The sequence below is a fragment of the Curtobacterium sp. 9128 genome (assembly GCF_900086645.1).
In the GTDB taxonomy this organism is placed as follows: domain Bacteria; phylum Actinomycetota; class Actinomycetes; order Actinomycetales; family Microbacteriaceae; genus Curtobacterium.
In genome coordinates, this window is sequence record NZ_LT576451.1 from 1355353 (window position 1) to 1816725 (window position 461373).

The window sequence follows — 461373 nt, forward strand, 5'->3', positions numbered from 1 at the left end:
GTGACGGACGCGAACTCCGCGGTCACCGTGACGGCGGCGGACCGGACGACGACGGCGAGTTCCCGGAACGACCGGCGGTGCCAGAACCGATGCACGGTCCGACCGGCGGGGACCACGACGGTGTCGACCGCGGCGATGCCCTGCCGTGTGGCGGTCGGCCAGCCGAAGGCATCGGTCGCCTCGCCCATCACGACGTCCAGCACGGTGGTGGTCGGTGCGTCGACCGTCAGGGTGAGGAACCCGACCAGCTGGTGGGGGAGCCGGTACTGCACGAAGCCCGCGGCGCCGTCCGTGGGCGGACCCGGGAGTCGGATCCTGCCCGCGGCGACGAGTGCCGCGGCGCGGTCCGGCGTGTCGAGTGCCAGTCCGGCCCACGCCGCGGTCGGGACGTGCCCGACGTGCTGTCGGTGCGGCTCGAGGTCGACCGGGTGCTCGTGCACCGGCCGGTCGTACGGCCGCGGGCACTGGTCGTCGGGGTAGGGCACGGCGCCGGCCCAGCCGAGGTGCTCGTCGTCGAGGGTGCGGTCGGACCACTCGGTGAACCCGGTCGACCAGGCCGCCTGCTGGGTGCCCTGACGCCATCCCCGCGGGACAGCGGTCTGCCAGTCGGCGTCGGTGTCGATGGGGTGGGTGGCGCCGGACGCGTCGGTGAGGCGTCCCTCCGCCCACAGGCCGCCCAGCGCGCGCGGCTCGTGGTGCGTGCCGATGCCGAGCAGGTGGACCCCGACCACGACCTCGACCTGCCGCCGGCCCGTCAGCGCCGGCGCGAGGTCCACACGGACGGCGTCGTCGCCGGGACTGCTGCTCTGGACGTCGTGGTGCGCGACGAACGCACCGTCGACCCACACCCGGAACGAGCCCCGTGCCGCCACGTGCAGCTCACCGGCGACCAGGGCGTCGTCGCACGTGACGATCCGGCGGAGCAGCAGGAGCTGGTTCGGCGTCTGCCGGTGGAACGCGTCCCAGATCCAGGTGCTCACGCGGCGACCGCGACGTGCACGACGTGGTGACCGGTGGTGTCGCCGGGTACGCCGTTCGCCGGGTCGACGTCGATGCCGTCGATCGACAGGGCGCCCCGGTCCGCCGCCTCGATGGTGAGGTCGATCGTCGCGCCCCGGAACCGGACGCCGGACGCGGTGACGACCTCCCCGGCGGCCGGTCGCAGCGGGTCGAACCGCAACGCGTCGAGACCGGTACGGAGTCCCAGGGCCCCGAGGTGGACGAGACGGAGGAACGAGGTCGCCGACCAGGTCTGGTTGGGCTCGCTGTCCCAGTGGAACCCGCATTGCCAGCCGCCGGACGGCGCTCCGGTCACAGCGTCGTGGACCTCGTCGAAGCGGCCGTCACTCCGGGCGACGAGCGCACGGAGGTCCTCGAAGGTCTGGTCGACACCGGCGGTGTCGCGGACCGTGGCCGCGGCGAGGCCCGTCAGTCCCATCACCATCGGCCAACAGATCGCGTTGTGCCGACCCGGGTGGTCGTCGGAGTACCGGTCCGCGAAGTGCGGGGTGACGTTGACCGCCCCAGCAGGACCATGGCCGATCGAGGCGAGTACCGCGGCTCGTGTGTGTTCCGGCGCGACGTCGAACACCGTCGCGAGCGCGAGTCCCGCGGCTTCGCGGTGGTGCTCGAGCGTTCCGGCGGTCGGTCCGGTGCCGTGGACGAGGTACCCGAAGGTGTCGCCGTCGCCGAGGTGCTCACGGATGGCGTGGACGATGCGGTCGGCGCGCTCGTCGAGGTCGCCCGCGTCTTCCCCGAGGTCCCGGGCGGTCGCGGCCAGGCACCGGTGCGCCGCGACGTAGAGCACGTTCGTCGACAGGGTCATGACCTCGTGCGCGTCCGGGTAGTCGAGCACGAAGGAGGTCGGCTCGTCGGTGGTGGCGGGCGGTGTCGGGAGCCCGGAGATGCCGTCCTGCATGAGTGCAGGACCCGCGTACAGCCCCCAGCGGGGCCGGAACCGCTCGCGGTCGAGGATCGCGAGCGAGGCACGACCGACGTCGAGGACCGTGCGCAGCAGGTCGGCGTCACCGGTCGTCACGGCGAGGTCGCGCGCGGCCAGCACCCACACGACCTGGTCCCACCACTGCTCGTCCTGCGCGATCACTCGGCGACCGTCCGGCAGCGTCTCGCAGACCCGCAGCAGGGTCGACCGCGCGGCGTCGGGGCGCAGGATCGATGCGGCGCCCCAGCTGTTCAGGGCGGCGTCGCGGGTCCACGGGTCGACGTAGCCGTCCCCTGCGCGGACGTACGTCCCGCGGTCGTCCGCGACGGTGTTCCGGTCGAGTGTCCAGACGGCGGTGTCGTACAGCGAGCCGAGCCAGGGCCGCGTCGTCGAGGCGAGGTGGATGTCCATGAAGTCATAGTGACAACGTTGACACCGACAGTCAACGTTGACACACTGCTCCCGTGCACACCGATCCACAGCGCATCATCGACCGCGCAGCCCGTGTCCTCCGCGAGCGCATCCGTCCCGCCACCGAGGCGGTGACGGCCCCGCTCACGATCGCCGTCCGCCACCTCGCCGGCGAACCCGAGTCGTTCGCGGACGCGACGGCGCCGGTCGACGAGTTCCGCCCGGCCGCCGTCGGCGACCCGTGGGGACCGGCATGGACGACGAGCTGGCTGCACCTGACCGGCGCGGTCCCGGACAGCTGGCGGGGCGTGATCGCCGCGGCCGATCGCGACCGGGCCCGGCTCGGTTCCACGGGACCCACCCTGGTGGCACTCGTCGACATCGGCTTCGAGCCGGACTCCGGCCCGGGTTTCCAGTGCGAGGGACTGGTCCACCGTCCCGACGGCAGCATCGTCAAGGGCATCCACCCCCGCTCGCAGTGGGTGCCGCTCTCGGCGGACGACCCCACCGTCGACCTCTGGGTCGAGGCAGCGGCGAACCCCGACGTCGCCGCTGCCCAGTTCCGGCCGACCCACCTCGGCGACGGGATCGCGCCGGACGGCCCACCGCTCTACGAGCTCGTCCGTGCCGACCTCGCGGTGCTCGACCCCGAGACCCAGGCGCTCGAGGTCGACCTCGAGGTCCTGCTCGGCTGGGCCGAGGAACTCCCCGCCGACCGGCCGCGTCGCGTGAAGCTCCTGCGCGCGATCGACCTGGCGTGCGACGCGCTCGACCTCGACGACGTCCGCGGCACCGCCGCCGCGGCCCGCGCGGTGCTCGCGCCCGAGCTCGCCCGCCGCGCCGACGCCAGCGCGCACCGGCTCGCGGCGATCGGGCACGCGCACATCGACTCCGCGTGGCTCTGGCCGACGCGGGAGACGATCCGCAAGTGCACCAGGACGTTCTCGAACGTGCTCGATCTGATGGACCGCTCCCCGGACTTCCGGTTCGCGTGTTCCCAGCCGCAGCAGTACGCCTGGATCGAGCAGACGCACCCCGACCTGTTCGCGCGGATCACGGCGGCCGTCGCCCGCGGCCAGTGGATCCCCGCCGGCGGCATGTGGGTCGAGTCCGACACGAACCTGCCCGGCGGCGAGGCACTCGTGCGCCAGATGGTGCACGGCAAGCGCTACTTCGCCGAGAAGTTCGGGGTCGAGCCGCGCGAGGTGTGGCTCCCGGACTCGTTCGGGTACACCGCAGCACTCCCGCAGATCGCCGCGCTCGCCGGGTACCGCTGGTTCCTCACGCAGAAGCTGTCGTGGGGGAACCCGACGGACAAGTTCCCGCACCACACGTTCCGGTGGCAGGGGATCGACGGCACGACGCTCTTCAGCCACATGCCGCCGGTCGACAGCTACCTGTCCGAGCTCACCCCGCACGAGTTGCAGCACGCGTCGTCGAACTTCCGCGACCACGGCGACGCCACCACCTCGATGGTGCCGTTCGGGCACGGTGACGGCGGCGGCGGGCCGACGATCGTGATGCTGGAGCGGGCGCGAAGACAGGCGGACCTCGAGGGCTCACCGGTGGTGGAGCACGCGACCCCGGAGTCCTTCTTCGAGGAGGCCGAGCGGGAGTACCCGAACGCCCCGACGTGGGTGGGGGAGCTGTACCTGGAGGGCCACCGTGGGACCTACACGTCCCAGGCCGCGATGAAGCAGGGCAACCGGCGCAGCGAGCACCTGCTCCGCGAGGCCGAGCTGTGGAGCGCGACCGCCACGGTCCGCCACGGCGTCCCGTACCCGGACGACGCCCTCGACCGGCTCTGGAAGACCGTGCTGCTGCACCAGTTCCACGACATCCTGCCGGGCTCGTCGATCGGCTGGGTGCACCGGCAGGCCGCGGAGGCGTACGTGGCCGTCCGCGACGAACTCGAAACGATCATCGGCTCGGCGCTCGACGTCCTGGCCGGCGCCGGCGACCGTGCCGTCACCTTCAACGCCGCACCGGCGGCGGTGGACGGCGTGCCTGCACTCGGTGCCGGGCCTGCCGGGGACGACCAGGGCCTCCAGGCCGTCGAGGTGCGGCAGGACGGCGAGTCCACCGTCCTCGACAACGGGGCGCTGCGCGTCGTCGTCGACCGGACGGGAGGCGCGGTGAGCGTCCGCGACGTCGCTCGCGGTCGCGAGCTGGTCGCCGCCGGGGCCCGGCTCGGCGACCTCGTCCTGCACCAGGACCTGCCCAACGCGTTCGACGCGTGGGACGTGGACGAGCACTACCTCGCCACCGGGCGGGTGCTGGACGACGTCGACGCGATGCGCGTGGAGCGCACGGAGGACGGCTCCGCCACGGTCGTGGTGGAGCGGAGCTTCGGACGGTCGTCCTCGGTGCAGCGCATGACGCTGCGTCCAGGTCGCGGCGAGATCGACTTCGTGACCGAGGTCGACTGGCACGAGTCCGAGCGGTTCCTCAAGGTCGCGTTCCCGCTGGACGTCCGAACCGACGTGTCGACGTCCGAGATCCAGTTCGGCCACGTCCAGCGTCCGACGCACCAGAACACCACGTGGGACGCCGCGAAGTTCGAGATCGCCGCCCACCGCTGGGTGCACGTCGGCGAGCCGGGGTTCGGGGTGGCGATCGCGAACGACTCGACCTACGGGCACGACGTCCGTCGCCGGGACGGGGAGGACGGCACGCGGCCGGGGACCGAGGTGCGGCTCTCGCTGCTGCGCGCACCGCGCTACCCCGACCCGGAAGCGGACCAGGGTCGCCACCGCTTCGGGTACCGGCTCGTGAGCGACGCGAGCGTGGCGGACGCGGTCGACGCCGGCTACCGGCTAAACCTGCCGCCGCGCCGCCGGTTCGGCACGGGACCGGTCGCACCGCTGGTGCGCGTCGAGGACGCGTCGGGCGTGACGAGCACCCGGCACGGCGTCGTCGTCGAGAGCGTGAAGCTCGCCGAGGACCGGTCGGGCGACCTCGTCGTCCGACTGTACGAGTCGCTCGGCGCGCGTTCCCGCGCACGCATCGCCTGGGACCTGGACGCCGGCGGCGTGGAGGTCGTCGACCTCCTCGAACGCCCGCTCGAGGTCCTGCACCCCGTGGACGGGGCGGTCCCGCTCGAGTTCCGCCCGTTCCAGATCGTCACGCTCCGGATCCGCCGGATCGCCGTACTCGAGGAGGAGAACGGATGACCAACACCACCGTGGAGGCCCCACCGGCCCCACTCGCGACCGCGGTCGACCGCCGTCGCAGCACGCCCACGAGGAGATCGGGGCGACGACGGCACGACGCCGTCGTCGGCTACCTGTTCATCCTCCCCGCGATCATCGGCCTGGTGCTGTTCGTCGCGTACCCGATGGTGACGTCGCTCTACCACTCGTTCACGGACTGGAACGGGCTCACCCCCGCGAAGTGGACGGGCCTCGACAACTACGTCCGGATGTTCACGCAGGACACCAAGTTCTGGCCGTCGATCGAGGTCACGCTGCTGTGGGTCGTGATCTCCGTGCCGGTCACCATCGCGGCCGGACTCGGGCTCGCCGTCGTCGTGAACCGCTCGCTCCGCGGAGTCCGGCTGTTCCGCACGCTGTTCTACCTGCCGGTGGTGCTGCCGGCCGTCGCGGTCCTGACGCTCTGGAAGTACATCTACGACCCGACGTACGGGCTCGCGAACGAGGTCCTCCGGGCGCTGCACCTGCCGACGAGCATGTGGCTCGGCGACTCGAAGGTCGCGCTCGCGTCGATCCTCATCGTCGGCGTCTGGGGCGTCGGGGGGACGATGATCATCTTCCTCGCCGGGCTGCAGGCCGTCCCCGTCGAGCTCATCGAGGCCGCGAAGGTCGACGGCGCCGGAGCCGTCCGCCGGTTCTTCAAGATCACCCTCCCGATGATCGGCCCGATCCTGCTGCTCCAGCTCGTCCTGCAGCTGAACGCGGCGTTCCAGACCTTCAACCAGGTCGCGATCCTGACGAAGGGCGGACCGGGCACGTCGACGAACCTCTTCATGTACAAGATCTACACGGACGGGTTCGCCAACTTCATCTCGTCGCCGCAGCTCGGCTACGCGACCGCCGAGGTGTGGGTCCTGTTCGTCATCGTGATGATCGTGACCCTGGTGATGCTCCGCGTGACCCGCGGTCGGTTCTCGGGCGGTGGTGAGGCATGAGCGCCGTGACGGACCGACCGAGGGCCACGCCCACGCGCGTCGAGGACATCCCGGCCACCCGCCGGGTCCCGCTCAACCAGCGCGTGCCGATGCTCCTGTCGCGCATCGCCTGGTACGTGCTCTGCGGGCTGCTCGGCGTGACGATGCTCGTCCCGCTCGTCTGGATGATCAGCATCGCGCTCAAGACGAACGGCGACATCAACCAGCTGCCGCCGACGTTCCTGCCGAAGGAGTTCGACTTCGGGAACTTCGTCGCCGGGCCGGCGCAGATCCACTTCTACCGGCTGCTCCTCAACACGGTGATCGTGACGGTGGTCTCGACGTTCGGCGCCGTCGCCAGCTCGATGATCGTCGGCTACGGGATCTCCCGGATCGAGTTCCCCGGCCGGAAGCTGTGGTTCGCGCTCATCTCCGGCAGCCTGTTCGTCCCCGGGATCGTCGGGCTCATCCCGCTGCAGCACCTGTACATCTCGCTCGGGGTCATCGACACGTGGATCCCGCTGGTCCTGCCGGCGTTCTTCGGCAGTCCGATCTTCGTGTTCCTCGCGCGTCAGTACTACCAGTCCATCCCGCGGTACATCGACGAGTCGGCGCTCATCGACGGCGCCGGGCACTGGACGATCTTCACGAAGATCATGCTGCCGATCACGAAGCCGGTCTGGATCACGGTCGCGATCATGTCCTTCCAGCTGGCCTGGAACGACTACCTCAACCCGCTCGTCTACCTGACGACGTCGTCGAAGTTCACGCTGTCGCTCGGCATGGCGTCCTTCCTCAGTGACACCGCGGGCTCCCAGTACAACTACTACATGGCGACGAACCTGCTGTTCATGCTGCCGCCACTGGCCCTGTTCTTCCTGGCCCAGCGGTACTTCATGGAGGGCATCGGCTCGCTGGGGACGATCTCGAAATGACCAGACAACGACGAAGCGCGCCGCGCGCGAAGTGGATCGCGGCCATCGCGGCCGCCGCGATGGTCGGGCTCGGCCTCACCGGGTGCAGCGCCCCGGGATCGGCATCCGGATCGGATGCCGTGACGTACATGACGTGGGAGTCGATCCAGACGAACGCGGCGTTCGACAAGACCATGGCGAAGTTCGAGAAGTCGTCGGGCATCCGTGTGGAACGGAGTGACTCCCCGAACGCCGACTACGCCCAGAAGCTCGCCAGCCTGATGATCGCGCGGAAGGCACCCGACTTCTTCTGGTGCACGACCGCCGAGGCGCAGAACCTGGCCGACGAGGGGCTGCTCTACGACTGGACGAGCAAGCTCCGTTCAGGGGACGGCCTCGACCCGGACTCGTTCTCCCCGGGGGCACTCGCGTCGTGGACGACACCGAAGGGGCGCATCGCCGGCATCCCGACACTCGCCAACACCTACGGGTTCTTCTACAACGCGGACACGTTCGAGAAGGACGGGATCCCCGTCCCGAAGGCCGGTTGGACGTGGGACGACCTGTTCTCGGCGATGGCGAAGCTCAAGGCCGCTGACCCGTCGACGACGCCGCTCGTGAACCAGTGGCCGCTCCTCGACAGTCCACAGGGGGTGTCCGCGTACTCCGTGGCGAACGGCGGCAAGCCGTTCGTCGACGACCTCGTGCACGCGACGTCGGTGTCCACCGATGCGACGTTCCGCGAGGGCGCGAAGCGGTTCACCGACGCGATCGCCGCCGGGGAGATGACGAACCCCGACTACGACCCGACGAACGTGCCGGCGGCGTTCTCGAACGGCGCCGTCCCGCTGATGTTCGCCGGCCAGTTCGTGCAGCAGTTCATCGCACCGAACAAGCCGAAGTTCGACTGGGGGTACGCGCCGTGGCCGGCCGGGCCGGACGGGTCTGTGCAGCCGATCGAGACGAACGGCATCTGCTCGCCGTCCACGCTCCAGCACCCGGAACGGACGTGGAAGGCGATCTCGTACCTGGAGTCCACCGGCTTCAACGACGCGATGCGTGCCGTCCCCGTCGCGCCCATCGCCTACGAGCCCGGCACGAAGGGGTACTACGAGGGGCTCACCGCTGCCGGTGACCCGGCGTCGATGAGCATCGCCGCCACGGCGGAGTACGAGCTCGCCGCGAAGGACAAGTTCATCACCCAGTTCCTCGATCCATGGGCGACGAATGCGACCGACATCACCACCACGCAGTGGAACCCGATGCTGTCGGGTCGGGGAACGGTGGACGGCGGCGTCGCCGACACCGCCGAAGGGATCAGGAGGCTCATCGGATGACCAGCGGACCAGCGGACCACCCGCCGATCGACTACCCGTCGATCGACTACCCGTCGATCGACTACCCGTCGATCGACTACCCGTTCGGGCCCTTCGTTCCCGCGGCCGAGAACCCCGTGCTCCGGCCAGGACGGCAGCCGTGGGAGTCGACGAACGTCTACAACCCGGCGGCGATCGTCGTCGACGACCGGATCGCCCTGCTCTACCGGGCGCACGCCGACGACATCGTGTCGTCGCTCGGGCTCGCCTGGAGCGACGACGGGTACACCTTCGAGACCGAACCCGACCCGGTGATGGTGCCGGAGCACGACTACGAGTGGTACGGCTGCGAGGACCCCAGGGTCGTCCGGATCGACGGCACCTACTGGTGCACCTACACGGGGTGGGACCGGCACACTGCGCGGCTCTGCATCGCGGAGTCCACCGATCTGCGCACCTGGACCAAGCACGGGCCGATCGTGCCCGGTGTCAACACGTTCGCCGGCGTCCGGGAGACCCCGGGGCCGGACTGGAGCAAGGGCGGGGTGATCCTGCCGGAACCCGTCGACGGCCGGTACCTGATGTGGTTCGGCGAGGGGAACATCCACCTCGCCACCTCGACCGACCTGCTGCACTGGGACGTCGTCGCCGAACCCGTCCTCCGACCGGAGCCCGGCACCTTCATGGGCGACCTCGTCGAGACCGGTCCGCAGCCGGTGGTGACCCGGACCGGGCACGTACTGCTCATGCACAACAGCGCGATCGTCCGTGCCGTCGACGACGTCACGTACGCCTGCGGACAGGTGCTCGTCGACCCGCGGCGGCCCGAGCGGGTCGTCGCGAAGGCGACCGAGCCGTGGCTCTCGCCGTCGAGCGAGGAGGAGCGCCACGGGCTCGTCGACGACGTCACGTTCGTCGAGGGGCTGGTGTTCCACCACGGCACCTGGTTCGCCTACTACGGCCAGAGCGACACGACCATCGGCGTGGCAACCTTCACGCCGACCGAACGAGAGGACCTCGCATGACCATCACCCTCCGACCCGGGGACACCGTGATGTTCACGGGCGACTCGATCACCGACTGCCAGCACCTCGAGATCGAGCAGCCGCTCGGGTGGGGGTACCCGCTCCGGGTCGCCGGCGAGTGGGGCTTCCGCCACCCGGACCGGCAGGTCGGCTGGCACAACTCCGGGATCTCCGGCAACAAGGTGATGGACCTCGAACCGCGGTGGGACCGCGACGTCCTCGACACGCAGCCCGATCTGGTCTCACTGCTCATCGGCGCGAACGACGTCGGGTGGAAGGACTACGCCGAGGACGGCTACGAGATCCCCGCGGAGGACTTCCGTGCCGGCATCCACCGTCTGCTCACCCCGCTCGCCGAACGCGGGACGCAGCTGATCCTCATCGAGCCGTTCCTGCTCCCCGTGAACGACGCGCAGCGCGTGCAGCGCGAGGACCTGGACCCGAAGATCCAGGTCGTCCGGGAGCTCGCCAGGACGTTCGGTGCGCACCTGCTCGCCGCCGACGGGCTCTTCGCAGGCCTCGCGGCCACGACCGGACCGGAGTACTGGGCCGCCGACGGCGTCCACCCGACGCCGGCCGGCCACGCGGCGCTCGCCGACGCGTGGTTGCGGCTGGTGGACTGACCCGGCCATCCGGCGGACGGGAGGCACGGTGCGGGCCCGCCACGAGCCTCCCGTCCGGCTCACCCGGCTCAGGACGCCGGATCAGGCGCGCTCGCGCACCACGAGCCGCGCCGGCACCACGGCCCGCTGCGCGGGCCGTCCACGGTCCGCCAGCCGATCGAACAGGAGCTCCGCGCCGACCCTGCCCACCTCGTACGGGTCGCTGTCGATGACGCTCACCCCGAACTTCGGCGCGAGCGGGAAGTCGTCGAAGCTGAGCACGTCGACCGGACGCTCGGCGTACCCGGTCGAGAGCAGCAGGCCGGTGCACAGGCGGTTGTTGTCCGTGAAGACCGCGGTCGGCGGGTCGGTGGCGACGAGCATCGACTCCGCGGCGGCCGTCGCGTCCGCGTCGGTGACGAGGCCGTCCCGGACGATGTCCATGTCGAGCGGCAGACCGGCCTCGGCGAGGGCGGCACGGTAGCCGTTCCACCGTTCGAGTGCGCCGCTGCCCGCTCGTGGGTGCCCGAGGAACCCGATGCGCCGGTGGCCGCGGGCGACGAGCATCGCGATGCCCTCGCGCGTGGACTGCTCGTTCGTCGTGGTGACGGCGTCGAGCAGCCCGTCGAGGCCGGGCGGCGGCGAGTCGACGAAGACGATCGCGGCACCGAACGAGGCCTCCTCCGCCAGGTAGGCCAGGTCGTCCCCGATCGGCGCGACGATGAGGCCGGCGACCCGGTGCGCGAAGAACTGCCGGATCACCCGGTGCTCCAGGTCGGCGTCGTTCTGCGCGTCGCCGGAGAGCACGAGGTGCTGGTGCCGGGTCGCCACGGAGTGGATGCCGCGGAGCATGGGCGCGAAGAACGGGTTCGTGACGTCCCCGAGCGTGACGCCGACCGTGGCCATCGACTGGTTCTTGCGGCGGAGCCCAGCGGCGATGTCGTTGAGCTGGAAGCCGAGTCGGTCGGCCTCGGCGAGGATGCGGGCGCGGGTCTCCTCCCGGACCGGCCCGTCGCCCCGGATCGCTCGGGAGACGGTCTTGATGCTCACGCCGGTGGCCTCGGCGATGTCCTGCAGCCGGGGTCGGCGACGCGGTCCGCCGACGCTCGCAGGGGTCTGCTCGGTGGGCATGCCCCGATCGTAGTGGCAACGATGTCACCCGCTGCTGCGCCGGCGGGTGCACGGAACGTTCAGGAACTGCACGGCCGCACCACTGCCGAACCCCTCGTTCAACAGTGTTGAATGCGAGTGCCACCCAGCAACGACGCTCGTCGACCGGCACGGCCGGACCCGTGGTGGTGACGAAGGGAAACGCACATGTCCGCACCGCTCACCGGCTCCTCCACCGTCGGCACGTGGCTCGACGACCCCACCGGGGGAGCCCTGCTCCGTGACCTGCTCGCCCCGGCCGGCCTCGACCCGGAGGCACTGATGCCCGCCCGTGGCATGGCGTTGCAGCAGCTCGTCGTGATGTCCGGCGGGCAGCTGCCCCAGTCGGCCGTCGACGACCTCGTCCGGGCTGCCAACGGTGGCGAGATCCCCGAATCCACCGAGGACACGGGTTGGACCGAGCAGGTCACCGCAGGCCGGTTCGCGGGCAAGACCGTCGTCGTCACCGGCGCCGCGTCCGGGATCGGGCGGGCGACCGCGTCGCGGATCGTCCGTGAAGGCGGTCGGGTCGTCGCCGTCGACGTCTCCGCCGAGCGGCTCGCCGACTTCGCAGCCGGCTTCGGCGGCGGTGCGTCGGCCGCCGGCGGCGAGGTCGTCACCGTCACCGGGGACATCACGAAGCAGGATGACATCGATGCGATCGTCGCCGCCGCCGGTGACCGCATCGACGCCCTCGCCAACGTCGCCGGCATCAACGACGACTTCTCGCCCCTCCACGAGACCTCCGACGCCACGTGGGACCGGGTCATCGGCATCAACCTCACCGGCGGGTTCAAGCTCTCGCGGGCGGTCCTGCCCGTGATGCTCGCCGCCGGGAAGGGTGCGATCGTGAACGTCGCCTCCGAGGCCGGCCTCCGCGGGAACGCGTCCGGCAACGCCTACACGGTGTCGAAGCACGGCGTGATCGGGCTGACCAGGAGTGCCGCGTTCATGTACGCGCAACAGGGCATCCGGGTGAACGCGGTCGCCCCCGGTGGTGTCGCCACCGGCATCCCGATGCCCGCGCACGTCTCCGAGGTCGGCGCAGCCCGCCTCGGCCCGTTCCAGGCGGCGATCCCGTCCCTCGCCACGGCGGAGCAGCTGGCCGCGTCGATCACGTTCCTGCTCAGCGACGATGCCGTGAACATCAACGGCGCGGTCCTGGCCTCCGATGGCGGCTGGTCCGTGCAGTAGCCCGGTCGGGACGCACGAGGGGGCGATCAGCTGAGGTCGATCAGCTGGGGTCGATCAGTTCCTGCAGGAGCCGGCCGTACTTCGCGACGACCTGGTCGTGGTCGGCGGCGAGCAGCGTCTCGTCGCCGACCACCCAGAGCGCGTAGAGCAGCCCGCCGACGAGTCCGGCGGCGAGCGACGCACGGAGGTCGGCGTCGGCTCCGGTCAGCCGGGCACGGAGCGGGCGGACGAAGGCGAGCTCGTGCTGTCGTCGGAGTTCCTCGTTGATGCTGTCCGAGTCCGCCGCGCGCAGCATCGCGAGGAAGGTCGAGCGCACCTGCGGCCCAGCGTCGAGCACGAACCGGATGAACCGTTCGCCGAGCGAGTCGAGTGGGCCGTCCGAGATCGGGTGCTGCGGCCCGACGGACTCCAGGACGGCCAGGAACAGGCCGTCCTTCGAGCCGAAGTGGTGGATCACGAGTGCCGCGTCGGCGTCGGCCGCGCGGCCGATGTCGCGGAGCGACGTCCCCGCGTAGCCCCGGTCGACGAAGAGCGTCGAGGCCGCGGCCAGGATGGCCGCCCGCTTGGTGGTCCGCGCATCCGTCACGTCGCGAGCATAGCCAGCCACGTCGCGGACGGGAGGCTCGGTGCGGGCCGGCACCGTGCCTCCCGTCCGGCGCGTGCTCACGTTCCCCGCTGCTGGTCGCGTTCCTGCTCGCGCTCTGCGATGCGCTCGGCCGCGCGCTCGAGGCGACGGGCTTCGGTCCGGCGGTCCTCGCGACGGACCCAGCGGATCGCCGCCGTCAGGAGCGGGACGAACACCGCCGTCCCGACGACGAGGACGATCGTCCACGTCCGGGCGTCGTCGACGAGCGCGTTGCGGATCCGGTCGCTGCGGACGCGGGGCTCGTCGGGGTGCGCCGGGTCGATCATCAGCTGGACGCGCTGCCCGACCCGGTAGACGCCGGCCTGGTCCGCGGAGTCGTCGTCCAGCCGCGTCGACACGGTCGCGCCGCCGATGCGGGTGCGGACGGTCGGCGTGTACTCGGTCCAGTCCGGGTCGCCGACGTGCCGCGTCTCGCGGATGTCGGTGACCAGGCCGGAGGCGGTGCGGCCCTCGTTGCGCAGCTGCGTGTCGTGGTGCAGCGCGACGTACTTGCCGGGGGTCGCGAACAGTCCGCAGAGGACCATCAGTCCGCTCGCGAGGATGAGTAGCCCGGCCAGCAGGAACCAGGCGACGAGCGCGAGGCCCCTGCGGTCGTCCCGAGGCATCGTCCTGAGCCACGTCCAGGCGTGGCGGGTGCGGTCGAACGGCCGTCGCCTGGCGCGTGGCCCCACGTGCGTCATCGGTGTTCCCCCACTCTGCGAGGATATCGGTGACCACGAGGGGGGACGGTGGCCGGACGACACGGGTACTCGAAGACGGGGCTGGAGAACCGCCGACGGGAGTGGGCGCGTCAGCACCCGCGTCGTGCGTGGGTGCGGTGGTGGCTCACGCTCCTGCTGGTCTTCGTGCCGCTGCTGTCCGTGCCGGTCTTCATCTTCGGTCTGCCGGTCTACGACCGCACCCACCCGGTCACGCTGGACTGCGCGGTCGACGCGGTGGCGGTCGGCATCACGACCGGCCGGTACTCGCACTCGCCGTTCGTGCGGTTCTCCTCGCCGGACTGCGGCGAGCTCACCCTGTTCCGCGGGGTCACACGGGAGAACCAGGACGACATCGCGGCCGAGGTCGAGCGGGGCGACCGCTACCGGGTCACGGTGGGTGGCGGGTCGTACCAGCTGCGCTCGTTCATCCGCGTGCTGAAGCTCCGGCCGGAGATCGTGCGGTACGAGCGGATCGGCTGAGGCTGCGTTCGCCCGGCGTCACCAGCCGAGGGTGCCCGGTTCGCCCTTGAACGGCCCGACGACCCTGGACGTGATCCAGCCGCCGTAGAAGTCGCCGGCCTGCGCCTGCACCCGTTCGCCGGCGACCTCGCAGGAGTCCATCTCGGCCGGGTAGATCGCGACTCGGTCGAGGAGCTCGCCGAAGCCCGGCTCGGGGGTCGGGTAGGTCCAGCCGGCGCGGGGCACGGTCGTGTCCCCGCCGTGCACGTCGAAGTAAGCCGCCCGACCCTTGAACTCGCACATGCTCGAGCCGGTCGTCCGGGTCAGTGCGCCGGGGGCGAAGTCCGACGCGGGCAGGTAGTAGACCGGCGGGTGGCTCGTCTCGAGCACCCGCACGGCGGACGTCGTGTCGGCGATGACCTCGCCGCCGAGTCGTACGACGACCCGGTCGGAGGTCGGCTCGACGCGGGGTGGTCGCGGGTAGTCCCAGACGGACTCCTGGCCGGGGCCCGGGGTGATCGGCGCGGGGTGTCTCATGCGGCCGGTCTACTCGCCGTCCGCTGTGTTCCTGGTCCCGTTCCCGTTCGCGGGCCTGGTCCCGTTCCCGTTCGCGGGCCTGGTCTCGTTCCCGTTCGCGGGCCCGGTCGCGGGCCCGTCCGCCAGGAACGCGAGCAGCGCCTCGTTGAAGGCGTCCGGCTGGTCGAGGTTCGTGGCGTGGCCGGCGTCCTCGATGACGACGACGTGGCCGTTCGGGTTCGTCCCGACGGCAGCCTCGGCGTGGGAGCACGGCCAGAGCTGGCTGTCCCGCCCGGCGACCATCGTGAACGGGACGTCGAGCCGCTCGATCACGTCCCGCCAGTCCTGCTGCCCGTGGTCACGGAGCAGCCGGGTGGTCTCGGGTGCGTTCGGCATCCGGAAGTCAGGCATCCCGCCGATCCGCTCGACGAGCCGCATCATGCCGGCCCCGCCCGCGTCGACCCGGGCGCCGCGGCCGGTGTCCGGGATGCCGTCGTCGAAGAAGGTCCCGCTGTTCTCCGGCGTCATCCCGTAGAAGCCGTGCGGCCAGTCGTCGGTGTTGACGAGCTTCGGCGTCTGGTCGATCGTCAGGACGCCGGCGATCCGGTCGGTGCCGAACAGGTCGACCGTCGCCCAGATGGTCGACGCGCCCATCGACTGGCCGACGAGCACCGCGTCGTGCAGGTCGAGCGCGACGAGGAGTTCGTGCAGGTCGGCACCGTGCCGGGCGACCCGCTGCCCCCAGAGCGTGTCCTGACTGGCACCGTGCGAGCGGCGGTCGAGCGCGATCACGCGGTGACCGGCCGCGACGAGGGCGTCCGCTTGCAACGCCCACCCGGTCGCGGGCATGGCGTACCCGGCGACGAGGACGACGGTCCGGCCGTCCGTACCGGCGCCGGAGTCCGTGCACGCCAGGGTCGCGCCGTCGGTCGTGGTGAACGTCTCGGGCATCAGAACGCCTTCCCGGGGTTGAGCGTGCCCGCTGGGTCGAGGGCGTCCTTGACCGAGCGGTGCATCGCGATGACGCGATCGCCGAGCTCCTCGCGGAGTCCGGGGAGCTTCAGGAGTCCGACGCCGTGCTCGCCGGTGACGGTGCCGCCGAGCGCCAGGCAGTCCGCGACGATCGCGTCGAAGGCGGCCTTCGCGCGGTCCTTCGCGGCGGCGTCGCCCTCGGGAGCGATGATGAGCGGGTGCAGGTTGCCGTCGCCGGCGTGTGCGATGTTCGCGATGGTGACGTCGTTCGCCGCCGCGGTCGCCTGGATCCGACGGAGCATCTCGGGGACCGCGCTCCGCGGGACGCAGATGTCCTCCGTCAGCACCGGTCCGAGCCGCTCGAGTGCCGGGTACGCGAGACGTCGCGCCTGGAAGAGCCGGTCGATGTCCTCAGGGTCGGTCGCACGTTCGACGTCGGTGCCACCCGCGTCCGCGAAGACGGCGGCGACCTGGTCCGCGAGTTCGTCGCCGGCGGCACCCCGTTCGTCGACACGGGCGAGCAGCAGCGTGTCGACGTCGGACGGCAGGCCGAGCTGCATCCACTCGTCCACGGCGCGCAGGCACGTCCGATCGACGATCTCGAGCGCCGCGGGGATGATCCCCGCGCGCGAGATCGCGGCGACGGCGTCCCCGGCTGCGGTCAGCGACGGGAAGTACCCGATGACCGCCCGTTCGTCGCGTCCGGCGAGGGGGAGGAGCTTCACGGTGACCGACGTGACGATGCCGAGCGTGCCCTCGGACCCCACTACCAGCCCGGCGAGGTCGTAGCCGGCGACGCCCTTCGCGGTCTTGCGGCCGAGCTCCACGACGGACCCGTCGGCGAGCACGACGGTGAGGCCGAGGACGTAGTCCCGCGTCACGCCGTACTTCACGCAGCAGATGCCGCCCGCGTTCGTCGCGACGTTGCCACCGATCGTCGAGATCGCGGAGCTGGCGGGGTCCGGCGGGTACCAGAGGCCGTGTGTCGCCACCGCGGCACGGAGTGCGTCGTTGATCACCCCCGGCTGGACGACGGCGTACCGCTCGTCGACGTTCACCTCGACGACGGCGTCCATCAGCTCCAGTGACAGGACGATGCAGTTCGCCACCGCGTTCGCCCCACCGGACAACCCGGTCCCGGCACCGCGCGGGACGACCCGCACGCCGGCGGAGGCCGCCCAGCGGACGGCCACCACGACGTCGTCGGTGCTCCGTGCGAGGACGACGGCCAGCGGCTGGACGAAGTCGGCCCACTCGGCGTCGTCGTGGCTGTAGCGCGCGAGCGCGTCGTCGTCCCGGAGCACCTGGTCGGCACCCAACAGGTCGTCGAGCGCGGCGGTTTCGACTTCGGAGCTGACGGTCATGGAGCAGGGGTCCTTCCAGGACTCGGCGGTGAGACCCGACCGACGATACCCGTCGGGCGGATGCTGCCTCTGGACCATTCGTCGCGTGGGCCGTACCCTGATCTCCACAGCTGCCCCAGACCCCGGCCGCCGTTCCAGTTCTGCCTGCCCCGACACTCGTCGGTGCGTCAGGACCGGCCGCCGAGGGCCCCTGATCCGCTCTCGGTCGGTCGACTCCGTGGTGACACCGGGGCGACGCACTCCCCACCGCACCACGGCAGGTCGCACCGTGTCGACGGCGACACGAGGTGCGACCGGGTCGGCGGAACCTCGTACCCGACGAGGCTCCGCCGACTCCTTTCCGCGCGGGTGACCGCGCGAGTTTCGCGCCCAGCGACAGAGCACGGCACCGAGCACGCGAGAACTGTCGCTCAGCGCGAGACTCGGCGCCCGATCAGTCGAGGCAGAACTCGTTGCCCTCGATGTCCTGCATCACCAGGCACGACTCGTTCTCGTCGTCGGCCGGCAGTAGCCGCACGCGCGTCGCCCCTCGCTCGACCAAGCGGGCCGCCTCGGCCTCGAGCACCGCGAGCCGTTCCTCGCCGACCAGGCCGGTGCCGACCCGCACGTCGAGGTGCACGCGGTTCTTCACGACCTTGCCCTCGGGCACCTGCTGGAAGTACAGCCGCGGTCCGGAACCGTGCGGATCGCTCGCGGAGTCCTCGTCGGCGACGTACCCGCGCATGTCGGCCCAGAAGCGCGCGACGCCCGCCGGATCGGCGCAGTCGACGGTGACCTGGATCTCGCGGACGCTCGCCATCGACCCACCCTAGCCAGCAGGCGGACAGGAGGCTCGTGGCGGACACGGCCACGAGCCTCCCGTCTGCCCCGTGGCCGGGATGCGGGCCGTCAGCCGCCCGTCATGTGCGCGACGGTCCGCATGGCGGTGGCGAAGATCGTGAGCACCGGGTTGACGCCGCCGTTCGTCACGTGCACGGAGCCGTCCGCGACGCGGAGGTTGTCGTGTCCCCACACGCGTCCGAAGTCGTCGACGACCGAGTTCGTCGGGTCGGACCCCATGCGGAGCGTGCCGGCCTGGTGCTGCCCGCCGGACGGCCCGACCGGCGTGCCGCCCACCTCGACGGTCGTCAGCGCCCCCGCCGCGCGGAGCCACGACGCGGCCAGCGCGCTCGTCGCGTCACGGGCGCGGAGGTCCTCGGCGTGCACGGAACCACTCAGCCGGGCGACCGGGATCCCGTGCCGGTCGACGATCCGGTCGTCCACGCGGACGCGGGAGTCGGCTGACGTGACCTCTTGGACGGGGCCCATCAGCCGCATGGTCCGGCGGACGAGGTGTCGCATGCCGTCCGTCGACGCCCGGCCGGTCCGCGGCAGGAGCCCCGCGCCGACGAGGTACCGGTAGGTGTTCGACGGGGTGGCGACGAACTCGTTCGCGATCATCCCGCCGCCGACGATGCCGTCGTTGCCGTGCCGCCGATCGGTGGTCGCGATCGAGGGTCCCGGCCCGACGAGGTCCTCGACGACGTCGTCGAACACCCCGGTCGCGCCGCCGTACACGTGTCCCTGCAGGTGTCGCCCGACCAGGTCGTTGCCGTTGCCGATGCCGTTCGGCTCCCGGTCGCTCCGGCTGTTCAGCAGCAGGCGTGCGGACTCGATCGCACCGGCGGCGACGACGACCTCGGCGGCGTCGACGTCCTGCTGCCACGTGTTCCCGTCGACCGTGCCGACGAGGGTGACGCCGACGACGCGTCCCGCCGCGTCGGTGCGGAGCCGGGCCGCCCGGGTGTCGAGGACGATCTGCGCCCGGCCGGTCGCGAACGCCCGGGGCAGCATCGTGTTCTGCGAGCCGTTCTTCGCGTCGACGGGGCAGGCGAACCCGACGCACATCCCGCAGTTCGCGCAGGCCCGACGTCCGAGCCACGGGGTGCTGTTCACGAGGAGCGGGACGTGCACCGTCCCCAGACCGAGGGCCGTCGCGCCCGCTGCGAGTCGTTCGCGCGACGGCCCCGACCGCACGGGCGGCATCGGGAGCGGCCGGGAGCGGTGGCCGGACCAGCGACCGTCATCGGGCCCGCCGCTGACGCCGAGCTCCCACTCAGCGCGCGTGTAGAACGGCTCGAGGTCGTCGTAGTCGATCGGCCAGTCCGCCAGCGCGCTGCCGTCCGGGACGCCGTACGTCGTCGCCATCCGGAAGTCGAGCGGCGCGAACCGCCAGGCCTGTGCGCCGTAGACACGGGTGCCGCCGCCGGCGGTGGACGCGTTGTTGTTCCACCCGGGGTCGGCGGGCCGGATCGGCAGGTGGGTGCGCCCGTCGTCCGTGACGCGGAGGTCGAGCGGGTCCGTCGGGCCGGACAGCGGCGCGAGACCCCAGTCGGAGCGGGGGTTCCGCAGGTGGTCGTGGGCGAGCGTCGCGGTGTCCGGCCACGCGCCCGCCTCGACCACGAGGACGCGCCGACCTGCCTCCGCCAGACCGCATGCCGCGACGCCACCGCCGGCGCCCGAGCCGATGACGACGGCGTCGTACCGAGGCGCCAGCTCGGACGGGTGCACCGTCACCGGCCGGTCCGTCGGGACGGGGACGGGCACGGGCCAGCCGTCGAGGGGCTCCGGTTGCCAGCCCACCGCCGGCCACGACGCCGGGTCCGCCCAGTGCCCACCCGCGACGAGCTCGGCGAACCAGTCCCAGTGCTCGCTCGCCGACCCGCGCTCGGCGACGTCGCGGAGCCGCGCTGCCCACTCGGGGCGTTCGGGGAGGACCGACAGGAGGAAGTCGACGCCGGCGGCCGAGGAGCCGGGGACCACCTCGTCCACGCGCTCCCGGAGCCGCATCGCGGTCGCGTCGTCGAGCTGGGGATCCGGCACCGGGACTCCTTCGTCGTGGCGGTGGTCGCCCTGTACGTCTACCACGGACGCGGCGCGAGGTGTAGTTTTTGAACGTGTTCGAAAATGACGACAAGCCGACGCCCAAGCGCGAGCGGACCCGCGCCGCCATCCGCGCGGTCGCGATCCGGTCGCTGCGCGAGAAGGGCTACGACGCCACGACGATGCGGGGGATCGCCGACGAAGCCGGGTTGTCGGTCGGCAACGCGTACTACCACTTCCCGACGAAGGACCACCTCGTGCAGGAGCTCTACGTGGACGTGCAGCACGAACACCGCGCGGCCGCGCTCCCGCTGCTCGACACGACGGACGACCTGACCGCACGCATCGGCATCGTCCTGCGCACCGGGCTCACGAACCTCGCCGGGTACCACGCCATCGCGCCGCAGTTCCTCGCCGCGGCGGTCGCACCGAACTCGCCGATCAACCCGCTGGCGGCGGAGTCGTCCGAGGCGCGGGACCTGGTGCTCGACCTCTTCACGCAGGCCGTCGGCGGCGCCAGGCAGCAGCTGCCAGGGCGCCTCACCGAGGACATCCCCTCGGCGCTCTGGATGGGGTACCTCCTGCTCGCGCTGTTCTGGACGTACGACACGTCCGCGGCGCAGGCCCGGACGCACCGGCTCGTGGACGCCATGCTCCGCGTGCTCCGCTTCGCGCTCCCGATGCTCCGGATCCGGCCGTTCCGCGCCACCGTGACCGAGATCGTCGGCATCGTCGCGGGACGCGCGGCATGACCGGGGCGGCGAGCCCGCGGCCGTCGACGCCCACGTGGTCGGACAGCTGGTGGCTCGTGCTCCGCGCGCTCGGGTGGCTGCTCGGGGTGACCCTCCCCGCCACCGTCGTGCTCGCGATGTTCCTCCCCGGTGCGATCGAGGGGTGGGGGATGCAGCCAGAACCATGGTGGCTGGCGATCGTCAACGTGCTGCTGTGGATGCTCATGGTCGTCGCGCTGTCGTCGTTGCCCGCCGTGCTCGCAGCCGTCGTCGCGTGGCCGTTCACGATGCTGCTCGGACGAGCGATGCGCTCGGTGCGGTCCCGGACGCTGCACGTCGTCGCGACGTCGGCGCTCGCCGGGGTCCTCGCCGCGCTCCCGCTCGCGCTCCTGCCGGTGTTCGTCCTCTTCGTCCCGATGTCGATCGCGGCCGGTGCCGCCGCCGCCCTCGCCCGGAACGGCGAGTTCCGACGCGCCGACCGCCTGGCCGCCGCAGCCGCGCACGAGACCCACGAGACCGAGAGTGCGCCTGCTGGCTCATCCTGACCAGCGCCGCACACCGCGGCGAGGAGCGTGAGGGCTGCACGGCGACGACGTCGTGCACGAGGAGGACCCATGTACTTCCACGCTCAGACCTGGATCAACGAGATCCCCGCCGGAGACCCGGACCCCGCCGCCGCGAACGCACTGCAGGAGGGCCTCGGCGGCCAGTTCGGCGAGATGCGCACGATGATGCAGTACCTCTTCCAGGCGATGAACTTCCGCGGCCCGGCCGCGAAGCCGTTCCGCGACCTCATCCAGGGGGTCGGGACCGAGGAGATCAGCCACGTCGAACTCATCGGGACGACGATCTCCCGGCTGCTCGACGGCGCACCCGGCTACTCGGGCAAGCTGACCGACCCGCTGGACACCCCGGGAGCGAAGGGCGCGACGCCGCTGAACATCGCCCTCGACACCGGGAACATCCACCACTACCTCGTCGGCGCCCAGGGCGCACTGCCGGTGGACGCCGCCGGCAACCCCTGGAGCGGCAGCTACGTCTACAACTCGGGCAACCTGCCGCTCGACCTGCTCTACAACCTCATGCTCGAGTCGACGGGGCGCCTGCAGAAGTGCCGCATCTACGAGATGACGGACAACCCGACGGCCCGCGCCACGCTCGCCTACCTGATCGTCCGCGACCAGGCCCACGAGAACGCCTACGCGAAGGCGCTCGAGTCGCTCGGCGTCGCGTGGAACTCCCTGCTGCCGATCCCGAAGACGAACGCCGAGCGGTTCCCGGAGGTCAAGACACTCGTCGACCTCGGCCTGCAGAGCAAGCAGTACAGCTTCGACCTCGACGGGGCGTCAGAGGCGGCGAAGATCTTCCGCGGAGCGTCGCCGTCCGGCGACGGCACCGACCTGGTGGCGGACGAGCAGGCGCCGAAGGGCGTGCCGTCCTTCATCGCCGACGAGCGGCTCGAGGAGTTCGCGCCGGGACTCGACGCCGACCTGCTGGCCCTCATCCAGCAGACGGCGGAGCTGGAACTCGACCAGGCCGAGACCAGCCTGTACGGCCCGGTGAGCTGACCGGAGACGGACGGGAGGCTCGTGGCGACACCGCCACGGGCCTCGACTCCGTCATCCCGGTCGATACCGGAGCCGCGAACCGGGTACCGTACCAGGATGAGCTCCGAGACGACCAGCACCACCGAACCCACCGACGAGGGGCCCGTGGTGACGTTCGCCGACCTGGGGCTCAGCGACAACGTCCTCAAGGCCGTCAAGGAGATCGGGTACGAGACCCCCTCCGCGATCCAGGCAGCCACCATCCCGACGCTGCTCGAGGGGCGCGACGTCGTCGGCCTCGCGCAGACCGGCACCGGCAAGACCGCGGCCTTCGCGCTGCCCGTCCTGTCCCGCATGGAGTCCGGCTCGAAGCTGCCGCAGGCACTCGTCCTGTCCCCGACGCGCGAGCTCGCCCTGCAGGTCTGCGAGGCGTTCGAGCAGTACGCGTCGCACATGCGCGGCGTGCACGTCCTCCCCGTCTACGGCGGCCAGGCCTACGGCGTCCAGCTCTCCGCGCTCCGCCGTGGCGTCGACGTGGTCGTCGGCACGCCCGGGCGCATCATGGACCACATCGCCAAGGGCACGCTCGACCTGTCCGAGCTGAAGTACCTGGTGCTCGACGAGGCCGACGAGATGCTCAAGATGGGCTTCGCCGAGGACGTCGAGACGATCCTCGCCGAGACCCCGGACACCAAGCAGGTCGCACTGTTCTCCGCGACCATGCCCGCGCAGATCCGTCGCATCTCGAAGCAGTACCTCAACGACCCGGCCGAGATCACCGTCAAGGCGAAGACGACCACGTCCGCCAACACGACGCAGCGCTACCTCATCGTGTCGTACGCGCAGAAGGTCGACGCCCTGACCCGCATCCTCGAGGTCGAGGACTTCGAGGGCCTCATCATCTTCGTCCGCACGAAGAGCGAGACCGAGAACCTCGCCGAGAAGCTCCGTGCCCGCGGGTACGCCGCAGCCGCGATCAGCGGTGACGTCGCGCAGGCGCAGCGCGAGCGCACCGTGAACCAGCTGAAGTCCGGCAAGCTCGACATCCTCGTCGCGACGGACGTCGCCGCCCGTGGCCTCGACGTCGACCGCATCACCCACGTGGTGAACTTCGACATCCCCGTCGACACCGAGTCCTACGTGCACCGCATCGGCCGCACCGGTCGTGCCGGCCGCAGCGGTGCCGCGATCAGCTTCGTCACGCCGCGTGAGCGCCGCCTGCTCACCGCGATCGAGAAGGCGACGCGGCAGCCGCTGACCGAGATGACGCTCCCGAGCATCGAGGACGTCAACGTCACCCGCCTGACGCGCTTCGACGACGCCATCACGGCGGCGCTCGAGTCCCGCGACCGCATCGAGGCGTTCCGCGACATCATCGCCCATTACGTCGAGCACCACGACGTGCCGGAGCAGGACGTCGCTGCAGCACTCGCCGTCGTCGCGCAGGGGGACACCCCGCTGCTGCTCGACCCGGCCGAGGACGCCCTCCGCCGCCAGGTCGAGCGCGACCAGCGTCGCGACGAGCGCAAGGGCCGCGAGCGCGAGGTGGACGGCGGCGACCGTCGCCGTCGCTCGGTCCCGATGACCCCGTACCGCATCGAGGTCGGCCGTCGTCACCGCGTCGAGCCGCGCCAGATCGTCGGTGCGCTCGCAAACGAGGGGGGCCTCCGCCGCGACGACTTCGGTGCGATCCGCATCCAGCCGGACTTCTCCATCGTCGAGCTCCCGACGGACATGCCCGGCGACGTGATCGACAAGCTCAGCGACACCCGCATCAGCGGCCGGCTCATCGAGATCAAGCCGGACCGCCGTGGCGGCGGTGGCGGGTACCGCCGCGGACCGCGGGACGACCGTGACGACCGCCGCGATCGCGACGACCGTCCGGCGCGCAAGCCCCGGTACTAGACCCCACCGACGACGGACTGGAGGCACTGCGCACGACGTGCGCGGTGCCTCCAGTCCGTCTCGTGGTTGCGGGAGACCGCAGATCGCACCGCACATCGTCCTGCGGCGGTTCCGCACGGCCCCGCGCGGTGCTTCGCTGGCCGCGTGCGCGACGCAGGGAGCCGCGCGGACAGGGGATCGATCGTGTACAGAGCAGTGTTCACCGCCGCAGCGGCGGCCGTGCTCGTCGTCGCCGGGGCACTCCCGGCGCAGGCGGCACCACGTTCCAGCACGCCGGGGACGCCGACCTCGGTGTCGGTGACCGGTACGGCGACCGATGCCGACGTCACGTGGGGCCTGCCACGGTCCGGCGCGAAGGTGCTCGGGTGGGCCGTCACCGTCCGTCCGGCCGAGCACCAGCCGCGGCACGGGGTCGACCTGCTGCGCGCATCGGCGCGGTCCGACCACTTCGGCGACCTGACGGCCGGTACGACGTACTCCTTCACCGTGCGGGCGGTCGGCACGAGGGGCCCCGGCCCGGCCGCGACCGTGCGGTACCAGCCGGTCGCGCCCGCTCCGGTGGGGCAGTCGCTGTTCGCGCTCGACGCGGCAGGGAACGTCGTCCGCTTCCCGACGACGGGGACCGGCACACCGGCCACCATCGCGCCGAACGGTGCCGGCTACACGGCGAACGACGAAGGCGACGTGTTCGTGCCGTCGGCCGACCGGACCGCCATCGTGATGTACCCGGAGGGCGGGGGCGCTGCACAGACCATCGCGACGGGCCTGCACCTCACCGCTGATCTCCGGACGGACCTCACGGGCAACCTGTACTGGGTGGACAGCGTCACCGGCGGGGTTGTGAGGCTCGCCAGGGCGGGCGGGCCCGCGACGCCGTGGGTGTCCTTCGGGCCGGTGCCGAACTCGGGCACCACGACCCTCTGGGCCGTCGGACGGGACGGCACCGTGTCGACCTGGACGAGCACGACGACGACGGCCTCGGTCGTGACGAGGACCCCGGCGGGGACGACCACCACCAGGACCATCAGCTCCGGCGCGACGGGGGTGTTCGGCTACGTGCGGGCGCTCCTCGCCGACGCCCACGGTGGGCTGTACATCGACTGGAGCTCGCCCGGTGGAGCTGGCTCGTACATCTGGGCCGCGCTGCCCGCCGGGGCGACCACGTGGGTCTCGGCCGAACCGCGGCTGGCGTTCGAGTACGGCGCGACGAACTCGTCGTCGTTCCGGCTGTTGCAGTCGAAGGAGTGGTGCACCTCGCCCGCCGAGAACTCCGGGCAGTGCTCCGTCGACCGGTCGATCCCGTCGCTGCTCGTCCGGGCGCTCGACGGCACGACGTCGTCGGTCCCCGTGTCCGGGCTGACCGCCGGGTCGCGCGGATCGAACGTCGGCGCCGCTGACGAGGCCGGCGACGTGTTCATCGACGTCGACCAGGCACCGACCGCCGGGCTGTGGCGGGTCCCGGCTGCCGGGGGTGCAGCGCAGCAGCTGTCCACCGCGCAGTTCTCCCGCTTGCTGGTGATCTAGCCACGCTGCCCCCGGGCGGGCCGGGTGCGGGCCGGGCCGGCTGCCGAATCGCGCGTAGGAGGTCGAATCGCGCGTAGGAGGTCCGGATTTCCGACCCCCTACGCGCGATTCCGCCTGCTACGCGCGGTTCGGCCCAAGCGTCCGCGGGCAGTGCGCCCGGCCGCGTCAGGCGAGACCGGCCGTCCGGCGGCAGACCTCGTCCCACGGGGTCGGCTCGATGCCGAAGTACTCGCGGGACGCCGTGTCGTCGAGCACGTACGGCGCGGTCCACTGGTAGCTCATCTCGGCGACCTCCTTCATCATCGGCGACACGAGCCCGATCGCGCGGATCGCACCAGCGGGTAGCCGCCGCACCGTCACCGGGGGCTTCCCCGCGGCGGCCAGCACGTCGGTCAGCGCCTCGACCTGCGACCTCGGCGGGTTCGACGGGACGTGCCAGACCCTGCCGAGCGCCTGCTCGTCGGTCGCCGCGGCGACGATCGTCCTGGCGACGTCCAGCACGTCCGTGAAGGTGTGCGGCAGGTCGGTGCGGCCGATCATCGTCACCGCCTTGCCCTGCAGTGCCGCGGGCAGCACACGGGTGATGTGCCCGTTCTCGCCGATGCCCGGGCCGAGGTAGTCCGAGCCGCGGACCTCGACGGTGCGGATCCGTCCGGCCCGGTGCAGCTCGAGCGCGTCGTGCCACATCCGCGCCCGGAGCATGCCCTTGTGGTCGGTGGCGGCATCCGGCATGCCCTCGCGCATCGGGGAGCCGACCGGCCCGTACGGGTAGAGGTTGCCGGTGATCGCGTACACGGCCCCGGTCCGCTCGGCCGCCGTCAGCAGCGAGGCCGCGAGTGGGGGCCAGTTCGCCTCCCACTGCGTGTAGTTCCCCGGGTTCGCGCAGTTGTACAGGACCGCCGCACCGTCGGCGGCCCGGGTGAGCGCCTCGGGATCCGAGGCGTCCAGGGCGACGTGACCGACAGCCTCCAGGCCGGTGTCCCGACCCGAGCGTGTGGCGACCGTGACGCGCTCGCCGCGGGCCGCGAGCAGTTCCGCGACGTGCCGGCCGACGGGTCCGGCGCCGATGACCAGGTGGAGCTCCGACATGGTGTGTCCCTTCGGATCGATTGGGAGAGCAGTGCTCTCGTCCCCTCGAGCATGACATCGCTCCGAGACAAAAGCAAGAGCAGTGCTCTCTCTTGTGTGCAGTGCTCTCCCGTGGCAGGGTGGGGGCATGGCAGACCGGGCTCCGACCGCACGTGACCTCGCTCGCGAGACGATCCGGACGCGCATCCTCGACGCGGCCCGGGCGCGACTCACCGAGGAGGGGCCGGCCCAGCTGAGCCTGCGTGCGGTGGCGCGCGACGTCGGCATGGTCTCGTCCGCGACCTACCGGTACTTCCCGAGTCGCGACGACCTGCTCACCGCGCTGCTCGTGCAGGACTACAACGAGCTCGGCGCGGCCGTCGAGCGCGCGGACGCGTCGCGCGACCTGACCGACGTCGGCGGTCGGTGGATGGCGGCGTGCCGCGCGATCCGGGAGTGGTCGGTCGGACACCCCGGTGACTTCGCGCTGCTCTACGGCAGCCCGGTCCCCGGGTACGCAGCGCCGCAGGAGACGATCGAGCCCGCCACACGGGCGACGCTCGTGCTGGTCCGGATCGCGCTCGACGCGACGGTCGGGAGGCCCGGGTCGGCTCCGGCAGGTGCGCCGGCACCCGGGGTTGCCATGTCGGGCCCCGCTGCGGCCGGGCCGTCGGCGGGGCCGGTGGTGGCCGATGCGGTGGCGTACATCCGGGCGCTCGGGTACGTGGAGGACATCGACGACGAGGTGGTCATGCGGACGCTGATGGCGTGGACGTCGCTCTTCGGCACGGTGTCGTTCGAGCTGTTCGGCCACTACGTCGGATCGGTGTCGGACCACGCCGCGTACTTCGACCTCGTCGCGGAGCGGCTCGCGGCGGACATCGGGTTCGTCGCGGTGGCATCAGGAGCTCCCAGTCCCGCTGTGGACGGTGCGGATCATCCCCAGATCGGGGCGGCACGCTGACGCGCCGGGCGCTCCTGGGGTAGACAGGTCCCGACGCCGAGACCGACCCGACGGCCGGACCAACCACCCGCAGCCGTGATCAGGAGGCAAGTTGCAGCGCAGCACGACGCCCGTCGGGGCCCACCGATGACCTCGCTCGACGTCAGCAGGCAGGACCGCCGTCGACTCGGGCGGGGGACCGCTCGTCGTCGCATCGTGACGGTCCGCACCGTCGCGCTCCTCGCGTCGCTCGCCGGCATCAACTACGTGGCGTGGCGCTGGGCCGCGTCCGTGAACTGGCACTCCTGGTGGATCGCGGTGCCGCTGATCCTCGCCGAGACCTACAGCGTCATCGACTCGCTGCTCTTCGCCTTCGGCGCCTGGCGGCTCCGCGAGCGTGGCGAACCGCCGACGACACCGAGCACCGACGTCACCGTCGACGTCTTCATCACGACGTACAACGAGCCGGTCGAGCTCGTCGTGCGGACCGCCACGGCCGCGAAGGCGATCACCTACCCGCACGCCACGTGGATCCTCGACGACGGCAACCGCCCCGAGATGCGCCGGGCTGCCGAGGAGCTCGGCATCGGCGTGATCACGCGCGGACAGGACTGGATCGACCGACCTCGTCACGCCAAGGCCGGCAACCTCAACAACGCGCTGCTCGCCACCCAGGGCGAGTTCCTGCTCATCCTCGACGCCGACCAGGTCCCCGACCCGGCGATCCTCGACCGCACGCTCGGCTACTTCAAGGACCCGCAGATGGCGCTCGTGCAGACGCCGCAGTGGTTCGAGAACGTGCCGGACGCCGACCTGCTCGGCAGCCAGGCGCCCCTGTTCTACGGCCCCATCCAGCAGTCGAAGGACGGCTGGAACGCCGCGTTCTTCTGCGGGTCGAACGCGATCCTCCGTCGTGAAGCGCTGATGCAGCTCGGGATCTCGCGCTACGTCACCGAGGTCGAGGCGTCCGTGCAGCGCACGATCAAGACCTCGCGCAAGCTGCTGTCCCGTGCGCGGGAGACCGAGACCGACGACCGCGTGCTCGGGGCGCTCGACGACGCCGAGGCCGTGGTCGACCGGGCCCGCGACGCGATCACCCGCGGGGAGCCCCTCGGCGACGTCACGTACGAGTTCCAGCGCGGCATCGACGCGATCGCCTTCCGGTTCGCGGCGAACGACCTCGAATCGGTGCGCAACGACCTGCAGGAACTCGCGGCGATGTCCACCGACGCGGGCACGTTCGCCGGGCTCGACGACGCGGCGCTCGACGTGCTCGGGCAGCGCGGCGCGTCACCGGTCGCCGCGATCGAGTCGATCGCCGTGCTCGCGCGGGCGGTCGACGTCAACCGTGGCGACGAGGCGCAGGCGATCATGCCGCTGGCGACGATCTCGGTGACCGAGGACATGGCGACCGCGATGCGCCTGCACGGCCTCGGCTGGAAATCCGCCTACCACGACGAGATCCTCGCGAAGGGCCTGGCGCCGGAAGACCTGCCGACGATGCTCGTGCAGCGACTCCGGTGGGCGCAGGGCACGATGCAGGTGTTCTTCCGCGAGAACCCGCTCGTGCAGAAGGGGCTGTCGTTCGGGCAGCGCCTCATGTACTTCTCCACGATGTGGAGCTACCTGTCGGGGTTCGCGGCGATCGTCTACATCGCCGCTCCGGTGCTCTGCCTGTCGTTCGGGGTCGTGCCCGTGCAGGCCTACAGCGTGGACTTCTTCGCACGGCTGATCCCGTTCCTGGTCCTCAACCAGCTGCTCTTCTGGGTGGTGGCCGCAGGCAGACCGACCTGGCGCGGGCAGCAGTACTCGCTCGCGCTGTTCCCGGTGTGGATCGAGAGCGTCACCAGTGCGTTCGAGAACGTGTTCCGCGGCAAGCCGCTCGGGTTCCGGGTGACGCCGAAGGTGCGCGACGAGACCGAGCAGAAGCCGCGATGGGACCTGGTCCGACCGCAGCTGTTCGCGATGGGCGCGCTCGTCGCGGCGCTGATCCTGATCGGCATCCGCTACCTCAGCGGCCAGGCCTCCGGGATCGCTCCGCTCGTGAACACCGCGTGGGTGGTGTTCGACCTGTGCATCTTCAGCATCGTGATCCGAGCCGTGCTCTACCGCGGCCCGTCGACCGCGGTGCAGTCCGAGCACGAGTCGAGCACCGCCGGGGGCCCGCTGTGACCGCCGCGTTCGACGTGCCGGCGACCGTGGAGTCGCTCGACACCGTGCAGGACCGCTTCGCCGCGTGGTGGGACACCCTCGGCATCGACGACGTCCGCCTCCGCTTCGCGCTCGAGACCGCCGTGGCGGAGATCGCTGCGAACATCGTCGAGCACACCCTCCGCACCGACCAGGAGGCCGGACGGCGGTACTCGGTCGAGCTCGCCGAGACCGAGCACGCCGTGACGGCGGTGCTCCGCGACAACGGCAGGCCGGCGGACGTCGACCTCAGCGCCGTGACGATGGCCGACGTCGACGCCGAGAGCGGGCGTGGCCTGGCGCTCGCGATCGCCGCACTCGACCGCCTCGAGCACCGGCACGAGGACGGCCACAACGTCTGGACCCTGGTGTGCGCGCGGTGAGGGGAGTGCTCGTCCGCACGGTCGCCGTCCTCGTCGCCTCGGCGAGCCTGCTCATCGGCGGAGCGCTGCCGGCACAGGCCGTCACGGCGTCGACGCCAGCGCAGCCCGCCACCGGGAAGACCTGGTTCGGACCAGACCTCGACTGGGGCGCCGACGCACCGGACGGGTACGAGGGCCGACTCGGAGCGACCCCTTCCAGCTACGGCGTCGAGATCGACTACCCGATCGACCGGAGCGCCGAACGAGAACTGCTCCGCTCGACCCGGGCTGCTGCGACGCAGGGCGCGACCCTCGTCGTGAGCCTCGAACCCGACGTGTCGCTCCGGTCGCTGACCACGGCAGACGCCCGGCACGCCAACGAGCTGCTGCAGGAGATCCACCGGCAGTACGACACGACGGTGCTGGTCCGGTTCGCGCCACAGATGAACGGGACGTGGGTGCGGTGGGGGCAGCAGCCGACGCAGTTCGTCACGGCGTTCCGCACGCTGGCGGCCCAGGTGCACGCGGGGAGCTCCGACGCGGCGATGGTGTGGTCACCGTCGTACGGTGCCGGGTACCCGTTCGGCGAGTCCGCCGGACGGCTGCAGGACCTCTCCGCGACCGACGTCTCGAAGCTCGACACGAACGGCGACGGACAGCTCACCGCCGCCGACGACCCGTACGAGCCGTACTGGCCGGGCGACGCTTCGGTCGACTGGGTCGGCCTGTCCATGTACTACTTCGGCAAGGGCAAGGCGACGGAAGCCGCTGGCCGCGACGTCCCGCTCACCACGAACGACGTGCCGGAGTCCGGAGAGGTCCAGGCGCGGTTCGACGAGACCTGGGGGTACGAGCAGTCACAGTCGCGTGGCGACTTCTACGACCGCTTCGCCGTCGGGCACGACCGCCCGATGCTCCTCGACACCGGGGCGCTCTACGACCACTCGCTGCAGGGTGCCGCGGAGCTCGACGTCAAGCAGGGGTGGTGGCGACAGGTCTTCACGGCGCTCGAGGACCGACCGCTCATCCGGGGTGTGACCTTCCTCGAGACCAACCGTCGGGAGCCAGAGGCCGGCAACCGCGTGGCCGACTGGCGCGACACGGCCGTACCGGGCATCGCCGGGTCGTTCCGCACGGACCTGCGGGCCGCGGACCGGTTCGTGTTCGGTCCGGTCACCGAACGGGTGACCCCGCAGGACGGCAACGCAGCGACGAACCAGCAGCTCGACACCGGCGGTGACCAGATGGCGTGGATCGTCTGGTGCGCCGTCGCACTGGCGATCGTGTTCCTGCTGAGCGGGGTGTTCGGCAGGCTGCTGCCGAGCTGGCGGTACCCCGACGACGGCAAGCCGGGGCGCGACCTGCGGCTCGACCTGTTCCGCGGGTTCATCATCCTGGCGGTCGTGATCACGCACATCGAGATCGGCGGCCCGTACTCGTACATCACCTTGCACGCCGTCGGAGCGATCACCGGCGCGGAGATGTTCGTGTTCCTGTCCGGCATGGTCCTCGGCATGACGTACCCGCTGGCGATCAAGAAGTTCGGCGAGTGGGTGGCCGCGGTCGGCGCGTGGAAGCGTGCGCGCAAGCAGTACCTCGTCACGCTGGCGGTGATCGCGGTCGTCTTCGCGCTGAGCTTCGTGCCGTTCCTGAACACCGATGCGATCACGACGTTCACGGACCGGGGGACCGGCACCGGCGGCGTCGGCGCAGAGGGGCGCGTCTACGACCTCTACCCGAACGCGATGCAGCTGCTCGCCTACCCGCCGCCCTGGTACGCGATCCGGCAGTTCCTGCTGCTCGAGATGGGCCCGTGGCCGTTCAACATCATGGGGCTCTTCGTGGTGCTGAGCCTGTTCATCCCGCCGCTGCTCTGGGTGATCCGCCGCGGCTTCTGGTGGGCGGTGCTCCTCGTCAGCTGGGCGCTGTACGTCTTCCAGGCCCTCGTTCCGGCGTTCCAGCCGCTGCACTCGCAGTTCGAGTCCGTCTTCCCGCTGCTCACCTGGCAGGTCGTGTTCACCCACGGGCTGGTGCTCGGCTACTACCGGCGGCAGATCGTCGGCGCGCTGACCGGTCGGCTCGGCAAGGTCCTCGTCGGGATCGGGATCTGCGGCTACGCCGGGTTCCTGGTCTACGTCTGGGCGGCGAACCACCTCGGGTTCACGCCCGTGCCGTTCCCCGCGTCGATGTACGACGACCTGTACAACACCGCGTACCAGCGCGTCGACCTGCAGTGGGGCCGACTGGTCGACATCGCGTTCTTCGCCGTCGTCTCGTACGCGATCCTCACGGTGTTCTGGAAGCCGATCGCGGCGGCCATCGGGTGGCTGTGGATCCCGATCGGACAGGCGAGCCTCTACGTGTTCGTCTGGCAGGTGTTCTTCGCGCTGGCGATCGCGTCGATCCCCGGTGTCGACTGGGGCAACGCCTGGATCGGCTTCGCGACCCACTCGGCGCTGATCCTGCTCGCCTGGTACATGGTCCGCAAGAAGTTCCTGTTCAGCGTGATCCCGCGTTGACGCCCGCCCTGGTGCGGTCCGCGGGCGGTCGAATCGCGCGTAGTGGGTCGAATCGCGCGTAGGCGGTCGGAACGTTCGACCACCTACGCGCGATTCCGCCTCCCATCGCGCCCGCCATGGGTCGGAACGCACGTGCGTGACGGACGGGAGGCACGGTGCCAGCCGGCACCGTGCCTCCTGTCCGTCGGCGATCAGCGCTGCCGCGTGGTCTCCGTGAAGAGGTCGTCGAAGAGCCCGGGTTCGTCCGTCTGCTCCTCGCCGAACTTCCACTTGCGGCGCATGCGCCGGAACGTCGTGATGCGGACCGGCTCGATGCCCGGCTCGGTGTCGTAGCTGCTCATGGTCCTTCCGCTCCTCATCCGTTCCCCGTCTGCATCCCCGCGGCGAGGCTACGTCGCCGCGCTGCGGGCCGACCGGATTTAGGTAGAAGAATTACCTTGTTGCGCTCCGTGGACAATCAGACGAGCCGAGGGCACTGCTCCCTCTACTCTGCCGTTCAGGGCCTGGGGGCGCCGCCGTCGAGCGCCGTGATCACGCGCTCGATGATGCGCACGAACTTGGCCCTGTCCCGATCCGAGAAGGAGGCCATCAGCTCGTGCAGATGCTCGTTCGTGCTGTCCATGGCGATTGCGTAGCGTGCTCGGCTGGTGTCCGTCAGCTCGATGAGCCGGCTGCGTCCGTCCTCCGGGTTCGGTCGTCGCTGCAGGTGTCCGGACCGCTCGAGCCGGTCGACCGCCGTGGTCACCGCGGGGCCCGTGATGCCGAGGTGGCTCGACAGGTCCTTCACGCGGACGGGACGCCCCGCGGACTCGGCGCGGGACACGAACTGCACCACCGTGAGGTCGACGCCGGAGACACCCATGTGGTCGCGCAGACGCAATCGCAACGACGTCGCCGTCGCCTCGAGTCGTGTCAGGGCGGCATCGAGGTCGGTCTCGCTGCCCGTCACCGGGGTGCCTCCTCTGCGCCGTGCGGCTGCGCGTCAGGGTACGCGGGCGCCGTCGGCACAGCGTATCCAGATCGCGCGGACCCGCGTGGATGCCGCCCCGCGGCGTGGCGGGTGCTCGGCTGATGGACCAGATGATCCGCATCGAGATCGCTGCCCGCGATCCCGAGACCGCGATCCGTGAGCTCGCGGCCGTCGACGTCGGCCGGCAGTGGAGTTCGCGGCGCACGGGGGACGAGTACTCGTTCCGGTACTCCGCGGTGGGCGACGACGAGGTCACGATCCGTCGCTCACGGATACGCGGTCTGCTGCGGGGTCTCGTGCCACCAGGTGACGACCACGTCGTGCGGTGGACCACCGACGGCTCCGTCGTCATCGACGCGACGGGGGCGCGCTTCGAGCTGCGGCACGACGAACCCGTGCTGTCACCGTCTGACCGGGAGTACGTCTTCGTCGGCACCGACCACGACCAGCGGTTGGTGCACCTCGGACGCGCGTTCGTCGAGATCGTCGCCGCCGAACGGTACGGCGCCGCTTCCGGTCCGCTCGTGTTCGACCGCGTCCGCGTCGTCGACGACGCGGCGCTCGGCCCCTGGCGCGAAGCACTCGGTGCCCTGTCGCGCGCACTGCGTGACGGTGTGGAGTCCGACGCCTGGGCCTCCGCGAAGCACTCGGCCGCCGAGGCGTTCCTCACGATGTTCCCGCCGCGGTTGGACGCGCTGCCCGCCGAGCTTTCGAGCCCACGGAACGCACGGCTCAAGTCCGTCGTCGAGTACCTCCACGCCCACGTCCGCGACTCGATCGCGGTGGCGGACCTGGCCGATGTCGCCGGGCTCAGCGTCCGGTCGGTGCAGGAGTCCTTCGCGCGGGTGCTCGGCGTCTCCCCGCTGACGTACCTCCGCGAGATCCGGCTCGACCGGGTCCGCGACGACCTGCTCGCACTCGATCCACAGTCGGTGACGGTGGGGGACGTCGCACGTCGGTGGGGGTTCGCGCACCTCGGGCGGTTCTCCGCCGCGTACGTCGACCGGTTCGGCGAGTACCCGAAGCAGACACTGCGCCGCTGATCGTCCCGAGCGGTCAGTCGGCTGCCGGCGGCGCGGTGCTCCGTCGTACCTGCAGGGTCGTCGCGAGCCGGACGTGCTCGGGGGTCGGCTCGCCGCGGAGCATCGAGAGCAGCATCTCCACCGCACTCGCGCCGAGTTCCGCGAGCGGCTGTGCGACCGTCGTCAGGGGTGGTGTGGTCATCGACGCCTGCGGGACGTCGTCGAAGCCGATCACGGAGACGTCCTCGGGGACGCGGAGTCCGAGGTCGGCGGCCGCGTGCAGCACACCGATGGCGGAGGAGTCGTTCGCCGCGAACACCGCGGTGGGGCGGTGCGGGCCGGAGAGGAGTTCCCGGGCGACGGCGGCCGCGTTGCCCTCCTGGTAGTCGCCTGCCCGGAGGAGCGCGTCGTCCACCGGGATCCCCGCGGCGGCGAGGGCGGCGCGGTACCCGGCCTCGCGCAACTGTGCGGACGCGAGGTCGGCGCGGCCGTGGATGTGCGCGATGCGCGTGTGCCCGAGCGCGAGGAGGTGCTCCACGGCGATGCGTGCGCCGCCCTCGTTGTCGGTGTCGACGGTGGCGTGTCCCTCCGGCCCGGTGTGCGGGTCGATCGCGACCACGGGGATCGACGAGCTCGGCAGCGCGGTCGACGGCGTCACGACGATCGCTCCGTCGATGAGGGTGCCGGAGAGCCGGGAGAGCGATCGCCGTTCCCATCCGGGTTGGCTCGCGCCCGTGAGGAGTCCGGCGTAGGCGAGCAGCTCGTAGCCGGTGCCGGTCGTCGCGGACGAGATCCCGCGGAGCAGCTCCGTGGAGAACGGCTCGAACTCGGGGACGAGGATGCCGATCACCCCGGTGCGTGAACTCCGGAGACTCCGCGCGACGAGGGACGTCTCGTACCCGAGGCGTTCCACGACCTCCTGCACGCGCAGCATGGTCGCGGGGGCGACGCCGTCGCGATGGTTCACGACCTTGGAGACGGTCGGGATCGACACCCCTGCTGCCCGTGCGACGTCCGCGATCGTCGCCCGCCCAGGGCTGCTGTCCACACCGGGAGCGGTCTCCATGTGCTCACCGTACCGCCGATGCCCCCGGCGAACGACCGCGGTCCACGCGTTAGAAAACGTTATCGATATCGATTGACAAAGCACCACAGCGCCTGGCACGCTCTCCGGAGCGGCAGCCGATGCCGCAGCGGCACCAGATGCCGCAGCGGCATCCGATGCCGCAGCGGCACCCGATGCCGCAGCGGCGATCGCTGCCGCAGCTGTCAACGACGACACTTCAGGAGCTCCACGATGACGAGGAAGATCCGAGCCACGGCGGCCATCGCGCTGATCGGGGCCACAGCACTGCTGGCGACCGGCTGCTCGAGCGGCGGCAACGCCGCGGACAGCGACGGCAAGGTCACGATGACCTTCTGGCACAACTCCACGACCGGGCCCGGCAAGGCGTTCTGGGAGAAGACCGTCAAGGACTTCGAACAGGACCACCCCGACGTGACGATCAAGATCCAGGCGATCCAGAACGAGGACCTGGACGGCAAGCTCCAGACCGCGCTCAACTCGGGATCCGCCCCCGACGTGTTCCTGCAGCGCGGCGGCGGCAAGATGAACGCGATGGCGCAGGCCGGCCAGCTCATGGACATCACCAGCTCGATCGGGAAGACCGCGAAGTCCGAGGTCAGCGCCGGTGCGTTCAAGGGCTACGAGCTCGACGGCAAGACGTACGCCATGCCGGTCGACGTGAACCCCGAGGGCATCTGGTACAGCCAGGACCTCTTCAAGCAGGCGGGCATCGAGGGCACCCCGACCACGATGGACGAGCTGAACGCGGACATCGCCAAACTGAAGGACGCCGGCATCCAGCCGGTCGCCGTCGGCGCGAAGGACGCCTGGCCCGCCGCGCACTGGTACTACAACTTCGCACTCCGCGCGTGCAGCGAGAAGACGCTGAACGGCGCCGCGAAGGACCTGAAGTTCACGGACAGCTGCTGGAAGGCCGCCGGTCAGGACACGAAGGACTTCTTCGACACGAAGCCGTTCAACGACGGCTACCTCACCACCGCTGCGCAGCAGGGCGCCGGCAGCTCGGCCGGCCTCATCGCCAACCACAAGGCCGCGATGGAGCTGATGGGCGCGTGGGACCCGGGAGTGATCTCGTCGCTCACCCCGGACGGCAAGCCGCTGTCCGACCTCGGCTTCTTCCCGTTCCCCGAAGTCTCCGGCGGCAAGGGCGCACCCGGCTCGATGATGGGTGCCGTCGACGGGTACTCGTGCTCGGCGAAGGCCCCGAAGAAGCAGTGCACCGAGTTCCTCAACTACATGACCGAGAAGCCCGTGCAGGAGGCGTACTACAAGGCCTTCAACGCGATCCCCGCGAACGAGTCCGCACAGTCGGTCGTCACCGAGCCCTACCTGAAGACGGTGCTCGAGGCGTACAACAAGGCGCCGTTCGTGTCGAACTACCTCGACACCCTCTACGGCCAGAACGTCGGCAACGCGCTCAACACCAGCGTGGTGGACCTGCTCGCCGGCAAGGGCGACGTCGACGACATCGTCAAGACGGTCAACCAGGCCGCGGCGAAGGGCTGACCCGACCCATGGCCACATCAGTCGCCCCCCGTCCGTCCGGCTCGAGCGAGCTGACGGGCGCGGGGAAGGACCTGACCGGCGCCGGCGGCACCACGCCGTCGGCCCCGGCCGGCCGGGGCCGGAAGAAGCCGGTCGCCGACGTCCGCAAGCGGGTCGAGATCGCCCTGCTGGCCGGACCCGCGACGATCATGTTCGTCGGGTTCGTGATCCTCCCCGTGGCGCTCGCCGCCTACTACGGCTTCTACAAGTGGCAGGGCTACGGGGCACCGACGGACTTCGTCGGCCTCGACAACTACAAGATCATCTTCACCGACCCCGACTTCCGGGGCGTGCTGACCCACAACGCGTTCATCGTGATCGGCTCGCTGCTCGTGCAGGGTCCCATCGCGATCATCCTCGCGCTGCTGCTCAACCAGCGGATCCGTGGCCGTGGCCTCATCCGGGTGCTCATCTTCGTGCCGTACGTCATCTCCGAGGTGATCGTCGGCACCGGGTGGAGCCTGATGCTCTCCACGAGCGGCGCGGTCAACGACCTGCTCCAGGCGATCGGCCTCGGTGCGCTGCGGAACGACTGGCTGTCGAACCCGGACATCGCGATCTGGACCCTCCTCGCGATCATCTCGTGGAAGTACATCGGCTTCGCGGTGATCCTGTTCCTGGCCGGGCTGCAGAGCATCCCCGAGGAACTGTTCGAGGCCGCCCAGCTCGACGGCGCCGGCTACTGGCAGATCCAGCGGCGGATCACGCTGCCGCTGCTCGGCCCGACCATCCGCATCTGGGCGTTCCTGTCGATCATCGGCTCGCTCCAGCTGTTCGACCTGGTCTACATCATCTGGGGGCAGTACATCGCCTCGACGGCCGGCACCTCGACCATGGCGACGTACATGGTCGCCAACGGCCGGAACTCCGGCAACTACGGGTACGGCAACGCCGTCGCCGTGGTGATCTTCCTCATCTCGCTGGCGATCGCACTCGTCTACCAGCGGTTCGTCCTGCGTCGCGACACCGCCGGCGCCCTCACGGAGAAGGCAACACGATGACCACCACCACCGCCGACGCACGGGTCGCCGCACTGGCGGAGAAGGCAACACGATGACCACCACCACCGCCGGCGCACGGGTCGCCGCACTGGCGGAGAAGGCAACACGATGACCGCCACCGCATCGATCGTCGCGCCCCGACGACGCCGGGACCGTGACGGCGGACCGGTCCGCCGCGAGCGCAACCTCGGCACGTACTTCATCGCGCTGCTGTTCATCGCGGTCTGCATCGGCCCCGTCGCGTACATCGTCCTCGGCGGCTTCCGCACCAACGCGCAGATCACCGCGAGCCCCGCCGGGCTCCCGGCACCGTGGAACTTCGGCAACTACGCCGAGGTCCTGTCCAGCGGGGTCTTCTGGCAGCAGCTCGGCAACTCGCTCATCGCCGGCGTCACCACCACGGTCGGCGTCGTCGTGCTCGGGCTGATGGTCAGCTTCGTGCTCGCCCGATACCGGTTCCGCGGCCGCGGCGCGCTGTACTCGCTGTTCGCCGCCGGGCTGATGTTCCCGATCACCGTCGCGATCACGCCGCTCTACCTGCTGGTGAAGGACCTCGGACTGACGAACAGCCTGGCCGGCGTCATCCTGCCGCAGATCGCGTTCGCGCTGCCGACGACCGTCATCATCCTGGTGCCGTTCCTGCGGGCGATCCCGGACGAGCTCGAGGAAGCAGCCTCCATCGACGGGGCCAGCCGCCTGGGCTTCTTCTTCCGGATGGTCGTGCCGCTGTCCCTGCCCGGCGTCGTCACGACGGGCATCCTGGCCTTCATCGGCAGCTGGAACAGCTACATCTTGCCGCTGTTCATCCTCAACGACGCGTCGGCGTACACGCTGCCGCTCGGGGTGCAGGCGTTCTCGTCGCAGTACTCCGTCGACACCGCAAGGGTGCTCGCGTTCACGTCGCTGTCGATGATCCCCGCGCTGGCGTTCTTCGCGGTGTTCCAGCGTCGCATCGTCGGCGGCCTGACCGGGGCGGTGAAGGGATGACCGCGACCGACGCGACAGCGTCGGCCACGGGCGGCCGGGAGGCTCGCCCCGCGTCGACGACGCCGGTCACCGCGACCGACGCCCGGCCCGCGACCGACGCTGCGTCCGCCACCGACGGCACGTCCGCGACCGACGCCCGGCCCGCGGCGCGTGCCGGGGCCGACCCGAGCCTCCCGTCCGCCCCGGCCCGACCGTCGGACCGGACGCCCGCGCCGGACCGCGCCGCCGCCCTGCTGGCGGCCATGACGCTCGAGGAGAAGACGGCGCAGCTCGTCGGCTACTGGCTCGACCAGAACGGCGTGGTCGCGCCCATGCAGGGCGAGATGACCACCCGGTCAGACGGCAGCACGCTGGCGGACATCACCCGTGACGGCATCGGCCAGTTCACCCGCGTCTACGGCACCCGCCCCGTCGAGCCCGACGAGCGCGCCGCCTGGCTGTGGGACGAGCAGCGGCGCCTGAAGCGGGAGACCCGGCTGGGCATTCCGGCGCTCGTGCACGAGGAGTGCCTGACCGGCCTGGCCGCGTGGAAGGCCGCCACGTTCCCGACGCCGCTGGCCTGGGGTGCCGCCTTCGACCCGGAGCTCGTCGAACGGGTCGGTGCCGTGATCGGCGACTCGATGCGACGGCTCGGGGTCCACCAGGGCCTCGCGCCCGTGCTCGACGTCGTCCGCGACCCGCGCTGGGGGCGGGTCGACGAGTGCATCGGCGAGGACCCGTACCTGGTCGGCACCGTCGGTACCGCCTACGTCCGGGGGCTGCAGCGCGCCGGGGTCGACGCGACGCTCAAGCACTTCCTCGGGTACTCCGCGTCGCAGGCTGGTCGCAACCACGCACCCGTGCACGCCGGAGCGCGGGAGATCGCGGACGTGTTCCTGCCGCCGTTCGAGATGGCGCTGCTCGACGGCGGCGCTCGGAGCGTGATGAACTCCTACGCCGAGATCGACGGCGTGCCCGTCGCGGCGAACGCCGACCTGCTGACCGGGCTGCTGCGGGACCGCCTCGGCTTCGACGGCACCGTCGTGGCGGACTACTTCTCGGTGGCGTTCCTCGAGGTCATGCACGGCATCGCCGCCGACCGTGGCGAGGCCGCGGCGATGGCACTCGAGGCCGGGGTCGACGTCGAGCTGCCCACCGGTGACGCCTACCTGGCGCCACTGGTCGAGCGCGTCCGAGCCGGTCTCGTCGACGAGGCGCTGGTCGACCGTGCCGTGCTGCGGGTCCTCCGTCAGAAGGAGCGGCTCGGGCTGCTCGACCCGGACGTGTTCGAGGACGAGCCGCCCACCGGCATCGACCTGGACACCGCGGCGCACCGGGACCTCGCACGGCAGCTGGCGGCGGAGTCGCTCGTCCTGCTGTCGAACGACGGTGTGCTGCCCCTGGACCCCCTGCAGGGGGTCGTCGCGGTGATCGGCCCGAACGCCCACCGTGCCGAGGCCCTGCAGGGGTGCTACTCCTTCGCGAACCACGTGCTGGCCGACCACCCCGACCTGCCGCTCGGCTTCGCGATCCCGACCGTGCTCGAGGCGCTGCGAGCGTCTCTCGGCGGCACGGTGTCGACCGCGGTCGGCTGCGCCGTCGAGGGTGACGACCGCTCCGGCATCGCCGAGGCCGTCGCCGTCGCGCGGGACGCCGAGGTCGCGGTCGTCGTGGTGGGGGACCAGGCGGGGTTGTTCGGCCGCGGCACCGTGGGCGAGGGCAACGACACGGCATCGCTCGACCTGCCCGGCGTGCAGCGCGAGCTGGTCGAGGCCGTCGTCGCGACCGGCACCCCGACGGTGGTGGTCCTGCTCACCGGACGGCCGTACGCGATCGGCTGGGCGCTCGACGGGCCGGGTCCCCGTCCGTCTGCCGTCGTCCAGGCGTTCTTCCCGGGTGAGGGCGGGGGACTGGCGATCGCCGACCTCCTCACCGGTGCCGTTGCGCCGTCCGGCCGCCTGCCGGTCTCGCTGCCCCGGGCGGCTGGCGCGCAGCCGTACACGTACCTGCACCCGAGGCTCGGCGGTCCGTCGGACGTCACGGCCGCCGACTCGACACCGGTCCGCCCGTTCGGCTTCGGTCTGACGTACACGGCCTTCGCGTACCAGGACCTGGTCGTCGACGACGCCGTCACCACCGACGGCACCTTCACCGTGACGGTCACGGTCCGGAACACCGGGCAGCGCGAGGGATCGGACGTCGTGCAGCTCTACGGGCACGACGTGCACGCCAGCGTCACCCGTCCGGTCGTCCAACTGCTCGGGTACGCCCGGGTCGACGTGCCGGCGGGGGAGTCCCGCAGCGTGCGCTTCACCGTGCCGGTACAGCGCTTCGCCTTCAGCGGTCGCGACCTGCGGAAGGTCGTCGAGCCGGGCGACGTCCAGGTGTGGGTCGCGTCCCACGCGGCGGCGTCCCGGCCGGGAGGCCCGCTCGAGTCCGGTGGGATCGTCGCGCTGTCGGACGGGTCGGCCGCAGTGCCCCTGCCGGGCACCGCGACGGAGCGTGCGACCCTGCGGGTCACCGGGCCGGTGCACGAGGTGCAGCTGACGGATCCCCGCCTCGTCACCTGGACGGTGGCCTGAGCGCGCGCACGTGCACGCGCGCACGCGTACGTGCACGCGCGCACGCGTACGCGTACGCGCACGCGCGCGCCGCGCCAGCGCATCGAGGGAACAGAAGACGTCGGGTCCGCTCAACGGAGCCGACGTTTTCTGTTCCCTCGACGCGGCGGCGGGGGACTGGGCGCGGTATCCTTGGTGTGGTTAATCGATTAAGCATCGTCGAGCGACAGCGCGATGCCCAACCCGACGATCGACCGCATCCCCAAGCAACGACGCTCGGAAGGAACCACACATGCACATCGGGTCGATCTCCAGACCTCGGCGCATCGTCGCCGCGGCACTCGGAGCCCTCGCTCTCGTCACCGGGAGCCTGTTCGCGACGACGGTCGGTGTCGGCAGTGCTGCTGCCGCCACGAACGGTCCCTGCGACACCTACGCCGGCGCCGGCACCTCGTGTGTCGCCGCGTACAGCTCCACACGGGCGCTGTACTCCTCGTACAACGGGCCGCTCTACCAGGTGCAGCGCGCCTCGGACGGGGCGACCATGAACGTCGGGCTGCTCGCCGCCGGCGGGTACGCCAACGTCCAGACGCAGGACACCTTCTGCTCCGGCACGACGTGCACCATCCCGAAGATCTACGACCAGTCGTCCAACCACAACGACCTGACCGTCGCGGGAGCCGGGGACGCCGGACCCGCGAACCACGCTGCTGACGCCGGTGCACTGCCGGTCACCGTCGCCGGACACAAGGCGTACGGCATCTACATGCCGCAGCAGGTGGCCTACCGGATCTCGAGCACGGTCGCCAAGGGCACTGCCCGCGGTGCCAGCCCGGAGTCGATGTACGAGGTCGCCAGCGGCACGAACGTGAACCACGGCTGCTGTTCGGACTTCGGGAACGTCGAGACCCAGGCGAAGGACACCGGCAAGGGGCACATGGACGCCCTGAACCTGTCGATGCTGAACGGCACGGGCAGCGCCGGTCGCGGCCCGTGGGTGCAGGCCGACCTGGAGAACGGCGTCTACGAGGGCAAGACCGCGATCAACACCGCGAACACCGGCAACACGTCGAAGTTCGTCACCGCGCTGCTCAAGAACGACGGCGTCGCGAACTTCGCGCTGAAGGGCGGGAACGCGCAGTCCGGGTCGCTGTCGAAGTGGTACGAGGGGGCGCTGCCGACCGACAAGGACGGCGACGGCCAGGGCTACACGCCGATGAAGCTCGAGGGCTCGATCGTGCTCGGCGCCGGCGGGGACAACTCGAACCGTGGGACACAGTCCTTCTTCGAGGGCGTCATGACCACCGGGTACTCGACCGACGCGGCCGACAACGCCGTGCAGGCGAACGTCGTCGCGCAGAACTACCAGGGCGTCTCGACCGGTGGCGGCCCCGGTGCCCCGATCACCGGACCCGGCGGCAAGTGCGTCGACGTCGCCGGCGACGACACCGGCGGCAACACCGCGGTCGTGCAGCTGTACGACTGCCAGACGCTCGCGGCCGACCAGCACTGGCTCGGCAACGTCTACGGAGCTCACACGCTCAGCACGCTCGGCCGCTGCCTGGACGTCAACGGCAACGGGACGGCGAACGGCACCCACGTCGAGCTCTACGACTGCAACGGCGTCGGCGGGCAGCAGTGGATCGTGCAGCCGGACGGGTCGATCAAGAACCCGCAGTCCGGACGCTGCCTCGACGACCCCTCGGGCAACACCGCGAACGGCACGGCGCTCCAGATCTACAACTGCAACGGCAACCAGGCGCAGAAGTTCGTCGCGGCCGTCCCGATCAAGACGATCGGGTCCAAGTGCGTCGACGTCGCCGGCAACGACCTGCAGCAGAACGGTCAGCAGGTCCAGGTCTACGACTGCCAGACGCTCCTGACGGACGAACAGACGACCGATCAACAGTGGGCCTACAACCAGGCCGACCACACGATCCGGACGCTCGGGCGCTGCCTCGACATCGACGGCAACGCCACCGCGAACGGCTCGCACCTGGAGCTGTACACGTGCAACGGTGTCGGCGGCCAGCAGTGGGTGCCGCAGGCGAACGGCTCCGTGCTGAACCCGCAGTCCGGTCGGTGCCTCGACGTGCCGTCGGGCAACACCGCGAACCAGACGCCGCTGCAGCTGTACGACTGCAACAACCAGGCGCCGCAGGTGTTCAGCTTCAACTGAACCGCGTGACGGACAGGAGGCTCGGTGCCAGCTGGCACCGGGCCTCCTGTCCGTCGCCGGGTACGTCCCGGCCGCAGGACGCGTCTTCCCCACCGCGCGCCGGGCGCGTACAGTCCCACGCAACACACGACCGGCGGGCGGGGAACGCGATGCGACTGATCACCGGGACGACATTGGTCGTGGCGCTGACGGCGGCCACGCTGATCGGGCTGGCGCCTCCGGCGAGCGCGGCCGCTTCGGGGTCGATCGCCGTGCAGCTCGCGGCACCGGACGGCACCGCGATCCGACTGGCGGACGTCCAACTCGCTGCGATCGGTACCGATGCCGTCGTCGGGAACGCCACCACCGACGCCGACGGCACCGCGACGTTCACCGGCATCCCGGCTCCGGACACCGTCACGGTGACGACACGGGTGCTCCCGCCGCACGGTGCGCAGACGTACGCGCCCGGTCTCCGCGCGGACATCGCGGTCCGCGGTGGGTCGACGGTGGCGGTCACCGTGCCGCTCGTGATCGGTGCCACGTTGCAGGGTGGTGTCGTCGGACCGACTGGACCCGCCGCCGGACGCCTGATGTACGCGTGGAACGAGGACACCTCGCAGGTGTTCCGGACGTCCACGGACAGCGCGGGCCAGTACCGGTTCGTCGGGCTGAGCACCGGTCAGTACCGCATCGAGGCGTACGCCAGCGGGACGGCGTCCCCTGCGGTCTGGAAGACCCGGGTGTACCAGCAGCGGGGGACCCTCGCGGCGTCACAGGTGACGTTGTCGCAGCACTACGCGCACAGCGACTACGACCTGGTCGTCTTCGCGAACACGGCGTCCCGCACCCCGTCAGCGCAGCTCAGTGGAGCGAGTGTGGTGGTGACGAACGCAGCGACCGGCGCGTCGTTCTCGACCCGGTTCTCGACGCTGCTCGACAGCGAGCAGACGGCGCAGTTCCAGATCCCGTCCGGGCAGTACGTGGTGGAGCTCCGGACGACGGCGACGACCGTGACGCCGGCTCGGGTGCTGTGGCTCGGGCGTCCGGGTGGGGTGTACCAGTACGTGGATGATCGGGCGCAGGCGGTCCCGGTCAAGGTCGCGTTCGGCGGGTTCAACGGTTGGGGTGGGGTGCTGCCGGAGGGAGTTTCGGGCTGATTGCCGGGCGTCGTTGCCCATTCACCTGTGGTTGATGGTGTCGCCAGCCCAGGAGAGGTCGTCATCGGCCCTGACCTCGAACGCTTCGAACCGATCGTCAGCGACGACGTCGGCGACCAGGGTGCGGGTGCCCGCGACGATGGTGGCGTCCCAGTCGATCTCGGTGGCGAGGACCCAGGTGTGGTCCTCGGGCCACAGCATCTGGGGTGTGCGTCCCGACGCCGGGTAGGTGTCGATGCTGGTGTTCTCCAACCAGTCGGGATCCGCGAACAGATCGAGCGTGACCGACATCAAGTGGAAGTCGCGACCAGGCCACTCGAACAGCGGCTGGCGGGACAGTGCGCTCGCGATGGCCGCACGGCGGAGTCCTTCGTCGAGAGCCTGTTGCTGGAGTGCCCTGATCTCCTCAGCGGTCGGCTCGCCGATCGTGAACGACGCCGAGGCGGACCCGCCGTTGAGGTCTCCCCACCCATCCCAGACGGCTGCGAGGAGGTCGCTCGGTGTCGTCGTGGCGGGTCGAAGGTGTTCGGTCAGGGCGGCGAGCAGGACCGGATCGAGTTGTCCTTCCTCGGGAGGGTGAACAGTCCAACCGTCGGCGGTCTCGAACCCGCGAGGGGGTTCGTGGCCCGACAGGCGTGTCCACTGCACGAGTGGGTGGATGCGTCGGCCGATGCGGGCAGCGACGTCCGCCCAGCGCCAGGAGTATTCCTCGACGATCGGCGGTGGGGTCCGTCCATCGGCGGCGGGGCCCTCCCGGTACGCCTGCACCGGATGCAGGATCCGTGCGTAGGCCTCGAACCCGGTGCCGGCAACGCCGCCGGCGGTCGCCCAGGCGCCCGCGCGAGGCCGCAACCAGTCACCGCGGCTCACGTCAGGGACCAGCGGCATGGACGCCACAGTATCGATCTGGGACTTGCTTCATCGATTAAGCACGTGCATGATGTGCGTAGTTAATCGATAAAGCGCGTGGTTCCCGAAGGAGGCGACCCCCATGCCGAAGTCCGTCACCCTCAAGGACGTGGCCGCCAAGGTCGGCGTCACGTCCGCCGCCGCGAGCATGGCGCTCGCCGGACACGAGCGCATCAGCGAGCGCACCCGCGCCGCCGTCAAGCAGGCCGCCGACGAACTCGGCTACGTCCCGAGCTCCGCCGGCCGGGCACTGCGCAGCCAGCGAGCAGACGCCGTCGCGCTCATCGTCCCGAACTCCTCGGCCCACGTGTTCGGCCACCTCTACTTCATGCACGTGCTGACCGGGATGTCGACCGCGGCGAACGCCCACGACGCCCAGGTCATCGTGTCCACGAACGCCGACACCGGCTCCGGCGACGTGGCGTACGAGCGGGTCATGCGATCCCGGACGGCCGACGGCGCGATCGTCACGAGTGCGGCGATCGACGACGACCACGTGCAGACCCTCGTTGCATCGGGCCTCCCGGCCGTTCTGATCGGCAACTACCCGCACCTGGCCGACGCGGTCACGGTGGGCATCGACGACGTCAGTGCGACGGAGCGCCTGGTCGACCACCTCGTCGAGGTGCACGGACGCCGCCGTCTGCTGCACGTCACGGGCACGCTCGACCACCAGACCGGACTCGACCGTCGCGCCGGGTTCCTGGCGGCTGCCGAGCGGCACGGCATCGACGACGTGACGGTGATCGAAGGGGATCTCTCCGAGACCTCCGGTGCGGCGGCGATGGAGCAGATGCTCGCGAGCGGCGCCCGTCCGGACGGCATCGTCTTCGCGAACGACGACATGGCGGTCGGTGGCCTGCACACGCTGCGCCGTGCCGGGATCGACGTCCCCGGCGACGTCTCGGTCGTCGGCTTCGACGACTTCGGGCTCGCGCGGGTCACCACCCCCGGCATCACGACCGTGCGCGTCCCCGCCGAGGAGATGGCACGCATCGCGACCGAGCGGCTCTTCGACCTGGTCGACCGCCGCGCGGGGACGCCGACCCGGACAGAACTGCCCGTCGAGCTCGTCATCCGCGCGTCCTGCGGATGCGACCAGGACGCCGAGCGCGTCCGCACCTGACCAGCACCACCGACCCGCAAGCAGCACCACCCCCACCCCGCACCACCCCCACAACCCAGCACCACGCAGCAGCAACGCAAAGGAGCGTTCCCCGATGCAGCACACACGCACCACCCTCGCCATCGGTGCCCTCGCCACCGTGGCGGCCCTCACCCTCACCGGGTGCTCCGCAGGCGGCAACGCCAGCACGTCCGGACCGGTCACCCTCAAGGTCTGGACCGGCTTCACCGGCGGCGATCGCCCCGGCTACGCCACCATCGTCAAGGACTTCGAGAAGGCCCACCCCGACGTCAAGGTCGACATGACCGTGCAGCCGTGGGACACCATCCAGCAGAAGCTCCCGTCCGCCTGGCTCACCGGGCAGGGCCCCGACGTCGCGGCGGTCAGCTCCGATCCGAACGCCGTCGCGCAGTACGTCAAGACGAACTCGGTGCTGCCGATCACCGAGACCGGCAGCGGCGACAGCAAGATCAACACGTCCGAGTTCGCCCCCGGCACCGTCAAGGAGTTCACCTACGACGGCAAGCTCTACGGCGTCCCGGCCAACTTCGCCACGCTGAGCCTGTACTACAACAAGAAGCTCTTCGCGGACGCCGGCATCAGTGACCCGCCGACGACCGTGCAGGAGATGGCCACCGACGCCCAGAAGCTCACCACCGGCGGCAAGTACGGCATCGCGCTCGCCGACAACCAGACGATCCAGATGTGGCCGGTGCTGCAGTGGCTCGAGGGCGGCGACATCGTCAACACGAAGAACTGCAGTGTGGTCCAGACGAACGCCGGGCAGCAGTCCCTGAAGACCTGGGCGGACCTGGTCGCGAACGACAAGGTGAGCCCGGTCGGGCTGACCGGCGCCGAGGCAGACTCGCTCTTCTCGGCTGGCAAGGCCGCGATGGAGATCAACGGTCCGTGGGCGGCCCCCGGCTACGAGTCGGCCGGGATCGACCTCGGCATCGTGAAGGTCCCGGTGGGCGTCGACGGCAAGTCGACCACGCTCGGCTCGATCGCCCCGCTGTCGATCTCCGCGAAGACGAAGTACCCGAAGCAGGCGCAGGAGTTCCTGGCGTACTGGACGTCGAAGACCGCCCAGCAGAAGTTCTCGCTGCAGACCGGGTTCCCGCCGCTGCGCACCGATCTGTCCGACGACGCCAAGCTGAAGGCCGACCCCACGGTGAGCGTCTTCGCCAGCCAGGTGCCCGACTCGCGCCTGTACCTGCCGCACGTGCCGGACGCCACCAAGGTCGACTCCGACGGCTACGTCCCGATGATCGGCAAGATCACCCGAGGCACCTCCGTCACCGACGCGACGAAGGAGGCCGCGCAGACGATCGACGGCCTCACCGGCTGCAGCAAGTGACCAGCCAACTCACCGGGTCGGCCCCGGCACGCGGCGCGCGTGCCGGGGCCGCCACTCCCGGAACCGGACGGGAGGCTCGCCCCACCCGCCGTCGAGCGCGGCGGTTCCAGCCCGCTTGGCTCTTCATGGCCCCCTCCCTGGTCATCCTGGGCGCGTTCGTCGTCTTCCCGATCCTGCGGTCGCTCTGGTATTCGTTCTTCGACTGGACGGTCGGCGCGACCTCGCAACGGTTCGTCGGGTTCGGGAACTACACGAAGCTGTTCCAGGACCCGCAGTTCTGGAACGCCCTGCGGATCACGCTCGAGTACACGATCGTCTCGGTCGTGCTGCTCGTCGTCCTCGGGTTCGTCGCCGCGCTGCTCCTGCAGGAGGACACCCTGGCGAACCGGATCGTCCGGAGCGTCTTCTTCTTCCCGACGATCGTGTCGCTCGTCACGATCGGTCTGGTCTGGAAGTTCCTGCTCGACCCCGACATCGGGCTCGTCGGCGGCATCACCGCGATGCTCGGGCTGCCGAGCGTCGCCTGGCTGCAGTCCACCTCGCTCGCCCTGCCGACGATCATCTTCGTGTCGGTCTGGAAGAGCATCGGCTTCGCGATGATCCTGTTCGTCGCCGGACTCAAGGGGGTGCCGGCGGAACGGTACGAGGCCGCAGAGCTCGACGGCGCGAACCGTTGGCAGACCGTCTGGCGGATCACCCTGCCGAGCATCCGCCCGACCATGCTCTTCACGTCGATGATCCTGACGATCCAGTCGTTCCAGGTGTTCGACCTGGTGTACGTGATGACCGGCGGTGGACCGGTCTTCCACACCGACACGCTCGTGAACCTGCTCTACCGCGACGGGTTCGTCAACTACCAGACCGGCTACGCGTCGGCGATCTCCTGGGTCCTCTTCGTGATCATCATGCTCATCTCGCTCCTGCAGCTGCGCCTCTTCCGGTACGACGATGTCGACTGAGGCCGGCGTCCGCCGGTCCCTGCGACGCACCGGCCTCGCATGCACCGGGTCCCTCGTGAAGTGGGTGTACCTCGGCATCGGACTCGTGTTCGCGCTCGTGCCGTTCATCTGGATGGTCAGCGGGTCGTTCCGCTCCGAGGCCGACCTGTTCGGTCACCCCGCCAGCCTGTTCCCGACCAGCATCACCCTGCACGGCTACACCGGCGTCTGGCAGCAGCTGCCGTTCCTCCGGCTCCTGCTCAACTCGTTCGTCTTCACGGTCGTGACCACTGTGCTGACGCTGCTGTTCGACTCGATGTGTGCGTACGCCTTGGCCCGGATGCGGTTCGTCGGCCGGAACGTGGCGTTCGTGCTCGTCATCGCGACGCTCATGGTGCCGTTCCAGGTGACCCTGATCCCGGTGTTCGTGGAGCTGTTCCACCTCGGGTGGCTCAACACGTACCAGGGCCTCATCATCCCGCGGGCCACCAGTGCGTTCGGCATCTTCCTGTTCCGGCAGTTCTTCGTCGACATCCCGACCGAGCTCGACGAGGCCGCCCGCATCGACGGCGCTGGACACTGGCGGATCTACTGGCAGGTCGTCCTGCCGCTCGCGAAGCCCGCCATCGCGACCGTCGCCGTGCTGAACGGGATGGCGCTGTGGAACGACCTGCTCTGGCCACTCGTCGTGACGACCTCGAACGACATGCTGACGCTCCCGGCCGGGCTGACGCTGTTCGGGGGAGCGCACGTGACCGACCACGCGGTGCTGCTCGCCGGCGCCGTGATCTCGCTGCTGCCCATCGCCCTCGGGTTCTTCTTCGCGCAGAAGTTCTTCGTGGCGGGTGTCGCGACGACGGGGTTGAAGTGACCCTCGGGGCATTCGCGCCGGGGACCTTCACCTTCGTCGCCGGCATCGAGGACACCTGCGTGTACCCACCGGCGCGGTTCGACATGCTGCCGCTCGACGAGCACGAGCTGACCGGGCACGACGATGCCTGGCGGAGCGACCTGGACGTCGTCGCATCGCTCGGCGCGACGGCGCTCCGCTACGGGGTCGACTGGCCGCGCGTCCACCTCGCACCAGGGGTCTTCGACTGGGCGGTGCTCGACGAGCGACTGTCGTACGCCGCGTCCCTCGGGCTCACCGTGATCGCCGACCTGGTGCACTACGGCACGCCGACCTGGCTCGAAGACTCGTTCGCCGATCCGGCGTACCCGGCCGCGGTCGCCTCCTTCGCGGGGGCGTTCGCCGCCAGGTACGCCGGGGTCGTCGACCACATGACCCCGCTCAACGAGCCGATCACGACCGCTTCGTTCGCGGGGCTCCGCGGGGTGTGGCCACCGGCGCTCACCGGGTGGGACGGATGGACCCGGGTCGTGCTCGGCATCGCGACGGGGTTCCAACAGACGGTCGCCGCGGTCCGGTCCGCGAACCCGGACGCCGTCATCGTGCACGTCGAGGCATCGTCGCTCTACACGACGGACTCCTCGGCGCTCGCCGACGAGGCCGATCTGCTCGAGGCGATCGGCTGGATCCCGACCGACCTCGTCACGGGCCGGGTGACGCCTGACCACCCGTCCCACGACTGGCTCGTCGAGCACGGCGCATCCAGGGCAGCCCTCGCCGAGCTCGTCGACGGCGCCGTCACGATCGACCTCCTCGGCGTGAACTACTACCCGGACCTCTCGCCGCGGCGACTCGTCGACGGGCCGGACGGCACCGTGCAGCAGGCGTACGACCGCTGGTCCGACGGCCTCGTCGAGTCGCTGACCCGGTTCGCTGATCGGTACGGCCTGCCGATGATCGTCACCGAGACCTCGATCGAGGGAGACGACGCGGTCCGCGAATCCTGGGTCCGCGACTCGATCGCCGCGGTCCGGACGCTCGCGGCCGCAGGTGTCGACGTCCGCGGATGGACGTGGTGGCCGGTGTTCGACTTCGTGGACTGGTCGTACGCATCGGGCGGTCGGAACGTCGAGGAGTTCGCCGTCGCACCGGAGCTGGTCGCCGACCGGATCGCCGCCGGGGCGAAGACCCCGTACCTGCGGCGGATGGGGCTCGTCCGGCTCGACGAGCAACCGGACGGGTCGCTCGCGCGGGTCCCGACCGGTGCTGCCGACGTCTACCGGGAGCTCGCCGCCGTCCGCGACACCGCGCCCGTGGATGACGCTCGATGACGCCGGGCGGTCACCATCCGGAGAGGGATGCTTATGCTCCGTGGAACGGCCGCGTCGGCCGCGCCTGAACCCGGAGGTCCCGAGATGCCAGCACCGTCCATCGCAGCGCAGGTCGACACGTTCAACGAGGGGTTCACCGAGCAGATCGGGCCGGAGCTCTCAGCGGTGTTCGACGGTGAGCAGGAGGATCTGCGAACTGCCGGGGTGCCGGAGACGGCCATCGGCGAGGGCGATGTCTTCCCGGACGCCGAGCTCCTGACGGCGACCGGAGACGCGCAGGGCCTCCGGGACGCGCGTGGGGACGGCGTGAGCGTCCTCGTGTTCTACCGGGGCGCGTGGTGCCCCTACTGCAACCTGACGCTCCGGACCTACCAGCAGGAGCTGCTGCCGGCCCTGCGCGAGCGCGGAGTCTCCCTGGTCGCGATCTCGCCGCAGACGCCGGAGGCGTCCGAGCAGGCGGTCGCGAACGGCGAGCTCGAGTTCGCCGTGCTGTCCGACGTCGGCAACGCGCTCGCCGAACGCATCGGGATCGTCACCGAGCCGAGTGCCGACGCGCGGCGGGCGCACACCGCGCTCGGGTTCGACGTCGCGGACAGCAATGCCGACGCGACCGCTCGGATCCCGTTCCCGTCCGTGTTCGTCCTCGACGCCGACGGAGTGGTGCGGTTCGCCGACGTCAAGGTCGACTACACCACGAGGACCGAGGTCGCCACGATCCTCGACGCCGTCGAGCGCGCGACGAGGTAGTCGCGACGCACCGGTCGGAGCGTGCTGGTCAGGCCTGGGCGACCGGTCCATCCGGTGCGGGTGGACCGGGCACGAGCGGGAGCGCGTCGCTGGTGGAGCGGAGGGACTCCTGTCGGAGTTCGAGCTGCGCGACCGCCAGCGCCGCGAGGTCCCGCAGGTTCGCGAGGTCGGCCTCGGTCGCGGTCCTGGCCCGCGTGTCGAGCACCGCGAGGGTCCCGATCGGGGCTCCGTCGTGCCGCAGCAACGGGACGCTGACGTAGAAGCGGATACCGAGGGGGCCGGTGACGAGCGGGCTGTCGCGCATCTCCGGGTGGGTCGAGCCGTCGGGGATCACCACCGGGACCGCGACCGGGGCGAACCCGTTCCGGAAGCTGATGTGCTGGGCGGCGTCGTCCACGCCGTCCGCGATGTACGACTGCGACCACTCCCGGTCCTCGTCGAGCGCCTCGACCAGCGCGATCGGTGCGTCGAAGAGTCGGGCGGCCATGGCGGTGGTGCGCCGGAGGGCTTCCTCCGGCAGGACGTCGAGCGTCGTCGGACGGCCGCTCTCGGCGGGTCGAGGCGGCACGGGTGTCGTCGGCTCGACCACGCGGTCGGCGCTCGAGGAGTCGGCGATCACGACGTCCCGGAGCGACGCCACGAGCGCAGCCCCCGTCGGCCGCGATGCGGGATCCCGCGCGGTCATCGCGGAGAGGAGTCCGCTCCAGTGTGCCGGCAGGGGATCAGGGACCACCGGGTCACGGGACAGCCGGGCGACCGCCGACTCGACGAGCGACCCGGGGAACTCCCGCCGTCGTGTGAAGCACTGGAGCAGGACCAGTCCGAGGGAGTACACGTCGCTCGCGGGTCCGACGTCGGACCCGCTCGCCTGCTCCGGGCTGAGGTAGGCGGCCGTCCCGGTGGTCACGCCGTCGGCCGTCAGCCGTTCGACCCCCTCGGCGAGGGCGATCCCGAAGTCGGTCAGGCTGGCCCTGGCGCGGTCCGAGCCGTTGCCGTAGTCCACGAGCAGGATGTTCGACGGCTTGATGTCGCGGTGGACGACGCCGCGTGCGTGGATGTAGTCGAGCGCTTCCGCCATGTCGAAGCCGATCTCGGCGATGTGCCGGGACGCCAGTGGCCCGACGGCCAGACGCGCCTCGAGGTCCTGTCCGGTCACGAGCGCCATCACGATGAACCGGCGGTGGCGGCCCTCGTGGTCGTCGACGACGCCTGCGTCGAGCAGGCTCACGAGGTTGTGGTGCTGCAGGGACGCCAGGACGCCCTGCTCCGTCTCCTGACGCGCGATGTCGACCGTGCCGGCGTGGAACACCTTCACCGCGACGGGGCGGTGCAGGACCTCGTCCCATGCGCGGTGGACGACGGACATGCCGCCCTGACCGATGACGGACTCCAGGCGGTACCGCCCGGCGAGGAGCGTGGCCTCCTGGCCTTGATCGTCCAGCGGGGGCATCGTTCCTCGTTCTCGTTCCGGTGATCGAGATGCATCATCCCATCCCGGAGCTCGCCGGAGCCGCCGCCTGCGCACACCGGCTGACGGCGGAACCTTCGGTCGGACGGCAGAATCGGTCCCATGCAGCCCACGCCGAAAGCCGACGTCACCGCAGCGCTCATCGCCCTCACCGGGCAGGGTGAGCACCCCATCGTCGTCAGCGCCGAGGGAGACCGCATCACCGGCACCTGGTCGACGAACCTGTCCGGGCAGCCCACCGGCGACGGCGGTGTCACCCTCCTCGGCAACGCCACCTGGAACTGGCACGTCACCCTCCTCGACGAGGGCGTCTACAAGGCGTCGATGAGCTCGAGGAACTGGCCGGACGGCGGCGGGTACTTCAGCTTCAGGTCCTCGTGGGTCGCCGCCCCGATGAAGCGGGTCCTCGCCGACCACGGCTGGCAGCGTCGGAAGAACCCGTTCGTGCGTGCGTGGGCAACGCTCACCGGCAGGCGGTGACGGCAGCGCTGCCCCACCCGGTGATCCCCGCAGTCAGAGCGCATGCGCGCCGAGCAGGGCCGGGCATGCCGACGCTGGACCTGCCAGGCTGACGGGATGGAGGACGAGCCGGCCTGGGTGCAGCGCCTGCGCGAGGGTGCGTTCCCACCGGTCCGCTGGCTGCTCGTCGCGATGGCCGCGGTGACCGTCGTCGGCGCGCTGCTGCTCTGGGCCGAGGCGCTCCACCTGCGCTGGGTCGCGGACCTCTGGGAACACACGCGACGCGTCGGCGTCGTCGTCCTCGTTCCGCTCGCCATGGTGGTCGCCGGCCCCGCGGTGTCGCTCGCCGTCTGGTGGACCGGCCAGCGAGACCGGCGTGCGATGGCCCGTGTCCGTGCCGCCGGCGACACGGTGGACCTGTACCTGCCGGTCGGCACGCCGACGATCCGCGAGCCGGACGAGCTGCCGGACCCGGCTCCCACGCTCTGGACGGTCGACGCTGCCGGGCTGCGCGGCTGGACCGGTGGTTCGGCCGGTCCGGTGCACGAGCTGCCCTGGGTGCGGATCCGCCGGATCGCTGTCGCGACCCGGCGTGCCCGCGGCAGCGACGAGGACTACGGCGTGTGGATCGACACCGATCGCGGACACGTCGTGCTCGCCCCCCGCACCGCCCTCGGACGTCCGGGGACGGCGGGCGCGGGCGCGTTGCGTGACGTCGTCGACGTACTCCGGCGGCTCTCGGAGGAGCCCGCGGCGCGGGCGCCGAAACCGTCGGGGGAGTCAGCCGTCCTGGGTCCTGCGGTCCGGGACGGCTCGTCGGGCGATGGCAGCGGCGGCGAGCGTCCCAGTCGCGACCACCGACAGGGTGACGAGCCGTGACGTGTGCAGGTACAGCGAACCGAGGGCCGCCGGCGAGACCGACGTGAGCACGAGCGAGAGCACCGAACTCGCCCCGGAGGTCCGCGCCTGCAGGCCAGCAGGGGTCCACGAGGCGAGCGTGATGGCGGCCGAGACCCCGAGCGCGGGGATGCTGAACACGCCGACGGCTAGCGCGACCATCACGACCTGCACGGTCCCCCAGATCGCCATCGCGGCCATCGCCCCGGTCAGGACCGATAGGACGAGCACAAAGAGCTGACGCGTCGTCAGGCGACGCGAGAGGACGCCGCTGGCGACGCTGCCGAGCAGCGCAGCGAGGTTCACCACGGTCTCGAGGAGACCGACGAGGCGGACGTCCGTCCCGCGGCTGATGAGGTCGATGGTGATGACAGCGCTGGCACCCGCGAGGAACATGTTGGCGATCGCGCTGACGACGACGACGGTGAGGAGCGGTCGCTGCTGCGCGATGAACGTGAAGCCGCGGAGGAGTTCCGACGGTGAGAACGACGGGCGATCGGCACCCGAGCGCGGGTACCGCAGGGCCAGCGGGATGAGCAGCACGCCACTGAGTGCCCAGCTCGCGCAGTCGACCAGGAACGGCAGCGCCGGGTCGGACGCGATGACGAGCCCGCTGACGGTTCCGGCCGCCGCAGCTGCTGCCTGCGCACGGATCGACACCACGCCGAAGAGTCTGGGGAGGTGCTCGCGCGGGGCGACGTGCACGATCGCGGTGTTCTCTCCTCGCGCGGCGGCTGCGGTCACGAGGCCGGACAGGAGTGACAACACGCACCATGTCGGCAGCGTCGTCCTCCCCGCGTCCGCGAGGATGAAAGCGGTGCCGGATGTCACGGCCCCGACGAGCGCGGCCCCGCCGATCACGAGCGGTGCCCGGACGAAGTCGGCCAATCCGCCGGCGAGATTGCCGACGAGCACGCCCACGGCGGTGCAGGTGGCTACGGCGACACCGGCGCTCGGACCACCGAGATGATGGATCGCCACGTACGAGTACGCAAGTGCGCCGACCGCTCCGGAGAAGGTCGTCAGCGCCCGGGACCACAGGACGACCCAGAGGGCCGGACGGAGGTCGGCGCTCACCAGCTCTCGACCCGGACGTCTGTTCCGACGAAATCGATGTGCGCGCCCTTGATGCCCATTCCGAAGGCGAGGTGGGCGCCGCCCCAAGCCTCGTTGATCTGGGAATTGACGGACCAGTCCGGATCGGCTCGCAGCTCCAGGGTGGACATCGCGAGCTCGATGAGCTGCCCACGAAGGGTCGGATCTGTGTATTGCAGCAATCGGTCCGTGAGATCTGTCCCGATCGCATCGCGGATACCTACGCAAGTGTTGCGTTCGATCTCGACGAGAAGGGGGAATCGCCCCGCTTCTCGAATCACGCCGACTTCTCGCCACGCGGAACTTGCCATCGGAATCGCGACCTCGGGAGCGATGACGTGGTGTGCGATCGACACTCCGTCGGCACAGAACCTCCCCGACAACGTAAAGCTGTTGACCGATGCTTGCGGGACGATGCCGACTTCCAGGAACTGCGCGATGCTGACCCACTCACCCGGAGCGATCGAGGTCGTTCCTTTCGGGGGCATCAGTTGCACGTCATCGCCCAGCTGGACAGCGATGTCCGTGCCCGCATCCGAGCTGAGTCGCAGGCCGGAGGGGGCGGTTGCAACCATGGTGACGAGATCGCGAGCGCTGTCGGCGGCTTTCGCGAAGTCGATGTGCAACAGCGCCCGCGGCAGATAGCTGATGGAGGCCGCGTCGGCGCCGAAGGATCGGAGCGGCACGACCAGAACGGCGGCCATGTCGAAGTGCTCCTTGAAGAAGCTGCTTTCGCCGCGCTCGGGAACGGAGACAGGGATCAGCACGACGTTGCCGGAAACCCCTTCACCCGACCGCAGCTCAGAGAAGTGGTGTGCAGAGACTCCGTGCGATCGAAACACCTCGACAATCTTGTCCGAATCACTCCAGAGATCGAAGACGGCATCGGGCCCGCCGAAAGCACCCGCGAGCACCCTTTGCAGGTTCGGCCTGGTGATGACGTCGGACCCGATACCCATCGTCTGACCTTCTCAGAGCGCCGCGCTACAAGGGCAGGCGAGCTCGCCCCCTTGGCATACGGACAGATCGGTATCGTGATCGGAAGGACCGCGGTCTGCAGCGTCGGCCTCCACGACATAGCTCACCGTGTACCCGAGCTCGTCCTTCGGCTCGAGCACATCGGTGCCGAAACCGGGCACATCTTTCATCCAGTCCTCGACCAAAGAGTGTTCGTGCGTACCACGGAAGGTCATCACGCGAGACTGCTGAGGCATGATCATTCTCCTTAGTGATGAGTGGTTCGCTCCGTTCGGAGTGGGCAGCATGCTCGGCCCGTTTTCAGGCAGTAGACAAGCTTGTCTCTGTGAACGTATACGAAGTTCTACTCGCTCGAAAAGAGCTTGCACTGCGCCCCGTCGTCAGAGCGCATGCGCGCCGAGCAGGGTGCCCGCGAGCCACGTCGCCGCCAGGGCCGCAGCGCCGCCGATGACGACGCGCATGGCAGCGCGACCTCGTGGTGCACCACCGAGCACCGCGCCCGTCGTGCCGGTCGCGGCGAGGGCCAGGAGCACGGCCACCACGATGACGGCGACACGCACCGACTCCGGCACGAACACCGTCGCCAGGAACGGCAGTAGGCCGCCGACGGTGAACGTGGCTGCGGAGACCCACGCAGCTCGCCAGGGGCTGACGACCTCGTCCTGCGCGGCCCGTTCCTCGGCGGCGATCCAGTTCTCTCGGACCTCCGGGCGACCGAGCTCGGCGGCGATCGACCGTGCCACGTCGTCGGACACCCCGATCGAGCGGTAGGCGGCCGCGATGTCCGAAGGCCCGACCGCGTCGGTCGCCCGACGGGCCGTACGGGCAGCCTGCCCGGTGCGTTGCGCGTCTCGTGCGCCGCTCACCGAGACGTACTCGCCGAGCGCCATCGAGACGGCACCGCCGACGAGGGCGGCTCCGCCGGCGGCGAGGACCGGGCCGACCGGTGCGCCGGCCCCGGCGACACCGACCACGACGGCGGCGACGGAGACGATGCCGTCGTTCGCCCCGAGCAGACCGGCACGCAGCCAGTTGAGCCGGGCCGCGTTCGTGGGATCCGCGGGCGACGCGGTCGGCAGTGCGGGAACGGTGGTGGTGGCCATGTCGGACAGCAAAGCACTCCGGACGGCCGACCGCTAGACAGGAAAGGCTGCCCTGACCTGGGGTTTGTCAGGGCAGCCTGTCCTCACTCAGCTGCTCGTCTGGTGATTGACGGCCGCGCGGTAGCGCTCGAGCACCTCGGGATGCGGGTCCGCGGCGACGGTCGTGGTGTCGAGCGTCCAGGACGGCAGGGTCCCGGTGAGCGCCCACGCCGCCTGCTTCGCCGCGCCGGCTGCGACGTACTCGCCCGGTTCCGGCAGGTGGACGTCGCGTCCGAACACCTGCGCGGCGATCGTGCGGACGGCCTCGTTGCGTGCGGCGCCGCCGATCAGCAGCAGCCGCTCGACGGTGACGCCGGTGGCCTCGACGGCCGCCAGTCCGTCGGCGAGTGCGCAGAGCATGCCCTCGACCGCGGCGCGGGCGAGGTGCTGCCGGTCGGTGGTCGCCGGGGTCATCCCGAGCAGGGACGCGGTGGCGTCCGGACGGTTCGGCGTGCGCTCGCCGACGAAGTACGGCACGAGGACGAGGCCGTCGGCGCCAGCCGGCGCCGCCAGCGCCAGCTCGCCGAGCTCGCCGTGGTCGACGCCGAGCAGGCCGCCGATCACCTCGAGCACGCGGGCCGCGTTGAGCGTCGTGACGATCGGGAGGCGCGCCCCCGTCGCGTCGGCGAAGCCCGCCACGGTCCCGCTCGGGTCCGCCACCGCGGTGTCGGTGACGCCGAAGACGGTCCCGCTGGTCCCGAGGGACACCGCGACGTCGCCGGGTCCGAGCCCGAGGCCGAGCGCGGCACCGGCGTTGTCACCGGTGCCCGCACCGACGACCAGGCCGCCGTGGGCGACCCCGCCACCGGGCAGCGGTACGTCGGTGTCGAGTGTGCCCATCGCCTGGTCGGCCTCGACGACCCGAGGGACGAGCACGTCGCCGCCCGACTCGCCGGCGACCCGCATCGACCGTCCGAGGGCGAGCTCGAACAGCTCCGGGTCGTACGCCGTCCGTGCCGGATCCCAGTACGCGGTGCCGCTGGCGTCGGATCCGTCGGTCGCGAGCGCGTCGAGGTCGGCGCCGAGCGGGCTCTCGTCGGCCGGACCGTAGCCGCGCAGCCGCCACGACAGCCAGTCGTGGGGGAGTGCGACCGCCGCGACGCGGCGTGCGTTGTCCGGCTCGGCGTCGCGGAGCCAGCGCAGTTTCGTGCCGGTGAACGAGGCCACCGGGACCAGACCGGTCCTGGTGACCCATGCCTCCCGTCCGAGTTCCTCGACCATCTGCGCTGCCGCGTCGGCGCTGCGGACGTCGTTCCAGAGGAGCGCGTCGCGGATGACGACGCCGTCGGCGTCGAGGACGACCATGCCGTGCTGCTGGCCGGCGACCGCGATCGCCGCCACGTCGTCGAGCCCGCCGGCGTCCGCGATCGCGGTGCCGAGGGCGTCCCACCAGTGGCGGGGGTCGACGGACGTGCCGTCCGGGTGGGACGCGCGTCCCTCCCGGACGACCGCACCGGTGACGGCGTCGCGGATCGTGACCTTGCAGGACTGCGTCGAGGAGTCGACGCCGGCGACGAGGCTCAACGAGCGCCCATCAGGTGCTCGACCGCGAGCTGCTGCAGGCGCACGAAGCCGAAGCCCTTGCCGCCGAAGTACGCGTCGGCGTCGAAGTCCTCGAACGCGGACCGGTCCGCGAGGAACGCGTCGTACGACTCGCCCTCGTCGAGCGTCGGCGTCGACAGCTCGTCGACCTTCGCCGCGGACAGCGCCGCCTGGACCTCGGGATCGGCGCGGAACGCCTGCGCACGCTCCTTGAGGAGCAGGTACATGCGCATGTTCGCGGCTGCGGAGTCCCAGACGCCCGAGATGTCCTCGGTGCGGCTCGGCTTGTAGTCGAAGTGGCGCGGGCCGTCGTACGCGACGCCGCCCTGGGGTGCGCCGTGCTCGAGCAGGTCGACGAGCGAGAACGCGTTCTGCAGGTCGCCGTGGCCGAAGACGAGGTCCTGGTCGTACTTGATGCCGCGCTGGCCGTTGAGGTCGATGTGGAAGAGCTTGCCCGAGTAGAGCGCCTGGGCGATGCCGGCGGTGAAGTTCAGACCGGCCATCTGCTCGTGGCCGACCTCGGGGTTCACGCCGAACAGCTCCGGACGCTCGAGCGTGTCGATGAACGCGATCGCGTGGCCGAGCGTCGGCAGCAGGATGTCGCCGCGGGGCTCGTTCGGCTTCGGCTCGATCGCGAAGCGGATGTCGTAGCCCTTGTCGGTGACGTACTGCGCGAGCAGGTCGACCGACTCCTTGTAGCGGGAGAGCGCGGCCTGCACGTCCTTGGCGGAGTCGTACTCGGCGCCCTCGCGACCGCCCCACATGACGAACGTCTTCGCGCCGAGCTCGGCGGCCAGGTCGACGTTCCGCAGCACCTTGCGGAGTGCGAACCGGCGGACCTGGCGGTCGTTCGAGGTGAAGCCACCGTCCTTGAACACCGGGGCGGAGAAGAGGTTCGTCGTCACCATCGGCACGACGATCCCGGTGGCCTCCAGAGCACCCTTGAGCCGATCGATCTGGGTCTGTCGTTCGGCGTCGGTCGAACCGAACGCGAACAGGTCGTCGTCGTGGAAGGTCAGGCCGTAGGCGCCGAGCTCGTCGAGCTTCTCGACCGCCTCGACCACGTCGAGCTGGGGGCGGGTGGGACCGCCGAAGGGATCGGAGCCGTTGTATCCGATGGTCCAGAGACCGAAGGAGAACTTGTCTGCGCGTGTGGGCGTGGTCGCCATGGGGGTCACCGTTCTTCGTCGAACTTCGTTGCGGAGGATCCTGGCAAAATGTTGCCGCGCCCAACATAAACGGTAGGGTGGTTCGTGGCAAGCACACGATCGCAAGGGAGCGAGCGGATGGCACAGCGCGGACGGGAACCGGAGCGACTGCGGGTCGCGATGGTCGGGCACGGGTTCATGGGGGCTGCGCACTCGCAGGCCTGGCGCACGGTCGCCCGGTTCTTCCCTCTGGGGCTCGAGCCCGAGATGTCGGTGATCGTCGGCCGGGATCCCGACCGGACCGAAGCGGCGCGCGAGCACCTCGGGTGGGAGCGCGCATCCACCGACTGGCGTGCCGTCGTCGCCGACCCCGAGATCGACGTCGTCGACGTCTGCTCGCCAGGCGCATCGCACGTCGAGGTCGCGATCGCGGCGCTCCGCGCTGGGAAGCACGTCCTCTGCGAGAAGCCGCTCGCGAACTCCGTCGCCGACGCCGAGGCGATGACGGCGGCCGCGGCCTCGGCGGCCGAACACGGTGTGCGGTCGATGGTCGGGTTCAGCTACCGCCGGGTCCCCGCGATCGCCTTCGCCCGCCGGCTCGTGCAGGACGGTCGGATCGGCACCGTCCGACAGGTCAGGGCGCTGTACCTGCAGGACTGGCTCGCCGACGAGGACGGTCCGATGACCTGGCGCCTCGACAAGGAGCAGGCCGGCTCCGGGTCGTTGGGCGACATCGGCGCGCACGCGATCGACCTCGTCGAGCACATCACCGGGGCGACGCTCACCAGCGTCTCCGGCACGCTCGAGACCTTCGTGCGCGAGCGGCCGCTACTCGCGGAGGGCGTCGGGCTCTCCGGCACCGCGTCGACCGAGCGCGGCACCGTGACCGTCGACGACGCCGCCTGGTTCCTCGGTCGGCTCGCCGGGGGAGCGGCCGACGGAGCCGTCGGGTCCTTCGAGGCGACCCGCTACGCCACCGGACGGAAGAACGGGCTGACGATCGAGCTGAGCGGCACCAGCGGCGCGATCCGGTTCGACCTCGAGTCCATGAACGAACTCCAGGTCTACGACGCCTCCGCCGCGGCCGGCGAGCAGGGGTTCACCCGCGTGCTCGTCACCGAACCCGAGCACCCGTACATGGCGGCGTGGTGGCCCACCGGACACCTGATCGGGTACGAGCACACCTTCACGCACGAGGTCGCGGACCTCGTCACCGCCATCGCCGAGGGCACCGAGCCCCGACCGTCCTTCGCCGAGGGACTGCACGTGCAGCGCGTGCTCGACGCCGTCGAACGCAGCGCCGCCGACGGCAGCAGCTGGACGGCGATCCCGTGACCGAGACAGCACCACACCGAGAGGAGCCCATGCGCCACGCGCTCGTCGTCCGCGGCGGCTGGGACGGGCACCAGCCCGTCGAGACCACCGACACCTTCATCCCGTTCCTGCGCGACAACGGCTTCGACGTCCGCGTGTCGGACTCGACGGCCGTCTACGCGGACGCCTCCGTGATGGACGGCATCGACCTCGTCGTCCAGGTGAACACCATGACCACCATCGCACCGGACGAGTTCGCCGGCCTGCAGCGCGCAGTGCTCGCCGGCACCGGCATGGCCGGGTGGCACGGCGGCATCGCCGACGCCTACCGGGACAACGCGGACTACCTGCACATGATCGGTGGGCAGTTCGCCCACCACGCCGGCAAGCACCCGGACGAACGCGTCGGCGACCAGACCGACAACTACGTCCCGTACACGGTGCACATCACCGAGCTCGGGCACGAGCACCCGATCACGGCGGGCATCGAGGACTTCGACCTGGTGACCGAGCAGTACTGGGTGCTGAGCGACGAGTACAACGACGTCCTCGCCACGACGACGCAGCAGGCTCGGCCGTGGGACGCCTGGAACCGCCCGGTGACCTCGCCCGCGATCTGGACCCGGCAGTGGGGGAAGGGGCGTGTGTTCGTCTCGGCTCCCGGACACCGCGTCGAGATCGTCGAGCAGCAGCCTGTCCGCACGATCATCGAACGGGGCCTGCTGTGGGCCGCGCGCTGAGGGTCGGGATGGTCGGCGTCGGGAACATCAGCCGGCAGTACCTCGAGCACCTCCCGTCCCTGCCGAGCCTCCGTCTCACCGCGGTGGCCGACCTCGACACCGAGCGAGCAGCCGAGGTCGCCCGGGAGCACGGGGTCGCCGCACTCGGGGTCGACGAGCTCCTGACGCACGACGACGTCGACGTGGTGCTCAACCTGACGATCCCCGCGGCGCACGCCGACGTCGCGACCCGGGCGCTCGCCGCGGGGAAGCACGTCTACGGCGAGAAGCCGCTGGCCCTGTCGACGGCCGAGGCGGCACCGGTCCTCGAACTCGCACGCACCGCCGGACTCCGGGTCGGCAGCGCGCCGGACACCGTCCTCGGTACCGGGATCCAGACGGCACGGGCAGCGCTCGACGACGGCGTGATCGGGACCCCGGTCGGCGCTGCCGTGGCGTGGAGCGCGCCCGGACACGAGCTCTGGCACCCGGCACCGGCGTTCTACTACCAGCCGGGGGGTGGCCCGCTGCTCGACATGGGGCCGTACTACCTGACGAGCCTCGTGTCGTTCTTCGGACCCGTCGTCCGTGTCAGCGGCAGCGCGACCCGGTCCACCCGGGAGCGAACGGTCGGGACCGGACCTGCGGCAGGGACCCCGATCCCGGTCGACGTGGACACCCACGTCGTCGCCGTCCTGGAGCACGAGAACGGGGTCGTGTCCACGGTCTCGGTGTCGTTCGAGGTCTGGGCGACCAGGACCCCGCTCTTCGAGGTGTACGGCACGTCCGGCACACTCGCGGTGCCCGACCCGAACGGGTTCTCCGACCCGGTGGAGCTCGCGACGGCCGACGACCGGACGTTCCGTGCGCTGCCGGTGCAGGCGGGCTACGCGGATGCCGGCCGCGGGTACGGACTCGCGGACATGGCGCGGGCGATCGACACCGATCGACCGCACCGGGCGAGCGGCGCCCTGGCGTTCCACGTGCTCGAGGTCATGGAGGCGGTGGCGACCGCGTCGCGCGATCACGTCGTGGTCGAGCTGACGTCGCGCGTGGAGCGACCGGACCTCGTCCCGGCGGGAGCGCGGCCCGACTCCTGGTGACCACAGCGGGCAGGGTGGCGGATTTGTTGCCGAGAACCACAAAAGGCTTGCGGTCGGCACACCAGTCCTGTTAGCGTCGCCGTCGCAGGTCGTCGAAGCGCTTCGCTTCGGCCGCAGACGACGAGCACGAGGAGGTGCGCGATGGTGACGATCAACGAGGTGGCGAAGGCCGCCGGTGTCTCGATCTCGACCGTCTCGTACGCCCTCTCCGGCAAGCGGACGATCTCAGCCACCACCCGCGCCCGCATCGACCGCGCGGTCGCCGAGCTCGACTACCGCCCGAACGCCGGAGCCCGCATGCTCGCCGGTGCCCGCACGGACATCCTCGCGCTCTCCGCGCCGATCCGACCGGACGCGCACCTGCCGACCCACATGCGGTTCGTCACCGCCGTCGTCGAGGCTGCTCGCGCGCACGACGACGACGTCCTGCTGCTGGCACGCGACGACGAGGTGACCGGCATCCAGCGCGTCGCGCACTCGTCCCTCGTTGACGGCGTCGTCGTTCTCGGGGTCTCGACCGACGACGAACGTGCCGACGTCGTCCGCGCATCTGGTGTCCCCGCCGCCTTCGTCGGCGTGCCGGGTGACACCACCGGCCTGACCTGCATCGACCTCGACTTCGCCGAGGCCGGCCGGGCATCCGTCCGGCGGCTCGTCGCCGACGGACACCGCAGCATCGGCGTGATCGGACACCCGGCGACCTACGTCGAGCGGCACACCGGCTTCATCCGTCGCTTCGCGGACGCGTTCGACGACGAGTGCCGTGCGTCCGGGGTCGCCACCGTCGCGCACTACCCCTCCCTCGACCGGGCCGACCAGCGTGCCGCCGCTGATCGACTCCTGACGGAACTGCCCGACATGACCGCGCTCGTGTTCCACTGCAACGAGCCGGTCGTCGACACGGTCCTCGCCCACCTGTCGTCCCGTGGCATCCGTGTCCCGGACGACCTGTCGGTGCTCGCCGCCTGTGCGAGCTACGACACCACGGTGATGGACACCCCGCTGTCCACCATCCCGCTGCCGCTCGAGGAGATGTGCCGCGGCGCCGTGGAGCGCACCGTCCGCCAGGTCGACGGGACGCACGAGCCCGGCGTGACCCTCATCCCGCCACGGTTCACCGACCTCGGCAGCATCCGCCGGATCGGGTGAGCCCACCCCACCGAACGCGTTCCTCGACGTGCATCGTCGAAGCGCTTCGACAACCACCGAGAACCACCGACCCCTACAAGGAAGTAGTGACATGAAGAAGTCCCGTGTGCTCGGCGCCCTCGCCGGGCTGGCCGCGGCCGCAGTCGTCCTCAGCGGTTGCTCCGCCGGCGGCGACAGCGCCGCCGAAGACGGCAAGACCCTCAAGCTCTGGCACTACGAGTCCGAGGACTCCGCCATGGGCAAGGCCTGGAAGGAGTCCATCAAGGTCTTCGAGAAGGAGACCGGCGCGAAGGTCGAGTTCCAGGAGAAGAGCTTCGAGCAGATCCGCAAGACGGCCAGCCAGTCGCTCAACTCCGACCAGGCGCCCGACCTCATCGAGTACAACAAGGGCAACGCCACGGCCGGACTGCTCGCCAGCCAGGGCCTCCTCAGCCCGCTCGACGACGCGGTCAAGCAGTACGGCTGGGACGACAAGCTCGCCAAGTCGCTGCAGACCACCGCGCGCTACGACGACAAGGGCGTGATGGGCTCCGGCTCCTGGTACGGCGTGCCCGACTACGGCGAGTACGTCGAGTTCTACTACAACAAGGAGCTCTTCCAGAAGTACGGCGTCGAGGTCCCGAAGACCATGGACGACCTCGAGTCGGCCATGGCGACGTTCCAGGCAGCAGGCGTCACGCCGCTCGCCGAGTCGGCGGCGGAGTACCCGCTCGGCCAGCTCTGGTACCAGTTGGCGCTCCAGAAGGCCGACCGCGACTGGGTCGACGACTACCAGCTGTACAAGAACCCGGTCGACTTCTCCGGCAAGGAGATCAGCACCGCGACGAAGACCGTCCAGGACTGGACCGACAAGGGCTACATCTCGTCCGACTCCACCGGGATGAAGGCCGAGGACGCCGGGACCGCGTTCATCAGCGGCAAGTACCCGATGTTCTTCTCCGGCTCGTGGTGGTACGGCCGCTTCACCACCGAGATGCAGCAGGACTGGGGCACGTTCCTGTTCCCGGGTGCCGAGATGTCGCCAGGCTCCTCCGGCAACCTCTGGGTGGTCCCGACCAAGGCGAAGAACAAGAAGCTCGCCGAGCAGTTCATCGACATCACCCTGCGTCCGGAGATCCAGGCGATCATCGGCAACAACGGCGGGGTCCCCGTCGCGGCGGACGAGTCCGACATCACGGACCCGAAGAGCAAGGAACTCATCGCCAACTTCAACACGCTGACCGAGCGTGACGGCCTGGCGTACTACCCGGATTGGCCCACGTCGACGTTCTACGACCAGCTGAACGCGGGGCTCCAGAGCGTGGTCAACGGCAGCAGCTCCCCGTCGAAGGTCGACGACGAGCTCGGCCAGCAGTACGCGGACGGCGTCAAGGCCGTCACGGGCTGACCCGGCCTGGAGGCACGGTGCGGGTCCGCCCCGCACCGTGCCCCCGCCACCCCCACCACACCAGAACACCCATCACTTCCGGAAGGGAAGCCCACCATGGCATCCAGTCCTCCCGTCACCGCGCCCCGGCGGCGCGGCCGCCGGCCCGCCGACGTCGGCGCCATCATGCCCTCGAGCGGTCGTGGCAGCTACTGGTTCTACCTGCTGCCCGGGTTCGTCCTGCTCGCAGCGATCATCCTCGTGCCGCTCGGCTGGAACGTGTACCTGTCGTTCACGAACTACCGGGGCATCCTCCCGCCGCAGTGGACGGGCCTCGACAACTGGCGGCGGCTGATGGCCGACGGGCAGTTCTGGATCTCCTTCCGGAACAGCATCGCGATGATCCTCGCGATGGTGATCGTGCCGACGAGCCTCGGTCTCGTCCTCGCCGCCGCGCTGTTCGACGTGATCGGCAAGAAGTTCGGCGGGCGGCTCGCGAGCTTCCTCCGCGCGACCTACTACCTGCCGCAGATCCTGCCGGCCGTCATCGCGGCGATCGTCATCGGCTGGATCCTCCGGCCGGAGAACGGCGCCCTCAACGTCATCCTCGACGCGGTCGGACTCGGCGGCCTCCAGCACAACTGGCTCGGCAGCCCGGACACGGCGCTGCTCTCCGTCGCGGTCGTGCTCGTCTGGGTGCAGATCGGGTACCCGGTCGTGGTGTTCATGGCCGCCCTGCAGCGCGTCGACCCGGAGCTCTACGAGGCGGCAGAACTCGACGGCGCCGGCTGGTTCCAGCGCTTCCGTGCGATCACCGTGCACATCATCCGGCCCGAGATCTTCGTGGTCGTCCTCACCTGCACCATCGCTGCGCTGAAGGTCTTCGGACCGGTGTACGCGCTGACCGGTGGCGGCCCAGGGAACGCGACCATCGTGCCGAGCTACTACTCGTACAGCCAGTTCTTCCAGGCGCAGCAGGTCGGGTACGGCGCGACGATCGCAACCGCGCTCACCGTCGTGATCGTCATCGTCGCCATCGCGTTCATCGCGGCCCAGAACCGGGCCGAGCGGAAGGAAGAAGCCCGATGACCGGGATCGTGTCAGCACCGACGACCGAGGCGGCCTCCGTGACGGACGCACGCCGAGCCTCCAGGCCGACCGCCGGAGGCCCCACGCGCCGGAAGAGCGCCGGTGAGGGCGGGCGCAAGCGCCCGGCCGACTGGATCGTCCTGGCCGGCGGCATCGTCATCGCCGTCCTGATCGCCGCGCCGTTCCTGCTCATCCTGCTCAATTCGTTCAAGACGCCGGCGGACTACGCGGCCGGTGGGCCGCTCGCGTGGCCGGCGCACATCTCGTTCGACGGCATCACCACGTTCTGGAACCGCGTCGACTTCCCGCTGAAGCTCTGGAACAGCGTCTTCATCAGCGGCTCGGTCGCGATCCTCGCGGTGCTCATCTCGATCCTCAACGCCTTCGCGATCGGGATCGGCCGGGTGCGGTACCGCACCTGGATCGTGGTGCTGTTCATGCTGGCGAACATGCTCCCGCAAGAGGTCCTGCTCTACCCGCTCTACATGATGTTCAAGGGCATCGGACTGTACGACAACGTGTGGAGCGTGATCATCGTCTTCACCGTGATCCAGTCCGCGTTCGGGACGTACCTGCTCTCGAGCGTGTACGGCACCTTCCCGAAGGAGATCCTCGAGGCGGCCGCGCTCGACGGTGCCGGCCGCTGGCGGGTGCTGTGGCGCGTGATCGTGCCGATCAGCCGTCCGACGCTGTCCGTCCTGCTCATCTTCTTCTTCATCTGGACGTGGAACGAGTTCCTCATCCCGCTGACGTTCCTCGTCAGCAACGACAACCAGACGGTCCCCGTCGCGATCTCCCTGCTGCAGGGGGACCGGCTGATGGACGTCACCACCACGAGTGCCTCGGCGCTCCTCGGGCTCATCCCGACACTCGTGTTCTTCCTCATCTTCCAGCGCACCCTCGCGCGCGGCATCACGGCAGGAGCGGTCAAGTAATGAAGTTCACCGACGGGTTCTGGCAACTCCGGCCCGGCGTCCAGCCCCTGTACGCGCAGGAGGCCCACGACATCGACGCGGTGCACGCCCCTTCGGGCGACCGCCTCGTCGTCACCGCGCCGACGAAGGTCATCGAGTCCCGGGGGGACACGCTCAACCGGCCGACGCTCACCGTCACGCTGTCGAGCCCCATGGAGGGCGTCGTCACCGTCCGCGTCGAGCACTTCCGGGCGCCGCGGCCCGAGCTGTCCTTCGACCTGGTCGGGAAGGAGCCGGGGCACGGGACGGCCACGCTGACCGACGGTGTCGGGACGCTGACGTCCGGGGACCTCTCGGCCGTCGTCACCCCTGGGGCGCCGTGGGACCTCCGGTTCCGATCCGGCGACCGGGAGCTGACCGGCAGCGGCCACAAGTCGCTCGGCCACGTCACCCTGGCGCCGGGGGCCGAGGTCTCCCGCGGGGTCGTCGGCAACGCTCGGGTGCAGGGCGCCGACGCGCCGACGTCCTCGACGTTCGTGCACGCCCAGCTCGACCTCGGGGTCGGGGAGTTGGTCTACGGGCTCGGCGAACGGTTCGGTCCGCTCGTCAAGAACGGCCAGACCGTGGACATCTGGAACGCCGACGGTGGCACGTCGAGCGAGCAGGCCTACAAGAACGTGCCCTTCTACCTGACCAACCGCGGGTACGGCGTGCTCGTCGACCACCCGGGACACGTGTCGTTCGAGGTCGGCTCCGAGGCGGTCGAGCGCGTGCAGTTCTCGGTCCCCGGAGAGTCGCTCGTGTTCCACGTCATCGGCGGCGGCACCCCGGCCGGGGTCATCGAGCGCTACACCGCGCTCACCGGCCGGCCGGCGCACGTGCCGGCGTGGTCGTACGGCCTCTGGTTGTCGACCTCGTTCACCACGGACTACGACGAGGCGACGGTCACGTCCTTCGTCGACGAGATGGCCGCGCGCGACCTGCCGGTGAGCGTGTTCCACTTCGACTGCTTCTGGATGCGCGAGTTCAACTGGTGCGACTTCGAGTGGGACCCCAGGGTCTTCCCGGACCCGACCGGCATGCTCGGTCGGCTGCACGACAAGGACCTGCGCGTCTGCGTGTGGATCAACCCGTACATCGGGCAGCGCTCCCCGCTGTTCGACGAGGCGGCGACGGCCGGGTACCTCGTGCAGAACCCGGACGGCACCGTCTGGCAGTGGGACCTCTGGCAGGCCGGCATGGGGCTCGTCGACTTCACGAACCCGGACGCGAAGGCCTGGTACCAGGGCAAGCTCCGCGCACTCGTCGACCAGGGCGTCGACTGCTTCAAGACGGACTTCGGCGAGCGGATCCCGCTCGGCGTGACGTGGGCGGACGGCAGCGATCCGGAACGCATGCACAACTGGTACACGCAGCTGTACAACGAGGCCGTGTTCGAGGTCCTGGAAGCGGCCCGCGGTGCCGGTGACGCCGTGCTCTTCGCGCGCTCGGCGACCGCCGGCGGCCAGCAGATGCCGGTGCACTGGGGCGGCGACAACACCTCGTCGTTCCCGTCGATGGCGGAGACGCTCCGCGGCGGGCTCTCGCTCGCGCTGTCCGGCTTCGGGTTCTGGTCGCACGACATCGGCGGGTTCGAAGGACGCCCCGACCCCGCGGTCTTCAAGCGCTGGGTCCAGTTCGGGCTGCTCTCCTCGCACAGCCGCTTCCACGGCAGCAGCTCCTACCGCGTCCCGTGGGCGTTCGACGAGGAGGCGGTCGAGGTGACCAGGGCGTTCACCCGTCTGAAGCTCCGCCTGATGCCGTACCTCTACGGGCTCGGGCTGCAGGCGTCGGAGCGCGGGCTCCCCGTCATGCGACCGATGCTGCTCGAGTTTCCGGACGACCCGACGGCTGCGTACTGCGACCGGCAGTACATGCTGGGGTCCGACCTGCTCGTCGCGCCCGTGTTCAGCGAGTCCGGCGACGTGCAGTACTACCTGCCGGCCGGGTCGTGGACGAACTGGTTCACGGGTGAGGTGGTCTCCGGCGGGGTGTGGCGCACCGAGCGGCACGGGTTCGACACCCTGCCGCTGTGGGTCCGCGGGGGAGCGGTGCTGCCGCTCTCGACCCGCACGGACCGGCCGGACCACGACTACCTGGCGGCGCTCGAGCTCCGGGCGTTCCCCGCGGGGACGACCGGCAGCGTGGACGTCCGGGTGACAGCACCCGACGGGCGGTCGGAGGTCTGGACGGTGTCGACCGAGTCGGGGGACGAGTCGTCGGTGTCGGCCACCGGTCCGGTGCCGGACGGGTGGCGGCTGTCGCTCGCCGACGGCCCGACCACCGAGGCGGACGGTGGTGTGGCGCGGCTTCGGTACTGATTTGTTGCGCGGCACCACAAAATGCTGGCGGGAACGCCGCTGCCGCGCCATGATGAGTGCAGGGACCTGGAGCAACCGCGGACGGTCGACCGGAAGGGCACGATGCAGCGCGACACACCGGCCGGCGGCAACCGGAACACCGCGCGTGTGCTCCGACTCGTCCATCAAGAGGGGCCGCTCACCCGCGCGGACCTGACGCGCGCGACCGGCCTGAACCGCTCCACGACCCTTGCGCTCGTCGGGGAACTCGTCGAACTCGGCCTGGCCTCCGAGACCGAGGACGGCGCGGCCACCGGGGTCGGGCGACCGAGTCCGGTGGTCCGTGCGTCGGCCGACGTCGTGGCGGCCGCCGTCACGGTGGAGATCGACGCCGTGACGGTGGCCATGGTCGGCCTCGACGGCAGCATCCGGTCCCGGGTCACCGAGCACACCGACGACCGACCGACCGCTGACGAGGCCGTGCAGATCGTCGCGAGGCTCCTCGACGAACGCCCCGCGCGCCTCGTGGGGGTCGGCGTCTCGATCCCCGGCACGGTCCGCGTCGAGGACGGTCTCGTGCGGGACGCGCCGCACCTCGGCTGGCGCGACGAGCCGTTCGCCGCGCCACTCGCCGGCGCGACCGGCCTGCCCGTGCGCGTCGCGAACGACGCCAACCTCGGTGCGTGGGCGGAGCGCCTGTACGGATCCGGCCGCGGGGTGTCCGATCTCGTCTACCTGAACGGCGGCGCGAGCGGCATCGGCGGCGGGGTCATCAGCGCCGGTCAGCCGTTGAGCGGCGCGGACGGGTACGCGGGGGAGCTCGGCCACACCTTCGTCGCGGACAACGGGATCCGCTGCCACTGCGGCGCCATCGGCTGCCTCGAGACCGAGGCGTCGCGTGCGTCGCTCGTCGCCGTGACGGGCGTGCCGGCGGACGACCTGCCGGCGCTCGCCGAGGCCCTCGCGGCCGGCGGCCCGGAGGTCGACCGCGTCGTCGACCGGCAGGTGGCCGCGTTGGCGACCGGCCTCCGCAACGCCATCCACACCGTCAACCCCGAGGTGGTCGTGCTCGGCGGGTTCCTCGGGGTGCTGCTCGGTCACGTCGGGGACCGCGTGCTCGAGGCCGTCCGAGCACAGTCGATGGCCGCGATGGTGGACCGGGTCCGCATCGTGCCGGCCGAACTCGGATCGGACGTGCTGCTCCGCGGCGCCGCCGAGATCGGGTTCCGTGAGCTGCTCGACGACCCGGCGCGCATCCACGCCCTGACGGAGCGGCCGACAGCACGTCCATCCGAACGACAGAAAGCGGGTACCCCGTGACCACGGACCAGCAGACCCAGCGCGTCAGCGTCCTCCTCGGGCAGGACGACCTCACGATCGAGGACCGCCCCGTGCCCGCCGTCGACCCGGGCGACGTCCTCGTCGAGGTCGCCGCCGTCGGCGTGTGCGGCTCCGACGTGCACTACTTCCGGCACGGGCGCATCGGGGACTTCGTCGTCTCGTCGCCGCTCGTCCTCGGCCACGAGCTCTCCGGCACGATCGTCGCGGTCGGCGACGGCGTCGACCCCGGACGCGTGGGGGAGCGCGTCGCCGTCGAACCGCAGCGTCCGTGTCACCGGTGCGCACAGTGCCTCGCCGGGCGGTACAACCTCTGCCCGGACATGCGCTTCTACGCCACACCCCCGGTCGACGGCGCCTTCGCGGGCTTCGTCACCATCGAGGCCGAGTTCGCGCACACCCTGCCCGACTCGGTGTCGTTCGAGGCCGGTGCCCTGCTCGAGCCGCTCTCGGTCGGGATCGCCGCCGTGCGGAAGGCCGGGATCGTGCCGGGTTCGTCCGTGCTGATCGCCGGTGCCGGCCCGATCGGGATCATCTGCGCGCAGGCGGCCAAGGCCTTCGGTGCGACCCGGATCGTCATCAGCGACCTCGTCCCCGAACGCCGTGAGCGCGCGCTGTCCTACGGCGCCACCGAGGTCGTCGACCCCACCGTGGTCTCCGTCGCCTCGGACATCGCGCCCGTCGACGCCTTCATCGACGCCAGCGGTGCGCCGCGTGCGGTGTCGGACGGCATCAAGGCGGTCGGTCCAGCCGGTGCCGCGGTGCTCGTCGGACTCGGGAACTCCGAGATGACGCTGCCCGTCGAGCACATCCAGAACCTCGAGGTCACCGTCACCGGGATCTTCCGGTACACGGGCACGTGGCCGGTTGCGATCGGGCTCGTCGCATCGGGGCAGGTCGACCTCGACTCGCTCGTCACCGGACGGTTCGGGCTCGACCAGGTCCGCGAGGCGCTCGAGAGCGACACCGACCCGGACTCCCTGAAGTCGGTCGTCTACCCGAACGGCGTCCCCGCCGCCTGATGCGCAGCGCCCACCCATCGGACGGGAGGCTCGGTGCGAGCCCGCCCCGAGCCTCCCGTCCGGAGCGTGACCGGTCACGACACACCGTGTGCGTGCCGCCGTGCGGTCGGTGAGCGTCGCTGGGCGACGCCCTGGCCGACGGTTCTCGACCGGTCGGCGGACCTGAGCGGGGTGTCTCGACCGCTCGCGACCGGTCGTCCGGCACGCGCCCCGGAACGGGGGCACCGGCGGGACACCAGGACGCGCTACGGTTCGCCCATGACCGTCGTGCCCCCGCCGCAGCGCACCGATCGTCGCGCCCTCGTCTCCTGGGCACTCTGGGACTGGGGCTCTGCTGCGTTCAACGCCGTCGTCACCACGTTCGTGTTCAGCACGTACCTGGCGAGCCGCGCGTTCGTCGACCCGGCCCTCGTCGCGGCCGCGGACTCCTCGGCCACCGCGGCACGTGCCGTGGAACGCGAGCTCGCCCACAACGCAGCCGTGGTGTCGACGGCCCTCACGATCGCCGGCATCGTCGTCGCGCTGGTCGCACCCGCCGTCGGCCGGCTCGCGGACTCGTCCGGACACCGCCGGCGGTCGGTGCTCATCGCCACGATCGGCGTCGCGCTGTCGATCGGTGCGATGGTGTTCGTCGCACCGAGCCAGCCGTACCTGGTGCTCGGTGCAGCGCTCATCGGCATCGGGACCGTCGCGTACGAGATCGCCTGCGTCGGCTACAACGCCATGCTCGGCCAGGTCGCACCGGGTCCCCGGACCGGCCGGGCATCGGCGATCGGCTGGGCGGCCGGCTACTTCGGCGGCATCGTCCTGCTCGTGCTGCTGCTCGTGCTCTGCATCCAGGACTTCGGCGGCGGTGACACGGCCGGACTCCTGAACCTGCCGGCGACCGTCGCGTCCGGGCAGTGGGACGTCCGCGTGGCGATCGGCATCGCCGCGGTGTGGCTCGCGGTGAGCTCGATCCCGCTGTTCCTCGTCGTCCCCGAGGCGGAGCGTGCCCCCGACCAGCGCGGGAACCTGTTCTCCGCCTACCGCGACCTCGGCCGGGACATCGCGCGGCTCTGGCGCGAGCGCCGGAACGTGCTCGCGTTCCTCATCGCCAGCGCGGTGTTCCGCGACGGCGTCGGCGCGGTCTTCACCTTCGGCGGCATCATCGCCGCGCAGGTGTTCGGGTTCAGCGCGTCCGGCGTCATCATGTTCGCGATCGTCGCCAACGTCGTCGCGGGCATCTCCACGGCGCTGTCCGGCCGGCTGGACGACCGGTTCGGCTCCCGGGCGATCATCATGGTGTCGCTCGTCGGGCTGGCGGTCTGCGGCCTCGCGGTGCTGTTCGTCGGCACGGCGCAGATCGGCTTCTGGGTGCTCGGCCTGGCCCTGTGCATGTTCGTCGGACCCGTGCAGTCCTCGTCGCGGGCCTACCTGGCGCGGCTCGCGACCCCCGGCCGCGAGGGCGAGCTCTTCGGCCTCTACGCCACGACCGGGCGTGCCGCTGCGTTCATCGCCCCGGCGATGTTCGGCATCGCGGTGACGATCGGCGGTTCGACGCGCTTCGGCATCATCGGCATCGTCGTGGTCCTGGTCGCCGGCCTGGTGCTGATGGCCTTCGTCAAGCGCGAGGACCCCGTGGCGCCCGCCGCGTAGGTGGTCGATTCGCGCGTAGGTAGTCGATTCGCGCGTAGGTGGCCCGATTTTCCGACCCCCTACGCGCGATTCCGCTTTCCATCGCGCGTGACTTGGGTGCGAACGCACGCACGGACGGGAGGCGCGGTGCGGGTCGGACCCGCACCGCGCCTCCCGTCCTGGTCGCGTGCCGTCCTGCTGTTGCCTTGGTGCGTCGTGGCCGGGTGGGCCAGGATGGGGTGATGACCGACCAGCGGATCGCCGTCGTCGTCCTCGCCGCCGGGCAGGGCACGCGCATGAAGTCCTCGACCCCGAAGGTGCTGCACCGGCTCGCCGGACTGCCCCTCATCGCGCACGTCCTGCGGACGGCCGAGTCCCTCGAGCCGGAGCACATCGCCGTGGTCGTGCGGCACGAGCGCGACCTGGTCGCGGCCGAGGTCGCCGAACGCATGCCGGACGCCCTCGTGGTGGACCAGGACGAGGTCCCCGGGACAGGGCGCGCCGTCGAGGTCGCGGTCGCCGCGCTGCCCGCCGACTTCGACGGCGCCGTCGTGGTGCTCTCCGGCGACGTCCCGCTGCTCGACGCGGTGTCGCTCCGGCAGCTCGCCGACGTGCACGGGCGCACCGGCAACGCGGTCACGTTCGTCAGCGCCATCGCACCGGATCCGACCGGGCTCGGGCGGATCGTCCGCGACGACGCCGGCGCCTTCGTGGGCGTCGTGGAGCACAAGGACGCCACGGACGCGCAGCGGGAGATCACCGAGACCAACGCCGGCATCTACGCGTTCGACGCCGTGCACCTGCGTGCCGTGCTGCCGTCGCTGACCACGGCGAACGCGCAGGGCGAGAAGTACATCACCGACGCCCCGGCACTCATCGCCGCACGCGGCGGGCACATCGACGTCGTGACGCTCACCGACCCGTGGCTGGTCGCCGGGATCAACGACCGCGCGCAGCTGTCGGACGCCGGACGCGAGCTGAACGCCCGCATCGTCCGCGCGCACCAGCGTGCAGGGGTCACCATCCAGGACCCGGCATCGACGTGGATCGACCTCGACGTGTCGATCGAGCCGGACGCCGAGATCCTGCCGGACACGCAGCTCATCGGCGCCACGGCGATCGCCTCTGGTGCAGTCGTCGGACCGGGGACCACGCTCCGCGACACCGAGGTGGGTGCCGGGGCCACGGTGAACCGGGTCGACGCCACCCTCGCCGTGATCGGCGACGGCGCGTCGGTCGGTCCGTTCGCCTACCTCCGGCCGGGCACCATCCTCGGCGACCAGGGCAAGATCGGCACCTTCGTGGAGACGAAGAACGCCAAGATCGGCCGCGGCAGCAAGGTCCCGCACCTGTCCTACATCGGGGATGCCGAGATCGGCGAGGACTCGAACATCGGGGCGAACACGATCACCGCGAACTACGACGGCGTGCACAAGCACCGGACCGAGGTCGGGTCGAACGTCCGCACCGGCTCGCACAACGTGTTCGTCGCCCCGGTTAGGATTGGTGACGGGGCGTACACCGGTGCAGGTACGACGGTCCGCAAGGACGTGCCGGCCGGGTCGCTCGCGATCAGCTACGCCCCACAGCGCAACACCGACGGATGGGTCGACGAACACCGACCCGGTACGCCGGCGGCCGAGGCGGCTCGGCGCGCGCGAGGCGAATGAACCACCGCGACGGCCATCGGTCGTCGGACCCTCGACACACACGGCCCTGCTGGGTCAGGGAGTGAGCACGGCACTTGTCCGGAATCAAGGCAACCGGCCAGAAACGACTCGTCCTCGTCTCGGGACGAGCACACCCGGAGCTCTCGGCGGAGATCGCGGAAGAACTCGGCGTCGATCTGGTCCCCACCGATGCCCGCACCTTCGCCAACGGTGAGCTGTACGTCCGCTTCGACGAGTCCGTCCGCGGCTGCGACGCCTTCGTCATCCAGTCGCACACCGCACCCATCAACGAGTGGCTCATGGAGCAGCTCATCATCGTCGACGCGCTGAAGCGTGCCTCGGCGAAGCGCATCACGGTCGTCGCGCCGTTCTACCCGTACGCCCGCCAGGACAAGAAGGGCCGTGGCCGCGAGCCGATCTCGGCCCGACTCGTCGCCGACCTGTTCAAGGCCGCGGGCGCGCACCGCATCATGAGCGTCGACCTGCACGCCGCGCAGATCCAGGGCTTCTTCGACGGACCCGTCGACCACCTGTTCGCGATGCCGGTGCTGCTCGAGCGCTTCAAGGAGATCCTCGACCCGTCGACGCTGACGGTCGTCTCGCCGGACATGGGCCGCGTACGCGTCGCCGACATCTGGTCCGAGAAGCTCGGCGCCCCGCTCGCCATCATCCACAAGCGCCGCGACCCGCTCGTCCCGAACCAGGTCACCGTGCACGAGATCGTCGGTGACGTCTCCGGCCGCTGGTGCCTGCTCGTCGACGACCTCATCGACACCGGTCGGACGATCGCGAAGGCCGCAGAGGCGCTCAAGGCCGCGGGGGCGATCGGCGTCGTCGTCGCCGCGACCCACGCCGTGTTCTCGGACCCGGCGACCGAACTCCTGCAGAGCGAGTTCATCGACCGCGTCGTCGTGACGGACACGCTGCCCGTCCCGGTGGAGAAGCGCTGGGACCGCCTCGAGATCCTGCCGATCGCGCCGCTGCTCGCCCGTGCCATCCACGAGGTCTTCGACGACGGGTCGGTCACCTCGATGTTCGACGGAGCCGCCTGATCCACCCCGCGCGGGACGCCCTCGCCGCTCGGCTCCGGGCGGCGGGGAGCGTCTTCGCCGAGGACGAAGCCGACCTGCTGCTCGACGCCGGAGACGGTGACGCCGCCCGACTCCGGACGCTCGTGCAGCGTCGGCTCGCCGGAGAGCCGCTCGAGTACGTCCTCGGCTGGGCTGCGTTCGACGGGCACCGGATCCGGGTGACCCCCGGTGTGTTCGTGCCCCGCGCCCGGACCACCGTCGTCGTCTCACAGGCCGCTGCGCTGCTGCACCGCTACGACCGCGTGGTCGACCTGTGCTGTGGCGCCGGAGCCATCGGTGTCGCGCTGCTCGAACGGGTCGGTGCGCTCGACCTCGTCGCGTCGGACATCGACCCGGATGCCATCGACGTCGCGGCGGAGAACATCGGCGACCGCGGCATCGTCGTCGCCGGGGACCTGTTCGACGCCCTGCCCGGCCGGTTCCGCGGGGCGGTCGACGTCATCGCGGTGAACGCGCCGTACGTCCCGACCGACGTCATCGCGACCATGCCGTCCGAGGCCCGGGACCACGAGCACCGCGTGGCGCTCGACGGCGGTCCGGACGGCCTGGACCTGCACCGCCGGATCGCTGCGGGGGCGGGGGAGTGGCTGCGTCCCGGCGGCACCGTCGTCATCGAGGTGTCGGAGCTGCAGTCCGCCGCGTCAGCGGCGGCCTTCGCCGACGCCGGGTTCGCGACGCGAATCGAGCGGGACGATGCGGTGGACGGGACCTGCGTGGTGGCGAGCCGGCCCGCCTGACGCGCACCGAGCCTCCCGGCCGATGCGGTCCGGACCGTGCGGTGCCCGGTCAGCGCGCGGTCAGCGTGATCGAGTCCCAGCCCGTCGCCCCGTTCGGGGCCGGCGGCCGCTGGACGCTCGTCTGCACCTCGCCGTCCGCGCTGACGGCGCGGATCTGCACCCGGTGGTCCCCGGCGGTCGCGGTCCAGCGGTAGACCCACTGCCGCCACGTGTCGGCGGACACCGAGTCGGCGAGCTCGGCGTCCTGCCAGCCGCCGTCGCCGATCTGCACCTGCACGGCCTTGACCCCGGTGTGCGGCTGCCACGCGACGCCGGCGATCGCGACGCGGTCGCCGACCGTGACGGTGCTGCCGTTCGCGGGCGTGTCGATCCGGGACTCGAGCTTGACCGGTCCGCGCTCCGACCACCCGCGGGGCGTCCAGTAGCCCTGCGCGTCGGCGAACCGGGTCACCTCCATCTCGACGACCCACTTCGTCGCGGACACGTACCCGAAGAGGCCCGGGACCACCATCCGGACCGGGAACCCGTGTTCGGCGGGCAGCGGCTCGCCGTTCATCCCGACCGCGAGCAGTGCGTCCGTGCCGTCGTCCTGCAGGACGTCGAGCGGGGTGCCGGCGGTGAACCCGTCGATGCTCCGGGAGAGCACCATGTCCGCGTCACCGGTCGGCTTCGCACGGGCGAGCAGCTCGCGGATCGGGTACCCGAGCCACAGGGCGTTGCCGATGAGGTCGCCGCCGACCTCGTTCGAGACACAGCTCATCGTCGCCATGTGCTCCTCCAGCGGCAGTGCGAGCAGCTCGTCCCACGTCAGGGTCACCTCTTCCTCGACGGCGCCGTGGATGCGGAGGCTCCAGTCGGCGGGGTCGATCGAGGGCACGCGGAGCGCGGTGTCGATCCGGTAGAAGTCGGCGTTGGGTGTGACGTAGGGCGTGATCCCCGCGACGTCGAGCGAGGCGCCAGACGGCACCGTCGGCGGTGTGTTCACCGGAGCGGGCAGGTGCACCGCACGCCGGATCGCTGCGGCCCGCTGCATTGCTGCGGAACCGATCCGCGCACCGGTCCCGACGACGAGGGCGAGGGCCCCGGCCGTGACCGACCAGACGATGAACGTCCGGCGTTCTGGGAGGGGCGCCTCGGAGCGGGTGGGTGTCGCTGCGGCGAACTCCCACCGCCGGAGCCGGGCCATCACGAGCCGGAGGACGATCACCGCGGCGGCCACACCGAGCACGGTCGGCGCGCCGTCCCACATGCCGGAGCCCGACCGGGTCGTCACCGCCAGCAGCGACAGGGCGCCGCCGGCCGCGAACACGAGCGCTCCGAACGGCGGACGCGCGCGTTCGAGGATGCCCGCCGCAGCCGAGATCGCGACCATCAGCACGCCCATCAGCGCGAAGAGCGCGATCTTGTCGCCGGTGCCGAACAGGCTGACCATGAGGTCTTTCGCACCGGCCGGCGCGAGGTCGATGACCGCGGAGCCCACCGCCACGAGGGGACTGCCGGCTCCGCCGAGCACGAGGGCGCCGAGTTCGGCGGCGCCGAGGAAGGCGAGCGCGGCGACGACGCCGACGGCCGCGGCCAGCAGTCGCGGCCGCATCGGGGATCGGCTGGTGGGCACGACCCGATGCTAGGTCCGCCGGGCTGTGAACGGGCAGGACCGACGAGGTTGCCGTGCGTTCAGCGTCCTCCGGTGGGGTTCCCCGCGCTGCCGTGCGAGGATCGACACGTGCTGAGCCGACCCGACCGCGTCCCGCGGAACGGACGTGCCCGCCGGCCCATGACACCCGGCCAGCGCCTCGCGGCCGTCCGCTGGGTCATCGTCGCCGTCTGGGCCGCGTTGCTCGTCGCGCGGATCATCGTCGTCGCTCGGAGCCCGGAAGCCGACCTCACCGCGTTCGGCATCGCCGAGATCGCGGTCATCGTCTTCGGGGTCGGGGTGATCCTGGCGGGAGTGCTCAGGATGCAGGGGCTCCGGCGTCGGCGCGAGGACGAGTCGCTCGCACTCGCGATCCGTCGCATCGACCCCACCGTGTGGCTCGTGCCGGCGGCTCCCACCGCCGAACTCCGTGCGATGGTCGAGGGCGATCGGTCCGAGATCACCCTCGGGTCACGTGTGACGTGGGCCTTCGGTGCGACCGAGGCGTCGCTGTGGGAACTCGACGAGCGACGTGCGACCCGGCTGCTCGTGATCCGCTGGAGCCGGGTGATGCACGTCGGGCTCGAGGACGTGCCGGCACCGGGCGACCGCGGCGCCTGCGCCGTCGCGATGCACTACGTCCGACCGGACGACACGATCGCGGTCGCGACGTTCCACGTCCGGACGGCACCCGGGTCGCGGCGGTTGCTCGGGCGCGGGCCGAAGCTCGAGCGGCTGCTCGCGGAGCTGGCGCGGGAGCGCATCGTCGCCTGAGCGGTCGGGCGGGCCGGGCGTTGTGCTGCGGCTGCTGGCGATTCGTGCGCGGCTGCCGACGGTTCGTTCCGCGAAAGCGACACCGTGCTGCGGCTGCTGGCCGTTCGCTCCGCGAAAGCGACACCCTGCCGCGGAAAGTTCGGCGCAAACTGTCGCTTTCGCGCCCCGCGCCCCGCGCCCCGCGCCCCGCGCGCTGCGCCCGCGTCCGGCCCATGCACGCACGAACGGGCCCCGCCGTGTGGCGAGGCCCGTTCGGTGTCCGGTGCTGATCAGTGCGTGGAGGGTTCCTGTTCGACCTCGCGACGGTCGTCGTCGGACCACAGCGTGTGGAACGTGCCGTCCTTGTCGATGCGCTGGTAGGTGTGCGCCCCGAAGAAGTCGCGCTGTCCCTGGATGAGCGCGGCGGGCAGGCGGTCGGACGCGAGCGAGTCGAAGTACGACAGCGCCGACGAGAAGCCCGGCGCCGGGATCCCCGATGCGGCAGCGATCCCGACGATGCGGCGCCAGGCGGCTTCGCCCTCCTGCACGGCGTTCGCGAAGTACGGGTCGACGAGCAGCGACTCGAGGGAGGGGTTCTTGTCGTACGCCTCGACGATGCGGTTGAGGAACTGGGCGCGGATGATGCAGCCACCCCGCCAGATCTTCGCGACGTTGCCGAGGTCGATGTCCCAGCCGTACTCCTTGGCACCGGCGATGATGAGGTCGAAGCCCTGCGCGTACGCGACGACCTTCGACGCGTACAGCGCTGCGCGCACGTCGTCGGCGAACGTGTCAGGCACCTCGGCGATGTCCGGCCGGGACGTCACGGAGGCCTGGACCGCCGCACGCTGCGCCGGCTTCGACGACACCGCGCGGGCGAACACCGCTTCGCCGATGCCGGAGACGGGGATCCCGAGCCCGACGGCGTTCTGCACGGTCCAGACGCCGGTGCCCTTCGAGCCCGCTTCGTCACGGATGACGTCGACGAGCGGCTTGCCGGTGTCGGCGTCGCGCTGCTTGAGGATCTCACCGGTGATCTCGATCAGGTACGACTCGAGGTCGCCCTTGTTCCACTCGTCGAACACCTGCATGAGGTCCTCGACCGACAGGCCACCGGCGCGGCGGAGCAGGTCGTAGGACTCGGCGATCAGCTGCATGTCGGCGTACTCGATGCCGTTGTGCACCATCTTCACGAAGTGTCCGGCGCCGTCCGTGCCGATGTGCGTCACGCAGGGCTCGCCCTCGGCGACGGCGGCGATCGACTTCAGGATCGGGCCGAGCGTCTCCCAGGCCTCCTTCGAACCGCCGGGCATGATCGACGGGCCCTTCAGCGCGCCCTCTTCGCCGCCCGAGATGCCCGTGCCGACGAAGTTGAGGTCCTTCTCGCGGAGGTCGTGCTCGCGGCGGATGGTGTCGTGGAAGTTCGCGTTGCCGCCGTCGACGATGATGTCACCGGGCTCGAGGCGCTCGGCGAGCTGTTCGATGACCGCGTCGGTGCCCTTGCCGGCCTGCACCATGATGATCGCGGTACGCGGCTTCGAGAGCGACGCGACGAAGTCGTCGATCGACTCGGAGGCGATGAAGCCGGCGTCGCCGTGCTCCTTCAGGAGCTCTTCGGTGCGGGCGTAGGTGCGGTTGTAGACCGCGACGGTGTTCCCTTCGCGCGAAGCGAGGTTGCGCGCGAGGTTCGATCCCATGACCGCGAGGCCGATGACACCGATGTTGGCCTGTGCGTTGCTGTCTGCCACGTGAGTCTCCTTTGTCCTGACGTTCCGGCCCCAACTTACGGACCGGGACCTGGGACCGCACGGGTGTTACGGCAACCTGTGAACAGTGTTCACCGGCACCCGTGCGGTGGAGGAGCTCGCTACTTCCGGCTCAGCTCGGAGAGGCGTGCGCGGTACTCCTCAGCGCCGATCTCGCCGCGGGCGAACCGGTCGGCGAGCACCGACCGCGCGTCCGAGAGTGCTCGCCAGCTCCCGCGCCGGAACACCCCGAACACCAGGAAGACGACGAGGAACGCGAGGAAGAAGAACGCCGGGAAGACGAAGAACGGGAATCCGCCGCCGTGCCAGTACGGTGCGGCCGTCGCGAGGGTGGTGAGCATGGGGACCTCCTGGGTCGATTGCGGTGCCGCAGTTGCGACCCTCCAAGGCTCCGGTCGGGAGGCTCGTCACGCGTCCATCCAGCAGCCCCACTTCCGCCTGCTCCCGCAGTCGTAGTGCACCCCCTCCTCACCAGCCGACTACTCCCGGGGGAGTAGTCCACAGGTCCCGCTCCCGCGGGATGCCCGGCTCGGCGACCGACCATAGGCTCGACCACATGACCTCCGATCTCCGCGACGCCGACACCCGCTGGCCGGGTCGACGACGCTTCGCGCGGGTCGGCCGGGTGATCCCGGTCGCCGTCGTGCAGATCGTGGGCACCCTCGTGGCCTCCCGGTGGTCGGGCGGTCCCGCGGACGGGACCGGCCCGCCATGGGCCCGGCACAGCGCAGGGGGCGCGGCGTTCGACCCGATCGTCCTCGGGCCGCTCGCGGTGGCGCTGCTCGTCGCCGGCGTCGTGGCGCTGCCGTTCCGGTACCGCTGGCCGCTGTCGGTCCTGACGGTCACCCTCGCCACCACGATCGGGTACGCCCTCGTCGTGAGCCCGAGGGGCCCGTTCGTCGCGGCGCTGACGATGGCGATCGCGAACGCGTGGTTCCGCGGCAACCGGGTCCCGGTCTACCTCGCGGCCGGCATCGCGCAGGTCGTGCTGCCCACGGCCGACACGCTCACCGGTCGTGCGTCGTTCCCGACGGTGACGACGATGACGCTGTGCCTCGCGTGGCTCACCGCGACGATCGCGATCACCGAACTCGTGCGCGTCCGTGTCGCCCGCGTGGCAGAAGCCCGCCGTGCCCGAGCAGCCGCGGACCGGGCCCGGGCGGACGACGAACGCGTGCGGATCGCCCGGGAGCTCCACGACTCCGTGGCGCACAGCATGTCGCTCATCAACCTCCAGGCCGGTGTGGCGCTGCACCTCGGGAACGCGCTCCCGGAACAGACCAGGGACTCGCTGACGAACATCCGCGACTCCAGCAGGCAGGCCCTCGTCGAGCTCAGGACGATCCTCGGTGTGCTGCGCTCGGTCGACGGGGAACCTGGGAGCTCCGAGCGGAACCCGACGCCGGGGCTCGATCGGGTCCCCGACCTCGTCGAGCGCGCTCGTGCGGCCGGGATCGACGTCGGCCTCGACGTCCGCGGTGATCTCGGCAGCGTCGGTGGGATCGTCGACCGCAACGCGTTCCGGATCGTGCAGGAGTCGGTGACCAACGTCATGAAACACGTCCCGGAGCACACCGCGCGCGTGCTCGTCGAGGTCGGCGCCGAGCTCGTCGAGGTCACCGTGTCCGACGTCCCCGGCGCTCCCGACGCCCACCTCGGCGCGCGGGCGACGAACGGCGGCGTCGGGCACTCCGGCAACGGCATCATCGGGATGCGGGAGCGAGCGACCGCTGTCGGCGGCACCCTCCGTGCCGGGCCGACGCCCGAGGGCGGGTGGACGGTGTTCGCGCGCTTGCCGGTCGGCGATCGGCCGTCCGACATCGACCAGTCAGGAGAGACACCGTGACCGATGCGATCCGGGTGGTGCTCGTCGATGACCAGGTCCTGGTGCGGGCGGGGCTCCGCGCGCTCGTGGACGCCGAGCCGGGCATGACCGTCGTCGGGGAAGCGGGCGACGGCGACAGCGCGGTCGAGGTCGTCTCACATGAGCGGCCCGACGTCGTCCTCATGGACATCCGGATGCCGGGCAGCGACGGGCTCGACGCCACCAGACGCATCTGCGCCGATGCTGCGCTCGCCGACGTGCACGTCGTGATCCTCACCACCTTCGAAGAGGACGACTACGTGTTCGACGCGATCCGTGGCGGCGCGGCCGGGTTCCTCGTCAAGGACACCGAACCCGCCGAGCTTCTGCGCGCGATCCGTACCGTCGTGGCGGGGGAGTCGTTGCTCTCGCCGCGAGCCACACGCTCCCTGGTCGAGGCGTTCGCGACCCATGCGAAACCCAGCTCCCTGTCCCCGGAGCTCGACGTCCTGACCGACCGTGAACGCGAGGTGATGCGCCTCGTCGCCACGGGGTGCACGAACACCGAGATCGGCGAGCGGCTGTTCGTGAGCTCCGCCACCGCGAAGACCCACGTCTCCCGGGCGATGATCAAGCTCGGTGCCCGCGACCGTGCGCAGCTCGTCGTCTTCGCCTACGAGACCGGCCTCGCGACCCCGGGCTGGCAGGCCTGATGCTCCTCACCCGCACATCGCCCGTCGCACGGTCGGCCCCGACGTGCTCGTGCGGGATCCCGGGCTGCTCGAAGCCGCACTGACCCGCGCCGCGACGACCATCGACGGTCGTGATGCCTGCCCGACCCTCGTCTTCCTGGGTGTGAACGGTCGGACCCTCACGATGTCCGACGAGTTCATCGTGGCGATCACCGAAGGACGGCTCGACGACGTCGGCCCGATCGCCGCGGAACTCGTGGACCACGCGGCGGAGCGCTGACGGCAACGGATGGCAACTCCCGGCACCGCGCCGTTCCGGGAGCAGGATGGACGCATGGCCTTCAGTGGGATCGGCATCGTCGCCGGCGAACACCTGACCGATGCGGTACGGCGAGCGGGGGCAGACCACGTCGAGCCGTCCATCAGCGGCAACCTCGTCGTCCAGGGCGACGACGGGTGGCACCGCAACGAGGCGTACGCCGGGGAGCGCTTCGGGTCGTTCGCGCTCTTCGTGCCACCGGACCTGCCGCTCCTCACGGGTGAACCCGCGGTCGTCGACGGGTACTTCCAGACGGTGCTGCCGGTCATCGCCTCGGTCGCCGAACCCGGCGCGAAGATCGTGTTCGGCTCGGGCACGGCTCGGACCGCGCCGGAGGGGATGTCGGACGCCGATGCGCGCGCTCGGTTCGCACGCGTCGTCGGGGTCGCGCGTGACACCGCACGCGAGCACGATCTCCGCATCGTCCTGGAACCCCTGAACCGGTCCGAGACGAACCTGATCCACACCATCGACGAGGCGGTCCGGTTCCTCGACGAGTTCACCCTCGACGAGGTGGGCGTGGTGGCCGACCTGTTCCACGTGCAGGCGGAGTCCGAGTCGTTCGACGTCGTCCGCGCGCACGGCAACCGCATCGGACACGTCCACCTCTCCGACCGCGACCGCGAGGCACCCGGTACCGGGGACTGGCCGTGGCGGGAGTTCCTCGGAGCAGTGCAGGACGGCGGCTACCGCGGCTCGGTGTCACTCGAGTGTCACTGGCCCGACGACGCCGAGCCCGCGATGACGACTGCGCTCGCCGAGGTCCGGGCGGCCGTCGTCGCGGGCTGAGGCGGCTCAGAGCTTGAACGTGGCCTTCGGGATGTCGGACACGATCCGGCGGGCGGTGTGGACGGCGTCCTCCTCCGAGATCTGGTGCGTGACGACGAGTGACGCCAGGTACGCGGCGTCGGCACGACGGGCCATGTCGTGCCGCGCGGGGATGGAGCAGTACGCCCGGGTGTCGTCGATGAACCCGGAGGTCTTCGTGAACGACGCCGAATCGGTGATCGCTGAGCGGTACCGACCGATCGCGGCCGGGGTGTCGATGAACCACCACGGCGCGCCGGCGTAGACCGCGGGGTAGAAGCCGGCGAGCGGCCCGATCTCACGGGAGAACACGGTCTCGTCGACGGTGAACAGCACGAGGTGGAACCCCGCTGCGGTGCCGAAGGACTCGAGCAGGGGCCGGAGCGGTTCGGTGAACGAGCCGACCGCCGGGAGGTCGTGCCCGGTGTCCGGTCCGAACCGCTCGAGCGTCGGCGTGTGGTGGTTCCGGATCACGCCGGGGTGGAGCTGCATGACGAGCCCGTCATCGACGCTCATCTCCGCCCAGCGGTAGAGCATGTCGTGCCGGTACGCGATCGCATCCGCGGCGGACACGTCCCCGCGGAGCGCCGCGGCGTGGATGCGCTCGCGTTCCGAGGCGGACAGCGGCGTCGATCCTGCGTCCAGCACCCCGGTGTCGGTGGCCGTCGCGCCGTGGTCGATGAAGTACTGGCGACGCGCGCGCAGTGCTGCCAGCAGCCCGTCGTGGGTTCCCGTGTCGATCCCGGCGGCCTCGCCGATCGACGCGACCACGAGCCTCCAGTCCGACCGGGACGGGTCGAAGACGGCGTCGGCACGGAACGTCGGGACCACCCGGCCGTGGAAGGTCGGGTCGGCGGCGAGCCGCGCGTGCGCGGCGAGGTCGTCGGCCGGGCCGTCGGTGGTGGCGAGCACCTCGATGCCGAACGAGTCGAACAGGGCGCGGGGGCGGAAGCCCGGCTCGAGCAACGCCGACGCGATGTGGTCGTACTGTGCGTCGGCGTTCGCGGTCGACGGCGCCTCGGTCAGCCCGAAGACGTCGTGCAGCTCGGTCTCGAACCAGTAGCGGACCGGGGTGCCGAGGAAGTCGTCCCAGTGCGTTGCCAACTGGCGCCAGATGTCCCGACCGGCCGGCGTGTGTGCGGGGTCCCTGCCGAGCGCGGACAGGTCGACCCCGTTCGCGTGCAGCAGTCGGAGGACGTAGTGGTCCGGCGTGATGAGGAGCGCTGCCGGGTCCGGGAACGGCTCGTCGGCGGCGATCATCGACGCGTCGACGTGGCCGTGCGGGGAGATGATCGGCGCGTCCTTGACGGCGTCGTAGACCGTGCGTGCCACTGCGGTGGCTGCCGGGTCGGCGGGGAACAGCCGGTCGGGGTGCGGCGCGAGCGTGGGCAGGGCGGCAGTGGTCATCATCGACTCCTTCGCGAGGACGGCGCAGACCGCGCGGACTGCGCGGGCTGCGGGGACGGTGTGGTCGGCGCGGGCCCGGTGGACTCGCGGACGGTCAGGTGGGTGGGCAGCGCGACGGCACCGCGCATGCGCTCGCCGGGGAGCTCCTCGGACGGGATCGCGCCGAGGCGCCCGAGCAGCATCGTGATCGCGACGCGGCCGGCACGTTCGATGGGCGAGGTCATCGTGGTGAGCGGCGGGTTGCAGAAGTCGGCGCCGAAGATGTCGTCGCAACCGACGATGCTCATGTCCTCGGGGACGCGGACGCCGCGTTCCCGGAGGCGACCGAGCATGCCGATGGCGATGAGGTCGTTGAAGGCGATGCACGCGGTGGCACCGGCGTTGACCGCGGCGTCGGCCGCGGCTGCGCCGGAGTCCACGAACGGCGCGTGCGGACCGATGCGGGCGACGCGGACGTCGAGCCGCTTCGCGACGCGGACGAGCGCCCTCCAGCGACGTTCGTTCGACCACGAACTGTCCGGACCGGCGACGTAGAGGACGTCGCGGTGTCCGAGCGAGGCGAGGTGCTGCACGGCCTGCTCGACGCCGCCCGGGGTGTCGATGAGCACGGAGGGGACGCCGTTCGGACGGCGGTTGACGACGACGAGCGGGAAGCGTTCGGCGTAGCGGGCGATCTGCGTGTCGGACAGTCGCGACGCGGTGAGGACCACGCCGTCGGCCTTGGCGGAGATGGCGCTCAGCGCGGCCATCTCGGCGTCGGCCGACTCCTCGGTGTCGACGAGCAACTGCGTCCACCCCGCTGCGGCGAGCTGGTGCTGCGTGCCACGGATGACGTCGAAGTAGAAGGGGTTCGTGATGTCGGACACCAGGACGGCGACCGCGCGGGTCCGGCCGGACGTCAGTGCCCTGGCCTGCGAGTTCGGGACGTAGCCGAGCTCCCGCGCGGCCTGCTGGATGCGTTGCTGCGTCGCGCGGTTGACGCGGTCTGGCAGGGACAGCGCGCGGGAGACGGTGGACGGGGCGACCCCGGTGGCGTCCGCCACGTCACGGATCGTGACCCGGCGCGACGTGTCGATCTCGGTCACGCAACCTCCAACGGTGAACCCGGTGCGACGGTGCATCGGTGACCCGAAGCTATTCGGGTCTGGCAACAAGTGGCAACCGGTTGCCGGATGTTGCCACCAGCGAGACAGTGGTGGACGTCCCGAGCAGCGCCGCTCGGGAGGAGGTCTCGAGGAGGAAACCCCCATGAAGCGACGGACCCTGATCGGTTCCGCGGTCGTGGTCGCCCTCGCCGCACTGTCCCTGCAGGGGTGTGCGGTCGTGAACGGCAGCGGCGACGACCCGAACACCCTCCGCGTGATGATGGGCGCGGACACCACCTACCCCAAGGAACGCAAGCAGTGGCAGCAGGACACCGCCGCTGCGTTCAAGCGGACGACGGGCGCGGACATCCAGTGGGAGACGTACTCGTCCGCACAGGAAGAGCTCACCGCGATCCAGACGAGCGTCATCTCCGGCCAGGGCCCCGACGTGTACGCCATCGGCACGACGTTCACCCCCACCGCGTACGCCACCGGCGCGTTCGTCGAGATGGGCGAGAAGCAGTGGGACGCCGTCGGCGGCAAGGACCGGTTCGACCCGGCGTCCCTCGGCATCTCCGGACCGAGCGCCTCGAAGCAGATCGGCATCCCGCTCGCCAGCCGCCCGTTCGTGATGGCCGTCAACAAGGACCTCCTCGCGCAGGCCGGCATCACGGAGATGCCGACCACCTGGGACCAGCTCACCGAGGACGCCAAGGCCACCACCGGTGACGGGCACTACGGCATGGCGGTCGCGTACGCGGACGGCTTCGACCCGTGGAAGTTCGTGTGGGGGATGGCCCAGAACGCCGGCAACACGATCGTCGACGGGCAGAAGGCCGAGATCGACACCAAGGCCGTGCAGGACGCCTACCGCACCTACTTCGACTGGGTGACGAAGGACGGCGTCGTCGACAAGGCGGGGATCGGCTGGAACAACGCCCAGGCCCTCGCGCAGTTCGCCGACGGCAAGGCCGCGTTCTTCCCGATGACCACGACCACCGCGATCAACTCGTTCAAGAACACGAAGGTCGACGGCAAGTACGAGTTCGCGCTGCTGCCGACCGTGCCGCCGGGAGCGACCGAGCGTCCCGCAGACGGGATCGACGCCGCGAGCATCCTCTCCGGTGACAACTTCGTCGTCGCCGACTACGGCAAGAAGCAGGACCTGTCGTTCCAGTTCGTCAAGCAGACAACTTCGAAGCAGGCCCAGCTCGAGTACTACCGGCTGTTCGGCCAGCTGCCGACGAACGCCGCCGCCGCGGCCGAGCTCGCCGCGCAGGAACCCACCCTGAAACCGATCATCGACGCCGGGAAGCTCTCGAAGCCCACCGCCTTCACCGGCGCGTGGTCGGACATCCAGCTGTCGCTCGTCGACGTCGTCGTGCAGTCCATCCCGTCGCTGAAGAGCGGCGAGGTCACCGACGACCAGCTCCGGAAGCGCCTGCAGGACGCGCAGAAGGACGCCCAGTCCACGTTGAACCGTCAGAAGAACGGAGGTCTGTGATGACCGCCACACAGACCAGGCCGCCCGCGGCGACGGACCGACCGGTCCGCCCGCACGGCAAGACGCCGCTGTACAAGAAGGAACGTCCGCTCTGGATGCTCCTCCCCGGCGGCGTCCTCATGCTCGCCGTCATCGTGGTACCGCTCCTGGTGGGCGTCTTCATCGCGATGCTCGACCTCGACCAGTACACGCTCCGCCAGTGGTTCAGCGCCCCGTTCGTCGGGTTCGCGAACTTCGCCGAGGCGATCACCGACTCGCCGCTCCTGCACTCGATCTGGATCTCGGCGTCCCTTGCGGTGCTCGTGACCGCCGTGACCGTGCCGATCGGGGTCGCTGCGGCGATCTCCACGCAGAACCGGTTCCCCGGCCGCGGCCTCGTCCGCTCGATCTACCTGATCCCGTACGTGCTGCCCGCGTTCGTCGTCGGCACCTTCTTCCGGACGATGCTGCAGCCACAGGGCGTCGTGAACGCGATCTTCCACACCGACGTCCTCTGGCTCAACGGATCGGCGTCCTACTGGGCCCTCGCCGCGGTCATGGTCTGGACGTCGTGGCCGTTCGTGTACCTGCTCAGCCTGGCGGGCCTCCAGGCGGTGGACCTCGAGGTCCATGAAGCCGCGTCGCTCGACGGGGCGACCTGGTGGATCAAGCTGCGCTACGTGATCTTCCCGTACCTCCGTGGGCCGCTCAGCCTCGCGGTCATCATCGCGATCCTGCACAACATCAACAACTTCACGTTGCCGTTCGTCCTGTTCGGCATCCCGCTGCCCTCGAGCGTCGAGGTCATGCCGGTCCTGACGTACATCGCGAGCTTCCAGTCGTTCCGTTTCGGGCTCTCCGCGGCGATGGCGATCTGCTCGCTGGTGATCGTCGCCATCCCGTTGTTCGTCTACCTGCGGGCGGTCCAGCTCGACACCGGTGACGACGCCCGTCCCAGCCGCGGGCAGCGCAGGCTGCAGCGCCAGCAGACAGGAGCAGCAGCATGAGCGCGTTCACGTCCAGCCGGACCCGCCCGACCGCGACGCTCACCGAGAGCATCACCTCGCAGGGCGGCGCGAAGCGCCACAAGCGCCCGTACGACACCGACGTCACGCGGCTGCTCCCTCGGTGGCTGCTGATCACCGTGATCGCCGTCATCATCGCGTTCATCGCCGTCCCGGTGCTCTACATCCTCTTCGGGTCGGTGAACTCGGACGTCGCGGTCGCTCGCGGCGAGTACTTCCCGACCGAGTTCACCCTGGCGAACTACGTCAACATCTGGTCCACCGTCGCCCTCGGCACCGGCCTGCTCAACAGCATCCTGACTGCTGGGGCCGTCGCCGTCGCGAGTGCCGCGCTGGCCGTGTCCACCGCCTACGTGCTCGTCCGGTTCCGGTTCCTCGGACGCCTGACGTTCCTCCGCGGTCTACTCGCGCTGCAGTCGATCCCGGGCACGCTCCTGCTCCTGCCGGTGTTCGTGGTGTTCTCGAACATCGCGAGCGCCACGGGTGTGCAGATCATCGGCACGCGGTGGGGCCTGTTCGTCACGTACCTGACGTTCGCGCTGCCGTTCTCGACGTGGGTGATGGTGACGTACCTCCGCGGGCTGCCGAAGGAACTCGAGGAAGCCGCCCGCATCGACGGTGCCTCGTCGACGAAGATCCTCACGAAGATCGTGCTGCCGCTGTCGTGGCCCGGCATCGTCGTGTCCGCGATCTTCGCCTTCCTGCTCGGCTGGAACGACGTCCTGTTCTCCACGATCATGACGACCCCGAACACCCGCACCGTCGCCGTCGTGCTGCAGGTGCTCGGCACCGCGCAAGAGGGCGGGGCCGTCCCGATCTACGGCCAGATGATGGCCGCCTCGATCGTGTGCGCCGCACCCGTGGTCGCGCTCTACCTGATCTTCCAGCGCTACTTGGTCGGCGGTCTGACTGCCGGCTCCGTCAAGTAGCACCAGTTGTCCACAGATCGGACTGGAGGCCCGGCGCGCGTCCGCCCCGTCGGTCACCCTGGTCTTCATGAAGGGAACGAAATGACCCAGCCCACGTCTGCACAGCCCAGTTGGGAGCTCAGCGGCTTCGGCGACGAGATCGACGCCGACCCCGCGATCCAGGTCGCTGTCCTCCAGGCGCTCGGTGCGAGCGCGATCGAGGTCCGCAGCGCATGGGGGGTGAACGTCGTCGACCTCGACGAGGACCAGCTCGCCGGGCTGCACCGCCTGTTCGAGGAGCGTGGGCAGACCGTCTCCGCGATCGCCTCGCCGATCGGCAAGGTGTCCGTCGACGAGCCCGTCGAGCACGAGGTCGAGCGGCTCGGTCGCGCGATCCGCGCTGCCCACGCGCTCGGCACGAAGTACATCCGGATCTTCTCGTTCTACTACGAAGGCCGCACCGCGGAGAGCGTCCGCGACGCCGTCCTGACCCGGATGCGGGCGCTCGCCGACCTCGCTTCTCGCGAAGGGGTCGTGCTCCTCCACGAGAACGAGAAGGACATCTACGGCGACATCCCATCGCGCGTGCTCGACATCGTCGAGAGCGTCGGATCACCGGCGCTCCGACTGGCCTGGGACAACGCGAACTACGTGCAGTGCGGCGTCAAGCCCTTCACCGACGGCTGGGCGCAGCTCGCGCCGTACGTCGACTACCTGCAGGTCAAGGACGCCGTCGCCGCCGACTCGTCGGTGGTGCCGGCCGGGGACGGCGACGGGGAACTCCTCGAGACCCTGACGGCCCTGCGCGACGCCGGGTACACCGGGTACGCGTCCCTCGAACCGCACCTCAGCGACTTCACCTCCCTCGGCGGGTTCTCCGGGCCCGCCGCGTTCGGCCGCGCCGGACGAGCCCTCCGGAAGCTCACCGACCAGATCGGAGTCACCCTGCGATGACCACCCCACTGAAGCTGGCAGTCGTCGGCGCCGGCGTGATCGGACGCCACCACGCCCGTGTCGCCCTCGCGAACCCTGACCTCGACGTCGTCGCCCTCGTCGACGCCTTCCCGGCAGCGGCGACGAGCGCCGCCGACGAGATCGAGGCATCAGGCGCGCCCCGGCCGCTCACCACCGAGACCATCGAGGAAGCGATCGCCCAGACCGACATCGACGTCGTCGCGATCTGCTCTCCGTCCGGCATGCACGTCGCGCTCGCCGAAGCCGCGCTGTCGAAGGGCAAGCACGTCGTCATCGAGAAGCCCCTCGACACGACCATGCCCCGCGCCCGCGAGATCGCGCGCCTGGCCGCTGATGCGAAGGGTCGCGGGCTCGTCGTCAGCGTCATCAGCCAGCACCGGTTCGACCCCGCATCGCAGGCCGTCGCGACCGCGGCGCACGGCGGCGGGTTCGGTCGCGTGACCTCCGGTGTGGCGAGCGTCGCCTGGTACCGGTCGCAGGGCTACTACGACTCCGGTGACTGGCGCGGCACCTGGGAGCTCGACGGCGGCGGCGCGGTGATGAACCAGGGCGTGCACACCGTCGACCTCCTCGTGTGGACGCTCGGTCGCCCGGTGGAGATCTCCGCCCAGGTCGGCCTGCTCGCACACGACCGGATCGAGGTCGAGGACACCGCGGTCGCCACCGTGCGCTTCGACAACGGTGCCCTCGGTGTCATCCACTGCACCACGGCGGCCTACCCTGGACTCTCCGCCCGCTACGCGATCTACGGCACGCACGGGTCGGCCATCGTCGATGATGACCGGCTGGCGTACTTCCACGTCGCGCCGGACGCCGCGACGCTGGAGTCGGCGTCCACCACGGCGAACGCCACCGCGGTCGCCGACGCGGTCGACCAGAAGTCCGAGATCGTCGCACCCGAGCACGTGGTCGGCGGCCCGCAAGAGCCCGAGCACTTCCTCGCCGGCCACGGTCGGCAGTACGCGGACATCGTCGCGGCCATCCGTGACGGCCGGGAGCCCGGCGTGACGGTCGACGCCGCGCTGGTGTCGCTCGCCACCGTCCGCGGGCTGTACGTCAGCGCGACGCTCGGGCAGCCCGTGCGGATCGACGACGTGATCGACGGCAAGTACGACGACGTCGTCCCGGTCGTCGCAGCAACCGAAGGAGCCACCCGATGAAGTTCTCCGTCTTCACCGCATCGACACCGGACTGGACGCCCGAGCAGGCGGCGACCACGCTCGCCGAGCAGGGCTGGGACGGCATCGAGTGGCGCATCGTCGACGACCGTCCCGCCGAGGGCACGACCGTGCCGGACGGCCGCTCGTTCTGGGCCGGCAACAAGTCGACGTGGCAGTTCACCGGCATCCGGGACCGGGTCGGCGAGATCGCCCGCATCACCGACCAGGCCGGGCTCGAGTACTCCGGGATCGGCGGCTACCAGCAGGCGTCGAACCGCGACGGCGTCGAGACGATGCTCCGCGTCACGAGCGAGCTCGGCGCGCGCCAGGTCCGCGTCAGCATGCCGATGTACCGGCAGGAGAAGGAACGAACAGGGGAGACCTACACGCAGGTCTTCGACCGGACCCGCGCCGATCTGGAGTGGGCCGTGTCCCGCGCGACCGAGCTCGGTGTGAAGGCGCTCGTCGAACTGCACCACATGACGATCACCCCGTCGGCGTCGGCAGCCCTCCGGCTCGTCGACGGTCTCGACCCAGAGCACGTCGGGGTCATCCACGACCTCGGCAACCTCGTCATCGAGGGCCACGAAGACCACCTCGCGGCGTTCGAGCTCCTCGGTCCATACCTCGCACACGTGCACGTCAAGAACGCCCGCTGGGTCGACACCGGGGACACGCGCGCCGACGGCAGCTCGATCTGGCAGAACGAGTGGGCCCCGCTGCGCACCGGTCAGGCCTCCGTCTCCGAGTACTTCGCCGCCCTCGCCACCCACGGCTACGACGGCTGGGTCACCATCGAGGACTTCTCGACCGACCTGCCCCTCGAGACCCGCACCGCGGACAACCTGGCGTACCTCCGCTCGCTGGCCCCGGTGTCGGCATGACCGACCGCCGCACGGGCATCGTGCACGTCGGGGTGGGGGCGTTCGCGCGCGCCCACCTCGCCTGGTACACCCAGCGGGCGGACGGCGCGGCGTGGGGGATCACGGCGTTCACCGGTCGATCGCCGGACGTCGCCGACGCGCTGACCGCGCAGGACTGCCGGTACACGCTCGTCACCCGGGCGGCGGACGGTGACACCGCGTCGGTGGTCGACACGATCGTCGCCGCGCACCCGGGCAGCGACGACGCGGCGTTCCGCGCTGCGATCGCCGCACCGGAGACGACGCTCGTCACGCTGACGGTCACGGAGAACGGCTACCGGGCGGGGTCTGACGTCCCGACCCGTCTCGTCGCCGGACTCGACGCCCGCCGGGCAGCCGGTGCCGGCCGCATCTCGCTGATGAGCCTCGACAACCTGACGCACAACGGGTCAGTGCTCCGGGACGCGGTCCTCGGCGCCGTGGACGACGATGCCCTCCGCGACTGGATCGGCGAGCACGTGACGTTCCCGAGCTCGATGGTGGACCGGATCACGCCGGCCACGACCGACGCCGACGTCGAGGGTCTCGCGCGGCTCGACGGGGCGCTGCCGGGTGACCGCGTTCCTGTCATCACCGAGCCGTTCGCCGAGTGGGTGATCGAGGACCGCTTCGACGGGATCGAGCGTCCCGCGTGGGAGACCGCCGGGGCGCGCGTCGTGGACGACGTCACGCCGTACGAGCAGCGGAAGCTCTGGCTGCTCAACGGCTCGCACTCCCTGCTCGCCTACCTCGGTCTGCAGCTCGGGCACGAGACCGTCGCCGACGCGATGGACGATCCGACCTGCCGTGCCGCCGTGGAGCAGCTCTGGGACGAGGCCGCGCTGGAGCTCCCGCTGCCGGCCGACGAGATCGCCGAGGCACGCGCCGCCCTCGTCGACCGGTTCGCCAACCCCCGCATCCGGCACACGCTGTCGCAGATCGCCTCCGGTGGCTCCGAGAAACTCCCGGTCCGCGTGGTCGACGTGCTCCGCCACCGCCTCGCCCGCGACCCGTCGGCCGGCATCGGGCCCGGCGCCGCGACGCTGATCGCCGCCTGGTGGTTGCACGTCACCACACAGCCGGCGCTCGTGAACGACCCGGGCGCTCCCGGTGCAGGCTCGGACGTGCACGACGTCCTCGCCGTGATCGCCCCCGACCTCGACACCACCCCCGTCGTCGCCGCGGTGACCGCCGCTGCCGACCGCATCCGCGCGGGCAGTGCCCGCGCATCCGAAGGAGTACCAGCATGACCACCACCGACCCCGCGACGCCCGTCCCCGGTGCGACGGACGACCGAACCGCCGGTGCCACCGCAGGGCGCCCGGACACGTGGGCATCGGCCGATCGTGGCCAGCTCATCGAGAAGGCCGAGGTCATCGTCACGAGCCCGGACCGGAACTTCGTGACGGTGAAGATCACGACCGCGGACGGTGTGACCGGTCTCGGCGACGCGACCTTGAACGGTCGTGAGCTGGCCGTGTCCGCGTACCTGTCCGAGCACGTCGTGCCGCTGCTGATCGGCCGGGATGCCAGCCGCATCGAGGACGCCTGGCAGTTCCTCTACCGGTCCTCGTACTGGCGCAGGGGCCCCGTCACGATGGCCGCGATCGCGTCGGTCGACATGGCGCTGTGGGACATCAAGGCCAAGGTCGCCGGGATGCCGCTCTACCAGCTGCTGGGCGGTGCCTCCCGGACCGGGCTGATGGCGTACGGGCACGCCTCCGGCAAGGAACTCCCGGAACTGTTCGACTCGATCCGGGAACACCAGGAAGAGGGCTACCGCTCGATCCGCGTGCAGACCGGCGTCCCCGGGCTGGAGTCGATCTACGGCATCGCGTCGAACAAGACCACCGAGGGCAACGCGGGCGTCCGCTACGACTTCGAACCCGCCCAGCGCGGAGCGTTCCCCGCGATGGAGGACTGGGACACCCGCGCCTACCTCCGGCACGTGCCGACCGTGTTCGAAGCGGTCAGGAACGAGTTCGGTCCGGAACTGCCGCTGCTGCACGACGGGCACCACCGGATGACACCGCTGCAGGCCGCGAAGCTCGGCAAGTCCCTGGAACCGTACGACCTGTTCTGGCTCGAGGACTGCACCCCGGCGGAGAACCAGGAAGCGCTGAAGCTGGTCCGGCAGCACACCACCACGCCGCTGGCGATCGGTGAGGTGTTCAACACGATCTGGGACTTCAAGGACATCATCCGCGACCAGCTCATCGACTACGTCCGCGGTGCCGTGACGCACATGGGCGGCGTGACGCCGTTGAAGAAGACGATGGACTACGCGGCGATGTACCAGATCAAGTCCGGGTTCCACGGGCCGACCGACATCTCCCCGGTGGGCCTCGCGGCGCAGATGCACCTCGGGATGGCGATCCACAACTTCGGCATCCAGGAGTACATGCAGCACGGACCGAAGACGAACCAGGTCTTCAAGCAGACCTTCACCTTCACCGACGGGTACCTCCACCCCGGCGACGAGCCCGGCCTCGGGGTCTCGCTCGACGTCGACGAAGCGGGCAAGTACCCCTACGAACAGGCCTACCTGCCCTTCAACCGCCTCGCCGACGGCACCGTCCACGACTGGTGATCGGGCACTGAGCGGGGGAGTGCACGGGTAGCCTCCGGGGCGTGGACATCGACACGCTCGCGGAGGCTGCCCGTGACCTCCTCCGGCGTGCACCCGCGGACTTCGTCGCCGAGCGCACCGCACGCCAGCGGAGCACCCGGAAGGACGACCGCGACCTCGCCGCAGCGATCGGGAAGCTCCGGAAGCCCGCGCCGGCCGCGTGGGTGATCGACCTCCTGGCGCAGGACGGTTCCCTCGACGAGGCGGTCGACCTCGGACCGGCCATCCGCGACGCGCAGGCTGGTGCTGACCCGAAGGAGATCGCCGCGCTCCGCCGTCAGCGGTCGGGTGTCGTCGGAGCCCTCGCGCAGGCCGGCGCGGCACTCGCCGAGGACGCCGGGCACCCGGTCACCGCCGCCGTGCTCGACCAGGTCCGTGCGACGATCGAGGCAGCCATGGCCGATCCGCACGCAGGGGCAGCGGTGCGGTCGGGACTCCTCGTGCAGCCGCTCGAGAGCGCCGGGTTCGACGACGTCGACCTCGACGGTGCCCTCGCCGTCCCGGACGCGGTGCCGGATGCCTGGTCCGGCAGCGATGCCCCACCCATCCCCATCGATGACGTGAGACGCGCACGGAAGGCGCGCCGAGCCTCCAGACCGGAGCCGGAACCGGAACCGGACCCTGAACCGGAGCGCGACCGAGCCGCCGACCGCCGAGCGGCCCGCCAGGCCGAGACGACCGCGCGGACGGAGTCCCGCGACGCCGACGCCGCACTCGACGGCGCCGAGCGCGAGCTCGCAGCCGCCGAGGAGCGCCGGGCCGAGCTCCAGCGCGACCTCGACCTGGCGACCGCGGAGATCGAGCGCCTCGAGCACGCCCGCGACGATGCCGAGGCCGCGAGCGACCAGGCGCGGGAGCTGCTGGCGGCCGCGCAGCAGCACCGTCGCGCCCTCGGCCGCTGACCTGGTCGCAGCTGGAGACAGCGGCGTCCGCGCGGGCTCATCACCTCGGATGAAAAGCACCGCGACGGCTCGCTGACCGCTGGTGCGCCCCCATACGCTCGGCGTCATGACCTCCACCATCCGTCGGTTCCGACACCTCGTGGCACCCGCTGCCGGTGCCGTGTACCTCGTGCTCTGGATCGTCGCCGAGGCCGGACGCTCGGGACTCGCCGACCACGTGATCGTCGTGTCGGCGTTGGCCGTGGCGATCGGCCTCGCGAACTGGATGCCCGCGACCGCCCTCGGGATGATCGTCGTCGTGCCGGTCCTGCAGGCGCTCCACCTGCTGCACCGGCCGACCGACACCACCTGGCCGGAGTACCTCGCGATCGCGATCGTCGTCGGGATCGTCGGCGCCGGACGGTCGGACCTGCTCCGCTACGTCGCGCTGCCGGTGATCGCCGTGGCGTCCGCGGCTGCCGCGTGGGCGATGGCCGTGCCGACGGAGGCCGACCCGGACGTGTGGGCGCAGTGGGTCGGGACGGCGGGCGGGACACGGTCGGACCTCGTCACGATCACGCTCGCGATCATCGGGGTGTGCGGTGTGGGGTGGGCCGTCGGCGTCGCGATCGGGGCGACCTGGCGCATCGGTCTGGCCCGGGTGCGGGTCGTCGAGGCGCAGCGGCAGACCGCGGTCACGACGACCGAGCTCCGCGCGGAGCAGGAGCGTGCACGGATCGCTCGTGACGTGCACGACTCGCTGGCGCACTCCCTCGCGGTCGTGGTGTCGCAGGCGCAGGGAGCAGCCGCAATCTCGGTGCGGGACGAGCACGCCGCACGGGCGCTGCGGGACATCGCCGAGGTGAGCCGGTCGGCGCTCGGGGACGTCCGCGCGCTCGTCGAGCGCATCCAGGGTGCAGGCGAGGACGCGCGCCACGGTCTCGAGGACGTGCCCGGGCTGGTCGCCGACATGCGGGAGCTCGGCATGGACGCCGTGTTCGAGCAACACGGTGATCCGCGCGCGGTGCTCCCGGACGTCGGGGGAGCAGTGCACCGGATCGTGCAGGAGAGCCTGACCAACGTGCTCAAGCACCAGGGGCGGACCGCGTCCGCTCGGGTCGACCTCGACTGGCGCGGACCGGGTCTCGGCGTCGTCGTGACGTCGACCGGTGCGGCGCCGCTCGTCGAGCTGGACGGATCCGGCTCTGGCGTCGAGGGCATGCGCGAACGTGCTCGCCTCGCCGACGGGTGGCTGCGTGCCGGGAGCGGCGACGCCGACCACGAGTGGGTCGTGACGGGGTGGCTGCCGACGGTCACCGCCGTGGCACCTGCTGCGGACCTCGAGGCGGCACGATGACCGCCATCCGGGTCGCCGTCGTCGACGACCAGCGGCTCTTCGCCTCCGGCATGCGAATGCTCGTCGACGCGCAGGACGACATGACCTGCGTCGGGACGGCCGCCGACGGGGCCGAGGCGCTCGAACTCTGCGCCGCCGAACGCCCGGACGTCCTGCTGCTCGATCTCCGCATGCCGGTGATGAACGGCATCGAGACGCTCGCGCGCCTGGCGGCGAGCGACGCCGCGGCGAGCGACACTGCGGCGAGCGACGCCGCGGCGAGCGACACTGCGGCGAGCGACCGTCCGCGCGTGATCGCCCTCACGACCATCCGCCGCGACGACGCCGTCCTCGCCGCGCTCCGCGCCGGTGCCGCCGCGTTCCTGACGAAGGACGCGCTCCCCGACGTGGTGACCGCCACCATCCGGGACGTCCACGAGGGCCGACCGGCACCGACCGAGGCCGAGGCACTCGACCTGCTCCGCGCGCAGGGGATCACCGTCGAGGCGAACCGCCGCGACGAGGTCCTCGACGCCCTGACCGCCCGCGAGCGCGAGGTCTTCCTCCTCGTCGCGAAGGGTCTGAGCAACGCGGAGATCGCCACGAGCGTGTTCCTCAGCGAGGCCACCGTGAAGACCCACGTCCGCTCCGTGCTGATGAAGCTCGGCCTCCGGAACCGCATCCAGGTCGTCATCACCGCACACGAACGCGGCCTCGTCCGCGCCTAGGGGGAACCATGCAGATCACGACCCGCGTCGCCAAGACCGGAACGCTCGCACTCGTCATCGCGGGGCTCGTCACCGCCGTCGTGCACGGTCTGCCGGAGCCGGCGGACGTCGCGGTCGCTCCCACGGTCGAGCGTGACAGCGCCGACTGGACGATGCCCCTCGACGCGTACGCGATGCCCGCGGGCAGCAAGAGCGACTACGCCGAGAACCTGCTCGCCGACCCGTGCCTCCGGAAGGCCGGCATCGACGACCCGCCGCCGTGGGCGACGGTCTCCGGGCTCCAGGCCGACAGTGACGCGTCCGACACCGATGCCCGCGGGAACCCGTCACCGGCCCTCGCGACCACCCGGCCGCTGACGGCGGCACTCGCCGGCACGAGGGGGTACCACGGGCCGTCGACCGCCGGGGCGAACCGCCAGGGCATGACGGCGTGGGGGTTCGACGCGGACCGGAACGCCGCGTTCGCCGCACTGCCGGACGGTGTCGCCGCGCGGTGCTGGAACGCCGCACGGAAGACGCTCGGGAACACCGCGACCGGGCACGTGCAGGAGGCGTCGGCGGTGGCGGAACGCCTCACGCGCCTCGCCGCCCTCGACGCACGGCGGGACGAGGCAGTCGTCTCGGCCGCGGAGCGCTGGCGGAGCTGCATGGAGCCGTCCGGGGTCCGTGACCTGCCGGCCGCTCCGGACGGGATGCCGACACCGTCGATGAGTGTCGGGCCGACGGACGGGTCGGTGGAGACGGGCATCGGGTCCGTCGAGATCGCGGTCGCGAAGCGGGACGTCGCCTGCCAGACCTCGTCGGGCTACCGGAAGACCCTGTACGACGCCGAGTGGAACCGGCTGTTGCACGTCACCGCCTCCGACGCCGCCGTCCTCGCCGCGACGGAGCCGGACCAGCTCGCCGTCGACGCGCGCCTCGACCGGACGATCGAGCGGCTCGCGCCGAAGGCGCCGGCAGGCGTCGACTGAGGAGCCCGCGCAACGGGCGCGGGGAGCTGCCATTGGGGGCAGCGCCCCGCGCCCGGCGCGTGGACCACGGACGGGAGGCTCGGTGCGGTCCCGCCCCGCGCCTCCCGTCCGCCGTCCACGCGCGTTCCCGCCCATCACACTCGACCTGGGATGACGAATCGCGCGTAGGTGGTCGGGAAAACGGACCCACCACGCGCGAATCGACCTCGTACGCGCGGAACGACCTCCGACGCGCGAAACGACCTCCTACGCGCGGAACGGCCCCGTGCACACCCCGCGCCCCACATCGTTACCCAACAGTTGTCGTCTTTGACGAACCTCGTTGGAGCGGTCTAATGTCGGACACCATGCTTCGGGCCGGCGATGGTCCGCCGGGGCCGAGCCCCGGGTACAGGACTCGCATCATCGCCGACGAACCCGCAGCCCGCAGCCACAGCGCAGGCGTGGGGGATCGGCGCGCGGCGCACCCCGGAGACATGCCGCGATGCCGGGTCGAGCACTCCGGGGCCCCTTCAGGAGAGACGACGCATGTCGGACGTCAACCGTGACCGCAGCACCACGCTCACACCACCCGGTGGAGTGACCGCACCACCGACCGCACCATCGAACGCAGCACCGAACGCAGCACCAACGCCCCCAGGACCAGCCCGCGAAGGACTCGTCGCCCGCCTCGGCATCCCGCACCAGCTCCGCTGGGGGTTCCTCGGCGTGCTCGTCTTCATGACGGGTGACGGCATCGAGTCGAACTTCATCTCCCCGCACATCGCCACGGCGCTCGGCTCCGGCGGGACCGACAGCGCCGCGATGGTCATCGGGATCTACGGCGTCGCGGTCCTCGTCGCGTCGTACTTCGCCGGCGTCCTCTCCGAACTCTGGGGGCCGCGTCGGGTGATGACGATCGGCGCCGCGATGTGGATGGTCTTCCAGATCACGTTCCTCGCCGCGCTCCCTACCGGGTCGGTCGGACTGATCGCCCTGACGTACTTCCTCCGCGGACTCGGCTTCCCGCTGTTCGCGTTCTCGTTCCTCTGCTGGGTGAACCACACCGTCGCCCGCGAGCGGAACGCCACCGCCGTCGGCTGGTTCTACGTCGTGTTCACCGGCGGCCTGCCCACGCTCGGGTCGCTCATCGCGATCGGCACCATCCCCGCGTTCGGTGGCGGCCAGCTCGGCGAGACCTGGTCGATGGCGCTGTCGCTGGTCTTCGTCGCGGCGGGCTGGGTGATCGTCCGGTTCGGTGTGCACGAGCGCACCGGCCTCGGTCGCATCGCCCCGCGTGAGCACTCCGCCGCCCGGGTCATCGCCAGCGGCATCGAGGTCTGCGTCAAGCGCCCGAAGGTCCTCCTCGCGGTCCTCATCCGCCTCGTGAACACCGCGCCGGAGTTCGGCATGTTCGTGATCATGCCGGCGATCATCGGCACCGAGCTCGGCTGGGGACAGTCGAAGTGGCTGACCATGACCGTGATCGTCTATGCGGGCAACATCCTGTTCAACGCGTTCTTCGGCGCGCTCGGCGACCGCATCGGGTGGATCCGGACCGTGAAGTGGTTCGGCATCGGCGCCTCGGCGATCGGCCTGCTCGCCTGGTGGTACGTCCCGCACCTGGTGCCGGCCGGCTCCGAGTGGGGCTTCTGGCTCGCGACCGCAGCCGGCACGGTGTTCGGCATCATGCTCGCCGGCTTCACGCCGATGGGTGCGATCGTGCCGGCCTTCGCGGGCGAGGACCGCCGCGGCGCAGCGATGGCGATGTACGCCACCGCCGCGGGAGGCGCGACGTTCCTCGGCAACGCCGTCGTCAGCGTGGTCCTGCCGTGGGGCGGCGCCGGAGGCGTCGTCTGGACCTTCGTCGCGCTCTACGTGGCCGCGTTCGTGGTCCTCAGCTTCCTGAAGGTGCCGTCCGAGGCGGAGTCTGCCGGGCACTAGACCCGGCACCAGGCAGACGGGAGGCTCGTGGCGACCCCGCCACGAGCCTCCCGTCCGCCTGTGCGTGCGCTCCCACCCATCGCACCCGCAGTAGAAGGCCGTTTCGCGCGTAGGAGGCCGGAAGATCCGGCCTCCTACGCGCGATTTGACCTCCTACGCGCGATTCGACCTCCAGCCCCACCGCCGTGGCGACACGCCCGGGTCGGTGCTGGTAGAGTTGCTGACGACTTCGGCGAGGGCCGCGCGTGCGCGGCCGTGATCGACGCGGTGGGAGACCCGGCCAAGCTCTGGGAGCGTTCCTCACGCGTGCACGCGTTCGAGTTGCAACACCACAGACCCCACGATGCCGGCACCCCGGTGTCGTCCACGAGACCAGGAGGCACCATGGCCGACTACACCAAGCTCGCAGCGGCAGTCCGCACCAAGTTCGGCAAGGGCGCTGCGCGCAAGATCCGTGCCAACGACCAGATCCCCGCGGTCGTCTACGGCCACGGCACCGAGCCGCAGCACATCACCCTCCCGGGCCACGAGACCATGCTGCTCGTCCGTCACGCCAACGCGATCGTCGACCTCGACATCGAGGGTGCTGCGCAGCTCGCCCTCGTCAAGGACGTCCAGCGTGACCCGGTGCGCCAGGTCATCGAGCACATCGACCTCGTGGTCATCCGCCGCGGCGAGAAGGTCACGGTCTCCGTGCCCGTCGTCGTCGAGGGCGAGTCCTTCTCCGGCACGATCCACGTCCAGGACGAGTCGACCCTGTCGCTCCTCGTCGAGGCGACCAACATCCCGGAGCACGTCGTCGTGGACGTCGAGGGCCTCGAGGACGGTGCGCAGATCCGTGCGACCGACATCGAGCTCCCCGAGGGCGCCGAGCTCGAGACCGAGGGTGACACCCTCGTCGTCTCGATCGTCACCCCGCGTGGCACCGCCGACGACGACGCCGCGGACGAGGCAGCTGCCGAGGCCGGCGCCGAAGCCGGTGCCGAGGGCGGCTCCGAGCCGGTCGAGTCCGAGTAACACCCTTCGCGGACACCTGGTCGACGTCGTGACGGATCGCATCCTCGTCGTGGTCGGGCTCGGGAACCCCGGGCCTGGCTACGCGGGGAACCGTCACAACGTCGGCCAGATGGTCCTCGACGAACTCGCTGCCCGCATGGGCGCGACGTTCAAGAAGCACAAGACCCCGAACCAGGTCGCCGAGGGGCGTCTGGTGCCGGGTGGCCCCCGCCTGGTGCTCGCCAAGCCGGGGTCGTTCATGAACACCTCCGGCGGCCCCGTCTCGAGCGTGCTCGGGTTCTACAGCGCCACCCCCGCCGACCTCGTCGTCGTGCACGACGAGCTCGACCTGCCGTTCGACACCGTGCGGCTCAAGGGCAACGGCGGGCACGGCGGACACAACGGTCTCCGCGACATCATCAAGGCCACCGGCACGAACGAGTTCTCCCGGGTGCGTGTCGGCATCGGCCGCCCACCAGGTCGACAGGACCCCGCCGACTACGTGCTGCGCGACTTCTCGCCGACCGAGAAGAAGACGCTGCCGAACCTGCTCGCCGACGCCGCGGACGCGGTCGAGGCGATCGCGGACCTCGGCCTCCTCGCCGCCCAGCAGCGGGTGCACGCGCCGTCCTGAGCTCGTCCGTACGAGGTGCCGCTGTTCGCGGCCCGCGCACGTCGCGGTCCTTGTCGGACGTCGCCGGTACCATGTCCTGAGTGACGATCTCGGGCATCATCCCTGCGCTCTCGCGCGCCTCCGCGTTCGATCGCGTCCTCCGCGCCGCACCTCGTGACGCCGACTTCTCCGTCGTCGACGGCCTGCGTGTGCCGCTCCTCGCCGCGCTGATGGCCGAGCGCAAGGAACCGCAGTGCGTCCTCGTGATCACCGCCACCGGACGTGAAGCCGAGGCGGTCCGCGGTGCCCTGACGAGCTACCTGCCGGATGCCCGGGTCCTCGAGTTCCCGGCGTGGGAGACCCTGCCGCACGAGCGCCTGTCCCCGAGCGCCCAGACCGTCGGCACCCGCATCGCCACGCTCCGTGCGCTGCAGCAGTGGCAGGACGCACCGGGGGCCGAGCGCCAGCCGACGGTGGTGGTCGCGAGTGTCCGCGCGGCGCTCCAGCCGATCGCGAGCAACCTGACCTCGCTCGAACCCGTCGTGCTCCGGACCGACTCGCGCGGCAACGACCTCGGGTCGATCTCCGCAGAGCTCGTGGACCTCGCCTACGCCCGGGTCGACCTCGTCACCCGTCGCGGTGAGTTCGCCGTCCGCGGTGGGATCCTCGACGTCTTCCCGCCGACCGCCGACCACCCCGTGCGCGTCGACTTCTTCGGTGACGAGATCGAGGCGATCAAGGCCTTCTCCGTCGCCGACCAGCGCACCACCGAGGACGACCTCGGCTCCGTCGAACTCACCGCGTCGCGCGAACTCCTGCTCAGCGAGGACGTCCGGCAGCGCGCCCGCGAGATGCTGCACGAGTTCCCGAACCTGTCGCAGATGCTCGCCAAGGTGGCAGAGGGCATCCCGGTGGAGGGCATGGAGTCCCTCGCCCCGGCCCTCGTGGAGCGACTCGTCCCGATGACGGACTACCTGCCCGCCGACGCCACCATCGCGGTGTTCTCGCCCGAGCGGGTCAGCGGGCGCGCACACAGTCTGGCCGAGACGAACCAGGAGTTCCTCCAGGCCGCGTGGAGCGCCGCCGTCGCCGGGGCCCAGGCGCCGATCGACCTCGACGCGGGCAACTTCCTGACGGTCCCGCAGCTCAAGCAGACCCGCGGGCAGCGCACCTGGTGGACGATCTCGCCGTTCGACAGCGGCGCCGACGAGCCCCTGAGCGACGCAGATGCCGCGGCAGAGGCCGGGGAGTACGTCCGCGTCCGCGCCGACGCCGTCCCGAGCTTCGCCGGCAGCGCCGACGGGGCGGTCGCACACGTCAAGGAACTCACCGACGACGGCTGGGCCGTGGTCGTGACCGCGCAGGGGCAGGGTCTCGTCGAGCGCGCCGTGCAGGTCCTCGCCGACGCCGGGGTCGCCGCTCGCGCCGAGGCCGTCACCGCGCCGCCGCAGCCCGGTGTGGCGATCGTCACGACCGCCGCCGTCGAGCACGGCTTCGCCATCCCGGATCCCCGGATCGCGGTGCTGTCGGAAGCCGAGTTCTACGGCCGCAGCGCGCAGCAGGGTGCCCGCACGGTCCGGAAGCTCGCGAGCCGCCGCAAGAACGTCGTCGACCCGCTGCAGCTCAAGCCCGGCGACGTCGTCGTTCACGCGACACACGGCATCGGCAAGTTCGTCGAACTCGTCTCGCGAGAGGTCAGCTCCGGCGGCCGCAACGCCGTGAAGACCCAGCGCGAGTACCTCGTGCTCGAGTACGCGCCGTCGAAGCGCGGCTTCCCGGGCGACAAGCTGTTCGTCCCGACCGACCAGCTCGACCAGCTGTCGCGCTACGTCGGCGGCGAGTCCCCGACCCTGTCGAAGATGGGCGGCTCGGACTGGGCGTCCGCGAAGTCGAAGGCGCGCAAGGCCGTCCGCGACATCGCCGTCGACCTCGTGAAGCTCTACTCGGCGCGCATGGCGTCGAAGGGGCACGCGTTCGGCCCGGACACCCCGTGGCAGCGCGAACTGGAGGAAGCGTTCCCGTTCGCCGAGACCGCCGACCAGCTCACCACCATCGACGAGATCAAGCGCGACATGGAGCGCCCGATCCCGATGGACCGTCTGCTGTCGGGTGACGTCGGCTACGGCAAGACCGAGGTGGCGATCCGTGCGGCGTTCAAGGCCGTGCAGGACGGCAAGCAGGTCGCGATGCTCGTCCCGACGACGCTGCTCGTCCGCCAGCACATGGAGACCTTCCAGGAGCGCTTCGCCGGCTTCCCGGTGCACCTCCGCGCGCTCAGCCGGTTCCAGACCGAGAAGGAGTCGAAGGAGACGCTGGCGGGGCTCGCCGACGGCACCGTCGACATCGTCATCGGCACGCACCGCATCCTGTCGCAGGGCGTGCAGTTCAAGGACGTCGGCCTGGTCATCATCGACGAGGAACAGCGCTTCGGCGTGGAGCACAAGGACCAGCTGAAGAAGCTCAAGACCAACGTGGACGTCCTGGCGATGTCCGCGACGCCGATCCCGCGCTCACTCGAGATGGCGGTCACCGGCATCCGTGAGATGTCGACGCTCGCCACCCCACCAGAGGACCGGCACCCGATCCTGACCTTCGTCGGCCCGCAGTCGGACCTGCAGGTCGCCGCGGCGATCCGGCGCGAGCTCCTCCGCGAGGGGCAGGTGTTCTACGTGCACAACCGCGTCAAGGACATCCAGTCGGTGGCATCGCACCTCGCCGAGATCGTCCCGGACGCCCGCATCGCCGTCGCACACGGGCAGATGTCCGAGCAGACCCTCGAGCAGGTGATGGTCGACTTCTGGGAGCGCCGCTTCGACGTGCTCGTCTCGACGACCATCATCGAGACCGGTCTCGACATCGCGAACGCGAACACCCTCATCATCGACCGGGCCGACAAGTACGGCCTGTCGCAGCTGCACCAGCTCCGCGGGCGTGTCGGTCGTGGTCGGGAGCGCGGCTACGCGTACTTCCTCTACGACGCCGACAAGCCGCTGTCCGAGACCGCGCAGGACCGCCTCGAGACCATCGCCGCGAACAACGAGCTCGGCGCGGGCATGCAGGTCGCCATGAAGGACCTCGAGATCCGCGGCGCGGGCAACCTCCTCGGCGGGGAGCAGTCCGGCCACATCGCGGGCGTCGGCTTCGACCTGTACCTCCGCATGATCGGCGAAGCGGTGTCGCAGTTCCGCGGGGACGTCGCAGAGGGGCAGACCGAGCTCCGACTCGAGATCCCCGTCGACGCACACATCCCCGAGGACTACGTCGAGTCCGAACGGCTCCGACTCGAGGCGTACCAGAAGCTCTCCGCCGCCTCGGCGCCGACGTCGCAGCACGACTCGATCGACATGGTGCTCGACGAGCTCACCGACCGCTACGGTCAGCCCCCGCAGGCCGTGCAGACCCTGGTCGAGGTGTCCCGGCTCCGCCGGATGGCCCAACAGGTCGGGCTGTCCGACGTGGTCGTCATGGGATCGAACCTGCGGGTCGCGGGCAAGGAGCTCGCGGACTCGTCGCAGGTGCGGCTCAAGCGGATGTTCCCCGGGGCGAAGTGGTTCCCCCAGCAGAACGCGTCGAGCATCCCGATGCCGCGTCCGCACGGCGAGGCCCTCCCCGACGACGCGCTGATCCAGTGGGTCGAGAGCATCCTGACCGCCGTCTACGGCGCGACGGCGGCCGCCGAGGCGCCCGCCGCGTAGCGGGTCGCACGGTGCGTGGCCGGCCCGGCCACGTGCCCTGCGGCGTGCGCATCGTCGGACGGGAGGCTCGGTGCGGGCTGGCACCGTGCCTCCCGTCCGGCGACCGGTCGCGCTACTCGGTGGACTCGGCCTCGGAGAGCTCGCGGCGGGCCCGGTGGTGGCGCGCCTTGAGGCTCACGACGATCGCGGAGGCGACCATCGCGATGCCGGAGCCGATCAGCACCGCCAGCGTGCCCTCGTCGACGATCTCCTCGTTGTTCGCGAACGCCAGCTCGTTCATGAGCAGCGACACCGTGAAGCCGATCCCGCCCAGCACGCCGACCGTCACGATCGACCAGAACGACAGCGACGGACGACCCGGCCCGCGGAAGACCCGTGTCGCGACGGCACCGCACAGCGTGATGCCGACGATCTTGCCGACCGGCAGCGCGAGGACGACGCCCCAGAACGTCGGGGAGAGCTCACTGATGCCGACCGCGGGGATGACGACCGCCGCCGACGCGAACGCGAAGATCGGCAGGACGACGGCGTTCGACCACGGCTCCACCCGGTCGTACACGGTGTGCCCGGGACGCCGCGGCAGCACGAGCCCGAGGGCGACGCCGGCGATCGTGGCGTGCACGCCCGAGTGGTAGACGAGCCACCAGGTCAGCGCACCGAGGACGATCATCGCGGCGATGATCCAGCCCTGCCCGGCGCGACCAGGGAGCAGCATCCGACCCAGCAACCAGAAGAGGACGAGCACGACCGCGGCGCCACCGAGCGCGAGGAAGTCCGTGTCGCTGGCGAAGACGACCGCGATGATGACGATCGCGATGAGGTCGTCGAGGACCGCGAGGGCGAGCAGGAACACCCGGAGCGACGACGGCAGGCCGCGGCCGAACATCGCGAGGACGCCGAGCGCAAAGGCGATGTCGGTCGCGGTCGGGATCGGCCAGCCGTGGGTGTACTGCGTGCCGGCCGTCACGGCGAGGTAGACCCCGGCGGGCACCAGCACGCCGCCGACCGCCGCGATCGCGGGCACGATCGCGGTCTTCGGGTTCGACAGCTCGCCCGCGACGAGCTCCTGCTTCAACTCGATCGCGACGAGCAGGAAGAACACGGCGAGGAGCCCGTCGCTGATCCAGTGCGCGACGGACAGGTCGAGTCCGATCGCGCCCCACGGGGAGTGCAGGTGCAGCACGTGCTCGAGCCCGGGGCCGGCCGGGGTGTTCGCGACGAGGAGGCCGAGCACCGCCGCGGTGAGCAGGGCGATGGCGCTGAAACGGGGGGAGCGGACGACAGCAAGCATGGAACTCCGTCAGAGATCGGGAAACGGTCCGTCGACCAGACTTCCCGACACGCCTCGACCATCGTACCGGACGGCCCCCGTGCGAGCATGGCCGACATGAGCGCCATGGAGGACCTCGCAGCCGTCGTCGACCGCTTGCTCGCCCCGGAGGACGGGTGCGTGTGGAACCGCGTGCAGACGCATGCGTCGCTGTCGCGCTACGCGGTGGAGGAGTCGTACGAGCTCGTCGACGCGATCGAGGACGGCGACGCCGACGACCTCCGCGAAGAGCTCGGGGACGTGCTGTACCAGGTGGTGCTGCACGCGGGGATCGCCGCCAGGGACGGCTCGTTCGACCTGCAGGACGTCGCCGCGACCGCCCGCGACAAGATGGTCCGCCGACACCCGCACGTGTTCGGCGACGAGCACGCCGACACGGTCGAGGACGTCGTCCGGGTCTGGCGCGCTGCGAAGGCGGCCGAGAAGTCGAGCCGGACCAGTGCGTTCGACGGCGTCCCGCGGGCGATGCCGCCGCTGGAGCGTGCGGTGAAGCTGCTGGAACGCCTGGAGGAACGTGGCGACGCCGAGGCGGTGGTCGCCGCCGTCGTCGGGTCGGCCGGGGACGGCGACGGCAGGACGGGCGGCCGTGCGGACGGTGTCGACACCGGATGGGGTGTCCGCATGCTGGCGGCGGTCGCCGAGGCGCAGCGCGCGGGGATCGACCCGGTCGCGAGTCTGCGCGCGGCGGTCGGTCGGCTCGACGCAGCGGGACGCGCGACCGACGACGTCGGGTGAGTGTGGGTGACCGCCTTCTGGCGGGAGAAGTGCGGGCGTCCTCCTAACCCGAAAAAGGAGGACGCCCGCAGAGCGGGCAGACGGCGCCCCAGGGGTGGTGGCGCCGGCAGGGAAGCCCGCTCGAACCGCGGGGCACACTGCAGCACGTTGCCCACGCGATCGGACCGGTGGGTGGATCAGGCACCCGTCGGTCCGAGGTTCTGGATAGAGAATATCAGTAGGTCGGACGCCACGCAAGCCGGGCGTCGCGATCTGACAGGATTGACCCATGGCGACGACCGTGACGGCACCCCGTGGCATGCGTGACTTCCTCCCCGCGGACAAGGCGCGTCGCGAGCACGTCCTCGGCGTGATCCGGGGGGTGTACTCCCGCCACGGGTTCGACGAGATCGAGACCCCGGTGGTCGAGGACTCGGCACGCCTGCACTCGGGCCTGGGCGGCGACAACGAGAAGCTGGCGTTCGGTGTGATGCGTCGCGGGCTCTCGGTAGAGGACCTCCGCAGCGCCGAGGCCCCGCTCGACCTCGCCGACCTCGGGCTCCGCTTCGACCTCACGGTGCCGCTCGCCCGCTTCTACGCCTCGCACCGCGCCGAGCTCCCGACGGTGTTCCGCGCCGTGCAGATCGCACCCGTCTGGCGCGCCGAGCGTCCACAGAAGGGGCGGTACCGGCAGTTCGTGCAGTGCGACATCGACATCCTCGGCGAACCGGGGCAGCTCGCCGAGATCGAACTCATCCGGGCGACGACCGCAGCGCTCGACGCACTCGGCGTGACGGGGACCTCGATCCGGATCAACGACCGCCGCATCCTCGTGGCACTGCTGGCGTCGTGGGGCATCACGGACCCGGCCGCCGCCGACCGTGCCCTGATCACGATCGACAAGCTCGACAAGATCGGCGCGGACGGTGTCGCGCGAGAGCTCGGCGAGGTCCTCGGCGTCGACCTGCCCGACCTCGCCGCGACGATCGGCGCGCTCGAGACGGCCGACTGGGAGAGCGTCCGCGGTGCCGCGTGGCTCGACGAGGACGCGTTCGCGGACCTGCTCCGGCTCCGCGAGGCGCTGCCCGGCGTCGACCTGCGCTTCGACCCGACACTCGTGCGCGGCATGGGCTACTACACGGGGACCATCTTCGAGGTCGCACACCCGGACTTCGGGTACAGCCTCGGCGGCGGCGGGCGGTACGACGGCATGATCGGACGGTTCCTCGGGCAGGACGTCCCCGCCGTCGGGTTCTCGCTCGGCTTCGAGCGGCTCGTCGACCTCGTGACCCTGCCGGAAGCGGCCACCTCCGACGCCGTCGTGCTCGTGTACGACAAGGACGTGGACCCGGTCAGGCTCGCCGCGCTCAAGGGCGAGGCGCTCGAGCAGCACCACCGCGTCCGGCTCGAGAAGCGGACCAAGAACACGAAGAACCTGCTCGCCGGTCTGGCAGCGCAGGGCTTCGGGTCGTTCGCCACCGTCGGCGCGGACACGACCTCGCTCGAGGGTGTCGAGTTCCGCCCGCTCGCCTGACTCGTCCACAGTCGTCACCGAGCGCAGCGAAACCGTTCACCGCGCCTCGGTAGGATCGACACCGCAAGCACCACAACCGCAACGTGTAGGGAGTACCCCGTGGCCGTGATCGATGCCGTAGGAGCACGCGAAGTCCTCGATTCCCGAGGCAACCCGACGGTCGAGGTCGAGGTCCTCCTCGACGACGGCGTCGTCTCGCGCGCGCTCGTCCCGTCCGGCGCCTCCACCGGCGCCTTCGAAGCGTACGAGCTGCGCGACGGCGACAAGGCCCGCTACGGCGGCAAGGGCGTCCTCAAGGCCGTCGAAGCCGTCCTCGACGAGATCGGCCCGGCGCTGGAGGGCTTCGACGCCACCGACCAGCGCCTCGTCGACGCCGCGCTCATCGAGCTCGACGGCACCGAGAACAAGTCCCGCCTCGGCGCGAACGCGATCCTCGGCGCCTCGCTCGCCGTCGCCCGCGCCGCCGCCGACTCGGCCGACCTCCCGCTGTTCCGCTACCTCGGCGGCCCGAACGCGCACACCCTGCCCGTTCCGCTGATGAACGTCGTCAACGGCGGTGCGCACGCCGACACCAACGTCGACATCCAGGAGTTCTTCCTGGTGCCCTACGGCGCCGAGAGCTTCTCCGAGGCGCTCCGCTGGGGTGTCGAGACCTACCACGCCCTCAAGGGCGAGCTGAAGAAGCAGGGCCTGGCGACCGGCCTCGGCGACGAGGGCGGCTTCGCGCCAGAGCTCGCGTCGAACCGCGCTGCGCTCGACTTCCTCGTCGCGGCGATCGAGAAGGCCGGCTTCACCCCCGGCAAGGACATCGCACTCGGCCTCGACGTCGCGTCGACCGAGTTCTTCGCCGACGGCAAGTACAACTTCGAGGGCAAGCAGCTCTCCTCGCAGGAGTTCACGAGCTACTTCTCGGACCTCGTCGCGAACTACCCGCTCGTCACCATCGAGGACCCCCTCGCCGAGGACGACTGGGAAGGCTGGACCCACCTGACCTCCGAGCTCGGCGGCAAGGTGCAGATCGTCGGCGACGACCTCTACGTCACGAACCCGAAGCGTCTGCAGCGGGGCATCGACGAGAAGGCCGGCAACTCGATCCTCGTCAAGGTGAACCAGATCGGAACCCTGACCGAGACCCTCGACGCCGTCTCGCTCGCGCAGCGCCACGGCATGACGGCGATCCTGTCGCACCGTTCCGGCGAGACCGAGGACACCACCATCGCGGACATCTCCGTGGCGGTCGACGGCGGCCAGATCAAGACCGGCGCCCCCGCGCGCTCGGACCGCGTCGCGAAGTACAACCAGCTCCTCCGCATCGAGGAAGAGCTCGGCGACGCCGCGGTCTACGCGGGCCGCACCGCGTTCCCGCGCGCCGCAGCGCTGTAACCAGCCGCCCGCCCGACGCGCCCCGTGCCTCCTGTCCGGAGGCGCGGGGCGCGTCTGCGTGTCGAGACACCCCCGTCTCGTCGAGACACCGAAGAAAGTGGCGGCGTCTCGAGCGCACGACGGCGTCTCGGGCGGACGGCGGCGCCGCCTGAGAAGGGGCCGGGACGGGGCGCGGCGGCGTGGGTCACGTCCGAGGTCGGGTTATCGTCGTGACGTGCCCAGCGAGAAGCCCCGCGTCCGCCGCGTCCCCGTGGCGATGCCCGACGATGCGCGAGCCGAGCAGCCCTGGTACCGCTCGATCCGGTTCTCCGGCTTCAGCCTGCTCATGCTCGCGATCATCGTGCTCTTCGTCGTGGTGCTCGCGCCGTCGCTCCGCACGCTCATCCAGCAGCAGGAGCAGATCTCGCAGAAGCAGCACGAGGTCGCCGCGCAGAAGTCCGACGTCGCGCAGAAGAAGAAGGACGTCGCCCGCTGGGACGACCCCGCCTACATCGAGGCGCAGGCCCGCGACCGCCTGCTCTACGTCTACCCGGGCGAGCAGAGCTTCCTGGTGATGGGGGAGGGCACGACCTCCGCCGACGGCGGACCGACGACCGACTCCGGCACGCCGGTGAGCTCGACGGTGCAGACCCCGAAGGTGGACTGGGTGCAGGCGATGCTGTCCTCGGTGCTGAAGTCCGGACTGTCCGACGAGACCACGCAGGAACTCGTCGCACCCGACGTGTCCGGCAGCGGCAACTCCGGCAACTGACGTCACGTCGGTGCGAGGCCGTCCGGAACTCCGGTAGCCTCTTGTACCCGTGACGACCCCTCCGTTCGACCCGCCGTCCGAGCACGACGTCCAGGTGGTCTCGGCCCAGCTCGGCCGCCCCGCCCGTGACGTCGTCGGCATCGCGGCGCGCTGCGTCTGCGGCAACCCGACGGTGGTCGCCACGAAGCCGCGCCTGTCGAACGGCACCCCGTTCCCCACGCTCTACTACCTGTGCCACCCGGCGGCCACCGCTGCCGTCAGCACACTCGAGGCGAACGGCGTGATGCCGGAACTCGCCTCGCTGCTCGAGGACCCGGAGACGGCCGAGCGCTACCGCGCTGCCCACGAGGCCTACCTCGCTGACCGCGAATCCATCGAGCACGTCGACGAGATCGACGGCATCAGCGCCGGCGGCATGCCCGTCCGCGTGAAGTGCCTGCACGCCCTCGTCGGTCACACACTCGCTGCCGGCCCCGGCGTGAACCCCATCGGCGACCTCGCGCTCGAGCGCGCGAGCTGGTCGCCCGACCGGTGCGAATGCCGGGCGTATGATGAGGGTGCAGACGCCGGAGTCGGGGCGGGTGGTGGCGAATTCTGACCAGCCGCCCGGCAACCACCCCCACTCCAAGGAGATCATCCCCCGTGCCCAAGATCCTCGTCGTCGGCGGCGGTTACGCCGGCTTCTACACCGCATGGAAGCTCGAGAAGCACCTTCGCCAGGGCGAAGCCGAGGTCGTCATGGTGGACCCGCTGCCGTACATGACGTATCAGCCGTTCCTCCCGGAGGTCGCCGCCGGTTCCATCGAGCCGCGTCACGCCGTCGTCTCGCACCGTCGTCACCTCAAGAAGACCCGTGTCGTCACGGCCAAGGTCACCAAGGTGGACCACGCCTCGAAGACCGCGACGATCACGCCGGCGATCGGCGAGCCGTGGGAAGAGTCCTACGACCAGATCGTCATGACCGCCGGTGCCGTCTCCCGCACCTTCCCGATCCCGGGCGTCGCTGACGAGGCCATCGGCCTGAAGACCATCGAGGAAGCCGCGGCCATCCGCGACAAGATCCTCACGAACTTCGCCAAGGCGTCGAACCTGCCGGCCGGTCCGGAGCGCGACCGCCTGCTCACGGTCGTCGTCGTCGGCGGTGGATTCGCCGGCATCGAGGTGTTCGCCGAGCTCCGCTCGTTCGTCACCGACCTGCTGAAGAGCTACCCGCAGCTGTCCTTCGACGACACGCACTTCCACCTGGTGGAGGCGATGGGGCGCATCATGCCTGAGGTGTCCCTCGAGACCTCGCACTGGGTGCTCAAGAACCTCGCGGAGCGCGGCGCGAACGTGCACCTCGAGACGCAGCTCGCGTCGGCCGTCGGTGGCGTGTGCCAGCTCAAGGCCAAGGACGAGTCGATCGAAACGATCGAGTCCGACCTCATCATCTGGACCGCCGGCGTCATGGCGAACCCGATGGTCAAGGGCACCGACTTCCCGCTCGAGCCCCGCGGCCGCATCACCGTGCAGCCCGACCTCCGCGTCGTGAACGAGGACGAGGTCATCGCCGACGCCTGGGCCTGTGGCGACGTCGCAGCCGTCCCGGACCTCACGGGTGCCGGCGTCGGCGGCATGTGCGTCCCGAACGCGCAGCACGCCGTCCGTCAGGCCAAGCAGCTCGCGAAGAACCTGGTCGCGGTGCTCCGCGGCGAGGCGACCGTGGACTACAAGCACGACAACCTCGGCGCCGTCGCGGGCCTCGGTCTCGGCATCGGTGTCTTCCAGTCGGGCAAGTTCGCGATGAAGGGCTTCCTCGCATGGGGCGCGCACCGTGGCTACCACGGCATGGCGATGCCGTCGTGGGAGCGCAAGTGGCGCGTCATCGGCGACTGGGTGGGCGGCTTCTTCCTGGGTCGTGACATCGCGTCGCTCGACGACCGCGAGACCCCGCGCGCCGCGTTCGAGGCGTGGGCGTCGCGCCCGAAGCCTGCTGCTGCCGAGGAGCCGAAGGCCGTCGCGCCGTCGCCGGAAGAGGGCACGCCCGCCGGTGCCGCCGGCCCCGCGTACGGCAAGCCCGCCGAGGACGTCTCGAACGAGGCAGCCCCGGTCGACGGCGAGAAGGCCGACGCCGCGAAAGCCGGCGCCGCGAAGGCCGACGCCAAGTAGCGATCACCCGCGCACGCCGAAGGGCGGTCACCCCACATGGGGTGACCGCCCTTCGTCGGTAGGCTGGATCGCCGCGCCCCCGTGGCCCAACTGGCAGAGGCATGCGACTTAAAATCGCCGAGTTGTGGGTTCGAGTCCCACCGGGGGTACGTCAGTGCAGGCGGTACGCCGTCACCATCGGGCAGGTGAACGGGTCGCGTGCGGCGAGCCCGACGCGGTTGAGGTAGGCGACGACGATCGCGTACGACTTCCCGAGGCTGGCCTCGGTGTACGGGATGTCGTGCTTGGCGCAGTGCGCCTTCACCATCGGCTTGGCCTTGCGCAGGTTCGGGCGCGCCATGCTCGGGAAGAGGTGGTGCTCCGCCTGGTGGTTGAGCCCGCCGAAGAGGTGGTCGGCCCAGATCCCGCCGGTGATGTTACGCGAGGTGCGCACCTGGCGGGACAGGAAGTCGATGCGGGCGCCCTCGGCGATGATCGGCATGCCCTTGTGGTTCGGGGCGAACGAGCCGCCCATCATCACGCCGAACACGGCGAGCTGCACGCCGAGGAAGGCGGCGGCCACGGGGAACGGCATGAGCGCGAAGACGGCCCAGAGGTAGATGCCGAAGCGGGCGACGAGCAGCGATCCCTCGATGACGCGGTCGCGGCCGGAGCCCTTGATGTGCTGGCCGGTGACGAGTGCCTTGACGCCGAGGAAGTGCAGGTTCGCGCCCTCCATCGTCAGGAGCGGGAAGAACGCCCAGCCCTGCACCCGGGTGAGTGCACGGAGGAGACCCTTGCGCTCGGCTGCGTCCTCCTCGATGAAGGACACGGTGTCCTGCGCGATGTCGGGGTCCTTGCCGATGGTGTTCGGATTGCCGTGGTGGCGGTTGTGCTTGTTCATCCACCACGTGTAGGACAGCCCGACGACGAACGTGCCGACCCAGCGGCCGGCGTGGTCGTTCCACTTGCGAGACGCGAACACCTGACGGTGCGCGGCTTCGTGGGCGAGGAACGCGAACTGGGTGAACAGCGCGCCGAGGATCCCGGCGGGGATGAGCACGAACCACGAACCATCGAGCAGTGCAACGGCGGTGAAGCACGCGGCGACCAGGGCGACGAGCACGCCGAACACGGCCCAGTAGAAGCCGACACGGCGTTCCAGGAGACCGGCGGCACGGACCTCCTCGAGGAGGTCCTTGTAGGTCGACGTCGCGGTTGCTGCTCCGGCGACGCGAGGAGTGGTGGATCGGTACAGGGTCGATGAAGCGGGCATCAGGGGGCTGCTTCCATCAGGAACAGCCCTTCGGCCGAACTCAGAGTTCCCGCGAATGCGGTTGCATCGAAACCTAGGGGCTGAACCTGAGCACGCACCGTGGAGTGCGCGTAGCGTCCAGCCGAGGTCGTCCCCCGTTGTGTGGCGATTCCGGGCACGGAGGTCCCCGACCGTGAAGCACATCATCTACGGCTTGGCGACGGTCCTCACGACGGACGACGCCGCGTACGCGGTGCTCGAGTACGCGGCGGCCCTCGCGCAGGCGGGTCTGGCCGACACGGTGCACGTCCCGACCGTCGATCGCTGGGGGATGGCCACCACGTCGAGCATCCTGCTGGCGCCCGCGATCGGGCTGCTCGTGCAGTCGGCGCCGGACGACGAGCTGCACCCGGAGACCGAGGGGTTCACGAGCGAGATGCGGTGGCGTACGCGGGCGGTGCAGACCGCGCACTGACCCCGGTGACCGTTAGCATGCTCCGGTGGTGGGATTCGGCAGCGCGCTCGCGAACCTCCGTGGTGTCCTCCGGCAGCCGGAGTCGCACGTCGAGGTGGTCGACGGGGAGACCGTCCCGGTCGGCATGCTCCTCGGCACGCTCGGCACCCTGTTGCTCGACGCCGGCAGCTCCGTCACCGACGTCCGTTCGGCGCTCGAGAAAGCCCGCGACTCCGCCGGCATCGGCCCGGAGCTCGCGGTCGGGGTGCTCCCGGCACTCGTGATCGTCAGCGAGACCGCGACGGGATCGGCGACGATCGTGAACGCCGAGGGCGTCGAGCTGTCGTCCCGGCAGGCGGCGCGCGCGAATCGGCTGGTCCTCGGGCTCGAGAGCGGCTCGATCGCCCTCGCGGAGATCCCGGCGCGGGTCAGGGCGATCCGAGCGGGCACCCGCCCGCCGGCGCCGCTGCCGTGGATCGCGGGCAACGCCCTCACCGCCGCAGGACTGGCGGTCGTGTTCCGCTGTCCGTGGTGGGCGATCCTGGTCACGCTCGGCGTCGGCGCGCTGGTCGGGGTCATCGGACTCCTGCTCCGTCGCTTCCGCGAGGCGGTCGCCATCATCCCGTTCCTCGCGGCGTTCATGTCGACGGCGGTGGTCGGACTCGTCGTCGCCCAGACCGGCTTCGGGCACGTCCCGCTCTTCGCCGTCTGTGCGCCCGTCGCGGTGTTCGTCCCCGGGGCGCTCATCACGAACGCCCTGCTCGAACTCACAGCGGCGGACATCGTCACCGGGGCCTCGCGGCTCGTGCAGGGCGTCATCATGCTCGGCTTCATGGCCGCCGGGATCGCCGCCGGCAGCGCGCTCACCGGGCTGCACGTCGACCCGTCGTCCGCGGCCCTCGTCGGCGAGGTCGCCGGGGTCGGGACCGACCGCGGCGGCTGGGAAGCGGTGCCGTCCTACTGGGTGTCGTGGGTCGCGGTGGTCGTCCTGGCGCTCGGTCTCGGCCTGGTCTTCGGCTCCGGCTGGCGTCTCACGCTCGTGTCCGTCGCGGTCATGGTGACCGCCTACGCGGTGCTGAGCGGCACGAGCCCACTGTGGGGCAGCGTCGTCGCGACCGGTGTGACCGCCGCCCTGCTGTTCGTCGCCACCCGCCTGCTCGAACGGCTCGTCCCGGTGATCCCGGCGACGGTGTCGTTCTTCCCCGCGTTCCTGTTGCTCGTCCCGGGCACGGTCGGGCTCGTCGCGGTGTCGACCCTCGACCCGGTGGCGCTCGCCACCCCGCTCGCGACGTTCGCGAGCCTGTGCATCGGCACGAAGATCGGTGGGCTGCTCCCCGGATTGTTCGCCCGCACCGCCCCGGCGCACTGAGCGCGACCAGGGCCGGACGGGAGGCTCGTGGCGGGCCCGCACCGTGCCTCCCGTCCGCTACGGGGCCAGCAGCAGCCCCGCTGCGTCGTCCTCGGCGGCCGTCGCCTTGGCGAGGTAGTGCACCTTCTTGCCCGTCGCGTTGTACGGCAGCTCGGTGACGAACCGGTACTTCCGCGGGCGCTTGTACCGTGCAAGGCCCGGATGCGACCCCGTCCACTGCTCGAGCTCGGCGGCCGCGTCGGCGTCATCCGACGGCAGCCCGCGCTCGGCACGGATGACGTACGCCGTCACGACCTCGCCCCAGCGCTCGTCGGGCACCCCGGTCACGATCGAGTCCGCGACGCCTGGGTGCTCCTGCAGGACCGCCTCCACCTGCACGGGGTGCACGTTCTCGCCGCCGGAGATGATCATGTCGTCCTTGCGCCCGACGATCGTCACCCGCTCGTGCTCGTCCCACGTCGCGAGGTCGCCCGGGTAGAACCAGCCGCTCGCGAACTTCTCCGCCTCGAGGCCGGGGTTCCGGTACGAGTAGCCGGACTTCACGGTGCGGACCGCGAACTCGCCGATCTCGGTGCCGTCCTTCGCCACGGTGTCGCTCGGCGCCGCGAGCTCGTCGGCGTACACCCGGACGACCGCGACGTCGTCGTCGGTGGAGGCCCGGCCCGTGGAGCCGGCGCCGTCGGGGAAGTCCTCCGGGCGCAGGAACGTGTTCCAGAAGGTCTCCGTCGTGCCGTAGCCGTTGAAGATCCGCGGGGAGAGCAGCTCCTGGTACCGCAGGGCAGCGGCCCGGTCGAGCGGCGCCCCCATCGTCACGATGCCGTGCAGGGAGGACAGGTCGCGCGGCCGCTTCTCCTGCGCGTTCGCGAGCTGCACGAGGTTCGGCGGGGCCCCGATGAGGAACGTCAGCCGTTCCGACTCGACGAGGTCGAGCACACGGTCGGCGTCGAAGTGCCGGAGCGTGGTGAGCTCGGCCCCGACGTAGAACACCGGGTTCGGACCGCCGGAGTACAGCCCACCGCGGTGGAACAGCGGCGACATGTTCAGCGTCTTGTCGAAGGGGCTCAGCGGGAAGTGCATGACCACGTCGTGCGCGCTGAGCACCTCGACGAGGCTCGGCAGCGGGACGGGCTTCGGTCGGCCCGTCGTCCCGGAGGTGTACAGCCGCGTCGTCTCGTCGTAGGTGCTCCGCGGCTCGGTCGGCGTGAGTTCGTCCGCCGTCACCGGGTCGGCCGCGAGCAGGTCGGCGAACGGGACGTCCTGCCGGAGCGCATCGCCGACGACCACGACGTGCGCCGGGTCGTGCGAGGCGCTCGCCAGCGCGGCCGTGATGTCCGTGGTCCGGTCGGCGTCGTACACGAGCACGACCGGGGCCGAGTCGTCGACGATGAACGCGACCTCGTCGGCCGCGAGCCGGAAGTTCGTCGGCGAGAACACCGCGCCGATGCGGTGGCACGCCAGGTAGAGCATCGCGAACTCGGGGGAGTTGAAGAGCTCGACCATGACGACCGAGCCCTTGCCGGCGCCGTGCCGGAGGAGCCACCCGCCGATCCGGTCGACCGCGTCGCCGAGTTCCGCGTACGTCCACGACCGGTCCGTGTCCGGGTCCCGGAGGGCTGGACGTCCGGCGAAGCGGTGCGTGTTCCGCGCGAAGCCGTTGGCGTAGGTGTAGCTGCCCTCGAAGACCTCGCGGAACCGGGTCGGGTCGTAGTCGGATCGGGTCTTCGTCATCGTCGCTCCCATGCGCTCGTCGGTGCTCCGACGCACCGTTCGCCAGCGTAATCCGCGCGCGCAGTGCCGGGCGCGCGGCGCGCGAGACGGTCGAGTGCGCAGTGACGGCGACCGGCGCGCACCCGCGGTGACCACTGGTGCGCACTGGCCGCCTGCACGGCGGTGGCGGCGCGCCGGGGGTGCGGTGAGCCTCCAGTGTGTCGGCGGGTCGGCCGCGGTCTCCGGCGCCGGACTGGAGGCTCGGTGCGTGTCAGCCGCGGACGTCCGGTTCCAGGACCCGGACCCACAACCAGGTGGCGGCCGCCACCGCGGCGCACCCGCAGGCGACGACACCCATGGCGACGGGGGAGACGTGGGTCCCGGCGGAGCCGGAGTAGACGGCGGCGGCCAGCGCGACGCCGACGGCGGCGATCGATGCGTACCGGCCCCGGGAGTGCGCCCACAGTGCGCTGCCGGCGGAGCCGGCGACCGGCAGCAGCGTCACGACGAGCGACCCGAGACCGCCCACGCAGAGGGTGATGGCGAACTCGGACACGAGCGACGTCCAGAAGCCGGTTCCCGGGGTGAGGCTGTGCAGCAGCCACCCGGCCGCGGCGAGGAGGAGCAGCGCGATCGAACGCCACGTCGCGCTCCTGGCGCAGGCCGCGATCCCGGTGCCGAGGCGCATCGCGGCCGTGTCGACGTCGAGGCGTCCGGCCGGGACCAGGAGGACGCCGATGACGATCGCCGGGGAGAGGTCCGCGAGCCGGGTGATGCCGCACGCCACGAGGGCGGCGAGCACGAGCCACGGCGAGATGCGGTACCCGACCGTGTGCCGGTCGGCGCCGGCGGCCCAGCGGGTCGCCAGCACCACCGCGGCCGCGAGGACGGCGGCACCGAGCAGGACCGCGATCGCGAGGCGGACGTACCGCGCCTCGAGCTCGACACCGACCCCGAGCAGGGTCAGCACGGCTGCGAGCGGGACCGCCACGGCGACGGACGCCCAGGTCGGGAGCGCCTCGTCACCACGGGTGCGCTCCGCGCGGGGGCGGTTGCGCCCGGTGAAGGACGCGAGGCGGACGGGCATGCGACCGCGGAGGGTGCGTGCGACGAGTCGTGCGGGCCCGGCGACGAGGAGCAGGAACCCGGCCGCGACCGAGGCAGCAACGAGGAGCGTGCGCCACGAGAAGGACGACTGGATGGTGGGGACGGTCTGGTCGAACGTCGTCGCGATCGACCAGTCGCCCGCCGGGCCGGACCAGTCGTGGCCGCCGGTGCCCTGGCCCGCGCTGCCGCCGCCGGTCCCGGCTCCGCCGGACTCCGTCCCGCCGCCGGCGCCGCTGCCCGGGGTGTGCCCGGAGGTCCCGCCCGAGCCGTCGGCCGTGCCCGGTCCTGCCGTCCCGGTCGGGGTGCCACCGGCTCCGGTGGGCCCGCTCGGGGCGCTGCTGGGCGGTGCACTCGAACCGGGGGTGCTGGTGGCGCCCGCCCGGACCGTGACGTCCACGGCCGAGGACGACCGCGAGTGGTTCCCCGCGGCGTCGTGCTGCAGCGCGGTGACCTGGTGGCGGCCCGCCGTGAGCGTCGTGCCCTCGGCCGAGCACGCCCAGGAACCGTTCGAGCCGACCGTGGCGCCGCACACCGCGACGCGGTCGACGTAGGCGGTCAGGGTGGCGCCGGGCTCACCCGTGCCGCGGATCGTCAGCGGCTGGGTGCCGATCCGTGCTCCGGTCCGCGGGTCCGTGACACGCGGGGCGTCCGGCGGGGTGCGGTCGATCGTGATCGACACCGGCTGTGATGCGGCGCTGCGGAGGTCGGACCGGAAGCCACCCGCGGTGCTCGCCGTCTGGGTGGCCGTCATGGTGACGGTGCCGTTCGGGCGCGGTGCACCCGTCGCCCAGGAGACGATCCAGCGGCCGTCCGGTCCGATGACCGCGGTGCGGACGGCGGCGCCTCCGTTCGTCGTGGTGCCGGAGAGTGACACCGTGACGGTCATGCCCGCGTCCCCGGTGCCGGAGACGGAGCCCGCGGTCGGTGCCCGCGTGGTGATGGTCGGCGGGACGACGACGTCGGACGCCGGAGCGTCGGCGGTGCGGCGGGAGGGGTCGGTGGTGTCCTGCACGGTGAACACCTGCTGCGGACCGGTCTGGACGGTGCCGTAGCAGGACCACGTGCCACGGGGGTCTGCCGTCGCGGTGCACACCGAACGGGTGGAGACGGCGGGGTCCATCACACGGACGGCGTGTCCGGGCGTCGCCGTGCCGTGGAACCGGCCGGTCGCGCTCGTGACGTCGCCGGGGTCGGCGATCGTGGGGTCGACCGGGGGGCGATCGGTCGGGGGAGCGGTCGGGGACGGGGAACCCGTCGGGGCGGACGACGGTGGGGCCGGCCGGGTGTCGGACTGCGTGGGGGCGGCCGGCGCCGCGGTGCTCGTCGCTGCCGCCGGCGCGATGGTGGTCGATGCTGGCCGCGACGCGGTGGTCGCTGCTGCTGCCACGGGGGCGGCCGCGAGGGCGAGCAGGGCTGCGGCGAGCGTCGCGGTCAGGCCCGCCAGCACCGTGCCACGGGCGGACTTCCGGGCTCGACGAGCAGGGCCGTCGCCCCCGACTGCCCTGGTGTCCACGTGGTCCCCGCGCGTGTTCATGCCCCTCCATCCCACGTCATGGCGACTGATCGGTCAATACACCTCGCGGATGATGTCCCCGATCCGAGCCGGTCCCGAACGTGGGGTGTGCGTGCCTGGGGAATCAACCGTGAACCCCGGGCCGCGCTCGGAACCGTCACTGAGCGTCGTTAGAATCATCGATGGTCGTCCGGTGTGCACCATCGGCCGCCGCACGCGAGCATCCCGACGCGACAAGGAGCACTCCCGCATGGACACCGGACTCATCACGACACTGATCGTCATCGGCGTGGTGGTCGTGGTCCTCGTGGTCGTCGGGATCTACCTCTGGGTCACGTACAACTCGCTCGTCACGCTGAAGGTCCGCGTCGACGAGGCGTGGAGCGACATCTCCGTGCAGCTGAAGCGCCGCGCTGACCTCATCCCCACCATCGTCGACACGGTGAAGGGGTACGCCACGCACGAGAAGTCCGTCTTCGACGACGTGACCAAGGCCCGCTCCGAGACGTTGAGCGCCGGCGACGCGACAGCGGCATCCGCAGCCGAAGGGCACATGCAGAAGGCCCTGAAGAGCGTGTTCGCCGTGGCCGAGGGGTACCCCCAGCTCCAGTCGAGCCAGAACTTCCTGCAGCTGCAGACCGAACTCGTCGACACCGAGGACAAGATCCAGTCGGCCAGGCGGTTCTACAACGGCGGCGTCCGCGAGCTGAACACCAAGATCAAGGTGTTCCCGAACTCCTCCTTCGCGAAGAGCCGCGGCTTCGACGAGGCATCGTTCTTCGAGACGGCCGAGCCGGCGGCCATCGCCGAGCCGCCGCGCGTCCAGTTCTGACGAACCGGCACGGCTCCCGCAGATGTACAGCGCCATCGCGCGCAACAAGCGCAACACCGTCGTCATCGTCTTCGTCTTCCTGCTGATCATCGGCGCCCTCGGGTTCCTCGGCGGGTACCTCGCGGGCAACGTCTCGATCGGTGTGATCGTGCTCGTCGTCGCCATCGGGTACGCCGTGCTGCAGTACTTCACCGCTTCGCGCCAGGCGACCGCCATCGCCGGCGGCATCGAGATCGACCGGAACACCGAACCCCGGCTCTGGCGCACGGTCGAGAACCTCGCGATCGCCACCGGGATGCCGATGCCCCGGGTCTACGTGATCCGCGACCCGTCCCCGAACGCCTTCGCCACCGGCCGTGACCCGGAGCACGCCGTCGTCGCCGCCACCACCGGGCTGCTCGACATCATGGACGACCAGGAGCTGCAGGGCGTGATGGCGCACGAGCTCGGACACGTCCGGAACTACGACATCCGGGTGTCGACGATGGTCTTCGGGCTGGTCGTCGCGGTCGGCCTCATCGCGGACGTCCTGCTGCGCATCTCGATCTTCAGCGGGCTGACCGGCGGGCGGAACCGGAACAACGACAACGGCGGCGGTGCGAACCCGATCCTGATGATCGCCGGGATCGTCGCCGTGCTCGTCGCCCCGATCGCGGCGATGGGCGTCCAGGCGGCGGTCTCCCGGCAGCGCGAGTACCTCGCCGACGCAACCGGTGCGCTCACCACCCGGCACCCGGAGGGCCTCGCGCGGGCGCTCGAGAAGCTCGGGGCCCACGGTCGCCCGATGCAGACGCAGAACTCCTCCATGGCGCACCTGTGGATCGCGGACCCGATGCAGCCCGGACTGATGGACCGGTTGTTCTCGACGCACCCGCCGCTGCCGGATCGGATCGCGCGGCTCCGCGCGAACCAGGACCGCTTCTAGACGGTCGCGTCGGCCGCGTCGGTCGTGGCGGGCTCGGGGGCGTCCGCGTCGTCGGCCGCCAGGTGCGGGACGAGCGGCACGCCGAGCGCCCCCGCCAGTGCACGGGCGGCCGTCCCGCGATCGGTGACCTCGATGCCGTCGAGCCCCTGCCACGCCGCTGCCCGGCGCAGGGTGTCCGCCAGGCGTTCCGCATCGAGCACGGCGCCGTCTTCCTGCCAGGCCGTCCGCACGCGGAGGACCCCGCGCTGCCGGTCGCTCTTCAGGTCGACCCGGCCGACGAGCGTGTCGTCCTGCAGCACCGGGAGCACGTAGTACCCGAACACCCGCTTCGGCGCTGGCGTGTAGATCTCGATCCGGTAGTGGAACCCGTACATCCGCTCGGCACGTCGCCGGAACCACACCACGGGGTCGAACGGGCTCAGCACCGCACTGGTCGTCATCGTGCGCGGGACCCGGGCGTCGGCGTGCATCCACGCCTGCTCCCGCCAGCCCTCGACCAGCACGGGCAGCAGTTCCCCGGCGTCCTGCAGCTCGGCGATGGCCGCCGCGGTGTCGTCCGACCGCAACCGGTAGTAGTCGGCGATGTCAGCACGCGTGCCGACACCGAGCGCGCGGGACGCCCGCCCGACGAGCTCGCGGATCGCGTCCGCGCGAGCAGGTGCCGTCTCGAGGAACCCGGCCGGCAGCACCTGCGACGGCAGCGCGTACACCCGCTCGAAGCCCGATCGCCCCGCGCTCACCACGTCGCCCCAGCGGAACATCAGCTCGAGTCCGAGCTTGACGTCGCTCCACCCCCACCACGGCCCACGGCGCACGTTCGACTCGTGCTCCACGGCACTCGCGGGCATCGGCCCCTCGGCACGGAGCATCGCGTGCAGCTCGCGACGCACGGACTCGGTCCTGGTGACGTGTTCGATGCGGACCGGGGCGGCGTCCCGCTCGCGCATCGCGTCCATCTTCCAGCGGAACAGCCGGAGGTCGTCCCGGGGGATGAACGCGGCTTCGTGCGCCCAGTACTCCAGGTACGGGCCGCGCTTCGCGAACGTCAGTCGATCGAGCGCGGTGCGGTCGTAGGCGCCGAGCCGGGCGAACAGCGGCAGGTAGTGGCTCCGCTCGAAGACGTTGACCGAGTCGATCTGCAGCAGGCCGAGGCGGTTGATCCCCGCGCTCAGCGACCTGGTGACGACGGTGTCCGCCGGCGGCCGCCCGAAGCCCTGCGCGGCGAGTGCGAGGCGCCGGGACTCGGCAGCGGAGAGCGTGGTCCTGACCATGTCCTCGACCCTAGTGAGCGCCACCGACGCCCACCTGCCGACGTACATGCCGCATCTGGAACCTGTCAGGCGACACACGGATACACTCGCGGCATGGCATGGGGACGCAAGCAGACTCATCCCGACCCCGTGGTCGAGGATTCGGTACCGATGGGCATGCGCATCGCCGGGGCGTGGTCCTGGCGGGTGCTCGTCGTGGTCGGGGTGATCGCGCTCTTCATCTGGCTGATGACGATCTTCAGTGAGATCCTCATCCCGTTCCTCATCGGCATCGTGATCTCCGCGCTGCTGGTCCCGTTCTCGAACTGGTTGCAGCGCCACCACGTCCCGAAGTGGATCGCGGTCATCGTCAGCCTGCTGGCGGGCATCGCCGCGCTCGGTGGCCTGATCTGGCTCGTCGTGGACCAGGTGATCGCGTCCTACCCGTCGCTCCGGGACCGGACGCTCTCGCAGTACGCGAACATCCGCGACTTCGTGCTCAACTCCGGACTCGGCATCACCCAGAAAGACGTCAACGGCTGGCTCGACGACGCCACCAAGTGGTTGCAGGACAACTCCGGATCGATCCTCTCCGGCGTCGCGAGCGCCGGGTCGAGTGCAACCCACGTGTTCGAGGCCCTGTTCATCATCCTGTTCACGACGATCTTCCTGCTCATCGACGGCAAGAACGTCTGGCGCTGGACCGTGCGTCTCTTCCCGAAGAAGGCGCGCGCAGCGGTCGACGGTGCCGGGGTGGCCGGCTGGATCACCCTGACGAGCTTCATCCGCGTGCAGATCTTCGTCGCGTTCGTCGACGCCGTCGGCATCGGCCTCGGTGCCTGGATCGTCGGGCTGTTCTTCGGGGGCATGCCCCTCGTCATCCCGATCGCCGCGTTCGTGTTCCTCGGGGCGTTCATCCCCGTCGTCGGTGCGATCGTCACCGGGTTCCTGGCGGTCTTCGTCGCGCTGATCTTCAACGGACCGATCGCCGCGGTCCTCGTGCTCGCGGTCGTCCTGCTCGTGCAGCAGATCGAGGGGCACATCCTCCAGCCGTTGGTGATGGGCAACGCGGTGAAGGTGCACCCCCTGGCGGTCGTCCTCGGCGTCACCGCGGCCTCCGGTCTCGCTGGCATCGCCGGCGCGTTCTTCGCGGTCCCCCTGATCGCGACGGTGAACGCGATGGTCACCACCATCGCGAGCGGCCGGTGGCGTCGACTCGACTCGGACCACGTGCTCGAAGCGACCCCGAAGCGCGGGCAGCACGGCAACATCCAGCTCCTCCGTCGTCGCCGGCACACCACGCTGGACGACGTCCCGGCGCCCGGCAGCGACAAGGAACCCACGGCCGCTGACGGCACCGCCAGCACCAACTGACGTCATCGGTTCGCGGGCGGGGCCCCGCACCGACGATGATGGGGGAGTGACCGACACCAGCGCTCCTCCCCAGGCCCCCACGCTCGCCGACATCGAGGCTGCGCGGGAGACCATCGCGGGCGTGGCGCGCGTGACCCCGATGGAGACGTCGCAGTTCCTCGCGGAGCTCCTCGGGTCGCCCGTGCACCTGAAGTGCGAGAACCTGCAGCGCACCGGCGCGTACAAGGTGCGCGGGGCGTACAACCGCCTGTCAGCGCTGACACCAGAGCAGCGCGCGAAGGGCGTCGTCGCCGCCAGCGCCGGCAACCACGCCCAGGGCGTCGCCCTCGCCGCCCGTGAGCTCGGGATCCCGGCGACGATCTTCACGCCGGTCGGCGTCGCCCTGCCGAAGCTGCAGGCGACCCGGCACTACGGGGCCGAGGTCGTCCTCCGCGGCCACTCCGTGGAAGAAGCGCTGTCGGCCGCCAAGGACTTCGGCGCCCGCACGGGTGCCGTGTTCATCCCGCCGTTCGACCACCCCGACGTCATCGCCGGGCAGGGCACCCTCGGGCTCGAGATCGTCGACCAGGTGCCCGACGTCGACACGGTCGTGGTCCCGATCGGCGGCGGCGGCGTCATCGCCGGCATCGCCATCGCGGTGAAGGGACTCGCCGAGCGTCTCGGTCGCACGATCCGCGTGATCGGCGTGCAGGCGGCCAACGCCGCGTCCTACCCCGACTCGCTCGACGCCGGGGAGCCGGTGACCATCCAGACCACGCCGACGATCGCGGACGGCATCGCCGTCGCCCGCCCCGGCGAGCTCAACTTCCCGATCATCCGCGACCTCGTCGACGAGATCGTCACGGTCTCCGACGACGACGTCGCCCGGGCGCTGCTCGTGCTCCTCGAGCGCGCGAAGCTGGTCGTCGAGGCCGCAGGCGCGGTCGGCGTGGCAGCGATCATGGCCGGCGCCGTCAAGGACACCGGTCGGACCGTCGTGCTCCTGAGCGGCGGGAACATCGACCCGCTCATGATGGAGCGCGTGATCACCCGTGGTCTCGTCGCCGCGTCTCGCTACATCGGCATCCGGATCATGCTGCCGGACCGCCCCGGGCAGCTCGCCCGGGTCTCCCAGGTCATCTCCGACGCAGGCGCGAACGTCGTCGAGGTCCTGCACACCCGGCACGGGCAGGGGCTCGTCATCAACGAGGTCGCCCTCGACCTGTCGATCGAGGCCCGCGGCCCCGAGCACGCCGAAGAGGTCATCCAGCGGCTCCACGAGGCGGGCTTCCGCCCGGAGCAGTTGCTGCACTGAGCCTCCCGTCCGGCGCGGATCGCGCCCCGCAACGAACAACGCGCCCCGTCAGGACGGGGCGCGTTGTTCGTGAGGGGGCGCGAGCCTACGGCTCGTAGCGCTCGACCTTCGTCACCTCGACGGCGATGTCCTTGCCGTTCGGCGCGGTGTACGTCGTGGCGTCGCCGGCGCGGAGGCCGACGATCGCGGCGCCGACCGGGCTGACCGGGCTGTAGACCGTCAGGTCGGAGCCTTCGGCCACGATCTCGCGGCTGCCGACGAGGAACGTCGAGGAGTCGCCCGCGATGGTCGCCGTCACGACGGTGCCCGGCTCGACGGTGCCGTCGAACTCGGCTTCGCGGACGGTCGCCGTCTTCAGCAGGTTCGTGAGCACGCGGATGCGGGCCTCGATCTTGCCCTGCTCGTCCTTCGCAGCGTGGTAGCCGCCGTTCTCCTTGAGGTCGCCCTCTTCGCGCGCGGCCTCGATGCGGCGGGCGATCTCGGCACGGCCTTCGCCGCTCAGCTCCTCGAGCTCCGCCTGGAGGCGGTCGAACGCCTCCTGCGTGAGCCAGGTGGCCTGCGTGTCGTTGCTCATGAAAGTCAATCCCTTCGGCCATGAAAGAACGAGACCGACCGGAGCGGTCGATCTCGTCAGGCGAATCAGGGCAGTCTAGGGAACCCAGCAGGTGTGGATCAAGCCGGTCACGCCGCGTGTCGTGGTGTTCACCTCGGTCGAGATCGACCGCGAGCGCTCGGTGGCGGCGGGCAGCGACACCGTCTTCCAGCCGACGATCGTGTACGACTTGTCGAGCACCTGGACGGCGCACTCGGCCTTCGTGCCCGGATCCACCGACACCTGCGAGTGCACCACGGCCTTGTGTGCCGAGAGGATCTCGTAGCCGACGTCCTCGGTGTCGAGGCCGTGCGAGGTCTGCCCTGGGCCCGCCCAGATGACCCAGGCGCCGAACACGACGACGATCGCGGCCGCCGCGGCGATGGCGATCGTGCGGGTGCGACGGGTGCGCCCGGGGGTGCGGCCGTAGCGGTCGTCGAGGGTGGCCGTGGTGGTCGGGCCAGACGCGGTCGGGCCAGACGGGGTCGGGTTCAGCTGTTCGGACAGTTCGGGGCTCCCGGGGTGATTATCCTGATCCCAGGGTAGTTCACGCTCTCCGTGCGCCACCCGCACCCCCGATGCGCGCGACGTGCATCCCGATCGCCAGCAGTGAGGAACGTCCGGTGCCCTACCGCCTGATGGCCGTGCACGCCCATCCCGACGACGAGTCGAGCAAGGGAGCGGCCACCTCGGCGAAGTACGTGGCCGACGGCGACCAGGTCCTCGTGGTCTCCTGCACCGGCGGCGAGGCCGGCGACATCCTCAACGACCACCTCGGCGAACCCGCGACGAGCCACGCGCACCGCGACATGGCCGGCTACCGCCGCGGCGAGATGGCCGCTGCGCAGGCGGCACTCGGCATCGACCACGTCTGGCTCGGCTACCACGACTCGGGACTGCCCGACGCCGAGCAGGGCGAGACCGTGCGACCCGGCACGTTCTCCACCGTCCCGCTCGAGTACAGCACCGAGGCCCTCGTCCGCGTGATCCGTCGGTTCCGCCCGCACGTGCTCGTCACCTACGACGAGAACGGCGGGTACCCGCACCCCGACCACATCCGCACGCACGAGGTCTCCGTGGCCGCCTGGCGCGATGCCGCCGACCCGACGAAGTACCCGGAGGCCGGGGAACCCTGGTCGATCTCGAAGCTCTACTACGAGCGCACCATGAACCCGCGCCGCTTCACCGCGTTCTACGAGGCCCTCAAGGAGCGCGAGCCGGAGAGCCCGCTCCTCGAGCAGCTCGGCGAGTGGGTGGAGCGGTTCGCCGACCGGCCCGACCTCGCGACGACGCACGTGGACGTGCACGAGTACTTCGACGCCCGCGACGCCGCACTCCGTGCGCACGCCAGCCAGGTGCCGCCGGACAGCCCCTTCTTCTACTGGCCGAACGACCTCCTCGCGACGGTGTGGCCGACCGAGGACTACCAGCTGGTGGAGGCACGCGTGCCCACCGACCTGCCGGAGTCCGACCTCTTCGCGGGGATCCCACCGGAACAGGACGTCAACGCGTGAGCACCATCGCGGCAGTACTCGCCGCCACCCCGAGCCCCAGCCCGACCTCGGCCGTCCCCGACGTGGACGTCACGCCGGGGGTCGCCGGGTTCATCGCGATCGCGGTCATCGCGGTCCTGACGATCCTGCTCGTGGTGGACATGACCCGCCGCATCCGCCGCACCCGCTACCGCGCGGAGATCCGGGAGCGCCTCGAGGCCGAGGCCCGTGGCGAGGACGTCGGCGGCGCCGACGAGCCGGGCCGCACCGACGTCGCGGACGACACCGAACGCGGCTGACGGGACCGGTCACCGGCCTGGAGGCACCTGCCGGACCCCGCCACGAGCCTCCCGTCCGCCGTTCCGCGCCTGGCGAGCCGAATCGCGCGTAGGAGGCCGAATCGCGCGTAGGAGGTCGAATCGCGCGTAGGAGGTCGGAAGTTCCGGCCTCCTACGCGCGATTCGGCTTCCTCCTGCACGCGTTGTCGGAAGGAACGCGCGCGGTGCCGAGCTCGTCGTGCGCGGTCAGCGGACAGGGTGCAGGGCCACCAGCAGGATGCCGACCCACTGCGCGGCGAACGCGGCGACCGTCAGCGCGTGGAAGACCTCGTGGAACCCGAAGACCGTCGGGGACGGGTTCGGCCGCTTGAAGCCGTAGACCAGTGCGCCGACGACGTACGCGAGCCCGCCGGACAGCACGAGCACCGTCATCGGGACGCTCGCCGCGAAGAGCTGCGGCAGGATCCCGAGCGCCGCCATGCCGAGTGCCAGGTAGAGCGGCACGTAGAGCCAACGTGGTGCGCCGATCCAGAACACCCGGAACGCGATGCCGAGGAGCGCGCCGCCCCACATCACCCAGAGCACGACGAGCATGAGCGTGTGCGGCAGGGCGCACACCGCCACGGGCGTGTACGTGCCGGCGATGAGCAGGAAGATGTTCGTGTGGTCGATCCGCTTCAGGACCTTCTTGACCACCGGTCCCCACGGGAAGCGGTGGTAGGTCGCGGAGACGCCGAACATGATCAGCGACGTGGCCATGAACACGGCGGACCCGGCCTTCGCGGCCGGACTCGCAGCGAGCGAGACGAGCACGATGCCCATCGCGATGGCGAACGGGAACGTGCCGAGGTGGATCCAGCCACGCCAGGCCGGACGCGGCTCGACGGCCGACGCGGTTGCCTGCGACGCTTCCTCCGCGGCCTCGTCCGCCGCTTCCTCCGTGAACGGGACGTGGGGGAGGGTGTCGCTGTCCCGGTCGTGCTGCATCCTCCGACGATATGTCCGGCCGGCACCCGGACGGCTGGGAGTCCGCACCGAGGAGCCGTGCACTACAGTCGTTGCGTGACCGGCAGGCTGGGACGGGAAGGACGCGGGATCCTCTACCGCGCCTACCAGCAGCGCATCCGGAAGCAGATCGACGGTGCGCCGACGCCGAAGCACGTCGCGATGATCGTGGACGGGAACCGCCGCTGGGCGAAGCAGCTCGGCCTCGAGACCGCCGCGCACGGACATCGGGCAGGCGCGGCGAAGATCCCCGAGTTCCTGACCTGGTGCGAAGACCTCGACGTGCAGGTTGTCACGCTCTACCTGCTGTCGGCGGACAACCTCAAGGGCCGCGGCGGCGACGAACTCCAGGAACTCATCGGCATCATCGCGGCGCTGGCCGATCGCCTGTCGCGGCAGGGCACGTGGCGTGTGCAGCACGTCGGGTCGAACGACGGTCTTCCGGACGAGCTCGTCGCGGCGCTGTCGGAAGCGGAAGCCAGGAGCGCCGGCAACACCGGGCTGCACATCAACCTGGCGGTGGGGTACGGCGGCCGGCGTGAGATCGCCGACGCCATGCGCAGCATCGTCCGCGCGCACGGAGAAGGCGGTGGGACGCTCGACACCCTCGCCGAGGTCCTGACGCCCGAGCTCATCGGCGACCACCTGTACACGCAGGGGCAGCCGGACCCTGATCTGATGATCCGCACCTCGGGGGAGCAGCGCCTGTCCGACTTCATGCTGTGGCAGAGCGCGCACAGCGAGTTCTACTTCGTCGAGGCGTTCTACCCGGACCTGCGCGAGGTCGACTTCCTCCGGGCCGTACGCGACTTCGGGCGTCGGTCGCGGCGCTTCGGCGGCTGAGGCCTCGACGCGCGTTCCGGCGTCGATTCGGGTGCTGACCCGGGTCCCAGTACACTCACAGGGTTCTGTTCCTGTGAAAGGTGTCCGCTGTGACCACGATCGACGAGTACGCCGCCGGCTTCGCCGAGGATCCCGGGTACCTCGACCACGCCGCCTTCGGGCCCGTGCAGACCGCCGTGCTCGAGGAGCAGCGCGTCCTCGGGACCATCCAGGAGCACATGCGGTTCGGCGCGATGGAGACGCTCGACGAGCAGGACGCCCGCGTCCGTGCCGTCGCTGCACGGCTGGTCGGCGTCCGCGAGGAGCAGGTCGTGTCGCAGACCGCGACGACGCCCGGGCTGCTCCACACCGCGTTCGGGCTGACCGGTGGCGTGCTCGTCGCCGCGGACGAGTACCCGTCGATGCCGCTGGCGCTGGCGAGTGCCGCGTCGGCCACCGGGGGCCGTGTGCGCCCGGTCGTCATCGAGTCCGGCGCGGGGTGGGTGACGCCGTCGCTGGTCGCGTCACGAATCGCCGCGGCCGCGGAGTCCGGGGCCGATGACATCACCGCCGTCGCCGTGTCGCTCGTGGACTGGCGGACCGGGTACCTCGCCGACCTCGCCGGCATCCGCGAGGTCATCGGCGACCGTCTGCTCATCGTCGACGCGATCCAGGGCTTCGGCGTCGTCGACGCCCCGTACGAGGCCGCCGACGTCGTGGCGACCGGTGGACAAAAGTGGCTGCACGCCGGGTGGGGCACGGGGTTCGTGTCGTTCAGCGACCGTGCGCTCGGCCGCCTGCAGCCGGCCCTGTCCGGGCCGCACGGCACGACCGGGTGGCCGGTCGAGGTGCCGTCGGTCCGTCCTGGTGCCGCCGGCTTCACGATGACGCGGATCGACCCCGTCGCACAGGCGCGGCTCGCGGTCTCCCTCGAGCGGCTCACCGCGGTCGGGGTGTCCGCCGTGCAGGAGCGCGTCGCGGACCGCGTGGAGCGGGTGTTCCAGATCGCCGACGAGTTCGGGCTCGAGGTCGAGTCGAGCCGCGACCCCGCAGAGCGTGCGGGCATCGTCGTGCTCCGGCCCGCCGAAGGACGACTCACCGCGCTGTCGGCGGCGCTGCACAACCACGGCGTCACGGCGAGCACCCGACTCGGCACGGTCCGGGTGTCCGTCTTCGCGTCGACGACGGACGAGACCCTCGACATGTTCCGGGACGCCTGCATCTCCTACGCCACCTCGTTCTGACGCGCGTCGCTCAGGAGGCGTTCACATGAACGTAACCGAGCAATCCGCGTGTCGCTGGCGCGCTGTCAGAGGCTCGTCGTAGCTTTGCCGCATCGGGCACCGCGCCCGATCGAAGCGGCCACAGATGGTGCTTCGGGACCCGCTCCGTGGCCGTGTCGAGGACAAGGACCGGGTCGCGTGCGGCCCGGGGATGGAGTGGTCGTGACCTCTCAGAACGTCTCCCACGGAACCTCGTCAGCAGCGTCGACCTCGGCTTCCGCCGCGGTGTCGACCGGCACGGACCAGCGCACCTACGTGCTGGACACCTCGGTGCTGTTGAGTGATCCGCGGGCCCTGTTCCGCTTCGACGAGCACGCCGTCGTGCTGCCCGTCGTGGTCGTCAGCGAACTGGAGTCCAAGCGCAACGACCCGGAGATCGGGTACTTCGCCCGGCAGGCCCTCCGCATCCTCGACGAACTCCGCATCGAGCACGAACGCCTGGACTTCCCGGTCGCGGTCGGCGAAGGCGGGTCGCTCCGCGTCGAGCTGAACCACTCGAACCAGTCCGTCCTGCCCTCCGGCCTCCAACTCGGCGACAACGACTCCCGGATCCTCGCGGTCGCGTCGAACCTCGCGAACGACGGGCTCGATGTCGTCGTCGTCTCGAAGGACCTCCCGCTGCGCGTCAAGGCCGCCTCGATCGGCCTCGCGGCAGAGGAGTACCGCGCCGAACTCGCCGTCGACTCCGGGTACACGGGCATCGCCGAGCTGCAGGTCTCCGGCGAGCAGATGTCCGACCTGTACGAGAAGGAGGAGATCCGGTCGTCGCAGCTCGACGGTGTCCCGGTCAACACCGGTGTCGTCATCCACTCCGAACGGGGATCCGGTCTCGGCCGCGTGCACACCGCCGGTTCGGTCGCCCTCGTCCGCGGCGACCGCGAGGTCTTCGGGCTCCGCGGCCGCTCCGCCGAGCAGCGGCTCGCGATCGACGCGCTCCTCGACCCGGAGATCGGCATCGTCTCGCTCGGCGGCAGCGCCGGCACCGGGAAGTCGGCGCTCGCGCTCTGCGCCGGACTCGAAGCCGTGCTCGAACGGCAGCAGCACAAGAAGATCATGGTGTTCCGGCCGCTCTACGCGGTCGGCGGGCAGGAGCTCGGCTTCCTCCCCGGCGACGCGAGCGAGAAGATGAACCCGTGGGCGCAGGCCGTCTACGACACGCTCGGCGCGCTGGTGTCCGACAACGTCCTCGACGAGGTCGTGGAACGCGGCATGCTCGAGGTGCTCCCGCTGACCCACATCCGCGGGCGCTCCCTGCACGACGCGTTCGTCATCGTCGACGAGGCCCAGTCGCTCGAACGGAACGTCCTGCTGACGATGCTCTCCCGCATCGGGCAGAACTCCCGCGTCGTGCTCACCCACGACGTCGCGCAGCGCGACAACCTGCGGGTCGGTCGGCACGACGGGGTCGCGTCGGTGATCGAGCGGCTGAAGGGACACCCGCTGTTCGCGCACGTCACGCTGACGCGTTCCGAGCGCTCCGCGATCGCCGCGCTGGTGACGGAGATGCTGGACTCGCCCGACCTGGTCTAGTCGAGTCCTTCGCCAAAGCGACAGATCCCGCGATCGACGGGCCCAGTCCTTCGCCAAAGCGACAGATCACCGCAGGTTGTCTGCGGTGATCTGTCGCTTTCGCGGGTCGAGGACCGGAGGCGCGGCGCACGAACCGAGCCGAGACAGACGGGAGGCCCGGTGCCAGCTGGCACCGGGCCTCCCGTCCGTCAGAGGGTCGCGCGGATCAGTTCGGGTGCGTCATCGACAGGACGTCGAGCGCCTCGTCCAGCTGCGCCTCGGTGACCTCACCGCGCTCGACGAAGCCGAGCGCGACCACGGCTTCCCGCACGGTGATGCCCTCGGCGACGGCGTGCTTGGCGACCTTCGCAGCGGCCTCGTACCCGATGACGCGGTTGAGCGGGGTCACGATCGACGGCGAGGACTCGGCGAAGGCGCGGGCGCGCTCGAGGTTCGCCTGCAGCCCGTCGACGGTCTTGTCGGCGAGGACCCGCGAGCTGTTCGCCAGCAGCCGGATCGACTCGAGCAGGGCCGTGCCCATGACCGGGATCGCGACGTTGAGCTCGAACGCGCCGGACGCGCCGGCCCATGCGACGGTGGCGTCGTTGCCGATGACCCGTGCCGCGACCATGAGCGTCGCCTCGGGGATGACCGGGTTGACCTTGCCGGGCATGATCGACGACCCCGGCTGCAGGTCCGGGATGTGCAGCTCGCCGAGCCCCGTGTTCGGCCCGGAGCCCATCCACCGCAGGTCGTTGTTGATCTTCGTCAGGCTGACCGCGAGCACCTTGAGCGCGCCGGATGCCTCGACGAGGGCATCACGGGCGCCCTGGGCCTCGAAGTGGTCGAGGGCCTCGGTGATCGGGAGTCCGGTGTCCTCCGCCAGCTGGGCGATGACCTGCTGCGGGAAGCCCTTCGGCGTGTTGATGCCGGTGCCCACCGCGGTGCCGCCGAGGGGGACTTCGGCGACGCGGGGGAGCGTGGCATTCACACGCTCGATGCCGAGGCGGATCTGCCGCGCGTACCCGCCGAACTCCTGCCCGAGGGTGACCGGGGTGGCGTCCATCAGGTGGGTGCGGCCCGACTTCACCGCGTCGGCCCACAGCGTGGCCTTCGCGTCGAGGGACTCGGCGAGGTGCTCGAGGGACGGGACGAGCGACCGGATGAGGGCGTCCGTGACGGCGACGTGCACCGAGGTCGGGAAGACGTCGTTCGACGACTGCGAGGCGTTGACGTGGTCGTTCGGGTGCACGGCCGTGCCGCTCCGGGACGCCAGGGTCGCCAGGACCTCGTTCATGTTCATGTTCGACGAGGTGCCGCTGCCGGTCTGGTAGACATCGACCGGGAACTGGTCGTGGTGCTCGCCCGCGATGATGGTGTCCGCGGCACCGACGATGGCGTCGGCCACGGCCCCGTCGACGATGCCGAGCTGCCCGTTGACGATCGCCGCGGCACGCTTGATGCGCGCGAGGGCGACGATCTGCGCCGACTCGAGCCCGGTGCCCGAGATCGGGAAGTTCTCCACCGCGCGCTGCGTCTGGGCGCGGTAGAGCGCCGAGACGGGCACACGGACCTCGCCCATGGTGTCGTGCTCGATCCGGAAACCGTCGTCGGTGGTCGGTTCGGTGCCGGTCGAGGCGGTGGGTGTCGTCGCGGTGGTGTCGGTCACGTCGTCGTGGTCCTTCCTGGTGGTGCTGCCGGTCGCGGTCGCGCCCGGGGTGTCGTTCGGGTCGCGGTGGATCGCCGCGGCTCGTGTGCCGTGCCGGTGCCCGTCGGACCGGCGGCGGCCCGTCGTCAGGCCTGGCCGACGACGGTGTCGATGCTGACCTCGCCCGTGGTCAGGTCGTAGGTCGCGCCGACGACGGCCAATCTACCCTCGGCGATGGCGTCGGACACGGCGCCGGAGCGCTCGAGGATCGCGCCGAGGGTGGACTCGAGGTGTGCGGCGCCGATGGCTTCCTGCGGCAGGTCGGCGTCGGTCGCCCTGACCCGCTCGACACTCGGCGAGATCGCGTCCACGAGCGCCTGCAGGTGCGGCGCCGGGACGGGTTCGCCGGAGCGTGCCGCCGCGACCGCCCCGCACTTGGTGTGGCGCAGCACGACGACCAGTGGGGTGCCGAGCGCCACGACGGCGAACTCGATCGAGCCGAGCACGACGTCGTCGACGATCTGCCCGGCGTTGCGGATCGCGAACACGTCGCCGATGCCCGCGTCGAAGACGTGCTCGAACGGCACGCGGGAGTCCGAGCACCCGAGGACGGTCGCGAACGGCGCCTGCGAGCCGGCGAGCTCGTTGCGGCGGTCGGGGTCGATGCGGCCGGTGCGGCGCTTGTCGGCCGCGAACCGGGCGTTGCCCTCGACGAGGAGTCGGAGGGCGTCGGCTGGGGTGGACGCTGCGCGGTCGGTCATGGGTTCGGCTCCTCGGTGCTGCTTCGGGTGACGGGTTCGGCCTGGATCAGTCGCTCAGCTGCTTCGCGACGCCGGCGGCGATCTTCCGGAACGAGGCGTCGTCGGCGGTCCCGGCCAGCACGACGGTGTTCTGCCCGAAGGTCGCGACGAGGGAGTACGCCTGGTTCCCGGCGTCCTTGCCCTCTGCCCGGCGGTCGTACACGGTCCACTTCGTCCCGCCGATGGACCGTGAACCCGTCGCTGCGTGCTGGTCGAGCTGGTTCGCCACCCAGGTCGGGTTGGCGTCGATGCCCTGCTGCAGGCCGACGTACTGCTTGTCCGGGGTCAGGAAACCCACGGTCCAGACGTCCACGCCGTCGGCGGCCTTGTCCTTGTAGTCGGCGCGGTTCGCGCTGTACGAGTCGGGGAGCTCCGGCGCTGCGAGCGTGACCCCCGGGACGTCCGCCTGGGCGGCGACCTGTTGGTAGTCGACGCTGCGGTCCACGGCGCCGTCCGGGCGTGCCACGACCGCGACCAGGAACACCACGATGCCGAGCGACGCGATGAGCGCGAGCACGAGGTTGAAGGCAGTCTGGTGCTGCCGGCGTGCACGGCGCGCCGAGTCCTTGCGTGCCCAGGTCTCCTCGGCCGTCTCGGGGCGGCCGAGCTCGGCGACGACCGGGCGGCCGGTCTCCGGATCGGTCACCGGGTCGCCTCGGCAGCGTCTCCGTCGCTGGCCGCGTCGAGGCGCGCACGGGCGCCGACGAGCCACTCTTCGCAGCGTGCCGCGAGGGCTTCGCCGCGCTCCCAGAGGGACAGCGAGCGCTCGAGCGTCGCGGAGCCCTGTTCGAGCTCGTTGACGACGCGGACGAGTTCGTCGCGCGCGGCCTCGTAGCTCAGGGACCGGACGTCTGTCTGCCCGCTCGGGGCAGTCTCGGGCTGTTCCTCGGATGACACCCCTCGATCCTACCGAGGGTCCACCGACGCGTTCGTCGGAAGGCTGCGCCTGTGGAGAACGCTCAGCCCTCGCCGTCGGGCCCCGGCCCCTCGGGTTCGAGCGTGCCCGTCGCCGTCCCGGCACCGAGCGTCACGCGGACGCCGGTGCTGCCGTCGAGGTCCGCGGCGGCCCGGACGACGCCACCGTCAGCCGTCTGGACGATCGCGTACCCGCGCCGGAGCGTGTCCCGCGGCGAGAGCGCACGGAGGCGTCCGGTCAGGTGCCCGACGTCCGCGTGCGAGCGCTCGATGCGACGGTCGAGGAGCTCGCGCGCCCGGGAGAGGTCTCGTGCCACCTCCTCGGCACGGGTGTCGACGAGCCACGCCGTGGAGGCGAGTGCCGGACGGGAGCGCAGCGCGGCGATGCGGTCCGCCTCGACGGACAGGGTGTGCGAGAGCCGGAGCCCCAGCCGGGCTCGGGCCTGCCGCACGTTCGCCAGTTCCTCGGCGACGTCGGGCACGACGCGCTTCGCGGCGTCCGTCGGGGTCGAGGCGCGCAGGTCGGCGACCTCGTCCAGGATCGGGCGGTCGGCTTCGTGGCCGATCGCCGAGACGATCGGGGTCGTCGCGGCCGCCGCTGCCCGGACCAGTCCCTCGTCGCTGAAGCCGAGCAGGTTCTGGAAGTCGCCGCCACCGCGGGCGACGATGATGACGTCGACCTCGGGGTCGGCATCGAGTTCCTGGATGGCGGCCGTCACCTCGGTCACGGCACGCTCGCCCTGGACGGCTGCGTGGATCGTGCGGAACTCGACCTGCGGCCACCGGAGCTGCGCGTTCCGCTTGACGTCCTTCTCGGCGTCGGAGTCCTTGCCGGTGACCAGCCCGATGCGGTGCGGCAGGAAGGGGAGCCGCTTCTTGCGGGAGACGTCGAAGAGGCCTTCCTCGGCCAGGGTCCGCCGCAGCCGTTCGAGCCGTTCGAGCAGGTCCCCGAGGCCGACGTGCTTCATCTCGACGACCTGCATCGTCAGCGAGCCGCCCTTGACCCAGTAGTTCGGCTTGACCGCGGCGACCACCCGGGCACCCTGCTTGAGGTCGGCCGGCACCCGGGAGCGCACGCTCGACCAGATGGAGAACGACACGGTGGCGTCGACCTCGACGTCCTTGAGCTTGCCGTACACGTTGCCGCCCGCGACGTTCCACTGCGTGATCTCGCCTTCGACCCACGCGGTGCCGAGCCGGTCGATCCAGTCCCGCATCTTCGCGCCGAGCAGCGCGACGGGCCACGGGTTGTCGGCCGTCGGTGGTCCCTGTTCGATCGCCATGCGCTCCTCCTCGTGGTGCCGTCCCATGGTGCCGGACACCGGTGACACCCGCGCCCAGGCCCCCGCCGGTCCCGCTCACCTATCATCGGGGACGTGACGATCACCAACGGCCACTCGGTCCCACTCGCCCCGCCGCGCATGCCCGCGCCGCGCGGACGGCTGCGGAACTACCCGGTGACCGGCACCAAGAAGGTCCTGCTCGCCGCCCCGCGCGGGTACTGCGCCGGCGTGGACCGCGCAGTCGTCGCGGTCGAGAAGGCGCTCGAGCAGTACGGCGAACCCGTCTACGTGCGCAAGCAGATCGTCCACAACGTCCACGTCGTGTCGACGCTCGAGCAGCGCGGTGCCGTCTTCGTGGACGACGTCGACGAGGTCCCCCGTGGATCGCACGTCGTCTTCAGCGCGCACGGGGTGTCCCCGGCGGTCGTGGCCGGTGCCGCGGACCGGGACCTGCACGCCATCGACGCCACGTGCCCGCTCGTCACGAAGGTCCACCGCGAAGCCACCCGGTTCGCCAAGGCCGAGCGCACCATCATCCTGATCGGGCACGCCGGCCACGAAGAGGTCGAGGGCACGATGGGGCACGCCCCGGAGCGCACGATCCTGGTCAACGGGCCGGAGGACGTCGCCGCCCTCACCGTGGACGACCCGGACAACCTGGTGTGGCTCTCGCAGACCACGTTGAGCGTCGACGAGACGATGGAGACCGTCCGCCGGCTGCGCGAGAAGTACCCGACGATCCAGGACCCGCCCTCCGACGACATCTGCTACGCCACCCAGAACCGGCAGGTCGCGATCAAGAAGGTCGCCCCGCAGGCGGACCTGGTGATCGTGGTCGGTTCGGCGAACTCCTCGAACAGCGTCCGCCTGGTCGAGGTCGCACTCGAGCACGGCGCCCGGGCAGCGCACCGGGTCGACTACGCGGAGGAGATCCGGCAGGAGTGGCTCGACGGCGTCCGCACGGTCGGCGTCACGAGCGGAGCGTCCGTCCCCGAAGAGCTCGTCCACGAGGTCCTCGAGCAGCTCGCCGACGCCGGCTTCGGCTCCGTCGAGGAGGTCGTCACCGCGCACGAGGACCTGATGTTCTCCCTCCCGAAGGAACTCCGCACGGATGCGTCGGGCAAGCCGACGCGCGCCCTCGGCGGTCGTACCCGATGAGCACGGGGGACTGGTCGTCCGTTCCGTCGCGTGGGCACGGCGACGGACAGGAGGCCCGGCTCGATCCGCCGACGTCGGCCGCCGGTACCGCGGACGGTCGCGTCCACGGCCGTCCGGCACCGCAGTACGGCGAGTACGCCCCGGAAGGCTGGGTCAACCCGGTGTTCGTCGGACAGGAACGTGCCGAGCGCGAGCGCCAGGCACACGAGGCCGCCGTCGCCGCGCGCGAGTCGGCTGCGGCCGGCCCCGGCCCCGGAGCGCAGCCGTCGCGCACGTCGTCGGGTGCAGCCGTGCCGACGTCGCGGTTCGGGAAGTCACCAGGCGACTTCCTGCTCACCGTCATGCTGCTGGCGTTCGGGCTCGTGTCCGTCGTCCAGTCGCTGTCCGTCGGCACCGTCGCCTCCGGTGTCCGGCGGGAACTGGAACTCCGCTACACCGCGTTGGAGGACCCCGGCGCACTGACCACAGCGGCACTCGTGAGCGCGATCGTCACGGTCGTGCTGTTCGTCCTCGTCGCCTGGTGGTCGATCGTGCGCCTGCGCCGCCGGAAGCGCACGGTGTGGGTGCCGCTCCTCGGTGGTGCCGTCGCGTCCCTGGTCACCCTGGGTGCCTTCGCGACGGTGCTCGCCAACGACGGGCACTTCGTGGCCTGGATGATGCAGAACGCCGGCGGCTGAGTCCGCTCCGGGCGCCCCGGCTCAGCCGGCCAGGAACGCTGCGACGGCGCCGTGCAGTGCCGACAGGTCGTCGACGTGCACGAGTTCACGGACCGAGTGCATCGAGAGCAGCCCGACACCGATGTCGACGGTGGGGATGCCGAGCCGGGTCGCCGCGATCGGTCCGATCGTCGAGCCGCCGGGGATCGTGTTGTTGTTCACGAACGGCTGGAACGGCACCCCGGCCGATGCGCACGCGGCAGCGAAGACGGCCTCGCCCTTCGCCTCCGTCATGTAGCGCTGGTTCGCGCTGATCTTCAGGAGCGGGCCACCACCCGGACGCGGACGGTTCGTCGGGTCGTGCTTCTCGGAGTGGTTCGGGTGCACCAGGTGTCCGGCGTCGCTCGACAGCAGCCACGAGGCGCGGAATGCCCGTGCTGCTTCGGAACGGGTGGCGCCGAGGCCCTCCTGCACGCGGCCGAGGACGTCCTCGAGGAACGGCCCACCGGCACCGGACGGCGTCGCCGACCCGACCTCTTCGTGGTCGAACGCCGCGAACACCGCGATGTGGTCCGTGTCTTCGGGGGCATCCACGATGCCGCGGAGCCCGGCGTGCACGCTCGTCAGGTTGTCCATCCGCCCGGAGGCCAGGAACGACCCGTCGATCCCGACCCGGGCGGGTGCCTGGGTGTCGGCGAGGAACAGGTCCCACGAGACCGCTGTGTCGCCGACCCGTCCGCGGAGCCACTCGAGGGCGTCGACGCCGCCGGACTCGGTGCCGTCCGTGCCGACGACCGGCAGGGTGTGGCGCTGCCGGTCGATCTCGTTGCCGGTGTTCACGCCGCGGTCGAGGTGGATCGCGAGGTTCGGGATCCGTGCGACCGCGCCGGTGTCCAGGAACGTGATCGATCCGTCGGCGTGCACGACGCGACCGGCGATGCGGAGGTCGCGGTCGAACCAGGTCGAGAGGATCGGGCCGCCGTAGACCTCGACGTTGAGCTGCTCCCAGCCCCCGACGCGCACGGTCGGGTTCGGCTTGATCCGGAAGCCGGGGGAGTCGGTGTGTGCGCCGAGGATCCGGAAGGGCGTCGTCGCGTTCGCGCCGGTCGGCGTCCGCCAGGCGATCACCGCGCCGTCGCGGACGACCACGTACGCACCGGGCTCGGTCGGCCACGCATCGAGCTCCGAGAGCTCCGTGAACCCGGCCGCCACCAGGCGGTCCCGGGTCGCGGCGGCGGCGTGGAACGCCGTCGGCGATGCGGTGACGAACTGGGCGAACTCGGAGGCGATGGCGTCGACGGTCACCCGACCATCGTGGCACGGGACGCGTCGTCCGGACGCGCCCCGAGCCTCCAGTCCGATGTCAGCTCTTGCTGTTGCCCGCCGAGCCGAGGACCGCAGCGGCCTCGCCGACGCGGGCGGCCATCGCCGTCTCGGCGACCTTGCCCCATGCGCGCGGGTCGTACTGCTTCTTGTTGCCGACCTCGCCGTCGATCTTCAGGACGCCCTCGTAGTTGGTGAACATCGAGCCGGCGATCGAGCGCGTGAACGCGTACTGCGTGTCCGTGTCGATGTTCATCTTGATGACGCCGTTGCGGACGGCCTCGTGGATCTCGTCGTCGGTCGAGCCGGAGCCGCCGTGGAACACGAGGTCGAGGGGGTTCTCGCCGGTGCCGTGCTTGGCGGCGACGGCGGCCTGGATCTCGCCGAGGAGTTCCGGACGGAGCTTCACGTTGCCGGGCTTGTAGACGCCGTGCACGTTGCCGAAGGTCAGGGCGGCGATCCAGCGACCCTTGTCGCCGAGGCCGAGTGCGTCGACGACCCGCTCGACGTCGTTCGGGGTCGTGTAGAGCGCGTCGTTCGTGCCCTCGTGCTGGACGCCGTCCTCTTCGCCGCCGACGACGCCGATCTCGACCTCGAGGATGGCGTTGATGTTGCGGGTCTTCTCGATCATCGTGCGGGCGATCTCGATGTTCTCGTCGAGCGGCACGGCCGAGCCGTCCCACATGTGCGACTGGAAGATCGGGTTGCGGCCGTGGCGCACCTCTTCCTCGCTCGCTGCGATGAGCGGCAGGACGAAGCCGTCGAGGGCGTCCTTCGGGCAGTGGTCGGTGTGGAGCGCGACCGTGATCGGGTAGTTCTTGGCGACCTCGTGCGCGAACTTCGCCATCGCGAGCGCACCGGCGGCGCGGTTCTTCACGGTGTGGCCGGCGAAGTAGTCTGCACCGCCCGTGGTCACCTGGAGGATGCCGTCCGACCCTGCCTCGGTCAGGCCCTGGAGGACCGCGTTGATGGTCTGGGACGAGGAGACGTTCACGGCGGGGTACGCGAACTTGCCCGCCTTCGCTCGGTCGATCATCTCGGCGTACTGTTCCGGCGTTGCGATGGGCACTGGGATCTCCTTCGACTTCGGTGGTGGCCGGTCCGATCGTAGTCAGCCGGACTGGAGGCGCGGTGCGGGTTACGCGGTCGCGTCGCGTCGTCCTGCACATCCGTCCACGGCGGCGGCGTCGCCACAGCCGCTCGGTAGGCTGGAGCCGTGACTCCCACGACTGAAACCGGATCCCTCTTCCTGCAGCCCGACCGCAACCTCGCGCTGGAACTCGTGCGTGCGACCGAGGCCGCGGCGATCCGTGCGCAGCCGTGGGTCGGTCGTGGTGAGAAGAACCTCGCGGACGGTGCTGCCGTCGACGCGATGCGGAAGTTCCTCGGCACGGTGAACTTCGACGGCGTGGTCGTCATCGGCGAGGGCGAGAAGGACAACGCCCCGATGCTCTACAACGGCGAGCACGTCGGCAACGGGCACGGCCCCGCGTGCGACATCGCGGTCGACCCGATCGACGGCACCTCCCTCACGGCTGCCGGTCGCCAGAACGCCATCTCCGTGATGGCCGTCTCGGACCGCGGCTCGATGTACGACCCGTCCGCCGTGTTCTACATGGACAAGATCGCCGCCGGGCCCGACGGCCGTGGGGTCCTGGACCTCGAGAAGCCGATCGGCGAGAACATCCGCGCGCTCGCGAAGGCGAAGCACAAGGACCTCGAGGACATGCAGATCGCCGTCCTCGACCGTCCCCGCCACGACGAGCTCATCCGTGCGATCCGTGCGACCGGTGCCGGCACGCGACTGCTGCTCGACGGTGACGTCGCCGGTGGGATCGCGGCGGCGCTGCCCGGTTCGCCGATCGACATGTGCGTCGGTGTCGGCGGCACCCCGGAGGGCATCATCACGGCGTGCGCGATCAAGGCGCTCGGTGGTGTGATCCTCGGCAAGCTCCAGCCCAAGGACGACGAGGAGCGCGAGAAGGCGATCGCCGCCGGGCACGACCTCGACAAGGTCCTCGACCAGGACGACCTCGTCACGGGCGACAACACGTTCTTCGTCGCGACGGGTGTCACCGACGGCGTGCTGGTCGACGGTGTCCGGCGCTCGCGCGGCGTCATCCACACGGACTCGCTCGTGCTGCGGTCCCGCTCGAACACGATCCGTCGCATCCAGGCGGACCACCGCGCCGAGAAGTGGTTCTGATCCGTCCCGTCTGCGGGATCAGTCGCGGTCGGGGGAGCCGACGAGCTCCGGCGCGGTGAGCAGCCGAGGCTCGTCGTCGATCGTGGCGGGTTCGGCGATGACCTTCGACTCGTCGAGGAGTGACAGCCGTCGAGCGCTCGGCAGCACCTGGCGTTCGAGCGACCCGACGAAGCGGTTGTAGTCGACGACCGTGCTCCGGATCGACCGGCCGAGCTTGTCGACGTGTGCCGCCATCGTCGAGAGCCGGCCGTGCAGCTCCCGCGAGATCGTGAAGAGCTCGCGGGCTTCCTGCGTGACGACGTCTTGCTGCCAGGAGAACGCCACCGTCTTGAGCACCGACCAGAGCGTCACGGGCGAGGCCAGTGCGACCCGCTTGCGGAAGGCGTGGTCGAGCAGCCCGGGGTCGGCGGCGAGGGCGCTGGCGATGAGCGACTCGGACGGGATGAACGCCACCGTGAGTTCCGGTGAGGCGTCGTACCCGGACCAATACTCGCGGGCGGCGAGGGCATCCACGTGCGCCCGCAGCGCCTTGACGTGCTGCGCCATCAGCTGCGTGCGGCGCGCACCCTCGGCGCCGGTGGCCGACGCCGGGATCTCCACCGCCTGCAGGTAGGCGCTGAACGGCACCTTCGCGTCGACCGCGATGCTCTTGCCGCCGGGCAGGTGCACGATCATGTCGGGTCGGGCCGCTCCGGCCGCGGTCGTCACGGAGGACTGCACGTCGAAGTCGACCCGTTCGAGGAGCCCCGCCGCTTCGACCACGTTGCGCAGCTGCGTCTCGCCCCAGACGCCACGCGTGCTGTTGGCCGACAGGGCGCTCGCGAGGGTCTCCGCCGTGGCGCGCAGGCGTTCCTCGGACTCGGCGGCGGAGCGGAGCTGGGTGGAGATCGCACCGTACTGCTCGCTGCGGGAGCGTTCGAGCTCGGCGATCTTGGCGCGCATCACGTCGAGGGTCTCGGCGACGGGGCTGAGCGCGGTGAGGACCTTCGATTCGTCCTGTGCCCGGGCGGACTCGGCACCGTGCATGCGCTGCACGAGGTGCTCGAGCTCGGCCGCCCGGCGTTCCAGCGAGTCGACCTGCCGCCGGTACTGGGCGTCCTGTGCATCGAGCCGTTCTTCCGCATCGCGGCGTACCTCGTCCAGGCGCGCACGGAGCGCGGTGGCGGTGGCCTCGGCCGCGCCGGACCGGGTGCGCGCGACCGACCACGCGATCGCGGCGCCGGCGACGGCGCCGACCAGGAGGCCGATGAGCAGGGCGGGGAAGTCCATGCCCAGACCTTCCCAGGACCCACCGACACCGGTGTTCCCAGGGCGATACGAGCCTCCAGGCCGACCGCTGGAAGCGGTGTGCAGCCATGTCATGACATTAAGCCAAGGAGGGTGTACAGTCGTGGTCGTCCGCCGATGAAGCCGCACGGAAGGTCCCGCACGTCGCATGACGAACGAAGCTCCCCACGCCTACGACGTGATCACCATGGGTCGCGTGAGCGTCGACATCTACCCACAGCAGACGGGTCCGCTCGAGGACGTCGAGACCTTCTCGAAGTCGGTCGGCGGCAGCGCCACGAACGTCGCCATCGCCGCTGCCCGGCACGGTGCCGACGCCGCGGTCATCACCCGCACCGGCAACGACCCGTTCGGCAGGTACATCGCCAGGACGCTCCCGGAGTTCGGCGTCGCCAACGCCTTCGTCGACACGGTCGACGGGCTGAACACCCCGGTCGCCTTCTGCGAGATCTTCCCGCCGGACGACTTCCCGCTCTACTTCTACCGGGCGCCGAAGGCCCCCGACCTGATGATCACCGCGAAGTCGCTGCCGCTCCACGAGATCGAGCGGGCGAAGGTGTTCTGGACGACCGTGACCGGCCTCAGCGAGGAGCCGAGCCGACAGGCGCACCACACGGCGTTCGCTGCCCGCTCCGCGTCGGAGCACAGCACCAAGGTGCACACCGTGCTGGACCTCGACTACCGGTCGATGTTCTGGTCCTCCCCGGAGTCCGCGACGCGCGAGGTCGCCGTCGCACTCGAGCACGCCACCGTCGCGGTCGGGAACCGCGAGGAGTGCGAGGTCGCGGTGGGGGAGACCGATCCGGTCCGCGCTGCCGACGCGCTGCTCGAACGCGGCGTCGAGATCGCCATCGTGAAGCAGGGCCCCAAGGGCGTGCTCGCGAAGACCCGCGACGAGTTCGTCGAGCTCCGCCCGCACCACATCGACGTCGTGAACGGCCTCGGCTCCGGCGACGGCTTCGGCGGCGCGCTCACCCACGGCCTGCTGCAGGGCTGGGGCCTCGAGCGCATCCTCGCGTTCGCCAACGCGGCCGGCGCGATCGTCGCGACGCGGTTCGAGTGCTCCACCGCGATGCCGACGAGCGACGAGATCGAGACGTTCCTGCAGGAGAACCCGACGGAAGAAGCGGTCAATGCCTGAGATCAGCAGTGTCGACTTCGAGCGGCTGCGCGACGTCCGCGCCGGATCGCCGGAGACGATCGCGAGCACGCTCGCAGCACGGACCAAGCGGCCGCTCCTGGCCGACGACGGCAAGCTCTTCATCGTCGCCGCGGACCACCCGGCCCGTGGCGCCCTGGCGGTGCGCGACGACGAGTCCGCGATGGCCGACCGCTACGACCTGCTCGAGCGGCTGGTCACGGCCCTCGGCCGCCCCGGAGTCGACGGCGTGCTCGGCACGCCGGACATCCTCGAGGACCTGGCGCTGCTCGGCGCCCTCGACGGCAAGGTCGTCGTCGGCTCGATGAACCGCGGCGGGCTGCGCGGTGCGACCTTCGAGATGGACGACCGGTACACGGCGTACTCGGCCGGGTCCATCGCGGACGCCGGCCTCGACTTCGCCAAGCTGCTCGTCCGCATCAACCTGTCGGACGCCGGCACCGCACCGACCCTCGAGGCGACCGCCCGGGCCGTCACCGAGGCCGCCCAGCACCGCCTGCCGATCATGCTCGAGCCCTTCATGTCGACGTGGCGGGACGACAAGGTCGTGAACGACCTGACCGCGGACGCCGTCATCACCTCGATGGCGATCGCCGCGGGGCTCGGCGAGTCCAGTGCCTACAGCTGGCTGAAGATCCCCGTGGTCGAGGACATGGAGCGGGTGATGGCAGCCACGACGCTGCCCACGCTGCTGCTCGGCGGCGACCCGTCGGCGCGTCCGCTCGAGACCTACGCCAAGTGGGCTGACGCGCTCGCACTGCCCGGTGTCCGCGGGCTCGTCGTCGGACGCACCCTGCTCTACCCGCCGGACGGGGACGTCGCGACGGCCGTGGACGTCGCAGCGGGTCTCGTCCACACCCAGGGAGCCCGGGCCGGGTTCTCCACAGATGCTCACGACCCAGCCGCGCGGCTCGCGGGCCCCACCACCATGGACTCGTCCATCTCGGAAGGAACCAACGCATGACCATCTCGGACACCGTCACCACGACGATCGGCCACTGGATCGACGGGGCGCGCGTCGCCTCGACGTCAGGGAACACTGCTCCGGTCTACGACCCGGCGCTCGGCGTCGCGACGAAGCAGGTCGCGCTGGCGAACGAGGACGAGATCCAGGCGGCGATCGCCAGTGCGAAGGCCGCGTTCCCGAAGTGGGGCCACCTCTCGCTGGCCAAGCGTCAGCAGATCCTCTTCGCCTTCCGCGAGATCCTGAACCGCGACAAGGCCGAGCTCGCCGAGATCATCACGAGCGAGCACGGCAAGGTCCTCGACGACGCGCTCGGTGAGATCGCCCGCGGGCAGGAAGTGGTCGAGCTCGCGACGAGCATCCCGCAGCTGCTGAAGGGCGAGTTCAGCGACCAGGTCTCGACGGGCATCGACGTCTACTCGATCCGGCAGCCGCTCGGCGTCGTCGGCATCATCAGCCCGTTCAACTTCCCCGCGATGGTGCCGCTGTGGTTCCTACCGATCGCCATCGCCGCCGGCAACACCGTCGTGCTCAAGCCGAGTGAGAAGGACCCGAGCGCCGCGATCTGGCTGGCCGAGAAGTTCCAGGAGGCCGGCCTGCCGGACGGCGTCTTCAACGTGCTCAACGGCGACAAGCTGTCCGTCGACGGGCTCCTGACGAGCCCCGACGTCGAGTCGATCTCGTTCGTCGGTTCGACGCCGATCGCGCAGTACGTCTACGAGACCGGCACGAAGCACGGCAAGCGCGTGCAGGCCCTCGGCGGCGCGAAGAACCACATGCTCGTGCTCCCGGACGCCGACCTCGACCTCGTCGCGGACAACGCCATCAACGCGGGCTTCGGCTCCGCCGGCGAGCGCTGCATGGCGATCTCGGTCGTCGTCGCGGTCGAGCCCGTCGCGGACGAGCTCATCGAGAAGATCAAGGACCGTGCCGCCACGCTGCGCATCGGTGACGGGCGTCGCGGCTGCGACATGGGCCCCCTCGTCACGAAGCAGCACCGCGACAAGGTCGCCTCGTACATCGAGGTCGCAGAGCAGGACGGCGCGGTGGTCGTGGTGGACGGCCGCACCGTCCGACCCGACGGCGACGAGAACGGGTTCTGGCTCGGCCCGACCCTGATCGACAGGGTCCCGACGACGAGCCGCGTCTACACCGAGGAGATCTTCGGCCCGGTGCTGTCGGTCGTGCGCGTCGCCACCTACGAAGAAGGCCTCGAGTTGATCAACTCCGGTGCGTTCGGCAACGGCACCGCCATCTTCACGAACGACGGCGGCGCGGCCCGACGCTTCCAGCGCGACGTGCAGGTCGGCATGATCGGCATCAACGTCCCGATCCCCGTGCCGGTCGCGTACTACTCGTTCGGCGGCTGGAAGAACTCGCTGTTCGGCGACCACAAGGCGTACGGCGCCGACGGCGTGAGCTTCTTCACCCGGCAGAAGGCGATCACGAGCCGGTGGCTGGACCCGTCGCACGGCGGCATCAACCTCGGCTTCCCCTCGAACAACTGACGCGACCGATGCCTGAACAGAACTGGTTCAACCCGCGCGGGAGCCGACCGGAAGCCGGCTGGACCGACGTCGTCGACGGGCGGATCGCGGGGTGGGAACACACCGGCCTGCGGACCGGCACGTTGTCCGACGGGGCCGAGTTGCGCCTCCCGGCCGCTGCCGTCGAGCGCATGGTCGTGCCGCTCTCGGGGAGCTTCCACGTCGCGTGGTCCGGCTCCGAATCCGGCGAGCAGGGGCTGGAGGGACGTGGCGGGGTCTTCGAGGGGCCCACCGACGTCCTGTACCTGGGGTCCGGTCTGGAGGCTCGGATCACCGGATCGGGACGGGTCGCGGTCGCCGAGGCACCCACCGACATCGTCAAGCCGGTCGGGTACATCGCGAAGGCCGACGTGCCGGTGGAGCTCCGCGGTGCGGGGCAGTCGTCGCGGCAGGTGCACAACTTCGGGACCCCTGCCGGGCTCGACGCGGTGAAGCTCCTGGTGTGCGAGGTCATCACGCCGGCCGGCAACTGGTCGTCGTACCCGCCGCACAAGCACGACACGAACATCCCGGGCGGCGAGTCGAACCTCGAGGAGATCTACTACTACGAGTCTGCGGTGGCTCGTGGCGTGGATGCCCCTGCAACGGCCGATCCGTTTGCGTTGCACCGGACGTACGCCTCGGACGACCGCGCGATCGACGAGTTCCGTGAAGTCCGGACGGGCGACATCGCGCTCGTGCCCTACGGCTGGCACGGACCGGCCGTCGCGGCTCCCGGCTACGACATGTACTACCTCAACGTGATGGCCGGGCCCGACCCGGAGCGCGTGTGGAACATCACCGACGACCCTGCCCACGGGTGGGTCCGCCAGGTGTGGGAGACCGAGACCATCGACCCGCGCCTGCCCTACGCATCGAAGAAGGAGGACGTGTGACCACCACACGCCGCATGACCGTCGGTCAGGCCCTCGTCGAGTTCCTGGCCAACCAGTGGACCGTCGACGGCGACCACCGCGAACGCACCATCCCGGGGATCTTCGGCATCTTCGGGCACGGCAACGTCGCCGGGGTCGGTCAGGCGATCAAGCAGCTCCACGTCGAGCAGCCCGGTCTGCTGCCCTACCACCAGGCCCGCAACGAGCAGGCCATGGTGCACGAGGCAGTCGGCTTCGCCCGCATGCACCGCCGTCGCGCCACCTTCGCCGCGACCGCATCGGTCGGCCCCGGGGCGGCGAACATGCTGACCGCCGCCGCGCTCGCCACGACGAACCGCCTGCCTGCCCTGCTGCTGCCGTCGGACACCTTCGCGACGCGGACCACCGACCCGGTGCTCCAGCAGATCGAGATGCCGCACGACACCTCGCTGCAGGTCACGGACGCGTTCCGCCCGCTCTCCCGGTTCTTCGACCGGGTCGAGCGTCCCGAGCAGTTGTTCTCGATCGCGCTCGCCGCGATGCGCGTGCTCACCGACCCGGCCGAGACCGGTGCGGTGACGATCGCGCTCCCGGAGGACGTGCAGGCCGAGGAGTTCGACGTCCCGGTCGCGTTCCTGCAGCCGCGCGAGTGGCACATCCGTCGTCCACTGCCCGAGCACGGGCCGCTCGCCCGTGCGGTCGCTGCGATCCAGGCCGCGGAACGCCCGGTGATCGTCGCCGGCGGAGGCGTCCTGTACTCCGCGGCGTCCGAACAGCTGCGGGCCTTCGTGGAAGCCACCGGCATCCCCGTCGGCACGTCGCAAGCCGGAGGCGGCGCGCTCGCGTGGGACCACCCGCAGTACCTCGGCGGCATCGGCGCGACCGGCACCGCCGCCGCGAACGCGATCGCGGCAGGAGCCGACCTCGTCATCGGCATCGGGACCCGCTACAGCGACTTCACGACCGCGTCGCGGACGGCGTTCCAGAACCCGGACGTCACGTTCGTGAACGTCAACGTCGCCGCGTTCGACGCCTACAAGCACGGCACCCAGCTGCCGTTGATCGCGGACGCCAGGGAGGCCCTGGTCGCCCTGACGGAGTCGCTCGCGTCGTTCTCGGTGTCGGACCGGTACGCGTCCGAGATCGCCGAGCAGAAGCGCGCCTGGGACGCGCTGGTCGACGCCGCGTTCGCGCCGTCGGGCAACGCGCTGCCCGGCCAGCCCGAGATCATCGGTGCGGTCCAGTCCGTGTCGGACCCCCGCGACGTCGTGATCCAGGCGGCCGGTTCGCTGCCGGGTGACCTGCACAAGCTCTGGCGCGTCCGGGACGAACTCGGCTACCACGTCGAGTACGCCTTCTCGTGCATGGGCTACGAGATCGCCGGGGGCCTCGGCGTCCGTCGGGGTGCTCCCGACCGCGACGCGATCGTCATGGTCGGCGATGGCTCGTACCTGATGCTGCACACCGAGCTCGTCACCGCGGTGGCAGAGGGCATCAAGATCATCGTCGTGCTCATCCAGAACCACGGGTACGCGTCGATCGGGCACCTCTCCGAGACCGTCGGTTCCGAGCGGTACGGCACCAAGTACCGCTACCTGGACGACACCCAGTCGTTCGAGGACGGCGAGCCCCTGCCCGTCGACCTCGCGGCGAACGCCCGTTCGTACGGTGTCGACGTCATCGAGGTCGAGCCGGGCCCGAACGCGATCGAGGACCTCAAGGCCGCGGTGCGCCAGGCCAAGGCGAACGACCACACCACCCTCGTGCACATCAACTCGGACCCGCTCGTCTACGCCCCGGACGGCGACGGCTGGTGGGACGTCCCGGTCGCGCAGACCTCGACCCTGTCCACCACCCAGGCCGCACGCGCCGACTACGAGCAGCAGGTCGCGGCACAGCGCCCGCTCCTCGGCTGATCCCACCACCACCTCGTGCAGAAAGAAGACGACGACGTCATGACCGACACCGCCACCCCGACCGGCGCCTCGTCCACGGACGCCACCACCGCGTCGATCCGCATCGGCACCGCTCCCGACTCGTGGGGCGTCTGGTTCCCGGACGACCCCAAGCAGGTCCCGTGGCAGCGCTTCCTGGACGAAGCGGCGGCCGCCGGGTACGTGTGGATCGAGCTCGGCCCGTACGGGTACCTGCCGACCGACCCCGCGCAGCTGTCGGACGAACTCGAGTCGCGTGGGCTGCAGCTGTCCGCGGGCACCGTGTTCACCGGGTTCCACAAGGGGGACGACCAGTTCCAGCGGGCGTGGGACCAGGCCGTCGCGGTGGCCGGACTCGCGGCGAAGCTCGGCGCGGAGCACCTCGTGACGATCCCGGACCTCTGGCGCTCGGACGCCACCGAGGAGGTCCTGGAGCCCCGGACGCTCACGGACGAGCAGTGGGAGCGGCTCGGCAAGGGCCACGATCAGCTCGGCAAGGCACTGCTCGAGGAGTTCGGCGTCCACCAGCAGTTCCACACGCACGCCGACAGCCACGTGGGGACCTACAAGGAGACCGTGCGCTTCCTCGAGGTCACGGACCCGCAGTACACGAACCTCTGCCTCGACACCGGGCACTTCGCCTACTACGGCGGCGACAACCTCAAGCTCATCGCGGCGCACCCCGAGCGCATCGGCTACCTGCACCTCAAGCAGGTCGACACCGACCTGCTGTTCGACGTGCTGAAGAACGACGTGCCGTTCGCGACCGCCGTCTCCCAGGGCATCATGACCGAGCCGCCGCACGGCACCCCCGAGCTCGCGCCGATCATCGAGGCAGTGGCCGCGATCAATCCGGACGTCTTCGGCATCGTCGAGCAGGACATGTACGGCTGCTCGGTCGACGCTCCGGGCCCGATCGCGGAGCGCACGTTCCAGCACATCTTCGGTTCGACGTCCGCCGCCCGCGCGTCCTGACGCCGACACCGTCCACGCAGCGCCACCACCTCCAGGAGACATCCAATGAGCACCACTGACAACCTCCGCGTCGCCGTCGTCGGCGCCGGGGCCATGGGCAGCGACCACATCCGCCGCATCACGTCGACCATCGCCGGTGCCGACGTCGTCGCGATCGTGGACCCCGACACCGCGCGGGCCACCGCCGCGGCCGCGAAGGCCCCCGGCGCGATCACCGCCGCGTCGTTCGAGGACGCCCTCGACGCCACCCCCATCGACGCCGTCATCGTCGCGACCCCGGGCTTCCTGCACGAGCCGGTCCTGGTACCGGCGATCGAACGCGGACTCGCGGTGCTCTGCGAGAAGCCCCTCACGACGAGTGCTGAGGACTCGCTGCGGATCGTCGAGCTCGAGCAGGCGAAGTCGGACCGCCCGAAGATCCAGGTCGGCTTCATGCGTCGCTTCGACAAGGGCTACCAGGAACTCCGGGCGCTCCGCGAGTCGGGGTCGAACGGCGCACTGCTCGCCCTGCACCACGCGCACCGCAACCCGACCACCCCGCCGAACTTCAGCGAGTCGATGCTCATCCACGACTCGGTGATCCACGAGATCGACATCATCCCGTTCATCACCGGCGAGGCGATCACGAGCGTCGAGGTCAAGAAGCCGCGCAAGAACTCGCTGGCGCCGGCCGACCTGCCCGAGCCGCAGTTCGTGCTGTTCACGACCGAGTCGGGGACGATGGCGATCGTCGAGATCAACGTGAACGCGCAGTTCGGGTACCAGGTCACGACCGATGCCGTGTTCGAGTCCGGCGTCGCGTACATCGGGCGTGAGACCTCGCTGAACCTCGTGTCGCAGGGTGTCTCCGGCCAGGGCGTCACGCCGTCGTTCGTGGAGCGCTTCGGTGCGGCCTACGACGAAGAGGTCCAGCGTTGGGTCGACGCCGCCAAGCAGGGCGGGATCGACGGCCCGAGCGCATGGGACGGCTACACGGCGTCCGTCGTCGCCGAGGTGGCCGTCCGTGCGCAGCAGTCCGGTGCCCTCGAGGCCGTGACGTACGCCACGGCGAAGCCCGCGTTCTACGACGCCGCTCCGAACGAACTCGCGGACGTCTGATGCCGAAGATCGCGCTCGACCCCACCCCGTTCCACCACGACCTGTCGCTGCTGGAGTTCCCGCGCAAGGTCGCTGATCTCGGCTACGAGTACCTGCAACTCACCCCGCACAAGGACTTCATCCCGTTCTTCCGACACCCGAAGGCGGACGACGACCTCGTCGACGCGTTCGCTGCAGCCTGCGCGGACGCCGGCGTCCAGGTCGCGTCGGTGCTGCCGGTGCTCCGGTGGTCCGGGCCGGACCGGGAGACCCGCGAGACCGCCGTCAAGCAGTGGAAGCGCGTCATCGAGATCACGAAGCGCCTCGGCGTCGACACGATCAACACGGAGTTCTCGGGTCGCCCGGAGCGCGCCGAGGAATCGGAGGCGCAGTTCTACTGGGCGATGGAGGAGCTCCTGCCGATCATCGAGGACGCCGACCTGCGCGTGCTCATCGACCCGCACCCGGACGACTTCGTCGAGGACGGCCTCGAAGCCCTGCGGGTGATCCGTGGGCTCAACTCGAAGAACATCGGTTTCGTCTACGTGGCGTGCCACACCTTCCACTACGGCGGGGACATGGACGCGATCATCGACGCCGCGGGTGACTCGCTCCAGCTCATCCACGTCGCGGACGCCTACGACCACCACCGGTCGCACGGCCTCCGCTACATCACCAACCCGCCCGGCAACGCCGTCCGCGTCCACCAGCACCTGCCGGTCGGGCAGGGCGACGTCGACTTCGACGCGTTCTGGGCCGCGCTCGACCGCGTGGGCTTCTCGGCGAGGCCGGACACCGTCGCGGTGTCGAGCGTCTTCGCCGAGGACGAGAACGCCGACGAGGTCTCACGCTTCCAGCTCGACACGATCACGAACGGACTGCACCGATGACCGACACCCTGGCGACCCCGGCCTCCTCCGACGTCGACACCCGCCCCGTCACCCTCCAGGCGGCGGAGCAGACGATCACCGCACTCTGGAACGACTCCGCCGATCCGCGCGAGCTCTCGACCGCGATCCACGAGTACGGCGCCGTCGGGGCGACCTGCAACCCCGTGATCGCCTACACGTGCATCAAGCAGGACCCGGACACCTGGGTCCCGCGCATCCGCGAGATCGCCGCGGAGCACCCGACCGCAGGGGAGTCCTGGATCGGCTGGAAGGCCGTCGAGGAACTCTCCGTCGCCGCCGCTGCACAGCTCCTCCCGGCGTTCGAGGCATCGGGCGGCCGCAACGGGCGACTGAGCATGCAGACGGACCCGCGTCTCCACCGGGACCGGGACGCCCTCGTCGAGCAGGCCGTCCGGTTCTCGGCGCTCGCACCGAACATCATCGTGAAGATCCCCGCGACGAAGGTCGGCATCGCCGCGATCGAAGAGGCCGCCTACCGCGGAGTGTCGATCAACGCGACGGTGTCCTTCACGGTGCCGCAGGTCGTCGCCGTCGGAGAGGCGATCGAGCGTGCACTCGACCGTCGTGCCGCCGACGGGCTGCCCGACCAGGAGTTCGGCCACGTCGTCACCCTCATGGCCGGGCGACTCGACGACTGGCTGAAGGCCGTGGTGCAGCGCGACCACGTGATGGTCGACCCCGGCATCCTGGAGTGGGCGGGCGTCGCCGCCGTGAAGAACGCCTACCGGGTGTTCCAGGAGCGCGGCTTCCGCTCCCGTGTGCTCGTCGCGGCGTTCCGCAACGCGCTGCAGTGGTCCGAGTTCCAGGGCGGCGATCTCGTCGTCTCGCCACCGTTCCAGTGGTCCAAGGACATCAACGCCAACGCGTTCCCGTTCCGGCCGGATGCCATCGACGACGAGGTCCCCGCGCACGTCATCGACGCGCTGCGTGCTGCCACGCCGGAGTTCGCCCGCGCCTACGACGTGGACGGCATGGCGATCGACGAGTTCGACCGGTTCGGCGCAACCGTTAAGACCCTGCGGCAGTTCCTCGACGCGGACGCACAGCTGGACGCCCTGGTCCGCGACATCATCGTCCCCGCCGAGTAGCTCGCCCGCCGCTCTGACCCGAGACTCGTCCTCGCTGACCCGAGACTCGTCCTCGCTGACCCGAGACTCGTCCTCGGCGACCCGAGACTCGTCCTTGGCGACAGTTCTCGCGTTCAAGAGCGCGAGAACCGTCGCTGTGGGCGAGTCTCGCGCCCGGGCGACGGCGCCACCACGCACCACGCACCATCACGACCACGCACCACCACGAACAGAGGAACTCAATGGACACGATCGGCGTCGGCCTCATCTCGGTCGGGTGGATGGGGCGGCTGCACTCCCGTGCCTACCGTGCCCTGCCCGACCACTTCCCGGAACTCGGCATCGCGCCGCGCCTCGTGGTCGCCGCGGACCCGGTTCCGGCCGCCCGTGACCAGGCGATCGAACGACTCGGGTACGAGCGCGCCGTCGCCGACTACCACGAAGTGCTCGCCGATCCCGAGGTCGACGTCGTGTCGATCTGCTCCCCGAACTTCCTGCACCGTGAGATGGCCGTCGCCGCTGCCGCCGCGGGCAAGCCGTTCTGGATCGAGAAGCCGATGGGTCGCTACGCCAGCGACTCCCGCGAGATCCACGAGGCCGTTCAGCGGGCCGGCGTGATCACGAGCGTCGGCTTCAACTACCGGCACGCCCCGGCGATCGAACGCGCCCGCGAGCTGGTTCGGAGCGGACGCCTCGGCCGGATCACGAACGTCCGCGGGTCACTCCTCGCGGACTACTCCTCCGATCCGGCAGCGCCGCTGACCTGGCGGTTCGAGCGGGAGCGCGCCGGCTCCGGGGTCCTCGGAGACCTGTTGTCGCACGGCCTCGATCTCGCGCAGTACGTGGTCGGGCGCATCGCGAGCGTGACGGCGCTGGCGGAGACGTTCATCACCGAACGTCCGCTGCCCGGTGCCGGGATCGTCGACCGGTCCGCAGCTGCGACCGGCGAACGGAAGCCGGTCGAGAACGAGGACTACGCCGCGCTGCTGTTCCGATTCGAGGACGGCGCGGTCGGCACGATGGACTCGAGCCGGGTCATGCACGGCCCGCACGCCGAGTACACGATCGAGGTCTACGGCACGAAGGGATCCGTCCGCTGGGACTTCCAGCGCCTCAACGAGCTCGAGGTGTCCCTCGACGGGCAAGAGGTCGATGGGTACGCGACGCACTACGTCGCGGGCGGGGACGGCGAGTTCGCGCGCTTCCAGCCCGGCGCGGGCACGGCCATGGGCTACGACGACCTGAAGACCATCGAGGCCGCCCAGTTCGTCGCGAGCGTCCGTCGCGGGGAGCAGCTCGCGCCGTCGGTCGCCGACGGCCTGGCGGCCGCGTCGATCGTGGAAGCGGCGGAGGCCTCGCTCGCCGACGGAGCCTGGCACGACGTGGCGCGCGTCGACGGACCGCTCACCTACGCAGCGGCGACCCCCGTGATCTAGACCAACCGGAGACGGACGGGAGGCTCGGTGCCAGCTGGCACCGAGCCTCCTGTCCGTCTGGTGCTCGGGAGCAAGCCATGTTAGTTTGTTAGGACAAAGTTCCGAACTGCAGGAGGCGCCATGCCGCTCGTCCGTATCGACCTCGCCACCGGGCGCAGCCCGGAGGCCGTCCGCGCCATCGCCGACGCGATCCACACGGCCATCGTCGACGTGTACGGGATCCCGCCGCGCGACCGCTTCCAGATCGTCACGGAACACCCGGTCGGCCAGATCATCGCCGAGGACGCAGGGCTCGGCTTCGAGCGAACCGGCGGTGTCGTGATGATCCAGGTCTTCACGCAGCGCGGCCGCACGGACGAAGCGAAGACGACGCTCTACGCGGCGATCCACGACGCGCTCACAGGCGTCGGTGTCGCGTCCGAGGACGTCTTCATCGGCTACGTCGAGAACGGCCCGCAGGACTGGTCGTTCGGGTTCGGTCGCGCGCAGTACGTGACCGGGGAGCTCGGCGTCCCGTCCGCGGCGTGAGGCCTACTTGTCGACGAGCGTGACCTCGAACGAGTAGCGGTCGGGGCGGTAGCAGTGCACGCCGTACTCGACCGCGCGGCCCGAGGCGTCGTACGCGGTCCGGCTCATCGTGAGGACGGGGTCGCCGTCCTCGATCTCGAGGAGGTTCGCCTCTTCGTCGGTCACCGCGCGGGCACCGATCCGCTGCTTCGCGACACGCATCGTCACGCCTCGGCCGCGGAGCAGCTGGTAGAGGCCGTGCTCCTGCAGGTCGGTGTCGGTGATCTCGAGGAACTCCGGCGGCAGGTAGTTCTCGAGGATGGCCATCGGCACGTCCTCGGCGAACCGGACCCGGCGGATGTGGGCGACGGTCGTCCCCGGCGCGACACCGAGGGCCTCGGCGACGACGTCCGACGCGGGGACGTCGTTCCGCTCGAGGAGCTTCGTCGCGGGGGCCTGTGAACCCTGCGCGAGGTCGTCGTACAGACTCGTCAGCTCGACCTTGCGTGTGACCGGGCCGTGCACGACCTGCGTCCCGATGCCACGACGGCGGACCAGGAGGCCCTTGTCGACGAGGTCCTGGATCGCCCGGCGGATCGTCGGACGCGACAACCCGAGCCGTTCACCCAGCGCGATCTCGTTCTCGAGCCGGGCACCCGGTGGCATCGCACCGGAGCGGATCGACTCCTCGATGCGGGATGCCACCTGGAAGTAGAGGGGCATCGGACCCGACCGGTCCAGGTCCATGAACAGGTCGGACGGCAGCTGGCCTTCGTTGGTCATCGCGGTCCTTCGGGGGAGTACGGGTCCGGCGACTGTGCCGGGGGAATGTCGTGACAATACCACCGGGCTCGCGGCCCACCGGGCGACGGGGTCAGTCGGCGAAGATCATCGGGCGGCGGGACAGCCGCGGCTGGTTCGCCGCCTTCGGCTTCTCCGCGCGGATCCGCACCGGGTTGATCGACACCCGGGTCGCGGCACCGAGCGCCTCGACCGTGTCGACGTCGTGCCGGCCGGCGGCGTGGACGACGATCGCCGCACAGGCCTCGGCGTCGGCGGCGGCGTCGTGGTGCTGGAAGCCCTCGAAGCCAGCGGCCATCGCGGCGACGGGCAGGCGGTACGAGTCGAGGGTGTACGTCTTGCGGGCCACCTGCAGGGAGCACATCGAGTGGTGCTCCGACAGCGCGATGCCCGTTGCGGAGCAGCCGCCGGCGATGACACCCATGTCGAAGCGGGCGTTGTGCGCGACGAGGACGTCACCCTCGGCGAAGGCGACGAGGTCCGGGTACTGCTGCTCCCATGTCTTGGCGCGGACGACGTCCTCGGCGACGATGCCGTGGATGCGGGTGTTCCACTCGAGGAAGTCGTCGTGTCCCATCGGCGGGCGGATGAACCACGACGCGCGGTCCACGACCCGGCCGGACCGGACCTTGACGAGTCCGACGGAACACGCGCTGGCGGGCGAGCTGTTCGCGGTCTCGAAGTCGATCGCGGTGAAGTTCAACGGCACGCGTCCGATCGTCGCACGGAGCGCCGACATCTCCGGAAGCCGGGTCGGCGTTGCGCCGGTGCGGTCGGATCAGCGGCGCCGGGTTCGGCGGGAGCCCCGGCGGCGGCGCGCGGTCGTTCGCCACGTCGCGGCCTGACGCGCACGCTCAGCCGCCCAGTACGGGTCGAGGAGCGTCCCGACGAGCTCGAACGCGACCGCGACGGCATCGAGTCGCCAGCGCGGCGGGAGGCTCTCGACGTGGGTGGTGAAGGCATCGGCGAAGCCCGAGGTCGTCGACGGGAACGCGAACTCGACCGGGAGCGTTGCCAGCCGGAAGCCGTCCTCCTCGTCGTGGTCGATCGTCGCGGCCTCCGGGTCGTAGTCGACGAGGACGTCGGCCTCGAGTTCGGCGAGCGTGTCGTGCAGGGTCTCGAGGTCGCGTGGTGGCGTCGCGGCGAGCGCGTCGATCGTCTCCGGGGTGAAGTACCGCCGTTGCCCTCGGGCGTCGTACCCCATCGAGTGCACACCGAGCTGATCGCGTTCGAACCACATGCAGGCCAGGCTGCCACGTACGGTGAGGTCATGGTGACAGTGCTGCTCCTCGCCGGTGCCGGGTACGGGCAACAGGCGCCGCTGCTCTGGTGGTCGAAGCAGATCGCGCTCGAGGCCGGGTGCGAGGTGATCGCTCCGAACTGGATCGTCGACGACGCGGCGGGGGAGACACCCGTCGCGTTCGTGGAGACCGAGATCGCGACGGCCCTCGGAGACCGGCTGCCCGACCTCGTCGTCGCGAAGTCCTTCGGCTGCTTCGCGCTGCCGTGGGCGGTCCGGAACGGGGTTCGCGGCGTGTGGCTGACGCCGGTGCTCACACATGACGACGTCGCGGCGGCGCTCGCCGCCGCTGCCGACGGGAACGTCGCGATCGGCGGGTCGGACGACCCCATGTGGCGGCCCGAGCGTGTCCCGGGGACGGCTGCGAGCCTCCAGACCGTTGCCGGCGCCGACCACTCGCTCCACGTGACCGGAGACTGGCGGCGATCGCAGCGGTTGCAGGCCGACGTCTTCGAGACCGTCGCGGCGGCCGTTCAGGCGCTCGGCCGTTAGGCTCTACTCCCGTGGCTCTCACCATCGGAATCGTCGGTCTCCCGAACGTCGGCAAGTCGACGCTCTTCAACGCGCTGACCAAGAACCAGGTCCTGGCCGCGAACTACCCCTTCGCGACCATCGAACCGAACGTCGGCGTGGTGAACCTGCCCGACTCGCGGCTCGATGAGCTCGCCGGGCTGTTCCACTCGGAGAAGACCGTGCCCGCGCCGGTGTCGTTCGTCGACATCGCCGGCATCGTCAAGGGCGCGAGCGAAGGCGAGGGGCTCGGCAACAAGTTCCTCGCGAACATCCGCGAAGCCGACGCCATCGCGCAGGTCGTCCGCGGGTTCACCGACGACGATGTCGTGCACGTCGCGAACAAGGTCTCCCCGAAGGACGACCTCGAGGTGATCAACACCGAGCTGATCCTCGCGGACATGGAGACCATCGACAAGGCGCTCCCGCGGTACGAGAAGATGCTCAAGCTGAAGCAGGCCGAGCCGATCGTGCTCGAGACGGCGAAGGAGGCACGGGCGGCGCTCGAGCAGGGCACGCTCCTCTCCGCCACGTCGATCGACCTCGCACCGATCGCGGAACTCGGGCTGCTCAGCGCGAAGCGGTTCATCTTCGTCTTCAACGTCGACGAGGCGATCCTCACCGACGACGCTCGCAAGGCTGAGCTCGCCGCACTCGTCGCTCCCGCGCAGGCAGTGTTCCTGGACGCGCAGGTCGAGTCCGAGCTGATCGAGCTCGACCCCGCTGACGCCCGCGAGCTCCTCGAGTCCACCGGGCAGACGGAATCAGGGCTCGACCAGCTCGCACGCATCGGGTTCGACACCCTCGGGCTGCAGACCTACCTGACGGCCGGGCCGAAGGAAGCGCGTGCGTGGACGATCGGCAAGGGGTGGAAGGCTCCCCAGGCCGCCGGGGTCATCCACACCGACTTCGAGAAGGGCTTCATCAAGGCGGAGGTCATCTCGTTCGCCGACCTGATGGAAGCGGGGTCGATCGCCGAGGCCCGTGCGCACGGCAAGGCCCGGATCGAGGGCAAGGACTACGTGATGCAGGACGGCGACGTGGTGGAGTTCCGGTTCAACAACTGACCCGCGCTAGCGTGTCGGGGTGATCCGGCACGAGCACTTCGGCGTCTACGGGGCGTGGCTGCAGGACGGCCTGCTCGTGACCGTCGAGAAGTCCCGCGGTCCGTACACCGGATGGATCGACCTGCCGGGCGGAGCGCCGGAGCCCGGCGAGACCGAGATCCAGACGCTCCGACGCGAGCTCGACGAAGAGTGTGGCGTGACGCTCGCCGGGGCAACCGGGTGGGAGTCGTTCGAGTTCCACCTCGACCCTGCGAGCGACGGAACTCCGATCGACTTCGTCCACCGGGGCCGGATCGCGCTGGTACGGATCGACGAGCCCGTCCGCGAAGTGGTCGACGTCGAGGACGTCGCTCGGGTGGTGCTGGCCTCCCCACACTCGGCCGTGCCACTGACCCCGGCTGCGCAACGGGCGTGGGCGATGCTCGGCCGACCCGTCAGCGGTACGGTTCCTGCATGACGTACACGGTCGACTTCGTCGATGTCTCCACCACCGGGCTCGAGTCGTCCCCGGTCGCCGAAGCACTCGCCGGGCTGCGCGCGAACGAAGCCCGGTACTACAAGAACAAGTACGACCACGTGTTCGTCACGAGTACCCCGGACGAAGCCCCCGAGGTGCTGGACCTCGTCACGCGCGTGCTGCACGACGAGCGGGGCATCGTGATCGCGTCGCCCCCGCTCGAGGCCAGCGGGTTCGAGGTTGGCGGACTCCGGATGGCGTACGTGTTCTACGAGTCCGGTCTGGCGATCAACGTGATGTACGCGATCGAGGACGGCGGGAAGCGCGCGGTGGGGTTCAAGCTGTCGATGGGCATGGACGTGCCCGAGGAGCTGTCTGCGTTCAAGTTCGCCCGACAGCGGTCGAAACTGGCGGGAGAGATCCGCGGCTCGTACTTCGTCATCAAGGGCGAGTACGCCTGAGCCCTACGCGAGCAGTGAGCTGAGCACGCTTCAGCCAGGGGGCGATCCGTACCGTCGGGAGTACGCCTCGACGAACCTGCCGACGTGCACGAATCCCCAGCGACCGATGATCGCGGCGAGGGGCTCGTCCGTGGTGGACTGGAGTTCCGTACGGACCCCCTCGAGCCGGAGGCGCTGCACGTACTGCAACGGCGAGATCCCGAACTGCGTCCGGAATCCCCTTTGGGACTCGCCGGGACTGACACCCGCAGCACGCGCGATCGTCTCCGTCGTCAGGGGTTCCGTGACGTGCGTCGAGATGTAGACGACGGCGGCGACCACGCTGTCGGACATCGCGTCGTCGTTCGCTGACGGGTCATTCGGGGTACCCGATGGCGGAAAGCCGAAAGAGGAACGCTGCGCGGTCATGATCGTCTCCTGTCATCGGAATGGTGTCTTCCGGCGACCAGGGACTGGGGCAGCTCGAACGCAACGCTAGGCGTGCAGGACCCGCGCGCGCAAGACCCGTGTGCCGACAGCGAGGGTGCGTCACCCCCGCAGCGTCAGGACCTCCGCACCGTCTTCGGTGATCGCGATGGTGTGCTCGCTGTGGGCGGTCCGCGCGCCGGTGGCGCTGCGGAGCGTCCAGCCGTCCGGGTCGGTCACCAGCACGTCGGTGTCGGCCATCACCCACGGCTCGAGCGCCAGCAGGAGCCCCGGCCGGAGCACGTAGCCGCGGCCCGGCCGTCCGTCGTTCGAGATGTGCGGGTCCTGGTGCATCGTCGACCCGACGCCGTGCCCGCCGAACTCCATGTTGATCGGGTAGCCGGCCTCGTGCAGGACCGTACCGATCGCGTGGGACAGATCACCGATGCGTGCTCCTGGGGCGGCAGCGGCGATGCCGGCTGCGAGGGCGCGCTCGGTCGCATCGATCATCGCGACGTCCTCGGGCCGTGCCGCTGACCCGACGACGAAGCTCACGGCGGAGTCCGCGACGACGCCGTCGAGCGAGACGGCGAGGTCGAGCGTCAGGAGGTCACCGTCGCGGAGGGCGTAGTCGTGCGGGAGTCCGTGCAGGACGGCGTCGTTCACGGCGGTGCAGATGTAGTGGCCGAACGGGCCGCGGCCGAACGACGGCGCGTAGTCGACGTAGCTCGACACGGCGCCGGCTTCGAGGATCATCGCCCTCGCCCACCGGTCGATGCCCAGGAGGTTCGTGCCCACCGTCGCCCGCCCCTGCAGGGTGTGCAGGATCCGGCCGACGAGCGCACCGACGGCGCGTGCGCGGGGGAGTTCGGTCGGGGTGAGGAGCTCGATCATGCAATAACTATACCGGTACTAGTATGGGCGCCATGGTCCGGCTCCCACTCACCCCCGCAGACGTCGAACGCGGTCAGCGCCTGGGTGCGCTGCTCCGCCGGGCGCGCGGCGATCGGTCGATGCTCCAGACGGCGCTCGACGCCGGGGTGTCCCCGGAGACGTTGCGGAAGATCGAGACCGGGCGGGTGGCGACACCGGCGTTCCCGACGATTGCCGCCATCGCGGACGTCCTCGGGCTGTCGCTCGACGAGGTCTGGGCGGAGATCACCGCCGCCGAGCGCCGGCTCGCGTCCTGACCCTCAGTCGACGATCGCGATGATCGCCTGGGGGATCCGCTGTTCGATGACGTCCCAGACGATGTTCTTCTGCGCCGCTCGGTAGTCGTGCGACAGGATGTTGCGCGTACGACGGACCGATGCGAGCGGGAGGTCAGCCGGGAGCAGCGCCGAACGGTCCGTCGGAAGCCTGCTCAGGAGGTCGTCGAAGTGGATGATCACGGCCTCTGCGGCTCGGTACGTCAAGCTGCGGTCGGCCATGAACGCATCACGTCCGTGTTCGACGATCTGCGCGCACTCGGAGAGGAGATCGATGAGGCTCGCCTCCAGGGCAGGCCAGCGGTCGATCGTCGATTCGGCGCGCGCGGGATCGACGCGGGGCCTCGGCGTGAACGATCCGGTCACAGCGGGACCGCTTGTTCCCGGACGTGTGCGAAGTGTTCGTCGACGACCTGGCCGTCGGTGAGGAGATCGACGGCGAAGCCCGTGATGCCCTCCACCGCGTCGGCGAATCCGCCGAGATCGAACAGCGATGCTTCCGGGCGGAGGGTCACGAGCAGGTCGATGTCACTGTGCTCGTCGTCCTCGCCGCGCACGGCGGACCCGAACACGCGGACGTCGGTGAGGTTGAAGCGCGTCGCCTCGGTTCGGATCGCGTCGGCGTACACGGACAGCGGGATGCTCGGGCGCATGCGAGCCGCTGTCAGCAGGCGTTCGAGCGACTCGACGCGAGGGAGCTTCCGGCCGCTCTCGTATGCGGAGATCGTCGGCTGCTGCACGCCTGCGACGCGAGCCAGGTCCGACTGTGACATCCCGATGTCCTCGCGAGCGAATCGGATCAGCTCGGCTGCCTTGTCGGTACGCATCAGGACCTCCTATAGCTCCCGACTATAGCGGCGGACTCGCCCGCCATGGGGCGCGGTGGCGTGCGCCCGGTTCATCCACCGAACGCATCCACTGGGCTGTCGTGGACCCACGGGTGCCTACCGTGCAATGCGGAGGTGGAACGTGAAGTACATCAACTACGACGGCAGCATCGTCATGACGGGTGATCGCATCGCCGAAGCACTCGCCGACTACGCGGCGGTCCTCGGCGCCAACGGGCGTACGGACTCGGTCCACGTCCCGACCGTCGCCGAGGACGGTTCGATCGAGACGACCACGGTCCTGGTGGGGCCGGCGAGCGAGCTGGTGCTGACGGCAGCGCCGGACGACGAACTCGAGTACGAGGATCCCGATTTCATCCGCCGACTTCGTGATGCGGCGGCACACGCAGGCCCTGATGGCCCGCTGAACGCCGACGGCCGCACGCCCTTCGCGGGAGCCGACGACCCGGAACCGTTCCCGGACGCCTGAGGCGCCCCGGGAACGACGAAACGCCGCCGAAATCGGCGGCGTTTCGTGTATTCGGGGGGGTTCTCGAGGGGCGAGCCGGGCGAGCCTCCGGACGGGAGGCCCGACTCAGGCTGCGAGCGCGAGCTCCGACCGGCGGACGGTCGCCGCCTGGAGGATGGTGCGGCTCGACTCGCCGAGCCAGGAGCGCCCGGGGACGGTCCAGCCGGCTTCGCCGTCGACCTCAACACGGGTGCCGGGGGTGACGAACAGGTCGAGCACGTCGACGGGCACGCGCACGACGTACTCGCGCTGGGTGCCGTTGTCGCGCACGGGGAACTCCGCGATGCGGTCGGGGGAGACGACGGGAGCCGCGGTCGCGGTCCCGATGATGGTGATTCGTTCGTTGCTGGTCATGGTGCTGTCTTTCTCGTCTTCTGGCGAGCCCACGCTGCGGTCCGACGGACGACTGAGTCGCATCGGTCGCATGTGGTGGGCACGCGCACGTCGGCATTCGACGTGCTGTTCGGCCTGGCCTCGATCGGAAGGATCCGGATCGGACGTTCGGGCGAACGGTGGTCTCGGGGGAATGCGACTCGGGTGAGTCGGCTTCGAGACGGTTCGGTGTGCGCGAGTCAGATGGGTTCGCTGCAGTGCACCAGAGAAGAACACTACACGAGTGTGCCCCGAATGTCCACCGATCAAGCGCGTTACGCGGTGGAAACCGATCGGGTCCGTCCGCGAAACACCGCGTCGTTACGGTTCGAGAGCTGAGCCCCCGCTCAGCAACCACCCGGACGAAGGACCTGCACGGATGCAGCACCGAACACGCCAGCGCCCCCGCGCGGCGATCGCCACCGCGACGGCGGTCATGACGGGAGCCCTCGGGCTCGTCGTCCTGACGGCCGGCCCGGCACAGGCGGCCCCGACAGCGACCACAGCGACCATCGACGCCCCGGCGTCCGTCACGGTCGGCGACGACTTCGACGTCTCCGTCACGATCCCCGCAACCGCCGACGTCTTCGCGTACGAGATCACGCTCGACGCCGACGAGGCGGCCGTCGCCTACCAGGACGGCAGTGTGACCGGTCCGGACGGCGGCTTCGACAGCGTCACCCAGGACGGCGACGAACTCACCATCGTGCACACCCGACTCGGTACGTCGCCCGCGATCGGGGGCGACCTCGCGAGTTCGATCGGCATGACGGCGACGGGCGCCGGCACGGTGGACCTCGCGGTCACGAGCATCACGCTCCTCGACGAGGACGGTGCAGCGACCACGCTCGACGCCCCCGCGGCGACGGCCATCGCGATCGAAGCAGCGGCGACCACCGCGCCGACCGATCCGGCAACGCCGGGCACCCCGGGAGGCGACCCGACGAACGGGGCCGGAGCAGGCGGTGGAACCGGCACCGGCGGCACCGCGACCGACGCGGACGCCGTGAGCGGTGCCTCCCGTCCGGCCGCAGGCCAGCTCGCCTGGACCGGTGCACAGGTCGCACCGTGGATCGCCGCAAGTCTCGCCCTGCTGCTGGCCGGTGGCGGCGTCCTCGTCGCCCGGGCCCGCGCCCGCCGGAACGGAGCCACCCGATGACCACCCGGCGCACCACCCAGCGCGCCACCCAGCGCGCCACCCAGCGCGCCACCCAGCGCGCCACCCAGCGCACCACCCAGCGCACCACCCAGCGCGCGACGCACACCACCAAGCGAGCTGCCGCCGGCGCTGCCCTCATCGCCCTCGTCGGCACCGTCCTCGCCGCGACACCGGCGCTGACGGCGCAGGCGGCCGACCCCACCGTCGACGCGAGCCCTGCCGCGATGCTCGCGCCGTACTACACGTCCCTCGACCTGACCGGCGACGACCAGGTCACGACCGAGGACCTGACCGTCCTGACGAAGTCCCTCGGGACGACGAGCACCGACACCAGCTGGTCCGCCGTCGCGAAGGCGGACACCGACGGCGACGGCACCATCACGGTCGCCGACGTCGCCGCGCTGTCCCAGCGCATGATCTACGACGACGGCCCGTTCCAGCTCGTCGAGGCCTCGACCCTCGACATGCAGGCCGCGATGAACGCGGGCGTGACGACCTCGGTCGCGATCACGCAGGACTACCTCGACCGCATCGCCGCCTACGACCGCACGACCGTGCAGGCCGGCGGACGTCCGCTGAACTCGATCATCACCACGAACAAGGAAGCACTCGCGGCCGCGAAGACCGCCGACACCGAGCGGGCCGAGCACGGGATGACGAGCATGCTCCTCGGCGTGCCGATCGCGCTGAAGGACAACTACGACACGAAGGACATGCCGACCACCGGTGGCTGCGGCTGCTGGGACGACAACCAGACCGACACCGACGCCGCGATGGTCACCGGCCTCCGCAGCGCCGGTGCCGTGATCCTGGCGAAGGCGAGCCTCGACGAGTTCGCGTACGGCTTCGTGTCGGAGTTCTCCTCGAACCAGCCGGCGGGATCCTCGCTCCTCGTCGCGAGCCCCTACGTCACGACGCAGACAGCAGGCGGGTCCAGCGGTGGAACCGGTGCTGCGATCGCCGCGAACCTGGCGGGCATCGGCTTCGGCACCGACACCGGTGGGTCGATCCGCATCCCGTCCTCGTACAACCAGCTCGTCGGCATCCGCCCGACGGTGGGGCTGACGAGCCGAGACGGCATCATCCCGCTCGCGCTGTCGCAGGACACCGGTGGGCCCATCGCCCGCTCGGTGACCGACGCCGCGGTGGCACTCGACGCCGTCACCGGGGTCGATGCAGCCGATCCGGTGACGAGCGGCCAAACGGGCAAGGTCCCGACGTCCTACACCGCCGCGCTCGACCCGGAGGCGCTCCAGGGCGCGCGGATCGGCTACGTCACGTCGATGGTCGGCACGAACGCCACGACGCTGCGTCTGTTCAACGAGTCCGTCGCGAAGCTCGCCGCCGCCGGGGCGACGGTCGTGCCGATCAGCAGCACCGCGGACTTCGCGAAGGTGCTGAACGAGGGCAGCGGATCGACGAACGAGTTCAAGCACGACCTCGACGAGTACGTCCAGAAGCACCTCGACCCGGACGTCACCGCCCGGAGCATCTCGGGCATCCTCGCATCGGGTGAGTACGTGCCGAGCCGGAAGTCCACGTACGAGGCACGCGACAAGATCACGGACGCCCAGTACCAGGCGTGGGCCGGTCCGAGCGGGACGCACACGACGCAGCTCGCCACCGGCAAGCAGGTCGTCACGTCGATGATGGACACGCAGGACCTCGACGCGCTCGTCTACCCGTCGGGCACGCCGTACGGCACGCAGTCGACGAACATGCGCCTCAGCCCGAACACCGGCATGCCGGCCGTGACGGTCCCGATGGGACAGGCCACCGCGGCCGACAACACGGTCACCGGCGGCGGCGTGAACCTGGAGTTCCTGGGCCGCTCGTACGACGAGAGCACCGTGATCGGGCTCGGCTACGCCTTCGAGCAGGCGACGCACGCGCGCACCACGCCGGCCGCGTACGGCCCGCTCGGGTAGTCGGCCCGGCACGACGGACAGGAGGCTCGGTGCACGTCGTGCGCCGAGCCTCCTGTCCGTCCGGTGCGTCAGTTCAGGGCCGGGGTGTCCTCCGGCACGACGCCCCCGCCGTACAGGTCGGTCGCCAGGTCGCGGAGCGCCCGGAGGGCGACGCGCTGCGTCAGCGGACCGTAGGAGATCCGGGCGACGCCGAGGGCCTCGTACTCCGCCGCGGGCAGGGCACCGGGGAGCCCGATGACGCTGAGCTTCCCACGGCCGAGCCCCTCGACGAGCCGCTCCACGACGTCGCGCTGGATCGCACCCGGGACGAACACGAGCGGTGCGCCGGCGTCGAGGAACGCCTTGCCGCGGGCGATGGCGTCGGCGATGCTCTCGTCGAGCGGGCGGTCGCCGCCGCGGGCGATCGCATCGGTCCGTGCGTTGAGCTGGAACGCCACACCCTCGTCCTCCGCGGCCTTCGTGATCGCGGCGACGCGGGCGACGGCCTCGTCGAAGGGACGGAGGCGGTCCTCGACGTTCGCGCCGACGACGCCGAAGCCGATCGCGCGACGGATGGTCTCGGCGGGGTCCTCGTACCCGTCGTCGAGGTCGGCCGTCACGGGCAGGTCGACGGCCTCGGCGACGATCCGGGCGCCCTGGAGCGCGAGGTCGAGGGGCATCCCGCCGTCGTCGTAGCCGTACGACGCGGCGATCGAGTGCCCGGCGGTCGCGATCGCGTGGGTGTCCGGCAGTGCCGCGACGGTCTTCGCGCTGATCGCGTCCCACACGTTCACGACGCGGAGGATCTCGGGGGCTTCGTGCAGGGTCTTGAGGGTCGACGCCTTGTCGGCGGTACTCGTGCTCATGGCACCGACAGTAGGCCGACGCGTCGGCCCCCGGCCCAAGGTGACCCGGAGACGACGCGAGATGACGGACGGACTCGCGCCGAGCCTCCTGTCCGGTGCACCATGAGGGGATGGCGAGCGACGAGGAGGACCCGGTCGGCACGATCCGCGGGGTCCGCACGAGCATCAAGTGGACGCGGTACGCGCCGGACGTGTTGCCCCTGTTCGTCGCCGAGATGGACCACGAGGTCGCGCCGGAGATCCGGCAGGCGCTCGTCGAACGGGTGCAGCAGTCCGACCTCGGCTACCTCGACGGCCCCGGGCCGCTGGCGCCGGCGTTCGCGTCCTTCGCGCGTGAGCGCTGGGGCTGGGAGGTCGACCCAGCCCGCGTGTACCTGGCCACCGACGTCAGCGTCGGGATCGTCGAGACGCTGCGGCTGGCGCTGCCGGACGGTGGTCGCGTCGCGATCACCCCGCCGGTGTACCCGCCGTTCTTCGAACTCGTCGAAGAGGCCCGATGTCAGGTGGAAGAGGTCCCGCTCGCCGAGCAGTGGGGCGTCTACCGGCTCGACCTCGAGGGGCTCGAGCGTGCCTTCGCATCCGGGGTCCGGGTGTTCCTGCTCTGCAACCCGCACAACCCCATCGGGCTCGTGCACGACCGTGCCGACCTGCTCGCGCTGGCAGAGCTGGCCGCACGGTACGACGTCCTCGTGATCTCGGACGAGATCCACGCGCCGCTGACCCACCCGGGCGTGCAGTTCACGCCGTTCGCCTCGATCGCGTCGTCCGTCGGAGCGCGCAGCGTCTGTGTCACGTCCGCGAGCAAGGGCTGGAACCTCGCCGGGGTGAAGTGCTCCGTCATCGTCGCCGGGGACGACCGGACCGCAGCGCTCCTCGACACCCTGTGGGAAGAGGTGGCGTGCCGGACGAGCATCCTCGGGCTGCACGCGAACCTCGCGGCGTTCTCGCTCGCGGTGGGGTGGCTCGACGACGTCATCGACCGGATCGTCGCGAACGACCGCTTGCTCGCGAAGCTCCTCGCCGAGCACCTGCCGGGGGTCGTGTACTCCCGGCCGCGCGCCGGTTACCTGGCGTGGCTCGACTTCCGGGGGATCGGCCTCGGGGACGACCCGGCCGTGCAGCTCCGCGAGCACGCCTTCGTGGCGCTGAACTCCGGCGTGCCCTTCGGGTCCGAGGGACGCGGGTTCGCGCGGATCAACCTGGCGTGCTCGCCGGACACCCTGCGCGAAGCGGTGCTGCGGATCGCGGCGGCGTACCCGTCGAGTGCGCAGGAAGCCGTGGTCTGGCACGTCGCGTGAGCTGCTCGGCGCGACGAGCTGGTGCTCACGCGTCGATGTACTGGTTCCGGCCGACGACGCGGATCGCCAGGTCGACCTCGCTGGAGGGGATCTCCTCCGTCATGGCGACCCATTCCCGAGCGACGAACCCGACCGAGCCCCAACGGGAGACCTCGGTGACGAGGAACCCGTCGATGAACACCTGCCACATGCCCTTGTCCCGGACCGCCTGGACCTCGTGCGTCGCCATGCCGCGAGCGTAGCAAGCGTGCCCGGCGGCGCTCAGCCGACGCGCTTGGCGCTGCTCAGCCGACGCGCTTGGCGTAGTAGCGGAGCATCGGCGTCTCGCCGGAGGGCTTCGACCAGTCGGCCGGCCCGGTGCCCGTGAGGTGCCATCCGCGTCGCTCGTACAGTCGCCACGCCCCGGGTGTCTCCTCGGTGACGTCGAGTCGCACGTGGGTGCCGGGTGCGCCGTGTTCCGCCGCAGCGAGCAGGTCGTCCGCGAGTCCTCGGCAGCGGTGCTCCGGGTCGACGAAGAGCCGCGTGACCGACGGCATGCGACCTGGTCCGGCGACGGCGATGCCGACGTGCCCGACGACCCGTCCCTCGTCGACGGCGACCCAGGCGGCGAGGAGCCCCTCCGGGGAGAGCCAGGCGCGTGGGTCGTCCGGCCAGGTCGCCGGGTACCCGTCGGCGTGCACGCGCCAGAGCACCTCGACCAACGTGTCGAGGTGGGCGTCGGTGCGTTCGTGGATCCGCATGGCGTCAGGCACTGTCGGCAGCGCCCCGCGATCCGTCAGGAGCACGACGTGATCCGTCGGGGTCAGTGCCCGATCCGTCGGGTCGTGCGTCGCGGTCGTCGAAGAACCCCTTGGCCCCGAACGCGAACGACAGGATGCAGAGCAGTGCGCCGACGACGAACCACACGATGTCGCCGGTCGTCGGGTCGGCCACGGCCGAGCGTCCGAAGAGCAGGCCGATCGCGATGACGAAGTTGGTCATGCCCCACGCCACGTTGGTGCACGGCGACGAGTACCGCCCGAACGGCGTGCGGAACACGCGACCGCCGAGCCCCGCCACGAAGTGCGGCATGCCGTTGGTCAGCGCGAACCCTGCGATCGCGAACAGCACCACCCCGATGATCCCCATGCGCACACCCTAGGACGTGCGGCGCGTCGGGGTCAGGTCGGGCCTCAGTCCAGGTCGAGCGCCATGTGGACGTTCGCGCGCGTGTACGGGCTCGGTTCGTGTTCGTCCGCGCCGAGGTGCCGGAACCCGGTGGTCTCGTAGAGGTGCACGGCGCTGGCGAGGTCGGCGTTGCTCTCGAGCACCACGCGCGACGCGCCGAGCGACCGGGCGCGGTCGATGGCGGTCTCGATGAGTCGTCGACCGGTGCCGTGCCCCTGGTGGTCCGGAGCGACCGCCATCTTGACGAGTTCGAACACCCCGGGGGTCACCGGCGCGATCCCGATGCAGCCGACGACGGTGCCGTCCGCCAGCCGTGCGACGAGCACGGCACCGCCGGGTTCGACGATGCGTCCCACGGGGTCACCGAGGTACTTGCGGTCCTCGTCCTCGAGCGCGAAGAAGCGGGTGATCCACGCTTCGTTGAGGACACGGAACGCCTCGGCGTCCGCGGGGGTGGCGAGGTCGGCGATGGTGATGTCGGCGGTGTCGGGCATGGCTCCATCCTCAGGCCGACCCCGAGAAGAGTCCAATACTCGTTCGCGTCGATCGATACGCTGGATGCATGGATCACGACGTCGACCTCCGGCAGCTCCGCGCGTTCCTGGCGGTCGCCGACGAACTGCACTTCGGCCGGGCCGCCGAGGCCCTCCACATCGCCCAGCCCGCGCTCTCCCAGCAGATCCGACGGACCGAACGCGCGCTCGGCGTGGACCTCTTCGCCCGGACGTCGCGGAGCGTCGCGCTCACACCGGCCGGTCGCGCCCTGCAGGGGCGTGCGCGGTCGCTCCTGGCCCAGGCAGCGCGGGACCTCGACGAGACGGTCCGCGTCGGACGAGGTGAAGCCGGGCGCCTCGACGTGGGGTTCGTGGTCTCGGCGCTGCCGCTCGGTCCGATCGAACGCGTGCAGCGGTTCCGGGAGCGCTACCCCCTGGTCCGCGTCGAACTCACTGAGGGCTACACGTCGCAGCTGCTCGCGCGCATCGTCCGTGGCGAGCTCGACCTGGCGATCGTGCGCGACCCGGACCCGACGGACGGTGTCCGGACCACGCCGTTCCGGAGCGAGCGGTTCGTCGCGGCCGTCCCGCGGGACCACCGGTTCGCCGAGCGTGCGGAGATCGACGGCACCGAGCTCGTCGACGACCCGTTCGTGTTCTTCCCCGCCGAGGCGGGCACCGTCGCCACCGAGCGGAACCTCGCCCCGGTGGTGCGGGGTGCGAAGCGTCCGACGGTCGTGCAGGAGGCGACGACCTGGGCCACGGTGCTGCACCTCGTCGGTGCCGGGCTCGGCGTCACGATCGCGCCGGCGAGTGCGACGCTCGCGGCACCGGACACCGTCGTGCTGCTGCCGCTGACGAGCGACCACCGCAGCGAGCTGTGCTGGGCGGTCCGCGCCGACGACGACCGCGAGATCCTCCGGAACTTCGTCGCAGCGGCCGACTGACCGAGCTGCCTACCCCAGCGGCAGCACCGGTGCCCGCTGGTCGCCGAGCTCGTCCCGTCGCCACGGTCGCGAGCCGCGCAACCCGAGGCCGAGCTGCACGAGCACGAACGACACGTGCGGCTCGACGTCGGGGTCCCACGGACCCTCGACGCCCAGGCCGAAGGCGCCGAGCTCGTCATCGGCCTCGTCGCGGACCGTCAGCCGCCAGCGTCCGTCGCCCTGTTCCTCGACGACGACCCATCGCGCAGTGGGGAACCGGCTCACGCCGTCTTCATGATGTCGGCCGTGAAGTTCTGCACGCGCTGCAGGAGTGCTTCGCCCCGCATGGCGATGGTCGCCGGCGGGTTCAGGTGCGGGGGAGCGGTCCGGATGAGCATCGAGCACCCGAGGTCCTCGCAGATGTAGGACCCGATGGTGTTGCCGTTGCGGCCGGACTCGCCGGCGCGCGCCGCCGAGAACAGGCGGACCTGCGTGGCGGGCTGCGGCGAGTGGCAGAACGAGCACATCGCGGCGATGCCCGGGCGGAGCGACCCGCCGGCCGAACGCACCACGATCCCGACGGCGACACCGTCGATCCAGGACACGATGTACCCGCGCCGGGCCGCCTGGGGGTCGCGCCAGCCGAGGAACTCGCGCTCGTCCCAGAGCATCTCGTGCAGCCCCGGGATCGGGAGCTGGGCGAGCTCGTCCGGGGTGGCGTTGACGAACGACGATCGGATGTCTGCTTCGGTCAGTGGTTTCACGGTGCGAACACCCTATGCCTCGCCTCCGACAGACGGTCCGTCAGCCCAGCCTGGAGGCCCGGATCACCGCGAGCGCGCTCGTCTCGTCCGCCACCAGGACGGCTCGACGCACCGCGTCGCGTCCGGTACGGCGCGCGGCCGCGTCGTCCGCGGCGAACTCGACGAGGACGCGTGTCGATCGCGCCATCGCGCGCGCACCGGGGATCCACGGGACCGCACGCTCGATCGATTCGGCGACCGCGACGACGGCCGCGTGGCGCTGCTGCAGGTGGGCGCGTTCGTGGGCGACCACTGCCTCCAGTTCGTCGGTCCGCAACCGGTCTGCGAGACCGGTGCTGACCAGCACCCCGCCGCTCCGGCCGGGGACGGCGCAGGCGAGCGCGTGCTCCGCCTCGACGACCGCGACCAGCGTGCCGTCGATCTCGCGGTGCGGGGCGACGCCTGAGCGCATCGCCTCGCGGACGGCCTGGTGCTCCGGGCCCGGCCGGACGCGCACGGCGACGACGAAGGCGAGCACGGCCAGCACGGCGACCCCGATGTTGAGGCCGTGCGTCGGAGAAGCGCCGAACGTGATCGGGCGGTTCGCGAGCACGACGAGGGTGATGCCGGCGACGAAGCCGAGTGCGCCGAGGAGGACGGCGACCGACCAGCTCAGGAGCGCGGTGCGGGGGCGGTCGATCGTCCAGGCGGAGCGGGTCAGGATGCGGGGCGCGACGACCACGACGGCCAACGCCAGCACGATGAGCACGATGCCGGTGATCACCACGTCGCTGTCGCCATGCTCGTCGTGTTCTGGCTCGTCGTCAGGATCGGGCGCGGGCGTCGAGTGCCCGGCGGATGACGTCGAGGTCGTCGGAGGCGAGCGAGCCGGTGAACTGCAGCAGCGCCGCTTCGCGGTCGGACGCCGCTGCGAGCGCGGTCGACATGAGCGACGCGGTCTGCTCTTCCCGGCTGTGGGTGGCGCGGAAGGTCAGGGGTGCCTCGGTGTGCTGCTGCCGCTCGACCGTGCCCTTGCGGCCGAGCCGGTCGAGCACGGTGAGGACGGTCGTCAGCGCCGGTCGGGGCTCCGGGAAGGCGTCGAGCACCTGTCGTGCGGTGAGGCCCGAGTCGTCGGCGGACCAGAGCGCGTCGAGCACCGCCTGCTCGAGCTGCCCGCGGGGGCGCTGTCTCTGTCCTGCCACCAGGCCACTCTACGAGATGTCGAAGCGGTCGTGGCACGTGTCACATGCCCGTAACGCGATCTCGGTAAGCTTCCCGCGGACAACAGAACATCGAGGCCGACCACCCGCCGCGGGAGACGTCGTGCCGGCCACCGCTCGCCGGTGGTCGCGCGACACCGAAGGAGCATCCTCCCCGCCAATCTCTCAGGTCCAACACCGCAGCGGACAGGCCACTCTGAAAAGCAGGCGCTCCTCCACCCTCCGGGTGCGGAACGGCTCGCCCACGGTGAAAGCCGCCGGACCTCACGGGCCGCGGTGAAACTCTCAGGCCCATGACAGAGGGGGAGTTCGCGCCCGGCGATCGTCGTCGGGGGCTGCCCGACCTCGGGAGAACTCCGCATGTCAGATCCTTCTTCGTCGCCGTCGCCGTCGCCGTCGCCGTCGCCGTCGCCGTCGTTGCGCTCGTCGCCGCTGGAGGCCGCGCACGAAGCGGCCGGCGCGACCTTCACCGACTTCGCCGGGTACCGCATGCCCGTGCGCTACTCGTCCGACCTCGCCGAGCACCACGCCGTGCGCCAGGCCGCCGGCGTCTTCGACCTCTCGCACATGGCGGAGATCGGTGTCTCGGGGCCCGACGCCGTGGCGTTCCTCGACCACGCGCTCGCCGGCGCGTTCGGTGCGATGACCGTCGGCCGGGCGAAGTACTCGCTCCTGCTCGAGGACGCCGGCGGCATCCTCGACGACCTCGTCGTGTACCGGACCGACGACGACACCTACCTGGTCGTCGCGAACGCCGCGAACCGCGAGGTCGCCGTGTCCGCGCTGCGATCGCGGGTCGACGGGTTCGACGTCGTCGTCTCGGACGACTCCGACACCACAGCGCTCGTCGCGATCCAGGGGCCGGCTGCCGCGGGGACCCTCGACGCGCTGGTCGTCGAGGACCGGCTGCAGCCCGAGTCCCCGCTCGACGAGCTCCGCTACTACCGGGCACTGCACGCGACCTTCGACGGGTCGTCGGTCCTCGTTGCCCGCACCGGCTACACCGGCGAGGACGGCTTCGAGATCTACAGCGACCCCGAGGTCGCCCCGGCGATCTGGGACGCACTGCTCGACGCGGGGTCCTCGCGCGGTGTCGTCCCCGCTGGACTCGCGGCTCGGGACACCCTGCGGCTCGAGGCCGGCATGCCGCTCTACGGCCACGAGCTCACCGTGTCGACCCGTCCGGCGCAGGCCGGGCTCGGTCGGGTCGTCGCTCCGTCAGGAGACTTCGTCGGTGCTGCCGGCGTCGCGCCGGCCGAGGACGCGCCCGTGCTCGTCGGGCTCGTGATGGAGGGACGCCGAGCCGCTCGTGCCGGCTACCCGGTGCTGCACGACGGGGACGTCGTCGGCACGGTGACCTCCGGCGCGCTCTCCCCGACGCTCGGCCACCCGGTCGCGATGGCCTTCGTCGCCCCGTCCGCCGCCGCCGAGGGACAAGTCCTCCACATCGACGTCCGCGGCACCGCCATCCCCGCGACCGTCACCCCGTTCCCCTTCTACCGCCGCCCCGCGAAAGGCTGACCGTCATGACCGACCAGAGCGCACTGCAGTACACCAAGGACCACGAGTGGCTGCTCGTCGAGGGTGACGTCGTCACCGTCGGCATCACCGACCACGCCGCCGAACAGCTCGGTGACGTCGTGTACGTCGAGCTGCCGGCCGTCGGCACCGCCACCACCGCCGGTGAGCAGCTCGGCGAGATCGAGTCGACCAAGAGCGTCGGCGAGCTCTTCGCGCCGATCGAGGGCGAGGTCGTCGAGGTCAACGACGCCGTCGTCGACGCGCCCGACACCGTGAACCAGGACCCGTTCGGTGCCGGCTGGCTCGTGAAGATCAAGGTCGAGGGCACGGACTTCCCCGAGGACCTCATGGACCACGACACGTACCGGGCGTCCATCGCATGACGGACACCGACCTGAACCTGCAGACGTCGTTCGCCGACCGGCACATCGGGACCACCCCGGCCGACCAGCGGACCATGCTCGACGTCGTCGGGCAGCCGTCCCTCGACGCCCTCGTCCGCGCGGCGATCCCGGAGTCGATCCACGCCGAACCGGTGTCGTCGTCGTCGATCCCGACCGCGGTCGGTGAGACCGAAGCACTCGCCGAACTCCGCGGGATGGCTGCGAAGAACACCGTCCGTCGGGCGATGATCGGCCTCGGCTACTACGGCACCCACACGCCGGCGGTCATCCAGCGCAACGTGCTCGAGAACCCGAGCTGGTACACGGCCTACACGCCGTACCAGCCGGAGATCTCGCAGGGGCGTCTCGAAGCGCTCATCAACTTCCAGACGATGGTCGCCGACCTCACCGGCATGGCCACCGCCGGCGCCTCGATGCTCGACGAAGGCACCGCCGTGGTGGAGGGCATGCTCCTCGCCCGCCGCGCGTCCAAGGTCAAGGGCGACGCGTTCCTCGTCGACGCCGACCTGCTGCCGCAGACGCGGGCGCTGCTCGACCACCGTGCCGACGCCGTCGGGATCACCCTGCGCGCGTTCGACGCCGTGTCCGGGCCCACGGACGAGCAGCTCGACGGCGCGTTCGGCGTGGTGCTGCAGTACCCGGGTGCCTCCGGGAACGTCGTCGATCCGTCGTCGACGATCGAGCGTGTGCACGCGGGCGGCGGGATCGCCGTCGTCGCGGCCGACCTGCTCGCGATGACGCTCCTCGCGTCCCCCGGGGACCTCGGCGCGGACGTCGCCGTCGGCACCTCGCAGCGCTTCGGCGTCCCGCTCGGCTTCGGTGGCCCGCACGCCGGGTACCTCGCCGTCCGCGCCGGGCTCGAACGGCAGCTGCCCGGCCGGCTGGTCGGGGTGTCCTTCGACGCAGCAGGGGGCATGGCCTACCGCCTCAGCCTGCAGACCCGCGAGCAGCACATCCGTCGCGAGAAGGCGACGTCGAACATCTGCACCGCGCAGGTGCTCCTCGCCGTCATGGCGTCGATGTACGCGGTCTACCACGGGCCAGAAGGCCTCCGGTTCATCGCGAACCGCGTCGCGCGCACGGCGTCGGCGCTCGCCGATGCCGCACGGGCCGCCGATGTGGAGGTCGTCCACGACGCCTTCTTCGACACGCTGACGCTCCGGGCACCCGGACGGGCCGGCGAGCTCGTGGACGCCGCGCACGCCGCCGGCTACCTGCTGCACCTCGTCGATGCGGACACGCTCCTGGTCTCCGTCGACGAGACGACCACGCCCGACGACGTCCGCGTGCTGTCCGGACTGCTGGCCGGGGGCAGCGGACCAGACCAGCGAGCGGTCGAGACGGCCGTGGCGGACGCGACCACGAGCCTCCCGTCCGGCCTGCTGCGGCAGAGCGAGTACCTGACGCACCCCGTGTTCAGCGCGCACCGGAGCGAGACCCGCATGATGCGGTACCTCAAGCACCTCGCCGACAAGGACTACGCGCTCGACCGCGGCATGATCCCGCTCGGCAGCTGCACGATGAAGCTGAACGCGGCGACCGAGATGGCCGCGGTCACGTGGCCGGAGTTCGCGAACATCCACCCGTTCGCGCCGCGCTCCGACGTCGAGGGCTACCTCGGGATGATCAGCGACCTCGAGACCTGGCTCGCCGAGGTCACCGGGTACGACACCGTGTCCGTCCAGCCGAACGCCGGCAGCCAGGGCGAGCTCGCCGGACTCCTCGCGATCCGCGGCTACCACCGGTCCCGCGGGGACGACGCGCGCACCGTGTGCCTCATCCCGTCGAGCGCGCACGGCACGAACGCCGCTTCCGCCGTGCTCGCCGGCATGAAGGTCGTGGTCGTGGCGTGCGACGAGAACGGGAACGTCGACCTCGACGACCTCCGTGCTCGCGTCGCCGACCACGCCGACACGCTCGCGGCGCTGATGATCACGTACCCGTCCACCCACGGTGTGTACGAGCACGACATCCGCGACATCTGCGACGCCGTGCACGATGCCGGCGGCCAGGTCTACGTGGACGGCGCGAACCTCAACGCGCTCCTCGGGCACGCACGCTTCGGGGACTTCGGCGGGGACGTCTCGCACCTCAACCTGCACAAGACGTTCTGCATCCCGCACGGTGGTGGCGGCCCCGGTGTCGGGCCCGTCGCGGCGAAGGCGCACCTCGCGCCGTTCCTGCCGGGGCACCCGTTCGCGCAGGACGACGACCGCCGACCCGGGTCGACGTCGTCTTCGGACCAGCGGCTCGCGCATGCCGGTGGTCCGGTCTCGGCCGCGCCGTACGGCAGCCCGAGCATCCTGCCGATCACGTGGTCGTACGTCCGCATGATGGGGCTCGAGGGGCTCACCCGTGCGACGGAGACCGCCGTGCTCGGGGCGAACTACATCGCGGCACGGCTCCGTGACGCGTTCCCGGTGCTCTACACGGGCGAATCGGGGCTCGTCGCGCACGAGTGCATCCTCGACCTCCGTCCGCTCCGAGACGCCACGGGCATCACCGTGGACGACGTCGCCAAGCGCCTCGTCGACTACGGCTTCCACGCGCCGACCATGTCGTTCCCGGTGGCGGGCACGCTCATGGTGGAGCCGACCGAGAGCGAGGACCTCGCGGAACTCGACCGCTTCGTCGACGCGATGCTCGCCATCCGCGCCGAGGCCGGGGCGGTCGAGCGCGGGGAGTGGCCGGCGGACGACAACCCGCTCGTCGGGGCGCCGCACACGGCTGCGTCGGTGATCTCGGGGGAGTGGACGCACGCCTACACGCGGGAGCAGGCGGTGTACCCGCTGCCCGGCATCGCCGAGCGGAAGTACTGGCCGCCGGTGCGTCGTATCGACCAGGCGTACGGCGACCGCAACCTGGTGTGCGCGTGCCCGCCGGTGGAGGCGTTCGCGTAGACCCCGTCCACACGTCGACGGCCCCGGAGCATCTCGCTCCGGGGCCGTCGTCGTGTGCCCTTGCGGGTGCGGGTGCGGGTGCGGGGAGCGGGGGCGGGGAGCGGGAACGGGGGCGGCGTGCGGTGTCCGTCCGTGTCCGTCGGCGTTTTCGACCTGGAACGACACTCTCGCTGTCGTACGACAGCGATCCTGTCGTTCCTTGCGGACGCTGCCTTTTGTGCACGCGCAGAAGCGACACCTTCGTCGTCGTACGACAGCGGTGTTGTCGTTCCGAGTCCGCGCCACCACCCTCACCTCCCTGCCCTCGAACCCCCTACCACGCCCCCGACACACGGTGGAGCGGTCCGATTCGTCCAAGCGGTGGATCATTGCGTCCAGACGCCGCACAGCCCACACATGGGGTCGGGCATGTCATGCCCGCCGAAACGCGGACACGAGCCTCCGTGACATGACCCCCGAAGAGGTGGCACACTGCGAGGAACTGTTCCGATGCGCAACGAAGATGATGCAGATGCAACAATCCAGCATGTTGTGCCGTGAAACGCGCATATCTTGCAGCATCTCGCAAGGATCATGCAAGTTGGTTACCAGCGTGTAACCGTTCGTTCCAGGGTTTGGCGGGTTCTCAGCGCACTGCCTACAGTGCAAAGGTCAAACGCGCCTGGCGACACCTCTGTGCCGGGCGCGTCCCATGCACCAGGAGGAACTCTTGATCAAGAAGCGCGCTGGGCTCGCAGCCCTCGCCGTGCTCGGGGCCACAGCAATCGCCCTGGCCGGCTGCTCCAGCAACAGTGGTAGCGGCAGCAACTCGGGCTCCGGCTCGACGAACGCGAACGGCATCGTCACCACCAACGGCAGCGAGCCCCAGAACCCGCTCATCCCCTCGAACACCACCGAGACCGGTGGTGGCAAGATCATCAACTCGATCTTCGAGGGACTCCGCTCCTACGACGCCGACGGCAAGCCGGTGAACGAGGTCGCGAAGAGCATCACCACCGACGACTCGAAGACGTTCGACATCAAGCTCAACACGGGCTGGAAGTTCACGAACGGCGAGAAGATCACCGCAGAGTCCTTCACGAAGGCGTGGAACTGGGCGGCGCAGAAGTCGAACGCCCAGGGCGCGAGCTACTACTTCGAGAACATCGAGGGCTACAGCGCCGACGCTGACTCCGAGCTCACGGGCCTCAAGGTCAAGAGCGACGACGAGTTCACCGTCACCCTGAAGTCCCCGCAGTCGGACTTCCCGCTGTCGCTCGGTTACTCGGCGTTCGTGCCGCTGCCGTCGTCGTTCTACGACGACCCCAAGGCGTTCGGTGAGAACCCGATCGGCAACGGCCCGTACAAGCTGGCCAGCAAGAGCGCGTGGACGCACAACACGGACATCAAGCTCGTCACCAACAAGGACTACGAGGGCAAGCGCAAGCCGAAGAACGGTGGTCTGACGATCACGTTCTACACCTCGCAGGACACCGCGTACTCCGACGCGCAGGGTGGCAACCTCGACATCCTCGACGCCGTGCCGGACAGCGCGTTCGCGAACTACAAGTCGGACTTCCCCGACTCGAACGTGAACCAGCCGGCCGCGATCTTCCAGGGCATCTACCTGCCCTACTACCTCGACCACTGGAAGGGCGAGGAGGGCAAGCTCCGTCGCGAGGCGGTGTCGATGTCCATCAACCGCAAGCAGATCACCTCGAAGATCTTCGACGGCACCCGTACGCCGGCCAGCGACTTCACCTCGCCGGTCATCGACGGCTGGTCGAAGGACCTCAAGGGTTCCGACGTCCTGGACTACAACAAGTCCGAGGCGAAGAAGCTCTGGGCCGAGGCCGACAAGATCTCGCCGTACAACGACACCCTCACCATCTCGTACAACGCCGACGGCGGGCACGAGGCGTGGGTGACCGCGGTCACGAACAGCATCTCCAACACCCTGGGCATCAAGGCCGAGGGCAAGGCGTACCCGACCTTCCAGGAAGCGCTGGACGTCCAGACGAACGACAAGCTCACGGGCGGTAGCCGCACCGGTTGGCAGGCCGACTACCCGTCGCTGTACAACTTCCTCGGCCCGACCATGGGCGAGGGCTCGTCGAACAACTACTCGCGCTACGACTCGACCGAGTTCAACGACCTGCTCAAGCAGGGCCAGTCGGCCGACAGCGTCGAGGCGGGCAACAAGATCTTCGACCAGGCCCAGGAGCTCCTGCTCAAGGACCTGCCGGAGATCCCCCTCTGGTACTCGAACGTGACCGGTGTGTGGTCCGCTGACAACGTGTCGAACGTCAAGTTCGGCTGGGACTCGGTGCCGCTCTACTACGACGTCGAGGTCAAGAAGTAACGAACTGATCGCAGGTATCCTGCATCAGCAGCAACACCACCGGACGGGGGTTCGGGGACGATCAGTCCTCGGGCCCCCGTACCGCGGCGGCACACCCTCCCCCCACGACCCAAGCGGGCGCCGCCTCCCGCGCCGGGCAGCCGTGTCAACTCACGCGACGTCCACCCACGACGAAATGACTGTGATCCACATGCTCGCTCCGAACCAGGCGGAGATCTGATGCTCTGGTACCTCGGGAAGCGCCTCCTGCAGCTGATCCCCGTGTTCTTCGGTGCCACGTTCCTCATCTACCTGATGGTGTTCCTCCTCCCCGGAGACCCCATCGCCGCGCTCTTCGGCGACCACCAGCCGTCGCCCCAGGTCATCGAACAGATCCGCGCGCAGTACAACCTCGACAAGCCGTTCATCGTCCAGTACCTGCTGTGGATCGGCGGCGTGTTCCGCGGTGACCTCGGCGTGACGTACTCGGGCATCCCGGTCACCGAGCAGCTCGCGCAGGCGTTCCCGATCACGGCACGCCTCGCGATCCTCGCGCTGGTGTTCGAGTCGGTCGCCGGCATCATCGTCGGTGTCATCGCCGGCCTCCGGAAGGGCAAGCTCTTCGACGCCACCGCGCTCGTCGTCAGCCTGTTCCTCATCTCGATCCCGGTGTTCGTCATCGGCTTCGTCCTGCAGTACGGACTCGGCATCCAGCTCGGGCTGTTCCGTGCGACGGTCTCCGGTCAGGCGCCGTGGTCGGAGCTCGTGCTCCCCGCGATCGTCCTCGCGACCGGGTCGTTCGCCTACATCGTGCGACTCACCCGTGCCAGCGTCGCCGAGAACATGAGCGCCGACTTCGTGCGTACCGCCACGGCGAAGGGACTCCCGCGTCGCCGCGTCATCGGTGTGCACATCTTCCGGAACTCGCTCATCCCGGTGGTCACCTACCTCGGCATCGACATCGGCAACCTGATGGTCGGCGCGATCGTGACCGAGGGCATCTTCAACATCCACGGCGTCGGCGGCACGGTCTACCAGGCCGTCAAGCTCGGCCAGGGTCCGACCGTCGTGTCGTTCGTCGCCGTGATGGTCATCATCTTCATGCTCGCCAACCTCCTGGTCGACCTGCTGTACGCCGTCCTGGACCCGAGGATCCGTTATGCCAAGTAACACCGAATCGCGCTCGGCGACGCACTACGTCGCGCCGCTCGAGGAGACGCCGCTCCAGGCGATCGACAACGTCAACGAAGATGAGAAGACCCGGTCGCTCTGGACCGACGCGTGGGACTCCATGCGCGTCCGTCCGATCTTCTGGGTGTCGAGCGTCCTGATCGTCCTGATCATCGCCGTCGCACTGGTGCCGGGTGTGTTCGCACACGCCGACCCGCGTGCGTGCGACCTGTCGAACTCCGGGAAGGGCGGCAGCGCCGGCCACATCCTCGGCTACACGCGCCAGGGCTGCGACGTCTACTCCCGTGTCATCTACGGCACGCAGAACTCCCTGCTCGTCGGCCTCGTCGCGACGATCCTCGTGGTCATCGTCGGCGTGATCGTCGGCTCGCTCGCCGGTTTCTACGGCGGATGGCTCGACTCCGTGGTGTCCCGCATCGGTGACATCTTCTTCTCGATCCCGACCGTCCTCGGCGCGATCGTGATCATGTCGAGCATCCCGCAGCGCAGCCCGTGGACGGTCGCACTCGTCCTCGCGGCGTTCGCGTGGCCACAGATCGCCCGCATCATGCGCGGTGCGGTGCTGTCCGCGAAGAACGCGGACTACGTCACCGCATCGGCAGCACTCGGTGTGAGCCGGTTCAAGACGCTGATCCGCCACGTCATACCGAACTCGATCGCCCCGGTGATCGTCGTCGCGACCGTCTCGCTCGGCACGTTCATCGTCGCCGAGTCGACCCTGTCGTTCCTCGGGATCGGTCTGCCGCCGTCGTCGCTCAGCTGGGGCTACGACATCAACGCCGCGCAGCCGTCGCTCCGCACCAACCCGTCGACGATCTTCTGGCCGTCGCTCGCCCTGTCCATCACCGTGCTCGCGTTCCTCCTCCTCGGTGACGTGGTCCGCGACGCACTCGACCCGAAGGCGAGGGCCCGCCGATGAGCGAGACGCTGACCGAGCCGACCGCGCGTCGCGCCAACGCGAACGGCGCGCCGCTCCTCGAGATCTCCGGTCTCGAGATCGGCTTCAAGACCCAGAGCGGGTTCGTCCAGGCGGTCCGCGGTGTCGACTTCACCCTCGAGCAGGGTGAGCGACTCGCGATCGTCGGCGAGTCCGGTTCCGGCAAGTCCACGAGCGCCCAGGCGATCATCAAGCTGCTGCCCGGCGCCGGCCAGGTGACCGGCGGGTCGATCAAGTTCAACGGTCGCGAGCTCGTCGGCCTCTCCGACAAGGAGATGTCCGAGATCCGCGGCAAGGAGATCGGCTACGTCCCGCAGGACCCGATGTCGAACCTCAACCCGCTGTGGACCATCGGGTTCCAGGTCGAGGAAGCCATCCGTGCGAACGGCATGGCCACCGGCAAGAAGGCCGTGCGCGAGCGTGCGATCGAGGTCCTGAAGGAAGCGGGTCTCGGCGACGCCGCGAACCGTCTCAAGCAGTACCCGCACGAGTTCTCCGGCGGCATGCGGCAGCGCGTGCTCATCGGGATCGGCCTGTCGAGCCACCCGCAGCTGCTCATCGCCGACGAGCCGACGAGCGCGCTCGACGTGACCGTGCAGCGAGTCATCCTCGACCACCTCGAGACCCTGACCCGCGACTACGGCACGAGCGTGCTCTTCATCACGCACGACCTCGGCCTCGCCGCCGAGCGTGCCGAGAAGCTCGTCGTGATGTACAAGGGGCAGGTCGTCGAGGCGGGTCCGTCGCAGGAGATCCTCGGCAACCCGCAGCACCCGTACACGCAGCGACTCGTCGCCGCGGCACCGTCCCTCGCCAGCCGCCGCATCCAGTCGAAGGTGCAGCACGAGAGCATCGCGATCTCGGACAGCGGCAGCGACGACGCCGAACTGATCGCACGCGCCCAGGAGCGCGAGCACCAGCCGGCCGAGGACCTCATCGTCGTCAAGAACCTGCAGAAGATCTACAAGCTGCGCGGCAAGAACCTCGCGTCGCGTGAGCTGAAGGCCGTCGACGACGTGTCGTTCTCGATCCCGAAGGGCACCACCACGGCGCTCGTCGGTGAGTCCGGCTCGGGCAAGTCGACCGTCGCCAAGCTCGTGCTGCAGCTCGAGGGCATCACGAGCGGCACCGTCCAGTTCGACGGCACCGACATCGGTGCGTTGAAGGGCAAGGAGCTCTTCGACTTCCGCCGCCGTGTGCAGCCCGTGTTCCAGGACCCGTACGGGTCGCTGGACCCGATGTACAACGTCGGGAACACCATCGCGGAGCCGCTCGTCACGCACGGCGTCGGGGACAAGGCATCGCGTCGCGCTCGCGTGCGCGAGCTCCTCGACCAGGTGGCGCTGCCGTCCTCGATGGTGAACCGGTACCCGAACGAGCTCTCCGGCGGTCAGCGGCAGCGGATCGCCGTCGCGCGTGCGCTCGCGTTGAAGCCCGAGGTCATCGTGCTCGACGAGGCGGTCTCCGCGCTCGACGTGCTCGTGCAGGGCCAGATCCTCGAGCTCCTCACCGAGCTCCAGTCGGAACTCGGCCTGACGTACCTCTTCATCACGCACGACCTCGCCGTCGTCCGCCTCGTCGCGGACAACGTGTGTGTCATGCGCAAGGGACAGATCGTGGAGAAGGCGACGACCGACGAGGTCTTCGCCAACCCGCGGGAGCAGTACACCCGCGACCTGCTGGCCGCGATCCCGGGCGCCTCGTTCGAGTTCGGACGCTGAGCCCCCGTTCACCGCACACGGAACGCGTCGCCCCGATGGGGCGGCGCGTTCCGCGTTTCCGCCCCGACCGGCCCCGTCGAGCGGGCGAAATACCGTCGTCGCCCCGAGCGTGCACCACGGTATTTCGCCCGCTCGACGGGGTGGGCGTGCTCCCGCGGGCCGCGCTTGCGTCGAGGGGGCGAAATACCGTGGTCGCCCCGAGCGCGCACCCGGGTATTCCGCCCGCTCGACGTGCGGGCGTGCTCCCGCGGGCCGCGCTTGCGCCGAGCGGGCGAGATACCGTGGTCGGTCCGAGCGCCCACCCGGGTATACCGCCCGCTCGACCGTGGACACGGACTGGAGGACCGCCCCTCGTCCGCGCGACCGTCCTGCCCGCCTCGTATCCGGACCGACGCCGGGTGAGATCGCAGTCCGTGTCGCCTCGGGTCTGCCGAGTCGCCACGGATGGCGACTTCACCGTGGGTCGGGCTCCGCGTGCGGCCGAACGGGCGAAATGCCAGGGCTCGGGTTGGGACCGACACGGGTATTTCGCCCGCTCGAGTCACGGTCCGCCACGCACGCACGCACACACGCACGCACCACACGCACGGACGCACGCGCGAGCGCACGCACGCACGCACGCAGGAGCGAGCGCACGCACGCACGAGCGCACGCCCTGATGGCGCCCAGCCCGCACGTCGGCGGGCGCGGTCAGAGGCGGGCGGCGGCCATCGACGCGGCGATGGCGAGGATCGTGATCGCGAGGATCGTCCATCCGTGGACACGGTGCACGATCGGGTGCGGGGTGACGGTCGCCGGAGGCGGGCCGTCCTGCGGAGCCGCCGCGGGGACGAACGCGAGTACCTCGGCAGCCGCAGCGTCCACGGTTGCTGGCACCGAGCCTCCCGGCCGGTCCACGCGCAATCGTGCCGTCGGCCGCGGCGCGATCCAGGTGCGACGGTCGGGTTCGTTCGACTGGATCTCGAGGCCGTACTTCGTCCGGACGCCGGTGACGCGTCGCCAGGCGTACGTCGAGGTACGGCGGACGTCGACGACCACGAGCGCGTCTGGGGTGAGCAGCAGCCGAGGACGCCAGAGCGCAGCCCATGCCACGAACGCGATGAAGATGCTCGGGATCGGCACGAGGAGGACCGACGTGTCACCGCGGCTGATGAAGCCGAGGACGAGCAGGACGGCGGCGACGGCCCAGAGCACGATGGCCAACGTCCGCATGCCGGGAGCGACGATGCGCGCGGGTACGGGGCCGGGGGAGTCGCTCACGGCTCCATCGTAGGAGAGGTGCGAGAGTGCCTCCCCGGAACCGTCTGTTGAGCGGGCGTGAAACGCCGTGCGCGTACCAACTGACGACCCGATGTTCCGGGGAGGCAAATCCATGACGGATCTCTCGTACCGACGATGGTCCCCGACCCCAGTTCGGGTGTCAATACCCCTGCACGAAAGGATCAGGAAATCGACACGCCGATCGAGCGCAAAGTCGATGCGGACGTACCTACCGGACGAGCTGTTCGATCTCCGCGCGGATCACGGAGGCCTTCGGGAACCGGAGCCCGACGAGTCCGACGTGCCGCCAGCGGACGATGCCGTCCGGGCCGATGACGAACACGGAGCGTCGGAGTCCGAGTCCCGGCGCGCGGACCCCGTAGTCGCGGATGACGGTGCCTGCGGTGTCGCTGAGGAGCGGGAAGGTGAGCGAGGAGTCGCGGGCGAAGGCCTCGTGCGAGTCGAGCGCCTGCGGGCTGATGCCCCAGACGACGGCACCGAGGTCGCCGAATTCGTCGAGCTCCTCCTGGTAGCTGCAGAGCTGCGCGGTGCAGACGGGGGTGGCATCGCCCGGGTAGAAGGCGAGGACGATCGTGCGACCGATCTCGGACGACAGGTCGTACTCGTCGTCGGTGCGCACCCCGTCGCGGACGATCATGCCCGGCAGGGTGAAGGTCGGGGCGGGTTCGCCGACCACGGGGATGCTCATGTGCACAACGTACGGCGCGCGGGGGCGGGGGAGCCCTCGGCGCGCTGCGGGAGGGCTGTGAGTCCGGACGGTTGCTGTCGAAACGGCCAGCGGGGCCGAGCGCTGCTGCGCTCGACCCCGCTGTGACCTGGTGCGGATCGACTACTTCGTGAGGCCGACCTTCGTCCAGTCGTAGGCCATCGCGCCCGAGCGTGCGCCGTAGTTGGCGAGCTTCGGGTTCTGCGCGATGACACGCGGCGACTGCACGATCGGCAGCGAGTGCCCGATCGACCAGACCTGCTTGTCGACCTTGTTCCACAGGGCGTTCGCCTTCGAGGCATCCGTCTCGGCGATCGCCTGGTTGACGAGCTTGTCGATCGACTTCGTGCCGACGCGACCGTAGTTCTGGCCGGTGTCGCCGGTGATGAAGATGCTCGCGCCGCTGGCGTGGTAGCCGGTGCCGCCCCAGAGGAAGATCGTCATGTCGTAGTTGCCCGGCGTGACGTACTGCGGGAAGAAGTCGTCACTCGACACCGCCTTGATCGACAGCTTGATGCCGACGTCCTTGAGCTGCGACTGGATGACCTCGGCCATCTTCTGCGAGCTCGTCGCACCGGACGGGATGGTGATCGAGATGGACAGGTTCTTGCCGTCCTTCTTGCGGTACGTGCCGTCGGTCTTCCAGCCGTCGTCATCGAGGATCTTCTTCGCCTTGTCGACGTCGAAGGTGCCGTTCGGGCTCGAGTTGTCCTTGTAGCCGTCGTCCGTGGCGAGGAACACGTGGTTGTTCAGCACCGGCAGCTTGTAGGGCAGGGTGCCGCCGATCACCGAGGCGAGCGAGTCACGGTTCACCGCGTGCTGGATCGCGAGGCGCAGGTTCTTGTCCTTCAGGAGCCCCTGCGTCGAGAAGTCCACGTGCGTGTAGGACGCGGACTGGGACGCGTAGATCTTCGTGTTCTTCGCGTCCTTGACCCGGGCGTAGCGGTCCGACGTGCCGGCCGCCACGGAGTCGAGCTCCTTGTTGAGGTAGGCGTCGATGTCCGCGTTGCCGTCGAGCGAGCGGAAGATCACGGTGTCGAGCTTCGGCTTGTCGCCCCACCAGTTGGGGTCGGGGGCGAGCGTGACGGTGCCGGCGGTCTCGTCGAGCTTGGAGACCTTGTAGGGACCGGCAGACAGCGGGACCTTGTCCTTGTAGCCGTTGTTGAAGCCGTCGGGGGTACCGATGACGCTCGCCGGGTAGAGCGGGCTGAAGAGCGACTTCCAGTCAGAGAACGGCGTCGAGTACTTCACGATCGCCTGGCGCTCGTCGGTGCCCTGCGTGACGGACTCGATGTCCTTCCAGCCGGTGTCGTCACCGATCTGGTAGCTCTCGTCGGTGCCGTTGTTGGCCTTCCAGAGCGCCTCGAAGTCCTTCCACGTGATCGGCGAGCCGTCGTTCCACTGCGCTTTCGGGTTCACCGTGTACGTGATCGTCAGCGGGTCTTCGCTGGTGACCTTCGCGGACTCGAGCGTGTTCTTGTCGAGCTGCGGCTTGCCGTCGGCATCGATGTTGAACGTGTGCGGCATCGTTGCCTGCTCGATGTCGGCGGCGTCCTGCAGGGTGCCGTCGAGCTCGAAGTAGTTCCACTGCGAGATCCACTGCGAGATCGGCAGCCGGACGGTGCCGCCCTGCTGCAGGTCCGACACGGGCTTCTCGTTGATCTGGGCGGCCGACGGCAGCGACTTCTTGCCGGAGTCTGAGCTCGATCCCGTCGAGCCACCGCCCGAGCAGCCGGTCACGGCCAGCGCGATGCCGGCGAGGACCGCCGTCGTCGCGAGGACTTTCTTGTGCAACATGTTCTTCCCCTCGTGAAGTTGTGGAACACACTATGACCCCCGAGCAGGGGCGTCAGAACATTTCGTCTTCGAACTATGAATCGTTACCCGGCCGGACGGTCTGTGACATCTCCCGGAAACAAATCGACCCGTAGGGTGTTCCGCATGATCCGCTTCCTGGCGCGTCGAATCGTGTACTACGTCGTGCTCGTGTTCCTCGCCACGTCGTTGACGTACTTCCTTGCGTCGGCGACCTTCAGCCCACGATCCGTGTACGCGCAGCGCAATCCGGCCCCGCCCGTGGCCGTCATCGACGCCAAACTGGACCACATCGGCGTGAACGACAAGACGCCGATCATCGTCCGCTACGGCCACTGGCTGGGCGACGCGGTCCACGGTGACCTGGGGCAGACCATCCAGGACCGGAGCGTGGACGACGCATTCTGGCCACGGCTCGGCGTCAGTCTGCGGCTGCTCCTCGTCGGGTCGGTGATCGGCATCGTGATCGGTGTCCTGGTCGGGGTGTGGAATGCGATCAGGCAGTACCGCATATCGGACAGGGTGAGCGCGATCATCTCGATCTTCCTGATCTCGACGCCCGTGTTCCTGACCGCGGTGTTCCTCAAGATCGGCGCGACGAAGCTCAACCAGGACACCGGGCAGCAGCTGATCAACTTCACCGGCGAGGCGACCCCCGGGCTGACCGGCACGTGGTGGGACCTCTTCGTGGACCGCGGGGTGCACCTGCTGCTCCCCACGATCTCGATCGCACTCGGCCTCATCGCGATCTACAGCCGTTACCAGCGCGCGACGATGCTCGACGTGCTCGGATCGGACTTCTTGCGTACCGCACGTGCGAAGGGCCTGACCAGGCGACAGGCGACCTTCAAGCACGGACTCCGGACGGCGCTCATCCCGATGACGACGCTGTTCGCATACGGCTTCCTCGGCATCCTCACCGGTGCGACGTTCACCGAGAAGATCTTCGGGTGGAACGGCCTCGGCGCGTGGTTCATCGACTCCGTCCAGGGCAACGACGTCAACGCGGTCACCGCGTACACACTCTTCGCCTCGGTGGTGGTGCTCATCGCGGGCTTCCTCGCCGACGTGATGACCGCAGCGCTCGACCCGCGCGTCCGGAGGAGCTGAGATGACCGACACCCGCATCGAACCCGTCGACGGCGACACCCTCGGCAAGGCCGACGTCCCGCTGCCCGGTAGCCCGGGGACGAGCCAGAAGCAGCGGAACCGCTTCGTCCAGACCGTCGCCCGCGTCTTCATGAACCGCGGTGCCGGCATCGGCCTCGTCGTGATCGTCCTGCTGTTCGCGTTCGCGTTCCTCGGCCCGTTCGTGACCAGGTGGGGGTACTCGCAGATCGACTACACCGCCTTCACGCAGCCGCCGAGTGCAGCCCACTGGTTCGGGACGAACGGCATCGGACAGGACGTGTTCGCCCAGACCGCCCGTGCCATGCAGAAGAGCCTGCTCATCGGATTGCTCGTCGCGCTGTTCTCGACCGCCCTCGCGGCGCTCACCGGCGCGGCGGCCGGGTACTTCGGCGGCTGGACCGACCGCATCGTGATGTTCTTCGTCGACATGCTGCTCGTGCTGCCGTCGTTCCTCATCATCGCGATCATCAGCCCGCGCATCCAGAACTCGGGGTGGATCGTGCTCGTGGTCCTCATCGCGGCGTTCGGGTGGATGGTCACGGCGCGCGTCGTCCGCTCGATGACGCTGTCCGTGAAGGAGCGCGAGTTCGTCCGGGCCGCGCGGTACATGGGGATCGGGCCGTTCCGGATCATCGTCCGGCACATCCTGCCGAACGTCGCGTCGTTCCTGATCATCGACGGGACGATCCAGGTGGGCGCGGCGGTCCTCGCGGAGACCAGCCTCAGCTACTTCGGCTTCGGCGTGCAGCCGCCCGACGTGTCGCTCGGTACCCTCATCGCGCAGAACCAGGACGCGGCACTCACCAGCCCGTGGCTGTTCTACTTCGCGGCAGGCGCGCTCGTGATCTTCGCGATCGCGGCGAACCTGCTCGGCGACGGCCTCCGTGACGCCCTCGACCCGACGTCCGCGACGGGCAAGAAGCAGAAGCGCACGGGTCGGAAGCGCGACCAGAACCAGGCCGCGGTCGACGCGGCGTCGATCACCACACAGGCGGGCGCCGGCGCATGAGCACCACCACGACGAACACCGACGAGATCCTCCGCGTCCGCGACCTGCACGTCCGCTTCCCGACCCCTCGGGGCGAGGTGCACGCCGTCCGCGGGGTGGACCTCGAGCTCCGCCGTGGCGAGGTCCTCGGCATCGTCGGCGAGTCCGGCTCGGGCAAGTCGGTCACGAGCATGGCGATCCTCGGCCTGCTCCCGGAGACCACCGTCGTCACCGGCTCGATCGACCTCGACGGGCAGGAGCTCGTCGGTCGCAGCGACCGGCAGATGAGCAAGCTCCGCGGGTCGAAGGTGGCGATGGTCTTCCAGGACCCGCTGTCCGCGTTCACGCCGGTGTACACGATCGGCGAGCAGATCGCCGAGACCGTCCGGATCCACCGCGACGTCACGAAGCAGCAGGCCCGCGAGCGTGCGATCGAGCTCCTGAAGCTCGTGGGCATCCCGCAGGCCGAGAGCCGCGTCGACGCGTTCCCGCACGAGTTCTCCGGCGGCATGCGGCAGCGCGCGATGATCGCGATGGCGATGGCGAACGACCCCGAGGTGATCCTCGCCGACGAGCCCACCACGGCGCTCGACGTGACGATCCAGGCGCAGATCATCGACGTGCTCCGGACCGCGCAGCGGGAGACCGGCGCGGCACTGGTGTTCGTGAGCCACGACCTCGGCGTCATCGCCGGGATCGCCGACCGGATCGCGGTCATGTACGCCGGACGGATCGTGGAGACCGCCAGCGCCGACGAGCTGTTCGCGCGGCCCCGGATGCCGTACACGATCGGCCTCATCGGCGCCCTGCCCAGGCTCGACGAGTCCAGCGGCGGTCCGCTCGTGCCGATCCCCGGATCGCCGCCGTCGCTCATCGGGCTAGCCGACGCGTGCCCGTTCGCCGATCGCTGCCCGCTCGCTGCGGAGGCATGCCGGACGTCCGAGCCGGCGCTCGAGGTCCTCGACGTCGCGGCCGGCGTCCCCGGTGAGGCGCCGGTGGACACGAGCGTCCCGCACGCCGCCGCCTGCCACCGCACCGACGAGGTCGCGAAGGCCCACGCCGACGCGGGAGCGATCTTCACGCTGCCGTCGATCGACACCGCCCCGGCCGCGCATGTGCAGCGCGCCGACCGCGACCCCGTCGTCCAGGTCGAGGGGCTCACGAAGACGTTCCCGCTCGTCAAGGGCTCGGTCTTCCGCCGCAAGGTCGGCGAGGTCTATGCCGTCGACGGGGTCGACCTCGACATCCGCCAGGGCGAGACGCTCGGGCTCGTGGGGGAGTCCGGCTCCGGCAAGTCCACGACGCTGCACCAGCTGATGGACCTGGAGCGTCCCGAGGTCGGCACCGTCGAGCTCTTCGGCGCCCCGGTCGACACGAGCAAGTCCGGCACGAAGACCCTCCGCAACCGGATCTCGATGGTGTTCCAGGACCCGGCGGCGAGCCTCGACCCACGCATGACCGTGTACGACGTGGTCGCCGAACCGCTGCGAGCAGTCGGAGCGAGTGCCGACCGCATCGCCGAGCGCGTGCCCGAGCTCATCGAACTCGTCGGACTCCGTTCCGCCGAGGCCGACCGCTACCCGCACGAGTTCTCCGGCGGCCAGCGGCAGCGCATCTCGATCGCCAGGGCGCTCGCCACCGAGCCGGAGCTGATCGTCCTCGACGAGCCGGTCTCCGCACTCGACGTCTCGATCCAGGCCGGCGTGCTCAACCTGCTCGCCGAGCTCAAGGCGCGCCTCGGCCTGTCGTACCTGTTCGTCTCGCACGACCTGTCGGTGATCCGGCACGTCGCGGACCGCGTCAGCGTGATGTACCTCGGCCGCACGGTGGAAGAGGGCGCGGTCGACGAGGTCTTCGAACGCCCGATGCACCCGTACACGGCGGCGCTGATGTCGGCGGTGCCGGTGCCCGACCCGGTGATCGAGCGCAGCCGGACGACGATCCTGCTCCCCGGTGACCCGCCGAGTCCCACCGAGCGTCGGACCGGCTGCCGGTTCCGGTCGCGCTGCCCGCTGTACGCGATGCTCCCGGACGCGCAGAAGTCGCGCTGCGAGGACGAGGTCCCCGAGAAGACGTCGCACCGCGGTGCGTCCGTCGACCACCGCGCGGCGTGCCACTACCCGGACCAGGTGGCGACGCTGACCGCGTAGCCGCCGACACTCGATCGAGTGCGCAGAAGACGGGCTCACGGACGCGTCCGGACCCCGCCTTCTGCGCACTCGTCCGTCTGCGCTCCGTCCCCGGCACGAGCGGGCGGAATACCCGGGTCCCGTCGTGCGCCCGCCCCGGTATTTCGCCCGTTCGCGGGGCGCGGCGGCCGGCGGTCCGAAGGTGACCAAGTGCCGGACAGGAGGCTCGGTGCCGGACGCGCACCGAGCCTCCCGTCCGCCCCGTGGTCGCGACCACGCGCCGTTCGCGATCGAGTGCGCAGCAACGACGGCCGATGCTGCCCGGTGGTCGCCATTTCCGCGCACTCGGCGGGTGCGCGCCGGAACCGAGCGGCGGCCGGACGACGAGCGTCGAGCAGGTGCGACCCAGCGCCCCGTGACGCCGCCACTTCCGCGCACTCCTCCGCATGCCGGACCGCCGGACCGCCGGACCGCCGGACAGGAGGCTCGGTGCCGGACGCGCACCGAGCCTCCCGTCCGCCGCGCGGTCGCCGTCGGCGACTACCGGAACAGCGCGGGGAAGGCGTGCGCCACCCAGGGGTACCCGACGAAGACGGCGGCGTCGAGGATGCAGTGCGTCACGATGAGGGGCATGAGCCGGCCCCACTTCGTGTAGATCCACCCGAACGCGATGCCCATCACGGCGTTCCCCACGAACGCACCGAAGCCCTGGTACAGGTGGTAGCTGCCGCGCAGCAGTGCAGTGGACAGGATGATCTGCCAACGCCCCCACCCGATCTCGCCGAGGCGCGCGTACAGGTACCCGATGACGATGACCTCCTCCTGCAGCCCCGAGCGGATCGCGGAGAGCAGCAGGACGGGGATCGTCCACCAGTACGAGTCGAGCGCAGCGGGGTTCACGTTGACCGTGAACCCGAGCGCACGGCCCGTGAAGTACAGCGCGAGCCCCGGGATCCCGATGCCGAGCGCGATGAGGACGGGGACGCCGATGTCGGACCCGGCCCGGATCCGGTCGATGCCCAGGCGCGACAGGTGTGGGCGGGTGGTGCTCCAGAGCAGGTAGCAGACCAGCGCGACCGGGGCCAGGTCTACCGCGATGCCGACGAGCTGCCTCGCGAGGTCGACGTACTGCACCGTGGTCGTCGACGTGTTGAGCGCCGTGGACTGCTGCCCGAGCGGGGTGGTCTGCGACAGGTCGTCGATGATCTGCAGCACCGAGTAGAGCGCGCTGCCGCCCAACGAGAGCATCAGGACGATCGTGATCTCGACCCACGTTCGCCGTCGGCTCATGTGCTGTACTCCTGCCACTTGCGAACTACCGGTAGACTGGTGTGTCGGGCGTTCTGCCCGCGGGTGCGGTGTCGTGACGACGTCGGCCCGACACTCTCCCAGAACCTGAAGGATGTCCTGTATGGCGCTCGCCACCCGGTCCGACCTGCGCAACGTCGCCATCGTGGCACACGTCGACCACGGCAAGACCACGCTCGTCGACGCGATGCTCACGCAGACCAACTCGTTCGACGCCCACTTCGAGGGCGAAGACCGGATGATGGACTCGAACGACCTCGAGCGCGAGAAGGGCATCACCATCCTCGCGAAGAACACCTCGGTGCTCTACAACGGGAAGCACGCGACCGAGTTCGGCTCCGACGGCCCCATCACCATCAACGTGATCGACACCCCCGGCCACGCCGACTTCGGTGGCGAGGTCGAGCGCGGCCTGTCCATGGTCGACGGTGTCGTGCTGCTCGTCGACGCGTCGGAGGGCCCGCTGCCCCAGACCCGCTTCGTGCTCCGCAAGGCGCTCGCCGCGAAGCTCCCGGTGATCCTGCTCGTCAACAAGACGGACCGCCCAGACTCCCGCATCGACGAGGTCGTCTCCGAGTCGCAGGACCTGCTCCTCGGTCTCGCGTCCGACCTCTCGGACGAGGTCGACGACCTCGACCTCGACGCCATCCTCGACGTCCCCGTGGTCTACGCCTCGGGTCGTGCCGGTGCCGCCAGCCGCAACAAGCCGGCCGACGGCTCGCTGCCCGACAACGACGACCTCGAGCCGCTCTTCGAGGCGATCCTCCAGCACGTCCCGGCCCCGAAGTACGACGACGAGCACCCCCTGCAGGCGCACGTCACGAACCTCGACGCGTCGCCGTTCCTCGGCCGCCTCGCACTGCTGCGCATCTTCCACGGCACGATGAAGAAGGGCCAGACGGTCGCGTGGGTCAAGCACGACGGCACCGTCCAGAACGCCCGCATCACCGAGCTCCTCATCACCAAGGCGCTCGACCGCTACCCAGCCGAGTCCGCTGGTCCCGGTGACATCGTCGCCGTCGCGGGCTTCGACACGATCACCATCGGTGAGACCCTGACCGACCCCGAGGACGTCCGCCCGCTGCCGACCATCACTGTCGACGACCCGGCGATCTCGATGACCATCGGGACCAACACGAGCCCGCTCGTCGGCAAGGTCAAGGGCCACAAGCTCACCGCCCGCATGGTCAAGAACCGCCTCGACAGCGAGCTCGTCGGCAACGTCTCGCTCAAGGTGCTCGACATCGGCCGCCCCGACGCGTGGGAGGTCCAGGGTCGCGGCGAGCTCGCGCTGGCCATCCTCGTCGAGCAGATGCGTCGAGAGGGCTTCGAGCTCACGGTCGGCAAGCCGCAGGTCGTCACCAAGCGTGACGAGAACGGCAAGCTCCAGGAGCCGTACGAGCACATGACGATCGACACGCCAGAGGAGCACCTCGGCGCGATCACGCAGCTCATGGCCGCGCGCAAGGGTCGCATGGAGAACATGACGAACCACGGCACCGGCTGGATCCGTATGGAGTTCATCGTGCCGTCGCGTGGCCTCATCGGCTTCCGCACGTCGTTCCTCACCGAGACCCGCGGCACCGGCATCGCCAACGCGATCTCGCACGGCTACGCCGAGTGGGCCGGCCCGATCCAGACCCGCATCAACGGCTCCATCGTGTCCGACCGCTCCGGTGTCGTCACGCCGTTCGCCATCACGAACCTCCAGGAGCGGATGACGTTCTTCGTCAACCCCACCGAAGAGGTCTACGAGGGCATGGTCATCGGCGAGAACTCGCGCGCCGACGACATGGACGTGAACATCACCAAGGAGAAGAAGCTCACGAACATGCGTTCGGCGAACGCCGACTCCTTCGAGTCGATGACGCCGTCGCGCCAGCTCTCCCTCGAGGAGTGCCTGGAGTTCGCTCGCGAGGACGAGTGCGTCGAGGTCACCCCCGACGCCGTGCGCATCCGCAAGGTCGAGCTCGACGCGCAGGCCCGGCAGCGCGCGTACGCCCGCCTGAAGCGCCAGGACGCGTAAGCACCCGCACACAGTGCACGAGGAGGTCGAGGGATACGGTTGATGCCGTGACTCTCGACCTCCTCTCGCTGTACCAAGACCTCCACGCCCACCCGGAGCTCGGCTTCCAGGAGCACCGCACCGCCGGTGTCGTCTCCGCGAAGCTGCACGAGCTGGGCGGCATCGACGTGACCGAGGGCGTCGGCGGCACCGGCGTCGTCGGGGTCCTGTCGAACGGCGACGGTCCGGTCATCTGGCTCCGTGCGGACATGGACGGCCTGCCGGTGGAGGAGCGCACGGGCCTGCCCTACGCGAGCACCCACCGCGGCACCGACGAGACCGGCGCCGACGTCCCGACGATGCACGCCTGCGGCCACGACATCCACGTCACGTGGCTCCTCGGGACGCTCGAGCGCCTCACCGCGACGAAGGCCGACTGGTCCGGCACCGTCGTCGCCGTGTTCCAGCCCGCCGAAGAGGTCATCTCCGGTGCCCGGGCGATGGTCGACGACGGCCTCGTCGAGCGATTCCCGAAGCCCTCGATCGTGCTCGGCCAGCACTCCGCACCGGCACCGGTCGGCATGGTCGCGGTGGGTGCCGGTGCGGTGATGGCGTCGAGCGACCGGTTCGCCGTCACGTTCAACGGCCGCGGCGCCCACGGCTCGGCACCCCAGTCCTCGCTCGACCCCGTCGTCACGGCGGCGTCGGCGGTCGTGCGGCTGCAGACGATCGTCTCCCGCGAGACCTCCCCGAGCGACGCTGGTGTCGTGACCGTCGGGAGCTTCCACGCCGGAAGTCGGGCGAACATCATCCCCGACAAGGCGGTCATCGAGATCTCGACGCGGGCGCGCAACGAGGAGACCCGCGGCCGCATCATCGACTCGATCGAGCGCATCGTCCGCGCCGAGAGCCAGGCGGGTGGCCTGCCCGAGCCGACGATCGAGCGGTTCCCGGGTGCCGACGTCCTCGTGAACGACCCGGAGCAGGCCGCCAAGGTCCTCGATGCCCTCCGTCCGGCGGTCCCGAACGCCGTCGACCTGGAGTCCGGCCTCGCGATGGCGTCGGAGGACGTGGGGCAGCTCGCCACGGCCGCAGGCGTGCCGATCGTGTACTGGTTCACGGGCATCACCGACCCGGAGCTGTTCCGTCGCGGCGAGGACATCCCGAGCAACCACTCGCCGTTCTACGCGCCGCAGGCGGAGACCGCGATCCCGGTGGGCGTCGACGCGCTCGTCGCGGCCGCGCGCGCCTACCTGCGCTGACGCGCGTTCCTTCCCACAACGCCCGCATTGGGAAGCGGTTTCGCGCGTAGGGGGTCGAAAGAACTGACCCCCTACGCGCGTTCCGACCTCCTACGCGCGTTTTGACCCACCACACCACCGGACCGGACGGGAGGCTCGGGTCGCGCCCGGCAGGGACGTGAGACTCCCAGGGAACTCGCGCCGAGCCTCTCCCCACCGGCACGGCCTGAGCGCCGCTGGCGCGTCGCTCAGGAACCGGCGGCGTGGGCCCAGGCTGACCCGTTAGCTTGTCCGCATGCGCAACGCCATCCGCACCCCGCTCGTGGCCGCCGTGGCGGCCGGCATCGCCCTGGCCGGGCTCACCGGCTGCTCCTCGGACACCCTGAAGCAGGCGACGGACCTCGGGTCCTCGGTGGCCTCGGACGTCAGCGAGCACGTGCAGGGGATCGACGGCTCCGCGATCGAGCAGGGCATGTCGAACATCGCCGGCGGCATCGACGGCGCGCTTGACACCGCGCTGAAGGGCGCGAACGTGACGTCCGACGGCAAGGTCCCCGAGGGGTTCCCGACCGCAGCGGTGCCGCTCGTCGACGGGACGGTGCTCGGCGGTGGGACGGGGCCGAACGGGTCCGGCTGGGTGGTGCAGGTGCAGGCCGCCGGGGTGGACGACTTCGCCGCGGCCGCGCAGCAGCTCACCGACGCCGGGTTCACCGAGTCGGCGAAGCGGTCGGACACGTCGAGTGCGTTCGGGATCTTCCGGAGCGACGACCACCGGGTCGTCCTGACCTTCTCGAAGTCGGACGCCGGGGCGACCGCGACCTACATCGTCACCCCGCGCTAGGCAGGCCTCGTCCGGCAAGGGTCCCGTACGCTTGGACCCGATGTCGAAGGCCACCGCGACGCGCCCCGAGCGTGTCCTCATCGTGCACGCCCACCCCGACGACGAGACCCTGTCGTCCGGAGGCACCATCGCGACGCTCCTCGAGCTCGGGTCCGAGGTCACCGTGCTCACGGCGACCAGGGGCGAGCGCGGCGAGATGCTCACGCCGGAGCTGGCGCCGCTGTTCGGTGACGCGCCGCGCGTCGCCGCCCACCGTGAGACCGAGATCGCGGCGGCACTCGCCGCCCTCGGGGGACCGGCGCACCTCTGGCTCGGCGGACCCGGTGCCCGACCGACCGACCTGCCCGAGCGCCGCTACACGGACTCCGGCATGCAGTGGGGACCGGACGGGCGAGCGGTCGCCGCGGACGACGCCCCGGCCGATTCCCTGACGATGGCCGACCTCGGCGAGGTCGTCGACGACGTCCGCGCCGCGATCCGCTCCACGGCGGCGGACGCGGTCATCAGCTACGCAGACGACGGCGGGTACGGACATCCGGACCACGTGCGGGTGCACCACGCGGCGAAGTACGCGGCGAAGGCCGAGGACGTCCCGTTCTCGATGATCGTCGACCCGGGATCCGGTGAAGCGGACCTGACCGTGGACGTGCTCCCGGTCCGGGCGAAGGTCCGTGCGGCGGTCGAGCAGTACCGCTCCCAGGTCACCGTCGACCCCGTCGATCCCGCCGACCCGCTCGCTCTGTCATGGGTGATGCCGCACGGTGCGCGTCACCAGGCTCCGGCCACCGAGGCCTTCCGGCACGACACACCGCCGTCGGCGCCCGCTCCGGAGACGTACGCCGAGATGACCCCTGCCGGGAAGGCGACCGCGGTCGTCGTGTCGCTCGTGGTCGGGCTCCTCGCCGGCGGACTCGGCACGATCACCCACCAGCAGACCCTCGGTGCCTTCCCGATCGGCATCGTCCTCACGACGTTGATCGTCGTCGGGCTGACGGTCGGCGTGCGGTTGTTGTACCGGTCGCGGGCGATGGTCGCGGCGATCGGCATCGGGGTCATCGTCGCGACCCAGGTGCTGGTCTCGGTCGGCGGGCAGAGCTCCCCGCTCGTGCTCGCGAACACCGCCGGGTACGTGTGGACGTTCGGACCGGCGATCGTCGCCATGCTGGCGCTCGCGTGGCCAGACCTGTCCGGTGCGCGTGCCGCCGCTGACGCCCGTGTCGACGCCGACGGCCCGCGGTCAGGGACGCCGGCCGCCCGCGAGTAGACTCGAAGCGCTCAGTTCGAAGGGAGCAACCCGACCGTGACCTACGTGATCGCCCAGCCCTGTGTCGACGTCAAGGACCGCGCGTGCATCGACGAATGCCCCGTTGACTGCATCTACGAGGGCGACCGCTCGCTGTACATCCACCCGGATGAGTGCGTGGACTGCGGCGCCTGCGAACCCGTCTGCCCGGTCGAGGCGATCTACTACGAGGACGACCTCCCGGACGAGTGGGCCGACTACTACAAGGCCAACGTCGAGTTCTTCGACGAGGTGGGCTCCCCGGGCGGTGCCGCCAAGGTCGGGGTGATCCACAAGGACCACCCGGTCGTCATGGCCGAACCGCCGCGCGGCTGAACGACACGCACGTGCCACTCGACCTCCCCGACTTCCCCTGGGACCAGCTCGTCCCGTTCAAGCAGCGCGCGGCCGAGTACGAGGGCGGCATCGTCGACCTCAGCGTCGGTTCCCCCGTCGATCCCACCCCATCGGTCATCCGGAGGGCGCTGTCCGACGCAACGGACGCGCATGCCTACCCGCAGGTCGCCGGGACCCCTGCGCTCCGCCAGGCCATCGCCGACTGGTACGGCCGCCGCCACGGCGTGGAGCTGACCGAGGTCCAGACGCTGCCGACGATCGGGTCGAAGGAGTTCATCGCCGGACTCGCGCTCTGGCTCGGCATCGGGCGGGGGGACACCGTCGTGTTCCCCGCCGCCGCGTACCCGACGTACGAGCTCGGCGCGGCGCTCGTCGGTGCCACAGCCCTGGCGTCCGACGACCCTGCCGCGTGGCCGGAGGGCACGAAGCTCGTCTGGCTGAACTCCCCGGGCAACCCCGACGGGCGGGTGCTCTCGATCGAGGAACTCCGCGTCGCCGTCGCGCGCGCCCGTGCCCTCGGCGCCGTGATCGTCGGGGACGAGTGCTACGCCGAACTCGGCTGGGAAGCACCCTTCGACCAGCAGCCGACCCCGACGATCCTCGACCCGCGCGTCGTGGGCGACTCCGTCGACGGTGTGCTCAGCGTGTACTCCCTGTCGAAGCAGTCCAACCTGGCCGGCTACCGGGCCGCCTTCGTCGCCGGCGACGCTGCGGTGCTCGCCGAGGTCCTGGCCGTCCGGAAGCACACCGGCATGATGCCGCCGCTGCCCGTGCAGCAGGCGATGATCTTCGCGCTCGAGGACCAGACGCACGTGCAGCAGCAGAAGGCGCTGTACCGTGCCCGTCGCGGCATGCTCCGACGTGCGCTCGAGGGCGCGGGCTTCCGCGTCGACCACAGCGAAGCGGGCCTGTACCTCTGGGCCACCAGGGGCGAACCGGCACTCGACACGGTGGCGTGGCTGGCGGAGCGGGGCATCCTCGTCGCCCCGGGGACCTTCTACGGCGCGGCCGGCGGCGAGCACGTCCGTGTCGCCCTCACCGCGACGGACGAGCGGATCGCAGCGGCGGCCCAGCGGCTGACGAGCGGCCGACGCGTGGCTTCGGCGTAGGCGACCAGGGCGGCGACCCGGCCGCAATTCGTGAGTCCCACCAAGTTCCGAGGCTCTGGGTGTGCGCGAGCGACAGACGGCGCGATTAGGCTGTTCTCGTGACTGACACTGCCAATGACGCTCAGAAGACGGCCACATCGCCAACGACGCCCGTCCCCGTGAGTCCCGCCGCCGAGCAGGCGACGGAGACCGCGACGCTGTCGTACCCGGGTGGGACGGCGGAGTTCCCGATCCTGCCGAGCGTCGACGGCGCGTCCACGGTGGACATCTCGACCTTCAAGAAGCAGACCGGGATGAACACGCTCGACTACGGGTTCGTGAACACCGGGTCGACGAAGAGCGCGATCACGTACATCGACGGCGACCAGGGCATCCTGCGGTACCGCGGGTACCCGATCGACCAGGTCGCCTCGAACTGCACGTTCCTCGAGGTCGCCTGGCTGCTCATCTACGGTGAGCTGCCGACCGAGTCCGAGCTCGAGGACTTCGACGCGCGCATCCGCCGGCACACGCTCCTGCACGAGGACCTCCGTCGCCTGTTCGACGCCCTGCCGCACTCGGCGCACCCGATGTCCGTGCTCTCCAGCGCGGTCAGTGCGCTGTCCACGTACTACGAGGACGACATGGACGTCGACGACCCGGAGAAGGTCGAGCTCCAGACCGTCCGGCTCCTCGCGAAGCTCCCGGTCATCGCCGCCTACGCGCACAAGAAGTCCATCGGGCAGGCGTTCCTGTACCCGGACAACTCGCTGTCGTTCGTCGACAACTTCCTGCGCCTGAACTTCGGCACCATGGCCGAGACCTACACGCCGAACCCGGTGCTGACGAAGGCGCTCGACCGGCTGCTCATCCTGCACGAGGACCACGAGCAGAACGCCTCCACCGCGACGGTCCGCCTGGTCGGCTCGACGAAGGCGAACATGTTCGCGTCGATCTCCGCCGGCATCAACGCCCTGTACGGTCCACTGCACGGTGGCGCGAACGAAGCCGTCCTCGAGATGCTCCAGCAGATCAAGGACTCCGGCGAGCCGGTGCAGCGCTTCGTCGAGCGCGTGAAGAACAAGGAGCGCGGGGTGAAGCTCATGGGCTTCGGACACCGCGTCTACAAGAACTACGATCCCCGCGCGAAGCTCGTGAAGGAGTCGGCGGACGAGGTGCTCGAGTCCCTGGGCGTGCAGGACGACCTGCTCGACATCGCCCGCGAGCTCGAGGAGATCGCGCTCAGCGACCAGTACTTCATCGATCGCAAGCTGTACCCGAACGTGGACTTCTACACCGGCATCATCTACAAGGCGATGGGCTTCCCGCCGCGGATGTTCACCGTGCTGTTCGCGATCGGGCGCCTGCCCGGCTGGATCGCCCAGTGGCGCGAGCTCAACAACGACCCTCTCAACAAGATCGGTCGCCCGCAGCAGCTCTACGTGGGTTCCCCGAAGCGGGACCTGCCCGCTCGCTGACGCAGAGGCCGCGTGGTCGCGCCCGCCGACGAACATCGCGCCCCGTCGTGACGGGGCGCGATGTTCGTGCGGGGGTGCGACGCTGCGCGCGACCGCTCCACCGTGAACTGCAACCGTCTGGAGGCCCGGTGCCGGTCTCGCGGACCGGCACCGGGCCTCCAGGCGGTTGCCTGCGTGAGCACGAGGTCGCCGGCCCAGCGCGCACCCCGGCGGCGCGTGCGCCGACGATCTGCCGCCTGGTCGCGCCCGCCGACGAACATCGCGCCCCGTCGTGACGGGGCGCGATGTTCGTGCGGGGGCGCGATGCGCGCGGGTGCGTCGCTACGCGTGGAGCGCGGTGTTGAGCTGGATGCCCTCGCCCTGGCGCTGCAGCGCCTCCACGGCGCCGGAGACGCTGTTGCGGCGGAACAGGATGTTCGGCGCGCCGGACAGCTCGGCTGCCTTCACGGTCTTCGGGGTGCCGTCGGGGTTCGGCGCCGATCCGACCAGCACGACCTTGGTGCCGGCGGTGACGTAGAGGCCGGCTTCGATGACGGAGTCGTCGCCGAGGGAGATGCCGAGCCCGGCGTTCGCCCCGAGGAGTGCGCGCTCGCCGAGCGAGACGCGGTGCGTGCCGCCGCCGGAGAGCGTGCCCATGATGGACGCCCCGCCGCCGATGTCGGTGCCGTTGCCGACGACGACGCCCTGGGACACGCGGCCCTCGATCATGGCGTCACCGAGGGTGCCGGCGTTGAAGTTGACGAAGCCCTCGTGCATGACGGTGGTGCCCGGTGCGAGGTGTGCGCCCAGTCGGACACGGTTGGCGTCGCCGATGCGGACCCGGTCCGGCACGACGTAGTCGACCAGGCGGGGGAACTTGTCGATCGCGTGCACGGCGATGCCCGCGCGCTGCAGGGACGGGCGGAGGCGCGTCAGGTCGGCGGGGAGCACGGGCCCGGCGTTCGTCCACGCGACGATCGGCAGGTGGCCGAAGACGCCGTCGAGGTTGATCGTGTTCGGGCGCACGTGCAGGTGGCTGAGGAGGTGCAGGCGCAGGTAGGCGTCCGGGGTGCTGGCCGGGGCCGCGTCGATCTCGATCTCGACCGTGACGGCCTCGATGCGGACCCCACGGCGGTCGTCCTCGCCGATGTGCTCCTGCAGCTCGAGGGGGAACTCGGCGTCCGCGGGGAGCGCGCCGAGGTGCGTCTCCGGGAACCAGGTGTCGAGCTCGGTGCCGTCGGAGGCGACGGTCGCGAGGCCGTGGCCCCAGGCGGAGGTCGGGCGGGCGGTGGTGTCGGTCACGGCTCCAGGGTAGTGGTGCCCGGTAGGGTGACCGCATGCCGGAGCAGCTCGACCTCACCGCCTCGTCCATCGACATCACCCGTGCCATCTGCGACATCGAGTCGGTGTCCGGCAACGAGCGGTCCCTCGCCGACGCGATCGAGGCGGTGCTCGCGCCGCTGCCGCACCTCGAGGTGATCCGCGACGGTGACGCGATCGTCGCGCGCACGAACCTCGGCCGTGACCGCCGCGTGGTGATCGCCGGCCACATCGACACCGTGCCGCTGAACGACAACCTGCCGACAGAGTTCCGGACGGCGGAGGACGGCACGGAGATCCTCTGGGGGCGTGGGACCGTCGACATGAAGGCGGGTTGCGCGGTGCAGTTGAAGCTCGCGTACGACCTGGCGGCACCGTCGGTGGACGTCACGTGGGTCTGGTACGACCACGAGGAGGTGTCCGATGCGCTGAACGGCCTGGGACGCCTCGCCCGCACGCGCCCGGAGCTCTTGGCCGGCGACTTCGCCATCCTCGGTGAGCCGTCCGGCGCCCAGATCGAGGGCGGCTGCAACGGCAACCTCCGCGCCGAGATCCGTGCCTACGGCAAGCGTTCGCACAGCGCCCGCAGCTGGATCGGCGACAACGCCATCCACAAGGCGGCACCGATCCTGGCGACCCTGGCCGCGTACGAGCCGCGCACGGTCGAGGTCGACGGGCTCGAGTACCGCGAGGGCCTCAACGCCGTGGGGATCACCGGCGGCATCGCCGGCAACGTCATCCCGGACGAGGTCATGGTCCACGTGAACTACCGGTTCGCGCCGTCCCGTTCGGCTGACGAGGCCGTCGCGCACATCCGTGAGCTGTTCGACGGCTACCAGGTGGACATCGTCGACCTGGCCGCCGGCGCACGCCCGGGTCTCGACGCGCCGCTCGCGCAGGACTTCGTCGCCGCGGTCGGCGGCCCCGAGCCCCGCCCGAAGTACGGCTGGACCGACGTCGCCCGTTTCTCGGCCCTCGGCGTCCCCGCCGTGAACTACGGCCCGGGCGAGCCGGTGTTCGCACACCACGACGACGAACAGGTCCCCGTCGCGCAGATCACCGCGGTCGAGGACGGTCTGCGTCGGTGGCTGACGGCGTGACCACGGCGTCGCCGTCCGGCTCCGTGCCGGTCCGGCGTCCACGGCCAGGGGTCGCGCGCTGGCGTGCCCGGTACCGCGTCGTGCCCTGGTGGGCGCGGATCACCGTCCTCTACGTGCTCGCCCGGATCGTCACCGGCACGATGCTCATGGGGTTCTCGAGCATCCAGACCGCGAACTCGTTCACGTTGTCGCACCCGCCGTACCTGTCGTTCGCGTCGATCTGGGACGGTGCCTGGTACCGGGTGATCGCCTCGGCCGGGTACCCCTCGACGCTGCCGCTCGACACCGCAGGGCACGTCACCGAGAACGCGTGGGCGTTCATGCCGGCGTACCCGTTCCTCGTCCGCGGGCTGATGCTGCTCACGGGGGCGTCCTTCGAGCTCGTCGCGGTCTCGGTGTCGCTCGTCGCCGGCTGGGGTGCTGCGCTGGTCTTCCGCCGGCTGATGGGGCGGTTCCTCGACCCGGCGCGGGCGACGTTCGCGACGGTGCTGTTCTGCGTCGCGCCGGTCTCGGTCATGTTCCAGGTCGCCTACGCCGAGGCGATGGGGCTGTTCCTGCTGCTCGCCACGTTGATGCTCCTCGTGCAGCGCCGGTTCTGGACGATGCTGCCCGTCGTGCTGCTGCTCGGCATGACCCGCCCCACGGGGCTGGCGTTCGCGCTGCTGATGGTGCTCGTCATCGGCGTGTGGTGGCTCCGGCCCGCGTGGGTGCGGATGCCGTCGCGCCCGTCGTTCCGGTCGCTCGTCCCGCCGGCGGTCGTGGCGGTCGTCTCCGGTCTGGTCGGGCTCGCGTGGCCGGCGATCGCGTGGGCGGTCACCGGCGTCCCGAGGGCGTACACGGACACGGAGCTCGCCTGGCGGTCGTCCTACATCGGGTGGAAGGAGCTCGTGCCGTTCGCCCCGTGGGTGCAGGGCTTCGGGTGGTGGTTCCGGCAGCCGGCCGGCGGGGTGCTGCTCGCCCTGGTGCTCGTCGGGTTCGCGGCGTTCGTGTTCATGCCACCCGCTCGGCGGATCGGGCTCGAGCTGCGGCTCTGGGCGGTCGCCTACCTGGTGTACCTGCTCGCGGTGTTCTTCCCGCAGTCCAGCACGTGGCGCATCCTGCTGCCGATCGCACCGCTGCTCGGGATCGTGGCGCTGCCGCGGTCACGGGTGTACCGCGTGCTGGTCGTCGTGCTGTGCGTCGTGCTGCAGTGGGTGTGGATGTACTACTGCTGGTGGGTCGACGGCTACGACTGGACCCCGCCGTGATCGGTGGGGGCTGCGTCCGCGCTCGCGTCGAGCGCTTCGGCCGCTGATCCGTCCTCGGGCCTCCACGCGGCGGCGGCCGTCACCATCGCGTTGACCGTCGCGATGAACGGCACCGCGAAGAAGGCGCCGACCACCCCGGCGATCGTCGTCCCGGCGGTGACGCCGAGCACGACGCCGAGCGGGTGCACCTTGACGGCGCTGCCCGTGAGGAACGGGTGCAGCACGTGACTCTCGAGCTGCTGCACGAGCACCACGATGCCGAGCATGATGAGCGCCGGCACCCAGCCGTTGAACACGAGCGCGACGAGCACGGCGACGACGCCGGCGACGATCGCGCCGACGACGGGGACGAAGGCGCCCATGAACACGATCACGCCGATCGGGATCGCGAGCGGCACCTGGAGGATGAGCGCGCCGATCACCACGCCGAGGGCATCGGTGATCGCCACGACGAGCTGCACGCGGATGAAGCTCGTGAGGGTCTTCCACCCGGCGGCACCGGCGACGTCGATGCGCGGTCGTGCCCGTCGCGGGAAGATCCGGACGACCCATGCCCAGATCCGCGGCCCGTCGATGAGCACGAAGATCGTCGTGAAGACGATGATGAACAGGCCCTCGAGCGCGTGGACCGCCCCGGTGCCGGCCTCCTGGAAGCCCGAGAGGATCGACGAGGCGTGCGACTGCAGGTACGCGGTGCCCTTCGACACCCACTCGTTGACCTGCTTGACCGTGATGCCGAACGGTTCGCTGTCGAGCAGGGACTGCAGCGAGCGGATCTGCACGTGCAGCCGGTGTTCGAGCGACGGCAGGTCGTACCGGATCTGTGCCGTGACGACGAGGGCGAGGACACCGATCACCACGACGACGAGGATCAGGCTCGACAGCACCGCCGCCCATTTCGGCCAGCGGTGGCGCTGCAGGAACGACGACATCGGAGCGAGCAGCGCGCACAGGAGCAGCGCGATGAGGAACGGGACGACGATCTCGCTGAGCAGGACGACCAGCGCGATCACGACGGCCAGGAGCGCGCCGACCACGAGCAGTCGCCACGAGAACGCGCCGGCGATGCGCATGCCGGCGGGCACGGCGTCGTCGGCTCCGGGAGCGGGGTCCGGACGGCGCATGGAGGGAATGATCGGCACGCACACAGGGTAGGGAGAAAGGTCGCGAGAACGACGTGATCGATGGCCCCCAACCTGGGCGGTTTCGCAGTTGGCCCTTCCGTACGGGATAATGGGACGGCATGTACTGCACGAAAGGGGACATCTGATGGCAGCCATGAAGCCGAGGACCGGTGACGGGCCGATGGAGGCTGTTAAGGAGGGTCGACTCATCATCGTGCGGGTTCCGCTCGAAGGTGGAGGCCGCCTGGTCGTCTCGGTCAACGACGCCGAGGCCAAGGAACTCCACGACGCACTCGCCGAGGTCGTCTCGGCATAGTTCGTCGACGCTCCACAGCAGAGGGCCCGGAACGCGTACGTTCCGGGCCCTCTGTGGTCCGTGCGCGGTTGTCGTCGGTCGCCGCCATGATGGTCGCGTGCCACGTTCCCGCCGATCCGTCCGCCGTGTCGAGGAGTACGCCGCCGATCCGATGCCGCGCGGCGCGTGGCCCGCGACGCTCGCTCCCGTCCGACAGGTGCTCGACGACGGGCTCGACCTCGACACCGTCACGGTCTTCGTCGGGGAGAACGGCGCCGGCAAGTCGACCCTGGTGGAGGCGATCGCCCTCGCCTTCGGCATGAGTCCGGAAGGCGGGTCGACGAACTCCGGCCACAGCACGCGCCCGAGCGAATCCGATCTGTGGGAACACATCGCGCTGCACCGGGAGCCGGGGGCACCGAGGGGCGGGTTCTTCCTCCGTGCGGAGACCATGCACGGTTTCTTCACGTACCTCGAAGAACACCCGGGGTCTCGGCCGGAGCCGGTGTTCCACGAGCGGAGCCACGGTGAGTCGTTCCTCGACTTCGTGATCGACCGGTCGCAGTGGCCGGGGTTGTGGATCCTCGACGAACCCGAGTCGGCGCTGTCGTTCCAGGGGTGTCTGGCGCTCATCGGGCTGTTGCAGGCGATCGTCGACGACGGCCTCGGGCAGGTGGTCCTCTCGACGCACTCGCCCGTGCTGGCGGCGTTCCCCGGAGCGACCATCCACGAGGTCGGTGAGTGGGGCCTCCGGCGCAGTGCCTGGGCCGACCTCGACCTGGTGCGGAACCAGCGCGCGTTCCTCGAGTCGCCGGAGCGGTACCTGCGACATCTCGAGTGAGCTAGGCGGTGACCTTCGTCATCTGCAGCAGGCCGTCACCGGCGGGGGACAGCGAGCTGATCACGGCGCCGGAGGTCGACACCTCGGTGAGCAGCAGCCGGAAGTCGGTCGTCGCACGGTCCCGCTTCACCGGGTCGGCGACCCGACCGCGCCACAGTGCGTGCGGCACCAGGACGGTCCCACCGAGTCGCGCGAGCCGCAGCCCGTGCTCGACGTACTCGATGACGTGCTCGGGGTCGGCGTCGACCAGGACGACGTCGTAGGACGCCTCGTTCATGCGGGGGAGCACCTGGTTGGCGCGACCCGGGATCAGCCGGACGCGCGACGGCGCGGTCCCGGCGGCGATGTAGGCGTCACGGGCGTACTGCTGGTGGTCGACCTCGATGTCGATGGTGGTGAGGGTGGCCTTCGGGGCGCCGCCGAGGAGGTACAGCCCGGAGACCCCGAGGCCGGTGCCGATCTCGATGATGCCGGTCGCTCGGGATGCGGCCGCGATGACGCTCATCTGCGCGCCGATCGACGGAGCGACTGCTTCGACACCGAGCTCGAGCGAGTGCTCGCGGGCACGGGCGATCACCTCGGACTCGGAGACGATGTCCTCCGCGAACTTCCAGTTCGACTCTTTCTCTGACACGCACACTCCTCGAACGACAACTCTAGGGTGCAGTTCGGCCGGTTCGGGTTAGGCTCGCTCGTGTGAACATCCCGCTCGACAAGATCCTGATCATCGGGATCATTGCCGTGCTCTTGCTCGGGCCGCAGCGCCTGCCGATGTACGCGCAGAAGCTCGCCGAGTTCGTCAAAGCGGTCCGACGGTTCGCGGACACCGCCAAGGACCGCATGCGCGAGGAGATGGGCCCGGACTTCGACGACGTCGACTGGCAGAAGCTCGACCCGCGGCAGTACGACCCGCGCCGCATCATCCGCGACGCGCTCCTCGACTCCGGCACCGGCGCTGCCGCCGCCGCGCCGCAGGTGACCGCCACGAAGGTGCGTGCGCCGGCACCGATCGTGCCGCTCGCCGCCGGCGAGAAGGCGCCGTACGACGGCGAAGCGACCTGACGCCCGCTTTCTCGCCAGACACCGTCATCCGCACGAGACGCCGCCGGTTCCGGCGGCGTCTCGTGCGTTCCGGAGCGTCTCGCGCCTGCGTGACCGCCGGCGGACGGGAGGCTCGGTGCCAGCTGGCACCGAGCCTCCCGTCCGTGCCGTGGTGCGTTCCGACCCATCCCGCCCGCAATGGAAAGCCGAATCGCGCGTAGGTGGCCCGGAAAACCGGCCTCCTACGCGCGATTCGGCTTCCTACGCGCGGTTCGACCCGCTACTTCAGGTCGGCCAGGAAGCGGTCGGTCCAGGCCAGGGCGGACGACCCCGTCACGGAGTTGCACGTCGCGGACGCGGTGCTCGTCGGCGTCGCGCAAGGGGTGTCGCGGTCGAGGGACCAGGTGTGCACCCCGGCGAGCCCGTGCGACTTCGCGTACGACGAGACCGTGTCGACGTCGGCGAGCGTGAAGACCTCGTCCGAGGCGTCGTTCACCCCGAGCATCGGCGTGACCTCGATCTTCGACGATGCGATCCCGTACGTGTGCTGCAGGTTCGTCACGGCCTGGATGGTGGACTGCCCCATCTCGCAGGTCGACCCGACGATGACGCAGTTCGCCGTGGTGGCCCGGCCGAAGTCCATCGTCATGAGGTTGACCGTGTAGTTCGTCAGGCTCGACGCCTTGATCGCCTTCACGGTGGCGTCACCCGTGCTGTTGAGTCCGCCGTACGATCCGTCGGACGCGGCCAGGGTTGCGAGGGTGAACGAGAAGCGCAGGCCCGGGTACTTCGTCTGCGCGAGCGCCGCGGCGTTCACGAGGTTCTGCACGTCGGCTGCCGACTGCCCGCTCTCGATGTCGAAGTCGACGCCGATCATGTGCGGGGACGCGTACCGGGCGATGAAGCTCTGGAGTGCGGTGCCAGAGCACTTGAACGACCCGGCCGCCCCGCCGGTGCTGACGATGTAGTTCACGCCGGCGGCGTCGAGCTTCGGGATGTTGGCGCTCGCGAACGCGTCGGCGGCGACCCCGCCCCAGTTCTCGCTGCCGCAGGTGCCGGTCGCGAACGCGAGGGTGATCGCCTTGAGACCGGGCTCCCTGGTCGAGACCAGGCTGTTCGAGCTCCCGACGACCGGGATGCGCGTGCCCGTGACCGCGGTGTTCATCACGTTCGTGTTCCAGTCGAGGTTCACGGTGACGTCCTTGTACGGGCTGAAGACCAGCCCGCTGGCGGTGCCGGTGCTGCCGTTCCCGGGGTTCGTGGTGCCGCCGCCCGTGCCACCGCCGGGCGTGGTGGTCCCGCCCGTGCAGGCCCCCGTCGAGGTCCACGGCTGCCCGCTCCCCGTCGCGCCCGAGTGGGTCGCGGGGTCGTCGCCCTGCGTCCACCAGTTCGCGGTGTAGTTCGTGCCGTTCTCGCTGACCGTCTGCCCGCCGCTGTAGGCGGTGCCCGACGCCCACGCGGTCGCGCAGGTCGTCGCGGCGGTGGCGGCCGTGACCGGTACGGCTGCGAGCGTTCCCCCTGCGAGCGCTGCTGCCACGGCGCCGATGACGCCGATCCGGATCCTGGTGGTCCTGTTCACCTGGGTTCTCCAATGCTTCGGCCGACGTCGTCGTCAGCACGGTGGAGCTCCTGCACCCTGAATACGCAGGAGCATTGTGGAATACCCCTGCATATTGCTCTCGGCAACAGGTGTGCGTCCATGAGGAGACGTACAGGAAGCGTGAACCGGAGTGTGGCGCCGGTCAGGAGAGGGACAGCCCGAGCTTCCGGCCGGACAGTCCACGGCCCATCGTGGCGACCCGGTCCGCGATCGCGGTCAGGGCGACCGCGGCGACGTCCTCCGGTGCGCCGAGGACCACCGGGACGCCGGCGTCGCCGCCCTCACGGAGCGGGACGGAGAGCGGCACGCTGCCGAGCACCGGCACGGCGGAGTCCTGCCCGCGGGACAGGCGGGCTGCGGTCTCGGCGCCACCGCCCTCGCCGAACAGGTGCAGCACGGAGCCGTCCGGCTGGACGAGGCCCGCCATGTTCTCGACGACCCCGACCACCCGCTGTCCGGTCTGTCGCGCCACGATGCCGCTGCGCTCGGCGACGTCCGCCGCCGCTGCCTGGGGTGTGGTGACGACGAGGACCTCGGCGTGGGGGAGCAGCTGGCCGACCGAGATCGCGACGTCCCCGGTGCCGGGCGGCATGTCGAGCAGGAGCACGTCGAGGTCGCCGAACCACACGTCGGACAGGAACTGGTTCACCGTGCGGTGCAGCATCGGGCCACGCCAGGACACCGCGGTGGAGGGATCGTCGACGAACATGCCGATGGAGATCACCTTCACGTCGTGGGCGACCGGCGGCAGGATCATGCTGTCGACCCGGGTCGGACGGGGTGCGACGCCGCGCTCGTCCGTGAGGCCCATCAGCCCCGGGACGCTGAACCCGTGCACGTCGACGTCGACGATGCCCACCCGGAGGCCGCGACGGGCGAGCGCGACCGCGAGGTTCACCGTGACGGTGGACTTCCCGACGCCGCCCTTGCCGCTCGTCACGGCGATCACCCGCGTCAGCGAGTCCGCGGTGAACTGCACGCCCTGTGGACGTCCCTCGCGGAGGCGTTCGGTGAGTGCCTTCCGGACCGCTGGGTCCATCACCGAGACGTCCACGTCGACGTGGTGCACGCCGTCCACGGAACCGGCGGCCGACCGGACGTCGTGCTCGATCGTGTCGGCGGCCGGGCACCCGACGATCGTGAGCTGCAGGTCGACGCGCACCGAGCCTCCTGGCTGGACGTCGACACCACGGATCATGTCGAGCTCCGTGACGGGCCGTCGGATCTCGGGGTCGATGACGCGGCCGAGCGCAGCGAGGACCGCGGCGCCGAGCTGTTCGTCGGTGGCCTCAGCCACGGGTGGTGCTGCCGGGCTCGTCGGCGAAGCCGGCGTCCTCCGCGTCACGCCGGTCGAGCTCCTCGAGCAGCGATCGGAGCTCGGCGCGGATGAAGTCCTTCGACGCCATGTCCCGCATCGCCAGGCGGAGTGCGACGACCTCGCGGGCGAGGTACTCGGTGTCGGCGAGGTTCCGCTCCGCGCGCTGCCGGTCCTGTTCGAACTGGACACGGTCGCGGTCGTCCTGCCGGTTCTGCGCGAGCAGGATCAGGGGTGCCGCGTACGACGCCTGCAGGGACAGCACCAGGGTCAGCGCCGTGAACCCGATCGCCGCGGAGTCGAACTGCCACGGCTTCGGCGTGAGGGTGTTCCACCCCATCCACACGACGCAGAAGAGCGTCAGGCCGACGAGGAACCAGGGAGTGCCCATCGCTCGTGCGATGCCCTCGGTCGCACGGCCGAACGCGTCTCCTCGGCCGGAGCGGCGTCGGGTCGGCAGGACACTCGTCCGCATGCCCTTCGGGGAGTCGAGTCGGCCGTCCGGACGCTGCTCGCGCCGGTTCTCATCCGTTCGTGCCACGTGCGGTCCTCCTTCCGGTGCTCACGGGGGGCCTGCGGGTCTTCGTCCGGGGACGGGCGGGTTCGCCGTCCCCCTGACTCCGCCAGTCGTCCGGCAGGACGTGGTCGAGCACGTCGTCGATCGTCACCACCCCGACCAGGCGGTGGGCGTCGTCGACCACGGGGACGGACACGAGGTTGTAGGTCGCCATCACACGCGTCACCTCGGCGGCGCTGGCGTCCACCCGGACCGGCTCGGTCTGCTGGTCGATCAGCGTGCCGAGTCGCTCGTTCGGCGGGTAGCGCAGCATTCGCTGGAAGTGCACGAGCCCGAGGAACCGGCCGGTCGGCGGCTCGTACGGCGGCAGGGTCACGCAGACGCTCGCGCCGAGCGCCGGCGCGAGTTCGTGCCGACGGATGAGTGCGAGTCCCTCGGCCACGGTGGCGTCCGCGGAGACGATCACGGGCTCGGTGGTCATCAGGCCACCGGCGGTGTCCGGCTCGTACTCGAGGAGCATGCGGACGTCCTGCGCCTCCTCCGGCTCCATGAGCTGCAGGAGCGCCTCGCTCCGCTCGTCGGAGAGCTCGGCGAGGAGGTCGGCGGCGTCGTCCGGCTGCATCTGGTCGAGGACGTCGGCGGCGCGCGCGTCCTGGAGCGACGACAGGATCTCGACCCGTTCCTGGTCGGGCATCTCCTCGAGCACGTCGGCGAGACGGTCGTCGGGGAGCTCCTCCGCTACCTCGAGGCGCCGCTCGATGGGCAGGTCGAGGAGCGTCGAGGCGAGGTCCGCCGGCACCAGGTCGGAGTACGCGGCGATGACGTGCTCGGCGGACTGCGACTCACCGGGGAGCTCGTCCTCGGTGACCTCGTTCCACGTGGCGAACGTCGTCGGCCCCTTGCCGAACGGGGACGGCGTGGTCTTCGGCTTGCGGAGGAAGAGCTGCGACACCTCCCAGTCGCCCTGGCCCCGGTCCTCGATCGCGATGTCCTCGATCGTGGCGCGGATGCGGTCCTTCGTGATGAGGACCTTGCGCCCGAGCATCTCGGCGATCACCCGGACCTCACCGCCGCGCTGTTCGAAGCGGCGCATGTTCACGAGGCCCGTCGTGATGACCTGCCCGGCACCGATCGACGTGATCCGGCCGACCGAGACGAAGATGCGGCGCTTCCCGGGGACCTCGACGATCAACCCGACGACGTGCGGGGGATCGGCCCGGCGGTAGACCACCAGGACGTCCCGGACCTTGCCGACGCGATCGCCGGCGGGGTCGAAGACGGAGCACCCGGCGAGGCGGGCGACGAATACCTTCGAGGCGCTCACCCAGCCAGCGTAGCCGGTCACCCGTCCGTTCCCTGGCCGTCCGTCCTGGTCGTTCCCTGGTGGTTCTCGTGCGATTGCAAGGACGACGGTGGAAGATGACTGTGTGAGCACTCAGAGCCCCTTCCGCGGTCGTACGGCGCAGGCGTTCCCCACGCTGCCCCGCGGGGACGTCCTCGGCACCTTCGACAGCTACCCGGACGCACAGGCGGTGGTCGCGAAGCTCGCCGAGTCGGAGTTCCCGGTGAACAAGCTCTCGATCGTCGGCAACGACCTCAAGACCGTCGAGCGGGTCACCGGCAAGATGACCTACGGGCGCGCGGCGCTCGCGGGTGCCTTGTCCGGTCTGTGGCTCGGCTTCTTTTTCGGCATCGTGCTGACGCTGTTCTCGCCGACCGCGGGCGGCCTCATCTTCGCCGCCGCGATCATCGGCGCCGCGTTCGGCATGCTCTACGGCATCGTCTCGTTCGCCATCACGAAGCGGCAGCGGGACTTCACGAGCGTGCACCAGGTGCTCGCCACCAACTACCAGATCATCGTCGACCCGCAGCTCGTCGGGCAGGCGCAGCGCATCCTCGGGCAGTTCGGCGCGACGCCGCACGCCGCGTGGAACCCCGGGCAGCCGGGCAGCGGTGCCGGTGCGCCGTTCCACGGGCAGTCTGGGCAGCCCGGACAGCCTCCTCGCCAGGAGCCGTGGCGTCCCGGTCCGCCGACGGGATCGCCGTACGGTGGGCAGTCCACGCCGCACAGCCAGTCCGGTCAGCCGGGCCAGTCCGGTTGGTCGGGCCAGCCGGGTTCGTCGGGCCAGTCCGGTTCGTCGGGCCAGCCGGGTTCGTCGGGCCAGGCCGGTTCGTCGGGTCAGGCCGGGCAGCCGTTCGGTCAGTCTGGAGGCCCGCGGCACCCCGGTGCGTCGGCACCGGGCCCCGGAGCGCAGCCGCGCTACGGCACCAACGACGGTCCGCGGTACGGCGAGACCCCGGAGACGGCTCCGCAGCAGCCGGCCGCGCCGACCGCCGCTCCGGCACCTCGTGCGGATGAGCCGCCGCGGTACGGGGAGCGTGTCCCCGGTGCGACGCCGCCCGCGCGCGCCGACTCTGCTCCCGAGGATCCGGACGCTCCTGCACCGTCCGGCTCGGCTCCGTCGGCTGACGACGACCGGAGCTGACTCCCGGGCCCCTCACGTCCCGCACCGCACGAGCTCACCCGGATCGCCGGCCGCTGACGCCCGACTGGTCGCAACGCCCCGTTCGCGTTCGTCGAGCGGTCACGACCTGTCGTCCGAACGCCCCCGAACCGGCCGATCGTGACCGGTGGGCGTCGTGCCGACGGGGTGTTGTGACCGCTCGCGATCGCGGTCGACCTCTGTGCCCGAACGCCGGCGCGCGTGCGGCCGGTGGCGCGGATGTGCCGCGCGCGAGCATGTGCGTGGCGAGTGCGCGTGCGTGTGCGTGTGCGCGTGCGTGTGCGTGTGGGCGTGCGGCTACAGGACCTTGGAGTAGCAGGCCGACAGCGGGGCGCCGACGTACGGGCCGAAGTTCGCGATGCGGCTGAAGCCCTCGCGCTCGTAGAACCGGATCGCACGCTTCTGCTCCGTGCCCGTCTCGAGTACGAGCGCGGGGGAACCGAGGTCGAGCGCTGCCTCTTCGAGGCGTCGGAGGATCCCCGTCGCCGCCCCCGTTCCGCGGGACTCGCGACGGACGTACATGCGCTTGATCTCGGTCACCCCGTCGGCGACGAGCCGGAGCCCGCCGCACCCGATCGGCGTGCCGTCCCCGTCGCGCGCCACGAAGAACACCGCGATCGACTCGGCAGTGGGCTTGTCACCTGGTTCGGTGTCACCGCCGTAGGTGCTGTCGATCTCGATGCGTTGGGCAGCGCGCAGCCGCTGGGCGTCGGGCGAGTCGAAGTGCTCGACGTCGATCGTGATGCTCTGCGAGGAAGCTTCGGGTGTCGTCACCCGCTCAGGCTAGCGCCCGGTGCGGGCGATCCACCCCTCCACTTCCGAGGGGGTCCTGGGGATGCCGATCGACAGGTTCTCGGCGCCGTCGGCGGTCACGAGGATGTCGTCCTCGATGCGGACACCGATGCCGCGGAACTCCTCCGGCACCGTCAGGTCGTCCTGCTGGAAGTACAGGCCGGGCTCGATCGTGAAGACCATGCCGGGCTCGATGATGCCGTCGATGTACATCTCGCGACGGGCCTTCGCACAGTCGTGCACGTCGAGCCCCAGGTGGTGGCTGGTGCCGTGCACCATGTACCGGCGGTGGAACTGGTTGTCCGGCTGCAGCGATTCCTCGGCCGAGACGGGCAGGAAGCCCCACTCGGCGGTCTTGCGCGCGATGACCTCCATCGCCGTCGCGTGCACCTGACGGAACGTGATGCCGGGCTTCACGATGGCGAACGCAGCGTCAGCCGCCTCGAGCACGGCTTCGTAGACCAGACGCTGCACGGCCGTGAACGTACCGCTGACCGGCAGCGTGCGCGTGATGTCCGCGGTGTAGAACGAGTCCACCTCGACGCCGGCGTCGATGAGGATGAGGTCACCGGGCTGCACGGCACCGTCGTTGCGGGTCCAGTGCAGGATGCAGGCGTGGTGGCCGGACGCCGCGATGGTGTCGTACCCGACCGTGTTGCCGTCGGCGCGGGCGCGTCGGTTGAACGTGCCCTCGACGATGCGCTCGCCCCTGGGGTGCGCGAGGACCGCGTCGAAGTCGGCGATCACGTCGGCGAACCCGCGCTGGGTGGCGTCGACGGCCTTGCGGAGCTCGTTGACCTCGTACGGGTCCTTGACGAGGCGGAGCTCGGAGAGGTCCCGGGCGAGCACATCGTCCGTCGCCGCGACGTCGTCGGTCGCGGCAGCGCCACCGACCGCGGAGCCGAGGCGCTCGTCGAGGGAGCGCGTGAACTCGGTGTCGGCGTCACGGACGACGAGCACCGAGGCGTCGAGGGAGTCCTGCACCCCGGAGAACTCGCCGAGGTCGGCGGTGGCGATGCCCAGGTCGGCGGCGACCTCGTCCAGCGAGGGGCGCGGACCGACCCAGAACTCGCCGATCTCCGGGTTCGCGTAGAACTCCTCGGAGTCGCGTCCAGCGGTCGAGCGGAAGTAGAGCGTGGCGTCGTGCCCGGAGCCGTTCGGCGTCATCACGAGCACGGAGCCGACGACGGTGTCGGTGCCCCAGCCGGTCAGGTGTGCGAACGCAGAGTGCGGGCGGAACGGGTAGTCGCAGTCGTTCGAGCGGACCTTCGCGGTGCCGGCGGGGACCACGATCGTCCGACCGGGGTGGAGCTCGGAGATGCGGGCCCGACGGGCGGCGGCGAATGCAGCCTGCTCACGTGCTGCGGGCACGGGGCGGTCGCGCTCGGCCCAATGGGACCCGATGAAGTCCTTGAAGGTCGAGGAGCCGGGGGTGGTGGAGCGGTTGCTCGTTGCGCGGGGAGTCGTGTCGGCCATGCCCCCATCATCGCACCGCGCTCGACGCCCGGTCTGTGTGCCTGCTCACCTGTGGATACGATTGGCGCGTGCCCGACCCGTTCATCGACCTGCACGCGCACTCGAGTGTCTCCGACGGCACCGAGCCGCCCGCCGACCTCGTCCGGGCAGCGGCGGCCGCCGGACTGGACGCCGTCGCGCTGACCGACCACGACACCACCGCCGGGTGGGCCGACGCCGCTGACGCCGCACGGGAGCTCCCGCTGACGCTGGTCCCGGGCCTCGAGCTGAGCACGCGCGTCGGCTACCGGAGCGTGCACGTCCTCGGCTACCTCGTCGACCCCGACGACGCAGCGCTGTCGGCCGAGACCGAGCGCATCCGTGACGGCCGGTTGTCCCGAGCGCACCGCATGGTCGACCGCATCGGCGAGGACCACCCGATCACCTGGCGGGACGTCCTCGCACAGGCGAGCCCCGGCGCGACGATCGGCCGGCCGCACATCGCTGACGCCCTCGTCGCGCGCGGGCTCGAACCCGATCGCAGCGCGGCGTTCCGCGGGATCCTGCACCCGGCCTCCGGGTACTACGAACCGCACGACGCCCCGACACCGCTCCGTGGCGTCGAACTCATCCGTGCCGCCGGTGGCGTCCCCGTGATCGCGCACCCGGCAGCGACCTCGCGCGGGATCGTCATCGACGAGGCGGGCCTCCGCGAGCTCGTCGACGCGGGGCTCGGCGGGCTCGAGGTCGACCACCGCGAGAACCTCGCCCACGGCAAGCGCACCCTGCTCGAGTGGGCGGACCGCTACGGCCTGTTCGTCACCGGCTCGAGCGACTACCACGGCACCGGGAAGCCGAACCGTCTCGGCGAGCACCGCACGTCACGCCGCGCCTTCGACGAGATCGTCTCGCAGGCGACGGGTTCGGCCCCGGTGGTCGGCCCGGGTTCGCGCCTGCCCTGACCCGCGAAGGCGACACATCCCGCCTCGGGCGTTCTGTCCCCTCCGCGAAAGCGACTGATCGCCGCGAACGGCTGGACGCACGCTGTCGCTTTCGCGAGGAGGGCCCGGCCCAACAGCGCCCAGACGCCGAAGGGCCCGTCGCGTCAGCGACGGGCCCTTCGAACTGGAGGCGCTACTCGCCGTCCGACGCCGGCTGCGGTGCCGAGGCGGTCGCCTCGCCACCCGTGCCGGCCCCGCGACGACGGCGACGCCGACGGCGCTTCGGCGCCGAACCGTCGCCCTCGGCGGCGTCCGGACCCGTGCTCTCGGCCGCGGGGGCGGACTCCGCAGCCGACGCTGCCGGGCGATCCGAGCCTCCTGTCCGGGTGCGGCGACGCGGACGCGACTCGCTCGAGTCGGAGGAGTCACCGGAACGACGCGGCGGCCGTGACCCGGTGTGCTCCGCGGTGCCCGCCGTTGCGGCGTGGGACGATGAGCCGGGGAGCCGGCCCTTCGTGCCCTGCGGGATGTCGAGGTCCTCGAACAGGTGCGGCGACGACGAGTAGGTCTCGACGGGCTCGGGGATGCCGAACTCGAGGGCCTTGTCGATGAGCGTCCACTTGTGCAGGTCGTCCCAGTCGACGAACGTGACCGCGATGCCGGTCTTGCCCGCGCGGCCGGTGCGGCCGGCGCGGTGCAGGTACGTGTCCGGGTCGTCCGGGATCGTGTGGTTGATCACGTGCGTGACGTCGTCGACGTCGATGCCGCGGGCCGCGACGTCGGTGGCGATGAGCACGTCGCGCTTGCCGGCCTTGAAGGCGGCCATCGCACGCTCGCGCTGCTCCTGGTTGAGGTCGCCGTGCACCGCTGCGGCGTTGAACCCGCGGTCCTTCAGTTCCTCGACCAGCTTCGCCGCCGCACGCTTGGTGCGGGTGAAGATGACGGTCTTGCCGCGGCCGTTCGCCTGCAGGATGCGGGCGATGACCTCGTCCTTGTCGAGCGAGTGCGCGCGGTAGATGACGTGCTTGATGTTGGCCTGCATGAGGCCCTCGTCCGGGTCCGTCGCGCGGATGTGCACCGGACGCGTCATGAACCGGCGGGCGAGCGCGACGATCGGCGCCGGCATCGTGGCCGAGAACAGCATCGTGTGGCGCACGTCGGGCACGGCCTGGAAGATCCGCTCGATGTCCGAGAGGAACCCGAGGTCGAGCATGCGGTCGGCTTCGTCGAGCACGACCTCCTGCACGTGGGAGAGGTCGAGCAGGCGCTGTCGGTGCAGGTCGATGAGGCGCCCCGGGGTGCCCACCACGATCTGCGCGCCGGCCTTGAGCTGCTCGACCTGGCCCTCGTACGCCTTGCCGCCGTAGATCGAGACGATCGTGGTCGGGCGGTTCGACGACGCGAGTTCGAGGTCCTCGGTCACCTGCACCGCGAGTTCGCGGGTCGGGACGACGACGAGCGCCTTGACGCCGTGCGCTGGGTCTGCGCCGAGGCGCTGGATGAGCGGCAGGCCGAAGCCGAGGGTCTTGCCGGTACCCGTCTTCGCCTGGCCGATGATGTCCTGGCCGGTGAGGCCGAGGGGGATGGTCTGTTCCTGGATCGGGAAGGGCTCGATGATGCCCTTGCCGGCCAGCGCATCGACGATGTCCTGGTCGATGTTGAGGTCTGAGAAAGTCAAGAAGGTCACCCTGTCCTATCGGGGAGTCCGAGCCAGTCTACCGGGGTGCGAGGTGCGCGCCGTCGCGGCCCCTATGCTGGTCGCGTGGTGTCGTGGTGGAACCGGAAGCGCGCGGCGCAGCTCGCAGCACAGTGGCTCGCGTCGCGGAACCCGAAGAACGCCGCCCAGACGGAGCGTCTGCAGCTCGACGACGTCAGCCCCGAACTCCCCGTGTACCTCGGGCAGGCGGCCTACCTCCAGCTCTCGCTGTACGAGACGATGGGCCGTGCAGGGGCCGGCGCTCCCACGCTGTCCGGTCGCCTGGTGACGGGTGTCCTGGCGACGACCGCGCTCGAACGGCACCGGTCGATCGTGGCCGAGATCGAGCGCCTCGGCGAGGACCCCGCCGAGCTGATGGCACCGCACCGCGCCGCGATCGACGTGTTCCTGGAGCGGACGAGCGGCGCCGACTGGTACGAGTCGATGCTCACCGGCTACGTCACCGCCGGCATCCTCAACGACCTGTTCGCGAACCTGCTGCGCTCGCTCCCGAACGACGTCCGGCAGCGGCTCGGCTCGGTGTTCGACGCGCGGGAAGAGCCCGCCGTGGTCGAGGAGCTCAGCGCGCGGATCGACGAGGAGCCGCAGGTGTCCTCGCGGCTGGCGATGTGGGGCCGACGGCTCGTGGGCGACACGCTCCTGGTCGCGCGGTCCGCGCTCGCATCGCACGCCAGGGAAGACCAGTCCCGGCTCGAGCCGGTGTGGACCGAGCTGATCGCGGCGCACACCAGGCGGATGGACGCGCTCGGCCTGACGGCCTGACGACGGACAGGAGGCTCGTGGCGACGCCGCCACGAGCCTCCTGTCCGATGGTCGGTCGCCTCAGGCGCCGCGCGCCTTGACCTGCTCGTAGAAGGCGGTGTCCTTGGCCGTCCGGTTGCGGCCGAGCAGCCACTCCACGACGAGGGCGACGACACCGGCACCGACGAGAGCGACGACCCAGATCCAGGTGGCGTCGTACTGCCAGCCGGCCCAGGTGAGCGCTTCCCACAGGACGGCGGCCGTGATGCCGCCGACCGCGGGGCCGAGCAGCTGCCCGCGGGTCGAGTGCCACGGCAGGATCACGTGCGCGATCGCGCCGCAGATGATGCCGCCGAGGACGGCGAAGAGGAGCTCCACGCGTCAGCTCAGGCGACGAAGCCGATGCGTCGGGCCTCTTCGGCACCGAACTCGACGTAGGCGAGGGCGACCGCGGGGACGATGAACTTGCGGCCCTTGTCGTCCTGCAGCGTCAGGTGCGTCGCGTCGGAGGACAGCGCGTCCGCGACGGCCTTCTCGATCTCCTCAGCGGTCTGCTTCGTCTCGAAGGCGATCTCGCGCGGGCTGTTGATGATGCCGATCTTGATGTCCACGTGCTCACCATATCCGAGGGGTCCGCGCCGGTCCGGTGCGTTCGCCGCGGGCGCACGGGGTGGGGACGCGGCGATGTCGGTCGCGGTCGGTACCGTACGAGCGTGCCGCAGACCACGCTGACACCAGCACCCGCTCCCGAGCAGGTGTCGCGCGCGCTCGTGGCGGACCCGGCACAGGCGGCGGTCCTCGCCCTGCCGGACGACGTGCACGCCGCGGTGATCGGCGCACCTGGTACCGGCAAGACCTCGACGCTCGCGCGGCTCGTCGCAGCTCGGCTGCGGCGTCCGGACGCGATCAGCGCCGATGGTCACGCCACCGTGCTCGCCCTGACGTCCTCGCGCACCGCGGCGACCGCGCTCCGCGACCACCTCGCCGTCACCGTCGAACGCGTCACCCCCGGCGCCCTCGCACGGACCGTGAACTCCCTCGCCTTCCAGATCGTCGCGCACGCCGCAGCCGTCCAAGGGCAGCCGGCGCCGACGCTGCTGACCGGCGGGGAGCAGGACCGCATCCTCGGCGACCTCCTCGCCGGGCACGAGACCGACGGCACCGGGCCGGCGTGGCCGGAGCCCATCACGGCGGTCGTCCGGGAGCGCGCGGGGTTCCGCACGGCGCTCCGTGACGTGATGATGCGCGCCGTCGCCGCCGGTGTCGAACCCGACGACATGCGCGAGCTCGGTGACGACCACGGCCGTCCCGAGTGGCGTGCGGTGGGCGACCTGGTCGACGAGTACCGCGCGGCGGTCACCGCGTTCCGTGCGACGAGTCTCGACGCGGCCGAACTCGTCGCGTTCGCCACCGCGGCGGTGCTCCGCGGGGAGCTCCCACCTGCCGTCGCGGCGCTCCGGCTCCTGGTGGTCGACGACACCCAGGAACTCGTCGAGGGCGAGATCGCCCTGCTCGGGGCTCTGGCGCGCTCCGGTGTGCAGGTCGTCGCGTTCGGCGATCCCGACATCGCGGCATCGGCGTTCCGCGGCGCCGAGCCCGACGTCCTCGGCCGGCTCGCGCCACGGCTCGGCGTCGACCGCGTCCAGGAGATCGTCCTCGGCACGGTGCACCGCCACCCCGCGCCGATCCGTGCGCTCGTCTCTGCCATCACCGGGCGTGTCGGTGCCGCCGCCGCGGGGCGTCAGCGCACGGCCGTCGCCGCCGACACGGACGCTCGCGCCGACTCCGTGCTGCACCTCGAAGCCGGCAGTCGATCGGCGCTCGTCGTCGCGATCGCCAGGCGGTTGCGTGAACACCACCTGCTCGACGGCGTCCCGTGGCACCGCATGGTCGTGGTCACCCGGAGCGGCGCGGCGATCCCCGAGCTCGTCCGCGCCCTCTCCGTCGCGGAGGTCCCGGCGACCGCCGGCGCTGCCCCGACGCGCCCGCGGGACGACACCGCCGCGCGGTCCCTCCTCGACGCCGCCGGTGTGTCGCTCGGTGTGCTGTCCCTCGACGCCACCCTCGCCACCGCGTTCGCGACCGGGCCGCTCGGTGGGCTCGACACGCTCGCGATGCGTCGGCTCCGGCTCGCGCTGCGCCGTGAAGAGCTCGCTGGTGGCGGCTCCCGGACCGCCGACGAGCTGCTCGTGGACGCGCTGGGGGCTCCTGAGCGCCTCGCAACCGTGGACGCCGCCTTCGCCCGACGCGCGACCCGACTCGCGCGCAGCCTCGTGCAGGCCAGAGCGGACGCCGACGCCGGTGCCAGCATCGAGGAGATCCTCTGGGGGCTCTGGGAGCGCAGCGGTCTCGCCGGGATCTGGGGCGGGCAGTCCCTCGCAGGCGGCGTCGGAGCGGCCGAGGCGGACCGGCACCTGGACGCCGTGGTCGGCCTGTTCACGGCCGCCAAGCGGTTCGTCGAGCGGACGCCGGACGCACCCGCCCGGGTGTTCGTCGACGACGTGCTCGGCGCCGACCTGGCCGAGGACAGCATCGGCCCGGACCGCACGGCCGGCCGGGTGCGCGTGCTGACACCGTCGGCGACGATCGGCCTCGAGACCGACGTCGTCGTGGTCCTCGGACTGCAGGACGGCGTGTGGCCGAACACCCGGGTGCGCGGCAGCCTGCTCGACCCGGACGGCCTGGTCCGCTCCGCCGCCGGGATCGACCACGCCGCCGTCGACGACCGTGCGGCGGTGATCGGGGACGAGCTCCGGCTGTTCGCGCGGGCGGTGTCCCGCGCGACCACCCAGGTCGTCATCGGGACGATCGCCAACGACGACGAAGCGCCGTCGCCGTTCGTGCGGCTCGTCCCCGTGCCGCCCGATCGGCAACCCACCGTGCACCCGCTGTCCCTCCGCGGCCTCGCCGGGTCGCTCCGGCGCCGGGTCGTCTCCACCGGCGACCACGAAGCAGCCTCCGCGTTGGCGCGCCTGGCGGCGGAAGACGTCCCCGGCGCGTCACCGGACGACTGGTACGGCACGGCGGAGGTCACCACCGACGACCCGCTCGTCGACCTCGACGCCGACCCGCAACCGGACCCCGTCAGCGGCGAACCCACCCCGCCGACCGTCGGCGTGTCACCGTCCAGGATCGGCACCTTCGAGGAGTGCCCCGTGCACTGGTTCGTGCAGACGTTCGGCGGCGGTGCACCGAGCCCGGCGATGGGCATCGGCACCATCGTCCACGAAGCGATGGAGCACGCCACGGAGATCGACGTGGAGTCCCTCTGGCAGCGGGTGGACGCTCGCTGGGGTGAGCTCACGTTCGAGTCGCCGTGGATCGCCGACCGCGAGCGTGCCAGGACCCGCCGCATGATCGAGGGGCTGAGCGACTACCTGCGCACCTTCGCGTCCGCCGGTCGACAGCTGCTGGGTGCGGAGACCTCGTTCGCGCTCGTCACCGGGCCGGCTCGGGTCCGCGGCAGCATCGACCGGATCGAGATCGACCCGGACGGCACCGTGAGCGTCGTCGACCTGAAGACCGGGCGGAGCATGCCGAGCGAGAAGAACGACATGCCGGAGCACCCGCAGCTCGGGGCGTACCAGCTCGCGGTGGAGGACGGCGCGGTCGACGGCGTGCCCGCCGGGTCGCCGATGGCCGATGCCCGACTCGTCTTCGTGCAGAACCCGAAGGGCGGGCACGCCTACTCGGAGCGCACGCAGCACGCCTTCGACGCCGATGACCGTGCCGCGTACCGGGAACGCCTGCACGCGGTGGCCCGCGGCATGGCCGGCCGGACCTTCGTCGCGAACGTGGACGACCACTGCGAGAAGGCGCGCACCGGTGTCGAGTGCCGGATCCACGTGGTGGGAGAGGTGACCTGGTGAGCACGACCGACACGACCGGCACGCCTGCCGCGGCCGGCACGACCGGCACGCCTGCCGCGACCGGCACGACGGTCCGCCACGGTGCCGACGCCATCGCCGACGCGCTCGGGCGACCACGTCCGACCGAACAACAGCGTGCCGTCATCGAATCGCCGCTCGCCCCCGCCCTCGTCGTCGCGGGAGCAGGCAGCGGCAAGACCGAGACCATGGCGTCGCGCGTCGTCTGGCTGCTGGCGAACGGACACGTGCGGCCGGACGAGGTCCTCGGGCTGACGTTCACGCGCAAGGCCGCCGGCGAGCTGTCGATCCGCATCAACGACCGGATCGCCGCGCTGGAGTCCGCGGGGCTGATCACCCCGGGTGACGCCTTCGAAGCGCCGACCGTGTCCACGTACAACGCCTTCGCGAACAGCGTCTTCCGCGAGAACGCGCTGCTGGTCGGCCGCGACGGCGAGTCGCAGGTCCTCACCGAGCCGTCCGCGTGGCAGCTCGCGCGACGGGTCGTCGTCGCAGCGCGGGACGACCGACTCGCCGGGCTCGACCGGAACGTCGACACGATCACCGCCGCCGTGGTGGCGCTCGCCGGCGCCGCGTCCGAGCACCTCGTCGAACCCGAGCAGCTGCGCCGGTTCGCGATCGAGTTCACGGAGCTCCTCGAGCTCCCCGGGAACCGCGGCAAGCCGTACGCAGCGATCACCGCCGCGGTCGCGTCGATCGGCGCACTCGAGCCGCTCGCCGACCTGGTCGAGGAGTTCCGCCGGCAGAAGGTCGACCGCGGGTTCGTCGAGTTCTCGGACCAGATCGCGTTGGCGCTCGCCGCAGCCGAGGCGGCACCGCGCGTCGTCACGGAGCTCCGGCAGCGGTTCCGCGTCGTGCTGCTCGACGAGTACCAGGACACCTCCGTCGTGCAGACGCGGTTCCTCGCCAGGCTGTTCCGGGAGCACGCCGTCATGGCCGTCGGGGACCCGCACCAGTCGATCTACGGGTTCCGCGGCGCGAGTGCGGCGAACCTCGCCAGGTTCCCTCGTGACTTCGGCGGCGCCGGTGACCTCGCGCCGCGGACGTTCGCGCTGTCGACGAGCTGGCGGAACCCGGTGGACGTGCTCGCCGGGGCGAACGCCGTGGTCTCCCCGCTGTCCGAGGCGTCCGATGTCGACGTCGAGCGGCTCTCCCCGCGTCCCGGCGCGGACTCCGGCGACGTCCGTGCCGTCTTCACCGAGACCCTGCCGGAAGAGGCCGACGCCGTCGCGGCCTGGTTCGAGGACCACCGGCGTCGCAACCCCACCGGGTCGATGGCGCTGCTGCTCCGTGCCCGCAAGGACCTCGCCGCCTTCACGGCGGCGCTCGGGCACCGGGGTGTGCCGTACCACGTGCTCGGCACCGGGGGCCTGTTGCAGCGTCCGGAGATCGTCGACCTCGTCGCGTGCCTGCGCGTGCTGCACGACCCGGCTGCCGGCAACGATCTGATCCGGCTGCTCGCCGGTGCCCGGTGGCGGGTGGGGGCTGCGGACATCGCGGCGCTGCACGGGCTGGCGCAGTGGCTGTTCAAGCGGGACCACACCCAGCAGCGCCTCGACGACGACGTCACCGCGGCGTTCCGGGCGTCCGTCGCGGTCGGCGAGCACGGCTCGGTCGTCGACGCACTCGACTTCGTCGCCGTCGCGCCGGACGACCACGGTGCGCTCGAGGGCATCACCGAAGCCGGGCGTGCACGCATGCGTCGGCTCGGACAGCAGCTCGCGATGCTCCGGTCCCGCGCAGGTGGGGACCTCGTCGACTTCGTCACGCTCGTCGTGCAGGAGATGCACCTGGACATCGAGGTCGCCGCGCACGAGCAGGGGAGCGGCGCGTTCCTCGACGCCTTCGTGGACGAGCTGTCCGGGTTCGTCGCCACCGACGACCGTGCCGACCTCGGGGCGTTCCTCGGCTGGATCGACGCGGCTGCCCGTCGTGACGACATGGGACCCCGGTCCGAGGAACCCGAGTCCGGCACCGTGCAGATCCTGACGATCCACGGTTCGAAGGGGCTCGAGTGGGACGCCGTCGCGGTGCCCCGGTTGGTCGAGGGCGCACTGCCGGCCCGCCCGCAGGAGGGCTCGTCCGGCTGGATCGGCTTCGGGCGGCTGCCGTACGAGTTCCGGGGCGACGCCGACGAGCTGCCGCGTCTGGCGTGGCGGGGGCACGACTCCCAGAAGGACGTCACGGTCGCGATCGACGCGTTCAAGGACGAGGTGAAGTCGCGCAACGAGGACGAAGAGCGTCGCCTGACCTACGTGGCGCTGACCCGTTCGCGGCACGAACTCCTGGTGTCGGGTTCGTTCTGGGCCGGCGGCGTGAAGCCGATGCAGCCCAGCCGGTACCTCGGGGACCTCGTCGAGGCGGGTGTGGTCGACGGCGGCGCGATCCCCGAGACGACCGTGCACGACGAGAACCCGCTCGGCGACGCCGGCGCGACCCAGCTCTGGCCGCACGTGCCGTTCGGTGCCCGCGCCGTCCGGGTCCAGGCGGCGGCGGACCGCGTCCGGAACGCGAACCCCGGTGCCGCCGGCCGGTTCGCCGCCGACATCGACCTGCTCCTCGCGGAACGTCGCGCGAGCCGCTCCGGCAAGCACCGCGTGGTGGTGCCGCACCGGGTGCCGGCGTCGGGGTTCAAGGACTACCTCACCGAGCCGGACGCGGTGGCCGAGCGGCTGCGCCGACCGATGCCGGAGCGGCCGTACCGTGCGACCCGTCTCGGCACGCTCTTCCACCAGTGGGTCGAACAGCGTGGGCATGCGGGCGGTGCGCTCGAGACGCTCGACGCGTGGGACGACGAGCTCGACATCGACCTCGACGAGTCCGCACCGGCAGACGCCGCGGTCAGCGACGACGACGCCCGACGGCTGGGGGAGTTCCAGGAGACCTTCGCCCGCTCACGGTGGGCCGGGCTCACCCCCGTCGAGGTGGAGCGCGAGATCCACATCCCGTTCCTCGGACACAGCGTCGTCTGCAAGCTCGACGCCGTCTACGAGATTGACGGCCGGATCGAGGTCGTCGACTGGAAGACCGGGAAGGCACCGACGGGCAAGACCGACCTCGAACGACGACAGTTGCAGCTCGCGCTGTACCGCGTGGCGTACGCGGAGTTCACCGGGCGACCGGTGGACGAGATCGACGCGGTGTTCTACTTCGTGGCCGACGACCTCGAGGTCCGGCCGACCGAGCTGCTCGACCGTGCCGGACTCGAACAGGCGTGGACCGCGGCCGTCGGCTGAGCGGGCTGCCGGCCGCGCACTCCCGCCGACCGGTCGGGAATCGTCGTTGGGAGGCGCACCGGACGACGGAACGTGACCACTCGGCGAACGTGAGCGGTGTGTTGTGACCGGTCGGAGCCTCCCGGTCGGAGGCTCCCGGTGAGCGCCGCGGCTCAGCCGGCGTCAGCCGTGCCGACGCTCGGTCGACGACAACAGCTGCTCGACCTCGCCGATCTCCATCGTCTCCGGGGAGACCGACTGCAGCGGTGTGGAAGTCGGCGCGTGCACGGCGTCGACCAGCCGGTGCATCATCGCGACCGCGTCGTCGACCACTTCGGTGCTCTTCGCCTGGACACCGTGCAGCAACCACTGCGCGGTCTCGAGCTCGTGGTACACCCTGGCGCGCTGGGCGAGCTGCCGGTCGCGGCCGCCGCCGTTCGCCTCGTACGCGCTGAGGACCGTGTCGAACGCCTCGCGCCGTCCGGCCAGCACCCACGCCAGGTCCTTCGCCGGGTCGCCGAGCCGGAGCTCGCCCCAGCCGAGGACCCCGGAAACGGCGTCGCCCTCGACGAGGAGCGCGTCGACCCCGAAGGCGCCGTGCACGACGGTGGGCGTGAACTGCCAGAGCTGTTGGTCGCGGGCTGCGCCCTCCCACCGCTCCTGCAGTGCGGCCGGGACCAGCTTGGTCGCCACCGCACGGTCCATCACGGACACCGCGGAACGGAGGATCTCGAACGGGGTGAGGGACGGCAGACCGGCGTCCGTCACGAAGCTCGTCGGCAGCACGTGCACGGCGGCGATGGACCGGCCGATGCTGGTCGCCAGCTCCGGCCGCTCCGCGAGTGCGCGGAGCGCGGGGTGCGCCCCCGGGACGTAGGTGGTCACGATGGCACGCGTGGACCCGATCGGCGCCTGACCCCGGTACTCGGGGACGGCGAACGGGAGGCGCGACCTGATCCCGGCGCTCAGCGCCCGGATCGCGAGGAGGTCGGCTGACTGCCGTGCCTCCGCGCGCTGGTTGCGGGGTCGCCGGATGGCCGACTCGGCCCCGTCGGCGTCCCGGAGGACCGCCGACTCGTAGTCCCCGGACGCGATGGAACCGAGGGTGCGCGTGCCCGTGACCACGAGTCCGGGAACGGCCGTCGTCGCCAACGCCGCTAGAGTGAACTGGGATCCCGCCATGCCCCTCAGGGTAGGTCCGCATGCGCCGCGAACGACGTTCGCCACGCTGACCCGGTCCCGACACGACACCGATCTGAGGAGTCCCACGTGACCGTGGAGTTCGCCGCCCGGCTTCCGCTCTCCCGCAACGAACTCGACCGCGACGCGGAGTTCCGGACCACCGACGACCTCGAGCGCTCGCTCCGGGACGACTCGGAGACCCGCTTCCTCCCGGTCCACGGCGGTGCGATGCTGCGTCTGCCGTCCGGCTCGCTGCGCTTCGTGGGCGCGGCCGAGGTGCCCGACGACGCGCCGGTGATCTACCTGGGGCGGTCGGTGCGCGACGCTGACGACGCCCCGTCCGGCACGCGCTTCGCAGCCGCGCTGGTCGACGACGACGCCTCCCGACGGATCGAGCCGGACGCCGACGCGTGGGAGAGCCTGCGGATGTTCGGTACCGAGCTCTCGCCGCGCGACCAGGGCCTCGCGGTCGAGGCCGTCGCGATGGCGAACTGGCACGCGGTCCACGGGTTCTCGCCCCGGACCGGTTCGGCGACCGAGGTGGTGACCGGCGGCTGGGTGCGCCGCGACCCCGAGGGACACGAGCACTTCCCGCGCACCGACGCCGCGATCATCGTCGGCGTCACCGACGGCGACGATCGCATCCTGCTCGGCTCGAACGCCGCGTGGGACCAGGACCGCTACTCGCTGCTCGCCGGGTTCGTCGAGCCGGGGGAGTCGCTCGAGGACGCCGTCCGCCGCGAGGTCTGGGAGGAGTCAGGCGTGCGGGTCGAGGAGCCGGAGTACCTCGGGTCGCAGCCGTGGCCGTTCCCCGCGTCGTTGATGGTCGGGTTCCGAGCGAAGGCGGTCGATGGCGACCCCTCCACCGCACGGCCGGACGGGGTCGAGATCCTCGACGTCCGGTGGTTCTCGCGCGACGAGATCCGGGAGCGTGCCGGGGACACCCTCCTGCTCCCGGGCAGGACGTCGATCGCCCGAGCGATCATCGAGGAGTGGTACGGCGGCCCGCTGGACCTGCCGTGAACCCTGCCTCGTCTCCGGAGGCGCTGCTCGCCGCGCTCGACGCCGAACAGCGCACCGTCGCGACGACGCTCCTCGGCCCCGTCGCCGTCCTCGCCGGCGCGGGCACCGGCAAGACCCGCGCGATCACGCACCGCATCGCGTACGGGGTCGCGACCGGCACGTACTCGCCCGCGCACGTCCTCGCGCTGACCTTCACCACCCGGGCGGCGGGTGAACTCCGTTCCCGGTTGCGTGCGCTCGGCGCCGGCGCCGTGCAAGCCCGCACGTTCCACGCCGCGGCGATGTCGCAGCTCAGCTACTTCTGGCCGGACACCGTCGGCGGTCACGCGCCGCGGATCGTGGAGTCGAAGGCGCGGATGATCGCGCACGCCGCGGACACGGTCGGGATGAGCGTCGACAAGCCGGTGCTCCGCGACCTTGCCGCCGAGGTCGAGTGGCGGAAGGTGCAGCGGCTCACCCTCGAGGAGTACGAGGCAGCCGCCGCCGAACGGGTCATGCCCCGCGAAACGAGCCCCGCGCGGGTGATCGACCTGATGCGCGCGTACGAGCGGCTGAAGGACGACCGTCGGCAGCTCGACTTCGAGGACGTCCTGCTGGCGACGCTCGGCATGGTCGAGACCGAGCCCCGGGTGGCGAGCTACGTCCGGCAGCAGTACCGGTTCTTCGTGGTCGACGAGTACCAGGACGTCTCGCCCGTGCAGCACGACCTGCTCAAGGCATGGCTCGGCGACCGCCAGGACCTGTGCGTCGTCGGCGACGCCAGCCAGACCATCTACTCGTTCGCCGGGGCGTCGAGTCGCTACCTGCTCGGGTTCGGATCGGAGTTCCCCCGGGGATCGGTGCTGCGGCTCGAGCGGAACTACCGGTCCACCCGAGCGGTCGTCGCCGCGGCGAACACGGTGATGCGTGGTCAGGCGGGTGCGCTCGAACTCGTCGCGCAGACCACCGACCAGGGACCGGAACCCGTCGTCGTGCCGTGTGTGCACGACGGCGACGAGGCGCAGACCATCGCCAGACGGATCACCGACCTGGTCGCCGGGGGCGCGACGTACGGCGACTGCGCCGTGCTGTTCCGTGTCGGCGCGCAGTCGGCGGCGCTCGAGGCCGCGCTCGGCCGCGCGGGGATCCCGTACCGGGTGCAGGGCGGGACGCGCTTCTTCGACCGTCCCGAGGTCAAGCTCGCGGTGCACCACATGCGCGGCGAGGCCATCCGGCAGACCGACGACGAGCTCACCCGCCGGGTCGGGCTCGTGCTGCAGGTCAGCGGGTGGACGCCGACCGCACCGGAGGGCACCGGAGCGGTCCGCGAACAGTGGGAGGCGCTGCAGGCGATCATGGGCCTCGCCGAGGGCGCCCCGGCCGGCACGACCATGCAGCAGTTCACCCAGGACCTGGTCGACCGCGCGGCGACCCACCACGAGCCAGAGCTCGACGCCGTCACGCTCGCGACCCTGCACTCCTCGAAGGGCCTCGAGTGGCCGAACGTGGTGATCGCCGGCGTCGCCGAGGGGCTGCTGCCGATCTCGCACGCGACGACCGACGACGAGGTGGACGAGGAACGCCGGCTCTTCTACGTCGGACTCACCCGCGCTCGCCGCACCGTCACGGTCACGTGGTCACGACAGGGGTCCACCCGCGGCGGCGCGCGGGCGCCGAGCCGGTTCCTGGCAGCGCTCGACACGCGCAGCGGGGATGCGGCCGCACCTGCCGCCGACTGACCGACAGGTCGTCGCGCTCGAAGACGAGTTGCTCGTCGTCGGGACGCACCGTGGTCCCCGGCAGGTGCTCGAGGACCATGCGGGTGACCGCTGCCGCGACCGCAGCGGCACGGTAGGGCGAAAGCGGTGCGGCCGGGCGGCCCCAGACCTGCGCGGCGATCGCCGGCCACGCGGGGTCGTCGTCGACGTGTGCGTACTCGATGCACTGCAGGCACGGTCCGGTACCGGGGACCACGAGCGGTCCGATCCGGATGCGGCCGTCACCGACGACGACGGGGACGTGCGGCGTCCCACGGCGGGTCCACGCCGACCGCAGCGCGGGGTCGACCACGTGCTCGGCGACGACGACGGCCATCGACGGCTCGGGATCCGGCAGCTCGACCGGACCGCCGCGCGGGGCAACGGTCCGGACCACGGTCACACCGTCACCCGTGAGGAAGTCGTCGACGATCCCGGCGAGGTCGGCGGCGCCGTGCACCTCCACCCGGGCGAGCGGTTCGGGGAGCATGTCGAGCACGGCAGGGGACGCCGCGCCGAGCACCCGCGCAGCGACCTCCGGTCGGCACCCGACGCTCGCGGCGACGCCGGACAGGGCGTCCCGCCCGGTCTCACGGCGGAGGGTGCACAGGAATCGTTCTTCCGCCGTGGTGGGGACGGCGACCACGGCGCGTGGCGGATCGACGCCGAGCTGGACGGTCGTCGGGTCGCGCCAGACGAACTCGAGGGTCGGATCGATGCGGATGCCCATGGCCCCACCGTGCCGGACGTGCCGGCACCGGTGGGAGCCGTCGTCAGATCTGTGGAGAACCCGACGGACCCCTCGGCCCGGCGCCGCCCGACTCGTCGTCGCCCGACTCGTCGTCGGGACCCGAACCGTCGCCCGACTCGATCCCGCCCGACTCGTCCTCGTGCGGGCGGTCGCCGGTCGTGTCGTTGAGCAGGTCCTCGAGCGCCCGGTCGAACTCGTCGTCCGCGGCGCTCTGCCCGGGGTTGCGGAGCCGGGCGACGAGTGCGTCGGGGAAGTCGATGTCGTCGGACACGGGGACCAGGTCGAACGCCGCCCAGAGCGCGTCCCGCTGCTCGGCGCCGAGCTCGTCCGTGACCCGCTGCCACATGGCGGCTGCTTCCCGGAGGCGACGGGGACGGAGCTCGAGGCCGACCAGCGTGGCGAACGCCGACTCGGCCGGACCACCGGCTGCGCGGCGACGGCGGACCGTCTCCGCGATCGCGCCGGAACGCGGGAGGCGTGCCGTGGCGGCCGCGGTGACCGTGTCGACCCAGCCCTCGACGAGCGCGAGCATCGTCTCCAGGCGTGCCAGCGCCGCGTCCTGCTCCGGGGTGCGCGGCGGGATCAGTGCACCGGACGCCAGGGCGTCGCGGAGCTGCTCCTGGTCGGTCGGGTCGATGTCCGCTGCGAGTTCCTCGACGCGGTCGAACGGGATGTGGATGCCGCGGGCGTACTCCGTGATCGAGGAGATGATGTGCAGGCGGAGCCAGCGCGCGGAGCGGAAGAGCCTGGCGTGTGCGAGCTCGCGGACGGCGAGGTAGATGCGGACCTCGTCCTCCTGCACGTCGAGGCCCTCGGCGAACTCGGCCACGTTCTGGGGGAGGAGGGCCGCGACTTGCTCGTCCAGCAGGGGCACGCCGACGTCGCCGCCGGACACGACCTCCTTCGAGAGCTGCCCGACCACCTGACCGAGCTGGATCGCGAACAGTGCGCCGCCGACGCCGCGCATCGCCTTCGACACGTCGCCGAGCATGGCCTTGAGCTCTTCCGGGGCGCGCTGGTCGATGGCCTCGGTCAGCGCGGTCGCGATGCTGTCCGCGACGGGCTCGGCGATCTGCGTCCACACGGGTGCTGTCGCCTTCGCCCATTGCTCCCGGGTGTAGAGACTCGGGGTCGCGGTCAGCTCGGCCACGGTGGTCACCTCGTCGAGCCAGAGCGCGGCGACCTGGAACGCCTGGTCGCTCGCCTGCGACGTCGCCGGGTCGACCCCGTGCTGGCCGTCCTTCGCGATCGCGGTGGCGCGTTCTGCAGTGACCGAGAAGTCGATGCCGTCCCCGCCGTCCTGCGCCGCACGCTGGAGCTGGCTCATCAGGTTGGCGACGAAGGCCGGGTCGTTCGGCAGACCGGCCGCGCCGGCGAGCTGCGACGGGTCGATCTGGCCTTCCCCGGACAGGAGCTTGCGGAGCATCTCCTGGAAGTCGTCGTCCGGCCCCGGCTGCGGTTCATCAGGCATGCCGACTACGCTAATCGCTGCTCGTGGGGCCGGACCTGGGACGGACCCGTGGGATCGCTCCGCGGGCTGCGCCCAGGGCGAACAGCCGGGCGGAAGCCACGGCGAACAGCCGAGCGGAAGCCGCGGCGAACAGCCGAGCGGAAGCCACGGCGAACAGCCCGGCGGACGCCGCGGCGCACCTCACTCCGGAAGGACCCCGTTGACCCTCTTCGCGCCCGCCCCCCGCCGCCGCTCCCGCACCAGGACCGTCGGGTGGGCGTTCGTCGTCGGGGCCGTCGTGCTGGCGATCATCGCGAGCGTGCTCCCGAGTCCGTACGTCATCGAGCTGCCCGGTCCGGTCTTCAACACGATCGGCACCCAACGGCAGGGGACCGGCAAGGACGCGAAGGACGTCAAGCTCATCCAGGTCGACGGGCACCAGACGTACCCGACCGCCGGCGCGCTCGACATGCTCACGGTGAGCGTCGAGGGCACGGCCACGCAGCGCCCCGCCTGGACGAGCGTCATCCGGGCCCTGTTCACGAAGTCCCAGGCCGTCGTCCCCGCGTCGGCGATCTACCCCCCTGGTACCACGACCGAACAGGTGAACAAGCAGGACGCCGCCGACATGTCGAACTCGCAGCAGTCCGCCGTCGCGGCCGCACTCATCCAACAGGGCTTCGCGATCCCGACGACGCTCGAGGTCGGCACCGTGCAGGACGGCTCCGCCGCCGACGGCACGATCCGGAAGGGCGACGTCATCACGGCGTTCGACGGCACGTCGCTCACGACGAACGCCGACGCGACCACCCTCCGGGAAGCCGTGGCGAAGCACGGGACGTCCAGCCCCGCGACGGTCACGATCACCCGCGACGGCGCGTCGAAGGACGTGACGGTCACCCCGCGCGACGAGAGCGGCACCGCGCTGCTCGGTGTCGGTGTGGTCGAGCACTACGACTTCCCGTTCGACGTGTCGATCAAGCTCCAGGACGTCGGCGGGCCGTCGGCCGGCATGATGTTCGCCCTCGGGATCATCGACGAGATCACGCCGGGCAAGCTCAACGGCGGCAAGCACGTCGCCGGCACCGGCACGATCACCGCCGACGGCGAGGTCGGTCCGATCGGCGGCATCCGCCAGAAGCTCTACGGCGCGAAGGACGCGGGCGCGACCGTCTTCCTCGCACCGGCGGACAACTGCGACGAGGTCGTCGGACACGTCCCCGACGGACTCGACGTCTACTCCGTGAAGACGCTGGACCAGGCGGTCACCGACCTCGACACCATCGCGAGCGGGAAGAGCACGGCCGGTCTGGCGACCTGCGGGTCCTGACCGCGGCCCTGAGCCCGGCCACGTCCGCAACGCGCGTCGCGTGGCGGGGTCTGCCGTGCCTCCAGGCCGGGCCGGGAGGCTCGTGGCGCCTTCCTGAGATCGGGTTTCCTGAGATCGGGTACAGGTTCGCTGTCGGTCGCGTCCCATAGGATCGGTGCACTGACGGCCCGGTGCGCCGGGCCTGCCGGTCCGACACGTCTGGAGCACAATCACGTGACGACAACCTCGTCCAACTCGTCCACCGCGGGACGGCGTTCGCCGCGTGTCCCGATCGTGGTCACGATCATCGTGCTCGCAGCACTGGTGATCGCCTTCTTCATCTTCGCGAGCCTGTACACGGACTACGCATGGTTCGCCCAGCTGGGCTTCCAGAACGTGCTGACGACCAGGTGGCTCGCCGGCGGGCTGATGTTCGTCGCCGGCTTCCTCGGCATGGCCGTGCCGGTGTACGTCAGCATCCTGCTCGCGTTCCGGTTCCGGCCGGTCTACGCGAAGCTCGGCTCGCAGCTCGACCGGTACCAGCAGGTCATCGAACCGCTCCGCCGTGTCGTGATGATCGGCATCCCGGTGGTCCTCGGCGTCTTCGCCGGGCTCGCCACCGCTCCGCGCTGGAGCATGGTCCTCGAGTACTTCAACCGGACGCCGTTCGGCAAGACCGACCCGCAGTTCGGGCTGGACATCGCCTTCTACGTCTTCGAGCTGCCGTTCTGGCGCTCCGTCGTGGCGTACTCGTCCGCCGTCGTGCTCATCGCCGGCCTGGCCGCGCTCGCCGCCAGCTACCTGTACGGCGCGATGCGTTTCGGCGGGCGAGAGGTCCGCATCTCCCGCGCCGCCCGCGTGCAGCTCGCGATCACCGCCGCGGTCTACATCGCGCTGCAGGCCCTCAGCCTGTGGTTCGACCAGTACGCGGCGCTGACCAAGGACAACTCGCTCATCACCGGTGCGCAGTACACCGAGGTGAACGCCACGATCCCGGGTCGCGAGATCATGGCGGGCATCGCGGCGATCGTCGCGATCCTGTTCATCGTCACGGCGATCATCGGCCGCTGGCGGATCTCGATCGTCGGCACCGGGCTGCTGCTCGTGTCGGCGATCGTCATCGGCGGCATCTACCCGTGGATCGTGCAGCGCCTGCAGGTCGCACCGAGCGAGCGCTCGTTCGAGTCGGCGTACATCCAGCGGAACATCGACGCCACCCGCGACGCGTACGACGTCTCCGGGGTCAAGGAGTCGAACTACGACGCCACGACCGAGACGGCCACCGGTGCCCTCGCCGAGGACGCGCAGACGACCACGAACATCCGGCTCATCGACCCGAAGATCGTCTCGGACACGTTCAGCCAGCTCCAGCAGTCCCGGCAGTACTACCAGTTCCCGGACGAGCTCGACGTCGACCGCTACAACATCAAGGGCCAGACCGAGGACACCGTCATCGCGGTCCGCGACATCGACCTGGACGGACTGAGCAGCGCGGCGAACACGCAGTACAACCGCACGTTCGTGTACACCCACGGCTTCGGTGTGACCGCGGCGTACGGCAACCAGCGCGCGAGCGACGGCAAGCCGGTGTTCCTCGAGTCGGGCATCCCGTCCACCGGGGCACTGGGGGACTACCAGCAGCGCGTGTACTTCGGTGAGACCTCGCCGCCGTACTCCATCGTCGGCGCACCGAAGGGCTCGAAGAACGTCGAGCTCGACTACCCGTCCGGCTCGGACAGCGCCGACGACAACGGCGGCAACGCGACCACCACGTACCAGGGCAACGGCGGGCCGAGCATCGGCAACTTCTTCAACCGGCTCGTCTACGCGGCGAAGTTCCAGTCGGAGCAGATCCTGCTGTCGAACGCGGTCAACAAGGACTCGCAGATCCTCTACGACCGTGACCCGATCAAGCGCGTCCAGAAGGTGGCGCCGTACCTGACGACCGACAGCGACGCCTACCCCGCGATCGTCGACCACCGCCTGCAGTGGATCGTCGACGGCTACACCACCTCGGACGCGTACCCGTACTCGCAGAGCCAGAGCCTGTCCGACAGCATCGCCGGCACCGAGTCGTCGACCTTCCGGACCGATCAGGTCAACTACATCCGGAACTCGGTGAAGGCCACGGTCGACGCGTACACGGGCAAGGTCACGCTGTACGCGTGGGACACCAAGGACCCGGTGCTGAAGACCTGGCAGAAGATCTTCCCGACGTCGATGAAGCCGGTGTCGAGCATGAGCGCCGAGCTCCTCGACCACGTGCGGTACCCGACCGACCTGTTCAAGGTGCAGCGCTCGATCCTCGGGACCTACCACGTCACCAACGCGAACTCGTTCTACTCGGGTGACGACGCCTGGACGACCCCGTCCGACCCGACGACCGGGTCGAGCGACAGCGACACCAGCAGTGACACGAGCACGACGACGACCGCCCTCGGAACGCAGACGACGGCGACCAGGGCGGACCTGCAGGACCCGTACTACCTCACGATGAAGGTGCCCGGGCAGGGGACCGCCTACTCGCTGTACACGACGTACATCCCGCAGCAGACCGGGTCCAACGCCCGGAACGTGCTGACCGGCTACCTCGCCGTCGACTCCGACGCGGGAGGTGCAGGCAAGGGCAAACGGGCGTCGGGCTACGGCAAGCTGACGCTGTTGACGATCCCCAAGACCGACAACATCCCGGGGCCGCTGCAGGTGCAGAACCTGTTCAACTCGGACACCACGGTGTCGCAAGAGCTGAACATCCTGAAGCGCGGGAACAGCACCGTGAAGCAGGGCAACCTGCTGACGCTCCCGGTTGGCGGCGGGTTCCTCTACGTCCAGCCGGTGTACGTGCAGTCGACGTCGAGCGGTTCCTACCCGCTGTTGCAGAAGGTCCTCGTGGCCTTCGGTGACAAGATCGCGTTCGAGGACACCCTCGACGAGGCGCTCAACCAGCTCTTCGGTGGTGACTCCGGCGCTGCCGCGGGTGACCAGGGTGCCGCGAGCGGCTCCGGTTCGTCGAGTGGGTCGGACAACGGCTCGGACAACGGGTCCTCGGACTCGGGGTCGAGCTCGGGATCCGGGTCGACGGGCGGCAGTGGATCGACGTCGACGAACCCAGCCGTGCAGCAGGCCCTCGACGACGCGAACGCCGCACTGCAGGACCGCCAGCAGGCCTACGCGGACAACGACCTCGTTGCGGCTGCGGAGGCGGACAAGCGCCTGCAGGAGGCGATCCAGGCAGCCATCGACGCCGAGGCGAGCAGCAGCTCCGGCAACTGACGACACGGGCGGGGCACTCGATTTGGTGCCCCGCCCGTTGCCGTGTAGGCTGTTCAACGTGCCGCGGGGTGGAGCAGTTCGGTAGCTCGCTGGGCTCATAACCCAGAGGTCGTAGGTTCAAATCCTGCCCCCGCAACCAACGCGACACAAGAAGCCCCGGTCCTTTCGGACCGGGGCTTCTTCGTGTGCCCGGCGCGCGCCTTCTCGGCGGTCGCGGGCCGTGAAGCCGCGCCGCGACGGACGGGAGGCCCGGTGCGGGCGTGCACCGGGCCTCCCGTCCGTCAGTGGTCGCGGATCAGCCCGCGCGCTTGCCGCGCACCCCGTGACCGAGCGCGTCGATGCGGGCGAGCTCGTCCTCCGTGAAGGTGATCTCGGCTGCTGCGACGTTCTCCGCGACCCGTCCGGGGTTCCGCGATCCCGGGATCGGCACGATGTCCTCCCGCTGCGCGAGGATCCACGCGAGGGCCAGCTGCGACAGCGAGATCCCCTTCGCATCGGCCAGTTCGGTCAGGCCCGCGACGACGGCGGTGTTCGCCTCGTAGTGGCCGGGGGTCCACCAGTCGAGGAACTGCCGGATGTCGTCCTGGGCGTAGCTGCTCCGTGGTCCGACCGAGCCGCTGAGGAACCCGCGGGCGAGGGGTGAGTACGCGACGAGGCCGATCCCGAGTTCGTCGACGACGGGGAAGAGGTCCTCCGACTCACGCGAGAAGATCGAGTACTCCGTCTGGAGCACCGAGATCGGGTGGACGGCGTTCGCGCGGCGGATGCTGTCCTCGTCGGTGTTCGAGAGGCCGAGGTACCGCACTTTGCCGGCCTGGACGTACTCCTGCATGACGCCGACGACGTCCTCGATCGGCACGGCGGGGTCGTGGACGTGCTGGTAGAGCAGGTCGATCGAGTCCGTGCCGAGGTTCACGAGGCTGGCGTCCACGACCTCGCGGATGTGGTCGAGCTGCGAGTTCGGCGCGAAGGTCTCCGGCGTGAAGCCGAACTTGGTCGCGATGGTGACCTCGTCGCGGATCGGGGCGAGTGCCGTGCCGAGCAGTCGCTCACCGGTGCCCCACCCGTAGAGCTCCGCGGTGTCGAAGTGGGTGACGCCGAGCTCGTGCGCGCGCCGGATCGCGGCGATCGACTCCGTGTCGTCGCCGGGACCGTAGGCGAACGTCGTGCCCATGGCCCCGTAGCCGACGGCGCCGACGACGAGACCCTGCTGACCGAGGGTGCGGTGTTCCATGTGCTGTCCTTCCGGAACGTGATGAGTGGTGGTACATGGCACTGTACGCCATGTGTGGCAGAGTCTGCCAAGTACGGCTGGTCCTGCCGCATTGCTAAGATCGTCGGATGAGCGACACGAGCACCGATCGGCGCCCGGGCCTGCGGGACATCACCCGCGACGCCGTCCGCGCGCGCATCGCCGCCGTCGCCATCGCCCGGTTCGACGCCGACGGGTTCGACCGCGTCACCGTCGAGCAGGTCGCGGCAGAGGCCGGGATCTCCGCTCGGAGCTTCCACCGGTACTTCCCCGCGAAGGAGGACGCGGTGATCGGCGAGCCCGCGCGGCACCGCGAGGCACTGGCTGCGGCGTTCGGTTCCCGGCCGTCCGACGAACCGGTGTGGATCGCCCTGCGGGAGGCGTTCGTCGAGATGGTCGGACGCGGTGGGGACGATCGGGAGACCGACCGTCGCTCCATCCGTGTCATGACGAGTGCCCCGTCGCTCCGCGCCCGCAACCTCGAGAAGCACCAGGCGTGGGCAGAGGTGCTGGTGCCGCTCGTCGTGGACCGTCTCGTCGGGCGCGACCTGGACCTCCGCGCGCGGACGATCGTGCAGGCGGCGCTGGGGTGCTTCGACGTCGCGATCACCGCATGGGCGACCGGGCCCGAGCGGGACGTGAGCGGCCTCCTGCGTCGGTCGTTCGACGTGCTCGACGTCCGCTGACCGGAGCCGGTTAGCCTGGCACCGTGACCATCCTGACGATCGCAGCAGCACAGTTCGCCCCGGTCGACGACCCGACGGCGAACCTCGAGACGGTCCGTGCGGCGGCGGTCGACGCCGCGGCCCGCGGAGCCGACCTGCTCGTCACGCCCGAGTACACCTCGTACTTCACCGCCGAGATCGACGACCGGTTCGTCGCCGCAGCGCAGCCGCTCGACGGCCCGTTCGTGCAGGGCCTGCAGCAGGTCGCCCGCGAGACCGGCGTGGCCGTCGTCGTCGGGGTCGCGGAGCGATCAGACCGGGTGGACCGGTTCCGGAACACGCTCGTCGCGATCGGCGCGGACGGCGCGGTGCTGCAGACCTACCGGAAGGTCCACCTCTACGACGCGTTCGGGTGCCGGGAGTCCGACCGCATCGAGCCCGGCGACCCCGCGCAGTTGCCGGTGTTCGAGGTCGCCGGCGTGCGCATCGGTCTGGAGACCTGTTACGACCTGCGGTTCCCCGAGGTGACGCGGCGGCTGGCGGTGGTCCCGGTCGACGTCGTCCTGCTGCCGGCGGAGTGGGTCCGCGGTCCCGGCAAGGAACACCACTGGCGCACGCTGCTGACCGCCCGCGCGATCGAGAACACGGTCTGGGTCGTCGGCGTCGGACAGGCTCCGCCGGTCGGGATCGGTGGCTCGGTCGTGCTCGATCCCGCCGGTGTCGCCACGGCGGCGCTCGGCTCCAAGCCCGGCCTGCTCGTGGCGACGGTCGACACCGCCGTCACGGACGAGGTCAGGCGGGTCAACCCCTCGCTGGCGTTGCGCCGGTACGACGTGACGGCTCGCTGAGGCCCGCGAGCCGTGCGGCCGCGTCCTCGAGCACGCCGCGTCGCTTGCAGAACGCGAACCGCACGAGCGACCGGTAGCCGGCCGAGCGATCGGGCCGCACGAACGCGGACACCGGGACGCCGACGACCCCGGCGAGTGCCGGGAGCTCCATGCAGAAGGCACGGGCGTCGTCGTACCCGAGCGGTGCGGTGTCCGCGATGACGAAGTACCCGCCGTCCGGGCGCATGACGTCGAAGCCGGCGGCCGTGAGCCCGGATGCGAGCACGCCGTGCTTCGCCGAGAGGTCAGCGGCGATCCCGGCGAAGACCGCGTCCGGCAGCCGGAGTCCGGCGGCGACCGCGGGTTGGAACGGGGCGCCGTTGACGAACGTCAGGAACTGCTTGACCGACGTGATCGCGTCGACGAGTGCCGGGGGAGCCGTGAGCCAGCCGATCTTCCAGCCCGTGGTGCTGAAGGTCTTCCCAGCGCTGGAGATCGTCACGGTGCGGTCCCGGGCGCCGTCGAGCGTCGCGATCGGGACGTGCGGGACGACGAACGTCAGGTGCTCGTAGACCTCGTCCGTGACGATGACGGCGTCGTACCGCTCGGCGAGTTCGACGATCGTCTGCAGCACCTCGGTCGGGAGCACCCGTCCGGTCGGGTTGTGCGGCGTGTTGACCAGGACGGCCCTGGTCCGGTCGGAGAACGCGGCACGGAGCGTGTCCTCGTCCGGCAGGAAGTCCGGTGCGGTCAGGGGGACCGTGACGTGTGTGCCCCCGGCGAGCCCGATGAGCGCCCCGTACGCGTCGTAGAACGGCTCGAACGTGATCACCTCGTCCCCGGGCTCGACCAGGGCGAGGAGCGTCGCGGCCAGTGCCTCCGTCGCCCCGGCGGTGACCAGGACCGCTCGGTCGGGGTCCACGTCGAGTCCGTACCAGCGCTGCTGGTGCTCGGCGATCGCCTGCCGGAGGTCCGTGGTCCCGCGGCCCGGTGGGTACTGGTTGACGCCGTCGCGGATCGCGCGCACCGCGGCGTCGAGCACCTCGGCCGGACCGTCCTCGTCCGGGAACCCCTGCCCGAGGTTGATCGCTCCGGTGCTGGCGGCGAGGGCGCTCATCTCGGCGAAGACCGTCGGCGCCGGTGTGCCGTCCGGGCCGAGGAGCATGGCGCCCTCCGCTGCTCGCAACCATGGTCCTGAGTGCCGCATGGGGTTCCCTTCGACGCGCTGTGCCGCTGAACGGACCCCAACCTAGTGCGTCCCCGAGGACCGTCCCGAGATCCTGCCCACAGCTGACGCATAAGATCGCCATAGGGCACTCGCAGCCCTGTCAGGATGACCGCCCAGGTGCGTGCGACAGACTGCACGAGCTTGAAAGGAGCACGTCCAGCATGACCGACACCACGCCCAACGGGCACGGCGACGACGACCGTCAGGACGACACGACCCCAGGGGTCGGCGCCGACGACGTCGCGCAGCAGGCGGGCGACGCTGGAGCGTCGACGCCGAGCGAAGCAGAGACCAGCGCGCACCGCGACGCGGACCACACCGACGTGATCGAACCGGCGTCGACGGCGAGCGAGACGGAGCAGTTCCCCGCCTCGGAGCACCCGACGAGCCAGTACACCGCGCCGTACCCGACGACCCAGGACACCCAGCAGACGTCGGGCGGCTACGGGCAGGACCACTCGGCGTACGCGGCGCCCGCGTCCCGGCAGTCGGACGGTGAGACCGGCCAGCAGCCGACGGCAGCGTACGGCGAGCAGGCTCCGTACGGCCAGCAGGCACCGTACGGCCAGACAGTCCAGAACGGTCAGGCAGGTCAGTACGGCCAGGCAGGTCAGTACGGCCAGACGACCCAGTACGGCCAGACAGGCCAGGACGGTCAGTACGGCCAAACGGGCCAGAACAGTCAGTACGGCCAGGCAAGCCAGAACGCCCAGGATGGTCAGTACGGCCAGACGAGTCAGTACGGCCAGAACAGCCAGTACGGGCAGGCCGGTCAGTACGGCCAGCAGCCGCGGTACGGCGAGTACGCGCAGCAGGGCTCCGCCCAGGCGCCGACCTCCGCCTACGGCCAGCCGGCGGCGAACACCTCGGCTCCCGCGCCGACCTCGAGCTCCTTCGGTGACACCGACGGCGCGGAGCAGCGCACGAACGGCTACTACTTCGGCGGCGCTGCCGGCGGTGCAGCAGCGGCCGGTACCGACACCACCACGAAGCGGAAGTCGGGCCGTTCCAAGCTCGTCCTGCCGGTCGTCGGCGGCCTCATCGTCGGCGCGCTCGTCGGCGGTGCAGCCGGTGGCGGCTGGGTCGCAGCGACGTCGAACGGCGGCAGCACCACCTCCAGCTCGTCGAGCTCGAACGGCGGCGGCAACCTCACCGTCAACGACTACAACTCCGCGACGGTCGTCACCGCCGTGGCCGCGCAGGCGACGCCCTCCGTCGTGACGATCAACGTGTCGTCCTCGAGCGAAGCCGGCACCGGCTCGGGCGTCGTCCTCAGCAAGGACGGCTACATCGTCACGAACACCCACGTGGTGACCCTCGACGGCGACAGCTCCAGCGGGACCATCCAGGTGACGACGTCGGACGGCAAGATCTACCCGGGCAAGCTCATCGGCACGGACCCGACGGTCGACCTCGCGGTGATCAAGATCGACGCGAGCGGCCTCAAGCCGATGTCGTTCGCGGACTCGTCGAAGCTCAACGTGGGTGACACCGCGGTCGCGATCGGTGCGCCGCTCGGCCTGTCGAACACCGTCACGGACGGCATCGTCTCGACGCTGAACCGCAGCATCCAGGTCACGTCGAGCGATCCGAACGCCGGCGGCGACTCCAACGAGGGCCAGGGCAACAACGGCAGCGGCCCGTTCGACTTCTGGGGCAACGGCGACAACGGATCGAGCTCCGGGGCGAGCACCACGGTGTCCCTCCCGGTCATCCAGACCGACGCGTCGATCAACCCCGGAAACTCCGGCGGTGCGCTGCTCGACTCGAAGGGCAAGCTCATCGGGATCAACGTCGCGATCGCCAGCGCGGGCAGCACGGACTCGTCGAGCTCCCAGTCCGGCAGCATCGGCGTCGGGTTCTCGATCCCGTCGAACCTCGTGAAGCGCGTCGCGAACGAGATCATCGACAACGGATCGGCGACCCACGGGCTCCTCGGTGCCACCGTCGGTGACGCGAACGAGGACGCCAAGGCGACCCAGATGGGCGGACTCATCAAGTCCGTCTCGTCCGGTGGCGCCGCCGCAGCCGCCGGCCTGCAGAAGGGCGACGTCGTGACGAAGATCGGTGACGCGACCATCTCGGACGCGACCGACCTGACCGCGCAGGTCCGCTACTTCGCGGGTGGCGCGAAGACGACGATCACCTACGTCCGCAACGGGGAGACCCGCACGGCGGACGTGACGCTCGGGACCTACGACAGCAAGAGCTGACGCAGGGACGGACGGACGGGAGGCGCGGTGCCAGCTGGCACCGCGCCTCCCGTCCGTCCGTGGTCCCGCCACCGCTCGGCGCGCGTCGCGGGGTGCGGAACGTCCGCGTCCGGTCGAGCGGGCGAAATACCGCGGTGGTGCGCTCGGCGGGCCCGGGTATTTCGCCCGCTCGGCGCCGGGGTGGTCCGCAGGTGTGCTGGTTGGGCAGTTGATAGGCTTCAGGTCGCTCACCGCCAGGACCCCGAGGAACGCATGCAGACAGACGGACAGCCCCTGCCGGGCGTCTCGTACGTGATGCCCGTCCTCAACGAGGTCACCGAGGTCCGTGCAGCCGTCGCGAGCCTCCTCGACCAGGACTACGAGGGGCCGTTCGAGGTCGTCCTGGCCCTCGGCCCGTCGATCGACGGCACGAACGAGCTCGTCGCCGAGATGAGCGCAGCCGACCCCCGAATCCGTGCGGTCGAGAACGCCGTCGGGTCCACCCCGGCCGGCCTGAACGTCGCCATCCGCGCCTCGGAGCACCCGATCGTCGTCCGCGTCGACGCACACTCCGTCCTGCCCCGCGACTACACGCGGATCGCCGTGCGCACGCTGCAGGAGTCCGGCGCGGACAACGTCGGCGGCATCATGCGCGCCGAGGGACGGACGCCGTTCGAGAAGGCGGTCGCACTCGCCTACGGCAGCCGCGTCGGTCTCGGCGGGACCCCGCACCACGTCGGCGGCCAGGCGGGTCCGGCCGAGACCGCCTACCTCGGTGTCTTCAAGCGCGACCGGCTGTTCGCGGTGGGGCTCTTCGACGAGGGCATCAAGCGTGGGCAGGACTGGGAGCTCAACCGGCGGCTGCGCACCACCGGGGGGACCGTCTGGTTCACGCCGGAGCTCGTCGTGACCTACCGTCCGCGGCCGAGCCTCAAGCGCCTGATCCGCCAGTTCGTCGCGACCGGGCTCTGGCGAGGCGAACTCGCACGCCGATTCCCGGCGGGCAACGGCATCCGCTACTTCGTGCCGCCGGCCATGGTCGCCGGCCTCGGGCTCGGCATCGTCGCCGGGATCGTCGGCATCATCGGCGCTGCGGTGCACGGTGGCGCCGCCTGGGCACTGCTCGGGTTCGTCGTCCCCGCGGTCTACCTGCTGTTCGTCGTCGTGGGTGCCCTCGTGGTCGCGCGACGCTCCGACGCGGCCACCCGGGCATGGCTGCTCGTCGTGCTGCCGTGCATCCACATCGGCTGGGGGGTCGGGTTCATCGTCGGGTTCCTGACGCGGACCTCCGAGCTGACGACCCACACCGGACGGTGACCCCATGACCGACGACCAGCCCGCCGAGCACGGCTACGCGCACCCGAAATCGATCGCGGAACTGCGCGCGGTCGCCCAGCCGGACGAGGTCCGGTCGCGTGCGAACGCCGAGCACTGGACCGCCTCGCTGTACCTGCGTGACGTCTCGCCATACCTGACCTGGGTGCTCCTCAAGACGCGGATCAGCGCGAACCAGGTCACCGGCCTGATGATCCTGGTCGGGTGGTCGGTCGCGGCCGCCCTGCTCATCCCCGGGATCTGGGGCGCAGCACTCGCGCTCGTGCTCGGTCAGCTGCAGATGCTCGTCGACTGCTCGGACGGCGAGGTCGCACGGTGGCGCGGGACACGCTCGCCCGCCGGCGTGTTCCTCGACAAGGTCGGGCACTACACGACCGAGGGACTCATCCCGATCGCGCTCGGCGTCCGCGCTGCCACGTGGCCGATCCACGGCGCCGACTGGATGTGGACGACGATCGGCTGCGCGCTCGGGTTGGTCATCGTGCTCAACAAGGCGCTCAACGACATGGTGCACGTGGCCCGTGCGAACTCCGGGCTCGAGAAGCTCGTCGACCGCCGGGACGCCTCGACCGCTCCGTCCGGGCGTCGTCTCGCGTCGCTCCGCCGGGTCGCACGGTTCCTGCCGTTCCACCGGCTGTACCACTCGGTCGAGCTCTCGATGCTGGCGTTCGTGTTCGCGCTCATCGGTCTGGCCGTCGGGCACCCGCTCGTCGACCGGATCCTCGTCGGTGCGCTCCTGCCGCTCGCCGTCATCGCGACGTTCGGGCACTTCGTCGCGATCATCTCGTCGAAGCGGGTGCGCGCGTGACGCCCGGCACACTCCGACGCCACGCGGTGGCGCATCGCGAACGGCCGCGGGTGGCGGTGGTCAGCCTGTCGCAGGGCACCAGACCGGACGACCTGCGCCGTGGGCTGGAGAGCGTGCTCGCCCAGCAGGGGGTGGAACTCGACGTCGTCTGCGTCGGCAACGGTTGGGAGCCGAACGGTCTTCCGGAGGGCGTCCGCGCGCTGGCGCTCCCGGAGAACGTCGGCATCCCGGCCGGACGCAACGCCGGCGCCGAGGTCGTCGACGGCGACTACGTGTTCTTCCTCGACGATGATGCGTCCATCCCCTCCGAGACCTTCCTGCGCGATGCGATCGGCCTGTTCGAACGCGATCCGTCGCTCGGCCTCGTGCAACCGCGCGTGGTCGACCCGACCGGGACGGCGAACCCGCGGCGCTGGGTGCCCCGGATCCGGAAGGGCGACCCCGCCGAGTCGTCGCCGGTGTTCTCGGTGTGGGAGGGCGCGGTCATCCTGCCGATGGACGTGTACCGCGTCGTCGGCGGATGGGGAGCGCCGTACTTCTACGCGCACGAGGGCATCGAGCTCGCGTGGCGGGTGTGGGACGCCGGCCGACGGACCTGGTACGCCGGGGACCTGGTCGTGAGCCACCCCGCGATCGACCCGGCGCGGCACAGCGAGTACTACCGCCTGAACGCCAGGAACCGCGTCTGGCTGGCCCGCCGCAACCTGCCCGCGCCGCTCCGCCCCCTGTACGTCGGGTCGTGGGCGGCTATCCAGGTGGCACGCTGGTGGCGACACCCCGCACGGCTGCGGGTGTGGTTCGGCGGCGTCCGCGAAGGCTGGGCGAACGACTGCGGTCCCGCACGCCCGATGGGATGGCTGACGATCGGCCGGATGACGCTCGCCGGCCGCCCGCCCGTCGTCTGACCCCGCCCGTCGTCTGACCCTGCCCGGCCGACGCGAAGCCCGAGGACCGACGAGACTCGACAACCGACTCGACGAGAGAGGCAGCATGCCGATCATCAACGACGCCCGCACGGCCGTCCGACTCGCACGCCGGCTCCTGCGCGCCCGCGGGCACCGGCGGACGCTCGCCCGACGTCTGGCCGCAGAACCGCCGCTGGCGCCCGGGACCATCGAGATCGCGGTGTACTTCGCCGACGGGCCCGTGAACATGTACCAGGTCCGTCAGTGGTACGCCCCGCTCGAGGAGCTGTCGAAGACGCACCCGGTGGCGATCATCTCCCGGAACCCCGGGACGATGCTCACACTGCTCGACGAGGCGCCGGTGACCGCTGTCTACGCCCGACAGGTCGTGGACCTGGAACGCTTCGTCGACGAGCAGGCGCCGAAGGTGGTGCTGTACGTCAACCAGAACGCCCGCAACTTCCAGATGATGCGGTACGGGCGGATGTGGCATGTCTTCGTCAACCACGGCGAGAGCGACAAGATGTACATGACGACGAACCAGTTCAAGGCGTACGACTACGCCCTGATCGCCGGGGACGCCGCCCGTGACCGACTCGCCGAGGCCCTGTGGGACTACGACCTGGACAGCAGGGCGATCGCGATCGGCCGCCCTCAGGCCGACCACTTCGCGGGGAAGCCGCCGTACCCGTCCGACGACCGCACCGTCGTGCTCTACGCCCCGACCTGGGAAGGCGATCGTCCGGCGGCCGCCTACGGGTCGATCTCGAGCCACGGCACGACCATCGCCGATCGTGTGCTCGCTTCGCCCCGCCACCGTCTGGTCTACCGACCGCACCCGCGGAGCGGCGTCCTGGACGCCGACTACAAGGCGGCGCACGAGCGGATCATCGCCGCCATCGCCGCCGCGAACACCGCTGACCCGGGCGCGCACCACGTGTACGACGACGGACCGGAGCTGGGCTGGCAGCTCGCGGACGCCGACGTCGCGATCACCGACATCAGCGCGATGATCTACGACCGGCTCGCCGTCGGCAAGCCCCTGATCGTCACGCGGCCCCGTTCCGCGGATGCCGACGTCGACGAGCGCGGGTACCTGGCAGCGGCGAACTGGTTGACCACGACCGACGCGGAGGACATCGTGGCTCGCGTGGACGCCGCAGCACACGACGAATCGGAGCTCGCGGCCTTGCGGCACTGGGTCGCCCGGTACTTCGGCGACACCTCGCCCGGGACCGCGACCGCTCGGTTCCACGACGCGATCGAGCGGCTCATCGCTCGCTGGCACCGCGTCGCCGAGGAGCACGGCGAGCGCTGACCCGGTCCGGTTCACGGTGCGAGGCCGGGACCGACCAGCGACATCCGCCACAGGTACTCGCTGTGGTCCGGACGACGCCACCGGACGATCACGACGCCGGTCTCTTCCGGGCCGGCGCCGAACACCGCGATCCCGATGCTGCGACCGGGTTCGAGGCGGCGCACGACAAGCGGCGGGCAGTAGCCGGTGCCGAGGTGGGTGAGGCTCAGTCCGTCGACCGGTTCGTCGGACATGTTCGTGAGGTCGTACCGTCGGGGCGCATGCGTGCGGTCGACGACGAACGGGACAGCGTAGGCGGTTGGTGCGGGGTGCATGGGGGCGAGGTTAGGGGGAGGGTCCGACGCTGGGGGTGCCGGAGTGCCCTGTGGGCCCTTGGGTTGTGGAGCGGGGGCGGATCGGCCTGGTTGTTGGGGAGAGGGGCCGACGACCGGGCTCAGACGCCGTAGTCGGCGGAGTACTTCGCGAGTGCGTCCTCGATCGGCCCGTCGAGCTGCAGACGTCCCTTGTCGAGGTACAGCCCCCGCTTGCAGAAGCGCCGGAGGTCCTTGTCGCTGTGGGACACGAAGAAGAGGGTCCGACCGCCGGCCAGGAGTTCCTCGATCCGCTTGTAGCACTTCTCGCGGAAGGCCTTGTCGCCGACCGCCAGGACCTCGTCGACGAGGATCACGGGCTCGTCGAGGCGGGAGATCACCGCGAACGCGATGCGGACCTTCATGCCGCTCGACAGGTGCTTGTACGGGGTGTCGACGAAGTCGCCGATCTCCGCGAAGTCGATGATCTCGTCGAAGCCGTCGCGGATCTCGGCCCGGGACATCCCGTGCAGGCCCGCCGTGAGGTAGACGTTGTCGCGCACCGTCAGGTCACCGACGAACCCGCCGGTGATCTCGATGAGCGGGGCGACGCCGGCGCCGACGTGCACGCGGCCCTCGTCGGGGAGCATCACCTGCGCCACGAGCTTCAGGAGCGTGGACTTGCCCTGGCCGTTCCGCCCGACGACACCGATCGCCTCGCCGGGACGGACGTCGAACGAGACGTGGCGCAGCGCCCAGAACTCGTCACCGCGCTTGCGTCGGTTGCTGCCGCCGAAGAGGTCCTTGAAGCTGCGGCTCGCCCGACGGTTCCGCTTGAAACGGATGCCGGCGTCACGGACCGAGATGACCGGCTTCCCGGTCGTGGTCTGGGTCGTGGACTCGGTCGCGGTCATCAGAGCTCCTTGAGGACGCGGTGTTCGCTGCGCCGGAACACGACGAGTCCGACGATGACCACGATCGCGGTGATCACGACGGACGCCAAGACCTCGAACCAGTCGAGCTGCTTCGGGAAGAACGCCGACCGGTAGATGCCGAAGATGCCCGTCAGCGGGTTGATCGCCGCGAGGGGGCGCAGGGCGTCCGGCAGGGCGTTCGTGCCGTAGATGATCGGTGAGGCGTAGAAGGCGAAGCGGAGGACGAGCTTGACGGCACGCTCGAGGTCGCGGAAGAACACCACGAGCGGCGCGACGATGAGCCCCAGGCCGTAGACGAGCGCGCACTGCAGCACGATCGCGAACGGGTAGAGCACGACCTGCCAGTGCACGTGGGCACCGGTCGCGATGACGAAGATCGCGAGCACCGGGATGCTCAGCAGGAACTCGATGCCCTTCGAGGCATCGATCCGCGCGACCCAGATGCTCCGCGGGATGGTAGTCGACCGGATGAGCTTGGCTTCCTTGATGAACGCCCTGGTGGAGTCGGAGACCGCACCGGTGAACCACATCCACGGCAGCAGGGCCGTGAGCAGGAAGACGATGTAGGGCTCTTCACCGACGGAACCGCGGTGGAAGACCTGCGTGAAGACGAACCAGTAGATGCCCGACATCACGAGCGGGTCGAGGATCGACCAGACGTACCCGAGCGCGGACGTCGAGTACCGCACGCGGAGGTCGCGCTTGGTGAGCAACCACAGCGCCTGACGATAGCGCCGACCGGCACTGCGCGACGCTGCGGTGGCAGCAGTCGCGGGCACGGTCGGCGCACTCGCTGACGTCATGGGGTCCTTCCGGCCGGGATCGCCGAGAGGAGGCTGGCGGCTCAGGCGAACAGGTTGTTCGCGCGCTCGAGGTCCTCGGCGAAGTCGATCTCGACCGCGTAGAGGTCGGAGATGTCGATGGGCGTCCAGCGTAGCCCGTCCTCGCCGATGGCAGCCTCGATGCCGCCCTCGAAGTACTCCTGGTCGTCGACGCGACCGAGGTGGTGGATGAGCGCCTGCTTGTCGGCGGCGGAGACGTAGTTGATGCCGACCGCTTCGCCGAGACCCCCGACGACCTGCTTCGAGAGCTTGTGGATGAAGCCCTCGGCGTCGACGGTGTACTTGACCTCTTCGTCGGACACCTTCTCGGTGTTGACGCTGACGAACGAACGGTCCTGGTCCATCATGTCCGCGGCACGGACGAGGGCGCGCGGGTCGAAGACGACGTCGCCGTTCATCCAGAGGACGCCGCTCTTGCCGGTGGCCTTGAGCGCACGGAGGAGGCTCTTCGAGGTGTTCGTGGAGTCGTACGACTCGTTGTAGACGAAGTTCGCCTCGGGGAACGCCTCGACGATGTACTCCGACTTGTAGCCGACGACGACCGTGATCCTGGCGCTCGAACCGAAGGCCGCACGGATGTTCTCGAACTGCTGCTGCATGATGGTGCGGCCGTCGCTGAGCTCGGTGAGCGGCTTCGGCAGGCTGCGCCCGAGGCGGCTGCCCATCCCTGCTGCGAGGATGACGATCTGCGTGGTCATGGTGGTCCCTTCCGGTGTCCGCCCGCGCGCCCTGGGGCACGGGCGGGCCTCGTCGAGTCTGCTCGCAGTGCATCCGAGAACGCCGAGAGTCGCCGGCGACCGCATCCTTCGATGTGGCCGGGTGACCCGTCAGGTGTTCGGTCCGAGCAGGTTTCCAAGTGGTGAACACTCCGTCGTGCCCTGGTGAATGATACGGAACGCCCCTCCGTCGGGGTACGTGCTGTGCGTCTTCGTAGTCATTTCGTGACACTGCAGGACGCGGCCCGCCGATGTCCGGACCGCATTGGTACGGTGGGGCCGTGACGCCAGCAGCAGGGGACGACGAGGACGTGTACGCGACGTCCGACGCTGCCTGGCTGACCGAGACGACCGCGCTCGACGAGGACGCCGACAGGGCCGACCATGACGCGGAAGACGACGACGAGACGGCCGGGGACGACGTGGCCGAGGACGACACGGGGGACAGCGATGCGCACCACCGCCCTGGACAGGACGGTATGAGCGACCACACGACGACGTCGGAGGGGGAGACGGCGGAAGACGGGCGCGTCGAGGAGACCGGCGTGCTGCCGGCCGCCGCCCCGACGAGCACGACGAGCACGTCGAAGAAGCCGCGCGTCAAGCGCCCAGGTCGCGCGACACGCCCGCAGGGCGCCGCGGCGACGAACGCGGCCGCGACGGCGGACGCGGCCGCAGCGCCACAGTCGGACGCTGCCACCGCCTCCGAGCCGACCACGGACGCTCCGCAGGCCGACGACCGGACGGAGGACGAGCCTCCCGTCCGGACCAAGTCAGCACCGAAGAAAAGGACGCCCGCTGCCAAGCGAGGTGGGGCCGCGACCGCCCAGCAGCCGGTCGTGCTCCGGGCCAGCGGCCTCGTGAAGCGGTACGGGCAGACGCTCGCCGTGGACGAGGTCGACCTCGAGATCCGCCAGGGCTCCCTGTTCGGCGTCGTCGGCCCGAACGGTGCCGGCAAGACCACCACCCTGTCGATGCTCACCGGACTCCTGCGTCCGGACGCCGGCACGGCGACCGTGCTGGACCACGACGTCTGGGCCGACCCGGCTGCCGCCAAACGCAGCATGGGGGTCCTGCCCGACCGACTGCGCCTGTTCGACCGGCTCACCGGCGCGCAGCTGCTCTTCTACTCGGCGACGCTCCGCGGACTCGACGGCAAGACCGCCCGGTCGAGGAGCGCCGACCTGGCAGAGGCGTTCGGCCTCGGCGACGCGCTCGGCCGGCCCGTCGCGGACTACTCGGTCGGCATGGCGAAGAAGATCGCGCTGGCCGCGACCCTGATCCACTCCCCGCGCGTGCTCGTGCTCGACGAACCGTTCGAGTCCGTCGACCCGGTGAGCGCGACCACCATCACGGAGATCCTCCGGCGCTACACGCAGGGCGGCGGCACCGTCGTGCTGTCGAGCCACTCGATGGAGCTCGTGCAGCGCACCTGCGACTCGGTGGCCATCATCGTCGGCGGCAAGGTGCTCGCATCGGGCACCATGGCGCAGGTCCGTGGGCGCAAGAGCCTCGAGGACAAGTTCGTCGAACTCGCGGGTGGCCGCGTCGTCGCGGAGAGCATGGAATGGTTGCACAGCTTCTCCGGCTGAGGGCCGACCTGCTCGCGGGGGAGATCCGCGGGGGAGCCCGACGCTCCGTGCTCGTCGTCCTCGGGAGCCTCGCCGGCCTCGTCGCTGCCGTCCTCGTCGCCGTGGCGATCACCGCGCTGCGCTCCGCCGATGCCGAGGCCGCGCGCGCCGTCATCGTGCCGGTGGGGACCCTCATCACCGTCGGCTTCACGATCATCCCGCTCGCGGTCGGCGGCGCGGACCAGTTCGACCCGCGGCGCTTCGCGGTGTTCGGCGTGACCAGGAAGGACCTGGCGATCGGCCTCGGCGTCGCCGGGCTCGTCGGGGTCCCGGTGGTCGGCGTCGCGATCGTCGCCGTCTCCCAGTCGGTCGCCTGGATGCGGGGAGCCGGCACCGGCGTGCTCGGTGTCCTCACCGCGCTGGTCGTCGTCGCCACGTGCGGGTTGCTCGTCCGCGTCGGCTGCACCGTCGGCTCGTGGCTGCTCGGATCGCACCGCCCGACGCGGGACGCCGGCTGGCTCGTGGCCCTGGTGGTCGTCGTGCTGCTCATCCCGACGGTGTCGCTCCTGGTGGGCGCCGACTGGCTCGACCCGGAGAGCGCCGAGCTGCAGCGCATCGCCGACATCTCGGGGTGGACGCCGTGGGGCGCGGCGTGGGCGGTGCCGGCAGACGTCGCGACCGGCCACGTCGGCGCAGGCATCGCGAAGCTGGTGCTCGCGCTGGTGGTCCTCGGGCTCCTCGCATGGGCCTGGTGGGGACTCGTCGGCCGCATGCTCGTGACCGTCGACGACCGGACGACGGTGCGCCGCTACCGAACGCTCGGCTGGTTCGATCGGCTCGGCGCCACGCCCGCCGGCGCAGTGGCCGCCCGCGCGCTGACGTACTGGGGCCGCGACCCGCGCTACCGGACCTCGTACCTGATCCTGCTGTTCGTGCCGATCGTCGTCGTGCCGCTCGGCGTCGCCGGTGTCCCGTGGCACTGGACCGCGCTGATCCCGCTGCCGCTCATGGCGGTGATCGCCGGGTTCCTGCCGCACAACGACGTCTCGTACGACAACACCGCGGTGTGGTTGCACGTGGCGTCGGGGGCTCCTGGATGGAGCGACCGACTCGGCCGCCTCACCCCGGTGCTGGCGGTCGGCGTGCCGGTGATCGTCGCCGGTTCGGCGGTGTCGGCGTGGTTGTTCGGTGACTGGACGGCGTTCCCGGTGCTCGTCGGGGTCTGCGTGTCCGCGTTGTTCGCGGGACTCGGGATCTCCAGCGTGGTCTCCGTGCTGCTGCCGTACCCGACCGTGCGACCCGGGGACCGTCCGTTCCAGCAGCCCCAGGCCGCCGGCGTCGTGTCGACGGTGTCGCAGTCGTCGACGATCATCGGCATCGTGCTGTGCTCGGTTCCGGCCGGCTACCTCGCCGTGCTCGCGCTGACGGACGGTGCGGAGCCGTGGGCGATGCTGACACTCGTCGTCGGTGCGGCGGTCGGCGTCGTGGTGCTCGGGGTCGGGGTGCTCCTCGGCGGGCGGTTGTTCGACCGGCACGGTCCGGACCTACTGGCGGCGGCGCAGCGCAACTAGCGGCCGACGCGACGGATGGTCGCCCGGGCGACCATCGTCGCCCGCGCGACCACACGACGGCCTGGAGGCTCGTGGCGGCCCTGCAACGAGCCTCCAGACCGTCGCGGCGTGAGCCGAACCCGCGGAGTGAGCGGGAGACGTCTCGTGCCGACACGACGTACCCTTGTCCCATGAGCATGACGGAACCGGGCGGCGGCGGACTCGACGTGATGGACCGCGAGCTCGAGAAGCTCCTCGAAGAAGAGGCGATCGAGCCGGGCGACCACGAGCGGTTCTCGCACTACGTCAAGAAGGACAAGATCCTGCAGTCCGCCCTGAGCGGCAAGCCGGTCAAGGCACTCTGCGGCAAGAAGTGGATCCCTGGTCGCGACCCGGAGAAGTTCCCGGTCTGCCCGGACTGCAAGGCCATCTACGAGAAGATGAAGGACGAGTAGTCCTCACACGATCAGCGTCGGGATCGCCGCGTCACCGCGACCGATCCTGGCCGCATCGGCGGGCAGCTCCGCCTTGGCACCTCGGTGGTGTGCCCGTGCCGCCTCGACCCCGCGGACCCCGAGGAAGGCCGGGTCGACCTCGCCGTTGGTGACGACCGGCACCATGAGCGCACGTTCGTCGGAGCCGACGGCACCGGAGGTGTGCACGACCTCGGCGGTCGCGATGCCGTTGCGGAGGCGTCGACCGGCTTCCTTTCGGCCGCCGATGGACGCCTTGTCCGCCGACTTCTTCGCGACGGGCACCCATTCCTCGCCGCCGGTGCGGTGTGCGACGAGCTTGAACACCATGCTCGCCGCCGGGTGCCCTGACCCGGAGACGACCGACGTGCCGACGCCGTAGGAGTCGACGGGTGCGGCCCGGAGCGCGGCGATCGTGTACTCGTCGAGGTCGTTCGTCACCGTGATCTTGGTGTTCGTCGCCCCGAGGCGGTCGAGCTGCGCGCGGACGCTCGCCACGACCGAGGGCAGGTCGCCGCTGTCGATCCGGACGGCACCGAGCCGACCGTTCGTCAGGCGGACCGCCGTGTCGACCGCGGCCTCGATGTCGTACGTGTCGACGAGCAGGGTGGTGCCGTCGCCGAGCGCGTCGAGCTGCGAGCGGAACGCGGCCTCTTCGGAGTCGTGCAGCAGCGTGAACGCGTGCGCCGCGGTGCCCATGGTCGGGATGCCCCAGGTGCGCCCCGCCTCGAGGTTGCTCGTCGCGCCGAACCCGGCGATGTAGGCGGCGCGGGCGGCGGCGACCGCGTTCCACTCGCCGGTCCGGCGGGAGCCCATCTCGGCGAGGGGCCGGTGGTCGGCCGCCGACACCATGCGGGCTGCCGCGGAGGCGATCGCGGAGTCGGCGTTGAACGTCGACAGGGCGAGGGTCTCCAGGACGACCGCCTCGGCGAACGTGCCCTCGATCTGCAGCACGGGGGAGTTGGGGAAGAAGATCTCGCCTTCCCGGTACGCCCGGATGTCGCCCGTGAACCGGTAGTCGGCGAGCCAGCTCGCGGTGTCGCCGTCGATCACGCCGCGGTCCCGCAGGAACCCGATCTCCTCGTCGCCGAACCGGAAGTCCGCCAGCGCCGTGAGAAACCGCCCGAGCCCCGCCGCGACGCCGTACCGGCGCCCGTCCGGCAGCCGCCTGGTGAAGACCTCGAAGACGCAGCGTCGGTCGGCGGTGCCGTCCTTCAGGGCCGCGTCGACCATGGTGAGTTCGTACTGGTCCGTCAGGAGCGCGCTGGTCACCTCAACGACACTAGTCACCCTGTCGTCTGTGGGCCCACGCCGCCGGTTCCGGCGCCGCGCGTCAGCGGCGGGCCGGCCGTGCCGATGGGGAGGCTCGGATTGCGTCGAGCCGTCGGCTCCCGTCGGTACGCTGGTCCCGTGACGGATGCACCGATCGGAGTCTTCGACAGCGGCGTCGGTGGGCTGACGGTCGCCCGCGCGATCATCGACCAGCTGCCGCGGGAGAGCATCCGCTACGTCGGCGACACCGTGCACTCGCCGTACGGCCCGAAGCCGATCGCCGACGTCCGCCGCTACGCGCTCGAGGTGATGGACGACCTCGTCGAGCAGGGTGTGAAGGCGCTGGTCATCGCGTGCAACACCGCGTCCTCTGCGGTGCTCCGCGACGCTCGTGAGCGGTACGAGCAGGCGTACGGCATCCCCGTCGTCGAGGTGATCCAGCCCGCCGCCCGCGCCGCCGTCAAGCAGACCAGGACCGGTCGCATCGGCGTGATCGGGACGGTCGGCACCATCGCCTCCCGCTCGTACGAGGACGCCTTCGCCGTCGCGTCCGACATCACGCTCACCCTCGCCGCCTGCCCGCGCTTCGTCGAGTTCGTCGAGGCCGGCGACACCTCGTCCCCGGAGCTCCGCGACGTCGCTGCCGGGTACCTCGCGCCGATCCGCGCCGCCGACGTCGACACGCTCGTCCTCGGCTGCACGCACTACCCGCTGATGTCCGCGGCGATCCAGTACGTGATGGGGCCGGACGTCACCCTGGTGTCGAGCGCCGAGGAGACCGCGAACGACGTCTACCGTCGACTCGTCGAGCACGGACTCGAACGCACCACGACCGCTCCGCCGACGTACTCGTTCGAGGCGACGGGTGACGACCAGGCCGGGTTCATCCGGCTCGCACGCCGGTTCCTCGGACCAGAGGTATCCCGCGTCGGCCACCTCCAGACAGGGGCGATCACGCTGCCCCGCACCGAAAGGACACCATGACCACCCGCATCGACGGTCGCGCGACGACCGAACACCGCCCCGTCACGATCGAACGCGGCTGGAGCGCCCAGGCCGAGGGCAGCGCGCTCATCTCCTTCGGCAACACGAAGGTGCTGTGCACCGCGTCGTTCACGAACGGCGTCCCGCGGTGGATGGCCGGCAAGGGCACCGGCTGGGTCACCGCCGAGTACTCGATGCTGCCGCGCTCCACGAACGAGCGGATGCAGCGCGAGTCCATCAAGGGCAAGGTCGGCGGCCGCACGCACGAGATCTCCCGGCTCATCGGCCGGTCGCTCCGTGCCGTCGTGGACATGAAGGGCCTCGGCGAGAACACGCTCGTCCTGGACTGCGACGTGCTCCAGGCCGACGGCGGCACGCGCACCGCGTCGATCACGGGCGCCTACGTCGCGATGGCCGATGCGATCGAGTGGGGCCGTGACAAGGGCTTCATCGCGAAGAAGGCCACGCCCCTGACCGACAGCGTCCAGGCCATCTCCGTGGGGATCGTCAAGGGCGAGCCGATGCTCGACCTCGCCTACACCGAGGACTCGAACGCGGACACCGACATGAACATCGTCACGACCGGGTCCGGCAAGTTCATCGAGGTGCAGGGCACCGCCGAGCATGCGCCCTTCGACCGCGACGAGCTGAACGTCCTGCTCGACCTCGGTCTCGCGGGCAACGCGTCGCTCGCGGGCATCCAGCGGTCCGCCCTGGGGCTCGCGTGACGGGCACCGTCGTCCTCGCGACCCACAACCAGGGCAAGGTGGTCGAGCTGCGCGAGATCCTCGGCGCGGCCCTCGGTGGCGTCGAGCTCGTCGGGTACGACGGGCCGGGGCCGGTCGAGGACGGCGACACGTACGCCGCGAACGCGCTGATCAAGGCGCGTGCGGCCGTCGCGCACACCGGGCTGCCGGCGCTCGCCGACGACTCGGGCATCGCGGTCGACGTGCTCGGCGGCGCCCCCGGCATCCACTCGGCGCGGTACGCCGGAACCCGGGTGGACGCCGACAACATCGCGTTGCTGCTGACGAACCTCGAGGGCGTCGTGGAGCGGACAGCGGCGTTCGTCTGCGCCGCCGCGTTCGTGACGCCCGACGGCCAGGAGCACGTCGTCGAGGCGGTCTGGAACGGTGAGGTGCTGACGTCGCGGCAGGGCTCCGGCGGCCACGGGTACGACCCGATCTTCAAGCCGGACGACGCGGATCGGTCGTCTGCACAGCTCACGCGCGAGGAGAAGAACGCGCTGAGCCACCGGTCGAAGGCGTTCCGTGGGATCGCCCCGATCGTGCGCGAGTACTTCGGCGCGTAGCCCGGGCGGCGGTACTGTTCGCCCCCGCACAACGAAGAGCACCTCGCACCGCGGAAGTCCGTGGTGCGAGGTGCTTTCGGTTGTGCGAAAGCGCAACGGGCGGCGGGCAGCGCGCGCGGCTACTCCGCGGTCGGCTGCTCCTGCTCGGCCTTCTTCGCCTTGCGGGCGTTGCGGATGTAGGTCAGCGCCATCGGCACCACGGTGACGAGCACCGCCGCGATGAGGATCAGGTCGATGTAGTTCCGCACCAGGTCGGCGACGAACGGGATGTACCCGAGGAAGTACCCGAGGAACGTCACCCCGACGCCCCAGATGACGGCACCGATCGCGTTGTACAGCGAGTACTTCTTGTAGTTCATGCGCCCGACGCCCGCGGCGATCGGCAGGAAGGTCCGGACGACCGGCACGAAGCGCGCCAGGATGACCGCGAGGGGCCCGAAGCGGTGGAAGAACGCGTTGGTGCGGTCGACGTTCTCCTTCGAGAACAGACCGCTCTCCTTGCGCTCGAAGATCGGCGGCCCGGCCTTCTTGCCGATGTAGTAGCCGAGCTCGCCACCGAGGAACGCCGCCGCGCCGATCATCAGCGCCGCCACCCAGATCGGGATGCCGCCGATGGCGCCGCCGCGGTCGAAGGCGAAGAGCCCGGTGATGACGAGCAGGCTGTCGCCGGGGAAGATGAACCCGATCAGCAGGCCGGTCTCGGCGAAGATGATGGCGCACACGACGAGCACGGCGACGGCCCCGAAGTGGTCGAGGATGTACTGCGGATCCAGCCAGGGGATCAGGGCGAGTGCGACGGAGTGCATGCTTCTTCCGGTCGTGCGTGTGCGAGGACGGGAAGGTCACCCGCACGACGAGGGTACCGTGCGGGTGTGACGGGGACGTCCCTCTGCGGATGGAGATGCGCGGGCGCGCATCGGACGGTGCGGAAGGAGGGACTCGAACCCTCACGCCTGGGGCACAGGAACCTAAATCCTGCGTGTCTACCGATTCCACCACTCCCGCGAGCAACCGACAGCGTACCCGGCCCCGTGCGCACCGGCCCCGTGCGCACCGGCCCCGCTCAGCGCAGGCGTCGGGGCAGGTACCGCGGGACGTACCGGAACAGGACGCCGGCGCCGACGAGCCCGAGCACGCCCATCACCCCGCTGGCGATCGCGATCGACGCCACCGCGGTGATCCCGGAGATGAGGAGCGGTGCCGCCGCCTGCCCGAAGTCGCCGGTGAAGCGCCACGCGCCGAGGAACGGCGCCGGGTGGTCCCGCGGCGCCAGGTCCGCGCCGAGTGTCATCAGGATCCCGGAGCCCACCCCGTTCGCCAGGGACATCGCCATCGCGACCGCGACGAACCAGCCGACCCTGGCGTCGAGGTGGTCGCTCCACGCGAGGAGGAAGTAGCAGATGCTCAGGCCGAGCATGCAGGGGAGCGCGCTCGCGAGCCGCCCCCAGCGGTCCATGATCTGGCCGCTCGTGTAGAAGAGCGCGAAGTCGACGGCCCCCGCGATGCCGATGACGAGCGCTGCCGTGGAGTCGTTCAACCCGACGCTGACCGCCCAGAGCGGCAGGATCACCTGGCGTCCGGCGCGCATCGCCCCGATCAGCCCGGCGCCGCTACCGAGCCGCAGCAGGACGCGGTGGTGCTCGCGGATGGTCCGGAACAGTCCGTGGGACTCCTCCTTGACGAATTCCTCGCCTTCGAGCGTGGCCGGTTCGTCCGCACGGGAGGCTCGGCTCGGCCTGCGCAGACCGCGCACGCCCGTCGCGGGGTCGCGCAGGACGAGGAGGGTCACCGCCGCCGCGAGGCAGCAGACGATGTGGATCCAGAAGGCGCTCTGGGTGGTGCCGGTGAGGTGGACGACGCCGGCTGCGATGAACGGCCCGACGAAGTAGCCGAAGCGGAAGACCCCGCCGAGGCTGGACAGCGCTCGTGCCCGGATCGCCAGAGGGATCGCAGTGGTCATGTAGGCGTGTCTGGCCAGGGCGAACACGGCCGTCGAGATGCCCACGAGGAAGACGCCGACGGCCAGCACGACGGGGTTCGGCGCGACGACGCACACGGTCAGCCCGAGCATCGACACGACCGCTGCGCCGATCATCGCGTTCCGCTCACCGATGCGCGCGACGACCACGCCGGACGGCACGTCGCCGATGAGCTCGCCGACGAGGATGAGGGACGCGACGAACCCGGCGATCGCCAGGCTCGCACCGAGGGAGTTCGCGGCGATCGGGATGATCGGGATGATCGCGCCCTCGCCGATCGCGAAGAGTGCTGCGGGGAGGAACCCGGACAGCAGCACGGCCCGGAAGTCGAAGGGCGGGGGCTCTGGGGTGGTCGTCATCGCGACTCCAACGCTACGCCCGGGGCGGAGTTACCCTTGACGCATGCGTGTTCTGGCGGCGATGAGTGGTGGAGTCGACTCGGCGGTGGCCGCCGCCAGGGCGGTCGACGCCGGGCACGACGTCGTCGGGGTCCACCTGGCCCTGAGCCGGATGCCGGGGACCCTGCGGACCGGGAGTCGCGGCTGCTGCACCATCGAGGACTCGATGGACGCCCAGCGTGCCGCGTCCGCACTCGGGATCCCGTACTACGTGTGGGACTTCTCGGCGCGGTTCAAGGAGGACGTGGTCGACGACTTCGTGGCCGAGTACCAGGCTGGTCGCACGCCGAACCCCTGCATGCGGTGCAACGAGCGGATCAAGTTCGCGGCGCTCCTCGAGAAGGCGCTCGCGCTCGGGTTCGACGCCGTCTGCACCGGCCACTACGCGTCGATCGTGACGGGTGCCGACGGCGCGCGTGAGCTGCACCGCTCGGCCGCGTGGGCGAAAGACCAGTCGTACGTGCTCGGCGTCCTCACCGCCGAGCAGCTCCAGCACGCGATGTTCCCACTCGGGGCGACCCCGTCGAAGGACGAGGTCCGGGCCGAGGCCGCTGCACGCGGACTCACGGTCGCGCAGAAGCCGGACTCGTACGACATCTGCTTCATCCCGGACGGCGACACGCGCGGCTGGCTCGCCGACCGCGTGGGGACCGCCCCCGGCGACGTCGTCGAGCGGGACGGCACGGTCGTCGGTGCCCACGACGGAGCGACCGGGTTCACCGTCGGGCAGCGGCGCGGGCTCGCGCTCGGGCGTCCGGCACCGGACGGCAAGCCGCGGTTCGTGCTGGAGATCCGTCCGAAGGACAACACCGTCGTCGTCGGGCCGAAGGAGGCGCTCGACGTCACGTCGATGTCGGGCTCCCGCTTCACGTGGGCAGGGACGGCTCCCGCCGACCCGTCCGTGCCGTTCGCGTGCGACGTGCAGATCCGCGCGCACGCCGACCCGGTGCCCGCGACCGCACGGGTCTCCGACGGGGTGCTGGTCATCGACGTCGACGAGCCGCTCTCGGGTGTGGCACCGGGGCAGACCGCTGTGGTCTACGTCGGGACCCGGGTGCTCGGCCAGTGCACGATCGACGAGACGGTCAGCGCCGTCCCCGTCGACGCCTGACGCCTGACTCCGGGGGTCGGTGGTCCACGGTAGAACTGTGGGTATGAGCGAGACCGACGCCACGTTCGAGACCATCGACCCTGCCGCGCTCGACGCCGCCCAGGCGGGGCGAGAGGTGGACCGGCTGCGCTCGACGATCAACGAGCTCCGCCACGGCTACTACGAGGAGAACGGCTCCACCGCCTCGGACGCCGAGTACGACGCACTGGTGCACCGGCTGGACGCGATCGAGCAGCGCTTCCCCGAACTCCTCACCGAGGACAGCCCGTCGCAGACCGTCGGCGGGCAGGCGGAGACCACGCAGTTCGCGCCGGTCGAGCACGCCGAGCGGATGCTCTCGCTCGACAACGTGTTCTCACCGGAAGAACTGACCGACTGGGCGATCAAGGTCCAGCGTGACGCCGGGTCCGAGCGCGTGCGGTTCCTGACCGAGCTGAAGATCGACGGCCTCGCGATCAACCTCCGCTACGAGAACGGGCGGCTCGTGACCGCTGCGACGCGTGGCGACGGCGTCGTCGGGGAAGACGTCACGGGCAACGTCCGCACGATGGGCACCATCCCGGATCGGTTGACGGGTACCGGTCACCCGCCCCTGGTGGAGGTCCGCGGCGAGATCTTCTTCCCGGTGGAGCAGTTCGACGAGCTGAACGCCAAGCAGCGCGATGCGGGCGAGCGCGTCTTCGCCAACCCGCGCAACGCCGCTGCCGGTTCCCTCCGCCAGAAGGAAGAGGGCAAGTCACCGGCGAAGCGCGAGCTCATGGTGGACCGGCTCCGACGGCTCCGGATGCTCGTGCACGGCATCGGCGCGTGGCCCGTGGGTGAGCTCGAGCGCGACACCGACGTCCGTTCCCAGTCCGAGGTCTACGAGCTGCTGCACTCGTGGGGGCTGCCGACGGGGACGCACCACCGGGTGTTCGACTCCATCGACGAGGTCCTGGGGTTCGTCAAGGACTACGGCGAGCGTCGAGCGTCGGTGGAACACCAGATCGACGGCATCGTCATCAAGGTCGACGACCTCGGCCTGCACGAGGAACTGGGGTCGACGTCCCGTGCGCCGCGGTGGGCCATCGCGTACAAGTACCCGCCCGAGGAAGTGCACACGAAGCTCCTCGACGTCGTCGTCAGCGTCGGACGCACCGGCCGCGCCACGCCCTTCGCGGTGATGGCCCCGGCCGAGGTCGCCGGATCCGTCGTCCGGCAAGCCACGCTGCACAACCAGCAGGTGGTCAAGGCGAAGGGCGTCCTGATCGGCGACACCGTCGTCCTCCGCAAGGCCGGTGACGTCATCCCAGAGGTGCTCGGCCCGGTCGTGGAACTCCGCGACGGCTCCGAGCGCGAGTTCGTGATGCCGACGGCCTGCCCGGAGTGCGGCACCACGCTCGCCCCGGCGAAGGAAGGCGACATCGACCTCCGGTGCCCGAACGCCGAGAGCTGCCCAGCGCAGGTCCGGGGGCGGGTCGAGCACATCGCGTCCCGTGGCTCGCTCGACATCGAGGGCCTCGGCGAGGTCGCGGCGGCAGCCCTGACGCAGCCGCTGGTTCCGGAGACGCCGCCCCTCGTGACCGAGGCCGGTCTGTTCGACCTGACGATGGAGGACATCGTCCCGATCGAGGTGATCGTCCGCGACGCCGAGACCGGCATGGAGAAGACGGAGGAAGACGCCGACGCTCCCGGAGGGTTCAGCCCGAAGCGTGTGACGCCGTTCAGCCGTGCCCGCAAGAAGACCGACCCGCCGTTCGACCCGGATGCCCGCGGCGCGGACTACACCGGCGAGCCCAGCCGGTACCCGTCGAAGAACGCGTTCGAGATGCTCGCGAACATCGACGCCGCGAAGACCAAGCCGCTCTGGCGGATCATGGTCGGCCTGAGCATCCGGCACGTCGGTCCGGTCGCCGCCCGGGCACTGGCGAACCACTTCGGGTCGCTCGACGCCATCCGGAACGCCTCCCGCGAGGAACTGGCAGCGGTGGACGGCGTCGGCGGCATCATCGCCGACGCGCTGCTCGCCTGGTTCGAGGTCGACTGGCACCGTGAGGTCATCGACCGGTGGACCGCAGCCGGCGTGCAGTTCACGACGCCCGGGCACCCGGGACCGGGTGCAGCCGACACCGAGGGCGGGGTGCTGAGCGGGCTGACGGTGGTCGCGACCGGATCGCTGGAGGGGTACAGCCGGGAAGGTGCGCAGGAAGCGATCATCGCCGCCGGGGGCAAGGCCGCGTCGAGCGTGAGCAAGAAGACGGACTTCGTCGCAGCTGGTCCCGGTGCCGGGTCGAAGCTGACGAAGGCCGAGCAGCTCGGCGTGCGGATCATCGACGCCGAGCAGTTCAAGGTCCTCGTGACCGAGGGGCCGGCGGCGCTCCCGGAACCGCAGGAGGCAGCAGCCGAGGACTGACCCGTGCACGTGAGCACGTGTGCGGTCCGCGCGCACGGCACGCCGCGCCGTCGGTCTGAACCCAGTTCAGGGGGCAAGTTGCAGCGGACATGACCGGTTCCTGGCCGTTTTCCTTACACTCGACAGAGCATCACCTGTCGTCTGCAGGGGGACGATGGGATGGCCTTCCCGGGGGAGACCGGTATTGCTGCTCCTCGCCGCCGCACTGCTCACCGCCTCGATGCACTCCCTCGGAGTGGTCGAGTCGCCCGTCGCGCCCGCGGCCTCGAGTGCCGTCGCCGTCTCGACCGCCGCAGTCGTCCACGACACGGGGCAGACCGCAGCGCCGGTCATGACCGGGGGACAGATCGGGATCGGCGACCTGCGTTCGGACCGTGGTCGCGCCTTCCTCGACGACCTCGCCACGGCGTCTCCGGCCGTGCTCGCGACGGCCGATCGTGACGACCGGGTCGTGGCGACCGCGATGGACGCCCCGCCGACGGCCGCCGAGGTCACCACGTGGTGGTCCGGCCTCGACGCCGCCGAGCAGGTGCGGCTGCTGCACGGTGCACCAGTCGTCGTCGGCAACCTCGACGGGGTGCCGTACGCCGTCCGTGACCGGGCGAACCGGGCGGTGCTCGCGGCGGAGAGCGCGGACCGCCGGACCCTGTCAGGCGAAGCCGCGATGCTCGGGCAGGTCCGCGAGTCCCTGGTCCGCGACGCCGACGGACCCCGCAAGTCCCTCATCACGCTCGACACGCGGGGTTCCGGACGTGCGGCCATCGCGCTCGGCGACCTCGCCACCGCTGCGGACGTCACCGTGGTGGTCCCCGGGATGTTCTTCACCGTCACCGGACAGATGGTCGACTTCACCGCGACCGCCGGGGACCTCTACGACGAGCAGGCGACGCTGTCGCCGGTCGCGGCACCGGCGCCGGGGACCGGGATCGCGGTCGTGGCGTGGATGGGGTACCGGACGCCGGACCTGTCGAACATCCTGTCCCTGGACCTCGCGAAGACCGGCGCCGGGCGTCTCGAGCGGACCGTCGACGGCATCCGCCAGATCCGCGACGGCGCAGAACCACGGCTCGGCATCGTCGCCCACTCCTACGGCTCGACGACCGCGCTGATGGCACTGTCCTCCGGTCGGATGCACGCCGACAGCCTGACGGTGCTGGGGTCCCCGGGGAGCGACGTGACGAGCGCCTCGGAACTGGCGGTCGCCGCGGGCGAGGTGTTCGTCGGGGGAGCGCACTGGGATCCCATCGCCGGGTCCGGCTACTTCGGCACCGACCCCGGCGCCGCCGACTTCGGCTCGACCGTGCTCGACCTCGCCGGCGGGATCGACCCGGCGGACGCGGACGACGTGTTCCGGCGACCGGTCGGGCACAACGACTACCTGAAGCCCGGGACGGCGTCGTTGCACGACGTCGCGCTCATCGCCGTGGGACGCGGCGACCTGGTGCGCGACCAGGTGCAGCGCGGCAACGGCCGCGGGGAGGGCACCGTGCGGGCGTCGCCGGACATGTTCCTCGTCCGCCCGCAGGACCTGCAGCCCCGCGACTGACGCGAGCGGGCGGTGATGCCGCCCACGGTGGTGGACGTGACCCGATCGTGACCGGACGTGCGGGGCGGACGCGATCCGAGCCTCCAGGCCGATCCGGGCCGCACCTGCTGGACAACCTGAGCAGCGGTGCAGGTTCTGCGGGGATCGGAGCAGTCTCGCCCCAGGGCGGGTCCCTACCGTGCAGTGCATGCGTGTGATGCGGTGGCCGGGAGCCCTCCTGATGTTCGTCGTGATGTCGGCACTCGCGGGCATGCTCGTCGCGGTCGCCGTCACGCCGGCCGTCGCCGTGGCGGGGGAAGGCGCCTCCGGCGCTGCCGCGTTCTTCGAGGACCTGCCGAGCTACCTCGACGTGCAGACGCCCCAGCAGGTGTCGTCCGTGTACGCGAAGCAGGGCGGCCAGGACGTCAAGATCGCGTCGTTCTACGCCGAGAACCGCACCACCGTGAAGTCCGACGCGATCGCGACGACCCTCAAGCAGGCCGCGATCGACACCGAGGACCCGCGGTTCTACGACGAAGGCGGCATCGACGTGCTCGGGACCGTCCGCGGTGTCGCCGCGACCGTCGTCGGCGGAGACGTGCAGGGCGGCTCGAGCATCACGCAGCAATACGTCAAGAACGTGCTCGTGCAGCAGTGCGAGCAGCTCACCGGCAAGGACGCTGCGGACACGCAGAAGAAGATCGACGCGTGCTACGAGGACGCCGCCGGTGTCACGCCGCAGCGGAAGCTGCAGGAGATGCGGTACGCGATCGCCGTGAACAAGAAGTACTCCAAGCAGGACATCCTCACCGGGTACCTCAACATCGTCGGCCTCGGCGGCCGGGTGTACGGCGCAGAGGCCGGGGCCCAGTACTACTTCGGCGTCTCGGCGAAGGACCTGTCCCTCGTGCAGTCCGCCACCCTCGTGGCGATCCTCAACAACCCGTCGAACCTGCGCATCGACCAGCCGGACTCGACGGCGAACGGATCGGCGAACGGGTACAAGGCAACCAAGGCGCGCCGCGACTACGTGCTGCAGCGGATGTACGCGCACCACTCGATCTCGAAGGCCGACGAGCAGGCGGCGATCGCGACGCCCGTGCAGCCGAAGATCACCGCGACCGCGAACGGCTGCTCGTCAGCGGCGACGAACTACGACGCCGGCTACTTCTGCGACTACGTGCGTGACCAGGTCCTGCAGGACCCGGCGTTCGGGAAGACCGCGTCAGAGCGCATCGAGACCCTCGACACCAAGGGCCTGCAGATCCACACCTCGCTCGACCTCGACCTGCAGGGGCAGGCGCAGAGCGCGCTGTCGTCGTACGTCCCGACGACGATGGCCGGGGTCGACGCCGGCGGGTCGAACGTGACCGTCGAGCCCGGGACCGGCCGGATCGTCTCGATGGTGCAGAACACCGCGTACACGCAGGGTGACAGTGCGGCTGCCGGGTCGACGGCGGTGAACTACAGCGCGGACACCGCCTACGGCAACTCCGGCGGGTTCCAGACCGGATCCACGTTCAAGGTGTTCACGCTCGCGGAGTGGCTCGCGCAGGGGCACACCCTGAACGAGAGCGTCAACACCACGCAGCACACGTACAACGCGTCGGAGTTCACGAACTCGTGCGAGGGCATCGGCGGGACGTGGAACGTCGCCAACGCCGAGAACGCCCCGGCGTCGATGAGCGTGCTGAGCGCCACCGCCGAGTCGATCAACACCGCGTTCGCCGCGATGGGCAAGCAGCTCGACCTCTGCAAGATCGCGAACCTGGCGGAGTCGATGGGCATCCACACCGCGAACGGCGGGAAGCTCAGCTCCGTGCCGTCGATGATCCTCGGCACGAACAACCTGTCGCCCGTCGACCTCGCCGAGGCGTACGCGGGCTTCGCGAACGGCGGCGTCGTCTGCACGCCGACCGCGATCGACTCCGTGACCGAGTCGGACGGCACGAAGATCACGCCGACCCCGTCGTCCTGCACGCAGGGCGTCTCCGCCGAGGTCGCGGGGACCGTCGACTACGCACTGCAGTCGGTGCTCACCGGAGCAGGGACCGCTGCGAGCGCGAACCCGGGTGACGCGACGCCGAAGTTCGCCAAGACCGGCACCACCGACGGCGACGTGCAGAACTGGCTGGTGGCATCGAGCACGAAGTACACGAACGCGACCTGGATCGGCAACGTGCAGGGCAACGTCAAGCTCGCGAACTGGCCGTTCCTGCAGGGGACGACCGGGTACAGCGCGAAGTTCGGGGTCGGGAAGTCGATGATGCAGTACCTCGACGCGCACTACGGCGGGGGCGCCCTGCCGGCACCGAGCCAGTCGATGATCGGCGCGGCGAAGGCCCCGGCGAAGTCGGCGCAGTCCTCGCAGTCTGCGCAGTCTGCGCAGCCCGGGGCGCAGTCCTCCCCAGGGGCGTCGAACGGGCAGCCGTCCACCGGCGGGACGCCCGATCAGCAGTCGGGCGGGCAGTAGACCAATAGACTGGTTCGCATTCCACGAACCGATCGACGGAGCACCATGCCTGACATCACGAGCGAGCAGGTCGCCCACCTGGCGAACCTCGCACGTATCGCACTCACGCCCGACGAGATCGAGAAGCTGACCGGGGAGCTGTCGCACATCGTCGACAGCGTCGCGAAGGTGACCGAGGTCGCCACGCCGGACGTCCCCGCGACGAGCCACCCGGTCACGCTGCCGAACGTCCTCCGGCCCGACGTGGTCGGCGAGACGCTCACCCAGCAGCAGGCGCTCTCCGGAGCCCCCGACACCGACGGCGAACGGTTCCGCGTGACGGCGATCCTCGGCGAAGAACAGTAGGCGGAAGAACAGTGACCGACGACATCACGAAGCTCAGCGCCGCGGCGCTCGCCGACGCCCTGGTGGCGCGCGACGTCTCCAGCGTCGAGGCGACCCAGGCACACCTCGACCGCATCGCCGCGGTCGACGGGGACGTGCACGCGTTCCTGCACGTCAACGAGAACGCCCTCGGCGTCGCGAAGTCCATCGACTCGCGCCGCGCCGCCGGCGACGACCTCGGCGCCCTCGCGGGTGTGCCGGTGGCCATCAAGGACGTGCTCTGCACGCTCGACATGCCGTCCACCTCCGGGTCGAAGATCCTCGAAGGCTGGGTGCCGCCCTACGACGCCACCCCGGTCGCGAAGCTCCGCCGCGCCGGCCTGGTTCCCCTCGGCAAGACCAACATGGACGAGTTCGCGATGGGCTCGACGACCGAGTTCTCGGCGTACGGCCCGACGCACAACCCGTGGGACCTCGACCGCATCCCCGGTGGGTCCGGCGGCGGTTCGGCCGCTGCGGTCGCCGCCCACGAAGCGCCCCTCGCGCTCGGCTCGGACACCGGTGGGTCGATCCGCCAGCCGGGCGCCGTCACCGGCACCGTCGGCGTGAAGCCCACCTACGGTGGCGTCAGTCGGTACGGCTCGATCGCCCTGGCGTCGAGCCTCGACCAGGTCGGCCCCGTCGCCCGCACCGTCCTCGACGCCGCGCTCCTGCACGACGTCATCGGCGGGCACGACCCGCGCGACTCCACGTCGATCCGTGACGATTGGCCGTCGTTCGCGGCCGCCGCCCGTGACGGACTGCAGGCGGACACGCTCAAGGGCCTCCGCGTGGGCGTCGTGAAGGAGCTCGCCGGTGGCGAGGGCTTCCAGGCCGGCGTCACGCAGCGCTTCCAGGAGACCGTCGCGATCCTCGAAGCCGCCGGTGCGGTCGTCGTCGAGATCGACGCACCGAGCTTCGCGTACGCCATCAGCGCCTACTACCTGATCCTGCCGGCGGAAGCGTCGTCGAACCTCGCGAAGTTCGACTCGGTGCGGTTCGGCCTGCGGGTCACGCCAGAGGGCGGCGCCACGGTCGAGGACGTGATGGCAGCCACGCGTGAAGCCGGCTTCGGACCAGAGGTCAAGCGTCGCATCATCCTCGGCACCTACGCGCTCAGCGCCGGGTACTACGACGCCTACTACGGCAGCGCGCAGAAGGTCCGCACCCTCGTGCAGCGCGACTTCGACAAGGCGTTCGAGCAGGTCGACCTGCTCGTCAGCCCGTCGGCGCCGACGACCGCGTTCCCGCTGGGCGAGCGCCTCGACGACCCGCTGTCGATGTACCTCAACGACCTCACCACGATCCCGGCGAACCTGGCGGGCGTCCCCGGCATGAGCATCCCGAACGGTCTGGCTCCGGAAGACGGCCTGCCGACCGGCGTGCAGCTGATGGCCCCGCAGCGTGAGGACGCCCGGCTGTACCGCTACGGCGCGGCACTCGAACGGCTGCTCGAGCAGCAGTGGGGTGCGCCGCTCATCGACCGGATCCCCGACCTCGACTTCAGTCAGCAGTCGGCAGCAGAGGAAGGCGTGGTCTGATGGCCGCCAAGGACGCACTCATGGACTTCGACGAGGCGATCGAGCGCTTCGAGCCGGTCCTCGGCTTCGAGGTGCACGTCGAGCTCGCCACGAAGACCAAGATGTTCTCCGACGCCCCGAACTTCTTCGGCGGCGAACCGAACACCAACGTGACGCCGGTGGACCTCGGGCTCCCCGGCTCGCTCCCCGTCGTGAACGAGCAGGCCGTCCGGTTCTCGATCAACCTCGGGCTCGCGCTCGGGTGTTCGATCGCCGAGTCGTCGCGGTTCTCCCGGAAGAACTACTTCTACCCGGACAACCCGAAGAACTACCAGATCTCGCAGTACGACGAGCCGATCGCCTTCGAGGGCGAGGTCGAGGTCGAACTCGCCGACGGCACGCTCTTCCAGGTGCCGATCGAGCGCGCCCACATGGAAGAGGACGCGGGCAAGCTGACGCACGTCGGTGGCGCGACCGGTCGGATCCAGGGCGCCGAGTACTCGCTCGTCGACTACAACCGTGCCGGTGTGCCGCTCGTCGAGATCGTCACGAAGCCGATCTTCGGTGCCGCCCACCGGGCCCCGGAGCTCGGCGCCGCGTACGTGCAGGTCATCCGTGACCTCGTCCGTGCGCTCGGCGTCTCCGAGGCCCGCATGGAACGCGGGAACCTGCGCTGCGACGCCAACATCTCGCTGCGTCCGTGGGGCCAGGAGAAGCTCGGCACCCGGACCGAGACGAAGAACGTCAACTCGTTCCGCGCCGTCGAGCGCGCCATCCGCTACGAGATCCAGCGACAGGCTGCGATCCTCGCGGACGGCGGCACGATCACGCAGGAGACCCGGCACTGGCACGAGGACACCGGACGCACCTCCGCGGGGCGCCCCAAGTCCGACGCGGACGACTACCGCTACTTCCCGGAGCCCGACCTGCTCCCCGTCGTGCCGGACCCGGCGATGATCGAGGAACTCCGAGCATCCCTGCCGGAGGCACCCGTCGCCCGCCGACGTCGCCTCAAGGGGGAGTGGGGCTTCGCCGACCTCGAGTTCCAGGACGTGGTGAACGGCGGCCTCCTCGACGAGGTCGAAGCCACCGTCGCCGCCGGTGCACCAGCCCAGGCCGCCCGCAAGTGGTGGACCGGTGAGATCAGCCGCGTCGCGAACACGCAGGACGCCGCCGCCGGGGACCTCGTGTCGCCCGCGCACGTCGCCGAGCTCATCACGCTCGTCGAGTCCGGCGACCTGACCGATCGCCTGGCACGCCAGGTGCTCGAGGGCGTCATCGCCGGCGAGGGCTCGCCGTCCGCGGTCGTCGAGTCGCGCGGGCTCAAGGTCGTCTCCGACGACTCGGCGCTCACCGCCGCCGTCGACGAGGCACTCGCCGCGCAGCCGGACGTCCTCGCCAAGATCAAGGACGGCAAGGTCCAGGCCGCTGGCGCGATCATCGGAGCCGTCATGAAGTCGATGCAGGGCCAGGCCGACGCTGCCCGCGTCCGCGAGCTCGTGCTGGAGCGGGCGCAGGCCTGACGCCGCCGCACCGAACCGCAGAACGGACACAGCACCGCGCATCGGCGCGGTGCTGTGTCCGTTCCGCGGTTCCGTGCCGTCGTGGTCGTACCTGGGGACACGTCCACGACCCGGTGACATGATGAGGAGTGTCCGCAACGATCCGCGCCATCGGTACCGCCGTCCCCGAGACGACACTCGACCAGGTGGCGGTGCGCGAGCTCTTCGCCGCGCAGCCAGGGCTCGGTCGCCTCGGTCGTCGTCTGGTCCCCGCCGCGTTCGACGCATCAGCCGTCGCGCACCGGCACACCGTCCTGGGGGAGCTCGACCTCGCCGGCCGGCCCGGACGCTTCCGCGATGCCGACGGGACGCTGCAGTCGCCGTCGACGGGCACGAGGAACGACCGGTACCGGGAACTCGCTCCCGCCCTGTTCGTCGAGTCCGCGCGGGACGCCCTGCACCGATCCGGCATCGGCGCCGCGGACGTCACGCACCTCGTCACGGTGTCGTGCACGGGGTTCACCCAGCCGGGGCCTGACCTGGCGATCGTCGAGGGACTCGGGCTCCGCCGCACGGTCTTCCGGCAGCACATCGGGTTCATGGGGTGTTGCGCGGCGTTCCGGCGCTCCGGATCGCCGACGCGTTCGTCGCCGCTGATCCGTCCGCCGTCGTGCTCGTCGTGTGCGCCGAGCTGTGCACGCTGCACGTCCGGGCATCGGACGACCCGGACCAGATCGTCGCGAACAGCGTCTTCGGGGACGGTGCCGCCGCTGCCGTCGTGACGGCCGACGGTCCCGGGCTGCGGCTCGACGCGTTCGCCACGACGGTCGTGCCGGAGGGCGCGTCGGAGATGGCGTGGAACATCGGTGACGAGGGCTTCGAGATGGTCCTCAGCACCGCGGTGCCGAAGCTCGTCGGAGCGACCGTCGCCGAGGCGGTCGCGCCCCTGCTGGACGGACCAGCGGCGGACGTCCCCGTGTGGGCGGTGCACCCCGGTGGCCGCGCGATCCTCGACCGGACGCAGGACGCACTCGGGTTGTCCGACAGCGCCATGGCGAGCAGCAGGGCGGTGCTGCGCGAGCACGGGAACATGTCGAGTGCGACGGTGCTGTTCGTGCTGCGGGACGCGTTCGATGCCGGGATCACGGATGGTGCGCCCGTCATCGCGCTGGCGTTCGGCCCGGGCCTGACCGTCGAGAGTGCACGCCTCACCGCAGTCGGGACCGGCGTGACGGACGCGACCCGGACGACGGACGCGACCCGGACGACGGACGCGGTCGATGCGGTGGCACTCGCCACGGGGCGGGCGTGAGCAGGCGGGCCGGAGGTGGGCAGGGCCTCCCGGCAGTGGACCTGCGCCTTCGCGACCTGGAGCTCCGCGAACTCATGGACGACCCCGACTGCGACCCGCGGGCCCTGGCGCGGACGTTCCGGCGGTTCGCCGTCGTGAACTCGCTGGTCAGCGGGTGGCGCGCCGCGTGGCGGACCCACGTCGTGCCCGCGTTGCCGGCGAGCGGCCGCGGACGGGTGCTCGATCTCGGGTGCGGCGGCGGCGACCTCGCGAGGGCGCTCGTGCGCTGGGCGGCGAGTGACGGGTTCGACATCGAGGTCGTCGGGGTGGACCCGGATCCACGGGCGATCGTCGCGGCGACGCGCTCCGTCCCTCGTGGCGTGTCCTTCCGCGAGCAGTCGAGCGGTGACCTGGTGGCAGCGGGGGAGCGCTTCGACGTCGTCGTGTCGAACCACGTGCTGCACCACCTCGGGGACGAGGAGCGTGCGGGCTTCCTCGGTGACTCGGAGCGGCTCGCGGCGACCAGGAGCCTGCACTCGGACATCCGGCGGTCGGCGTCGGCGTACCGGGCGTACGCGCTCGGATCGGTGCTCGTCGCTGCCGGGACGTTCGTGCGCGTGGACGGGCTGCGCTCCATCCGTCGGAGCTTCACGCTGCCGGAACTCCGGACGGCGCTGCCGACGGGGTGGCGGGCGGAGTCGGCGGCTCCGCACCGGGTGCTCGCCATCCACGACGCCTGACGCTGGGTCCGGTCCGCGAAAGCGACAGAATCCGCCCGAACTTGGGATGGATTCTGTCGCTTTCGCGGCAGGGACCCGAGTCGCTCGGGTGGGACTGTCGCTTTCGCGGAACAGCCACCAGCCCGCAGGCCCGCCACCAGCCCGCAGGCCCGCCACCAGCCGCAGGCCCGCCACCAGCCGCAGGCCAGCCACCAGCCCGCAGGCCCGCCACCAGCCCGCAGGCCCGCCGCTACGCCAGCGGCAGCGCCGCCGTGCTCGCGAACGAACGGGACAGCACCGCGGCCCGGTACCGCTCGAGCGCAGGCGCCCCCGCCCCGACGGACTCGAGCGCCGCGAACCCGGCACCGAGCACCGGGGGAGCGGTGACCCACGTCGGCACGGCACCCGGCACCCGCGCGGCGAGCCCGGACACGACCGCGTCGACGAGGAGCGGGTGCCGGGCAGCGAGCACCCCGCCGCCGAGCACGACGGGCACCGGCGACGATGCCGATCCGCCGAGGCCGAGTCGCCCGAGCGCCACCGACGCCAGCAGCACGATCTCCTCCGCCTGCCGCGCGACGACCCCGGCAGCGACGACGTCCCCGGCACCGGCGACCTCGAACAGCACGGGGCAGAGCCGGTTGAACACGCGTTCGTCGAGCCGGCCGAAGTGGATCGCCTCGGTGACCTCGCGGACGGACCCGAGCCCGAGTGCCGCAGGCACCGCGTCCACGAGCGCCGTGGCCGGTCCGCGCCCGTCGTCCGCACGGGCCGCGTGCCACAGCGCCCGGTTGCCGAGGTACGCCCCGCCGCCCCAGTCGCCGGACACGTCGCCGATCGCCGGGAAGCGCGAGGTCTCCCCGTCGGCACGGACCGCGAGCGCGTTGATGCCGGTGCCACACACGACGGCGGCTGCGTCCGGCGACAGCGTGCCGGCCCGCAGCAGCGCGAACAGGTCGTTGTCGAGGACGTCCGGCGCGCCGCCGTCCTCGTCCCAGTGCGCGAGCGCCGCGGTCGCCGCGACGAGTTCGTCGTGCAGGTCGAGCCCGGCGAGGTACACGTGCGTCGTCCGGATCCGCCGGCCACCGAGCTCCCGGAGCACCCGTGCACGGACCCCGTCGATGATCGGGCCTGCGAGGTTCCACCCGCGGGTCTGCGGGTTCGAGCCTGGCCCACGCGCGTGCGCGACGAGCGACCCGTCCAGCCCGATCGCGACGACGTCGGTCTTGCTGCCGCCGCCGTCGACCGCGAGCACCACGTCCGTCGCGCGGCCCGCGTCCGGCAGACCGATCACCGGACTGGAGGCTCGGCCCGGGTCCGCCTCGCCGGTCCGGCTCAGCCCGCCCACGTCACCTGCTCCGATCGCGTCCACGGCAGGTGTTCCGCGTTCGCGGCCAGGAGCAGGTCGGTGAGCTTCTCGGCCTTGTCGACCTGCCCCACGAGGGGGTGCGCCCACATCGCCCGGAGCACCCGGTCGCGGCCGCCGTGCACGGCCGCGTCGAGCGCCAGGCGTTCGTACCCGGCGACGTGGGACACCAGCCCCACCATGTCCGCGTCGAGCGGTGCGACCGGCAGCGGGGTGATCGCCTGACGGGTGACGCGCGCTGGGACCTCGATGACGTGGTCGTCGGGGAGGAACGGGAACGTGCCGTCGTTCCGCACGTTGAGCACCTGCACGTCGCCGCGGTCCCCGAGGATCGAGGACAGCACGTCGATCGCCGCCTCGGAGTAGTACGCGCCGCCGCGCTGCTCGAGCTCGACGGGCTTCGTGACCACGGTGGGGTCGGCGTACTTCGCGAGGAGCGCGTGCTCGGTCGCCATCACGGCCTCGGCGCGGGTGGGCTCGTGGAGCTGTTCCTCGAGCACGATGTCGTGGCTGTAGAAGTAGCGCAGGTAGTAGGACGGGACGGCGTGCTGCAGCCGGATGAGGTCCTCGTGCATGTGCACGCTCTCGGCCATCCGGGTCAGTGCGTCGCCCGGCGCGAGCAGCTCGTCGAGCACGTCGCGCGTGGTGCCGTCGGCGCCGGTGACGTGCACGCCACGCTCCCACGTCAGGTGGTTCAGCCCGACGTGGTCCAGGCGGACCGACGTCGGGGCGACCTGGAACTCCCGGGCGAAGCGGCGCTGGAAGCCGATCGCCACGTTGCACAGGCCCACGGCGCGGTGCCCGGCCTCGAGCAGCGCACGGGTGACGATGCCGACCGGGTTCGTGAAGTCCACGATCCAGGCGTCGGGCTTCGCGTGCTTCCGGACGAGGTCGGCGTACTCGAGCACCACGGGTACGGTGCGCAGTGCCTTGGCGAACCCGCCCGGACCGGTGGTCTCCTGCCCGATGCAGCACGCCTCGTGCGGCCAGGTCTCGTCCTGCTGCCGAGCCGCCTGCCCGCCGATGCGGAGCTGGAACATGACGGCGTCCGCGTCGCTGACCCCGGCGACGACGTCGTCGGTGACGTGCACGGTGCCGGGGTGTCCGGCGTGCGCGAACATCCGCTGGGCGACACCGCCGACGAGTTCGCGCCGCTGGGGGTCGGGGTCGACGAGCCAGAGTTCGTCGATGGGGAGCTGGTCTCGGAGCCGGGCGAAGCCGTCCACGAGTTCGGGGGTGTAGGTGGAACCGCCACCGATGACTGCGAGTTTCACTGTGGTGCTATCCCTTCACGCCGGTGAGCGCGATGCCCTCGACGAATGCCTTCTGTGCGAAGAAGAAGATGACGACGACGGGGACCATGACGACGACGGTCATCGCCATCGTCATGGACCAGTCGGTGCCGTGTTGGCCGCGGAACGTGGCGAGTCCGTACGCGACCGGCCAGGCTGCCTGGTTCTCGGACGCGTAGAGGAGCGGGCCGTAGTAGTCGTTCCACGAGTTGAAGAACATGAAGATCGCCGCTGACGCGATGCCGGGTCGGGCCATCGGGACGACGACCCGCATCAGGACACCCCACTCGCTGCAGCCGTCCATGCGCGCGGCGTCCCCGTACTCCTTCGGGATCGTCATGAAGAACTGCCGGAGCAGGAAGATGCTGAACGCGTCGCCGAGCAGGTTCGGCAGGATCAGCGGCCAGAGCGTGCCGGTCAGGTGCAGGTGCGACCACATCACGTAGACCGGCACGGCGGTGACCTGCGGGGGCAGGAGCATCGCCACGATGATCACCGTGAAGATGAGGTTCGCGCCCTTGAACTTGATCTGCGCGAGCGCGTACGCGGCGGGCACCGAGCTCAGGAGCATGAACGCGGTGGCGAGCACGGCGTAGAGCGCGGAGTTCCCGAACCACTGGGCGAGCGGCAGTTCGCTGAACACCCTGGCGTAGTTCGAGAAGTCGAACGGCTTCGGGATGATCGACGCCGTCAGCGCCTGGTTGCTCGACATCAGCGAGGTCAGGACGACGAAGACGATCGGGGCGAGGGTCAGGACACCGAGCGCGACGAGTGCGGCGTGCTCGGCGATCCAGAGCAGCAGGCTCCGACGCGGCTTGCCCGTGCGGGGTGCCGCGCCACGGGGTGCCCGGGCGAGCGGGGACTGGGAGACGGCGGTCATCAGGTCTCCTCGGGTCTGAAGACGGAGATCCGGCGCATGGTGAACACGAGCACGATCGCGGTGACCACGAACAGCACGACGGCCATCGCGGACGCGTACCCGAACTGGAAGTTCGCGAACCCGTGCTGGTAGAGCAGCTCGGTGTAGGTCAGCAGCGAGGTGCCCGGGTACCCGAGCTGCGCCGCCGTGCCACCACCGATGGTCGCCTTGCCCGACGCCACCCCGGATGCGACCGCGGCCTCGGTGAAGTACTGCAGGGCCGCGATCACCCCCGTCACGGCGGCGAACCCGATCACCGGGGCGATCGTCGGCAGCGTGATGTGCCGCACCTGCTGGACGCCGTTCGCCCCGTCGAGCGACGCGGCCTCGTACAGGTCGCGCGGCACGTCGAGGAGCGACGCCAGGAAGATGATCATGATGTCGCCCATCACCCAGACGCCCATGATCACGAGTGACGGCTTCGACCACGCCGGGTCGTTGAACCACAGCGGCCCGTCGATCCCGAAGAACTTCAGGATCTGGTTGACGGGGCCGGTGCCGGGGTTGAAGAGGAACACGAAGGCCACGACGCTCGCGACCGGCGGGACCAGGGCGGGCAGGTAGAACAGCGTCCGCCAGAACCCGGTCGCGGTCTTCGCCCGACTGAGGAGCCCGGCGACGAGCAGCCCGCAGACGATCCGGATCGGCACCAGGATGACGACGAACCACGCGGTGTTGACGACGGCCGGCCAGATCTGTGGGTCCTGCGTGAACAGGAACCGGTAGTTCAGCAGCCCGACGAACTGGGGCTCCTGCAGCTGGTTGTAGCGCGTGAACGAGTAGAAGACGCTCGCCACGAGCGGGTAGGCGAAGAAGACCGCGAGGCCCGCCAGGGCCGGGGCGAGCATGGTCAGCGCGACGAGTCGACGGCGCGACTCGGCGGAGCGGCGCCGGCGTGGCCGGCTTCCAGGGGCCGTCGAACCGGGCCCTGCTGGGGCCGGCGGCCGGGAGGCGCGGGTGGGCCGCGCCTCCAGGCTGCCGGTTTCCGGGGTGGTGAGGTCCGTCATGGTCACGGACCAGCCAGCTGGTTGGCGTTGTCGATGTCGGAGTCCAGCTTCTTGAGCTTGGCGTCGAGGTCGCCGCCGTTCTCCTGGTACGCCTGCCAGAACTTCGTGAAGGTGCCGATGTAGGCGGCGCCGTCCGCGGTGCCGGGCGAGGTCATCGTGTCCTTGTTGCCCGCGACGTCGACGAAGGTCTTGTAGTTCTCGTCGACCTCGAGCTTCGGCGACTGCAGTGCCGAGGTGAGCGTCGGGATGTTCTTCAGGCCGTTGCCCATCGTGACCTGCGCGTCAGTGTTCGTCGACAGGTACTTCAGCAGCGCCCAGGCGAGCTCCGGGTTCTTCGAGCCCTTCGCGATGCCGGCGACGTTGCCCGCGATGTACGTCGAGCCGTAGTTGCCGACGCCGTCCATCACCGGGGTCGGCGCAGTGCCGTAGTCGAGGTCCGGCTTCTGGTCCTTGATGAACGCCGTGCGGTACTCACCGTCGATCTGCATCGCGACCTGGCCGGTCTGGAACGCGTTGTCGGCGGCGAACTCCTGGCCGAGGCCCGACGTGAAGGCCTTGAGCTTGTCGTAGCCGATCTCGTCGACGAAGTCCTTCTGCCACTGGATGAGCTTCTTCCAGTTCGCGGAGGTGCCGATCTCGCTGTTGCCCTTGCTGTCGAGCCACGTGCCGTCGATCATCGGCGCCCAGTGCTCCGGGGAGTTCTCGTAGAAGTCGATGAGCGGGTTGAAGCCGAGCTGCTTGATCGAGCCGTCGGCGTTGTACGTCGTCATCTTGAGGGCGTCGGCCTTGAGCTCGTCGAGCGTCTTCGGCGGGGTGGTGATGCCCGCGGCGGCCATCGCGGGCCTGTTGACCATCAGCGCGCTGACGTCCGCGAGCGCCGGCAGGGTGCACCGGGTGCCCTTGTACTCGGTGTACGAGCGCACGGCCTTCGGGATGTCGGACAGGTCCACCTTGTCGCGCTTGATGTACGGCGACAGGTCGCGGAAGGCGCCGGAGGAGCAGAAGCTGCCGACGATCGCCGTCGAGTACGACAAGCCCACGTCGATGCTCTGGCCGGACGAGATCGCCTTCTGGAGCTTCTCGTCGTCCTGACCGGCGTGGATGTCGACCGTGACGCCGGGGTTGGCCTTCTCGAAGCCGGCGACGGCGCTCTTCACGACACCGGCTTCGCGGCCCGTGAAGAAGTGCCACAGGGACACGGTGCCCTTGAGCTCCTTCGGGGCGGTCTTGTCGATCGAGGACGCGCTGCTGCCGGAGCTGCAGCCGGCGACGACGAGTGCGCCGGTGGTCGCGACCGCGGTCGCGGTGAGGATGCGGCGGATGACCCGCCGGTTCGGTGAGTGGGACACTGCGGAACTCGCTCTCTGCTCTCGCTTCAGCGGTCCGGTCGGCGTCACACGGGTGTGTGGTGCCGGATCCGGGCGCGCCGAAGAGCCCTCGGACAGGGCTGGGGATGTGGTGCCTCGAGTGGTGCGGGTGGGTGGTGCGGTTCAGGCGTGCTCGGCGGTGGCCGTCTCGGCCGCATCGTCGCTGATGCGTTCGAGTCGGTCGCCGAGCGCGGTGCGCACGACGTCGATGAGGACGTGTCGTGCGCCGTGCAGGACGGGGGTGTCGGGGACGCCCGGTGCCACCACGGCGGTGGACCAGCGGGTGCGGGTCCTGAGCCAGGCGGTCACGGCGGCGGCCAGTGCGGGACCGCCCGCGATCCCGGTCGGGCCGTGCAGCACGACCGTCTCGGGATCGGCGACGGCGAGGGCGGGGAGCACGTTGTGCCCGACGCGCTCGCCGAGGGCGATCGTGAACGGGTGCTGCTCGGGGAGCCCCGGCAGCTGCGGGAGCACCTGGCGCCAGTCGGCAGCACTGCCGTCCGGAGCCGTGATCCCGTGTTCGGCGGCGAGGGCGATGATCGCGGACTCGGAGATGAGGTCCGCGACGATCGTCGCCGTCGGGTCGAGGGGGAGCGCGTCGGCGGGCACGCTCAGGTAGCCGAGCTCGCCGGCGGCTCCGGAGGCGCCGGTGTGCAGGCGCCCGTCGAGGTCGAGCGCCATGCCGAGGCCCTCCGCCATCCAGAACAGCGCGAAGCTCTCCGGCGTGCGGCCGGCACCCATGTTCCGCTCGGCGATGGCGGCGAGGTTCGCGTCGTTCTCGACGAGTACCTGCACGCCGAGCTGCTTCGACAGCGTCTCGGAGACCTGCTCGCGGGGCCAGCCGGGCAGCCCGTCGGTGAAGATGAGGGTGTCGGTGGCGTGGTCGACGGAGGCCTGCACGCCCACCGCGACGGCGGTGACGAGGTCGGGGTCCACGCCGGCGGCTGCTGCGGCACGACCGACGGCTGCGGCGACGATCTCCTCGCCGGGGTCCTGCATCTCGGTCTCCGACATCCGGTGCTCGGCGACGGGGTAGGTGCGGCCGGTGGCGTCGACCACGGTGGATCGGACGTCGATGAGTTGGACGTCCACGGCGACGGCGAGGTCGCGGTCGGTGATCGCCTGGTAGACGACGGCGCTCGGGCCACGACGGCCTGCCTGCGACTCGGTGCCCGCTTCGCGGATGAGGCCGGCTGCCTCGAGCCGGCGGATGATCTCGGCCGCGGTGGGCTTGCTGAGCCCGGTGCGCTGGGCGATCTCGTTCCGGGTCATCGGGCCGTCGTCGAGGAGCAGCGCGAGGGCGGCGCGGTCGTTCAGCACGCGCAGCAGTGCCGGCTGCCCTGGAGTGCGTCCGCGTGTGCTCATGTCGAGGACAGTAACGGACAACCTTCTTTACTGAAAGGTTTGTTTACCGATTCGAAACACGCGTTCTGCTCTCGGAAACACCGGCGGGGGTGGAGGCCGAAACGCGCGTAGGGGGCCGAATCGCGCGTAGGAGGCCGGATGTTCGGGCCTCCTACGCGCGATCCGGCTTCCCATTGCAGGTGCGATGGGCGGGATCGCCCACCCCGCACGACCGGCTACGGGCGCAGCAGCACCTTGATCGCGCGACGCTCGTCCATCGCCGCGTACGCCTCGGCGGCCTCGTCGAGGGGGAGCTCCAGATCGAACACGCGACCCGGGTCGATCGCACCGGACAGCACGTCGGGCAGGAGCTCGGGGATGTACGTGCGTGCAGGGGCCATGCCGCCGCCCACCGTGATGTTGGTGTCGAACAGGTAGCGCATCCCGATCGTCGGCACCCCGTGCGGTACCCCGACGAAGCCGAGGTTGCCGCCGGCCCGCACGACGTGCAGGGCCTGGTCCATGCTCTCCTCGGTGCCCACGGCCTCGACCGCGCAGTCCGCCAGGTCGCCGCCGAGCAGGTCCTTCACGGCCTGCACGCCCTCGTCCCCGCGGGTCTCGACGATGTCCGTCGCTCCGAACTCCCGCGCGAGCGCCTGGCGGTCGGCGTGCCGGCTCATCGCGATGATGCGCTCCGCTCCGAGCCGCTTCGCCGCGAGCACGGCGCAGAGCCCGACCGCGCCGTCACCGACCACGACGACGGTCTTGCCGGGTCCGACCCCTGCCGAGGCCGCCGCGTGGTGCCCGGTCGAGAAGACGTCCGACAGGGTGAGGAGCGACGGGTACAGCGCCGGGTCGACCGGACCCGGGACCACCACGAGCGTCGCCGACGCGTCGGGCACGCGGACGTACTCCGCCTGTGCGCCGCCGACCGGGTCGCCGTACGCGTCCTTCCCGCCGAAGCCGGAGAGGTGCTCGCACCCCGTCGTCATGCCGTTGCGGCACGCCTGGCAGGTGCCGTCGTTCATCGTGAAGGGGGAGATCACGAAGTCACCGACCGCGAGCCCGGTCACCTCGCTCCCGACCGCGGTGACCTCGCCGATCATCTCGTGGCCGATCGGGTGTGCGTGCTTCGTCTCGGTCACGCCCCGGTAGGGCCAGAGGTCCGACCCGCACACGCACGCGGCCGCGACCTTGACGACCGCGTCGCGCTGGCTGATGAGCGACGGCTGGTCGAGGTCCTCGACGCGGATGTCGCGAGGGGCGTGGATGACTGCTGCGCGCAAGGTCGCTGTCCTTTCGAGATGACGAGGCACCCGCCGAGTGTCGGCGCTCCGACCCCTCCGCGACGGTGCATGACCACGACCCTACGCACATCATGCGAGGCCGCGATGCGCCCGCTGCGTTGCGCACCCCATGTCCTCTTTTCGACCCACCGGAATCTGAGAATACTCATGGAAAGCAGAATTCAGGAGCGTGATGTTTCACGCTCCGGCGCTAGATTTCCGTCAACCCGATCTGAGTGGATCGGGACGGACGGCGGGGGGTCGCTCAGGTGCTCCTCGCTCATACGCAAGAGGAGAAATGCCATGTCACCGACTGCCGTGAACGAGCTCGAATCCGCTCTGGCCGCCCTCGATGACTTCAGCGATTGGGACGTCGTCGTCCCCGACACCGCGGAAGCCGCGATGACGGTCGAGCGTCGTGACGTCATCGAGATCACGAGCGAGTTCTCGACGCTGGGCGGAAGCCGCCCGCGTCAGATGTCCTGATCAACGGCGTGGCGTGCCGGGTTCGGCGCGCCACGCCTCTGGACGCTCCGCAACCAGAACCCGCTTCCGCGAAGGACCTCAGTGCACCTCGATCCAGTCGTGACCCCGCCGCACCGCTCGGTCTTCGACCACATGCTCACTGTCCCCACACCCGCTCTCGTGTACGACGTCGACAACGCGATGCGCTCGGTCGGACGAATGCTCGATGACGTGTCCCTGGTCTCGGGCGCCAGGCTGAACGTCGCGCTGAAGTCCTGCCACACGCCCGCGGTGCTCCGGCACCTCGCGGACGCAGGACTCGGCGCGGACTGTGCATCGGTCCGCGAACTCGACCTCGCCGTGTCAGTCGGGTTTGACGAGCTGTCGGCGACAGGTCCGAGCTTCTCCGACGAGGGAGCTCTCGACCGGCTCGCTGAGCGCGGTGTCGTCCTGGATGCGACGTCGATCGACCAGCTGGAACTGATCGGCAGGACCCGGTCGGGTTCCGACGTCGGGCTCCGTTTGCGTCTGCCGATTCCCGAGACGCTGGACACGGCCAACTCCTTCGGTGCGAACAGCCGGTTCGGGGTCGGCGCCACCGATCCAGCCGTCCACGCGGTCTTGGCCCGGCACCGGCTGCGCGTCACACGGCTGCACCTGCACACCGGGCAGCTGTCCCCTCACCTGTTCCTCTGGGAACTCCGGTACACGCTCACCGTTGCGGAATCCATGTCCCACGTGGAGCTCATCGACTTCGGCGGCGGGTTCTACGACTTCTACGCGGATCGAGCCGTGGCACGGCGTGCGCTCCAGACGGCTGATGAACTGCTCGCGCAGTGGCGTGCCCGGACCGGGCGGCCGATGGCGATCCGGTTCGAACCCGGAGCAGCCGTCCTCGGCCCGCATGGATACCTCGTGACGACGGTCCAGTCGATCGAGCAGGCACATCCCGCCTACGGCGCCGAGGTTGTGCAGGTGGACACGTCCGCCTGGAACTACGCCCCGTGGCACCTCCCGGTCGCTGTGCCGCTCGACGAACCCGAGCGTCAACCGAAGTCCACCCGGCTGGTATCCGGGAACACGCTCTACGAGAACGACTTCTTCGGGATGACCGGTCGCGCAGGACGTCCGCTCATCGACATGGCGGCGGTGTCCGTCGGGGAACGGCTCGTCCTGACCAACGCAGGCGCCTACACCATGACGAACCGTCGCGATTTCAACCTCCTGGGCAACCTCCGCGAGTACCTGATCGTCGATGACGCACTCCGTCCGGTCGACACCGAGATGGCGGCAACGCGGTGAACGCCGACAGTTCGAGCGCGCTCGGGCTCGAACGCACGCTGCTCCAGCGGGTGCTCGACGAGAACGCGCAGCTCGATCCGTCAGGGATGGCGCGGATCTCCCGGAACCTCGCGGCCGGGGACGCGGCCGGAGACCACCGCGAGCAGGAGCGCTTCCTGCACGACAGGTACATCGACCTCCGGCACGTGCTGCGGAGTCGCGCAGACCGTTCCGTGGTGGATCGTTTCGCGAGTCCTCCGTCCGGTCGTGACGCGGATCCCGGAATCGACTACGGCTACGAGCGGAGCGCCCCGAGCGCCGTGCTCGACGGCAGGCTGGTGGACGGGGAGCCCGACATCACCGGATGGACGGCGTCAGGAGTCGTGTGCAGCAGCGGGATGGCGGCACTCACGGTGGCGCTCCACGTCGCCGCGTACGAGTTCCGCTCCGTCCACGGCAGGCTCCCGAAGGTCGCCCTGCTGGGTGACTACTTCGAGACGACGATGCTGATCGAGCTCGTGTCGACGTCGTTTGCGTCCTGGTCACGGTGCCGGTCGGTGGCTGAACTCGTCGCAACCCGCGCAGATGTGGTCGTGCTCGAGCCGGTCCGCTACGACTGGGACCTCCACACCGTCGACTTCATCGAACTGTCCACTGCCTGGGCAGCGCAGGGGGCTCCGCGAACGGTGATCGTGGACCCGAGCCTGACGCCGGGCGTCTGGCCGAAACAGCAGCTCCTCACGACCTTGACCGGAACGGACACCGCGACCGTGATCGAGGCGCGTTCGGCGCTCAAGCTCGACCAGCTGGGGCTCGAGCTGGCGAACGCCGGCGCAGTCGTGGTCCACCGCAACGACGCGCTGACTGCTGCGGTGTCCGACGCCGAGACACTGCGGAACGCCCGCGCGGTCCTCGGCGCCGCGCTCCCTCCACGCTCGGCGATCGCGCTCGACAACTCGTTCTTCCTCGACCCGGATTGGCGCAGGACCCACGTCGCGCTGGTGGCGAGGAACAACGAGGCGTTCGCGCGAGCGCTCTCCGTCGACCGGGGGCTCTTCGAGACCGTTGCCCATCCCGCGAACCGACCGCGGGGCGCGGACACACGAGACGGCTCGGTGCGGGTCGCCCCGTTCACGGTCCTGCGTCTCGAGGACGACGACCTGCTCGGGTACCGCCTGCTCCTCGGGGTGATCCGGACCGAGGCGGACCGCCGCGGAGTGGACCTGCAGTTCGGCGCGAGTTTCGGGTTCCGGTCCCATCGACACGAGACGATCGTGCCACGCAAACGAGATCTCAGGTGTCTGCTCAAGGTCGCCCTCGGGGCGCGCGGCGGACCCGCGATGGACGGGGTGATCGAGCTGTTCCGTGACCTGCACGCGCTCGGCAGCATGGATGCCGTGCGGCGGCACTTCCGCGGAGTCCGACCGATCGAGCTGGCACTGTGAGCGGCACGACGGCTGCACTCGGGCACACGTTCGCGTCGCTCCGTCCCTTGCTTCGAGGACATCGACGGGCGCTGGCCGCGCTCATCGGTCTCGCACTCGCGGGCACACTCGCCGAGGCGTGCCTGCCGATCGGGCTCGGGCAGGTCGTCGACGGAGTCGAGCGTGGACGGTTCGACACGGTCTTCATCGCCTCCGGCGTGTTGGCACTGGTGGTCGTCGCTCGCGTGGCGTCGTCGGTGGTCGCTCACGCCGTTGCTCGCAGCGCCGAGATCGACATCGCAGTCGGTCGCAAGCGCGCAGTCGGCGCGCACCTCGTGGCGAGCCGATCGGTGATCGGTGAGCGCGTGGGTCTCGGCGATGCCGTCGAGACAGCGGAGACGGACACCGAGACCATCGCCGGAGTGGTGGGCGTGGCCCGGTCGTTGGTCGTGTCGCTCGTGACCTTCGTCGCGATCGGCGTGTACCTTGTCGCGAACTCCTGGGTGATCGGTGGGTCCATCATCGTCGGAGCACTGTGCATCGCCCTCTTCCTGCCGGCACTGGTCGGCCTGCTCGAACAGCCGCTCGAGCGGCACCGCGCGCGTGCGGGCGCCGTCGCAGGACTGGCTGCCGACGCGGCGAGTGGACTCCGCGACCTCCGCGGCATCGGCGCCGAGGACGTGTTCCTCCGCCGGTTCCGCGATGCGTCCGCCCAGATGCGTCTCGCGGGCCTCACGGTCGCGCGTCGACGCGCGCTCATCGCCGGTGTCCAGGTCGCGATCCCGAGCGCATTCGTCCTGCTCATCCTGGGGATCGCGCTGTGGCAGTGGCGTTCCGGCGACCAGACGGCGGGCGATCTGGTCACCTACTACGGGCTCGGCGTCTTCCTCGTCGGTCCTGTCGGGTCCTTCATCGGGGCCTGGAACGAAGTGCCTGCGATCGCCGTCGCGGCACGGCGGGAGCAGACGCTGCTCGACGCTGGACACCCGCCACGTACCGGACGCGACGGAACGCCGACCGGTGACCTCGTGGACGAGGTGAGCGGTGTGGTGGCCCGTTCGCCCGAGTTCCTGCTCGTGACCGGCGTGGAGCTCGCGACGCTCCGCTCCGTCGCCTCCCGCCTGGTCGGAGAAGCCGACGCAACGTGCTCATACGTCGGCCCGACGCGTTGGTCCGAATGGGACGAGGGAGCGGTGAGGAGGCATGCCGTCATGCTCGATTCCGACGCACGCCTCGTCTCCGGCACCGTGCGCGAGATCCTCGGCGCCCAGGACGACGACCATGCCCGCGCCGTGCTCCGGGTCGCGGCTGCCGACGACTTCATCGGTGACGACCTCGATCGCGAGGTCAGCGAGGGGGGACGCGACCTGTCCGGCGGGCAGGTCCGTCGACTCCTGCTGGCACAGGCGCTCGCCGTCGAGACCGAGGTGCTGGTCTTGGTCGAGCCGACACGGTCGCTCGACCTCGTCACCGAGCGGCGCCTGGTCGAGCGTCTTGCGCGCCACCGTGCCGGCCGCACCACGATCGTGTGCTCGCAGGCTCCATCGGTGTTCGCGGTCGCCGACCGCGTCGCCGTCCTCGACCAGTCGGTCCACGTGTCGGGAGCGGTCGGGGCCGCAGCCGAGCGAGAGGGCCTCCGGTGAACGCACCGCTCCTCGTCGCAGGGCCGACCGAGACCTGGGGGGCGATCCGTCGGGTGGTCAGGTCGCATCGTCGTCGCCTTGCACTCATGCTGGGGTGGCACGCACTCGCGGTCGGCTCGGCGGTCAGCGCGCCGGTGTTGTTCGGCATGCTCATCGACAGTGTCACCGCGGGAGGTCCGTGGGACCGGATCTCAGCGCTGTTCCTCGTCCTGTGCGGTGTGCTCGTCGTCAGGACCGTGCTCGGTGTGGCCTCCCAGGACGCGTCTTGGCGGTTCGGCGAGGACGTGTTCGCGCAGCTCCGCGACGAGGTCGTCGAAGGTGTGGTCCGCCTCCCGCTCCGCGTCACGGAGCGAGCCGAACGCGGAGAGGTCCTGGCCAGGACGTCGAACGACGTCGATGCGGTCTCCGAAGGCGTGCGCGTGGGTGTCCCCGAGGTGCTCGTCGGGGTCTTCACCGTCCTCTTCACCACGGCCGCCTCGTTCGTGCTCGACTGGCGGGTCGCCATCGCATCAGTCGTGGGCTTGCCCATCCTCGTTCTGTCGACGCGATGGTACGTCCGCCGCTCGCAGTCCGCGTACGAGGCCGAGCTCAGGAGTCACGCGCGCTTCAACGGCAGCGTCCTCGAGACCGTCACGGCGTCTCGGACGCTCGGACTGCTCGGGACAGGGGATCGACTCCTCCGACGCATCGACTCCCGGGCAAGGGAGGTCAAGGCGGCCGAGCGCGTGACACTGGGACTGCAGTCGCGGTGGTTCCCCGTCGTGCAGCTCGGCTACTACCTCCCGTTCGCGGTGGTGGCGACGTGGGGTGGCTGGCTGGCCGTACAGGGTGAGGTGAGCGTCGGGACCGTGGTCGCGATCGCACTCAACGTCCAGCTCGTCGTCGATCCGCTGGACGACCTCCTGTACTGGTCGGACCAGCTGCAACTCGCCTGGGCCGCGTTCCGGAGGATGTCCGGCGTTTCCCGACCCGTGGCGACCTCGCACGACGACGACGAGATGGTGACCGCTCCCGTCGAAACGCCGGGGCGCGCCGTCCACTGTGCAGATGTGTCGTTCTCGTACGACGACGGTCCGCCCGCAGTCTCGGGAATCGACCTCGACATCGCGCACGGCGAGCACCTCGCGGTGCTCGGGCCATCCGGAGCCGGGAAGACGACCCTCGGCCTGCTCATCGCTGGTGCGCTGGACCCCGACACCGGACGGATCGCGGTGGGCCGCGAGTCCCGTGCCCCCGCGAAGCGGATGATGGTGAGCCAGGACCCTCATGCCTTCAGCGGCACGCTCCGCGACAACCTCGCGCTGGCGGCGAGATCGGCGTCGGACGGGGAACTCCTCGCTGCGCTCGCGCTCGCAGGGGCACCGACGGATGTCGATGGGCTCGACGTGGAACTCGAGGCCACATCGATCGATCCCGTCCACTTGCAGCGGATCGCGCTCGCGAGAGTGGTCCTCCGCGACCCGGACGTCGTCGTCCTCGACGAGTCGACCTCGCATCTGTCCGTGGACGACTCACGGGTGCTCGACCGCGACATGGCAGCGGTGTTCCGAGGGCGGACCGTCGTCACCATCGCGCACCGGATGAGCGCGGCGCTCGATGCGGACCGTGTCCTCACCATGGAACACGGTCGGGTCAGCGAGATCGGCACGCCGCGCGAACTCCTTGACTCCGGGGGACTGTTCGCCGAACTCCACCGGCAGTGGACCTCCCGAACCGAAGAAGGAAACCATGAACGCTGATGACGTCCTCGCGGTCGACCAAGGCTTCGTCGTGCGGAGTGCCGACATAGACGGGACGATGACGCTGTGGTCGCCCGGAACCGGCACGGAGCTGCAGCTCAGCCGCAGTGCGCACGCGCTCCTCTCACGTTTCGCGGTGCCGACAGCACCGTCCGTCGCCCTGGGCTCCCTCCCCGAACCCGCACGTGAGCCAGCTCTCCGCGCCATCACCTCCCTCGTCGAAGGAGGTCTGCTCCGTCCTCACGGAAACGCACCCGGTTCCGGCGAAGCCCCTCGAGGGCTGTTCGGCGTGCCGATGACGACGCTCGGTCACGCGGTGAGCGATCCGGGGCTCGACATGGTCGTCGTCGGGGTCGAATACGACGCCGGTGCTTCCGCACAGAGCGGCTCGAAGACTGCCCCCGATGCCGTCCGACGGGTTGCTGCCAGCTTGTTCGCACCCGGTTCCGACCGCGGGATGTGGGATCCGGCACTGGGGCGCCGCATGCTCGACGGCGCGCGGATCGGCGACATCGGGAACATCGGCGACGTCGTCCAGATGCGCAACGGACCGGTGCTCGATCGACTCGCCGGCGCAGTGGAGGCGATCACGGGTTCCGGCAAGCTCCCGGTCGTGATCGGTGGCGATCACTCGATCACCCATGCGGTGGTCAGGGGACTCCTCGCGGCATCCGAGGGCGAGATCGGTCTCATCCACTTCGATGCTCACACGGACTACCTCCGTCCGGCCCGCGGGAACTGGCGGCCCTCGCTGCACCACGGGAACGTGATGAGCTGGATCGCCGGTGAGGAGCGAGTCGAGCGGATCGTGCAGTTCGGCATCCGGCAGCGAGTGGACGACGACCCCGAGGGTGGCTCCAAGACCGTCGTCTGGGGCGGACGGTCGTCGATCGACGCCGACGTCGATGAGCTCTTGGCGGACCTCCCGCAGCACCTCGGGTGGCACGTGACGATCGATGTCGACGTCCTCGATCCGGCTCACATGCCGAGTACGGGCACCCCGGTTCCCGGGGGGTTCAGTACCCACGAACTCATCGACCTCGTCTGCCGACTGGTGTCACGACGCCGGATCGTGGGTGTCGACATCGTCGAACTCATCGGTGAGGGCGAGGGCGCCCACCGGTCGGCGCTCGCCGCTGCGGACGTACTCGCACGGACGCTCGATGCTGCGTTCAGGCCCTCCGCGGAACGTCAGTCAGGAACGGAGTCGTCGTCCCGCTGAGGTGGTCCTCGCGCAGGATCCCGTAGGCGACGGAGTCCCGCGGCGCACCGCCGTCGACCGGCCACGTGCGGCGGTAGTGCGCTTCCTGCACCCAGCTGTTGCGCGCAAGGGCCTTCCGCATGGCGACGTTGTCGTCGCGAGTCTGCGCCTCGATCCTCGTGATGTCGGGGAACGCGGCGAAGACATGATCGGCCAGTGCGCCGACGAGCACGGTCCCGATGCCGTTCCCCCGCGAAGGTTCAGCAAGGCGGATGTCGATCATCGGCGCATCGTCGTCGAGGTCATCGAGGACGACGATGCCGGTGAGCGCACCGTCGACGTCGACCCGGAACACCGCGTGCTCTGGGGAGGCGAAGGCGCCGTCGTCGATCCGTTTCTCAATGGCCCCTCGCGTCGGCGACGCGGAGACGTGGAACGGAAATCGATTCGTGGTCAGGAACTCGACGAAAAGGGTTCGGTCCGTGGGCTCAGCGAGGTCCATCGAGTGAAGTTTCAGATCCATGACACGAACGTACACGCCAGAGTCGGAAGGATGGGCGCTACCCTCGTGCGGGTGGACGACGACCGGTACGGCAGCGACGTGCTCTCGGGCGACTGGCGCTCGAAGGGCGTGAAGAAGGTGCGGCAGGTGCCGCTCGAACGCGACATGGTGCTCGAGGACCCCGCCTCCGGCTGGGCCGGCGCCGTGGTCGGCCTCGAAGCCGGCACCATCGCCCTCGAGGACTGGAAGGGCCGCACCCGCTCGTTCCCGTTCACCGGCCAGTTCCTGCTCGAGGGCGAGCTCGTCACCCTGGGTCGCCCGCAGGCGCCGGTCGGGCGCTCTGCCGCAGCTGCACCCCCGGCTCGCGCCGGATCGGACGGGAGGCCCGGTGCCGGTCCGGCGGTCCGCCACGCGTCCGACGGTGGTCGCCTCCGCACCGCCTCCGGATCGTTCGCCGTCGAGGCGCAGCGAGCGCGCGTGGCGCTGCCCTCCCGGATCATGGTCGAGGGCAAGCACGACGCCGAACTCGTCGAGAAGGTCTGGGGCGCCGACCTCCGGGTTGAGGGCGTCGTCGTCGAGGAACTCTCCGGCGTGGACAACCTGGCCGACGTGCTCGAGGAGTTCCGCCCGTCGCGGGACCGCCGAGTGGGTGTGCTCGTCGACCACCTGGTCCCCGGGTCGAAGGAGTCCCGCTTCGCCGACGCCGTGATGCGGGGCAAGTGGGGCGCACACGTGCTCGTCGTCGGGCACCCGTTCGTCGACGTCTGGCAGTCGGTGAAGCCCGGACGGGTGGGTCTCGAGCAGTGGCCGACCATCCCGCGGTCGATCGAGTGGAAGAAGGGCATCTGCCAGTCGCTCGGGTGGCCGCACGCCGAGCAGGCCGACATCGCCAGGGCGTGGCAGCGGATCCTCGGGCAGGTGCGGACGTTCGCCGATCTCGAGCCGCAGCTGCTCGGTCGTGTCGAGGAGCTCATCGACTTCGTCACCGAACCCATCTCCTAGCCCCGGATCCCCGGAGTCGCGCATACCCTGGGGACATGGACGGCATCGACGGGCGCGTGCGGAACGCCGTCGACGTCTGGCTGCGCTGGCTCCCGCGCTGGCAGATCGGCACCGCCCGGCCACGCACCCGCATCTGCCGGAAGTGCACCGGGTCGCCGATCGCCAGCGCCGCGGGCTTCGGGCCCGACGTGCCGCATCCCGTCCAGCACGCGCTGATCGGTCGGATCTCGACGATCATCGAGGACTCCGTCGACGACTACACGGCGAAGAACCTCCCGCTGTTGCAGCGGGAGCTCGAACGCGCCGCCGCCCGCAAGCGCGACGCCGGGTACCAGCCGGCCGAGGGGCTCTCGCCCGAGTTCCAGGGGCTCGACGTCGACCCGCAGCCGCAGGAGGGCGCACCGTTCCTCTTCACGCTCGGCGAGCTCGCCGGCACCGGGGCATCGTCGGACGCAGCACCGCGCGAGCCTCTGTCCGACGAGGCGAAGGCGGCACTCCGGCACGAGATCGACCTCTCCGACGAGTGCGCCCGCTCGACGGGGACGGCGGTGTGCCTCGCCCTCATCGACCACCGGCCGCGGATCGCCGAAGCCGTCGAACGTCTGGTCGAGCCGCAGATCGAGGCGCTCGTGTCCGACATGTTCCGGGGGCTCGACGGCGACGCCCCACGCGGCGGCTTGTTCTGACGTCCGGCGCCCCGGGCGATCAGGGACAAAAGCGGGAACGTCGGTAGCCCACCGCGGTGCTCGCCAGGATGATCACGCTGCAGGCGACCGCGATCCATCCGAACACGCCTGGGGCGCCGCTCGTGAGGAGGACGACTGCAACAGCGCCGAACACGAGTCCGATCAACAGGAACACGAGCCACATCACGTTCGATCGACGCATACGACGAATCCAACCATCGACGAACTCTTGGTCGTCCGCTCAGGTGCCCGGCGTCACACCGGCCGAGGGCTCCGTCGACGGGTCGTCGTTCGCCGGGTCGTCCTCGACCGCCGGCGCCGACCGCTGCTGTCGCCGCGCGACGGCCCGCAGGACACCCCGCGCGATCGCCCGCCACCCGAGCAGGAACACCCCGAGCACGATCGTCGCGACGATGACGAACGAGATCGGCAGCGGGTTGCCGTCGACGACGCCCTGCCCGGTCGCGACCCTGATCGCCATGCCGACGAACACCGTGAGGATCCACGCGACGACACCGGTCGGCCAGAAGCGCAGCGGGCGGGCCCACGCACCACTCGTGACGTAGGCGATCGCCCATCCCGCGAGGAACGGGTACGCGGTGGTCCACAGTCCGACCAACGAGGACGCCTCGCCGTGGGACGACCGGCCGATCAGTGCGAACACGATGATCAGGACGACGTCGATGACGGCTGCGAGCCAGCCCCAGGTGCGATCGGTCACCGCCTCATTGTCGCAGGCACGACGCGGCAACGAGTTCACCTCCCGGTGGGGCACCCGGCAACCTGGTGTTCAACCGAATCCGCGACGATGCGAGACCGAACCGTGACGACGCGGGACGGAAGTCTCCACGGAGGGCAGAGCCATGACGACGACGGACGCGACCCGGAGTCGTCCAGCTGAACCGAGCCTCCCGTCCGTCCGGATGCCGCGCCTGGTGGCGCACCGTGGCGCGCCGCGGGTCCGCCGCGAGAACACCCTGCCGGCCGTCGCGGTGGCCGAGGCGCTCGGCGCCGATGTGATCGAGGTGGACGTCCGGCGGACGGCGGACGGTGTCGCCGTCCTGCTGCACGACGAGACGCTCGGCCGGATGTGGGGCGACGCGCGTCGGGTGGCGGACGTGCCGTGGTGTGACGTCGCCCGGCTCGGGAACGGTCTCGACCGCATCCCGCGGCTCGACGCGGTGCTGGAACGGCTGGACGGCTGCGGGTCGTCCCTGCTGATCGACCTCACCGACGCCGAGGACGCCCGCGTCGCCGCACGCACGGTGGCTTCCTCGAGCGCCGCCGTCGCCGTCGCGTGGTGCGGAGCGCAGGAGGCGGTGGCTGCGGTGCGCGAGGTGCTCCCGGACGCGGACGTCTGGCTGGCGTGGGCATCGCTCGACCCGCCGACGCCCGACGACCTGGTGGCGCTCGGGCCGTCGACGCTGAACCTCGACGTCGCCTTCCTCACCCCGAGGACCGTCGGGGCCGCCCACGACCTCGGCCTGCAGGTCTCGGTGTGGACCGTGGACGCACCGGAGCCGGCGATCTGGGCGGCTCGTCTCGGCGCGGACTCGATCACCACGAACGACCTCGCCGCCGTCCGTGCAGCGCTCGCCGCGGCCGAACGGGACGGGTGGCCGGAGCCGGACCACGAGGCGACCGAGGCCGAGGTGGCCTCGCGGGCACAGGCGCTCGCGCACCGGATCGCGCACGAGGTGATCGCGTACACGCGGGAGCACCCGGTCGGCTCGGTGACGACGAAGGCGCACGAGGCCGATCTCGTCACGGACGTCGACCGGCTCGTCGAGCAGCACGTCAGGGGTCGCGTCCGCGCGGCGTTCCCCACGCACGGCTTCTCCGGCGAGGAGTACGGCGATGCGCCAGGCGACAAGCACCGCTGGTACCTCGACCCGGTGGACGGGACGACGAACCTCGCGAACGGCGTCCCGTGGACGAGCACCTCGCTCTGTCTCACCCGGAGCGGGCGTCCGCTCGTCGGCGTCGTCGCGGATCCGTGGCGTGGCGAGGTGTTCGAGGCGCGTCGGGGCCGCGGCGCCGTGATCCGCGACCGGCAGCTCCGGCTCGACGACACCCCGAGATCGTTGGCGGGCGCGGTCGTCGGGACCGAGCTCGACGGACCCCTGCCGTGGCCGGGGTTCGGCGCGTTCCTCGACGCCCTCGCCGCGCGGTCCTGCACGCTCCGCGTCCAGGGTTCCGGCACGCTGACGATCGCGCAGGTCGCGGCGGGGCGGGGGATCGGCGGGTGCGTGTCGGCGTTCGACCCGATCGACCACGGTGCGGCCGTGCTGCTCGTGCACGAGGCCGGTGGCGTCGTCATGACCGTCGACGGGCCGGTCGAGGGGTTCCCGCCGGTGGGTGCGCCGTTCCTGGTGGCGCACCCGGGTGCGGCCGACGAACTGCACGCGGTCTGGGTGGGTGCGGTGCGTCCCTGACGTGTGGAGGACGGACGGGAGGCTCGTGGCGGGGCCGCCACGAGCCTCCCGTCCGCCTGCGGTCCGGTTCCGGACCTGCTCAGGCCTGGGCGATCCGGACCATGTTGCCAGCAGGGTCGCGGACGGCCGCGTCGCGGACGCCCCAGAACTGGTCGGTGGGCTCCTGGAGCACCTCGGCGTCGGCGCTCGCGGTGATGCGGTCGAAGACCGCGTCGAGGTCGCTGACGCGGAGCTGGAGCATCGACAGCGCGCCCTTCGCCAGGAGGGCGGCGAGGGCGTCCCCGTCCTCCTGGGAGCGGCCGGCGTGCGGCTCGGACAGGACGAGCTCGAGGTCGGGATGCGTGTCGCTGACCAGGGTCACCCAGCGGTGCCCGCCGTTCTCGACCTCGTTGCGGACGGAGAAGCCGATCGTGTCGCGGTAGAAGGCGACGGCGGCGTCGATGTCGTCGGCGAGCACGTGCACGCCGCTGATCTGGATGGTCATGCGACCGACCCTAGGCGGGCGTCCGCGCCCCGTGCTTCTCGGAAACTGCTCGCACCGGGCGCGTCACCACCATCGTGTGGCAGCTCCACATGCCCGACAGGGCCTCGTGGTCGGCGGCGCGGTACTCGGAAGGGGTCATGCCGACCAGGGCGGTGAAGCGCGAGGAGAACGACCCGAGACTCGTACAGCCCACCGCCATGCACGCCTCGGTCACGGTCACGTCCCCGGTGCGGAGCAGCGCCTGCGCCCGTTCGATCCGCCGGGTCATCAGGTAGGCGTACGGGGTCTCGCCGTAGGCGTCGCGGAAGCGCCGGCTGAAGTGCGCGGTGGACATGTACGCCGACGCGGCCAGGGCGGGGACGTCGAGGGGCTCGGCGTACTCGCGGTCCATCCGGCTCCGCGCACGGCGGAGTCGGCGGAGCTCGTCGAGGTCGGTCATGGTGTCATCCTCCTCGTTCACCGAACTCTGTGCGTGCACACAGTCACCGGTCGTCCGGCGTCCCTACTGTTGCACTCCACGGGCACCGTGCCCGGATCACGTTGGGAGCATCGACATGGGATTCCTCGACCGACTGCTCGGCCGCGAAGACCGATCGCAGCAGCAGGGGTGGAACGGGCAGCAGCAGGGCTACCGGTACGGGCAGCAGTCGTACGACGCGGCCCCGCCCGCCAGCGGCGCTCCCGGCGGCTCCGGTCCTGGTGCTGGCTCCGGTCCTGGTGCTGCCTCCGGTCCTGGCGCTCGGACCGAGGACCAGCAGGCCGTCGAGCGCTACCGCTACCTGCTGCGCACCGCGCCGCCGGAGCGGATCGAGGAGGTGCACGCCGAGGCCTTCGAGCGGCTCACGCCCGAGCAGCGCCAGATGGTCTACGACGAGTTCACCCGGACGGCTCCGGCCGGCGACGCACCCCGTGGTAACGACCCGCGATCGCTCGCGCAGTCGGCCACGCGGTCCGAGATCCGACAGCCCGGGTTCATGGAGCGGTCGCTCGGCGGGATGGGCGGCGGTGCCGGCGGTGCCTTCGGCCAGCGTCAGGGGCCGTCGTTCGGCAGCATGCTCGGTGCGTCGATCCTCGGGACCGTCGCCGGGTACGTCATCGGTTCGACGCTGATGAGCGCGTTCCTGCCCGATCCGTCCGGCTTCGACGGCGGCACCGACGCATCGGGGGATGCGGGTGACGGTGGTTCGGGGGACACTGGGGGCGACTCCGGTGACGGCGGCGCATCCGACGGCGGCGGGTTCGACAACGCGTCGTGGGACAGCGGCTCCGACCTCGGTGGTGGCGGTGGGTTCGACGACTTCGGTGGCGACTTCGGCGGGTTCGACGCCTGACCCTCCCGCTCGATCCGGCACCGACCCACTGGACTGTTCCATGTTCGACGAGGGAGCGGCATGGCCATCATCGAAGCCTCCGGGCTGACCAAGACCTATCGATCGAAGTCCGGGCCGGTGCACGCGTTGGCCGGACTCGACCTGTCCGTGCCGCAGGGCACCGTCACGGCGCTGCTCGGGCCGAACGGCGCCGGCAAGACCACGACGGTCAAGGTGCTCACGACGCTCATCAAGCCCGACAGCGGCACGGCGTCGATCGCCGGGGTCGACGTCGTGCGGGACCCCCAGGCGACCCGTCGGTCGATCGGGGTGTCCGGGCAGTACGCCGCGGTCGACGAGAACCTCACGGGGTTCGAGAACCTCGAGATGATCGGCCGGCTGTACCACCTCGGTGGCAAGGCGTCCCGTGCCCGAGCCCGCGAGCTCATCGACGTGTTCGACCTGTCCGAGGCGGGGGACCGCCCCGTGAAGGGCTTCTCCGGCGGTATGCGTCGGCGCATCGACCTCGCCGGTGCCCTCGTGATGAACCCGAGCGTGCTGTTCCTCGACGAACCGACGACCGGGCTCGACCCCCGCAGCCGACTGTCGCTCTGGGGCATCATCGAGCGACTCGTCGCCGACGGCGCGACCGTGCTCCTGACGACGCAGTACCTCGAGGAAGCCGACCGGCTCGCCGACGACATCGCGGTGATCGACGACGGCAGGGTCATCGCCGAGGGCACGGCCGACCAGCTCAAGGCACAGGTCGGCGGACACCGGGTCGTCGTGACGCTGGTCGACGAGACCGACGGTGACGCTGCGGTCACCGTGCTCCGGCGCTACGGCGTCGGTGAGGTGGAGGCATCCGGCGACGGACGCACCCACGCGATCGCGGTGGAAGCCGGCCCGACGGCGCTGCAGCGCGTGCTCGCCGACCTGGGCGAGGCCGGCATCGAACTCCACGACGCCGGCATGCGCCGCCCCACCCTCGACGACGTGTTCCTCCGGCTCACCGGGCACGCCGCGACCGAGGACGATGCCGACGACGCGCCGGCCGCCAAGCAGAAGGAGGCGGCACGATGACCGCCGTCGTCACCACGCCGGGCCGGCAGCTGCCGGTCGTCGTCACCTCACCCGTCGCGGTGTGGTTCGAGGACGGCTGGACGGTCACCAAGCGCAACCTCATCAAGATCAAGCGCTCGCCCGACATGCTCGTCTTCGCCGTGCTCCAGCCGATCATGTTCGTGCTGCTGTTCAGTCAGGTCTACGGCGGGGCCATCGCCGTGCAGGGCACCGACTACACGCAGTTCCTGATGGCAGGGATCTTCGCCCAGACCGTCGTGTTCGGCGCGACGTTCTCCGGCTCTGCGATGGCGCAGGACCTCAAGGAAGGGCTGATCGACCGGTTCCGGACGCTGCCGATGTCGTCGTCCGCGGTGCTCGTCGGCCGCACCAACAGCGACCTCGTCCTCAACACGATCTCGATGGTGATCATGATGCTCACCGGCCTGCTCGTGGGGTGGCGGGTGAACTCCTCACCGCTGGAGTTCCTCGCCGGCGTCGCGCTGCTGCTGCTCTTCAGCTACTCGTTCAGCTGGGTGATGGCACTGCTCGGCATGAGCGTGAAGACGCCGGAGGTGATCAACAACGCGTCGTTCATGATCCTGTTCCCGCTGACGTTCATCTCGAACGCCTTCGTCCCGAGCGACACGCTGCCGCTCGTGCTCCGCGTGTTCGCGGAGTGGAACCCCGTGTCCTCCCTCGTGCAGGCGGCCCGTGAGCTCTTCGGGAACGTCGGGTCAGCACCGGTGCCCGACATCTGGACGATGCAGCACCCGATCACCACCGTGCTCATCGGCATCGCCGTCATGCTCGTCGTGTTCGTGCCGTGGGCGGTGAACAAGTACACGCGGATCAGTTCGAAGTAGCCGCGGCGGCTTACGATCGTGTCGAACCGTCGACGCGAGAGGGCCCATGACCGCGACAGATGCCGAGCGTGCCGGCGAACAGGCTGCTGCCCGCGACGCCACCGAGCCCGGTCCGGACCGCACCACGCGGGTCCGGCGGTGGATGCTGCAGGGCTCCGACCAGGGGGCGTCCCACCAGGGTCCGCACCAGGTCGAGGTCGAGAAGACCCACTCGTGGTGGCGGGTCATGTGCCTCACGGGTGTCGACTACTTCTCGACGCTCGGCTACCAGCCGGCCATCGCGGCGCTCGCCGCCGGGCTGCTCTCGCCGATCGCGACCATCGTGCTCGTCCTCGTCACGCTCTTCGGCGCGCTGCCGGTCTACCGCCGCGTCGCCCAGGACAGCTTCCGCGGCGCCGGGTCGATCATGATGCTCGAGAAGCTCCTGCCCTGGTGGGCCGGCAAGCTGTTCGTGCTGGTCCTGCTCGGGTTCGCCGTGACGGACTTCATGATCACGATGACCCTGTCCGCCGCGGACGCGACGGCCCACATCGCCGAGAATCCCTTCACGCCGCACTGGTTCACCGAGATCCCGGTGCCGCTGACCCTGGCGCTGCTGCTCCTGCTCGGCGTGGTGTTCCTGCGCGGGTTCAAGGAGGCGATCGGCATCGCGGTCGGCCTGGTCGCCGTGTACCTGGCGCTCAACGCGGTCGTCGTCGCCGTCTCGCTCTGGCACGTGTTCGAGCGCCCGACCGTGGCGAGCGACTGGTGGAGCGGACTGACCGCACAGCACAGCAACCCCCTCGTGATGATCGGGATCGCGCTGATCGTGTTCCCGAAGCTCGCGCTCGGCCTGTCCGGGTTCGAGACCGGGGTCGCGGTGATGCCGCAGGTCCGCGGCGACGCCGCCGACGGCACGAGCCCCCGCCCCGAGGGCCGCATCCGCGGGACCAAGCGGCTGCTGACCGTCGCCGCGGTGATCATGAGCACGTTCCTCATCACCTCGTCGATCGTCACGACCTTCCTGATCCCGCAGCACGAGTTCCAGCCGGGCGGCGGAGCGAACGGACGCGCGCTGGCGTACCTGGCGCACGAGTACCTGGGCGGCGTGTTCGGGTCGGTGTACGACTTCTCGACGGTCGCGATCCTGTGGTTCGCCGGCGCGAGTGCGATGGCCGGACTGCTCAACCTGGTGCCCCGGTTCCTGCCCCGTTACGGGATGGCGCCGCAGTGGGCGAGGGCGACCCGGCCCCTGGTCATCATCTTCACGCTCATCGCCTTCGTGATCACGATCATCTTCCAGGCCAACGTCGACGCGCAGGGCGGTGCGTACGCCACGGGCGTGCTCGTCCTGATCACGAGCGCCGCCGTCGCGGTGACCCTGTCGGCCCGGCGCAAGCAGCAGAAGAAACGCACCATCGGCTTCGGCATCATCGCCGTGGTGTTCGTCTACACGACCATCGCGAACGTCATCGAACGCCCGGACGGCGTGCGGATCGCCGCGGTCTTCATCATCGCGATCGTGGTCGTGTCGCTGGTGTCCCGGGTGCGACGGTCGTTCGAGCTCCGGGCGTCGTCGATCGAGCTCGACGCGACCGCCAGGCAGTTCGTCGAGGCCGACGCCGACCAGTTCAGCTCGGTGTGCATCATCGCGAACGAACCGGGTGCGGGAACGGCGGCCGCCTACCGGTCGAAGGGGCGCGAGGAACGACGCGACTCCGGCATCCCGGCCCGCGTCCCGACGATGTTCCTCGAGGTGCTCCCGGCCGACTCGTCCGACTTCGAGGAGGACCTCGTCATCGAGGGGCACGTGGTGCACGGGTTCCGGGTGCTCCGGGTCCGATCCGGCAACGTGCCCAACACCATCGCGTCGACGTTGCTCGCGATCCGGGACATCGCCGGCGTGGTGCCGAGCATCTACTTCGAGTGGAACGAGGGCAGCCCGATCCGGAACGCCATCCGCTTCGTCTTCACCGGCGTCGGCGACGTCGCTCCGGTGACGCGTGAGGTCCTGCGCGAGGCCGAACCCGAGGTCAACCGCCGACCGAGCGTGCACGTGTCGTGACGGGCGCGGTCGACGCGGGCCGAGCCTCCCACCCGGTCGGCGGCATCGCCGCCGTCGTCGTCGCCGCGGCGGTGTGGGGGACCACCGGGACGGCGACGCACTTCGCTCCCGGCGTGCCCGCGTTCGTGTTCGGTGCCGTGACCTTCGGCCTCGGTGGCCTCGTGCTCGCCGGCCTGGCCGGTCGTGCCACGCTCCGTGCCGTGGTCGCTCCGGGGACGCGGGGCTGGGTCTGGCTGGGGGCAGCGGCGCTCGCCGTGTACGCGGTGGCGTTCTACGCGGCGCTGGCCGACGCGGGTGTCGCGCTGGGGACGACCATCGCGATCGGCTCGTCGCCCGTGTTCGCCGGACTCGTCGAGTGGGTCGCGGAGCGTCGTCCCGTGGCGCGGCGGTGGGTCCTCGCCACGGTCGTGAGCGTCATCGGGATGGTCGTCGTGACGCTCTCCCGCTCGTCGTCGAGCTCGTCCGGGTCGCTTGCGATCGGTCTCGGAGCCGCCCTGCTCGCCGGACTGACCTATGCGCTGTACTCGTGGGCGATCGCCCGCGGGATGGGCACGTTCCGGGCACCGGTGCCCGGTGGGCCGACGGCCGAGATCGTCTCGCATGTCGGGCCGAACGGACGGGGACTCGTCGGCGCGGTGTTCGGGCTCGCCGCAGTGCCGCTCGTGGTGCTCGTCGTGGTGTCCGGTCACGAGTACCTCGTCGTGCCGTCGGACTGGCCGGTGTTCCTCTACCTGGCGCTCGTGCCGACGGTGATCGGGCACTCGCTGTACGCGGTCGGGCTCAGGACGGTGACGGCGTCGGCCGCGACGCTGCTGTCGCTGTTCGAGCCCGTCGTGGCAGCGGTGCTCGCGGTGCTGGTCGTGGGGGAGCACCTCGGGGTCGTCGGGTGGGGCGGCATCGTGCTCGTCGTGCTCGGGCTGGCGTTGCTCGCGGTGCCCGGGCGGGCGTCGCGGCGCTGAGTGCTCGCGCGTCGGAACTCGGCGCGTGCCCGGTTGCGGACTCGGCGCGACGGCCGCATTTCGACTCGGAACGACAACGCCGCTGTCGTACGACGACGACCCTGTCGTTCGTTGCGCGGACCGGATGTTGCGGACGCGTGGGAGCGACATGCTCGCTGTCGTACGACAGCGAGTCTGTCGTTCCGAGTCGGCCCCGCGCGCCCGCCCCGCCGCCTACTCGCCCAGGATCTGGTCGCGCACCTTGCGCCGCAGCACCTTGCCGATCATCGAGCGGGGCAGGTCCTCCACGACGACGATCCGCCGCGGCACCTTGTACGCCGCCATGTGCTCGCGGGCGTAGGCACGGAGGGCCTCGGCGTCGAACGAGGACGGGTCGCGCGGCACCACCGCGGCGACGACCTGCTCGTTGCCCGCCTGGGTGATGCCGACGACGGCGACCTCGCGGACGCTCGGGTGCTTCACCAGGGCGTCCTCGACCTCGGTCGGGGAGACGTTGAAGCCGCCCGTGATGATGAGCTCCTTGAGCCGGTCGACGATCCGGACGTAGCCGTCGGCGTCGATCGCGACGATGTCCCCGGTGCGGAACCAGCCGTCCGCGGTGAAGACCTCATCGGTGGCCTCCGCCTTGCCCCAGTAGCCGCTGAACACCTGCGGCCCGCGGACCTGCAGCTCACCCGGCTCGTCCGTGCCGAGCACCCGGGTTGGCTCGTCCGGGTCGGCGACACGGGCCTCGGTCGAGGGGAACGGCAGGCCGATGGTGCCGAGCCGCCTGGCGTCGGACACCGGGTTCGCCATGATGACCGGAGAGCACTCGGACAGGCCGTATCCCTCCACCAGGTAACCGCCGGTGCGCGCCTCCCACGGCTCGACGACGTCCTTCGACAGCGCCATCGCCCCGGAGATCCCGATCTCGATGCCCTTGAGCGACACCTTCTTGGAGTCGGCGGCATGCTGCAACCTGGCGTAGATCGGCGGCACGGCGGGCAGGAACGTCGGCGGGTGCCGCTTCATCGCGGTGAGCACGAGATCCGGTTCGAACGCCGGGAAGAGCACCAACCGCGAGGCCATGCTCATCGCGAACGTCAGGCACAGCGTCAGTCCGTAGGCGTGGAACATCGGCAGGATCGCGTAGACGACGCTGCCGTCGCCCGGCTGGATCTGCGGAACCCATGCACGGGACTGCGCCGCGTTCGCGATGAGGTTGCGGTGCGTCAGGACGGCACCCTTCGGCGTCCCCGTGGTGCCGGACGTGTACTGGATGAGCGCGGTGTCGTCGGTGGACGGCCGGGCGTGCTTGCGGGACAGCCGGCGGGAGGACACCAGGTCGTCCCACTTCGTCGTGCCGCGGACCTTCGTCGTCAGCTTCGCGCGGGACTCCCGGGCCTTCGCCACGGGAAGCGTCAGCGCGAGCCGGGTGCTCCGAGGCATCGCCTTCGTCAGGTCGACGGACACGATGGCGTCCAGTCGAACGTCGGCGGGGAACTCCTGCAGCGTCGCGACGGACTTGTCCCACGCGATCGCCACCTTCGCGCCGTGGTCCTCGAACTGGTGCCGGAGCTCGCGCGGCGTGTACAGCGGGTTGTGCTCGACGACGATCGCCCCGAGCCGCAGCACCGCGTAGAACGCCACGACGTGCTGCGGGCAGTTCGGCAGCACCAGCGCCACCCGGTCACCAGCGGTCACGCCGAGCTTGCGGAGGCCGTTCGCCGCGCGGACGATCTGGTCCTCGAGCGTGGCGTACGTCGTCGTGCGCTTGAAGAACTCGAGGGCGACCTTTTTCGGGAACCGCTTCGCGGACTGCTCCACGAGGTCGAAGAGCGACCCGGTGGGCTCCTCGATGTCGTGCGGCACTCCTGGTGCGTAGGCGGCAAGCCAGGGACGGGGCGTGTCGATGCTCACCCGCCCAACCTAGCGGGGTGCCCGACCGCGGGCTGGGAACACACCCCGCCGGGCGGCGCACGATGAGGACATGTCCTTCGTCACCGGTGCACTCCGCTCCCGCCTCCAGGCCACGTTCACCGGCAGCACGACCGGTCGACCCGAGTGGGTGGACGAGCTCGAGCAGGGCACCGACGCCGGCTTCTTCGGACCGGGGTCGGCGACCTGGTCCGTGCACGGCGGCAACCACACGATCGTGGCCGGTGTCCGTGCGCTCCTCGTCCAGGCGCTGCACCCGGGGGCGCTCGCGGGTGTCGCCGACCACTCCCGCTACCGTGAGGACCCGTTCGGCCGCCTCGCCGGCACCATCCGCTGGATCTACACGGTGTCGCACGGGGACACCGCGACGGCCAGGGGAGCGAGCCAGTGGGTGCTCCGGCTGCACGAGAAGGTCCACGGCCAGTACGTCGACGGGCACGGGAGGACTCGGGACTACACCGCGAACGACCCGGACCTGGCGCGGTGGGTGCACCTCGCCTTCACCGACGCGTTCCTCAGGAGCGCCCAGCGGTGGGGAGACCCGATCCCGGGATGCGCCGACGCCTACGTCCGGGAGTGGGCGACCGCCGGCGAACTCATGCGCGTGGAGGACCCGCCGCGCAGCGAGGCCGAACTCCGCGCCCAGATGGACGGCTACCTCGACCGCGGCGAGCTGGCCGTCACACCGCGCACCCGCGAGGTCGTCCGCTTCATCCGCAACCCGCCCCTCGCCCGCATGCTGCGGCCCGGCTACCAGGCGCTGTTCCAGGGTGCCGTGTCGACCCTCGACCCCCGGCACCGATCGATGCTCGGGTTGCGCCAGGCGGCGATCGGCCCGGTGGAGCTGCCCGTCGGACGCGCGACAGGCATGGTCCTGGACGGCATCGGCGGCGTGCTCGGCAACCAGTCGGGGACGGAGCGCGCAGCGCTCCGGCGCATCGCACGGCTGGAGCGCGAGGCCGCGGAACCAGCGGCCTGAGACCCGACCAGATGACGGACAGGAGGCACGGTGCGGGCCCGCACCGTGCCTCCCGTCCGTCTGGTGGGCGCGTCAGAAACCGGACGGCACCCGGGGCGTGTACGCGGACTCGAGTCGCGTCACCTCGTCGTCCGTGAGGACGATCGACGCTCCGGCGACCGCGTCGTCGATGTGGTGCTCCTTCGTCGCGCCGACGATCGGGGCCGTGACCGCGTCCTTGCCGGCGACCCACGCCAGGGCGATCTGCGCCATGCTGACGCCGCGGTCGCTCGCGATCGACTCGACGGCGTCGACGATCGCGTGGTTCGCGTCCTCGTCCTGGCGGTAGAGCGTCTTGCCGAACTCGTCGGTGTCGGCGCGCGTGCCGGAGCCCTGCGCGTTCCACGGGCGGGTGACCTTGCCGCGGGCGAGCGGGCTCCACGGGATCACCGCGACACCCGTGGCGGCGCAGAACGGGTGCATCTCGCGCTCTTCCTCGCGCTCGAGGAGGTTGTACTGGTCCTGCATACTGACGAACTTCGTCCAGCCGTGCAGCTCGGCGGTGTGCTGCATCCGGGCGAACTGCCATGCCCACATGCTGCTCGCGCCGATGTACCGCGCCTTGCCGGCCTTGACGACGTCGTGCAGTGCCTCCATCGTCTCCTCGATCGGCGTCTTCGGATCGAAGCGGTGGATCTGGTACAGGTCGACGTAGTCCGTGCCGAGGCGGGTGAGCGAGGCGTCGATCTCGTGCATGATCGCCATGCGGGAGAGTCCGGCGCCGTTGGGCCCGGGGCGCATCCGGTTGAAGACCTTCGTGAAGACCTGGACGTCCTCTCTCGGGGCGAGTTCCTCCAGGAGCGTGCCGGTGATCTCCTCGCTGGAGCCGTCGGAGTACACGTTGGCGGTGTCGAAGGTGGTGATGCCCTTGTCGAACGCGTGCCGGACGAAGGGGCGTGCCTCGTCGATGCCGACGCTCCACGCGTGCGAGCCCTTCGTCGGGTCGCCGTAGGACATCATCCCGAGGATGACGTTGCTGATCTCGAGGCCGGTGGCGCCGAGTCGTGTGGTGCTTGCGTTGGCGTTCGTGTCGGTGCTGTTCGTCGGGTGGGTCGGGGTCATGCGTTCACCCTGGCATCGCGGCCTGTGACCGCGAGGAGGCGGACCTGGAGCGGTGCGTCCTCGCCGACCTCGACGGGTGCTGCGTACAGGCCGGTCTCGGCGAGTGACTCGATCTGCGGCTCGAAGTGGTGCCACACCGCCGCGACGAGTTCGTCCGGCAGCTGCTCGTCCGTGCCGGTCGCCCGCGCGAGGTCCCACGTGTGGATCGTGATGTCGCTCGTCTGCTCGGCGAGGTACTCTGCGGCGCTGACCACGTCGGTCGCGAGGTGGACAGGGGTGTCCTGCGGGGCGCGGTGCCACGCCTCGGTGGCGGCGCCCGCGAAGCGCTGCCACTCGGCCACGAGGTCGTCCCCGACGGGTTCGAGATCGGCCTCGGCCTGGGCGTAGTCGCACCCGGTGAGGAGGAGTGGGATCCACCGCTGCTCGTCGACGACGTGCGCGACGAGGTCCCTGGTGGTCCACTCGGAGTCGGGGGTCGGGGCGTCCCAGTCGGAGACGGCGGCGACGCGGCGGCCGAACTCGGCTGCGGCGACGGCTTGCAGCGCGATCCAGTCGGTGGCCATGGTGGTGCTCCTGTTCGTCACGGTTCGGCGATGTGTGGCGTGCAACCTCGGGGAGCCTTCGCGGATTCCCGGGGCCGTGGGTGGGTGGGTGCGTGCGTGCGGGGGTGGGTGCGTGCGTGCGGGCCGTCGGTGGGTGCGTGCGTGCGGGGGTGCGTGCCCAACGTACGCCGGCGCGGGTGCGGTCCGGTCGAGCGGGCGAAATACCCGGGAATCCTCGCGCGGGAACCCCACCCTTCCGCCCGCTCGCGTTCGTCCGGCGAAGGCTGCAGACCGTCCGCCGCCGAGCGGGCGAAATACCCGGGTAGCACCGCGCGGGAACCGCTCGAATCCGCCCGCTCGCGAGGAGCGGGCAACGGGAGGTTGCCGTCGTGGTCGTCGAGCGGGGGAAATGCCAGCGATCGTCCCGCGAGAACGCGGGTATTTCGCCCGCTCGGGTGAACGCGCGGGAGCGCCCGCGGGAGCGTGTGAGTTCGTCCCCCTGAACGCGTCGCGGCCGGGCGCGACGAAGCCCCGGCGCCATGGGGCGGTGCCGGGGCTTCGTCTCGGGTGCTGCAGTGTGGTGCGGTTCGGTTCCCTCGGTCAGAGAGCGAGCGTCCGGAAGAGACTCACGCAGCCTGGAGGACGAACTGGACGTCGAGGTTGATCGTGACCTCGTTGCCCAGGGTGAAGCCACCGGCCTCGACGGCTGCGTTCCAGTTCACGCCGAACTCGGTGCGGTCGATCTTGGTCGTCGCCTCGGCGCCGAACTTGACCTGGCCGTAGCCGTCCGTCGTGAAACCACCGAGCTCGGCCTTGAGGACGACCGGCTTGGTGACGCCGCGGAGGGTGAGCTCGCCGGCGATGTGCAGGTCGTCGCCCTTGGCCTCGATGCCGGTGGAGCGGAAGGTGAGCTGCGGGTGCTCTTCGGTGAGGAAGAAGTCGCTCGTCTTGAGGTGCTGGTCGCGCTGCTCCTGGCCGGTGTTCACCGAGGCCACGTCGATCGACGCCTCGACGGTGGACTCGAGCGGGTTCTCGGCGGTGACGACGGTCGCGTCGAAGGTCTCGAACTTGCCCTTGACCTTGCTGATCGCGAGGTGGCGGACCGAGAAGGTGACCTCGGAGTGGGTCGGGTCGATCTTCCAGGTGCCGGTGCGGTAGCCGGGAACGGTTTCTGCGGTGAGCGACATTGTGGTGTCCTTCCAGGACGAGTGAGTCGTGGTGACGCGAGCGACCGGATCCCCGGTCCATGCGCCCGCATCGAAGTTGATGCTACGCCATTGTGCACCCATTTGGTTGAAGCGTCAACCAATGTTCACCCGAGTGTCGCCGTGCGTGTGTCGTGCCGACCACCAGTGCCGACCGACAGCAACCGTCTGACACGTGCGACGAACTGCTCGATGAGCGCTCCGACGTCGTCTGCTGTGACCCGGACGAGCCACCAGTCGACGTCCTTCAGGTGCTCGCCACGCGTGAGGTCCTTCTTGAACGACCTGGCATCCGTTCGGTGGAGATCGCTCTCGTACTCGATCGCGACGCGTGCCTCCGGGTACGCGAGGTCGACGCAGGCGATCCACTGCCCGTCGACGATGACGTCGTGGTTGAGTGCAGGCTCGGGCAAGCCTCGGCGAACGAGGGCGAGCCGGGTCCGCGTCTCGCCGGGGGACCTGGAACCCGGTCGGATCTCGGCGAGTGCTGCACGGAGCTTTCGGATGCCCCGGATGCGACGTCGTCTGCGGACCGCTGCGGTCAGTTCTTGGAGCGTGAGCCAACCGAGCCACCCGACGAGAGCATCGCCGGCGATCACGAGCTCGTCGACCGTCAGCATCGTCCCCAGGGCGACGAAGGTGTCTGCAGGGTCGCTGATCGGGACGCCTCGTGAGATCGTCCGTCGCACTGTGCCGGCCCGGGCCCGATGTCCCACCGAGCCACGTACCCGGATCGCCTGATCGACGCCGATGGTCGTCACGTGGAGTCGTCGGTCGCGCTCGAAGCGGCGGGGGAGGGGTACGCCGATGATCGCCGCGGCGGTCACGTGGCTGAACACCTGGTCCCGCCGGAGCCGCGGAGCGAGGGCGCGGGCTCGTTCGTCCACCAGCACCGGGGTCGTCGGGGACCGGATCCCGTGGAACGGCCGGACGAGGTCCTTGGCGTCGAGGCGTCCACGGGGCACCCCTCGGTACAGCGCGTCACGGACGCGGAACGATGCGTCTCGGAGCGCTCCGGGGAGTCTGCGTCTGGCGGTCATCCCCACATGCTCGTGGCGAGTCGGCGTCGTCGGGGCGAGCCGAGCCTCCCGTGTGGATGGTCGCGGGCGTCGCCCGCGTGTGGAGGCCTGCCCGTCTCGGCGAACGGGCGAGATACCAGGGGTCGGAACGCGGTCAACGCGGGTATTTCGCCCGCTCGCGAACACCGCGGCCCACGCACACCCCCCCACACACGCACCCCCCACGCACACCCCCCGCACGCACCAACCCCCGCCCCGCACCCCACGCCCGCCCGCACCCCACGCCCCACCCCGGGAGGCACCCACGGGGCCACCCGGGGCCGAGCGCGCTCCAGTAGCGTCGGGAGCATGGAATTCAGGTACCTCGGCAACTCGGGACTCAAGGTCTCCGAGATCACCTACGGCAACTGGCTGACGCACGGCTCGCAGGTCGAGAACGACGTCGCCACCCAGTGCGTCCGGGCAGCGCTCGACGCCGGCATCACGACGTTCGACACCGCGGACACGTACGCGAACACCAAGGCGGAATCGGTCCTCGGCGACGCGCTCAAGGGCGAGCGTCGCCAGTCGCTGGAGATCGCGACGAAGGTGTACTGGCCGACCGGTCCGAAGGGGCACAACGACGTCGGACTCAGCCGGAAGCACATCCTCGAGTCGATCAACGGGTCGCTGACGCGGCTCCAGACGGACTACGTCGACCTCTACCAGGCACACCGGTACGACTACGAGACCCCGCTCGAGGAGACGATGCAGGCCTTCGCCGACGTCGTCCGACAGGGCAAGGCGCTCTACATCGGCGTCTCCGAGTGGACCGCCGACCAGATCCGCGCCGGTGCGGCACTGGCCAAGGAGCTCGGCTTCCAGCTCATCTCGAACCAGCCGCAGTACTCGATGCTCTGGCGGGTCATCGAGGGCGAGGTCGTCCCCACCTCCAAGCAGCTCGGACTGTCGCAGATCGTGTTCTCCCCGATCGCGCAGGGCGTCCTCACGGGCAAGTACAAGGCAGGCCAGCCGCTCCCCGAGGGCTCGCGCGCCACCGACGAGAAGGGCGGCGCGGACATGATCAAGCGGTACATGCGCGACGACGTCCTCGAGGCCGTCCAGCGCCTCCAGCCCGTCGCGGACCAGGCGGGGCTCACCCTGGCGCAGCTCGCGATCGCGTGGACGCTCCAGAACGACAACGTCGCGAGTGCGATCGTCGGCGCCTCGCGCCCGCAGCAGGTCACCGACAACGTCAAGGCGGTGGGCGTGAAGCTCGACGCGGACGCGCTCAAGGCCATCGACGACGCCCTGGGGGAAATCCCGGAACGCGACTCCGCGAAGAGCGTGAGCCCGGCGTCGCGCCCCGCGTAGACGCGACCCAGAACCGGACGGGAGGCACGGTGCCAGCTGGCACCGTGCCTCCCGTCCGTCGTTGCGGACCGCAACGCCCGTACCCCACATGAACAACGGATGTCGCGTTTCTGGCAGAACCCTGGGGATGTGCGTACCCCACCCAAACGGGGGGCAGCAGCCCACCGAATCGGCTGCATGACCTCGACTGACACCCTCGTTGTGGTGCCACCCGCACGGGTGACGTCCACGCTGCTGAGCCGCCTCCTGGCGACAGCCCGGCAGCTCGTGTCCTTCGGCGCCATCGGCGCGTTCTGCTTCGTCGTCGACCTCGGCGTCTACAACCTGCTGCGCGCGACCGTCCTCGACGACAAGCCCATCGGCGCGAAGGTCGTCTCGGCGGTCGTCTCGACCGCGGTCGCCTACGTGCTCAACCGCTTCATCACCTTCCGCGCCGAGCGCACCACCGGACGTCGCGAGACGATCCGCGAGGGCCTGCTCTTCGCGCTCACGAACCTCATCGGGCTCGGCATCGCCGCCGCCTGCCTCTACGTCTCGCACTACCTCCTCGGATACACCTCCACCCTCGCCGACAACGTCGCCGGCAACGGGGTCGGCCTGGTCCTCGGCACCGCGTTCCGGTTCGCCGCGTACAAGGCCCTCGTCTTCCGTTCCCACGACGCACGTCGCACGAAGGAGATCGTCGAATGACCGTCATCACGACGCTGGTCACGGCCGCTGGGCCGCTGCTCCAGCCGAAGGACCAGTCCGGGACGTCGGGCAACGTCCCGAACCGGGGCACCACGGACGTCCCGACAGGAGGCTCGGGGCAAGCCGCGCACGCCGCCTGGACGCTGGGCGAATGGGTCGGCTACTCCGCCCTCATCGCCATCTCGATCCTGCTCACGCTGGTCGCGCTGTCCACGCTCTGGTGGATGCTGCACGCGTGGCGGTCGCGTGACGCGCTGAAGCAGACGAGCTTCAGCGACACACCGCGTCCAGCGGCCCACCGCTTCACGCTCCTGGTGCCCGGGCGGCACGAGGAGGACGTGATGGGGCAGACGCTCGACATGCTCGCCACGCAGGACCACCCCGACTTCGAGATCATCGCGATCGTCGGCGAGGACGACCCCGGCACCGACCGGGTCGTCCGCGAGGCCGCCGAGCGGCACCCCGGCCTGATCAAGGTCGTGGTCGACGACACGCTGCCGAAGAACAAGCCGAAGGCGATGAACCTCGCGCTGCAGTACGCCACCGGGGACATCGTCGGCGTGTTCGACGCAGAGGACGAGGTGTACCCGAAGCTCCTCAGCCTGGTCGACTCGCGCTTCCAGGAGACCGACGCCGACGTCGTGCAGGGCGGCGTGCAGCTGATGAACTTCAAGTCCAGCTGGTGGTCGCTCCGCAACGTGCTCGAGTACTACTTCTGGTTCCGCTCGCGGCTGCACTTCCACGCCGAGTCGAAGTTCATCCCGCTCGGCGGCAACACCGTCTTCGTGACGAAGGAGCGCCTGGACTGGTCGAACGGGTGGGACGCGCACTGCCTCGCCGAGGACTGCGAGCTCGGCGTCCGGCTCTCCGCCGACGGCGCCAAGGTCGTCGTCGCGTACAGCCCGGAGGCGGTCACCCGCGAGGAGACCCCGCCGACCTTCGCCTCCCTGCTCAAGCAGCGGACACGCTGGAACCAAGGCTTCCTGCAGGTCCTCGAGAAGGGGGAGTGGAAGCAGCTCCCGTCGCTGAAGCAGCGGTTCTTCGCGCGGTACCTGCTGACGATGCCCTTCATCCAGGCGGCCACCGGCCTGCTGATCCCGCTCAGCGTGATCATGATCGCGTTCGTGAAGGTGCCGACGGTGATCGCGCTCATCTCGTTCATCCCGCTCGCGCCGACGCTGATGCTGCTCGCGGTCGAGATCGCAGGCCTCGGGGAGTTCGGGCGTCTCTACAAGGAGAAGGTCCGGATCCGCGACTACGTGAAGCTCGTGCTCGGCCTCGTGCCCTACCAGGTGTTCCTCGCCGCAGCAGCCGTCCGTGCCGTGATCCGGCACGCCAGGAAGCAGAACGGATGGGAGAAGACCGAGCACACCGGGCAGCACCGCACCGCGGCGCAGCAGCCCGAGGTCGTGGGCTTCCCGTCCGCGGTCACCAGCCCGGAGCCGGCGTTCGCCGGTGCATCAGCAGGAGGTGAACGATGACCGCCAGCATGACCAACACGACCGGCATCCCGATCCGCGGCATGCGCTCGGCGACCGGCGTCCGCGCCTGGTTCCAGGTGCACGCACGGAGCCTCGCGTGGGTCCTCCCCGTCGTCGCGATCGCCGCGCTGGTGCAGGCCTGGAACATGGGCGGCATCCCGCAGCGCATCGACGACGAGGGCACCTACACGGCCCAGGCGTGGGCGATCACCCACCTCGGCGAACTCACCCACTACACGTACTGGTACGACCACCCGCCGCTCGGGTGGATCCAGATCGCCGGCTACACCTCGCTGACCGGGGCGTTCGCGCGCTACCCGTTCGCCGTCGAGGCCGCCCGCGAGGCCATGGTGTTCTTCGCCGCGGTCTCCGCCGTGCTGGTGTTCGTCCTCGGCCGTCGCCTCGGGATGTCCCGACCGGCGAGTGCCGTGGCCGTGCTGGTGTTCGGCCTGTCGCCGCTCGCGCTGCAGTACCACCGCACCGTGTACATCGACAACGTCGCGACGCCGTGGCTCCTCGCCGCGTTCGTCCTCGTCCTGAGCCGCCGGCAGCAGCTCGCCGGGTTCGTCGGTGCCGCCGCCTGCCTGGGGATCGCGGTGCTCAGCAAGGAGACCTACCTGCTGGCGCTGCCGTTCCTCATCTGGATGGCCGTGCGTCGAGCCGACAAGAGCACGCGTCGCTACACGTTGAGCGTCGCGGGGGCCGTCCTCGCCGTGATCGGTGGCGGGTACATCCTGCTGGCCGCCGTCAAGGGCGAGCTCCTGCCGAGTGCCGGCAAGGTCAGCCTGCTCGAGGGCATCACCTACCAGCTCGGCAGCCGCGAGGCGAGCGGTTCGCTCTTCACCGGCGGCAGCCTGGCGAACGAGGCCGCATCCCAGTGGTGGGCGCTCGACCCGGTGTTCATCGTGCTCGGCTCGGCCGCGGCCGTCGTGGGGCTGTTCCTGCGTCGGGTCCGTCCGATCGCCGCGATGCTCGTCTTCCTGCTGCTCTTCATGTTCCGGCCGAACGGGTACCTGCCCGTGCCGTACGTCATCATGCTCGTGCCGTTCGGGGCCGTCCTCGTGGCGTTCGTCGCCGAGCGGGCCGTGCTCGCCGTCAGCGGCAAGACCGCCTTCCTCGCGAGGAACCGGGTTCGCGGAGCATCGCGTCGGGTCCTCGGTGGGGCATGGGCGCTCGCAACTGCCGCTGCGCTCGTCGTCGCCGTGCCGCTCTGGGGATCGCAGCTCCGCGGCTTCCTCGTGACCGACCTCGACAAGCCGATGGCGCAGGCGGAGAACTGGATCGGCGACAACGTCGACAAGCGCTCCCGGATGCTCGTCGACGACGCGATGTGGGTGGACCTCGTGAACGACGGCTTCGCCAGGAACAACGTGGTCTGGTACTACAAGCTCGACACCGACGGAGCCGTCGAACGCCAGTCGCCGAACGGTTGGAAGGACTCCGACTACGTCGTGACGACGGACTCGATGCGCACCGGCGGGAACTCCTCGACGGACGTGCGCCAGGCGATCCAGAACTCCACGAGCGTCGCGTCCTTCGGCACCGGCAACCAGAAGGTCGACGTCCGGCAGATCAACTCCGAGGGCCAGGCAGCCGCCGACAAGGCGATCACGAAGGCCGCGGACCAGCGGAAGACGCTCGGCACGCAGCTCGCGGACAACCCGGCGCTCATGGCGGATGCCGGTACCCGGTCGCAGTTCCGGGCAGGGCAGGTCGACTCCCGGGCGATGATCGCTCTCGGGCAGGTCCTCGCCGACGATTCCGTCCGGGTCGACCGGTTCACGCCGCTCACCGGCGAGGACGGCCAGACGTTCCGCCGCGTGGTCGTGCACACGTCGGACGCCGCCGCGGCGAAGCGCACCGAGGCCACCCTCGGGGCGATGGGCAGCGCGTTCCGCCCGACCTCGGTCGAGCGTCACGGCACCACCCTGACGGTCGTGTTCCCGACGACCGACCCCACCACGACCGCGGTCAGCACCTCGTGACCCGCGCGTCCGCCGCCCGACCCCGCGGCCCCGCCGCCCCGCGAGCGGGCGAAATACCCGGGCGGCTCCCGCGCACGACCGCGGTATCTCGCCCGCTCGCGGCGGGGGCGGCCCGCGAGAACACACCCTGACCCGGAACGACCAGCACGATCCGACCCGAAGGAGCACCACCATGCACACCTCCGCACACACCCAGCGCCGCCGCGTCGCCATCGTGGGCGCCCTCGCCGCGACCCTCGTCGCCGCGACCGTCGGCCTCGCAGCTCCCCAGTCCGCCAGCGCCGCCACCGACACCGGGTGGCTGCGCGTCGGGCACCTCTCCCCGGACACGAAAGGCGTCGACGTCGAACTGTCGAGCCTGTCCGGCGGCAAGAAGGTGTTCGAGCTCGACGACGTCACCTACGGCCAGGTCAGCGGGTACCAGACGCTCGCGGCCGGCACCTACGTGCTCTCGATGCGTGCATCGGACGCGCCGGACTCCACGCCGGTCATCTCCACCGACGTGACGGTCCAGGGCGGCAACGCGAGCACCGTCGTCGCCTACGGCAAGAACAAGAGCCTGAAGACGGCCGCGTTCACCGACGACCTGCAGCAGCCCGGTAACGGCAAGTCGAAGCTCCGGCTCGTCCAGGCCGCGACGACCGCCAAGAAGGTCGACGTCACCACCTCGACCGGCACGAAGATCGCCACCGACGCCGCGTTCGGCTCGGCCTCGCAGTACGCGACCGTCGCCTCGGGCAAGTGGGACCTCGACCTGTCCGGCGGCGGGCAGACCGGCTCGGCGGACGTCGACCTCGCTGGCAACACCGTCTCGACGCTCTTCGTGCTCGACGACAGCAAGGGCGACCTGACGGTCGTCCCCGTCACGGACGCCGCGGCCACCGCCGCGACGCCGACGGGCGGCGTCCAGACGGGTGGGGGCGGCACCGCCGCCGACCGCCCCGCCACGGACGCGGTCCACGCTGCCGTCGCCGCGATCCGCGCACTGTTCCACTGATCCGTACTGGAGGCCCTGATCACCGCCGCCGATCGGCGAACGTGATCCGGGCCTCCAGTCAGACCGACTCCCCACCAGCAGAAAGCAGGCCGGCATGACCCGCAGGAACTGGATCCCCATCACCGCCGTCGGCGTGGCCGCGGTGCTCGTCGCCGGCGGCATCGCCGTCGCCGCCGTGCACCCGTGGTCGGCCTCCGAGCCCGACGCCGGTGGCGCGTCGACCCCGACCTCGACGACCCCGCCGGACGGGAACCGCTCGGCCGCGCAGCTCCGCACCGACTTCCTGGACCGTTACGTGCAGGACGGCCGCGTCGTGCGGCTCGACCAGGGGAACGACACCGTCAGCGAGGGGCAGGCCTACGGGCTGCTCATCGCGTACGCAGCCGGGGACGAGCAGCGCTTCGGCGAGATCTGGTCGTGGACGAAGCGGCACATGCTGACGGACGACTCCTTGCTCGCATGGCGCTGGACGAAGGAGGACGGTGTCGCGGACGAGCAGTCCGCGAGCGACGCCGACCTCGACGCCGCGCGTGCCCTCGTCCTCGCGGGGGCGAAGTGGCAGGACGAGACGTACACGAAGGCCGGCAAGACGATGGCCCGCGCGGTGCTCGACCACGAGACGGCGACGACCGACCTCGGACGGATCCTGCTCCCGGGGCCGTGGGCGGACTCGGAGCCGTACCGGTACGACGCCTCGTACGCGTCGCCCGCTGCCTACCGGGTGCTCGCGAAGGCGACGGGCGACGCGCGGTGGACGGAGCTCGAACAGGGCTCCAGCGCCGTGACGGCCGCGGTGCTCGAGAAGACCGACCTGCCGAGCGACTGGTCGCAGGTGCACGCCGACGGCAGCGTCGACCCGATGCCCGCCACCGGTAGCGACGCCCGCGTGCTGTACGGCTACGACGCGATGCGCATGCCGCTGCGGTACGCCGAGGCGTGCACGGCGTCGGACCGCAGCCTCGCGGCGTCGATCGCACCGACGCTCCGGCGGACCACGCAGCTCGCGGCGCAGCTCGACCTCGGCGGCACCGCCGTCACGGGGGACCGCAGCGCGCTGGCGTACTCCGCTCGTGCGGCTGCGGAGCAGGCAGCGGGCGCGACGGGAGCAGCGACGGCTGATCTGCAGCGTGCCGATCGGACCGCCGCCACGACGCCGACGTACTACGGCGACGCGTGGGCGGCGCTCGGTGCGACCATGCTGACGTCCGACGTGCTCGGTGGATGCGGTACCGCCGGCGGGAGCACCTCGTGAGCGGCGGGCGGCGTCGTGCCGAGCGAGGGACGTCGCTGGGCGCGCGCCTCGGTCGACGGTGGGTGGCCGTCGCGGCGGGTGCGGCGGTCGTCGTGGCCGCCGGGGCCGTCGTGACCGGGGTCGCCGTGGCCGCCGGGGACGACGCCGCGCCGTCTGCGGGGTCCTCGGCCGCTGCTCCGGGGGCATCGCCGTCCCCGGGCGACCGGGACATCGCGGGGTTCCAGGACCCGGCGGCCCCGGCGGCGCGGTCCGACGCGACACCGACCCGGGTGGCGATCCCCGCGATCGGCGTGGACGCCTCACTCGAGGACCTGCACCGCGGAGCCGCCGGCGAGCTCGACCCGCCGAAGGGCTGGGACAACGCCGGGTGGTTCAGTGACGGCATCGTCCCCGGGGAGGTCGGCCCAGCGGTCATCGCCGGGCACGTCGACAGCCCGACGAGCGCCGCGGTGTTCTTCCGGCTCGACGAGCTCGTGGCTGGTGACGAGATCCACGTCACGATGTCCGACGGCAGCACCCGCACCTTCACCGTCGACCGCACCGAACGCGCCGCCAAGTCGGCGTTCCCCACGAGCGACGTCTACGGGTCGTCGCCCACTCCTGACCTCCGGCTCATCACCTGCGACGGCACGTTCGACACCGCCACAGGGCACTACACGGACAACCTGATCGTGTTCGCATCACTGTCGGGGCAGTGACTCAGCAGCCGAACCATATGTTGGACACCAGTCATCGAGGAGCAACATGAGCGAGACCCTGGTCATCATCCCGACCTACGACGAAGCCGAGAACGTCCGGCCGATCGTGGCACGTACCCTCGCGGCCACGGACGACACCGTGCACGTGCTCGTCGTCGACGACAACTCCCCGGACGGCACCGGTGACATCGCCGATGCCATCGCGACCGAGACCGATCGGGTCCACGTGCTGCACCGCACCGTCAAGGACGGCCTCGGTGGCGCGTACCTCTCGGGCTTCGCCTGGGGGCTCGAGCACGGGTACGACAAGCTCGTCGAGATGGACGCCGACGGCTCCCACCACCCCGAGTACCTGCCGTGGCTCATCGAGCTCGCGGACACCAACGACCTGGTCCTCGGCTCCCGCTGGATCCGGGGCGGCGAGGTCGAGAACTGGCCCTGGTACCGCGAGCTCCTCTCCCGCGGCGGCAACCTCTACACGCGACTCGCGCTCGGCATCGCCGTCCGCGACGCCACCGGCGGCTTCCGGGTGTTCACCCGATCGGCACTGCAGCGCATCGACCTCGACGGCATCGCGTCGAAGGGGTACTGCTTCCAGGTGGACCTCTGCTGGCGGGCGCTCGAGGCGGGCCTGCGGATCGTGGAGACCCCGATCACCTTCACCGAGCGGGAGTTCGGCGTCTCGAAGATGAGCGGGAACATCGTCCGCGAGAGTCTGACCCTCGTCACGAAGTGGGGCATCGACCGGCGCCTCCGCGAGGTGCGTGCGCTCGCCAAGGAGCACAAGCCGCTGCCCTCGGTCCGGCGCAACGCCCACGCGGTCGCGAACCCCATCCGCTGACGGGGCTCCGCCCGACCTCCACGCGACAGCGACAGTCTCCCGCCGAACTCCGGCGGGAGACTGTCGCTTTCGCGGGACGGCGGCGCGGCACGAGAGCCGCACGAGAGCCCCACGAGCGGCGGCGCGCCGCGGTCAGCGCAGGACGACGACCCCGCGGCCCGTGAACCGGACGCAGTCCGTCGCGACCGAGGCTGCACCGAACTGGTACAGCACCTCGCCGGTCGCGCCGGGCACGGGCACCTCGGCCGCGTCCTCGAGGAAGTTCACCACGACGTGCACCGGCGCCACGGTCGGCCCGAGCAACCCGCGGGTGAGCACGAGCCACCGCCGGTCCTCGCTGAAGCGGACGGCGTTCGCCTCGTAGCGGTCGTCGACGAACGCCTCGTCGGTCCGCCGCAGTGCGACGAGCACCCGGTAGGCCCGGAGGATCGCAGCACCCCGCGGCGACGACACGTCGTCCCACGACAGCTTCGAGTCCTGGAACGTCTGCGGGTCCTGCGGATCCGGCACGGCGGACTCGTCCCACCCGTGCTCCGCGAACTCCTTGATCCGCCCTTCGGCCGTGGCCTTGCCGAGTTCCGGCTCCGGGTGTGACGTGAAGAACTGCCACGGCGTCGTCGCGGCGAACTCCTCGCCCATGAAGAGCATCGGCGTGAACGGCCCGAGCAGGGTCAGCGCCGCCGCGATGACCAGTCCCTCGTCGGTGAGCGTCGCCGCGAGCCGGTCGCCCGCTGCCCGGTTGCCGATCTGGTCGTGGTTCTGGTTCGCCACCACGAGCGCCGTCGCGGGGGATGTCCCGCGGTCGATCGGCCGGCCGTGCCGCTTGCCACGGAACGACGACCACGTGCCGTCGTGGAAGAACCCGTGGTCGAGGACCTTCGCCAGCGCCGACAGCGGGGCGAAGTCCGCGTAGTACCCGTTCGTCTCCCCGGTGAGGGCGACGTGCACGGCGTGGTGGAAGTCGTCGGACCACTGCCCGGCGAGCCCGTAGCCGCCGGCCTCCTGCGCCCGGAACATGACCGGGTCGTTGAGGTCCGACTCGGCGATGAGCGACAGCGGCTTCCCGACGAAGGCACCGAACGCCGAGGTCTCCGACGCCATGGCCTGCAGCACGTGCGGGCGGGTGGTGTCGCGGATCGCGTGCACGGCGTCGAGCCGGAGCCCGTCGACGTGGTGGTCGCGGAACCACATCCGCACGTTGTCGAGGACGTACCGTCGGACCTCGGGGTGCTCGACGTTGACCGAGTCGCCCCATGTGTTCGCGAGTCCCTGGACCAGGTACGGCCCGTAGAGCGGCAGGTAGTTGCCGCTCGGTCCGAGGTGGTTGTACACGACGTCCTGGATCACGCCGAGCCCGAGCGCGTGTGCCCGGTCGACGAACCGGTCGTAGGCGTCCGGCCCACCGTACGGTGCGTGCACGGCGTACCAGGCGACCCCGTCGTACCCCCAGTTCCACTCGCCGTTGACCCCGTTGACGGGCAGCAGCTCGACGAACTCCACGCCGAGCTCGACGAGGTGGTCGAGCTTCGCGGCGGCGGCGTCGAGCGTGCCCTCCGGCGTGTAGGTGCCGACGTGCATCTCGTAGATCACGGCGCCGCGGGTCGGACGTCCGGTCCAGGCGTCGTCCGTCCACGAGAACCGTGCGGGGTCGACGACCTCCGACGGACCGTGCACACCCTCCGGCTGGTACCGGCTGCGCGGATCGGGGCGCACCGCGTCGTCGTCGTCGATCCGGAAGCCGTAGCGGGCGCCGACGTGGGGGAGCACCTGGTCGGTGCTCCACCAGCCGTCGGCGCCGCGGCTCAGCGGGTACTCGGCGCCGTCGACGACGAGCCGCACCCGCTCCGGGGTGGGCGCCCAGACGGCGTAGCGGTCGGGTGCGGTCATGCGTGGCCCTCCAGGATGTCGATGTCGGCCTGCGCGTCGGTCTCGTCCGGCGCGGTGCGCGTCACGACCGGACTGGAGGCCCGGCTCGTCTCCGCCGCGTCGGTCGCGTCGGCGACCCGACCCGTCTCGTCGACGTCGGCCGCCGGGACGAGCAGGGCAACGGGGTAGGTGGTGAGCAGCTCGGACAGCGCGATGCCCCTGGTGGCCGGGACGAGCCTCCCGGTCAGCAGGTCCACGCGGTCGACGGGAGCCGGGTGGATCAGGGTGTCGCCCCATCCGCCGACCCGTTCCAGGCCGAGCGGCAGGCGGGTGGCGACGGTGACGGCGCCGCCGCGGTCGAAGGCGACCACGTGGTCCGCCGCGCTCCCGGTGGCCTCGATCGGCAGGTAGCGCGTGAAGAGCTCCGGCCGATCACGGCGGAGGCGCAGCGCCCTGGTCGTGACGAGCAGCTTCGCGGCACCGTCGATGCCGATGGCCGGCAGCGTCTCGGGTCCGTCGTCGTCGGGCCCGTCGAGTTCCGCGAGGACGTGCCGGCGTTCGGTGTAGTCGACCGCGCGACGGTTGTCCGGGTCGACCAGGGAGCGGTCCCAGAACTCCGTGCCCTGGTAGACGTCGGGGACGCCGGGGGCGGTGAGCTGCACGAGCTTCGTGCCGAGGCCGTTCGACCAGCCGGCCGGGTCGATGCGCTCGTCGAGCGTGTCGAGCAGCGCGACGACGGACGGGTCGTCGAAGGCGGCGTCGACGATGGCGTGCATCCGTCCCTCGAACGCCTCGTCCGGCTCGGTCCACGTCGTGCTGTTGCCGGCCTCGCGGGAGGCCTTCTCGGCGTACGCGTGCAGACGCTCCCTACTGGCCGGACGGGCGCCGACGATCGCCTGCCAGAGCAGGTTCGCGAACACCTCGTCCTCGAGCGGGGCCAGGGCGTGCAGCTTCCGGAACGTCGCGGTCCACTCGTCGCCGAGTTCTGCGAGCACGGCGATGCGGGCGCGGGTGTCCTCGTTGCGCTTCGTGTCGTGCGTCGTGAGGGTCGTCATCGTGTGCGGCCAGCTCGCCAGGCGCTCCCGCTGTGCGGCGTGGAACTCCTCGGTGCTCACCGCGAAGACGCTCGGATCGCCGCCGACCTCGCTCAGGGAACTGAGCTTCGCGGTCCGGTAGAACGCGGTGTCCTCGACGCCCTTCGCCATCACCATGCCGCTGGTCTGCTGGAGGCGGATCGCGGCGGGGTGGGTCGGGTCGACGAGCGCGGGGGCGATGCGGTCGATGACGTCGGCGAGGTCGGGGCGGGTCTCCGCCGCGAGCTCGAGGGCGTCGATGAGGTGGTGGGCGCCTTCCGGAAGGTACGTGCGGTACACGTCGAACGACGCGATGACCTCGGCGAGGGCGTCGACGACCCGTTCGGTGTCTGCTGCTCCGGTTTCCTCGAGCAGGCGGGCGAGACGCTGCACCTCGCTGTTCAGGATGCCGTCGGCGATCCCGCGGCGGGTGTCGTGCGTCAGGCCCTGCCAGTCACCCGGCTCGTCGGCGACGGTCGCCCAGAGGGCTTCTTCGCCGCGGGGGTCGACGAACAGTCGGTCGAGGACGCCGAGTGCGTCGTACCCGGTGGTGCCGTCGACCGGCCAGCTCGCGGGGAGCTCTTCGCCCGGCTCGAGGATCTTCTCCACGAGGGTGTACGCGCCACCGGTGAGGTCGTGGAGGTCCTGCAGGTACCCGGCCGGGTCGTACAGCCCGTCCGGGTGGTCGATCCGGAGCCCGTCCACCAGGCCGTCCCGGAACCACGCACCGACGACCGTGTGGGACGCGGCGAACACCTCGGGCTCTTCGACGCGGATCGCCGCGAGGGTGTTCACCGCGAAGAACCGGCGGTAGTTCAACTCGTGGTCGGCACGCTTCCAGTGCACGAACTCGTAGTGCTGGCGAGCGTGCACGGTCGCCACGTCGTCGCCGTCGTGCACCGTGCCGGGAGCGGTCGGGTAGGCGGTGGTGCCGACCAGGAGCACGGGTCCGGCGGTACCACTGGTGCTCCCGCTCGTGTCCAGCGTGACCCCGTCGAGCAGGCGGTCGTCGAGGACCGGGATGCGGATCCGTCCGTCTCCGGCTGCCCAGTCCACGTCGAACGCCGTGGCGACGGCGGAGTCCTGCCCGAGCTCGAGCAGCGACCACCACCACGGGTTCACCGCGGGCGTTGCGACGCCGACGTGGTTCGGGACGATGTCCACCAGGACGCCGAGGCCAGCGGCGTGTGCCGCTTCGGCGAGCGCCCGGAACGCCGCGTCTCCGCCACGCTGCTCGTCGACGTGGGTGTGGTCGACCACGTCGTACCCGTGTGCGGAACCCGGCTCGGACTGCAGCACGGGGGACAGGTAGAGCCAGTCCGCGCCGAGGTCGTGGACGTAGTCGACGAGGGCCGTGGCCGACGCGAGGTCGAAGTCGGGCGAGACCTGCAGACGGTAGGTCGAGGCGGGGACGCGGCGGGTGCGCTCTGTCGTCACTTGGCACCGCCCTGGGTGTCGCTCGGCGCGGGGGATCCTGCGGGGTTCGCGGGGGTCACCGCGTCCTGCGGCTCCGGCGTGACCGGGTGGGCTTCGGCGTCGACGGGGGTGGTCGTCACCTCGTGATCGGGCTCGGCGCGGAGCACGATCATCGATCGGGCCGGGACGTCGAGCGGGGTGGCGGCGTCGATGACCTCGTCGCGGGCACCTGGTTCGGCGGTGTCGATGCGGACCGTCCAGCCCGGCGCGTACTCCTCGGGCGGCAGCGTGAACGTCACCGTGTCGTCGTGCGCGTTGAAGTACGTGATGAAGGCCACGTCCGTGACGCGCTCGCCGCGGGCGTCGCGACCGCGGATGCCCTCGCCGTTCAGGTACATGCCGACGCTCTTGCCGAAGCCGGAGTCCCAGTCCTCCGGCGCCATCGCGTCGCCTTCCGGGGTGAGCCACACGACGTCGGGCAGGGGCTCGCCCTCGCCGCGACGCACGGGGCGACCGTTGAAGTACCGCGTCCGTCGGAACGTGGGGTGGTCGTGCCGGAGCTTCGTGACGTCGGCGGTGAACTGGATGAGTTCGTCGTCGGCCGTGTCCCAGTCGATCCAGCTCAGCTCGGAGTCCTGCGCGTACACGTTGTTGTTGCCGGACTGCGAGCGGCCGAGCTCGTCGCCGTGCGCGATCATCGGCACGCCCTGACTGAGGAGCAGCGTCGCGAGGAAGTTCCGTCGACGCTGCAGCCGCAGGGCGTTCACGGACTCGTCGTCCGTCGGACCCTCGACGCCGGAGTTCCAGGACCGGTTGTGGCTCTCGCCGTCGTTGTTGTCCTCGCCGTTCGCGTCGTTGTGCTTCTCGTTGTAGGCGACGAGGTCGTACAGCGTGAAGCCGTCGTGCGCGGTGATGAAGTTGATGCTGGCCTTCGGCGTGCGGCCGTCGTGCTCGTAGAGGTCCGCAGAACCGGAGATGCGCGACGCGAACTCGCCGAGGGTGGACGACTCGCCACGCCAGAAGTCCCGCACGGTGTCGCGGTACTTGCCGTTCCACTCCGACCACTGCGGCGGGAAGTTGCCCACCTGGTAGCCGCCGGGGCCGACGTCCCACGGCTCGGCGATGAGCTTCACCTGCGACACGATCGGGTCCTGCTGGACGAGTTCGAAGAAGGCCGACAGTCGGTCGACCTCGTAGAACTCACGGGCCAGCGCCGACGCGAGGTCGAAGCGGAAGCCGTCCACGTGCATCTCGGTCACCCAGTACCGCAGCGAGTCCATGATGAGCTGCAGCGAGTGCGGGTGCCCGACGTTCAGCGAGTTCCCGGTGCCCGTGTAGTCCATGTAGTAGCGCTTGTCGTCGTCCATCAAGCGGTAGTACGCGGCGTTGTCGATCCCGCGGAACGACAGCGTCGGGCCGAGGTGGTTCCCCTCGGCGGTGTGGTTGTAGACGACGTCGAGGACGACCTCGATGCCCGCACGGTGCAGCTCGCGCACCATGGTCTTGAACTCCTGCACCTGCTGGCCCTCGTCGCCGGAGGACGAGTAGTGCGAGTGGGGGGCGAAGAACCCGATGGTGTTGTACCCCCAGTAGTTCGACAGCCCCTTGTCCTGCAGCGTCGAGTCGTTCACGAACTGGTGCACGGGCATGAGCTCGAGCGTCGTGATGCCGAGGCGCTTGAGGTGCTCGATGACCGCCGGGTGCGAGACACCGGCGTACGTGCCCCGCTGCTCTTCGGGGACGTCCGGGTGGGTCTCGGTGAGGCCCTTCACGTGCGCTTCGTAGATGACCGTCTCGCCGTACGGGGTCCGCGGGGCGCGGTCGCCCTGCCAGTCGAAGAAGGGGTTGATCACCACGCCCTTGACCATGTGCGCGGCGGAGTCCTCGTCGTTCGTGGAGTCCGGGTCGCCGAACGTGTACGAGAACAACGACTGGTCCCAGTCGATGTCCCCGCTCGTGGCCTTGGCGTACGGGTCGAGCAGCAGCTTCGCCGGGTTGCACCGTGCGCCGTTCTCGGGCTCGTACGGGCCGTGCACCCGGAAGCCGTACAGCTGCCCGGGGCCGACGTTGGGCAGGTACGCGTGCCAGACGTAGGCGTCCACCTCGACGAGGGGGACGCAGGTCTCGGTGCCGTCCTCGTCGAACAGACAGAGCTCCACGCGCTCGGCGACCTCGCTGAAGAGGGCGAAGTTCGTGCCGCTCCCGTCGTAGGTCGCGCCGAGCGGGTAGGGGTTGCCGGGCCAGGTGTGCAAGGGTCCTCCAGTGGTGGGTCTCGCCAAACGTATCCACGCCTCCCTGTGCTGTCCGCTGCACGAGCACTCCTGTGGACGAACGGCGCCCGTCCACAGCGGAGTAGCCTCACCGACATGGCCAACATCGTCACGCAGATCGCAGACAAGGTGCGCCCGATCGGCGTCTCCACGAACTACGGAGACCCGGTGGAGGTCGGCGACCAGACCCTCATCCCGGTGTCGCTCGGGTGGTTCGGCTTCGGGGGCGGCGGGGACGGCGACGACAACGGCGGCGGAGGCGGTGGCGGCGTGGCCGTGCCGATCGGCGCGTACGTCCGTCGACCGGGCAAGGACCTGGAGTTCGAGCCGAACCTGATCGCGCTCGTCGCCGTGAGCATCCCGCTGGTGTGGGTGACGGGCACCGTGCTCCGCAAGCTGATCCGCGTCCTCAAGAAGTAACGCGCGCCGCGCAGCGGTACACTGCTGGGACACACACGGGAGTCCGGGATCGCCGGGCTGAGAGGGAGCGAGTGGCGCTCCGACCGTCGAACCTGATCCGGGTCATGCCGGCGCAGGGAGGAGTACCAGCTGATGTCTTCGCGCACGCCGTCCACCGTCCGTACCGCTGCCACCGCGGCGGCTCCGTCGACGCCGACCCCGAGGCGCTCGCTGCGCTGGCGGGTCGTCGACATCGTCGTCGCGAGCGTCCTCGCCGTGGCCGTCGGTGTCGTGTTCAAGCTCTGGGAGTTCGGCTACGAGCCGCTCTCCGCCGCTGTGGCGCTCCTGCTGCCGGGAACGCAGGCGCTCTTCGGCGGCGTGTGGCTGCTCGCCGGCCCGATCGTCGCGATCATCGTGCGGAAGCCGGGTGCTGCGCTCTTCGCTGAGATCGTCGCCGCCAGCGTCGAGGCGCTCTTCGGCACGCAGTGGGGATGGAGCACGCTCGAGGCAGGACTCGTGCAGGGCCTCGGCGCGGAGCTCGTGCTCGCGCTGTTCCTGTACCGCGTGTACCGGCTGCCGGTGGTCGTCCTCGCCGGTGCCGCCGCCGGACTGGCGATGGGGATCAACGACACGATCCTCTGGTACCCGGGCCTCGACGCCGCGTTCAAGACCGTCTACATCGTGTGCGGGACGATCTCCGGCGCGGTCATCGCGGGCGCGGGTTCGTGGCTGATCGTCCGCGCACTCGCCCGCACCGGCGTGCTGTCGTCCTTCGCCGCCGGCCGCGAGCACACGAAGCGGCGCTCCCGCCCGTCCACGGCGGCGTGACCGTGCCGGGCGCGCAGGCGGCCCGGATCGAGTTCCACGACTGGGGCTGGCGGTACGCCGAGCGGGACGACTGGGCGGTCCGCGGGGTCGACCTCGTCGTCGAGCCCGGCGAACGGGTCGCGGTCGTCGGTGCCTCCGGTGCGGGCAAGTCGACGCTCCTGCGTGCCGTCGCGGCCGTGCTGCCCGACGAGCCGGACCCGGACGACGACTCCGCGGCGGCCGCGGAGGGCAGCGTGCTGGTCGACGGCGTGACACCGGGGTCCGTCCGCGGACGCGTCGGGCTCGTCATGCAGGACCCGGAGGCGCACACCGTGATGTCCCGTGTCGGCGACGACGTCGCGTTCGGGTGCGAGAACACCGGTGTCCCTCGGGGCGAGACCTGGGAGCGGGTCCGGTCGGCGCTCGACGTCGTCGGGCTCGACCTGCCGCTCGACCGGTCGACGACGATGCTCTCGGGCGGGCAGCGGCAGCGGTTGGCGCTCGCCGGGGTGCTCGCGATGCGCCCGGGAGCACTCGTGCTCGACGAACCCTGCGCGAACCTCGACCCGTCCGGGGTCCAACAGGTGCACGACGCCGTCCGGGCGCTGCTCGACGAGACCGGCGCGACGATGCTCGTCGTGGAGCACCGGGTCGGCACGTGGCTCGACCTGGTCGACCGGCTCGTGCTGCTCGAGCCGGAGGGTGGCGTGATCGCCGACGGCACGCCCGCGGACGTCCTGCGGTCCCACGGCGATGCCCTGACCGCCGCCGGCGTGTGGGTCCCCGGTGCCGAACCCGAGCGCGGCTCCGCCCGAGCGCCCCGCCCCGCGCCCCCACGAGCGGGCGAAATACCCGGGTCCGTCCCGGGGAGCACCCTGGCATTCCGCCCGCTCGACGAAGCGGGGACTCGCACGTCCCCACGAGCGGGCGAAATACCCGGGTCGGATGCGGAACCCACCCGGGTATTTCGCCCGATCGACGAGGGCGGGCGCGCGGCGGAGCACGCGGCGGGGCGCACGACGGAGCGCGCGGCGGGGCGCACGCCGGAGCGCGCTGCGGAGCAGGACCTCCTCGTGGCGGAGGGGCTCGGGACCGCACGGGGCAGGCGCCAGCGTGTGGGGAGCGGCATCGACCTCGACGTCCGCGCCGGCCGGGTCATCGCGATCACGGGACCGAACGGCATCGGCAAGTCGACGCTCGGGCTCACACTCGCAGGACTCCTCCGTCCCGCCGGCGGCACCCTGCGGGCCACGACGACGCTCGCAGGCGACGTCGGCCCCGCCCCGCACGCATGGTCCAGCCGCGAGCTCGCCGTCCGGATCGGCACGGTCTTCCAGGACCCTGAGCACCAGTTCGTCGCCCGCACGGTCCGCGAGGAGATCGCCGCCGGCCCGCGGGCCCTCGGCATCCCGGACACCGAGGAGCGTGTGGGTGAGCTGCTCGACGCCTTCGGCCTGGCGCACCTCGCGGACGCCAACCCGTTCACGCTCTCCGGCGGCGAACAGCGGCGTCTCGCGATCGCCACCGTCGTGGCCACGCGGCCTCCGGTCGTCGTGCTCGACGAACCGACCTCGGGGCAGGACCGTGCGACGTGGCAGGCCGTCGTCGACCGGCTCGGAGCGCTCGCGGACGCCGGGACCGCGGTGGTCGCCGTGACGCACGACCGCGACCTCGTTCGCGCACTCGACGCCGACGAGGTGGTCCTCAGCGCGACGGGCGCGACACCCGCAGCCGAGACGCGAGCACCCGCAGCCGAGACGCTCGCACCCGCGCCCGCGAACCCGCCCACGGAGGTCACGACGTGACCACCTCGACGACGCAACCCGCACCGTCGTGGCGATCCGAGCCTCCCGTCCGGTCGGAACGCGGCATCCGCGTGGTCCAGCCGGTGGCCGCGCTCCTCGGTGTCATCGGACTCGGGATCTGTCTCGTGCTGAGCCTCGACGTCGTGTCGGCGGCGGTCGCCCTCGGACTGGAGCTCGCCCTTCTGCCGCTCCTGCGGATCCCGGTCAGGACCCTGCTGTTCCGGACCTCGCCCGTGCTGGTCGCCGTGCCGCTGACGGGCGTGAGCATCGCGTTGTACGGGAGGGCCTCCGGACGGGAGTGGTTCGACTTCGGCTTCGCCCACGTCACCGACGGGTCGCTCGTGCTCGCCGTGGCGACGATGCTGCGCGTGCTCGCGGTCGGTCTGCCGAGCATCGTGTTGTTCATCGGGATGGACCCCACGGACCTGGCGGACGGGCTCGCGCAGATCCTGCGGCTGCCCGCGAGGTTCGTGCTCGGGGCGCTCGCGGCCATCCGGATGATGACCCTGCTCGGCGACGACTGGCGGCAGCTCGCGATGGCCAGACGTGCTCGCGGGCTCGCTGACACCGGACGGATCCGGCGTGGCGCTTCGATGGCGTTCGCGCTGCTCGTGCTCGCGCTCCGTCGGGCGACGACGCTCGCGGTGGCGATGGAGTCGCGAGGGTTCGGAGCGCCCGGGAGGCGCACCTGGGCCCGGCCGGCCCGCTTCGGGGCGCGGGAGTGGGCGATGGTCGCCGTGCTGGTCGGGATCGGGCTGGTCTCGATCGCGGTGTCGGTTGCCGTGGGGACGTGGCGTGTCTGAGGGGGCGCGTGGTGCGGCCGGAGCGTCCGTTTGCGGCGCTCCCGTTCCCGGTGCTTCCGTTTCCGGCCTGGAGGCTCGGCTCGCCTCCGTCGCGTCCCTCGCCGACCGCGCACGGTCGGCTCCGCAGACGTCAGGCCGGCGGTCCGTCGTCCTGGTCGACGGGCGCTCCGGGACCGGGAAGACCACGCTGGGCAACGCACTCGGGGAGTCGCTCGGGTGGCCGGTGGTCCACCTCGACGACGTCTACCCGGGGTGGGACGGACTCCGTGCCGCGTCGTCGGCCGTCGTGACGGAGGTCCTCGGCGAGGCGTCCGGCTACCGGCGGTGGGACTGGGCCCGCTCGGCACCGGCCGGCTGGGTGTCGCTCGACCCCACGGCGCCGCTCGTCATCGAGGGCTGTGGTGCGCTGTCCCGGGCCTCGGCGCCGCTCGCGACGCTGCGGGTCTGGATGGAGGCGGACGACGACGTCCGGAAGCGGCGAGCACTCGACCGGGACGGGGACGTGTTCGCAGCGGAGTGGGAGCGGTGGGCACGGCAGGAGGACGCGTTCATCGCGTCGGAGGACCCCGTCGCACTGGCGGACGTCGTCCTGCGGTCCTGAGGGCCGGTGACTCGCGGCTGGTGGCGTCGCTACGCCCAGCCGAGTTCGTGGAGGCGCTCGTCGTCGATGCCGTACCAGTGGCCGATTTCGTGGACGAGCGTGGTGTGGACTTCGTCCCTGAGTTCCTCGATCGTGTCGCACTCGGCGAGGTGCTGCTTCCGGAACACCACGATGCGGTCGGGGAGTTCGCCGAAGCCGTACTGCCCGCGCTCGGTCTGTGCGACGCCGTCGTAGATGCCGAAGAGCTCGGAGCCGTCCTCGGGTTCGTCCTCCACGACGAAGACGACGTTGTCGAGGCCGTCGACCATCTCGTCGGGCAGCAGGTCGAGTTCGTCGGTCACGAGCCCCTCGAAGGCGTCGGCGGACATCTCCATCACGGGCCCGATCGTGGCACACCCACCTGGACGCACGCGGGAACGACGAAGGCCCCGCCGACAGCGGGGCCTTCGATTTGTTCGGGGTGAGTAACGGGGCTCGAACCCGCGACCTCCTGGACCACAACCAAGCGCTCTACCAGCTGAGCTATACCCACCATGTGCACCGGTCAGGCCGGGCAACCACTCAATAGTAGTACATGCGAGCGGCCCCGCGGGACACTAGTCGGCGGGCTGTGGGGCGAGCCGGGGCTCCCATGCGGCGACGACCTCCGCCGCGACGGCCCGGACGTCGTCCGTGCTCGGGCCGGGCTCGGCGACGAAGCCCGCGCGACGGTAGTACTCGAGCTCGCGGATGGACTCGAGGATGTCCGCGAGGGCCCGGTGTCCCCCGTGCTTCTCCGGCGCGTTGAAGTAGACGCGCGGGAACCAGCGGCGGCAGAGTTCCTTGATGCTCGACACGTCGACGCTCCGGTAGTGCAGGTGCCCGTCGACGCGGGGCATGTACTTCGACAGGAACGAGCGGTCGGTTCCGATGGTGTTGCCGGCCAGGGGCGCGGTGCCCTCGGCGGGGACGTGGGCGAGGATGTACTCGAGCACCTGGTACTCGGCGTCCGCCAGGGAGACGCCGTTCGGGATCTCCTCGATGAGGCCGGACGTGGTGTGCATGTTCGTCACGAACTCGTTCATGTTGTCGAGCGCGGACTGGTCCGGCTTGATCACGATGTCGAATCCGGGGTGCACGGGGTTCAGGTCGAAGTCGGTGATGACCACGGCCACCTCGACGAGTTCGTCGACCTCGAGATCGAGGCCCGTCATCTCGCAGTCGATCCAGACGAGGCGGTCATTCGCGGTTGCCATGCCCTCGATCCTATTCCCGGCACCACGGTGCCCTGGACGGGACGGTCTGGAGGCCCGGCGCCGGTCCGCCGGGCGCCCGTCGCGCCTCCAGGCGGTCGGGTCCACTGCCCACCACGCCGCCCCCGCCGCCCCGCCCGCCGTGGGCGCCCCGGAACGCCGAGCGGGCGAAATACCCGGGCGCCCACCGAGGTGGACCCGGGTATTTCGCCCGCTCGACCGCGCGCGGGACTCGCAGCCCGGCCAGCACCCGCCGCAGCGCGCGGGACCCGACGCGCGGCCAGGCCCGGCCCGCGCCCTACGCCATCTCGCCCGCGGCGATGGCCTCGGCCTCGACGGGCTCCGGCTCGGCACCGTCGTCGACCCGCCGCAGCACCCGAGCGGTGACCAGGGTGATCACGAACGCGACGGCCACGGACGACCCCGCGAAGACGTACGCGGCGGACGGCGAGTACGCGTCGGCGAGCAGCGTCGCGACGGGTGGCGCGATCGCACCACCGATGAAGCGCACCGCGGAGTACGCACTCGAGGCGACCGAGCGGGGGAGATCGGTGGCCTCCATCACGCACTCGGTGAGGACGGTGTTGAGCACGCCCAGCACGAGCCCGCCGATGACGACGCAGATGATGAGCCCGACCTGCGACCGCACGACGATCGCGGCAGCGAAGAGGTCGAGCGCGAGCAGGGGCAGGGCGATCCGCAGCACCGTCGTCCGACGGAGACGCGCGGTGAGCATCGGGGCGACCCACACCGAGGTGATCGCCAGACCGACGCCCCAGCCGAAGAACGTGAACCCGATGCCGAGCGCCCCGAACCCGAGCGGGAACGGCGTGTAGGCGAGCAGGACGAAGAAGCCGATGTTGTAGAACAGCGCGGTCGCGGCGAGTGCTGCCAGCGCCGGACGACCCAGCGCGCGGAAGGGTGCGGAGAGCTTCGTCGGGACGGGCTTCTCGAGCCCGGAGGACTTCAGCATGACGGCCACGGCGATGAAGGCGATCGCCATCAGCGTGGTGACGCCGAAGAACGGGCCGCGCCAGCTCACCGAGCCGAGGAGCCCACCGACGAGCGGGCCGATCGCGATGCCGAGGCCGAGCGCGGCTTCGTACAGGATGATCGCGGACGCCGTGCCACCCGATGCCGCCCCGACGATGGTCGCGAGCGCGGTCGAGATGAACAACGCGTTGCCGAGACCCCATCCCGCACGGAAGTCGATGATCGTCCACACGTTGTTCGACACGGCTGCGAGCACCGAGAACACCACGATGAGGGCGAGCCCGATCATCAGGGTGCGCTTGGCACCGATCCGGCTGGAGACCCAGCTGGTGAAGAACATCGCGACGCCGGTGACCGCGAGGTAGCTCGTGAAGAGCAGCTCGGTCTGCGCGGGGGTCGCCTTGAGCGACGATGCGATGGCTGGGAGGATCGGGTCCACCAGGCCGATCCCCATGAAGGCGACGACACAGGCGAAGGCAATCGCCCAGACCGCCTTGGACTGTTTGAGGATGCTGCCGGACGATGCCGGTGCGTGCGCGTTCACGCGGTGATCTCCGTTCTGGTCCCCGTGGCGAGGGCCGATGCGATGAGGGCCGATGCCTCGTGCAGGATGTCCCACTGGTCGTCGTCGAGATCGGCGAACATCGGCCCGACCGTCCGGGTGAGCGTCGTGCGCCAGTCGGCGAGACGGACGCGACCCAGGGTCGTGATCTCGATGAGCTGCCCGCGGGAGTCGTCGGGGTCGACGGTCCGCGAGATCAGGCCGTCGGCGAGCATGCCGGCGACGAGTCGGGTCATCGTGGGTTGGGAGACGCGGGACAGCTTCGCGAGTTCGCCGAGCCGGAGCGGCTGGTCGGACTCGAGGATGCCCAGCGTGCGCCAGACGGCCGACGACGTGGTGCTGCCGGCGGCCTGGGCGGCGACGCGGATCAGGCGGTTGACCGAGACGAGGAGCGTCTCGATCGTCTGCTCACGCGTTGTTTCCATAGCTGAACTATATAGCGTTGCTATGCATCTTGCAACAGGGCTGCCCTGGTAGAAGTGACGGATGAGCGACATCACCATCGACGAAGGCAGCGAGTACACCGCGATCTTCCACCAGGGCCCCTTCGACGGGACCACGGACACCCGCACCGCGACGAGCGGCTCGGTGGACGACGAAGTGACGGTCTACGCGGACGTCGAGGGCCTCCAGACGGCCTTCACCTACCGGGCGACCGGCTCCCGCCACGTCCTCGACCAGATCTCCGTCGACTACACCTACGAGCCGGGCGAGTCCGACCCCGTGGACGACCTCGCCGACCGCGGCGACCGCAGCGGCGAGTTCGACCGGGAGTAGTCTGACCCGCTGCGACGTTGCACGATCACATGCAGCTCGACCTCTGGACCTCAGCCTTCTGCGCACCGTGCGCCGCCGCCCGCCGGGTGGCCGCCGACGCGGCACGGCTCGTCCCAGGGCTGACGGTGACCGAGCGCGACGTGGCTGCACACCCCGACGACGCTGAGGACCTCGGCATCCGTTCGACCCCGACGATCATCGTGCGGGGCCCGGACGGAGCCGAGGTCTTCCGTTCACCCGGGGTCCCCTCCAGGGACCAGCTGCTGGTCGCGGTCGCCAAGGCGGTCGCCTGACACCCGGACGGGAGGCTCGGCTCGGCTCGCAGACGCCGCCGGGCTCTCGGCCGGGGTCACCTCGGACATCCGTGGTCGGGTCGTCTCGTCGGCCTGCGTCCGCTGGGAGCGCGGTGCCCCGACGACCGTCGGCTCCGGCGGACGGACAGCACGCAGCACACGACGCGCGGCGCGTTTCGCGCTCCTGATCGGTGCACCGACGACGAGCGCCGCCGTGCCGATCGCCGACCGGTCCGCGCTGCCGAGGGCGTTCTTCCGCTCCCAGGCCCGGCGGAGCGCCCCACCACGACTGCGTCGGGCACTCGGCCGGTCCGGCAGGGTGCCGGCGTCCCGGCGCTGCATCAACGCCTCGGCCCGGATCGCCCAGTCGTCGTCCGTCGCCGGGTGGAAGTAGTTGTCCGTCATCCACGCCGGACGGACCGTGCCGAACCGACCGTCGACGAGGTCGCCCGCGTCACCCTCGAGGCCGCTGTCGACGAACACCTCGTTGATCAACGGGCGGGAGACACCGAAGTCGGTCAGGGTCAGCGCCGGGATGCCCCGTGCGGCCGCCTCGAGCACGGCGGTGGAGCTGATCGTCACGAGCGCCACGGACCGGTCGAGGTGCGCGGCCATCGCACCGGTCTCGACCACCAGGTTCGTCGGGGTGTCCGGTGGCAGCAGGTCCGCGTACGGGAAGGCCTCGCGGTGCGTCTGCTGTTCGCCCGCGACCGCACGGGTCTTCACCACGACGCGCCACCCCGGGTGCCGGCGGGCGGTCTCCGCGAGCCACTCGGCGACCTGCGCCCGTTCGTCTCGGGTGGCGGGGACGCTCGGCTGTGCGGCGAACACGACGGAGTCCGGTGCCACAGTCCGACGCGCGACGACGCCGGGGCGGGCGAAGGGCAGGGTGGCCAGGGCGAAGTGCGGCTCGACACCGTTCTCCGTCGCGAGGGCGTCGTACTCGCGGACCTCGCGATGGCTGTGCAGCACGAACAGGTCGGCGCGGGCTCGGGAGAACACACCCTTCCACTTCGCGGGGAAGGAGATGCCCGGGAGCCCGGTCAACAGGACGGGGCGCCGGGGGACCGTGCGGTGGACCTCGTCGACGAGGAGTTCCGCGACCGGGCCGATCACCGAGACCAGGACCGCGTCGGGCTCGGAAAGCCGGACGTGGTCGACGACGGCGTCGACCTCGAGGGGTGCCGGGGGAGCCGATGCCAGGTGGGCCAACCGGCCGTCCAGGCCTCGGAACGCCGAACGGAGCTGTGCCGGGCTCGCGGTCCGCGGGGTGTCCACCACGAGGAGCTCGAGCGACCAGTTCTCGGGAGCCGCCGCGAGCAGGTGACTGCCCCACTTCGCGAACGAGTCGGTGTCCACGATCCCGACCACGTGCCTCCCGGCCGTGTCTCCTGACCGGCGCACGACGCTCGACGCTGGGGTCACGCGTCCACGCGGCGGAGCTTCGCGAGCGGGGCGAGCTCGCCGGGCATGACCCGCTTGACGCCGTCGCCGAGGGCGGTCTCGATGATGCGGACGTCGCGCGCGAGGGTCTGCAGGCCGTGCGGCTCGAGCGACGCGGCGTGGTCGGAGCCCCACATCGTGCGGTCGAGCGTGATGTGGCGCTCGACGGCGGTGGCGCCCAGGGCAACGGCCGCGATCGAGATCTGCAGGCCGGGCTCGTGTCCTGAGTACCCCACCGGGACACCGATGTAGCGCTGTGCGAGGGTGTCGATCATGCGGAGGTTCGCCTCCTCGGCGGGCAGCGGGTACGTCGAGGTCGCGTGCATGAGGACGAGCCGTTCGGTCCCGAGCGCCTCGACCGCGCGGTCGATCTGTTCCAGCGTCGACATCCCGGTCGACAGGATCACGGGCTTGCCGGTCGCTGCCACCGCGGCGAGCAGGCCGAGGTCGGTGACCGACGCGGAGGCGATCTTGTACGCCACGACGCCCAGGTCCTCGAGGAAGTCCACGCTCGGCTCGTCCCACGGCGACGCGAACCAGTCGAGCCCGCGCATCGTCGCGTGGTCACCGATCTCGATGTACTGGTCGCGGTCGAACTCGACGCGGTAGCGGTACTCGAGGTAGGTCATCTCGCCCCACGGGGTGCTCCGCGGGGTGTGCTTCATGTGCTCGGGCGTGGAGATCTCCGGGGTCCGCTTCTGGAACTTCACGGCCTGCAGCCCCGCGTCGGCGGCGACGTCGACGAGCCGCTTCGCGATGTCCACGTCGCCGTTGTGGTTCAGGCCGATCTCGCCGATCAGGTAGGCGGGGTGGCCGGCGCCGATGGTCGAGGTGCCGATGCTGACGGTCATGGTGCTCCGTTCGAGGTGGTGGCGGTGTGCCCTCCGCGTGCGGTGCTGGCGTCGCGCGCGGTGCGGTCGAGCCGGGGTGCGAGGGCGTCAGCGAGCGTGAGGTCCGTCTCGTCGTCGATGTCGACCGCGCCTGCCGGGTCGACCGGCACGACCTCGACCCGCCCGAAGAACCGGTGCTGGTGCTGCCGGAACCCCTCGACGCGCATCGCGTAGAGGGCGCCGGTTTCGCGGTACTCGGGTGCCCGGTCCTGGCGGCGCGGGCGCGTCGCGGCGTCGTGGTTCACCGCGACCGCATGCCCGTCGGGATCGGTGCGCCACAGGAACGCGTGCGACGGCGTCGCGGCGAACACCGAGTCCGCTTCGTCGTCCAGGATCCGTTCGACGGCGGCGTCGAGATCGGCCGGGTCGATGAACGGTGACGTCGCCTGGACGAAGAGCAGGACCTCGGGGGTGTCGCCGACGGCCGCGATCTCGTCGAGTGCGTGCAGCAGCGCGGACTCGGAGCTGGCGCCGTCGTCGGCGAGGGCGGCGGGGCGTCGGACGATGCGTGCACCGGCCGCCACGGCCTCGGCAGCGATCGCGTCCCCGTCCGTGGAGACCACCACGGCGTCCACCAGTCGTGCTCGCAAGGCGGACTCGACGGCGCGACGGACGAGGGAGCGGCCGGCGACCGGGCGGAGGTTCTTCCCCGGGATGCCCTTCGACCCCGCGCGCGCAGGGATGACCGCGACGACGCGCATGCTGCTGGCGCGCGTGCCGCCTGCGCGCTCGGTGCTGGCGCGCGTGCAGGCTGCGTGCTCGGTGCTCATGTCGGCACGCTAGGGAGGCGGTGTTGCCGGGAGGCGAACGGCGGGGGAGCGTCCGGGGAACGGCGGATTGCTAGGGTCGACGGGTGCTCGGAGCCGATGACGTCCTCGATCCGCCGCCACGTCGAGTCCTCGTCGCCGGGGTGACCGGCGTCGGCAAGACGACAACAGCCGGTCGGATCAGCCGCCGGCTCGGAGTTCCGCACACCGAGATCGACGCCCTCTTCCACGGACCCGGCTGGGTGCCGCGTCCGACCTTCGAGGCGGACGTCGAGGCGTTCACTGCCGAACCCGCCTGGGTCACCGAGTGGCAGTACCACCAGGTGCGACCCCTCCTCGTCGAGCGTGCCGACACCCTGGTCTGGCTCGACCTGCCCGTCCTCGTCGCGCTCTGGCGGCTCGTGCGTCGGACGATTCGTCGACGGACCCGGCGGATCGAGCTCTGGAACGGCAACGTCGAGCCGCCGCTGTGGACCGTGCTGGTGAACCGGGACCACATCATCCGGTGGGGGCTCCGGACCCGCAGGAAGATGCAGGCCCAGGTCCCACCACTCGAGGAGACGGCACCCCATCTTCGCATCGTCCGACTCCGGTCGCAGGCCGAGGTCGACGCGTGGGTCCACCGGCTGCCCCGACCCTCGGAATAGAATCGGAGTCGTCCGCCTCCGTAGCTCAGTGGATAGAGCAGGTGGTTTCTACCCACCGTGCCGCGGGTTCGATTCCTGCCGGGGGCACCGACGACGAAGGCCGCCATCCGTTCGGATGGCGGCCTTCGTGTGGTGGGGGGCGGTGACGGCTACTCGTCGTCCTCGGCGCGGCGACGCAGCTCGTTGGCGCTGATCGGCTGCGTGTACGGCGCCTCCGACGTCTCGTCGGCGTCCGCGGGTTCGACCGGGGCGTCGGCGATCCGGGTGGGGATCGACGTCGTGTTCGTGGGGCCCGCGGCATCGACGGGGCCGTCGGTGAGGGTGCCGGCGTCCCGCTGCGTGTCCGTCTCGCGGGGCGAGGACTGCGGCCGGGGCGACGACACCGGCTGCTCGTCGACGACGTCGGCGTTGTCCGCGTCGACATCGCTCGAACCGCGCGACGGGGATGCGGACGTGCCAGGAGCCCCGGGCGTACCGGGGGTCCCGAGGGCGGGACGGATCGGCGTCGGCGCCGGCTGGTCGTCACCGTACGGGCGGGTGAGTCCGTCGCCGAACGAGCGGGTCGCGCCGTCCGTGATCGGCGTCGTGGCGTTCGGGTCGGTGCCGCGCGTCGCGGTGTACCCGGCGACGGCGTCCGCGGACGCGGCGGTGCCCGGCGTCCCGGCGGCTGCGATGCCTGCGCCGGTCCCCGCGGCGGTGGAGCCGGCCGCGGTGGCGGACGCGGGCTGCGCGGCGGGCGTGGTGGGGCCTCCCGTCCGCTGCGGCGCAGGCCGCAGGGAGGTGGTCGTCGGCGTCGGGGCCGGCGTCGGTTCCGGCGCGCGCTTGCCACTCGCCTGGTCGGCGCTCCAGTCCTGCTGACGCTTGATCAGGTCGGCGTCGGGATCGGGTGACTCGAACTTCCAGCGCTCGAGGTCGTACTTGAAGAGCTTGCGTGCCTTGCCGGGCCGGGACTGCCACTCGAGCAGCCGGTCGCGGAACTCGGCGAGGGACTGCTCCGCCTGGAAGCTGAACGTCGAGGAGTTCTTCTTGATGTCGGCGATCTCGTGCTGCGCCCAGTTCGCCGCGAGCGGCGCACCGTTGATCGGCAGCAGGCGGAGACGGATGTCGGCGTCCTCGGCGAGGTGGTCCGCGTACCCGCGCTCCTCGTGGCCGAGCGAGCCCCACGAGGCGGCCTTGCGGGCCGCCGAGATGATGGCGGCGACGGCGGCGTTCTTGGCTTCCCGCTCCTGCAGGCTCACCACGCGCTTGGTCGCACCGCGTCCGATGAGGGCCGCGACGACACCGGCGACGACGATCGCCACGAAGGGGATCAGCGCTCCGGAGATCACGCGCCACCCCGTGTCCGACGAGGTCCAGTCGAGAAGGTCGTTCCACCAGTCCATGCGCGCACCATACCCACGAGTCGGTCGGTTCCAGGGGAGATCAGGCGGCGTTCCGCGCATCCGGTCCGACGTGATTCCAATGTGGAACATCATCGGATCGAACCGCTCCACGCACCGAGGTCACCAGCGCAGGCAGTCCACCGCGTCGTCGACGGACCAGACGTTCGGCAGTTCGACGAACCGGCGCTCGGCGGCGATGTACCGCCGCGCTCGGTAGGCGGTGTCGCCTGCCACGTCGACCCGATCGACGTACCCGACGATCTCGCCGTTGGAACGGGTCACGCGGGAGAGGTCGTCGCGGACGTCGAGGACGCGGAGGTCACCGCGGGAGCGTGCCACGGGGTGCGCGGTCCGGATGCGCAGCTGGGGCTCGGTGGTCGTCTGCATCGAGGTGCCTCCTGTTCCTGGTCGGTGTGCTGCTGACGCTACGGCGCACCTCCGACACGCCGGGGCCTGGCGGTGCACCCGGGGGACAGTGCGGGCCGGCTGCGCGTTGTGGAGGACGCACCAGGGGCTCGGAGTTCCTCGGAGGCCGGGGAGGTACGGTGTGCCCATGACCACGTTCGTGCTCGCAGGTGGATGTTTCTGGTGTCTCGACGCCGTGTACCGCACGCTCCAGGGTGTGCAGGACGTGGTGTCCGGCTACATCGGTGGGACCACGGAGAACCCGTCGTACGAGGCGGTGTGCACCGGTGCCACCGGTCACGCCGAGGCCGTCGCCGTCACCTTCGACGAGGCGGTGATCCCGGCCGACGTCATCCTCGACGTGTTCTTCACGCTGCACGACCCGCGGCAGCTCAACCGTCAGGGCGCCGACGTCGGCACGCAGTACCGCTCGGCGATGTTCCCCGCCGACGACGAGCAGCGTGCGCTGTTCGAGCAGGCGATCGAGCGTGCCTCGGACATCTGGGACGGCGGGATCGTCACCACGATCGAGCCGCTCACGACGTTCTTCCCCGCCGAGGAGTACCACCAGGACTTCTTCGCGAAGAACCCCGGTCAGGGCTACTGCCTCGCAGTCGCGCTGCCGAAGGTGAACAAGGTCCGCAAGGCCTACAGTCAGTACATCCTGGCGTCCTGAACAACAGGACCGGACGTCGGGGCCACGAGGAGGTGGTCGAACGATGACACAGAACGACGGAACATGGGTCGCAGTCGGTCCGGCAGGAGCGGTGGGCAGCATCCACCGTGCGCCGGACGGGTTCCGGGTCGAGCTCTACGGACACCGGGAAGGCGGTGGCGGGGTCTACCCGTCGCTCCAGTCGGCGAAGGGTGCGGTCCACGCCGCGCTCGGTCCGCTCGCGACGCGACCGGAGTTCCACGCGCACTGATCCGACGTGGCTGCACCCGGCCAGGAGGCTCGGGGGACTCGTCCTCCACAGTCGCCTGATCGGGTCCACACCACACACATCGAGCCCCGGCCCGCCACGGCGGTCCGGGGCTCGATGACGATCGGTGGCATGAACGACACCATCACCGTCTGCGGCATCGTCGCGACCGAGCCCCGCCACCTCGTCACCGAGACCGGCATCGCCATCACGAGCATGCGACTGGCATCACCGTCCCGTCGCTGGGACCGCCAGAACTCCACCTGGACCAACGGCCCCACCAACTGGTTCACCGTGACGGCCTTCCGGTCGCTCGCGGCGAACGTGCACAAGTCCGTCAAGAAGGGCGACCGCATCCTCGTCACCGGACGGGTGCGGATCAGGACCTGGGAGCGGGACGGCCGCGGCGGCACGTCCGTGGAGATCGACGCGGAAGCGCTGGGGCAGGACCTCGCCTGGGGCATCGGCAACTGGATCAAGGTCCCACGCCACGCATCGGAAGCGACCGCGGTGCCCGGCCCTGGACCGAGCGTCAACCCGGACACGGGGGAGGTCCACGGTGCAGAGGACAGCTCGGGCGACGAAGCCGACGAGACGACTCCGGTCCCGGCAGAAGGGGTGGACGAGGAGCTCCCGGAACCGAGCGCCGCCGCCCGGGCCGCCGACGAAGTCCACCGCGAAGCGGCCTGACGTGCTCGAACCGTCACGCGGAGCCGGACGGGTCACTACACTTGACCGCGATATGGCTGAGTACATCTACCAGATGGTCCGTGCCCGCAAGGCAGTCGGCGACAAGCTGATCCTCGACGACGTCACGATGTCGTTCCTCCCCGGTGCGAAGATCGGCGTCGTGGGCCCGAATGGCGCCGGCAAGTCGACGATCCTGAAGATCATGGCCGGCCTCGACCAGCCCTCCAACGGCGAAGCGAAGCTCACGCCGGGCTTCAGCGTCGGCATCCTCATGCAGGAGCCCGAGCTCGACGAGTCGAAGACCGTGCTCGAGAACGTGCAGGAAGGCGTCGGCGAGATCCACGGCAAGATCTCCCGCTTCAACGAGATCTCCGCGCTGATGGCCGAGCCGGACGCCGACTTCGACGCGCTCCTGGCCGAGATGGGCACCCTGCAGGAAGAGATCGACGCGGCCGACGCGTGGGACCTCGACTCGCAGCTCGAGCAGGCGATGGCCGCGCTCCAGTGCCCCCCGGGGGACGAGCTCGTCACGCATCTGTCCGGCGGTGAGAAGCGCCGCGTCGCGCTCTGCAAGCTCCTGCTGCAGAAGCCGGACCTGCTCCTCCTCGACGAGCCCACCAACCACCTCGACGCCGAGAGCGTGCTCTGGCTCGAGCAGCACCTGCAGCAGTACCACGGCGCCGTGCTCGCCGTGACCCACGACCGGTACTTCCTCGACCACGTCGCCCAGTGGATCGCCGAGGTCGACCGCGGTCGTCTCTACCCGTACGAGGGCAACTACTCGACGTACCTCGAGAAGAAGCGCGCTCGCCTCGAGGTCCAGGGCAAGAAGGACGCCAAGCTCGCGAAGCGCCTGTCGTCCGAGCTCGACTGGGTGCGCAGCAACACCAAGGGTCGTCAGGCGAAGTCCAAGGCCCGTCTCGCTCGCTACGAGGAGATGGTGACGGAAGCCGAGCGCACCAGGAAGCTCGACTTCGAGGAGATCGTGATCCCCGTGGGGCCGCGTCTCGGCTCGCAGGTCATCGACGCCGAGAAGCTGCACAAGCAGTTCGGTGAGCGCGTCATCATCGACGACCTCTCCTTCACGCTCCCGCGCAACGGCATCGTCGGCGTCATCGGCCCGAACGGCGTCGGCAAGACGACCCTGTTCAAGACGATCGTCGGGCTCGAGCCCCTCGACGGCGGCACGCTGAAGATCGGTGAGACGGTCGACATCTCGTACGTCGACCAGAGCCGTGGTGGCATCGACCCGAACAAGAACCTGTGGGAGGTCGTGTCCGACGGACTCGACTACATCCAGGTCGGCAAGACCGAGATCCCGTCCCGCGCATACGTCTCGCAGTTCGGGTTCAAGGGCCCGGACCAGCAGAAGCGTGCAGGCATCCTCTCGGGTGGTGAGCGCAACCGTCTGAACCTCGCGCTGACGCTCAAGCAGGGCGGCAACCTCCTGCTCCTCGACGAACCGACCAACGACCTCGACGTCGAGACCCTCGGTTCGCTGGAGAACGCACTGCTCGAGTACCCCGGTTGCGCCGTGGTCATCACCCACGACCGGTGGTTCCTCGACCGCATCGCGACGCACATCCTCGCGTGGGAAGGCCTGAACGAGGACGGCACGCCGAACTGGTACTGGTTCGAGGGCAACTTCGAGGCGTACGAGGAGAACAAGATCGAGCGCCTCGGTGCCGACGCGGCCAAGCCCGGTCGCGCGACGTACCGCAAGCTCACGCGGGACTGACCCGCACGTGGCCAGGCTGCACACGCCGGTCCGCATCCGCTGGAGCGACATCGACGCCTACGGGCACGTGAACAACTCCGCGATGCTCCGGCTGCTCGAAGAAGCCCGTGTGCTCGCGTTCTGGGCGCCGGATCCCGACGAGGTCGACGAGTCGGGATCCGCGCCGGAGCCGATCATCGACGGTCGGCCGGGATCGGGCACGATGACGGTCATCGCGGCCCAGCGGCTCGAGTACCTCGCATCGACGCCGTACTTCCGACGACCGCTCGACATCCAGCTCTGGATCGGGCACGTCGGCGGTGCGAGCCTCGACATCTCGTACGAGGTCTGGTCGCCGGTCGGCCACGAGCCCGCCGAGCTCTACACGCGGGCAACGACGACGCTGGTGATGGTCGACGCGGCCACGAACCGTCCGCGTCGCCTCACGGCCGTCGAGCGTGCGGCGTGCGAGCCGTACGTCGAACCGCCGGTCGTGTTCTCGAGGCCGTAGCCGACCCGGCCCAGCCCCCCCCCGCCGCGTGTCAGCGGTGCGGGATCCGCATCATGCCCTCCTGCGCCACGCTCGCCAGCAGACGCCCGTCGCGGGAGAACATCCGGCCGAACGCGAGACCCCGGCCACCCTGCGCGCTCGGCGACTCCTGCGTGTACAGGATCCACTCGTCCGCGCGACCGTCCCGGTGCCACCACATCGCGTGGTCGAGGCTCGCGCTCTTGACCCCCGGGGTGCCCCAGGCGACCCCGTGCCGCCGCATGATCGGCTCCAGGATCGACAGGTCGCTCGCGTAGGCCAGCACGGCGCGGTGGAGAGCAGGATCGTCGGGCAGGTCGCCCTGCACGCGGAACCACACGGCCTGGTGCGGCACGTGCTCACCCTGCACGTCGACGAACACCGGGCCCTCGACGTGCCGGAGGTCGATCGACCGCTCGGCCCACGCCCGCGCGACGGGGTGGTCGATCGCCGAGAGGATCGACGCCGCCGAGGGGAGCGACTCCGGCTCCGGCATGCCGACGGGGAAGGGGTCCTGGTGCTCGACGCCGTCGTCCTCCGTCTGGAACGACGCGATCATCGAGAAGATCGGGGTGCCGTTCTGGTAGGCCTGTGCCCGACGTGTGGCGAAGGACCGGCCGTCGTGGATGCGTTCGACGCCGAAGGTGATCGGCACGTCGATGTCGCCCGGTCGCAGGAAGTACCCGTGGATCGAGTGGATGTCGCGGCCGTCGATGGTGGCCTGCGCCGCCACGATGCACTGCGCGAGGACCTGGCCGCCGAAGACCCGGCCGCCGGGGGACCAGTGGTTCGCCCCGGTGAGGATCGTCTCGCGCGTACTCGCGCCGGTGTCCTCGACTCGCAGGGTCCGCAGGAAGTCCGGTTCGTCGTTGACCACCCCCGCAGTCTACGAAGAGGAGCGCCCCGGTAGGATCGGACACGACATGAGCACCTCGTTCACGCTGCCCGACGCCGCCTCCCTGGGGGACCTCCGCACGTACCTCGGACGTGCCGCCCGCGTCGAGGACGGCTCCGTCCGCCTCATCGCCGACTCCGGGGTGCTCGCCGTCTACACGGCGATCCTGTACCCGCTGGGGTTGCTCGACGAACTCCCGACGGTGCTCGGGCTCCGCACGTTCTCGCTGACCCAGCCGGCGTCGATCGACGTCGTCGTTCCGCTGGCCTCGTTCCAGGAACGCCTGCGGGTGCTCGCCGACGCGCAGGACGCCGAACACGCCGAGGGTGCGGACCCCACCCGCGCCACCCCGATCGAGGTCGAGCTGCCGCACGAGGTCCACACCGTCACCTGGGCTGCGATCTCCCCGCCGCGCGGTGGGTGGATCCCCCTGCCCGACGTCTCCGCCGAGCTCCTCCGCCGCGCAGCGAAGGCCGGCATCGACGAGGTCGCCGACGCGGTGCCGACGAACGCCGGCGAAGCCGTGGTGCGCAAGATCCGATCCGAGGTCTGGGGTCGACCGATCCCGGGCGTCGAGCACGTCCCGGCCGGAGCGGGGTTCGCGGGGGAGAGCCTCGGGTTCCTCGGGCACGACCCGGTGCGGCTGTTCGAGACCGGCCCCTGGAGCCGCCTCACGACCTCGCGTGGACACGTCCTGGTGAAGCGACGCGCCTGGACCCTGGCGTCCTAGCCCCCGCAGCGCGGAGCGCTCGGCCAGCCCCCGGTGCCAGGCTGGCCGCATGCATGTGTTCCTGACCGGCGCGTCCGGCTACATCGGTTCATCCGTCCTCCGTGCACTCGTCGCCCACGGGCACGACGTCACCGCGATCGTCCGTTCCGACGAGAAGGCCCAGGTCGTCCGCGACGCGGGCGGTCGCGCGTTCGTCGAGGACGTCACCGACACCGAGGTCGTCGAGCGCCTCGCCCACGAGGCCGACGCCGTCGTGCACACCGCGTCCGCGAAGGACGTCGACGCGGCGTTCGTCCGGACGGTCCTCGATGCGCTCACCGGGACCCCGAAGCCGTTCGTCCACACCGGCGGCATCTTCACGTTCGGCAACTCGACCGACATCTCCGAGCAGTCCCCGATCGACCCTCCGGCGATGACTTCGTGGCGCGGTGCGAACGAGGCAGTGGTCCGTGCCAGTGACGTGCGCACCACGATCGTGGCACCCGGCATCGTCTACGGGCGCGGAGCCGGCATCCCGGCGATGTTCGTCGGGGACGGCGAGCACGAGGTCCGGCTCGTCGGCGACGGGTCGCAGCGCTGGGCGACGGTCCACGTCGACGACCTCGGCGAGCTCTACGTCCTGGCGCTCGAGCGGGCGGAGCAGGACGGGTACGTGCTGGTCGCGACGGGCGACAACCCGACCGTGCGGGAGATCGCCGAAGCCGGGGCACACGGGTCGCCGATCGTCGCGGAGAGCGTGGACGCGTCCCGCGAGCGCCTCGGTACCGCGTACGCGGACGCCCTGCTCATGCACCAGGAGTGCTCGGGCGCGCACGCGCGCAGCGCGTACGGCTGGAACCCGACCCGCCCGTCACTGCTGGAGGACCTGGCGGACGGCTCGTACGTCCGCTGACGCGACCGACCGGCGGACTGGAGGCTCGTGGCGACGCCGCCACGAGCCTCCAGTCCGGTGGTGGTCAGGACAAGGCGTCCAGGACCGGCCGCACCGCGTTCGCGAACGCGTAGCCGTTCGAGGCGTCCCAGTTGATCGACCAGGTCATCGCACCGCGGAGCCCGGAGTACTTCGCAGCCGGGACGAACGAGCCGCAACCGGTCCCCTTCGCGAGGCAGGTCATCGCGTTGTTCACGACACTCGGTGCGACGAAGCCGCTCCCGGCGCCGCTCGGCGAGGCGGGGAACCCGAGCCCGACCTGGTCCGCGCGCAGACCGCCCTGGAGGGACGTGCAGGCGAGCGCCGTCGCGAAGTCCACGGTGCCCTGCGCGTAGACGCCGCCGTCGCACCCGTTCATCGACCCGGAGTTGTAGTACTGCGTCTGCACGATGGTCAGGATGTCCTTGATGTTCAGCGCGAGGGCGAAGTAGTCCGATGACGTGCTGAGCATGTCGATCGTCTGCGGCGCCATCGTGATGATCATGCCGGGGTGCTTCGCCGCGACGGTGTGCAGCGCCTGCGCCATGTACGTGGGGTTCACGCCGTTCTCGAGGTCGATGTCGACCCCGTCGAACCCGAACGAGTTCATCAGGGAGTCGACGCTCGCGGCGAAGTTCGCTGCAGACGTGCTGTCCGCGACGGAGATCGTGCCGTTCTGGCCGCCGACCGAGACGATGACCTTCTGCCCGCGAGCATGGAGCGTCTGCACGTCCGACCGGAACTGCGCATCCGTGTACCCGCCGAGCTTCGTGGACAGGCCCGAGTCGACGGCGTACGTCACCGCGCCGGGTCTCGACGCGTCGGCGTTGGCGAACGCGACGGCGACGAGGTCGTACGACTTCGGCACGTCCGCGAGTCGCAGCGCCTTCGCGCCGTTGTCGAAGTCCTGCCAGTAGCCGGTGAGCGTGTGCTTCGGCAGCTGCGCGGCCGGACCGGTGCCCGGGGTCGGTGTCGGTGTCGGTGTCGGCGTCGAGGTCGGGGTCGGGGTCGGGGTCGGGGTCGGGGTGGGTGTCGGGGTCGGGGTCGGGGTGGGTGTCGGCGTCGACGTCGGTGCCGACGTCGGGGTGGCGCCCGCGCCGCCGGGGCCGCTCAACACGATGTCATCGGCGAGGTAGGTGCCCTGTCCGTACCAGCCGTGCACGTACACCGTCGCGGTCTTCTGCGACGCTCCGGTGGTGAACGTGGTGGTCAACTGCTGGTAGCCCGCTGCGGAGGTCCACGTGCTCGCGCCGGATCCGCTCTCGCCGAGGTACACGTAGCTCCCGGAGACCCATCCGGACAGGGTGTACGCCGTACTCGGCTGCACGGCGATCGTCTGCGAGCACTGTGCGGTGTTCGACGACGTCGGCGCGCCGGACAGGGCCTTCGTGCCGGAGTGGACCGGCGTGCTGACCACGGAGGCGCTGGAGCAGACCCACCCGCTGGTGGTCCCGGTCTCGAAACCAGGGTTCGACACGAGGTTGCCGCCAGCCGCGTCGGCGATGTTCGGCAGCATGACCGCCGCGGCGATCAGGGCGGCCCCTGCGCCGACGGCTGCGAGTTTCGGAACGACCTGCATGGTTCTCCTCATGAGGCGTCGCGGCCCTCGGGAGTGGGCGCCGTGCCCGAGCCACACCATTCCGCAAGGTCATTGCGGAATGGTGTGGAGAGGTTATGACCAGTTCGGCCGGAGCGTCAAGGGGTCAGTCGAAGGTGTTCGTCATCGCGTGGGCAGCACGGTCGAGGTACGCCCACAACTCCGCTTCGTCGAGGGGCGCGAGCCCGAGCGACTCGACTGCTTCCCGCATGTGGTGCAGCCAACGCTCGCGGGCCTCTGACGTGATGCGGAAGGGCATGTGCCGCATCCGCAGTCGTGGGTGCCCGCGCTGCTCGCTGTAGGTGCCTGGTCCGCCCCAGTACTGCTGCAGGAAGAGCGAGAGCCGGGAGATCGCGCCCTCGAGATCGTCCTGCGGGTACATCGGCCAGATCACGTCGTCCTGCTGCACGCCGTCGTAAAAGCGCCGCACGAGGCGGTCGAACGTCGGTGCGCCGCCGATCCGGTCGAACAGTGACCCGGTCGCGGACGTCCCGCCGAGGCCGACCCGCAACGTGATCGGCTGCGCAGGCACACCGCCGGACGCACCGGAGGCGCCTGGTGTGGGGAGGTCGGTCATCGGTCGTTGTTCCTTCCGGAGTCGGGGCCGTCGGTCTCGATCGGCTGCCCGTACTGGTTGGTCTTGCGGCCGCGCCGGGGCTTCGTCGGGGCGGGCGTCGGCTGGGTCCGGACGGTGCGGAGCCCGTTGATCGAGGTCGCGTTCTCCCAGCCCTCCGGCATGATCATCGCCATCGCCGGCAGCGTCACGCCGAGCTCGTCGATGGCGTGCTTCAGCCGGATGCGGAGTTCACGCCCGACGACGTCGAGCTCGGACGCGCGGGTCTTCACCACGAGCCGGAACACCATGCCCGTGTCGGTGATCGACTGCAGGCCCCAGATCTCCGGCTTCTCGATGATGCGCTGCCGCCAGCGGGGCTCCTGCGACATCCGCACGGCGGCGGCGAGCAGCGCGTCCTGGACGGCGTCGATGTCCGTGTCGTAGGGCACGGTGATGTCGACGAGCACACGCGACCAGCCCTGCGACAGGTTGCCGACGCGGAGGATCTGCCCGTTCGGAACGAACCAGAGGATGCCGTTGACGTCGCGGATCTGCATGACCCGCAAGCCCACGTTCTCGACGACACCGGTGGCCTGCCCGGTGTCGACGACGTCACCGACGCCTGCCTGGTCCTCGAGGATCATGAACACGCCGGACAGCAGGTCCTTGACGATCGACTGGGCGCCGACCGCCAGGCCCGCTGCGACGAGGGACGCCCCACCCACGATCCCGACGGCGGCGTTCGGGAGCACCTGCGGGATGATCACTGCGAGCGCGATGATCACGACGGCGACGGTGGCCAGGTTCTTGAGCACGCTGCCGAGCGTCCTGGTGCGCTGGACGACGCGTGCGGTCTGGATCGGCGAGGCGATGAGCGCCTGGGTGTCGGTGGTGCCCTGGCGCTTCTTCGCCCCGTTGACGACGCGGTCCACCACACCGTTGATCGAGCGCCTGAGGATGAGCCGGACGATGATCGCCGCGAGGACCGTGATCACGATCACGATCGGGACGTGCCAGGTCTCCACGAACTGGGTGAAGGCGTTGGAGATGAGCTTCGAGGTGTCGTCTGCAGCCAGGTTCATATCCGCTCGATGCTAGAGGGGCGGGGTGTGGCGTCCCTGGAGGAACGCCACACCCCGCCTGGCAACCGGACTCAGGCGTCGGCGGCCTGGACCCGCAGTGCACGCTCGGTGCCCGCGAGGTTCTCGGTCACGATGCGACGCAGCGCCGGGGTCTCCGGGTGTGCCTCGAGCCACGCGGTCGCGGCGTCACGGAGCTCCACCGAGGCGAGCGGCGCCGGGTACAGCCCGGTGACGATCGTGTCGGCGATGTGGTAGCTCCGCTCGGCCCAGATGCGCGTGAGCACGTCGAAGTACTTCGGCACGAGGCCTTCGAGCACGACCGGGGAGTTGGCGTGCTGGAACCCGATGGTGGTCTGGCGCACGATGGCGTTCGGCAGCGCGTCGGAGTCGACGAGCGACGAGAACGCCGCCAGCTTGCCCTCGGCGGTGGGGATCGTCGCACGGGCCCGTGCGGCTGCCTGCTCGCCAGACGCGGTCTTGTCGGCGGCGAGCTCGGCGTCGACCTCGGCATCCGCGGCGGCACCCGCGAGCACGAGGCCCTCGAGCAGCTCCCAGCGGAGGTCGGTGTCGATCTCGAGCCCGTTCAGCGTGACCGAGCCGTCGCGCAGCCCCGTCAGCGTCGCGACGTGCTCCGGCGTCGAGGCGATCTGCGCGAAGAACTTCGCGAACTGGAACTGGGCGTCCGATCCGGCCTCTGCCGAGGACGCCAGGTTCCACAGCGTGTCGCCGACGGTGCGGACCGTGGCGTCGACCTTGGCCGGCGCGACGTAGTTCCGCGCCGTCAGGAGCAGCTGCGACAGCGTCGTGCGGATCGTCGTCGACTCGGTCTCCGTCGCGATGTTGCCCAGCACGAGTCGGACGTAGTCGCTGGCGGGCGACTCGGCATCGCGCGTGGCGTCCCACATCGCGCCCCAGACGATGGAGCGGGCGAGGGGGTTCGCGATCGCGGCGAGGTGCTCGATCGAGGTGCGTCGGGACTGCTCGTCGAGACGGATCTTGGCGTACGCCAGGTCGTCGTCGTTGAGCAGCACGAGGTCGCCGCGGTGCTGGCCGACGAGCTCGGGGACGTCCGTACGGGCACCGTCCACGTCGATCTCGACGCGGTGCGTGCGCTCGAGCTTGCCGCCGGAGGACGCGGTGTCCGCGCCGAAGGGTGCTGCGCCGTCGGTACCGAACGCGTAGACGCCGATCGCCAGGCGGTGCGGGCGGAGGGTCGGGTAGTCGGCCGGGGCTTCCTGCAGCACCGCGAAGGACGTGATCACACCGTCGGCGTCGACCTCGATCTCCGGGCGCAGCGTGTTGACGCCTGCGGTCTCGAGCCAGAGCTTCGACCACTCGCCGAGTTCGCGGCCGCTCGTGGCCTCGAGCTCGACGAGCAGGTCCTTCAGCTCCGTGTTGGAGTGGTGGTGCTTCTTGAAGTACGCGGAGACACCGGCGAAGAACGCGTCGATGCCGACCCACGCGACGAGCTGCTTGAGGACCGAGCCGCCCTTCGCGTACGTGATGCCGTCGAAGTTGACCTGGACGTCTTCGAGGTCGTTGATGGTCGCGACGATCGGGTGCGTCGAGGGGAGCTGGTCCTGGCGGTAGGCCCAGGACTTCTCCATCGCCTGGAACGTCGTCCATGCCTCGGTCCACTCGGTGGCCTCTGCGGTGGCGATCGTGGAGGCCCACTCGGCGAACGACTCGTTCAGCCAGAGGTCGTTCCACCACTTCATGGTCACGAGGTCGCCGAACCACATGTGTGCGAGCTCGTGCAGGATCGTGACGACCCGGCGCTCCTTGATGGCGTCGGTGACCTTCGAGCGGAAGACGTACGTCTCGGTGAAGGTGACGGCGCCGGCGTTCTCCATCGCGCCCGCGTTGAACTCGGGGACGAAGAGCTGGTCGTACTTCTCGAAGGGGTACGGGACGTCGAACTTCTCTTCGTAGTACGTGAAGCCCTTGCGGGTCGTCTCGAAGACGTAGTCGGCGTCGAGGTACTCGGCGAGGGACTTGCGGGCGAAGACGCCGAGCGGGATGGTGCGTCCGTCGCTCGAGGTCAGCTCGCTGCGGACGACCTCGTACGGGCCGGCGATGAGCGCCGTGATGTAGCTCGAGATCCGGGTGGTCGCCGGGAACGCCCACGTGGCGATGTCGCCGTCGACGCGCGGTTCCGGGGTGGGGGAGTTCGAGACGACCTGCCAGCGGGACGGCGCCGTCACGGTGAAGGTGAACTCGGCCTTCAGGTCGGGCTGCTCGAACACCGCGAACATCCGGCGGGAGTCGGGCACCTCGAACTGGGAGTACAGGTAGACCTCGTTGTCGACGGGGTCGACGAACCGGTGCAGGCCTTCGCCGGTGTTGGTGTACAGCGCGTCGGCGACGACGACGAGCTCGTTCTGCTCCTGCAGGTCGGCGAGCTGGATGCGCACGCCGTCGTTCACGGCCGCGACGTCGAGCGCGGTGCCGTTCAAGGTGATCGAGTGCACGGTCTTGGTGATCGCGTCGATGAAGGTCGACGCACCGGGCGTCGCGGTGAAGCGCACGCGGGTGGTGCTGCCGAAGCTCTCGGCGCCGCGCGTCAGGTCCAGCTCGACGTCGTACGACTGGACGTCGACGATCGCCGCACGTTCCTGGGCTTCGATTCGGGTGAGGTTCTCTCCGGGCACGGACGCTCCAACTTCGCTGCGGCGCGGACGATCGATGTCCGCGCATCGGTGGCCCCGCCCGGCGTCGTGCACCGGCGGAACATGTCGGAGCCAGCCTAGCGAGCACGCGTACGCTCGCACCCGTGACCGACACGACTGTGGACAACACCCCGACGACGCCGACCGCTGTGGACTTCTGGTTCGACCCGAACTGTCCGTGGGCGTGGATGACCAGCCGCTGGGTGGGTGAGGTCGAGGGGCAGCGTCCGCTCGACGTGTCGTGGCACGTGATGAGCCTGTACGTCCTCAACGAGCACCAGGACGTGCCCGAGGACTACAAGGAGCGGCTCGCACGGGGGCAGGTGTACCCGCGACTGGTGACCGCCGCGCGGCTCCGGCTCGGCGACGACGTCGTGAAGCCGCTCTACGACGCGCTCGGCGAGCACATCCACCACCGTCAGGAGGACGACCCCGCAGTGGTCGTCCCCGCGGTCCTCGAGGAGCTCGGCCTCGACGCCGACCTCGCCGAGTACGCCTGGAGCGACGAGGTCGACGCCGCGACGCGCGAGAGCCACCGCGACGGCATCGAGCGCGTCGGGCAGGACGTCGGCACGCCGGTCATCGCCGTCGAGGGCACCGCGTTCTTCGGCCCCGTCATCTCCCCGGCGCCGAAGGGGCAGCAGGCGCTCGACCTCTGGGACGGGGTCGTCGCGGCCGCCCGGTACCCGGGCTTCTTCGAGCTGAAGCGTTCCCGCACCGTCGGTCCGATCTTCGACACGACCGACTGAGCGCCCGGTCGTCAGGACAGCGGGAGTCGCATCAGCGTCAGGTCGAGCCAGCGGTCGAACTTGCGTCCGACCTCCGGCAGCACCGCCACGACCTCGAACCCGAGGCGTTCGTGCAGGGCGATCGACCCCGTGTTGGCGCTGCAGATGCCGGCCATCATCACGTGCAGGTCCCGCTGCCGCGCATGGGCGACGAGTGCGCGCATGAGCACGGACGCGATGCCACGGCCCCGGAACGCCGGCAGCACGTAGACGCTGTGCTCGACCGTGTGCCGGTAGCCGTCGTGCGGGCGGAACGGTCCGTACGTCACGTAACCGGCGACCTCCCCGCCGACCTCGGCCACGAACACCGGCAACCCGGCGGCGCGGCGGTCGGACAGCCACGTGTCGAACCACGACCGCGGGTTCGGTGCGTCCTGCCAGATCGCCGTGGTGTGCAGCACGGCATCGACGTGCAGGGCGTGGACGACGTCCAGGTCGCGGGGCTCGCAGTCGCGGACGAGCACGTCCGACGCCGAGGACCCACCGTTCGTCGCATATGCTGTCGCCATGTCTCAGATGGTAGACGACGATCGAGTGCTCGGTGAACGTCTCCGCGCACTCCGCGACGAGCGCCGCTGGAGCCTGACGGAGCTGGCCGAGGAGTCCGGCGTCTCCCGCGCGATGATCAACCGTGTCGAGCGCGGGGTGTCGAGTCCGACCGCGACGATCCTCGGCCGGCTGTCCGGGGCGTTCGGCCTGACGATCTCACAGTTGCTCGACGAGCGTGGAGCCGACGGCGGACAACCGGGCGAGGTGCCGGAGTCCGGCAGCCCCGAGGACGCGACCGGCGTCCAGCGCGGCGCGACCGCCGACCACTGGACCGACCCCGAGACCGGGTACCGCCGCCGTCCCGTGTCGAGCGCGGACTTCCCCGTCGACGTCACCGAGGTGCGCCTCCCGGCCGGTGCGTCCGTGACCTACCCGGCGTCGGCGTACGCGTTCCTGCGGCACTGCATCTGGGTCGTCGACGGCGAGCTCGGGCTCGTCGTCGGCGGTGAGCCGACGACCCTCGCGGCGGGGGACCGGATCGAGCTGGGCGACCCGGCCGAGGTGACCTACCGGAACGACACCGAGGACGAGTGCCGGTACCTCGTGGTGGTGGCGAGGGGCGCTCGCAGCCGGGAATAGGATCGGATCATGCGCATCCACCTCGGAACGGACCACGCCGGCCTCGAGTTCTCGAAGACCCTCGCCGACCACCTCGCCGAGGCGGGTCACGAGGTCGTGGACCACGGCCCGACCGAGTACGACGCGCTCGACGACTACCCCTCGTTCTGCATCAACGCCGCGCACGCCGTCGTGCAGGACCAGATGGCCGGCGTGCAGGCGCTCGGCGTCGTGTTCGGCGGTTCGGGCAACGGCGAGCAGATCGCCGCGAACAAGGTCGCCGGCGTCCGGGCGGCGCTGGTCTGGAACGAGTCCACCGCGCTCCTCGCCCGCCAGCACAACGACGCGAACGTCATCTCGATCGGTGCCCGTCAGCACACCGAGGCCGAGGTCATCGACTTCGTCGACCTGTTCATCGCGGAGCCGTTCTCGGGCGAAGAGCGCCACGCCCGCCGCATCGCGCAGCTCGCCGAGTACGAGCAGACGGGGCACATCGCCGGTAAGCAGATCGACGGCGCGGCCGAGTAGACAGGGACCATGCCCGAGGGTCACTCCGTCCACCGCATCGCCAACCAGTTCACCCGGCACTTCGTCGGCAAGCGTTGCGAGGTGTCGAGTCCGCAAGGGCGGTTCGCCGCCGGTGCCGCGAAGATCGACGGCAAGCGCATGATCGCTGCCCGGGCCGTCGGCAAGCAGATGTTCCTCGAGTTCGAGGACGACCTGTTCCTCCGGGTCCACCTCGGCCTGTACGGGGCGTGGGACTTCGCGGGCATGGTCTCCTCCGCCGAGCAGCTGTCCGAGGACGGCGACGGCGAGGAGTCGCTGACGTCGATCGGCGCGCCGCGACTCGCCCGCTACCGGATGGCCGAGCAGGAGAAGGTCGAGGACCCGATCGAGTCCTTCCCGCCGGATCCCGTCGGGCAGGTCCGCGTGCGGCTCCTCACCGAGGACACCGTCGCCGACCTCCGCGGACCCACCGCCTGCGTCGTGGAGACCCCTGCCGAGGTCCAGAAGGCGCTCGACAAGCTCGGCCCCGACCCGATCAACGACGACGGCCCCGAGGCGGAGAAGACCTTCGTCGAGAACGTCCGGAAGCGGAACGTCGCGATCGGGCAGCTCCTCATGGACCAGGCCGTGGTGAGCGGCATCGGCAACATCTACCGTGCCGAGCTGCTGTTCCGGCAGCGGATCGACCCGTACAAGCCCGGCAAGCAGATCACCGTCAAGCAGGCGAAGGCGCTCTGGGCGGACTGGTCGACGCTGTTGCACGACGGCGTCCGTGACGGCCTGATGATGACGATGGACGGCCTGTCCGACGCGGAGCTCAAGAAGGCCCGCCGCTCCCGGAAGGACCGGCACTGGGTGTACCACCGCCAGGGCGAGCCGTGCCGGGTGTGCGGCACCGAGATCCGGATGGCCGACATGGCCGGCCGGAAGCTCTACTGGTGCCCGAAGGACCAGAAGTAGCGCTCGGTCACAGGTCGCGGTGGGTCCACCGTCCAGCGACGGCAGTGGCGAGGACGGGCATCTCCCGCAGCTGGGCCGAGGGCGCCGCGAGCGGGTCGACCGCGACGAGGACGAGGTCGGCGACGTCCCCGACCGACACCCCGACACGACCGTCGGTCGAGCCGGTCCAGGCGGCCAGGGCCGACATGCGCTCCGACGGGTGCCACGGCTCCCGGCCGTCCCGGTCCCGCCCCACGGCGGCGGCGAGCGACACCCACGGGTCGAGGGGCGCCACCGGGGCGTCCGACCCGAGCAGCACCCGGGCACCGGCCCTGGCGAGTGACGCGAACGCGAACGCCCGATCGGTCGAGGCCGCCCAGTAGCGGTCGGCGATGTCGCGGTCGTCCATGGCGTGCTCCGGCTGCACGGACGCGGCGACCCCGAGCCGGGCGAATCGGTCGACGTCCGTGTCCGCGAGCAGCTGGGCGTGCTCGATCGTCCCGCGGGCGCCGACCGCCTCGAACACGTCGAGCGCGAGGGTGTTCGCCCGGTCGCCGATCGCGTGGATCGCGGGCACGAGTCCGGCGGACACGGCTCGGCGGGTGATCGCCACGAGCTCGTCGAACTCCCACGCGAGCACCCCTTCGCCGGTCGCCATCGCCGCGGTCCTGGTGCCGAGCGACCCGTCCGTCACGACCTTGAACGGCCCCATCGTGAGCAGGCCCCTGGTGCCAGGAGCGACGTCGCCGGTGCGCAGCCCCCGGGCGATCACGTCGTCGAGTTCGACGGGGTAGACGCCGGACGACACCCGCAGCGCGTCGGTACCGCCGCGGATCCGGCGGACCCAGCGGTCGAACCCGAAGCGCATCTCGAGGTCGACGATGCTCGTCAGCCCTCGTGCTGCGCCGGCCTCCACCGCGTCGGCGACGTACCCGTCGAGCACGGCGTCCGGTACCTGCGACAACGCACCCGTCACGTCGAACGCGTCCTGTTCGCGGAGGACCCCGTCCTCGCCGGCCGCGAGCGGCCGACCGAGGGCCTCGGCGAAGTGGGTGAGGGCGAGCGCGTTGCACCAGACCGCGTGCAGGTCACCGCTGATGACAACCGCCGGGAGGCCCGGTGCGGCCTGGTCGAGCAGCGCGCGTCGGGCAGGGCGGGGCCACATCCCGTCGCGGTAGCCGTGGCCGATGAGGACCGGGTCCGAGACACCGGTGCGCGCGACCTCGGCCAGCAGGTCTGCCGTGGCCTCGGCGCTGTCGCACGCCGAGACGTCGACGCGCCGACGGACGAGCGCCCACTGGTCGAAGTGCGTGTGGTGGTCGTGGAGGCCTGGTCCGAGCCAGGCGCCGCCGGCCTCGACGACGTCGGTGTCCGGCCCGGACGGGTCGACGGTGCCGGCGGGTGCGATCGCGACGACGACGCCGTCGCGGACCAGCACGTCAGCCGGCGCCCCCGCCGTGCCGATGCGGCGGATCGTGCGGAGCAGGACCTCGGTCACGCGTGGACACCGCCCCGGACGCGCTCCATCTCGTCGGCGAGTGCCGGCGAGGCGTAGGGACCGTCGCCGCGGAGCCCGGCGATGACGTCGTCGACGACCTCTGGCGCCTTGTTCTGGGACAGCTTCGCGCGGGCGTCGAACCGGGTGACCCGGATGCGGATGCCCACGGTGCCCTTCGCGATGCGCCTGGCGGTCTCCTCGTCGACGTCAAGCGACACCGGCTCCGGCATCTCGCGCTCGAAGTGGTCGACGAGTTCGCCGAGGACGCGGAAGTTCTCCTCGTCGGACAGGATCTCCGGCGTGCCCCAGAGGTGCGCCGTGACGTGGTTCCAGGTCGGCACGAACTGCTCGGCGGGGTACCAGGCGGGGGAGACGTAGCCGTGCGGTCCCTGCACGACGACGAGGACCTCGTGCTCGCCGAGTTCGTGCGCCTGCTCGTCGGGGCGGCCCACGTGCGACACGAGGACGATCTCGTCGTCCGACGCCTCCTCGAGCAGGAACGGGTAGTGCGACGCGACGAGCCCCGCGGCGGTGTGGGACACGATCGTCGCCCACGGGTTCCCGCGGACGAGCCGCTTGACCTCGTCGACGTCGGTCATCAGGAAGTGGGGCGTGTGTCGCATGCTCCGAGCCTGGCACATGGGAGGCTCGGGATCATGACGAACCGTGCCGCGTACGAGACCGTCCTGCCCTACGTCCGCGAGTGGGTGGCCTACAAGGTCTGGCAGCTCCGGGTTCCCGGCGTGCAGGTGGCGATCGGGTACCAGGGCGAGGAGCTGTTCTCCGCCGCGTGGGGCTACGCGGACGTCGAAGCCGGTCGAGCACTGACGACGGAGAGCATCTTCCGGATCGCCTCGCACTCGAAGACGTTCACGGCGACGGCGCTCCTGCTCCTCGCCGAGCGCGGGTCGCTCCGCCTCGACGACACCGTCGGGACCTACGTCCCGGCGCTGGTCGACGGTGGTTCACCGATCGCCGACGCGACCATCCGCGAACTCATGGAGATGGGCGCTGGCGTCATCCGGGACGGCCACGACGGCGACTACTGGTCGCTGCAGCGCCCGTTCCCGGACGAGTCGGAGTTGCTGTCGCTCGTGCTGGACCGCGGGCAGAAGGTCCCTGCGGGGTCGTCGTTCAACTACTCGAACCTCGGCTACTCGCTGCTCGGGCTCGTCATCGCGGCGGTGACGGGCACGTCCTACAACGAGTTCGTGCGGCGGGCGATCGTCGAGCCCCTGGGTCTCCGGAACACCGGCCCGGACTTCGACCCGGCCAGGGAGGACGACTTCGTCGTCGGCTACTCCGGCTTCCACGTCGCGCGGACCCGGCAGCGCATCGCCCACGTCGACACCAGGGCGATGGCCGCGGCGACCGGCTTCCACGGCACAGCGAGCGATCTCGTCCGGTACTTCTCCGCACACGTGCTCGGGCAGGGTGACTTGCTCAGCGACCACTCGAAGCGGCTCGCGCAGCGGAAGTCGTGGAGCGCCTCGGACGACGACCCGAGCGCTCGCGGCTACGGCGCCGGGTTCATCGTCGACCGCATCGGCGGACGCGAGATCCGCGGGCACTCGGGCGGCTTTCCTGGGCACATCACGCAGTCGCTCTTCGACCCGGCGTCGTCGCTCGTCGTGTCCGTGATGACCAGTGCTGCCGCCGGCCCCGCGACCCTCCTCGCGACCGGGATCGTGCACCTGCTCGACGCCGCTGCCGACGCCGGCGCGCCCGGGGCCGCGGTCACGGACGACGCCGTCGCGGCGAGCTACACCGGCCGGTTCGCCAACCCGTGGGGTGTCACCGACATCGCGCGCGTGGGCGACCGTCTGCTCGCGATCGACCCCTCCGGTCCCGATCCGCTCGAGTCACCCACCCGCCTCGAGGTGGTCGACGCGGACACCCTCCGCATGACGCACGGCAACCGCTTCGGCTCCGTCGACGAGGACATCGTGTTCACCCGCGATGCCGATGGCACCGTGCTCCGCATCCGCGGGAGCGGCGGCATGACCGAAGAGCCCTGGAGCATCCCCGAGGAGACACCCGAGGTTGCCGCCGGCCTCGTCTGACGTCACAGCTGCCGTTGCTGGGTGCCACCGGCGGCAGCCGGAGCAGGACTTCCGATTTCGTCGTGTCCGATCCGGTCGCCGATCCCCGGGGTTCGTGAACCGGATCGGTCACCGCAGGATTCGGGATTGCTCGTCCGGGGACGGCAGGCGTGTGACGGTCTGCTCGACGCGTGTCAGCGTGCGCCGCATCGCTCGGGTCGAGGGGTAGCCGTACCGGGACGCGACCGCTGCTGGATCGTCCCCGTTGAGGAGCGCCCTGCGGGCCGCGAGCGTCCGGAACCACCGGACGAACGCATCCGGTGACAGCCCGGTCTCGGCCGAGAACCGTCGGCGCAGCGTGCGGTCGGAGATGTTCGTGATCGCTGCGAGATCCGGCACGGTCGGCGGTGGGCCCGGTTCGGCGATGGCGTTGATGCAGCGCGTGAGGCTGTTGTCGCGGAGGACCGGCGGGCGCCATGCTGCAACGAGCGTGACGACCAACATCCGCGCGAGGGCGTCCTGCTGCGGACCCGGCCACCGGTGCGCGGCCTGCTCCGACAGGTGCTGCAACGTCAGCGCGACGTCCACGTCCGCAACCGGGTGCTCGATGGTGGACACGAAGTCGGGGAGCGGGAGCGCCTCCGACGCGAGCGGTCCGAACCTCGCGCTCCCGTGGTGGACTCCCGACTTGTGGAACGGGAGGCCGAAGAAGGCGTCCGTGTCGGACACCCGTGGTGGTGGGTCGTGGGCGGAACTCGTCCCGACCCAGGCCGGTGCTCCCGGGGCGATGAGCGCGGCGTTGCCGCGCTGGAGCAGCTCGGTCTCGTCGCCACGCCCCACCCAGATGGTGCCGGACTGCGTGGCGATCCACAGGTGCCCGGACCGCGCCGTCGGGAAGTGGTGGGTCCAGGCGGAGTCGGGGTCTGCCTCCAGTTCGGCGCAGTACGCGACGTCGAGTCCGACCGCATCCACCAGCGCGCGGAGCGCGTCGGCCATGTGTCAGCGCACGTCTGCCGTGGTCCAGAGGTAGCGCCCTCCGGAGCGGACTGGACGGAGGAGCGGGCCGACGAAGAGCGCGGCGGCGGCGAGAAACGCGACGATCTGGGCGACCGCCGGGATCGCGAAGAGGACGCTGAGCATGGTCTGTGTCACCTGTGGGAGGGCCGCGAACCAGAGTCCGAGTCCACCGAGCAGCCACACCGCGGCGGCGACGGCGATCACCCAGCCGGCGATCCGCGTCGCGCCGGTGCTGCGCTGGAGCACCACGACGCCGAACGCGATGAGCAGGGCTTCCGACGCGATCGACAGGATCGTCGAGACGGGGAACGACAGCGCACCCAGTGGGACCCAGCTCAGCGCGAAGCAGAGCGCCGCCAGTGCGAACCCGAGCGTCGTGCGGTCGCTCCGACGCCACGCGACCCACCCCACGACGACCGCCGCGAGCCCGCCGAGGACGGCGCCGACGCGCAGGGCGACCGTCCCCGGGTCCCACTGCGTCAGGGTCACCAGGCCCGCGAAACCGCTCAGCGCGGGGACGAGGGCGGCGACGACCGCGGCGAGGGCGATCCATCGGTCTCGAACAGCTGCGTCCATGGATGCAACATACTGTGCGCGGTCCGATCGGGGTGGGGTTATCCCCACCCCGGATCCGGGAGGGGGCAGGATGGGGTGGGAAGCCCGTGTTCGCGAGGCTTGAGCCATGACCGACACCGACCGTCTCGACCAGGCAATCACCGTGCCGCTGGACGACGCCATTCCCGCACCGCCAGGAGCCACACCGCCCATGCCCCCGCAGCCCACCGCAGGCTCGTTCTACCGCGAGGCATGGAAGCGGCTCCCGCGCGACTTCGGCTACATGGCGCTGACGGCGGTGCTGCTCTGCACGCTCTACTTCGTCTTCCCCGCTGCGGTCCTCGGCGGCGGGTTCCGCGACCTCTTCAACCCGTTCGTCCTGCTGATGTTCTTCATCGCGCTGTTCGTGGCGCGGTGGCTCGGCCAGTTCGAGCGGCTCCGCATCTCGTGGGCCGACCCGCGGCCGATCCGCCCGGTGGACTGGACGCCGCGCTGGCAGCAGAACTGGTGGACGCGGACGGGATCGGCGGTCGCGAACCCGCACTACTGGCTCTACCTGCTGCACGCGGCGGTCGTCTACCCGCTCACCGCGCTCGTCACGGTGGGCGCCGGTGCGCTGCTCGTCGTCGGGTTCTTCGGGCCGTTCGTCGCCGGGTTCACCGCGCTGCGCTACGGCTGGGACATCAACGTCTTCCTGATGCAGAACAGCTTCGACCAGAGCTGGGCGTGGATCCTCGGGGCGCTGGCCTGCGCCGTGAGCGTCTCGGCCTCGGTCGTGCTGTTCCCGCTCTGGGCACGCGGTTCCGTGCTCGCGCACTACTGGGTCGACTTCGGGCTGCTCGGCGGATTCCGTGCCGAGGTGCTCGAGCGTCGGGTCGCCGGGCTCCAGGCCTCCCGCGCTGGTGCGGTGACCGCAGAGGGACAGGCGCTCCGACAGATCGAGCGTGACCTGCACGACGGCCCGCAGCAGCGCCTCGTGCGGTTGCGGATGGACCTCTCGGCCGCAGAGCGTGCGTTCGACAAGGACCCGGACAAGGCGAAGCAGCTCATCGGCGAGGCGTCGGAGCACGCGAAGGACGCGCTCGACGAGCTCCGCGCGCTCTCCCGCGGGTTCGCGCCGCCGATCCTGCTCGACCGCGGGCTGGTCGCCGCGCTCGAGGCCCTCGTCGCACGCACCCCGATCCCCGTCGGCCTCGACGTCCGCCTGCCGGACGGGCTCGAGCTCGCGACGGAGATCCAGCGGAACGTGTACTTCACGGTGTCCGAGCTCCTGACGAACACCACGAAGCACGCCGGAGCGTCGACGGCCGGCGTGTACCTCGGGCTCGTGGTGGACACCTCCTCGGTCTGGTACCTCACGGTCAGCGTCACGGACGACGGCGTCGGGGGAGCGAGCGTGCAGGAGGGCCACGGCATCGAGGGGCTCATGGGGCGCATGCGAGCCCTCGACGGTGAGCTGACGGTGTCGAGCCCCGAGGGTGGTCCGACCGAGGCCACCGCGCGCATCCCGCTCGGCGCACTGAACGGAGTACCCGTCGCCCGCTAGGGTCCCCGTCTCCCGGTAGGGTTGGGGCATGACCGACGGCCCGGATGCAGCACGCATCCGGGCCGTCGTCGTCGACGACGCGGTCCTGCTCCGCGAGGGGCTGTCCCGCGTCCTCGAAGAAGCGGGCATCGAGGTCGTCGGGCAGTACGCCGACGCCGTCTCGTTCCTCGCGACGCTGCCCGATGGCGCCCCCGACGTCGTGATCATGGACGTCCGGATGCCGCCGACCTTCACCGACGAGGGTGTCCGCGCCGCCGTCGAGACCCGCCGACTCGCACCGGCCACCGGGGTGCTGCTCCTGTCCCAGTACGTCGAGGCCACCTACGCCGAAGACGTCCTGGCGTCGGGCTCGTCGGGCATCGGCTACCTGCTCAAGGACCGTGTCACGCGGCTCGAGGAGATCGACGACGCCGTCCGACGGATCGCCTCCGGCGGCACCGTCCTCGATCCCGAGGTCGTCACACAGCTGATGAGCCGCCGCCGCGACCCGCTCGAGGCGCTCACGCCGCGCGAGCGCGAGGTCTTGGGGCTGATGGCAGAGGGCCGGACCAACGCCGCCATCGCCCGAGCACTCGTCATCGGCACCGGCGCCGTCGAGAAGCACGTGTCGAGCATCTTCGCCAAGCTCGCGCTCGAGGACACCGGCGAGGACCACCGCCGCGTCCTCGCCGTGCTCGCCTACCTGGGATGAAGCGGGGCCCGCTCGGATGACCCGTGTGCCCACGCCCCTGCTGGCGCTCGCCGCGATCGTCTCCGTGCAGCTCGGCGCCGCCATCGCGAAGACCCGCTTCGACGAGGTCGGCTCCGTCGGCGCCGCCACGCTCCGGCTCGTGATCGGTGCGGTCGTGCTCGCACTCGTCGTCCGTCCCCGTGTCCGGCACTGGAACCGGGCGCAGTGGCTCGGCGCGATCGGCCTCGGCCTGGCGCTCGGTGGCATGAACGTCTTCATCTACCTGGCCTTCGCGAGCATCCCCATCGGGGTCGCCGTCACGATCGAGTTCCTCGGCCCACTCGCACTGTCGCTCGTGCACACCCGACGGTGGCGCGACGTGCTCTGGGCGGTCCTGGCGCTCGCCGGCGTCGTCTTGCTCGGTGTCGGGCCGTCCGCGGTCACGCAGCTCGGCGGCATCGCGTTCGCCGTGGCCGCCGCGGTGTGCTGGGCCGGCTACATCGTGATGAACCGGCACGTCGGATCGATCATCCCCGGCGTCGACGGGCTCGCGGTGTCGATGCTCGTCGCGATGCTGGTGTCCCTGCCGTTCGGACTCCGCGCCGCCGTGACGGGCATCGTCGCCGACCCGACGCTGCTCGTCGTCTTCGGCGCGGTCGCGGTGCTGTCGAGCGTGCTGCCCTACGCGTTGGAGATGCTCGCGCTGCGACGCATGCCGACGCGCGTGTTCGGCATCCTGCAGAGCCTCGGCCCCGCGGTCGCCGCGCTCGCCGGACTCCTCGTGCTCCACGAGGCGTTGTCACTCGTCGAAGTCCTGGCGCTTGCGTGCGTCACCGCGGCGAGCGTCGGCGTGACCGTCTACTCCTCGCGGAGGAAGTCGGCGTAGGTCGGTTCGTGCTGCTCACCCGACAGGAGCGCCGGATCGTTCACGCGGCGGTCGACGTAGGCGGCGATGACCTCGGGCGGCGTGAGCACGTGTGCGACCCAGGACGGCACCTCACTGCGCTTCATCGTGCCTCCTTCCGGTCGTGCGTTCCGACCCAGAAATCTCGATGATCGAGATTCTTTGCGTCCCCGCACTCCGTAAACGATCTCGCTCGCGGTGTGCTGTGTCAATCGAGTGCGTCATACGGACTCTCAGCGCTCCTTCCGCCCCTGATCGGCCCTGAGTGTCCGGTGTTTGACGGCTGATCGCCAGACCCACGCCTCGGCCTGTTGCCCGAACTGCGCCCACTCGACGAGCACGGCATCGCGGGTCCAGCTCTTCGCGAACGCCTTGACGCGCACGTGGAAGGTCGGGAACTGGATCCATGCCCACACCGGCACCGGCGTGACGGCGTGGCAGGCGTCCGGACCGCGAGCGTCGTCGGACAGGGAGTAGGCGCGCGGACGTTCGACCTCCGGGTGTTCCGGGGGCTGCCACCGGTTTTCGCGACGCCGTCCCACGACGGTATTCGAACGTGTGTTCGAACGGTCGTCAAGTCGTGCGCGCCGAGCGGCCCGCGCGCGAACGCGCTGTGGGCGTGTCGTCAGGCCGGCGCCGGCCCCGTCGACTCGCGCACGCTGAGGGTCAGGAGCGGCCCCGGCTCGGACGGCAGCACGGTCTCGAGGTCGATCTGTCGACGGAGCAGGGTCGCCGCGCGCTGCCCGAGCTCGACGGTGTCACGCGTCAGGGAGGTGATCGCGGGTCGGACGAGCTGGATCATCGCCGAGTCGTCGAACGACACGATGGACACGGCACCCGGCACCGACCGGCGCATCTCGCTCGCGACGCCGAGGCCGGCGACGGCGAGCACGTCGTTGTCGTACACGATCGCCGTCGGTGGTGCCGCGCGGGAGAGGAGGTCCCTGGTCGCGGCGGCACCGCTCTCGGCCGAGTAGTCGGTGGGGATCGAGAGGGTCTCGGTGAGCCCGTGCGTCGACGAGAACGAGCGGAGTCGGTCGATCCGCATCGCGGTGTGCTCGAACTCCGGACGCCCGGCTACGTGTGCGATCCGCCGGTGCCCGAGTGCGTGCAGGTAGCGGAACACGGTGTCCGCCGCCTCCGAGTCGTCGATCCACACGCTCGGTGCTGCGCCGGTGCTGGACGGGTGCGATCCGACGACGACGGTCGGCATGCCGAGGTCGGCGAGCAGTCGGAGTCGCGGATCGTCGCGCCGCGGGTCGATGAGCACGACACCGTCCACCCGGTGCCCGCTCCACCAGTCGCGGTAGGTCTGGAGCTCTTCCTCGGCATCGCGGGCGACGAGCAGGTTCATCCCGACGTGAGACCCCGCGAGACCGAGTTGGATGCCGGAGATCAGGTCGCCGAAGAAGGACTCCGTGCCGAGTGTGCGAGCGGGCCGGTTCAGCACGAACCCGATCGACCCGGCCCGAGCGCCCCCGAGCGCCCGCGCCGCGGTGTGCGGCTGCCAGTCGAGTTCGCGCGCGACCGCCCGGACCCTGGCGCGGGTCGCGTCGGACACCCCGGGGCGGTCGTTCAGCGCGAACGACACGGCGCTGATCGACACGCCGGCCTTCGCGGCGATGTCCGCGATCGTCGTTCGTCGCTTGCTGGCCATGGACTTGACTATAGCGTTTTAGTTCTTCATAGTCATGCACATCCACCGGTTCGGCGACCAGGACTGAACCGGTTCAGTCGCCACGAACAAGGGAGTCCGACGCGATGAGAACGACCACACACACCACCGGGCGCGCCATCGCCCTCCTCGCCGGGGCCGCTGCCACGGCGCTCGTCCTCGCCGGCTGCTCCACCGGCGGCGGCGCGTCGAACGGCGACGGCTCAGTCTCCGGCACGATCACGCTCCAGACGTGGGCGCTCACGCCGACGTACACCGGCTACCTCAACGGCGTGATCGCGGACTTCGAGAAGGAGTACCCCGACGCGAAGGTCAAGCTCCAGGACCAGCCCGGCGACGGCTACGCGGACAAGGTCCTCAGCCAGGCATCGAGCAACTCGCTCCCCGACGTCATCAACCTGCCGCCGGACATCGCGCTGCCGCTGGCCAAGCGCGGATTCCTGCAGGACGTGTCGAAGGACGACAGCAAGCTGTCCAGCACCTACGTCGCCGGGGCGCTCGATGCGTACCAGTACAAGGGGCTCGACGGCACGTACGGCTACCCGTGGTACCTCAACACCGACGTCGACTACTGGAACTCCGACATGTTCGCCAAGTGCGGGCTCGACGCGGACAACCCGCCGAAGACCGTCGACGACCTCTTCACGCAGGCCGAGACGATGCACAAGGCCTGCCCCGACGACTACCTGATGAGCCGCAAGCCGGGCCTCAGCGACTTCTCGCTCGCCGGCGTGAAGATCATCAACGCCGACGGCACGAAGTTCACCTTCGCGGACTCGACCAAGGCGGCCGACCTCATCGACCGGTACGCCAAGGCCTACCAGGACGGCCTCATGCCCTCCACGGTCCTGAACAGCGACTACCTCGGCAACTCCACCCTGTTCACGCAGGGCAAGGTCGCGTGGACGACCGGTGGCGCCACCGCGCTGAGCGACATCGAGAAGAACAACCCGTCGCTGCAGGGCAAGGTCACGGTCTCCCCGGCGCTCGACACCCCACCGCTGTACGTGCAGGGCCTGTCGGTGTCGAGCAAGTCGAAGCACCTCGCCACGGCCGAGGCCTTCGCGCAGTTCATGACGAACGCCGACAACCAAGAGGCCTTCGCCCACAAGGTCAACATCTTCCCGTCGACGAAGTCCTCGCAGTCGGACCCGTTCTTCTCGAAGGACGACGGCACCGTGAACGGCAAGGCCCGCGTGCTCGCGAACGAGGCCCTGAAGACCGCGAAGAACCTCAACCCGGTCCAGGCGAACTCCGCGATGACGGACTTCCTCGACCAGCAGATCGCGCTCGCGATGAAGGGCCAGGTGACCGCGAAGCAGGCGCTCGAGACGGCGCAGACGAAGATGAACACCCTGCTCGCCAACGGCTGATCCGGCCCCGAAGAAGAGAGAGAGGGAGGATCGCCATGCGCGCGAATCGTTGGTTCACCCCCTGGCTGCTCGTCCTGCCGGCACTCGTCTGGCTCGTCGCGTTCAGCCTCTGGCCGTCGATCAACACCGTCCGGCTGTCGTTCACGAACGCCAGCCCGCTCGGTGGGGTCAGCCGCTGGGTCGGTCTGCAGAACTTCCAGACGCTGCTCGCCGACCCGCAGGTGTGGGAGGCGCTGCTCAACAGCGTCGTCTACATGGCGATCTGCCTGCCGCTCCTGACGGTCCTCCCGCTCCTCATGGCCGTGCTCGTCCAGCAGAAGCTGCCCGGCATCGCCTTCTTCCGCACGGCGTACTACACGCCGGTGATCGCCAGCGCCGTGGTCGTCGGGCTGATCTGGAACTGGATCCTCGACGACCGCGGTGTCATCAACGAGATGGCGCAGTCGCTCGGGATCGTGCACGGGAGCATCCCGTTCCTCACCGACCGGTGGCTCCTGCTGTTCAGCGCGATCAGCCTGACCGTCTGGAAGGGCCTCGGGTACTACATGATCATCTTCCTCGCGGCCCTCGGGAACGTCGGCAAGGAGCTGCACGAGGCCGCAGCGCTCGACGGCGCCGGTGCGGTTCGTCGGTTCTGGTCGGTCACGATGCCCGGCGTCCGCGGCACGATGACCCTCGTCGGGATCCTGGTGTGCGTGAGTGCGCTCCGGGTGTTCAGCGAGCTCTACATCCTGACGAACGGGACGGGCGGCCCCGGCGGCCAGGACAACTCGATCGTCATGCTCATCCAGCAGTACGCGCGGGGCTTCACCGGCAACCTCGGGTACGCGTCGGCACTGAGCCTGTTGCTCTTCGTCGTGACGCTCATCCCGATGCTCGCCCTCGCGCGGATCAACAGCAGGGCGGACCGATGACCAACACGACCACCACCAGTGAACCCGCCCTCGGCGGGGCACAGGGCGCGGCCAGCCCGACGCCGGACGTGGCCGGCGCGACGGGCGGAGGACGAGCCTCCCGTCCGCCCCGCCGCCGCCGGGCCGCCTGGGGCGTCATGTCCACCCGCGAGAAGGCGATCCGCTACGTCCTCCTCGTCGTGGTGCTCTTCATCACCATCGGCCCGTTCCTCTGGCAGCTCTCGACGTCGCTGAAGGGCGCCGGCGAGGACATCTACACGGCGAACCCGTCGTTCATCCCGACACAACCGACGATCGGCAACTACCTTCGGGTCGGCGACGCGATCCCGGTGTTCGGGTACATCGGCAACTCGCTCGTCGTCGCGGCGATCGACGTCCTCGGGAACATCGTGTTCGCGACCTTCGCCGGCTTCGCCCTCGCCCGTCTCCAGTGGCGCTTCCGCAAGGCCGTCCTCGGACTGTTCCTCGCGACGCTCGTCCTGCCGGGAGAGGCGACGATCATCTCCCAGTTCGTCACCGTGAAGGACCTCGGCCTCGCCGACAACCTGGTCGGCGTCGCCCTGCCGGGCATGATCGCCGCCCTCAACGTGCTGCTCATGTTCAACGCGTTCCGGCAGATCCCGGACGAGATCGACCAGGCCGCGGTGATGGACGGCGCGAACGCCTGGCAGCGGTTGCGGTACATCTCGCTCCCGGCCGTCCAGGGCACGATCGCCGTCATCGCGATCTTCTCGTTCATCGGCGCGTGGGACGACTTCCTCTGGCCGCTCATCGTCCTGCAGTCCCCGGAGAAGCTGACGCTGACCGTCGGGCTCGAGTACCTGCGCGGAACGTTCGGCACCGACCAGCGGCTGATCGCGGCCGGCACCATGATCGCGTTCATCCCGATCGCCGTGATCTTCGCCGTCCTGCAGCGCTTCTTCTTCAAGGGTGTGGAAGAGGGCGGTGTGAAGGGCTGATGCGCTTCGGGGTCAACTACACGCCATCGGTGGGGTGGTTCCACTCGTGGCTCGACTTCTCGTGCTCCGAGACGGCGCGCGACCTCGAGGCGATCGCGTCCCTCGGCGCCGACCACGTGCGGATCTTCCCGCTCTGGCCCGTGGTGCAGCCGAACCGGACGCTGATCAGGGCCTCGGCGCTCGAGGACGTCGCCCGCGTCGTCGACATCGCGGCGTCGTTCGGGCTCGACGTCAACGTCGACGCGCTGCAGGGACACCTGTCGAGCTTCGACTTCCTGCCGTCGTGGCTCGACTCGTGGCACCGTCGGAACATGTTCACCGACCCGGACGTCGTCGACTCGACGGCCGCGTACGTGCACGCCCTCGCCGCGGCGGTGGGTGACCGGCCGAACCTGCTCGGCATCACGATCGGCAACGAGGTCAACCAGTTCGCGCACGCGCCGCACCCGTCCCCGCACGACATCACGGCGGCCGAGGGACACGCGTGGGCGGCACGGATGGTCGCCGCGGCGCGGTCCGGCCTGTCGTCCGGCGCGTCCGGCGCGTCGTCCGGCGCGTCGAGCCTGTCGTCCGGCGCGGCCGGCCTGGAGGCTCGGCACCCGTCCGACGCGTCGCGCGCCTCCGGCAGCGGGTCGGCCCCGGCGCCGCTGGTCACCGTCGCCCAGTACGACGCGGCCTGGTACGACGACGCGCAGCCGTTCGGGCCCGAGCACGCCGCCGACCACGGCGACGCCACCGTCACGCACTCGTGGGTGTTCAACGGCTCGGCCGCGGTGCACGGCGCCCTCGGAGCCGGTTCGGTCCGGCACGGGGAGTACCTGCTGCAGCTCGCGGCGGCGTGGAACCGCGACGCGGCCCGACCGAACTGGCTGCAGGAGGTCGGCGCGCCGACGAACGTCGTGGATGTGGCCGACGCCGGGTCCTTCACCGAGCAGACCATCCGGCACGCCCTCGACGTGCAGCACCTGCTCGGGGTGACGTGGTGGTGCTCGCACGACGTGTCCCGCTCACTCGCGGACTTCCCGGAGCTCGAGTACGACCTCGGCCTGCTCACGAACGACGGCCGGGTGAAGCCGACGGGGGAGCGCTTCCGCGAGGTGGCCACCGCCTCCGGCGACACCCGACGCCCCGCGTCCACCGGCTCGGAGCTCGGACTGGTGCTCGACGACGTCGACGCCGCCGGCGCGCCGCTCCCGATGACCAGGGCCGACAGTGCGCCGGGCGGCCGGTTCGCCGCCGCGTGGCTGGCGCTCGCCGAGGAGCACGGCCGCGGCCCGCAGGTCGTCCTGCGCTCGCGCCTCGGCGACACACCGCTCCTCGCCGCACGCGGCATCACCACCTGCGTCGACGTCCCGACCGACGCCAGCACCTCCACCCCGCTCGCGGTCGCGCACCCCGCGACGATGCCCTGACCCACCCCGTCTCCGGAAGGCACCATGCACGACGACATCCCCCTCACCACCGGCCGAGCCCGACGCGTCCTCGACGAGCGGATCCGACCTGCGGTGCACGCCACGGCGACGCCACTCGAGACCGCGTGGCACGAGCTGCCCGGCGAGCCGATCCCGCCCGCGGAGGGGCTCGCGCTGACATTCGAGCCGTACGAAGTCGGGACGACCTGGGGTGCCGCGTGGGGGACGACGTGGTTCCGGCTGACCGGGACGGTGCCGGTCGAGTGGGCCGGTCGGCGGGTGGAGGCCGTGATCGACCTCGGCTTCGACATCAACATGCCGGGGTTCCAGTGCGAGGGGCTCGTGTACCTCGCCGACGGCACCCCGGTGAAGTCGATCAACCCCAGGAACCAGTGGGTGCTCGTCGCGGAGGAGGCCGTCGGCGGAGCGACCGTCGACTTCTTCGTCGAGGCGGCGTCGAACCCGGTGCTGCTCGACTACCACCCCTTCCTCGTCACGCACGAGGGCGACATCCAGACCTCGTCGTCGAAGCGGCTGTACACGAGCCGCCGGATGGACCTCGCCGTCTTCGAGTCCGAGGTACACGAGCTCGCACTCGACATCGACGTGCTCCTCGAACTCCAGGCGGAGCTGCCGGAGGGCCCGCGGCGCATGCGCATCCTGCAGGCGCTCGACGACGCGCTCGACGCCCTCGACCTGCAGCACATCGCGGCAACGGCGCCCGGTGCCCGCGCGGCGCTCGCCGATGTGCTCGCCTCGCCCGCCGAGGCATCTGCACACCGGATCTCCGCCGTCGGGCACGCACACATCGACTCCGCATGGCTCTGGCCGGTGCGGGAGACCATCCGGAAGGTCGCGCGGACCTCGTCCACGATGACGGAGCTCATCGACCAGACCGACGACTTCCTCTACGGCATGTCCAGCGCGCAGCAGTACGCCTGGATCAAGGAACACCGGCCTGAGGTCTACGCCAGGGTCAAGGACGCCGTCGCCGCCGGACGCTTCCTGCCGCTCGGCGGGATGTGGGTCGAATCCGACACGGTGATGCCGACCGGCGAGAGCATCGTGCGCCAGTTCACGCAGGGACAGCGGTTCTTCGAGCGTGAGTTCGGCATCCGCCCGAAGGGCGTGTGGCTGCCGGACAGCTTCGGGTACTCGCCGGCTCTGCCGCAGCTGATGCGCCGCGCGGGCTTCGAGTGGTTCTTCACGCAGAAGATCTCGTGGAACCAGGTGAACAAGTTCCCGCACCACACGTTCCTGTGGGAGGGCATCGACGGATCGCGGGTGTTCTCGCACTTCCCGTCGATGGACACGTACAACTCGCGGCTGTCCGGGTCCGAGGTCGCCAAGGCATCGCGGCAGTTCCGGGAGAACCGGCTGGCGTCGGGGTCGATCGCCCCGGTGGGCTGGGGCGACGGCGGCGGTGGGACCACGCGTGAGATGACCGGTACCGCTGCGCGACTGGCCGACCTCGAGGGGAGCGCCCGCGTGACGTGGGAGCATCCCGACGTGTTCTTCGACCGGGCGAAGGCCGAGCTGCCCGATCCGCCGGTGTGGGTGGGGGAGCTCTACCTCGAGCTGCACCGTGCCACGCTGACCAGCCAGCACCAGACCAAGCAGGGCAACCGCCGGAGCGAGCACCTGCTCGTGGAGGCTGAGCTGTGGGCCGCGACCGCCGCCGCCCGGACCGACTTCGTCTACCCGTACGACGAACTCGACGCGCTCTGGCAGCAGGTGCTCCTCCAGCAGTTCCACGACATCCTCCCCGGCACGTCGATCGCGTGGGTCCACCGCGAGGCGGTGGCGAAGTACGCGGAGGTCGCGGACCGCCTGGAGGCCCTCATCGCCGCCGCCCTGTCGGCGCTCGTCGGTGCCGGGGACCGGACCGTCGTGGCCAACCCGGCCCCGAGCCTCCAGTCCGGCGCCTCCGCGCTCGGCGCGACGCTCGCCGCGGACGTCACCGTCGCGGCCCCGGTCGCCCTCGACGCGGTCGACGGCGGGTTCGTGCTCACGAACGACCTGGTGCGCGTCGTCGTCGACGCCAGGGGGCTCGTCACCAGCGCGGCCGACCGCAGCACCGGACGAGAGGCGATCGCGCCGGGACAGGCGGCGAACCTGCTCCAGCTCCACCAGGACTTCCCGAACATGTGGGACGCGTGGGACGTCGACCGGTACTACCGGAACCGGGTCGAGGACCTCGACGAGGTGACCGGGCTCACCGGCTCGGTCGACGCGGACGGCACCGCCCGGGTCGTGGTGGAGCGGGCGTTCAGCGCGTCGACGCTGACGCAGGAGATCACCCTCGCGCCGGGATCGCGCACCCTGGAGATCGACCAGACCACCGACTGGCACGAGACCGAGAAGTTCCTCAAGGTCGCCTTCCCGCTCGACGTCCGCGCCGAGCACACCGTCGCCGAGACCCAGTTCGGCGCGCAGAAGCGTGCGACGCACACGAACACCTCGTGGGAGGCCGCGAAGTTCGAGACCTCGATGCACCGCTATGTGCTCGTCGAGGAGCCCGGGTTCGGGGTCGCCCTGGTCAACGACTCCATCCACGGGTTCGACACCACCCGCGACGCCGTCGACGGGCACGTCACCACCACGGTCCGGCTCTCGCTCCTCCGCGCGCCGCGGTTCCCCGACCCGGAGACCGACCAGGGTGTGCAGACGCACCGGTTCGGGCTGGTCATCGGGACCGACATCGCAGGGGCCACGACCGCCGGGACGCTCATGAACACGGCGTCGCGCACCGTCACGGGTGACCATGGCTTCGCGCCCCTCGTGCAGGTGTCCGGCGACGTCGTCGTGTCGAGCGTGAAGCTCGCCGACGACCGCTCCGGCGACCTCGTCGTGCGGGTGTACGAGCCTGCGGGCCGCCGGGGGACCGGTTCGATCGCCGTCGACGGGCCCTTCGGCGACCCCGTCGAGGTCTCGCTGCTCGAGGAGCCTCTGCCCGAGGGCTCCGCACACACGTCCTCGATCGACGCGGCGTTCGCCGTGGACGCGTTCGAGGTGCGCACGTTCCGCTTCGCGCGGAGCTGAACAACGTCGGCGGCGACCGCCGTCGCGACACTCGAAGAGGAGTGACATGAAGAAGTCGATGAAGTTCGGGATCGTGGCGGCGCTCGCCGCGATGGTGGCGGCACCGCTCGTGCCGACGGCAGCAACGGCGGCGCCCGCGGGGGTTGCCACTCCGGCTGCTGCTGCGACCAAGAGCGGGCCGACGAGCATCGCCTACGTCGAGGTCAACAACGACCAGCTGTCGAACGTCGGGCGGTACACGCTGTCCAACGGGGCGAACGCGTTCGACGTGGCGATCATCTTCGCCGCGAACATCAACTGGAACGGCTCGAGGGCCGTGCTGTACAACAACGACAAGGTGCAGGCGACGCTCGACGCCGCGGCGACGCAGATCAAGCCGCTGCAGGCGAAGGGGATCAAGGTCTCGCTGTCGATCCTCGGCAACCACCAGGGAGCCGGGATCGCGAACTTCCCCTCGCAGGCAGCAGCACAGGACTTCGCGTCCCAGGTCGCCGCCACGGTCACGAAGTACGGGCTCGACGGGGTCGACCTCGACGACGAGTACTCCGACTACGGCACGAACGGCACCCCGCAGCCGAACGACCAGTCCATCGGGTGGCTCATCACCGCGTTGCGCGCGGACATGCCCGGCAAGCTGATCTCGTTCTACGACATCGGCCCGTCGTCGTCGTCGCTGTCGAAGGCGAGCAGCACCATCGGGTCGAAGCTGAACTACGCGTGGAACCCCTACTACGGCACGTACTCGGCGCCCTCGATCCCCGGCCTCGGCAAGAGCTCGCTGTCGGCCGCTGCGGTCGACATCCAGAACACACCGCAGTCCACCGCGGTGTCGCTGGCACAGCGCACGAAGTCGGACGGCTACGGCGTCTTCATGACGTACAACCTGCCTGGAGGGGACAAGAGCGGGTACGTGTCGTCGTTCACGAACGTGCTCTACGGACAGGCGGCGGTCTACAAGTAGGGGCCGAGACCGACGGTGCTCGGTGGCCCTCCCGCCGAGCACCGTCGCGCTGCCGTAGCGTTCTCGCATGGATTCCGGGATGGATGCCGTGACGTGGGCGCGGTCGGCTCTCGACGAGCTGGGCATCGACGTACTCGGCGTCGAGGAGGTGCACCGGCGCGCGTGGAGCACCGTCTGGCGCGTGACCACCGGCGACGGCGACCTGTTCCTGAAGTCCGCGCCGGAGGGCGTCTCACCCGAGCCGGCGCTCCTCGACGTGCTCGCGCTGCACGGGGTCCCGCACGTGCAGCGTCCCGTCGCCGTCGAGGGGACCTTCGTCCTGCTGCCGGACGGCGGACCGATCGTCCGCGATGCCGAGGACCGCGAGACCGTGTGGCGTGAGGTGATGCGGCACTACGCCGAGCTGCAGTGGGCGTCCGAGCCTGCGGCAGCCGAGGACCTGGTGCGCGCCGGCGTGCCAGACCTCCGGCTCCCGGTGCTCCCCGACGTCGCAGCCGAGGTCGTCGCGCGGTGGACACCGGAACACCCGGCCGTGCTCGCGCGACTCCGGGACGCCGCGGCCGAGCTCGACGAGCTGCTGCCGATGGCCACGATCGAGCACAGCGACCTGCACGACGGCAACGCGTTCGTGCGGGACGCCGTGCCGTTCGACTGGGGTGACGCCTGCGTGTCGCACCCGTTCCTCAGCCTGCTGGTCGCCGGGCAGGAGGACGTGCCAGGAGCCGTCGACGCGTACCTCGAGACGTTCTTCGGCGAGCCTGGAGTCGCCGAGGATCCCGACGTGCAGCACATCGTGGCGCTGGCGAAGACGGTCGGTGTCGTGCCGCGGGCACTGAGCTGGCAGCGGGCGATCGATGCCGCCGGCGACGCGATGCCCGACGAGTACCGCGATGCCCCACGCCAGTGGCTCCTGACCCTCGACCGAATCTAGCCCTGAGCGGGATTGTCTTCGATAGCATTTATGAATGGCACTCAATAAACTCTCGCGTGAGGAAGTTGACACGTACGCCCGAGGAGATCTCGCCGGTGGTATCGACGAGCATGTTGCACGGTTTGCGTTCCTGGATGACGCAGAGTTGCGGGCGCGAGTCGGTCAGGAGTACTTCGCAGCGAGGTATCTCTACAAGCTTTGGGAGGGACTGAGACTCTCCGATGCATGGGCGCTCCGCGCGCAAGTGCAACTGCAGGTCCAGCAGTACGCGTCCATCTACGAGGCGTGCCTCCATCATCTTCTCTTCGTGAACGCAGCTGACGAGCCGCAGGTGAAGGCGCTCCGGGAGCACTCGGCGCTCGTGGCGCGCCCGCTCCCGGAACACCTCATGATGAGGATCCGTGCACTCGACACTGCGGACGCGGCGGAGGTGATCGGTGCGAAGTTCGCAGTTCGCCGAACGCAGGAATCGAAGGTCCGCTTCGAAAAGAAGGTCGACGCCGCCGTCTCGCTCGGGATCATCGACGCCGCCCTCGGTGGCGAGATCGCAGAGATCTACAGCGCACGGAACTCAATCCACATCCATGCTGACCTCAAGCGTGCTGCCGAAATGCAGTGGCAGATAGATTTCTCGCGCACGGCGTACAGGCGCCTCAAGCCCTTCACGGAGCAGGCAGCCACATGGATGGCCCGGCGCGCATCTGACTCGACCATGCCGTCTGTGTTGCTCGACACGTAGTCGGGAGTCAACTTGAAGCTCGAGCCCAGTCGCTGCCTCGAGGAAGTCAGCGCGCGACCTTCGACGTTCGCCGAGCTTGAGCGCGAGATGATCTCAGTCCGTACGAAGGATGCCCTCGCGGCACGCGCCCGCCGCGGAGAGCGCAATGGACGCCCCTCGGCCATCCCAGCCGGGCTGATGCGCCGCATCGTGCTGTCGCGGGACGCAGGGGCGAGCTTCCGTTCCATCGCGGCGGAGCTCACCGACGAGCAGTACCTGACGCCAACTGGGCTGACCACCTGGAGTGAGTCCGTCGTGCGGCGCGCGTACAACTCGGTCGCCCGCGTCGGGGCGGTGGCCTGATGGCGCACGTGAGAGAGGTAGAGCGGAAGATCGGCCGAGCCTATGAGGTCCGCTGGCGTGACGGCGGCAAGTTCCGGCAGCGGTCGTTCACGGTCAAGCGCGAGGCCGAGCGGTTCGCCCTGACGGTGGAGAACCAGAAGGCGCACGGGCAGACGACCGAGCCGTTGGCGGGGCGCAGCAAGAGCTTTGAGGAAGTGGTGCAGGCGTCGCTCGCGGCGTCCCGCGCGAAGCTGAAGCCGAGCACCTACGCCGGGTACGTGCAGCTGTACGAGGCGCGGGTGTTGCCAACGTTCGGCAAGCGGCGCATCTCGACCATCACCTCGGAAGAGGTCGAGGCATGGGTCGCTGACCTCATCGCCTCCGGCCGTGCGTCCTCCACCGTGCGCAATCACTTCATCGCCTTGAACAAGGTGTTCCGGTACGCCCTGCGGCACCGGCTGATCGCTCACAACCCGTGCGACGCCGTGGACATCCCTCGTGCCACCAACGCCGAGGGCTTCGCTCCAGTGTTCCTCACCGCCGCGCAGGTGGAGCAGCTCGCCAAGGAACTGGACGAGTTCGCGCCGTACGGACTGCTGATCCGCTTCGCCGCGGGCACCGGCTTGCGCGCCGCCGAGCTACAAGGTCTCCGCATCCGAGACGTCAACCTCGCGGCCGGGCACGTGGAGGTTCGGCAGTCCATTCGCCGGGTGAACGGCGAGTGGCAGGTCGGCACACCCAAGAGCGCCCGCTCCACCCGGAACGTGCCGTTGCTCTCGCGCTCGCTCATCGCTGACCTGCGCGAGTACCTGCTGGCGCACCCGCACAGCGGCGACGCCGACGCCCTGTTCTGGCCAGCCCGCAGCAACGGGTCTCGCCGGCTCGACTGGTCCCGGAACATCGACTGCGGGGGAGTGCGCGCCTACTACCTCGTGCCAGCTGCCCAGCGGGCGGGCGTCGTGCAGCACATGCGCTTCCACGACCTGCGCCACACGTACGCCTCGCTGATGCTCGCCGCAGGCTTCAAGCCGTACGAGGTCAGTCGCTGGATGGGGCACGCGTCCGTCTCCACGACGGACACCATCTACGGCCACCTGTACCCGACCGATTACGTGAGTCAGATCAACCGCTTCGAAAGCTGGTTGTCGGCGGATGCCTGAATAATGTTGCTCGTCCCCAGAAGGAGGCACAGTGCTAGCCCGAACTCGAACCGTACCGATATGCTCTCGTGAGCAATCGTCGACGTCTGTCGACCGGTCCGTGAACGAGGGGGTACTGGGGTGTGGCCAGCGTGGTTCCCAGCGAGCTGTCCACCCACAGATGCCGTTCCAGCATCAGGCGTGTTCTACAGACTCGCTGCAAATAACCCACCGGTCGAGGAAGACTTCCGCAGCTGGATGGAAGAAGAGATGCTCGGGCTCCGGCGGCGCACGTGGAGCGTGGGCCGGGACTGCCAAGCATCCGCGTGCAGTGTCTTCGACGATGAGGCAGAGGTGCTGCGCTTGCGCGAGGCGTCGGGTGCAACGAGGTCACGCTCCGTGGTTTCCGGTGACATCACAGGGAGCGGAGTGATGAAGCACACTCCGAGTGGCCGCAACGCAAGCCACCACAGTTGGTGGCGGCCTTTGAATGACACGGCTTGGACTCGTTTTGCCTGAATTCAAGGTTGGCATCCCACAGTACACGTGGTTGGGGGAACTCGACTACGAAGAAATCTTCGTCGAGTTTGAGGGTCCCACGCTATTCAGCGCCGTGTCCTTGACTGGGCAATTGTATTTAGCCGAATGGGCCGCTCAAGGGGAAAGCGTCGATCACTGGCTGTATGTTCCATTGAGCAGGCGACGGCTGGATATGGTTCGTTCGGGAGCTTGGCCGGTTCGCCGTGCATTCATCGAACCCGAAGGGCAAGTCTTCGAGGTCGTTTTGCCGTTCGATGGGACAGAAAAGGACGAGCTTCGTGAAATCTCGGTCGCTGACATGCCTGAGTCCTGGCTGCCGGGAGAAGCCTTTCAGCTCGACTTGCCGACCGCGACTCTGAAACCGGCAGTCGATGGCACCGAGCTGGCGCGCCGTGCCCGACAGGAAGGTCGTGCGCGCTTCCGCATCGAGCTGGACCTACCGGAAGTTTTCAGAACAGAGGCTGCCACGCGCCGCGTAGGGGCATTGCTGTCGACGACCCAGGGTGTCTTCGACAACCTTGGACTCGTTGAGCTTGATCCGGATCCGCCGCAGCGCGGGCGAATTGCTCAGGATGTTTTGAATAAGACTGAGACTGAGGTCGTTGAGCTTGCGGCGGCGAGCTTTGTGATTGAACTTGCTGCCACCGACGGTGACGATCTGTTCGGCGACTCACCGATCGCCTTGGTTATGGCCCGGGTTGTGAACCTCATGGCCGTTGACATAGAGCCCGAGGAGCTTGTCACCACGCTTGCAGAGCTTCGGCCGCGAGGCGCGAAGAGTTTCCGAACCTTCGTGACTGATCTCGCAAACTTCGGTGGGAGTGTCCGGCTTGGTGTAGCCAACGCCGCCCGGTCTTACAACGAGGTGGCGCTTTCCGCCGACCAGCTACAGGACTTGAAGGGCCTCCTGAACGTCGTCGTTCCGGACGACGTGGCGCTGCTCAGAGGCCGTATGCGTCTCTTCCGCGCTGACGTGCAACGTAAGCAGTTCGGCCTCCGGGACCTGCGCTCGGGTCAGGTCTTTGAGGGGCGCGTGACGGACCGTGCCCTCACGCAACTCGATCACGCCACGATCAATCAGGTCTACGACGTGGTTCTCACAGAGTTGGTTTCCTTCTCGCAAGCAGTGGGAGAGAAGAAGCCGACGTACACCCTTGACCAGCTGACCGGGAGCTCCACCGAGGTGCCCATCGACATCGAGCGCACGACCTCGCAGGATCAGCCCGAGTAAGCCGTTCCTGCGAGGGGTTTCGGAGGGGTTTGGCCTCCAGGCCCATTGCCGGGACGGGCCTACTTCCCAGTAGCCACAACGGAGGGGATGACGGGAATCGAACCCGCGTAGCCAGTTTGGAAGACTGGGGCTCTACCATTGAGCTACATCCCCGCGCCTGCGCACGAAGCGCAGCCCCACCACTGTAGCGGACGAACACACCCCTCATGGTCCTCTTGCCACCGGACGAGTCGTCCCAGCGCACGATCAAGCGTTCCCGGGTGCTCTCCTACGTCCTGGTGACGCTCGCCGCGGTGGTCCTGTCGCTCCGCCCTGACCTGTTCGGCGACCCCCAGACCCAGCCGGCGCACGCGCTCCTGCACGTCTGGCGGATCGTCCTCGGCATCGTCCTGGCGGTCGCCGCACTCGGGGTACAGGTCCTCGTCGGCGTGCGTTGGCGACGGAGTCTGCGCACAGACTCCCGAGCTCCCGGGAACCGCGGACCACATCCCCGCTAGACTCATCGGCGTCGCGTGCGCCCCTTCGGCGTGCGCGAGCACCCTGGCTCAGACAAACGGGGCGTAGCTCAGCTTGGTAGAGCGCCCGCTTTGGGAGCGGGAGGTCGCAGGTTCGAATCCTGTCGCCCCGACCAGGACACATCACCGCCAACCATCAGGAGAACCCCCCTTGGCCAACAGCACCGTCGACAAGGTGAGCGAGACCCGCGTCAAGCTCACGGTGAACGTGACGCCGGAAGAGCTCAAGCCGAGCATCGACCACGCGTACAAGCACATCGCCGAGCAGATCAACATCCCCGGATTCCGCAAGGGCAAGGTCCCGCCGGCGATCGTCGACCAGCGTGTCGGCCGCGGCGAGGTCCTGAACCACGCCGTCGGCGACGCGATCGACACCTTCTACCGCCAGGCGGTCGAAGAGCAGGAGCTCCGCATCCTCGGCCGTGCCGAGGCAGACGTCTCCGAGCTCCCGAACGTCAAGGACTTCACGGGCGACCTCGTCCTCACCTTCGAGGTGGACGTGCGTCCGGAGTTCGACCTCCCCGACTACAGCTCCTACGAGCTGACGGTCGACGCGGTCGAGGTCTCCGACGACGAGATCGAAGAGGAGCTGCGGAACCTGCGCACCCGCTTCGGCACGCTCGTCACGGTGGACCGTCCGGCGACCAAGGGCGACTTCGCCCAGATCGACCTGACCGCGACCATCGGCGACGACGAGGTCGACTCGGCCACCGGCGTCTCCTACGAGCTCGGCTCGGGCGACCTGCTCGAGGGCATCGACGAGGCGCTCGAGTCCCTCACCGCCGGTGAGTCCACCACGTTCGAGTCCACGCTCGTCGGTGGCGACCGCGAGGGCGAGACCGCACAGATCGCCGTGACCGTCACCGCCGTCAAGGAGCGCGAGCTCCCCGAGGCCGACGACGAGTTCGCGCAGATCGCGTCGCAGTTCGACACCATCGAGGAGCTCAAGGGTGACCTCAAGGAGCAGATCGCGAAGTCCAAGACCTTCGGTCAGGGCGCAGCGGCTCGCGACAAGCTCGTCGAGAAGCTCCTCGAGGACGTCGAGATCCCGATCTCGGAGAAGCTCATCGAGGACGAGGTGCACCGTCACCTCGAGCAGGAGAACCGCCTCGAGGACGACGAGCACCGCAAGGAGGTCGCCGAGTCCAGCGAGACCGCCTTCCGCTCGCAGATCCTCCTCGACTCCATCGCCGAGAAGGAGTCGATCCAGGTCTCGCAGGAAGAACTCACGCAGTACCTGATCCAGGCCGCCGCGCAGTACGGCATGGAGCCGGGTGAGTTCATCAAGGTCATCGACCAGAACGGGCAGATCCCCGGCATGGTCGGCGAGGTCGCTCGCTCGAAGGCCGTCGCGACGGTCCTGTCCAAGGTGACCGTCAAGGACACCGAGGGCAACGACGTCGACCTCTCCGCGTTCACCGCGGGTGTCGCGCAGGAGCCGGCCACGGCCGACGCCGAGTAGCAGCAACTGCGCCGATACCGACCTCGCAAGCTCGGTCGGCGCTGGCTCCACGCAACGCTCCGCGTTGCACATGTGAAGAGCGCGCGGGAGGCACGGTGCCAGCTGGCACCGTGCCTCCCGTCCGCTTTTCCGGCCACCCGCATTGCCGACAGCGAACAGGCGCGAACTGACGCGTTGCAACCGATAAGTTCGACATCAAGCGACAACTGAACGGGAGCTTTTCCATGGCCGAAGCGACACTGAACCCCAGTGTTTTTGACCGCCTTCTGAGAGACCGGATCGTGTGGCTCGGCTCCGAGGTCCGCGACGACAACTCGAACGAGATCGCAGCCAAGCTGCTGCTGCTCGCCGCCGAGGACCCTGAGAAGGACATCTACCTCTACATCAACTCGCCCGGTGGTTCGATCACCGCCGGCATGGCGATCTACGACACGATGCAGTTCGTGCCGAACGACATCGTCACGGTGGGCATCGGCCTCGCCGCCTCGATGGGGCAGTTCCTGCTCTCGTCGGGCACGCCGGGCAAGCGCTACATCACCCCGAACGCGCGCGTGCTGCTGCACCAGCCGTCCGGTGGCTTCGGCGGTACCGCCGCGGACATCCAGACGCAGGCGAAGGTCATCCTCGACATGAAGCAGCGGATGGCCGAACTGACCGCCGAGCAGACCGGCAAGACGGTCGAACAGGTCCTCAAGGACAACGACCGCGACAACTGGTTCACGGCGCAGGAAGCGCTCGACTACGGCTTCGTCGACCACCTCCGCGCGTCCAGCGCCGAGGTCATCGGCGGCGGCGGGACCGTCAGCGACGGCGAGACCCCCACCGCGGCAGCCGACCCCGACGCCCAGTCCTGATCCCCACCGAAGAAAAGGAAACGAGAATGCATCTCCCCATGCTCGGTGGCGCGCAGAACGTCCCGGCTCCCACTGATCGGTACATCCTCCCGAGCTTCGAAGAGCGCACGGCCTACGGCTACAAGCGGCAGGACCCGTACGCGAAGCTGTTCGAGGACCGCATCGTGTTCCTCGGCGTCCAGGTCGACGACGCGTCGGCCGACGACGTCATGGCCCAGCTGCTCGTGCTCGAGTCGATGGACCCGGACCGCGACATCGTGATGTACATCAACTCGCCCGGTGGCTCGTTCACCGCGATGACGGCGATCTACGACACGATGCAGTACATCCGTCCGCAGATCCAGACGGTCTGCCTCGGTCAGGCCGCGTCGGCGGCGTCGGTGCTCCTCGCTGCCGGTACCCCCGGCAAGCGTCTGGCCCTGCCGAACGCCCGCGTCCTCATCCACCAGCCCGCGACCCAGCAGGGTGGCGGCCAGGCGTCGGACATCGAGATCCAGGCGGCGGAGATCCTCCGCATGCGCACCTGGCTCGAGGAGACGCTGTCGAAGCACTCCAACAAGACGCCGGAGCAGGTCAACAGCGACATCGAGCGCGACAAGATCATGTCTGCGGCCGAGGCCGTCGAGTACGGCCTGATCGACCAGGTCCTGACGAGCCGGAAGAACCTCCCCGCACTCGTCAAGTAGGGAACGAAGAGGGCCCCCGCACCGACTGGTGCGGGGGCCCTCTTGCGTGCCGGGGAGGGTGTGCCGGGGCCCGGTGCTCCCGAGACCGGCCGAACGGCCACGACACGCCGCCGGTTGGGTGCCGAGTGGTCGGAAAATGTCGCCCAGCGGGCTGTCGAGCGACGGGCTTCGACCGGTCGGCGGAGCTGAGCGGGGTGTTGTGACCAGTCAGGAGGCCGGGCAGCGTCGCGTCAGGCGTCAGGCGTCGGGCGTCGGGCGTCAGGCGTCGGGCGCCAGGGGTCAGTCCTCGTCGTCGGTGGGGGCGGGGCGGCGACGGAGGAGGAGCAGGACGGCGACGACCGCGGCGACGAGCACCAGGCCGCCGGCGCCGATCCAGATCGCGTCGGACATCGGGGAGTCCGTCGTGCCGGAGGCGGTGCCCGTGGTGGCCGACGAGCTCGACGACCCGGCGGTCGCGCAGGTCGGCGGCGTCGCGGAGCCCTTCGCCGGCGTGAACCCCGAGGGTGCCTTCCACGTGAACGCGTACTCGTCGGAGACAGTGTGGCCGTCGGCGGAGACGATCTGCCACTCGACCTCGTACTTGCCGGAGGCGCCGAGCGCGGCCTTCGTGGTCATCGACGGGCCGTCGACGGCGACACAGCCGTCCTCGTAGTAGCGCTTGTCCGGTCCGACGATCCGGAAGGCGAAGCCGGACCCGGTGCCACCGATGTCGAGCAGCTTGTCGTTCGTGGTGATCTCGAACGCGTCCGGCAGGGACGTCAGCGTGCCGTCGACCTTCGGTGTCGACGCGATCATGTAGTTGTGCGCGCTCGCCGGACCGGCGAGCCCGAGGACCGCGCCGCCCGCGATCGCGACGGACGCCGCGGTGCCGGCCACGAGCCTCCAGGCCCGGGACCGGCCACCTGCCGGACGGACGGTCGTCACTTGGCGCTGCGGCGTCGGGTCGCAGCGACGGCGACGACGAGGCCGGCCGCGCCGACGACGAGTCCGCCGAGGCCGAGGAACCGGCCGACGAGGTCGGGCTGGGACGTCGTCGAGGTGCTCGTCGCGGTGGCGTCGTCGGTGGCTGCGGCAGCGTGGTGGTCGTCGTCACCGGTCGAGGCGGCGGTCAGCGTGATCGAGGGCGCGGGGTGCTCCGGCTCGGCCTGGCCCGCCTTCTGCTCCTGGTCCCACTCGGTCGACCCCTGCTCGCAGCTCTGCGTGACGGGGATCGCGACGACGTCGCCCGGCTTCCCGTCCGGCAGTGAGAACGACAGCGAGAAGGTGTCGCGCTCGTCCGCGGGGAGCGGGGTCTTCGCGGTGTAGGTGATGCTCGTGACGCGCTCACCGGCGTCGGCGGCGGTCTCGTCGTCGGCGGAGGCGGAGGGGCTCGTGTAGGGCTCGGTCGCCTTCGTGATGTCCCAGTTCGGGTTCACGGTCGGCGTGACCTCGATCACCGAGGACGGCACGTGGAACTGCAGCTTCGTCGTGGGGGAGCCGTCGCAGCCGTGCGGGACGGAGAAGGTCGCGGTCGTGTACGAACCCGCGGCGGACGACGTGCTCGTCGCCTCGACGTGGGCGCTGGCGGACGCCGCGGTGCCGAGGACGATCGCGGCGGCGACGCCGAGGGTCACTGCGCCACCGGCGGCGAGACGCTTCTGCATGGGGTTCCTTCCGGATGGTGTTCTACAACTTGTAGAGAAGACTGCATCACCGTAGCAGCACTGCACGCCCTGGGCGAACGCGCGCCCGGAAACGCGCACGGCGTCGCCGTCAGTGTCACCGGATGCGGTTAGGCTCGACAACACGACGACCTCGTGCACGCGAGCAGTGGTGCTCGTCGACTGCAGTGCACGTCGACTGCAGCGCACGTCAACCAGGGAAGGCCGGAGCATGGCACGCATCGGAGAGAGCGGGGACCTCCTCAAGTGCTCCTTCTGTGGCAAGAGCCAGAAGCAGGTGCAGCAGTTGATCGCCGGTCCCGGCGTCTACATCTGCGACGAATGCGTCGAGCTCTGCAACGAGATCATCGAAGAGCGTCTCGCTGAAGCGAGCGACGAGACCGGCAGCGGCGAGTTCGAGCTCCCAAAGCCGCGCGAGATCTTCGACTTCCTGCAGGAGTACGTCATCGGGCAGGACCCGGCGAAGCGTGCCCTGGCGGTCGCCGTCTACAACCACTACAAGCGCATCCGTGCGCAGGGACAGATCACCGCCGCCGAAGACCGCGACGACGTCGAGATCGCCAAGTCCAACATCCTGCTGATCGGCCCCACGGGCTGCGGCAAGACGTACCTGGCGCAGACGCTGGCCAAGCGGCTCAACGTGCCGTTCGCCGTCGCGGACGCCACCGCACTGACCGAGGCGGGCTACGTCGGCGAAGATGTCGAGAACATCCTGCTCAAGCTCATCCAGGCCGCCGACTACGACGTCAAGCGCGCCGAGACCGGGATCATCTACATCGACGAGGTCGACAAGATCGCCCGCAAGGCCGAGAACCCGTCGATCACGCGCGACGTGTCCGGCGAAGGCGTGCAGCAGGCACTGCTCAAGATCCTCGAGGGGACGGTCGCGTCCGTCCCGCCGCAGGGTGGTCGGAAGCACCCGCATCAGGAGTTCATCCAGATCGACACGACGAACGTGCTGTTCATCGTCGCCGGTGCGTTCGCGGGTCTCGAAGAGATCGTGTCCTCTCGGGTCGGCAAGCGGGGGATCGGCTTCGGCGCTCCGCTGCACAGCCCGCTCGACCAGCAGGACCTCTTCGCCGACGTCCTGCCGGAAGACCTGCACAAGTTCGGGCTCATCCCGGAGTTCATCGGCCGTCTGCCCGTCGTCACCACGGTGTCGCAGCTGGACCAGTCGGCGCTCATGCAGATCCTGACGGAGCCGAAGAACGCGCTCGTCCGGCAGTACCAGCGGATGTTCCAGATCGACGGGGTCGAGCTCGAGTTCGACCAGGGTGCGCTCGAGGCCATCGCGGACCTCGCGGTGCTCCGCCAGACCGGTGCGCGTGGGCTCCGAGCGATCATGGAAGAGGTGCTCGGGCCGATCATGTTCGATGTGCCCTCCGACGACGACGTCGCACGCGTGGTCGTCACGCGCGAGTCGGTGCTCGAGAACGCGGCGCCGACGATCGTCCCGCGGCCGAGGACCAAGCGCGTCGAGAAGTCCGCGTAGCGACAGCACGTCAGAAGGGCCCGCATCGTCATCGACGGTGCGGGCCCTTCATCCGTGTGGTCGTGGGGTGCGTTCGGACCCATCACGCGTGCTCTGGAAAGCCGAATCGAGCGTAGGGGGTCGGAACGACGTGCCTCCTACGCGCGAAACGACTCCCTACGCGCGAAACGACTCCCTACGCGCGAAACGACTCCCTACGCGCGAAACGACTCCCTACGCGCGAACGGCCGACCGGACCGGGCCCGGCGCACCGGGCCTACTCCAGGCCGCGGCGGCGCAGCAGGGGGCCGACCTCGGCGTCGCGGCCGCGGAACTCGCGGAAGGCCTCGATCGGGTCCTTCGACCCACCGACGCCGAGCAGCAGCGTGGCGAAGCGGCGCCCGGCAGCGCGGTCGAGCCCGCCGTGGTCGCGGAACCACTCCACGGTGTCCGCGTCGAGCACCTCGCTCCAGATGTAGCCGTAGTAGCCGGCGTCGTACCCACCAGAGAACGTGTGCGCGAAGTACGTCGAGGAGTACCGCGGCGGAACGGCGGCGACGTCGACCCCGGCGTCCGCCAGGGCCTGTCGTTCGAAGGCCTCGACGTCCGTGACGGCGTCGGCCTCGGCCTTCGACAGGCGGTGCCACGCCTGGTCCAGGAGTGCGGCGGCGAGGTACTCGGTCGTCCCGAATCCCTCGTTGAAGCCGGCGGAGTCGCTCAGCCCGAGAACGAGCTCCGGCGGCATCGGCTCGCCGGTCTCGTGGTGCTTCGCGTAGTTCGCGAGGACCTCGGGCCAGGACACCCACATCTCGTTCACCTGGCTCGGGAACTCCACGAAGTCCCGCTCGACGTTCGTGCCGGAGAACCGCGGGTACGTCGTCCGCGCGATCAACCCGTGCAACGCGTGCCCGAACTCGTGGAACAGTGTCTCGACCTCGTCCTGGATGAGGAGCGTCGGGGACCCGGCGGCGGGCTTCGCGACGTTGAGGTTGTTCACGACGACGGGCAGGGTGCCCATCAGCGCCGACTGCTCGACGACGGGGTTCATCCACGCGCCACCCCGCTTGCCGTCCCGCGTGTAGAGGTCGAGCAGGTACAGGCCCACGGGAGTGTCCTGCTCGTCGGTGACCTCGAACACGCGGACGTCGTCGTTGTAGCCGTGCAGGTCGGGGCGCTCGGCGAACTTCAGGCCGTACAGCGCGTTGGCGGCGAAGAACACGCCGTCGTGCAGCACCCGGTCGGCCTCGAGGTACGGGCGCATCGCGGAGCTGTCCGCGGCGAACTGCTCGCCGCGGAGGATCTCGGTCGCGTACGCCCAGTCCCAGGACTCGACGTCGAACCCGACGGTGCGGGACCGGACCGCGCGCTCGTCCTCGGCGTTGCGCGCGGCCGCCGGTGTGAGCGAGGACAGCAGCCCGGCGACGGCGGCGGGATCGCCGGCGGTCTCGTCTGCCGTGACGACCGACGCGTGGTCGGGGAAGCCGAGGAGTTCGGCGCGTTCGGCCCGGAGCCGGACGATGCGGAGCAGGACCTCGCGGTTGTCGTGCTCGTTCCCGCGGCGACCTCGGGCGAGGGATGCGCGCATGATGCGCTCGCGCAGCCCGCGGTCGGTGAGCGACGCGAGCCACGGGTGCCCGGTGTAGAGCGGCAGGGTGATGAGCCAGCCGTCGAGCCCGCGGTCGGCTGCTGCACCGGCGGCAGCGGACTTCGCGCCGTCGTCGAGTCCCGCGAGGTCGTCCTCGGCGGTGACGTGGACCGCGGAGTCGTTGGTGTCCTCGAGGAGGTTCCGCTCGAACGTCGTGGTGAGCGTCGAGAGCTCCTGGTTGATCGCGGTCAGGCGTTCCTTGCCCGCGTCGTCGAGCCCGGCGCCAGCGAGGGTCATCTCGGTGAAGGTGCGCTCCACGAGCCGGAGGTCCTCGCCGGTGAGGCCCCCGGCAGCGGCGGTGTCCCGGACAGCCCGCACCCGCTCGTACAGCCGCGAGTCGAGCGTGATGGCGTCACGGTGCGCTGCGAGCAACGGGGAGACCTCGGCCTCGATGTCGTGCAGCTCCGGGGTGGAGTCGGCGGACGACAGCGTGAAGAACACCATGCTGACACGGGACAGCAGCTGACCGGTGCGCTCGAGCGCCACCAGGGTGTTGTCGAACGTCGCAGGCTCCGGATTCGCAGCGATCGCCTCGACCTCCGCGCGCTGCTCGGCCATGCCGGCCTCGAACGCGGGGCGGTGGTGCTCCAGCCGGACGTCGTCGAACGGGGGGAGTGCGTACGGCAGTGAACTCGGTTCGTCGAACGGCGTCGTCATCACCCCACCCTAGCGACGGGTCGCGGCGTCGATCAGGGTGGCGGCGGCGCGACGGGCGTGCCGCGCGGGTGCGGTGTCGCCGGCGATCGCCGCGGTGGTCTGGGCGCCTTCCGCGAGCAACGCCAGCTGGGCTGCGAGCTCGTCGGCGGCAGCCGCGTCGGCGACGGCCCGAGTGGTGAGTGCCGCGACGAAGGCCTGGAAGGACTCCTTGTGCCGTCGGGCGATCGAGGCGACGGCTGGGGAGGTCGCACCGAGCTCGCCGAACGCGTTGATGAACCCGCAGCCGCGGAAGCTGTCGTCCCCGAACCACGACTCGAGGAAGTCGTACATCGCCAGGAGCTTGTCGCGGGGCGAGTCGGCGGCGTCCACCGCCTGCTCGATGCCGTGCTCCCAGATCTCGTGGCGTCCCGCGAGGACGGCGGCGATGAGCTGGTCCTTGCCGGGGAACGCCGCGTAGAGCTTCTTCAGGGAGACGCCGGCGCCCGTGCGGATCTCGTCCATGCCGACGGACTGGATGCCGCGGGCGTAGAAGAGTGCATCGGCGACGTCGACGATGTGGGCCTTCGTGTCGGCCTCGATCGTGTTCGCGCTCATGTCGTACCCCGTTCGCTGTGTGTTCACCGTCTCCGAGTTGCATGGGGAACGGTCGTTCTCTACTGTAAGACACATCGACGGAGAACGACCGTTCTCTGATCGGAGTGAAGTCTGTCACGGAAGGAACGACCATGGGTGAGATCACCGTCGGGACCGAGAACAGCGCCGACATCCGGCTGCACTACGAGGACAAGGGGACCGGGCAGCCGATCGTGCTGATCCACGGCTTCCCGCTCGACGGCAACTCCTGGGAAGGGCAGATCCCGCCGCTCCTCGACGCCGGGTACCGCGTCGTGACGTACGACCGTCGCGGCTTCGGCCAGTCGTCGCAGCCGAGCACCGGGTACGACTACGACACGTTCGCGGACGACCTGCACACCGTGCTCGAGACGCTCGACCTGCGCGACGTCATCCTCGTCGGCTTCTCGATGGGCACCGGCGAGATCGCCCGTTACATCGGCCGTCACGGTGAAGAGCGGATCGCGAAGGTCGCGTTCCTCGCCTCGCTCGAGCCGTTCCTCGCGATCACCGACGACAACCCAGACGGCGCCGGCCCGATGTCGTTCTTCGAGGGCATCGCTGCCGACGTGAAGAAGGACCGGTACGCGTACTTCACGAACTTCTACCAGGACTTCTTCAACCTGTCGGAGAACCTCGGCTCGCGCATCTCCGAAGAGGCCGTCCGCAACGCCTGGAACGTCGCCGCCGGATCCGGTTCGATCGCCAGCGCCGCTGCTCCGCTGACCTGGCCGACCGACTTCCGTCAGGACATCCCGAAGGTCACCGTCCCGGCACTCATCGTGCACGGCACGGCGGACAACATCCTGCCGATCGATGCGACGGGCCGTCGCTTCACCAAGGCGCTCCCGCACGCGGAGTACGTCGAGATCGAGGGCGCCCCGCACGGCCTGCTCACCACGCACACCGCCGAGGTGAACGAGGTCCTGCTCGGCTGGCTCGCCAAGGCCTGACCCCCCCCGCACAACCGAGAGCACCCCGAACCGCGGAAGGCCGTGGTGCGGGGTGCTTTCGGTTGTGCGAACGCGGGCGAACGCCGGCGCGCGGGGCGGGCGCTCAGTCCTCTTCGGGAGCGTCGTCCGGGTTCGTGACCTGGGGGCGCCCGGCGTCGTCGAGGTGGATCGACGTGCCGTCGTCGAGCTCGACACGCGGCTTGCCCTCCAGGAAGGTCAGCGTCCACCCCCAGCCCGTGGTGTCGACCGCCTCCGCGGCCAGCTCGTCCTCGACGGTCCGGACCGCCACGACCAGCGCTTCCACGAGCCGTGCAGGTGGTTCCCCACCCACGTTCCAGCGCGTACCCAACTGCATCAGGGCCTCCTGTCCGTCTCCGACGCGACCCTACGCGGGCTGCTCGGCCAGCTCGATCTCGGTGACCGCGAGTTCCGGACCGTCGACGAACGACAGGTCCTGGATGCGGCCGACGGCCGCCAGGTCGACCGCTGCGCGCTCGACGAGCTCCCGCGTCTCGGCCGGGGCCGCGACCACCGCGCGCGTCACCGGCGTCTTCTGGGACGCCTTGGCAGCCGTCTTCGCACCGCGGATCCCGATGAGCGCCTGCCCGACGGCGGCGAGGAGACCGGTCTCGGCCGCGTCGACCGGCAGGTCGGCGGCGGTCGGCCAGGAGGCTCGGTGCACGCTGGTGTCGTGGGTCCAGGCCCACACTTCCTCCGTCGCGAACGGCAGGAACGGTGCGAGCAGCCGGAGCTGCACGTCGATGGCGGCGCGGAGCGCCAGGACGGCGCTCGCCTGGGTCTCGTGCGTCGCGTCCGGCGCGGTGCCGTACGCGCGCTCCTTGACGAGCTCGAGGTAGTCGTCGCAGAACGTCCAGAAGAAGCGCTCGGTGACCTCGAGGGCGCGGGCGTGGTCGAAGCCGTCGAACGCCGTGGTCGCCTGCTCGAGCGTGGTGCGCAGGGCGGCGAGCATGTCGATGTCGAGCGCCTCGGTCACCTGGTGCGCGCCGGTCGGCAGCTCGAAGCCGTAGACGAACTTCGCCGCGTTGAGCACCTTGATCGCCAGACGCCGGCCGACCTTGATCTGCTTCGGGTTCTGCGCGTCGAACGCCGCGTCGGTGCCGAGCTTCGACGAGGCCGCCCAGTAGCGGACCGCGTCGGCGCCGTGCTGCTCGAGGATCGAGAGCGGGGTGACCACGTTGCCCTTGGACTTCGACATCTTCTTGCGGTCGGGGTCCACGATGAAGCCGGAGATCGACGCGTTCTTCCACGGCACGACATCGGCTTCGAGCTGGCTGCGGAGCACCGTCGTGAACAGCCACGTGCGGATGATGTCCTGCGCCTGCGGGCGGACGTCGTACGGGTAGACGAGGTCGTAGAGCGCCGGGTCGGTCTCCCACTTGCCCGCGAGCTGCGGGGTCAGCGACGAGGTCGCCCAGGTGTCCATGACGTCGAGCTCACCCTGGAACCCGCCGGCGACGCCGCGCTGGTCCTCGGTGTAGCCGGGAGCCGGTTCGGACGCCGGGTCGACGGGCAGCTGCGCCTCGGTCGGGACGATCGGCTGGTCGAACACCGGGTTGCCGTCGGCGTCGAGCGGGTACCAGACGGGCAGCGGCACGCCGAAGAAGCGCTGGCGCGAGATGAGCCAGTCACCGGAGAGGCCGCCGACCCAGTTGTCGTAGCGGACGCGCATGAAGTCCGGGTGGAAGGCGATCTCCTCGCCGCGCTTCCGGAGCGTGGCCTTGAGGTCCTCGTCGCGAGCGCCGTTGACGATGTACCACTGGCGCGTGGAGACGATCTCGAGGGGCTTGTCGCCCTTCTCGAAGAACTTCACCGGGTGCTGGATGGTCTTGATGTCCCCGACCAGGTCGCCGGACTCGGTCAGGGCGTCCACGACGACCTTCTTCGCCGAGAACACGGTCTTGCCCGCCATCTCGGCGTAGAGGGCCTTGCCGCCTTCCGACTCGATCCAGGCCGGCTCGTCGGAACGCACGCGGCCGTCGAAGCCGATGATCGCGCGGTTCGGCAGCTGCAGCTCGCGCCACCACACGACGTCCGTGGTGTCACCGAAGGTGCAGACCATGGCGATGCCGGCGCCCTTGTCCTTCTGCGCGAGGTGGTGTGCGAGCACCGGGACCTCGACGTCGAACAGGGGGGAGCGGACCGTCGTGCCGAAGAGGTCCTGGAACCGCTCGTCGTCCGGGTGCGCGACGAGGGCGACGCACGCCGGCAGGAGCTCCGGGCGGGTGGTCTGGATGACGATGTCGCCCTGGCCGTCCGTGCGGTGGAAGGCGATGCCGTGGTACGCGCCTGGCATCTCCTTGTCCTCGAGTTCGGCCTGTGCGACCGCGGTGCGGAAGGTGACGTCCCAGAGCGTCGGGGCGTCGGCCTGGTAGGCCTCGCCGCGCTCGAGGTTCCTGAGGAACGCACGCTGCGCGCTCGCGCGGGAGGTGTCGTCGATGGTGCGGTACGACTGCGTCCAGTCCACGGACAGGCCGAGCGTGCGGAAGAGGTGCTCGAACTGCTGCTCGTCCTGCACGGTGAGGCGCTCGCACAGCTCGATGAAGTTGCGGCGCGACACCGGGATCTGATCGGCGGCCTTCGACGACTTGTTGTCCCCGCCCTCGAACGGCGGGACGAACATCGGGTCGTAGGGGAGCTGCGGGTCGCAGCGGACGCCGTAGTAGTTCTGCACGCGACGCTCGGTGGGGAGACCGTTGTCGTCCCAGCCCATCGGGTAGAAGACGTGCTTGCCGCGCATGCGCTCGAACCGGGCCTTGAGGTCGGTGTGCGTGTACGAGAACACGTGGCCGATGTGCAGCGAGCCGGAGGCGGTCGGCGGCGGGGTGTCGATCGAGTAGACGTTGCTGCGGTCTCCGGCGGCGTCGCGGTCGAACCGGTACGTGCCCTGGTCGTCCCAGACCGGTCCCCAGACCTGCTCGAGTCCGTCCACCGTGGGCTTGTCGGGCATGGGCTTGGTCATGGCTGCGCCTTTCGATCGGTATGTGCGGCACCGAGTCCGTGATGAGGTGCCTGAGTGTCCACGCGTGACACGTGGTTCCCTCGATCGTACCGGGAGCGGCGGGCGGGCAGCACGCTTACCACGCGGCCCCCTCGCGGACAAGTCCCGAAGCTGTTAGTCTGTCGGGGTTTGTCCGGCGAGCGCGAGCTCGTAGGAGCTGCAACGTCGCCGTCCCGTCGGACCCCCGAAGGACGCTCAGCACACCGGAGGAACACACTTGACACCGAACAACGCACCCCAGTCGCACGGCGATCGGCCGCTGCGGACGAAGGGCGCTGCGAAGCGCGCTCGCCGGAAGCTGACCACGGACGACGTCACCGTCGTCGAGGAGTCGCTCCTCAAGCGCGCCGTCGCCGCAGCCGCACTCGGCAACGCGATGGAGTGGTTCGACTTCGGCATCTTCGCCTACCTCACCGTCACCATCTCGAAGGTCTTCCTGCCGCAGGGTGACCCCGCCGCGAACATCGTCGCCACCTTCGGGTTCTTTGCCGCCGCGTTCATCGTCCGCCCGATCGGTGGTGCCGTCTTCGGCCCGATCGGCGACAAGATCGGCCGGCAGAAGGTCCTCGCCCTGACGATGATCCTGATGGCCGCCGGCACGCTCATGATCGGCCTGATCCCGTCGTACGACACGATCGGCTTCTGGGCGCCCGTGCTGCTGCTCGTCGCGCGCTTCGTGCAGGGCTTCTCGACCGGTGGCGAGTACGGCGGCGCCGCGACGTTCATCGCCGAGTACTCCCCGGACAAGCGCCGAGGGTTCATGGGTTCGTGGCTCGAGTTCGGCACCCTGGCCGGGTACGTGCTCGGCGCTTCGATCGTCACCGGCCTGCAGTTCGGCCTGTCCGAGGACGCCCTGCTCAGCTGGGGCTGGCGCATCCCGTTCATCGTCGCCGGCCCGCTCGGCCTGATCGGGCTGTACCTGCGCCTGAAGCTCGAGGAGACCCCGGCCTTCCAGAAGCAGCAGGAGCAGGCCGCCGAGCGCGAGTCGCAGAAGACGCCGTTCCTCAAGCTCTTCGCCACCAACTGGCGCGCGCTCATCGTCTGCATCGGCCTGGTGCTGGTCTTCAACGTGTCCGACTACATGCTCCTGTCGTACATGCCGACCTACCTCGAGCAGAACCTCGGCCAGAACGCCACCTTCGGTCTGATCCTCATCGTCATCGTGATGATCCTGATGATGGTCGTCATCACGTTCGGTGGTCGCCTGTCCGACCGGTTCGGCCGTCGTCCCGTGCTCGCCGCGGGCTGCATCGGGTTCTTCCTGTTCTCGTGGCCCGCGCTGCAGCTCGTGCAGTCCGGCACCGGCGTCGGCGTGTTCTTCGGGCTGCTCATCCTCGGTGTGGTGCTCGTCACCTTCACCTCGACGATGCCCTCGACGCTCCCCGCGCTCTTCCCGACGATCATCCGCTACGGCGCGCTGGCGATCGCGTTCAACGTGTCCGTCTCGCTCTTCGGTGGCACCACACCGCTCGCGACCGCCGCGCTCATCAACAGCGCGAAGGACGCCGGCTTCGGTTGGGCCGAGGACATCCCGGCGTTCTACCTGATGGCCGCGGCCGTGATCGGGCTCGTGGCGGTGTACTTCACCAAAGAGACCGCGTCGACGCCGCTCATGGGCTCCGGCCCGACGGTGGCCTCGGAGGAAGAGGTCGCGCAGGTCATCGACGAGTACAACGACCCGTCGTCCGACTTCGCGCAGTCCGACTGGGCGAAGGAGTTCTCGACCAGCGAGATCCCGATCATCTCGGCCGACTCGGACAAGGCGCCGTCCGGCTCCTGATCCGCGTGGGCGGCTCTCCGCCCCTGCGCCAAAGCGACAGTGTCCCTGCGGTTTTCGCCGGGACACTCTCGCTTTCGCGGTAGTGGCTGTGGCGCGATCCGGGACACTGTCGCTTTCGCGGGACCGACCGACGCGCGGGACCGACCGGCGCGCGGGACAGACCGGCGCGCGGGACCGACCGACGCGCGGGACAGACTGGCCGGCGCTACGCGGCGGCGGACCTCGGGCCGGCCGACAGCCGCTCGGCGGCGCGGACGAGCCCCGCGGTCACGGCGTGCGTCGGGCGTGCGAACAGCTCGGCGGCCGGGCCGTGTTCCACCGCGGCACCGTCGTGCATCACCAGGACGTCGTCCGCGATACGCCGGACCGCACGGAGGTCGTGCGACACGAACACCATCGCGACACCGGTCTCGTCGCGGAGCCGTTCCAGGAGGCCCATCACGGCGTCCTGCACCGTGGCGTCGAGCGCCGTGACGGGTTCGTCGAGCACGAGCACGTCCGGCCCCGTCGCCAGCGCACGGGCGATCGCCAGCCGCTGCCGTTGCCCGCCGGACAGCGTCAGCGGCGACCGGCCGCGGATCGCGGGGTCGAGGTCGACCTGCCGCAGGGCCTCGTCGACGCGAGCGTCGAGCGACCCGGTCGCCCGTCGTGCGTCGCCGCCGGACATCGCGTCCGCCAGCACCCGCTCGACGCTCCACCGCTCGTCGAAGGTCGCGCCGGGGTCCTGCACGACGGCGGACACCCGGCGGCGGCGTGCCCGTCGGTCCCGCTCGGGGAGCGGAGACCAGGGGTCCCCGTCGAGCGTCACCGTGCCGGTGTCCGGCGCCTCGAGCCCGAGCAGCATGCGCACGAGCGTCGTCTTGCCGGACCCGGACGCCCCGACGACACCGAGTGTCCGCCCACGCCGCAGTCGGAACGACACCCCCGTGACGGCGTCCACCCGGTCGTACGACTTCCGGAGGTCCGTCGTCTCGAGCACGGCGGCAGCAGCGCCGACGACCGGCCGCGGCGACGCGGTCCGCCCGGCGGCCGAAGCGGCGACGAGCGCCCGGGTGACCGGGTGGGTGGGGGATCGGAGCACCTGCGTCACCGGCCCCTGCTCGACGATCCGCCCGCCGTCCATCACCACGACGCGGTCGGCCCACCCGGCGACGAGCCCCAGGTCGTGCGTCACGACGAGCAGCCCCGCGCCCTGCTGTTGCGCTGTCCGGAGCTGTTCCATCACGCGGACGGCAACACCCGCGTCGAGCGCCGTGGTCGGTTCGTCCGCCACGACGAGCACCGGTGAGCCGATGGTCGCGGCGGCGATGAGCGCGCGCTGCCGCATCCCGCCGGACAGGGTCCCCGCGAGCCGGCCGTCCGCCGCGATCGCCGGGTCGAGCCCGACCGCGTCGAGCGCGGAGCGCACGGCGTCCACCCGCTCGCGAGCGCTCATCTCCGTGTGCAGCCGCAGGGCGTCGCCGACCTCGCGCCCGACGGGACGCAGCGGGTCCAACGCACCGAGTGCCTCCTGGCCGACGTAGCCGACCTGTGACCCACGGACCGCTCGCCACCGTCGTTCCGAGAACGCGCGGGTGTCGAACCCGGCGACCTCGAGTCGGTCCGCGCGGACGGCGGAGCCGGGCGCCGACAGGCCGAGCAGGGCCCGGACGGTGACGGTCTTGCCGGAGCCGGACGCGCCGACCAGCGCGATGCACTCGCCGGGGTCCACGTGCAGCGTGACGTCGTGGACGACCGTTGCGCCGCCGATCGCGACGGACAGCCCGTCGACACCCAGCACGTTCATCGCACCACTCCCGTTCGTCGGATGGCCCGGCCGAGCACCGTCACCGCGGTCGCGAGCACGACGATCGCGAGGCCGGGGAAGGTGCTCATCCAGGGCGCTGTCTGCAGGTAGGTCCGGCCGTCGGCGAGCATCGCGCCCCACTCCGGAGCGGGCGGTGGCGTGCCGACGCCGAGGTAGCTGAGTGCCGAAGCCCACACGATCGCCTGCCCGATGCCGAGCGTCCCGACCGCGACGACCGGCCAGAGTGCCGCCGGCAGCACGTGCCGCACGACGATGCGCGCGGGGGAACGCCCGAGCAGCACGGCGGTCTCGACGACCTGGGAGGACCGAGCCGATCGGACCAGGCCACGGACGATGCGCGCGTACCCGGGTGCCGTGGCGAACCCGACGGCGAGCATCGCGGGCACCGGGCCGGGGCCGGTCACGGCGATGACGACCAGTGCGACGAGGAGCAGCGGGAGCGCGAACGCGACCTCGGTGATCCGCCCGATGACGGCGTCGACGGCCCGGCCGCCGAGGCCGGCCGCGACGCCGAGCACCACCCCGAGGCCACCGCCGACCAGCGTGGCGACGACCCCGACCACGAGGCTCGCCCTCGTGCCGGCGACGACCCGCGCCAGGACGTCCCGCCCGGACTCGTCGGTGCCGAACGGACTCGACCAACTCGGGGCTTGCAGCGCCTGCGCGGGGTGCACGGCGAGCGGGTCACCGCCTCCGAGCAGCGCCGGCCACACCGCAGCGACGACGGCGAGCGCCACCACGGCCGCCGCCAGGATCCCTGCCGGCCCGAGCGTCCCCCCACGGACTCGCTCGGACCGTCGGGCCCCGTCTCCCGGTTGCGCGCCGGCCTGGAGGCTCGGTTCGGCGATCCCGCTCATCGCGCCCCCGCCTCGGGGTGCTTCCGCACGCGCGGCGGCCCCGACTGTCGGCCGCGGGGATCGACGATGCGCTCGAGGACATCGGCGACGGCGAGCACGACGACGTACGCGAGCGCCGACACCATCGCGATGCCGACGACGAGGGGCATGTCGCGCTGGGTGACCGCGGTGACCAGGGCTCGCCCGATGCCGGGCAGCGCGAACACCGACTCGACGACGACTGCCCCGGACACGAGCGACCCGAACGCCCAGGCGGACAGGGCGATCCCCGGGAGTGCGGCGTGCCGGAGCAGGTGCCGACCGAACACACCCGCGCGGGTCTCGCCGCGCCCGCGTGCGGCGAGCGCGAAGGCCGACCGCTGGGCGTCGACGACCCCGTCGCGGATGGTCTCGGCGAGGTACCCGGCGACGGGGACGGCCACCGTGACGACGGGCAGGACCCACCCGCGCGCGGTGCCGTCGCTCACCGCCGGGAACCACCCGAGGCTGCTGGCGAAGACGACGATGAGCACGCTGCCGAGCCAGAAGTGCGGGGTCACGCTGGCGGTGACGCTCAGGGCCGAGGTCAGCCCCGCGGCGAACCGGCCGCGCTGGGTCGACCACCACGCGGCGACGATCGCGAGCGCCCATGCGACGACGAGCCCGGCGACCGCCAGGGTGAGCGTCACGGGGAGCTGCTGTCCGAGCAGCGTGGCCACCGGCGTGCGGAACGCGTACGAGTCGCCGAGCTGCCCGGTCGCCAGGCGTCCGAGGAACACCGCGTACTGGACGACGACGGGGCGGTCGAAGCCGTAGTCGTGGCGGACCTGGTCGACCGCGGCGGCCGATGCCTGCGACCCGGGGCCACCGAGGATCGCGAGTGCGGGGTCGCCCGGGATGAGCCGGATCGCGACGAAGACGATCGTCGCGACCGCCCAGAGCACGCCGATGCCGCCCAGCGCACGGCGGAGCACCCAGCGCGACCACTGCGCCGGTGCCGAGCCGCCGCCGGGCCGGGTCAGGCCTGCGCGACGCATCCCGTGCCTCCTGTCCGGATCAGTCCGCGATCCAGGCCGAGCCGAACCACGGGGTCGACACCGGGGTGGTGCGGATGCCGTGCACGCTCGAGCGGTACAGGAAGTGGTTCTGCTGGTCGTAGAGGGGCAGCACCGTCCGGCTCTCGAGGATGCGCTTCTGGGCCTGCTCGTACAGGTCCGCGCGGGTGCTCTGGTCCGAGGTCTCGGCTGCCCGCTGGAGCAGCGAGTCGAGCTCCGGCTCGTCGAGCTGCGCGAGGTTCGCGAAGTAGCCCGACGGAGCGGGCGTGATGCTCGCGGAGTCGTAGAGGATCCGCAGGACGTCCGGCCCGACCTTCGTGTACGGGGCGCTGACCACGTCGTACTGGTTCTTCGCGAGGGCCGCGTACCAGCTCGACAGGTCGAGTTCCTGCAGCTGCACCTTGATGCCGACCTTCGCTTCGGATGCCTGGATCTGCTGGAACAGGCTGCGCTCGGCCGGGACCGACTGGTTCGTCGACACCGGGAACGTCACGGTCAGCTGCTTGCCGTCCTTCTCGCGGATGCCGTCCGAGCCGACCTTCCAGCCGGCGTCGTCGAGGAGCCGCTTCGCCGTCGCCGGCTGGTACCGGAACAGGCTCTTGTCGGAGTAGGCGAACGGTTCGACGCTCGACAGCACCGAGTACGAGCGCTTCGCGGTGCCGAGGAACAGGCTCTGGATGCCCGGGTCGATCTCGGCACCGGCGATGAACGCCTTGCGCACGGCTTCGTCCTGGAAGACGCCGTGGCCGGAGTTCAGCTCGAGTCGGTTCGAGGCGCCGGGTCGGGGCGCGTCGAGGTCGCGGATGGTGCCCTTCGAGGACGCGGCCTTGAGCTGGTCGGGCTGCGCGTTGTCGATGACGTCGACCTGGCCGGACTGCAGCGCCGCGTAGCGCGAGGTGGAGTCCGGGATGAAGCGCCAGGAGATGCCGTCGAGGCGCGGCTTCGTCTTCCCCCAGTAGTCCTTGTTCTGGACAAGCGTCACGCGGTCGCCGTGCTTCCAGTCCGTGATCTCGAACGGGCCGGTGCCGACGGGGGACTCGCAGTTCTCCTTCTGGGAGCGGTCGAGTGCCTTCGGGGACTCCATGCCGACCCACGCCTGCGAGAACGACTCGAGCAGTGCGCTGTCCGGACGGCTGAGCGACAGCGTCACGGTGTGGTCGTCGGTTGCCGTTGCCTTCTGGATGGACTGCAGCGCGAGGTAGCCCGTGCTCGACGCCGTCGTCGGGTCCTGCACGTGCTCGATGTTCCGCACCACGGCGGCCGCGTCGAACGGGGTGCCGTCGGTGAACGACACGCCCTGACGCAGCGTGAACGTCAGTGTCTTGCCGTCGTCGCTCGTGGTCCACTTCGTCGCGAGGGCCGGCGTGGGCTTGCCGTCGTCGAGCCCGACGAGCTCCTCGATGTACTGGCTCGCCAGCAGCGCCTGCGGGTAGTTGCCGCCGACGTGCGGGTCGAGGCAGGTGGGTTCGGCGTCGCCGGAAGCGTAGGTCAGCGTGCCGCCGTTCTCCGGCGTGGCGTCGGCGGAGCTCGTGCCGGACCCCGTGCAGGCGGTCAGCGCGAGGAGGACGGCGACGGCACCGGCGAGGGCACCGATCCTTCGGGTTTTCTGTACTGGGTCCAAGATCATGGCTCGACGAGTCTAGTTGTTTACTGGACCCCATGGACGAACCGATCCGCCGTGGGGGACGGCCGCGACGATCGAGCGCCGAGGTGCTCGCGGACGCAGCCGCCGAGCTGTTCCTGGAGCAGGGCTACGGCCGGACCACGGTCGACCAGATCGCCGCACGCGCCGGCGTGAGCCGCGCGACGTTCTTCAACTACTTCCCGGCGAAGTCCGACGTGATGTGGCTCGAGCTCGACGCCGCGGTCGGAGCGCTGCCCGCGTTGCTGGCGGCGTCGGACGACCCGTCCGCGGTGCGAGCGGTGGAGAGCGCGTTGCTCGCCGCCGCCCGGGCGCACGACCCCGAGCGGGTCCCGTGGGCGATCGCGCAGGCCGAGGTGATGGGGATCGGGCCGGAGCTCGTGGGCAGCGTCGCGGCCCGGGTGATGGCGCAGCACGGGGCCGTCGCGGCGTTCGTCGCCCGGCGGACGGGGGAGTACGCGGGGTCGCTCTGGCCCCAGACCGTCGCCGGCGCGATGCTCGGCGCCGCTGCCGCTGCCTTCGGGGTGTGGGTCGCGGACGGGGTGGCTCGGCGTCCCCTCGTGGAGTACGTCGGCGCGGCGCTGACGCCGGTTGCCGCTGGCCTCGACGCGCGCTGACGCCGGTCGCCGCTGGCATCGACGCGCACTGACACCGCGGCGCCGTCAGTCGGTGCGGGGCAGTCAGTCGGTGCGGAGCGTGCCCGCCCCGCCCGACGCGACGTCCTCCGCGGTCCCGTCGCGCACGACGTCGGGGACCTCGGCGTCGGTCGGCACCAGGGACTCGTCGCCGGGCAGGCTCAGGGTGAGGACCGCTTCCTCGATGTACTGGCTGTCCTCGAGTGACTTCTCGACGTCGCGCAGCCGGACGGCCACGTGCGACTCGTCCTCGTTGCCGGTCAGGTCGATCGCGGCGACGAGGTAGACCCGCGACGGCCCGACGAACTCCAGGTGCAGGTACGTCACGCGTTCGATCTGCTCGCGGGAGAGCAGCTCGACCAGCACCGCGTTCTCCAGCTCCGGCGAGGTGCTCTCCCCGAGCAGGAACCGGCGGTTGCGGTCGATGAGGACGATCGCGACGACGCCGAGCAGGATGCCGACCGCGATCGAGCCGATCGCGTCGAAGACCGCCAACCCGGTGACCTGGTGCAGGAACACCCCGAGGAAGGCGATGACGAGGCCGACGAGGGCGGCCGCGTCCTCGGCGAACACCGCGCGGAGCGTCGGGTTCGAGGACTGCAGCACGTGCCGCAGTACCGGCACCTGACGCTTCGTCGCGGCACCGTGCGCCTGCCGGTACGCCTGCAGGAAGCTCGTGCCCTCGAGGCAGAACGACAGCGCGAGCACGATGTAGTTCAGGGTGACGTCCTCGGCCGGCCCGGTCTCGCCCAGCTCGGAGATGCCGTGGTAGATCGACACGATCGCGCCCGCGGTGAACAGCCCGAACGCGGCGAACATCGACCAGATGTAGGTCTCGCGGCCGTAGCCGAGCGGGTGCGCCACGTCACGCTTCTTCGCGCCCCGCCGCTCGGCGATGAGCAGGAAGATCTCGTTCCCGGTGTCGGCCCACGAGTGCGCCGCCTCGGCCACCATCGACGCGGACCCGGACAGGAGTGCGGCGATCGACTTGGCGATGGCGACGAGCAGGTTCGCGCCGAACGCGATGACGACGGTGAGCAGGGATTCGGGACGATCCTGCTGCTGATCAGACGAGGGCATCCCTCAAGCATGCTCCCGTCCGGTAAACTCCCGTACCAAGAGCACTGATCCGGCCATCACCGGGGAGCTCCCGGAAGAACGCGGGACGCACACGAAGCGGTCCGTCAGTAGAGCCGGGCGGGTTCGGGACCGTCACCATCCCCGACGACGAGCGGCCGTTCCGGTGTCCCGGACGGCAAGCGAGGTGGTACCGCGGAGTGCATGCTCCGTCCTCGTGGTCCTGAACCGGCAACCCACAGGAGCCCCGCGGTGCGCTACCCCCTCAATCGTGCTGACACGACCGGCCGTGCTGACGCGACCGACGCCGCTGCCGGCGTCACCCCGTCCCCGAGCTTCCCCGCCGTCGAGCAGGGCATCCTCGCCTTCTGGAAGGGCGACGACACCTTCCAGGCCTCGATCGACCAGCGAGACGGCTGCGACGAGTGGGTCTTCTACGACGGCCCGCCGTTCGCCAACGGCCTGCCGCACTACGGCCACCTGCTGACCGGGTACGCCAAGGACGTCTTCCCGCGCTACCAGACGATGCGCGGCAAGCAGGTGCACCGCCGCTTCGGCTGGGACACCCACGGGCTCCCCGCCGAGCTCGAGGCGATGCGCCAGCTCGGCATCACCGAGAAGCACGAGATCGACGAGATGGGCGTCGACGTCTTCAACGCCGCCGCGAAGAAGTCCGTGCTGCAGTACACCGACGAGTGGCAGGAGTACGTCACCCGTCAGGCGCGCTGGGTCGACTTCGAGAACGACTACAAGACGCTCGACGTCACGTACATGGAGAGCGTCCTCTGGGCGTGGAAGCAGCTCTGGGACAAGGGGCTGGCGTACGAGGGCTTCCGGGTCCTGCCGTACTGCTGGAACGACCAGACGCCGCTGTCGAACCACGAGCTGCGCATGGACGACGACGTCTACCAGATGCGCCAGGACCAGTCGGTCACGGTGTCGTTCCCGTTGCAGGGCGCCCGCGCCTCCGAACTCGGACTCGACGGCGTCCGTGCCCTCGCCTGGACGACGACCCCGTGGACGCTGCCGACGAACGCCGCGCTGGCAGTCGGACCGGCGGTCACGTACGTGGTGCTGCCGGCAGGGCCGGGAGGCTCGGCTGACGGCAGCGACGCGGGTTCCGTCCAGTACATGCTGGCGTCGGACACCGTGGCCGCCTACGCGAAGGACCTCGGGTACGAGTCGCCGGAGGCCGCTGTCGCGGCCGTCATGCGCGAGCTGCAGGGCTCCGAGCTCGACGGCGTCCGGTACGAGCGCCTCTTCGACGACCTCGCCGACACCGAGGGCATGGAGCACGCCTGGCAGGTCCTCGTCGCCGACTACGTCGAGACCGGCGAGGGCACCGGCATCGTGCACCAGGCTCCCGCGTACGGCGCCGACGACCAGGTGGTCTGCGCCGCCGCCGGCATCCCCGTCGTGCTGTCCCTCGACGAGGGCGGCGTCTTCACGTCCCAGTTCCCGCTCGTCGCCGGCCACCTCTGGTCGGACGCGAACAAGCCGCTGACGAAGGCCGTGCGCGATGCCGGACGGCTGCTGCGCCAGGCGTCCTACGAGCACAGCTACCCGCACTGCTGGCGCTGCCGCAAGCCCCTCATCTACAAGGCCGTCTCGTCGTGGTTCGTCCGCGTCACCGAGTTCCGCGACCGGATGGGCGAGCTCAACCAGGACATCACCTGGGTCCCGGAGAACATCAAGGACGGCCAGTTCGGCAAGTGGGTCGGCAACGCCATCGACTGGTCGGTGTCCCGCAACCGCTACTTCGGCACGCCGATCCCGGTGTGGGTCTCCGACGACCCGGCGTACCCGCGGCAGGACGTCTACGGCTCGCTCGAGGAGATCGAGCGCGACTTCGGCCGGCTGCCGCTGAACGGCGACGGCGAGGTCGACCTGCACCGCCCGTTCATCGACGACCTCACCCGGCCGAACCCGGACGACCCCACGGGTGCGTCCACGATGCGCCGCATCACCGACGTGTTCGACGTGTGGTTCGACTCCGGGTCGATGCCGTACGCCCAGGTGCACTACCCGTTCGAGAACCGCGAGTGGTTCGACACCCACAACCCGGCGGACTTCATCGTCGAGTACATCGGGCAGACCCGCGGCTGGTTCTACGTCATGCACGCGCTGTCGACGGCGCTGTTCGACCGTCCGGCGTTCCGCAACGTGGTCAGCCACGGCATCGTGCTCGGCTCCGACGGGCAGAAGATGTCGAAGTCGCTCCGGAACTACCCGGACGTCTCCGAGGTGTTCGACCGCGACGGCGCCGACGCGATGCGCTGGTTCCTGATGTCGTCGTCGGTGATCCGTGGTGGCAACCTCGTCGTCACCGAGGAGGGCATCCGCCAGGGCGTCCGCGAGTTCCTGCTGCCGTTCTGGTCGACGTACTACTTCTTCACGCTGTACGCGAACGCGTCGGGCGACGACGGCGCAGCGACATCCGAGGGGTACGGGGCCTCGCGCAGCACCACGAGCACCGACGTGCTCGACCGGTACCTCCTCGCGAAGACCCGCGTGCTCGTCGAGGACGTCACGAAGCACCTCGACGCGCTCGACACCCCGCTCGCCGCGCAGGCCATCCGCGACTTCGCCGACGTGCTGACGAACTGGTACGTCCGGCGCTCGCGGGACAAGTTCTGGCTCGGCGCCGGATCGTCGGAGTCCGCGAAGGCCGCGTTCGACACGCTGTACACCGTGCTCGAGACGCTCGCCCGGGTCGCCGCCCCGCTCGCACCCCTCGTCACCGAGGAGGTCTGGAAGGGCCTGACCGGTGGTCGCAGCGTGCACCTGGAGGACTTCCCGGACGCGTCCGAGTTCCCCGCGGACGACGCCCTCGTGGCCGCGATGGACCGCGTCCGCGACGTCGCCTCGAAGGGGCTCGCGCTCCGCAAGGCCACCGGCAAGCGCGTCCGGCTGCCGCTCGCGACGCTGACGCTCGTGGTGCCGGACACCGCCGCCGTCGAGCCGTTCGTGGACATCCTCCGCGACGAGCTCAACGTCAAGCGGGTCGTCCTCGAGCCCCAGGCGGAGGAGTCCCTCGCGCAGTACGGCATCGAGCGGAAGCTCACCGTCAACGCCCGCGCCGCCGGTCCCCGCATCGGCAAGCAGGTGCAGCAGGTCATCCCGGCCGCCAAGAAGGGCGACTGGGTCGCGACCGAGTCCGGCGTCACCGTCGGCGGGATCGACCTGGTCGAGGGCGAGTACACGCTCGACCTCACCGTGGCCGACGAGGCGACCGTGGTGGCCTTCCTCGACGAGGGCGGATTCGTGGTGCTCGACACCGTGACCACCCCGGAGCTCGAGGCCGAGGGCCTCGCCCGCGACGTCGTCCGTGCCGTGCAGCAGGCCCGGCGCGAGGCCGACCTCGACGTCAGCGACCGCATCGTCCTGACGCTCCGTGCGGACGAGACGGCCGAGGCAGCGGTGCAGGCGCACCAGGAGCTGATCGCGAACGAGACCCTGACGACGACGCTGCAGCTGGTGGCCGCCGTGTTCGCGGAGGACGACCCGGCCACCGAGGTCGGTGACGGGGCGAAGGTGACCGTGGAGGTGGAGCGCGCATGAGCGACGACGACGAGAACGGCTTCGAGGACCAGACACCGGACGGCATCGAGATCCCGGTGGGTCCGGCCGGCGACGCCGACCCCACCGAGGTGGTGCCGTACGGGGGTGACGACGACGAGGTCAAGCGCGTCGAGGCCGCCCTGTACGCCCGGATCGGCGAGCAGTCGCCCGAGCACCGACTCACCGCGACCCGTCGCGCCGTCGAGCTCCTCGGCGACCCGCACCTCGCGTACCCGGTCATCCACATCACGGGCACGAACGGCAAGACGTCGACCGCGCGGATGACGGAGAGCATCGTCCGCGCGCACGGACTCCGCACCGGACTCATGACGAGCCCGCACCTGGTCTCGATCCGCGAGCGCATCGTCATCGACGGCGCCCCCATCGCCGCCGACCGGTTCGTGGAGAACTGGGACGACATCGTGCCGATCCTCGAGATGACCGACAAGGAGCTCACCGACAAGGGCGAGCTCCCGCTGACGTTCTTCGAGGCGCTGACGGTGCTCGCGCTGGCGTGCTTCGCGGAGGCGCCGGTCGACGTCGCCGTGATCGAGGTCGGCATGGGCGGCGAGTGGGACTCCACGAACGTCGTGCAGAGCCAGGTCGCGGTGTTCACCCCGATCGCGATCGACCACGCCAAGCAGCTCGGCAACACCGTCGCCGAGATCGCCCGCACGAAGTCGGGGATCGTCAAGCCGTCCTCCGCCGTCGTGTCGAGCGCGCAGGTGCCGGAGGCGCTCGCCGAACTCGAGCGCGCAGCCGAGCTCACCGAGTCCACGCTCGCCGTCGAGGGTGCAGGGTTCAGTGTCGTCGACGTGACCCCGGCGGTCGGCGGCCAGCTCATCACGGTGCAGGGCATCGCCGGGCGCTACGACGACCTGTTCGTGCCGCTCTTCGGCGGGTACCAGGCGCACAACGCCGCCGTGGCGATCGCCGCGGTCGAGTCGTTCATCGGCCGCGGTTCGCAGCCGCTCGACGAGGACGTCCTCAGCGAGGGGCTCGCCGGCGCCACGAGCCCGGGCCGGCTGCAGCCGATCGCCCAGGACCCGACCGTGGTCGTCGACGCAGCGCACAACCCGCACGGTGCCAAAGCGCTGGCCGAGGCACTGCCCGTCGCGTTCCCGTCCGGCCACGTCGTCGGCGTCGTCGGCATCCTCGCCGACAAGGACGCCCGCGGCTTCGTCCGGGCGCTCAAGGACACGATCCAGACCTTCGTCGTCACGCAGCCGCCGGGGGAGCGCGCGCTCGACGCCGACGAGTTCGCCCGGGTCGTCGTGGACGAGGTCGGTGGTGAACGTGTGGTCGTCGAGCCCACCCTCGCCCAGGCCCTGCAGGAAGCGCGCGACCTGGCGGACGAGGCGGAGGCCGAGGACGCCATGGTGCTCGTCGCCGGCTCCATCGTGATGGTGGGCGCGGTCATGGACCTGGTGCACCAGGAAAGCGGGGCGAAGTGACGGACGCACCACGAGCCTCCCGGCCGGCCAGGCGACCGCGTCGGGAACGCGGCGCGCAGGAGAGCCTCACCTCGATCGCGCTGATCCTCGAGGCGATCATGTTCTTCTTCCCGATGCTCGTCGTCTTCGGCAAGCACACCCTGCCCGCCGGATGGGCCTTCGGTGGCGGCATCGGCGCGATGATCGTCCTGGCGCTCGCGTCGCGGATGATGGGCACCCGTGCCGGTGTATGGTTCGGGTGGCTGCTCCAGGCGGCCATCCTCGCCACCGGCTTCATCGAACCGTTCATGTTCGTCGTGGGCCTGGTGTTCCTGGTCCTGTGGGTGTTCTGCTTCGTCAAGGGCGGACAGCTCGACCGGATGAACGCCGCCCGGCGCGCCGCTGCCGAGGACTGACCACATCCACCCCCGAACCCCAGGGAGTACTGCGTGTCCGACTTCGAAGAGACCCTCGTCCTCGTCAAGCCCGACGGCGTCGCCCGCCAGCTCACCGGTGAGATCCTCCGCCGGATCGAAGCCAAGGGCTACGAGATCGTCGACCTGAAGATGCTGACGGCGCCGCGTGACCTGCTCGACGCGCACTACGAGGAGCACCAGGGCAAGCCGTTCTTCGAGCCGCTCGTGGAGTTCATGCAGTCCGGACCCGTCGTCGCCGTGCGCGTCGCCGGCAACGGTGCGATCGCGGGCTTCCGCTCGCTCGCCGGCACCACCGACCCCACGAGTGCCGCACCCGGGACGATCCGTGGTGACCTCGGTCGTGACTGGGGTCTCAAGGTGCAGCAGAACCTCGTGCACGGCTCGGACAGCACCGAGTCCGCCGCGCGCGAGCTCGGCCTCTGGTTCGCCTGACGCCGGCGCAGCCTGAGCCCGGCGCAGCTCGCACAACGAAAAGCACACCGCACCACGGAGACCCGTGGTGCGGTGTGCTTTTGGTTGTGCGGGGGAGCGGGACGCATCCGCGCCGAGCCGCAGACCGCCTAGTTCTTGACGGCCCCGCCGTTCTGCTCGACGAACGCGGCGAACGCGTCGGCGTCGGTCCAGGCGTTCGTACCGGTCGCGTTGTACTGCTTGCCGTTGACGATCACCGTCGGGGTGCCGGTCAGCTTGTCGAGGCTCGAGTTCGCGAGCGGCTGGGTCAGCGCACGGTTGGTGGCGTCCGCGACCCACCCGGCGAACTTCTGGTCGGTGATGCACGAGGCGACGTTCTTGTTCGTGGCCCCGGCGTCCTTGGCGATCGAAGCCAGCTTGGCGTTCGTCAGGCCGCGGGTGCCCTCTGACGGCTGGTTCTCGTAGAACGCGGTGTTCACGTCGAGGAAGGCGTCGGGGTCGTAGTTCGCGACGCAGGCGGCCGCTGCTGCCGAGCGCGTGGAGTACTTGGAGCCGAGCGAGGACCGGTCGAGCAGGTTGAACGGGTGCACCTCGAGCGTGGCGGAACCGCTCTGCACCCACTGCTTGATCTGGCTCATGTTGCCGGTCTCGAACTGGTTGCAGATCGGGCACATGTAGTCCTCGTACACGGTGATGTTCGCGACCGAGTCGTCCTGCTTGGTGGCCGTCGGCTTGCCGCCCTCGGGGATGCCCTTGGTCTCCACCGGCACGATCTTGCCGTTCTGCCCCTGCAGCACGATGCCGTCGCTCGCCATGTTCTTGGGCCCGGGGCCCGCTGGCTGGATCGAGTTCGCGATGACCAGCACGACGACGGCGATGACGGCGAGGGAGCCGACGATGATGCCGCTGATCGTCAGCGTCTTGTTGCGGCGCTTGCGGGCCTTCTCCTTCGCGCGCTGGGCGGCGGCGCGCTCCCGGGCCGCGTTCCTGCGAGCCTTCTTGCTCTCGTTGTCGCTCATCGAGAACGAGCGTAACGGGTGGCGACGCGCCCGAGGGTCGCCCTGGCTGAGAAGAGTCCAGGAATCAGGTGACGTGTCACCGAGTGCGATGGGATCAGAGGGTCGACAGCACCGTCGGGAAGACGATGAGGATCGACACGGCGATCACCAGGTAGTTCGCCAGCGGGAACGCCCAGCAGAACGGCAGCAGCGTCTTCCCGATGCGCTGTGCTCCGGGGCCGAAGGTTCCGCGCGCCATGTTCCAGATCGTGAAGACCCAGAACAGCGGGATCGTCATCGACCACACGAGCATGCACCACGGGCACAGGTACCCGATGAACCAGACGGTCTGCGAGAACAGCCACGTCACGAACACCCACGCCAGGAAGAGACCGGCGTTGAACGCGATCCAGAACCACTTGGCCCCGCGGATGCCGGCGAGCAGCGCCACGCCGACCGCGATCGGCGCGACGAAGCCCATCAGGCCGAGCAAGGGGTTCGGGAACCCGAAGAGGTGACCCTGCGCGCTCGCCATCACGTTCGAGCAGTTGACGAACGGGCTGACGTCGCAGGACAGCACCGCCTGCGGGTTCTCGTACTTCTGGAACTCGTCGAGCACGAGCCGGAACGAGGCGTACAGACCCACCGCCCCCGTGACGAGCAGCAGGATCGCGATCGCGACCGGACGACGGGTGGTGGGTGCAGTCGTACTCACGCCGACATCATGACATGGCGGTCTGCGCCTACCCGGGCCTCGCGTGCGATGATGGGGAGGTCACGCGGCCGATCCGTGTGACGACGAGAGCTTTCCGGGCGCATGCCCGGACGATCAGGCGCGGTGAGAGCGTGCCGTGACCGGACGACGCGTCACTCCGACGCCGAGCCGAGCGGAGCCGGGTGCTCCGCACGGATCGTGCGCGGACCGCATGAAGATGTCGACGCCGGACGGTCACGAACCCAGCGAGTGCGGGCGGCGGGGTCGCCGCCCGCCACAACAACAGAGTTCCCGCCGCCCCTCGGGGTGAGGGCGGGGTCGAGGAGTGCACCAGCACATGGTGGAGCAGAACGAGAACAACACGAACAACGACGAGAGCGCACCGAAGCGACGGGGCCGCCTGTTCGGCGGCCGCCGCGCACGGTCGGCCGGCAGCCTGGAGGCCCGTGGTGGCGCCCAGCCGTCGACCGACGCGGTCGAGACGGTCGCCGTCTCGGGCACCGAACCGGTCGCGCAGACCGGCACCGGTTCCGGGACGGACGCCGCGGCGGACGCGACGCCCGTGACGGACGCGAGCACCGCCTCCCGTCCGGAGGCGACCGACGCTGCGACGGACGCGACCAGCGAGGTCTCGGTCGAGGTCTCGGTCGTCACCGGCACGACGGACGCGCACGACGTCAGCACGCTCACCGGCGACCTGCCGGTGGTCGCGGCGGAGGCCGAGGCGTCCGCGGTCGCTGAGTCCGGCGCCGACGACACGGACGCGTCCGCGGTCGTCGCCGAGCAGCCGGAGGAACCGGTGGCCGAGCCGGCCGCTGAGCCCGTCGTGCCGAAGGCGACGTCGACGCTCAGCCTGATCTTCCACGCCCCGGTCCTGCCGGAGCTCCCGCAGCGTGCGGCGCGCCCCGAGCGGGACGACCGCTGGGACGACGAGGACGACCGCGACGAGCAGGGCGGTGGCAGCCGCCGCCGCACCCGTCGTCGTGGCTCGAGTGCCGACCGCGAGCCGCGTGAGCCGCGCGACCACCAGGAGCCCCGCCGCCGCGAGGTCGAGTACATCACCGAACCGCAGAAGGTGAAGGGCTCCACCCGTCTCGAGGCGAAGAAGCAGCGCCGCCGCGACGGCCGTGACGCCGGACGTCGTCGTCAGGTCGTGACCGAGGACGAGTTCCTCGCCCGTCGCGAGAGCGTCGACCGCCAGATGATCGTGCGCTCCTCCGCGCAGAAGATCGAGATCGGCGTCATCGAGGACAACGTCCTCGCCGAGCACTACGTCACCAAGTCGCACAACGTGTCGCTCATCGGCAACGTGTACCTCGGCAAGGTCCAGAACGTGCTGCCCTCGATGGAGGCCGCGTTCGTGGACATCGGCCGCGGGCGCAACGCCGTGCTCTACGCCGGCGAGGTCGACTGGAACTCCGTCGAGACCGGCAACCACGGCCGACGCATCGAGGCCGCCCTGAAGCCGGGCGACAAGGTCCTCGTGCAGGTCACGAAGGACCCCGTCGGCCACAAGGGTGCCCGTCTGACGAGCCAGGTCTCGCTGCCCGGCCGCTACCTCGTGTACGTGCCGAACGGTTCGATGAACGGCATTTCGCGCAAGCTCCCGGACACCGAGCGTGCACGTCTCAAGAAGATCCTCAAGGAGGTGCTGCCGGAGCACGCGGGCGTCATCGTCCGCACCGCTGCGGAGGGCGCCACCGAGGAGCAGCTCACCCGCGACGTGCAGCGCCTCACCGCGCAGTGGGAGGCCATCCAGAAGAAGGTGGCGAACGGGCACGCCCCGGTCATGCTGCACTCAGAGCCGGACCTGCTCGTCAAGATCGTGCGTGACGTCTTCAACGAGGACTTCACGAAGCTGATCATCGACGGCGACTCGGCGCGCGAGACCATCGAGGAGTACCTCGACGCCGTGGCGCCGGACCTCAAGGATCGCGTCGAGCTCTACGACGGCCCCGACTCCTTCGAGGAGCACCGTCTCAACGAGCAGATCGAGAAGGCGCTCGACCGCAAGGTCTGGCTGCCGTCGGGTGGTTCGCTCGTCATCGACCGCACCGAGGCCATGACGGTCGTCGACGTCAACACGGGCAAGTTCGTGGGCTCGGGGGGCAACCTCGAGGAGACCGTCACGAAGAACAACCTCGAGGCCGCCGAGGAGATCGTCCGCCAGCTCCGCCTGCGCGACATCGGCGGCATCATCGTCGTCGACTTCATCGACATGGTGCTCGAGTCGAACCGCGACCTCGTGCTGCGCCGACTCATCGAGTGCCTCAGCCGCGACCGCACGAAGCACCAGGTCGCGGAGGTCACCTCGCTCGGCCTCGTGCAGATGACCCGCAAGAAGATCGGCGTCGGGCTCCGCGAGTCCCTCGCCGAGGTCAACGCGCAGGTGAACGACAACAACGCGGACCCCGGTCCCTCCAAGGGCCGGCGCAAGGGTCGTGGCGGTTCGGGTGGCACGTCGGGCAACGGCGGGTCGAACGGCAGCAACGGCGGGTCGGGCAACGGCTCGGGCAACGGGTCGAACGGCAACGGGTCGCACGACCAGAAGTCGTCGCAGGCGCACCAGATCACCGACGACGTCAAGAACGCGCTGTCACGGATCGCCGCGTCGACCATCCCGCACGACGAGCCCGCCGTCACCGGCGTGGCCTCGCCCGCGTCGTCGGCCTCGGCTCCTTCCGAGTCACCGGTGTCGCCCGTCGTCGCTCCGGCGGCCGAGTCGACCGAGGGCGAGTCCTCTGGTGGCGCGAAGCGTCGTCGCCGTCGTGGTGGTCGCGCGAGCTCCGAGCAGACCGCCCCGGCGTCCACCGACGGCGTGCTGACGATCCCGGCCGCCGCCTCGGCTGGTTCGACTGATTCGGCCGATTCGTCCGCTTCGGCCGATTCGTCCGCTTCGGCTGATTCGTCCGCTTCCGTCGCCGATGCGCCGGTCGCTCCCGCGGCGCCCGTCGTCGAGGCCCCGAAGGAGAGCGCGCCGACCCGTCGACGGGTGTCGTCCTCGACGCCCGTGACGCCGGCGGACACCACCGTCGCGATCCTCGACATCCCCGTCGCGGTCACCAAGCGCGAGCCGCGCAAGGCCCCCGACGCCGACTCCCTGCTCGACTCGGTGCTGCAGGCGCTGCCCGAGCCGAAGCAGCCGGGTCAGGGACGCGCTCGCTCTCGTCGGGTGTCGTCGGGCAGCATCAGCGCGCCGGCCACCGCCGACGAGGGCACGACCGACGACGGCACCGTGATCCTGGGGAACTGACGGTGACGAACCCCGAGCAGCGTCCGCAGCACGACCGCGGGTATTACGGCGCCGGGTGGCAGCAGCAGCACCAGCCGCCGCTGCCACCCCAGCAGCCCGCTGGTGCCCAGGCTCTCGGTACCGGGCCCTCCGCACCGCCGCGTCCGCCGCGGCGTGCGGGGGACCCGACCAGGGCCTTCGCGCCCGGTGCATCGGCGGCCACCGTCGCCGGTGCGGCCATCGCGGTGGTCGGGCTCATCGCGATCCAGGCGGTTTCGGGGCTCGTCGGCCTGCTCGGTACGAGCATCACCGTGAGCCCGTTCCAGTCGTACGGCGGGCAGAGCGTCATCCTGAGCTTCGCGACGGGGGTGTTCCTCAGTCCGTTCCCGTTCTACGCGGGGGCGTTCCTCGGGTTCGCGTTCCTCACGCCGATCACCCGCCGGAGTCCGTTGCCGGTGGTGCTCCTCCGTGCCGTGCTCGGCGGGGCGGCCGGCACGGTGGCGCTCGCGCTCGTCGGCGTCTTCACGGGCGCGTACGGGACGATCGCCGCCGGTCCCGGACGTCTGGTCATCGACGTCGTCACGGCGCCGTTGCAGCGTGGTGTGCCCCTCACGGCGATGCTCCTCGCGACGGCGACCGTGGCGTGGCTCTGGCTCGGGCGTCCCCGCGGGGCGCGGCCTGGGCCGCACGCGGGCATGCCCGGCACGGTGCGCCCTGCCGACGCGGTGCCGCCCGCGACGGTGCAGCCCCAGCAGCCGTCGTCGTTCGCCCCGCAGCCCCCGCAGCAGGCGGCCCCGCAGCAGGGTCAGCCGTACCCGCAGCAGCAGCCGTACGGCCAGCGGCCCCCGGCGAACCCGTGGGGCCCACCGCCCGCACGCTGACGGGCTCCCGGCGCGACCACGGGACGGACGCGACCGATCCGGCGGACGCGCACCGAGCCTCCAGGCCGGCGCGCCGGCGCGGTCTAGAAGACGCGCTTGTCCCGCTGCGCGACCCGCAGCCCGCTCGCGATGAGCCGCAGCACCAGCTCGCGGCCGGTGACCGGCGTCGCACCGAGCGCCACGAGCTCGTCGTACCGCGCGAGCGGCACGTCGTAGTGGTCGTGGTCGAACGCGCGCCGGGGAACACCGGCCCGTGCAGCGAACTCGTGGAGTTCCGCGTACGATAGGTCACTGACGAGGTGCGACCACACGGTTTCGTGTGCGGGCCACGTCGGTGGGTCGATCAACACGGTCACTCCGACAGACTACGTGTGTCGCCGTTTGACCGGACCCATGGGCATCGAGTATTCTCGATCCCTGGTGTCAACGGGCGGTTCTGCCTGTGTCGTCGATCCCCAGTCCGACTGGGCAGATCGCGCCTAGGCACCCGAGACTTCCCTCAAGCAGAGTTACGTAAGGATTTCCACGTGGTTTACGCAGTAGTGCGCGCCGGCGGCCGTCAGGAGAAGGTCGAGGTCGGCACGATCCTCACCATCGATCGCGCCAAGGCCGATGACAAGGGCAACATCGAGCTCGCGCCCGTGCTCCTCGTGGACGGTGACAACATCACCTCCGCCGCGACCGACCTGGCCAAGGTGACCGTGACCGCCGAGGTGCTCGAGGACCTCCGCGGCAAGAAGGTCGTCATCCAGAAGTTCAAGAACAAGACCGGGTACAAGAAGCGCCAGGGTTTCCGCGCTGAGCTGACCCGCGTCAAGATCACCAAGATCGCGTAAGGGAGTCTCCTCATGGCACACAAGAAGGGTGCGAGTTCCACTCGCAACGGTCGCGACTCGAACGCACAGCGCCTCGGCGTGAAGCGCTTCGGTGGCGAGGTCGTCAACGCCGGTGAGATCATCGTCCGCCAGCGTGGCACGCACTTCCACCCGGGCGCCAACGTCGGCCGCGGTGGCGACGACACGCTGTTCGCCCTGGCCGCCGGCTCGGTCGAGTTCGGCACCAAGGGTGGCCGCAAGGTCATCAACATCGTCAACGCGTAGTACCCACTACAAGCACCGCTGACGACATCGCCGCCGCGTGAGCGGACGGCGACGCAAGTCTCAGGAGGAGGGGCAGGCCGAGTGCCTGCCCCTCCTTCCCATTTCTACGAAAGTGTGAACAACCGATGGCGACGTTCGTCGACGACGTGATCCTGCACCTCAGCGCGGGGAACGGCGGCAACGGCTGCGTGTCCGTTCGTCGCGAGAAGTTCAAGCCACTGGCCGGCCCGGACGGCGGGAACGGTGGCGACGGTGGCGACATCGTCCTCGTGGCCGACCCGCAGGTGACGACGCTGCTCGGGTACCACCGCTCACCGCACCGCTCCAGCCGCAACGGCCAGCCGGGCATGGGCGACATGCGCAGCGGCATCTCCGGGGAGGTCCTCGAGCTGCCCGTGCCCGTCGGCACCGTGGTCTTCGAGGAGAACGGCGATCTGCTCGCCGACATGACCGAGCCCGGGATGCGCGTCGTCGTGGCCCAGGGCGGTCAGGGCGGCCTCGGCAACGCCGCACTCGCGACAACGAAGCGCAAGGCGCCGGGGTTCGCACTCCTCGGGACCGAGGGGGAGTCCGGCGACGTCCGGCTCGAGCTGAAGACCATCGCCGACGTCGCACTCGTCGGGTACCCGAGCGCCGGAAAGTCCTCGCTCATCGCCGCGGTGTCCGCCGCGAAGCCGAAGATCGCGGACTACCCGTTCACGACCCTCACCCCGAACCTCGGCGTCGTCGAGTCCGGTGAGGTCCGCTTCACCGTCGCCGACGTCCCCGGCCTGATCGAGGGCGCATCGGAGGGCAAGGGCCTCGGCCTGGAGTTCCTCCGCCACGTGGAGCGCTGCGAGGTGCTCCTGCACGTCATCGACTGCGCCACGCTCGACCCCGGTCGCGACCCGATCAGCGACCTCGACGTGCTCCTCGGCGAGCTCGAGCGCTACCCGGTTCCCGAGGGACAGGTCCCGCTCGCCGAGCGCCCCCAGCTCATCGCGCTCAACAAGGTCGACGTGCCCGACGCCGCGGAACTCGCGGCCTTCGTCACGCCCGAACTCGAAGCGCGCGGCTACCGGGTCTTCTCGATCTCGACCGCGTCGCACCAGGGCCTCCGCGAGCTGACGTTCGCCCTCGCCGACATCGTCGAGCAGGCCAGGGCCACCGCTTCGGCCGAGCCGGTCCAGGAGCGCATCGTCATCCGCCCGAAGGCCGTCGACGCCAAGGGTGGCTTCACCGTCCGTGCCGAGGGCGGCGAGGAGCACCGCTTCTACCGCGTGCGCGGCACGAAGCCGGAGCGCTGGATCCAGCAGACCGACTTCACCAACGAGGAGGCGATCGGCTACCTGGCCGACCGGCTCGCGAAGCTCGGTGTCGAGGACGGGCTCTTCAAGGCCGGGGCCGTCGCCGGGTCGACCGTCGTCATCGGCGGCGAGGGCGGCATGGTCTTCGACTGGGAGCCGACGCTCACGTCGACCGCCGAACTCATCACGAGCGCCCGCGGGACGGACGCCCGCGTCGACATGAACATGCGTCCGACCCGCAACCAGCGGCGCGAGGAGTACTTCGAGCGCATGGACGCCAAGGCCGCCGCGCGCGCCGAACTCGAGTCGGAGCGCAAGTCCGGGCTGTGGGCGGACGAGGACCCCGCGGAAGAGGACTGACCAGCACATGACCGACACGACCGACCAGACCGCACTCGGCCCCGTCACGACGCGCGAGGACATCCCGCGCGCTCGACGGATCGTGGTCAAGGTCGGGTCGTCGTCGGTCAGCGGTCCGAACACCGGGCAGATCGGTGCGCTCGTCGACGCCCTCGCCGCGGCGTACGGACGGGGCACCGAAGTCGTCCTGGTGTCGTCGGGTGCGATCGCGACGGGGTTCCCGTTCCTCGGGCTCGAGGGGCGTCCCGACGACCTCGCCACCCAGCAGGCGGCGGCGGCGACCGGGCAGAACGTGCTCATGTTCCGGTACCAGCAGCAGCTCGACCGGCACGGTGTCGTCGCGGCGCAGATCCTCCTCACCGCCGGTGACCTGCAGAACCCGACCCACCGTGTGAACGCGCAGCGCGCCATCGACCGGTTGCTGGCGCTCCGGGTGCTGCCCATCGTCAACGAGAACGACACCGTGGCCACCCACGAGATCCGCTTCGGCGACAACGACCGGCTCGCGGCCCTCGTCGCACGACTGCTCGGCGCAGACGCCCTCGTGCTGCTCTCCGACATCGAGGCGCTGTACACGCGGCCCCCTGAGCAGCCCGGTGCCGAGCGGATCGACGAGGTACCGTTCGGCGACGAGCTCGCCGGGGTCACGTTCGGGTCCGTCGGCGCAGCGGGCGTCGGCACCGGGGGAGCGGGGACGAAGGTCGCTGCCGCCCGGCTCGCTGCGGAGGCCGGGACGTCCGTCCTGGTCACCGACACGGCGCTGGTCGCGCAGGCGCTGGCCGGCGAGCACGTGGGCACCTGGTTCCACGCGGCGCCGCGTTCCTGAGCCGGTCCGGACGCCCGGACTGGAGGCCCTGGTCGACCGGCCCCGTCGGCTCGCGTCCGCCGTCATCCGGACCCGGGCAGACCTACAATCGAGCCATGTCGCTGACCGCTCCCGCACCGACCCTCTCGGACAAGCTCGTCGCGTCCCGCGCGGCGGCGGCGTCGCTGGCGACCGCCACCACTGCGGCGAAGGACGCGGCGCTCCGCGCGATCGCCGTGGCGGTCCGTGCCGCGACCGACGAGATCGTCGCGGCGAACCACGGCGACCTGGTCGCCGGTGAGGAATCCGGCCTGACCGGCGGGCTGCTCGACCGGCTGCGACTCGACCCGGCCCGCATCGAGGCCCTCGCGGCGGCGGTCGAACACGTCGTCGGACTCACCGACCCGGTCGGGCAGTCGGTCCGCGGCTCGGTCCTGCCGAACGGACTGCAGCTGTCACAGGTCCGCGTGCCGTTCGGCGTCGTCGGCGCGATCTACGAAGCACGTCCCAACGTCACCGTGGACATCGCGAGCCTGGCGCTGAAGAGCGGCAACGCCGTCGTCCTGCGGGGTGGATCAGCGGCGCAGCGCACCAACGCCGTGCTCGTCGCGCGCATCCAGGACGCCGTGGAGTCGGTCGGACTGCCACGCGACCTCGTGCAGACCATCGACGAGTTCGGACGGCAGGGCGCCACGGAGCTGATGCGCGCCCGTGGCCTCGTCGACGTCCTCATCCCGCGGGGGAGCGCCTCGCTCATCCAGACGGTCGTGACCGAGTCGCAGGTACCGGTGATCGAGACCGGTGCCGGCGTCGTGCACGTGTACCTGGACGAGTCAGCGCCGCTCGAACGGTCGGTGGACATCGTCCTCAACAGCAAGGTGCAGCGTCCGAGCGTGTGCAACGCGCTCGAGACCCTGCTCGTCCACCGCGGTGCGGCGGAACGACTCCTGCCGACCCTCGCGAGCCGGCTGCGCGCGGCGGGGGTCACCCTGCGCGGCGACGAGGAGACCCGTGCGATCGTGCCGGGTGTGCTCCGTGCGACGGATGTCGACTGGGCGACCGAGTCGATGGACCTCGACCTCTCGATCCGGGTCGTGCCCGACGTCGACGGCGCGATGGCGCACATCGCGAAGTGGTCGACGCACCACACCGAGTCGATCGTGACGAACGACGTCGACACCGCCGAGCGGTTCATCGCGGCCGTCGACTCCGCCGTGGTGATGGTGAACGCGTCGACGCGGTTCACCGACGGCGGGGAGTTCGGCTTCGGCGCCGAGGTGGGCATCTCGACCCAGAAGCTGCACGCACGCGGGCCGATGGGGCTGCCGGAACTGACCAGCACGAAGTGGGTCGTGCGCGGACAGGGTCAGATCCGCGGCTAGACTGGTCCGCAGTCTTCCTCGACCGATCGGAGCACCGCAGCATGACCCTCCTCGCAGAAGCCGCCGAGCACGCCTCGGGGGTCCCCGCGTTCATCTTCCCGGTCGTGGCCGCAGCGTTCTTCACGCTCCTCGGGTTCGTCACGTGGTCCTTCCGTGACGTCGCGTACCGTCACTCGAACAAGTTCGAGGCCACCCGCACGCACGAGACCGGTGTGGACGAGTTCGGCCACACGAAGATCTGACGCGCTGCTCGATGCTCGAGAGCTCGGGGCGGCCCCGCATCGGCGTGATGGGTGGCACGTTCGACCCCATCCACCACGGCCACCTCGTGGCCGCGTCGGAGGTCGCCAAGTCGTTCGACCTCGACGAGGTCGTCTTCGTCCCCACCGGACAGCCCTACATGAAGTCGGGCGTCACCGACGCCGAACACCGGTACCTGATGACGGTCATCGCGACCGCATCCAACCCGATGTTCACGGTGAGCCGCGTGGACATCGACCGGCCGGGCCCGACCTACACGGTCGACACGCTCCGCGACCTGCACGACCAGCGGCCCGATGCGCAGCTCGTCTTCATCTCCGGCGCAGACGCCGTCCAGCAGATTGTCGACTGGAAAGACCATGATGGCCTCTGGGACCTCGCGCACTTCGTCGCCGTGACCCGCCCAGGGCACAACCTGAGCATCACCGGTCTGCCCGAACGCGACGTAAGCTTGCTCGAAGTCCCCGCGCTGGCCATATCGTCGACCGACTGCCGCGACCGGGTGAGACGCGGAAACCCCGTGTGGTACTTGGTCCCCGACGGTGTCGTCCAGTACATCACCAAGCACCACCTGTATCGGAGCGTTGCATGAGTCCGTCCGACGCGCAGCCGCCACTGTCGCGGCGCCAGGCGCGCGAGCGTGAGCGCGCGGCGAACGCCGGCGCGCAGCCCGTGACCCCGCCGCCGACCGTGGCTTCGGAGCCCGTCTCCTCGGAGACCGCCTCCTCGGGGACCGTCTCCTCGGACACGCCGACGTCGGCCGACGCCGGGCGTCGTCGCCCGGGGTCGCACGTCGCACCCGCGGCCGCCGCACCCGTGCAGGCGCCCTCCTCTTCCGCGGTCCCGCCGCAGGCGTCGGCCGGGGTCCCGTCGCCGCCACCGGCGTCCGCGACCGAGATCGTGCCGGGTACCGGCGGACTGACCCGTCGGCAGATCCGCCAGATGCGTGCGGCCGAAGGGCAGGGCGTCCGTCCCGTCCCGCTGCAGAACCCCACGCCACAGTCCTCCGACCGCACCGTGCAGGACGTCATCGGGACCGTCGGTTCCCTGTCGCCCGACGAGCGTGCGGCAGCGCCGACCGCTCCGTCCGGGTTCGCCGGGTCGAGCGCGCCGGTCGCACCCGTCCCGGACATCGAGCCCGAGGTCGTCCCGGAGTCGTCCGGTCCGACCCAGCTCGACCCGGCCGCCGTCGAGCAGGCCACCTCCGCCGACGGCTCGCCCGACGACCTCGAACCCCTGGACGAAGCCGCGGCGCACGCCGAGGAGCCGCGCCGCCACCGCTCGACGTGGGCACCGCAGGCGGACGCCGACGACGTCCCAGAGGCGCAGCTGGTCGACGACATCGTCGCTCCGGCGGACGAGCAGCCGGCTGCCTCGGCCCCCGGCGTCTTCCCGCTCTCGCTCGACGCCGACGACGACGACACGAACGAGGTCCCGATCCAGTCGCCCGAGGCGCAGGACGGATCGACCTCGCAGGACGAGCCCACGCCGGCGCCCGCCGGCTCCGCCTTCCGTCGCCCGGTCGAACCGAAGCCCGTCACCACCGCGTTCGAGGCGCCGACGGGGCACTGGTCCACCCAGGCACACGACTCGCACGACGCCGAGGTGCACGACGAGGAGACCGGCACCCGCCGTGTCGCCGAGACGCGCACCAACGCGCTGATCCTGCCGAACTCCGCCCTCGCGGACCCGACCGGAGCGCTGAACGCCACCGGCGAGGTCATCCTCACCGGCTCGATCGACCTGCCGGCGTCCCTGTCCTCGACCGGGTCGCACCGGCCGATCGACGGCGCCGAGGTCGACCGCCTGCTCGACCAGCACGACGAGCAGCCCGAGACCGACGCCAGCCCCGTCCGGGCGAGCCGTGCGGTGTCGAGCCACACCTCGACCCGCCAGGTGGTGCTCGCCGCCGCGAAGCCGAAGGAGTCGCGCACGCCGCTCATCCTCGGCATCACCGTGAGTGCTGTCGGCGTCGCTGCGGCAGCCGTGATCATCGTGGCCCTCGTGACGACGAACTTCTTCGGGTCCTGACGTCCACCGTCGGGTACCCACCCCTCGCCGCCGTCGGTGGTGTGACCTATGATCGTGTCCCATCCGGCGGAAGTGTCGGATGACAACCGGAAGGACTCCGTGACCGCCTCTCCTCGCGCACTGGAACTCGTACAGATCGCCGCCGGCGCCGCTGACGCCAAGCAGGCAGACGACCTCGTCGCGCTCGACGTGACCGGGCCCCTGCAGCTCACCGACGTGTTCCTCCTGGCCACCGGGCGCAACGAGCGCAACGTGATGGCCATCGCGGACGAGGTCGAGGACCGGATGCTCCAGGCCGGCGCGAAGACCCTGCGTCGGGAAGGCCGGAGCGAGGGCCGCTGGGTCCTCATCGACTTCGGCGACGTCGTCGTGCACGTCTTCCACGAAGAAGACCGCCAGTACTACTCGCTCGAGCGCCTCTGGTCGGACTGCCCGACCATCCCGCTCGAGATCCCGGCCGAGCACACCGCGTAGTCCTGCCGACGCGCCCGGGGTCCCGCCTCGATTTCGTTCCCCGGGGCGCGCATGGTGTACGCTTCACTGGTGCCTCCGGGAAGTCGGAGAAACGAAATGGGTCTGTGGCGCAGCTGGTAGCGCACCTGCATGGCATGCAGGGGGTCAGGGGTTCGAGTCCCCTCAGATCCACCATCGAAGCCCCGTTCTCCACAGGAGAGCGGGGCTTCTTCGTTGTGTTCTGCGCTCCCACTACGCTGATCGCATGAGCAACGACGCCCCGCTGTCCGGTTCGCAGCTGACCATCTCGGCCGCCGGTTACACCGCCGAGATCGCGACGGTGGGGGCGACCCTCCGCTCGCTCCAGCACCGCGGCCGCGACCTGGTCGTGCCGTTCGCCGCTGACGAGGTCCGCCCGGTGTTCCGTGGCGCCGTCCTCGCACCGTGGCCGAACCGGGTCGTCGACGGCCGCTACACCTTCGACGGGCAAGAGCACGAGCTGGCCCTGTCCGAACCCGCACGCGGGCACGCGCTGCACGGCCTCGTCGGGTGGACCGACTTCGCCGTCGCGCTCCACGAACCGGACCGCGTCGTCCTGATGACGACGATCGCGCCGCAGGCCGGGTACCCGTTCCGCGTCGTGGTCCACGTCGAGTACCGGCTCGACGCCGGGGGACTCCGCACGACGATCACGGGGAAGAACACCGGGGACGATCGCGCACCGTGGGGGACCGGGCCGCACCCGTACCTCCGCGCGGGCGAGGGGACCGTGGACGACTGGACGCTGACGCTGCCGGCGACCGAGGTCCTCGAGGTCACCGCGGACCGGCTGATCCCGACGGCGCTCGTCCCCGTGCACGACGAGTTCGACCTCAGGACCCCGACCGCGATCGGCCCGCGGTTCGTCGACCACGCCTTCACCGGCTTCGACCGCGACGCCGACGGCACCGCGACGATCGCGCTGACCGCCCGCGACGGACACGGCGTCCGGGTGACGTTCGGGCCGGAGTGCCCGTGGGTCCAGGTGCACACCGCCGACCACGTCGTCCCCGAGTACCACCGTGCCGGTCTCGCCGTCGAGCCGATGACCGGTGCGCCCGACGCCTTCAACGCGGGCACCGAGCGCGGGCTCGTCGTGCTCGACCCAGGGGCCGCACACTCCGCCGCATGGACGATCGCCGCGATCTGACCTCGGGGGCCGGTTCCCCGCGCATCGAGATCCGGCAGCTCGACGGCGTCGACCCGGTGTCGTTCGCCGGCACGCTCGGGGGCGACGTCGTCTGGCTGGACTCCTCGCTGCCCGCCGGTGCGCCGGACAGCGCGCGGGACCGGGCACGCTGGTCGGTCCTCGCGCCGTGTGACGGCGCGTTCACCGCCCGGTTCCGGCACCAGGACCGGCGTGCACACCTCGACGTGTCCATGCCGCTCCTGGCATGGTTCGGCGTGTCCCGCTCCGAGGACCGTCCGGCCTTCGACGTCCTCGCGGACCTGCTCGCGCTGACGCCCCGACTCGCCGAGCCGATCCCGGGGCTGGGGTTCGCGCTCGGGTGGGTCGGGTTCCTCGGCTACGAGCTCGGTCGTGAGTCGGGCGGTCCCGACCGCACCGCGGACGGACACGCGGACGCGGACCTGCGGTTCGTCGACCGCGCCGTCGTCGTCCGCGACGACGGTGCGGCATGGGCGCTCGCGCTCGTCGACGACGCGGAACCGGACGCGTCGGCGGCGAACCGGGCATGGCTCGAGACGGTGGCGGACGGCGGACCGGCGGCCGACGTCGGGGACGTGCCCCCGAGCCTCCCGTCCGGTCCGGCGAGCGGCCGCGTGTCGCGCGCCGTCTACGAGACCGCGGTCGACGCGTGCCGCGCCGAGATCCGCGACGGCAACGCGTTCCAGGTCTGCCTCACCACCGCCTTCTCGGTACCGGGCACCGGACGGGAGGCCCTGGCTGGTCCCGGTACGGACCCGCACCTGGTCGAGTACCTGCGGATGCGCGCGGCGGACCCCGTCCCGTTCGGCGCCTACCTGCGGCTCGGCCCGCTGCGCGTGGCCAGCAGGTCGCCGGAGCGGTTCCTGCGGATCGGCGCGGACGGCAGGGTGCTCGCCGAGCCGATCAAGGGGACCAGGCGGCGGCTCACGGACCCCGATGCGGACCCCGCGGCAGATCTCGCGGTGCGGGACGAGCTCGCGGCGAGCGTCAAGGACCGCGCGGAGAACGTGATGATCGTCGACCTGCTGCGGAACGACCTGCTCCGCACGGCGGTGCCCGGTTCGGTGCACGTCGACCGGCTGTGCGCGGTCGAGACGTACGCGAGCGTCCACCAGATGGTCTCGACGATCGGTGCCGTGTTGCCGGAGGGCGTGTCGCGGGCGGACGTGGTCCGTGCGGCCTTCCCGCCGGGTTCGATGACCGGTGCGCCGAAGACCAGCGCGATGGCGATCGCATCGCGGCTCGAAGGCGGGCCACGCGGGGTGTACTCCGGGGCGATCGGGTACTTCTCGGCGAGCGGGGCGGTGGATCTGTCGGTGGTGATCCGCACACTGGTGACGGTGCTCGACGACTGTGGTGCTGCCGGGTCGCGGACTGCGGTCCGGTCGCGGACGCTCGGCGCCGGGGGAGCGGTGACGTGGTCCTCGGTCGCCGGTGACGAGGCGGACGAGGCCCTGACGAAGACCCGGTCGGTGCTCGGCAGCATGGGGGTCGTCGCCGACTGGTAGCCGCCCGAGTGTGTTCGAAGACGTGTTCGAATCGTTGTCCACAGAATGTCGGTCCCGATTGACATCATCGAACACGTGTTCGAACATGATGTGATGCAGACGGCGGCGGCACTCCGGTCGCCCGGGGCTCGCGCACCGCGCCCCGGGCGGGACGGTGCTGTGCGGGACGGTGCTGTGCGGGACGGTGCTGCGCGGGACGGTGCTGCGCGGGACGGTGCTGTGCGAGACGGTGCTGCGCGTGGGGCTGACCACATCGCTGATGCGCGGGCGGCGCTCGACCGGATCACGTCCCTGCGGTCGCGGGTCGCCGACATGGAAGCCACGCGTGTCGACACCGCGGGGCTCCCCACCGCCCCGGCGCTCGAGCCGCTGCTGCCCGGCGGGGCGATCCGTGTGGGCGGGACCTACGCCGTGCCGGAGTCCGTCCTGCTCGCGATGACCATGCTGCAGGCGGCTTCGGCGGCGGGGGCGTGGTGCGCCGTCGTGGGCGTGCCGTCCTTCGGCGTCGAGGCAGCAGCTGCCGCCGGCATCGACCTCGAACGGCTCGTGCTCGTGCCGGACCCCGGCGACCAGTGGCTCGCGGTGACCTCCGCGATGGCCGACGTCGCGCAGATCGTGCTCACCCGCCCGCTCGGGCGGGTGGTGCCAGGTGACGTCGCGCGGCTCTCCGCGCGGCTGCGGCAGCGCGGTGCGGCACTGGTCGCGCTCGGTTCCTGGCCGGGCGCCGACGTCACGCTCCGGGTGACGTCGTCGTCGTGGAGCGGTATCGGGCAGGGACACGGGCACCTGACGGAGCGACGTGCGACCGTGACCGCGACCGGTCGTGCCGGTGCGGTGCGTCCGGTCAGCGCCGAGCTGCTGCTCCCGGCGGCGGACGGCGTCGTGCGGGCAGCGGTCCAGGCGCCGGTGGCGCTCCCCGGCGACACGCGTGGCTTCCGCCCCGTGGCGGTGGCGTCGTGATCGGGCGCGGTCGGATCCGTGCCGACGCACTCGTCCGGGGCGCCGCGATGCCGGAGCCCCCACCCACCAGGACGATCGTGCTCTGGTGCCCCGACTGGCCGGTCATCGCCGCGGCCCGTGCAGCAGGGGTGCCGCCGGAACAGCCCTTCGCCGTGGTGTCGAAGGGGCAGGTCTTCGCGAGTTCTGCCTCGGCCAGGCAATCAGGCGTCGTGCGCGGACTCCGCGTGCGCGAAGCTCAGGCGCGCTGCCCGGAGCTCGTCGTGCAGCCGTACGACGAGGGCCTCGACCACCGCGCGTTCGAACCGGTCATCCGCGCGGTCGAAGCGGCGGTCCCCGGGGTCGAGGTCCTGCGACCGGGCACCGTCGCGCTGCGCTCCCGTGGCCCGGCGCGCTACTACGGCGGCGAGCGGGCAGCGGCGGCGACGCTCGCGGGCATCGCGGCGGACCACGGTGCCCCCGCGGTGCGTGCCGGAGTGGCGGACACGCCGTTCGCGGCGGACCAGGCGGCACGTGCCCGGCCGGTCCGCCCGGGGGAGCGCGTCCGGATCGTACCCGTCGACGGCTCGGCGGAGTTCCTCGCCGACCTGCCGCTCGGTGTCCTCGGCGACGCCGACCTCGCGATGGTGCTCGGACGGCTCGGCATCGCCACCCTCGGGGAGTTCGCCGCGTTCACCGACGAGCAGGTCCGCGACCGGTTCGGGGTCGCCGGCGCGTTCCTGCACCGGCTCGCGGGCGGACGCGACCCGCGGGAGATCTCGTCGCGGCCGGTCCCGCCCGAACTCCGGGTGGAAGCAGCGTTCGAGCCGCCGCTCGACCGTGCCGACCAGATCGCGTTCGCGTTCCGGCGGACGGCAGACGACTTCGCCGCCCGGCTCCGTGCCGCCGGGCTCGTCGCGACGACCATCCGCGTCGGCATCGTCGACGAGCGGGACATCCTGCTCGAACGCACGTGGGCGCACCCGCGCTGGTTCGACGCCGCCGACGTGGTCGACCGGGTGCGCTGGCAGCTCGCCGGCGGCGTCGACCCGACCGGGCTCGAAGCCCCCGTGACCTCGGTCGTGCTCGAGCCGGTCGCGGTCGACGACATGGCGAACCACGAGCGCGGGCTGTGGGGGTCCGGGCCGGACGAACGCGTGCACCACGGTCTCGCCCGCGTGCAGGGCATGGTCGGTCACGACGGGGTGGTGACGCCGCGGGTCGGTGGTGGTCGCACCCTGTCCGAGCGGGTCGTGCTCGTGCCGTGGGGCGATGCTCCCGCCGCCGACCTCGCGTCCGTCGCCGACCGTCCCTGGCCGGGCAAGCTGCCGGGGCCACCGCCGGCGACGGTGCTCGAACGGCCGCGCCCGGTGGACGTGGTGGCGTCGGACGGCGGCAGCGTCGACGTCGACGACCGCGGGGTGCTCTCCGGAGCGCCGGAGCGCTTCCGCGCCGAGGCCGACCGCGGTGGCCGGTTCGCCCCGGTCACGGCGTGGGCGGGACCGTGGCCGCTCGTCGTGCGCTGGTGGGACGCCGGCGGACGACGCCTGCACCGGCTGCAGCTCGTCGACGCCGAGGGGCGCGCCTGGTACCTCGTGCTGGCGGACCACCGGTGGTGGGCGGAAGCGGTGGCGACGTGAGCGAGGGATCCTGATGGGCTACAGCAACCCACCGATCCCGTGGTCGGAGTTCGAGCGCGCCCTGTCCGACAAGCGGAGCCCCGGTTCCACGAACGCCGGCGACGGCGGGGACAGCCCGGCGTGGTCCAGGAAGCGTGCGCCGTACGTCCCCGCGGAGCCGACGCAGTCCGACGGGCCGCCCGCCGTGCCCTACGCCGAACTGCACGCGCACTCGACCTTCAGCTTCCTCGACGGTGCGAGCCAGCCGGAGCACCTCTTCGAAGAGGCCGCCCGGCTGCGCCTGCACGCCCTCGCGCTCACCGACCACGACGGCTTCTACGGCGCCGCCCGGATGGCAGAGGTGGCAGAGGCCTACCCGGCCGTCGGCACCGTGTACGGCACCGAGCTGTCCCTCGGGCTCACCGAACCGCAGAACGGCGTCCCCGACCCCGAGGGCTCCCACCTGCTGCTGCTCGCCGACGGCCAGGACGGCTACCACCGGCTCGCCGGCGCCGTGACAAGCGCGCACCTCGCGGCCGGCTCCGAGAAGGGGCGCCCGCGGTACGACCTCGACGACCTCGCGTCCCGCGCGGACGGACACTGGCGGGTGCTCACCGGCTGCCGGAAGGGCAGCGTGCGCCAGGCACTCGAGCAGGGCGGGGAGTCGTCGGCGGAGACGGCGCTCCGCGTGCTCCTCGACCGCTTCGGGACCGGCAACGTCGTGGTGGAGCTGCTCGACCACGGCGACCCGCTCGACAGCGCCCGCAACGACGTCCTCGCCGCCCTCGCCGCCCGGCACGCGCTGCCGGTCGTGGCCACCGGCAACGTGCACTACGCCACCCCCGACCGCTTCCCGGTGGCCACCGCCCTCGCCGCGGTCCGGGCCCGGCGCAGTCTCGACGAGATCGACGGCTGGCTGCCGGCAGCCGACTCGGCACACCTGCGATCCGGCGCCGAGATGGCCAGGCGGTTCGCCCGCTACCCCGGCGCCGTCGAGTACAGCGTGACGCTCGCCGACGAGCTCGGGTTCCGGCTGAAGACCGTCAAACCGGGGCTGCCCGACCTCGACGTGCCGGACGGCCACACGGCGATGTCGTGGCTTCGGGAACTCACGTGGGCCGGGGCACGACGGCTGTACCCGGGCAGTGCGGACGGGGTCGACCCGCACAAGCGGCAGCGCATCGAACGCGAGCTGTCCGTGATCGAGGACAAGAACTTCCCCGGGTACTTCCTCATCGTCCGCGACATGGTGCAGTACGCCCGCGGGCGGGGGATCCTCTGCCAGGGACGCGGCTCGGCGGCGAACTCGGCGGTCTGCTACCTGCTCGAGATCACCGCGGTCGACTCCATCCGGTACGGACTGCCGTTCGAGCGGTTCCTGTCGGCGATGCGCGACGAGGAACCCGACATCGACGTCGACTTCGACTCGGACCGCCGCGAAGAGGTGATCCAGTACGTCTACGAGAAGTACGGCAGGTACAACGCCGCACAGGTGGCGAACGTGATCACCTACCGGCCGAAGGGCGCCGTGCGGGACATGGCGAAGGCGCTCGGGCACAGCCCCGGCCAGCAGGACGCCTGGTCGAAGCAGGTCGAGCGGTGGGGCTCGGTCACCGAGAGCGAGGACCACGACATCCCCCCGGCGGTCGTCGGGCTGGCGAGCGAGGTCCTGGGGTTCCCGCGGCACCTCGGCATCCACTCGGGCGGGATGGTGCTCACCGACCGTCCCGTTGGTGAGGTGGTGCCGATCGAGCACGCCAGGATGGACGGCCGCACGGTCCTGCAGTGGGACAAGGACGACTGCGCGTACATGGGCCTCGTGAAGTTCGACATGCTCGGGCTCGGCATGCTCGCGGCGCTGCAGTACTCGTTCGACCTGGCTGCCGAGCACTGCGGGGAACGCTGGGAGATGCACTCCATCCCGAAGGAGGAGCAGGGCGTCTACGACCAGCTCTGCCGCGCGGACACGATCGGGGTGTTCCAGGTGGAGTCACGTGCGCAGATGGGCACGCTGCCCCGGCTGCTCCCGAGACGCTTCTACGACCTCGTGATCGAGGTCGCGCTGGTCCGCCCCGGGCCGATCCAGGGCGGTGCGGTGCACCCCTACATCCGTCGGCGCACCGGTGAGGAACCGATCACCTATCTGCATCCGGCACTCGAACCCGTGCTCGAACGCACCCTCGGCGTACCGCTGTTCCAGGAGCAGCTCATGCAGATGGCGATCGCGGTCGGCAACTGCTCCGGAGACGACGCCGACCTGCTGCGCCGGGCGATGGGGTCCAAGCGCGGGCATGAGAAGATCGACCGGCTCCGCGACAAGCTCTACGCAGGGATGGCCGACAACGGCATCCACGGCGCCGACGCCGATGCGATCTACGCGAAGATCCAGGCGTTCGCGAACTTCGGGTTCGCGGAGAGCCACTCGATCAGCTTCGCGCTCATCGTCTACGCCAGTGCGTGGATGCGGCTGCACTACCCAGGGGCGTTCCTGGCGGCACTCCTCCGGGCGCAGCCGATGGGGTTCTACTCGCCGCAGACCCTCGTCGCGGACGCCAGGCGGCACGGGGTGACGGTGCTCCGGCCGGACATCCTGCGCTCGGGCGTCGACGCGACGCTCGAGCCGACGGGGGAGCCGGCGCCGGAGACCGACGACGCGTGCCTCGATCCGGAGCAGGCACCCGTGCTGCCGTTCGACAAGGCGCTTCCCGACGACACGGCGAGACACCGCCGCGACGGTGCGTTCGCCGTGCGCCTCGGACTCGCCGAGGTCGCGTCGCTCGGACGGAAGAGCGCCGAGCGGATCGTCGCCGAGCGCGATGCACACGGACCGTTCGCCGACATGTCCGACCTCGCCCGCCGGGTCGGGCTGACCACCGCGCAGCTCGAGGCACTCGCCGCTGCCGACGCGTTCGCACCGTTCGGGGTCGACCGCCGGGGTGGGATGTGGTCGGCGGCGCAGGCCGCTGCCGAGCGTGCCGACCAGCTGCCGGACACGCAGGTCGTCGTGCAGCCGCCGCTGTTCGGGCAGATGACCAGCGGGGACGTCCTCATCGCGGACATGTGGTCCACGGGCATGACGACGGACGACCACCCGGTCCGGCACGTCCGCGACCGGCTGCGTGCGAAACGGGTGCTCAGCGTCGGGGACCTCGCCGCTGCGGAGACCGGGCGGCGGATCGAGGTGGGCGGGATCGTCACGCACCGGCAGCGACCGGCGACCGCATCCGGCATCACGTTCATGAACGTCGAGGACGAGACCGGGCTGGTGAACGTGATCTGCAGCGTCGGGGTGTGGGGACGCTACCGACGAGTCGCCCGTGAGTCGCCGGCGGTGATCGTGCGGGGCATCCTCGAGCGGTCCCAGGACGGCGTGGTCAACGTGGTCGCGGACCGCATCGAGCACCTGCCGCTCGCGGTGCGCACCCGCTCGCGGGACTTCCAGTGAGCGCGGCGCTGCCGCGGGCGCGCCCGACTGGTCAGCGCACCTCGGGGACGCGGATGGTGACCTCGAGACCACCGGAACGGACGTTGCGGAGGGATGCCGTGCCTCCCGCCTGTTCCGCGATCGCGCGCACGATCGCGAGCCCGAGACCGGAGCCACCGGGCAGCGGGATGCCGCCGGTCGCCGGGTCCGGGTTCGGGCGGGACTTCCTGGCCTCGTCCGGCCGGGTGAAGCGGTCGAAGGCGACGGCGACGAACGACTCGGGGACCCCTGGCCCGTCGTCGGTGACCTGGAGCTCGCCGAAGCCGGGCGTGCTCCGCCACGTCACCAGGATGCCGCCGCCGCGGGGCAGCGCCGCGACCGCGTTGCCGGCGATGTTCGTCACGAGCTGCGCCATCGCGCCGGTGTCGAGCCGGTACCGGGGCTCCACCGTGCCGCCGCCGATACCGGGGCCGGAGCCGCCGACGGAGACCGGGGCCTCGAGGTCGAAGTCGACGGTGATGTCCTTCGTGCCCGCGATCAGTCGGACACGGTCGACGGCGGCCATCACCTCGTCGCCGAGGTCCGACCACGCGGTCAGCGTCTGGCGGTCCCCGTCCTCGGAACGACGCTCGGACTCCTCGATGCGCGACAGCGTCAAGAGGTCGTTCGCCAGGCGGGACAGTCGTGCGACGTTGTTCTTCGCCCGCTCGATGTGCTCGGCGAGCGCCCGGGCGTCGTCGGCGTCGAGCGAGGCGAGGTCGAGCTGGGTGGTGAGGATCGCGAGGGGTGTCCGGAGTTCGTGGCTGGCGTCGGAGACCATCTGGCGCTCGCGCTCGGTCGCCTGCCTGGTCCGCGCGAGGAACGCGTTCAGGGTCGTCGCGAGCGACGCCAGTTCGTCCTGCGCCGGGCCGACCGGCAGCTCCGCGCGCTCGGGGGCGACGGAGAGGCGCTCGGCCTCGCGGCGCATCCGGTTCACCGGGCGGAGAGCCGCCGTGGCGAGCGCCCACGACGCGACACCGAACGCGACGAGGATCGCCAGGCCGGTGATCGAAAGGGTGGTGGTGAGGTCGTCGACGACGATCGACTCGGCCTGCGAGTTGCGCGCTGCGACGACGGTCCAGCGTCCGGCCTGGTTCACCGGGTGCTCGACGACGGCGCGGTACTCGGAGCCACCGACGTCGATGACCGTCGTGCCGGCGCGCGTCGCGGTCAGGCTGCCGAGCGCCCGCTCGACGCGGGTCGGCATCGTGGAGAGCACGATGTCACCGGAGGGGGAGACGACGGCGACCAGCTGGAGGTTGCCCGGTGGGGACAGGTCGGGGCTGCTGTCGACCTCGAGCGTCGCCACGTACGGATCGGCGTCGGCGTCGAGCAGCGTCCTGGTCGCGGAGGCGACCACGCTGACGACCTGGAAGCGCATGACCAGGACGAGCAGCACGATGACGACCGCGGCGATCGCCGTCGAGCCGATCGTGATCCGCGACCGGAGCGAGAGCAGCCGGAGCGGCCTGACGAAGCGCATCGGCGTGACGGGCCTGCCCGTCAGGAACCGAGCAGGTCGAGCCGGTAGCCGCGGCCACGCACGGTGGAGATCGCGACCGTCGCTTCATGCGACGTGAGCTTCTTCCTGAGGTACGAGATGTACTGCTCGACGACGTTCGGGTCGACGTGCTGCGACCCGTCCCAGACCTCTTCGAGGATCTTGGGGCGGTCGACCACGGTGCCGACGGAACGGGCGAGCAGCCGCAGGAGCGCGAACTCCGTCGGGCTGACGGCGACGCGCTGGCCCTGGATGGAGACGCGTCGGGCCTCGGAATCGATCGAGACGTCGCCGACCTCGATCGTCCGCGGTGCTCCGGCCGCCTCGCGCCGGCCGAGTGCTCGCAGTCGGGCGGTGAGCTCGGCGAAGGCGAACGGCTTCGTGAGGTAGTCGTCGGCACCGGCGTCGAGACCGAACACCCGGTCGTCGACGGCGTCGCGGGCGGTGACGAGCAGGATGCGGACGGGGTCCTCGCGTTCCCGGATCCGTCGAGCGAGCTCGAACCCGGACATGCCTGGCATCATCACGTCGACGACCGCGAGCTCGAATGCCTGCTCACCGAGCGCGATGAGCGCCTCGACACCGTTCTCGACCGCGGTGACGCGGTACCCCTCGGCAGCGAGACCGCGTTCCATGAGGGCGCGCATCTCGTCGTCGTCCTCGACCACCAACAACCGCATAGTGGACCTCCTGGGACCCATCGTGGCATCGAACCGTCGTTCACGGGCGGACCGACGTGCATCCCGACTGAATCTCGTCACAGTGAACACGGGGCGTGGCCCACGATCGAGGGACGTGAGGACTGCTTGCGTCCTTGCTAGGCTCCCCGACCGGACGTCTGTACCCGACAGAACGTCCTGTCTCTGGGGGAGCCATGAACGACGAGCCGGACCACCCGGCCATCATCCGCCTGCGCACCGAGCTCGATGCCGCGTGGAAGGGGGTCGGGGCGCTGGGGCAGATGGACGACGGTCGTCGTGAGCGCATCGTCGCCGAGCTGCGCGCCTCCGTGCCCGACGTCGCCAGTCGCGCGGCGCGCGAGGCCGGTCAGGAGGCGGTGTTCGCCGAGATCCGTCGGTTCGCGGACGCCGAGGTGGTGGTGTCCGATCCCTCGGTCCCGACGCGGACGATCTGGGGACAGATCGTCCACACCGCGGCAGAGGCGGCGATCGCGGCTCGCTGACGGTGGGGCGTTCCGCGCGTAGGAAGCTGAATCGCGCGTAGGAAGCCGGAATTTCCGACCTCCTACGCGCGAAACGACCTCCGACGCGCGAAGACGCCCACCCCCGAAACGCCCCCGTGCCGCCCCCGCGCCCCCCGACCGGTCAGTCGTCCTCGCCGAGGAGCTCCTCGCGGACGCGGCGGATGTCCTCGAGCAACGCCCCGATGAGGATCCAGTGCCGGGAGTTCGGCCGCACGACCTCGAGCGGTGCCGTCAGCGCGGGCTCCGCAGGGTCGTCGAACCCGTCCGCGGCGGACGCGGAGACCGACGACGAGGTCGCCGACGCCACGACGGCCGACTCGACCTGGGCGCCGAGCGCCCGGACGTCGGCACCGATCCGGGCGACCTCGGTGGCGATCCGCCCGACCATCGGGTCGGCACGGAGGTCCGGCGCGGTGTTGTCCTGGATCGCGCGGGTCATCCCGGTCACGCGGGTGACGAGCACACGCAGGTGCTCGGTGACGACGACGTCGCGCTCGAGGATGGTGCGGTGCCGCCCACCGCGGGGGTTCATCGTGAGGGACTCCTGCGCGGAGGTCAGGGCCGCCTCGGCCTTGGCGTGCTGCTGTCGCAGGGATCGTGCACGGAGGAGGGCGTCGTGCCAACGGTCGCGGTCCCAGCCCTCGGTGAGTCCGATCGCCACCCGCTCGAACGCCACCGCGGTGTCGCGGGCGAGCCGGGCGACGGCCAGGTGTGCGGGGCCGAGCAGGACCGGCGGCACGATGACGGCGTTCACGACGAGCGCGACGGCGGCGCCGAGCACGGTCTCGAGGATCCGGTCGGCGGAGTAGTTCGGCGTGACGATCCCTGCGGTGAGCACGAGCATGCCGCTGATCGCGACCTGCGTGGCCGAGGTCGGGGTCAGCCGCAGGGCCCACGCGATGAGGATCGCGACCACGATGACGAGCAGCACGACCCACACGGAGTCACCGAGCGCGAAGTGCAGCCCCGTGGCGAGCAGCACCCCGAGCACGACACCGGCGCTCCGCTCGAGGCCCTTCACGAAGGACTGGTTGATGCTCGGCTGCACGACGAGGAGCGCCGCGATCGCCGCGAAGGTCGGGAACGGGCCGTTGATGACGACCTGGCACAGCAACACCGCCGCGACGACCGCGACCGCCGTCTTGACGACCTGCAGGAACGGCGTGCGACTCGAGCTGCGGAGGCGCGCGACGGGGTTCACGACGACCACGGTAGCCACGCGCACGACGCCGAGCCGTGCACGAACGCGACGAATCCGCGTGGACCCTGTTGACTGATGTCGTGTGGCCCAATCACGAGCGAGTCATCCCGGAGGCATTCGTCGGCTCCGGAACCACCGTCGTGGCCGCACGCGCCCACTCGGTGGAGCCATCCGGGAACGGGTACCTGTACGGCTACGAGGTCGACACGGTCGACCGGAACGGCCAGCGCGGGACCGTCCTGACGTACGTGGACACCGGTGGGACGCACGACCAGAACAGCGCGCTCGTCACGGATCCGTCGACGGGTGAACCGGTCTCGGTGTGGGCGTACCCGAACGACCCCGGTCTCCCCGTCCTGCCGCAGGTGACCTACCGCGACGCCGTCGCCGAGCTCCTGACCACGCTCGGGATGCCGGTGACCAACCCGACCCTGACGGTGGCGGCCTACCGTCCGGGCAAGCGCGCCGTGGTCCGGGTCGACGCGCCGGAGGGCACGCTCTTCCTCAAGGTCGTCCGGCCGCACCGCGTCGCGCCGATCGTGAAGACCCACGAGCAGTTCGTGGCGGCGGGGCTCCCGGTGCCCCGCGTCCTCTCGAGTCGCGGTGACGGTCTGCTCGTGCTCGAGCGGATCCGCGGCGTGCCGGCGGGCAGCAGGATCCTCGACATCGCCGACGACCCGCGCTTCGTCGCGTCGCTCGCCGCGCTCACCGGACGCATCGCGACGGTGCCGATGACCCAGCAGGCCCGCGCCGACGCCATGGACCACGCGGACTGGCACCGGAGGACCCTGGTCTCGGCGCTGCCGCAGGACGCGCTGCAGATCGACGAGCTCTACGACGCGATCGGCCGCCGTTCGATCGGGTGGAACAACTCCGACAAGCAGGTCGTGCACGGCGACCTGCACCTCGAGCAGGTCTTCGTGGACGACGCCGAACCGTGGCGGATCTCCGGACTGCTCGACATCGACACGGCGGGATGGGGCTACCCCGTCCGCGACATCGGCGCCGTGGTGGCGCACCTCGTCGTCACCGGGCTCTGGCACCGCTCCCGCGGCGACGCCGACCGCGGTGCCGCCGCTGAACGGCTCGCCGACGCGATCGCGCGTGACTGGGCAACCCGCAACCCCGCCGGGGCCGAGCGGCTGGGACCGGCCATCGGTGCCCAGCTGCTGGCACACGCCGGAGGGCAGGCGACCACGGGCTCCGCGAACGGCATCGCCACCGCGGAACAGCTGCTGGCGGCGACACGTGCCGCGCTCGCGGAACCGGCCCCGGTCCTCCCGGCCGAGCCCACGGCCCGCCCGCGGTCCGCACCGCGCGTCTGAGACGCGCGTTTCGACCCATCGCGCCCGGAGTAGGAGGTCGAATCGCGCGTCGGCAGCCGGAAAGAACCGCCACCGACGCGCGATTCGGCCACCGACGCGCGTTCCGTCCCACGGTGGGCTGGGCGGGGCGGACGGGAGGCACGACTCGCGCGGGGTGCGCCGACTCGCCTCCGTCGGTGGTCCGGGAGTAAACTGAACGCGCACGCACCGCGTGCCCGCGCGTCGGGTCGATTCCGGACACGACGAGTCGGTCACTTGACCGACGTGGGCACCGGATCCGCGACCGCCCTGGGACGACCCAGTCCTGCAGCGTCGCGTGCGTGCGACGGCGCCGGATCTCCGCGCAGACCGTCCCATCGACGAGGACTCCCACCCGGGTGTCCTCGACGGGAACGGTCGCACACACGTCGCGGGGATCGGCGGGCCACGGTGGCCCGTTGCCGGCATCGGTGCGACGGACGCACCGAGGAGACTTCCGCCCGCACGGGCGGCTCGCCCCGGTCTCGGGGTGGAACAGGAGGAGCCTTGGCTCGATCAGGCACGCGGCGTGCAGCCGGTGGGACGCGGACCGCGTCGCGCCGGACCCGGCCGCTCGACAACGACGGTGTCATCCCGGTGCTCGCCCGCGCCGTGCGCGAGGTCGAGGCGGCCGCGCAGCGCGGACCGTTGAAGACGTCGAACCGCACGAAGTTCCAGGCGGTCGCGCTGCTCATGCGCGAGGAACGCGCCCGGGTGAAGGCGGACACGACCCTCACCGACGCGCAGCGCGCCGAGCAGATGAAGCGGCTCGACGGTGTCGCGCAGATCCTCGCGAAGACCGCAGCGCGGGACACCAGCGTGATCCAGCTGCTCGCCGAAGAGGCATCGGTGTCGGAAGCGACGCGCACCGTGAAGCGGGACATGATGATCGCCGGTGGCGTCGAGATGCAGCCGGAGGACCTCGTCATCGCGGCGGAGCCCGCCCCGGTCGCGGTCGCGCAGGAACGCGCCGTCGTCCCGCAGGCGGTCGTGCAGCGCCAGCTCGCGAACCCGTTCCTGCCGCCGGACTTCGCCCTCGCGGACCAGCCCGTCGCGCACCCGCGTCGTCTGGCGAACTGGGAGCTGTTCGGCCCGCTGTTCAAGTCGTTCGAGTACGGCGCAGGCGGGGGAGCGGCGACGATGCCGCTCCCAGAGCCGCCGACGCAGCACTCCGCGTCGGGCACCACGCTCATGAAGCACCAGGCCGAGCTCATCGCCGCAGCCGCCGACGGGCACCGCACGTTCCTGCTCGCCGACGAGCCGGGTCTCGGCAAGACGGCGCAGTCGCTCCTCGCAGCCGAGGCCGCGAACGCGTTCCCGCTCCTCGTCGTGGTGCCGAACGTCGTCAAGACCAACTGGGCCCGCGAAGCCGAACGCTGGGTGCCGAACCGCCGCGCCACGGTGATCCACGGTGACGGCGACGACCTCGACGGGTTCGCGGACATCGTCATCGTGAACTACGAGATCCTCGACCGGCACGTCGGCTGGCTCGGCGCCTTCGGGTTCAAGGGCATGGTCGTCGACGAGGCGCACTTCATCAAGAACAAGGACTCGCAGCGGTCGAAGTTCGTGCTGCAGCTCGCCGAGAAGATCCGCTCCAGGACCTTGTCGCCGCTGCTCATGGCCCTGACGGGGACGCCGCTCATCAACTCCGTCGAGGACTTCCGCACCATCTGGGAGTACCTCGGCTGGATCGACGACAAGAAGCCCCGCGCGAAGCTCATGAACGAGCTCGAAGAGATCGGGCTCACCCCGGCCGACCCCGGCTTCTTCAGCGAGGCCCGTCGCGCCGTGATCGACATGGGCATCGTCCGACGCCGCAAGGTCGACGTGGCGGCGGACATCCCCGCCCGGCGCATCGCGGACATCCCGGTCGAGCTCGACGGCGAAGAGGGTCGATCGATCCGCGACGCCGAGCGCGAGCTCACCGCGAAGCTCGTCCGCCGGTACCACCAGGCGCTCGACGCCCGCACCGGTCAGGACCCGGTCGTCGGCATCGACCACAAGCTCGTGCGGCAGGTCGCCCGCTGGGAGCTCGAGGACCAGGACGCCTCGTCGACCGGCGAGAACGTGTTCTCGATGGTCCGGCGGATCGGCCGCGCGAAGGCGCAGCTGGCGGCGGACTACGCGGCGCAGCTGGCGTCGAACGTCGGCAAGGTCGTGTTCTTCGCGAAGCACCTCGACGTCATGGACCAGGCCGAGGAGGTCTTCGCACGCCGGGGCCTGCGGACCGCCACCGTCCGCGGCGACCAGACGCCGGCCCAGCGCACGGCGGAGATCGACTCGTTCGTGAACGACCCCGACGTCGCCGTGATCGTCTGCTCGCTCACCGCGGCGGGCGTGGGGCTCAACCTGCAGGTCGCGTCGAACGTCGTCCTCGCCGAGCTCTCGTGGACCTCTGCCGAACAGACCCAGGCGATCGACCGCGTGCACCGCATCGGGCAAGAGGAACCGGTCACCGCGTGGCGCATCATCGCGGCGCAGACCATCGACACCAAGATCGCTGACCTCATCGACAGCAAGGCGGGGCTGGCAGCGCGCGCGCTCGACGGCTCCGACGAAGAGGTCGTCGACTCCGGCGACATCCAGCTCGACGCGATGGCAGCGCTGCTGACCGAGGCGCTCGGCGGCTAGGGCGTGGCTCCCGCTCAGATGCGGGACTGCACCTCGGCCAGGGAGGGGTTCGTCGCGGTGCTGCCGTCGGGGAACACCAGCGTCGGCACGGTCTGATTGCCGCCGTTCACCTCGGCGACGAGCTCGGCGGTGCCAGGGGTGGCCTCGATGTCGACCTCGCGGAACGGCACACCGGCCTTCGACATCTGGTTCTTCAGCCGTGCGCAGTAACCGCACCAGGTCGTGGTGAACATGGTGACCGCGCCGGCTTCGGGCACGAACGCGTCGCGGGTGATCGTCTCGCTCATGTCCACAGGCTAACCCGCGTGGTCCTCCGCACCCTGGACGGGCTGGTAGACAAGAGCGTGTGACGGACACGCACCTCGAGATCGAGCGCACGTACGACCTTCCAGACGGAGCCGAGCTCCCCGACCTCATCGGGGCAGGAGGGATCCTGCAGGTCGACCACCAGGACCCGTTCGAACTCGACGCCACGTACTGGGACACCGAGCGCTACGACCTCGTCGCCTCCCGCGTGACGGTCCGCCGTCGCACCGGGGGACCCGATGCCGGCTGGCACATCAAGCGCGCCGAGTCCGACACGGTCCGACACGAGCAGCACTTCCCCCTCACCGACGACGCCGACACCGTTCCCGAAGCCGTCCTCGCCGCGCTCTTCACCGAGCGCCGGGGCCGCGGACTGCACCCCGTCGTGCGCATCACCACCACCCGGACCGTCACCCGCCTCCTCGACGAGGACGGTGACCAGGTCGCCGAACTCGCTGACGACCGCGTCAGCGCCCAGCGCCTCGACGCGGACGCCCCCGCGGACCCGCGCACCTGGCGCGAGGTCGAGGTGGAGACCGTCGAGGGCGTCGACCCGCAGATCGCCCACGAGTTCCTCGGGTCGCTCGACGGCCGCTTCGCCGCCGTCGGAGCCGGCCCTGCCGCCGTCGCGTCCAAGCTGGCACGTGGGCTGGCAGGTGCACCGGCACCGCGCCTCCAGTCCGCGGAGAAGCCCGAGAAGGGCACGACCGCACGGATCCTCACCAAGCGACTCCGCAAGCTGCGTTCCGCACTGCTCAGCCAGGAGGCCCGGCTCCGCTCCGGCGACACGGCCGACCTCCGCCACGCCGCCGGGACGGCACTCGAGATCGCCGCGATCCTGGAGACGTACCGGTCGGCGTTCGCGTCGGGCGACGCGGGTGACCGTGCCGCCTCGGCGGCCGACGGCCTGGCGAACGTCACGGCGCGTGCGGCGCTCGCGGAGTACCTCATCGACCGGCTGCCCAGGGCGTCGACGCCGGCGCAGGACGACCTCGTCGACGCGATGACGCGCGAGCGGATCCTCGCGTCGACGCGGGAGCGGCGCGACCACGCGGTGCGCGACGTCGTGGCGTTCCTGCACGGTGAGCCGTTCCTCGAGCTCCTCGACGCCCTCGACGACGCCGTGGAGCGTCCGGCGCCGACGCCGTGGGCGCTCCGCTCCCCGAAGCACGTCGCGCAGGACGTCACCGCCGTCGTGAAGCCCGAGGTCCGGGAGCTCGTGCGCGCGGCGGTCGCCGACGACGAGTCCGAGACCGCCGCCGAGCGTGAAGCAGCCGACCGTGCGACGACCGAGCGGGCGTGGCAGGGCACGATGCGCGCCCGGATGGCGATGGACGTGCTCGGGGACGACGCGTTCCCGCACGCACTCTGGAAGCGCATCGGCACCGCAGCGGACGTCCTCACCGAGCGCGTGCGGTCACTGCACGCACTCGACGCGCTGCGCACGAACGCCGGCATCGCCGAGCGCGGTGGCGAGGGGACGTTCGGGTACGGCGTGCTCGCGGGGGACCGGGTCCGCCTGGCCGAGGAGTCCTACGACGAGGCGGTGCACGCGCTCAACCGCGTGTGAGCGCGTGCGCCGCCGGTGTCGCTCCGGGCGACGGTGCGGTGCGGTGCGGTGCGGTGCGGTCGGCTGACGCGCGCTCTGCGGGATCGAGTGCGCAGCAATGCCGTCCTGGGGCACCCCGGTGCCGCCGTTTCTGCGCACTCGGCCGCTCGCCGTGCTGCGACCGACCGACCGGCGGGCGGACGGGCCCCCTGCGGGATCGAGTGCGCAGCAATGCCGTCCTGCGGCGCCTGCGCGTCGCCGTTTCTGCGCACTCGGTCGCTCACTGTGCTGCGACCAACCGGCGGACAGGCCCTCGGCGCGATCGAGTGCGCAGCAATGCCGTCCTGGGGCGCCCGCGCGTCGCCGTTTCTGCGCACTCGTTCGCTGGCCGTGCTACGACCGACCGGCGGCAGGTCGACCGACCGGACGTCAGGACGCGATCGGTGCTGCGGTCGCTGCCGCGGGCGAGACCTCGGCGAGACCGAGCGTGTCGAGGAGCCAAGCGAGCTCGAACGCTCGCTCCTTCCAGGACGCGTACCGCCCGCTCACCCCGCCGTGGCCCGCCGCCATCTCGGTCTTGAGGAGCACCGGAGCACCGACCTCCCGCAGCTTGGCCGTCCACTTCGCCGGCTCGACGTAGAGCACCCGGGTGTCGTTGATCGACGTCACCGCGAGGATCGCCGGGTACTGCACGTCGTCGCGGACGTTCTCGTACGGGGTGTACTCGCTCATGTAGCGGTAGACCTCGGCATCGTGCAGCGGGTCGCCCCACTCGTCCCACTCGATGACGGTGAGCGGCAGGTCGGGGTCGAGGATGCTCGTCAGGGCGTCGACGAACGGCACCGCGGCGAGGATGCCGGCGAAGCGATCGGGGGCGATGTTCGCGACGGCGCCCATCAGGAGTCCGCCCGCGCTGCCGCCCTCGGCGACGAGCTGTCCCGCCGTGGTGCGACCGGTCTCGATGAGGTGGTCGGCGACCGCGACGAAGTCGGTGAAGGTGTTCTTCTTCGTGAGGGTCTTGCCGTTCTCGTACCAGTGGCGTCCCATCTCGCCGCCACCGCGCACGTGCGCCACCGCGAACACGACGCCCCGGTCGAGCATCGACAGCCGCATCACGCTGAACCCGGGGTCGATGGAGTGCTCGTACGAGCCGTACCCGTAGAGGTGCAGCGGGCTCGGCGTCCCAGCGTCGACGGCGTCACGACGCCACACGAGGGAGATCGGCACGCGCGTGCCATCGGGAGCCGTTGCCCAGTCGCGCTCCTGCACGTAGTCGGCGGGGTCGTAGCCGCCGAGGACCGGCTGGCGCTTCAGCACCGTCACCTGCCCGGTCGCGAGGTCCAGGTCGCTCACCTCTGACGGGGTGACGAACGACGTGAACCCGATGCGGAGCGTCGGTTGGTCCCACTCCGGGTTGCCGCCGAGGCCGGCGGAGAAGAGCGCCTCGTCGAAGGGGACCTCGTGCGCATCGCCGAACCCGTCGCCCTCGATCGGGATGATCGCGACACGGGGCAGCGCTTCGGCACGGTACTCGAGCGCGAGGTGCCCGGCGAAGGCGTCGACGGACTCGATGCGGCGTTCCGCATGGTGCGCCACGACGACACGGCGGTCGGTCTCGGAGGTGGGGTCGTCGGCGGGGACGTCCACGAGCTCGAAGTTCTCAGCGCCGTCGTTGTGCAGGACGAGGAGCCGGTCGCTGCCGCCGACGATGGCGTGCTCGATCTCGTACTCCACGCCGTCCCGACGCGGCCACACCACGTGGAAGTCGCCAGTCGGGTCGGCAGCGTCGAGGATCCAGGCTTCCGAGGTGATCTTCGACCCGAGCTCGATCACGATGTACTGCGAGGACCGGGTGACCCCGACGCCCACCCAGTACCGGTCGTCGGGCTCTTCGAAGACGACGACGTCGTCCGTCGCGGCGGTGCCGACGGTGTGGCGCCAGATCCGGTCGGGACGCCAGGAATCGTCCACCGTGGGGTAGAAGACGTAGCGGCCGGACGGGTCGAACGTCGCACCGGACCCGGTGTTCTCGACGACGTCGTCGAGGTCCTGCCCGGTCGTCAGGTCCCGCACGTGCAGGGTGTAGCGCTCGTCGCCCTCGACGTCGACGCCGTACACCAGCCGGGTGCCGTCGTCGGAGATGTCGTACGAGCCGAGCGAGAAGAAGTCGTGGCCGTCGGCGAGGACGTTTCCGTCGAGGACGACCTCTTCCCCGGGGAGGGCATCGGCGCCACCGTCGAGTGACGGCGGCGTCCAGTCGTCCGGATCGCTGATCGGCGCCCGGCACTGCACGCCGTACTGGCTGCCCTCACTGGTGCGGGTGAAGTACCACCACCCGCCCGTGCGCACCGGCACCGAAAGGTCGGTCTCCTGCACACGGCCCTTGACCTCGCCGAAGATGCGGTCGCGCAGCGGGGCCAGGTGGTCCGTCGCGGCCGCGGTGTAGGCGTTCTCGGCTTCGAGGTACGCGACGGTGTCCGGGGACTCCTTGTCACGCAGCCACTCGTAGTCGTCGACGAAGTCGATGCCGTGGTGCGACCGGGTGACCGGGCGCTTGTCGGCGGTGGGCGGGGTGGTCGCTCCGTGCTCGCTGCTCACCGCACCAGCCTAGGCCGCAGCGACGTCGAGACGCCTGCGCAGGTGGTCCATGTCGACGGTGGATCGAACGCGCTCGGCGAACGCGTCGACCTCCGTCGCGACGTCCCGCACGAGCCAGGCCCGTCGGCGGCGGCGGGACGTCACGGACCGGATGATGCCGGCCCGCTCGAGATCGATCGCCAGGTCGTCCGGCGACCTGCCCGACTCCGCTGCGAGGGCGGTGAGGTCGTCCTCGGTCATGACGGGGTCGTGGAACAGCGCGCCGACGTCCCACGGCAGACGTCGTGCCGCATCCGCAGCGTGCTCGTCGAGCACCAGCGCCGTGAGTGCCGCTTCGTCGCAGGCGGTCCCGATCGCGATCGCCAGGTCGGCGACGAAGTCGTGGACGGACCCGAACCGGTAGCGCACCAGGTGGTCGAAGTACCGGGAACGGTCGGCGACGAGCGCGGTCGCGATCGGCACGGTCGTGCTGCTGACACCCCGGCGTCGCAGGACCGCGCCGATCAGCGCCCGCCCGATGCGCCCGTTGCCGTCGGTGAACGGGTGGATCGACTCGAACTGGGCGTGGGCGATCGCGGCCTGGGCGACGGGGTGCAGGTCGTCGCGGGCGAGGAACACCAGGAGGTCCGCCATCGCCTCCGGGACCAGGTCCGGTGGTGGCGGGACGTACGTCGCGAGCCGCGGGCTGCTGCCACCGCCGATCCAGTTCTGGACGGTCCGGTACCGGCCGGCGTCGCGTCCGTCCAGGGGGTCGTCCCGCATCAGGTCGAGGTGCGCGGCACGGACGGAGTCCGCCGTGATCGTGCCGGACGCCGCGTCCGTGACGAGGCGGCCCGACGCCCTGGTCGCGGCCACCATCACGGTCGCGCTGTCGTTCGCACGGACACCGACGACGGCGCGGGCGTAGTCGTCGAGGCCGGCGTGCTCGTCCTCGATGCGGGAGGACGCCACTGCCTCGGTCCGGGCGAGGACACCGCCGAGTGCGCCGATCCGCGTGCCGTGCTCGCGATCGAGCCGTCGGAGCGCGGCGACCGCCCGGTCGAGCAGCGCGTCGTCGCCGGGTGCCGCACGGTACCGGGCGGTCGCGATGCGTGGTGGGATCCACGTGGTCACCGCGGTGCAGAGCCGGTCGGCGCGCGGTCCACGCACCCCGCTCCGCCACGGCCGCTCGGCTCGCTCGTGGCGCGGCCAGTCGGTGATCCGTGTCGTCGTGTCCTGGTGCACTGCGGTCTCCGTCCGTCCCGACGACGGTAGACACGGTCGGCCGGCGAGCGCCAGGAATCGGTATGTCGTACTTCGCCGGTCGTGTCGGCGGCGACGGCTACCGTGGACCGCATGACCAACTCCTTCGCCATCACCGGTGCCCACGTCGTCCCCGTCACGGCGGACGAGTTCGACGGGGGAGCGGTCGTCGTCGAGGACGGACGCATCACGGCACTCGGCCCCGACGTCACACCCCCGCCGGGGATGCCCGTCGTCGATGCTGCGGGTGCATGGCTCGTCCCGGGGTTCGTCGAGGCGCACGGCCACGTTGGCATCCACGAAGAGGCGAACGGCCCGGCCGGCAACGACACGAACGAGCTGACCGGTCCGAACATGGCAGCGGTCCGCGCGATCGACGCCGTCGACATCGACGACGAGGGCTTCCGCGACGCCCTGTCCGGCGGCATCACCTCGATCGTCGTCAAGCCCGGCTCCGGCAACCCGATCGGTGGTCAGTCCGTCGCCATCAAGACCTGGGGCGGCCGGACCATCGACGAACAGCTCATCTCCGACGCCGTGAGCGTGAAGAGCGCCCTCGGCGAGAACCCGAAGCGCGTGTACGGCGACAAGGGCCAGACCCCGTCCACCCGACTCGGGGTCGCCAAGGTGATCAGGGAGGCGTTCGTCGCGGCCCAGGACTACCGCGCCGCCCGTGACGCCGCCGCTGCGAAGGACGAGCCCTTCACGCGCGACCTCACCAAGGAGACCCTCGTCCGCGTGCTCGACGGCGAGCTCGCCTGGGACCAGCACACCCACCGCCACGACGACATCGCGACCGCCGTCCGACTCGCCGAGGAGTTCGGGTACCGGCTCGTCGTGAACCACGGCACCGAGGCGCACAAGATCGCCGACGTCCTCGCCGAGAAGGACATCCCGGTCATCTACGGCCCGCTCTTCACGAGCCGGTCCAAGGTCGAGCTCCGTGACCGGGGCATCCCGCACCTGGCCGCGCTCGCCGCGGCGGGCGTCCGGGTCGCGATCACGACCGACGCCCCCGTCGTGCCGATCAACATGCTCGTCACGCAGGCGACGATGGCCGTCCGGGACGGACTCCCACGCCAGACGGCACTCGAAGCGCTCACCACGAACCCGGCGACGTTCCTCGGTTTCGGTGACCGCGTCGGGCGGATCGAGCCCGGCTACGACGCCGACCTCGTGCTCTGGTCAGGCGACCCGCTCGATGCGACGAGCCGCGCGACGCGCGTCTGGATCGAGGGCCGACAGGTCTTCGAGTGGGCGGACGGCGTCGGCGTCACCACACCACGCTGGTAGCGCTCTGGACGGACGGGAGGCCCGGATCGCGACGTGCGCGCACGTCGCGATCCGAGCCTCCCGTCCGACCGCCGGCGGTGCGGCGTCAGGACTCGCGCGCCAGCAGGAAGTCGTTGATGCGGGTCGTGAGCTCGGCGTCCACGGGGACCTCATCGCCGTTCACCAGCCGGATCGGCGCCGCCTGCCGGACGCTCGACACGAGCCAGAGCGCATCGGCCGCGCGCAGGTCGTCCATGGTGACGAGTTCGTAGGCGGTCTCGATCCCGGCCTGCTCGGCGAAGCGGAACACGTCCGCCTGCGTCGTGCCGGCGAGGATCCCGATGTCCGTGCGCGGTGTGACGAGCCGACCACCCACGGACATGATCAGGTTCGCGCGCGTGCCCTCGAGCACGTAGCCGTCCGTCGACACGAACAGTGCGTCGTCGGCCCCGCGGCGGGCGGCTTCGCGGAGCGCCGCCATGTTCACCGCGTAGGACAGCGTCTTCGCGCCCTGCAGCAGCCACGGCGAGGTGCGCTCCACGTCGTGGCGGTACCCGCGGTCGAGCGTGACGACCGCGATGCCCTCGGTCCGGTCGGCGGTCGAGTCCGGCGACGCCGCGGCGTACACCCACCCGGTCGGACGCCCGGACCCCTCGACGCCGCGGGTGAGGACGGTCTTCGCGAACGCCTCGTGCACGGGGTCGAGCTCGGCGCACACGGCCTCGATCGCGCGGCGCCACGCGTCGAGGTCCGGAAGCGGCAGGTCCAGCATGCGGGCGGACCGCTCGAAGCGGGCGAGGTGCGGCTCGAGGGCCTGCGGGCGACCGTCGACGACAGTGATCGTCTCGAAGACGCCGTCGCCCCGGATGATGCCGAGGTCCTGCACCTGGAGGTGTTCCTCGAGCGGGGCCGCGAACGTGAAGGCGTCGGCGGACGGATCGTGCGGCGCGGCGTCGCGGGAGGGCTGGTTGAGGACGGCGAGCACGGTGTCGGTCATGCAGCCATCCAACCCCACGTCAGCGCTGCTCCGGTAGGGCGCCCATCAGCTTCCAGACCGCCTCGGTCAGTTCGGGGTGCTGCAGCGCGATGCGACGCAGGCGGTGGTACTCCTCACCGAGCTGGGTGCCGTGGCCGGACGCCGGGTGCATCGACCACTGCGCACTCCGCTGCCCGATCGCGGCGTCGAGTTCGAGGGCCTCTTCGCGGAGGATGAGCACGACCTGCTCGTCGACGGTGGGGAGCATCGGCATGAACTCCCACGGGTCGTCGCCCTGCCGCGAGCGGTGCTCGACGATCATCGAGATCTCTTCCGCCGCCTCGGCACGCAGCACTTCGAGGCTGCGCCCGAATCTCCGGTGCTCAGCCATGGTGCCCCCGCAGCACACCTGCCATGGAACGAGCGTACGCCAGATCATCGGCCACACTGGACACGTGACCGAGCGCGACGAGACGAAGAACCAGCACCCCCGCGTCGTCGTCGTGTACCTGCTCCGGGACGACGGTCCCGGGCCGTCGGTGCTGCTCGGCGAGAAGCGCCGCGGGCTCGGGAGCGGCCGCGTGGTCGGCCCTGGTGGCAAGCGCGAGCCGGGGGAGACGGCGGTCGAGACCGCCGTCCGCGAGGTCGCCGAGGAGGTCGGCTTGCGGCTCGACCCGGCCGACCTGGAGGCTCGTGGCACGTTGGACTACCGGTTCCCGTTCCGGCCGTCCTGGTCCCAGGTCTCCGACGTGTTCGTCTGTCGGGTCTGGTCCGGCACGCCGGTCGCCAGCGACGAGCTCGAACCGCGGTGGATCCCGCTCGACGACGTTCCCTACGACGCGATGTGGGACGACGCGAAGTACTGGCTCCCCGAGGTGCTGCGTGGTGGCACCGTCGCGGCACGGTTCACGTTCGCCGAGGACAACGCCACGGTCGCCGGGTTCACCGGGGTCGGTGTCGACGCGCCGAACGCCTAGCGCTGCGTGCGGGTGCTGCCGGTCCTGGCTTCCTCGGCCGCGGCCATCACGTCGGCGTCACCGCTGCGGCCGCCGAGCGGACGGACGAAGAAGTCGATGATCCCGAACACGATCGCGCCGACCATCGAGAACATCGCCCAGCCGACGAAGAGCCCTGCGGTGTTCCGGCCGTCCGCGGGGGCGAGGATGACGCTCGCTGCGTAGAACACCACGGTCAGCGCCAGGAAGACGACGACGAGCGTGATGAGGAGTCGGTGCCAGGCGCTACGGGTCATGATGCCTCAGGATACCGCTCAGCGCGCGGCGTGCCGGCTGTGCTGCCGCTCGCCCTCGTCGTCCCGGACCTGCTGTCGCACGACGGGGATGGTCCTGGTCGTCAGCGGCTCGTTCTCGAGACCGTCGCGGCCACCCGTGAAGACGTCCCCCGCGGCGCGTTCGTCCTCCCAGAACTCGTCGTCCCGGAGGACCTTGAGGGTCCCCGTCTCGGTCGAGGTCAGCCCGTGGCGCTCGAGCTCGACGTCGCGCTGCTTGCCGAGGAACTCGCGGTTGGCGGTCTGGGCGTCCATGAACATCGTCGTGCGCCCGGTGACGATCGCGCGGATGCGGCGGTGCTCCCACCACTTCTTGCCGAAGTACATGAGCACGAGACCGGCCGCTGCGTAGCAGCCCATCGTGATGAGCCCACGCGCCGGACCCGGGCCGACGCCGTAGATCTGGTGCTTGATCATGTCGACCATGCTCGAGCCGACCACGACGTGGTTGAGCCACGCGAAGGGCTCCGGCATGAACCACTTCGGGTAGGCGCCACCGGATGACGGCATCGACAGGAAGACGAAGCAGATCATCGCGGGGGCGGCGATGAACCGGCCGACGAAGTAGCTCAGGCCGTTCACGGCGAGGCCGATCGCCACGATCCAGCCCCACGCGATGAGCACGAGCTCGATCCAGTGGCCGTGGATGGCGCCGACGACGGGCCCGGCGAGCGTGTTCGTGATGAGCGAGATGACGAGCCCGCCGATGACGATGACGGCCATCCTGGTGCGGTGGCGCAGCGGGCCGCCCATGATGCCGATGAACATCGACACCATGTAGCCGCCGATGCACCACGCGAGCATGACGTACATCGCGACGGTGCCGTACTCGTCGTAGGCGGGGAGCGCGGCGAGCTCGGTGATCTTCGGCGTGGCCACCCCGGTCGCCGTCAGCACGGCCGACAGCGTCGCGGGGACGAGGCTCGCGACCTGGAACTGGTGCGCGCTCGCCTTGAAGAACTCGTTCGTCGCGGGGTCGTACGCCACGGCCATCGACCCGGCGATCACGTCCCGCTTGGCGGCGACGAGGGAGTCGTACGTGTGGAAGGCGTACTCGCCCGGCAGCGCCTTCTGCACCGCGGCGACGAAGCCGGGGTCGCTGCCGACGAGGGCGATCGGCACGTCGTGCGGGTGCGGTGCGTGGAACGCGAAGACGTAGCACAGGCAGAAGCCGACGATGAAGAACAGCGGCATCCAGAGCTGCAGGCCGATGAGCTGGAGCGACGGGTGCAGCGTGCCGTACCAGCGGCGGTACGCGCTGATCTTCTGCGGTGCCGGGACGGGCGCCTGACGACGCTGCTTCGGACGCGAGGACCCGGCGACCTTCGAACCCCGACGCGGCTTGGTGCCTCGGGCGGAGGGGCGGGTGGTCCGCTGCTTCGGAACGGACTTCTGCTGCGCCCCACCGGAACGGTCCGGGGTGTCGGTGTTCTTCGGGACGTCGTTCCGCGGCGTGCTCACTCGGCGCTGTGCTCCTGGTTCTCGTGTCGGGTCCGGCCAGGATACGCCGCACGGCTGACCGCGTCCCGGACAGAGCGGCCGCCTACGAGCGGCTGCGGGACGCCTGGGCCGAGTCCATCGCGAGCTCCTCCGCGTCGAGCGTCACGAGCACCCGGCGCATCACCTCTTCGTCGAGGTTGCCGCGCTCGCGTTCCTCGAGCACGATCTCGCGACGGCGGTCGAGCAGCTCGCGCCGGATGTCCTGGATCTGCGCGCCGCTGAGCCGGACCGGTGCGTTCCGTTCCTCGGACTCCTCTTCCTCGGCGTCGCGTCGGAAGGTCTCCGCCTGACGCTCGAGACGGGCCTTGAGCCGGGAGACGACGGCCTCCACCGCGTCGGTGCCGAACTGCGCGGACCACTCGGGCTTCCGGTCGTCCAGGAGCTGGATCGCCGCCTCGGTCGTGCGCTGGTTGAGCCGCATCTCGCTGCGGATGTCCTCCTCGCCCTCCGCCGGGTCCTGCACCTTGAGCCGTCGGATCACGAACGGCAGCGACAGCCCCTGCAACAGGAGTGTGCCGACCGTCACGAAGAACGCGATCACGAAGATGGTGTCCTGTGCCTTGATGTCGACCGGGTTCGCGACGACGGAGACCGCGGCGGCGAGCGTGACCACGCCGCGCATGCCGGTCCACGAGATGACGGTGAGCTCACGCCAGTTCAGCTTCGGCTCGGCGGAACCGCGCAACCACCGCAACGAGGGATGGCCGCGGGACAGCCGGATCCGCAGCGGTCGCAGCCATCGGCCGTTGAAGCGGTTGCGGACGTAGGACTCGAAGACGAAGAGGGGCCTGACGACGATCACGACGGCGAGGACCACGGCGGCCGCGGTGATCGTCTGCCCGAGACTCCGCTCGCTCTTGATGAGGTCCTGCACGACGGTGTTGAGCTGCAGGCCGATGAGCGCGAAGACGAAGCCCTCGAGGATGACGTCGATGCTCGTCCAGAGGGGGCGTTCCTGCAGGCGGGTGGCGTAGCCCTCCTTCGGCGAGTTGTACCCGATGTACAGGCCGGCGGTGACGACCGCGATGACGCCGGACCCGGAGAGGTCCTCGGCCAGGATGTACGCGACGAACGGCAGCAGGATGCTCATGATCGTCTCGACCACCGGGTCGTTGATGCGCTGCCGGATCCAGTGCACGAGCACGCCGAGGACCCCACCGACGGCGAGTCCCACGCCGATGGCGAGCCCGAAGATGCCGAGGTCCTGCCAGATGGTGAGCGACGTCCCCGCGGCGATGAGGGTGAACACCCGCACCAGGGTCAGCGACGCCGCGTCGTTGATGAGGCTCTCGCCGGACAGCACCGTCATGACGCGACGGGGGAGTCCGAGCTTCCGGCCGATCGCCGCCGCGGACACCGCGTCCGGCGGCGCCACGATCGCCCCGAGCAGGATCGCCGCCGGCCAGTCCATGTCCGGGATGATGATGTACGCGGCCAGGCCGACGGCGAGGGCGGTGACGATGACCAGGAAGATGCCGAGACGACGGATCTGCTTGATCGACGTCCGGAAGCTCTGCCACGAGACGTCGAGCGCCGCCGAGTAGAGCAGCGGCGGCAGGATCAGCGTGAGGATGACCTCGGAGTCGATCTCGATCGGGGGCAGCCCCGGCAGGAACGACGCCGCGAGCGCCACCGCTGTGACGAGGAGCGGAGCGGGGAGCCCCTTCGCCCGTGCGAAGCCGGTCACCGCGAGCGATCCGACCAGCAGGATGAGGAGCTCGACGGTGTCCATGGACCCATTCTTCCATCGGAATGCTTCCGAACCTGAACGAGTTTGCAGTCGACATGAACGGCCGGTGACCGATCGGGGTTTGCTCGGAACGCTCCGGACTGGGACACTTGCCCGCGGTGGACATCACACTCATAGTCGTCCTGGTCATCGCGTTGGCCCTCTTCTTCGACTTCACAAACGGTTTTCACGACACCGCCAACGCGATGGCGACACCGATCGCCACCGGGGCCATGAAGCCCAAGGTGGCGGTCACGGTCGCCGCGGTGCTCAACCTCGTCGGTGCGTTCCTGAGCACCGCCGTCGCCACGTCGATCTCGCACGGCCTCATCAACGAGGGTCCCGGCGGCGTCGCGATCTCGCCGGAGATGATCTTCGCCGGGCTCATCGGCGCGGTGGTCTGGAACATGATCACGTGGCTGCGCGGCCTGCCGTCGTCGTCCTCGCACGCGCTGTTCGGCGGGCTCATCGGCGCCGCGATCGTCGGCGCCGGGTTCCAGTCCGTCAACTACCTCGCGCTGATGACCGTCGTGATCATCCCCGCGTTCCTGTCGCCGGTGATCGCTGCGCTGGTCTCGTACCTGTCGACGCGCATCGCCTACCGGATCACCCGACGACCGGTCTTCCCGAACGAGCGCGGCGGCTTCCGGATCGGGCAGATCTTCACCTCGTCGATGGTGTCGCTCGCGCACGGGACGAACGACGCGCAGAAGACCATGGGTGTCATCACACTCACGCTCATCGCGTCCGGCGCGCAGTCGTCGAACAGCGGCGTGCAGCTCTGGGTCGTCGTCGCCTGTGCCCTCGCAATCGCCCTCGGGACCTACACCGGCGGCTGGCGGATCATCCGCACGCTCGGCTCCGGCATCACGGAGATCCGCGCGACGCAGGGCTTCGCAGCAGAGGCCTCGACCGCTGCCACGATCCTCGCCTCCAGCCACCTCGGCTTCGCGCTGTCGACGACGCAGGTGTCCTCCGGCTCGATCATCGGTGCCGGGCTCGGTCGCCGCGGCTCGAAGATCCAGTGGTCCACGGCCGGCAAGATCGTGATCGCCTGGTTCATCACGCTGCCCGCGTCGGCAGCGGTCGGCGCGGTCGCGTCCGGGATCGCCCGGTTCGGCGTCGTCGGGCTCGTCATCGACGCGCTGGTCGGTGCCGCGGTCATCCTCGGCCTGTACCTGTGGTCGCTCCGGAAGCCGCACGGCTCCGCCTCCGCGATCGAGGTCGACGTCGCCGCCAACGCCGTCTTCACCCGCAAGGAGCTCCGCGACCTGCAGCGCAAGAAGCGCGCGGAGAACGTGGCCGCTCGTCGCGAGGAACTGAGCCGCGAGCGCACGCTCCGCCGCATGGCCGCACGCAAGGGAGGGCGTCGCTGATGGGTATCGACTGGTTTGCCTTCCTGACGGTGGCGCTCGTCGCCGTCGTGTCCTCCTGCTTCGTCGTCGCCGTGTACTCGGTCGGCCTCCGCTTCTGGAGCGCCGCCGACACCCGCGAGGGCAAGTTCACCGTGAAGGACGACGGGACGATCGGCCCAGCGACCGCAGGGTTCCCGAACCCGCAGGGCGCCACCGCCGCCGTGCGCGGGTTGCGCGCGGCGGCCATCGCCTGTTTCGTCGTCTGCGGCGCCGTGGTGCTCTACGGCATCTACCTGATCGTCCCGCAGTTCCACTGACCGATCGCGTCCATCGGTGGGTCGCGCCCACTGACCGGTCGCGCTCACTGACGGACGGGAGGCTCGTGGCGGCGCCGCCACGAGCCTCCCGTCCGCCGTCTGGTCGCCGCGCGCCCACCGGACCGGCTGGACGGGACGGACTACCCTCGTGACGTGATCCACGACGAGGAGGCGCACGTGAGCGTTGGTACCCGCACCGAGACCGATTCCCTGGGGTCGAGGGAGGTGCCGGCCGATGCGTACTGGGGTGTCAACACGCTGCGGGCGCTGGAGAACTTCCCGATCACGAGCGTGCCCATCGCGGTGTACCCGGACCTCATCGAGGCGCTCGCGACGGTGAAGCAGGCCGCGGCCCGTGCGAACAAGGCGATCGGCGTGCTCGACGACGAGCGTGCCGACGCGATCGACCGTGCCGCGCAGGAGGTCCGCGACGGCGCCCTCCGCGACCAGTTCGTCGTCGACGTCGTGCAGGGCGGTGCCGGCACGTCGACGAACATGAACACGAACGAGGTGCTCGCGAACCGGGCGCTCGAACTCCTGGGGCGCGAGAAGGGCGACTACGCCTACCTGCACCCGATCGACCACGTGAACCGCAGCCAGTCGACGAACGACACGTACCCGACGAGCGTGAAGATCGCGATGATCTTCGGCGTGCGACGGCTCGTCGAGCAGCTCGAGCAGCTCTCCGAGGCCTTCGCCGAACGCGGAGCGGCGTTCGCGGACGTGCTCAAGGTCGGACGGACGCAGCTGCAGGACGCGGTGCCGATGACCCTGGGCCAGGAGTTCACCGGCTTCTCGCACACCATCCAGGAGGACGTGCTCCTGCTCCGCCGGGTCACGCCGTTGCTCGCGGAGATGAACCTCGGCGCGACCGCGATCGGCACGGGGATCACCGCCGACCCGCTGTACCGCGACGAGGTGCGCCGCCAGCTGCAGGAAGCGAGCGGCATCGACGTGGTGACCGCCCCGGACCTCATCGAGGCGACGAGCGACGCCGGTGCCTTCATGACGCTCTCCGGCACGGTCAAGCGGAGCGCGATCAAGCTCTCGAAGATCTGCAACGACCTGCGGCTGCTGGCGTCGGGACCGCAGGCCGGGTTCGGGGAGATCACGCTGCCGGCTCGACAGGCGGGGTCGTCGATCATGCCGGGCAAGGTGAACCCCGTGATCCCCGAGGTCGTCAACCAGATCGCGTTCGCGGTCGCCGGTGCGGACGCCACCGTGACGATGGCCGCGGAGGGCGGGCAGCTGCAGCTCAACGCCTTCGAGCCGATCATCGCGCACTCGATCATGCAGTCGCTGCAGTGGATGACCCGCGGGTGCGCGACGCTCCGCGAGCACTGCGTCACGGGCATCGAGGCGAACGAGGCGAAGCTCGCGGCCCAGGTGGACACGAACGTCGGCGTCGTCACGGCGCTGACGCCGTACATCGGCTACGCGGCGGCGGCGTCGATCGCGCACACCGCGCTGACCACGTCGACGCCGATCTCCACCCTCGTCGTCGCGGCGGGGCTCATGGAGCCGGACCAGGTGCAGCGTGTCCTCAGCCCGGCGCGGCTGTCGGGCATCGAACTCGCCACCGGCGCGATCCCGGTCATCACTGAGGCCATGCTCGACGCGGAGGCGGCCCGGAAGCAGTAGCGGTCAGGACAGGGGGAGCGGCGGCTCGCCGACCCTGACCTGGTCGGAGACCGTGCGGAGGCGCTCCTGCTCCTCGTCGTGCGGTTCGGCCTGGGGGAGGCGTGCCGCCGCGGTCCTGACCTCGTGCGCCGCTGCGACGTCGGCGTCACGCCAGCGAGCGAGTGTGAAGTTGCGCGTGACGTCGCGGAGCGGGAGCCGGATGGCCTCGTCGGCCTCGATCCCGGCGAGGAGCTGCCGCATCCGGATCACCTCGGAGTCGAGCTCGCCGCCGACGACGAGCACGAAGTTCGAGATGTACAGGTAGACGAGCAGCAGGATCGCGCCGCCGAGCCAGCCGTACGCCCGGTTGCCGCCGCCGACGGTCTCGACGTAGAGGGAGAACCCGAACGTGGCGATCGCCCACGCCACGATGGCGAACGCGGCACCGGCGGACACCCACCGCAGCTGCGGCGTCTTCACGTTCGGCGTCGCGTAGTAGAGCACGGCGACCATCACGACGAGGTCCACCGCCAGGATCGGCCACTTCACGACGTTCCAGAGGTCGTCGATCCACGTCGCCCAGCCCAGCTGGTGGACGATCGCGGCCGAGATGGTCGGGGTCCCGAGCAGGATGACGATGGCGATCGCGCCGCCGCCCATGACGAGCAGCGTGACGAGGAGCATCATGCTGCGGAACTTCCAGATCCGGCGGCCCTCCTCGACCTCGTACGCGGTGTTCATGGCGCGGCCGAACGCGGTCGCGTACCCGGACAGCGACCACAGCGTCAGCACGACGCCGGTCGAGAACCCCAGCCACGGGTTGTCGAGGGTCAGGAGCTGGCGCAGTGGCTGTTCGAGGTGCTCGGCGGTCTCCGGCCGCACGATGAAGCCGATGATCTCGATGATGTCCGCCAGGCTGTCCCCGGCCCGGTCCACGATCGCGAGCGCCGACACCACGGTGAGCGTCGTCGGGAACACGGTCAGCAGGGCGAAGAACGTCAGGGAGGCTGCTGCGTCGACGACACGGTGCCGGATCACCGAGTGGTAGGTGCGGCGCACGACGGCGCGGACCCCGGTCCGCTGGAGCTCGCGCGCAGTCGGGTCCGGCATGTGGACGAATCTACCCGTCCGCGAAAGCGACACCGTCCCGGAACTGCCGGACGGTTGTTCCGCGAAAGCGACACTCTGCTGCGGAACTTCCGTCGCAGACTGTCGCTTTCGCGGGGCCCGGGCGGAGGCCGGGCGAGACGCGCGGGTCAGTTGGCGTGGGGGTGCAGGGCGTCGTAGCGGCGGAACGACGGGACGAGGCGCAGGAGCAGCGCGACAAGACCGATGATCGCGACGCCGCCGAGGATCGGCGGGACGGCGATGCCCGCGGCGACGACCAGACCGGCGTACAGGTCGCCGAGCCGAGGGCCGCCGGTGACGACGACGATGAAGATGCCCTGCAGCCGTCCACGCATGCCGTCGGGCGACGCGGACTGCAGGATCGTGTTCCGGAACACCGAGCTGACGTTGTCCGCGCCGCCGGCCAGGGCGAGGAAGAGCGCGGCGAACCCGAGCGCCGGCAGGATCCCGGTGCTGAACGCGTCGCCGGCACGACCTCCGAGCACGTGCGCGAGGGCGACGACCACGCCGAACGCGGCGATCGCGGCGCCGTAGGCCGTGATCGCCCACCCGACGGCCTCGCCCTGACGGCGGACGTGGCCGAGCGGGCCGGAGAACACGCTCGAGAGCAGCGCACCGACGGCGTAGGCGGCGGTGAGCGTCCCGACCGTGACGGCGCCGCCGCCGATCACCAGGGCGCCGATCGCAGGGAAGAGCACGCGGGGCTGCCCGAAGGTCATCGCGACGATGTCGAGGACGAACGTCATCGTGATGTTGCGGGACTTCCGGAGGAACCTGGCGCCCTCGACGAGGGATCCGAGCCCGGGCTTCAGGGCACCGTGGTCGGCGGCCATCCTCGGCAGCGTGAACACGCCGGCGAACGCGAACGTGAACAGCACGACGTCGATCGTGTAGGTCGGCGCGAACCCGACCGACGCGATGAGGACACCGGCGATCGCGGGGCCCACCGTGACCTGGAAGCCCGAGGCGATGCCACCGAGGGCGCTCGCCGCCGGGAGCAGGTCGGTACCGACGAGCCTCGGCACGATCGCGGAGCGGGAGGCGTTGCTGACGGTCGCCGCGACGGCGTTCACGGTCGCGAGGACGTAGAGCAGCGCGACGCTGTGCAGACCGAGCCACGAGTGCGTCGCGATGAGGGCGACCGCGGCCCAGGCCACGATGCTCGACACCAGTGCCACGGTGCGCCGGTCGAACGCGTCGGCGAGCATCCCGCCGTAGAGGCCCGCGACGATCATGGGCAGGAGCGCGATCACGCCGACGAGTGCGACGGCGAAGGTCGAGTGCGTGATGTCGTACACCTCGAGGCCGACGGCGACGGTCGTCATCTGCGTCCCGATGCCGGCGATCGCGGTGCCCGCCCAGAGTCGGGCGAACGCGGGGGACCGGCGGAGCGGGGTGAGGTCGGCGAAGACGCGGCGGCGCGGCGGTGCTGGGGTCGGTTGTGTCACGGTGGAACCATTCTGGGGGCTGTCCGCCGTCTCTGGTTGACTTGCGGCATGACTGACCTGAACAGCAAGCCCGAGTTCGACGCCCCCGAGGGCCCGGCCCCCACCGACCTCGTCATCACCGACATCGTCGAGGGCACCGGGGACGAAGCGTCCGCCGGCTCGACCGTGAAGGTGCACTACGCCGGCGTCGAGTACGAGTCCGGCGAGGAGTTCGACAGCTCGTGGAACCGCGGCGAGCCGATCGACTTCCCGCTCGCGGCGCTCGTCCGCGGCTGGCAGGAGGGCATCCCCGGCATGAAGGTCGGCGGGCGTCGCAAGCTCGTCGTCCCGCCGGAGCTCGCCTACGGGCCGGCCGGCGGCGGACACTTCCTGTCCGGCAAGACCCTGATCTTCGTGATCGATCTGCTCGGGGTGCGCTGATGGCGGCGGCCGTCCCACTCGCCCCGACGGTCGAGCTCAACGACGGGCACCAGATGCCCGTGCTGGGCCTCGGCACGTACTCGCTCGACGGCGACGAGGGTGCTGCCGCGATCGGCACCGGCATCGCGAGCGGGTACCGCCTGCTCGACACCGCGCTGAACTACGGCAACGAAGACGCCGTCGGTCGTGCGGTGCGCGAGTCGGACGTCCCTCGCGACGAGCTCTTCGTCACGTCGAAGCTCCCCGGTCGCCACCACGGCTGGGACGAAGCGCACAAGTCGATCGACGAGACTCTGGGGAACCTCGGCCTCGAGTACGTCGACCTCTACCTGATCCACTGGCCGAATCCGTCCGTGGACAAGTTCGTGGACACGTGGAAGGCGTTCGTCGACCTCCGCGACAGCGGCAAGGTCCGCTCGATCGGCGTCTCGAACTTCACGCCCGCGCACCTCGCACGCATCATCGACGCGACCGGGGTCGCCCCCGCGGTGAACCAGGTCGAGCTGCACCCGTACTTCCCCCAGGCGGACCTGCGAGCGGTGCACGCCGACCTCGGGATCGTCACCGAGAGCTGGAGCCCGCTCGCCAAGCGGTCCGAGCTCCTCACCGAGGAACCGATCACCGCTGCGGCTGCCGCACACGGGGTCACCCCCGGGCAGGTCGTGCTGCGCTGGCACACCCAGCTCGGCGCGATCCCGGTGCCGAAGTCCGGCGATGCCGACCGGCAGCGCGAGAACCTCGACGTGTTCGGGTTCACGCTCTCCGACGACGAGGTCTCGGCGATCTCCGGTCTCGAGCGTGGCCGGCTCTGGGACGGCGACCCGGACACCCACGAAGAGATGTAGCGCTGACGCGCTGATGGACGGGAGGCGCGGTGCCAGCTGGCACCGCGCCTCCCGTGCGTCCCGTGGGACTACACTGGATACCCCTGTCCCGAAGGGTGGCGTGTGTCCGAACCGACCGAGATCGACCGTGAGCGTACGTACGTCGACGGGCTCTTCGCCCGACTCGACGAACTGACCGCCGAGGCCGGACAACGCCTCACCGAGACCCGCCGTCAGGCGGTCGGTGGGAACCACCAGAGCCGCAGCGAGCGTGACGCGTTCGCCAAGCTCTACGAGGACACCATCCAGACGCTCGAGCGCGTCGGGGACCGGCTCGTCTTCGGTCGGCTCGAGGTCGCCGATCCCCCCGCTGGCGAGGACGCCTTCCGGTACATCGGCCGCGTGGGGCTCCGCGACCGGGACCACCGCCCGCTCCTGCTCGACTGGCGCGTCCCCGGTGCCAGCGCCTTCTACCAGGCCACTGCCGCGCACCCGATGGGCATGCGTGCCCGTCGGCACCTCTCGCTCGAGGGCCGATCGGTCGTCGGCGTCGAGGACGAGGTCTTCGACGCCACGCTCTACGACGACGAGCGCACGCACCTGCAGGGCGAGGGTGCACTGCTCGCCGCGGTCACCGCCGAGCGCACCGGCCGGATGACCGACATCGTCGCGACCATCCAGGGCGAGCAGGACCGCATCATCCGCTCACCGCT

Annotated in this window: 414 protein-coding genes, 8 tRNA genes, 1 pseudogene and 2 riboswitches (2 of these 425 cut by a window edge); of the genes and pseudogenes, 264 read left to right on the top strand and 159 right to left on the bottom strand. The window is 70.6% G+C overall.

The window, feature by feature from the left end:
• Positions 1-980, bottom strand: partial view of a hypothetical protein gene (locus QK288_RS06665; RefSeq protein ID WP_281267023.1) — the beginning only. The gene continues 1048 nt to the left of window position 1, outside the view; 980 of the gene's 2028 nt are visible here — the first part of the coding sequence; the start codon lies at positions 978-980; its stop codon lies beyond the left edge, outside the window.
• A complete protein-coding gene (locus QK288_RS06670; protein ID WP_281267024.1) occupies positions 977-2353 on the bottom strand; it encodes a hypothetical protein in 1377 nt (458 codons plus the stop codon). Before QK288_RS06670 ends, QK288_RS06665 begins: the two co-directional genes overlap by 4 nt.
• Before the next feature lie 53 nt (positions 2354-2406).
• Here QK288_RS06670 and QK288_RS06675 point away from each other — a divergent pair, with 53 nt between their 5' ends.
• The 6 genes from QK288_RS06675 to QK288_RS06700 are packed head-to-tail and all read left to right on the top strand — an operon-like array spanning position 2407 to position 10357.
• A complete protein-coding gene (locus QK288_RS06675) occupies positions 2407-5526 on the top strand; it encodes a glycoside hydrolase family 38 C-terminal domain-containing protein (RefSeq protein ID WP_281267025.1) in 3120 nt (1039 codons plus the stop codon).
• Positions 5523-6500 (top strand): sugar ABC transporter permease, encoded by a 978-nt coding sequence (locus tag QK288_RS06680; protein ID WP_281267026.1) that lies wholly within the window; start codon positions 5523-5525, stop codon positions 6498-6500. The genes QK288_RS06675 and QK288_RS06680 overlap by 4 nt, the downstream gene beginning before the upstream one ends.
• Positions 6497-7414: a carbohydrate ABC transporter permease gene (locus QK288_RS06685; RefSeq protein ID WP_281267027.1), complete on the top strand. Its 918-nt coding sequence runs from the start codon at positions 6497-6499 to the stop codon at positions 7412-7414. The genes QK288_RS06680 and QK288_RS06685 overlap by 4 nt, the downstream gene beginning before the upstream one ends.
• On the top strand, positions 7411-8730 hold the full coding sequence (locus QK288_RS06690) for an extracellular solute-binding protein (RefSeq protein WP_281267028.1): 1320 nt from the start codon (positions 7411-7413) through the stop codon (positions 8728-8730). The genes QK288_RS06685 and QK288_RS06690 overlap by 4 nt, the downstream gene beginning before the upstream one ends.
• Positions 8727-9734, top strand: a complete 1008-nt coding sequence (locus tag QK288_RS06695; protein ID WP_281267029.1) for a glycoside hydrolase family 130 protein — start codon at positions 8727-8729, stop codon at positions 9732-9734. The genes QK288_RS06690 and QK288_RS06695 overlap by 4 nt, the downstream gene beginning before the upstream one ends.
• Entirely contained in the window at positions 9731-10357 is a 627-nt protein-coding gene (locus QK288_RS06700) for an SGNH/GDSL hydrolase family protein (RefSeq protein WP_281267030.1), read from the top strand. Before QK288_RS06695 ends, QK288_RS06700 begins: the two co-directional genes overlap by 4 nt.
• An 81-nt stretch (positions 10358-10438) precedes the next feature.
• Here QK288_RS06700 and QK288_RS06705 read toward each other — a convergent pair whose 3' ends face one another.
• Positions 10439-11467, bottom strand: a complete 1029-nt coding sequence (locus QK288_RS06705) for a LacI family DNA-binding transcriptional regulator (protein ID WP_281267031.1) — start codon at positions 11465-11467, stop codon at positions 10439-10441.
• Positions 11468-11653: 186 nt separating this feature from the next.
• Here QK288_RS06705 and QK288_RS06710 point away from each other — a divergent pair, with 186 nt between their 5' ends.
• A complete protein-coding gene (locus tag QK288_RS06710) occupies positions 11654-12679 on the top strand; it encodes an SDR family oxidoreductase (RefSeq protein WP_281267032.1) in 1026 nt (341 codons plus the stop codon).
• Positions 12680-12719: 40 nt separating this feature from the next.
• Here the strand turns inward: QK288_RS06710 and QK288_RS06715 are convergent, their stop codons facing one another.
• Together QK288_RS06715 and QK288_RS06720 are read right to left on the bottom strand one after the other, a co-directional pair.
• On the bottom strand, positions 12720-13265 hold the full coding sequence (locus QK288_RS06715) for a TetR family transcriptional regulator (RefSeq protein WP_281267033.1): 546 nt from the start codon (positions 13263-13265) through the stop codon (positions 12720-12722).
• Positions 13266-13342: 77 nt separating this feature from the next.
• Positions 13343-14005: a DUF3592 domain-containing protein gene (locus QK288_RS06720; RefSeq protein ID WP_281267034.1), complete on the bottom strand. Its 663-nt coding sequence runs from the start codon at positions 14003-14005 to the stop codon at positions 13343-13345.
• Between the two features lie 48 nt (positions 14006-14053).
• On the opposite strand from QK288_RS06720, the gene QK288_RS06725 reads away from it, so the two are divergent.
• Positions 14054-14506 (top strand): hypothetical protein, encoded by a 453-nt coding sequence (locus tag QK288_RS06725; RefSeq protein WP_281267035.1) that lies wholly within the window; start codon positions 14054-14056, stop codon positions 14504-14506.
• Positions 14507-14524: 18 nt separating this feature from the next.
• Here the strand turns inward: QK288_RS06725 and QK288_RS06730 are convergent, their stop codons facing one another.
• From QK288_RS06730 to QK288_RS06750, 5 genes are all read right to left on the bottom strand, one after another.
• Positions 14525-15022, bottom strand: coding sequence for a DUF427 domain-containing protein (locus QK288_RS06730; RefSeq protein WP_281267036.1), 498 nt, complete (start codon positions 15020-15022; stop codon positions 14525-14527).
• A gap of 9 nt (positions 15023-15031) precedes the next feature.
• The gene (locus QK288_RS06735; protein WP_281267037.1) at positions 15032-15952 is read right to left on the bottom strand and encodes an alpha/beta hydrolase; all 921 of its coding nucleotides are present in this window, start codon (positions 15950-15952) and stop codon (positions 15032-15034) included.
• Complete coding sequence (locus tag QK288_RS06740; protein WP_281267038.1) at positions 15952-17337, bottom strand: FAD-linked oxidase C-terminal domain-containing protein; 1386 nt, start codon at positions 17335-17337, stop codon at positions 15952-15954. The genes QK288_RS06735 and QK288_RS06740 overlap by 1 nt, the downstream gene beginning before the upstream one ends.
• A gap of 433 nt (positions 17338-17770) precedes the next feature.
• Positions 17771-18136 (bottom strand): VOC family protein, encoded by a 366-nt coding sequence (locus tag QK288_RS06745; protein ID WP_281267039.1) that lies wholly within the window; start codon positions 18134-18136, stop codon positions 17771-17773.
• An 89-nt stretch (positions 18137-18225) separates the two neighbouring features.
• Complete coding sequence (locus tag QK288_RS06750) at positions 18226-20199, bottom strand: GMC family oxidoreductase (RefSeq protein WP_281267040.1); 1974 nt, start codon at positions 20197-20199, stop codon at positions 18226-18228.
• A 74-nt stretch (positions 20200-20273) separates the two neighbouring features.
• Here QK288_RS06750 and QK288_RS06755 point away from each other — a divergent pair, with 74 nt between their 5' ends.
• From QK288_RS06755 to QK288_RS06775, 5 genes are all read left to right on the top strand, one after another.
• The gene (locus QK288_RS06755) at positions 20274-20951 is read left to right on the top strand and encodes a TetR/AcrR family transcriptional regulator (RefSeq protein WP_281267041.1); all 678 of its coding nucleotides are present in this window, start codon (positions 20274-20276) and stop codon (positions 20949-20951) included.
• A complete protein-coding gene (locus QK288_RS06760) occupies positions 20948-21475 on the top strand; it encodes a hypothetical protein (protein ID WP_281267042.1) in 528 nt (175 codons plus the stop codon). Before QK288_RS06755 ends, QK288_RS06760 begins: the two co-directional genes overlap by 4 nt.
• 69 nt (positions 21476-21544) lie before the next feature.
• Entirely contained in the window at positions 21545-22498 is a 954-nt protein-coding gene (locus QK288_RS06765; protein WP_281267043.1) for a manganese catalase family protein, read from the top strand.
• Between the two features lie 96 nt (positions 22499-22594).
• Positions 22595-24382 carry a DEAD/DEAH box helicase gene (locus tag QK288_RS06770; protein WP_281267044.1) on the top strand — a complete coding sequence of 596 codons (1788 nt, stop codon included), beginning with the start codon at positions 22595-22597 and terminating at the stop codon, positions 24380-24382.
• 183 nt (positions 24383-24565) lie between these two features.
• Entirely contained in the window at positions 24566-25906 is a 1341-nt protein-coding gene (locus QK288_RS06775) for a fibronectin type III domain-containing protein (RefSeq protein ID WP_281267045.1), read from the top strand.
• A gap of 165 nt (positions 25907-26071) precedes the next feature.
• On the opposite strand, the gene QK288_RS06780 is transcribed toward QK288_RS06775, so the two are convergent.
• Positions 26072-26995 (bottom strand): NAD-dependent epimerase/dehydratase family protein, encoded by a 924-nt coding sequence (locus QK288_RS06780; protein ID WP_281267046.1) that lies wholly within the window; start codon positions 26993-26995, stop codon positions 26072-26074.
• 127 nt (positions 26996-27122) lie between these two features.
• Here QK288_RS06780 and QK288_RS06785 point away from each other — a divergent pair, with 127 nt between their 5' ends.
• From QK288_RS06785 to opgC, 4 genes are all read left to right on the top strand, one after another.
• On the top strand, positions 27123-27938 hold the full coding sequence (locus QK288_RS06785) for a TetR/AcrR family transcriptional regulator (protein WP_281267047.1): 816 nt from the start codon (positions 27123-27125) through the stop codon (positions 27936-27938).
• A 126-nt stretch (positions 27939-28064) separates the two neighbouring features.
• The gene (locus tag QK288_RS06790; RefSeq protein ID WP_281267048.1) at positions 28065-30089 is read left to right on the top strand and encodes a glycosyltransferase; all 2025 of its coding nucleotides are present in this window, start codon (positions 28065-28067) and stop codon (positions 30087-30089) included.
• Positions 30086-30490 (top strand): ATP-binding protein, encoded by a 405-nt coding sequence (locus QK288_RS06795; RefSeq protein ID WP_281267049.1) that lies wholly within the window; start codon positions 30086-30088, stop codon positions 30488-30490. The genes QK288_RS06790 and QK288_RS06795 overlap by 4 nt, the downstream gene beginning before the upstream one ends.
• A gap of 5 nt (positions 30491-30495) precedes the next feature.
• Positions 30496-32988: an OpgC domain-containing protein gene (opgC, locus tag QK288_RS06800; protein WP_281267050.1), complete on the top strand. Its 2493-nt coding sequence runs from the start codon at positions 30496-30498 to the stop codon at positions 32986-32988.
• Between the two features lie 191 nt (positions 32989-33179).
• Here the strand turns inward: opgC and QK288_RS06805 are convergent, their stop codons facing one another.
• Both QK288_RS06805 and QK288_RS06810 read right to left on the bottom strand, forming a co-directional pair.
• Positions 33180-33329, bottom strand: a complete 150-nt coding sequence (locus QK288_RS06805) for a hypothetical protein (RefSeq protein ID WP_281267051.1) — start codon at positions 33327-33329, stop codon at positions 33180-33182.
• A gap of 155 nt (positions 33330-33484) precedes the next feature.
• Positions 33485-33937: a MarR family transcriptional regulator gene (locus QK288_RS06810; protein ID WP_281267052.1), complete on the bottom strand. Its 453-nt coding sequence runs from the start codon at positions 33935-33937 to the stop codon at positions 33485-33487.
• A gap of 122 nt (positions 33938-34059) precedes the next feature.
• Here QK288_RS06810 and QK288_RS06815 point away from each other — a divergent pair, with 122 nt between their 5' ends.
• Positions 34060-35001, top strand: coding sequence for an AraC family transcriptional regulator (locus QK288_RS06815; protein ID WP_281267053.1), 942 nt, complete (start codon positions 34060-34062; stop codon positions 34999-35001).
• Positions 35002-35014: 13 nt separating this feature from the next.
• Here QK288_RS06815 and QK288_RS06820 read toward each other — a convergent pair whose 3' ends face one another.
• On the bottom strand, positions 35015-36046 hold the full coding sequence (locus tag QK288_RS06820; protein ID WP_281267054.1) for a LacI family DNA-binding transcriptional regulator: 1032 nt from the start codon (positions 36044-36046) through the stop codon (positions 35015-35017).
• 231 nt (positions 36047-36277) lie between these two features.
• Here QK288_RS06820 and QK288_RS06825 point away from each other — a divergent pair, with 231 nt between their 5' ends.
• The 6 genes from QK288_RS06825 (at position 36278) to QK288_RS06850 (ending at position 45458) form a co-directional block, all read left to right on the top strand.
• Positions 36278-37573 carry an extracellular solute-binding protein gene (locus tag QK288_RS06825; RefSeq protein ID WP_281267055.1) on the top strand — a complete coding sequence of 432 codons (1296 nt, stop codon included), beginning with the start codon at positions 36278-36280 and terminating at the stop codon, positions 37571-37573.
• Between the two features lie 8 nt (positions 37574-37581).
• Positions 37582-38613 carry a sugar ABC transporter permease gene (locus tag QK288_RS06830; protein WP_281267056.1) on the top strand — a complete coding sequence of 344 codons (1032 nt, stop codon included), beginning with the start codon at positions 37582-37584 and terminating at the stop codon, positions 38611-38613.
• A gap of 108 nt (positions 38614-38721) precedes the next feature.
• Positions 38722-39600, top strand: coding sequence for a carbohydrate ABC transporter permease (locus QK288_RS06835; RefSeq protein WP_281267057.1), 879 nt, complete (start codon positions 38722-38724; stop codon positions 39598-39600).
• A gap of 242 nt (positions 39601-39842) precedes the next feature.
• Positions 39843-42161 (top strand): glycoside hydrolase family 3 N-terminal domain-containing protein, encoded by a 2319-nt coding sequence (locus tag QK288_RS06840; RefSeq protein WP_281267669.1) that lies wholly within the window; start codon positions 39843-39845, stop codon positions 42159-42161.
• 271 nt (positions 42162-42432) lie between these two features.
• Positions 42433-44319, top strand: coding sequence for an arabinofuranosidase catalytic domain-containing protein (locus tag QK288_RS06845; protein WP_281267058.1), 1887 nt, complete (start codon positions 42433-42435; stop codon positions 44317-44319).
• Between the two features lie 149 nt (positions 44320-44468).
• Entirely contained in the window at positions 44469-45458 is a 990-nt protein-coding gene (locus QK288_RS06850; protein ID WP_281267059.1) for a carboxypeptidase-like regulatory domain-containing protein, read from the top strand.
• Between the two features lie 21 nt (positions 45459-45479).
• Here the strand turns inward: QK288_RS06850 and QK288_RS06855 are convergent, their stop codons facing one another.
• Positions 45480-46346, bottom strand: a complete 867-nt coding sequence (locus tag QK288_RS06855; protein ID WP_281267060.1) for a hypothetical protein — start codon at positions 46344-46346, stop codon at positions 45480-45482.
• A gap of 103 nt (positions 46347-46449) precedes the next feature.
• On the opposite strand from QK288_RS06855, the gene QK288_RS06860 reads away from it, so the two are divergent.
• The 6 genes from QK288_RS06860 to QK288_RS06885 all read left to right on the top strand — a co-directional run bounded on the left by QK288_RS06860 (position 46450) and on the right by QK288_RS06885 (position 52716).
• Complete coding sequence (locus tag QK288_RS06860; RefSeq protein WP_281267061.1) at positions 46450-47493, top strand: LacI family DNA-binding transcriptional regulator; 1044 nt, start codon at positions 46450-46452, stop codon at positions 47491-47493.
• A 94-nt stretch (positions 47494-47587) separates the two neighbouring features.
• Positions 47588-48850 (top strand): ABC transporter substrate-binding protein, encoded by a 1263-nt coding sequence (locus QK288_RS06865; protein ID WP_281267062.1) that lies wholly within the window; start codon positions 47588-47590, stop codon positions 48848-48850.
• Between the two features lie 125 nt (positions 48851-48975).
• Positions 48976-49809: a sugar ABC transporter permease gene (locus tag QK288_RS06870; RefSeq protein ID WP_281267063.1), complete on the top strand. Its 834-nt coding sequence runs from the start codon at positions 48976-48978 to the stop codon at positions 49807-49809.
• Positions 49799-50659 carry a carbohydrate ABC transporter permease gene (locus tag QK288_RS06875; RefSeq protein ID WP_281267064.1) on the top strand — a complete coding sequence of 287 codons (861 nt, stop codon included), beginning with the start codon at positions 49799-49801 and terminating at the stop codon, positions 50657-50659. The genes QK288_RS06870 and QK288_RS06875 overlap by 11 nt, the downstream gene beginning before the upstream one ends.
• Positions 50656-51969, top strand: coding sequence for a family 1 glycosylhydrolase (locus QK288_RS06880; protein ID WP_281267065.1), 1314 nt, complete (start codon positions 50656-50658; stop codon positions 51967-51969). The genes QK288_RS06875 and QK288_RS06880 overlap by 4 nt, the downstream gene beginning before the upstream one ends.
• Positions 51970-52053: 84 nt before the next feature.
• On the top strand, positions 52054-52716 hold the full coding sequence (locus QK288_RS06885; protein WP_281267066.1) for a peroxiredoxin-like family protein: 663 nt from the start codon (positions 52054-52056) through the stop codon (positions 52714-52716).
• A 28-nt stretch (positions 52717-52744) separates the two neighbouring features.
• Here QK288_RS06885 and QK288_RS06890 read toward each other — a convergent pair whose 3' ends face one another.
• On the bottom strand, positions 52745-54166 hold the full coding sequence (locus QK288_RS06890; RefSeq protein ID WP_281267067.1) for a GAF domain-containing serine/threonine-protein kinase: 1422 nt from the start codon (positions 54164-54166) through the stop codon (positions 52745-52747).
• 120 nt (positions 54167-54286) lie between these two features.
• Between QK288_RS06890 and QK288_RS06895 the strand changes: the two genes are divergently transcribed.
• Complete coding sequence (locus QK288_RS06895; RefSeq protein WP_281267068.1) at positions 54287-54664, top strand: hypothetical protein; 378 nt, start codon at positions 54287-54289, stop codon at positions 54662-54664.
• Positions 54665-54760: 96 nt separating this feature from the next.
• Positions 54761-55522, top strand: coding sequence for a hypothetical protein (locus QK288_RS06900; protein WP_281267069.1), 762 nt, complete (start codon positions 54761-54763; stop codon positions 55520-55522).
• Here the strand turns inward: QK288_RS06900 and QK288_RS06905 are convergent.
• The 6 genes from QK288_RS06905 to xylA all read right to left on the bottom strand — a co-directional run bounded on the left by QK288_RS06905 (position 55424) and on the right by xylA (position 61466).
• Positions 55424-56617 (bottom strand): MFS transporter, encoded by a 1194-nt coding sequence (locus QK288_RS06905; protein ID WP_281267070.1) that lies wholly within the window; start codon positions 56615-56617, stop codon positions 55424-55426. The genes QK288_RS06900 and QK288_RS06905 overlap by 99 nt on opposite strands.
• Positions 56614-57594, bottom strand: coding sequence for a hypothetical protein (locus QK288_RS06910; RefSeq protein ID WP_281267071.1), 981 nt, complete (start codon positions 57592-57594; stop codon positions 56614-56616). The genes QK288_RS06905 and QK288_RS06910 overlap by 4 nt, the downstream gene beginning before the upstream one ends.
• A gap of 12 nt (positions 57595-57606) precedes the next feature.
• The gene (locus QK288_RS06915; protein ID WP_281267072.1) at positions 57607-57849 is read right to left on the bottom strand and encodes a hypothetical protein; all 243 of its coding nucleotides are present in this window, start codon (positions 57847-57849) and stop codon (positions 57607-57609) included.
• Positions 57850-57993: 144 nt separating this feature from the next.
• Positions 57994-58716 (bottom strand): VIT1/CCC1 transporter family protein, encoded by a 723-nt coding sequence (locus tag QK288_RS06920; RefSeq protein WP_281267073.1) that lies wholly within the window; start codon positions 58714-58716, stop codon positions 57994-57996.
• Positions 58717-58803: 87 nt separating this feature from the next.
• The gene (gene xylB, locus QK288_RS06925) at positions 58804-60279 is read right to left on the bottom strand and encodes a xylulokinase (protein ID WP_281267074.1); all 1476 of its coding nucleotides are present in this window, start codon (positions 60277-60279) and stop codon (positions 58804-58806) included.
• On the bottom strand, positions 60276-61466 hold the full coding sequence (xylA, locus tag QK288_RS06930) for a xylose isomerase (protein ID WP_281267075.1): 1191 nt from the start codon (positions 61464-61466) through the stop codon (positions 60276-60278). Before xylA ends, xylB begins: the two co-directional genes overlap by 4 nt.
• Positions 61467-61583: 117 nt before the next feature.
• On the opposite strand from xylA, the gene QK288_RS06935 reads away from it, so the two are divergent.
• From QK288_RS06935 to QK288_RS07000, 14 genes are all read left to right on the top strand, one after another.
• On the top strand, positions 61584-62780 hold the full coding sequence (locus QK288_RS06935) for a Gfo/Idh/MocA family oxidoreductase (RefSeq protein WP_281267076.1): 1197 nt from the start codon (positions 61584-61586) through the stop codon (positions 62778-62780).
• 29 nt (positions 62781-62809) lie between these two features.
• Positions 62810-63499 (top strand): ThuA domain-containing protein, encoded by a 690-nt coding sequence (locus QK288_RS06940; protein ID WP_281267077.1) that lies wholly within the window; start codon positions 62810-62812, stop codon positions 63497-63499.
• 8 nt (positions 63500-63507) lie between these two features.
• Positions 63508-64581, top strand: a complete 1074-nt coding sequence (locus QK288_RS06945) for a Gfo/Idh/MocA family oxidoreductase (RefSeq protein ID WP_281267078.1) — start codon at positions 63508-63510, stop codon at positions 64579-64581.
• A gap of 141 nt (positions 64582-64722) precedes the next feature.
• Positions 64723-65730 (top strand): LacI family DNA-binding transcriptional regulator, encoded by a 1008-nt coding sequence (locus QK288_RS06950; protein WP_281267079.1) that lies wholly within the window; start codon positions 64723-64725, stop codon positions 65728-65730.
• Positions 65731-65821: 91 nt separating this feature from the next.
• Complete coding sequence (locus tag QK288_RS06955) at positions 65822-67117, top strand: extracellular solute-binding protein (protein ID WP_281267080.1); 1296 nt, start codon at positions 65822-65824, stop codon at positions 67115-67117.
• Positions 67118-67282: 165 nt separating this feature from the next.
• Complete coding sequence (locus QK288_RS06960) at positions 67283-68185, top strand: sugar ABC transporter permease (RefSeq protein WP_281267670.1); 903 nt, start codon at positions 67283-67285, stop codon at positions 68183-68185.
• On the top strand, positions 68182-69120 hold the full coding sequence (locus QK288_RS06965) for a carbohydrate ABC transporter permease (protein ID WP_281267081.1): 939 nt from the start codon (positions 68182-68184) through the stop codon (positions 69118-69120). The genes QK288_RS06960 and QK288_RS06965 overlap by 4 nt, the downstream gene beginning before the upstream one ends.
• Positions 69120-71459: an alpha-xylosidase gene (gene yicI / locus QK288_RS06970; RefSeq protein WP_281267082.1), complete on the top strand. Its 2340-nt coding sequence runs from the start codon at positions 69120-69122 to the stop codon at positions 71457-71459. The genes QK288_RS06965 and yicI overlap by 1 nt, the downstream gene beginning before the upstream one ends.
• 102 nt (positions 71460-71561) lie before the next feature.
• Positions 71562-72758: an ROK family transcriptional regulator gene (locus QK288_RS06975; protein ID WP_281267083.1), complete on the top strand. Its 1197-nt coding sequence runs from the start codon at positions 71562-71564 to the stop codon at positions 72756-72758.
• Complete coding sequence (locus tag QK288_RS06980; RefSeq protein WP_281267084.1) at positions 72755-73798, top strand: NAD(P)-dependent alcohol dehydrogenase; 1044 nt, start codon at positions 72755-72757, stop codon at positions 73796-73798. Before QK288_RS06975 ends, QK288_RS06980 begins: the two co-directional genes overlap by 4 nt.
• A gap of 258 nt (positions 73799-74056) precedes the next feature.
• Positions 74057-75436, top strand: a complete 1380-nt coding sequence (locus QK288_RS06985; RefSeq protein ID WP_281267085.1) for an MFS transporter — start codon at positions 74057-74059, stop codon at positions 75434-75436.
• Positions 75437-75657: 221 nt separating this feature from the next.
• A complete protein-coding gene (gene glmU / locus QK288_RS06990) occupies positions 75658-77085 on the top strand; it encodes a bifunctional UDP-N-acetylglucosamine diphosphorylase/glucosamine-1-phosphate N-acetyltransferase GlmU (RefSeq protein ID WP_281267086.1) in 1428 nt (475 codons plus the stop codon).
• A gap of 74 nt (positions 77086-77159) precedes the next feature.
• Complete coding sequence (locus tag QK288_RS06995) at positions 77160-78137, top strand: ribose-phosphate diphosphokinase (protein WP_281267087.1); 978 nt, start codon at positions 77160-77162, stop codon at positions 78135-78137.
• Complete coding sequence (locus tag QK288_RS07000) at positions 78137-78913, top strand: putative protein N(5)-glutamine methyltransferase (RefSeq protein ID WP_281267671.1); 777 nt, start codon at positions 78137-78139, stop codon at positions 78911-78913. The genes QK288_RS06995 and QK288_RS07000 overlap by 1 nt, the downstream gene beginning before the upstream one ends.
• 49 nt (positions 78914-78962) lie before the next feature.
• Here the strand turns inward: QK288_RS07000 and QK288_RS07005 are convergent, their stop codons facing one another.
• Positions 78963-80528 (bottom strand): molybdopterin-dependent oxidoreductase, encoded by a 1566-nt coding sequence (locus QK288_RS07005; protein WP_348639040.1) that lies wholly within the window; start codon positions 80526-80528, stop codon positions 78963-78965.
• A gap of 159 nt (positions 80529-80687) precedes the next feature.
• Between QK288_RS07005 and QK288_RS07010 the strand changes: the two genes are divergently transcribed.
• The gene (locus QK288_RS07010; RefSeq protein ID WP_281267088.1) at positions 80688-81320 is read left to right on the top strand and encodes a hypothetical protein; all 633 of its coding nucleotides are present in this window, start codon (positions 80688-80690) and stop codon (positions 81318-81320) included.
• 269 nt (positions 81321-81589) lie between these two features.
• Here QK288_RS07010 and gndA read toward each other — a convergent pair whose 3' ends face one another.
• Positions 81590-83047: an NADP-dependent phosphogluconate dehydrogenase gene (gene gndA, locus QK288_RS07015; RefSeq protein ID WP_281267089.1), complete on the bottom strand. Its 1458-nt coding sequence runs from the start codon at positions 83045-83047 to the stop codon at positions 81590-81592.
• A gap of 119 nt (positions 83048-83166) precedes the next feature.
• Positions 83167-83406, bottom strand: a complete 240-nt coding sequence (locus QK288_RS07020) for a hypothetical protein (protein ID WP_281267090.1) — start codon at positions 83404-83406, stop codon at positions 83167-83169.
• A gap of 215 nt (positions 83407-83621) precedes the next feature.
• On the opposite strand from QK288_RS07020, the gene QK288_RS07025 reads away from it, so the two are divergent.
• The 4 genes from QK288_RS07025 to QK288_RS07040 are packed head-to-tail and all read left to right on the top strand — an operon-like array spanning position 83622 to position 86669.
• Positions 83622-84911 (top strand): histidine kinase, encoded by a 1290-nt coding sequence (locus tag QK288_RS07025; RefSeq protein ID WP_281267091.1) that lies wholly within the window; start codon positions 83622-83624, stop codon positions 84909-84911.
• On the top strand, positions 84908-85582 hold the full coding sequence (locus QK288_RS07030) for a response regulator transcription factor (protein ID WP_281267092.1): 675 nt from the start codon (positions 84908-84910) through the stop codon (positions 85580-85582). Before QK288_RS07025 ends, QK288_RS07030 begins: the two co-directional genes overlap by 4 nt.
• A 43-nt stretch (positions 85583-85625) precedes the next feature.
• A complete protein-coding gene (locus QK288_RS07035; protein ID WP_281267093.1) occupies positions 85626-85841 on the top strand; it encodes a hypothetical protein in 216 nt (71 codons plus the stop codon).
• Positions 85842-85895: 54 nt separating this feature from the next.
• Positions 85896-86669, top strand: coding sequence for a sugar phosphate isomerase/epimerase family protein (locus QK288_RS07040; RefSeq protein WP_281267094.1), 774 nt, complete (start codon positions 85896-85898; stop codon positions 86667-86669).
• Between the two features lie 6 nt (positions 86670-86675).
• Here QK288_RS07040 and uxaC read toward each other — a convergent pair whose 3' ends face one another.
• Positions 86676-88094 (bottom strand): glucuronate isomerase, encoded by a 1419-nt coding sequence (gene uxaC, locus QK288_RS07045; RefSeq protein ID WP_281267095.1) that lies wholly within the window; start codon positions 88092-88094, stop codon positions 86676-86678.
• Positions 88094-89179 carry a LacI family DNA-binding transcriptional regulator gene (locus QK288_RS07050; RefSeq protein ID WP_281267096.1) on the bottom strand — a complete coding sequence of 362 codons (1086 nt, stop codon included), beginning with the start codon at positions 89177-89179 and terminating at the stop codon, positions 88094-88096. Before QK288_RS07050 ends, uxaC begins: the two co-directional genes overlap by 1 nt.
• 163 nt (positions 89180-89342) lie before the next feature.
• On the opposite strand from QK288_RS07050, the gene QK288_RS07055 reads away from it, so the two are divergent.
• The 16 genes from QK288_RS07055 (at position 89343) to mfd (ending at position 109404) form a co-directional block, all read left to right on the top strand.
• On the top strand, positions 89343-90683 hold the full coding sequence (locus tag QK288_RS07055; protein WP_281267097.1) for an extracellular solute-binding protein: 1341 nt from the start codon (positions 89343-89345) through the stop codon (positions 90681-90683).
• A complete protein-coding gene (locus QK288_RS07060) occupies positions 90683-91669 on the top strand; it encodes a sugar ABC transporter permease (RefSeq protein WP_281267098.1) in 987 nt (328 codons plus the stop codon). Before QK288_RS07055 ends, QK288_RS07060 begins: the two co-directional genes overlap by 1 nt.
• Entirely contained in the window at positions 91666-92616 is a 951-nt protein-coding gene (locus QK288_RS07065; protein WP_281267099.1) for a carbohydrate ABC transporter permease, read from the top strand. Before QK288_RS07060 ends, QK288_RS07065 begins: the two co-directional genes overlap by 4 nt.
• An 81-nt stretch (positions 92617-92697) precedes the next feature.
• Positions 92698-93549, top strand: a complete 852-nt coding sequence (locus tag QK288_RS07070; RefSeq protein ID WP_281267100.1) for a sugar phosphate isomerase/epimerase family protein — start codon at positions 92698-92700, stop codon at positions 93547-93549.
• Positions 93546-94730: a Gfo/Idh/MocA family oxidoreductase gene (locus tag QK288_RS07075; RefSeq protein ID WP_281267101.1), complete on the top strand. Its 1185-nt coding sequence runs from the start codon at positions 93546-93548 to the stop codon at positions 94728-94730. The genes QK288_RS07070 and QK288_RS07075 overlap by 4 nt, the downstream gene beginning before the upstream one ends.
• Positions 94727-95614 carry a sugar phosphate isomerase/epimerase family protein gene (locus tag QK288_RS07080; RefSeq protein WP_281267102.1) on the top strand — a complete coding sequence of 296 codons (888 nt, stop codon included), beginning with the start codon at positions 94727-94729 and terminating at the stop codon, positions 95612-95614. Before QK288_RS07075 ends, QK288_RS07080 begins: the two co-directional genes overlap by 4 nt.
• Positions 95611-96882 carry a mannitol dehydrogenase family protein gene (locus QK288_RS07085; protein ID WP_281267103.1) on the top strand — a complete coding sequence of 424 codons (1272 nt, stop codon included), beginning with the start codon at positions 95611-95613 and terminating at the stop codon, positions 96880-96882. Before QK288_RS07080 ends, QK288_RS07085 begins: the two co-directional genes overlap by 4 nt.
• Positions 96879-98222 (top strand): D-mannonate dehydratase ManD, encoded by a 1344-nt coding sequence (gene manD, locus QK288_RS07090; protein ID WP_281267104.1) that lies wholly within the window; start codon positions 96879-96881, stop codon positions 98220-98222. The genes QK288_RS07085 and manD overlap by 4 nt, the downstream gene beginning before the upstream one ends.
• Before the next feature lie 41 nt (positions 98223-98263).
• Complete coding sequence (locus QK288_RS07095; protein ID WP_281267105.1) at positions 98264-99163, top strand: hypothetical protein; 900 nt, start codon at positions 98264-98266, stop codon at positions 99161-99163.
• Positions 99164-99269: 106 nt separating this feature from the next.
• Complete coding sequence (locus tag QK288_RS07100) at positions 99270-100499, top strand: histidine kinase (RefSeq protein ID WP_281267106.1); 1230 nt, start codon at positions 99270-99272, stop codon at positions 100497-100499.
• A complete protein-coding gene (locus QK288_RS07105; protein ID WP_281267107.1) occupies positions 100496-101206 on the top strand; it encodes a response regulator transcription factor in 711 nt (236 codons plus the stop codon). Before QK288_RS07100 ends, QK288_RS07105 begins: the two co-directional genes overlap by 4 nt.
• 8 nt (positions 101207-101214) lie before the next feature.
• The gene (locus QK288_RS07110; protein ID WP_281267108.1) at positions 101215-102177 is read left to right on the top strand and encodes a hypothetical protein; all 963 of its coding nucleotides are present in this window, start codon (positions 101215-101217) and stop codon (positions 102175-102177) included.
• Positions 102178-102705: 528 nt separating this feature from the next.
• Positions 102706-104100 (top strand): RbtT/DalT/CsbX family MFS transporter, encoded by a 1395-nt coding sequence (locus QK288_RS07115; RefSeq protein WP_281267109.1) that lies wholly within the window; start codon positions 102706-102708, stop codon positions 104098-104100.
• Between the two features lie 384 nt (positions 104101-104484).
• On the top strand, positions 104485-105117 hold the full coding sequence (locus tag QK288_RS07120; RefSeq protein WP_281267110.1) for a 50S ribosomal protein L25/general stress protein Ctc: 633 nt from the start codon (positions 104485-104487) through the stop codon (positions 105115-105117).
• A gap of 28 nt (positions 105118-105145) precedes the next feature.
• Positions 105146-105730, top strand: a complete 585-nt coding sequence (gene pth, locus QK288_RS07125; RefSeq protein WP_281267111.1) for an aminoacyl-tRNA hydrolase — start codon at positions 105146-105148, stop codon at positions 105728-105730.
• 80 nt (positions 105731-105810) lie between these two features.
• Positions 105811-109404: a transcription-repair coupling factor gene (gene mfd / locus QK288_RS07130; RefSeq protein ID WP_281267112.1), complete on the top strand. Its 3594-nt coding sequence runs from the start codon at positions 105811-105813 to the stop codon at positions 109402-109404.
• A gap of 112 nt (positions 109405-109516) precedes the next feature.
• Here the strand turns inward: mfd and nhaA are convergent, their stop codons facing one another.
• Complete coding sequence (gene nhaA, locus QK288_RS07135) at positions 109517-110695, bottom strand: Na+/H+ antiporter NhaA (RefSeq protein ID WP_281267113.1); 1179 nt, start codon at positions 110693-110695, stop codon at positions 109517-109519.
• Between the two features lie 96 nt (positions 110696-110791).
• Here nhaA and QK288_RS07140 point away from each other — a divergent pair, with 96 nt between their 5' ends.
• The 7 genes from QK288_RS07140 to QK288_RS07170 all read left to right on the top strand — a co-directional run bounded on the left by QK288_RS07140 (position 110792) and on the right by QK288_RS07170 (position 117413).
• Positions 110792-111469: a MazG family protein gene (locus QK288_RS07140; protein ID WP_281267114.1), complete on the top strand. Its 678-nt coding sequence runs from the start codon at positions 110792-110794 to the stop codon at positions 111467-111469.
• 268 nt (positions 111470-111737) lie between these two features.
• Positions 111738-112982, top strand: coding sequence for a histidine--tRNA ligase (gene hisS, locus QK288_RS07145; RefSeq protein WP_281267115.1), 1245 nt, complete (start codon positions 111738-111740; stop codon positions 112980-112982).
• A gap of 99 nt (positions 112983-113081) precedes the next feature.
• Complete coding sequence (gene eno / locus QK288_RS07150; protein WP_281267116.1) at positions 113082-114365, top strand: phosphopyruvate hydratase; 1284 nt, start codon at positions 113082-113084, stop codon at positions 114363-114365.
• A gap of 214 nt (positions 114366-114579) precedes the next feature.
• On the top strand, positions 114580-115116 hold the full coding sequence (locus QK288_RS07155; protein WP_281267117.1) for a septum formation initiator family protein: 537 nt from the start codon (positions 114580-114582) through the stop codon (positions 115114-115116).
• A gap of 49 nt (positions 115117-115165) precedes the next feature.
• The gene (locus QK288_RS07160) at positions 115166-115714 is read left to right on the top strand and encodes a DUF501 domain-containing protein (RefSeq protein WP_281267118.1); all 549 of its coding nucleotides are present in this window, start codon (positions 115166-115168) and stop codon (positions 115712-115714) included.
• 44 nt (positions 115715-115758) lie between these two features.
• A complete protein-coding gene (locus QK288_RS07165) occupies positions 115759-117264 on the top strand; it encodes an FAD-dependent oxidoreductase (protein ID WP_281267119.1) in 1506 nt (501 codons plus the stop codon).
• Positions 117265-117339: 75 nt separating this feature from the next.
• Positions 117340-117413 (top strand) — tRNA-Leu (locus QK288_RS07170).
• A gap of 2 nt (positions 117414-117415) precedes the next feature.
• Here the strand turns inward: QK288_RS07170 and QK288_RS07175 are convergent.
• Entirely contained in the window at positions 117416-118519 is a 1104-nt protein-coding gene (locus QK288_RS07175) for an acyl-CoA desaturase (protein ID WP_281267120.1), read from the bottom strand.
• A gap of 172 nt (positions 118520-118691) precedes the next feature.
• Between QK288_RS07175 and QK288_RS07180 the strand changes: the two genes are divergently transcribed.
• Positions 118692-118973 (top strand): hypothetical protein, encoded by a 282-nt coding sequence (locus tag QK288_RS07180; RefSeq protein ID WP_281267121.1) that lies wholly within the window; start codon positions 118692-118694, stop codon positions 118971-118973.
• 25 nt (positions 118974-118998) lie between these two features.
• Entirely contained in the window at positions 118999-120321 is a 1323-nt protein-coding gene (locus QK288_RS07185; RefSeq protein WP_281267122.1) for a threonine/serine exporter family protein, read from the top strand.
• Between the two features lie 57 nt (positions 120322-120378).
• Here the strand turns inward: QK288_RS07185 and QK288_RS07190 are convergent, their stop codons facing one another.
• Both QK288_RS07190 and QK288_RS07195 read right to left on the bottom strand, forming a co-directional pair.
• Positions 120379-122049, bottom strand: a complete 1671-nt coding sequence (locus QK288_RS07190; RefSeq protein ID WP_281267123.1) for a class I adenylate-forming enzyme family protein — start codon at positions 122047-122049, stop codon at positions 120379-120381.
• 250 nt (positions 122050-122299) lie between these two features.
• On the bottom strand, positions 122300-124669 hold the full coding sequence (locus QK288_RS07195; protein ID WP_281267124.1) for an Ig-like domain-containing protein: 2370 nt from the start codon (positions 124667-124669) through the stop codon (positions 122300-122302).
• Between the two features lie 229 nt (positions 124670-124898).
• On the opposite strand from QK288_RS07195, the gene QK288_RS07200 reads away from it, so the two are divergent.
• Both QK288_RS07200 and QK288_RS07205 read left to right on the top strand, forming a co-directional pair.
• Positions 124899-125480, top strand: coding sequence for a LemA family protein (locus QK288_RS07200; RefSeq protein ID WP_281267125.1), 582 nt, complete (start codon positions 124899-124901; stop codon positions 125478-125480).
• Between the two features lie 22 nt (positions 125481-125502).
• A complete protein-coding gene (locus QK288_RS07205; RefSeq protein ID WP_281267126.1) occupies positions 125503-126405 on the top strand; it encodes a M48 family metalloprotease in 903 nt (300 codons plus the stop codon).
• Here the strand turns inward: QK288_RS07205 and QK288_RS07210 are convergent.
• Positions 126402-127676 carry a crosslink repair DNA glycosylase YcaQ family protein gene (locus tag QK288_RS07210; RefSeq protein WP_281267127.1) on the bottom strand — a complete coding sequence of 425 codons (1275 nt, stop codon included), beginning with the start codon at positions 127674-127676 and terminating at the stop codon, positions 126402-126404. The two genes, QK288_RS07205 and QK288_RS07210, sit on opposite strands and share 4 nt — an antisense overlap.
• A 150-nt stretch (positions 127677-127826) precedes the next feature.
• Between QK288_RS07210 and QK288_RS07215 the strand changes: the two genes are divergently transcribed.
• Both QK288_RS07215 and ilvA read left to right on the top strand, forming a co-directional pair.
• The gene (locus tag QK288_RS07215) at positions 127827-129029 is read left to right on the top strand and encodes an AI-2E family transporter (RefSeq protein WP_281267128.1); all 1203 of its coding nucleotides are present in this window, start codon (positions 127827-127829) and stop codon (positions 129027-129029) included.
• Positions 129030-129075: 46 nt separating this feature from the next.
• Positions 129076-130323, top strand: a complete 1248-nt coding sequence (gene ilvA, locus QK288_RS07220; protein WP_281267129.1) for a threonine ammonia-lyase — start codon at positions 129076-129078, stop codon at positions 130321-130323.
• Positions 130324-130408: 85 nt separating this feature from the next.
• On the opposite strand, the gene greA is transcribed toward ilvA, so the two are convergent.
• Complete coding sequence (gene greA, locus QK288_RS07225; protein ID WP_281267130.1) at positions 130409-130897, bottom strand: transcription elongation factor GreA; 489 nt, start codon at positions 130895-130897, stop codon at positions 130409-130411.
• A gap of 75 nt (positions 130898-130972) precedes the next feature.
• Positions 130973-131482 carry a DUF4307 domain-containing protein gene (locus tag QK288_RS07230; RefSeq protein WP_281267131.1) on the bottom strand — a complete coding sequence of 170 codons (510 nt, stop codon included), beginning with the start codon at positions 131480-131482 and terminating at the stop codon, positions 130973-130975.
• Positions 131483-131538: 56 nt separating this feature from the next.
• Here QK288_RS07230 and mca point away from each other — a divergent pair, with 56 nt between their 5' ends.
• Together mca and QK288_RS07240 are read left to right on the top strand one after the other, a co-directional pair.
• The gene (gene mca, locus QK288_RS07235) at positions 131539-132429 is read left to right on the top strand and encodes a mycothiol conjugate amidase Mca (protein ID WP_281267132.1); all 891 of its coding nucleotides are present in this window, start codon (positions 131539-131541) and stop codon (positions 132427-132429) included.
• Positions 132426-132707 (top strand): hypothetical protein, encoded by a 282-nt coding sequence (locus QK288_RS07240; protein ID WP_281267133.1) that lies wholly within the window; start codon positions 132426-132428, stop codon positions 132705-132707. The genes mca and QK288_RS07240 overlap by 4 nt, the downstream gene beginning before the upstream one ends.
• A gap of 225 nt (positions 132708-132932) precedes the next feature.
• Here QK288_RS07240 and QK288_RS07245 read toward each other — a convergent pair whose 3' ends face one another.
• The gene (locus QK288_RS07245; protein ID WP_281267134.1) at positions 132933-133673 is read right to left on the bottom strand and encodes a hemolysin III family protein; all 741 of its coding nucleotides are present in this window, start codon (positions 133671-133673) and stop codon (positions 132933-132935) included.
• A gap of 75 nt (positions 133674-133748) precedes the next feature.
• Here QK288_RS07245 and QK288_RS07250 point away from each other — a divergent pair, with 75 nt between their 5' ends.
• The 3 genes from QK288_RS07250 to QK288_RS07260 all read left to right on the top strand — a co-directional run bounded on the left by QK288_RS07250 (position 133749) and on the right by QK288_RS07260 (position 137326).
• Complete coding sequence (locus tag QK288_RS07250) at positions 133749-134534, top strand: isoprenyl transferase (RefSeq protein WP_281267135.1); 786 nt, start codon at positions 133749-133751, stop codon at positions 134532-134534.
• A gap of 89 nt (positions 134535-134623) precedes the next feature.
• The gene (locus tag QK288_RS07255) at positions 134624-135757 is read left to right on the top strand and encodes an aminotransferase class V-fold PLP-dependent enzyme (protein WP_281267136.1); all 1134 of its coding nucleotides are present in this window, start codon (positions 134624-134626) and stop codon (positions 135755-135757) included.
• 264 nt (positions 135758-136021) lie between these two features.
• The gene (locus QK288_RS07260; protein WP_281267673.1) at positions 136022-137326 is read left to right on the top strand and encodes a PhoH family protein; all 1305 of its coding nucleotides are present in this window, start codon (positions 136022-136024) and stop codon (positions 137324-137326) included.
• Between the two features lie 205 nt (positions 137327-137531).
• Here the strand turns inward: QK288_RS07260 and QK288_RS07265 are convergent, their stop codons facing one another.
• From QK288_RS07265 to xseA, 5 genes are all read right to left on the bottom strand, one after another.
• Positions 137532-138902, bottom strand: coding sequence for a class II fumarate hydratase (locus QK288_RS07265; protein WP_281267674.1), 1371 nt, complete (start codon positions 138900-138902; stop codon positions 137532-137534).
• 197 nt (positions 138903-139099) lie between these two features.
• Positions 139100-139714: a carbonic anhydrase gene (locus QK288_RS07270; RefSeq protein WP_281267137.1), complete on the bottom strand. Its 615-nt coding sequence runs from the start codon at positions 139712-139714 to the stop codon at positions 139100-139102.
• 46 nt (positions 139715-139760) lie between these two features.
• Positions 139761-140399: a DUF4245 domain-containing protein gene (locus QK288_RS07275; protein WP_281267138.1), complete on the bottom strand. Its 639-nt coding sequence runs from the start codon at positions 140397-140399 to the stop codon at positions 139761-139763.
• The gene (locus QK288_RS07280; RefSeq protein WP_281267139.1) at positions 140396-140650 is read right to left on the bottom strand and encodes an exodeoxyribonuclease VII small subunit; all 255 of its coding nucleotides are present in this window, start codon (positions 140648-140650) and stop codon (positions 140396-140398) included. Before QK288_RS07280 ends, QK288_RS07275 begins: the two co-directional genes overlap by 4 nt.
• A gap of 62 nt (positions 140651-140712) precedes the next feature.
• Entirely contained in the window at positions 140713-141951 is a 1239-nt protein-coding gene (xseA, locus tag QK288_RS07285; RefSeq protein WP_281267140.1) for an exodeoxyribonuclease VII large subunit, read from the bottom strand.
• Positions 141952-142089: 138 nt separating this feature from the next.
• Between xseA and QK288_RS07290 the strand changes: the two genes are divergently transcribed.
• Positions 142090-143109, top strand: a complete 1020-nt coding sequence (locus QK288_RS07290) for a 4-hydroxy-3-methylbut-2-enyl diphosphate reductase (RefSeq protein WP_281267675.1) — start codon at positions 142090-142092, stop codon at positions 143107-143109.
• A complete protein-coding gene (locus tag QK288_RS07295) occupies positions 143106-143786 on the top strand; it encodes a DUF6264 family protein (protein ID WP_281267141.1) in 681 nt (226 codons plus the stop codon). The genes QK288_RS07290 and QK288_RS07295 overlap by 4 nt, the downstream gene beginning before the upstream one ends.
• Before the next feature lie 21 nt (positions 143787-143807).
• Here QK288_RS07295 and QK288_RS07300 read toward each other — a convergent pair whose 3' ends face one another.
• Both QK288_RS07300 and fbaA read right to left on the bottom strand, forming a co-directional pair.
• On the bottom strand, positions 143808-145070 hold the full coding sequence (locus tag QK288_RS07300; protein ID WP_281267142.1) for a M18 family aminopeptidase: 1263 nt from the start codon (positions 145068-145070) through the stop codon (positions 143808-143810).
• A gap of 58 nt (positions 145071-145128) precedes the next feature.
• Entirely contained in the window at positions 145129-146157 is a 1029-nt protein-coding gene (fbaA, locus tag QK288_RS07305) for a class II fructose-bisphosphate aldolase (RefSeq protein ID WP_281267143.1), read from the bottom strand.
• A gap of 147 nt (positions 146158-146304) precedes the next feature.
• On the opposite strand from fbaA, the gene glpX reads away from it, so the two are divergent.
• Positions 146305-147294 (top strand): class II fructose-bisphosphatase, encoded by a 990-nt coding sequence (gene glpX / locus QK288_RS07310; protein ID WP_281267144.1) that lies wholly within the window; start codon positions 146305-146307, stop codon positions 147292-147294.
• Between the two features lie 18 nt (positions 147295-147312).
• On the opposite strand, the gene rmuC is transcribed toward glpX, so the two are convergent.
• Positions 147313-148563: a DNA recombination protein RmuC gene (gene rmuC / locus QK288_RS07315; RefSeq protein WP_281267145.1), complete on the bottom strand. Its 1251-nt coding sequence runs from the start codon at positions 148561-148563 to the stop codon at positions 147313-147315.
• Between the two features lie 166 nt (positions 148564-148729).
• On the opposite strand from rmuC, the gene iolC reads away from it, so the two are divergent.
• The 11 genes from iolC (at position 148730) to QK288_RS07370 (ending at position 161033) form a co-directional block, all read left to right on the top strand.
• Entirely contained in the window at positions 148730-149722 is a 993-nt protein-coding gene (iolC, locus tag QK288_RS07320) for a 5-dehydro-2-deoxygluconokinase (protein WP_281267146.1), read from the top strand.
• Entirely contained in the window at positions 149715-150704 is a 990-nt protein-coding gene (locus QK288_RS07325; protein ID WP_281267147.1) for a deoxyribose-phosphate aldolase, read from the top strand. Before iolC ends, QK288_RS07325 begins: the two co-directional genes overlap by 8 nt.
• A complete protein-coding gene (locus QK288_RS07330; protein ID WP_281267148.1) occupies positions 150701-152212 on the top strand; it encodes a CoA-acylating methylmalonate-semialdehyde dehydrogenase in 1512 nt (503 codons plus the stop codon). The genes QK288_RS07325 and QK288_RS07330 overlap by 4 nt, the downstream gene beginning before the upstream one ends.
• Before the next feature lie 8 nt (positions 152213-152220).
• Positions 152221-153126: a 5-deoxy-glucuronate isomerase gene (gene iolB, locus QK288_RS07335; protein WP_281267149.1), complete on the top strand. Its 906-nt coding sequence runs from the start codon at positions 152221-152223 to the stop codon at positions 153124-153126.
• Positions 153127-153140: 14 nt separating this feature from the next.
• Positions 153141-155021 carry a 3D-(3,5/4)-trihydroxycyclohexane-1,2-dione acylhydrolase (decyclizing) gene (iolD, locus tag QK288_RS07340; protein ID WP_281267676.1) on the top strand — a complete coding sequence of 627 codons (1881 nt, stop codon included), beginning with the start codon at positions 153141-153143 and terminating at the stop codon, positions 155019-155021.
• Between the two features lie 39 nt (positions 155022-155060).
• Positions 155061-156014 carry a sugar phosphate isomerase/epimerase gene (locus QK288_RS07345; protein WP_281267150.1) on the top strand — a complete coding sequence of 318 codons (954 nt, stop codon included), beginning with the start codon at positions 155061-155063 and terminating at the stop codon, positions 156012-156014.
• A gap of 45 nt (positions 156015-156059) precedes the next feature.
• Positions 156060-157112 (top strand): Gfo/Idh/MocA family oxidoreductase, encoded by a 1053-nt coding sequence (locus QK288_RS07350; protein ID WP_281267151.1) that lies wholly within the window; start codon positions 156060-156062, stop codon positions 157110-157112.
• Positions 157112-157981 (top strand): sugar phosphate isomerase/epimerase, encoded by an 870-nt coding sequence (locus QK288_RS07355; protein WP_281267152.1) that lies wholly within the window; start codon positions 157112-157114, stop codon positions 157979-157981. Before QK288_RS07350 ends, QK288_RS07355 begins: the two co-directional genes overlap by 1 nt.
• A complete protein-coding gene (locus QK288_RS07360) occupies positions 157978-159090 on the top strand; it encodes a transaldolase family protein (RefSeq protein WP_281267153.1) in 1113 nt (370 codons plus the stop codon). The genes QK288_RS07355 and QK288_RS07360 overlap by 4 nt, the downstream gene beginning before the upstream one ends.
• A 221-nt stretch (positions 159091-159311) precedes the next feature.
• Positions 159312-160505 (top strand): Gfo/Idh/MocA family oxidoreductase, encoded by a 1194-nt coding sequence (locus tag QK288_RS07365; RefSeq protein ID WP_281267154.1) that lies wholly within the window; start codon positions 159312-159314, stop codon positions 160503-160505.
• Positions 160506-160625: 120 nt separating this feature from the next.
• Positions 160626-161033 (top strand): tautomerase family protein, encoded by a 408-nt coding sequence (locus QK288_RS07370; RefSeq protein ID WP_281267155.1) that lies wholly within the window; start codon positions 160626-160628, stop codon positions 161031-161033.
• A 3-nt stretch (positions 161034-161036) separates the two neighbouring features.
• Here the strand turns inward: QK288_RS07370 and QK288_RS07375 are convergent, their stop codons facing one another.
• The 3 genes from QK288_RS07375 to QK288_RS07385 form a co-directional block, all read right to left on the bottom strand.
• Positions 161037-161795, bottom strand: coding sequence for a GntR family transcriptional regulator (locus QK288_RS07375; protein WP_281267156.1), 759 nt, complete (start codon positions 161793-161795; stop codon positions 161037-161039).
• Positions 161796-161886: 91 nt separating this feature from the next.
• Positions 161887-162522 (bottom strand): exonuclease domain-containing protein, encoded by a 636-nt coding sequence (locus QK288_RS07380; RefSeq protein WP_281267157.1) that lies wholly within the window; start codon positions 162520-162522, stop codon positions 161887-161889.
• A gap of 69 nt (positions 162523-162591) precedes the next feature.
• On the bottom strand, positions 162592-163053 hold the full coding sequence (locus QK288_RS07385) for a hypothetical protein (RefSeq protein ID WP_281267158.1): 462 nt from the start codon (positions 163051-163053) through the stop codon (positions 162592-162594).
• A gap of 30 nt (positions 163054-163083) precedes the next feature.
• Here QK288_RS07385 and QK288_RS07390 point away from each other — a divergent pair, with 30 nt between their 5' ends.
• From QK288_RS07390 to QK288_RS07405, 4 genes are read left to right on the top strand one after another with little or no spacing between them, the layout of a single operon-like run.
• Positions 163084-163605, top strand: coding sequence for a hypothetical protein (locus tag QK288_RS07390; protein ID WP_281267159.1), 522 nt, complete (start codon positions 163084-163086; stop codon positions 163603-163605).
• An 11-nt stretch (positions 163606-163616) separates the two neighbouring features.
• Positions 163617-164690, top strand: coding sequence for a redox-regulated ATPase YchF (gene ychF, locus QK288_RS07395; RefSeq protein WP_281267160.1), 1074 nt, complete (start codon positions 163617-163619; stop codon positions 164688-164690).
• A 19-nt stretch (positions 164691-164709) separates the two neighbouring features.
• Entirely contained in the window at positions 164710-165147 is a 438-nt protein-coding gene (locus tag QK288_RS07400; protein ID WP_281267161.1) for an NUDIX domain-containing protein, read from the top strand.
• Complete coding sequence (locus QK288_RS07405; protein ID WP_281267162.1) at positions 165144-165608, top strand: phage tail protein; 465 nt, start codon at positions 165144-165146, stop codon at positions 165606-165608. Before QK288_RS07400 ends, QK288_RS07405 begins: the two co-directional genes overlap by 4 nt.
• Before the next feature lie 30 nt (positions 165609-165638).
• Here QK288_RS07405 and QK288_RS07410 read toward each other — a convergent pair whose 3' ends face one another.
• A complete protein-coding gene (locus QK288_RS07410) occupies positions 165639-165941 on the bottom strand; it encodes a helix-turn-helix domain-containing protein (protein WP_281267163.1) in 303 nt (100 codons plus the stop codon).
• Between the two features lie 195 nt (positions 165942-166136).
• Positions 166137-166907 (bottom strand): type I methionyl aminopeptidase, encoded by a 771-nt coding sequence (gene map, locus QK288_RS07415; protein WP_281267164.1) that lies wholly within the window; start codon positions 166905-166907, stop codon positions 166137-166139.
• 32 nt (positions 166908-166939) lie between these two features.
• Here map and QK288_RS07420 point away from each other — a divergent pair, with 32 nt between their 5' ends.
• On the top strand, positions 166940-167203 hold the full coding sequence (locus QK288_RS07420) for a helix-turn-helix transcriptional regulator (protein ID WP_281267165.1): 264 nt from the start codon (positions 166940-166942) through the stop codon (positions 167201-167203).
• A 3-nt stretch (positions 167204-167206) separates the two neighbouring features.
• Here QK288_RS07420 and QK288_RS07425 read toward each other — a convergent pair whose 3' ends face one another.
• Both QK288_RS07425 and QK288_RS07430 read right to left on the bottom strand, forming a co-directional pair.
• Complete coding sequence (locus QK288_RS07425) at positions 167207-167587, bottom strand: HepT-like ribonuclease domain-containing protein (RefSeq protein WP_281267166.1); 381 nt, start codon at positions 167585-167587, stop codon at positions 167207-167209.
• Complete coding sequence (locus QK288_RS07430; RefSeq protein ID WP_281267167.1) at positions 167584-168048, bottom strand: XRE family transcriptional regulator; 465 nt, start codon at positions 168046-168048, stop codon at positions 167584-167586. Before QK288_RS07430 ends, QK288_RS07425 begins: the two co-directional genes overlap by 4 nt.
• Positions 168049-168190: 142 nt before the next feature.
• Here QK288_RS07430 and QK288_RS07435 point away from each other — a divergent pair, with 142 nt between their 5' ends.
• The gene (locus tag QK288_RS07435; protein ID WP_281267168.1) at positions 168191-168538 is read left to right on the top strand and encodes a hypothetical protein; all 348 of its coding nucleotides are present in this window, start codon (positions 168191-168193) and stop codon (positions 168536-168538) included.
• A gap of 105 nt (positions 168539-168643) precedes the next feature.
• On the opposite strand, the gene QK288_RS07440 is transcribed toward QK288_RS07435, so the two are convergent.
• Positions 168644-168931, bottom strand: a complete 288-nt coding sequence (locus QK288_RS07440; RefSeq protein WP_281267169.1) for a hypothetical protein — start codon at positions 168929-168931, stop codon at positions 168644-168646.
• A 397-nt stretch (positions 168932-169328) separates the two neighbouring features.
• Here QK288_RS07440 and QK288_RS07445 point away from each other — a divergent pair, with 397 nt between their 5' ends.
• Both QK288_RS07445 and QK288_RS07450 read left to right on the top strand, forming a co-directional pair.
• A complete protein-coding gene (locus QK288_RS07445) occupies positions 169329-170108 on the top strand; it encodes a hypothetical protein (RefSeq protein ID WP_281267170.1) in 780 nt (259 codons plus the stop codon).
• On the top strand, positions 170105-172036 hold the full coding sequence (locus QK288_RS07450) for an amidase family protein (RefSeq protein ID WP_281267171.1): 1932 nt from the start codon (positions 170105-170107) through the stop codon (positions 172034-172036). Before QK288_RS07445 ends, QK288_RS07450 begins: the two co-directional genes overlap by 4 nt.
• 68 nt (positions 172037-172104) lie before the next feature.
• Here QK288_RS07450 and QK288_RS07455 read toward each other — a convergent pair whose 3' ends face one another.
• Complete coding sequence (locus QK288_RS07455; protein WP_281267172.1) at positions 172105-172881, bottom strand: isocitrate lyase/phosphoenolpyruvate mutase family protein; 777 nt, start codon at positions 172879-172881, stop codon at positions 172105-172107.
• A 110-nt stretch (positions 172882-172991) separates the two neighbouring features.
• Here QK288_RS07455 and QK288_RS07460 point away from each other — a divergent pair, with 110 nt between their 5' ends.
• Positions 172992-174179: an aminotransferase class I/II-fold pyridoxal phosphate-dependent enzyme gene (locus tag QK288_RS07460; protein WP_281267173.1), complete on the top strand. Its 1188-nt coding sequence runs from the start codon at positions 172992-172994 to the stop codon at positions 174177-174179.
• A 25-nt stretch (positions 174180-174204) separates the two neighbouring features.
• On the opposite strand, the gene QK288_RS07465 is transcribed toward QK288_RS07460, so the two are convergent.
• From QK288_RS07465 to QK288_RS07480, 4 genes are read right to left on the bottom strand one after another with little or no spacing between them, the layout of a single operon-like run.
• Entirely contained in the window at positions 174205-174408 is a 204-nt protein-coding gene (locus QK288_RS07465; RefSeq protein WP_281267174.1) for a hypothetical protein, read from the bottom strand.
• Positions 174409-174463: 55 nt separating this feature from the next.
• Positions 174464-174919, bottom strand: a complete 456-nt coding sequence (locus QK288_RS07470) for a GNAT family N-acetyltransferase (RefSeq protein WP_281267175.1) — start codon at positions 174917-174919, stop codon at positions 174464-174466.
• 4 nt (positions 174920-174923) lie between these two features.
• A complete protein-coding gene (locus tag QK288_RS07475) occupies positions 174924-175307 on the bottom strand; it encodes a hypothetical protein (protein WP_281267176.1) in 384 nt (127 codons plus the stop codon).
• Between the two features lie 44 nt (positions 175308-175351).
• On the bottom strand, positions 175352-175840 hold the full coding sequence (locus tag QK288_RS07480; RefSeq protein ID WP_281267177.1) for a GNAT family N-acetyltransferase: 489 nt from the start codon (positions 175838-175840) through the stop codon (positions 175352-175354).
• Between the two features lie 68 nt (positions 175841-175908).
• Between QK288_RS07480 and QK288_RS07485 the strand changes: the two genes are divergently transcribed.
• A complete protein-coding gene (locus QK288_RS07485) occupies positions 175909-176787 on the top strand; it encodes a LysR substrate-binding domain-containing protein (protein WP_281267178.1) in 879 nt (292 codons plus the stop codon).
• 9 nt (positions 176788-176796) lie between these two features.
• Here QK288_RS07485 and QK288_RS07490 read toward each other — a convergent pair whose 3' ends face one another.
• The 4 genes from QK288_RS07490 to QK288_RS07505 are packed head-to-tail and all read right to left on the bottom strand — an operon-like array spanning position 176797 to position 178711.
• The gene (locus tag QK288_RS07490) at positions 176797-177051 is read right to left on the bottom strand and encodes a hypothetical protein (RefSeq protein ID WP_281267179.1); all 255 of its coding nucleotides are present in this window, start codon (positions 177049-177051) and stop codon (positions 176797-176799) included.
• A complete protein-coding gene (locus QK288_RS07495) occupies positions 177048-177530 on the bottom strand; it encodes an FBP domain-containing protein (RefSeq protein ID WP_281267180.1) in 483 nt (160 codons plus the stop codon). The genes QK288_RS07490 and QK288_RS07495 overlap by 4 nt, the downstream gene beginning before the upstream one ends.
• Positions 177531-177570: 40 nt before the next feature.
• The gene (locus tag QK288_RS07500) at positions 177571-178296 is read right to left on the bottom strand and encodes a M56 family metallopeptidase (protein WP_281267181.1); all 726 of its coding nucleotides are present in this window, start codon (positions 178294-178296) and stop codon (positions 177571-177573) included.
• A gap of 37 nt (positions 178297-178333) precedes the next feature.
• The gene (locus tag QK288_RS07505) at positions 178334-178711 is read right to left on the bottom strand and encodes a BlaI/MecI/CopY family transcriptional regulator (RefSeq protein WP_281267182.1); all 378 of its coding nucleotides are present in this window, start codon (positions 178709-178711) and stop codon (positions 178334-178336) included.
• A gap of 100 nt (positions 178712-178811) precedes the next feature.
• Positions 178812-178919: riboswitch (glycine riboswitch) on the top strand.
• A 170-nt stretch (positions 178920-179089) separates the two neighbouring features.
• On the opposite strand from QK288_RS07505, the gene gcvT reads away from it, so the two are divergent.
• The 7 genes from gcvT (at position 179090) to QK288_RS07540 (ending at position 189723) form a co-directional block, all read left to right on the top strand.
• Positions 179090-180250 carry a glycine cleavage system aminomethyltransferase GcvT gene (gene gcvT, locus QK288_RS07510; protein ID WP_281267183.1) on the top strand — a complete coding sequence of 387 codons (1161 nt, stop codon included), beginning with the start codon at positions 179090-179092 and terminating at the stop codon, positions 180248-180250.
• A gap of 5 nt (positions 180251-180255) precedes the next feature.
• Positions 180256-180633 (top strand): glycine cleavage system protein GcvH, encoded by a 378-nt coding sequence (gene gcvH, locus QK288_RS07515; RefSeq protein ID WP_281267184.1) that lies wholly within the window; start codon positions 180256-180258, stop codon positions 180631-180633.
• Complete coding sequence (gene gcvP, locus QK288_RS07520; RefSeq protein WP_281267185.1) at positions 180630-183554, top strand: aminomethyl-transferring glycine dehydrogenase; 2925 nt, start codon at positions 180630-180632, stop codon at positions 183552-183554. The genes gcvH and gcvP overlap by 4 nt, the downstream gene beginning before the upstream one ends.
• A 709-nt stretch (positions 183555-184263) precedes the next feature.
• The gene (locus tag QK288_RS07525; protein WP_281267186.1) at positions 184264-185895 is read left to right on the top strand and encodes an ABC transporter substrate-binding protein; all 1632 of its coding nucleotides are present in this window, start codon (positions 184264-184266) and stop codon (positions 185893-185895) included.
• A 219-nt stretch (positions 185896-186114) separates the two neighbouring features.
• A complete protein-coding gene (locus QK288_RS07530; RefSeq protein WP_281267187.1) occupies positions 186115-187044 on the top strand; it encodes an ABC transporter permease in 930 nt (309 codons plus the stop codon).
• The gene (locus QK288_RS07535; RefSeq protein ID WP_281267188.1) at positions 187034-187984 is read left to right on the top strand and encodes an ABC transporter permease; all 951 of its coding nucleotides are present in this window, start codon (positions 187034-187036) and stop codon (positions 187982-187984) included. The genes QK288_RS07530 and QK288_RS07535 overlap by 11 nt, the downstream gene beginning before the upstream one ends.
• Complete coding sequence (locus tag QK288_RS07540) at positions 187981-189723, top strand: ABC transporter ATP-binding protein (RefSeq protein WP_281267189.1); 1743 nt, start codon at positions 187981-187983, stop codon at positions 189721-189723. The genes QK288_RS07535 and QK288_RS07540 overlap by 4 nt, the downstream gene beginning before the upstream one ends.
• A 690-nt stretch (positions 189724-190413) precedes the next feature.
• On the opposite strand, the gene QK288_RS07545 is transcribed toward QK288_RS07540, so the two are convergent.
• The 3 genes from QK288_RS07545 to QK288_RS07555 all read right to left on the bottom strand — a co-directional run bounded on the left by QK288_RS07545 (position 190414) and on the right by QK288_RS07555 (position 193507).
• Positions 190414-190983 (bottom strand): PH domain-containing protein, encoded by a 570-nt coding sequence (locus QK288_RS07545; protein WP_281267190.1) that lies wholly within the window; start codon positions 190981-190983, stop codon positions 190414-190416.
• A gap of 229 nt (positions 190984-191212) precedes the next feature.
• Positions 191213-191692 carry a peroxiredoxin gene (locus QK288_RS07550; RefSeq protein ID WP_281267191.1) on the bottom strand — a complete coding sequence of 160 codons (480 nt, stop codon included), beginning with the start codon at positions 191690-191692 and terminating at the stop codon, positions 191213-191215.
• Positions 191693-191833: 141 nt separating this feature from the next.
• Positions 191834-193507 carry an ABC transporter family substrate-binding protein gene (locus QK288_RS07555; RefSeq protein ID WP_281267192.1) on the bottom strand — a complete coding sequence of 558 codons (1674 nt, stop codon included), beginning with the start codon at positions 193505-193507 and terminating at the stop codon, positions 191834-191836.
• Positions 193508-193651: 144 nt separating this feature from the next.
• Between QK288_RS07555 and QK288_RS07560 the strand changes: the two genes are divergently transcribed.
• The 3 genes from QK288_RS07560 to QK288_RS07570 are packed head-to-tail and all read left to right on the top strand — an operon-like array spanning position 193652 to position 197794.
• Positions 193652-194635 (top strand): ABC transporter permease, encoded by a 984-nt coding sequence (locus QK288_RS07560; protein ID WP_281267193.1) that lies wholly within the window; start codon positions 193652-193654, stop codon positions 194633-194635.
• Position 194636: 1 nt separating this feature from the next.
• The gene (locus QK288_RS07565) at positions 194637-195665 is read left to right on the top strand and encodes an ABC transporter permease (protein ID WP_281267194.1); all 1029 of its coding nucleotides are present in this window, start codon (positions 194637-194639) and stop codon (positions 195663-195665) included.
• Positions 195662-197794, top strand: a complete 2133-nt coding sequence (locus QK288_RS07570) for an ABC transporter ATP-binding protein (protein ID WP_281267195.1) — start codon at positions 195662-195664, stop codon at positions 197792-197794. Before QK288_RS07565 ends, QK288_RS07570 begins: the two co-directional genes overlap by 4 nt.
• Positions 197795-198313: 519 nt before the next feature.
• Here the strand turns inward: QK288_RS07570 and QK288_RS07575 are convergent.
• A complete protein-coding gene (locus tag QK288_RS07575) occupies positions 198314-199063 on the bottom strand; it encodes a CPBP family intramembrane glutamic endopeptidase (RefSeq protein ID WP_281267196.1) in 750 nt (249 codons plus the stop codon).
• 121 nt (positions 199064-199184) lie between these two features.
• Here QK288_RS07575 and typA point away from each other — a divergent pair, with 121 nt between their 5' ends.
• The 7 genes from typA to QK288_RS07610 all read left to right on the top strand — a co-directional run bounded on the left by typA (position 199185) and on the right by QK288_RS07610 (position 207373).
• On the top strand, positions 199185-201107 hold the full coding sequence (typA, locus tag QK288_RS07580) for a translational GTPase TypA (protein WP_281267197.1): 1923 nt from the start codon (positions 199185-199187) through the stop codon (positions 201105-201107).
• A 47-nt stretch (positions 201108-201154) separates the two neighbouring features.
• Positions 201155-202348 carry an amidohydrolase gene (locus tag QK288_RS07585; protein ID WP_281267198.1) on the top strand — a complete coding sequence of 398 codons (1194 nt, stop codon included), beginning with the start codon at positions 201155-201157 and terminating at the stop codon, positions 202346-202348.
• A gap of 274 nt (positions 202349-202622) precedes the next feature.
• Positions 202623-203168: a hypothetical protein gene (locus QK288_RS07590; protein WP_281267199.1), complete on the top strand. Its 546-nt coding sequence runs from the start codon at positions 202623-202625 to the stop codon at positions 203166-203168.
• A 40-nt stretch (positions 203169-203208) separates the two neighbouring features.
• Positions 203209-204432 carry a PIG-L family deacetylase gene (locus tag QK288_RS07595; RefSeq protein ID WP_281267200.1) on the top strand — a complete coding sequence of 408 codons (1224 nt, stop codon included), beginning with the start codon at positions 203209-203211 and terminating at the stop codon, positions 204430-204432.
• A 36-nt stretch (positions 204433-204468) separates the two neighbouring features.
• Complete coding sequence (fdxA, locus tag QK288_RS07600; protein WP_281267201.1) at positions 204469-204786, top strand: ferredoxin; 318 nt, start codon at positions 204469-204471, stop codon at positions 204784-204786.
• A gap of 11 nt (positions 204787-204797) precedes the next feature.
• Complete coding sequence (dapC, locus tag QK288_RS07605; protein ID WP_281267202.1) at positions 204798-205916, top strand: succinyldiaminopimelate transaminase; 1119 nt, start codon at positions 204798-204800, stop codon at positions 205914-205916.
• Between the two features lie 158 nt (positions 205917-206074).
• Positions 206075-207373 carry a citrate synthase gene (locus QK288_RS07610; protein ID WP_281267554.1) on the top strand — a complete coding sequence of 433 codons (1299 nt, stop codon included), beginning with the start codon at positions 206075-206077 and terminating at the stop codon, positions 207371-207373.
• 321 nt (positions 207374-207694) lie between these two features.
• On the opposite strand, the gene dapD is transcribed toward QK288_RS07610, so the two are convergent.
• A complete protein-coding gene (gene dapD, locus QK288_RS07615) occupies positions 207695-208654 on the bottom strand; it encodes a 2,3,4,5-tetrahydropyridine-2,6-dicarboxylate N-succinyltransferase (protein ID WP_281267203.1) in 960 nt (319 codons plus the stop codon).
• A 35-nt stretch (positions 208655-208689) separates the two neighbouring features.
• Here dapD and dapE point away from each other — a divergent pair, with 35 nt between their 5' ends.
• The gene (gene dapE / locus QK288_RS07620; protein WP_281267204.1) at positions 208690-209772 is read left to right on the top strand and encodes a succinyl-diaminopimelate desuccinylase; all 1083 of its coding nucleotides are present in this window, start codon (positions 208690-208692) and stop codon (positions 209770-209772) included.
• Positions 209757-211019 carry a hypothetical protein gene (locus QK288_RS07625; protein WP_281267205.1) on the top strand — a complete coding sequence of 421 codons (1263 nt, stop codon included), beginning with the start codon at positions 209757-209759 and terminating at the stop codon, positions 211017-211019. The genes dapE and QK288_RS07625 overlap by 16 nt, the downstream gene beginning before the upstream one ends.
• Here QK288_RS07625 and QK288_RS07630 read toward each other — a convergent pair.
• Positions 210998-212161, bottom strand: coding sequence for an AI-2E family transporter (locus QK288_RS07630; RefSeq protein WP_281267206.1), 1164 nt, complete (start codon positions 212159-212161; stop codon positions 210998-211000). The two genes, QK288_RS07625 and QK288_RS07630, sit on opposite strands and share 22 nt — an antisense overlap.
• Before the next feature lie 127 nt (positions 212162-212288).
• Here QK288_RS07630 and QK288_RS07635 point away from each other — a divergent pair, with 127 nt between their 5' ends.
• A complete protein-coding gene (locus tag QK288_RS07635) occupies positions 212289-212459 on the top strand; it encodes a DUF3117 domain-containing protein (RefSeq protein WP_017887054.1) in 171 nt (56 codons plus the stop codon).
• 97 nt (positions 212460-212556) lie between these two features.
• On the top strand, positions 212557-213279 hold the full coding sequence (locus QK288_RS07640) for an AAA family ATPase (protein WP_281267207.1): 723 nt from the start codon (positions 212557-212559) through the stop codon (positions 213277-213279).
• Position 213280: 1 nt separating this feature from the next.
• Here QK288_RS07640 and QK288_RS07645 read toward each other — a convergent pair whose 3' ends face one another.
• Positions 213281-213913: a class I SAM-dependent methyltransferase gene (locus QK288_RS07645; RefSeq protein WP_281267208.1), complete on the bottom strand. Its 633-nt coding sequence runs from the start codon at positions 213911-213913 to the stop codon at positions 213281-213283.
• 62 nt (positions 213914-213975) lie between these two features.
• Here QK288_RS07645 and QK288_RS07650 point away from each other — a divergent pair, with 62 nt between their 5' ends.
• Entirely contained in the window at positions 213976-214341 is a 366-nt protein-coding gene (locus QK288_RS07650; RefSeq protein WP_281267209.1) for a twin-arginine translocase TatA/TatE family subunit, read from the top strand.
• A 259-nt stretch (positions 214342-214600) separates the two neighbouring features.
• Here QK288_RS07650 and QK288_RS07655 read toward each other — a convergent pair whose 3' ends face one another.
• The 4 genes from QK288_RS07655 to QK288_RS07670 form a co-directional block, all read right to left on the bottom strand.
• The gene (locus QK288_RS07655; protein WP_281267210.1) at positions 214601-215899 is read right to left on the bottom strand and encodes a carbohydrate-binding protein; all 1299 of its coding nucleotides are present in this window, start codon (positions 215897-215899) and stop codon (positions 214601-214603) included.
• A gap of 163 nt (positions 215900-216062) precedes the next feature.
• Positions 216063-217217, bottom strand: a complete 1155-nt coding sequence (locus tag QK288_RS07660) for an Mrp/NBP35 family ATP-binding protein (protein ID WP_281267211.1) — start codon at positions 217215-217217, stop codon at positions 216063-216065.
• Entirely contained in the window at positions 217210-217710 is a 501-nt protein-coding gene (locus QK288_RS07665) for a DUF1003 domain-containing protein (protein WP_281267555.1), read from the bottom strand. Before QK288_RS07665 ends, QK288_RS07660 begins: the two co-directional genes overlap by 8 nt.
• 49 nt (positions 217711-217759) lie before the next feature.
• Positions 217760-219076, bottom strand: coding sequence for a CBS domain-containing protein (locus QK288_RS07670; protein WP_281267212.1), 1317 nt, complete (start codon positions 219074-219076; stop codon positions 217760-217762).
• Positions 219077-219179: 103 nt separating this feature from the next.
• Between QK288_RS07670 and QK288_RS07675 the strand changes: the two genes are divergently transcribed.
• Complete coding sequence (locus QK288_RS07675) at positions 219180-220238, top strand: general stress protein (protein ID WP_281267213.1); 1059 nt, start codon at positions 219180-219182, stop codon at positions 220236-220238.
• A 315-nt stretch (positions 220239-220553) separates the two neighbouring features.
• Here QK288_RS07675 and QK288_RS07680 read toward each other — a convergent pair whose 3' ends face one another.
• Positions 220554-221030: a GNAT family N-acetyltransferase gene (locus tag QK288_RS07680; RefSeq protein ID WP_281267214.1), complete on the bottom strand. Its 477-nt coding sequence runs from the start codon at positions 221028-221030 to the stop codon at positions 220554-220556.
• Between the two features lie 9 nt (positions 221031-221039).
• Positions 221040-222524 (bottom strand): aminopeptidase P family protein, encoded by a 1485-nt coding sequence (locus tag QK288_RS07685; protein ID WP_281267215.1) that lies wholly within the window; start codon positions 222522-222524, stop codon positions 221040-221042.
• A gap of 68 nt (positions 222525-222592) precedes the next feature.
• Between QK288_RS07685 and QK288_RS07690 the strand changes: the two genes are divergently transcribed.
• Positions 222593-223465, top strand: a complete 873-nt coding sequence (locus QK288_RS07690; protein ID WP_281267216.1) for a PHP domain-containing protein — start codon at positions 222593-222595, stop codon at positions 223463-223465.
• A gap of 172 nt (positions 223466-223637) precedes the next feature.
• On the opposite strand, the gene QK288_RS07695 is transcribed toward QK288_RS07690, so the two are convergent.
• A complete protein-coding gene (locus tag QK288_RS07695; protein ID WP_281267217.1) occupies positions 223638-225122 on the bottom strand; it encodes a DEAD/DEAH box helicase in 1485 nt (494 codons plus the stop codon).
• A gap of 84 nt (positions 225123-225206) precedes the next feature.
• Here QK288_RS07695 and QK288_RS07700 point away from each other — a divergent pair, with 84 nt between their 5' ends.
• Positions 225207-225923, top strand: a complete 717-nt coding sequence (locus tag QK288_RS07700; RefSeq protein ID WP_281267218.1) for a ferritin-like fold-containing protein — start codon at positions 225207-225209, stop codon at positions 225921-225923.
• Positions 225924-225983: 60 nt separating this feature from the next.
• Here the strand turns inward: QK288_RS07700 and QK288_RS07705 are convergent, their stop codons facing one another.
• Positions 225984-226280 (bottom strand): hypothetical protein, encoded by a 297-nt coding sequence (locus tag QK288_RS07705; RefSeq protein ID WP_281267219.1) that lies wholly within the window; start codon positions 226278-226280, stop codon positions 225984-225986.
• Positions 226281-226288: 8 nt separating this feature from the next.
• Entirely contained in the window at positions 226289-226513 is a 225-nt protein-coding gene (locus QK288_RS07710; RefSeq protein ID WP_281267220.1) for a DUF3107 domain-containing protein, read from the bottom strand.
• Between the two features lie 102 nt (positions 226514-226615).
• Between QK288_RS07710 and QK288_RS07715 the strand changes: the two genes are divergently transcribed.
• Together QK288_RS07715 and QK288_RS07720 are read left to right on the top strand one after the other, a co-directional pair.
• A complete protein-coding gene (locus tag QK288_RS07715) occupies positions 226616-229771 on the top strand; it encodes a UrvD/REP family ATP-dependent DNA helicase (RefSeq protein WP_281267221.1) in 3156 nt (1051 codons plus the stop codon).
• Positions 229768-233025 carry an ATP-dependent DNA helicase gene (locus tag QK288_RS07720; protein ID WP_281267222.1) on the top strand — a complete coding sequence of 1086 codons (3258 nt, stop codon included), beginning with the start codon at positions 229768-229770 and terminating at the stop codon, positions 233023-233025. Before QK288_RS07715 ends, QK288_RS07720 begins: the two co-directional genes overlap by 4 nt.
• A gap of 162 nt (positions 233026-233187) precedes the next feature.
• Here the strand turns inward: QK288_RS07720 and QK288_RS07725 are convergent, their stop codons facing one another.
• The gene (locus tag QK288_RS07725) at positions 233188-234186 is read right to left on the bottom strand and encodes a phosphotransferase (protein WP_281267223.1); all 999 of its coding nucleotides are present in this window, start codon (positions 234184-234186) and stop codon (positions 233188-233190) included.
• A gap of 87 nt (positions 234187-234273) precedes the next feature.
• Between QK288_RS07725 and nudC the strand changes: the two genes are divergently transcribed.
• Positions 234274-235209 carry an NAD(+) diphosphatase gene (gene nudC / locus QK288_RS07730; RefSeq protein ID WP_281267224.1) on the top strand — a complete coding sequence of 312 codons (936 nt, stop codon included), beginning with the start codon at positions 234274-234276 and terminating at the stop codon, positions 235207-235209.
• Positions 235206-236927 (top strand): ATP-dependent helicase, encoded by a 1722-nt coding sequence (locus QK288_RS07735; RefSeq protein ID WP_281267225.1) that lies wholly within the window; start codon positions 235206-235208, stop codon positions 236925-236927. The genes nudC and QK288_RS07735 overlap by 4 nt, the downstream gene beginning before the upstream one ends.
• Here QK288_RS07735 and QK288_RS07740 read toward each other — a convergent pair.
• Complete coding sequence (locus tag QK288_RS07740) at positions 236818-237675, bottom strand: TOMM precursor leader peptide-binding protein (protein WP_281267226.1); 858 nt, start codon at positions 237673-237675, stop codon at positions 236818-236820. The two genes, QK288_RS07735 and QK288_RS07740, sit on opposite strands and share 110 nt — an antisense overlap.
• A gap of 43 nt (positions 237676-237718) precedes the next feature.
• On the bottom strand, positions 237719-239167 hold the full coding sequence (locus QK288_RS07745; RefSeq protein ID WP_281267227.1) for a zinc-dependent metalloprotease: 1449 nt from the start codon (positions 239165-239167) through the stop codon (positions 237719-237721).
• 199 nt (positions 239168-239366) lie between these two features.
• On the opposite strand from QK288_RS07745, the gene QK288_RS07750 reads away from it, so the two are divergent.
• The 3 genes from QK288_RS07750 to QK288_RS07760 all read left to right on the top strand — a co-directional run bounded on the left by QK288_RS07750 (position 239367) and on the right by QK288_RS07760 (position 243867).
• Positions 239367-240476 (top strand): S16 family serine protease, encoded by a 1110-nt coding sequence (locus QK288_RS07750; RefSeq protein WP_281267228.1) that lies wholly within the window; start codon positions 239367-239369, stop codon positions 240474-240476.
• Between the two features lie 273 nt (positions 240477-240749).
• A complete protein-coding gene (locus QK288_RS07755; RefSeq protein WP_281267556.1) occupies positions 240750-243728 on the top strand; it encodes a UPF0182 family protein in 2979 nt (992 codons plus the stop codon).
• A gap of 62 nt (positions 243729-243790) precedes the next feature.
• Positions 243791-243867: transfer RNA gene (locus QK288_RS07760), tRNA-Met, on the top strand.
• 156 nt (positions 243868-244023) lie between these two features.
• On the opposite strand, the gene QK288_RS07765 is transcribed toward QK288_RS07760, so the two are convergent.
• Positions 244024-244962 (bottom strand): aldo/keto reductase, encoded by a 939-nt coding sequence (locus tag QK288_RS07765; protein ID WP_281267229.1) that lies wholly within the window; start codon positions 244960-244962, stop codon positions 244024-244026.
• Between the two features lie 107 nt (positions 244963-245069).
• Between QK288_RS07765 and QK288_RS07770 the strand changes: the two genes are divergently transcribed.
• Positions 245070-245666, top strand: a complete 597-nt coding sequence (locus QK288_RS07770) for a TetR family transcriptional regulator (RefSeq protein ID WP_281267230.1) — start codon at positions 245070-245072, stop codon at positions 245664-245666.
• Between the two features lie 23 nt (positions 245667-245689).
• Positions 245690-246493: a carbon-nitrogen hydrolase family protein gene (locus QK288_RS07775; RefSeq protein ID WP_281267231.1), complete on the top strand. Its 804-nt coding sequence runs from the start codon at positions 245690-245692 to the stop codon at positions 246491-246493.
• On the opposite strand, the gene QK288_RS07780 is transcribed toward QK288_RS07775, so the two are convergent.
• Positions 246447-247679: an aminotransferase class I/II-fold pyridoxal phosphate-dependent enzyme gene (locus QK288_RS07780; protein WP_281267232.1), complete on the bottom strand. Its 1233-nt coding sequence runs from the start codon at positions 247677-247679 to the stop codon at positions 246447-246449. The two genes, QK288_RS07775 and QK288_RS07780, sit on opposite strands and share 47 nt — an antisense overlap.
• Before the next feature lie 182 nt (positions 247680-247861).
• Between QK288_RS07780 and QK288_RS07785 the strand changes: the two genes are divergently transcribed.
• From QK288_RS07785 to QK288_RS07805, 5 genes are all read left to right on the top strand, one after another.
• Positions 247862-249913 carry a trypsin-like peptidase domain-containing protein gene (locus QK288_RS07785; RefSeq protein ID WP_281267233.1) on the top strand — a complete coding sequence of 684 codons (2052 nt, stop codon included), beginning with the start codon at positions 247862-247864 and terminating at the stop codon, positions 249911-249913.
• 252 nt (positions 249914-250165) lie between these two features.
• Positions 250166-251209 (top strand): glycosyltransferase family 2 protein, encoded by a 1044-nt coding sequence (locus QK288_RS07790; RefSeq protein ID WP_281267234.1) that lies wholly within the window; start codon positions 250166-250168, stop codon positions 251207-251209.
• 4 nt (positions 251210-251213) lie between these two features.
• A complete protein-coding gene (locus tag QK288_RS07795; protein ID WP_281267235.1) occupies positions 251214-252035 on the top strand; it encodes a CDP-alcohol phosphatidyltransferase family protein in 822 nt (273 codons plus the stop codon).
• Positions 252032-252940: a glycosyltransferase gene (locus QK288_RS07800; protein WP_281267236.1), complete on the top strand. Its 909-nt coding sequence runs from the start codon at positions 252032-252034 to the stop codon at positions 252938-252940. The genes QK288_RS07795 and QK288_RS07800 overlap by 4 nt, the downstream gene beginning before the upstream one ends.
• An 85-nt stretch (positions 252941-253025) precedes the next feature.
• The gene (locus QK288_RS07805) at positions 253026-254258 is read left to right on the top strand and encodes a CDP-glycerol glycerophosphotransferase family protein (protein ID WP_281267237.1); all 1233 of its coding nucleotides are present in this window, start codon (positions 253026-253028) and stop codon (positions 254256-254258) included.
• 11 nt (positions 254259-254269) lie between these two features.
• On the opposite strand, the gene QK288_RS07810 is transcribed toward QK288_RS07805, so the two are convergent.
• From QK288_RS07810 to QK288_RS07825, 4 genes are all read right to left on the bottom strand, one after another.
• Positions 254270-254572: a hypothetical protein gene (locus QK288_RS07810; protein ID WP_281267238.1), complete on the bottom strand. Its 303-nt coding sequence runs from the start codon at positions 254570-254572 to the stop codon at positions 254270-254272.
• Positions 254573-254691: 119 nt separating this feature from the next.
• The gene (locus QK288_RS07815; protein ID WP_281267239.1) at positions 254692-255462 is read right to left on the bottom strand and encodes an ABC transporter ATP-binding protein; all 771 of its coding nucleotides are present in this window, start codon (positions 255460-255462) and stop codon (positions 254692-254694) included.
• Entirely contained in the window at positions 255462-256286 is an 825-nt protein-coding gene (locus QK288_RS07820; protein ID WP_281267240.1) for an ABC transporter permease, read from the bottom strand. The genes QK288_RS07815 and QK288_RS07820 overlap by 1 nt, the downstream gene beginning before the upstream one ends.
• A gap of 41 nt (positions 256287-256327) precedes the next feature.
• Complete coding sequence (locus QK288_RS07825; RefSeq protein ID WP_281267241.1) at positions 256328-257023, bottom strand: phosphocholine cytidylyltransferase family protein; 696 nt, start codon at positions 257021-257023, stop codon at positions 256328-256330.
• 299 nt (positions 257024-257322) lie between these two features.
• Here QK288_RS07825 and QK288_RS07830 point away from each other — a divergent pair, with 299 nt between their 5' ends.
• From QK288_RS07830 to QK288_RS07840, 3 genes are all read left to right on the top strand, one after another.
• A complete protein-coding gene (locus QK288_RS07830) occupies positions 257323-258633 on the top strand; it encodes an ABC transporter ATP-binding protein (RefSeq protein ID WP_281267242.1) in 1311 nt (436 codons plus the stop codon).
• Positions 258609-260183, top strand: coding sequence for an ABC transporter permease (locus QK288_RS07835; protein ID WP_281267243.1), 1575 nt, complete (start codon positions 258609-258611; stop codon positions 260181-260183). The genes QK288_RS07830 and QK288_RS07835 overlap by 25 nt, the downstream gene beginning before the upstream one ends.
• Positions 260184-260353: 170 nt before the next feature.
• Complete coding sequence (locus QK288_RS07840; protein ID WP_281267244.1) at positions 260354-260617, top strand: DUF3039 domain-containing protein; 264 nt, start codon at positions 260354-260356, stop codon at positions 260615-260617.
• A gap of 3 nt (positions 260618-260620) precedes the next feature.
• Here the strand turns inward: QK288_RS07840 and QK288_RS07845 are convergent, their stop codons facing one another.
• Positions 260621-261925, bottom strand: coding sequence for a nicotinate phosphoribosyltransferase (locus QK288_RS07845; protein ID WP_281267245.1), 1305 nt, complete (start codon positions 261923-261925; stop codon positions 260621-260623).
• Positions 261926-262045: 120 nt separating this feature from the next.
• Here QK288_RS07845 and murI point away from each other — a divergent pair, with 120 nt between their 5' ends.
• Genes murI through rdgB form a run of 3 tightly spaced genes read left to right on the top strand, consistent with a single transcriptional unit; the run spans position 262046 to position 264203 of the window.
• Positions 262046-262891: a glutamate racemase gene (murI, locus tag QK288_RS07850; protein WP_281267246.1), complete on the top strand. Its 846-nt coding sequence runs from the start codon at positions 262046-262048 to the stop codon at positions 262889-262891.
• Positions 262888-263619 (top strand): ribonuclease PH, encoded by a 732-nt coding sequence (gene rph / locus QK288_RS07855; RefSeq protein WP_281267247.1) that lies wholly within the window; start codon positions 262888-262890, stop codon positions 263617-263619. Before murI ends, rph begins: the two co-directional genes overlap by 4 nt.
• Entirely contained in the window at positions 263616-264203 is a 588-nt protein-coding gene (gene rdgB / locus QK288_RS07860) for an RdgB/HAM1 family non-canonical purine NTP pyrophosphatase (RefSeq protein WP_281267248.1), read from the top strand. Before rph ends, rdgB begins: the two co-directional genes overlap by 4 nt.
• Before the next feature lie 119 nt (positions 264204-264322).
• On the opposite strand, the gene QK288_RS07865 is transcribed toward rdgB, so the two are convergent.
• From QK288_RS07865 to QK288_RS07875, 3 genes are all read right to left on the bottom strand, one after another.
• Complete coding sequence (locus QK288_RS07865; protein ID WP_281267249.1) at positions 264323-265009, bottom strand: DedA family protein; 687 nt, start codon at positions 265007-265009, stop codon at positions 264323-264325.
• Positions 265010-265127: 118 nt separating this feature from the next.
• Positions 265128-265208: transfer RNA gene (locus QK288_RS07870), tRNA-Leu, on the bottom strand.
• Positions 265209-265266: 58 nt separating this feature from the next.
• Positions 265267-266541, bottom strand: a complete 1275-nt coding sequence (locus QK288_RS07875) for an MFS transporter (protein WP_281267250.1) — start codon at positions 266539-266541, stop codon at positions 265267-265269.
• A 43-nt stretch (positions 266542-266584) separates the two neighbouring features.
• Here QK288_RS07875 and mnmA point away from each other — a divergent pair, with 43 nt between their 5' ends.
• The 10 genes and pseudogenes from mnmA to QK288_RS07925 all read left to right on the top strand — a co-directional run bounded on the left by mnmA (position 266585) and on the right by QK288_RS07925 (position 279497).
• Positions 266585-267691 (top strand): tRNA 2-thiouridine(34) synthase MnmA, encoded by a 1107-nt coding sequence (gene mnmA, locus QK288_RS07880; RefSeq protein WP_281267251.1) that lies wholly within the window; start codon positions 266585-266587, stop codon positions 267689-267691.
• A 43-nt stretch (positions 267692-267734) separates the two neighbouring features.
• Positions 267735-270083, top strand: a complete 2349-nt coding sequence (gene ligA / locus QK288_RS07885; RefSeq protein WP_281267252.1) for an NAD-dependent DNA ligase LigA — start codon at positions 267735-267737, stop codon at positions 270081-270083.
• A gap of 184 nt (positions 270084-270267) precedes the next feature.
• Positions 270268-271629 carry an alpha/beta hydrolase gene (locus QK288_RS07890; RefSeq protein WP_281267253.1) on the top strand — a complete coding sequence of 454 codons (1362 nt, stop codon included), beginning with the start codon at positions 270268-270270 and terminating at the stop codon, positions 271627-271629.
• 187 nt (positions 271630-271816) lie between these two features.
• A complete protein-coding gene (locus QK288_RS07895) occupies positions 271817-274081 on the top strand; it encodes a transglycosylase domain-containing protein (protein WP_281267254.1) in 2265 nt (754 codons plus the stop codon).
• Positions 274082-274126: 45 nt separating this feature from the next.
• Entirely contained in the window at positions 274127-274426 is a 300-nt protein-coding gene (gene gatC / locus QK288_RS07900; protein ID WP_281267255.1) for an Asp-tRNA(Asn)/Glu-tRNA(Gln) amidotransferase subunit GatC, read from the top strand.
• An 11-nt stretch (positions 274427-274437) separates the two neighbouring features.
• Complete coding sequence (gene gatA / locus QK288_RS07905; RefSeq protein ID WP_281267256.1) at positions 274438-275985, top strand: Asp-tRNA(Asn)/Glu-tRNA(Gln) amidotransferase subunit GatA; 1548 nt, start codon at positions 274438-274440, stop codon at positions 275983-275985.
• The gene (gene gatB, locus QK288_RS07910) at positions 275985-277487 is read left to right on the top strand and encodes an Asp-tRNA(Asn)/Glu-tRNA(Gln) amidotransferase subunit GatB (RefSeq protein ID WP_281267257.1); all 1503 of its coding nucleotides are present in this window, start codon (positions 275985-275987) and stop codon (positions 277485-277487) included. Before gatA ends, gatB begins: the two co-directional genes overlap by 1 nt.
• Before the next feature lie 191 nt (positions 277488-277678).
• Positions 277679-278208: pseudogene (locus tag QK288_RS07915) on the top strand (type III polyketide synthase); the annotation flags it as partial.
• A gap of 87 nt (positions 278209-278295) precedes the next feature.
• Entirely contained in the window at positions 278296-278778 is a 483-nt protein-coding gene (locus QK288_RS07920) for a 3-oxoacyl-[acyl-carrier-protein] synthase III C-terminal domain-containing protein (protein WP_348639044.1), read from the top strand.
• Entirely contained in the window at positions 278775-279497 is a 723-nt protein-coding gene (locus QK288_RS07925) for a methyltransferase domain-containing protein (protein ID WP_281267258.1), read from the top strand. Before QK288_RS07920 ends, QK288_RS07925 begins: the two co-directional genes overlap by 4 nt.
• 229 nt (positions 279498-279726) lie before the next feature.
• On the opposite strand, the gene QK288_RS07930 is transcribed toward QK288_RS07925, so the two are convergent.
• The 7 genes from QK288_RS07930 to QK288_RS07960 form a co-directional block, all read right to left on the bottom strand.
• Entirely contained in the window at positions 279727-280824 is a 1098-nt protein-coding gene (locus QK288_RS07930; RefSeq protein WP_281267259.1) for a BadF/BadG/BcrA/BcrD ATPase family protein, read from the bottom strand.
• Positions 280812-282116 carry a 6-phospho-beta-glucosidase gene (locus QK288_RS07935; protein WP_281267260.1) on the bottom strand — a complete coding sequence of 435 codons (1305 nt, stop codon included), beginning with the start codon at positions 282114-282116 and terminating at the stop codon, positions 280812-280814. Before QK288_RS07935 ends, QK288_RS07930 begins: the two co-directional genes overlap by 13 nt.
• 7 nt (positions 282117-282123) lie before the next feature.
• Positions 282124-283014 carry a carbohydrate ABC transporter permease gene (locus QK288_RS07940; protein WP_281267261.1) on the bottom strand — a complete coding sequence of 297 codons (891 nt, stop codon included), beginning with the start codon at positions 283012-283014 and terminating at the stop codon, positions 282124-282126.
• Positions 283014-284060 (bottom strand): sugar ABC transporter permease, encoded by a 1047-nt coding sequence (locus QK288_RS07945; RefSeq protein WP_281267262.1) that lies wholly within the window; start codon positions 284058-284060, stop codon positions 283014-283016. The genes QK288_RS07940 and QK288_RS07945 overlap by 1 nt, the downstream gene beginning before the upstream one ends.
• A gap of 2 nt (positions 284061-284062) precedes the next feature.
• On the bottom strand, positions 284063-285409 hold the full coding sequence (locus QK288_RS07950) for an extracellular solute-binding protein (protein ID WP_281267263.1): 1347 nt from the start codon (positions 285407-285409) through the stop codon (positions 284063-284065).
• Between the two features lie 141 nt (positions 285410-285550).
• On the bottom strand, positions 285551-286792 hold the full coding sequence (locus QK288_RS07955) for an ROK family transcriptional regulator (protein ID WP_281267264.1): 1242 nt from the start codon (positions 286790-286792) through the stop codon (positions 285551-285553).
• A 215-nt stretch (positions 286793-287007) separates the two neighbouring features.
• On the bottom strand, positions 287008-288057 hold the full coding sequence (locus QK288_RS07960) for an alcohol dehydrogenase catalytic domain-containing protein (RefSeq protein WP_281267265.1): 1050 nt from the start codon (positions 288055-288057) through the stop codon (positions 287008-287010).
• A gap of 303 nt (positions 288058-288360) precedes the next feature.
• Between QK288_RS07960 and QK288_RS07965 the strand changes: the two genes are divergently transcribed.
• The 6 genes from QK288_RS07965 (at position 288361) to QK288_RS07990 (ending at position 295831) form a co-directional block, all read left to right on the top strand.
• Positions 288361-288543: a hypothetical protein gene (locus QK288_RS07965; RefSeq protein ID WP_281267266.1), complete on the top strand. Its 183-nt coding sequence runs from the start codon at positions 288361-288363 to the stop codon at positions 288541-288543.
• 81 nt (positions 288544-288624) lie between these two features.
• Complete coding sequence (locus QK288_RS07970) at positions 288625-289824, top strand: hypothetical protein (protein WP_281267267.1); 1200 nt, start codon at positions 288625-288627, stop codon at positions 289822-289824.
• Positions 289821-291248 (top strand): hypothetical protein, encoded by a 1428-nt coding sequence (locus QK288_RS07975; protein WP_281267268.1) that lies wholly within the window; start codon positions 289821-289823, stop codon positions 291246-291248. Before QK288_RS07970 ends, QK288_RS07975 begins: the two co-directional genes overlap by 4 nt.
• Positions 291245-292870, top strand: a complete 1626-nt coding sequence (locus QK288_RS07980; RefSeq protein ID WP_281267269.1) for an ABC transporter ATP-binding protein — start codon at positions 291245-291247, stop codon at positions 292868-292870. The genes QK288_RS07975 and QK288_RS07980 overlap by 4 nt, the downstream gene beginning before the upstream one ends.
• Before the next feature lie 86 nt (positions 292871-292956).
• A complete protein-coding gene (locus tag QK288_RS07985) occupies positions 292957-294609 on the top strand; it encodes an ABC transporter ATP-binding protein (protein WP_281267270.1) in 1653 nt (550 codons plus the stop codon).
• A complete protein-coding gene (locus QK288_RS07990) occupies positions 294599-295831 on the top strand; it encodes an arginase family protein (protein ID WP_281267271.1) in 1233 nt (410 codons plus the stop codon). Before QK288_RS07985 ends, QK288_RS07990 begins: the two co-directional genes overlap by 11 nt.
• Here QK288_RS07990 and QK288_RS07995 read toward each other — a convergent pair.
• Positions 295782-296333, bottom strand: a complete 552-nt coding sequence (locus QK288_RS07995; protein WP_281267272.1) for a GNAT family N-acetyltransferase — start codon at positions 296331-296333, stop codon at positions 295782-295784. The genes QK288_RS07990 and QK288_RS07995 overlap by 50 nt on opposite strands.
• Before the next feature lie 30 nt (positions 296334-296363).
• Here QK288_RS07995 and QK288_RS08000 point away from each other — a divergent pair, with 30 nt between their 5' ends.
• Positions 296364-297314, top strand: coding sequence for a DUF3097 domain-containing protein (locus QK288_RS08000; RefSeq protein WP_281267273.1), 951 nt, complete (start codon positions 296364-296366; stop codon positions 297312-297314).
• A gap of 35 nt (positions 297315-297349) precedes the next feature.
• Positions 297350-298000 carry a spermidine/putrescine ABC transporter substrate-binding protein gene (locus tag QK288_RS08005; RefSeq protein WP_281267274.1) on the top strand — a complete coding sequence of 217 codons (651 nt, stop codon included), beginning with the start codon at positions 297350-297352 and terminating at the stop codon, positions 297998-298000.
• Between the two features lie 241 nt (positions 298001-298241).
• On the opposite strand, the gene QK288_RS08010 is transcribed toward QK288_RS08005, so the two are convergent.
• Complete coding sequence (locus QK288_RS08010) at positions 298242-298721, bottom strand: DUF3054 domain-containing protein (RefSeq protein WP_281267275.1); 480 nt, start codon at positions 298719-298721, stop codon at positions 298242-298244.
• A gap of 142 nt (positions 298722-298863) precedes the next feature.
• Between QK288_RS08010 and QK288_RS08015 the strand changes: the two genes are divergently transcribed.
• The gene (locus tag QK288_RS08015) at positions 298864-300435 is read left to right on the top strand and encodes an inositol monophosphatase family protein (protein ID WP_281267276.1); all 1572 of its coding nucleotides are present in this window, start codon (positions 298864-298866) and stop codon (positions 300433-300435) included.
• Positions 300436-300514: 79 nt separating this feature from the next.
• Here the strand turns inward: QK288_RS08015 and QK288_RS08020 are convergent, their stop codons facing one another.
• Positions 300515-300919, bottom strand: coding sequence for a VOC family protein (locus tag QK288_RS08020; protein WP_281267277.1), 405 nt, complete (start codon positions 300917-300919; stop codon positions 300515-300517).
• A gap of 10 nt (positions 300920-300929) precedes the next feature.
• Complete coding sequence (locus QK288_RS08025; RefSeq protein WP_281267278.1) at positions 300930-301358, bottom strand: helix-turn-helix transcriptional regulator; 429 nt, start codon at positions 301356-301358, stop codon at positions 300930-300932.
• A 115-nt stretch (positions 301359-301473) separates the two neighbouring features.
• Here QK288_RS08025 and QK288_RS08030 point away from each other — a divergent pair, with 115 nt between their 5' ends.
• Genes QK288_RS08030 through QK288_RS08050 form a run of 5 tightly spaced genes read left to right on the top strand, consistent with a single transcriptional unit; the run spans position 301474 to position 307160 of the window.
• Positions 301474-302250 (top strand): hypothetical protein, encoded by a 777-nt coding sequence (locus tag QK288_RS08030; protein WP_281267279.1) that lies wholly within the window; start codon positions 301474-301476, stop codon positions 302248-302250.
• Positions 302251-302310: 60 nt separating this feature from the next.
• The gene (locus QK288_RS08035; RefSeq protein WP_281267280.1) at positions 302311-303312 is read left to right on the top strand and encodes an ATP-binding cassette domain-containing protein; all 1002 of its coding nucleotides are present in this window, start codon (positions 302311-302313) and stop codon (positions 303310-303312) included.
• On the top strand, positions 303309-304157 hold the full coding sequence (locus tag QK288_RS08040; protein ID WP_281267281.1) for an ABC transporter permease: 849 nt from the start codon (positions 303309-303311) through the stop codon (positions 304155-304157). The genes QK288_RS08035 and QK288_RS08040 overlap by 4 nt, the downstream gene beginning before the upstream one ends.
• A gap of 46 nt (positions 304158-304203) precedes the next feature.
• Positions 304204-306201 (top strand): amino acid transporter, encoded by a 1998-nt coding sequence (locus QK288_RS08045; RefSeq protein ID WP_281267282.1) that lies wholly within the window; start codon positions 304204-304206, stop codon positions 306199-306201.
• Complete coding sequence (locus tag QK288_RS08050; protein ID WP_281267283.1) at positions 306198-307160, top strand: EamA family transporter; 963 nt, start codon at positions 306198-306200, stop codon at positions 307158-307160. Before QK288_RS08045 ends, QK288_RS08050 begins: the two co-directional genes overlap by 4 nt.
• A 213-nt stretch (positions 307161-307373) precedes the next feature.
• Here the strand turns inward: QK288_RS08050 and QK288_RS08055 are convergent, their stop codons facing one another.
• The gene (locus QK288_RS08055) at positions 307374-309059 is read right to left on the bottom strand and encodes a long-chain-fatty-acid--CoA ligase (RefSeq protein WP_281267284.1); all 1686 of its coding nucleotides are present in this window, start codon (positions 309057-309059) and stop codon (positions 307374-307376) included.
• Positions 309060-309129: 70 nt separating this feature from the next.
• Here QK288_RS08055 and QK288_RS08060 point away from each other — a divergent pair, with 70 nt between their 5' ends.
• Positions 309130-310056 (top strand): oxygenase MpaB family protein, encoded by a 927-nt coding sequence (locus QK288_RS08060; RefSeq protein WP_281267285.1) that lies wholly within the window; start codon positions 309130-309132, stop codon positions 310054-310056.
• A gap of 72 nt (positions 310057-310128) precedes the next feature.
• On the opposite strand, the gene QK288_RS08065 is transcribed toward QK288_RS08060, so the two are convergent.
• From QK288_RS08065 to QK288_RS08080, 4 genes are all read right to left on the bottom strand, one after another.
• On the bottom strand, positions 310129-311157 hold the full coding sequence (locus QK288_RS08065) for an aldo/keto reductase (RefSeq protein ID WP_281267286.1): 1029 nt from the start codon (positions 311155-311157) through the stop codon (positions 310129-310131).
• The gene (locus tag QK288_RS08070) at positions 311154-311720 is read right to left on the bottom strand and encodes a TIGR03086 family metal-binding protein (RefSeq protein ID WP_281267287.1); all 567 of its coding nucleotides are present in this window, start codon (positions 311718-311720) and stop codon (positions 311154-311156) included. The genes QK288_RS08065 and QK288_RS08070 overlap by 4 nt, the downstream gene beginning before the upstream one ends.
• 605 nt (positions 311721-312325) lie before the next feature.
• Positions 312326-312886 (bottom strand): YceI family protein, encoded by a 561-nt coding sequence (locus tag QK288_RS08075; protein ID WP_281267288.1) that lies wholly within the window; start codon positions 312884-312886, stop codon positions 312326-312328.
• A 125-nt stretch (positions 312887-313011) separates the two neighbouring features.
• Entirely contained in the window at positions 313012-313944 is a 933-nt protein-coding gene (locus QK288_RS08080) for a hypothetical protein (RefSeq protein WP_281267289.1), read from the bottom strand.
• A gap of 327 nt (positions 313945-314271) precedes the next feature.
• Here QK288_RS08080 and QK288_RS08085 point away from each other — a divergent pair, with 327 nt between their 5' ends.
• The 8 genes from QK288_RS08085 to QK288_RS08120 all read left to right on the top strand — a co-directional run bounded on the left by QK288_RS08085 (position 314272) and on the right by QK288_RS08120 (position 323220).
• Positions 314272-315276, top strand: a complete 1005-nt coding sequence (locus tag QK288_RS08085; RefSeq protein ID WP_281267290.1) for an aldo/keto reductase family protein — start codon at positions 314272-314274, stop codon at positions 315274-315276.
• Between the two features lie 177 nt (positions 315277-315453).
• Positions 315454-315966, top strand: a complete 513-nt coding sequence (locus QK288_RS08090) for a GtrA family protein (RefSeq protein WP_281267291.1) — start codon at positions 315454-315456, stop codon at positions 315964-315966.
• Entirely contained in the window at positions 315963-317447 is a 1485-nt protein-coding gene (locus QK288_RS08095) for a glycosyltransferase family 2 protein (RefSeq protein ID WP_281267292.1), read from the top strand. Before QK288_RS08090 ends, QK288_RS08095 begins: the two co-directional genes overlap by 4 nt.
• 8 nt (positions 317448-317455) lie before the next feature.
• Positions 317456-319432 carry a glycosyltransferase family 39 protein gene (locus QK288_RS08100; RefSeq protein ID WP_281267293.1) on the top strand — a complete coding sequence of 659 codons (1977 nt, stop codon included), beginning with the start codon at positions 317456-317458 and terminating at the stop codon, positions 319430-319432.
• A gap of 172 nt (positions 319433-319604) precedes the next feature.
• Entirely contained in the window at positions 319605-320429 is an 825-nt protein-coding gene (locus QK288_RS08105) for a DUF4397 domain-containing protein (RefSeq protein WP_281267294.1), read from the top strand.
• Positions 320430-320523: 94 nt separating this feature from the next.
• Positions 320524-321681 (top strand): glycosyl hydrolase family 8, encoded by a 1158-nt coding sequence (locus tag QK288_RS08110; protein ID WP_281267295.1) that lies wholly within the window; start codon positions 320524-320526, stop codon positions 321679-321681.
• Positions 321678-322379 carry a class F sortase gene (locus QK288_RS08115; RefSeq protein ID WP_281267296.1) on the top strand — a complete coding sequence of 234 codons (702 nt, stop codon included), beginning with the start codon at positions 321678-321680 and terminating at the stop codon, positions 322377-322379. Before QK288_RS08110 ends, QK288_RS08115 begins: the two co-directional genes overlap by 4 nt.
• A 46-nt stretch (positions 322380-322425) precedes the next feature.
• On the top strand, positions 322426-323220 hold the full coding sequence (locus QK288_RS08120) for a polyprenol monophosphomannose synthase (protein WP_281267297.1): 795 nt from the start codon (positions 322426-322428) through the stop codon (positions 323218-323220).
• A 132-nt stretch (positions 323221-323352) separates the two neighbouring features.
• Here the strand turns inward: QK288_RS08120 and treZ are convergent, their stop codons facing one another.
• The 3 genes from treZ to glgX are packed head-to-tail and all read right to left on the bottom strand — an operon-like array spanning position 323353 to position 329827.
• Complete coding sequence (gene treZ / locus QK288_RS08125; protein WP_281267298.1) at positions 323353-325107, bottom strand: malto-oligosyltrehalose trehalohydrolase; 1755 nt, start codon at positions 325105-325107, stop codon at positions 323353-323355.
• Entirely contained in the window at positions 325104-327596 is a 2493-nt protein-coding gene (treY, locus tag QK288_RS08130; RefSeq protein WP_281267299.1) for a malto-oligosyltrehalose synthase, read from the bottom strand. The genes treZ and treY overlap by 4 nt, the downstream gene beginning before the upstream one ends.
• Positions 327593-329827: a glycogen debranching protein GlgX gene (gene glgX, locus QK288_RS08135; RefSeq protein WP_281267300.1), complete on the bottom strand. Its 2235-nt coding sequence runs from the start codon at positions 329825-329827 to the stop codon at positions 327593-327595. Before glgX ends, treY begins: the two co-directional genes overlap by 4 nt.
• A gap of 114 nt (positions 329828-329941) precedes the next feature.
• Here glgX and QK288_RS08140 point away from each other — a divergent pair, with 114 nt between their 5' ends.
• From QK288_RS08140 to QK288_RS08160, 5 genes are all read left to right on the top strand, one after another.
• Positions 329942-330265, top strand: coding sequence for a hypothetical protein (locus QK288_RS08140; RefSeq protein ID WP_281267301.1), 324 nt, complete (start codon positions 329942-329944; stop codon positions 330263-330265).
• Between the two features lie 25 nt (positions 330266-330290).
• Positions 330291-330402: riboswitch (TPP riboswitch) on the top strand.
• On the top strand, positions 330398-331072 hold the full coding sequence (locus QK288_RS08145; protein WP_281267302.1) for an ECF transporter S component: 675 nt from the start codon (positions 330398-330400) through the stop codon (positions 331070-331072). (Overlaps the previous riboswitch by 5 nt.)
• On the top strand, positions 331069-332856 hold the full coding sequence (locus tag QK288_RS08150; RefSeq protein ID WP_281267303.1) for an ABC transporter ATP-binding protein: 1788 nt from the start codon (positions 331069-331071) through the stop codon (positions 332854-332856). Before QK288_RS08145 ends, QK288_RS08150 begins: the two co-directional genes overlap by 4 nt.
• Positions 332853-333659 carry an energy-coupling factor transporter transmembrane component T gene (locus QK288_RS08155; RefSeq protein WP_281267304.1) on the top strand — a complete coding sequence of 269 codons (807 nt, stop codon included), beginning with the start codon at positions 332853-332855 and terminating at the stop codon, positions 333657-333659. The genes QK288_RS08150 and QK288_RS08155 overlap by 4 nt, the downstream gene beginning before the upstream one ends.
• Positions 333652-334260: an ATP-binding protein gene (locus tag QK288_RS08160; RefSeq protein ID WP_281267305.1), complete on the top strand. Its 609-nt coding sequence runs from the start codon at positions 333652-333654 to the stop codon at positions 334258-334260. Before QK288_RS08155 ends, QK288_RS08160 begins: the two co-directional genes overlap by 8 nt.
• Before the next feature lie 29 nt (positions 334261-334289).
• On the opposite strand, the gene QK288_RS08165 is transcribed toward QK288_RS08160, so the two are convergent.
• From QK288_RS08165 to QK288_RS08185, 5 genes are all read right to left on the bottom strand, one after another.
• On the bottom strand, positions 334290-334634 hold the full coding sequence (locus QK288_RS08165) for a metallopeptidase family protein (protein ID WP_281267558.1): 345 nt from the start codon (positions 334632-334634) through the stop codon (positions 334290-334292).
• Between the two features lie 85 nt (positions 334635-334719).
• Positions 334720-334792, bottom strand: a tRNA-His gene (locus tag QK288_RS08170).
• A gap of 64 nt (positions 334793-334856) precedes the next feature.
• Positions 334857-335495 carry an oligoribonuclease gene (gene orn, locus QK288_RS08175; protein ID WP_281267306.1) on the bottom strand — a complete coding sequence of 213 codons (639 nt, stop codon included), beginning with the start codon at positions 335493-335495 and terminating at the stop codon, positions 334857-334859.
• A gap of 295 nt (positions 335496-335790) precedes the next feature.
• Positions 335791-337029 carry an MFS transporter gene (locus QK288_RS08180; protein ID WP_281267307.1) on the bottom strand — a complete coding sequence of 413 codons (1239 nt, stop codon included), beginning with the start codon at positions 337027-337029 and terminating at the stop codon, positions 335791-335793.
• A complete protein-coding gene (locus QK288_RS08185) occupies positions 337026-337472 on the bottom strand; it encodes a MarR family transcriptional regulator (RefSeq protein WP_281267308.1) in 447 nt (148 codons plus the stop codon). The genes QK288_RS08180 and QK288_RS08185 overlap by 4 nt, the downstream gene beginning before the upstream one ends.
• A 61-nt stretch (positions 337473-337533) precedes the next feature.
• Here QK288_RS08185 and QK288_RS08190 point away from each other — a divergent pair, with 61 nt between their 5' ends.
• Positions 337534-337824, top strand: a complete 291-nt coding sequence (locus tag QK288_RS08190; protein ID WP_281267309.1) for a hypothetical protein — start codon at positions 337534-337536, stop codon at positions 337822-337824.
• 29 nt (positions 337825-337853) lie between these two features.
• Positions 337854-338117 (top strand): thioredoxin, encoded by a 264-nt coding sequence (locus QK288_RS08195; RefSeq protein WP_281267310.1) that lies wholly within the window; start codon positions 337854-337856, stop codon positions 338115-338117.
• Here QK288_RS08195 and QK288_RS08200 read toward each other — a convergent pair.
• From QK288_RS08200 to QK288_RS08210, 3 genes are read right to left on the bottom strand one after another with little or no spacing between them, the layout of a single operon-like run.
• The gene (locus tag QK288_RS08200) at positions 338058-339542 is read right to left on the bottom strand and encodes a DUF6716 putative glycosyltransferase (protein WP_281267311.1); all 1485 of its coding nucleotides are present in this window, start codon (positions 339540-339542) and stop codon (positions 338058-338060) included. The two genes, QK288_RS08195 and QK288_RS08200, sit on opposite strands and share 60 nt — an antisense overlap.
• The gene (locus QK288_RS08205) at positions 339539-340411 is read right to left on the bottom strand and encodes an N-acetylneuraminate synthase family protein (protein WP_281267312.1); all 873 of its coding nucleotides are present in this window, start codon (positions 340409-340411) and stop codon (positions 339539-339541) included. The genes QK288_RS08200 and QK288_RS08205 overlap by 4 nt, the downstream gene beginning before the upstream one ends.
• Entirely contained in the window at positions 340408-341220 is an 813-nt protein-coding gene (locus tag QK288_RS08210; protein ID WP_281267313.1) for an acylneuraminate cytidylyltransferase family protein, read from the bottom strand. Before QK288_RS08210 ends, QK288_RS08205 begins: the two co-directional genes overlap by 4 nt.
• An 83-nt stretch (positions 341221-341303) precedes the next feature.
• Here QK288_RS08210 and QK288_RS08215 point away from each other — a divergent pair, with 83 nt between their 5' ends.
• Both QK288_RS08215 and QK288_RS08220 read left to right on the top strand, forming a co-directional pair.
• Positions 341304-341864, top strand: a complete 561-nt coding sequence (locus tag QK288_RS08215; RefSeq protein WP_281267314.1) for an AAA family ATPase — start codon at positions 341304-341306, stop codon at positions 341862-341864.
• Between the two features lie 14 nt (positions 341865-341878).
• A tRNA-Arg gene (locus QK288_RS08220) sits at positions 341879-341951 on the top strand.
• Between the two features lie 62 nt (positions 341952-342013).
• Here the strand turns inward: QK288_RS08220 and QK288_RS08225 are convergent.
• On the bottom strand, positions 342014-343246 hold the full coding sequence (locus tag QK288_RS08225) for a hypothetical protein (protein ID WP_281267315.1): 1233 nt from the start codon (positions 343244-343246) through the stop codon (positions 342014-342016).
• A gap of 120 nt (positions 343247-343366) precedes the next feature.
• Positions 343367-343633 (bottom strand): hypothetical protein, encoded by a 267-nt coding sequence (locus tag QK288_RS08230; protein ID WP_281267316.1) that lies wholly within the window; start codon positions 343631-343633, stop codon positions 343367-343369.
• A 166-nt stretch (positions 343634-343799) separates the two neighbouring features.
• On the opposite strand from QK288_RS08230, the gene msrA reads away from it, so the two are divergent.
• The 5 genes from msrA (at position 343800) to QK288_RS08255 (ending at position 347492) form a co-directional block, all read left to right on the top strand.
• Entirely contained in the window at positions 343800-344327 is a 528-nt protein-coding gene (gene msrA / locus QK288_RS08235; RefSeq protein ID WP_281267317.1) for a peptide-methionine (S)-S-oxide reductase MsrA, read from the top strand.
• 91 nt (positions 344328-344418) lie between these two features.
• Positions 344419-344577 carry a methyltransferase gene (locus QK288_RS08240; RefSeq protein ID WP_281267318.1) on the top strand — a complete coding sequence of 53 codons (159 nt, stop codon included), beginning with the start codon at positions 344419-344421 and terminating at the stop codon, positions 344575-344577.
• Between the two features lie 129 nt (positions 344578-344706).
• Positions 344707-345264 carry a single-stranded DNA-binding protein gene (locus tag QK288_RS08245; protein ID WP_281267319.1) on the top strand — a complete coding sequence of 186 codons (558 nt, stop codon included), beginning with the start codon at positions 344707-344709 and terminating at the stop codon, positions 345262-345264.
• A 52-nt stretch (positions 345265-345316) separates the two neighbouring features.
• Entirely contained in the window at positions 345317-347002 is a 1686-nt protein-coding gene (ettA, locus tag QK288_RS08250) for an energy-dependent translational throttle protein EttA (protein ID WP_281267320.1), read from the top strand.
• 7 nt (positions 347003-347009) lie between these two features.
• Positions 347010-347492 carry a thioesterase family protein gene (locus QK288_RS08255; protein WP_281267321.1) on the top strand — a complete coding sequence of 161 codons (483 nt, stop codon included), beginning with the start codon at positions 347010-347012 and terminating at the stop codon, positions 347490-347492.
• A gap of 31 nt (positions 347493-347523) precedes the next feature.
• Here QK288_RS08255 and QK288_RS08260 read toward each other — a convergent pair whose 3' ends face one another.
• Positions 347524-348387, bottom strand: a complete 864-nt coding sequence (locus QK288_RS08260; protein WP_281267322.1) for an acyl-CoA thioesterase II — start codon at positions 348385-348387, stop codon at positions 347524-347526.
• Between QK288_RS08260 and QK288_RS08265 the strand changes: the two genes are divergently transcribed.
• On the top strand, positions 348380-349135 hold the full coding sequence (locus tag QK288_RS08265; protein ID WP_348639041.1) for a hypothetical protein: 756 nt from the start codon (positions 348380-348382) through the stop codon (positions 349133-349135). The genes QK288_RS08260 and QK288_RS08265 overlap by 8 nt on opposite strands.
• 49 nt (positions 349136-349184) lie before the next feature.
• The gene (locus QK288_RS08270) at positions 349185-350027 is read left to right on the top strand and encodes an NAD-dependent epimerase/dehydratase family protein (protein ID WP_281267323.1); all 843 of its coding nucleotides are present in this window, start codon (positions 349185-349187) and stop codon (positions 350025-350027) included.
• Positions 350028-350091: 64 nt separating this feature from the next.
• On the opposite strand, the gene QK288_RS08275 is transcribed toward QK288_RS08270, so the two are convergent.
• The 4 genes from QK288_RS08275 to pepN form a co-directional block, all read right to left on the bottom strand.
• Complete coding sequence (locus QK288_RS08275) at positions 350092-351624, bottom strand: glycosyl hydrolase family 18 protein (protein ID WP_281267324.1); 1533 nt, start codon at positions 351622-351624, stop codon at positions 350092-350094.
• Between the two features lie 124 nt (positions 351625-351748).
• Positions 351749-352219 (bottom strand): globin, encoded by a 471-nt coding sequence (locus tag QK288_RS08280; protein WP_281267325.1) that lies wholly within the window; start codon positions 352217-352219, stop codon positions 351749-351751.
• Positions 352216-353280 (bottom strand): mechanosensitive ion channel domain-containing protein, encoded by a 1065-nt coding sequence (locus QK288_RS08285; protein ID WP_281267326.1) that lies wholly within the window; start codon positions 353278-353280, stop codon positions 352216-352218. Before QK288_RS08285 ends, QK288_RS08280 begins: the two co-directional genes overlap by 4 nt.
• A 71-nt stretch (positions 353281-353351) precedes the next feature.
• On the bottom strand, positions 353352-355931 hold the full coding sequence (gene pepN, locus QK288_RS08290; protein WP_281267327.1) for an aminopeptidase N: 2580 nt from the start codon (positions 355929-355931) through the stop codon (positions 353352-353354).
• Positions 355932-356053: 122 nt separating this feature from the next.
• Here pepN and QK288_RS08295 point away from each other — a divergent pair, with 122 nt between their 5' ends.
• The gene (locus tag QK288_RS08295) at positions 356054-356698 is read left to right on the top strand and encodes a DsbA family protein (protein ID WP_281267328.1); all 645 of its coding nucleotides are present in this window, start codon (positions 356054-356056) and stop codon (positions 356696-356698) included.
• An 11-nt stretch (positions 356699-356709) separates the two neighbouring features.
• On the opposite strand, the gene QK288_RS08300 is transcribed toward QK288_RS08295, so the two are convergent.
• Complete coding sequence (locus QK288_RS08300; RefSeq protein ID WP_281267329.1) at positions 356710-357246, bottom strand: GNAT family N-acetyltransferase; 537 nt, start codon at positions 357244-357246, stop codon at positions 356710-356712.
• Here QK288_RS08300 and QK288_RS08305 point away from each other — a divergent pair.
• The 3 genes from QK288_RS08305 to QK288_RS08315 are packed head-to-tail and all read left to right on the top strand — an operon-like array spanning position 357245 to position 359311.
• The gene (locus QK288_RS08305; RefSeq protein WP_281267330.1) at positions 357245-357865 is read left to right on the top strand and encodes an XRE family transcriptional regulator; all 621 of its coding nucleotides are present in this window, start codon (positions 357245-357247) and stop codon (positions 357863-357865) included. The genes QK288_RS08300 and QK288_RS08305 overlap by 2 nt on opposite strands.
• A 9-nt stretch (positions 357866-357874) precedes the next feature.
• Complete coding sequence (locus tag QK288_RS08310; protein ID WP_281267331.1) at positions 357875-358372, top strand: ribose-5-phosphate isomerase; 498 nt, start codon at positions 357875-357877, stop codon at positions 358370-358372.
• A 9-nt stretch (positions 358373-358381) separates the two neighbouring features.
• Positions 358382-359311 carry a DNA-formamidopyrimidine glycosylase family protein gene (locus QK288_RS08315; RefSeq protein WP_281267332.1) on the top strand — a complete coding sequence of 310 codons (930 nt, stop codon included), beginning with the start codon at positions 358382-358384 and terminating at the stop codon, positions 359309-359311.
• Between the two features lie 7 nt (positions 359312-359318).
• Here QK288_RS08315 and QK288_RS08320 read toward each other — a convergent pair whose 3' ends face one another.
• Together QK288_RS08320 and QK288_RS08325 are read right to left on the bottom strand one after the other, a co-directional pair.
• On the bottom strand, positions 359319-360788 hold the full coding sequence (locus QK288_RS08320; protein ID WP_281267333.1) for an amidohydrolase family protein: 1470 nt from the start codon (positions 360786-360788) through the stop codon (positions 359319-359321).
• The gene (locus tag QK288_RS08325) at positions 360785-361411 is read right to left on the bottom strand and encodes an FMN-binding negative transcriptional regulator (protein WP_281267334.1); all 627 of its coding nucleotides are present in this window, start codon (positions 361409-361411) and stop codon (positions 360785-360787) included. Before QK288_RS08325 ends, QK288_RS08320 begins: the two co-directional genes overlap by 4 nt.
• A 33-nt stretch (positions 361412-361444) precedes the next feature.
• Between QK288_RS08325 and QK288_RS08330 the strand changes: the two genes are divergently transcribed.
• Positions 361445-362851, top strand: a complete 1407-nt coding sequence (locus tag QK288_RS08330) for a serine hydrolase (protein ID WP_281267335.1) — start codon at positions 361445-361447, stop codon at positions 362849-362851.
• Between the two features lie 108 nt (positions 362852-362959).
• Here QK288_RS08330 and QK288_RS08335 read toward each other — a convergent pair whose 3' ends face one another.
• Both QK288_RS08335 and QK288_RS08340 read right to left on the bottom strand, forming a co-directional pair.
• On the bottom strand, positions 362960-363826 hold the full coding sequence (locus tag QK288_RS08335; protein ID WP_281267336.1) for a helix-turn-helix transcriptional regulator: 867 nt from the start codon (positions 363824-363826) through the stop codon (positions 362960-362962).
• 3 nt (positions 363827-363829) lie between these two features.
• On the bottom strand, positions 363830-364423 hold the full coding sequence (locus QK288_RS08340; protein WP_281267337.1) for a hypothetical protein: 594 nt from the start codon (positions 364421-364423) through the stop codon (positions 363830-363832).
• A gap of 106 nt (positions 364424-364529) precedes the next feature.
• On the opposite strand from QK288_RS08340, the gene QK288_RS08345 reads away from it, so the two are divergent.
• Genes QK288_RS08345 through QK288_RS08355 form a run of 3 tightly spaced genes read left to right on the top strand, consistent with a single transcriptional unit; the run spans position 364530 to position 367504 of the window.
• Positions 364530-365948 carry a sensor histidine kinase gene (locus QK288_RS08345; protein WP_281267338.1) on the top strand — a complete coding sequence of 473 codons (1419 nt, stop codon included), beginning with the start codon at positions 364530-364532 and terminating at the stop codon, positions 365946-365948.
• Between the two features lie 28 nt (positions 365949-365976).
• Positions 365977-366639, top strand: a complete 663-nt coding sequence (locus tag QK288_RS08350) for a response regulator transcription factor (RefSeq protein ID WP_281267339.1) — start codon at positions 365977-365979, stop codon at positions 366637-366639.
• Positions 366640-366655: 16 nt separating this feature from the next.
• Positions 366656-367504, top strand: coding sequence for an EamA family transporter (locus tag QK288_RS08355; RefSeq protein WP_281267340.1), 849 nt, complete (start codon positions 366656-366658; stop codon positions 367502-367504).
• Here QK288_RS08355 and QK288_RS08360 read toward each other — a convergent pair.
• The 3 genes from QK288_RS08360 to QK288_RS08370 form a co-directional block, all read right to left on the bottom strand.
• Positions 367477-367629, bottom strand: coding sequence for a hypothetical protein (locus QK288_RS08360; RefSeq protein WP_281267341.1), 153 nt, complete (start codon positions 367627-367629; stop codon positions 367477-367479). The two genes, QK288_RS08355 and QK288_RS08360, sit on opposite strands and share 28 nt — an antisense overlap.
• A 126-nt stretch (positions 367630-367755) precedes the next feature.
• Positions 367756-368064 carry a hypothetical protein gene (locus QK288_RS08365; protein ID WP_281267342.1) on the bottom strand — a complete coding sequence of 103 codons (309 nt, stop codon included), beginning with the start codon at positions 368062-368064 and terminating at the stop codon, positions 367756-367758.
• 83 nt (positions 368065-368147) lie between these two features.
• On the bottom strand, positions 368148-369179 hold the full coding sequence (locus tag QK288_RS08370; RefSeq protein ID WP_281267343.1) for a LacI family DNA-binding transcriptional regulator: 1032 nt from the start codon (positions 369177-369179) through the stop codon (positions 368148-368150).
• Positions 369180-369283: 104 nt separating this feature from the next.
• Here QK288_RS08370 and QK288_RS08375 point away from each other — a divergent pair, with 104 nt between their 5' ends.
• From QK288_RS08375 to QK288_RS08425, 11 genes are all read left to right on the top strand, one after another.
• Positions 369284-370570, top strand: a complete 1287-nt coding sequence (locus QK288_RS08375) for a sugar ABC transporter substrate-binding protein (protein ID WP_281267344.1) — start codon at positions 369284-369286, stop codon at positions 370568-370570.
• Positions 370571-370605: 35 nt separating this feature from the next.
• A complete protein-coding gene (locus tag QK288_RS08380; protein ID WP_281267345.1) occupies positions 370606-371484 on the top strand; it encodes a sugar ABC transporter permease in 879 nt (292 codons plus the stop codon).
• Positions 371481-372443 (top strand): carbohydrate ABC transporter permease, encoded by a 963-nt coding sequence (locus tag QK288_RS08385; RefSeq protein ID WP_281267346.1) that lies wholly within the window; start codon positions 371481-371483, stop codon positions 372441-372443. The genes QK288_RS08380 and QK288_RS08385 overlap by 4 nt, the downstream gene beginning before the upstream one ends.
• Positions 372443-373855, top strand: coding sequence for a glycosyl hydrolase (locus QK288_RS08390; protein WP_281267347.1), 1413 nt, complete (start codon positions 372443-372445; stop codon positions 373853-373855). The genes QK288_RS08385 and QK288_RS08390 overlap by 1 nt, the downstream gene beginning before the upstream one ends.
• Positions 373856-373879: 24 nt before the next feature.
• On the top strand, positions 373880-376897 hold the full coding sequence (locus QK288_RS08395) for a glycoside hydrolase family 38 C-terminal domain-containing protein (protein WP_281267348.1): 3018 nt from the start codon (positions 373880-373882) through the stop codon (positions 376895-376897).
• A gap of 46 nt (positions 376898-376943) precedes the next feature.
• Positions 376944-377858 carry an endo-beta-N-acetylglucosaminidase H gene (locus QK288_RS08400; RefSeq protein WP_281267349.1) on the top strand — a complete coding sequence of 305 codons (915 nt, stop codon included), beginning with the start codon at positions 376944-376946 and terminating at the stop codon, positions 377856-377858.
• Positions 377859-377925: 67 nt separating this feature from the next.
• Entirely contained in the window at positions 377926-378789 is an 864-nt protein-coding gene (locus QK288_RS08405; protein ID WP_281267350.1) for an aminoglycoside phosphotransferase family protein, read from the top strand.
• A 34-nt stretch (positions 378790-378823) separates the two neighbouring features.
• A complete protein-coding gene (locus tag QK288_RS08410; protein ID WP_281267351.1) occupies positions 378824-379528 on the top strand; it encodes a hypothetical protein in 705 nt (234 codons plus the stop codon).
• 12 nt (positions 379529-379540) lie between these two features.
• Positions 379541-379870 (top strand): recombinase family protein, encoded by a 330-nt coding sequence (locus tag QK288_RS08415; RefSeq protein ID WP_281267352.1) that lies wholly within the window; start codon positions 379541-379543, stop codon positions 379868-379870.
• Positions 379870-381009 (top strand): site-specific integrase, encoded by a 1140-nt coding sequence (locus tag QK288_RS08420; protein ID WP_281267353.1) that lies wholly within the window; start codon positions 379870-379872, stop codon positions 381007-381009. The genes QK288_RS08415 and QK288_RS08420 overlap by 1 nt, the downstream gene beginning before the upstream one ends.
• Positions 381010-381499: 490 nt before the next feature.
• Positions 381500-382759, top strand: coding sequence for a DUF6575 domain-containing protein (locus tag QK288_RS08425; RefSeq protein ID WP_281267354.1), 1260 nt, complete (start codon positions 381500-381502; stop codon positions 382757-382759).
• Between the two features lie 82 nt (positions 382760-382841).
• Here the strand turns inward: QK288_RS08425 and QK288_RS08430 are convergent.
• Positions 382842-382912, bottom strand: a tRNA-Gly gene (locus QK288_RS08430).
• A 53-nt stretch (positions 382913-382965) separates the two neighbouring features.
• Between QK288_RS08430 and QK288_RS08435 the strand changes: the two genes are divergently transcribed.
• From QK288_RS08435 to QK288_RS08455, 5 genes are all read left to right on the top strand, one after another.
• Positions 382966-383256: a hypothetical protein gene (locus QK288_RS08435; RefSeq protein WP_281267355.1), complete on the top strand. Its 291-nt coding sequence runs from the start codon at positions 382966-382968 to the stop codon at positions 383254-383256.
• Between the two features lie 57 nt (positions 383257-383313).
• Positions 383314-383390, top strand: a tRNA-Pro gene (locus QK288_RS08440).
• 35 nt (positions 383391-383425) lie between these two features.
• Complete coding sequence (gene tig / locus QK288_RS08445; protein WP_281267356.1) at positions 383426-384736, top strand: trigger factor; 1311 nt, start codon at positions 383426-383428, stop codon at positions 384734-384736.
• Positions 384737-384960: 224 nt separating this feature from the next.
• Positions 384961-385590 (top strand): ATP-dependent Clp protease proteolytic subunit, encoded by a 630-nt coding sequence (locus tag QK288_RS08450; RefSeq protein ID WP_281267357.1) that lies wholly within the window; start codon positions 384961-384963, stop codon positions 385588-385590.
• 26 nt (positions 385591-385616) lie between these two features.
• Positions 385617-386276, top strand: coding sequence for an ATP-dependent Clp protease proteolytic subunit (locus QK288_RS08455; protein ID WP_281267358.1), 660 nt, complete (start codon positions 385617-385619; stop codon positions 386274-386276).
• 279 nt (positions 386277-386555) lie between these two features.
• On the opposite strand, the gene QK288_RS08460 is transcribed toward QK288_RS08455, so the two are convergent.
• Together QK288_RS08460 and QK288_RS08465 are read right to left on the bottom strand one after the other, a co-directional pair.
• Complete coding sequence (locus QK288_RS08460; RefSeq protein ID WP_281267359.1) at positions 386556-387200, bottom strand: copper resistance CopC family protein; 645 nt, start codon at positions 387198-387200, stop codon at positions 386556-386558.
• Complete coding sequence (locus QK288_RS08465) at positions 387197-387919, bottom strand: YcnI family protein (RefSeq protein ID WP_281267360.1); 723 nt, start codon at positions 387917-387919, stop codon at positions 387197-387199. The genes QK288_RS08460 and QK288_RS08465 overlap by 4 nt, the downstream gene beginning before the upstream one ends.
• A gap of 229 nt (positions 387920-388148) precedes the next feature.
• Between QK288_RS08465 and clpX the strand changes: the two genes are divergently transcribed.
• Positions 388149-389429, top strand: a complete 1281-nt coding sequence (gene clpX, locus QK288_RS08470; RefSeq protein ID WP_281267361.1) for an ATP-dependent Clp protease ATP-binding subunit ClpX — start codon at positions 388149-388151, stop codon at positions 389427-389429.
• Positions 389430-389685: 256 nt separating this feature from the next.
• Here the strand turns inward: clpX and QK288_RS08475 are convergent, their stop codons facing one another.
• The gene (locus QK288_RS08475) at positions 389686-391710 is read right to left on the bottom strand and encodes a M3 family metallopeptidase (RefSeq protein ID WP_281267362.1); all 2025 of its coding nucleotides are present in this window, start codon (positions 391708-391710) and stop codon (positions 389686-389688) included.
• Between the two features lie 9 nt (positions 391711-391719).
• On the bottom strand, positions 391720-392304 hold the full coding sequence (locus tag QK288_RS08480) for a helix-turn-helix domain-containing protein (RefSeq protein ID WP_281267363.1): 585 nt from the start codon (positions 392302-392304) through the stop codon (positions 391720-391722).
• Positions 392305-392435: 131 nt separating this feature from the next.
• Between QK288_RS08480 and QK288_RS08485 the strand changes: the two genes are divergently transcribed.
• The gene (locus QK288_RS08485) at positions 392436-393275 is read left to right on the top strand and encodes an alpha/beta hydrolase (RefSeq protein ID WP_281267364.1); all 840 of its coding nucleotides are present in this window, start codon (positions 392436-392438) and stop codon (positions 393273-393275) included.
• Between the two features lie 103 nt (positions 393276-393378).
• On the opposite strand, the gene QK288_RS08490 is transcribed toward QK288_RS08485, so the two are convergent.
• Entirely contained in the window at positions 393379-393630 is a 252-nt protein-coding gene (locus QK288_RS08490; protein WP_281267365.1) for a hypothetical protein, read from the bottom strand.
• A gap of 30 nt (positions 393631-393660) precedes the next feature.
• On the bottom strand, positions 393661-396255 hold the full coding sequence (gene valS / locus QK288_RS08495) for a valine--tRNA ligase (protein WP_281267366.1): 2595 nt from the start codon (positions 396253-396255) through the stop codon (positions 393661-393663).
• Between the two features lie 256 nt (positions 396256-396511).
• Between valS and proP the strand changes: the two genes are divergently transcribed.
• Positions 396512-398074, top strand: coding sequence for a glycine betaine/L-proline transporter ProP (gene proP, locus QK288_RS08500; RefSeq protein WP_281267367.1), 1563 nt, complete (start codon positions 396512-396514; stop codon positions 398072-398074).
• Between the two features lie 205 nt (positions 398075-398279).
• Here proP and QK288_RS08505 read toward each other — a convergent pair whose 3' ends face one another.
• Genes QK288_RS08505 through QK288_RS08520 form a run of 4 tightly spaced genes read right to left on the bottom strand, consistent with a single transcriptional unit; the run spans position 398280 to position 403399 of the window.
• The gene (locus QK288_RS08505; protein ID WP_281267368.1) at positions 398280-399860 is read right to left on the bottom strand and encodes an ABC transporter ATP-binding protein; all 1581 of its coding nucleotides are present in this window, start codon (positions 399858-399860) and stop codon (positions 398280-398282) included.
• Positions 399857-400738: an ABC transporter permease gene (locus QK288_RS08510; protein WP_281267369.1), complete on the bottom strand. Its 882-nt coding sequence runs from the start codon at positions 400736-400738 to the stop codon at positions 399857-399859. The genes QK288_RS08505 and QK288_RS08510 overlap by 4 nt, the downstream gene beginning before the upstream one ends.
• Entirely contained in the window at positions 400735-401754 is a 1020-nt protein-coding gene (locus QK288_RS08515; protein ID WP_281267370.1) for an ABC transporter permease, read from the bottom strand. The genes QK288_RS08510 and QK288_RS08515 overlap by 4 nt, the downstream gene beginning before the upstream one ends.
• A gap of 19 nt (positions 401755-401773) precedes the next feature.
• Positions 401774-403399 carry an ABC transporter substrate-binding protein gene (locus tag QK288_RS08520; RefSeq protein WP_281267371.1) on the bottom strand — a complete coding sequence of 542 codons (1626 nt, stop codon included), beginning with the start codon at positions 403397-403399 and terminating at the stop codon, positions 401774-401776.
• A gap of 32 nt (positions 403400-403431) precedes the next feature.
• Here QK288_RS08520 and QK288_RS08525 point away from each other — a divergent pair, with 32 nt between their 5' ends.
• Complete coding sequence (locus QK288_RS08525; RefSeq protein WP_281267372.1) at positions 403432-404031, top strand: TetR family transcriptional regulator; 600 nt, start codon at positions 403432-403434, stop codon at positions 404029-404031.
• Between the two features lie 63 nt (positions 404032-404094).
• Here QK288_RS08525 and QK288_RS08530 read toward each other — a convergent pair whose 3' ends face one another.
• On the bottom strand, positions 404095-405129 hold the full coding sequence (locus QK288_RS08530; RefSeq protein ID WP_281267373.1) for a cation diffusion facilitator family transporter: 1035 nt from the start codon (positions 405127-405129) through the stop codon (positions 404095-404097).
• 249 nt (positions 405130-405378) lie between these two features.
• On the opposite strand from QK288_RS08530, the gene ileS reads away from it, so the two are divergent.
• The 4 genes from ileS to ndk are packed head-to-tail and all read left to right on the top strand — an operon-like array spanning position 405379 to position 410989.
• Entirely contained in the window at positions 405379-408687 is a 3309-nt protein-coding gene (gene ileS, locus QK288_RS08535; RefSeq protein ID WP_281267374.1) for an isoleucine--tRNA ligase, read from the top strand.
• A complete protein-coding gene (locus QK288_RS08540; protein ID WP_281267375.1) occupies positions 408684-410141 on the top strand; it encodes a folylpolyglutamate synthase/dihydrofolate synthase family protein in 1458 nt (485 codons plus the stop codon). Before ileS ends, QK288_RS08540 begins: the two co-directional genes overlap by 4 nt.
• On the top strand, positions 410138-410536 hold the full coding sequence (locus QK288_RS08545; RefSeq protein ID WP_281267376.1) for a DUF4233 domain-containing protein: 399 nt from the start codon (positions 410138-410140) through the stop codon (positions 410534-410536). Before QK288_RS08540 ends, QK288_RS08545 begins: the two co-directional genes overlap by 4 nt.
• Before the next feature lie 33 nt (positions 410537-410569).
• Positions 410570-410989, top strand: coding sequence for a nucleoside-diphosphate kinase (gene ndk / locus QK288_RS08550; protein WP_281267377.1), 420 nt, complete (start codon positions 410570-410572; stop codon positions 410987-410989).
• A gap of 128 nt (positions 410990-411117) precedes the next feature.
• On the opposite strand, the gene QK288_RS08555 is transcribed toward ndk, so the two are convergent.
• Together QK288_RS08555 and QK288_RS08560 are read right to left on the bottom strand one after the other, a co-directional pair.
• On the bottom strand, positions 411118-411987 hold the full coding sequence (locus QK288_RS08555; protein WP_281267378.1) for a thioredoxin domain-containing protein: 870 nt from the start codon (positions 411985-411987) through the stop codon (positions 411118-411120).
• Positions 411988-412081: 94 nt separating this feature from the next.
• Positions 412082-412681, bottom strand: a complete 600-nt coding sequence (locus tag QK288_RS08560) for a vitamin K epoxide reductase family protein (protein WP_281267379.1) — start codon at positions 412679-412681, stop codon at positions 412082-412084.
• A 337-nt stretch (positions 412682-413018) separates the two neighbouring features.
• On the opposite strand from QK288_RS08560, the gene QK288_RS08565 reads away from it, so the two are divergent.
• Positions 413019-415934, top strand: coding sequence for an Rne/Rng family ribonuclease (locus QK288_RS08565; protein ID WP_281267380.1), 2916 nt, complete (start codon positions 413019-413021; stop codon positions 415932-415934).
• 2 nt (positions 415935-415936) lie between these two features.
• Complete coding sequence (locus QK288_RS08570; RefSeq protein WP_281267381.1) at positions 415937-416794, top strand: hypothetical protein; 858 nt, start codon at positions 415937-415939, stop codon at positions 416792-416794.
• A gap of 83 nt (positions 416795-416877) precedes the next feature.
• Here QK288_RS08570 and QK288_RS08575 read toward each other — a convergent pair whose 3' ends face one another.
• On the bottom strand, positions 416878-417150 hold the full coding sequence (locus tag QK288_RS08575; RefSeq protein ID WP_281267382.1) for a DUF4031 domain-containing protein: 273 nt from the start codon (positions 417148-417150) through the stop codon (positions 416878-416880).
• Positions 417151-417321: 171 nt separating this feature from the next.
• Between QK288_RS08575 and rplU the strand changes: the two genes are divergently transcribed.
• From rplU to QK288_RS08650, 15 genes are all read left to right on the top strand, one after another.
• Positions 417322-417630, top strand: a complete 309-nt coding sequence (rplU, locus tag QK288_RS08580; protein WP_281267383.1) for a 50S ribosomal protein L21 — start codon at positions 417322-417324, stop codon at positions 417628-417630.
• A gap of 12 nt (positions 417631-417642) precedes the next feature.
• On the top strand, positions 417643-417894 hold the full coding sequence (rpmA, locus tag QK288_RS08585) for a 50S ribosomal protein L27 (RefSeq protein WP_071298800.1): 252 nt from the start codon (positions 417643-417645) through the stop codon (positions 417892-417894).
• Positions 417895-418019: 125 nt separating this feature from the next.
• Entirely contained in the window at positions 418020-419540 is a 1521-nt protein-coding gene (gene obgE, locus QK288_RS08590; protein WP_281267384.1) for a GTPase ObgE, read from the top strand.
• Positions 419541-419547: 7 nt separating this feature from the next.
• On the top strand, positions 419548-420366 hold the full coding sequence (proB, locus tag QK288_RS08595) for a glutamate 5-kinase (RefSeq protein ID WP_281267385.1): 819 nt from the start codon (positions 419548-419550) through the stop codon (positions 420364-420366).
• Positions 420367-420461: 95 nt separating this feature from the next.
• Complete coding sequence (locus QK288_RS08600; protein WP_281267386.1) at positions 420462-421727, top strand: glutamate-5-semialdehyde dehydrogenase; 1266 nt, start codon at positions 420462-420464, stop codon at positions 421725-421727.
• A gap of 41 nt (positions 421728-421768) precedes the next feature.
• Positions 421769-421969: a hypothetical protein gene (locus QK288_RS08605; RefSeq protein ID WP_281267387.1), complete on the top strand. Its 201-nt coding sequence runs from the start codon at positions 421769-421771 to the stop codon at positions 421967-421969.
• Positions 421970-421980: 11 nt separating this feature from the next.
• The gene (gene nadD / locus QK288_RS08610; RefSeq protein ID WP_281267388.1) at positions 421981-422580 is read left to right on the top strand and encodes a nicotinate-nucleotide adenylyltransferase; all 600 of its coding nucleotides are present in this window, start codon (positions 421981-421983) and stop codon (positions 422578-422580) included.
• A complete protein-coding gene (locus tag QK288_RS08615; RefSeq protein ID WP_281267389.1) occupies positions 422577-424019 on the top strand; it encodes a hypothetical protein in 1443 nt (480 codons plus the stop codon). Before nadD ends, QK288_RS08615 begins: the two co-directional genes overlap by 4 nt.
• Before the next feature lie 99 nt (positions 424020-424118).
• Positions 424119-424493 (top strand): ribosome silencing factor, encoded by a 375-nt coding sequence (gene rsfS, locus QK288_RS08620; RefSeq protein ID WP_281267390.1) that lies wholly within the window; start codon positions 424119-424121, stop codon positions 424491-424493.
• Between the two features lie 98 nt (positions 424494-424591).
• Positions 424592-424667 (top strand) — tRNA-Ala (locus QK288_RS08625).
• Positions 424668-424737: 70 nt separating this feature from the next.
• Positions 424738-425661, top strand: a complete 924-nt coding sequence (locus QK288_RS08630; protein ID WP_281267391.1) for an aldose 1-epimerase family protein — start codon at positions 424738-424740, stop codon at positions 425659-425661.
• The gene (locus QK288_RS08635; RefSeq protein WP_281267392.1) at positions 425640-427187 is read left to right on the top strand and encodes a chorismate-binding protein; all 1548 of its coding nucleotides are present in this window, start codon (positions 425640-425642) and stop codon (positions 427185-427187) included. Before QK288_RS08630 ends, QK288_RS08635 begins: the two co-directional genes overlap by 22 nt.
• Positions 427188-427499: 312 nt before the next feature.
• A complete protein-coding gene (locus tag QK288_RS08640; RefSeq protein WP_281267393.1) occupies positions 427500-428147 on the top strand; it encodes a hypothetical protein in 648 nt (215 codons plus the stop codon).
• Positions 428144-429763: a DNA polymerase Y family protein gene (locus QK288_RS08645; RefSeq protein WP_281267394.1), complete on the top strand. Its 1620-nt coding sequence runs from the start codon at positions 428144-428146 to the stop codon at positions 429761-429763. The genes QK288_RS08640 and QK288_RS08645 overlap by 4 nt, the downstream gene beginning before the upstream one ends.
• Before the next feature lie 13 nt (positions 429764-429776).
• Entirely contained in the window at positions 429777-433187 is a 3411-nt protein-coding gene (locus QK288_RS08650; RefSeq protein WP_281267395.1) for an error-prone DNA polymerase, read from the top strand.
• A gap of 31 nt (positions 433188-433218) precedes the next feature.
• Here QK288_RS08650 and QK288_RS08655 read toward each other — a convergent pair whose 3' ends face one another.
• Positions 433219-434688, bottom strand: coding sequence for a HAMP domain-containing sensor histidine kinase (locus QK288_RS08655; RefSeq protein WP_281267396.1), 1470 nt, complete (start codon positions 434686-434688; stop codon positions 433219-433221).
• Positions 434689-434708: 20 nt separating this feature from the next.
• Complete coding sequence (locus tag QK288_RS08660) at positions 434709-435386, bottom strand: response regulator transcription factor (protein ID WP_281267397.1); 678 nt, start codon at positions 435384-435386, stop codon at positions 434709-434711.
• A gap of 194 nt (positions 435387-435580) precedes the next feature.
• Here QK288_RS08660 and QK288_RS08665 point away from each other — a divergent pair, with 194 nt between their 5' ends.
• Positions 435581-435889, top strand: coding sequence for a hypothetical protein (locus tag QK288_RS08665; protein WP_281267398.1), 309 nt, complete (start codon positions 435581-435583; stop codon positions 435887-435889).
• Between the two features lie 142 nt (positions 435890-436031).
• Here the strand turns inward: QK288_RS08665 and QK288_RS08670 are convergent, their stop codons facing one another.
• Complete coding sequence (locus QK288_RS08670) at positions 436032-437111, bottom strand: FUSC family protein (protein ID WP_281267399.1); 1080 nt, start codon at positions 437109-437111, stop codon at positions 436032-436034.
• A gap of 80 nt (positions 437112-437191) precedes the next feature.
• Between QK288_RS08670 and QK288_RS08675 the strand changes: the two genes are divergently transcribed.
• A complete protein-coding gene (locus QK288_RS08675) occupies positions 437192-438436 on the top strand; it encodes an aminoglycoside phosphotransferase family protein (protein ID WP_281267400.1) in 1245 nt (414 codons plus the stop codon).
• 525 nt (positions 438437-438961) lie between these two features.
• A complete protein-coding gene (locus QK288_RS08680) occupies positions 438962-441088 on the top strand; it encodes an SNF2-related protein (RefSeq protein ID WP_281267401.1) in 2127 nt (708 codons plus the stop codon).
• Between the two features lie 14 nt (positions 441089-441102).
• Here QK288_RS08680 and QK288_RS08685 read toward each other — a convergent pair whose 3' ends face one another.
• Positions 441103-441375 (bottom strand): mycoredoxin, encoded by a 273-nt coding sequence (locus QK288_RS08685; protein ID WP_123653932.1) that lies wholly within the window; start codon positions 441373-441375, stop codon positions 441103-441105.
• A gap of 59 nt (positions 441376-441434) precedes the next feature.
• Here QK288_RS08685 and QK288_RS08690 point away from each other — a divergent pair, with 59 nt between their 5' ends.
• Positions 441435-442964 (top strand): CYTH domain-containing protein, encoded by a 1530-nt coding sequence (locus tag QK288_RS08690; RefSeq protein WP_281267402.1) that lies wholly within the window; start codon positions 441435-441437, stop codon positions 442962-442964.
• Between the two features lie 408 nt (positions 442965-443372).
• Here QK288_RS08690 and QK288_RS08695 read toward each other — a convergent pair whose 3' ends face one another.
• The gene (locus QK288_RS08695) at positions 443373-445541 is read right to left on the bottom strand and encodes a S9 family peptidase (RefSeq protein ID WP_281267403.1); all 2169 of its coding nucleotides are present in this window, start codon (positions 445539-445541) and stop codon (positions 443373-443375) included.
• Positions 445542-445550: 9 nt separating this feature from the next.
• Positions 445551-446765, bottom strand: a complete 1215-nt coding sequence (locus tag QK288_RS08700) for a Fic family protein (protein ID WP_281267404.1) — start codon at positions 446763-446765, stop codon at positions 445551-445553.
• Between the two features lie 111 nt (positions 446766-446876).
• On the opposite strand from QK288_RS08700, the gene QK288_RS08705 reads away from it, so the two are divergent.
• The gene (locus QK288_RS08705; protein ID WP_281267405.1) at positions 446877-448076 is read left to right on the top strand and encodes an amidohydrolase; all 1200 of its coding nucleotides are present in this window, start codon (positions 446877-446879) and stop codon (positions 448074-448076) included.
• A gap of 85 nt (positions 448077-448161) precedes the next feature.
• On the opposite strand, the gene QK288_RS08710 is transcribed toward QK288_RS08705, so the two are convergent.
• The gene (locus QK288_RS08710; RefSeq protein ID WP_281267406.1) at positions 448162-449052 is read right to left on the bottom strand and encodes an aminodeoxychorismate lyase; all 891 of its coding nucleotides are present in this window, start codon (positions 449050-449052) and stop codon (positions 448162-448164) included.
• Between the two features lie 19 nt (positions 449053-449071).
• A complete protein-coding gene (locus QK288_RS08715; protein WP_281267407.1) occupies positions 449072-449422 on the bottom strand; it encodes a tryptophan synthase subunit alpha in 351 nt (116 codons plus the stop codon).
• A 64-nt stretch (positions 449423-449486) separates the two neighbouring features.
• Between QK288_RS08715 and QK288_RS08720 the strand changes: the two genes are divergently transcribed.
• Entirely contained in the window at positions 449487-450008 is a 522-nt protein-coding gene (locus QK288_RS08720; protein ID WP_281267408.1) for an 8-oxo-dGTP diphosphatase, read from the top strand.
• Here QK288_RS08720 and QK288_RS08725 read toward each other — a convergent pair.
• From QK288_RS08725 to QK288_RS08735, 3 genes are all read right to left on the bottom strand, one after another.
• The gene (locus QK288_RS08725) at positions 450005-450283 is read right to left on the bottom strand and encodes a hypothetical protein (RefSeq protein WP_281267409.1); all 279 of its coding nucleotides are present in this window, start codon (positions 450281-450283) and stop codon (positions 450005-450007) included. The genes QK288_RS08720 and QK288_RS08725 overlap by 4 nt on opposite strands.
• A gap of 18 nt (positions 450284-450301) precedes the next feature.
• A complete protein-coding gene (locus QK288_RS08730) occupies positions 450302-451780 on the bottom strand; it encodes an ABC transporter permease (protein WP_281267410.1) in 1479 nt (492 codons plus the stop codon).
• 82 nt (positions 451781-451862) lie between these two features.
• Positions 451863-453551 carry a sodium:proton antiporter gene (locus QK288_RS08735; protein WP_281267411.1) on the bottom strand — a complete coding sequence of 563 codons (1689 nt, stop codon included), beginning with the start codon at positions 453549-453551 and terminating at the stop codon, positions 451863-451865.
• A gap of 116 nt (positions 453552-453667) precedes the next feature.
• On the opposite strand from QK288_RS08735, the gene QK288_RS08740 reads away from it, so the two are divergent.
• The 3 genes from QK288_RS08740 (at position 453668) to QK288_RS08750 (ending at position 456861) form a co-directional block, all read left to right on the top strand.
• A complete protein-coding gene (locus QK288_RS08740; protein ID WP_281267412.1) occupies positions 453668-454924 on the top strand; it encodes an inorganic phosphate transporter in 1257 nt (418 codons plus the stop codon).
• A complete protein-coding gene (locus tag QK288_RS08745) occupies positions 454924-455220 on the top strand; it encodes a hypothetical protein (protein WP_281267413.1) in 297 nt (98 codons plus the stop codon). The genes QK288_RS08740 and QK288_RS08745 overlap by 1 nt, the downstream gene beginning before the upstream one ends.
• 153 nt (positions 455221-455373) lie before the next feature.
• A complete protein-coding gene (locus QK288_RS08750; RefSeq protein ID WP_281267414.1) occupies positions 455374-456861 on the top strand; it encodes an aspartate ammonia-lyase in 1488 nt (495 codons plus the stop codon).
• A gap of 3 nt (positions 456862-456864) precedes the next feature.
• Here QK288_RS08750 and QK288_RS08755 read toward each other — a convergent pair whose 3' ends face one another.
• Positions 456865-457950, bottom strand: coding sequence for a YihY/virulence factor BrkB family protein (locus QK288_RS08755; RefSeq protein ID WP_281267415.1), 1086 nt, complete (start codon positions 457948-457950; stop codon positions 456865-456867).
• Between the two features lie 146 nt (positions 457951-458096).
• On the bottom strand, positions 458097-459416 hold the full coding sequence (locus QK288_RS08760) for an MFS transporter (protein WP_281267416.1): 1320 nt from the start codon (positions 459414-459416) through the stop codon (positions 458097-458099).
• A gap of 48 nt (positions 459417-459464) precedes the next feature.
• Between QK288_RS08760 and QK288_RS08765 the strand changes: the two genes are divergently transcribed.
• The 3 genes from QK288_RS08765 to QK288_RS08775 all read left to right on the top strand — a co-directional run.
• Entirely contained in the window at positions 459465-459836 is a 372-nt protein-coding gene (locus QK288_RS08765; protein WP_281267417.1) for an FKBP-type peptidyl-prolyl cis-trans isomerase, read from the top strand.
• The gene (locus QK288_RS08770; RefSeq protein ID WP_281267418.1) at positions 459836-460681 is read left to right on the top strand and encodes an aldo/keto reductase; all 846 of its coding nucleotides are present in this window, start codon (positions 459836-459838) and stop codon (positions 460679-460681) included. Before QK288_RS08765 ends, QK288_RS08770 begins: the two co-directional genes overlap by 1 nt.
• A 102-nt stretch (positions 460682-460783) precedes the next feature.
• Positions 460784-461373, top strand: partial view of an ATP-binding domain-containing protein gene (locus QK288_RS08775; protein WP_281267419.1) — the 5' end (the start) only. It continues 1654 nt past the right edge of the window; only the first 590 of its 2244 coding nucleotides appear in the window; its start codon is at positions 460784-460786; the stop codon falls past the right edge of the window.

Coding starts and splice junctions, on each gene's coding strand:
- QK288_RS06670 (WP_281267024.1), bottom strand. CDS start 2,353: ATGGACATCCACCTCGCCTCGACGACGCGGCCCTGGCTCGGCTCGCTG.
- QK288_RS06680 (WP_281267026.1), top strand. CDS start 5,523: ATGACCAACACCACCGTGGAGGCCCCACCGGCCCCACTCGCGACCGCG.
- QK288_RS06685 (WP_281267027.1), top strand. CDS start 6,497: ATGAGCGCCGTGACGGACCGACCGAGGGCCACGCCCACGCGCGTCGAG.
- QK288_RS06690 (WP_281267028.1), top strand. CDS start 7,411: ATGACCAGACAACGACGAAGCGCGCCGCGCGCGAAGTGGATCGCGGCC.
- QK288_RS06695 (WP_281267029.1), top strand. CDS start 8,727: ATGACCAGCGGACCAGCGGACCACCCGCCGATCGACTACCCGTCGATC.
- QK288_RS06700 (WP_281267030.1), top strand. CDS start 9,731: ATGACCATCACCCTCCGACCCGGGGACACCGTGATGTTCACGGGCGAC.
- QK288_RS06705 (WP_281267031.1), bottom strand. CDS start 11,467: ATGCCCACCGAGCAGACCCCTGCGAGCGTCGGCGGACCGCGTCGCCGA.
- QK288_RS06710 (WP_281267032.1), top strand. CDS start 11,654: ATGTCCGCACCGCTCACCGGCTCCTCCACCGTCGGCACGTGGCTCGAC.
- QK288_RS06720 (WP_281267034.1), bottom strand. CDS start 14,005: ATGACGCACGTGGGGCCACGCGCCAGGCGACGGCCGTTCGACCGCACC.
- QK288_RS06730 (WP_281267036.1), bottom strand. CDS start 15,022: ATGAGACACCCCGCGCCGATCACCCCGGGCCCCGGCCAGGAGTCCGTC.
- QK288_RS06735 (WP_281267037.1), bottom strand. CDS start 15,952: ATGCCCGAGACGTTCACCACGACCGACGGCGCGACCCTGGCGTGCACG.
- QK288_RS06740 (WP_281267038.1), bottom strand. CDS start 17,337: ATGACCGTCAGCTCCGAAGTCGAAACCGCCGCGCTCGACGACCTGTTG.
- QK288_RS06745 (WP_281267039.1), bottom strand. CDS start 18,136: ATGGCGAGCGTCCGCGAGATCCAGGTCACCGTCGACTGCGCCGATCCG.
- QK288_RS06760 (WP_281267042.1), top strand. CDS start 20,948: ATGACCGGGGCGGCGAGCCCGCGGCCGTCGACGCCCACGTGGTCGGAC.
- QK288_RS06765 (WP_281267043.1), top strand. CDS start 21,545: ATGTACTTCCACGCTCAGACCTGGATCAACGAGATCCCCGCCGGAGAC.
- QK288_RS06770 (WP_281267044.1), top strand. CDS start 22,595: ATGAGCTCCGAGACGACCAGCACCACCGAACCCACCGACGAGGGGCCC.
- QK288_RS06780 (WP_281267046.1), bottom strand. CDS start 26,995: ATGTCGGAGCTCCACCTGGTCATCGGCGCCGGACCCGTCGGCCGGCAC.
- QK288_RS06785 (WP_281267047.1), top strand. CDS start 27,123: ATGGCAGACCGGGCTCCGACCGCACGTGACCTCGCTCGCGAGACGATC.
- QK288_RS06790 (WP_281267048.1), top strand. CDS start 28,065: ATGACCTCGCTCGACGTCAGCAGGCAGGACCGCCGTCGACTCGGGCGG.
- QK288_RS06805 (WP_281267051.1), bottom strand. CDS start 33,329: ATGAGCAGCTACGACACCGAGCCGGGCATCGAGCCGGTCCGCATCACG.
- QK288_RS06815 (WP_281267053.1), top strand. CDS start 34,060: ATGGACCAGATGATCCGCATCGAGATCGCTGCCCGCGATCCCGAGACC.
- QK288_RS06820 (WP_281267054.1), bottom strand. CDS start 36,046: ATGGAGACCGCTCCCGGTGTGGACAGCAGCCCTGGGCGGGCGACGATC.
- QK288_RS06825 (WP_281267055.1), top strand. CDS start 36,278: ATGACGAGGAAGATCCGAGCCACGGCGGCCATCGCGCTGATCGGGGCC.
- QK288_RS06830 (WP_281267056.1), top strand. CDS start 37,582: ATGGCCACATCAGTCGCCCCCCGTCCGTCCGGCTCGAGCGAGCTGACG.
- QK288_RS06835 (WP_281267057.1), top strand. CDS start 38,722: ATGACCGCCACCGCATCGATCGTCGCGCCCCGACGACGCCGGGACCGT.
- QK288_RS06840 (WP_281267669.1), top strand. CDS start 39,843: ATGACGCTCGAGGAGAAGACGGCGCAGCTCGTCGGCTACTGGCTCGAC.
- QK288_RS06845 (WP_281267058.1), top strand. CDS start 42,433: ATGCACATCGGGTCGATCTCCAGACCTCGGCGCATCGTCGCCGCGGCA.
- QK288_RS06850 (WP_281267059.1), top strand. CDS start 44,469: ATGCGACTGATCACCGGGACGACATTGGTCGTGGCGCTGACGGCGGCC.
- QK288_RS06855 (WP_281267060.1), bottom strand. CDS start 46,346: ATGCCGCTGGTCCCTGACGTGAGCCGCGGTGACTGGTTGCGGCCTCGC.
- QK288_RS06860 (WP_281267061.1), top strand. CDS start 46,450: ATGCCGAAGTCCGTCACCCTCAAGGACGTGGCCGCCAAGGTCGGCGTC.
- QK288_RS06865 (WP_281267062.1), top strand. CDS start 47,588: ATGCAGCACACACGCACCACCCTCGCCATCGGTGCCCTCGCCACCGTG.
- QK288_RS06870 (WP_281267063.1), top strand. CDS start 48,976: ATGGCCCCCTCCCTGGTCATCCTGGGCGCGTTCGTCGTCTTCCCGATC.
- QK288_RS06875 (WP_281267064.1), top strand. CDS start 49,799: ATGTCGACTGAGGCCGGCGTCCGCCGGTCCCTGCGACGCACCGGCCTC.
- QK288_RS06885 (WP_281267066.1), top strand. CDS start 52,054: ATGCCAGCACCGTCCATCGCAGCGCAGGTCGACACGTTCAACGAGGGG.
- QK288_RS06890 (WP_281267067.1), bottom strand. CDS start 54,166: ATGCCCCCGCTGGACGATCAAGGCCAGGAGGCCACGCTCCTCGCCGGG.
- QK288_RS06895 (WP_281267068.1), top strand. CDS start 54,287: ATGCAGCCCACGCCGAAAGCCGACGTCACCGCAGCGCTCATCGCCCTC.
- QK288_RS06900 (WP_281267069.1), top strand. CDS start 54,761: ATGGAGGACGAGCCGGCCTGGGTGCAGCGCCTGCGCGAGGGTGCGTTC.
- QK288_RS06910 (WP_281267071.1), bottom strand. CDS start 57,594: ATGGGTATCGGGTCCGACGTCATCACCAGGCCGAACCTGCAAAGGGTG.
- QK288_RS06915 (WP_281267072.1), bottom strand. CDS start 57,849: ATGCCTCAGCAGTCTCGCGTGATGACCTTCCGTGGTACGCACGAACAC.
- QK288_RS06920 (WP_281267073.1), bottom strand. CDS start 58,716: ATGGCCACCACCACCGTTCCCGCACTGCCGACCGCGTCGCCCGCGGAT.
- xylA (WP_281267075.1), bottom strand. CDS start 61,466: ATGGCGACCACGCCCACACGCGCAGACAAGTTCTCCTTCGGTCTCTGG.
- QK288_RS06935 (WP_281267076.1), top strand. CDS start 61,584: ATGGCACAGCGCGGACGGGAACCGGAGCGACTGCGGGTCGCGATGGTC.
- QK288_RS06940 (WP_281267077.1), top strand. CDS start 62,810: ATGCGCCACGCGCTCGTCGTCCGCGGCGGCTGGGACGGGCACCAGCCC.
- QK288_RS06945 (WP_281267078.1), top strand. CDS start 63,508: ATGGTCGGCGTCGGGAACATCAGCCGGCAGTACCTCGAGCACCTCCCG.
- QK288_RS06950 (WP_281267079.1), top strand. CDS start 64,723: ATGGTGACGATCAACGAGGTGGCGAAGGCCGCCGGTGTCTCGATCTCG.
- QK288_RS06955 (WP_281267080.1), top strand. CDS start 65,822: ATGAAGAAGTCCCGTGTGCTCGGCGCCCTCGCCGGGCTGGCCGCGGCC.
- QK288_RS06960 (WP_281267670.1), top strand. CDS start 67,283: ATGCCCTCGAGCGGTCGTGGCAGCTACTGGTTCTACCTGCTGCCCGGG.
- QK288_RS06965 (WP_281267081.1), top strand. CDS start 68,182: ATGACCGGGATCGTGTCAGCACCGACGACCGAGGCGGCCTCCGTGACG.
- yicI (WP_281267082.1), top strand. CDS start 69,120: ATGAAGTTCACCGACGGGTTCTGGCAACTCCGGCCCGGCGTCCAGCCC.
- QK288_RS06975 (WP_281267083.1), top strand. CDS start 71,562: ATGCAGCGCGACACACCGGCCGGCGGCAACCGGAACACCGCGCGTGTG.
- QK288_RS06985 (WP_281267085.1), top strand. CDS start 74,057: ATGACCGTCGTGCCCCCGCCGCAGCGCACCGATCGTCGCGCCCTCGTC.
- glmU (WP_281267086.1), top strand. CDS start 75,658: ATGACCGACCAGCGGATCGCCGTCGTCGTCCTCGCCGCCGGGCAGGGC.
- QK288_RS07010 (WP_281267088.1), top strand. CDS start 80,688: ATGACACCCGGCCAGCGCCTCGCGGCCGTCCGCTGGGTCATCGTCGCC.
- QK288_RS07020 (WP_281267090.1), bottom strand. CDS start 83,406: ATGCTCACCACCCTCGCGACGGCCGCACCGTACTGGCACGGCGGCGGA.
- QK288_RS07025 (WP_281267091.1), top strand. CDS start 83,622: ATGACCTCCGATCTCCGCGACGCCGACACCCGCTGGCCGGGTCGACGA.
- QK288_RS07040 (WP_281267094.1), top strand. CDS start 85,896: ATGGCCTTCAGTGGGATCGGCATCGTCGCCGGCGAACACCTGACCGAT.
- uxaC (WP_281267095.1), bottom strand. CDS start 88,094: ATGACCACTGCCGCCCTGCCCACGCTCGCGCCGCACCCCGACCGGCTG.
- QK288_RS07055 (WP_281267097.1), top strand. CDS start 89,343: ATGAAGCGACGGACCCTGATCGGTTCCGCGGTCGTGGTCGCCCTCGCC.
- QK288_RS07060 (WP_281267098.1), top strand. CDS start 90,683: ATGACCGCCACACAGACCAGGCCGCCCGCGGCGACGGACCGACCGGTC.
- QK288_RS07065 (WP_281267099.1), top strand. CDS start 91,666: ATGAGCGCGTTCACGTCCAGCCGGACCCGCCCGACCGCGACGCTCACC.
- QK288_RS07070 (WP_281267100.1), top strand. CDS start 92,698: ATGACCCAGCCCACGTCTGCACAGCCCAGTTGGGAGCTCAGCGGCTTC.
- QK288_RS07075 (WP_281267101.1), top strand. CDS start 93,546: ATGACCACCCCACTGAAGCTGGCAGTCGTCGGCGCCGGCGTGATCGGA.
- QK288_RS07080 (WP_281267102.1), top strand. CDS start 94,727: ATGAAGTTCTCCGTCTTCACCGCATCGACACCGGACTGGACGCCCGAG.
- QK288_RS07085 (WP_281267103.1), top strand. CDS start 95,611: ATGACCGACCGCCGCACGGGCATCGTGCACGTCGGGGTGGGGGCGTTC.
- manD (WP_281267104.1), top strand. CDS start 96,879: ATGACCACCACCGACCCCGCGACGCCCGTCCCCGGTGCGACGGACGAC.
- QK288_RS07100 (WP_281267106.1), top strand. CDS start 99,270: ATGACCTCCACCATCCGTCGGTTCCGACACCTCGTGGCACCCGCTGCC.
- QK288_RS07105 (WP_281267107.1), top strand. CDS start 100,496: ATGACCGCCATCCGGGTCGCCGTCGTCGACGACCAGCGGCTCTTCGCC.
- QK288_RS07110 (WP_281267108.1), top strand. CDS start 101,215: ATGCAGATCACGACCCGCGTCGCCAAGACCGGAACGCTCGCACTCGTC.
- QK288_RS07115 (WP_281267109.1), top strand. CDS start 102,706: ATGTCGGACGTCAACCGTGACCGCAGCACCACGCTCACACCACCCGGT.
- QK288_RS07120 (WP_281267110.1), top strand. CDS start 104,485: ATGGCCGACTACACCAAGCTCGCAGCGGCAGTCCGCACCAAGTTCGGC.
- nhaA (WP_281267113.1), bottom strand. CDS start 110,695: ATGCTTGCTGTCGTCCGCTCCCCCCGTTTCAGCGCCATCGCCCTGCTC.
- QK288_RS07140 (WP_281267114.1), top strand. CDS start 110,792: ATGAGCGCCATGGAGGACCTCGCAGCCGTCGTCGACCGCTTGCTCGCC.
- hisS (WP_281267115.1), top strand. CDS start 111,738: ATGGCGACGACCGTGACGGCACCCCGTGGCATGCGTGACTTCCTCCCC.
- QK288_RS07175 (WP_281267120.1), bottom strand. CDS start 118,519: ATGCCCGCTTCATCGACCCTGTACCGATCCACCACTCCTCGCGTCGCC.
- QK288_RS07190 (WP_281267123.1), bottom strand. CDS start 122,049: ATGACGAAGACCCGATCCGACTACGACCCGACCCGGTTCCGCGAGGTC.
- QK288_RS07195 (WP_281267124.1), bottom strand. CDS start 124,669: ATGAACACGCGCGGGGACCACGTGGACACCAGGGCAGTCGGGGGCGAC.
- QK288_RS07200 (WP_281267125.1), top strand. CDS start 124,899: ATGGACACCGGACTCATCACGACACTGATCGTCATCGGCGTGGTGGTC.
- QK288_RS07205 (WP_281267126.1), top strand. CDS start 125,503: ATGTACAGCGCCATCGCGCGCAACAAGCGCAACACCGTCGTCATCGTC.
- QK288_RS07210 (WP_281267127.1), bottom strand. CDS start 127,676: ATGGTCAGGACCACGCTCTCCGCTGCCGAGTCCCGGCGCCTCGCACTC.
- QK288_RS07215 (WP_281267128.1), top strand. CDS start 127,827: ATGGGCATGCGCATCGCCGGGGCGTGGTCCTGGCGGGTGCTCGTCGTG.
- greA (WP_281267130.1), bottom strand. CDS start 130,897: ATGAGCAACGACACGCAGGCCACCTGGCTCACGCAGGAGGCGTTCGAC.
- QK288_RS07245 (WP_281267134.1), bottom strand. CDS start 133,673: ATGCAGCACGACCGGGACAGCGACACCCTCCCCCACGTCCCGTTCACG.
- QK288_RS07270 (WP_281267137.1), bottom strand. CDS start 139,714: ATGACCGACCGCGCAGCGTCCACCCCAGCCGACGCCCTCCGACTCCTC.
- xseA (WP_281267140.1), bottom strand. CDS start 141,951: ATGGCGATCGAACAGGGACCACCGACGGCCGACAACCCGTGGCCCGTC.
- QK288_RS07290 (WP_281267675.1), top strand. CDS start 142,090: ATGCCCGCGCCGCGCGGACGGCTGCGGAACTACCCGGTGACCGGCACC.
- QK288_RS07295 (WP_281267141.1), top strand. CDS start 143,106: ATGAGCACGGGGGACTGGTCGTCCGTTCCGTCGCGTGGGCACGGCGAC.
- rmuC (WP_281267145.1), bottom strand. CDS start 148,563: ATGGACTTCCCCGCCCTGCTCATCGGCCTCCTGGTCGGCGCCGTCGCC.
- iolC (WP_281267146.1), top strand. CDS start 148,730: ATGACGAACGAAGCTCCCCACGCCTACGACGTGATCACCATGGGTCGC.
- QK288_RS07325 (WP_281267147.1), top strand. CDS start 149,715: ATGCCTGAGATCAGCAGTGTCGACTTCGAGCGGCTGCGCGACGTCCGC.
- QK288_RS07330 (WP_281267148.1), top strand. CDS start 150,701: ATGACCATCTCGGACACCGTCACCACGACGATCGGCCACTGGATCGAC.
- iolB (WP_281267149.1), top strand. CDS start 152,221: ATGCCTGAACAGAACTGGTTCAACCCGCGCGGGAGCCGACCGGAAGCC.
- iolD (WP_281267676.1), top strand. CDS start 153,141: ATGACCGTCGGTCAGGCCCTCGTCGAGTTCCTGGCCAACCAGTGGACC.
- QK288_RS07345 (WP_281267150.1), top strand. CDS start 155,061: ATGACCGACACCGCCACCCCGACCGGCGCCTCGTCCACGGACGCCACC.
- QK288_RS07350 (WP_281267151.1), top strand. CDS start 156,060: ATGAGCACCACTGACAACCTCCGCGTCGCCGTCGTCGGCGCCGGGGCC.
- QK288_RS07355 (WP_281267152.1), top strand. CDS start 157,112: ATGCCGAAGATCGCGCTCGACCCCACCCCGTTCCACCACGACCTGTCG.
- QK288_RS07360 (WP_281267153.1), top strand. CDS start 157,978: ATGACCGACACCCTGGCGACCCCGGCCTCCTCCGACGTCGACACCCGC.
- QK288_RS07365 (WP_281267154.1), top strand. CDS start 159,312: ATGGACACGATCGGCGTCGGCCTCATCTCGGTCGGGTGGATGGGGCGG.
- QK288_RS07370 (WP_281267155.1), top strand. CDS start 160,626: ATGCCGCTCGTCCGTATCGACCTCGCCACCGGGCGCAGCCCGGAGGCC.
- QK288_RS07375 (WP_281267156.1), bottom strand. CDS start 161,795: ATGACCAACGAAGGCCAGCTGCCGTCCGACCTGTTCATGGACCTGGAC.
- QK288_RS07385 (WP_281267158.1), bottom strand. CDS start 163,053: ATGTGGTTCGAACGCGATCAGCTCGGTGTGCACTCGATGGGGTACGAC.
- QK288_RS07390 (WP_281267159.1), top strand. CDS start 163,084: ATGGTGACAGTGCTGCTCCTCGCCGGTGCCGGGTACGGGCAACAGGCG.
- QK288_RS07405 (WP_281267162.1), top strand. CDS start 165,144: ATGACGTACACGGTCGACTTCGTCGATGTCTCCACCACCGGGCTCGAG.
- QK288_RS07410 (WP_281267163.1), bottom strand. CDS start 165,941: ATGTCCGACAGCGTGGTCGCCGCCGTCGTCTACATCTCGACGCACGTC.
- map (WP_281267164.1), bottom strand. CDS start 166,907: ATGATCGAGCTCCTCACCCCGACCGAACTCCCCCGCGCACGCGCCGTC.
- QK288_RS07420 (WP_281267165.1), top strand. CDS start 166,940: ATGGTCCGGCTCCCACTCACCCCCGCAGACGTCGAACGCGGTCAGCGC.
- QK288_RS07430 (WP_281267167.1), bottom strand. CDS start 168,048: ATGCGTACCGACAAGGCAGCCGAGCTGATCCGATTCGCTCGCGAGGAC.
- QK288_RS07440 (WP_281267169.1), bottom strand. CDS start 168,931: ATGACCAGCAACGAACGAATCACCATCATCGGGACCGCGACCGCGGCT.
- QK288_RS07445 (WP_281267170.1), top strand. CDS start 169,329: ATGCAGCACCGAACACGCCAGCGCCCCCGCGCGGCGATCGCCACCGCG.
- QK288_RS07450 (WP_281267171.1), top strand. CDS start 170,105: ATGACCACCCGGCGCACCACCCAGCGCGCCACCCAGCGCGCCACCCAG.
- QK288_RS07455 (WP_281267172.1), bottom strand. CDS start 172,881: ATGAGCACGAGTACCGCCGACAAGGCGTCGACCCTCAAGACCCTGCAC.
- QK288_RS07460 (WP_281267173.1), top strand. CDS start 172,992: ATGGCGAGCGACGAGGAGGACCCGGTCGGCACGATCCGCGGGGTCCGC.
- QK288_RS07465 (WP_281267174.1), bottom strand. CDS start 174,408: ATGGCGACGCACGAGGTCCAGGCGGTCCGGGACAAGGGCATGTGGCAG.
- QK288_RS07470 (WP_281267175.1), bottom strand. CDS start 174,919: ATGCGGATCCACGAACGCACCGACGCCCACCTCGACACGTTGGTCGAG.
- QK288_RS07475 (WP_281267176.1), bottom strand. CDS start 175,307: ATGGGGATCATCGGGGTGGTGCTGTTCGCGATCGCAGGGTTCGCGCTG.
- QK288_RS07480 (WP_281267177.1), bottom strand. CDS start 175,840: ATGCCCGACACCGCCGACATCACCATCGCCGACCTCGCCACCCCCGCG.
- QK288_RS07485 (WP_281267178.1), top strand. CDS start 175,909: ATGGATCACGACGTCGACCTCCGGCAGCTCCGCGCGTTCCTGGCGGTC.
- gcvT (WP_281267183.1), top strand. CDS start 179,090: ATGTCAGATCCTTCTTCGTCGCCGTCGCCGTCGCCGTCGCCGTCGCCG.
- gcvH (WP_281267184.1), top strand. CDS start 180,256: ATGACCGACCAGAGCGCACTGCAGTACACCAAGGACCACGAGTGGCTG.
- gcvP (WP_281267185.1), top strand. CDS start 180,630: ATGACGGACACCGACCTGAACCTGCAGACGTCGTTCGCCGACCGGCAC.
- QK288_RS07530 (WP_281267187.1), top strand. CDS start 186,115: ATGCTCTGGTACCTCGGGAAGCGCCTCCTGCAGCTGATCCCCGTGTTC.
- QK288_RS07535 (WP_281267188.1), top strand. CDS start 187,034: ATGCCAAGTAACACCGAATCGCGCTCGGCGACGCACTACGTCGCGCCG.
- QK288_RS07540 (WP_281267189.1), top strand. CDS start 187,981: ATGAGCGAGACGCTGACCGAGCCGACCGCGCGTCGCGCCAACGCGAAC.
- QK288_RS07550 (WP_281267191.1), bottom strand. CDS start 191,692: ATGAGCATCCCCGTGGTCGGCGAACCCGCCCCGACCTTCACCCTGCCG.
- QK288_RS07555 (WP_281267192.1), bottom strand. CDS start 193,507: ATGTTGCACAAGAAAGTCCTCGCGACGACGGCGGTCCTCGCCGGCATC.
- QK288_RS07560 (WP_281267193.1), top strand. CDS start 193,652: ATGATCCGCTTCCTGGCGCGTCGAATCGTGTACTACGTCGTGCTCGTG.
- QK288_RS07565 (WP_281267194.1), top strand. CDS start 194,637: ATGACCGACACCCGCATCGAACCCGTCGACGGCGACACCCTCGGCAAG.
- QK288_RS07570 (WP_281267195.1), top strand. CDS start 195,662: ATGAGCACCACCACGACGAACACCGACGAGATCCTCCGCGTCCGCGAC.
- QK288_RS07575 (WP_281267196.1), bottom strand. CDS start 199,063: ATGAGCCGACGGCGAACGTGGGTCGAGATCACGATCGTCCTGATGCTC.
- typA (WP_281267197.1), top strand. CDS start 199,185: ATGGCGCTCGCCACCCGGTCCGACCTGCGCAACGTCGCCATCGTGGCA.
- QK288_RS07590 (WP_281267199.1), top strand. CDS start 202,623: ATGCGCAACGCCATCCGCACCCCGCTCGTGGCCGCCGTGGCGGCCGGC.
- QK288_RS07595 (WP_281267200.1), top strand. CDS start 203,209: ATGTCGAAGGCCACCGCGACGCGCCCCGAGCGTGTCCTCATCGTGCAC.
- dapE (WP_281267204.1), top strand. CDS start 208,690: ATGCCGGAGCAGCTCGACCTCACCGCCTCGTCCATCGACATCACCCGT.
- QK288_RS07635 (WP_017887054.1), top strand. CDS start 212,289: ATGGCAGCCATGAAGCCGAGGACCGGTGACGGGCCGATGGAGGCTGTT.
- QK288_RS07665 (WP_281267555.1), bottom strand. CDS start 217,710: ATGCGGACGAGTGTCCTGCCGACCCGACGCCGCTCCGGCCGAGGAGAC.
- QK288_RS07685 (WP_281267215.1), bottom strand. CDS start 222,524: ATGGCCGACACGACTCCCCGCGCAACGAGCAACCGCTCCACCACCCCC.
- QK288_RS07725 (WP_281267223.1), bottom strand. CDS start 234,186: ATGGCGGGATCCCAGTTCACTCTAGCGGCGTTGGCGACGACGGCCGTT.
- QK288_RS07740 (WP_281267226.1), bottom strand. CDS start 237,675: ATGGGCATCCGCATCGATCCGACCCTCGAGTTCGTCTGGCGCGACCCG.
- QK288_RS07745 (WP_281267227.1), bottom strand. CDS start 239,167: ATGCCTGATGAACCGCAGCCGGGGCCGGACGACGACTTCCAGGAGATG.
- QK288_RS07765 (WP_281267229.1), bottom strand. CDS start 244,962: ATGGAACACCGCACCCTCGGTCAGCAGGGTCTCGTCGTCGGCGCCGTC.
- QK288_RS07770 (WP_281267230.1), top strand. CDS start 245,070: ATGAGCGACACGAGCACCGATCGGCGCCCGGGCCTGCGGGACATCACC.
- QK288_RS07780 (WP_281267232.1), bottom strand. CDS start 247,679: ATGCGGCACTCAGGACCATGGTTGCGAGCAGCGGAGGGCGCCATGCTC.
- QK288_RS07785 (WP_281267233.1), top strand. CDS start 247,862: ATGACCGACACCACGCCCAACGGGCACGGCGACGACGACCGTCAGGAC.
- QK288_RS07790 (WP_281267234.1), top strand. CDS start 250,166: ATGCAGACAGACGGACAGCCCCTGCCGGGCGTCTCGTACGTGATGCCC.
- QK288_RS07795 (WP_281267235.1), top strand. CDS start 251,214: ATGACCGACGACCAGCCCGCCGAGCACGGCTACGCGCACCCGAAATCG.
- QK288_RS07805 (WP_281267237.1), top strand. CDS start 253,026: ATGCCGATCATCAACGACGCCCGCACGGCCGTCCGACTCGCACGCCGG.
- QK288_RS07810 (WP_281267238.1), bottom strand. CDS start 254,572: ATGCACCCCGCACCAACCGCCTACGCTGTCCCGTTCGTCGTCGACCGC.
- QK288_RS07815 (WP_281267239.1), bottom strand. CDS start 255,462: ATGACCGCGACCGAGTCCACGACCCAGACCACGACCGGGAAGCCGGTC.
- QK288_RS07820 (WP_281267240.1), bottom strand. CDS start 256,286: ATGACGTCAGCGAGTGCGCCGACCGTGCCCGCGACTGCTGCCACCGCA.
- QK288_RS07825 (WP_281267241.1), bottom strand. CDS start 257,023: ATGACCACGCAGATCGTCATCCTCGCAGCAGGGATGGGCAGCCGCCTC.
- QK288_RS07835 (WP_281267243.1), top strand. CDS start 258,609: ATGGTTGCACAGCTTCTCCGGCTGAGGGCCGACCTGCTCGCGGGGGAG.
- QK288_RS07840 (WP_281267244.1), top strand. CDS start 260,354: ATGAGCATGACGGAACCGGGCGGCGGCGGACTCGACGTGATGGACCGC.
- rph (WP_281267247.1), top strand. CDS start 262,888: ATGACCACCCGCATCGACGGTCGCGCGACGACCGAACACCGCCCCGTC.
- QK288_RS07865 (WP_281267249.1), bottom strand. CDS start 265,009: ATGCACTCCGTCGCACTCGCCCTGATCCCCTGGCTGGATCCGCAGTAC.
- QK288_RS07875 (WP_281267250.1), bottom strand. CDS start 266,541: ATGACGACCACCCCAGAGCCCCCGCCCTTCGACTTCCGGGCCGTGCTG.
- mnmA (WP_281267251.1), top strand. CDS start 266,585: ATGCGTGTTCTGGCGGCGATGAGTGGTGGAGTCGACTCGGCGGTGGCC.
- ligA (WP_281267252.1), top strand. CDS start 267,735: ATGAGCGAGACCGACGCCACGTTCGAGACCATCGACCCTGCCGCGCTC.
- QK288_RS07895 (WP_281267254.1), top strand. CDS start 271,817: ATGCGTGTGATGCGGTGGCCGGGAGCCCTCCTGATGTTCGTCGTGATG.
- gatC (WP_281267255.1), top strand. CDS start 274,127: ATGCCTGACATCACGAGCGAGCAGGTCGCCCACCTGGCGAACCTCGCA.
- gatB (WP_281267257.1), top strand. CDS start 275,985: ATGGCCGCCAAGGACGCACTCATGGACTTCGACGAGGCGATCGAGCGC.
- QK288_RS07940 (WP_281267261.1), bottom strand. CDS start 283,014: ATGACCGCCGTCTCCCAGTCCCCGCTCGCCCGGGCACCCCGTGGCGCG.
- QK288_RS07945 (WP_281267262.1), bottom strand. CDS start 284,060: ATGACGGACCTCACCACCCCGGAAACCGGCAGCCTGGAGGCGCGGCCC.
- QK288_RS07955 (WP_281267264.1), bottom strand. CDS start 286,792: ATGAGCACACGCGGACGCACTCCAGGGCAGCCGGCACTGCTGCGCGTG.
- QK288_RS07965 (WP_281267266.1), top strand. CDS start 288,361: ATGTCACCGACTGCCGTGAACGAGCTCGAATCCGCTCTGGCCGCCCTC.
- QK288_RS07985 (WP_281267270.1), top strand. CDS start 292,957: ATGCTGGGGTGGCACGCACTCGCGGTCGGCTCGGCGGTCAGCGCGCCG.
- QK288_RS07990 (WP_281267271.1), top strand. CDS start 294,599: ATGAACGCTGATGACGTCCTCGCGGTCGACCAAGGCTTCGTCGTGCGG.
- QK288_RS07995 (WP_281267272.1), bottom strand. CDS start 296,333: ATGGATCTGAAACTTCACTCGATGGACCTCGCTGAGCCCACGGACCGA.
- QK288_RS08000 (WP_281267273.1), top strand. CDS start 296,364: ATGGGCGCTACCCTCGTGCGGGTGGACGACGACCGGTACGGCAGCGAC.
- QK288_RS08005 (WP_281267274.1), top strand. CDS start 297,350: ATGGACGGCATCGACGGGCGCGTGCGGAACGCCGTCGACGTCTGGCTG.
- QK288_RS08015 (WP_281267276.1), top strand. CDS start 298,864: ATGACGACGACGGACGCGACCCGGAGTCGTCCAGCTGAACCGAGCCTC.
- QK288_RS08020 (WP_281267277.1), bottom strand. CDS start 300,919: ATGACCATCCAGATCAGCGGCGTGCACGTGCTCGCCGACGACATCGAC.
- QK288_RS08025 (WP_281267278.1), bottom strand. CDS start 301,358: ATGACCGACCTCGACGAGCTCCGCCGACTCCGCCGTGCGCGGAGCCGG.
- QK288_RS08030 (WP_281267279.1), top strand. CDS start 301,474: ATGGGATTCCTCGACCGACTGCTCGGCCGCGAAGACCGATCGCAGCAG.
- QK288_RS08035 (WP_281267280.1), top strand. CDS start 302,311: ATGGCCATCATCGAAGCCTCCGGGCTGACCAAGACCTATCGATCGAAG.
- QK288_RS08040 (WP_281267281.1), top strand. CDS start 303,309: ATGACCGCCGTCGTCACCACGCCGGGCCGGCAGCTGCCGGTCGTCGTC.
- QK288_RS08045 (WP_281267282.1), top strand. CDS start 304,204: ATGACCGCGACAGATGCCGAGCGTGCCGGCGAACAGGCTGCTGCCCGC.
- QK288_RS08060 (WP_281267285.1), top strand. CDS start 309,130: ATGTCCTTCGTCACCGGTGCACTCCGCTCCCGCCTCCAGGCCACGTTC.
- QK288_RS08065 (WP_281267286.1), bottom strand. CDS start 311,157: ATGACCCCGACCCACCCGACGAACAGCACCGACACGAACGCCAACGCA.
- QK288_RS08070 (WP_281267287.1), bottom strand. CDS start 311,720: ATGGCCACCGACTGGATCGCGCTGCAAGCCGTCGCCGCAGCCGAGTTC.
- QK288_RS08075 (WP_281267288.1), bottom strand. CDS start 312,886: ATGTCGCTCACCGCAGAAACCGTTCCCGGCTACCGCACCGGCACCTGG.
- QK288_RS08080 (WP_281267289.1), bottom strand. CDS start 313,944: ATGACCGCCAGACGCAGACTCCCCGGAGCGCTCCGAGACGCATCGTTC.
- QK288_RS08085 (WP_281267290.1), top strand. CDS start 314,272: ATGGAATTCAGGTACCTCGGCAACTCGGGACTCAAGGTCTCCGAGATC.
- QK288_RS08090 (WP_281267291.1), top strand. CDS start 315,454: ATGACCTCGACTGACACCCTCGTTGTGGTGCCACCCGCACGGGTGACG.
- QK288_RS08095 (WP_281267292.1), top strand. CDS start 315,963: ATGACCGTCATCACGACGCTGGTCACGGCCGCTGGGCCGCTGCTCCAG.
- QK288_RS08100 (WP_281267293.1), top strand. CDS start 317,456: ATGACCAACACGACCGGCATCCCGATCCGCGGCATGCGCTCGGCGACC.
- QK288_RS08105 (WP_281267294.1), top strand. CDS start 319,605: ATGCACACCTCCGCACACACCCAGCGCCGCCGCGTCGCCATCGTGGGC.
- QK288_RS08110 (WP_281267295.1), top strand. CDS start 320,524: ATGACCCGCAGGAACTGGATCCCCATCACCGCCGTCGGCGTGGCCGCG.
- QK288_RS08120 (WP_281267297.1), top strand. CDS start 322,426: ATGAGCGAGACCCTGGTCATCATCCCGACCTACGACGAAGCCGAGAAC.
- treZ (WP_281267298.1), bottom strand. CDS start 325,107: ATGACCGCACCCGACCGCTACGCCGTCTGGGCGCCCACCCCGGAGCGG.
- QK288_RS08140 (WP_281267301.1), top strand. CDS start 329,942: ATGGCCAACATCGTCACGCAGATCGCAGACAAGGTGCGCCCGATCGGC.
- QK288_RS08145 (WP_281267302.1), top strand. CDS start 330,398: ATGTCTTCGCGCACGCCGTCCACCGTCCGTACCGCTGCCACCGCGGCG.
- QK288_RS08165 (WP_281267558.1), bottom strand. CDS start 334,634: ATGGAGATGTCCGCCGACGCCTTCGAGGGGCTCGTGACCGACGAACTC.
- orn (WP_281267306.1), bottom strand. CDS start 335,495: ATGGCAACCGCGAATGACCGCCTCGTCTGGATCGACTGCGAGATGACG.
- QK288_RS08185 (WP_281267308.1), bottom strand. CDS start 337,472: ATGGAAACAACGCGTGAGCAGACGATCGAGACGCTCCTCGTCTCGGTC.
- QK288_RS08190 (WP_281267309.1), top strand. CDS start 337,534: ATGAGCGACATCACCATCGACGAAGGCAGCGAGTACACCGCGATCTTC.
- QK288_RS08195 (WP_281267310.1), top strand. CDS start 337,854: ATGCAGCTCGACCTCTGGACCTCAGCCTTCTGCGCACCGTGCGCCGCC.
- QK288_RS08205 (WP_281267312.1), bottom strand. CDS start 340,411: ATGACCGTCAGCATCGGCACCTCGACCATCGGCGCCGGCCACCCCGCC.
- QK288_RS08210 (WP_281267313.1), bottom strand. CDS start 341,220: ATGAGCACCGAGCACGCAGCCTGCACGCGCGCCAGCACCGAGCGCGCA.
- QK288_RS08225 (WP_281267315.1), bottom strand. CDS start 343,246: ATGGACTGGTGGAACGACCTTCTCGACTGGACCTCGTCGGACACGGGG.
- QK288_RS08230 (WP_281267316.1), bottom strand. CDS start 343,633: ATGCAGACGACCACCGAGCCCCAGCTGCGCATCCGGACCGCGCACCCC.
- msrA (WP_281267317.1), top strand. CDS start 343,800: ATGACCACGTTCGTGCTCGCAGGTGGATGTTTCTGGTGTCTCGACGCC.
- QK288_RS08245 (WP_281267319.1), top strand. CDS start 344,707: ATGAACGACACCATCACCGTCTGCGGCATCGTCGCGACCGAGCCCCGC.
- ettA (WP_281267320.1), top strand. CDS start 345,317: ATGGCTGAGTACATCTACCAGATGGTCCGTGCCCGCAAGGCAGTCGGC.
- QK288_RS08270 (WP_281267323.1), top strand. CDS start 349,185: ATGCATGTGTTCCTGACCGGCGCGTCCGGCTACATCGGTTCATCCGTC.
- QK288_RS08275 (WP_281267324.1), bottom strand. CDS start 351,624: ATGCAGGTCGTTCCGAAACTCGCAGCCGTCGGCGCAGGGGCCGCCCTG.
- QK288_RS08280 (WP_281267325.1), bottom strand. CDS start 352,219: ATGACCGACCTCCCCACACCAGGCGCCTCCGGTGCGTCCGGCGGTGTG.
- QK288_RS08285 (WP_281267326.1), bottom strand. CDS start 353,280: ATGAACCTGGCTGCAGACGACACCTCGAAGCTCATCTCCAACGCCTTC.
- QK288_RS08305 (WP_281267330.1), top strand. CDS start 357,245: ATGTCTCAGATGGTAGACGACGATCGAGTGCTCGGTGAACGTCTCCGC.
- QK288_RS08300 (WP_281267329.1), bottom strand. CDS start 357,246: ATGGCGACAGCATATGCGACGAACGGTGGGTCCTCGGCGTCGGACGTG.
- QK288_RS08310 (WP_281267331.1), top strand. CDS start 357,875: ATGCGCATCCACCTCGGAACGGACCACGCCGGCCTCGAGTTCTCGAAG.
- QK288_RS08315 (WP_281267332.1), top strand. CDS start 358,382: ATGCCCGAGGGTCACTCCGTCCACCGCATCGCCAACCAGTTCACCCGG.
- QK288_RS08325 (WP_281267334.1), bottom strand. CDS start 361,411: ATGCGACACACGCCCCACTTCCTGATGACCGACGTCGACGAGGTCAAG.
- QK288_RS08330 (WP_281267335.1), top strand. CDS start 361,445: ATGACGAACCGTGCCGCGTACGAGACCGTCCTGCCCTACGTCCGCGAG.
- QK288_RS08335 (WP_281267336.1), bottom strand. CDS start 363,826: ATGGCCGACGCGCTCCGCGCGCTGGTGGATGCGGTCGGACTCGACGTC.
- QK288_RS08340 (WP_281267337.1), bottom strand. CDS start 364,423: ATGGACGCAGCTGTTCGAGACCGATGGATCGCCCTCGCCGCGGTCGTC.
- QK288_RS08345 (WP_281267338.1), top strand. CDS start 364,530: ATGACCGACACCGACCGTCTCGACCAGGCAATCACCGTGCCGCTGGAC.
- QK288_RS08350 (WP_281267339.1), top strand. CDS start 365,977: ATGACCGACGGCCCGGATGCAGCACGCATCCGGGCCGTCGTCGTCGAC.
- QK288_RS08355 (WP_281267340.1), top strand. CDS start 366,656: ATGACCCGTGTGCCCACGCCCCTGCTGGCGCTCGCCGCGATCGTCTCC.
- QK288_RS08360 (WP_281267341.1), bottom strand. CDS start 367,629: ATGAAGCGCAGTGAGGTGCCGTCCTGGGTCGCACACGTGCTCACGCCG.
- QK288_RS08370 (WP_281267343.1), bottom strand. CDS start 369,179: ATGGCCAGCAAGCGACGAACGACGATCGCGGACATCGCCGCGAAGGCC.
- QK288_RS08375 (WP_281267344.1), top strand. CDS start 369,284: ATGAGAACGACCACACACACCACCGGGCGCGCCATCGCCCTCCTCGCC.
- QK288_RS08380 (WP_281267345.1), top strand. CDS start 370,606: ATGCGCGCGAATCGTTGGTTCACCCCCTGGCTGCTCGTCCTGCCGGCA.
- QK288_RS08385 (WP_281267346.1), top strand. CDS start 371,481: ATGACCAACACGACCACCACCAGTGAACCCGCCCTCGGCGGGGCACAG.
- QK288_RS08390 (WP_281267347.1), top strand. CDS start 372,443: ATGCGCTTCGGGGTCAACTACACGCCATCGGTGGGGTGGTTCCACTCG.
- QK288_RS08395 (WP_281267348.1), top strand. CDS start 373,880: ATGCACGACGACATCCCCCTCACCACCGGCCGAGCCCGACGCGTCCTC.
- QK288_RS08400 (WP_281267349.1), top strand. CDS start 376,944: ATGAAGAAGTCGATGAAGTTCGGGATCGTGGCGGCGCTCGCCGCGATG.
- QK288_RS08405 (WP_281267350.1), top strand. CDS start 377,926: ATGGATTCCGGGATGGATGCCGTGACGTGGGCGCGGTCGGCTCTCGAC.
- QK288_RS08410 (WP_281267351.1), top strand. CDS start 378,824: ATGGCACTCAATAAACTCTCGCGTGAGGAAGTTGACACGTACGCCCGA.
- QK288_RS08420 (WP_281267353.1), top strand. CDS start 379,870: ATGGCGCACGTGAGAGAGGTAGAGCGGAAGATCGGCCGAGCCTATGAG.
- QK288_RS08435 (WP_281267355.1), top strand. CDS start 382,966: ATGGTCCTCTTGCCACCGGACGAGTCGTCCCAGCGCACGATCAAGCGT.
- QK288_RS08450 (WP_281267357.1), top strand. CDS start 384,961: ATGGCCGAAGCGACACTGAACCCCAGTGTTTTTGACCGCCTTCTGAGA.
- QK288_RS08455 (WP_281267358.1), top strand. CDS start 385,617: ATGCATCTCCCCATGCTCGGTGGCGCGCAGAACGTCCCGGCTCCCACT.
- QK288_RS08465 (WP_281267360.1), bottom strand. CDS start 387,919: ATGCAGAAGCGTCTCGCCGCCGGTGGCGCAGTGACCCTCGGCGTCGCC.
- clpX (WP_281267361.1), top strand. CDS start 388,149: ATGGCACGCATCGGAGAGAGCGGGGACCTCCTCAAGTGCTCCTTCTGT.
- QK288_RS08475 (WP_281267362.1), bottom strand. CDS start 391,710: ATGACGACGCCGTTCGACGAACCGAGTTCACTGCCGTACGCACTCCCC.
- QK288_RS08480 (WP_281267363.1), bottom strand. CDS start 392,304: ATGAGCGCGAACACGATCGAGGCCGACACGAAGGCCCACATCGTCGAC.
- QK288_RS08485 (WP_281267364.1), top strand. CDS start 392,436: ATGGGTGAGATCACCGTCGGGACCGAGAACAGCGCCGACATCCGGCTG.
- QK288_RS08490 (WP_281267365.1), bottom strand. CDS start 393,630: ATGCAGTTGGGTACGCGCTGGAACGTGGGTGGGGAACCACCTGCACGG.
- valS (WP_281267366.1), bottom strand. CDS start 396,255: ATGACCAAGCCCATGCCCGACAAGCCCACGGTGGACGGACTCGAGCAG.
- QK288_RS08505 (WP_281267368.1), bottom strand. CDS start 399,860: ATGAACGTGCTGGGTGTCGACGGGCTGTCCGTCGCGATCGGCGGCGCA.
- QK288_RS08510 (WP_281267369.1), bottom strand. CDS start 400,738: ATGAGCGGGATCGCCGAACCGAGCCTCCAGGCCGGCGCGCAACCGGGA.
- QK288_RS08515 (WP_281267370.1), bottom strand. CDS start 401,754: ATGCGTCGCGCAGGCCTGACCCGGCCCGGCGGCGGCTCGGCACCGGCG.
- QK288_RS08520 (WP_281267371.1), bottom strand. CDS start 403,399: ATGATCTTGGACCCAGTACAGAAAACCCGAAGGATCGGTGCCCTCGCC.
- QK288_RS08525 (WP_281267372.1), top strand. CDS start 403,432: ATGGACGAACCGATCCGCCGTGGGGGACGGCCGCGACGATCGAGCGCC.
- QK288_RS08530 (WP_281267373.1), bottom strand. CDS start 405,129: ATGCCCTCGTCTGATCAGCAGCAGGATCGTCCCGAATCCCTGCTCACC.
- QK288_RS08540 (WP_281267375.1), top strand. CDS start 408,684: ATGAGCGACGACGACGAGAACGGCTTCGAGGACCAGACACCGGACGGC.
- QK288_RS08555 (WP_281267378.1), bottom strand. CDS start 411,987: ATGAGCGACAACGAGAGCAAGAAGGCTCGCAGGAACGCGGCCCGGGAG.
- QK288_RS08565 (WP_281267380.1), top strand. CDS start 413,019: ATGGTGGAGCAGAACGAGAACAACACGAACAACGACGAGAGCGCACCG.
- rpmA (WP_071298800.1), top strand. CDS start 417,643: ATGGCACACAAGAAGGGTGCGAGTTCCACTCGCAACGGTCGCGACTCG.
- obgE (WP_281267384.1), top strand. CDS start 418,020: ATGGCGACGTTCGTCGACGACGTGATCCTGCACCTCAGCGCGGGGAAC.
- proB (WP_281267385.1), top strand. CDS start 419,548: ATGACCGACACGACCGACCAGACCGCACTCGGCCCCGTCACGACGCGC.
- QK288_RS08600 (WP_281267386.1), top strand. CDS start 420,462: ATGTCGCTGACCGCTCCCGCACCGACCCTCTCGGACAAGCTCGTCGCG.
- QK288_RS08605 (WP_281267387.1), top strand. CDS start 421,769: ATGACCCTCCTCGCAGAAGCCGCCGAGCACGCCTCGGGGGTCCCCGCG.
- nadD (WP_281267388.1), top strand. CDS start 421,981: ATGCTCGAGAGCTCGGGGCGGCCCCGCATCGGCGTGATGGGTGGCACG.
- QK288_RS08615 (WP_281267389.1), top strand. CDS start 422,577: ATGAGTCCGTCCGACGCGCAGCCGCCACTGTCGCGGCGCCAGGCGCGC.
- QK288_RS08630 (WP_281267391.1), top strand. CDS start 424,738: ATGAGCAACGACGCCCCGCTGTCCGGTTCGCAGCTGACCATCTCGGCC.
- QK288_RS08635 (WP_281267392.1), top strand. CDS start 425,640: ATGGACGATCGCCGCGATCTGACCTCGGGGGCCGGTTCCCCGCGCATC.
- QK288_RS08640 (WP_281267393.1), top strand. CDS start 427,500: ATGGAAGCCACGCGTGTCGACACCGCGGGGCTCCCCACCGCCCCGGCG.
- QK288_RS08650 (WP_281267395.1), top strand. CDS start 429,777: ATGGGCTACAGCAACCCACCGATCCCGTGGTCGGAGTTCGAGCGCGCC.
- QK288_RS08655 (WP_281267396.1), bottom strand. CDS start 434,688: ATGCGCTTCGTCAGGCCGCTCCGGCTGCTCTCGCTCCGGTCGCGGATC.
- QK288_RS08660 (WP_281267397.1), bottom strand. CDS start 435,386: ATGCGGTTGTTGGTGGTCGAGGACGACGACGAGATGCGCGCCCTCATG.
- QK288_RS08665 (WP_281267398.1), top strand. CDS start 435,581: ATGAACGACGAGCCGGACCACCCGGCCATCATCCGCCTGCGCACCGAG.
- QK288_RS08685 (WP_123653932.1), bottom strand. CDS start 441,375: ATGAGCGAGACGATCACCCGCGACGCGTTCGTGCCCGAAGCCGGCGCG.
- QK288_RS08705 (WP_281267405.1), top strand. CDS start 446,877: ATGACCAACTCCTTCGCCATCACCGGTGCCCACGTCGTCCCCGTCACG.
- QK288_RS08710 (WP_281267406.1), bottom strand. CDS start 449,052: ATGACCGACACCGTGCTCGCCGTCCTCAACCAGCCCTCCCGCGACGCC.
- QK288_RS08715 (WP_281267407.1), bottom strand. CDS start 449,422: ATGGCTGAGCACCGGAGATTCGGGCGCAGCCTCGAAGTGCTGCGTGCC.
- QK288_RS08725 (WP_281267409.1), bottom strand. CDS start 450,283: ATGACCCGTAGCGCCTGGCACCGACTCCTCATCACGCTCGTCGTCGTC.
- QK288_RS08735 (WP_281267411.1), bottom strand. CDS start 453,551: ATGGACACCGTCGAGCTCCTCATCCTGCTGGTCGGATCGCTCGCGGTG.
- QK288_RS08745 (WP_281267413.1), top strand. CDS start 454,924: ATGGGTATCGACTGGTTTGCCTTCCTGACGGTGGCGCTCGTCGCCGTC.
- QK288_RS08755 (WP_281267415.1), bottom strand. CDS start 457,950: ATGCCGGACCCGACTGCGCGCGAGCTCCAGCGGACCGGGGTCCGCGCC.
- QK288_RS08765 (WP_281267417.1), top strand. CDS start 459,465: ATGACTGACCTGAACAGCAAGCCCGAGTTCGACGCCCCCGAGGGCCCG.
- QK288_RS08770 (WP_281267418.1), top strand. CDS start 459,836: ATGGCGGCGGCCGTCCCACTCGCCCCGACGGTCGAGCTCAACGACGGG.